The 461,373-nt window shown below is 51.3% G+C and carries 367 protein-coding genes, 20 tRNA genes, 18 rRNA genes, 1 other RNA gene, 2 riboswitches and 1 other annotated feature (2 of these 409 cut by a window edge); of the genes, 156 read left to right on the top strand and 250 right to left on the bottom strand.

Annotation, left to right across the window (positions count from 1 at the left end; genetic code table 11):
• The 4 genes from ACXAGQ_RS10255 to guaB form a co-directional block, all read right to left on the bottom strand.
• Nucleotides 1-1,199, bottom strand: the 5' portion of a protein-coding gene (locus tag ACXAGQ_RS10255) for an AbgT family transporter (protein WP_475253747.1). Its footprint begins 358 nt before the window's first position; only the first 1,199 of its 1,557 coding nucleotides appear in the window; the start codon lies at nt 1,197-1,199; its stop codon lies off the left edge, out of view.
• Nucleotides 1,200-1,601: 402 nt separating this feature from the next.
• Nucleotides 1,602-3,161, bottom strand: a complete 1,560-nt coding sequence (locus tag ACXAGQ_RS10250; RefSeq protein ID WP_475253745.1) for an AbgT family transporter — start codon at nt 3,159-3,161, stop codon at nt 1,602-1,604.
• Between the two features lie 503 nt (nt 3,162-3,664).
• Nucleotides 3,665-5,248 (bottom strand): glutamine-hydrolyzing GMP synthase, encoded by a 1,584-nt coding sequence (guaA, locus tag ACXAGQ_RS10245; protein ID WP_475253743.1) that lies wholly within the window; start codon nt 5,246-5,248, stop codon nt 3,665-3,667.
• Between the two features lie 114 nt (nt 5,249-5,362).
• Nucleotides 5,363-6,826 (bottom strand): IMP dehydrogenase, encoded by a 1,464-nt coding sequence (gene guaB, locus ACXAGQ_RS10240; RefSeq protein WP_475253741.1) that lies wholly within the window; start codon nt 6,824-6,826, stop codon nt 5,363-5,365.
• 269 nt (nt 6,827-7,095) lie between these two features.
• Between guaB and xseA the strand changes: the two genes are divergently transcribed.
• Nucleotides 7,096-8,487 carry an exodeoxyribonuclease VII large subunit gene (gene xseA, locus ACXAGQ_RS10235; protein WP_475253739.1) on the top strand — a complete coding sequence of 464 codons (1,392 nt, stop codon included), beginning with the start codon at nt 7,096-7,098 and terminating at the stop codon, nt 8,485-8,487.
• Nucleotides 8,488-8,620: 133 nt separating this feature from the next.
• On the opposite strand, the gene ACXAGQ_RS10230 is transcribed toward xseA, so the two are convergent.
• The 22 genes from ACXAGQ_RS10230 to trmJ all read right to left on the bottom strand — a co-directional run bounded on the left by ACXAGQ_RS10230 (nt 8,621) and on the right by trmJ (nt 29,508).
• The gene (locus ACXAGQ_RS10230) at nt 8,621-8,845 is read right to left on the bottom strand and encodes a zinc ribbon domain-containing protein (protein ID WP_475242469.1); all 225 of its coding nucleotides are present in this window, start codon (nt 8,843-8,845) and stop codon (nt 8,621-8,623) included.
• 406 nt (nt 8,846-9,251) lie between these two features.
• The gene (locus ACXAGQ_RS10225; protein ID WP_475253737.1) at nt 9,252-10,208 is read right to left on the bottom strand and encodes an alanyl-tRNA editing protein; all 957 of its coding nucleotides are present in this window, start codon (nt 10,206-10,208) and stop codon (nt 9,252-9,254) included.
• Between the two features lie 101 nt (nt 10,209-10,309).
• Nucleotides 10,310-11,812, bottom strand: coding sequence for a ribosome biogenesis GTPase Der (gene der / locus ACXAGQ_RS10220; RefSeq protein WP_475253735.1), 1,503 nt, complete (start codon nt 11,810-11,812; stop codon nt 10,310-10,312).
• A gap of 181 nt (nt 11,813-11,993) precedes the next feature.
• Nucleotides 11,994-13,151 carry an outer membrane protein assembly factor BamB gene (bamB, locus tag ACXAGQ_RS10215; RefSeq protein ID WP_475253733.1) on the bottom strand — a complete coding sequence of 386 codons (1,158 nt, stop codon included), beginning with the start codon at nt 13,149-13,151 and terminating at the stop codon, nt 11,994-11,996.
• 10 nt (nt 13,152-13,161) lie between these two features.
• Nucleotides 13,162-13,773: a YfgM family protein gene (locus tag ACXAGQ_RS10210; protein ID WP_475253731.1), complete on the bottom strand. Its 612-nt coding sequence runs from the start codon at nt 13,771-13,773 to the stop codon at nt 13,162-13,164.
• 13 nt (nt 13,774-13,786) lie between these two features.
• Nucleotides 13,787-15,055, bottom strand: coding sequence for a histidine--tRNA ligase (hisS, locus tag ACXAGQ_RS10205; RefSeq protein WP_475253729.1), 1,269 nt, complete (start codon nt 15,053-15,055; stop codon nt 13,787-13,789).
• A gap of 102 nt (nt 15,056-15,157) precedes the next feature.
• Nucleotides 15,158-16,273, bottom strand: a complete 1,116-nt coding sequence (gene ispG, locus ACXAGQ_RS10200; RefSeq protein ID WP_475253727.1) for a flavodoxin-dependent (E)-4-hydroxy-3-methylbut-2-enyl-diphosphate synthase — start codon at nt 16,271-16,273, stop codon at nt 15,158-15,160.
• Between the two features lie 12 nt (nt 16,274-16,285).
• Nucleotides 16,286-17,260: a cytoskeleton protein RodZ gene (gene rodZ / locus ACXAGQ_RS10195; RefSeq protein WP_475253725.1), complete on the bottom strand. Its 975-nt coding sequence runs from the start codon at nt 17,258-17,260 to the stop codon at nt 16,286-16,288.
• Entirely contained in the window at nt 17,250-18,008 is a 759-nt protein-coding gene (gene pilW, locus ACXAGQ_RS10190) for a type IV pilus biogenesis/stability protein PilW (protein WP_475253723.1), read from the bottom strand. Before pilW ends, rodZ begins: the two co-directional genes overlap by 11 nt.
• Before the next feature lie 77 nt (nt 18,009-18,085).
• Nucleotides 18,086-19,207, bottom strand: coding sequence for a dual-specificity RNA methyltransferase RlmN (gene rlmN / locus ACXAGQ_RS10185; protein ID WP_317524236.1), 1,122 nt, complete (start codon nt 19,205-19,207; stop codon nt 18,086-18,088).
• A gap of 324 nt (nt 19,208-19,531) precedes the next feature.
• The gene (gene ndk, locus ACXAGQ_RS10180) at nt 19,532-19,960 is read right to left on the bottom strand and encodes a nucleoside-diphosphate kinase (RefSeq protein ID WP_475253721.1); all 429 of its coding nucleotides are present in this window, start codon (nt 19,958-19,960) and stop codon (nt 19,532-19,534) included.
• A 29-nt stretch (nt 19,961-19,989) separates the two neighbouring features.
• Nucleotides 19,990-21,267, bottom strand: coding sequence for an aminopeptidase PepB (gene pepB, locus ACXAGQ_RS10175; protein ID WP_475253719.1), 1,278 nt, complete (start codon nt 21,265-21,267; stop codon nt 19,990-19,992).
• A 57-nt stretch (nt 21,268-21,324) separates the two neighbouring features.
• Nucleotides 21,325-22,620 (bottom strand): aminopeptidase PepB, encoded by a 1,296-nt coding sequence (gene pepB / locus ACXAGQ_RS10170; protein ID WP_475253717.1) that lies wholly within the window; start codon nt 22,618-22,620, stop codon nt 21,325-21,327.
• Between the two features lie 378 nt (nt 22,621-22,998).
• Nucleotides 22,999-23,199, bottom strand: coding sequence for a Fe-S cluster assembly protein IscX (iscX, locus tag ACXAGQ_RS10165; RefSeq protein ID WP_475242480.1), 201 nt, complete (start codon nt 23,197-23,199; stop codon nt 22,999-23,001).
• 115 nt (nt 23,200-23,314) lie between these two features.
• Nucleotides 23,315-23,653 (bottom strand): ISC system 2Fe-2S type ferredoxin, encoded by a 339-nt coding sequence (gene fdx / locus ACXAGQ_RS10160; RefSeq protein ID WP_475253715.1) that lies wholly within the window; start codon nt 23,651-23,653, stop codon nt 23,315-23,317.
• A 2-nt stretch (nt 23,654-23,655) separates the two neighbouring features.
• Nucleotides 23,656-25,506, bottom strand: coding sequence for a Fe-S protein assembly chaperone HscA (gene hscA / locus ACXAGQ_RS10155; RefSeq protein ID WP_475253713.1), 1,851 nt, complete (start codon nt 25,504-25,506; stop codon nt 23,656-23,658).
• Between the two features lie 38 nt (nt 25,507-25,544).
• The gene (hscB, locus tag ACXAGQ_RS10150) at nt 25,545-26,060 is read right to left on the bottom strand and encodes a co-chaperone HscB (protein WP_475253711.1); all 516 of its coding nucleotides are present in this window, start codon (nt 26,058-26,060) and stop codon (nt 25,545-25,547) included.
• A gap of 92 nt (nt 26,061-26,152) precedes the next feature.
• Nucleotides 26,153-26,476, bottom strand: coding sequence for an iron-sulfur cluster assembly protein IscA (gene iscA / locus ACXAGQ_RS10145; RefSeq protein ID WP_107301180.1), 324 nt, complete (start codon nt 26,474-26,476; stop codon nt 26,153-26,155).
• 18 nt (nt 26,477-26,494) lie between these two features.
• Nucleotides 26,495-26,878, bottom strand: coding sequence for a Fe-S cluster assembly scaffold IscU (iscU, locus tag ACXAGQ_RS10140; protein WP_107301179.1), 384 nt, complete (start codon nt 26,876-26,878; stop codon nt 26,495-26,497).
• Between the two features lie 33 nt (nt 26,879-26,911).
• Nucleotides 26,912-28,126 (bottom strand): IscS subfamily cysteine desulfurase, encoded by a 1,215-nt coding sequence (locus ACXAGQ_RS10135; protein ID WP_475253709.1) that lies wholly within the window; start codon nt 28,124-28,126, stop codon nt 26,912-26,914.
• A gap of 31 nt (nt 28,127-28,157) precedes the next feature.
• On the bottom strand, nt 28,158-28,664 hold the full coding sequence (gene iscR, locus ACXAGQ_RS10130; RefSeq protein WP_281025556.1) for a Fe-S cluster assembly transcriptional regulator IscR: 507 nt from the start codon (nt 28,662-28,664) through the stop codon (nt 28,158-28,160).
• 112 nt (nt 28,665-28,776) lie between these two features.
• Entirely contained in the window at nt 28,777-29,508 is a 732-nt protein-coding gene (trmJ, locus tag ACXAGQ_RS10125; protein ID WP_475253707.1) for a tRNA (cytosine(32)/uridine(32)-2'-O)-methyltransferase TrmJ, read from the bottom strand.
• A 241-nt stretch (nt 29,509-29,749) separates the two neighbouring features.
• Between trmJ and suhB the strand changes: the two genes are divergently transcribed.
• Nucleotides 29,750-30,550 (top strand): inositol-1-monophosphatase, encoded by an 801-nt coding sequence (gene suhB / locus ACXAGQ_RS10120; protein ID WP_475253705.1) that lies wholly within the window; start codon nt 29,750-29,752, stop codon nt 30,548-30,550.
• Between the two features lie 457 nt (nt 30,551-31,007).
• Here the strand turns inward: suhB and secF are convergent, their stop codons facing one another.
• From secF to ACXAGQ_RS10090, 6 genes are all read right to left on the bottom strand, one after another.
• Nucleotides 31,008-31,955 carry a protein translocase subunit SecF gene (secF, locus tag ACXAGQ_RS10115; protein WP_475253703.1) on the bottom strand — a complete coding sequence of 316 codons (948 nt, stop codon included), beginning with the start codon at nt 31,953-31,955 and terminating at the stop codon, nt 31,008-31,010.
• A 12-nt stretch (nt 31,956-31,967) separates the two neighbouring features.
• A complete protein-coding gene (secD, locus tag ACXAGQ_RS10110; protein WP_475253701.1) occupies nt 31,968-33,815 on the bottom strand; it encodes a protein translocase subunit SecD in 1,848 nt (615 codons plus the stop codon).
• A gap of 23 nt (nt 33,816-33,838) precedes the next feature.
• Entirely contained in the window at nt 33,839-34,171 is a 333-nt protein-coding gene (gene yajC / locus ACXAGQ_RS10105) for a preprotein translocase subunit YajC (protein ID WP_475253699.1), read from the bottom strand.
• Between the two features lie 16 nt (nt 34,172-34,187).
• Nucleotides 34,188-35,318: a tRNA guanosine(34) transglycosylase Tgt gene (gene tgt, locus ACXAGQ_RS10100; protein WP_475253698.1), complete on the bottom strand. Its 1,131-nt coding sequence runs from the start codon at nt 35,316-35,318 to the stop codon at nt 34,188-34,190.
• Between the two features lie 267 nt (nt 35,319-35,585).
• Complete coding sequence (queA, locus tag ACXAGQ_RS10095; protein WP_475254716.1) at nt 35,586-36,638, bottom strand: tRNA preQ1(34) S-adenosylmethionine ribosyltransferase-isomerase QueA; 1,053 nt, start codon at nt 36,636-36,638, stop codon at nt 35,586-35,588.
• A gap of 72 nt (nt 36,639-36,710) precedes the next feature.
• Nucleotides 36,711-37,802, bottom strand: a complete 1,092-nt coding sequence (locus tag ACXAGQ_RS10090; protein ID WP_475253696.1) for a S1 family serine peptidase — start codon at nt 37,800-37,802, stop codon at nt 36,711-36,713.
• A gap of 229 nt (nt 37,803-38,031) precedes the next feature.
• On the opposite strand from ACXAGQ_RS10090, the gene ACXAGQ_RS10085 reads away from it, so the two are divergent.
• Nucleotides 38,032-38,490, top strand: coding sequence for a CBS domain-containing protein (locus tag ACXAGQ_RS10085; protein WP_475253694.1), 459 nt, complete (start codon nt 38,032-38,034; stop codon nt 38,488-38,490).
• Nucleotides 38,491-38,538: 48 nt separating this feature from the next.
• Nucleotides 38,539-39,135 carry an acyl carrier protein phosphodiesterase gene (locus ACXAGQ_RS10080; protein ID WP_475253692.1) on the top strand — a complete coding sequence of 199 codons (597 nt, stop codon included), beginning with the start codon at nt 38,539-38,541 and terminating at the stop codon, nt 39,133-39,135.
• A 93-nt stretch (nt 39,136-39,228) separates the two neighbouring features.
• Here the strand turns inward: ACXAGQ_RS10080 and aceA are convergent, their stop codons facing one another.
• The 3 genes from aceA to ACXAGQ_RS10065 form a co-directional block, all read right to left on the bottom strand.
• Nucleotides 39,229-40,536, bottom strand: a complete 1,308-nt coding sequence (gene aceA, locus ACXAGQ_RS10075; RefSeq protein ID WP_475253690.1) for an isocitrate lyase — start codon at nt 40,534-40,536, stop codon at nt 39,229-39,231.
• 128 nt (nt 40,537-40,664) lie between these two features.
• Nucleotides 40,665-42,275: a malate synthase A gene (gene aceB, locus ACXAGQ_RS10070; protein ID WP_475253688.1), complete on the bottom strand. Its 1,611-nt coding sequence runs from the start codon at nt 42,273-42,275 to the stop codon at nt 40,665-40,667.
• Between the two features lie 666 nt (nt 42,276-42,941).
• The gene (locus tag ACXAGQ_RS10065) at nt 42,942-43,838 is read right to left on the bottom strand and encodes a hydrogen peroxide-inducible genes activator (protein ID WP_475253686.1); all 897 of its coding nucleotides are present in this window, start codon (nt 43,836-43,838) and stop codon (nt 42,942-42,944) included.
• Between the two features lie 131 nt (nt 43,839-43,969).
• On the opposite strand from ACXAGQ_RS10065, the gene ACXAGQ_RS10060 reads away from it, so the two are divergent.
• The 10 genes from ACXAGQ_RS10060 (at nt 43,970) to ACXAGQ_RS10015 (ending at nt 52,466) form a co-directional block, all read left to right on the top strand.
• Nucleotides 43,970-44,578, top strand: a complete 609-nt coding sequence (locus tag ACXAGQ_RS10060) for a peroxiredoxin C (RefSeq protein ID WP_475253684.1) — start codon at nt 43,970-43,972, stop codon at nt 44,576-44,578.
• Nucleotides 44,579-44,803: 225 nt separating this feature from the next.
• Nucleotides 44,804-45,550: a copper homeostasis protein CutC gene (locus tag ACXAGQ_RS10055; RefSeq protein WP_475242496.1), complete on the top strand. Its 747-nt coding sequence runs from the start codon at nt 44,804-44,806 to the stop codon at nt 45,548-45,550.
• 131 nt (nt 45,551-45,681) lie between these two features.
• A complete protein-coding gene (gene ppk2 / locus ACXAGQ_RS10050; protein WP_475253682.1) occupies nt 45,682-46,485 on the top strand; it encodes a polyphosphate kinase 2 in 804 nt (267 codons plus the stop codon).
• Between the two features lie 52 nt (nt 46,486-46,537).
• Nucleotides 46,538-47,467 (top strand): LysR family transcriptional regulator, encoded by a 930-nt coding sequence (locus ACXAGQ_RS10045; protein ID WP_475253680.1) that lies wholly within the window; start codon nt 46,538-46,540, stop codon nt 47,465-47,467.
• A 313-nt stretch (nt 47,468-47,780) separates the two neighbouring features.
• Nucleotides 47,781-48,617 carry a hypothetical protein gene (locus ACXAGQ_RS10040; RefSeq protein WP_475253678.1) on the top strand — a complete coding sequence of 279 codons (837 nt, stop codon included), beginning with the start codon at nt 47,781-47,783 and terminating at the stop codon, nt 48,615-48,617.
• A gap of 64 nt (nt 48,618-48,681) precedes the next feature.
• Nucleotides 48,682-49,353, top strand: a complete 672-nt coding sequence (locus tag ACXAGQ_RS10035; RefSeq protein WP_475253676.1) for a hypothetical protein — start codon at nt 48,682-48,684, stop codon at nt 49,351-49,353.
• Between the two features lie 149 nt (nt 49,354-49,502).
• Nucleotides 49,503-50,432, top strand: coding sequence for a LysR family transcriptional regulator (locus ACXAGQ_RS10030; RefSeq protein WP_475253674.1), 930 nt, complete (start codon nt 49,503-49,505; stop codon nt 50,430-50,432).
• Nucleotides 50,433-50,554: 122 nt separating this feature from the next.
• Nucleotides 50,555-51,115: an outer membrane beta-barrel protein gene (locus ACXAGQ_RS10025; RefSeq protein ID WP_475253672.1), complete on the top strand. Its 561-nt coding sequence runs from the start codon at nt 50,555-50,557 to the stop codon at nt 51,113-51,115.
• 173 nt (nt 51,116-51,288) lie between these two features.
• Nucleotides 51,289-51,816 (top strand): porin family protein, encoded by a 528-nt coding sequence (locus ACXAGQ_RS10020; RefSeq protein WP_475253670.1) that lies wholly within the window; start codon nt 51,289-51,291, stop codon nt 51,814-51,816.
• Between the two features lie 89 nt (nt 51,817-51,905).
• The gene (locus ACXAGQ_RS10015; RefSeq protein ID WP_475253668.1) at nt 51,906-52,466 is read left to right on the top strand and encodes an outer membrane beta-barrel protein; all 561 of its coding nucleotides are present in this window, start codon (nt 51,906-51,908) and stop codon (nt 52,464-52,466) included.
• Nucleotides 52,467-52,521: 55 nt separating this feature from the next.
• On the opposite strand, the gene phoU is transcribed toward ACXAGQ_RS10015, so the two are convergent.
• The 4 genes from phoU to ACXAGQ_RS09995 all read right to left on the bottom strand — a co-directional run bounded on the left by phoU (nt 52,522) and on the right by ACXAGQ_RS09995 (nt 58,011).
• On the bottom strand, nt 52,522-53,232 hold the full coding sequence (phoU, locus tag ACXAGQ_RS10010; RefSeq protein WP_039469132.1) for a phosphate signaling complex protein PhoU: 711 nt from the start codon (nt 53,230-53,232) through the stop codon (nt 52,522-52,524).
• 10 nt (nt 53,233-53,242) lie between these two features.
• Nucleotides 53,243-54,061 (bottom strand): phosphate ABC transporter ATP-binding protein PstB, encoded by an 819-nt coding sequence (pstB, locus tag ACXAGQ_RS10005; protein ID WP_475253666.1) that lies wholly within the window; start codon nt 54,059-54,061, stop codon nt 53,243-53,245.
• An 18-nt stretch (nt 54,062-54,079) separates the two neighbouring features.
• A complete protein-coding gene (gene pstA / locus ACXAGQ_RS10000; RefSeq protein WP_475253664.1) occupies nt 54,080-55,693 on the bottom strand; it encodes a phosphate ABC transporter permease PstA in 1,614 nt (537 codons plus the stop codon).
• A 98-nt stretch (nt 55,694-55,791) separates the two neighbouring features.
• Entirely contained in the window at nt 55,792-58,011 is a 2,220-nt protein-coding gene (locus ACXAGQ_RS09995; RefSeq protein ID WP_475253662.1) for an ABC transporter permease subunit, read from the bottom strand.
• Between the two features lie 310 nt (nt 58,012-58,321).
• On the opposite strand from ACXAGQ_RS09995, the gene ACXAGQ_RS09990 reads away from it, so the two are divergent.
• From ACXAGQ_RS09990 to ppx, 3 genes are read left to right on the top strand one after another with little or no spacing between them, the layout of a single operon-like run.
• On the top strand, nt 58,322-58,825 hold the full coding sequence (locus ACXAGQ_RS09990) for a glycine cleavage system transcriptional repressor (RefSeq protein ID WP_475242511.1): 504 nt from the start codon (nt 58,322-58,324) through the stop codon (nt 58,823-58,825).
• Nucleotides 58,826-58,859: 34 nt separating this feature from the next.
• Complete coding sequence (gene ppk1, locus ACXAGQ_RS09985; protein ID WP_475253660.1) at nt 58,860-60,950, top strand: polyphosphate kinase 1; 2,091 nt, start codon at nt 58,860-58,862, stop codon at nt 60,948-60,950.
• A complete protein-coding gene (gene ppx / locus ACXAGQ_RS09980) occupies nt 60,947-62,455 on the top strand; it encodes an exopolyphosphatase (RefSeq protein WP_475253658.1) in 1,509 nt (502 codons plus the stop codon). The genes ppk1 and ppx overlap by 4 nt, the downstream gene beginning before the upstream one ends.
• 101 nt (nt 62,456-62,556) lie before the next feature.
• Here the strand turns inward: ppx and ACXAGQ_RS09975 are convergent, their stop codons facing one another.
• The 5 genes from ACXAGQ_RS09975 to ACXAGQ_RS09955 all read right to left on the bottom strand — a co-directional run bounded on the left by ACXAGQ_RS09975 (nt 62,557) and on the right by ACXAGQ_RS09955 (nt 70,953).
• Nucleotides 62,557-63,531, bottom strand: coding sequence for a PstS family phosphate ABC transporter substrate-binding protein (locus ACXAGQ_RS09975; protein ID WP_475253656.1), 975 nt, complete (start codon nt 63,529-63,531; stop codon nt 62,557-62,559).
• 122 nt (nt 63,532-63,653) lie between these two features.
• Nucleotides 63,654-64,958: a phosphate regulon sensor histidine kinase PhoR gene (gene phoR / locus ACXAGQ_RS09970; RefSeq protein ID WP_475253654.1), complete on the bottom strand. Its 1,305-nt coding sequence runs from the start codon at nt 64,956-64,958 to the stop codon at nt 63,654-63,656.
• A gap of 51 nt (nt 64,959-65,009) precedes the next feature.
• Nucleotides 65,010-65,699 carry a phosphate regulon transcriptional regulator PhoB gene (gene phoB, locus ACXAGQ_RS09965; protein ID WP_317524199.1) on the bottom strand — a complete coding sequence of 230 codons (690 nt, stop codon included), beginning with the start codon at nt 65,697-65,699 and terminating at the stop codon, nt 65,010-65,012.
• A 199-nt stretch (nt 65,700-65,898) separates the two neighbouring features.
• On the bottom strand, nt 65,899-69,684 hold the full coding sequence (locus tag ACXAGQ_RS09960) for an AAA family ATPase (RefSeq protein ID WP_475253652.1): 3,786 nt from the start codon (nt 69,682-69,684) through the stop codon (nt 65,899-65,901).
• Nucleotides 69,685-69,708: 24 nt separating this feature from the next.
• Nucleotides 69,709-70,953 carry an exonuclease SbcCD subunit D C-terminal domain-containing protein gene (locus ACXAGQ_RS09955; protein WP_475253650.1) on the bottom strand — a complete coding sequence of 415 codons (1,245 nt, stop codon included), beginning with the start codon at nt 70,951-70,953 and terminating at the stop codon, nt 69,709-69,711.
• Between the two features lie 153 nt (nt 70,954-71,106).
• On the opposite strand from ACXAGQ_RS09955, the gene rdgC reads away from it, so the two are divergent.
• The 3 genes from rdgC to ACXAGQ_RS09940 all read left to right on the top strand — a co-directional run bounded on the left by rdgC (nt 71,107) and on the right by ACXAGQ_RS09940 (nt 73,930).
• Nucleotides 71,107-72,018, top strand: a complete 912-nt coding sequence (gene rdgC / locus ACXAGQ_RS09950; RefSeq protein ID WP_201797872.1) for a recombination-associated protein RdgC — start codon at nt 71,107-71,109, stop codon at nt 72,016-72,018.
• A 254-nt stretch (nt 72,019-72,272) separates the two neighbouring features.
• On the top strand, nt 72,273-73,670 hold the full coding sequence (gene trhP, locus ACXAGQ_RS09945) for a prephenate-dependent tRNA uridine(34) hydroxylase TrhP (protein WP_475253648.1): 1,398 nt from the start codon (nt 72,273-72,275) through the stop codon (nt 73,668-73,670).
• Nucleotides 73,671-73,675: 5 nt separating this feature from the next.
• Nucleotides 73,676-73,930 (top strand): YfhL family 4Fe-4S dicluster ferredoxin, encoded by a 255-nt coding sequence (locus ACXAGQ_RS09940; protein WP_475242520.1) that lies wholly within the window; start codon nt 73,676-73,678, stop codon nt 73,928-73,930.
• Between the two features lie 57 nt (nt 73,931-73,987).
• Here the strand turns inward: ACXAGQ_RS09940 and mepA are convergent, their stop codons facing one another.
• From mepA to ACXAGQ_RS09875, 13 genes are all read right to left on the bottom strand, one after another.
• Nucleotides 73,988-74,776: a penicillin-insensitive murein endopeptidase gene (mepA, locus tag ACXAGQ_RS09935; RefSeq protein ID WP_475253646.1), complete on the bottom strand. Its 789-nt coding sequence runs from the start codon at nt 74,774-74,776 to the stop codon at nt 73,988-73,990.
• A gap of 167 nt (nt 74,777-74,943) precedes the next feature.
• Nucleotides 74,944-75,924, bottom strand: a complete 981-nt coding sequence (locus ACXAGQ_RS09930) for a sugar-binding transcriptional regulator (protein ID WP_317524192.1) — start codon at nt 75,922-75,924, stop codon at nt 74,944-74,946.
• Between the two features lie 622 nt (nt 75,925-76,546).
• Nucleotides 76,547-76,623: transfer RNA gene (locus tag ACXAGQ_RS09925), tRNA-Asp, on the bottom strand.
• A 42-nt stretch (nt 76,624-76,665) separates the two neighbouring features.
• A 5S ribosomal RNA gene (rrf, locus tag ACXAGQ_RS09920) occupies nt 76,666-76,781 on the bottom strand.
• A gap of 83 nt (nt 76,782-76,864) precedes the next feature.
• Nucleotides 76,865-79,752: ribosomal RNA gene (locus ACXAGQ_RS09915) — 23S ribosomal RNA — on the bottom strand.
• Nucleotides 79,753-80,091: 339 nt separating this feature from the next.
• A tRNA-Val gene (locus ACXAGQ_RS09910) sits at nt 80,092-80,167 on the bottom strand.
• Between the two features lie 69 nt (nt 80,168-80,236).
• A tRNA-Lys gene (locus ACXAGQ_RS09905) sits at nt 80,237-80,312 on the bottom strand.
• A 1-nt stretch (nt 80,313) separates the two neighbouring features.
• Nucleotides 80,314-80,389, bottom strand: a tRNA-Glu gene (locus ACXAGQ_RS09900).
• Nucleotides 80,390-80,589: 200 nt separating this feature from the next.
• Nucleotides 80,590-82,142: ribosomal RNA gene (locus tag ACXAGQ_RS09895) — 16S ribosomal RNA — on the bottom strand.
• Together the 16S, 23S and 5S rRNA genes with 4 tRNA genes alongside form the textbook arrangement of a ribosomal RNA operon.
• 350 nt (nt 82,143-82,492) lie before the next feature.
• Nucleotides 82,493-82,888, bottom strand: coding sequence for a type IV pilus modification PilV family protein (locus tag ACXAGQ_RS09890; RefSeq protein WP_475253644.1), 396 nt, complete (start codon nt 82,886-82,888; stop codon nt 82,493-82,495).
• Nucleotides 82,875-84,251: a hypothetical protein gene (locus tag ACXAGQ_RS09885; protein WP_475253642.1), complete on the bottom strand. Its 1,377-nt coding sequence runs from the start codon at nt 84,249-84,251 to the stop codon at nt 82,875-82,877. Before ACXAGQ_RS09885 ends, ACXAGQ_RS09890 begins: the two co-directional genes overlap by 14 nt.
• 13 nt (nt 84,252-84,264) lie before the next feature.
• Nucleotides 84,265-84,858, bottom strand: a complete 594-nt coding sequence (locus tag ACXAGQ_RS09880) for a prepilin-type N-terminal cleavage/methylation domain-containing protein (protein ID WP_475253640.1) — start codon at nt 84,856-84,858, stop codon at nt 84,265-84,267.
• Nucleotides 84,859-85,389, bottom strand: a complete 531-nt coding sequence (locus ACXAGQ_RS09875) for a GspH/FimT family pseudopilin (RefSeq protein WP_475253638.1) — start codon at nt 85,387-85,389, stop codon at nt 84,859-84,861.
• Nucleotides 85,390-85,502: 113 nt separating this feature from the next.
• Between ACXAGQ_RS09875 and ACXAGQ_RS09870 the strand changes: the two genes are divergently transcribed.
• Complete coding sequence (locus tag ACXAGQ_RS09870; RefSeq protein ID WP_475253636.1) at nt 85,503-85,922, top strand: type IV pilin protein; 420 nt, start codon at nt 85,503-85,505, stop codon at nt 85,920-85,922.
• A gap of 74 nt (nt 85,923-85,996) precedes the next feature.
• On the opposite strand, the gene dnaJ is transcribed toward ACXAGQ_RS09870, so the two are convergent.
• From dnaJ to grpE, 3 genes are all read right to left on the bottom strand, one after another.
• Complete coding sequence (gene dnaJ / locus ACXAGQ_RS09865; protein ID WP_475253634.1) at nt 85,997-87,139, bottom strand: molecular chaperone DnaJ; 1,143 nt, start codon at nt 87,137-87,139, stop codon at nt 85,997-85,999.
• 87 nt (nt 87,140-87,226) lie between these two features.
• The gene (gene dnaK / locus ACXAGQ_RS09860; protein ID WP_475254715.1) at nt 87,227-89,149 is read right to left on the bottom strand and encodes a molecular chaperone DnaK; all 1,923 of its coding nucleotides are present in this window, start codon (nt 89,147-89,149) and stop codon (nt 87,227-87,229) included.
• A gap of 209 nt (nt 89,150-89,358) precedes the next feature.
• Nucleotides 89,359-89,982 (bottom strand): nucleotide exchange factor GrpE, encoded by a 624-nt coding sequence (grpE, locus tag ACXAGQ_RS09855; protein WP_475242528.1) that lies wholly within the window; start codon nt 89,980-89,982, stop codon nt 89,359-89,361.
• Between the two features lie 191 nt (nt 89,983-90,173).
• Here grpE and nadK point away from each other — a divergent pair, with 191 nt between their 5' ends.
• From nadK to bamE, 3 genes are all read left to right on the top strand, one after another.
• Nucleotides 90,174-91,055 (top strand): NAD(+) kinase, encoded by an 882-nt coding sequence (gene nadK, locus ACXAGQ_RS09850; RefSeq protein WP_475253632.1) that lies wholly within the window; start codon nt 90,174-90,176, stop codon nt 91,053-91,055.
• Nucleotides 91,056-91,238: 183 nt separating this feature from the next.
• Nucleotides 91,239-92,906: a DNA repair protein RecN gene (recN, locus tag ACXAGQ_RS09845; protein WP_475253630.1), complete on the top strand. Its 1,668-nt coding sequence runs from the start codon at nt 91,239-91,241 to the stop codon at nt 92,904-92,906.
• 139 nt (nt 92,907-93,045) lie between these two features.
• Nucleotides 93,046-93,402, top strand: coding sequence for an outer membrane protein assembly factor BamE (gene bamE, locus ACXAGQ_RS09840; RefSeq protein WP_222552896.1), 357 nt, complete (start codon nt 93,046-93,048; stop codon nt 93,400-93,402).
• Between the two features lie 113 nt (nt 93,403-93,515).
• Here bamE and ACXAGQ_RS09835 read toward each other — a convergent pair whose 3' ends face one another.
• Together ACXAGQ_RS09835 and ACXAGQ_RS09830 are read right to left on the bottom strand one after the other, a co-directional pair.
• Complete coding sequence (locus ACXAGQ_RS09835) at nt 93,516-93,842, bottom strand: RnfH family protein (RefSeq protein ID WP_475253628.1); 327 nt, start codon at nt 93,840-93,842, stop codon at nt 93,516-93,518.
• Nucleotides 93,832-94,266 (bottom strand): SRPBCC family protein, encoded by a 435-nt coding sequence (locus tag ACXAGQ_RS09830; RefSeq protein ID WP_317525120.1) that lies wholly within the window; start codon nt 94,264-94,266, stop codon nt 93,832-93,834. The genes ACXAGQ_RS09835 and ACXAGQ_RS09830 overlap by 11 nt, the downstream gene beginning before the upstream one ends.
• Nucleotides 94,267-94,479: 213 nt before the next feature.
• On the opposite strand from ACXAGQ_RS09830, the gene smpB reads away from it, so the two are divergent.
• Complete coding sequence (smpB, locus tag ACXAGQ_RS09825; protein ID WP_475242532.1) at nt 94,480-94,959, top strand: SsrA-binding protein SmpB; 480 nt, start codon at nt 94,480-94,482, stop codon at nt 94,957-94,959.
• Between the two features lie 106 nt (nt 94,960-95,065).
• Nucleotides 95,066-95,435, top strand: a transfer-messenger RNA (tmRNA) gene (ssrA, locus tag ACXAGQ_RS09820).
• 155 nt (nt 95,436-95,590) lie between these two features.
• Here ssrA and ACXAGQ_RS09815 read toward each other — a convergent pair.
• The 3 genes from ACXAGQ_RS09815 to ACXAGQ_RS09805 form a co-directional block, all read right to left on the bottom strand.
• Nucleotides 95,591-96,646: a hypothetical protein gene (locus ACXAGQ_RS09815; protein ID WP_475253626.1), complete on the bottom strand. Its 1,056-nt coding sequence runs from the start codon at nt 96,644-96,646 to the stop codon at nt 95,591-95,593.
• Between the two features lie 62 nt (nt 96,647-96,708).
• Nucleotides 96,709-96,834, bottom strand: coding sequence for a hypothetical protein (locus ACXAGQ_RS09810; RefSeq protein WP_475253624.1), 126 nt, complete (start codon nt 96,832-96,834; stop codon nt 96,709-96,711).
• On the bottom strand, nt 96,831-97,511 hold the full coding sequence (locus tag ACXAGQ_RS09805) for a recombinase family protein (RefSeq protein ID WP_475253622.1): 681 nt from the start codon (nt 97,509-97,511) through the stop codon (nt 96,831-96,833). The genes ACXAGQ_RS09810 and ACXAGQ_RS09805 overlap by 4 nt, the downstream gene beginning before the upstream one ends.
• A gap of 172 nt (nt 97,512-97,683) precedes the next feature.
• On the opposite strand from ACXAGQ_RS09805, the gene ACXAGQ_RS09800 reads away from it, so the two are divergent.
• From ACXAGQ_RS09800 to ACXAGQ_RS09790, 3 genes are all read left to right on the top strand, one after another.
• Nucleotides 97,684-98,337 (top strand): hypothetical protein, encoded by a 654-nt coding sequence (locus tag ACXAGQ_RS09800; protein WP_475253620.1) that lies wholly within the window; start codon nt 97,684-97,686, stop codon nt 98,335-98,337.
• A 111-nt stretch (nt 98,338-98,448) separates the two neighbouring features.
• Nucleotides 98,449-99,015: a class I SAM-dependent methyltransferase gene (locus tag ACXAGQ_RS09795; protein ID WP_475253618.1), complete on the top strand. Its 567-nt coding sequence runs from the start codon at nt 98,449-98,451 to the stop codon at nt 99,013-99,015.
• A gap of 2 nt (nt 99,016-99,017) precedes the next feature.
• Nucleotides 99,018-100,016, top strand: a complete 999-nt coding sequence (locus tag ACXAGQ_RS09790) for an HNH endonuclease (protein WP_475253616.1) — start codon at nt 99,018-99,020, stop codon at nt 100,014-100,016.
• A 635-nt stretch (nt 100,017-100,651) separates the two neighbouring features.
• Here the strand turns inward: ACXAGQ_RS09790 and ACXAGQ_RS09785 are convergent.
• Both ACXAGQ_RS09785 and ACXAGQ_RS09780 read right to left on the bottom strand, forming a co-directional pair.
• Nucleotides 100,652-101,209, bottom strand: coding sequence for a hypothetical protein (locus ACXAGQ_RS09785; RefSeq protein ID WP_475253614.1), 558 nt, complete (start codon nt 101,207-101,209; stop codon nt 100,652-100,654).
• Nucleotides 101,210-101,234: 25 nt separating this feature from the next.
• On the bottom strand, nt 101,235-102,491 hold the full coding sequence (locus ACXAGQ_RS09780; protein WP_475253612.1) for a site-specific integrase: 1,257 nt from the start codon (nt 102,489-102,491) through the stop codon (nt 101,235-101,237).
• 281 nt (nt 102,492-102,772) lie between these two features.
• Between ACXAGQ_RS09780 and ACXAGQ_RS09775 the strand changes: the two genes are divergently transcribed.
• The 4 genes from ACXAGQ_RS09775 to ACXAGQ_RS09760 all read left to right on the top strand — a co-directional run bounded on the left by ACXAGQ_RS09775 (nt 102,773) and on the right by ACXAGQ_RS09760 (nt 107,548).
• Nucleotides 102,773-103,984 (top strand): integrase domain-containing protein, encoded by a 1,212-nt coding sequence (locus tag ACXAGQ_RS09775; RefSeq protein ID WP_475253610.1) that lies wholly within the window; start codon nt 102,773-102,775, stop codon nt 103,982-103,984.
• Nucleotides 103,985-104,047: 63 nt separating this feature from the next.
• Nucleotides 104,048-105,274, top strand: a complete 1,227-nt coding sequence (locus ACXAGQ_RS09770; protein WP_475253608.1) for a hypothetical protein — start codon at nt 104,048-104,050, stop codon at nt 105,272-105,274.
• Complete coding sequence (locus ACXAGQ_RS09765; RefSeq protein WP_475253606.1) at nt 105,264-105,707, top strand: three component ABC system middle component; 444 nt, start codon at nt 105,264-105,266, stop codon at nt 105,705-105,707. Before ACXAGQ_RS09770 ends, ACXAGQ_RS09765 begins: the two co-directional genes overlap by 11 nt.
• Nucleotides 105,704-107,548 (top strand): DUF3732 domain-containing protein, encoded by a 1,845-nt coding sequence (locus ACXAGQ_RS09760; protein WP_475253604.1) that lies wholly within the window; start codon nt 105,704-105,706, stop codon nt 107,546-107,548. The genes ACXAGQ_RS09765 and ACXAGQ_RS09760 overlap by 4 nt, the downstream gene beginning before the upstream one ends.
• 31 nt (nt 107,549-107,579) lie before the next feature.
• Here the strand turns inward: ACXAGQ_RS09760 and ACXAGQ_RS09755 are convergent, their stop codons facing one another.
• From ACXAGQ_RS09755 to ACXAGQ_RS09745, 3 genes are all read right to left on the bottom strand, one after another.
• The gene (locus ACXAGQ_RS09755; RefSeq protein ID WP_475253602.1) at nt 107,580-107,825 is read right to left on the bottom strand and encodes a hypothetical protein; all 246 of its coding nucleotides are present in this window, start codon (nt 107,823-107,825) and stop codon (nt 107,580-107,582) included.
• Between the two features lie 662 nt (nt 107,826-108,487).
• A complete protein-coding gene (locus ACXAGQ_RS09750) occupies nt 108,488-109,249 on the bottom strand; it encodes a hypothetical protein (protein WP_475253600.1) in 762 nt (253 codons plus the stop codon).
• Nucleotide 109,250: 1 nt separating this feature from the next.
• Entirely contained in the window at nt 109,251-109,436 is a 186-nt protein-coding gene (locus tag ACXAGQ_RS09745; RefSeq protein ID WP_475254714.1) for a helix-turn-helix transcriptional regulator, read from the bottom strand.
• Between the two features lie 248 nt (nt 109,437-109,684).
• On the opposite strand from ACXAGQ_RS09745, the gene ACXAGQ_RS09740 reads away from it, so the two are divergent.
• The 3 genes from ACXAGQ_RS09740 (at nt 109,685) to ACXAGQ_RS09730 (ending at nt 112,683) form a co-directional block, all read left to right on the top strand.
• On the top strand, nt 109,685-110,143 hold the full coding sequence (locus ACXAGQ_RS09740; protein ID WP_475253598.1) for a hypothetical protein: 459 nt from the start codon (nt 109,685-109,687) through the stop codon (nt 110,141-110,143).
• A 355-nt stretch (nt 110,144-110,498) separates the two neighbouring features.
• Nucleotides 110,499-110,726 carry a helix-turn-helix domain-containing protein gene (locus ACXAGQ_RS09735; RefSeq protein ID WP_475253597.1) on the top strand — a complete coding sequence of 76 codons (228 nt, stop codon included), beginning with the start codon at nt 110,499-110,501 and terminating at the stop codon, nt 110,724-110,726.
• Complete coding sequence (locus tag ACXAGQ_RS09730) at nt 110,719-112,683, top strand: DUF2075 domain-containing protein (protein WP_475253595.1); 1,965 nt, start codon at nt 110,719-110,721, stop codon at nt 112,681-112,683. Before ACXAGQ_RS09735 ends, ACXAGQ_RS09730 begins: the two co-directional genes overlap by 8 nt.
• 76 nt (nt 112,684-112,759) lie before the next feature.
• Here ACXAGQ_RS09730 and ACXAGQ_RS09725 read toward each other — a convergent pair whose 3' ends face one another.
• Entirely contained in the window at nt 112,760-113,923 is a 1,164-nt protein-coding gene (locus tag ACXAGQ_RS09725) for a threonine/serine exporter family protein (RefSeq protein ID WP_475253593.1), read from the bottom strand.
• Nucleotides 113,924-114,364: 441 nt separating this feature from the next.
• Between ACXAGQ_RS09725 and ACXAGQ_RS09720 the strand changes: the two genes are divergently transcribed.
• From ACXAGQ_RS09720 to yjjX, 4 genes are all read left to right on the top strand, one after another.
• Complete coding sequence (locus tag ACXAGQ_RS09720; RefSeq protein ID WP_475253592.1) at nt 114,365-114,646, top strand: hypothetical protein; 282 nt, start codon at nt 114,365-114,367, stop codon at nt 114,644-114,646.
• A gap of 228 nt (nt 114,647-114,874) precedes the next feature.
• The gene (locus ACXAGQ_RS09715; protein ID WP_475242539.1) at nt 114,875-115,981 is read left to right on the top strand and encodes a M20/M25/M40 family metallo-hydrolase; all 1,107 of its coding nucleotides are present in this window, start codon (nt 114,875-114,877) and stop codon (nt 115,979-115,981) included.
• Nucleotides 115,982-116,506: 525 nt separating this feature from the next.
• Nucleotides 116,507-117,145 carry a helix-turn-helix domain-containing protein gene (locus ACXAGQ_RS09710; RefSeq protein WP_475253590.1) on the top strand — a complete coding sequence of 213 codons (639 nt, stop codon included), beginning with the start codon at nt 116,507-116,509 and terminating at the stop codon, nt 117,143-117,145.
• A gap of 155 nt (nt 117,146-117,300) precedes the next feature.
• Nucleotides 117,301-117,822 carry an inosine/xanthosine triphosphatase gene (gene yjjX, locus ACXAGQ_RS09705; RefSeq protein WP_475253588.1) on the top strand — a complete coding sequence of 174 codons (522 nt, stop codon included), beginning with the start codon at nt 117,301-117,303 and terminating at the stop codon, nt 117,820-117,822.
• A gap of 118 nt (nt 117,823-117,940) precedes the next feature.
• On the opposite strand, the gene trpR is transcribed toward yjjX, so the two are convergent.
• Entirely contained in the window at nt 117,941-118,258 is a 318-nt protein-coding gene (trpR, locus tag ACXAGQ_RS09700) for a trp operon repressor (protein ID WP_107301296.1), read from the bottom strand.
• A gap of 83 nt (nt 118,259-118,341) precedes the next feature.
• Nucleotides 118,342-120,273, bottom strand: coding sequence for a murein transglycosylase (gene sltY, locus ACXAGQ_RS09695; RefSeq protein WP_475253586.1), 1,932 nt, complete (start codon nt 120,271-120,273; stop codon nt 118,342-118,344).
• 366 nt (nt 120,274-120,639) lie between these two features.
• Between sltY and ettA the strand changes: the two genes are divergently transcribed.
• Complete coding sequence (ettA, locus tag ACXAGQ_RS09690) at nt 120,640-122,307, top strand: energy-dependent translational throttle protein EttA (RefSeq protein WP_475253585.1); 1,668 nt, start codon at nt 120,640-120,642, stop codon at nt 122,305-122,307.
• Nucleotides 122,308-122,410: 103 nt separating this feature from the next.
• Here the strand turns inward: ettA and radA are convergent, their stop codons facing one another.
• Nucleotides 122,411-123,799: a DNA repair protein RadA gene (gene radA, locus ACXAGQ_RS09685; protein WP_475253583.1), complete on the bottom strand. Its 1,389-nt coding sequence runs from the start codon at nt 123,797-123,799 to the stop codon at nt 122,411-122,413.
• Nucleotides 123,800-123,935: 136 nt separating this feature from the next.
• Between radA and ACXAGQ_RS09680 the strand changes: the two genes are divergently transcribed.
• Nucleotides 123,936-126,293, top strand: coding sequence for a PilZ domain-containing protein (locus tag ACXAGQ_RS09680; protein WP_475253581.1), 2,358 nt, complete (start codon nt 123,936-123,938; stop codon nt 126,291-126,293).
• Nucleotides 126,294-126,309: 16 nt separating this feature from the next.
• Here ACXAGQ_RS09680 and serB read toward each other — a convergent pair whose 3' ends face one another.
• Entirely contained in the window at nt 126,310-127,275 is a 966-nt protein-coding gene (gene serB, locus ACXAGQ_RS09675; protein ID WP_475253579.1) for a phosphoserine phosphatase, read from the bottom strand.
• Between the two features lie 89 nt (nt 127,276-127,364).
• Between serB and ACXAGQ_RS09670 the strand changes: the two genes are divergently transcribed.
• Complete coding sequence (locus ACXAGQ_RS09670; RefSeq protein ID WP_475253577.1) at nt 127,365-127,979, top strand: YtjB family periplasmic protein; 615 nt, start codon at nt 127,365-127,367, stop codon at nt 127,977-127,979.
• A gap of 90 nt (nt 127,980-128,069) precedes the next feature.
• On the opposite strand, the gene deoD is transcribed toward ACXAGQ_RS09670, so the two are convergent.
• From deoD to ubiT, 14 genes are all read right to left on the bottom strand, one after another.
• Complete coding sequence (gene deoD, locus ACXAGQ_RS09665) at nt 128,070-128,795, bottom strand: purine-nucleoside phosphorylase (RefSeq protein WP_107301302.1); 726 nt, start codon at nt 128,793-128,795, stop codon at nt 128,070-128,072.
• A 150-nt stretch (nt 128,796-128,945) separates the two neighbouring features.
• On the bottom strand, nt 128,946-130,166 hold the full coding sequence (locus ACXAGQ_RS09660; RefSeq protein WP_475253575.1) for a phosphopentomutase: 1,221 nt from the start codon (nt 130,164-130,166) through the stop codon (nt 128,946-128,948).
• Between the two features lie 10 nt (nt 130,167-130,176).
• Nucleotides 130,177-131,508, bottom strand: a complete 1,332-nt coding sequence (deoA, locus tag ACXAGQ_RS09655; RefSeq protein WP_475253573.1) for a thymidine phosphorylase — start codon at nt 131,506-131,508, stop codon at nt 130,177-130,179.
• Nucleotides 131,509-131,701: 193 nt separating this feature from the next.
• Complete coding sequence (deoC, locus tag ACXAGQ_RS09650; RefSeq protein ID WP_039469528.1) at nt 131,702-132,475, bottom strand: deoxyribose-phosphate aldolase; 774 nt, start codon at nt 132,473-132,475, stop codon at nt 131,702-131,704.
• Between the two features lie 431 nt (nt 132,476-132,906).
• The gene (locus ACXAGQ_RS09645; RefSeq protein ID WP_107301306.1) at nt 132,907-133,077 is read right to left on the bottom strand and encodes a XapX domain-containing protein; all 171 of its coding nucleotides are present in this window, start codon (nt 133,075-133,077) and stop codon (nt 132,907-132,909) included.
• 456 nt (nt 133,078-133,533) lie between these two features.
• Nucleotides 133,534-134,793 (bottom strand): NupC/NupG family nucleoside CNT transporter, encoded by a 1,260-nt coding sequence (locus ACXAGQ_RS09640; protein WP_475253571.1) that lies wholly within the window; start codon nt 134,791-134,793, stop codon nt 133,534-133,536.
• Between the two features lie 206 nt (nt 134,794-134,999).
• On the bottom strand, nt 135,000-135,794 hold the full coding sequence (locus tag ACXAGQ_RS09635; RefSeq protein ID WP_475253569.1) for a TatD family hydrolase: 795 nt from the start codon (nt 135,792-135,794) through the stop codon (nt 135,000-135,002).
• The gene (locus ACXAGQ_RS09630) at nt 135,784-135,969 is read right to left on the bottom strand and encodes a DUF5363 family protein (protein WP_475253567.1); all 186 of its coding nucleotides are present in this window, start codon (nt 135,967-135,969) and stop codon (nt 135,784-135,786) included. The genes ACXAGQ_RS09635 and ACXAGQ_RS09630 overlap by 11 nt, the downstream gene beginning before the upstream one ends.
• Nucleotides 135,953-138,103, bottom strand: coding sequence for a glycogen debranching protein GlgX (gene glgX / locus ACXAGQ_RS09625; RefSeq protein ID WP_475253565.1), 2,151 nt, complete (start codon nt 138,101-138,103; stop codon nt 135,953-135,955). The genes ACXAGQ_RS09630 and glgX overlap by 17 nt, the downstream gene beginning before the upstream one ends.
• 155 nt (nt 138,104-138,258) lie before the next feature.
• Complete coding sequence (gene prfC, locus ACXAGQ_RS09620; RefSeq protein WP_475253563.1) at nt 138,259-139,839, bottom strand: peptide chain release factor 3; 1,581 nt, start codon at nt 139,837-139,839, stop codon at nt 138,259-138,261.
• Between the two features lie 186 nt (nt 139,840-140,025).
• On the bottom strand, nt 140,026-140,472 hold the full coding sequence (rimI, locus tag ACXAGQ_RS09615; RefSeq protein WP_475253561.1) for a ribosomal protein S18-alanine N-acetyltransferase: 447 nt from the start codon (nt 140,470-140,472) through the stop codon (nt 140,026-140,028).
• Nucleotides 140,462-140,863 (bottom strand): DNA polymerase III subunit psi, encoded by a 402-nt coding sequence (locus ACXAGQ_RS09610; protein ID WP_475253559.1) that lies wholly within the window; start codon nt 140,861-140,863, stop codon nt 140,462-140,464. Before ACXAGQ_RS09610 ends, rimI begins: the two co-directional genes overlap by 11 nt.
• A gap of 114 nt (nt 140,864-140,977) precedes the next feature.
• Complete coding sequence (locus tag ACXAGQ_RS09605) at nt 140,978-141,481, bottom strand: GNAT family N-acetyltransferase (RefSeq protein ID WP_475253557.1); 504 nt, start codon at nt 141,479-141,481, stop codon at nt 140,978-140,980.
• A complete protein-coding gene (gene ubiT / locus ACXAGQ_RS09600; RefSeq protein ID WP_475253555.1) occupies nt 141,471-141,992 on the bottom strand; it encodes a ubiquinone anaerobic biosynthesis accessory factor UbiT in 522 nt (173 codons plus the stop codon). The genes ACXAGQ_RS09605 and ubiT overlap by 11 nt, the downstream gene beginning before the upstream one ends.
• A 210-nt stretch (nt 141,993-142,202) precedes the next feature.
• On the opposite strand from ubiT, the gene ACXAGQ_RS09595 reads away from it, so the two are divergent.
• From ACXAGQ_RS09595 to ACXAGQ_RS09585, 3 genes are all read left to right on the top strand, one after another.
• Nucleotides 142,203-144,236, top strand: a complete 2,034-nt coding sequence (locus ACXAGQ_RS09595; RefSeq protein WP_475253553.1) for a sensor domain-containing protein — start codon at nt 142,203-142,205, stop codon at nt 144,234-144,236.
• Between the two features lie 156 nt (nt 144,237-144,392).
• Nucleotides 144,393-145,400 (top strand): ubiquinone anaerobic biosynthesis protein UbiU, encoded by a 1,008-nt coding sequence (ubiU, locus tag ACXAGQ_RS09590; protein WP_475253551.1) that lies wholly within the window; start codon nt 144,393-144,395, stop codon nt 145,398-145,400.
• 10 nt (nt 145,401-145,410) lie between these two features.
• Entirely contained in the window at nt 145,411-146,286 is an 876-nt protein-coding gene (locus ACXAGQ_RS09585) for a U32 family peptidase (protein ID WP_475253549.1), read from the top strand.
• A gap of 116 nt (nt 146,287-146,402) precedes the next feature.
• On the opposite strand, the gene nlpI is transcribed toward ACXAGQ_RS09585, so the two are convergent.
• From nlpI to rlmE, 15 genes are all read right to left on the bottom strand, one after another.
• A complete protein-coding gene (gene nlpI / locus ACXAGQ_RS09580; protein ID WP_475253547.1) occupies nt 146,403-147,317 on the bottom strand; it encodes a lipoprotein NlpI in 915 nt (304 codons plus the stop codon).
• 173 nt (nt 147,318-147,490) lie between these two features.
• Nucleotides 147,491-149,614 (bottom strand): polyribonucleotide nucleotidyltransferase, encoded by a 2,124-nt coding sequence (gene pnp / locus ACXAGQ_RS09575; protein ID WP_475253545.1) that lies wholly within the window; start codon nt 149,612-149,614, stop codon nt 147,491-147,493.
• A 242-nt stretch (nt 149,615-149,856) separates the two neighbouring features.
• A complete protein-coding gene (gene rpsO, locus ACXAGQ_RS09570) occupies nt 149,857-150,126 on the bottom strand; it encodes a 30S ribosomal protein S15 (RefSeq protein ID WP_005369538.1) in 270 nt (89 codons plus the stop codon).
• Between the two features lie 108 nt (nt 150,127-150,234).
• Nucleotides 150,235-151,179, bottom strand: coding sequence for a tRNA pseudouridine(55) synthase TruB (gene truB / locus ACXAGQ_RS09565; protein ID WP_475253543.1), 945 nt, complete (start codon nt 151,177-151,179; stop codon nt 150,235-150,237).
• Nucleotides 151,180-151,182: 3 nt separating this feature from the next.
• Nucleotides 151,183-151,581, bottom strand: a complete 399-nt coding sequence (gene rbfA / locus ACXAGQ_RS09560) for a 30S ribosome-binding factor RbfA (RefSeq protein ID WP_039469658.1) — start codon at nt 151,579-151,581, stop codon at nt 151,183-151,185.
• A 97-nt stretch (nt 151,582-151,678) separates the two neighbouring features.
• Nucleotides 151,679-154,438, bottom strand: coding sequence for a translation initiation factor IF-2 (infB, locus tag ACXAGQ_RS09555; protein WP_475253541.1), 2,760 nt, complete (start codon nt 154,436-154,438; stop codon nt 151,679-151,681).
• A gap of 25 nt (nt 154,439-154,463) precedes the next feature.
• The gene (gene nusA / locus ACXAGQ_RS09550; protein ID WP_475253539.1) at nt 154,464-155,951 is read right to left on the bottom strand and encodes a transcription termination factor NusA; all 1,488 of its coding nucleotides are present in this window, start codon (nt 155,949-155,951) and stop codon (nt 154,464-154,466) included.
• Between the two features lie 23 nt (nt 155,952-155,974).
• Nucleotides 155,975-156,430, bottom strand: a complete 456-nt coding sequence (gene rimP / locus ACXAGQ_RS09545; RefSeq protein ID WP_317524999.1) for a ribosome maturation factor RimP — start codon at nt 156,428-156,430, stop codon at nt 155,975-155,977.
• A gap of 177 nt (nt 156,431-156,607) precedes the next feature.
• Nucleotides 156,608-156,684, bottom strand: a tRNA-Met gene (locus tag ACXAGQ_RS09540).
• A gap of 57 nt (nt 156,685-156,741) precedes the next feature.
• A tRNA-Leu gene (locus ACXAGQ_RS09535) sits at nt 156,742-156,826 on the bottom strand.
• Between the two features lie 11 nt (nt 156,827-156,837).
• Nucleotides 156,838-157,170 (bottom strand): preprotein translocase subunit SecG, encoded by a 333-nt coding sequence (gene secG / locus ACXAGQ_RS09530; RefSeq protein ID WP_475253537.1) that lies wholly within the window; start codon nt 157,168-157,170, stop codon nt 156,838-156,840.
• A 197-nt stretch (nt 157,171-157,367) separates the two neighbouring features.
• Nucleotides 157,368-158,705, bottom strand: coding sequence for a phosphoglucosamine mutase (glmM, locus tag ACXAGQ_RS09525; RefSeq protein WP_475253535.1), 1,338 nt, complete (start codon nt 158,703-158,705; stop codon nt 157,368-157,370).
• Between the two features lie 46 nt (nt 158,706-158,751).
• On the bottom strand, nt 158,752-159,591 hold the full coding sequence (folP, locus tag ACXAGQ_RS09520; protein ID WP_475253533.1) for a dihydropteroate synthase: 840 nt from the start codon (nt 159,589-159,591) through the stop codon (nt 158,752-158,754).
• A gap of 126 nt (nt 159,592-159,717) precedes the next feature.
• Nucleotides 159,718-161,694: an ATP-dependent zinc metalloprotease FtsH gene (ftsH, locus tag ACXAGQ_RS09515; protein ID WP_475253531.1), complete on the bottom strand. Its 1,977-nt coding sequence runs from the start codon at nt 161,692-161,694 to the stop codon at nt 159,718-159,720.
• A 49-nt stretch (nt 161,695-161,743) separates the two neighbouring features.
• Nucleotides 161,744-162,373: a 23S rRNA (uridine(2552)-2'-O)-methyltransferase RlmE gene (gene rlmE, locus ACXAGQ_RS09510; protein ID WP_475242575.1), complete on the bottom strand. Its 630-nt coding sequence runs from the start codon at nt 162,371-162,373 to the stop codon at nt 161,744-161,746.
• Between the two features lie 138 nt (nt 162,374-162,511).
• Here rlmE and yhbY point away from each other — a divergent pair, with 138 nt between their 5' ends.
• Complete coding sequence (gene yhbY, locus ACXAGQ_RS09505; protein ID WP_107300350.1) at nt 162,512-162,808, top strand: ribosome assembly RNA-binding protein YhbY; 297 nt, start codon at nt 162,512-162,514, stop codon at nt 162,806-162,808.
• 97 nt (nt 162,809-162,905) lie between these two features.
• On the opposite strand, the gene greA is transcribed toward yhbY, so the two are convergent.
• Nucleotides 162,906-163,379, bottom strand: a complete 474-nt coding sequence (gene greA, locus ACXAGQ_RS09500; RefSeq protein ID WP_475253530.1) for a transcription elongation factor GreA — start codon at nt 163,377-163,379, stop codon at nt 162,906-162,908.
• Nucleotides 163,380-163,901: 522 nt separating this feature from the next.
• Here greA and ACXAGQ_RS09495 point away from each other — a divergent pair.
• From ACXAGQ_RS09495 to dacB, 3 genes are all read left to right on the top strand, one after another.
• Nucleotides 163,902-164,882, top strand: coding sequence for a porin (locus tag ACXAGQ_RS09495; RefSeq protein WP_475253528.1), 981 nt, complete (start codon nt 163,902-163,904; stop codon nt 164,880-164,882).
• 365 nt (nt 164,883-165,247) lie between these two features.
• Complete coding sequence (locus ACXAGQ_RS09490) at nt 165,248-166,243, top strand: porin (RefSeq protein WP_475253526.1); 996 nt, start codon at nt 165,248-165,250, stop codon at nt 166,241-166,243.
• A 209-nt stretch (nt 166,244-166,452) separates the two neighbouring features.
• Nucleotides 166,453-167,910, top strand: a complete 1,458-nt coding sequence (dacB, locus tag ACXAGQ_RS09485) for a serine-type D-Ala-D-Ala carboxypeptidase (RefSeq protein WP_475253524.1) — start codon at nt 166,453-166,455, stop codon at nt 167,908-167,910.
• 89 nt (nt 167,911-167,999) lie between these two features.
• On the opposite strand, the gene ACXAGQ_RS09480 is transcribed toward dacB, so the two are convergent.
• From ACXAGQ_RS09480 to murJ, 11 genes are all read right to left on the bottom strand, one after another.
• On the bottom strand, nt 168,000-168,854 hold the full coding sequence (locus tag ACXAGQ_RS09480) for a magnesium transporter (protein ID WP_475253522.1): 855 nt from the start codon (nt 168,852-168,854) through the stop codon (nt 168,000-168,002).
• Between the two features lie 574 nt (nt 168,855-169,428).
• On the bottom strand, nt 169,429-172,653 hold the full coding sequence (carB, locus tag ACXAGQ_RS09475; protein WP_475253520.1) for a carbamoyl-phosphate synthase large subunit: 3,225 nt from the start codon (nt 172,651-172,653) through the stop codon (nt 169,429-169,431).
• A gap of 17 nt (nt 172,654-172,670) precedes the next feature.
• Complete coding sequence (carA, locus tag ACXAGQ_RS09470) at nt 172,671-173,810, bottom strand: glutamine-hydrolyzing carbamoyl-phosphate synthase small subunit (RefSeq protein WP_475253518.1); 1,140 nt, start codon at nt 173,808-173,810, stop codon at nt 172,671-172,673.
• Nucleotides 173,811-173,978: 168 nt separating this feature from the next.
• On the bottom strand, nt 173,979-174,227 hold the full coding sequence (locus ACXAGQ_RS09465) for a hypothetical protein (protein ID WP_475253516.1): 249 nt from the start codon (nt 174,225-174,227) through the stop codon (nt 173,979-173,981).
• 202 nt (nt 174,228-174,429) lie between these two features.
• Nucleotides 174,430-175,239, bottom strand: coding sequence for a 4-hydroxy-tetrahydrodipicolinate reductase (gene dapB, locus ACXAGQ_RS09460; protein WP_475253514.1), 810 nt, complete (start codon nt 175,237-175,239; stop codon nt 174,430-174,432).
• A 126-nt stretch (nt 175,240-175,365) separates the two neighbouring features.
• Nucleotides 175,366-176,307, bottom strand: a complete 942-nt coding sequence (ispH, locus tag ACXAGQ_RS09455; protein ID WP_475253512.1) for a 4-hydroxy-3-methylbut-2-enyl diphosphate reductase — start codon at nt 176,305-176,307, stop codon at nt 175,366-175,368.
• 12 nt (nt 176,308-176,319) lie between these two features.
• The gene (gene fkpB, locus ACXAGQ_RS09450) at nt 176,320-176,754 is read right to left on the bottom strand and encodes an FKBP-type peptidyl-prolyl cis-trans isomerase (RefSeq protein ID WP_475253510.1); all 435 of its coding nucleotides are present in this window, start codon (nt 176,752-176,754) and stop codon (nt 176,320-176,322) included.
• Nucleotides 176,755-176,850: 96 nt separating this feature from the next.
• A complete protein-coding gene (lspA, locus tag ACXAGQ_RS09445) occupies nt 176,851-177,387 on the bottom strand; it encodes a signal peptidase II (protein ID WP_475253508.1) in 537 nt (178 codons plus the stop codon).
• The gene (ileS, locus tag ACXAGQ_RS09440; RefSeq protein WP_475253506.1) at nt 177,387-180,218 is read right to left on the bottom strand and encodes an isoleucine--tRNA ligase; all 2,832 of its coding nucleotides are present in this window, start codon (nt 180,216-180,218) and stop codon (nt 177,387-177,389) included. Before ileS ends, lspA begins: the two co-directional genes overlap by 1 nt.
• Nucleotides 180,215-181,186, bottom strand: a complete 972-nt coding sequence (gene ribF, locus ACXAGQ_RS09435) for a bifunctional riboflavin kinase/FAD synthetase (RefSeq protein WP_475253504.1) — start codon at nt 181,184-181,186, stop codon at nt 180,215-180,217. Before ribF ends, ileS begins: the two co-directional genes overlap by 4 nt.
• Before the next feature lie 132 nt (nt 181,187-181,318).
• On the bottom strand, nt 181,319-182,878 hold the full coding sequence (murJ, locus tag ACXAGQ_RS09430; RefSeq protein ID WP_475253502.1) for a murein biosynthesis integral membrane protein MurJ: 1,560 nt from the start codon (nt 182,876-182,878) through the stop codon (nt 181,319-181,321).
• A 207-nt stretch (nt 182,879-183,085) separates the two neighbouring features.
• On the opposite strand from murJ, the gene rpsT reads away from it, so the two are divergent.
• Complete coding sequence (gene rpsT / locus ACXAGQ_RS09425; RefSeq protein WP_036799376.1) at nt 183,086-183,346, top strand: 30S ribosomal protein S20; 261 nt, start codon at nt 183,086-183,088, stop codon at nt 183,344-183,346.
• A gap of 77 nt (nt 183,347-183,423) precedes the next feature.
• On the opposite strand, the gene ACXAGQ_RS09420 is transcribed toward rpsT, so the two are convergent.
• The 4 genes from ACXAGQ_RS09420 to nhaA form a co-directional block, all read right to left on the bottom strand.
• Nucleotides 183,424-183,720, bottom strand: coding sequence for an ArsR/SmtB family transcription factor (locus tag ACXAGQ_RS09420; protein ID WP_475253500.1), 297 nt, complete (start codon nt 183,718-183,720; stop codon nt 183,424-183,426).
• Between the two features lie 106 nt (nt 183,721-183,826).
• Nucleotides 183,827-184,717 carry a transcriptional activator NhaR gene (gene nhaR, locus ACXAGQ_RS09415; protein WP_107300364.1) on the bottom strand — a complete coding sequence of 297 codons (891 nt, stop codon included), beginning with the start codon at nt 184,715-184,717 and terminating at the stop codon, nt 183,827-183,829.
• Nucleotides 184,718-184,974: 257 nt separating this feature from the next.
• Nucleotides 184,975-185,241, bottom strand: a complete 267-nt coding sequence (locus ACXAGQ_RS09410) for a hypothetical protein (RefSeq protein ID WP_475253498.1) — start codon at nt 185,239-185,241, stop codon at nt 184,975-184,977.
• Nucleotides 185,238-186,416 carry a Na+/H+ antiporter NhaA gene (gene nhaA, locus ACXAGQ_RS09405; RefSeq protein WP_475253496.1) on the bottom strand — a complete coding sequence of 393 codons (1,179 nt, stop codon included), beginning with the start codon at nt 186,414-186,416 and terminating at the stop codon, nt 185,238-185,240. Before nhaA ends, ACXAGQ_RS09410 begins: the two co-directional genes overlap by 4 nt.
• Nucleotides 186,417-186,898: 482 nt before the next feature.
• On the opposite strand from nhaA, the gene ACXAGQ_RS09400 reads away from it, so the two are divergent.
• Nucleotides 186,899-188,044 (top strand): Na/Pi symporter, encoded by a 1,146-nt coding sequence (locus tag ACXAGQ_RS09400; protein WP_475253494.1) that lies wholly within the window; start codon nt 186,899-186,901, stop codon nt 188,042-188,044.
• Between the two features lie 268 nt (nt 188,045-188,312).
• On the opposite strand, the gene ACXAGQ_RS09395 is transcribed toward ACXAGQ_RS09400, so the two are convergent.
• From ACXAGQ_RS09395 to rppH, 5 genes are all read right to left on the bottom strand, one after another.
• Entirely contained in the window at nt 188,313-189,164 is an 852-nt protein-coding gene (locus ACXAGQ_RS09395) for a thymidylate synthase (protein WP_475253492.1), read from the bottom strand.
• A 143-nt stretch (nt 189,165-189,307) separates the two neighbouring features.
• Nucleotides 189,308-190,114, bottom strand: coding sequence for a prolipoprotein diacylglyceryl transferase (lgt, locus tag ACXAGQ_RS09390; protein WP_107300369.1), 807 nt, complete (start codon nt 190,112-190,114; stop codon nt 189,308-189,310).
• A 42-nt stretch (nt 190,115-190,156) separates the two neighbouring features.
• Entirely contained in the window at nt 190,157-190,978 is an 822-nt protein-coding gene (locus ACXAGQ_RS09385) for a sulfite exporter TauE/SafE family protein (protein WP_475253490.1), read from the bottom strand.
• Nucleotides 190,979-191,005: 27 nt separating this feature from the next.
• Entirely contained in the window at nt 191,006-193,261 is a 2,256-nt protein-coding gene (gene ptsP / locus ACXAGQ_RS09380; protein ID WP_475253488.1) for a phosphoenolpyruvate--protein phosphotransferase, read from the bottom strand.
• A gap of 27 nt (nt 193,262-193,288) precedes the next feature.
• A complete protein-coding gene (rppH, locus tag ACXAGQ_RS09375; RefSeq protein WP_039465987.1) occupies nt 193,289-193,807 on the bottom strand; it encodes an RNA pyrophosphohydrolase in 519 nt (172 codons plus the stop codon).
• A 581-nt stretch (nt 193,808-194,388) separates the two neighbouring features.
• Here rppH and mutH point away from each other — a divergent pair.
• Entirely contained in the window at nt 194,389-195,057 is a 669-nt protein-coding gene (mutH, locus tag ACXAGQ_RS09370) for a DNA mismatch repair endonuclease MutH (protein WP_475253486.1), read from the top strand.
• Between the two features lie 3 nt (nt 195,058-195,060).
• Here the strand turns inward: mutH and ACXAGQ_RS09365 are convergent, their stop codons facing one another.
• Complete coding sequence (locus tag ACXAGQ_RS09365; protein WP_475253484.1) at nt 195,061-195,363, bottom strand: DUF6482 family protein; 303 nt, start codon at nt 195,361-195,363, stop codon at nt 195,061-195,063.
• A 188-nt stretch (nt 195,364-195,551) separates the two neighbouring features.
• On the opposite strand from ACXAGQ_RS09365, the gene ACXAGQ_RS09360 reads away from it, so the two are divergent.
• Nucleotides 195,552-196,586 (top strand): NADP(H)-dependent aldo-keto reductase, encoded by a 1,035-nt coding sequence (locus ACXAGQ_RS09360; protein ID WP_475253482.1) that lies wholly within the window; start codon nt 195,552-195,554, stop codon nt 196,584-196,586.
• Between the two features lie 245 nt (nt 196,587-196,831).
• Here ACXAGQ_RS09360 and ACXAGQ_RS09355 read toward each other — a convergent pair whose 3' ends face one another.
• From ACXAGQ_RS09355 to xerD, 8 genes are all read right to left on the bottom strand, one after another.
• Nucleotides 196,832-197,080, bottom strand: a complete 249-nt coding sequence (locus ACXAGQ_RS09355; protein ID WP_475253480.1) for a hypothetical protein — start codon at nt 197,078-197,080, stop codon at nt 196,832-196,834.
• A 420-nt stretch (nt 197,081-197,500) separates the two neighbouring features.
• On the bottom strand, nt 197,501-198,835 hold the full coding sequence (locus ACXAGQ_RS09350; protein WP_475253478.1) for a sigma-54-dependent transcriptional regulator: 1,335 nt from the start codon (nt 198,833-198,835) through the stop codon (nt 197,501-197,503).
• 199 nt (nt 198,836-199,034) lie between these two features.
• A complete protein-coding gene (locus ACXAGQ_RS09345; RefSeq protein ID WP_475253476.1) occupies nt 199,035-200,315 on the bottom strand; it encodes a dicarboxylate/amino acid:cation symporter in 1,281 nt (426 codons plus the stop codon).
• Nucleotides 200,316-200,713: 398 nt separating this feature from the next.
• The gene (lysS, locus tag ACXAGQ_RS09340) at nt 200,714-202,222 is read right to left on the bottom strand and encodes a lysine--tRNA ligase (protein WP_475253474.1); all 1,509 of its coding nucleotides are present in this window, start codon (nt 202,220-202,222) and stop codon (nt 200,714-200,716) included.
• A gap of 33 nt (nt 202,223-202,255) precedes the next feature.
• Nucleotides 202,256-203,354 (bottom strand): peptide chain release factor 2 gene (gene prfB, locus ACXAGQ_RS09335; protein WP_475253472.1). Its coding sequence is split into 2 segments (ribosomal slippage): nt 202,256-203,278 and nt 203,280-203,354, totalling 1,098 coding nucleotides; the frame shifts between segments, so codons are not numbered across the junction.
• Between the two features lie 219 nt (nt 203,355-203,573).
• On the bottom strand, nt 203,574-205,298 hold the full coding sequence (gene recJ, locus ACXAGQ_RS09330) for a single-stranded-DNA-specific exonuclease RecJ (RefSeq protein WP_475253470.1): 1,725 nt from the start codon (nt 205,296-205,298) through the stop codon (nt 203,574-203,576).
• A 182-nt stretch (nt 205,299-205,480) separates the two neighbouring features.
• Nucleotides 205,481-206,203 carry a bifunctional protein-disulfide isomerase/oxidoreductase DsbC gene (gene dsbC, locus ACXAGQ_RS09325; protein ID WP_475253468.1) on the bottom strand — a complete coding sequence of 241 codons (723 nt, stop codon included), beginning with the start codon at nt 206,201-206,203 and terminating at the stop codon, nt 205,481-205,483.
• 248 nt (nt 206,204-206,451) lie between these two features.
• A complete protein-coding gene (gene xerD, locus ACXAGQ_RS09320; RefSeq protein ID WP_475253466.1) occupies nt 206,452-207,348 on the bottom strand; it encodes a site-specific tyrosine recombinase XerD in 897 nt (298 codons plus the stop codon).
• Nucleotides 207,349-207,582: 234 nt separating this feature from the next.
• Here xerD and fldB point away from each other — a divergent pair, with 234 nt between their 5' ends.
• Entirely contained in the window at nt 207,583-208,101 is a 519-nt protein-coding gene (gene fldB / locus ACXAGQ_RS09315) for a flavodoxin FldB (protein WP_475253464.1), read from the top strand.
• Nucleotides 208,102-208,198: 97 nt separating this feature from the next.
• On the opposite strand, the gene brnQ is transcribed toward fldB, so the two are convergent.
• Nucleotides 208,199-209,518, bottom strand: a complete 1,320-nt coding sequence (gene brnQ, locus ACXAGQ_RS09310) for a branched-chain amino acid transport system II carrier protein (protein ID WP_475253462.1) — start codon at nt 209,516-209,518, stop codon at nt 208,199-208,201.
• Between the two features lie 361 nt (nt 209,519-209,879).
• On the opposite strand from brnQ, the gene ACXAGQ_RS09305 reads away from it, so the two are divergent.
• Nucleotides 209,880-210,596: a tRNA1(Val) (adenine(37)-N6)-methyltransferase gene (locus ACXAGQ_RS09305; protein WP_475254713.1), complete on the top strand. Its 717-nt coding sequence runs from the start codon at nt 209,880-209,882 to the stop codon at nt 210,594-210,596.
• 167 nt (nt 210,597-210,763) lie between these two features.
• Nucleotides 210,764-211,987 carry an ATP-dependent RNA helicase SrmB gene (gene srmB / locus ACXAGQ_RS09300; RefSeq protein ID WP_475253460.1) on the top strand — a complete coding sequence of 408 codons (1,224 nt, stop codon included), beginning with the start codon at nt 210,764-210,766 and terminating at the stop codon, nt 211,985-211,987.
• An 85-nt stretch (nt 211,988-212,072) separates the two neighbouring features.
• Here the strand turns inward: srmB and yaaA are convergent, their stop codons facing one another.
• Both yaaA and ACXAGQ_RS09290 read right to left on the bottom strand, forming a co-directional pair.
• Entirely contained in the window at nt 212,073-212,846 is a 774-nt protein-coding gene (gene yaaA / locus ACXAGQ_RS09295; protein WP_475253458.1) for a peroxide stress protein YaaA, read from the bottom strand.
• A gap of 150 nt (nt 212,847-212,996) precedes the next feature.
• Nucleotides 212,997-214,427, bottom strand: coding sequence for an alanine/glycine:cation symporter family protein (locus ACXAGQ_RS09290; protein ID WP_475253456.1), 1,431 nt, complete (start codon nt 214,425-214,427; stop codon nt 212,997-212,999).
• A gap of 560 nt (nt 214,428-214,987) precedes the next feature.
• Here ACXAGQ_RS09290 and ACXAGQ_RS09285 point away from each other — a divergent pair.
• Complete coding sequence (locus ACXAGQ_RS09285; RefSeq protein ID WP_475253454.1) at nt 214,988-215,170, top strand: DUF3545 family protein; 183 nt, start codon at nt 214,988-214,990, stop codon at nt 215,168-215,170.
• Between the two features lie 72 nt (nt 215,171-215,242).
• Here ACXAGQ_RS09285 and ACXAGQ_RS09280 read toward each other — a convergent pair whose 3' ends face one another.
• From ACXAGQ_RS09280 to nfo, 4 genes are all read right to left on the bottom strand, one after another.
• On the bottom strand, nt 215,243-215,779 hold the full coding sequence (locus ACXAGQ_RS09280) for a hemerythrin domain-containing protein (RefSeq protein WP_475254711.1): 537 nt from the start codon (nt 215,777-215,779) through the stop codon (nt 215,243-215,245).
• A 123-nt stretch (nt 215,780-215,902) separates the two neighbouring features.
• Nucleotides 215,903-216,577 (bottom strand): uracil-DNA glycosylase, encoded by a 675-nt coding sequence (gene ung, locus ACXAGQ_RS09275; RefSeq protein WP_475253452.1) that lies wholly within the window; start codon nt 216,575-216,577, stop codon nt 215,903-215,905.
• Between the two features lie 119 nt (nt 216,578-216,696).
• Nucleotides 216,697-216,825 (bottom strand): hypothetical protein, encoded by a 129-nt coding sequence (locus ACXAGQ_RS09270; protein ID WP_269431122.1) that lies wholly within the window; start codon nt 216,823-216,825, stop codon nt 216,697-216,699.
• A 206-nt stretch (nt 216,826-217,031) separates the two neighbouring features.
• Nucleotides 217,032-217,883 carry a deoxyribonuclease IV gene (gene nfo / locus ACXAGQ_RS09265; protein WP_475253451.1) on the bottom strand — a complete coding sequence of 284 codons (852 nt, stop codon included), beginning with the start codon at nt 217,881-217,883 and terminating at the stop codon, nt 217,032-217,034.
• A gap of 547 nt (nt 217,884-218,430) precedes the next feature.
• Between nfo and grcA the strand changes: the two genes are divergently transcribed.
• The 3 genes from grcA (at nt 218,431) to ACXAGQ_RS09250 (ending at nt 221,702) form a co-directional block, all read left to right on the top strand.
• Nucleotides 218,431-218,808, top strand: a complete 378-nt coding sequence (gene grcA, locus ACXAGQ_RS09260) for an autonomous glycyl radical cofactor GrcA (RefSeq protein ID WP_317524492.1) — start codon at nt 218,431-218,433, stop codon at nt 218,806-218,808.
• Nucleotides 218,809-219,049: 241 nt separating this feature from the next.
• Nucleotides 219,050-220,225: a dicarboxylate/amino acid:cation symporter gene (locus ACXAGQ_RS09255; protein WP_475253449.1), complete on the top strand. Its 1,176-nt coding sequence runs from the start codon at nt 219,050-219,052 to the stop codon at nt 220,223-220,225.
• Nucleotides 220,226-220,499: 274 nt separating this feature from the next.
• Complete coding sequence (locus tag ACXAGQ_RS09250) at nt 220,500-221,702, top strand: dicarboxylate/amino acid:cation symporter (protein WP_475253447.1); 1,203 nt, start codon at nt 220,500-220,502, stop codon at nt 221,700-221,702.
• 77 nt (nt 221,703-221,779) lie between these two features.
• Here the strand turns inward: ACXAGQ_RS09250 and thrC are convergent, their stop codons facing one another.
• Genes thrC through thrA form a run of 3 tightly spaced genes read right to left on the bottom strand, consistent with a single transcriptional unit; the run spans nt 221,780 to nt 226,483 of the window.
• Complete coding sequence (gene thrC / locus ACXAGQ_RS09245; RefSeq protein ID WP_475253445.1) at nt 221,780-223,063, bottom strand: threonine synthase; 1,284 nt, start codon at nt 223,061-223,063, stop codon at nt 221,780-221,782.
• Nucleotides 223,064-223,065: 2 nt separating this feature from the next.
• Nucleotides 223,066-224,022 carry a homoserine kinase gene (gene thrB / locus ACXAGQ_RS09240; RefSeq protein ID WP_475253443.1) on the bottom strand — a complete coding sequence of 319 codons (957 nt, stop codon included), beginning with the start codon at nt 224,020-224,022 and terminating at the stop codon, nt 223,066-223,068.
• Nucleotide 224,023: 1 nt separating this feature from the next.
• Complete coding sequence (thrA, locus tag ACXAGQ_RS09235; RefSeq protein WP_475253441.1) at nt 224,024-226,483, bottom strand: bifunctional aspartate kinase/homoserine dehydrogenase I; 2,460 nt, start codon at nt 226,481-226,483, stop codon at nt 224,024-224,026.
• A 70-nt stretch (nt 226,484-226,553) separates the two neighbouring features.
• Nucleotides 226,554-226,673, bottom strand: a sequence feature (Thr leader region).
• Between the two features lie 314 nt (nt 226,674-226,987).
• Here thrA and aceK point away from each other — a divergent pair.
• Together aceK and ACXAGQ_RS09225 are read left to right on the top strand one after the other, a co-directional pair.
• Nucleotides 226,988-228,715: a bifunctional isocitrate dehydrogenase kinase/phosphatase gene (gene aceK / locus ACXAGQ_RS09230; RefSeq protein ID WP_475253439.1), complete on the top strand. Its 1,728-nt coding sequence runs from the start codon at nt 226,988-226,990 to the stop codon at nt 228,713-228,715.
• 144 nt (nt 228,716-228,859) lie between these two features.
• Nucleotides 228,860-229,318: a hypothetical protein gene (locus tag ACXAGQ_RS09225; protein WP_475253437.1), complete on the top strand. Its 459-nt coding sequence runs from the start codon at nt 228,860-228,862 to the stop codon at nt 229,316-229,318.
• A gap of 76 nt (nt 229,319-229,394) precedes the next feature.
• On the opposite strand, the gene ACXAGQ_RS09220 is transcribed toward ACXAGQ_RS09225, so the two are convergent.
• Nucleotides 229,395-229,892 (bottom strand): putative 4-hydroxy-4-methyl-2-oxoglutarate aldolase, encoded by a 498-nt coding sequence (locus ACXAGQ_RS09220; RefSeq protein ID WP_475253435.1) that lies wholly within the window; start codon nt 229,890-229,892, stop codon nt 229,395-229,397.
• A gap of 84 nt (nt 229,893-229,976) precedes the next feature.
• The gene (locus ACXAGQ_RS09215; RefSeq protein ID WP_475253433.1) at nt 229,977-230,378 is read right to left on the bottom strand and encodes a DUF3293 domain-containing protein; all 402 of its coding nucleotides are present in this window, start codon (nt 230,376-230,378) and stop codon (nt 229,977-229,979) included.
• A gap of 394 nt (nt 230,379-230,772) precedes the next feature.
• Here ACXAGQ_RS09215 and arcA (ACXAGQ_RS09210) point away from each other — a divergent pair, with 394 nt between their 5' ends.
• Nucleotides 230,773-231,492 carry a two-component system response regulator ArcA gene (gene arcA / locus ACXAGQ_RS09210; protein ID WP_039467143.1) on the top strand — a complete coding sequence of 240 codons (720 nt, stop codon included), beginning with the start codon at nt 230,773-230,775 and terminating at the stop codon, nt 231,490-231,492.
• Between the two features lie 87 nt (nt 231,493-231,579).
• Here the strand turns inward: arcA (ACXAGQ_RS09210) and ACXAGQ_RS09205 are convergent, their stop codons facing one another.
• The 4 genes from ACXAGQ_RS09205 to mnmL all read right to left on the bottom strand — a co-directional run bounded on the left by ACXAGQ_RS09205 (nt 231,580) and on the right by mnmL (nt 237,575).
• Nucleotides 231,580-232,155: a hypothetical protein gene (locus ACXAGQ_RS09205; RefSeq protein WP_475253431.1), complete on the bottom strand. Its 576-nt coding sequence runs from the start codon at nt 232,153-232,155 to the stop codon at nt 231,580-231,582.
• On the bottom strand, nt 232,152-234,518 hold the full coding sequence (gene arcB / locus ACXAGQ_RS09200; protein ID WP_475253429.1) for an aerobic respiration two-component sensor histidine kinase ArcB: 2,367 nt from the start codon (nt 234,516-234,518) through the stop codon (nt 232,152-232,154). Before arcB ends, ACXAGQ_RS09205 begins: the two co-directional genes overlap by 4 nt.
• 128 nt (nt 234,519-234,646) lie before the next feature.
• Nucleotides 234,647-236,542, bottom strand: a complete 1,896-nt coding sequence (locus ACXAGQ_RS09195) for a GGDEF domain-containing protein (protein WP_475253427.1) — start codon at nt 236,540-236,542, stop codon at nt 234,647-234,649.
• A gap of 88 nt (nt 236,543-236,630) precedes the next feature.
• The gene (gene mnmL, locus ACXAGQ_RS09190) at nt 236,631-237,575 is read right to left on the bottom strand and encodes a tRNA modification radical SAM protein MnmL/YtqA (protein WP_475253425.1); all 945 of its coding nucleotides are present in this window, start codon (nt 237,573-237,575) and stop codon (nt 236,631-236,633) included.
• Between the two features lie 616 nt (nt 237,576-238,191).
• Between mnmL and gltB (ACXAGQ_RS09185) the strand changes: the two genes are divergently transcribed.
• From gltB (ACXAGQ_RS09185) to ACXAGQ_RS09145, 9 genes are all read left to right on the top strand, one after another.
• Nucleotides 238,192-242,739 (top strand): glutamate synthase large subunit, encoded by a 4,548-nt coding sequence (gene gltB, locus ACXAGQ_RS09185; protein WP_475253423.1) that lies wholly within the window; start codon nt 238,192-238,194, stop codon nt 242,737-242,739.
• The gene (locus ACXAGQ_RS09180; protein WP_475253421.1) at nt 242,732-244,204 is read left to right on the top strand and encodes a glutamate synthase subunit beta; all 1,473 of its coding nucleotides are present in this window, start codon (nt 242,732-242,734) and stop codon (nt 244,202-244,204) included. Before gltB (ACXAGQ_RS09185) ends, ACXAGQ_RS09180 begins: the two co-directional genes overlap by 8 nt.
• Before the next feature lie 350 nt (nt 244,205-244,554).
• Nucleotides 244,555-249,018 (top strand): glutamate synthase large subunit, encoded by a 4,464-nt coding sequence (gltB, locus tag ACXAGQ_RS09175; RefSeq protein WP_475253419.1) that lies wholly within the window; start codon nt 244,555-244,557, stop codon nt 249,016-249,018.
• 12 nt (nt 249,019-249,030) lie between these two features.
• Complete coding sequence (locus ACXAGQ_RS09170; protein ID WP_475253417.1) at nt 249,031-250,443, top strand: FAD-dependent oxidoreductase; 1,413 nt, start codon at nt 249,031-249,033, stop codon at nt 250,441-250,443.
• 134 nt (nt 250,444-250,577) lie between these two features.
• On the top strand, nt 250,578-251,276 hold the full coding sequence (gene mtnN, locus ACXAGQ_RS09165; RefSeq protein ID WP_475253415.1) for a 5'-methylthioadenosine/S-adenosylhomocysteine nucleosidase: 699 nt from the start codon (nt 250,578-250,580) through the stop codon (nt 251,274-251,276).
• A gap of 1 nt (nt 251,277) precedes the next feature.
• Nucleotides 251,278-252,234, top strand: coding sequence for a cobalamin biosynthesis family protein (locus ACXAGQ_RS09160; RefSeq protein ID WP_475253413.1), 957 nt, complete (start codon nt 251,278-251,280; stop codon nt 252,232-252,234).
• Nucleotides 252,235-253,059, top strand: a complete 825-nt coding sequence (gene btuF, locus ACXAGQ_RS09155) for a vitamin B12 ABC transporter substrate-binding protein BtuF (RefSeq protein WP_475253411.1) — start codon at nt 252,235-252,237, stop codon at nt 253,057-253,059.
• Between the two features lie 120 nt (nt 253,060-253,179).
• Entirely contained in the window at nt 253,180-253,791 is a 612-nt protein-coding gene (locus ACXAGQ_RS09150; RefSeq protein ID WP_475254709.1) for a TRIC cation channel family protein, read from the top strand.
• Nucleotides 253,792-253,960: 169 nt separating this feature from the next.
• A complete protein-coding gene (locus ACXAGQ_RS09145; RefSeq protein WP_475253409.1) occupies nt 253,961-254,377 on the top strand; it encodes a VOC family protein in 417 nt (138 codons plus the stop codon).
• A gap of 294 nt (nt 254,378-254,671) precedes the next feature.
• Here the strand turns inward: ACXAGQ_RS09145 and tyrS are convergent, their stop codons facing one another.
• The gene (gene tyrS, locus ACXAGQ_RS09140; RefSeq protein WP_317524468.1) at nt 254,672-255,859 is read right to left on the bottom strand and encodes a tyrosine--tRNA ligase; all 1,188 of its coding nucleotides are present in this window, start codon (nt 255,857-255,859) and stop codon (nt 254,672-254,674) included.
• Between the two features lie 127 nt (nt 255,860-255,986).
• On the opposite strand from tyrS, the gene ACXAGQ_RS09135 reads away from it, so the two are divergent.
• Nucleotides 255,987-257,306: a peptidoglycan DD-metalloendopeptidase family protein gene (locus ACXAGQ_RS09135; protein ID WP_475253407.1), complete on the top strand. Its 1,320-nt coding sequence runs from the start codon at nt 255,987-255,989 to the stop codon at nt 257,304-257,306.
• 117 nt (nt 257,307-257,423) lie between these two features.
• Here the strand turns inward: ACXAGQ_RS09135 and erpA are convergent, their stop codons facing one another.
• Both erpA and clcA read right to left on the bottom strand, forming a co-directional pair.
• Entirely contained in the window at nt 257,424-257,765 is a 342-nt protein-coding gene (gene erpA, locus ACXAGQ_RS09130) for an iron-sulfur cluster insertion protein ErpA (protein WP_107301349.1), read from the bottom strand.
• Nucleotides 257,766-257,825: 60 nt separating this feature from the next.
• A complete protein-coding gene (clcA, locus tag ACXAGQ_RS09125; protein WP_475253405.1) occupies nt 257,826-259,229 on the bottom strand; it encodes a H(+)/Cl(-) exchange transporter ClcA in 1,404 nt (467 codons plus the stop codon).
• Nucleotides 259,230-259,507: 278 nt separating this feature from the next.
• Here clcA and hemL point away from each other — a divergent pair, with 278 nt between their 5' ends.
• From hemL to ACXAGQ_RS09050, 15 genes are all read left to right on the top strand, one after another.
• Nucleotides 259,508-260,806: a glutamate-1-semialdehyde 2,1-aminomutase gene (hemL, locus tag ACXAGQ_RS09120; RefSeq protein ID WP_475253403.1), complete on the top strand. Its 1,299-nt coding sequence runs from the start codon at nt 259,508-259,510 to the stop codon at nt 260,804-260,806.
• The gene (locus tag ACXAGQ_RS09115; RefSeq protein ID WP_475253401.1) at nt 260,769-261,032 is read left to right on the top strand and encodes a hypothetical protein; all 264 of its coding nucleotides are present in this window, start codon (nt 260,769-260,771) and stop codon (nt 261,030-261,032) included. Before hemL ends, ACXAGQ_RS09115 begins: the two co-directional genes overlap by 38 nt.
• Before the next feature lie 104 nt (nt 261,033-261,136).
• A complete protein-coding gene (locus tag ACXAGQ_RS09110; RefSeq protein ID WP_475253399.1) occupies nt 261,137-262,222 on the top strand; it encodes an AI-2E family transporter in 1,086 nt (361 codons plus the stop codon).
• A gap of 102 nt (nt 262,223-262,324) precedes the next feature.
• Complete coding sequence (gene rsmC / locus ACXAGQ_RS09105; RefSeq protein ID WP_475253397.1) at nt 262,325-263,344, top strand: 16S rRNA (guanine(1207)-N(2))-methyltransferase RsmC; 1,020 nt, start codon at nt 262,325-262,327, stop codon at nt 263,342-263,344.
• A 309-nt stretch (nt 263,345-263,653) separates the two neighbouring features.
• Entirely contained in the window at nt 263,654-267,040 is a 3,387-nt protein-coding gene (locus ACXAGQ_RS09100; protein ID WP_475253395.1) for a response regulator, read from the top strand.
• A gap of 612 nt (nt 267,041-267,652) precedes the next feature.
• Entirely contained in the window at nt 267,653-269,332 is a 1,680-nt protein-coding gene (locus ACXAGQ_RS09095; protein ID WP_475253393.1) for an ABC transporter substrate-binding protein, read from the top strand.
• A gap of 134 nt (nt 269,333-269,466) precedes the next feature.
• Entirely contained in the window at nt 269,467-270,453 is a 987-nt protein-coding gene (locus tag ACXAGQ_RS09090; protein WP_475253391.1) for an ABC transporter permease, read from the top strand.
• A gap of 2 nt (nt 270,454-270,455) precedes the next feature.
• A complete protein-coding gene (locus ACXAGQ_RS09085; RefSeq protein WP_475253389.1) occupies nt 270,456-271,481 on the top strand; it encodes an ABC transporter permease in 1,026 nt (341 codons plus the stop codon).
• On the top strand, nt 271,481-272,452 hold the full coding sequence (locus ACXAGQ_RS09080) for an ABC transporter ATP-binding protein (RefSeq protein ID WP_475253387.1): 972 nt from the start codon (nt 271,481-271,483) through the stop codon (nt 272,450-272,452). The genes ACXAGQ_RS09085 and ACXAGQ_RS09080 overlap by 1 nt, the downstream gene beginning before the upstream one ends.
• Nucleotides 272,453-272,474: 22 nt before the next feature.
• The gene (locus ACXAGQ_RS09075; RefSeq protein ID WP_475253385.1) at nt 272,475-273,470 is read left to right on the top strand and encodes an ABC transporter ATP-binding protein; all 996 of its coding nucleotides are present in this window, start codon (nt 272,475-272,477) and stop codon (nt 273,468-273,470) included.
• Between the two features lie 10 nt (nt 273,471-273,480).
• Nucleotides 273,481-275,214 (top strand): glycoside hydrolase family 9 protein, encoded by a 1,734-nt coding sequence (locus ACXAGQ_RS09070; protein WP_475253383.1) that lies wholly within the window; start codon nt 273,481-273,483, stop codon nt 275,212-275,214.
• A gap of 4 nt (nt 275,215-275,218) precedes the next feature.
• The gene (locus ACXAGQ_RS09065; RefSeq protein WP_475254708.1) at nt 275,219-276,094 is read left to right on the top strand and encodes a glucosamine kinase nucleotide-binding domain-containing protein; all 876 of its coding nucleotides are present in this window, start codon (nt 275,219-275,221) and stop codon (nt 276,092-276,094) included.
• A 7-nt stretch (nt 276,095-276,101) separates the two neighbouring features.
• The gene (locus tag ACXAGQ_RS09060) at nt 276,102-278,033 is read left to right on the top strand and encodes a beta-N-acetylhexosaminidase (RefSeq protein WP_475253381.1); all 1,932 of its coding nucleotides are present in this window, start codon (nt 276,102-276,104) and stop codon (nt 278,031-278,033) included.
• A gap of 39 nt (nt 278,034-278,072) precedes the next feature.
• Nucleotides 278,073-280,478 (top strand): glycoside hydrolase family 94 protein, encoded by a 2,406-nt coding sequence (locus ACXAGQ_RS09055; RefSeq protein WP_475253379.1) that lies wholly within the window; start codon nt 278,073-278,075, stop codon nt 280,476-280,478.
• Between the two features lie 58 nt (nt 280,479-280,536).
• A complete protein-coding gene (locus ACXAGQ_RS09050; RefSeq protein ID WP_475253377.1) occupies nt 280,537-281,949 on the top strand; it encodes a phosphoglucomutase/phosphomannomutase family protein in 1,413 nt (470 codons plus the stop codon).
• 409 nt (nt 281,950-282,358) lie between these two features.
• On the opposite strand, the gene ACXAGQ_RS09045 is transcribed toward ACXAGQ_RS09050, so the two are convergent.
• The 22 genes from ACXAGQ_RS09045 to ACXAGQ_RS08940 all read right to left on the bottom strand — a co-directional run bounded on the left by ACXAGQ_RS09045 (nt 282,359) and on the right by ACXAGQ_RS08940 (nt 302,192).
• A tRNA-Asp gene (locus ACXAGQ_RS09045) sits at nt 282,359-282,435 on the bottom strand.
• 42 nt (nt 282,436-282,477) lie between these two features.
• Nucleotides 282,478-282,593 (bottom strand): 5S ribosomal RNA (gene rrf / locus ACXAGQ_RS09040).
• A gap of 83 nt (nt 282,594-282,676) precedes the next feature.
• Nucleotides 282,677-285,564 (bottom strand): 23S ribosomal RNA (locus ACXAGQ_RS09035).
• 339 nt (nt 285,565-285,903) lie between these two features.
• Nucleotides 285,904-285,979 (bottom strand) — tRNA-Val (locus ACXAGQ_RS09030).
• Between the two features lie 31 nt (nt 285,980-286,010).
• A tRNA-Lys gene (locus ACXAGQ_RS09025) sits at nt 286,011-286,086 on the bottom strand.
• A gap of 1 nt (nt 286,087) precedes the next feature.
• A tRNA-Glu gene (locus tag ACXAGQ_RS09020) sits at nt 286,088-286,163 on the bottom strand.
• Nucleotides 286,164-286,279: 116 nt separating this feature from the next.
• Nucleotides 286,280-287,832, bottom strand: a 16S ribosomal RNA gene (locus ACXAGQ_RS09015).
• Between the two features lie 301 nt (nt 287,833-288,133).
• Nucleotides 288,134-288,249 (bottom strand): 5S ribosomal RNA (gene rrf, locus ACXAGQ_RS09010).
• Between the two features lie 83 nt (nt 288,250-288,332).
• Nucleotides 288,333-291,220 (bottom strand): 23S ribosomal RNA (locus tag ACXAGQ_RS09005).
• 321 nt (nt 291,221-291,541) lie between these two features.
• A 16S ribosomal RNA gene (locus tag ACXAGQ_RS09000) occupies nt 291,542-293,094 on the bottom strand.
• 352 nt (nt 293,095-293,446) lie between these two features.
• The gene (locus ACXAGQ_RS08995) at nt 293,447-293,674 is read right to left on the bottom strand and encodes a hypothetical protein (RefSeq protein ID WP_475253375.1); all 228 of its coding nucleotides are present in this window, start codon (nt 293,672-293,674) and stop codon (nt 293,447-293,449) included.
• Nucleotides 293,675-293,767: 93 nt separating this feature from the next.
• A complete protein-coding gene (locus tag ACXAGQ_RS08990; RefSeq protein ID WP_475253373.1) occupies nt 293,768-295,210 on the bottom strand; it encodes an aminotransferase-like domain-containing protein in 1,443 nt (480 codons plus the stop codon).
• Nucleotides 295,211-295,350: 140 nt separating this feature from the next.
• Nucleotides 295,351-295,436: transfer RNA gene (locus ACXAGQ_RS08985), tRNA-Leu, on the bottom strand.
• Between the two features lie 179 nt (nt 295,437-295,615).
• Complete coding sequence (locus ACXAGQ_RS08980) at nt 295,616-296,617, bottom strand: LacI family DNA-binding transcriptional regulator (protein WP_475253371.1); 1,002 nt, start codon at nt 296,615-296,617, stop codon at nt 295,616-295,618.
• Between the two features lie 200 nt (nt 296,618-296,817).
• Nucleotides 296,818-297,552, bottom strand: a complete 735-nt coding sequence (chbG, locus tag ACXAGQ_RS08975) for a chitin disaccharide deacetylase (RefSeq protein ID WP_475253369.1) — start codon at nt 297,550-297,552, stop codon at nt 296,818-296,820.
• Between the two features lie 53 nt (nt 297,553-297,605).
• Complete coding sequence (locus tag ACXAGQ_RS08970) at nt 297,606-298,919, bottom strand: 6-phospho-beta-glucosidase (protein ID WP_475253367.1); 1,314 nt, start codon at nt 298,917-298,919, stop codon at nt 297,606-297,608.
• Between the two features lie 9 nt (nt 298,920-298,928).
• Nucleotides 298,929-299,240, bottom strand: coding sequence for a PTS lactose/cellobiose transporter subunit IIA (locus ACXAGQ_RS08965; protein ID WP_475253365.1), 312 nt, complete (start codon nt 299,238-299,240; stop codon nt 298,929-298,931).
• 60 nt (nt 299,241-299,300) lie between these two features.
• The gene (locus ACXAGQ_RS08960) at nt 299,301-300,635 is read right to left on the bottom strand and encodes a PTS sugar transporter subunit IIC (protein WP_475253363.1); all 1,335 of its coding nucleotides are present in this window, start codon (nt 300,633-300,635) and stop codon (nt 299,301-299,303) included.
• A 105-nt stretch (nt 300,636-300,740) separates the two neighbouring features.
• Complete coding sequence (locus tag ACXAGQ_RS08955; protein WP_475253361.1) at nt 300,741-301,046, bottom strand: PTS sugar transporter subunit IIB; 306 nt, start codon at nt 301,044-301,046, stop codon at nt 300,741-300,743.
• 382 nt (nt 301,047-301,428) lie between these two features.
• Nucleotides 301,429-301,514 (bottom strand) — tRNA-Leu (locus tag ACXAGQ_RS08950).
• Between the two features lie 127 nt (nt 301,515-301,641).
• Entirely contained in the window at nt 301,642-301,989 is a 348-nt protein-coding gene (locus ACXAGQ_RS08945; RefSeq protein ID WP_475253359.1) for a hypothetical protein, read from the bottom strand.
• Nucleotides 301,989-302,192 carry a hypothetical protein gene (locus ACXAGQ_RS08940; RefSeq protein ID WP_475253357.1) on the bottom strand — a complete coding sequence of 68 codons (204 nt, stop codon included), beginning with the start codon at nt 302,190-302,192 and terminating at the stop codon, nt 301,989-301,991. The genes ACXAGQ_RS08945 and ACXAGQ_RS08940 overlap by 1 nt, the downstream gene beginning before the upstream one ends.
• Nucleotides 302,193-302,423: 231 nt before the next feature.
• Between ACXAGQ_RS08940 and ACXAGQ_RS08935 the strand changes: the two genes are divergently transcribed.
• Nucleotides 302,424-302,918 (top strand): RDD family protein, encoded by a 495-nt coding sequence (locus tag ACXAGQ_RS08935; RefSeq protein ID WP_475253355.1) that lies wholly within the window; start codon nt 302,424-302,426, stop codon nt 302,916-302,918.
• A gap of 64 nt (nt 302,919-302,982) precedes the next feature.
• Here ACXAGQ_RS08935 and lptG read toward each other — a convergent pair whose 3' ends face one another.
• Together lptG and lptF are read right to left on the bottom strand one after the other, a co-directional pair.
• The gene (gene lptG / locus ACXAGQ_RS08930) at nt 302,983-304,053 is read right to left on the bottom strand and encodes an LPS export ABC transporter permease LptG (RefSeq protein WP_475253353.1); all 1,071 of its coding nucleotides are present in this window, start codon (nt 304,051-304,053) and stop codon (nt 302,983-302,985) included.
• The gene (gene lptF, locus ACXAGQ_RS08925; protein ID WP_475253351.1) at nt 304,053-305,153 is read right to left on the bottom strand and encodes an LPS export ABC transporter permease LptF; all 1,101 of its coding nucleotides are present in this window, start codon (nt 305,151-305,153) and stop codon (nt 304,053-304,055) included. Before lptF ends, lptG begins: the two co-directional genes overlap by 1 nt.
• A 196-nt stretch (nt 305,154-305,349) precedes the next feature.
• Here lptF and pepA point away from each other — a divergent pair, with 196 nt between their 5' ends.
• The 5 genes from pepA (at nt 305,350) to ACXAGQ_RS08900 (ending at nt 311,897) form a co-directional block, all read left to right on the top strand.
• Entirely contained in the window at nt 305,350-306,858 is a 1,509-nt protein-coding gene (pepA, locus tag ACXAGQ_RS08920; protein WP_475253349.1) for a leucyl aminopeptidase, read from the top strand.
• A gap of 52 nt (nt 306,859-306,910) precedes the next feature.
• A complete protein-coding gene (locus ACXAGQ_RS08915; protein WP_475253347.1) occupies nt 306,911-307,360 on the top strand; it encodes a DNA polymerase III subunit chi in 450 nt (149 codons plus the stop codon).
• 27 nt (nt 307,361-307,387) lie between these two features.
• On the top strand, nt 307,388-310,249 hold the full coding sequence (locus ACXAGQ_RS08910; protein WP_475253345.1) for a valine--tRNA ligase: 2,862 nt from the start codon (nt 307,388-307,390) through the stop codon (nt 310,247-310,249).
• A gap of 235 nt (nt 310,250-310,484) precedes the next feature.
• The gene (locus ACXAGQ_RS08905) at nt 310,485-310,955 is read left to right on the top strand and encodes a DUF2061 domain-containing protein (protein ID WP_475253343.1); all 471 of its coding nucleotides are present in this window, start codon (nt 310,485-310,487) and stop codon (nt 310,953-310,955) included.
• 36 nt (nt 310,956-310,991) lie between these two features.
• Nucleotides 310,992-311,897 carry a bifunctional helix-turn-helix transcriptional regulator/GNAT family N-acetyltransferase gene (locus tag ACXAGQ_RS08900; protein ID WP_475253341.1) on the top strand — a complete coding sequence of 302 codons (906 nt, stop codon included), beginning with the start codon at nt 310,992-310,994 and terminating at the stop codon, nt 311,895-311,897.
• Nucleotides 311,898-311,975: 78 nt separating this feature from the next.
• Here ACXAGQ_RS08900 and rraB read toward each other — a convergent pair whose 3' ends face one another.
• The gene (gene rraB / locus ACXAGQ_RS08895; RefSeq protein WP_475253339.1) at nt 311,976-312,386 is read right to left on the bottom strand and encodes a ribonuclease E inhibitor RraB; all 411 of its coding nucleotides are present in this window, start codon (nt 312,384-312,386) and stop codon (nt 311,976-311,978) included.
• A 397-nt stretch (nt 312,387-312,783) separates the two neighbouring features.
• Between rraB and ACXAGQ_RS08890 the strand changes: the two genes are divergently transcribed.
• The 10 genes from ACXAGQ_RS08890 (at nt 312,784) to ACXAGQ_RS08845 (ending at nt 323,043) form a co-directional block, all read left to right on the top strand.
• Nucleotides 312,784-312,990, top strand: coding sequence for a hypothetical protein (locus tag ACXAGQ_RS08890; RefSeq protein WP_475253337.1), 207 nt, complete (start codon nt 312,784-312,786; stop codon nt 312,988-312,990).
• Between the two features lie 147 nt (nt 312,991-313,137).
• Nucleotides 313,138-314,583, top strand: coding sequence for a YfcC family protein (locus tag ACXAGQ_RS08885; RefSeq protein ID WP_475253335.1), 1,446 nt, complete (start codon nt 313,138-313,140; stop codon nt 314,581-314,583).
• A gap of 839 nt (nt 314,584-315,422) precedes the next feature.
• Nucleotides 315,423-316,643, top strand: a complete 1,221-nt coding sequence (arcA, locus tag ACXAGQ_RS08880) for an arginine deiminase (RefSeq protein ID WP_039456186.1) — start codon at nt 315,423-315,425, stop codon at nt 316,641-316,643.
• A 136-nt stretch (nt 316,644-316,779) separates the two neighbouring features.
• Nucleotides 316,780-317,691 carry a carbamate kinase gene (gene arcC, locus ACXAGQ_RS08875; RefSeq protein WP_475253333.1) on the top strand — a complete coding sequence of 304 codons (912 nt, stop codon included), beginning with the start codon at nt 316,780-316,782 and terminating at the stop codon, nt 317,689-317,691.
• 127 nt (nt 317,692-317,818) lie between these two features.
• Nucleotides 317,819-318,829, top strand: coding sequence for an ornithine carbamoyltransferase (locus ACXAGQ_RS08870; RefSeq protein WP_107299567.1), 1,011 nt, complete (start codon nt 317,819-317,821; stop codon nt 318,827-318,829).
• A 441-nt stretch (nt 318,830-319,270) separates the two neighbouring features.
• Entirely contained in the window at nt 319,271-320,200 is a 930-nt protein-coding gene (gene pyrB / locus ACXAGQ_RS08865; RefSeq protein WP_475253331.1) for an aspartate carbamoyltransferase, read from the top strand.
• Between the two features lie 15 nt (nt 320,201-320,215).
• On the top strand, nt 320,216-320,680 hold the full coding sequence (pyrI, locus tag ACXAGQ_RS08860; RefSeq protein ID WP_107299569.1) for an aspartate carbamoyltransferase regulatory subunit: 465 nt from the start codon (nt 320,216-320,218) through the stop codon (nt 320,678-320,680).
• 206 nt (nt 320,681-320,886) lie between these two features.
• Nucleotides 320,887-321,825: a serine protease family protein gene (locus ACXAGQ_RS08855; RefSeq protein WP_475253329.1), complete on the top strand. Its 939-nt coding sequence runs from the start codon at nt 320,887-320,889 to the stop codon at nt 321,823-321,825.
• Between the two features lie 237 nt (nt 321,826-322,062).
• Nucleotides 322,063-322,542: an arginine repressor gene (locus ACXAGQ_RS08850; protein ID WP_475254707.1), complete on the top strand. Its 480-nt coding sequence runs from the start codon at nt 322,063-322,065 to the stop codon at nt 322,540-322,542.
• A gap of 114 nt (nt 322,543-322,656) precedes the next feature.
• Nucleotides 322,657-323,043 (top strand): RidA family protein, encoded by a 387-nt coding sequence (locus tag ACXAGQ_RS08845; RefSeq protein WP_039456204.1) that lies wholly within the window; start codon nt 322,657-322,659, stop codon nt 323,041-323,043.
• Nucleotides 323,044-323,104: 61 nt separating this feature from the next.
• Here the strand turns inward: ACXAGQ_RS08845 and idi are convergent, their stop codons facing one another.
• The 8 genes from idi to nudF all read right to left on the bottom strand — a co-directional run bounded on the left by idi (nt 323,105) and on the right by nudF (nt 331,544).
• Nucleotides 323,105-323,635 (bottom strand): isopentenyl-diphosphate Delta-isomerase, encoded by a 531-nt coding sequence (gene idi, locus ACXAGQ_RS08840; RefSeq protein WP_475253327.1) that lies wholly within the window; start codon nt 323,633-323,635, stop codon nt 323,105-323,107.
• A gap of 82 nt (nt 323,636-323,717) precedes the next feature.
• Complete coding sequence (locus ACXAGQ_RS08835; protein WP_475242903.1) at nt 323,718-324,440, bottom strand: 1-acylglycerol-3-phosphate O-acyltransferase; 723 nt, start codon at nt 324,438-324,440, stop codon at nt 323,718-323,720.
• Between the two features lie 171 nt (nt 324,441-324,611).
• On the bottom strand, nt 324,612-326,876 hold the full coding sequence (parC, locus tag ACXAGQ_RS08830; protein ID WP_475253325.1) for a DNA topoisomerase IV subunit A: 2,265 nt from the start codon (nt 326,874-326,876) through the stop codon (nt 324,612-324,614).
• Between the two features lie 106 nt (nt 326,877-326,982).
• A complete protein-coding gene (gene parE, locus ACXAGQ_RS08825) occupies nt 326,983-328,866 on the bottom strand; it encodes a DNA topoisomerase IV subunit B (RefSeq protein WP_475253323.1) in 1,884 nt (627 codons plus the stop codon).
• Nucleotides 328,867-329,019: 153 nt separating this feature from the next.
• On the bottom strand, nt 329,020-329,598 hold the full coding sequence (yqiA, locus tag ACXAGQ_RS08820; RefSeq protein ID WP_475253321.1) for an esterase YqiA: 579 nt from the start codon (nt 329,596-329,598) through the stop codon (nt 329,020-329,022).
• Entirely contained in the window at nt 329,599-330,423 is an 825-nt protein-coding gene (cpdA, locus tag ACXAGQ_RS08815) for a 3',5'-cyclic-AMP phosphodiesterase (protein WP_475253319.1), read from the bottom strand. It lies immediately after the preceding gene.
• A 30-nt stretch (nt 330,424-330,453) separates the two neighbouring features.
• On the bottom strand, nt 330,454-330,882 hold the full coding sequence (locus tag ACXAGQ_RS08810) for a DUF1249 family protein (RefSeq protein WP_475253317.1): 429 nt from the start codon (nt 330,880-330,882) through the stop codon (nt 330,454-330,456).
• A 26-nt stretch (nt 330,883-330,908) separates the two neighbouring features.
• Entirely contained in the window at nt 330,909-331,544 is a 636-nt protein-coding gene (nudF, locus tag ACXAGQ_RS08805; RefSeq protein ID WP_475253315.1) for an ADP-ribose diphosphatase, read from the bottom strand.
• 278 nt (nt 331,545-331,822) lie between these two features.
• On the opposite strand from nudF, the gene tolC reads away from it, so the two are divergent.
• The gene (gene tolC, locus ACXAGQ_RS08800) at nt 331,823-333,106 is read left to right on the top strand and encodes an outer membrane channel protein TolC (protein ID WP_475253313.1); all 1,284 of its coding nucleotides are present in this window, start codon (nt 331,823-331,825) and stop codon (nt 333,104-333,106) included.
• A 101-nt stretch (nt 333,107-333,207) separates the two neighbouring features.
• Here tolC and hldE read toward each other — a convergent pair whose 3' ends face one another.
• From hldE to ACXAGQ_RS08785, 3 genes are all read right to left on the bottom strand, one after another.
• Entirely contained in the window at nt 333,208-334,638 is a 1,431-nt protein-coding gene (gene hldE, locus ACXAGQ_RS08795) for a bifunctional D-glycero-beta-D-manno-heptose-7-phosphate kinase/D-glycero-beta-D-manno-heptose 1-phosphate adenylyltransferase HldE (protein ID WP_475253311.1), read from the bottom strand.
• A gap of 140 nt (nt 334,639-334,778) precedes the next feature.
• Complete coding sequence (gene glnE, locus ACXAGQ_RS08790; RefSeq protein WP_475253309.1) at nt 334,779-337,643, bottom strand: bifunctional [glutamate--ammonia ligase]-adenylyl-L-tyrosine phosphorylase/[glutamate--ammonia-ligase] adenylyltransferase; 2,865 nt, start codon at nt 337,641-337,643, stop codon at nt 334,779-334,781.
• Nucleotides 337,644-337,783: 140 nt separating this feature from the next.
• Entirely contained in the window at nt 337,784-339,385 is a 1,602-nt protein-coding gene (locus ACXAGQ_RS08785) for a methyl-accepting chemotaxis protein (protein WP_475253307.1), read from the bottom strand.
• A gap of 177 nt (nt 339,386-339,562) precedes the next feature.
• On the opposite strand from ACXAGQ_RS08785, the gene ACXAGQ_RS08780 reads away from it, so the two are divergent.
• Nucleotides 339,563-340,339, top strand: a complete 777-nt coding sequence (locus ACXAGQ_RS08780) for a potassium channel family protein (RefSeq protein ID WP_475254706.1) — start codon at nt 339,563-339,565, stop codon at nt 340,337-340,339.
• Between the two features lie 50 nt (nt 340,340-340,389).
• On the opposite strand, the gene ACXAGQ_RS08775 is transcribed toward ACXAGQ_RS08780, so the two are convergent.
• Nucleotides 340,390-341,907: a CYTH and CHAD domain-containing protein gene (locus ACXAGQ_RS08775; RefSeq protein WP_475253305.1), complete on the bottom strand. Its 1,518-nt coding sequence runs from the start codon at nt 341,905-341,907 to the stop codon at nt 340,390-340,392.
• Between the two features lie 184 nt (nt 341,908-342,091).
• Between ACXAGQ_RS08775 and ACXAGQ_RS08770 the strand changes: the two genes are divergently transcribed.
• The 3 genes from ACXAGQ_RS08770 (at nt 342,092) to ACXAGQ_RS08760 (ending at nt 344,817) form a co-directional block, all read left to right on the top strand.
• Nucleotides 342,092-342,772, top strand: a complete 681-nt coding sequence (locus tag ACXAGQ_RS08770) for a TIGR00153 family protein (protein ID WP_039456252.1) — start codon at nt 342,092-342,094, stop codon at nt 342,770-342,772.
• 32 nt (nt 342,773-342,804) lie between these two features.
• Nucleotides 342,805-344,073 carry an inorganic phosphate transporter gene (locus ACXAGQ_RS08765; RefSeq protein ID WP_475253303.1) on the top strand — a complete coding sequence of 423 codons (1,269 nt, stop codon included), beginning with the start codon at nt 342,805-342,807 and terminating at the stop codon, nt 344,071-344,073.
• Between the two features lie 129 nt (nt 344,074-344,202).
• On the top strand, nt 344,203-344,817 hold the full coding sequence (locus ACXAGQ_RS08760; RefSeq protein ID WP_475253301.1) for a TIGR04211 family SH3 domain-containing protein: 615 nt from the start codon (nt 344,203-344,205) through the stop codon (nt 344,815-344,817).
• An 85-nt stretch (nt 344,818-344,902) separates the two neighbouring features.
• Here ACXAGQ_RS08760 and ACXAGQ_RS08755 read toward each other — a convergent pair whose 3' ends face one another.
• A complete protein-coding gene (locus tag ACXAGQ_RS08755) occupies nt 344,903-345,838 on the bottom strand; it encodes a general secretion pathway protein GspB (protein ID WP_475253299.1) in 936 nt (311 codons plus the stop codon).
• Nucleotides 345,838-347,514: an ExeA family protein gene (locus ACXAGQ_RS08750; RefSeq protein ID WP_475253297.1), complete on the bottom strand. Its 1,677-nt coding sequence runs from the start codon at nt 347,512-347,514 to the stop codon at nt 345,838-345,840. Before ACXAGQ_RS08750 ends, ACXAGQ_RS08755 begins: the two co-directional genes overlap by 1 nt.
• 203 nt (nt 347,515-347,717) lie before the next feature.
• Between ACXAGQ_RS08750 and ACXAGQ_RS08745 the strand changes: the two genes are divergently transcribed.
• Nucleotides 347,718-348,944, top strand: a complete 1,227-nt coding sequence (locus ACXAGQ_RS08745; RefSeq protein WP_475253295.1) for a multifunctional CCA addition/repair protein — start codon at nt 347,718-347,720, stop codon at nt 348,942-348,944.
• Nucleotides 348,945-349,045: 101 nt separating this feature from the next.
• Here ACXAGQ_RS08745 and ACXAGQ_RS08740 read toward each other — a convergent pair whose 3' ends face one another.
• Genes ACXAGQ_RS08740 through folB form a run of 3 tightly spaced genes read right to left on the bottom strand, consistent with a single transcriptional unit; the run spans nt 349,046 to nt 350,696 of the window.
• Nucleotides 349,046-349,849 carry an undecaprenyl-diphosphate phosphatase gene (locus ACXAGQ_RS08740; protein WP_475253293.1) on the bottom strand — a complete coding sequence of 268 codons (804 nt, stop codon included), beginning with the start codon at nt 349,847-349,849 and terminating at the stop codon, nt 349,046-349,048.
• Nucleotides 349,850-349,857: 8 nt separating this feature from the next.
• Nucleotides 349,858-350,346 (bottom strand): 2-amino-4-hydroxy-6-hydroxymethyldihydropteridine diphosphokinase, encoded by a 489-nt coding sequence (gene folK, locus ACXAGQ_RS08735; RefSeq protein ID WP_475253291.1) that lies wholly within the window; start codon nt 350,344-350,346, stop codon nt 349,858-349,860.
• On the bottom strand, nt 350,343-350,696 hold the full coding sequence (gene folB, locus ACXAGQ_RS08730) for a dihydroneopterin aldolase (RefSeq protein ID WP_475253289.1): 354 nt from the start codon (nt 350,694-350,696) through the stop codon (nt 350,343-350,345). Before folB ends, folK begins: the two co-directional genes overlap by 4 nt.
• Before the next feature lie 216 nt (nt 350,697-350,912).
• Here folB and plsY point away from each other — a divergent pair, with 216 nt between their 5' ends.
• Entirely contained in the window at nt 350,913-351,536 is a 624-nt protein-coding gene (gene plsY / locus ACXAGQ_RS08725; protein ID WP_475253287.1) for a glycerol-3-phosphate 1-O-acyltransferase PlsY, read from the top strand.
• A gap of 62 nt (nt 351,537-351,598) precedes the next feature.
• On the opposite strand, the gene tsaD is transcribed toward plsY, so the two are convergent.
• The gene (tsaD, locus tag ACXAGQ_RS08720; RefSeq protein WP_475253285.1) at nt 351,599-352,621 is read right to left on the bottom strand and encodes a tRNA (adenosine(37)-N6)-threonylcarbamoyltransferase complex transferase subunit TsaD; all 1,023 of its coding nucleotides are present in this window, start codon (nt 352,619-352,621) and stop codon (nt 351,599-351,601) included.
• Between the two features lie 183 nt (nt 352,622-352,804).
• On the opposite strand from tsaD, the gene rpsU reads away from it, so the two are divergent.
• From rpsU to ACXAGQ_RS08680, 8 genes are all read left to right on the top strand, one after another.
• The gene (rpsU, locus tag ACXAGQ_RS08715; protein WP_005301411.1) at nt 352,805-353,020 is read left to right on the top strand and encodes a 30S ribosomal protein S21; all 216 of its coding nucleotides are present in this window, start codon (nt 352,805-352,807) and stop codon (nt 353,018-353,020) included.
• 27 nt (nt 353,021-353,047) lie between these two features.
• Entirely contained in the window at nt 353,048-353,491 is a 444-nt protein-coding gene (locus ACXAGQ_RS08710) for a GatB/YqeY domain-containing protein (protein WP_475253283.1), read from the top strand.
• A 175-nt stretch (nt 353,492-353,666) separates the two neighbouring features.
• The gene (gene dnaG / locus ACXAGQ_RS08705) at nt 353,667-355,427 is read left to right on the top strand and encodes a DNA primase (protein ID WP_475253281.1); all 1,761 of its coding nucleotides are present in this window, start codon (nt 353,667-353,669) and stop codon (nt 355,425-355,427) included.
• A 93-nt stretch (nt 355,428-355,520) separates the two neighbouring features.
• A complete protein-coding gene (gene rpoD, locus ACXAGQ_RS08700; protein ID WP_475253279.1) occupies nt 355,521-357,362 on the top strand; it encodes an RNA polymerase sigma factor RpoD in 1,842 nt (613 codons plus the stop codon).
• A 133-nt stretch (nt 357,363-357,495) separates the two neighbouring features.
• Nucleotides 357,496-358,818 (top strand): IS4 family transposase, encoded by a 1,323-nt coding sequence (locus ACXAGQ_RS08695; protein ID WP_475253277.1) that lies wholly within the window; start codon nt 357,496-357,498, stop codon nt 358,816-358,818.
• Between the two features lie 179 nt (nt 358,819-358,997).
• Nucleotides 358,998-359,073 (top strand) — tRNA-Ile (locus ACXAGQ_RS08690).
• Nucleotides 359,074-359,718: 645 nt separating this feature from the next.
• On the top strand, nt 359,719-361,131 hold the full coding sequence (pykF, locus tag ACXAGQ_RS08685; protein ID WP_475253275.1) for a pyruvate kinase PykF: 1,413 nt from the start codon (nt 359,719-359,721) through the stop codon (nt 361,129-361,131).
• Between the two features lie 249 nt (nt 361,132-361,380).
• On the top strand, nt 361,381-362,049 hold the full coding sequence (locus tag ACXAGQ_RS08680) for a GntR family transcriptional regulator (protein ID WP_475253273.1): 669 nt from the start codon (nt 361,381-361,383) through the stop codon (nt 362,047-362,049).
• A 7-nt stretch (nt 362,050-362,056) separates the two neighbouring features.
• Here ACXAGQ_RS08680 and ACXAGQ_RS08675 read toward each other — a convergent pair whose 3' ends face one another.
• The 10 genes from ACXAGQ_RS08675 to ACXAGQ_RS08630 form a co-directional block, all read right to left on the bottom strand.
• Nucleotides 362,057-362,185: a hypothetical protein gene (locus ACXAGQ_RS08675; RefSeq protein ID WP_475253271.1), complete on the bottom strand. Its 129-nt coding sequence runs from the start codon at nt 362,183-362,185 to the stop codon at nt 362,057-362,059.
• Nucleotides 362,186-362,333: 148 nt separating this feature from the next.
• The gene (gene ilvN, locus ACXAGQ_RS08670; protein WP_317523877.1) at nt 362,334-362,831 is read right to left on the bottom strand and encodes an acetolactate synthase small subunit; all 498 of its coding nucleotides are present in this window, start codon (nt 362,829-362,831) and stop codon (nt 362,334-362,336) included.
• A gap of 1 nt (nt 362,832) precedes the next feature.
• The gene (locus tag ACXAGQ_RS08665; protein WP_475253269.1) at nt 362,833-364,551 is read right to left on the bottom strand and encodes an acetolactate synthase 3 large subunit; all 1,719 of its coding nucleotides are present in this window, start codon (nt 364,549-364,551) and stop codon (nt 362,833-362,835) included.
• A gap of 585 nt (nt 364,552-365,136) precedes the next feature.
• Nucleotides 365,137-366,951, bottom strand: coding sequence for an AMP-dependent synthetase/ligase (locus tag ACXAGQ_RS08660; protein WP_475253267.1), 1,815 nt, complete (start codon nt 366,949-366,951; stop codon nt 365,137-365,139).
• Nucleotides 366,952-367,258: 307 nt separating this feature from the next.
• A complete protein-coding gene (gene leuO, locus ACXAGQ_RS08655; protein ID WP_475253265.1) occupies nt 367,259-368,215 on the bottom strand; it encodes a transcriptional regulator LeuO in 957 nt (318 codons plus the stop codon).
• Nucleotides 368,216-368,564: 349 nt separating this feature from the next.
• Nucleotides 368,565-369,671, bottom strand: coding sequence for an MJ1255/VC2487 family glycosyltransferase (locus tag ACXAGQ_RS08650; RefSeq protein WP_475253263.1), 1,107 nt, complete (start codon nt 369,669-369,671; stop codon nt 368,565-368,567).
• A 13-nt stretch (nt 369,672-369,684) separates the two neighbouring features.
• A complete protein-coding gene (locus tag ACXAGQ_RS08645; protein ID WP_475253262.1) occupies nt 369,685-370,188 on the bottom strand; it encodes a phosphatase PAP2 family protein in 504 nt (167 codons plus the stop codon).
• A 153-nt stretch (nt 370,189-370,341) separates the two neighbouring features.
• Nucleotides 370,342-373,452 carry an efflux RND transporter permease subunit gene (locus tag ACXAGQ_RS08640; protein WP_475253260.1) on the bottom strand — a complete coding sequence of 1,037 codons (3,111 nt, stop codon included), beginning with the start codon at nt 373,450-373,452 and terminating at the stop codon, nt 370,342-370,344.
• Nucleotides 373,449-374,813 (bottom strand): efflux RND transporter periplasmic adaptor subunit, encoded by a 1,365-nt coding sequence (locus ACXAGQ_RS08635; RefSeq protein WP_475253258.1) that lies wholly within the window; start codon nt 374,811-374,813, stop codon nt 373,449-373,451. The genes ACXAGQ_RS08640 and ACXAGQ_RS08635 overlap by 4 nt, the downstream gene beginning before the upstream one ends.
• Nucleotides 374,807-375,454 (bottom strand): TetR/AcrR family transcriptional regulator, encoded by a 648-nt coding sequence (locus ACXAGQ_RS08630; RefSeq protein WP_475253256.1) that lies wholly within the window; start codon nt 375,452-375,454, stop codon nt 374,807-374,809. The genes ACXAGQ_RS08635 and ACXAGQ_RS08630 overlap by 7 nt, the downstream gene beginning before the upstream one ends.
• A gap of 593 nt (nt 375,455-376,047) precedes the next feature.
• Here ACXAGQ_RS08630 and leuA point away from each other — a divergent pair.
• From leuA to thiQ, 8 genes are all read left to right on the top strand, one after another.
• The gene (gene leuA, locus ACXAGQ_RS08625; protein WP_475253254.1) at nt 376,048-377,598 is read left to right on the top strand and encodes a 2-isopropylmalate synthase; all 1,551 of its coding nucleotides are present in this window, start codon (nt 376,048-376,050) and stop codon (nt 377,596-377,598) included.
• Nucleotides 377,599-377,600: 2 nt separating this feature from the next.
• Nucleotides 377,601-378,689, top strand: a complete 1,089-nt coding sequence (gene leuB, locus ACXAGQ_RS08620; protein ID WP_475253252.1) for a 3-isopropylmalate dehydrogenase — start codon at nt 377,601-377,603, stop codon at nt 378,687-378,689.
• A gap of 23 nt (nt 378,690-378,712) precedes the next feature.
• On the top strand, nt 378,713-380,146 hold the full coding sequence (gene leuC / locus ACXAGQ_RS08615; protein WP_475253250.1) for a 3-isopropylmalate dehydratase large subunit: 1,434 nt from the start codon (nt 378,713-378,715) through the stop codon (nt 380,144-380,146).
• 16 nt (nt 380,147-380,162) lie between these two features.
• A complete protein-coding gene (gene leuD / locus ACXAGQ_RS08610; RefSeq protein ID WP_475253248.1) occupies nt 380,163-380,765 on the top strand; it encodes a 3-isopropylmalate dehydratase small subunit in 603 nt (200 codons plus the stop codon).
• Nucleotides 380,766-380,931: 166 nt separating this feature from the next.
• The gene (locus tag ACXAGQ_RS08605) at nt 380,932-381,714 is read left to right on the top strand and encodes a DUF547 domain-containing protein (RefSeq protein ID WP_475253246.1); all 783 of its coding nucleotides are present in this window, start codon (nt 380,932-380,934) and stop codon (nt 381,712-381,714) included.
• A 151-nt stretch (nt 381,715-381,865) separates the two neighbouring features.
• A riboswitch (TPP riboswitch) is annotated at nt 381,866-381,991 on the top strand.
• A gap of 109 nt (nt 381,992-382,100) precedes the next feature.
• On the top strand, nt 382,101-383,081 hold the full coding sequence (gene thiB / locus ACXAGQ_RS08600; protein WP_475253244.1) for a thiamine ABC transporter substrate binding subunit: 981 nt from the start codon (nt 382,101-382,103) through the stop codon (nt 383,079-383,081).
• 37 nt (nt 383,082-383,118) lie between these two features.
• Entirely contained in the window at nt 383,119-384,684 is a 1,566-nt protein-coding gene (thiP, locus tag ACXAGQ_RS08595) for a thiamine/thiamine pyrophosphate ABC transporter permease ThiP (RefSeq protein WP_475254704.1), read from the top strand.
• A complete protein-coding gene (gene thiQ, locus ACXAGQ_RS08590; RefSeq protein WP_475253242.1) occupies nt 384,684-385,403 on the top strand; it encodes a thiamine ABC transporter ATP-binding protein in 720 nt (239 codons plus the stop codon). The genes thiP and thiQ overlap by 1 nt, the downstream gene beginning before the upstream one ends.
• Nucleotides 385,404-385,513: 110 nt before the next feature.
• On the opposite strand, the gene ACXAGQ_RS08585 is transcribed toward thiQ, so the two are convergent.
• Nucleotides 385,514-386,890: a PhoH family protein gene (locus tag ACXAGQ_RS08585; protein ID WP_317523893.1), complete on the bottom strand. Its 1,377-nt coding sequence runs from the start codon at nt 386,888-386,890 to the stop codon at nt 385,514-385,516.
• A gap of 347 nt (nt 386,891-387,237) precedes the next feature.
• Here ACXAGQ_RS08585 and rapA point away from each other — a divergent pair, with 347 nt between their 5' ends.
• The 3 genes from rapA (at nt 387,238) to ACXAGQ_RS08570 (ending at nt 392,055) form a co-directional block, all read left to right on the top strand.
• Nucleotides 387,238-390,156 carry an RNA polymerase-associated protein RapA gene (gene rapA, locus ACXAGQ_RS08580; RefSeq protein ID WP_475253240.1) on the top strand — a complete coding sequence of 973 codons (2,919 nt, stop codon included), beginning with the start codon at nt 387,238-387,240 and terminating at the stop codon, nt 390,154-390,156.
• A gap of 164 nt (nt 390,157-390,320) precedes the next feature.
• Nucleotides 390,321-391,034 carry a bifunctional tRNA pseudouridine(32) synthase/23S rRNA pseudouridine(746) synthase RluA gene (gene rluA / locus ACXAGQ_RS08575; protein ID WP_475253238.1) on the top strand — a complete coding sequence of 238 codons (714 nt, stop codon included), beginning with the start codon at nt 390,321-390,323 and terminating at the stop codon, nt 391,032-391,034.
• Between the two features lie 67 nt (nt 391,035-391,101).
• Nucleotides 391,102-392,055 carry a D-2-hydroxyacid dehydrogenase gene (locus ACXAGQ_RS08570; RefSeq protein WP_475253236.1) on the top strand — a complete coding sequence of 318 codons (954 nt, stop codon included), beginning with the start codon at nt 391,102-391,104 and terminating at the stop codon, nt 392,053-392,055.
• A gap of 88 nt (nt 392,056-392,143) precedes the next feature.
• Here the strand turns inward: ACXAGQ_RS08570 and djlA are convergent, their stop codons facing one another.
• The gene (gene djlA, locus ACXAGQ_RS08565; RefSeq protein ID WP_475253234.1) at nt 392,144-392,989 is read right to left on the bottom strand and encodes a co-chaperone DjlA; all 846 of its coding nucleotides are present in this window, start codon (nt 392,987-392,989) and stop codon (nt 392,144-392,146) included.
• Nucleotides 392,990-393,189: 200 nt separating this feature from the next.
• Between djlA and lptD the strand changes: the two genes are divergently transcribed.
• From lptD to apaH, 6 genes are all read left to right on the top strand, one after another.
• Entirely contained in the window at nt 393,190-395,553 is a 2,364-nt protein-coding gene (gene lptD, locus ACXAGQ_RS08560) for an LPS assembly protein LptD (RefSeq protein WP_475253232.1), read from the top strand.
• A gap of 65 nt (nt 395,554-395,618) precedes the next feature.
• Nucleotides 395,619-396,923: a peptidylprolyl isomerase SurA gene (gene surA, locus ACXAGQ_RS08555; protein WP_475253230.1), complete on the top strand. Its 1,305-nt coding sequence runs from the start codon at nt 395,619-395,621 to the stop codon at nt 396,921-396,923.
• Nucleotides 396,910-397,902 carry a 4-hydroxythreonine-4-phosphate dehydrogenase PdxA gene (gene pdxA, locus ACXAGQ_RS08550; RefSeq protein ID WP_475253228.1) on the top strand — a complete coding sequence of 331 codons (993 nt, stop codon included), beginning with the start codon at nt 396,910-396,912 and terminating at the stop codon, nt 397,900-397,902. The genes surA and pdxA overlap by 14 nt, the downstream gene beginning before the upstream one ends.
• Nucleotides 397,899-398,711 carry a 16S rRNA (adenine(1518)-N(6)/adenine(1519)-N(6))-dimethyltransferase RsmA gene (gene rsmA, locus ACXAGQ_RS08545; RefSeq protein WP_187460487.1) on the top strand — a complete coding sequence of 271 codons (813 nt, stop codon included), beginning with the start codon at nt 397,899-397,901 and terminating at the stop codon, nt 398,709-398,711. The genes pdxA and rsmA overlap by 4 nt, the downstream gene beginning before the upstream one ends.
• Nucleotides 398,712-398,791: 80 nt before the next feature.
• A complete protein-coding gene (gene apaG / locus ACXAGQ_RS08540; RefSeq protein WP_475253226.1) occupies nt 398,792-399,175 on the top strand; it encodes a Co2+/Mg2+ efflux protein ApaG in 384 nt (127 codons plus the stop codon).
• Nucleotides 399,176-399,184: 9 nt separating this feature from the next.
• Nucleotides 399,185-400,000, top strand: a complete 816-nt coding sequence (gene apaH, locus ACXAGQ_RS08535; RefSeq protein WP_475253224.1) for a bis(5'-nucleosyl)-tetraphosphatase (symmetrical) ApaH — start codon at nt 399,185-399,187, stop codon at nt 399,998-400,000.
• Between the two features lie 74 nt (nt 400,001-400,074).
• Here the strand turns inward: apaH and folA are convergent, their stop codons facing one another.
• The 7 genes from folA to rplU form a co-directional block, all read right to left on the bottom strand.
• Nucleotides 400,075-400,554 (bottom strand): type 3 dihydrofolate reductase, encoded by a 480-nt coding sequence (folA, locus tag ACXAGQ_RS08530; protein ID WP_475253222.1) that lies wholly within the window; start codon nt 400,552-400,554, stop codon nt 400,075-400,077.
• A 28-nt stretch (nt 400,555-400,582) separates the two neighbouring features.
• Nucleotides 400,583-401,056, bottom strand: a complete 474-nt coding sequence (locus ACXAGQ_RS08525) for a threonine/serine exporter family protein (RefSeq protein ID WP_475242846.1) — start codon at nt 401,054-401,056, stop codon at nt 400,583-400,585.
• Complete coding sequence (locus ACXAGQ_RS08520; protein WP_475253220.1) at nt 401,053-401,844, bottom strand: threonine/serine exporter family protein; 792 nt, start codon at nt 401,842-401,844, stop codon at nt 401,053-401,055. Before ACXAGQ_RS08520 ends, ACXAGQ_RS08525 begins: the two co-directional genes overlap by 4 nt.
• Before the next feature lie 129 nt (nt 401,845-401,973).
• Nucleotides 401,974-403,155: an Obg family GTPase CgtA gene (gene cgtA / locus ACXAGQ_RS08515; protein WP_475242844.1), complete on the bottom strand. Its 1,182-nt coding sequence runs from the start codon at nt 403,153-403,155 to the stop codon at nt 401,974-401,976.
• A 141-nt stretch (nt 403,156-403,296) separates the two neighbouring features.
• Nucleotides 403,297-404,220 (bottom strand): DMT family transporter, encoded by a 924-nt coding sequence (locus ACXAGQ_RS08510; RefSeq protein ID WP_475253218.1) that lies wholly within the window; start codon nt 404,218-404,220, stop codon nt 403,297-403,299.
• 65 nt (nt 404,221-404,285) lie between these two features.
• The gene (gene rpmA, locus ACXAGQ_RS08505) at nt 404,286-404,543 is read right to left on the bottom strand and encodes a 50S ribosomal protein L27 (RefSeq protein ID WP_007467532.1); all 258 of its coding nucleotides are present in this window, start codon (nt 404,541-404,543) and stop codon (nt 404,286-404,288) included.
• An 18-nt stretch (nt 404,544-404,561) separates the two neighbouring features.
• Nucleotides 404,562-404,873 carry a 50S ribosomal protein L21 gene (gene rplU, locus ACXAGQ_RS08500; protein ID WP_039456406.1) on the bottom strand — a complete coding sequence of 104 codons (312 nt, stop codon included), beginning with the start codon at nt 404,871-404,873 and terminating at the stop codon, nt 404,562-404,564.
• A gap of 400 nt (nt 404,874-405,273) precedes the next feature.
• Between rplU and ispB the strand changes: the two genes are divergently transcribed.
• Both ispB and ACXAGQ_RS08490 read left to right on the top strand, forming a co-directional pair.
• Entirely contained in the window at nt 405,274-406,245 is a 972-nt protein-coding gene (ispB, locus tag ACXAGQ_RS08495; protein WP_475253216.1) for an octaprenyl diphosphate synthase, read from the top strand.
• Nucleotides 406,246-406,424: 179 nt separating this feature from the next.
• Nucleotides 406,425-406,616 carry a hypothetical protein gene (locus ACXAGQ_RS08490; RefSeq protein WP_317525228.1) on the top strand — a complete coding sequence of 64 codons (192 nt, stop codon included), beginning with the start codon at nt 406,425-406,427 and terminating at the stop codon, nt 406,614-406,616.
• Nucleotides 406,617-406,687: 71 nt separating this feature from the next.
• On the opposite strand, the gene mdh is transcribed toward ACXAGQ_RS08490, so the two are convergent.
• Nucleotides 406,688-407,626: a malate dehydrogenase gene (gene mdh / locus ACXAGQ_RS08485; protein ID WP_475253214.1), complete on the bottom strand. Its 939-nt coding sequence runs from the start codon at nt 407,624-407,626 to the stop codon at nt 406,688-406,690.
• Between the two features lie 370 nt (nt 407,627-407,996).
• Between mdh and argR the strand changes: the two genes are divergently transcribed.
• The 4 genes from argR to ACXAGQ_RS08465 all read left to right on the top strand — a co-directional run bounded on the left by argR (nt 407,997) and on the right by ACXAGQ_RS08465 (nt 413,025).
• The gene (argR, locus tag ACXAGQ_RS08480) at nt 407,997-408,467 is read left to right on the top strand and encodes a transcriptional regulator ArgR (protein WP_475253212.1); all 471 of its coding nucleotides are present in this window, start codon (nt 407,997-407,999) and stop codon (nt 408,465-408,467) included.
• Between the two features lie 332 nt (nt 408,468-408,799).
• Entirely contained in the window at nt 408,800-409,768 is a 969-nt protein-coding gene (locus tag ACXAGQ_RS08475; RefSeq protein ID WP_475253210.1) for a TAXI family TRAP transporter solute-binding subunit, read from the top strand.
• Between the two features lie 114 nt (nt 409,769-409,882).
• Nucleotides 409,883-412,462 (top strand): TRAP transporter permease, encoded by a 2,580-nt coding sequence (locus tag ACXAGQ_RS08470; RefSeq protein ID WP_475253208.1) that lies wholly within the window; start codon nt 409,883-409,885, stop codon nt 412,460-412,462.
• 107 nt (nt 412,463-412,569) lie between these two features.
• Complete coding sequence (locus tag ACXAGQ_RS08465) at nt 412,570-413,025, top strand: universal stress protein (RefSeq protein WP_475242835.1); 456 nt, start codon at nt 412,570-412,572, stop codon at nt 413,023-413,025.
• Nucleotides 413,026-413,144: 119 nt separating this feature from the next.
• Here the strand turns inward: ACXAGQ_RS08465 and ACXAGQ_RS08460 are convergent, their stop codons facing one another.
• The 3 genes from ACXAGQ_RS08460 to mpl form a co-directional block, all read right to left on the bottom strand.
• A complete protein-coding gene (locus ACXAGQ_RS08460) occupies nt 413,145-414,581 on the bottom strand; it encodes an IS1182 family transposase (RefSeq protein ID WP_475251115.1) in 1,437 nt (478 codons plus the stop codon).
• A gap of 111 nt (nt 414,582-414,692) precedes the next feature.
• On the bottom strand, nt 414,693-415,316 hold the full coding sequence (locus tag ACXAGQ_RS08455) for a flavin prenyltransferase UbiX (protein WP_475253206.1): 624 nt from the start codon (nt 415,314-415,316) through the stop codon (nt 414,693-414,695).
• Complete coding sequence (gene mpl, locus ACXAGQ_RS08450; protein WP_475253204.1) at nt 415,309-416,670, bottom strand: UDP-N-acetylmuramate:L-alanyl-gamma-D-glutamyl-meso-diaminopimelate ligase; 1,362 nt, start codon at nt 416,668-416,670, stop codon at nt 415,309-415,311. The genes ACXAGQ_RS08455 and mpl overlap by 8 nt, the downstream gene beginning before the upstream one ends.
• Before the next feature lie 208 nt (nt 416,671-416,878).
• Between mpl and fbp the strand changes: the two genes are divergently transcribed.
• From fbp to ACXAGQ_RS08435, 3 genes are all read left to right on the top strand, one after another.
• Entirely contained in the window at nt 416,879-417,895 is a 1,017-nt protein-coding gene (gene fbp / locus ACXAGQ_RS08445; protein ID WP_475253202.1) for a class 1 fructose-bisphosphatase, read from the top strand.
• A 168-nt stretch (nt 417,896-418,063) separates the two neighbouring features.
• On the top strand, nt 418,064-418,594 hold the full coding sequence (gene ppa / locus ACXAGQ_RS08440) for an inorganic diphosphatase (RefSeq protein ID WP_317525235.1): 531 nt from the start codon (nt 418,064-418,066) through the stop codon (nt 418,592-418,594).
• Between the two features lie 53 nt (nt 418,595-418,647).
• Nucleotides 418,648-419,016, top strand: coding sequence for a rhodanese-like domain-containing protein (locus tag ACXAGQ_RS08435; protein ID WP_475253200.1), 369 nt, complete (start codon nt 418,648-418,650; stop codon nt 419,014-419,016).
• Between the two features lie 18 nt (nt 419,017-419,034).
• Here ACXAGQ_RS08435 and ACXAGQ_RS08430 read toward each other — a convergent pair whose 3' ends face one another.
• From ACXAGQ_RS08430 to tamA, 3 genes are read right to left on the bottom strand one after another with little or no spacing between them, the layout of a single operon-like run.
• Nucleotides 419,035-419,385 carry a gamma-glutamylcyclotransferase family protein gene (locus tag ACXAGQ_RS08430; protein ID WP_475253198.1) on the bottom strand — a complete coding sequence of 117 codons (351 nt, stop codon included), beginning with the start codon at nt 419,383-419,385 and terminating at the stop codon, nt 419,035-419,037.
• A 21-nt stretch (nt 419,386-419,406) separates the two neighbouring features.
• Nucleotides 419,407-423,159, bottom strand: a complete 3,753-nt coding sequence (gene tamB, locus ACXAGQ_RS08425) for an autotransporter assembly complex protein TamB (protein ID WP_475253196.1) — start codon at nt 423,157-423,159, stop codon at nt 419,407-419,409.
• Nucleotides 423,156-424,871 (bottom strand): autotransporter assembly complex protein TamA, encoded by a 1,716-nt coding sequence (gene tamA, locus ACXAGQ_RS08420; RefSeq protein ID WP_475253194.1) that lies wholly within the window; start codon nt 424,869-424,871, stop codon nt 423,156-423,158. Before tamA ends, tamB begins: the two co-directional genes overlap by 4 nt.
• A gap of 173 nt (nt 424,872-425,044) precedes the next feature.
• On the opposite strand from tamA, the gene msrA reads away from it, so the two are divergent.
• Complete coding sequence (gene msrA, locus ACXAGQ_RS08415) at nt 425,045-425,677, top strand: peptide-methionine (S)-S-oxide reductase MsrA (protein ID WP_475253192.1); 633 nt, start codon at nt 425,045-425,047, stop codon at nt 425,675-425,677.
• Here the strand turns inward: msrA and ACXAGQ_RS08410 are convergent.
• The gene (locus ACXAGQ_RS08410; RefSeq protein ID WP_317525241.1) at nt 425,674-425,883 is read right to left on the bottom strand and encodes a DUF1107 domain-containing protein; all 210 of its coding nucleotides are present in this window, start codon (nt 425,881-425,883) and stop codon (nt 425,674-425,676) included. The genes msrA and ACXAGQ_RS08410 overlap by 4 nt on opposite strands.
• A 273-nt stretch (nt 425,884-426,156) precedes the next feature.
• Between ACXAGQ_RS08410 and ACXAGQ_RS08405 the strand changes: the two genes are divergently transcribed.
• The 6 genes from ACXAGQ_RS08405 (at nt 426,157) to ACXAGQ_RS08380 (ending at nt 431,128) form a co-directional block, all read left to right on the top strand.
• Nucleotides 426,157-426,708 (top strand): YtfJ family protein, encoded by a 552-nt coding sequence (locus tag ACXAGQ_RS08405; protein ID WP_475253190.1) that lies wholly within the window; start codon nt 426,157-426,159, stop codon nt 426,706-426,708.
• Nucleotides 426,709-427,153: 445 nt separating this feature from the next.
• A complete protein-coding gene (zrgA, locus tag ACXAGQ_RS08400) occupies nt 427,154-427,735 on the top strand; it encodes a zinc uptake protein ZrgA (RefSeq protein WP_475253188.1) in 582 nt (193 codons plus the stop codon).
• Between the two features lie 49 nt (nt 427,736-427,784).
• Nucleotides 427,785-428,474, top strand: a complete 690-nt coding sequence (locus ACXAGQ_RS08395) for an ABC transporter ATP-binding protein (protein ID WP_475253186.1) — start codon at nt 427,785-427,787, stop codon at nt 428,472-428,474.
• A complete protein-coding gene (locus ACXAGQ_RS08390) occupies nt 428,474-429,733 on the top strand; it encodes an ABC transporter permease (protein WP_475253184.1) in 1,260 nt (419 codons plus the stop codon). The genes ACXAGQ_RS08395 and ACXAGQ_RS08390 overlap by 1 nt, the downstream gene beginning before the upstream one ends.
• Before the next feature lie 4 nt (nt 429,734-429,737).
• A complete protein-coding gene (locus tag ACXAGQ_RS08385) occupies nt 429,738-430,220 on the top strand; it encodes a DUF3299 domain-containing protein (protein ID WP_475253182.1) in 483 nt (160 codons plus the stop codon).
• Nucleotides 430,221-430,273: 53 nt separating this feature from the next.
• The gene (locus tag ACXAGQ_RS08380) at nt 430,274-431,128 is read left to right on the top strand and encodes a TIGR03899 family protein (protein ID WP_475253180.1); all 855 of its coding nucleotides are present in this window, start codon (nt 430,274-430,276) and stop codon (nt 431,126-431,128) included.
• A gap of 457 nt (nt 431,129-431,585) precedes the next feature.
• Here ACXAGQ_RS08380 and ACXAGQ_RS08375 read toward each other — a convergent pair.
• From ACXAGQ_RS08375 to ACXAGQ_RS08300, 16 genes are all read right to left on the bottom strand, one after another.
• A tRNA-Asp gene (locus ACXAGQ_RS08375) sits at nt 431,586-431,662 on the bottom strand.
• Nucleotides 431,663-431,704: 42 nt separating this feature from the next.
• Nucleotides 431,705-431,820 (bottom strand): 5S ribosomal RNA (gene rrf / locus ACXAGQ_RS08370).
• 83 nt (nt 431,821-431,903) lie between these two features.
• Nucleotides 431,904-434,791 (bottom strand): 23S ribosomal RNA (locus ACXAGQ_RS08365).
• A gap of 266 nt (nt 434,792-435,057) precedes the next feature.
• Nucleotides 435,058-435,133, bottom strand: a tRNA-Ala gene (locus tag ACXAGQ_RS08360).
• A 44-nt stretch (nt 435,134-435,177) separates the two neighbouring features.
• Nucleotides 435,178-435,254: transfer RNA gene (locus tag ACXAGQ_RS08355), tRNA-Ile, on the bottom strand.
• A gap of 71 nt (nt 435,255-435,325) precedes the next feature.
• A 16S ribosomal RNA gene (locus tag ACXAGQ_RS08350) occupies nt 435,326-436,878 on the bottom strand.
• Between the two features lie 314 nt (nt 436,879-437,192).
• Nucleotides 437,193-437,308: ribosomal RNA gene (gene rrf, locus ACXAGQ_RS08345) — 5S ribosomal RNA — on the bottom strand.
• 84 nt (nt 437,309-437,392) lie between these two features.
• Nucleotides 437,393-440,280: ribosomal RNA gene (locus ACXAGQ_RS08340) — 23S ribosomal RNA — on the bottom strand.
• 328 nt (nt 440,281-440,608) lie between these two features.
• Nucleotides 440,609-440,684: transfer RNA gene (locus ACXAGQ_RS08335), tRNA-Val, on the bottom strand.
• Nucleotides 440,685-440,714: 30 nt separating this feature from the next.
• Nucleotides 440,715-440,790: transfer RNA gene (locus ACXAGQ_RS08330), tRNA-Lys, on the bottom strand.
• A 1-nt stretch (nt 440,791) separates the two neighbouring features.
• Nucleotides 440,792-440,867, bottom strand: a tRNA-Glu gene (locus tag ACXAGQ_RS08325).
• Nucleotides 440,868-440,982: 115 nt separating this feature from the next.
• Nucleotides 440,983-442,535, bottom strand: a 16S ribosomal RNA gene (locus ACXAGQ_RS08320).
• A gap of 405 nt (nt 442,536-442,940) precedes the next feature.
• Nucleotides 442,941-443,056: ribosomal RNA gene (rrf, locus tag ACXAGQ_RS08315) — 5S ribosomal RNA — on the bottom strand.
• Nucleotides 443,057-443,140: 84 nt separating this feature from the next.
• Nucleotides 443,141-446,028: ribosomal RNA gene (locus ACXAGQ_RS08310) — 23S ribosomal RNA — on the bottom strand.
• Nucleotides 446,029-446,302: 274 nt separating this feature from the next.
• A tRNA-Glu gene (locus ACXAGQ_RS08305) sits at nt 446,303-446,378 on the bottom strand.
• A gap of 92 nt (nt 446,379-446,470) precedes the next feature.
• Nucleotides 446,471-448,023 (bottom strand): 16S ribosomal RNA (locus ACXAGQ_RS08300).
• A 446-nt stretch (nt 448,024-448,469) separates the two neighbouring features.
• On the opposite strand from ACXAGQ_RS08300, the gene ACXAGQ_RS08295 reads away from it, so the two are divergent.
• Entirely contained in the window at nt 448,470-448,919 is a 450-nt protein-coding gene (locus ACXAGQ_RS08295; RefSeq protein WP_475253178.1) for an RNA recognition motif domain-containing protein, read from the top strand.
• Here ACXAGQ_RS08295 and murI read toward each other — a convergent pair.
• From murI to ACXAGQ_RS08280, 3 genes are all read right to left on the bottom strand, one after another.
• Complete coding sequence (gene murI, locus ACXAGQ_RS08290; protein WP_475253176.1) at nt 448,891-449,676, bottom strand: glutamate racemase; 786 nt, start codon at nt 449,674-449,676, stop codon at nt 448,891-448,893. The genes ACXAGQ_RS08295 and murI overlap by 29 nt on opposite strands.
• Nucleotides 449,677-449,754: 78 nt before the next feature.
• On the bottom strand, nt 449,755-450,447 hold the full coding sequence (locus tag ACXAGQ_RS08285; RefSeq protein WP_475253174.1) for a Dph6-related ATP pyrophosphatase: 693 nt from the start codon (nt 450,445-450,447) through the stop codon (nt 449,755-449,757).
• 62 nt (nt 450,448-450,509) lie between these two features.
• Complete coding sequence (locus tag ACXAGQ_RS08280) at nt 450,510-452,324, bottom strand: TonB-dependent receptor domain-containing protein (protein WP_475253172.1); 1,815 nt, start codon at nt 452,322-452,324, stop codon at nt 450,510-450,512.
• Between the two features lie 39 nt (nt 452,325-452,363).
• Nucleotides 452,364-452,589: riboswitch (cobalamin riboswitch) on the bottom strand.
• A gap of 146 nt (nt 452,590-452,735) precedes the next feature.
• Here ACXAGQ_RS08280 and trmA point away from each other — a divergent pair.
• The gene (gene trmA / locus ACXAGQ_RS08275) at nt 452,736-453,842 is read left to right on the top strand and encodes a tRNA (uridine(54)-C5)-methyltransferase TrmA (RefSeq protein ID WP_475245801.1); all 1,107 of its coding nucleotides are present in this window, start codon (nt 452,736-452,738) and stop codon (nt 453,840-453,842) included.
• 60 nt (nt 453,843-453,902) lie between these two features.
• Here the strand turns inward: trmA and ACXAGQ_RS08270 are convergent, their stop codons facing one another.
• Together ACXAGQ_RS08270 and fabR are read right to left on the bottom strand one after the other, a co-directional pair.
• Nucleotides 453,903-454,274 carry a YijD family membrane protein gene (locus ACXAGQ_RS08270; protein WP_475253170.1) on the bottom strand — a complete coding sequence of 124 codons (372 nt, stop codon included), beginning with the start codon at nt 454,272-454,274 and terminating at the stop codon, nt 453,903-453,905.
• A 23-nt stretch (nt 454,275-454,297) separates the two neighbouring features.
• Entirely contained in the window at nt 454,298-454,930 is a 633-nt protein-coding gene (gene fabR, locus ACXAGQ_RS08265) for an HTH-type transcriptional repressor FabR (protein WP_475253168.1), read from the bottom strand.
• Nucleotides 454,931-455,247: 317 nt separating this feature from the next.
• Between fabR and sthA the strand changes: the two genes are divergently transcribed.
• Nucleotides 455,248-456,663 (top strand): Si-specific NAD(P)(+) transhydrogenase, encoded by a 1,416-nt coding sequence (gene sthA / locus ACXAGQ_RS08260; protein WP_475253166.1) that lies wholly within the window; start codon nt 455,248-455,250, stop codon nt 456,661-456,663.
• A 64-nt stretch (nt 456,664-456,727) separates the two neighbouring features.
• Here the strand turns inward: sthA and cysQ are convergent, their stop codons facing one another.
• The 6 genes from cysQ to gspK form a co-directional block, all read right to left on the bottom strand.
• Nucleotides 456,728-457,564 carry a 3'(2'),5'-bisphosphate nucleotidase CysQ gene (cysQ, locus tag ACXAGQ_RS08255; RefSeq protein ID WP_475253164.1) on the bottom strand — a complete coding sequence of 279 codons (837 nt, stop codon included), beginning with the start codon at nt 457,562-457,564 and terminating at the stop codon, nt 456,728-456,730.
• 8 nt (nt 457,565-457,572) lie between these two features.
• Nucleotides 457,573-458,124 (bottom strand): ADP compounds hydrolase NudE, encoded by a 552-nt coding sequence (gene nudE / locus ACXAGQ_RS08250; RefSeq protein WP_475253162.1) that lies wholly within the window; start codon nt 458,122-458,124, stop codon nt 457,573-457,575.
• A 144-nt stretch (nt 458,125-458,268) separates the two neighbouring features.
• Nucleotides 458,269-459,027: a type II secretion system protein N gene (locus ACXAGQ_RS08245; protein ID WP_475253160.1), complete on the bottom strand. Its 759-nt coding sequence runs from the start codon at nt 459,025-459,027 to the stop codon at nt 458,269-458,271.
• 2 nt (nt 459,028-459,029) lie between these two features.
• Complete coding sequence (locus ACXAGQ_RS08240) at nt 459,030-459,506, bottom strand: type II secretion system protein M (RefSeq protein WP_475253158.1); 477 nt, start codon at nt 459,504-459,506, stop codon at nt 459,030-459,032.
• Complete coding sequence (gspL, locus tag ACXAGQ_RS08235) at nt 459,503-460,777, bottom strand: type II secretion system protein GspL (protein WP_475253156.1); 1,275 nt, start codon at nt 460,775-460,777, stop codon at nt 459,503-459,505. The genes ACXAGQ_RS08240 and gspL overlap by 4 nt, the downstream gene beginning before the upstream one ends.
• Nucleotides 460,746-461,373, bottom strand: the 3' portion of a protein-coding gene (gene gspK, locus ACXAGQ_RS08230; RefSeq protein WP_475253154.1) for a type II secretion system minor pseudopilin GspK. The gene runs 401 nt beyond the window's last position; only the last 628 of its 1,029 coding nucleotides appear in the window; its start codon lies off the right edge, out of view — the gene reads right to left on this strand; it ends in the stop codon at nt 460,746-460,748. Before gspK ends, gspL begins: the two co-directional genes overlap by 32 nt.

Raw genomic sequence — 461,373 nt, 5'->3', positions numbered from 1 at the left:
ATTGGAAACTCTTGTAGGCCTAGTGCACTCAGGAAAGTCGCACCTAGGTAAGTGACATAGGTACCCAGACCAGAGAAGCCAAGCAGTGCCAGGAAGTTGTAACAGAAGAATGTCAGTACCAAGATGTAACCCATGGTGTTCATCTGCGTAACCATCGCCTTCACCACATCCTGCAGTGATTTGAACTTACCAGTTGCCACACCGAAGAAGATACCAACAACTGCAAACACCATTGCAATCAGCAGGATCACGTTGTCTAGGTACGGCGTTACTTCACGGCCTGCTTCATTGGTGTAGGTCGCCAGTGGCCCCATTGCCAAGCCAACGACAGCAGCCAGCGCAATGATAAGGCCAAGACCTGCGGCACGAAGACCTTTGTTTTCTGCGTCCGTTACCTGGAAGTCATTCAGGTTAAGATCTTCCGGTAGCTGGTATGACATTTTCTCAAGGCGAGGCGCAACAAAACGAGTCGTTACCCATGCACCTAAGCCTGCCAGCAGGAACGTTGATGTGAAGATAAAGAAGTAGTGCATGGTCGCAGGGTTGATTGGCTCACCCGCCGCGGTTTCAAACGGAATACCTTGTGACTCAGCAAAGATACGCGCGTTGGCACCCAGAATAACGTCAACCGGGGTAGCAGGGATCAAGTTGGCACTGAAACCGGCCGATACACCGGCGAACGCTGCCGCCATACCAATTAATGGGTTCTTGCCTAGACCTGCGTAAAGAAGACCTGCAAGAGGGATAAGGATCAGGTAGCCCGCATCCGTTGCAATTGAGCTCATGATACCAAGGAAGATAACCAATAGCGGCAGGTAGCGATCATTGATGCGCAGGCCAACTTTCTTGATGACAGCCGAAAGCAAACCTGAGTTTTCCGCAATACCAACACCCAGCATCACAATCAGGATCACGCCCAGTACACCACCGCCGAACGACAGCCAGTTGGTCAGCAGTGCATTGTCGAACATCCAGCGGACATTTTCTGTCGCCATCATGTTTTTGATGGTGTGGGTAACAGAACCGCCATCTGCACCTGTGATATCAAACTGCAGGCCACCAATGGCTGCGGTCAGAACTAGGCAGAATACAAACAGTGACATGAAGATGATCACTGGATCAGGGATTTTTTTACCGGCACGTTCGATGAACGCGATAATGCCTTTCTGCGAAGGCGGGCTAGAAATGGTCTCACTCATAATCGTACTTCCTTAATACACCGATTGAGTTTTTGATGTTGTGTTTTACATAAAAACTAACAAATCATTTCAACTGAGTAAAACCACTAAAGATGTTTAAAATTAGATTAATTAACCACTGATAACAACCAAAAAAGCATAAAACTTCATTCAGCAACCATTAAGTAACAATCAAATCTCGTACTATTGAGTTAGTACAGCATTAAAATTTTGCAAAATTAAATTTCAATTAATGCAATATAATCAGAATTAACAATCAGACAACAGTTAATTATTAATAACACCAATACAAACCCACCTTTTGACAACATTTAATCCCGATAGCGCATAACAAAAGCTTGCTTTACTAGCATAAAAAAGCCCCGCAGTGCGGGGCTTCAATATCATTGGGAGCTTCAGGTCTTACATGCTGTAAGTGTAAGGTGCCTGGATACCTAGTGGGATACCGATTGCCCAGTAGACCAGTAGGAAGATAGTCCAGCCAATCAGCATTGCAATCGAGTAAGGCATCATCATAGAAGCCAGAGAGCCAATACCAGAGCTCTTCACGTAGCGCTGCATGTAAACAACAACCAGTGGGAAGAACACCATCATTGGAGAAATGATGTTAGATACTGAGTCACCAACACGGTAAGCCGCCTGAGTCAGCTCAGGAGAGATACCCACAGCCATTAGCATCGGAACCATGATTGGACCGATCAGGGCCCACTTCGCAGAAGCCGAGCCAACAAGCAGGTTAACGAAAGCCGTTAGCAGGATCATACCGACGATAGTCACCTGGCCCGGTAGGTTCATTGCTTGTAGGAACTGAGCACCAGAAAGCGCAAGCAGTGTACCTAGGTTCGACTGGGTGAAAGCAACCAGGAACTGAGCAATGAAGAACGCCATAACCATGAAGCTACCCATGCTGCTCATTGTCGCAGACATAGACTTGATCACGTCATCGCTTGCCTTGAACGTACCTGCAATGCGGCCGTAAACCACACCAGGGATCACGAACAGGATGAAGATAAGCGGTACGATAGACTGCATCACTGGTGCGTTAAAGGCAGTGATTTCACCAGTAGGCGAACGCAGTGGTGACGTTTCAGGGATCAGGGCAACAACCAAAGCTGCAATACCTGCCATCATCGCCCAACCAGCGCGAGAGAACGCCTTACTTTCTAGCTCGGTGAAAGACCCCATGTCCGGTGCTTCTTCAGCATCGTCATCGATAGCTGTCTGAGACAGGCGCGGTTCGATGATACGGTCAGTGATATACCAGCCGATGCTCACGATTAGCAGTGAAGACAGGCCAGTGAAGAATAGATTTGAAAGTGGGTTAACAACATATTCAGGGTCAAGAATTTGTGCTGCTTCCTGAGTGAAGCCAGCCAATAGAGGGTCGATACCTGAAGGGATGAAGTTTGCTGCGAAACCACCGGATACACCCGCAAACGCTGCTGCGATACCCGCTAGAGGGTGACGGCCTGCGGCGTGGAAGATGATACCGCCTAGTGGGATAACCAGAACGTAGCCCGCATCAGCAGCGGTGTGCGATACGATAGCAACCAAGATCAACACAGGTGTGATGAATTTAGCTGGTGTAACATTCAGCATCTTCTTAAGGCCAGTGTTGATGAAGCCAGACGCTTCTGCAACACCAACACCCAGCATTGCTACCAGAACAATACCCAAAGGTGCAAAGCCTGTGAAGTTTGTCACCATGGTCGCAAGGAAGTTTGCGAACGCCTCGCCAGTCAGCAGGTTGTTAACTTCTACTGCTTGGCCAGATACCGGGTGAATTAAACCAAATTCGAACTGAGAGAAAACTGCAGACAGAACCCATACAAGGATCAATCCCCAGAAGAAAAGCAAAGCAGGATCCGGGATCTTGTTACCTGTTCGCTCAATAAAGTTAAGAAACTTATTCATCGCGCTCGGCGATTCATTAGGCGTCTTATTGACAGCTTGATTGCTCATGGGAACTCCATGGTCATTAGTGATGTTGTAAATTTGCGGCGTTAGAATGTCGTTTTATCGCCGTCAATCCGATTTTTCTGCAACAGAAAAAGCTTGTGGCGAATTGTAATGAAAAGTTCAAATAAAAACGCACGAACCACCACGTATTCGGGAATATAAACAATACCATATTGTAATGAAATATTAACGCAAAACATTACACTAACAAGCACATTACAAGCCCGATCCCAAAGCACAACAATACTTTCATTTATATAAATTATTTCCAGCACTGCCCTCTAACAGCCCATAAGCTATCAATGCCTCCCCCCCGGTAATGCTGAAAGCAAACAAATACCAGCTGAAGATACAATATATTCCTGCCCCACAACACTTGGTATTTGGCCCACCTTCGAAAAGCAACATTCCGCTACACATCACTACAGTGTAGCCAAAAAAAAGAAGCACCCGAGGGTGCTTCTTATTGTCCTTTTACCTAAGCGAACTTAGTATTGCCGTTAGGGTTATTCCCACTCGATCGTTGCTGGCGGCTTGCCAGATACGTCGTAAACAACACGAGAGATGCCGTCTACTTCGTTGATGATGCGGTTGGAAACTTTACCCAGGAAGTCATATGGCAGGTGTGCCCAATGCGCGGTCATAAAGTCGATAGTCTCTACCGCACGCAGTGATACAACCCAGTCGTACTTACGACCGTCACCCATTACACCTACAGAGCGAACCGGCAGGAATACAGTGAATGCCTGAGAAACCTTATGGTAAAGATCCGCTTTGTGCAGTTCTTCAATGAAGATAGCATCAGCACGGCGCAGCAAATCACAGTACTCTTTCTTCACTTCACCCAGTACACGTACACCTAGGCCTGGACCTGGGAACGGGTGGCGGTAAAGCATGTTGTAAGGCAGGCCAAGCTCAAGACCAATCTTACGCACTTCATCTTTGAACAGCTCTTTTAGCGGCTCAACCAGACCCATTTCCATATCATCTGGCAGACCACCAACGTTGTGGTGAGACTTGATAACGTGCGCTTTGCCCGTCTTAGAGGCCGCAGATTCAATCACATCTGGGTAGATAGTACCCTGTGCCAGCCACTTCGCGTTTGACAGCTTTTTCGACTCTTCGTCGAATACATCAACAAATACATGGCCGATGATCTTACGCTTGGCTTCTGGCTCTGCTTCACCCGCTAGCGCATCCAAGAAACGATCTTCTGCTTTAACGTGAACAATCTTCAGGCCAAAGTGGTCACCGAACATTTCCATTACCTGCTCACCTTCGTTCAGGCGAAGCAGACCGTTATCAACGAATACACAGGTTAGTTTGTCGCCGATCGCACGGTGGATAAGCATCGCAACAACAGATGAGTCAACACCGCCAGATAGGCCAAGGATCACTTCATCGTCACCCACCTGCTCTTTGATACGGGCAACCGCATCGTCGATGATGTTGGCAGACGTCCATAGCTTCTCACAGCCACAGATGTTTAGAACGAAGTTCTCGATGATACGCATGCCCTGGCGAGTGTGCGTCACTTCTGGGTGGAACTGCACGCCGTAAAAGCGCTTTTCTTCGTTGGCCATGGCCGCGTAAGGACAGGTCTCGGTTTCAGCAACCTTCACGAAGTCAGACGGGATCTCGACCACTTTGTCACCGTGGCTCATCCATACGTCTAGCAGCGCTTTACCATCATCAGCAATCGCATCTTCGATATTCTTAAAGAAAGCAGTTGGCTCAACCACTTTCACCTGAGCATAACCAAACTCACGCTCTGTAGAGCCAGCAACTTTACCACCTAGCTGCTCGGCCATTGTCTGCATACCGTAGCAAACACCGAATACTGGCACACCGGCTTCGAACACATATTGCGGTGCGCGAGGTGAACCTTCTTCGGTCACACTTTCCGGGCCACCAGAAAGGATGATGCCGTTAGGGTTGAAATCGCGAATATCCGCTTCATCAACGTCCCAGCTCCATAGCTCACAGTAAACGCCAATTTCACGGATGCGACGTGCAATAAGCTGGGTGTACTGAGAACCAAAGTCCAGGATCAGGATACGCTGGTCATGAATATTTGTGGTCGTGGTCATTCGAGCTGTCTCAAAAAATAATTGAAAGGTGGGGGCATAAAAACGCCCCCGATCTTATACAAGTTTCGCGTTTAGGCAAACGTTTTCGTCAGTTGCTGGTGCAGCTGATGAAAATTAACCCAAGCGGTAGTTAGGTGCTTCTTTAGTGATCGTCACGTCATGTACGTGAGACTCATTCAAGCCGGCACCTGAAATGCGAACGAATTCAGCTTTGGTACGTAGCGCTTCGATAGTCGCAGAACCTGTTAGGCCCATGCTTGAGCGCAAGCCGCCCATTTGCTGGTGAACGATCTCTTTCATGTGGCCTTTGTAAGCAACACGGCCTTCGATACCTTCAGGAACCAGCTTGTCAGCCGCGTTGTCAGTCTGGAAGTAACGGTCAGAAGAACCTTTAGACATAGCGCCCAGAGAGCCCATACCACGGTAAGATTTGTAGGCACGGCCTTGGTACAATTCAACTTCACCCGGTGCTTCTTCAGTACCTGCGAACATTGAACCAACCATCACACAAGAGGCGCCAGCAGCAATTGCTTTACACATGTCGCCAGAGAAGCGGATACCGCCGTCAGCAATAACAGGGATGCCGTATTGGTCTGCAACAGCTACAGCATCAGCAATCGCAGTAACCTGAGGAACACCAACACCGGTTACGATGCGGGTAGTACAGATTGAACCTGGGCCGATACCGACTTTCACCGTACTTACACCGGCTTCGATAAGAGCACGCGCACCTTCAGCCGTTGCTACGTTACCGCCTACGATTGGTAGGTCAGGGAACGCTTCGCGAGTTTCGCGGATACGTGCCAGCACACCTTCAGAGTGGCCATGAGAAGAGTCGATAAGCAGTACGTCAACACCCGCTTCAACTAGGGCTGCAACACGTTCTTCGTTACCAGCGCCAGCACCAACGGCTGCACCTACACGAAGACGGCCACGCTCATCTTTACAAGCGTTAGGCTTACGCTCTGCTTTCTGGAAGTCTTTAGCAGTGATCATACCGCGAAGCTGGAAGTCATCGTTGACTAACAGTACTTTTTCAACACGGTACTGCTGCATAATAGCTTCAACTTCTTCGCGTGATGCGCCCTCTTTGGCCGATGCCAACTTATCTTTTGGCGTCATCACTTCTTCAACCTTTAGAGAAAGGTCAGTAACAAAACGAACATCGCGGCCTGTGATAATACCAACAAGCTCGTTGGTATCAGAAACAACAGGGTAACCGGCAAAACCGTTCTCGATAGTCAGGCGCTTCACGTCTTCAATCGTGTTGTAAGGCTTCACGGTTACAGGCTCAGAAACCACACCGGCTTCGAATTTTTTCACCATGCGAACTTCATTGGCTTGCTGCTCAATAGACATGTTCTTGTGGATGAAGCCAATGCCGCCTTCCTGGGCAAGGGCAATCGCCAGGCGACCTTCTGTCACGGTATCCATTGACGCAGACACCATAGGGATGTTCAGCGTAATGTCTTTCGTCAGGCGGGTGCGCAGATCGGCAGTGTTAGGCAGTACGGTTGAATGGGCTGGAACCAGCAGGACATCATCGAAAGTCAAAGCTTCTTGTTTGATTCGTAACATTGCAATATCTCACACCAAGTAAAGGTTTAAAGAAGGATAAAATATTGCGGACGAATTATACGGAGGAAGCAATCGATTGGCTAGACTTTTTTTAATTTTTTTAATTGACAAAAAACTCTTGATGTGTAGTATATATCGGTTAAGTATCCGGTGCTGCGGTCAGCATATTGCGACCAAGATCTGTCCATAGATCTGCCCAGGCTCTTTTCACCACGTCCTGGCTCCGTCAACTGCACACCTTCAGCCTTCCAATACAGGTATCTTGTCTCGTGACGTTATTTGCTCAACAGAACCAGACCAATGACCGTATCTACACTGTTTCCAGCCTAAATGCCCAAGTCCGTTTGATCCTTGAAAACGAAATGGGTGTCGTATGGCTGGTCGGTGAACTGTCGAATCTGTCCATGCCCGTTTCCGGCCATTGGTATTTCACCCTCAAAGACTCACGCGCCCAGGTCAAATGTGCCATGTTCAAAGGCAGCAACCGCCGTGTGACCTTCAAGCCAGCCAACGGCACCCAGGTCTTGGTCAAAGCCCGCCTGTCACTGTACGAGCCCCGCGGTGACTACCAATTGATCATCGAGAGCATGCAGCCGGAAGGCGACGGCCGCCTGCAACAGCAGTTCGAACAGCTGAAAATGAACCTGGCCGCCGAGGGCTTGTTTGCCCAGACACTCAAGCAACCGTTGCCCGAGCAACCACAGCGGGTAGGTATCGTGACCTCGAAAACCGGTGCTGCCCTGCACGATATCCTCAATGTTTTGCAGCGCCGCGATCCCGGCCTGCCGGTTGTCATCTACCCGACCATTGTCCAAGGGGAAGGCGCAGCTATCTCAATAGCCCAGGCGATTGGCCGTGCCAACGCCCGACAGGAATGTGATGTGCTGATTGTTGGCCGCGGTGGCGGCTCACTAGAAGATCTGTGGGCCTTCAACGAGGAGATTGTCGCCAGAACGATTGCCGCTAGCCAGATCCCAATTGTCAGCGCCGTCGGCCACGAAGTGGATGTGACTATTGCGGATTTCGTCGCCGATGTCCGTGCCCCGACCCCTTCGGCAGCCGCAGAGCTGATCAGCCGTGACATGGGCTTCCAGACCCAAAAGATCAGCCAGAAAGTACAGCAGCTTCAGCATGCTATGCGCCATTACCTGTCGGGTAAGCAAGCACAGACAGTCAGGTTGCAGCACCACCTTGACCGCCAGCACCCGCAGGTCCGCCTCAACCAGCAGCAACAGCAGTTGGATGAGCTGGCAGGTAAGCTTGAGCTAGTAATGAGGCAACGCCTGAGCCGCCACCAGCAGCACCTTGACCGCAACAATTACAAGCTGGCGCTGAACTCGCCGGCCAATATTGTTCAGGCCCAGCAGAACCGGCTCGAACGCCTACAGCAAAGATTGTTAGATGGCATGGATAGGCGCCTGCTCAATGCCAACCATAAACTGGCGATGGCAGCAGAAAAGCTGGAAACGGTCAGCCCACTGGCCACACTAGGGCGTGGTTACTCGATCACCCGCAACAGCAAGGGGCAGGTTATCCGCAGTACAAGCCAAGTCAAACAAGGTGATAACCTTAGGACGACACTTGCAGACGGGGAAATTCATTCCACGGTATTGGAGTCCGTTTCAAAATCAACGTCTGGATCGGTACAGTCCCCCGAATAACATCAGGCTCTCACTTCATAATCAAAAATGCCGCCTAGTGAGTGACACTAGGCGGCATTTTTATTGCTCTGCTTGATTGCTCAGCTCAGAAGCCAAATGAAATTCAGTCTACGGCGTTTCCGGTCATATCCAATCAAGCTTTATCGAACTGGATCCTGACTCGAGATTTGGACTTCAACTCATTGCATGTATTGCAAAAATAACTCGCAGCCCCGCATGCCTGGAGCTTTTCCAGCTCAGCATCGCAATCCGGGCAAAATGCCTTCTTGATAAACGTCAAGCTACATTGCCCGCAATGGTACTTCCCGTCTTGCCACTCAAGCTCTTGGCTGCAGTTCGGGCAATTATTCTGGCTCATAGACTCTCCCTTAATCCAATTGTCCCCATCATAACTTAACCGAGCACCCTGCACTCTTGATCCAGCTCAGCAACGGCTAAAGTGGGGTGTCCTCCATCAAGACTGCGTATCCTGATCGTACTTCAAACTGTTGATCAACGACAAAAGCCATGGTGATCAGCGATCAGCTAGCAAAAGAACATTTATCAATACACATCCCGAAAGCATGAGTTACATGTTCTGTTTTTCAATTTTAAACGATATTAATATCTATCACTTTCGGTTTATATCCACATGATCCAGCAAATAATAAAATCAGAACTAACGGATCAAAAATCTGCTATCAAAACATCAAAACAAACTTAAAGCATTGATATTAAATACATTTCATCACCCAAGTAACACTTAAGTCCTTATCGACAGCCGATCATGCAGGTTGGCTGTGGGTAAGCATCACCAGTTCCTGTTCATTGATTAGCTGGAATTCAACCCGCAGCGCCGAATATTCTGCTAGCGAACGGACATGAGTACCACCACAGGGGATTTCTGCCACTTCCCCTTCTTGCAAATCACAGCGCCAGTAACGGGAGTCAGTGAGCGCTTCACCTTCCCTACGCATATCTACCGAGTAGCCCGCTTCACACCATGCAGCAAGCTGCTGGTTGATTTGCTCGGCTATCGCCGGCAAGGCTGCAATCATATCGGCGGCATTGAGCCCGCGCTTACGCAGGGTTTTACCGATACGGTAAGTATCTGTGCTGCAATCTTCCGTTACCCGGCTCTCTGTCTGGGCATAGCTGTGGAAGTCATAATGGCCCAGCTCATCCTTACGCGAGGCGTCTTTACGCCAGAAATCATGATGCAAGACTTTGTTCAAAGCCAGGGATGAAAAGTGGCCGCCACTGTGGCCGCGACTCAATGCCAACTGATAGTGCTCATCGATATTCAGAGTGATTTTGCTACCTGCAGGAAGATATACAGTTTCAGCCAACTGGTGAACGACCACAAATACCCACCCCGGCTCATCACGCTTTACCGGAATATCAACCCCAACATACAGTTGTCCGCTTTCCTGCTCTACGGCACCCACGAGGCAATCAACCACCTCATGCACTTGACTATTTACAGCCAATGTTCCGCGATCGGCGGGGTGATCTGGCCAGATATGGCTGACAGGATGAAAAGGGGTACGGTCGGTAACGACATAACACCCTCGTTCTGGGTGGGCGACAATCAATTGAATATTGGCTTCGCATCGGTAAATGCGTTCTGGGAACAGAACCTGGGTTGCGCTGATCACTGTGGGGATATCCTTACTGCTCGATGGAGAGTCGATAATAACAAAAATCCTACCTATCGACTGGTTAAAACCGATGACAAACATTCTCCGTCATTGCAACTCCGAGTATTCTGATGCTTGGTATCTAACCTTAAACAAAAACCCGGCCAAGGGGCCGGGTTTGTCTATACGGTTTGTCCGATTAATTAGCTGTCACGGTCACGGTTTTTCAGCGCCGTTGCCAGACGCTTACGCTGGCGCTCCTGAGAAACGGTCAGTTTTTGCTTCTTGGCTTCGAACGGGTTATCGCTGCTCTGGAACTGGATACGAATTGGGGTACCCATCATTTCCAATGACTTACGGTAGTAGTTCATCAGATAGCGCTTGTAAGAGCCCGGCAGTTCATTCACCAAGTTACCGTGTATAACGATAATCGGCGGGTTGTAACCACCTGCGTGCGCATACTTCAGTTTCACACGGCGGCCACGGATCATAGGTGGCTGGTGATCGTCCTGTGCCATCTGCATAATGCGAGTCAGCATTGAAGTGCTGATACGCTTGGTTGCCGACTGGTAGGCTTCCTGTACTGATTCGTACAAGTGGCCAACACCAGTGCCGTGCAGTGCCGAGATAAAGTGGATACGGGCGAAATCAACAAAGCCCAGACGGCGGTCTAGCTCAGACTTCACACGCTCTTTGACTTCGTTATCCAGGCCATCCCACTTGTTCACGGCAATCACCAGTGAACGGCCCGCATTCAATGCGAAGCCAAGCAGACTCAGATCCTGATCAGAAATGTTTTCGCGTGCATCGATAACCAGCAGCACAACGTTGGCATCTTCTACCGCTTTCAGGGTCTGGATCACCGAGAACTTCTCGACCGCTTCGTGCATATTTTTACGACGGCGGATACCTGCCGTATCAATCAGCACATACTCCTGGCCTTCGCGCTCCATCGGGATGTAGATAGAGTCACGGGTGGTGCCCGGCATATCGTAAACCACCACACGCTCTTCACCCAGAATACGGTTAGTCAGCGTCGACTTACCCACATTCGGACGACCGATGATTGCCATCTTAATTGGTTGCTCTTGCAGGCGTTTGTATGCCGCTTCGGCATCCGCCTCAGACAGGTTGGCTTTCTCGATATCTTCAACCGACGTCAGATCTTCGATGAATACCTCATCGCTGTCTTCATCCGCTTGTGCTTTCAGGTTATCGGCAAACGGTGCCAAAGCACGCTCCATCAGGGCAGTCACACCACGGTTCTGTGCTGCAGCAATCTGATACATGCCATCCATACCCAGCTTCCAGAATTCGGCACAGGCGCTGTCTGCATCGATACCGTCGATCTTGTTAACCACCAAGAAGGTTGGTTTTTCACGGCTGCGAAGGTGCTTAGCGATGGCTTCGTCTGACGATGTCAGGCCAGCACGGCCGTCAACAAGGAACAGCACAACGTCCGCTTCTTCGATCGCTGCCAGTGATTGCTCGGCCATTTTGGTTTCGACGCCTTCTTCAGTGCCGTCGATACCACCGGTATCAATCACAATAAATTCGTGCTCTTCGAGCTCAGCCTTACCGTATTTACGATCCCTTGTTAGGCCAGGAAAGTCAGCTACCAGCGCATCCCTTGTGCGGGTAAGACGGTTGAATAACGTCGATTTACCCACGTTTGGGCGCCCGACAAGGGCAACAACAGGAATCATAAGTACCTCTTACTTTTCATAGTCTTAATGACATATTTTCCATTCATTCTTGCCTCCAGCCAGGCCCGTAGCCTGCACCTTCATCCGACAATAATATCGCGAACGGATAGAACAACAACGGCTCCTGACTGTGTCCACAGCAGGAGCCGAGAATAATAATGGCGCGTATTATAACGGCAAATTAAGGCATTTGCATTTTGTTAATACGCCCATCTCGAGTGATCACTAAGTAGCCATCGCTCATCCGGACTGGCGGTACCGCAATACCGCTGTCGTCTGTTTCCTGCTGGGCAACAAAGTCACCACTGTATGGGTCAATCCAATGCAGATAACCCTCGCTGTCACCTACGACCAGGTAGCCGTCGATCACCACAGGGGCGCTAAGCAAACGGTGCTCCAGCTGGTTGTTCGACCACAGCTCCGTGCCGCTTCGGGTATCAACCGCAACAACATGGTCTTTGTCTGTGATCAAATATAGCTGACTACCGTCAATGGCAAAGTCAGTGGCAGAAGAATAGTTTCGTTTCCACGCCGCCTGGCCAGTTCGCAAATCGATTGAAACCAAGCTGCCGTTGAAGCCAAGGGCAAACAAGCGCTCGCCGTCGATCACCGGAGACGCGTCAACATCAACCAAGCGGTCAATCTCGGTGCCGCCTTTCGGGGAGCCGATTGGTTGCTGCCACAGCATCTGACCATTGCCCATCAGGGCACCTGCCAGACGACCATTGGCCTGTCCCCAGAATACACCACCAGAGATAGAAACTGGCGAGCTGTCACCTCTAAGGGTCAGCGTCGGTAGTTCACTACCTAGCTGCCAGCGGCTTTCACCGGTATCGGCATCCAGCGCCTGCAAAATACCACGGCTGGTATTCACAACCACCAAACCTTCATCAACCAATGGTTTCGACAGTACTTCGCCTTCTACCGTCTGACGCCAAACGACTTCACCGGTTGCTTCATCCAGGGCGATAACCTCGGCATTTTCCGAGCCGATGAACACCTTGCCATAAGACAGGGAAATGCCGCCCGCCAACCTTGCAGAGATATCCCCTTCAAGATCCTGCTGCCAGATTTCCGAACCCGTATCCGGATCCAGCGCTTTGACGAGACCATTACGGTCAGCAACAAACACCTTGCCGTAACCCACCGCTGGGCTGAGCTTGGAGAAGAAGTGGCCAACACCATCCCCTACCTTGCTGCTCCACCCCTGCACTGGGGTAAACGTACTCTCTACCACCGGCAACGGTGCCATCTGGATGGTATCTTCCTCGCTGGCACAACCAGCAAGGAGACCGACAGCCAAGGCTACCGAAATAGCTTGCTTCAACACCTTCTGCATACGCTCTACCTTATTGTGCCAAGTCGTCTAGCTTGATCTGCAAGGCAGGAGAAGCACCTAGCTGCTGTGCGCTAACATATGCTTCACGCGCAGCTTGCGTCTCACCTTTTTGCAGCAGAACATCACCACGCAGCTCAGCAACTTTGGCCGCCCAGCTCTCAGCTGTCACTTTATCTAGCTCAGACAGCGCCTTGTCAAAGGCATCTTGCTCGGCGTAAATACGCGCCAGGCGGGTTTGGGCAATAGGAAGAATCGCCACGTCTTGGGTGTTGGCAATCGCCCAGCTCAGCTGTTCAGCCGCTGCATCCAAGTCACCGTTATCAACCTGCGCTTTGGCCAGTTGCAGTGACGCAAGTACAGAATACTGGCTGCTTTCATGGGCTGCGATAAACGCCTGCACATCCGCAATGGCAGATTCACTACCACTTTCCAGGCGGTTAACCACCTGAGTGTATGCATCAGATGCCTGCTCCTTGGCTGATTGAACTTCCGACTGGTAATAACGCCAGCCAAACAGACCACCCAAACCAATCACAGTACCGAGAACAACGGCTTTACCGTTTTCTTTCCACCAAGCCTTTATCTGTTCAACTTGTTGTTCTTCTGTGATATTGCCGTCCACTTCCTGTCCTCTCTTAAATCAATTCGGCCAGCTTTGCTGCCACTTCGTCTTGCGCCATCGTGGTTTGCTCACCGCCGCGCAGATCTTTAACTACCACGGTATTCTCAGCGATTTCGTTTTCGCCCAATACCAGTGCAATTGCCGCGCCGACATTGTCAGCACGCTTGAATTGTTTCTTGAAGTTACCACCACCGAAGTGGCTCATCACACGTAGGCCAGCCACTTCTTCACGCAGCTTCTCAGCCAGCTTCATGCCTGCCATCATGGTGCCTTCACCCGCAGTCACCATGTAGACGTCAACCGGACGACGTACATCAGTCAGCTCTAGGGTTTCCATCATAAGCACAAGACGCTCAAGACCCATCGCAAAACCTACTGCCGGTGTTGCTTTGCCACCTAGCTGCTCAACCAGGCCGTCGTAGCGGCCACCGCCACATACGGTACCCTGCGCACCAAGGCTCTCGGTGATCCACTCAAATACGGTACGGTTGTAGTAGTCCAAACCACGTACAAGACGTTCATTTACTTGGTATTCGATGCCTGCTGCGTCCAATAGTTCACACAAACCGGCAAAATGTTGTGTTGACTCTTCACCCAAGTAGTCAGATAGCTTAGGTGCATCGGCCAGCACTTCCTGGATCGCTGCATTCTTGGTATCCAGAACACGAAGCGGGTTAGTGTGCATACGGCGCTTGCAGTCTTCATCCAAGATCTCGATGTGCTGCTCAAGGAACGCTACCAGTGCCTGGCGGTAGTTAGCGCGATCGTCCAGCGAACCGATAGAGTTCAGCTCAAGGCGAACGTGCTTGTCGATACCCAACTCACGCCACATACGGGCTGTCATCATGATCAGCTCCGCGTCAACATCCGGGCCATTCAGGCCGAACACTTCCACACCAAACTGGTGGAACTGGCGGTAGCGGCCTTTCTGCGGGCGCTCGTGGCGGAACATAGGACCTGTGTACCACAGGCGCTGTTCCTGGTTGTATAGCAGGCCATTCTGGATGCCCGAACGAACACAGCCAGCAGTCCCTTCAGGACGCAGAGTCAGGCTGTCGCCGTTACGGTCATCAAATGTGTACATTTCCTTTTCAACAACATCCGTTACTTCACCGATTGCCCGACTAAACAAATGCGTCGATTCAACGATTGGCATACGGACTTCACTGTAACCGTAAGCGCTCACTACTTGTTTAATGGTCGATTCCACTTTCTGCCAAAGTGGAGACTGGGTTGGAAGGCAGTCGTTCATGCCTCGAATTGCTTGAATTTGTTTCGCCACGTTTATTCTCGTTAACCGATGGGGAATGGAGTTGAATATATAGGTTATAACGCAAATAGTGAACCGCCCCAACGCGAGTGGGGGCGATTCTCGTCAATTTCGTTATTTTTCTGTCACATCAATGCGGTTTGCTGTATCCATCATTGATGCTTTTGCACGAATTTTAGCTTCTAGCTGCTCGATAACATTGTCGTTGTCGAAGCGCTCTTTCTGGCGCAGGCCGTCTTCATAAAACGCGCTCTTGCGGTTGCCGCCGGCAATACCAAGGTGAGACACTTCCGCTTCACCCGGGCCATTAACCACGCAACCAATTACGGAGACATCCATAGGTAATGTAATGTCTTCCAGTCGCTGCTCAAGCTCGTTCACGGTACCAATGACATCAAATTCCTGGCGCGAGCAAGTCGGGCAGGCAATAAAGTTGATACCACGGGAACGGATGCGCAACGATTTAAGAATATCAAAGCCGACTTTGATTTCTTCAACCGGATCAGCCGCCAGCGATACGCGCAGCGTATCACCGATCCCTTCGGACAACAGCATGCCAAGGCCCACTGCTGACTTCACCGAGCCCGCACGTGCACCACCGGCTTCGGTGATCCCCAAGTGAAGCGGCTGTTTGATCTGCTGGGCCAGCTTGCGGTACGAGTCTACCGCCAAGAACACATCAGATGCCTTAACACTGACCTTGAACTGGTCGAAGTTGAGGCGATCTAGGATGTCCACATGACGCATTGCTGATTCCACCAGCGCATCCGGCGTCGGCTCACCGTACTTTTGCTGGATGTCTTTTTCCAGCGAACCGCCGTTAACGCCAATGCGAATCGGGATGTTCTTGTCACGGGCACAATCGACCACCGCGCGGATACGGTCTTCACGACCAATATTGCCCGGGTTGATGCGCAAACAGTCAACACCGTACTCCGCCACTTTGAGGGCAATACGGTAATCGAAGTGGATATCAGCAACCAGCGGGATATTCACCTGCTGCTTGATTTGCTTAAACGCCTCTGCCGCGTCCATGGTTGGCACCGAAACTCGGACAATATCGGCTCCGACCTTTTCCAGCGACTGGATCTGCGCAACTGTCGCAGCCACATCTGTGGTACGGGTGTTGGTCATCGACTGCACCGCGATAGGTGCACCATCACCGATTGGCACATCACCGACATAGATACGGGTGGACTGACGGCGTTTAATTGGAGACTCGTTATGCATTACATCTACTCTTTACTGCGGCAGTTTCAATCGCGCCACTTTTCCTGCAGGATACCTGCTCAAATCGACAGGCTCACCTTTGTAGCTCATGGTTACCACGCTAGGTGCACCCAGCACCACGCGGAAAGGTTCGTTGCCGTCCAGCTTGAGGACATCACCGGCTTTCTTGATACCGGTATCCAAGCGGCGGCCATTGGCATCGCGGATATCAATCCAGCAATCGCCACTGAAACTCAGCTCGAGATCCGAGCTGGCAACCACGGTTTCGTCTTCCGAAACCACATCGCTCAACTGCTCTGCGGCAAGGCTGTCGGCACTATCTACATCAGTATCAGCCAGCTCTGCAGGTTCAGTGAAACTGTCTTCAAAACTTGCCTGCGGCTCAGGCTCAATTTCTGGCAGCTGAACCGGCTCAGCTTCGACCGTGGTCACGACACTTGCCGTTTCCTCAGTCCCCGACTCTGACGCCGCCACCAAGGATGTGGGGCTGCGTCCGTTGCCCGCATTGGCAATGGACTCATCCAATGCCTGCACTTCAGCCGGCGCTGCCGATAACTCAGCTTCCGGGGTCATCTGTAGGCTTTGCCACCACCAGATCCCGGTCAAGCCGATGAACAAGGCCCCCAATACCCAGGTCAGGCGCATGATACGGCTATCGTGCGCCTCTCGCTTGGTACGGCGAGAAAAGCTTTGCATTTCCTGCTCTTGGGGTTGGGCATGACCATGCTGGTCAAGTTTGGCCAGTACTTCGGCCTCATCAAGCCCGACAAATTTGGCATAGGAACGCACATAGCCGCGGGTAAACGTGGCCAGTTGCGCTTCTTCGAAATGGTTTTGTTCGATATCACTAACAACCGAGAGGCGTAGCCTCAACCGGCTTGCAACATCCTTCTGTGAATAGCCTAGCTTCTCTCGAGCCTGACGCAGCATATCCCCTGGAAGAATGATATCTTCTGTTGATCGTTCTTCGTTCTGTTCAGTATTCATTGGCTAGATAGTTTTGATATTGCAGAGAATCCGGGAACTGGGCTTTGAGAATACCAGCGTATTTATCCGCTTGGCTATCGTGGCCAGACAGTTGCTCCAACTGGATTAACAGCCAGAGGCTATCGGCTTTGTACCCGTATCTCTTGTTAAATTTAAACAGCCTAACGCGGGCTTCCTTGAAGTTCTGCGTCTCAATATCCAACTTCGACAGTTTCAGCATCGACTTGCCCCGGTATGGGTCGTAGGACAGTGCTTTTTCGAAATAGCCCCGAGCCTGAGGTTGGTTCCCTTGCTCCAGGCTGCACAGCGCCGCATTTTCATAACTGGCCGAAGTCAGGTAATAATATGGTTGCCTGATGGCACTCTCGAACTCATCGATCGCTTCATCGTAGCGCCCCTGACTACACAAGAATACACCATAGTTGTTTCTTACATCGCCATTTTTTGGTGAATCTCTTAACGCCTGGTGATACATAGCTTCAGCTGACTCTGGATCATCTACCCGCTGGTAGTAGTAAGCCATGGCATTTTGTGCCCGGTAATAACCCGGGGCATACCTCAGAGCAAGCTCAAAATTATCGCGTGCCCGCTGCCATTGCCCGTTGTCCAGATACCCCAGTCCAAGAGTGACCCTTGCCTCGGCAGCTTCAATCTTGTTCATGCCCTGGGGGGGCTTGCCAGCCTCATCGACGGTAACACAACCGACCATAAAACTACACAATAATAGGCACATCGTCCATCGTACCATCTTAATCCCACCTTAATATCCATATTAATGTGAAGCGAGGGCGGGCATAGCACCCACCCTCGCTTGGTAATCGTCTATTAGACTGATTTTACCGGGATTTGTTCACCGTTTTGAGCCTTAGCTTGTGTGCGTTTCGTGCGGTCAATCACATCGCCCACCAATTGTCCGCAGGCTGCATCGATATCATCGCCGCGGGTCTTACGGACAGTTACCGTAAAGTCATACTCCATCAGGGTTTTCATGAAGCGGTCAATACGCGAGTTGCTTGGCTTGTTGTATGGCGAACCCGGGTATGGGTTGAATGGGATCAGGTTTACTTTAGCCGGGGTATCTTTCAAGGTTTCAGCCAACTGACGGGCATGCTCCATGCCATCGTTAACATGATCGAGTAGGATATATTCCACAGTCACTCGGCCACGGTTAGCATTCGATGAGGCAATATAACGGCGGACAGAAGCCAGGAAGTCATCGATATTCCAACGGTCATTGATTGGCATGATTTCAGAACGCAACTCATCGGTCGGTGCGTGCAGAGAAATCGCCAGCGCCACATCGATATTGCCGGTCATCTGATCAAGGCCAGACACAACCCCTGATGTTGATACTGTTACGCGGCGCTTTGAAAGGCCAAAACCCAAATCATCGAGCATGATTTCAAGCGCAGGGATCAGGTTTTTCATGTTAAGCAGTGGCTCACCCATACCCATCATTACCACGTTGGTAATTGGACGGCGGCCAGTTTCTTTCTCAACACCGATCTCTTTGGCTGCACGCCAAACCTGGCCAATAATTTCAGATACACGCAGGTTACGGTTGAAGCCCTGCTGGGCCGTTGAGCAGAACTTACACTCTAGCGCACAACCCACCTGGGAAGAAACACACAAAGTCGCACGATCGTCTTCAGGGATGTAGACCGTTTCCACATCCTGATCGCCCACTTTCATCGCCCACTTAATGGTGCCATCACTAGAGTGCTGCGCTTCCGAGACATAAGGTGCACGGATTTCAGCAACTTGCTTGAGCTTTTCACGCAATTTCTTGTTGATGTTCGTCATCTGATCGAAATCATCACAACCGAAATGATAAATCCACTTCATAATCTGATCAGCACGGAAGGCTTTTTCGCCCAACTCCTCGGCAAAATACTTACGCAGCCCCTTGCGATCAAAATCCAGCAGATTCGTTTTAACAGTTGTCATCGGTTGTTGCCTCTTTAAATTACGTGACGTTATCTGTGCCTTGGGCATACCCATAGCGGTATACGACAGGACCTTTGAGTACCAAACCCCCAGCGAATGGCTTTCTTCCACCCGCCTATCTGTCAGTTTGGTTCATACCCAAGTAACTGCAAGCCCCCAGCTCTGTGGGGATAACCTGAGGCCACTTGGTATAAGGCGCGAAATTGTACAGGCTTTGGCAGTGAGATTCCACTTGTTAGCAGGACGAAGGAGCCAGGCAGGAAAATAAAAACGGGAAGCCAAAGCTTCCCGTTACGGTTTTTAGTATTGACTGTTCCTGCCAGCTTAGTCGCGAGGGCAAATCTCATCGTCTGCAAAGAAATAGGCGATTTCGCGCGCAGCCGACACCGTGCTATCGGCACCATGCACCGAGTTATGGCGCAGGCTAAGGGCGTAGTCGGCACGCAGGGTACCGCAGGCCGCCTCTTCCGGGTTAGTTTTCCCCATCAGTTCACGATAACGTACCACGGCGTTTTCACCTTCCAGTACCTGAACCATCACTGGGCCTGAAGTCATAAAGGCCACTAGGTCATCGAAGAACGGCTTGCCTTCGTGCTCGGCATAAAAGCCCTTGGCTTTGTCGGCATCCATGTGGATCATCTTGGCGGCTACCACGCGCAGGCCCGCTTTTTCGATACGGTTGTAGATTGCACCAATTAAATTACGCTTTACGGCATCTGGCTTTACGATTGAGAATGTTCTTTCAATTGTCATTATTATATTTCCCCTCAGGCTTAAATATTTTAAAGCAGCATTGCTGCAATGTTGGCAACCCCTACCCCAGTGGCACCGGCAGCCCAGCGGGCGTCGGCACTGTCACGGAAGCAAGCCGCCAAGTCAAAATGAACCCATCCGCAGTTGTCGGTATCGACAAAGCGTGACAGGAAGGCTGCTGCATTAGAGGCACCGCCCATACCACCGCCTTTCTGCGAACGGCTGTTTGCCGTATCGGCGTAGTATGACGGGCAGTTTGCCTGGTGCCAGGTTTCCAGCGGCAGCGGCCAAGCCGGCTCATTGACCAGCTCAGACAGCTGCTGTGCCTTGAACACCAATTCCTTGTTAAGTCCGAACAACGCATTGTAGTCTGTACCGACAGCCATCATCGCAGCACCAGTCAGGGTCGCGGCATCAATAATCAGCGGCGCTTTGGTTTCACTGGCGGCAATCAAACCATCAGCCAATACCAAACGGCCTTCGGCATCGGTATTAACGATTTCTACTGTCTGACCATTCTTGTACGTTAACACATCACCCAGCTTGTAGGCATTTCCTGCTATCAGGTTTTCGGCACAACACAGGATCAACTTCACACGTTGGCGCAAACCTTGCTCAATCGCATAGCCCAATGCCGCGGTGACAGTAGCAGCACCACCCATATCACACTTCATGGTGACCATGCCTGCACTCGACTTGATGCTATAGCCACCTGAGTCGAACGTAATCCCCTTGCCGACCAGACAGGCAGAAACCGGCGCATCTGCATCGCCTGTCGGGTTGAAGTCCACGGTCAGCATAACTGGTGGCCGGCTACTGGCACGGCCAACACTGTGGGTGCCTATCCAGCCTTGCTCGGCCAATGCATCGCCCACCACAATTTCATGGGAAAGGTCGTCACCGGCAATCGCGGAAAGGAAAGATACCGCTTCATCCGCAAGCTTTTCAGGGTACATATCTTCTGGTGTCGCATTGACGACCTTGCGCACCCAGTCGGCACTACGGCGGCGGGCATTGAGCAGCTCAAGCTCATCCTCGTCAATAGAGGCCCAGCGCAACTCAACGTCGGTTTTTGGCGAAGCAAAGCCGCAGTAAAAGGCCCATTGGCGCTCGTAGCTCCAGCCTTCACCTTCCAGGCTGGCTGATGTGATCCCCTGCGACTGCAACTGCCGGGCAGCCTGCTGGATACGGCGCAACGGGAAGTCACCGGCAAAATGAATGACCGCGCCGTCAGCTTCATAAGCCACCAACGCCTTGTCACCCCATACACCCTCATATTGGGCTGACGATAATGAAATTTTTAACATACTTTCTTCCTGAAAAAAGCTGCCGCCCTTGGGCGGCAGCAATGAGTCTTTTTAGTTTTAGTCTTGTTCGTGATCGCACAGGATGTTGGCCAGGGTGCGCACACCCATACCCGTTGCACCTGCCGCCCACTTATCGTTGGCCGACTTGCGGTAAGTACCGCTGGCATCAATGTGCATCCAGCCGTTCTGGTAATCTTCAACAAAGTAAGACAAGAAGGCAGCAGCCGTACTTGCACCTGGCATGAAGTCACCCTGGGAGATATTGCTCAGATCGGCAAAGTTCGATGGCATCATGGCACGGTGGTGATCAGCCAATGGCAGCGGCCACAGACCTTCGTTTTCATCACTCGCTGCCATGAGGGCTTTCTGGGCCAGACCATGATCAAAACTAAATAGCGCATGGTAATCGTTGCCCAGCGCATTCTTCGCCGCACCGGTCAAGGTCGCACAGTCGATGATCAGCTCTGGGTTTTGGCTGCTGGCGTAGATCAGACCGTCTGCCAGTACCAAGCGGCCTTCCGCATCGGTGTTGAGCACCTCGACAGTTTTACCGTTCTTGTAGGTAATGATGTCGCCCAGCTTGAAGGCGCGGCCAGATACCATGTTTTCCGCACAGCACAAGATCAGCTTAATACGCTTGTTGGTACCACGGGCAATTGCCAGTGCCAATGCACCAGTTGCCAGCGCAGAGCCCCCCATATCCGCTTTCATGGCCGTCATGCCCGCCGATGGTTTCATGCTGTAACCGCCTGAATCGAAGGTAATACCCTTACCTACCACGCAAGTGTGGACAGGCGCTTCGGCATTGCCCGTCGGGTTATAGTCCAGACGTAGCATCGCAGGTGAACGCTCTGAGCCACGACCGACAGTATGGATACCGTTCCAACCTTCATCCAGCAGATCGTTACCCTTGATGATTTTGTAAGTGACGTGCTCTGGGGCTAGAGACTTAATAAATTCCCCTGCACGAGAAGCTAGCTGCGATGGGCGTACCACTTCTGCCGACTGGTTAATGATCTCACGAACCCAGTTAGTGGCCATCAGACGTGCCTGAAGCTCTGCTTCATCCTCATCTGACAGGCCGCTCCAGCTAACGTCGTTACCCGGCTTGGCATTGCGGTGACCCTGAACAAATGCCCAAATTGTTTCTAGCTCCCAGCCTTCACCAACTAGCTCAACCTGCTTGATACCCTGAGAGTCCAACTTACGACCCGCACGTTGGATAGCCGGCAATACATTTTCTTCTGTCAGGTGTACTACCGCACCATCAGCTTCGAAGGTTACCAGGGCGTTTTTGCCCCACTTTTCATCAGCTGCTTCCGCAGACAGTAGCACACTCATTTTGGCAGACATGAAATACTCCTTGGATTGTTGTTACCCCGCCAGCGAAGGCGTAGTAACGAGATGAGATGTGGCGTGCCTAACGCCTGAATACCTTATCTTGCATGCATTTGGATAACAAATGAATGACAATGGCGTTACCCGCTATAACAGTTGTTATTGGGGCTCATTTTAGCATTACAAGGGGTTTCACAACGATTTCAGCACGTTCCGAGCTGTTCTCCCAAAAGAGGAAGGACAAAATAGTTGAAAATATGGCCTATTGACCAGTTTTCAGAATTTATCTTACTCTGCCTTGGTTCCAGCCAAGAAACAAGCTGTTTACAACGAGACTAAGAGCAAGATCATAAGGCGGGATTTAATAGAAAGGGAAAAAAACAGCCCAGATGATCAGTCCGCTTCTTCTATCCAGTACATCTGCACCGCTTCCAGCACCCGCTCACTACAATGTTTCGGATCATCGTCAAAATCATCCAGTTCCAAAATCCACTCTCTTAGATCGGTAAAGCGGATCTTCTCCGGATCAACATCCGGGTGCAGCTCTGACAGCTCGATAGCCAAATCCCGTGAATCTATCCATTTCAAGCCCATAACACTCTCCTCTTGTTTATGCCTCTAGCTCTAGCCTTATTAGTGTAGCCAACGACCGTAGATCACCGGGTACAAAAAAGCCCCGATGGTTTTCACCATCGGGGCTTTGGACATCTTAGTGGTTTTCCGATGCCAGGTTCAGGGTGTACTTCGGAATTTCCACCACCAAATCTTCATCGGCAACCTTGGCCTGGCAACCTAAACGTGATTCAGGCTCCAGTCCCCATGCCTTATCCAGCATGTCATCTTCCAGCTCATCACTCTCTTCAAGTGAATCAAAGCCTTCACGTATGATACAGTGGCACGTGGTACACGCACAGGATTTTTCACACGCATGTTCAATGCCAATACCGTTGCGCAGTGCCACGTCAAGAATGGTTTCGCCTTCTTGCGCTTCTAGCACTGCCCCTTCCGGGCAAAGCTCATCATGGGGTAATACAACAATTTTAGGCATGCCTAAACCTCATCAATCGACTGACCAGCCAGGGCACGGCGGATAGACTGATCCATCCGGCGTGATGCAAATTCCTGACTCGCCTTATCTGTTTTCTTAATTCCAGCCTCAATTGCGTGCGGATCAGTGCCCTGACGCAATTGAACCAGTTCCATCATAACGGCTTCCAGCTCGTCGCGCTCTTCTTTGCTCAGTAGGGTCTCACCATCCTGAGCCAGCGCTGCAATCAACCCTTCCAGTACGCGATCCGCTTCCACTTGTTGCTCGGCAAGGGCGCGGGCGTCTTTATCGTCCTGGGCAAAGGTCATTGAATCGCGGATCATCGTTGCAATTTCATCATCGGTCAGGCCGTAGGATGGCTTGACCTGAATAGAAGACTGCACGCCGCTACTCTTTTCCATCGCAGTTACAGACAACAAGCCGTCTGCATCCACTTGGTAGGTAACACGAATATGTGCTGCACCTGCGGCCATCGCAGGAATACCACGCAAGGTAAAGCGTGCCAGTGAACGGCAGTCACTCACCATTTCACGCTCACCCTGGACCACATGCACAGACATCGCTGTCTGGCCATCTTTGAACGTGGTGAACTCCTGGGCGCGGGCGACAGGAATCGTGGTGTTGCGCGGGATGATTTTCTCGATCATGCCGCCCATGGTCTCGATACCCAGCGACAGCGGGATCACATCCAGCAGCAGCATGTCTGCATCTGGTTTGTTGCCAGCAAGGATATCCGCCTGAATCGCCGCACCAATTGCAACTACCTGATCCGGGTCGATTGACGTCAACGGCTCTTTGCCAAAGTAGCTGCCAACCATTTCACGCACCAATGGTACGCGGGTCGAGCCACCAACCATGACGGTTTCGATAACGTCTTCAGCTGATACGTCTGCATCTTTCAACGCACGACGGCATGCCATCAGCGTCTTTTTCACCAAAGGTTGGATCAAGGCATCGAACTGCTCACGGGAAACCGTCCCCTGCCAGCCAAGCACATCTACCGAGACTTCATCGGCATCAGACAGTGCTTCTTTGGCTGCCTGCGCAGCATCTTGCAGCTTACGCTGGGCAATCGCATCACGCTCGGTGATACCGGCTTGCTCGGCAATCCAGTCCGCCAGCAGGTGGTCAAAGTCATCGCCGCCGAGGGCAGAGTCGCCACCGGTAGCCATCACTTCAAACACACCTTTCGACAGGCGAAGAATAGAGATATCAAATGTACCGCCACCCAAGTCATACACAGCGATCACGCCTTCCTGGCCTGAGTCCAGACCATAAGCAATCGCTGCCGCCGTTGGCTCATTAAGCAGCCGCAGAACATTGAGGTTCGCCAGCTTGGCCGCGTCTTTGGTGCCCGCACGCTGGGCATCATCAAAGTAGGCAGGGACAGTGATCACCACGCCTTCAAGTTCACCGCCAAGAGTGTCTTGTGCGCGTTGGTTAAGGGTCTTGAGAATTTCAGCCGATACCTGAACCGGATTAACCTCACCGCCACGGGTGATCAGCTGAGGCAAACCGTTGTCTGTTGCACTGAACTGATATGGCATCTGCGGATAGCGAGCTTGGATATCCGCCAGCGAACGGCCCATCATACGCTTAACAGAAATAATGCTATTGGCCGGATCCTGCTGAGCGATTTCGCGGGCTTCATGGCCAACGACCACGGCGCCTTCGCTGTAGTGAACCGCCGACGGCAAGATCGCACGCCCTTGCTCATCTTTCAGGGTTTCCGGAACGCCGCTGCGTACTGCAGCCACGAGAGAGTTTGTAGTGCCCAGATCAATACCCACCGCCAATTTATGTTGGTGCGGCGCGGCGCTTTGACCGGGTTCAGCAATCTGTAACAGTGCCATTTTCGTTCCTGTGGTGTTTATACCGGGCTAGGGTAAAATCAATCAAGCAAGCTGTCTTCCAAGCGCTCGACTTCTTCACGCAGCTTAACAATAAATTTCAGCTTGCGCACGGCGTCAGCCGCCACTTCCCAGTTTTCATCAACAAGTAATTGCTCAAGCTCAACCAGCTGTGCCTTGTACAGGGTTGAGGCGTGCTGTTCAAAATCAAACAACGCACTTTCTGGATCACTCGACTCGGGGATCTCTTCCAACTCTTCACGCAGCTCCATTTGCTGCATCAAGAAAACAGGGTCTTGCAACGTTTTGCTTTCGCCTCTCATCTCAATACCGCTGACTGACAGCATATACTCTGCACGGGAGATAGGGTTTTTCAACGTCTGGAAGGCATCGTTGATCTGTGCGGCTTTCTGTACCGCAAGCAAGCGGTCTCGCTCGGAAGCCGTGGCAAAGTTGTCTGGATGGAAATGGCGCTGCAATTCCCGGAACTGGGTTGCAAGAAGGCTACCGTCCAGCTGAAACTGAAAAGGTAGCCCAAAGAGTTCGAAATGATTCATATCGCGTGAGTTTCTGTAAAGACTGAGTCTAAAAATAACTGAACCTGACCCTCCCTTTAACAGGCAGCAATCAGGTTCAATTGGCTCAGCGATTATACGTTGAAGCTTTCACCACAGCCGCATTCGCTGGACACGTTAGGGTTGTTGAACTGGAAGCCTTCGTTAAGACCTTCTTTGGCAAAGTCCAACTCAGTACCATCGAGATATACCATGCTCTTGGCATCGATGATGATCTTCACTCCTTTTTCTTCAAAGATCTGATCGCCTTCATCCAGCTGGTCAACAAATTCCAGTACATAGGCCATTCCCGAACAACCTGAAGTTCGAACACCCAGCCTAAGGCCGATGCCTTTTCCTCGGTTTTCTAGGAAAGTAGCTACGCGACTTGCTGCCGCTTCAGTAATCGTTATGGCCATACAACAACCCTTTGAGAATTAATCTTCGTGTTTCTTCTTGTAATCGCTAACTGCTGCCTTGATTGCGTCTTCCGCAAGGATTGAGCAGTGAACTTTTACAGGTGGAAGCTCAAGTTCTTCAGCAATTGCTGAGTTCTTGATGCTAGCAGCTTCGTCCAGTGTCTTGCCCTTCACCCACTCAGTGATCAGTGAGCTTGATGCAATCGCAGAACCACAGCCGTACGTCTTGAACTTGGCATCTTCGATGATACCTTCTTCAGTCACTTTGATCTGAAGTTTCATTACGTCGCCACAGGCAGGTGCACCCACCATGCCGCTACCTACATTTTTGTCGCTTTTATCAAATGAGCCTACGTTACGCGGGTTCTCATAATGATCGATAACTTTTTCACTATATGCCATGACAGTTTCCTCGAATACGTGATGACCGCAAGATTAGTGGTGTGCCCACTCGACCGTGTTCAGGTCAATACCTTCTTTATACATATCCCAAAGCGGAGACATGTCACGTAGTTTCTCTACCGCACCGCGGATCTGTGAAACTGCGTAGTCTACTTCTTCTTCCGTCGTGAAGCGACCGAAAGAGAAGCGAATTGAGCTGTGTGCCAGTTCATCGTCCAAACCAAGTGCACGAAGAACGTAAGATGGCTCCAGGCTGGCTGATGTACATGCCGAGCCAGATGATACCGCAAGGTCTTTCAGAGCCATCAGTAGCGATTCGCCTTCAACGAATGCAAAGCTGATGTTCAGGTTGTTTGGTACGCGCTGCTCCAAATCACCGTTGATGGTCATCGCCTCGATACCTTCAAGGCCCTTCAGCATACGCTCGCGCAGGGCAAGTGCGTGCTGGTAGTCTTTATCCATCTCTTCTTTGGCGATACGGAATGCTTCACCCATACCTACAATCTGGTGTGTCGCTAGGGTACCAGAGCGGAAACCACGCTCGTGACCACCACCGTGCATCTGCGCTTCAAGGCGGATACGCGGCTTACGGCGAACGTAAAGGGCACCGATACCTTTAGGACCGTAGATTTTGTGCGCAGAGAAAGAAATCAGATCGACTTTCATTTCTTGAACATCGATTGGTAGCTTACCCGCAGACTGAGCAGCATCGACGTGGAAGATCACTTTCTTATCGCGGCATAGCTCACCGATAGCAGCGATGTCTTGGATAACACCAATTTCGTTGTTCACGTGCATGATTGACACCAAAACCGTGTCTTCACGCATCGCGTCACGCAGTTTAGCCATATCGATCAGGCCATTAGCCTCCGGCTCAAGGTATGTTACCTCGTAGCCTTCACGCTCTAGCTGGCGGCATGGATCAAGTACAGCTTTGTGTTCTGTTTTACAGGTGATGACATGCTTGCCCTTCTTACCGTAGAAGTGGGCTGCACCTTTGATAGCCAGGTTATCTGACTCAGTCGCACCTGATGTAAATACGATTTCGCGCGGATCTGCGTTTACCAGATCAGCAATTTGCTCACGAGCGGTATCGACCGCTTCTTCAGCCTGCCAACCGAAACGGTGAGAACGAGAAGCCGGGTTACCGAAGTTTCCATCCATGGTCATGCATTGCACCATTTTTTCTGCAACGCGAGGATCTACTGGGCAAGTAGCGGAATAATCAAAATATATTGGCAGTTTCATCTTCATCTCCGAAAACACGGACGTCTGGTCTCTAGGAGCGAACATCGACACCGATTGAGGTGTTGTCGTGTGTATTTTTATGTCCAAATGACGACTTGGTTAGAATCTGATCCTGACGGTCAGAAATTTCTTGTACGTCATTGTCTTGCATCAACTCACCAAGAGTGATGTTGTTCAAAAAGCCGCTGATACGGGAGCTCAAGTCACGCCATAGCGTGTGTGTCAGGCAGCGAACGCCGCCTTGGCAATCCCCTTTGCCGTGACACTTAGTTGCATCTACGGACTCATCAACGGCGGCGATCACCATGCCAACAGCAATGTGGTTGGCATCTTCGCCGAGGCGATATCCCCCGCCCGGACCACGAACACTGGCAACGAGGCCAGCCTTGCGCAGGCGAGAGAACAACTGTTCCAAATAGGACAATGAGATCCCTTGGCGTTCTGAAATATCAGCCAGAGGAACCGGACCATCCTGAGAGTGCAAAGCCACATCTAGCATCGCTGTGACTGCGTATCTTCCTTTTGATGTCAATCTCATAACACACCGCTACCCACGTTTGTCTATGGGGGGAGTGTCGCATACCTGACTAAAACGGTCAAGTATTTACCTGACTGTTTTAGTCAGGCTTTTAACCATTGAGAGTATGTGTCTATTTCTCTGGGCGAGAGAGTGACTTTTCTATTGCGGAAAGGATACCACGCAAGATATTCAACTCCTGTGACTCCGGTCTAGCTCGGGAAAACAGGCGGCGCATCTTGGTCATGACCATCGACGGTTTGTCTTTACTGATAAAGTTGGTCTTGGTCGCTACATTTTCAAGGTGCTGGTAGAACATTTCCAGCTCCTTCATTCGCGGGTATTCTTCAACCTGCTGTTGAGATTGGAATTTCTCCGATTCAAGGAAAGCCATACGGATTTCGTAGCTCACCGTCTGCACTGCCATCGCCAAATTCAGCGAGCTGTACTCAGGGTTGGCCGGAATATACACATGGCAGTGACAGCGCTGTAATTCTTCATTGGTCAGGCCGGTACGCTCACGGCCGAATAAGATTGCTACCTTGTGTGAAGGTGCTTCGGCAATGGTTTTGATCCCGCATTCACGGGGATCCAACTGGGGCCATTCCAGCGTACGGGAGCGGGCACTTGAACCCACAACCAAACCACAATCGGCGATTGCCTCATCAAGGCTAGACACAATTGTTGCTTGCTCAACAATATCGGATGCACCCGCCGCCAGCGCATGGGTTGTTTCATCAATTTCGCAGGCCGGGTCGACCAAGACCAGGTTGGTCAAGCCCATTACTTTCATCGCCCGGGCAGCAGAACCAATATTGCCGGGATGTGAGGTACCCACGAGAACGACACTGACTTTATCTAACATAGGAGGTGCAACTTTCAACTCTATCAATCGAACCGACAGATTTTAACACAGGCATTTTAAAAATGGTGAAAACATGTAAAAACTTTATACCAATAACGATTTGTTCCTCACCGAATGTGCAATTTCCCGCCAGCTTGGTAGTGCCGGCAGCACGAATAAAAAATAACCACTTCCCTTTTGTCCTAGCTCTGATATACTCGCCGCCGCTTTTTAGTTCTTTAACATCCGTTGGGAAGATCCTATGCATCCTATGCTGAATATTGCCATTCGTGCTGCACGAAAGGCTGGTGACCATGTCATTAAATCTCTAGAAAAATCGCAAGCTATTGAAGTAGCTAACAAAGGCAATGATGTTGTTACTAACATCGATAACGAAGCTGAAGCTATCATTATCGACACTATCCGTAAGTCTTACCCTGATCACTGCATCATTGCAGCTGAAAGCGGTACGATTGAAGGCAAGGACAAAGAATGCCAGTGGATCATCGACCCAGTGGATGGCACCAAGAACTTCGTTCGTGGTTACCCTCACTACGCAATCTCTGTTGCACTACGTATGCGCGGCCGCACTGAAGTGGCAGCGGTATACGACCCAGCACGCAACGAGCTTTTCACTGCAACTCGTGGCTCTGGTGCGCAGCTTAACAGCCAGCGTATCCGTTCATCTCAGCCACGTGACCTAACTGGCACAACTCTGGCTACAGGCCTACCGTTTGCTGCCAAGCAGCACTCTGAAAGCTTCATGAAAATCCAGGGCGCTCTATTTGTAGAGTGTGATGATATGCGTATGTCTGGCTGTGCAGCCCTAGACCTATGTTACCTAGCGGCTGGCCGCGTTGACGGTGTATTCCGCCTAGGCCTGAAACCTTGGGAAATTGCAGCAGGTGAACTAATCGCTCGCGAATCTGGTGCTATCTGTGCTGACTTCACTGGCAACACTAACCACCTTGCAACTGGCAACATCGTTGCTGGTAACGCTCGCGTTGTTAAGCCACTGCTAAGCAAAATCCGTGAACACGGTAGCGAAGCACTAGCGAAGTAATCATCGCTAATATAAAACATCAAACGCCCCGGTGATGAGAATCACCGGGGCGTTTTTTTGTATCTGAGATCCTAGGTACGAGTTCCTAGATCCTTGAGGGGTCCTGGGTCCTGGGTCCTGGGTCCTGGGTCCTGGGTCCTGGGTCCTGGGTCCTGGGTCCTGGGTCCTGGGTCCTGGGTCCTGGGTCCTGGGTCCTGGGTCCTGGGTCCTGGGTCCTGGGTCCTGGGTCCTGGGTCCTGGGTCCTGGGTCCTGGGTCCTGGGTCCTGGGTCCTGGGTCCTGGGTCCTGGGTCCTGGGTCCTGGGTCCTGCAACAACGTTTGCTCTTAGTTAATCGATGTCAAGCTCTTCACTCTGCCCGCTTTTCCTAGGGCCTAGGATCTAGGACCCGCTCTTCCCCGCTCAAAATAAAAACGGAGCCAATCGGCTCCGTTTTTCATTCAGTGAGTCAATACCGCCTTACGGCATGGCATCAAACTCTTCACCTTCTTTGTCCACTTGCGGCGGCATCAGGTGCTCACGGGCAATGCCCAGTTTCAGCGCCAGTGCCGAAGCGACGTAGATAGACGAGTAAGTACCAACAGTGATACCGATCAGCAAGGCTGCGGCAAAACCGTGGATCATACTGCCGCCCTTCAAGAACAGGGCAATAACCACGAACAATGTCGTTGCCGAGGTGATCAGGGTACGGCTTAGCGTCTGGGTAATAGAGTTGTTCATTACCTCGACTGCATCGCCCTTACGCATCTTGCGGAAGTTCTCACGGATACGGTCGAATACTACGATGGTATCGTTGAGCGAGTAACCGACAACGGTCAGCAGGGCTGCCACGATAGTCAGGTCAATCTCGATCTGGGTAAACGAGAAGATACCGATAGTGATGATAACATCGTGGGCCAGTGCCAGTACCGCACCTGCCGCCAAACGCCATTCGAATCGCATTGAAACGTACAGCAAGATACAAATCAGTGAGACTAGGATTGCCAAGCCACCTGCTTCTGCCAGTTCGTCACCCACATTCGGGCCAACGAATTCAATGCGGCGCATTTCAACATCCTGGCCAGTCCCAGCTCGCAGAGCATCAATGATCTGGTTGCCCAGTTTCTCACCCTGTGCATCTTCGCGTGGCTGGAGGCGAACCATGACGTCACGTGCCGTACCAAAGTTCTGCACAATGGCATCACCGAAGCCTGCGTCTTCCAACGACTCTCGGATCAACACCAGATCAGCCGGCTGCTCAAAGCCCACTTCAATCAGGGTACCGCCAGTGAAGTCCAAGCCCCAGTTCAGTTTCTGGGTGGTCACGGTACCGATTGCAGCGATAATCATAATGATCGAAAGGATAAATGCGCCTTTCGACCAGCGCATAAAGTCGATCGCCTTATCCGCTTTCATTATCTGAAACATGTCAGCGTCTCCTTAGATCGACAGTTTATCGACGCGCTTACCGCCGTAAACCAAGTTAACCAGCGCACGGGTACCGATGATAGCCGTGAACATGGAAGTCAAAATACCAATTGATAGCGTTACTGCGAAACCTTTGATCGCGCCCGTACCCACTGCAAACAAGATAATTGCGGTGATCAGGGTCGTGATGTTGGCATCGGCGATGGTGCTAAATGCATTGGCATAGCCCTGCTGAATCGCATGCTGTGGGCTGCGCCCCTCACGAAGCTCTTCACGGATACGCTCGAAAATCAATACGTTGGCATCAACGGCCATACCGACTGTCAGAACAATACCGGCGATACCCGGCAGGGTCATTGTTGCCCCCGGGATCATCGACATCACACCGATAATCAATACTAGGTTCATCAGCAGTGCCATGTTGGCAAACAGACCGAAGCGACGGTAGTAAACCAGGGTAAACAGCATTACTGCGACCATACCCCAAATCATCGCCTGGATACCCATGTCGATGTTCTGCTGACCCATAGACGGGCCAATGGTACGCTCTTCCACGATAGAGATAGGTGCAATCAGAGCACCGGCACGCAATAGCAGCGCCAGGTTGTGGGCTTCTGCCTGCGAATCAATACCGGTAATACGGAAGTTACGGCCAAGGGCTGTCTGGATAGTCGCCTGGTTGATCACTTCTTCGTGTTTTTCCAGGATAACCTTACCGCTCTCATCACGGTCGCCGCTGTCTTTGTACTCGGTAAAGACAGTTGCCATCAGCTTGCCCACGTTGTTACGCGAGAAGGCTGTCATCTTGCTGCCGCCTTCGCTGTCCAGCGAGATGTTTACCTGAGGGCGGCCGTATTCGTCGGCACTCGAGCTTGCATCGGTGATGTGAGAACCAGAAAGGATCACACGCTTCTTCAGTACGACTGGACGGTTATCACGAGTGAATTTCACTTCGCTGCCCGGTGGTACACGGCCAGAGGCTGCTGCCGCTAGGTCTGCTGAGTTATCCACTTCACGGAATTCAAGGGTTGCAGTTGCACCCAGGATTTCCTTGGCGCGCGCAGTATCCTGCACACCCGGTAGCTGAACAACAATACGGTTAGCACCCTGGCGCTGAACCAATGGCTCGGCAACACCCAGTTCGTTAACACGGTTACGCAGAATAGTAATGTTTTGCTCAACCGCATAGTTGCGGATTTCCTGAAGGCGGGCATCGGTAAATGTCGCAGTTAGCAGGAAGCCGCTAGTGGTATCGGTAAACTGCATATCCGGGTGAAGGCGCTGCAACTCACGCTTGGCTTCGTCAAGCTGGTCTGCATTACGCAGGCGAACTTCAACCGCTTCATCGGTCTTGCCGATCGCGCGGTAACGAATCTTCGCTTCGCGCAACTCAGTACGGAACGTTTCTTCCTGCTGACCGAGCAATTTATCCATCGCCGCATCCATATCTACTTCCATCAGGAAATGCACACCGCCGCGCAGGTCAAGACCCAGTTTCATAGGGTTCGCGCCAATGGATTCAAGCCAGGATGGAGTAGAAGGAGCAAGGTTAAGGGCTACGATAAAATCGTCGCCAAGCTGATCGTTAAGAATATCGCGAGCACTAATTTGAGTATTAGTGTCGTTAAAGCGGACCAGGACAGTACCGTTTTCGAAAGCGACTGATTTATATGAGATTTGATTTTGATCTAAATCTTCGGTGACGGCATCCAGCGTGGACATATCTGCCGAGGCGCCACGCGCCCCGGAGATTTGAATTGCTGGATCTTCGCCGTAAACATTGGGAAGCGCATAAAGCAAACCGATAAGTAGTGCGAACACTACCATCAGGTTCTTCCACAAGGGATAACGGTTTAGCACTGCTATGATCCTTTAAGCAAATTTTATAGAGACTTCATTGTGCCTTTTGGCAGAACGGCAGTAACGAAGTCTTTCTTGATAGTAACTTCAGTCGCATCATTCAGCGCGATAACAATGTAGTCGTTTTCTTCAGAAACCTTTGCGATTTTACCTACAAGGCCACCGCTGGTAAGTACTTCATCACCTTTGCCCATAGAAGACATCAGGTTCTTGTGCTCTTTCACACGTTTCGCCTGTGGGCGGTAAATCATGAAGTAGAAGATTACGGCAAAAAGGCCAAGCATGATGAATAGCTGCATGCCGCCGCCCTGTGGTGCACCTTCAGCTGCTGCGTGTGCTTGAGAAATCAGACTCATTTACTAACGTCCTCGATTATTTGTTGTCATTTAATGGTGGAACTTCACGGTTACGACGTGCGTAGAATTCCTCTACGAACACATCGAAACGATCTTCTTCAATCGCCTTGCGGATACTTTCCATCAAACGCTGGTAGTAACGCAAGTTGTGGATTGTGTTAAGGCGCGCACCCAGGATTTCATTACATTTATCCAGGTGGTACAGATACGCCTTCGAGTAGTTGCGACAAGTGTAACAGTCACAGTGCGGATCGAGAGGGGTTGTATCCGTTTTATGTTTCGCATTACGGATCTTGATCACACCTCCGGTCACAAACAGGTGGCCGTTTCGGGCATTTCGAGTAGGCATTACGCAATCGAACATGTCGATACCGCGACGAACACCTTCAACCAAGTCTTCTGGTTTGCCCACACCCATCAGGTAACGCGGCTTGTCTTCAGGCAACTGCGGACAAGTGTGCTCAAGAACGCGGTGCATGTCTTCTTTTGGCTCGCCAACCGCCAGGCCACCGACTGCATAACCGTCAAAGCCAATGTTGGTCAGGCCTTCAACAGAAACATCGCGCAAGTCTTCATATACACTACCTTGGACAATTCCGAATAGCGCATTTTTGTTACCAAGTTTGTCAAAGTGGTTGCGGCTGCGCTGAGCCCAGCGCAAAGACATCTCCATCGACTTCTTCGCTTCGTCGTGTGTCGCCGGGTATGGCGTACACTCATCGAAGATCATCACAACGTCTGAGCCTAGGTCTTGCTGGATTTCCATTGACTTTTCTGCGTCCATGAAAATCTTGTCACCATTCACCGGGTTACGGAAGTGAACCCCTTCCTCAGTGATCTTACGGATATCACCCAAGCTGAATACCTGGAAACCGCCTGAATCGGTCAGGATAGGACCTTGCCACTGCATGAAATCGTGCAGGTCGCCGTGCATCTTCATCACTTCCTGGCCAGGACGCAACCACAGGTGGAAGGTATTACCCAGCAGGATTTGAGCACCGGTTTCTTTCACTTCTTCCGGTGTCATGCCTTTAACAGTACCGTAAGTACCAACAGGCATGAAGGCAGGGGTTTCTACCGTGCCACGCTCAAACTGCAGACGGCCACGACGGGCACGTCCCTGGGTTTTATCTAATTCAAATTTCACAAAGCCTCCAACAGCCAGAGAAACAATCTGACATAAACGCCCCCATCCTGCTAAGGTCAGGGGCACAACAACGGCATCAGCTAGCAATTCACCCGCTATGCCCAATATCACCAGCCATTACACTGGCAGGTTTTCCACTCCGCCCTAAAGCCTAGTGGAAGAATTTGTCATCGTCTGGACTTAATTTTCCAGAGATGAAAAACACAAAGGCTGCATTTTAGCAAATGCAGCCTTAAGTGACACTGACTTCGTCAATGAAACGTGTGATTACGCGGTTTTACGAGTAATAAACATCGAGTCGCCGTAGCTGAAGAAACGGTATTTGTTTTCAACGGCTTGCTTGTATGCGTTCATGGTATTGTCATAACCAGCAAACGCGCTTACCAGCATGATCAGGGTGGATTCCGGCAAGTGGAAGTTGGTGATCAGCACATCAATCAACTGGTATTCATAGCCCGGGTAGATGAAGATTTCAGTATCACCGAAAAATGGCTTCAGCTCAGTACCTTTCTGCTTGGCATCCTGGGCGGCACTTTCCAACGAACGCACTGACGTCGTCCCCACTGCAATCACGCGCTTACCGTTAGCTTTGGTCTCGTTGATCGCTGTAACCACTTCCTCTGGTACTTCGACATACTCGGCATGCATGTGGTGATCATTGATGTTATCCACACGAACCGGCTGGAAGGTACCCGCACCAACATGCAGAGTAACGAAGGCAAAGTTCACACCTTTTGCCTTGAGCGCCGCCATCAACTCATCATCGAAATGCAGACCCGCCGTCGGCGCAGCAACCGCACCCGGTTTGGCGTTGTAGACCGTTTGGTAACGCTCTTTATCGGAGTCTTCATCTGGGCGGTCGATATATGGCGGAAGCGGCATGTGACCCACTTCTTCCAGGATCTCCAATACCGTTTTTTCGCTATTGAAACGGATTTCGAACAATGCATCGTGACGAGCAACCATTTCAGCCTGGTACTCGTCGTTTTCGCCTAGGAACAGTTCATTACCCGGTTTCGGTGATTTTGACGCACGCACGTGGGCAAGAATGCTCTTGTCATCCAGCATACGCTCAACCAGCACTTCCATCTTGCCGCCGGACGCTTTACGGCCGAAAAGGCGTGCAGGGATCACTCGGGTATTATTGAATACCAACAAGTCACCCGGCTCTACCAGATCCAATACATCTTTGAAGCCTTTGTGCGCCAACTCACCAGTGTTACCGGTCAGCTGCAGCAAACGGCTAGCAGTACGCTGAGGTTGTGGGTATCGAGCGATCAGCTCATCAGGTAGGTCAAAGTCAAAATCTGAAACTTGCATCATTAGGGCCCTAAATTACAGCAGGCAGCTAGTATAGGCTGCCACACTGCAATATCAAGCAAAGATCACCTGCTAGGCGCCTGCCCTGCGACGAAGCCAAGCTAACGCTGTACACAGCAGTAACCCAACGACCCCAATGCTACCGCCGCTACTGCCGCTATTGCCGCCTCCGCTGGCAACTGACTGAGTCTCCTCGACCGCATCTCCCACTCCATCGTAATTAGCAAGGAAAGGATCCACGGTAAACTCTGACGCCGCTTGGGTCAGAAACGCCGAACCAACTTCCCCCTCAATCCAGTCAGTTTGACCAGCGACCTCCGAGTACACACCAGGCAAACGCCCTGCACAGCCTTCACCAAAGCTCACCAAGCCGACCAAACGCAACCCAAAATCACTGTCTGATGCCCGCTGGGGATCCTGCCAGACCAAGGGGCCGCCGGAGTCGCCAAAACAGCTATCACGGCCTAACGTTGGCGATACCGAGCCTGCGCACAGGAATATCCCGTATTCGTTGCTGTTGATATTGCTGCCCCACATGGCATCACAGGTATTGTCTGGCACCCCCGAGAGCAATGTCTGCTGGAGCCGGGTTGCCCCGGAGCTGGAATCACCGACATCGGTACTGCCCCACCCGGACACCAACAAGTTGGGCTGGCGCTCGCCGTCGGATACCCAACCGTTGGCAAAGGCTTGGTCAGCTCGCTGCTGCTCATCGGCTGAAGCTAGCCGGATAGGAAGGGCATCATCGGGCAAGGTACTGGACAGTTTGAGGATGGCAATGTCATTGGCAAAGCGGGATGAGTTGTAGCTCGGGTGAATAATGATTTCGCTCACCGATACCGAGTTGAGCGAGCCCGCGCTGAAGATGCTGGTGATCCCGGCCCAAACGCGAACATTTTCAGGCTTGGCTGTCTCGCTGCCGTTGCGCAAACAGTGGGCCGCGGTCAATACGACCTCTTCGCTGATCACGACCCCGCCACATATAAAAGTCCTTTCCGAGGAGCCCTCGCCAAAGGTCATGTTGAGGTATGCCTGCCAGGGAATTTCATTACTCCCCGACTCAATTCCCCCAATGATCTTGGCCTGAGGCACTGGATCCTCAGCGTGGGCACAGAATGGCAAATACATCGCCCAAGACAGCAAAATAAACAGCAGCTTACGCATTAACTCATTCCTCTAAGGCATCATTTCAATGAGTATACGACACAATCTTATTTTTAACTTATGAGAAACATATGAGAAACACGGAAATAACTTGCAGGTTCTTTGACTGGTGTCATAGGTGGCGCAGCCAGGATTAGCTACATTCATAGGGAAAGCAAAAAAAAGGAAGTTATCGGGCCTGCTGTGCGGGCAATAACAACAAATAACGCACCGTTATTGAGGAGGCTTTATGTTTACTGTTGCCGATATGATGACGCCCCACCCCCATACCCTGACCGCATCGCATACTTTGGCGGATGCCAAGCGGCTCATGGCCAAACATCATATCCATCATGTCCCTATCACCGACAAGGACAACCACCTGGTTGGGTTAGTCAGCCAGCGCGATATCCTATCAGCCCAAGAATCGAGCCTAGAGCAACTCTCCAAGAGCACCTTCATTTCAGCCTTGGATATCGCTCTAGAACAAACAATGCACCGCAACCTAAGAAGCGTTGACCCGACAGCAGGGCTAAAGGAAGCGGCACTCTATATGCAGAAACACCAAATTGGCTGTTTGCCCATTGTCGACCACAATAAACTGGTAGGCATCATCACTGACACCGATTTTGTTTCTATCGCCATCAATCTACTGGAGCTGCAGGAAGAGGTCGAACCGCTTGAAAACGACTCCGCATCAACCTACTAACCTTCAGCCAAACATGGCGCCAGAAAGCCCGGCGACGCTACCTTACGCATGAACTTTCTGGCCCACCTCCACCTCGCCCAGCAATGCAATAGCCACCTCGCAGGCAACCTGGTTGCCGATTTCGTCAGGGGGGATCCCTACCGGCAGTTCGACAAGGAGATCGCCGACGGCATCAAGCTACACCGCTTCGTCGACAGCTATATTGATGCTATGCCGGAAGTGCGGCAATGCCGGCAGTGGTTTGGGACAGAGACACGAAGAGTCAGCGGTATTGCCCTCGATATGGTCTGGGATCATTTCCTTGCCCGCCATTGGCAGCAATTCCATCCCCACTCCCTGCGTGACTTTGTCAACACCGCCCGCGCTGAAGTTGAGCCTTACCAGCGCAACATGCCAGAAGCCTACCTGCTCATGATGAACCGGATGTGGCAGCAAAATTGGTTACTGCAATACCAAGACCCTAGCTCGCTGGAAACGTCGCTGACCAGGATGGCCAGCCGTCGCCCCAAACTCCACCAGCTTGCCCTCACGCCGGCTGTGCTGATGGCGCACTACGACCAGCTAGAGCAACAATTCTTTGTGATTTACCCGCAAGTCGAGCAGGCAGCAAAGGGGTTTCAACCTAGCCCACCATCACCACGCTAGCTTGCAACCTCAACCTTAGAAAAAAAGAGCGCCAATAAGGCGCTCAAAAATCAAAATAGTTGTATCAATTACTAGGAGGTTTTCGCTTATGGGTTATTTGAACTGATCTTCCTCGGTCGACCCTGTCAGCGCGGTGACCGACGAGTTACCGCCTTGGATAGTGTTGGTCATCTTATCGAAGTAACCGGTACCCACTTCCTGCTGGTGAGCCACGAAGGTATACCCTTTCTCGGCCGCTTCGAACTCTGGACGCTGAACTTTCTCAACATAATGGCGCATCCCTTCACCCTGGGCATAAGAGTGAGCCAGCTCAAACATGTTGAACCACATGTTATGGATACCTGCTAGGGTAATGAACTGGTACTTGTAGCCCATGTCCGACAGTTCCTGCTGGAACTTGGCAATGGTTTCGGCATCCAGGTTCTTCTCCCAGTTGAAAGACGGCGAGCAGTTGTAGGCCAACAGCTGGTCAGGGTACTGGGCATGGATTGCTTCAGCAAACTTGCGCGCCTCTTCCAGGCACGGGGTCGCCGTTTCGCACCAAATCAAATCAGCATATGGTGCATAAGCCAGGCCACGGGCAATCGCCTGATCGATACCGGCACGTACGCGGTAAAACCCTTCTTGAGAACGCTCGCCAACGATAAAGTCTTTATCGTATGGGTCGCAGTCTGAAGTCAGCAGGTCAGCCGCATTGGCATCGGTACGGGCGATCACCAAGGTCGTCGTGCCTGCCACATCCGCAGCCAAGCGTGCCGCAACCAGCTTTTGTACCGCCTCTTGGGTTGGCACCAGTACTTTGCCGCCCATGTGGCCACACTTCTTAACCGACGCAAGCTGGTCTTCGAAGTGCACCCCAGCCGCACCGGCGTCAATCATATTGCGCATTAGCTCGTAGGCATTGAGCACCCCGCCGAAGCCTGCTTCCGCATCGGCAACGATTGGCAGGAAGTAGTCGATACCTTCTTCAGGAGAACTACCATTTGACCACTGGATTTGGTCTGCACGGCGGAACGAGTTGTTGATACGCTTGACCACCGCGGGTACCGAATCTACCGGGTAAAGTGACTGATCCGGATACATGCTCGACGCTGTATTGTTATCGGCAGCAACCTGCCAGCCCGATAAGTAAATGGCTTCAATGCCGGCTTTGGCCTGCTGCACCGCCTGGCCACCTGTCAGTGCACCCAAACAGTTGACGTAACCTTTCTTGGAGCTGCCGTTGACCAAATCCCACAGCTTATCGGCACCACGCTGTGCGATGGTATTAGCTGGGGCAAACGAGCCGCGTAGGTTAATGACCTCTTCTGCGGTATAAGTACGCTTTACATGCTTCCAACGTGGGTTTTCCGCCCAATCCTTTTCCAATGCTTCGATTTGTTGCTGGCGAGTCAATGTCATAATGATGTCCCTCGTTTCATTTGGCGATAATCCGCATCACATATTGTTATTGGTAAACTGACTTTTTATATCGGCCCGATAGACTTAACGCATTCAGGCCCTTTCTCGTTATTGGCTTCTAGGTGTTGCTAAGGCAAATACTCGTAGCCCGGCAGTGTCAGGAAGTTGACCAGCTCATCACTGGTGGTGAGCTGTGACATCAGCACTGCAGCCTCGTTATACCTACCCTGCTGGAAGTGCTCACTGCCAAGCTCTTGCTCTAGCACTTCCATTTCCTCTTTAAGCATCTGCTCGAACAAGGCTTTGGTGACCACGCTGCCATTGCTCAGCGTCTTGCCGTGCTTGATCCACTGCCAGATAGATGCACGTGAAATCTCTGCGGTCGCGGCATCTTCCATCAAGCCGTAGATAGGTACACAGCCGTTGCCGGAGATCCATGCTTCGATATACTGCACCGCCACACGGATGTTATGGCGCATGCCCTCTTCGGTTCGCTCTCCTTCACAAGGCTCAAGCAGCATGTCGGCGGTAATGGGTGCGTCGTCGCTGCGCGAGATATCAAGCTGGTTGTTTCTCTCGCCGAGCACTTCGTTAAATACTGCCTTGGCCGTACTGGCAAGCCCTGGATGGGCAACCCAAGTACCGTCATGGCCATTGTTGGCCTCCAATGACTTGTCGGTTTGGATTTTGTTGAGCACCCATTCGTTGCGCTCAGGGTCTTTCGATGGAATAAAGGCTGCCATTCCGCCCATCGCAAAGGCACCGCGGCGGTGGCAGGTTTTCACCAGCAAACGCGAGTAGGCATTGAGGAAGGGCTTCTCCATTGTTACCACCTGGCGATCGGGCAGAATACGATCGGGATGGTTTCTCAATGTTTTGATATAGCTGAAGATGTAATCCCACCGGCCGCAGTTAAGGCCGACGATGTGTTCTTTGAGGCTATAGAGGATCTCTTCCATCTCAAACACCGCCGGCAAGGTTTCAATCAGCACCGTGGCCTTGATGGTGCCTCTCGACAGCCCGAAAATGTCTTCGGTAAAGCTGAAGACCTCACTCCACCATGCCGCTTCCTGATAAGCCTGCAATTTAGGAATGTAGAAGTAAGGGCCACTGCCTTTTTCCAGCAGTGCCTTATGGTTGTGATAGAAGTAAAGGGCGAAATCGAGCAAACAACCAGGAATGGGCTCACCCTGCCAAAGCAAATGCTTTTCCGGTAGGTGCAGGCCTCGTACCCGGCAGATCAAGACTGCAGGATCCTCATTGAGCTGGTAGTGCTTGCCTGAATCTGGGTTGGTGTAGGAAATGGTGCCATTTACCGCATCTTTCAGGTTCTGCTGCCCAGCCAAGACTTCGCCCCAAGCTGGCGCAAAGGAGTCTTCGAAGTCAGCCATAAACACTTTCACATCGGCATTAAGCGCATTGATCACCATCTTGCGCTCTACCGGGCCGGTGATTTCCACCCGGCGGTCTTGCAAGTCTTGCGGAATATTCTGGACCATCCACTCGCTGTTTCGGATGTCTTCGGTATCAGGCAGGAAATCAGGTAGGCTGCCAGCATCGATGGCAAATTGGCGGTGTTCCCTAGTGGCCAGTAATTCAGGTACCCGCCCAGCAAAGCGCTGTATAAGGCGTTCGAGAAAGGCCAACGCTTCATCATTGAGGATTTCGGCTTGCTCTGCTGTGAGCGGCGTTTGCAGCGACAGCTTCACTTCATGGTTAGTAGACATTTCGTTTTCCATCTTTAACGCTCCCTTACGAATGTAACTTAATCACCACCTCAACCAAGCACGCTCTCGTATTAACGCAAACAAACTTGACCTTAACGCCCTATTTACGTTGCCGTAACATACGCGCAATTGCAAGGGCACCCATTTTTCCACCTCGTAAAACACAACAATGAAATCATTAAAAAACAACAAGTTAATCAAAGTAGAGCAATAACTCAAAACACTGAATTGAAACAAATTTCAGGCAAAAACTCGGTTTTTACCCCAATAACTTCTTTTTTGCTTTTTCGTAACCACTTACGTAATTAAATTACCAAAAAGCCATTTTCAAACAGTTGTCCCGATCCGCGTTTCAAACACCACATGCATTTGTAAAAGCGTTTATATGATTAATAAACAATCATTAAATGCACAAATCTGTTCTTTTTTTATACACAGGAAGCATAGACCCTTAATCAACAGGTTTCATTTATTTTTAATGCGAAACATAATAAACCTACAAATTGAAGCCAGTTTCTTCAGAGTGAGTTATTGGTTAATACCAGAAAGGAATAGAAATTCAGAGTATTGTGCTGAGAGAGGCGGTTTTTCCCCAGCACTTAATTTACAGCAGGGAAATAAAGAGAAGTAGCCGCAAGAACTGCAGCTACTGATAAAAAGAACGTGATAATTAAGCGGTTACAGCAGCTCTTCAACAATCTCGGCAAGACGCTGGAAAGTGCGTGTCCGGCTGGACGTCGGACGCCACACTAGGCCGATCTCGCGATAAGCTTCCTGGCCAGGCGGTTCGACTACCACTAGGTTCTGGTTGTGCAGCAGGCCGTGGTCAATCGCCATTTGCGGAATAAATGTCGTCCCCAGCCCGTTAGCCACCATCTGCACCAATGTATGCAAACTGGTCGCGGTAAACGGATTGATCTTCTCTTTAGTCGTTAGCTTACAGGCCGATACCGCATGATCAGTCAGGCAGTGTTCCTTTTCCAGCAGGAATACTGACTCATCCGGCAGGTCAGCATAACGCAAAGGTGTCGTGACCTGATCCGCCTGGTTACGGCTAATGACCATTTTGAACGCATCACGACCGACAACCTGGCTGTGCATGCCATTAATCTCTACCGGCAATGCCAAGATCAGGACATCCATCTCACCATTGCGCAGCGCTGCCAATAAATTAGTGGTGGTATCTTCACGCAACAATAAGTTGAGGCTTGGGTGCAGGCGGTTCACTTCCTGCACGAGATCGCACAGCAGAAAAGGCGCAATGGTCGGAATGCATCCTACCCGCAATTGTCCCTCCATTCCTCCCCCGGTACAGTTGGACAACTCCATCAGATCCTGGCTCCGCGCCAACAACTCCCGGCTGCGTGCAACCACATCTTCGCCCGTTGAGGTAAAGACCAAAGACTTGTTGTCACGTTCGATAAGCTGGCAGCCAATCAGCTCTTCAAGATTCTGTACCCCCGAGCTCAGGGTCGACTGGCTGACAAAACACTTTTTTGCCGCCTCGCCAAAATGGCGGGTTTCAAACAAAGTCACTAGGTAATGAAGCTGTTTAAGAGAAGGAAACTTGTTCATCGTAAATTTCGATTACATCAATCTATTTATTCCGCTTTTTCGAATTTACCAGTTTCGCTATAGTTTGTCTCGTCCAAACAGAGAGCCGACCGGAAAGGTGGGCGACAAACCGAATATTTAGGAGCACCAAAATGGTACTAGTAGGTCGTCAAGCACCAGATTTTACTGCTGCAGCTGTTCTAGGTAACGGCGAAATCGTTGATAACTTCAACTTTGCAGAGTTCACTAAAGGTAAAAAAGCGGTAGTTTTCTTCTACCCACTAGACTTCACTTTCGTATGTCCTTCTGAGCTAATCGCTTTCGACAAGCGTTTCGAAGACTTCCAAGCGAAAGGCGTTGAAGTAATTGGTGTTTCTATCGACTCTCAGTTCTCTCACAACGCATGGCGTAACACTGCTGTTGAGAACGGCGGTATCGGCCAGGTTAAGTACCCACTAATCGCTGACGTTAAGCACGAAATCTGTAAAGCTTACGACGTTGAGCACCCAGAAGCAGGCGTTGCTTTCCGTGGTTCTTTCCTAATCGACGAAGACGGCCTTGTACGTCACCAAGTAGTTAACGACCTACCACTAGGCCGTAACATCGACGAAATGCTACGCATGGTTGACGCTCTAAACTTCCACCAGAAAGAAGGTGAAGTTTGCCCAGCACAGTGGGAAGAAGGCAAAGCAGGTATGGACGCATCTCCAAAAGGTGTTGCTGACTACCTATCTGAGCACACTGCAGACCTAGCTAAGTAATTTAGCAATCACACCATGCTCACGGTGTGAAGGTAAAAACGCAAAAGCGTAAAGCCAATTGTCAGCCAACGACAAAATAATGAGGCCCGGACACACCGGGCCCTTTTTGTATCTGGGCTTTATTCCCATCGCTATCTCCCGCTAGAACTTTGATCCAACCAATCGTCTCCCTGCGCGATATCGTCTACACTGCTTACCACCTCAACCCTATCCCTAGCTGTTGCTATGACCATTGATCATATTGAAGTTTGTATCGACAACATCGAATCGCTGCACCTTGCCCAACAAGGCGGCGCAACACGGATCGAGCTTTGTTCATCCCTTGCACTTGGTGGCCTAACGCCCAATGCCGGCTTAATGCAGTTGGCAGCCAAACATGCCACAGTACCGGTATATGCCATGATCCGCCCTCGTCAGGGTGATTTCCTGTTCTCGAGCCAAGATAAAGAAATCATGCTGGCAGATGCTTATGCAGCAAAGCAGGCCGGATTGGATGGATTGGTGATCGGTGCCCTTAACGACGATAGCACCATCGACAGCGACTTTATGGCCGAGATCAGCCAAGCTGCCAATGGTATGGGCCTGACTTTCCACCGGGCTATCGACCAGTGCCTAGAGCCGATGGCCGCATTGGATCTCATCATGCAGCACGGCTGTGAGCGTGTGCTCACCTCTGGGCTTGAGGCCAATGCCCTTGACGGCATTCCTATGCTGAAACAGATGGTGAAGCTCTGCGGCGAGCACCTCGCCATCATGGCCGGAGCCGGCGTTAACGCTGGCAACGTAGCACAAATTGTTAAGCAAACCGGCGTCAGGGAAGTGCACTTGTCAGGCAAATCGACACGCCCTTCGCTAATGCAAAGCTATGCCAGTTCGGCCCACATGGGTAATGCTGAAGTCGATGACTTCGCGATTCCAGTCACGGCACCCGAGAAAATTGCTGCCGTGCTCAGCGCCTTGAAAACGCTTTAGCCCTTTCGATCTTTAGGGGCTGTTGCCCCTAAAACTGCTAACTATCTCAAGCAATTAGCACTCCTATTCGTCAAAGCCCCTATTCCGAGTTACTATTTTGTTATCACCCTGAAACGAAATAGAGACGCTTTATGCCTTTTGTTCCCCCAAAGAAGAAACTCAAAAAAAGCGATTACGAAACCGAGCTGGAACGCCTGCAAATAGAGCTGGTGAAGCTGCAGGAGTGGATAAAGCAAGAGGGACTAAAGGTCGTGGTGGTGTTCGAAGGCCGCGATGCTGCCGGTAAAGGCGGCGTCATTAAACGCATCACCGAAAAGCTCAATCCACGTGTTTGCCGCATCGTCGCCCTGGCGACTCCTACAGATCGTGAACGGTCACAATGGTACTTCCAGCGCTATGTCTCCCACCTGCCAGCAGCCGGTGAAATGGTGCTATTCGATCGCAGCTGGTACAACCGGGCCGGGGTCGAGCATGTGATGGGTTTCTGCAATGATGATGAATATGAGGAGTTCCTTCGTTCCTGTCCCGAATTCGAGCGGATGCTCAAGCGTTCCGGTATCATCTTGCTCAAGTATTGGTTTTCGGTGTCTGACGAAGAGCAGGAAAAACGCTTTATGGAACGGATCAACACGCCAATAAAGCGCTGGAAATTCAGCCCGATGGATCTGGAGTCCCGTAGCCGCTGGGCAGCCTATTCCGCCGCAAAAGACCGGATGTTTGCCTACACCGATACCAAACAATGCCCATGGTGGGTGGTTGATGCCGATACCAAGAAAAAAGCACGGATTAACTGTATCTCCCACCTGCTCAGCCAGATCCCTTATCAAGATATCGCTTACCCCGAAATCAAACTCCCGGACATCAACAAAGAGGGGTACATCCGCGCACCAGAAGAAAACCAGACCTTTGTACCAGACTTGTTTGGCGGCGATTAAGCTTGGTTAAATAAAATGACGTTTTATTTAACCACTCTACAAAGGGCTATACATGGCTAAAGATCTCTATGCGAGTCTCGACCTTAATCTACTCCGCACTTTTGTGATCCTCTCGCAAGAGCTCAATATGAGGAAAGCTTCAGAGCGGCTGTTTGTCAGCCAACCCGCAGTCAGCCAAGCACTGCAGAAATTGCGTAACCATTTCAACGATGATCTGTTTGTCAAAACCCGCCATGGCCTAAAACCCACAGCTTTCGGTGTTGAGCTGGCCGAAAATATCAGCCCTTTACTCGATGAGTTATCGCACACCCTAAATGCAGGCAATGCATTTACACCATCAAAGCTCGAAGGCACCATCAAGCTGGCCCTAACCCCTAATATATTAACTTACCTATCTACACCGCTATATTTGAAAATTCGCCAAGTCGCGCCCAATGTGAACCTTCATCTACATAACTGGTCACCAACATCATTAGACGATATTAATAACGGCGAGATAAGTCTCGGGGTTAATTTTGAAATTCACCATGCGCCAAAAGAGCTAATTCAAAAGAAAATCTGTGACGATAAATTCACACTTTATGTACGCAAAGAACACCCCATAAGTGAAGAAACACTCACTCCCAAAGATCTTGATGGATTAGAAGTCGCCAGCATTATTATTTCTGATTGGAACTCCAACATACCTGTCGCCCAAAAAGTCATGAAGGCCCATGGATTTGATATAAGAACAAGCTTTCGCTCTGAGTTACCAATGGCAGTTTTAGATATTATAAAACACACCGACATGCTTTACCCCTCCTCTTCTTTTCTCCCCAAAGAAGAAAGAGAAGATTTACGGGGCATAAAGCTTAAAATAAACAATGAAGATTTAAAAATCCCATTAATGGCCTATTACCACCAACGTAACCGCAGCAATCCTCAAATATTGTGGTTGCTAAACTTAATTGAAGAGCAATTAAAAGATCATATAGAAAGCTAAATAGCCAACATCATTACGGTATTTTTCCATAAAACTAAACACTAAGCCCAAGCTCATCCTCACTCATAAGCTACACTTAACAGCCAATTAAGTACCCGTAATTAATAACCTTCGCTTAATATTGAAATAACACCCACTGATTAGAGCAAGCCTAACTGTTCATTTAATATTCATCTCGTCAACAAGGCAGCAAGATTACCCATCGCCTTCCTGACACCTCTACTTATTAAAATAACGGCCCATCAGCTTGCTGGTTTTACTGACCTTTCAGCTTATAGGCAACGATAAACACGTTTTAAATTAAGAGTATCCAATGAAAATTAAACTGATTGCTTCATTAGTGGCTGCAACGATTTTAACTGGCTGTTCATCATCTTCTGGTTCAAAAAACGATACGGTTGATCCTGAGTTTGATGATCCTCGTGCAGGCATTGAAAACCCGATAGAGAAAGATGACTCACCAGAATGGGGATTACCCACCGATGATGCTCCTGAGATGGGAAAAAATCATATTGCTATATCGAATGATGGTGATGTTCTTCTTAATGGGGAGAAGGTTGGAAAGGTAGATCCAACAAATGGTTTAGTCTGGAAGGATGGTGTCCTGGTGGGAGATGTTACTTTTGATAAAGACACAGGATCTTTTACTTTCAAAGAATACCAAAGCCAAAATCAATATACTTTCACAATTAATAAAAATGGCGTAGTGACTATCGATTGGGAGAACTCCACTATCGACAATGGCTGGGACGTTCAAAAGCCAGCACCTGAATTACCACCAACTGATGATGCTCCTGAAATGGGCATAAACCATATAAGCCTTAGCGATGATGGAACTATCAATCTGAATGGCGAAGATGCCGGTACCGTTGATTTCTCTAATGGTATGGTTTGGAACAATGATGGTGAGTTAACAGGTTCCGTCGATAAAAATACCGATGGGTCATTTGCGTATACCCATCATAGCACAGGTCATACATTTAATTTCACCGTTAACAAAGATGGAATTGTTGCCGTTGACCGAGACAGAAATGGCCCTGCACCTCAACTCTTCCAACACCAAAAATTATCTGCTGATCAAAAATCTCAGCTACGCGCTAAGTCACGAGAGCTGCGTGAAGCGATCAAAGCCAAGGTAGAGCGCTCATAAATTCGCTTTCACTGGACTTAAGCCGCCCCTTTATGGCGGCTTTCTTTTCTTATGGTATGCGCCTATGACACGCTTAACTTATACCTTGTGCATTTTGCTATCAATTTCAGTCAGCTATATGACAAAAGCGAGTGAACCGCAGCTTGGCTTCCAGGTTTCAAAAACCGGGGATGACTGGATAGGAACAATAACAGGCAGCTTGCAAGCGACTGAAGAAATCAATATCAGTGCTGAACTCGATTCAACCGGTTACCTCGAGATTGGTACTGGCTATGGAGCCATGCTGGGACAGTTTTATACCGAGGCTTACGCTAGCTACGGACGTGCTGACAGCATTGATATCTATGATGTTGGCTTGTTTTCTGGTACCGCCCTAACGGAAACTGTGATGCTCTACGCCAGTACCTCACACGAGTGGAGAAAAACCAAAGCACTACTTGATATCGACTGGTTTGATCAACGTGAGTGGAAAAGTACTGTAGGCGTAAGCTATAGCCCTCAGCCATGGTTAAGCACCAGCTACAGCTTTAACCATGACAGGTTACTCTCTGGTGATCGTTTCTCGCAAGATATTATCAATGACAATATCAACAGCCACGATATTACCCTCACCTTCAAACCTAAATGGATTGAGCCCTATATCAAATATACCTACGGGGAGCACCGTGCCCGCCCTGGAGAGCCCGTGACATCAGACAGCACGATAGAAGCTGGCTTCAATTTTCGATTTAAATAACGCCTTTATGCACCTTGTCCGTTTGGTACTCGCGCCCCTGTTCATTGTTTTTTCAGGGGTCTTTTTGCGCGACTTACTGCAAAGCCAATACTTACGGCCCAAAAGCTGTGGTATCTTGATACATGAGTAAACAAGTAAGGAATGCTGTAATGGCCAAAGATTTATCGGCGAATCTCGATTTGAACCTGCTCAAAACCCTGCTGGTGATTTACCAAGAAAAGAACCTGCGCAAGGCTTCAGAGCGGTTGTTCGTCACCCAGCCAGCGGTCAGCCATGCACTGCAAAAGCTTCGCTTGCATTTTGGTGATGACTTGTTTACCAAAACCCGTACCGGGTTAACCCCCACCCCGTATGCCGACCAGTTATGTTCAGAACTATCTCCCGCGCTCGAAGGCCTGTTCAAAGCGGTGAATACCACCCAAGAATTCGATCCTCAGCAATTAACAGGCAAACTGAAGATAGCCTTGTCTCCGATATTTCTTTGTGCTTTCGGCAGCCAACTCTATTTGTCGATACAGAAAGAGGCACCCAACTGCCAAATCGAAATCATCATCTGGAATGTGAATACCTTTGCAGAACTGCTAAACGGAAATATCCAGATAGCCCTCAATTACGATATCACCAGCACCAGTAAAGAACTCTACCGTAGAACTCTGCCTAAAGTGAAGCCCGTAGTCATTGTACGCAAGGATCACCCCTATAAAAAAGCAACAATTGGCGTCATGGATGCCAAAGATGCCACTTGGGCTTGTATGATAATACCGGGTCGCAATGAACAAGCCACCGATGTTGAACATTATTTTTCCTACTACGACTTAGTCCCCAAAATAGGCTTTCGTTCCACTTCCCCAGAGACCATTTTGCAGGTCGTTCGTCAAACGGACATGCTCTTTCCTACGAACAATCTTATAGTGGCTGATGATCACCCCGAGCTGAGAAAAATTGATACTGCAATCGAAGGTCCGATGCTTGACTCCACTACGATGTGTTTCTACCACCAATCCAAGCACAAAGATCCCTTGACCCAGTGGCTGTACAACCACATCACTCAGCAGTACCAAGCAATCAACGTTAATTAGCGCCACTAATAGCACTATTAAGCTCAAGTAATTGGATAGAAAACAAAGCAAAATTTAGTATTTACCTCGCTGGCAGGGAAAGCCCGGCATCACAAAGTCAGATTCTTTGCAGCAGGTAAATAATGAAAAAAACACTACTCTCTCTATCGATCGTTGCCCTATTTTCATCGTCAGCATTTGCTAACAAGCAAGGCGCTTACATCGGTGCAGACATTGGTGCCAACTATGTCGGCTCCTACTATCTAGACAGCAACATTGGATTGGTCGCCGGCTACGACTTCCAGGTGTCACCTAAGGTTGTCATTGGCGTCGAGGGCGAATACCGCAACATGGGCAGCGACAGCGCTTTTGATGGCACATCCGGTATCAACATTGGTGCCGATGTCAGTGCCTCTTCCTACGGTATTAACATCAAACCAAAATATTATTTCACCGACAGCATTTATGGTGCAGTCATGGTCGGGATGCACCGCATCACTTATGAGGAAAAGCTCACCATCGACAATGACGTGCTGGGTGGCAAAGACACCGCCAATGGGGTTGCCTTTGGCATCGAAGGTGGCTATGAGCTTAACCGCAATGTCAGCTTCCGTGGTGGTATCAAGGCAGCGACAGCAGACCTACTTGGCTACGACACCGAGTTTGGCACCATCTACGCCGGCGTGAACTACAAGTTCAACTAAGCCAAGTACACACAAACCAATAAAAACACCGTACAATAATCTCTATTTATCACTCATATCAATCTAACTAATTAGATTGTGTACGGTGTTCAATTTAATATTTCTCGCATCGGAAGAGATAACGTTCAACCTGTGCGAACCAACATTTATTAGAGAATTTAGAGATCACCATTATGAAAAAGACCATTTTTGCTCTGACTATCGCTTCACTACTTTCAGCGCCTGCTTTGGCATCAAAAGAAGGCTTCTACGTGGGTGCTGACATTGGCTCTAACAAAATTGATGGAGAGTCTGTAGATGCCGGGCTAGGTCTTGTCGGTGGCTACAACTTCCAAGTTTCACCACAGGTTGTCATTGGTGTTGAGGGTGAATACCGCAACATGGGTGAAGAAAAATTCAGTGACGAAGGTTACTCAATCAAATATAAGGCGAGTTCATTCGGTGTCAATGTTAAGCCTAAGTACTACATCAACAACAACTTTTATGCTGGTGCGCAACTGGGGGTTCACAGTGTATCGGAAGAAGTCAAAGATAATTTTGACTTCGTTAATTTCGATGAAACCAACACCGGTATCTCTTACGGCCTAGAAGCCGGCTATGACTTCAACAACAATATCACTATTAAAGCTGGCTACCGAGGCACATCAACATCTGAACTAGATTATGATACCTTCTACCTTGGTGCCAACTACAACTTCTAATCACCCTCCCATACCATAAATGAAATGCACCTGACGGTAACTCGCCGTCAGGTTATACTTCCTACTTTTCAAAGCATAAACTACACACAATGAAATCACGTATTGCATTGCTATTAGCTACCTTGCTCTCGACCAGTGCTGTTGCCAGCTCAGTAGAAGGCCCATATGCTGCAATAAATTTAGGGTTTACTGACTACAGCAAGCCAACACTTGCCGCCCAGTATGGCCTCTCCGCAGGGTATAACTTTGCTATGACCCCACGCACTTCATTGGCTGTAGAGCTTAGTGCCAGCGAGTTGGGGGATGGGACTTACTTTAGAGGGTTCACTGGGGTTAATTACAAAACTTACAGCTACAATGCGGTATTAAAACCTAAATACCATTTCCTGGCCCTTGGCTACCAACCAGCCTATGTCGCCGCTGTGCTCGGTGTAAGCCGAATTGAAGAGAGCCGTAAGTATTATGTTCGCGGAGAGGGTTACCGAAAAGATCGTGATCAGGATACGACTGGAGTTTATGGCTTTGAAATAGGCAGAGAAATCACCCACAACCTAGATGTTATGGGCTACTTCAACTACCAAAAAGCCGACATGTTTGGTGAAGATAATCATTATCGTAGCTACGGGGTGAGCATTAAGTTTCGATTTTAATCTGCAGCGATTTGGGGCTGTCAAGTTAACACCTGACAGCCCCAAACAACCCAATCTACTTCAAGATATTTTCCAGCTCTTCCTGGCTAGTATGACGGATATCCTTACCCTTCACGAAATAGATAATATATTCGCAGATATTCTGGCAGCGATCCCCTACCCGCTCAATCGAGCGTGCTGACCACATCACCTGCAGCACATTTGGGATCGAGCGCGGGTCTTCCATCATATAAGTCATCAACTGACGGATAATCGCTTCGTACTCGCGGTCAATCCGGTCGTCCTCCTGGTACACCTCAATCGCCGCTTTGACATCCATACGGGCAAAGGCATCCAACACCTCGTGCAGCATACGTACCGCACTTTGACCGAGGGCTTCCAGTGACACCAACAAGTTATATTGCTTGTTGGTGAAGTTTTCCAACGCCACCTTGGCAATACTTTCTGCCACATCACCAATACGCTCAAGATCGGTAATGGTTTTGATAATCGCAATAACCAAACGCAAGTCACTGGCGGTCGGCTGGCGCTTGGCAATAATACGGGTACAGGCTTCGTCAATGGCCACTTCCATTGCATTGACCTTGTGGTCATCCTTGATGACGCGGCGGGCCAATTCGATATCCTGCTTGTGCATCGCCTTGAGGGCATCGGCCAACTGCTGCTCAACCAAGCCGCCCATCGCCAATACATGGGTGCGGATACTTTCCAGCTCGGCATTAAACTGGCCGGAGATATGACGGCCAAGGCTCAAATTATCTAACATTACTTACTCCTTAACCGTATCGACCCGTTATGTAATCTTCGGTGCGTTTCTCTTTCGGGGTAGTGAAAATATCGTTGGTGCTGGTGTACTCCACCAACTCTCCCATGTGCATAAAGGCAGTGTTATCAGATACGCGCGCTGCCTGCTGCATATTGTGGGTAACAATAATCACCGTATATTTGGTTTTCAGATCGTTGATCAGCTCTTCGATAGTCAGGGTCGAGATCGGATCCAGTGCCGAGGTCGGCTCATCGAGCAACAACACTTCCGGCTCAATCGCGATAGCCCGGGCTATCACCAAGCGTTGCTGCTGACCACCGGACAGGCCGAATGCATTCTCGTGCAGGCGGTCTTTGACTTCATCCCACAAGGCCGCACCACGCAGCGAGCTTTCCACCGCATCATCGAGCACCCTGCGGTCTTTGATCCCCTGCAGCCTCAAGCCATAGACAACGTTCTCATAAATAGACTTAGGGAAAGGGTTTGGGCGCTGGAACACCATACCGACGCGACGGCGAAGAGAGGCTACATCCACTCTATTATCGTAGATATTCTGGCCATGCAATATCACCTTGCCATCGACCTTGCAGCCTTCCACCAACTCATTCATCCGGTTGATGCAGCGTAACAGGGTGGACTTGCCACAGCCCGACGGACCGATGAAGGCCGTCACCTGGCCTTTGGCAATACGCATATTGATATCGTATAGCGCCTGATGGGAGCCATAGTGCAGATCCAGCCCCTCAATTGACAGCGCCGTCTTCTCTTCCGGCAGCGCTGACAGATCAACAGGCTCAAACAGGCCAATTGGGGAATTAATTGAAAACATACTTTTTCCTGAATCTCACTATTGCTCCAAAGAGCGGAATTTTTCACGCAAGTGGTTACGGATACCTATGGCCGTCAGGTTCAAACCGACAATCACGGTTACCAGCAAAAATGACGTGGCGTAGACAAGCGGCCTGGCGGCTTCCACATTCGGGCTTTGAAAACCAACATCATATATATGATAACCGAGATGCATAAATTTTCGATCCAAATGCAGGTAAGGAAACTGCCCGTCTATCGGCAGAGACGGTGCCATTTTCACCACACCCACCAGCATTAGCGGGGCAACCTCGCCAGCTGCACGGGCTACTGCCAAGATTAGCCCGGTCATGATCGCCGGGCTTGCCATCGGCAATACCGTCCGCCACAGGGTTTCGGCCTGTGTGGCACCCAATGCCAACGAGCCATGGCGGATTGAATTGGGGATCCTGGCCAAGCCCTCTTCAGTCGAGACAATCACTACCGGCAGGGTCAAAATCGCCAAGGTCAGCGCCGACCACAAAATACCCGGTGTACCAAACGTCGGTGCCGGCAGCTGATCGGCAAAGAACAAATCATCAATCTGGGCGCCGACAATATAGACGAAGAAGCCCAGGCCGAAGACGCCATATACGATCGACGGCACACCTGCTAAGTTTATTACAGCAACCCTGATTAATTTGGTGAACGTATTCTTGCCGGCATATTCGTGAAGGTAAACCGCTGCCAACACCCCCAACGGGGTCACTATTACACTCATCAGCAGCACCATGAACACAGTACCGAAGATTGCTGGGAATACCCCGCCTTCGGTATTAGCTTCACGGGGATCATCACTAACAAAATGGCCGAGCTGATTTGCCCAGTGGCCCAGCTTTCCTGCCGTGGTTAAATCGTTGGGATACCAGATATCCAATATCTGCTCGATTGGCAGTACTATCTCTTGCCCAGTCATCTCACGGACAACCACGCTATCCCGGTTAAGCTGCTGATGGAGGGTCAACAGCTGTTGCTCGATTTGGGCAAAACGCTGTTCCAGCAATTGCCGCTCGCCAATGAACGTTCCTTCATCACCTTGCTGGCGAGATTTAGCGTTCAGTTGCTCAAACTGCAGATTGAGCTTCGCTAGATCCGACTGTTCTATTTGGCTAATTAAATCACGAACAATCTCAGCCTGCTCCAAACTCGCCTCAAGCTCTTGCAGCGGGATCTCAACACCATCATCCATTAAACCGACAGGGAATCCATAGAACCTGCCATTCTTCAACCGCTCGATGACCGCCACACCTTTTGCTGGCTCTTGGCTGATGATATGCGGCTCAAGGACCGTGACGAAATCACTGCCAAGCACATCGCGGTTACCGGTTTTGATCACGTAGCGGAAAGTCTTGTCGCCTTCAAAACCAGAGGTATCAATGCCGGCCTCGGCCAACTGTTTTACAGGCACGGCTTTGCGCTCGTATAACTCACCGATGATAGTGCTTTGATAACCGTTTTGCTCAACCTCAAACTGGTACACAGGAGCCGGCCAGAAGTAACCCAGCCCCTTCCAGCCTATCAGTAACAACAAGCCTAGTACCACGATCAGGCTCAGGCTAACCGCACCCGCGGTTAGCCACACCCAAGGTGCGCCAGATTTCAGCCACCTATTCATTTACAGCACTACTCATTAAAACCGTTGCTCATTAAAACCGTTACTCATTAATTTCGCTTTTCATTACGTTGATTACTTCCAAAGCCGCTCAATAGCCATTAGAGCGAGCTGTACTTTTCCCGCAATCGCTGGCGGACGAGCTCAGCGACGGTATTGAACAAAAAGGTAAAGACAAACAGGACAAAAGCGGCCAGGAACATTACCCGGTAATGGGAGCTCCCCACTTCGCTTTCCGGCATTTCAATGGCAATGGTGGCTGCCAATGTCCGCATCCCCTCAAGGATATTCCAGTCCATGATCGGCGTGTTGCCCGTTGCCATCAGTACTATCATGGTTTCACCCACGGCGCGGCCGAGACCCATCATGATGGCCGAGAAAATACCCGGGCTGGCAGTCAGCAGCACGACCCGCGTCAATGTCTGCCAATGGGTTGCCCCCAGAGCCAGTGAACCGCTCGTCAAGTGGCCTGGCACCGAGAAAATCGCATCTTCCGCGATGGAGAAAATGGTCGGAACAACGGCGATCCCCATCGCGATCCCCACCACCAAGGCATTGCGCTGATCGTAACCGATTCCCCACTCATCACTCAGGTATGTCCTGACATCGCCGGCAAACCAGGTTTGCTCCAGCCAAGGACTCCAGCTAAAGCAGGCATAGGCAATCAGGACAATGGCAGGTATCAGCAAAAGCACATGGAAACCGCTTGGGATCCGGCTGCGCCAGTTGCCCGGTAGCATAGACCAGCCAATACCGGCCACTAACATCCCCAGCGGGAACATCACCACCAGAGCCACCATACCAACCAGGTGTGATTCAACAATCGGTGCCAGCCAAATACCGGCAAGAAAGCCGAGGATAACGGTAGGCAGCGCTTCCATCAGTTCAATCGTCGGTTTCACGATGCCGCGCATTCGTGAAGACATGAAGTAAGCGGTATAGATAGCCCCTGCCAATGCCACCGGCACCGCGAACATCAAGCCATACAGGGCAGCCTTCAAGGTACCGAAGACCAATGGCACTAAGCTCAGCTTAGGCTCAAACTCATCACTGGCAGAGGTTGACTGCCAGACGAAGTCCGGCTCTGGGTAGCCCTCGTACCAAATTTTTTGCCACAGCGAGGCAAAGCCAATCTCCGGGTGAGGGTTTTTCACATTATAAACTTGCCAGTCATTGCCATTTTGCGTAACGAGGCGATCAGCATGCGGTGAGATCACTATCTGCTGCGGCAAGCCATTGTCAAAAACTGGCTCGCGGTAAATGGCCCCTTTGACCGTCGTGTAGAAAGCCGATAGCTGCCCATCCTGCTGGAGGGCAAAAAAGCCTTTGCGGGTATGCTCTGGGATCAAGTCGATGACCGGGCTTTCACCTATTGCAAAGTCACGGGTTCGTACCATGGTCCGTTTGCCATCCTTGCGGATCTCAAACCATTGGGAAAGCGATTGGTCACTGTGGCTGATAAGCAAAGAGTTTGCGCCTGATAATAGCGACAGCTGTTGGGCATGGCTGCCCGACTCTTCAATCTCGACGACTTCCCGTACCCAGCCGGAACGGCTGCCAAATGCCAAGACATAGAGTTTATCCGATGCGAGCACATAGGCGGTACGCGCATCTGGGGTCACAACAATATCATCGACCGCCTCAGGCAAACCGCTAATAGCAAAAGAAGACGATTGCCAGTCATGACTATTTCCCCCCAGCACATTGCTGTTCTCGGAAAACAGCATCGCCCTGGCCCTGCCATCAGCAGTCAACCCCATGATGATTGCCTGCTTGCCACGGACAGAAGCTGCCAAGTTCACAATTGGCTGGCCTTTGGGATCGAGCTGAAGTCGCTCATTGCCCAATGGGAAATCCAACGAGAGAGTGTTCTCTCCCCGAAACGTAGAGAGTGAAGGCTTGGCAATCACAACCTCACCTTGCTTGCCACCCAAGGCGTATAGCCTGTCTGCAGGCAGAGTACGGCCCACACTTGCGACATCGTCAAGCAGCTCCGCAGTACCGAGAGTCTCCCCTGCAGTAGCACGGGCTAGGCTAACAGCACTCAGCGAACCATCCTCAGCCAACCGGAATAGGTAATTGTTATTGTCACTGACACGGATATCCGCCGATTGATTGCTGAACGAGGTAGAAAATTGTTGCTGGGGAGTCACCTTTACCGATGAGAAGATCGGCAGGATCACATACAAGAGGTAGAAAAAGATCAAAATAAGGGTAACAAGGACAAAGATCCCACCGGACGTCACGCCCACACGAACCAGTTTATCTTTTACCTTACGGCCAGGACTCTCTCCCATCAAAATCGCACCGGCCTTTGCCATCATTACCTCAATAAATTTACACGTTTACTAATAGTATTTCCCTAATATGACAATTATATGACAAGAGAGCTTCCCAGTCATGTCGGACACACATGGCTGGATCCTGAAGAAGATCGTGATGGTGGATTTATTTCGCCTTAGTCATAAATGACATAAAAGTGAAATGAAATTTAATTATTATTCTGTTATGTGATTTCGTAAAAAATTCAATACCTTGATCGGTCTATAAGCCTAGACAGGCCGTGTTGATGCTCACATAATAACCTATACAGAACGGGCAATGACGCCTCTCGGTAATAAGGACATCGTTATGAAGCATCTGATCATCACTGTCATCGGCCAAGATCGCCCTGGCCTAGTAGAAACCCTGTCCGACACGGTTTACCAGAACCATGGCAACTGGCTCTCCAGTAGCCTCAGCAAGTTAGCCGGCCAGTTTACCGGTATCCTGCAAGTGGAAGTCGCCGACCAATATGTCGCGGTACTGAGCAAGGCGCTCACACAGCTTGATAACCTTCAAGTCCAGATCGTCGAAGAAGAAAGTAAGACCCTGCCAACTTCTGTTGTTCACCACCTGCTAGTCACAGGAAATGACCGCTCAGGTATTGTCAAAGACGTCACCACCAAGCTCAATCAGCTTGGGATAAATATTCACAAACTCAAAACGCATTCCGACAGTGCACCTAACTGGGGCTACCCGATTTTCTCAGCCCGTTTCCAGTTGGAGCTGCCAGGTGATTTGAGTATTGAGTATGTCCAAGAAGAGCTGGAGAAGATTGCCGACGATCTCACCATCGACATCGACGATAACTGATCCCTCTCATGCACCAATAGTAAGTAGGATGACAATGAGCGCAGAACCTCTTTACACCGACAAAGAACTGAGTTGGCTATCTTTTAACGAGCGCGTATTGCAGGAGGCGGCTGACAAATCAGTTCCGCTGATTGAACGGGTCCGCTTCCTCGGTATTTACTCGAGCAATACCGATGAGTTCTATAAAGTCCGCTTTGCCGATGTCAAACGCCGGATCCTGATCAACGAAGAGCAAGGCGGCAATGACCGGGCCAAGGAGCTGCTGAGCAAGATCCAGAGCCGGGTGCTCAAGCTCAACCAGGACTTCGATACCCTATACAATGAAATCCTGCTGGAAATGGCCCGGCGCCATATCTTCCTGGTCAATGAGCAGCAGCTCGATGACCACCAGCAAGTCTGGCTGAGAAAGCACTTCCGCAACCGCATTCTGCCTCATGTCACGCCTATCTTACTGACCGATGATATCGACCTGCTGCAATTCCTCAAAGATGAGTACTCGTACCTTGCGGTGGAAATGCGCCAGGGCGACAACAAGCGCTATGCCCTGATCGAAATCCCGACCGACCAGCTACCACGCTTCATCCAGCTGCCGGAAGCCAAGGGCAAGCGCCGCAAAACCCTTATCTTCCTCGATAACATCATCCGCTTCTGCCTCGACGATATTTTCAGCGGCCTGTTCGAATACGACGAGCTGTCTGCCTATGCCATGAAGATGACCCGGGATGCCGAGTATGACTTGGGCCAGGAAGTTGAGCACAGCCTGCTCGAGCAGATGTCCGAAGGTTTGGACCAGCGCCTGACCGCCATGCCGGTCCGTTTCGTCTACCAGCGCGACATGCCCGGCGATATGGTCGATGTCCTGTGTGGCCTGCTCAAGGTATCTAACTACGACAGTATTATCCCAGGCGGCCGCTACCATAACTTCAAGGACTTTATCGGCTTCCCGAATGTCGGGCGTGATTACCTGGAAAACAAGTCGCTGCCACCACTGGAAAGTGCCCAGTTCGTCAACGGCCGCAATGCGTTCGATGCCATCAAGCAGCAGGATATCCTGCTGTACTATCCATACCATACCTTCGGCCACATGACCGAGCTGGTTCGCCAGGCCGCCTATGATCCGAAAGTGCGCAGCATCAAGATCAATATTTACCGTGTCGCCAAGAACTCGCAGATCATCGAATCGATGATCGATGCCGCCAACAACGGCAAACAGGTAACGGTAGTGGTTGAGCTGCAAGCCCGGTTCGACGAGGAAGCCAACATCGAGTGGGCCCGCCGCCTGACGGAAGCCGGGGTGCAGGTGCTGTTCGGGGTGCCCGGGCTGAAAATCCACTCCAAGCTTTGCCTCATTACCCGCAAGGAAGGTGATGAGCTGGTGCGTTATGCCCACCTCGGTACCGGTAACTTCCACGAGAAAACAGCGCGTATCTACACCGACTTCTCGCTGATGACCTGCCGCACCGAGATCACCGACGAGGTGAGGATGGTGTTCAACTACATTCAGAACCCATACCGCCCAGTGAAATTCAAGCACTTGGTTGTTTCGCCGCGCAACTCCCGTTCACGCCTGTACGACCTGATTGACCGGGAGATCGCCCATGCTAAGCAAAACTTACCATCCGGTATTACACTAAAGGTGAACAACCTAGTCGATAAGGGTCTGATTAATCTGCTTTACCAAGCGAGCAGTGCCGGTGTGAAGATCAAGCTGATTATCCGTGGCATGTGCACATTGATCCCTGGCATCAAAGGGATCAGCGATAACATCACGGCTATCAGTATCATCGACCGTTTCCTCGAGCACCCGCGTGTCGTGGTGTTTGAAAACAATGGTGAGCCTGATGTTTACATTTCATCCGCCGACTGGATGACCCGTAATATCGACAACCGTATCGAAGTCGGCTGCCCGATTTTTGATCCGGAGCTGAAAACAAAGATTATCGACATACTCAACATCCAGCTGTCTGATACCGTGAAGGCACGTGTTATTGACAAAGAAATGTCCAATAAGTACGTCCCTCGAGGCAACAGGCGTAAGATCCGCTCGCAGATTGCGATTTACGACTACCTCAAGCAGTCAGAGAAACAGCTGAAGAAAAAACTAAAGAGCGATCCCAATACATGACAGAACCTGTACGCCCAAGAGAAGTCGCTGCGATAGATATTGGCTCGAACAGTTTCCATATGGTAGTTGCCCGCATTGTCGGGCAAAGCCTGCAAATCATCAGTCGTCACAAACAACGTGTCCATCTGGCCTCAGGGCTAGATGAACACCAAAACCTCGATCAGGCCGCCATCCAGCGCGGCCTCAATTGCTTGGCGATGTTTGCTGAACGCCTGCAAGGATTTGAACCGGAAAATGTCCGCATTGCCGCAACCTACACATTGCGGCAGGCTAACAATGCCCATGTCTTCCTCAAACGCGCGGAAACCCTGATCCCCTACCCAATCGAAATCATTCCCGGCACCGAAGAGGCCCGCCTGATTTACCTCGGTGTCGCCCACACCCAGCCTGACAACGGCCAGAAACTGATTGTCGATATCGGGGGTGGTAGTACCGAGCTGGTGATTGGAGATGGCTTTACCCCGCAGCTGGCATACAGCAAACATATGGGGTGCGTCAGCTACAACAAGAACTACTTTGCCAAGGGTAAGATCAGCAGCAAAAACATGGCAACGGCCCAGCTGGCCGCGCAGCAAAAGCTCGAGAGCATTGCCAGTAAATACACCCGCAAGGGCTGGCAGACCGCGATTGGCTCATCCGGCACTATCAAGGCAATCCGCGAAGTCTTGATCGGGCAAGGCCATAGCGATGGGGTGATCACTGCAAAACGCTTGCAGCAGCTTTACGATACCATTCTCAAGGTCAAACACTCGGATGACCTCGACTTTGTTGGCCTGAGCGATGATCGCAAACCGGTGTTTGCTGCCGGTGTCGCCATCCTCAGCGCTGTATTCAAGTCTCTGGATATTAAAGAGATGATCTTCTCTGACGGTGCCCTGCGTGAAGGTTTGCTGTACGAGATGGAAGAGCGTTTCCGCCATAGCGATATCCGGGTCAGAACCGCCAGCTCGATGGCCAAGCAGTACAATGTCGACATTGGCCAGGCCAACCGGGTCAAGGCAACTGCCGAGCAGCTCTACAACCAAATCGAGCCGCAACCTGGCCTGACTAAAATCGAACTGGCGACCCTGCTTAGCTGGGGGGCATTGCTCCACGAAGTCGGCCTGAGCATCAGCTATCCTGGCTTCCACCGCCATTCGGCCTACCTGCTGCGCCACAGCACCATGCCGGGTTTCAACCTCGAGCAGCAGACTGTTTTGGCGACTCTGGTGCGCTTCCAGCGCAAGAGCCTGAAGCTCGAAGAGATGCCCGAGCTGAGTATCTACAAGCGCAAGCACCTCTACCCGTTGATCCGCACCTTGAGGCTAGCTGTTGCCCTCAACGGCCAGCGCAGTGATGATCCGCTGCCGTCGATTGCTGTCGATGCTGACAAGGAAAAATGGCAGCTGACGTTACCCGATGACTGGGAAGAGAGTAACCGCTTACTGGCAGCCGATTTACGCCAAGAGCAAGCATACTGGCGCAAAGCAGGCTGGGAGTTAGAGTTCACACCGGATAATGACTAACGTCTAGTATACGCGACGAATAGATTAGCCAAACTATTCTAAAGATAACAAAATCAAAAAAGCCGGAGCGATTTTAGTCACTCCGGCTTTTTCTATGCGGGTTATTTATCTAATCCCAACTCCAGCAAGGTTTGGTTAACGGCTTCTGCGGGAAGCGGAACATAACCATCCTTCTTCACCAGATCCTGACCTTGGTCCGACAGGATAAAGCGGATGAATTCACTCTCTAGCGGTGGCAATGGCCGTTCTGGGTGCTTGTTGACATAGATATACAGGTAACGGGCCAATGGATAGCGGCCGCTGGCAGCATTATCGATAGTCGGCGCGACATAGTCACTGCCCTTGCTTGCGATAGGCAGTGCCCTGATCCCCGTGGTCTGGTAACCCACCCCGGAGTAACCAATGGAGTTGAGCGATGTCGAGACCGACTGCACAACCGAGGCCGAGCCTGGCTGCTCATTGACATTATTGCGGAAGTCCCCCTGGCAAAGGGCCTTTTGCTTAAAATAACCATAGGTGCCAGAGACCGAGTTACGGCCGAACAGTTGAATGCTCCGCTTTTCCCAACTGCCCGTCAGCCCTAGTTGCCCCCATCGGGTGATCGCTTGGTTACCGCCACAACGCAGCGTCTGGGAGAAGATAGCGTCAAGCTGGGTGAAGTCGAGCCCCTGCAGTGGGTTGTCCTCGTTAACAAACACCGCAAGGGCATCAATCGCAACCCGGATCTCCGTCGGTTTGTAACCGTATTCTTGCTCGAACGCAGCGACTTCTCTCGCCTTCATCCGCCGACTCATCGGCCCGAACTGAGCAGTGGCTTCTATCAATGCAGTAGGTGCCGTGGACGACCCAGCGGCCTGAACCTGGATATTCACACTTGGGTAGGTACGCTTGAATTCTTCCGACCAGTAGGTCATCAGATTGGCAAAGGTATCGGAGCCGACCGATGATAAATTTCCGGAGATCCCTTTGACCTTGGTGTAATGGGGCAGTGGGCTGTGATCCGCCTGTACCGGGCCTGGTGCGGCCAAGATAGCGGCTGGCAACGCAAGGAAGGTGATTTTCTGCCATCGGGTCATGGCCTGCCTGATCCGGTTTATCATTCGATTAATGTGACTCCTCAAAACAACAAAAGCGGCCTTTAAGGCCGCTCAATACTTTAGCATATTTTTTGCTGAACTAGCTTTGTGCTGCGTTAGCTTTATGCCGCGTTAGCAATCAATCGCTGTGGCAGGGTAAACGCAAACGTACTGCCGACGCCCACTTCACTCTCTATTTCGAGGTGTGAGTCATGGTGGCTAAGCGCATGCTTAACAATCGCCAGCCCCAAACCACTGCCGCCAGTTTCACGCGAACGGGCTTTGTCGACCCGGTAGAAACGCTCAGTCAGTCGATGGATATGCTGAGGCTCGATGCCCTGCCCTTGGTCAGTGACTTCCAGCCTTGGGCCGGCTGAAGTCAGATACCAGCGTACCTTCACCTCGGCATCTGCCGGGGTATGCTTAACTGCGTTATACACCAAGTTCGAAATCGCACTGCGCAGCTGATCTTCATCACCCAGCACCTTGAGCGAATTATCCACCTCGAAGGTAAACAGCTGCTCTTCGCCACCACTGAGTGAAATCGCTTCTTTTTCAAGCACATCAAGCATCGCCGGCACATCGATGGTTTCTTCCAGCTCGATATTCGGCGCGGCCTCGATTTTCGACAGGGTCAGCAACTGTTCGACCAAAGAGTTCATCCGGGTCAGCTGCTCGGTCATTACTCCGTGGGCTTTGCCCCACATTGGCCCTACCAGCATATCGGGATCTTTCGACATTTCCAGGTACCCCTGCAGCACCGTCATAGGTGTACGAAGTTCATGGGAAACATTGGCAAAGAAGTTGCGACGCATCCCTTCTAGCTGCTTAACCTGGGACACATCACGCACCACCATCAGGTATTCACCCTCGGTGTAGTGCATAACCCGCAACTCGAGGGTACGGTCATAGTTCAGCGGAGAAGTGATTTCAAGCGGGGTCTCAAACGACTGCTTGCTCAGGTAGCGGACAAAGTCCGGGCTGCGCAGCAAGTTGCTGATCGGCTGGCCGGCATCATCCGGCCAACGGAAACCAAGCAGGTGCTGGGCAAGCTTGTTGCACCATACGATGTTCCCTTCGCTGCGAAAGACAACAACAGCATCAGGAAGGGACTCCGCACCGTTTCTGAAACGGCGGATCAAGGTTGCCAGCTCTTTGCGACGACGTCGGTTACGTTGCTGTAAACGGTAAATCCCATTGAAAAGAGGCTCCCAACTGCCCGATCCCGAAGGTGGCGTCAGGCTTCGCTCTTTCCACAACCAGTTGGACATCTTCAATAAGTTATGAAAATGCCAAATTAACTGGATCCAAGTTGCGACCAGCAAGAACCAGGGCATGTAACCAAATACCCACCCCAGTGCGATCCAAGGCAAGTAGAAAAAGAGTAGTTCCCAGACTAACTTTTTCCACGACAGCCGTTCTACCATTTATTACTCCGCCACCGCGTTGCCCGCCGTGCGCCTACTTAGTTGTTACTACTATACTCGGGTCGAGAAACGGTAACCCGCTCCGCGCACCGTCTGAACCAGTTTATCGTGACCGCCTGTCTCCAGCGCTTTGCGCAGACGACGGATATGAACATCGACAGTTCGGTCTTCAACATACACATTAGTACCCCACACGTTGTTCAGCAGCTGCTCGCGGCTGTATACACGCTCTTGGTGGGTCATAAAGAAGTGAAGCATCTTGAACTCGGTTGGCCCCATGTCCAGCGGCTGCTCATTGGATGTCACTCGGTGCGAAACCGGATCAAGCTTGAGGCCCTGTACGTCAATCACATCATCCAGAGAAGTCGGTGATACCCGGCGCATTACCGCCTTCAGGCGTGCCATCAGCTCTTTTGGCGAAAACGGTTTGGTGATGTAATCATCCGCACCCACTTCCAAGCCACGTACTTTGTCCTCTTCCTCACCACGGGCAGTCAACATCACTACCGGGATCTGGCGGGTCACTTCATCACGCTTCAAGTGCTTGATAAGATTAATTCCTGAGCCACCTGGCAACATCCAGTCGAGCAAAATCAGCTCCGGATAGGGTTCGCACAGTTTTTCCAGTGCCATGTCATAATCTTCGGCTTCAATCGCCTGATACCCCTTCTGCTCAAGAACGAAGCAAAGCATCTCGCGGATTGGTGCTTCATCCTCTACAACAAGAATCCGTCTTACCATCGTTTTCAATACCTATTAATTGCTGTCTTTCGAGCGCCATTATGTGTGTTAAGTATGACACTTTTGTGACTTTCGCGGAGAAATACGTAACTGAACGTATATCATACTGTCATATAGCATTATGTTGCACCCAAGTGCAACGTATTGATAAAAAAGATAATTAGATGCAGCCTACCGCATAGGGGCAGGCTGCGCCGCTTTAACCCCTCACCCGGATCTGGCTCCGCCCTCCCCCCTGGGCTTCAACCGCAACCTGTACACCGATGCGCTCAACCAGCGTACCGACATGGGAAATCACCCCGATCTGGCGGCCGTCTGCCTGCAGGGCATCAAGGCAAGCCAGTGCCATCTCCAGGCTATCTGGGTCTAGCGTACCGAAGCCTTCATCAATGAATAGCGAGCCGAGCTGGCGGGTATCGGCTGCGAGCGAGGCTAACGCCAGTGCCAAGGCCAGCGAGACCAGGAAGCTTTCGCCGCCAGACAATGACTCCACACTTCGGACTTCATCGCCCATATCATGGTCGACCACCTGCAGGGCCAATGGGCTGTTCGGCACCGGCTGCAGCGCATAGCGCGGGGCCAAGTCATGCAGATGTTCATTGGCTAGCATTACCAGTTGCTGCAAGGTCAGGCCCTGGGCAAGGGTTCGGAATTTATTGCCTGTTGCCGATCCAATAAGCTCGCTCATCTGCAACCACAGTTCGGTCTGCTTCTGCTGGGTGGCTATTTTCTCGGTGAGCTCCCCTGCTTGCTGCAGAGCCTGCTCGGCCATGGTCAAGCGCTGGCGCAGCTGGAAGATTTGCTCATCACAAGAGAGCTTTTCACTGTTCCACTGCTCACGCAGCTGGCGCACAGCGATATCATCTTCGGCCAGTACTTCGCTGTCGATATCATGACTGGCAAACCACTGCTCGGCCTGCTCCGCCATAGTCTTGTGCTGCTCAATCGCACTCGCACGCTCATGAACCCGTGTTGCCACTTCGGTACGGGAATCGTCCAACGCTTTGAGCGCTGTCTGCTCTTGCTCCAACCACGCCTCGTCCTTGCTGAGCAGTTGCATCAGCTGGTGCTCGTTAAGCGCCAGTTTTTCCTGCCACCCCAACCAGTTATGGACGACCTGACGATGCTCAGCCGAGAGTTCTTTGTCTTGCTGCTCAAGGCCAGCCAAGGCCGCCGTCGCGGCAGCCATGGCTTCACCCGCCAGGCGCTGGTCATGCTCGGCTTGTTCATGCTGTTGCTGGGCTTGCGATACAGCGGTTTTGGCCTGCTGCTCTATCGCATCAGCCGCGTGCTCACCAAACACGCTGACCCGCTGCTGCCACAGTGACTGAACCTGCTGCTGCAACTGCTCAGCTTTCTGTTGCTTTTCGATCGCCTGTTTATAGCTGGCTGCCATATTCGCTTCCAGCTCGGCCAACTGCGGGGCCAACTCATTAAGCTCTCGCTCCACTTCCTGCAGGGCCTTATGGCTTGACAGGTAGTGCTCAACTTGCTGTTTGAGCTGCTGGATATATTGCTCGGCACCTTGCTGGCGCAGCATATCTAACCACTGGTTGTTACCGTATTGCTCGTTTAAGGCTTCACCACGGGAGGTCAGGATATCCTGTTGGGTCTGGCTCTGCTGCTCAATCGACTGCAATCGCTCGGTACGCTGGGTATTGGCCTGCGTTTGTTGGTGGATATGCTCTTTGATTTCGGCTTCTGCCTGCTGCAGCTGCTGGCGCTGGTATTGCAACTGACGGCCTTGTTGCAGCTGCTGCTGAGCGGCTTCCATACCCTGCTGCAACGCCCTGATCTCGTTATATGCCTGCTCGGCTTGTTGCTGCCACTGCACCAACTGGTCGTTAAGGTGGCCGCTTTCAGCCTCGGCCGTCAGCGGTGTAGAAAGTTCAACCTGCTCAAGCATGGCCAAAAGCTGGCTTACAATTTGATCGCTGTAAGCACGGTAACGTGCCAGCTCATTGTCGATCACCGCCAGACGCTGCTGGCACTGTGGCAGTTGTTGCTGAAGATGACGACGTTCACCCTCGCCGTTTTGCAACAACTGCTGCAATTCACGCAAACGCTGCTGCTGGCTATGGAGCAAGCCTTCGACAACCGGGTGCTGCTCGGCGTATGGGTGCTCGAGCGAGCCACACAGCGGGCAAGGCGAATCTGGCTGCAAATGGCTGCGGTACTCACTGAGGTTAACCACTGCCATGCTTTGCTGCAGCTGCTGTTCGGCCTCCTGGTAACGGGCCATGAGCTGCTCCATTTCTGGCGACAAGGACTCCAGCCTAGCTTCTGCCTGCTGCTTGAGCTGGCTGAGCTCTTGATGCTCGGCTTTCAGTTTCTCCATCTGCTCAAGCAAGGTAGACCATTCCTTGGTGCCCGACATCGCCTGGCGCAGGGTATCGAGCTCGGCTTGCTTGCTGGCAAACTGTTTTTGGCTGTCGGCAATCGCCTGCTCTTGCTGCTCAACCTTGAGCTCATCGAGAACCTTGGTCACCGCATCAAGCTGGCCGCTAACCTCTTTCTGCTGGGCCTCCAGCATCGTGGCATTACGGTCGTGGGATTGCTGCTCGAACTGCAGTTGCTGCTTTTCGCGCGACAGGGTCGCCAACGTCCGGTGCGCAGACAAATACTGATCCAGGTTGTCCAATACTGGTTGGTACTGCTCGGCAACACCGGCCAGCTCCCGGTTTTGCTCTAGTACCATCGCCAACTGTTGATGGCGTTGCTGCAGCTGCTGGCGCTGGTGTTTTTTCTGCTCAGCCGCCTGCTGCTGTTCATTGAATGTTTTGAGCTGTTGCTGGTGGTCGGCATCCAGCTCGGCCAGCTGGCGCTGCCCGGCAGCCAATTGCTCGTCGAGCAAAGCCACTTGCTTGAGTTTCGGCTCAAGCTCATCCCAATGTAGCTTGGCTTTTGCCAATGCCTGCTTGGTACCCTGTACCCGGTTATCCGCTTCCAACAGCCCCTGTTTGTGCTGCGCCAGTTCATCACGAGCTTTGCCGAGCGATGCCTGTAGCTTGCTCAGCTGCAGCTGGGTTTGCTGCAGCAAGGTAAAATCGCTGCGTGCAGGTTGGACTTTGGCTATCTGTTTGAGCTGCTCCTGACGCGGTGCCGCCTCTTTAAGCTGCTCTTCCGCATGAGCCAATGCCTGCTCGGCTTCCTGTTGCTGTTGCTGCAACCGGGTTTGGGTCTGCAGCGCCTGCTGGTGCTGGGTCAACGCCGTCAAAGAGGTTTCCCACTGGCCTAACTGTACTTTAAGAGCATCAAGTTGGCCGGAGAGTTGTGCTTTTTGCTCATCATCAAGCAGCTCAATATCGCCAAGCTGGGCCTGCAAGGCCTCCAGTTTTTGCTTTTCATCCCGCGCCCGCTCATAAGCGGCCATGGATAAGCGGCCATAAATTTCACCACCGGTCATCCGCTCTAACAAAGCTGCACGCTCATCAGCACCGGCTTTTAGGAAGGCGGCAAACTCGCCCTGCGGCAACATTACTGCCCGGCGGAATTGCTCGAACGACAGTCCGACCAAGCGTTCGACTTCCGCTTGTAGCTCCGCTTTCTTGCCAGCAAAACGCTGGCCAGTTTCCAGGCATTCCAGCCATTGCTCCGAGGCTTGGATGCGGCCATCGGCACGCCCCCGCGCACGGCGGACATGCCAGTGCGCCCGCCAGTGACTGCCGTCATTGGCGACGAAATCGACTTCGGCATATCCTTCGGCCTTACCGCGCGACAAAATACTGCGGACATCGTTGGCTTTGATCCGGCCGTTGTCACCGTCACGACCAATTTCTGCATCGTTTTTCTTGTTAGACTGAAGGCGGGGAATGCGGTCAAACAACGCAAGGCAAATCGCATCAAGCAAGGTCGACTTACCGGCACCGGTCTTTCCGGTAATGGCAAACAAACCCGCATCGCCCAAGCGGCCGCCGGCAAAATCAATCTCGAATGGCTGCTGCAGACTTGCCAGGTTTTCACCACGTAGCGCTAAGATTTTCATTGTTGTTCTCTTTCTCGTTCTGGCTTACGACTCGACAGCATCGCTGTCTTCCACGGCAATCAATAGGCTCTCGAAAGCTGCGGCCATTGCCTCATCCGGCTCGCCTTGGTATTTCTGGCTCCAGCTCAAGCTAAACACCTGCTGAGGTGTAACATCAGAAAGTCGGCGCTGGCCAAGGCCATTCTGAGCTTGTTGTTGCTGATAGTGCGGAGTGATCTTGGCCAGCCTCACAGCCTTGCCTTCCAGGGCTTCAAGCACTTTTTCGCGCAGCAGAGCCTGTGGTTTATCTAACTGGATGTGCACTTCCAAAAACGGTTGTTGCTCACGCGGACGCTCATCGACGTCCAGCGCCTTGAGCTCTTCAAGCACCTGCTCCAACGGGGCTGGTGACGAAGGCACCTTGAGCATATCAACGGCCCGTGGCACAGAGACAGACTCAATGCCGGCAACCGCTGCACCATCAAGCTCGACCATAACCACTTGGTGGTTGTAGCCTCGCTCGGACATCGAAAGCGGCAATGGCGAGCCGCTGTAGCGAACCTGCTCTTTCTTCGCCACGCGTTGGGCCAAATGCAAGTGGCCTAGCGCCACATAGGTCATATCATCAGCAAAAATAGAGGCCGGCAACGCGTGCTGGTTACCACCGAGCACCCGGCGCTCTGACATTTCCGACAATTTACCCGATGCCATGTAGGCGTGTCCCATGCCGATCAGGGCCTGCTGCGGTGTCTGGACCTGGCGCGCTGCCTCTGTCACCTCACCGTAGAGGGTTTCCACCCCTTTGATCAGGCGATCGTCTTCTTCATCCAGATCTTCGGTACGCAGATCAGCACTGCGCAGGAAAGGCACCGCCAATACCCATGCCGCTTGCTCACCGGTTTTATTGGTCAGCGGAACCAACATCCGCTCGGTATCGAGCTCGCCGTCAGCATAGCGGTGAATCCCACCGACAATGTGCAAATCAAATGCTCTTAGCAGCTCGTGCGGAGCATCAAGCTTGCTCGGCGAATCATGGTTGCCACCAATCATTACGACATTTAAATCCGGCATGCTTTTCGCCATCCGTGCCAGGAAGCGGTATAGCATCCGCCAGGCACTGGCTGGCGGGTTGGCGGTATCAAAAATATCACCAGCCACCAGCAGGGCATCGACCTGCTCTTGCTCAAGGGTCTGCGCCAGCCAATCAAGAAATGCCTGATGCTCGAAATCGCGGTTATAACCGTGCAGTTGGTGGCCTAGGTGCCAGTCGGAGGTATGGAGGATCTTCATTGCGGTCGATATGCCGTTATGGAAACACTAATTTGGATTGTACCGCACTTTGCGTTATGCCCAAGCTACTGAGCACGAAAACTTAAGACAAAAGCCAACCAATGCAATAAGATTGACAGCCAAATGCACAACCAAGGATTTGTAACAGCCATGATGTGGTTTAAAAACGTACTTACCTATCGCTTCAGCCGCGAGATCGACCTCAATCCTGATCAACTTGAGAAGCAACTTGAAGAGTTCCGCTTTACCCCGTGTGGCAGCCAAGATCAGCAAAAATTTGGTTGGGTCCACGCGCTGGGTAAGCACGGCGACATGTTCACCCATGTAATTGGTGACAACATCCTGATTTGTGCACGCAAAGAAGAAAAGATGCTACCAGCGTCAGTGATCAAAGAGACACTGAACGAGAAAGTAGAAGCTCAGGAAGCCGAGCAAGGCCGCAAACTGAAGAAAAGCGAAAAAGACACCATCAAAGATGAAATCGTGATGGATCTGCTACCGCGAGCCTTCAGCCGCAAGAGCCAGACTTACGCGCTGATCATGCCTAAAGAAGGCTACGTACTGGTTGATGCTGGTAGCTTCAAGAAGGCCGAAGATCTGCTAGCGCTGCTGCGTAAATCTATCGGTAGCCTGCCAGTAATCCCAGTTACCCCTGAAAAGCCTGCCGAGCTAACCATGACTGAGTGGGTACGCTCAAACACCTCACCAAACGGCTTTACCATCGGCGAAGAGGCTGAGCTGAAAGCTATTTTGGAAGACGGCGGTGTGATTCGCTGTAAGCAGCAGGATCTATCAAGCGATGAAATCATGGCCCACATCGAAGCCGACAAGTTGGTGACCAAGCTGTCTATCAACTGGCAGGACCGTATCGACTTCGTTCTGGCGGACGACCTGTCTATCAAGCGCCTGAAGTTCTCTGATGAGCTGAAAGAGCAGAATGACGATATCGACCGCGATGAAATGGCCCTGCGTATCGATGCCGACCTGTCGCTAATGGCTGGCGAATTCTCCGCATTCTTGCCAAACCTGTTCGAAGTGCTTGGCGGCCTGGAAGCCAAAGCCTAACCGCCCCCTTTATATAGTGTGGCACCTCGCTATGGGTGCCACTTTTTCCCCTCCTTCGATATTCGTACGATACCGGCAACACCAGTTCAATCAGAACCTCCAAATCAGCCGTTTACAATCGCCAGATGCTAAACTTTGCCTAATTCGGCAATAGCATTGCTATTGAGGGGTAGATCACAGTAAAATCCCGCCTCAACTCCGTATCCCCCTGCGATACGGCCTGATTTGCAATCAGACACTGGAATATAAGAGCTATGTTTAAACCTGAATTGTTATCGCCTGCGGGCAGCCTTAAAAACATGCGTTACGCATTTGCCTATGGCGCAGATGCTGTCTACGCTGGCCAACCACGTTACAGCCTTCGTGTTCGTAACAACGAGTTCAACCACGATAACCTGAAAATCGGTATCGACGAGGCTCACGCCCAAGGCAAGAAACTATACGTGGTATGTAACATTCAGCCGCATAACTCTAAACTGAAAACCTTCATCCGCGATCTGAAACCTATCGTAGAGATGGGCCCGGATGCACTGATCATGTCTGACCCTGGCCTTATCATGATGGTGCGCGAGAACTTCCCTGAGATGCCGATCCACCTATCAGTTCAGGCAAACGCCGTGAACTGGGCAACGGTGAAGTTCTGGGCAGCCAATGGCGTTGAGCGTGTGATTGTTTCCCGCGAACTGTCTCTGGAAGAAATCGAAGAGATCCGCGAGCACTGCCCAGAGACCGAGCTGGAAGTTTTCGTCCACGGTGCACTGTGCATGGCTTACTCTGGCCGCTGCCTGCTATCTGGCTACATCAACAAGCGTGACCCTAACCAGGGCACCTGCACCAATGCCTGCCGCTGGGAATACAAAGTGGAAAAAGGCACTGAAAACGACGCTGGCCAGATCGTTGAAGAATTCAACCCAAGTGATGTTCAGGCTGTCGAAGTACAGGACGAGCGCCCTGAAACCACTATCGGCCGCGGCAAGCCAAGCGATGAAGTGGTACTGCTAAGCGAAGCGCACCGTCCGGAAGAGAAGATGGCTGCGTTCGAAGACGAGCACGGCACCTACATCATGAACTCGAAAGATCTTCGTGCTATCCAGCACGTTGACCGCCTGACCAAGATGGGCGTTCACTCGCTGAAAATCGAAGGTCGTACCAAGTCCTTCTACTACTGTGCCCGTACCGCACAGGTTTACCGTAAAGCGATTGATGACGCAGTCGCTGGCAAGCCATTCGACGAAAGCTTGATGGGCACGCTGGAAAGCCTAGCCCACCGTGGTTACACCGAAGGCTTCCTGCGCCGTCACACTCACGATGCTTACCAGAACTATGACTACGGCTACTCTATCTCTGACAGCCAGCAGTTCGTCGGTGAATTCACCGGCAAGCGCCGTGGTGACCTGGCAGAAGTGGAAGTGAAGAACAAGTTTGTAGTCGGTGACAGCCTTGAGCTAATGACACCGCAGGGCAACGTGATCTTCACCCTTGAAGCGATGGAAAACCGCAAGTCTGAAGCGGTCACTGACGCCAAGGGTAACGGCCACTTCGTATTTATCCCAGTACCGGAAGATATGGATTTGGAATACGGCCTGCTGATGCGTAACCTAAACTCAGGTGAGAACACCCGTAATCCACACGCACCAAAAGATGGTAAGTAATCACCATGGCACTGCTTATTACCAGTAAGTGCATTAACTGCGACATGTGTGATCCCGAGTGTCCGAACGAGGCGATCACCATGGGGGACGAAATCTACGAGATCGACCCAGACAAATGCACCGAGTGTAAAGGACACTACGACAAGCCGACGTGCCAGTCGGTGTGTCCGATCACCAACTGTATTATTACTGATCCCGACAACGTCGAAACAGACGAAGCTCTGTTCGAAAAGTTTGTCACCCTACAGGGATTGGCATAACGAAAAAAGCGCCGAGAGGCGCTTTTTTTGTATCTATTCTAATGCGTTAAATGACATTTACCCTGTTGCAGGCGTTCGCAACAATAGCATGCACTGCGCTGGCGGAAGCGGTTTTTGCTTGGGCTTTTTCTTCACCTTGGCAACCTTTTCTTTCTTTGCTTTTGGCTTGGGCTTCCAGGAGGCAAGCTCGGCACCACAACCATCCCCCGGCGGCGGTGGTGTCTGCGCTTTGCAACTGCTGTCACCTTCTGGGCAATGGAGCCTGACATGGAAATGGTAATAGTGCCCCCACCACGGCCTGACTTTCTGCAGCCAATCCCTGTCCGTCCATTCGCGCTGGCACAACTGCTCTTTAATCACCGGATGAACAAAAATTCTGGCAACACGCTCATCAGCCGCAGCAAGCTGGACCATCAAGGCTTGTTTATCGCCCCAGTTTTTCTTGTTTATCTTGTATTGCTTGATGTGCACCATCGGCAAAGGCTGGACATCAATCAGCTCTTCCTCGCTAAGTGGGCCATCGCTTAGCTTGAGCCAGATATCCGCATCAAGGCCTGTCTGGTGGCTGTTATGGCCCGACGAAAAACGTCCGCCCCGAGGCATCGCAATATCACCGACTAGCAATTGTCCCAGCTCAAGTTTGTGTACGCTTTTTGATAAATCATGGAGGAAACGGATCATCGACTCGTGGCCGTAATATCGCCCCCGCTGCGATCGCATCACCTGATAACCATCTCCCTTCAACGGCAAAGGCTCGGCGCCGGCCAGGCAACCGTTATTGTAAGTACCAATCGACTCCGACTGACCTTGCGAAGGTGCTTCCACATTCTCCCACGGGCTTGCCATGGCGGGCAAACCTATCGTAATCCCTAACAGAAGGGCAAAAAAATACCTCATGCCTGTCTGATCCTTTTGTGACTTTTTTATCCGCATACTTTTGAGCATAGCAAGCAACAAAAAAGCTGCCCGCAGGCAGCTTGATCATTTGGGATCGAATATTCATTTTCCGATCATTACTTCATCTGTTGATCCAGGTTCAAAATGGTCAGGGCGTTGCTGACACTGGTTGCCAGAACATCGACCACACCGGAGCGCAATGCGCCCAGCAAGGCCAAGGCTTTACTGTTCTCGGCAGCGGTGACAACCACTGTTGGAATATGTCTGAGCTCTTCCATACTAAGACCAATTACCCGATCGCTCATCATGGTATCGGCACGGCGTCCTTGGCTATCAAAAAAGTCATAGCCGGCAATGTCCCCCACTACCCCTTTGCGGATCCGCGCCTCGACAATCTCCTGGGGCGTAAACCAGCCCAGCTTCACCATATGGCTGTTTTCATTCATATCACCAACCCCCACCAATGCAACGTCTGCACGCCTTGCGCGATCAAGCGTTTCCTTGACCGTGCCGTTTTTCATAAAGGCTTCTTTTACCTTGATATCCTCGACATAAGCCGGGGCATAAAGCGTTTCACTGATGCCGTCATATTTCTTTGCCAGTAGGCGGCAGATATGATCGGCATTGATGGCGTTACCGGAGCGGTGTGTGCCCCCTATCCCCGAGACAAAGCGGCATTTGCGATGGGGAACTACACCGACATGGCTGGCAATTGAGGCAATATTTCGCCCCTGCCCGACGGTGACTACCATGTCATCGGTCAAAATGGAGGACAGGTAACTCGATACTAGGCTTGCAACCTGCTGGCGCTGGCTTTCATCATCAGGCTGATCCAGAGCGATCAAGGCGCGTTTCAAATTAAAACGCTCGACCAATTGCTGCTCCAGCTTTTCACTGAACACAGGATGGTATTTCACCGTGATTTCCACCACCCCTTCATCCCGGGCGCGACGCAGCAAGCGGCCAACTTTGGCCCGTGACATCCCGAACATCTTGGAGATTTCTTCCTGGGTTGCCCCATCCTGGTAGTAGGCAATGGCTATTTCTGTCAGCTGATCGCTGTCTACATGGGAGGTGTCATTCTGGGGCGCTGTCATAGCCATACCTTTTGTTACGAATAGGGATTACGAATAAATTTAATCTGAAGGGCTATTTTAGCCGTTATCACAAAAGACAGCGAGTCGCAGCTTATGAAAGATATCGAAATGAGAGACGGCCCCCTGTTCAGCTTTCTCTCCCTAGGACACCCTTTCGATGCACTCATTATCAGCAATCCTTCCCACAGCCCTCAAGACGATTCTTATCCACATGATTTAAAAGGACTAAATTAAACGTACAGCTTTTTAGGCATGATATTACAAAAGCTAAAAAGGCTGCTCAGATTAGGTTCAGCATTAATTTAGGGGGGGTATTGGCAGTTTTTCAAGAACGATAAGTGACTAGAGTACTACTCCTGCGGAGCTCAACAAACCGACATCTTGGCCCGCGAATATTTTGGGAGTATTAGGTACAAGAAAGCTCCGTCTTTCGTAAGGGACGCCTAGTTGAGGCTTCTTAATAAGTAGTGGAGTCTGGGGTCGCACACGATCATAAGTGGCGGAGGGCCGGGCTTGCGTGCAACCGGGAACGCGTCCGTCCGGGACTCATTCGCCTGCAAGGCGAACCATATCCGACAGATGTAAAGAAGCCCCGCTGTTTCCAGCGAGGCTTCTTAATAAGTGGCGGAGCGGACGGGACTCGAACCCGCGACCCCCGGCGTGACAGGCCGGTATTCTAACCAACTGAACTACCGCTCCACTCAAATTACCGTGTGTTCAGCACGATAATCTAAATTGGAAGCCTGGCGATGTCCTACTCTCACATGGGGAGGCCCCACACTACCATCGGCGCTATTACGTTTCACTACTGAGTTCGGCATGGGATCAGGTGGGTCCATAATGCTATGGTCGCCAAGCAAATTCGTTACAATCTTGAAAGCTGATGTTCTCGACACTCATTCAAGTGTTCGTGGAGTCCGTAAAACCCCTTGGGTGTTGTATGGTTAAGCCTCACGGGCAATTAGTACAGGTTAGCTCAACGCCTCACAACGCTTACACACCCTGCCTATCTACGTCGTAGTCTCCAACAACCCTTCAGGAACCTTATAGGTTCAGGGATGACTCATCTTGAGGCTCGCTTCCCGCTTAGATGCTTTCAGCGGTTATCGATTCCGAACTTAGCTACCGGGCAATGCGTCTGGCGACACAACCCGAACACCAGAGGTTCGTCCACTCCGGTCCTCTCGTACTAGGAGCAGCCCCTCTCAATCATCCAACGCCCACGGCAGATAGGGACCGAACTGTCTCACGACGTTCTAAACCCAGCTCGCGTACCACTTTAAATGGCGAACAGCCATACCCTTGGGACCGACTTCAGCCCCAGGATGTGATGAGCCGACATCGAGGTGCCAAACACCGCCGTCGATATGAACTCTTGGGCGGTATCAGCCTGTTATCCCCGGAGTACCTTTTATCCGTTGAGCGATGGCCCTTCCATACAGAACCACCGGATCACTATGACCTGCTTTCGCACCTGCTCGACTTGTCAGTCTCGCAGTCAAGCGGGCTTATGCCATTGCACTAACCTCACGATGTCCGACCGTGATTAGCCCACCTTCGTGCTCCTCCGTTACGCTTTGGGAGGAGACCGCCCCAGTCAAACTACCCACCAGGCACTGTCCGCACCCCGGATAACGGGGCGACGTTAGAACATCAACACTACAAGGGTGGTATTTCAAGGACGGCTCCACCATATCTAGCGACATGGTTTCAAAGCCTCCCACCTATCCTACACATGTAGGGTCAATGTTCAGTGCCAAGCTGTAGTAAAGGTTCACGGGGTCTTTCCGTCTAGCCGCGGGTACGCAGCATCTTCACTGCGATTTCAATTTCACTGAGTCTCGGGTGGAGACAGCGTGGCCATCATTACGCCATTCGTGCAGGTCGGAACTTACCCGACAAGGAATTTCGCTACCTTAGGACCGTTATAGTTACGGCCGCCGTTTACCGGGGCTTCGATCAAGAGCTTCGACCGAAGTCTAACCCCATCAATTAACCTTCCGGCACCGGGCAGGCGTCACACCGTATACGTCATCTTTCGATTTTGCACAGTGCTGTGTTTTTAATAAACAGTTGCAGCCACCTGGTATCTGCGACTGCCAGCAGCTTAAAGAGCAAGTCTCGTCACCGCCGGCAGCGTACCTTCTCCCGAAGTTACGGTACCATTTTGCCTAGTTCCTTCACCCGAGTTCTCTCAAGCGCCTTGGTATTCTCTACCCGACCACCTGTGTCGGTTTGGGGTACGATTCCTTACTATCTGAAGCTTAGAGGCTTTTCCCGGAAGCATGGCATCAATGACTTCAGTGCCGTAGCACCTCGACATCGGGTCTCAGCCTAGTGTAATCCCGGATTTGCCTAAGATTACAGCCTACACCCTTGAACCTGGACAACCGTCGCCAGGCCCACCTAGCCTTCTCCGTCCCCCCATCGCAATAGTAAGAAGTACGGGAATATTAACCCGTTTCCCATCGACTACGCCTTTCGGCCTCGCCTTAGGGGTCGACTCACCCTGCCCCGATTAACGTTGGACAGGAACCCTTGGTCTTCCGGCGAGGGAGTTTTTCACTCCCTTTATCGTTACTCATGTCAGCATTCGCACTTCTGATACGTCCAGCACACCTTACGATGCACCTTCAACCGCTTACAGAACGCTCCCCTACCCAATACATATAAATGCATTGCCGCAGCTTCGGTGTATAGCTTAGCCCCGTTAAATCTTCCGCGCAGGCCGACTCGACCAGTGAGCTATTACGCTTTCTTTAAATGATGGCTGCTTCTAAGCCAACATCCTGGCTGTCTGAGCCTTCCCACATCGTTTCCCACTTAGCTATAACTTTGGGACCTTAGCTGGCGGTCTGGGTTGTTTCCCTCTCCACGACGGACGTTAGCACCCGCCGTGTGTCTCCCGGATAGTACTTACTGGTATTCGGAGTTTGCAAAGGGTTGGTAAGTCGGGATGACCCCCTAGCCTTAACAGTGCTCTACCCCCAGTAGTATTCGTCCGAGGCGCTACCTAAATAGCTTTCGGGGAGAACCAGCTATCTCCAGGTTTGATTGGCCTTTCACCCCTAGCCACAAGTCATCCGCTAATTTTTCAACATTAGTCGGTTCGGTCCTCCAGTAAGTGTTACCTCACCTTCAACCTGCCCATGGCTAGATCACCTGGTTTCGGGTCTAATCCTAGCAACTGAACGCCCAGTTAAGACTCGGTTTCCCTACGGCTCCCCTAAACGGTTAACCTTGCTACTAAAATTAAGTCGCTGACCCATTATACAAAAGGTACGCAGTCACCCCGAAGGGCTCCTACTGCTTGTACGTACACGGTTTCAGGTTCTATTTCACTCCCCTCACAGGGGTTCTTTTCGCCTTTCCCTCACGGTACTGGTTCACTATCGGTCAGTCAGGAGTATTTAGCCTTGGAGGATGGTCCCCCCATGTTCAGACAGGATATCACGTGTCCCGTCCTACTCGATTTCACTCGAAATGCGCTACCGGTTACGGGGCTATCACCCTGTATCGCTGAGCTTTCCAGCTCATTCACCTGTCGCAAAACTAGCTTAAGGGCTAATCCGGGTTCGCTCGCCGCTACTGCCGGAATCTCGGTTGATTTCTCTTCCTCGGGGTACTTAGATGTTTCAGTTCCCCCGGTTCGCCTCAATACGCTATGTATTCACGCATTGATAACTGCTTATGCAGCTGGGTTTCCCCATTCGGAAATCCAAGAGTATAGTGATTCTTACCATCTTCTCTTGGCTTATCGCAGGTTAGCACGTCCTTCATCGCCTCTGACTGCCCAGGCATCCACCGTGTACGCTTAGTCACTTAACCATACAACCCCAAGAGGTTTCGTATGGCTCAACAACCAAGGTTGTCCATCTGAGTATTGATGGACTGTGTTTCGCCGGACTCTTACACAAGACACTTGAATGTGTGTTGCTTGAGAACTCGTTTTATTTCTCTTCATAAAGAGAGATAAAACTATTAGTTATTGAATTCAAAGAATTCAATTTACTAGTCAGCTTTCCAGATTGTTAAAGAGCATGTGTTTATCGTGAGATAACCACTTTCTAATTAATTTCGGCCGGGCCGCGCAGGCGGCAAAAAAGCGGACCCAACGAAGTTAACCTTCATTGAATCTGCGTATCCGTGCAGAAAATACTTAGAGAGTGGTGGGCGATACCGGGCTCGAACCAGTGACCCCCTCCTTGTAAGGGAGGTGCTCTCCCAACTGAGCTAATCGCCCACGATAGTTGCTTATTTGTTTCCACTTTAAAAAGTAGAATCAAACTTGCTTTCCTTCGTGGAAAGGAAATGGTGGGTCGTGCAGGATTCGAACCTGCGACCAATTGATTAAAAGTCAACTGCTCTACCAACTGAGCTAACGACCCGTGGCGTCCCATAGGGGAGTCGAACCCCTGTTACCGCCGTGAAAGGGCGGTGTCCTAGGCCTCTAGACGAATGGGACACAAAGTTTGTCAGCGAAATATATTTCGCTAACTTTGTGTAAGCGGAGTGACGAGCTTGCGAGAAGCGACATCATACCGGAACACAAGTTTTTGGTTAATGTGTTGGGCACACTAACGAGGATAGCCAACGCTACCCTTGCTCTCTTACATTTCAACCAAGCAATCTGTGTGGACACTGCATAAAACGCAGTCATATCGTTAAGGAGGTGATCCAGCCCCAGGTTCCCCTAGGGCTACCTTGTTACGACTTCACCCCAGTCATGAACCACACCGTGGTAAACGCCCTCCCGAAGGTTAAGCTATCTACTTCTGGTGCAGCCCACTCCCATGGTGTGACGGGCGGTGTGTACAAGGCCCGGGAACGTATTCACCGTGGCATTCTGATCCACGATTACTAGCGATTCCGACTTCATGGAGTCGAGTTGCAGACTCCAATCCGGACTACGACGTACTTTCTGGGATTCGCTCACTCTCGCAAGTTGGCCGCCCTCTGTATACGCCATTGTAGCACGTGTGTAGCCCTACTCGTAAGGGCCATGATGACTTGACGTCGTCCCCACCTTCCTCCGGTTTATCACCGGCAGTCTCCCTGGAGTTCCCACCATTACGTGCTGGCAAACAAGGATAGGGGTTGCGCTCGTTGCGGGACTTAACCCAACATTTCACAACACGAGCTGACGACAGCCATGCAGCACCTGTCTCAGAGTTCCCGAAGGCACCAATCCATCTCTGGAAAGTTCTCTGGATGTCAAGAGTAGGTAAGGTTCTTCGCGTTGCATCGAATTAAACCACATGCTCCACCGCTTGTGCGGGCCCCCGTCAATTCATTTGAGTTTTAATCTTGCGACCGTACTCCCCAGGCGGTCTACTTAACGCGTTAGCTCCGAAAGCCAGTGTTCAAGACACCAACCTCCAAGTAGACATCGTTTACGGCGTGGACTACCAGGGTATCTAATCCTGTTTGCTCCCCACGCTTTCGCATCTGAGCGTCAGTCTTTGTCCAGGGGGCCGCCTTCGCCACCGGTATTCCTTCAGATCTCTACGCATTTCACCGCTACACCTGAAATTCTACCCCCCTCTACAAGACTCTAGCCTGCCAGTTCCAAATGCTATTCCGAGGTTGAGCCCCGGGCTTTCACATCTGGCTTAACAAGCCGCCTGCATGCGCTTTACGCCCAGTAATTCCGATTAACGCTCGCACCCTCCGTATTACCGCGGCTGCTGGCACGGAGTTAGCCGGTGCTTCTTCTGTCGCTAACGTCAAACACATACGCTATTAACGCATACGCCTTCCTCACGACTGAAAGTGCTTTACAACCCGAAGGCCTTCTTCACACACGCGGCATGGCTGCATCAGGGTTTCCCCCATTGTGCAATATTCCCCACTGCTGCCTCCCGTAGGAGTCTGGACCGTGTCTCAGTTCCAGTGTGGCTGATCATCCTCTCAGACCAGCTAGAGATCGTCGCCTTGGTGAGCTCTTACCTCACCAACTAGCTAATCTCACCTGGGCTAATCCTGACGCGAGAGGCCCGAAGGTCCCCCTCTTTGCTCCGAAGAGATTATGCGGTATTAGCCATCGTTTCCAATGGTTATCCCCCACATCAGGGCATATTCCCAGGCATTACTCACCCGTCCGCCGCTCGCCGCCCATCAACGCACCCGAAGGATTGTTGATGTCGCTGCCGCTCGACTTGCATGTGTTAGGCCTGCCGCCAGCGTTCAATCTGAGCCATGATCAAACTCTTCAATTAAAATTTGATTGCTGCTAAATAAATAGCGGCTCAATGAAATACTGTTAAACCATTACCGAAGTAATGATTGAATTGACTGTGCCAAATAATAAGTAAACTTAGTATTTGTATTGGTCACTCAGTTTCATTGATAATTCTTTTGTTGACTATCATTTCACGAGTGCCCACACAGATTGCATGGTCAAATTGTTAAAGAACAATACTGATTGGTTAGCGGCTTAAGTTGCCGTGCTCCGTGTCAGTGAGGTGGCATTATAGGGTGAGAATTCGAGAGGGCAATAGTTTTTTTGCAAACAAATGATCGCCCGGTCAATAACTGAGCGATACACTCAGAATAGCCAAATTAACATTCAATATTGTGTTCGTAGTGTGACGAGGGAAACATTTTGCTGCTGCTCCCAGCGGTCTTGCCAACTCACTGTCACCTCAATTTGCTTTGCATCACCAGCAGCCGACAGGGTTTTAGTTCGGACAACCTGCTGCCAGTCAAACGTTGCCCCAGCCCGGCTGATTGTGCCTGACCCGCCACTTACACTTATATCAGCGAAACTTAAAGCGTTAACCAGTTCAAGTTGGTTCTCTGCGATTTGAATTGCTATCAAGCCTTTCGCTGCGGTTTCACCTTCGCGATCGTAGTATGACTGCATTTTAATCATGGCAAGTACACCTACCGCCACAATTGCCAGCGAAACTAATACTTCAATCAGACTAAATCCCTTCGCCTTATATTTTCTACTGGAAGTCACGCCATGTCCCCTGCTGCCATTTCACAACGGTATTTGTCGTCGTCGGTAACCTGTCCTTCCAGTATTTATCGTTGTACTGGGCTTTAAACCCAGCGTTCGCAATGAAGTTCATTCCCTCCATATCAACAGCTATCCCGCCGAAAGCATGTAGAGAACCGCTGATATAAAAGGCGGTATTTTTATACGGTCCTTCGTGGGAAGAGTCCGCGCACAGGTTAGCCTTGTGACATGAAGTCACCATATCTGCGGAGATTTGAGCTTTTTTATTGTCGTTGGTTTTGAACTGGTAGAGCAATCCGGACAGCCCCATTTGGCCGTTATGGAACACTGCTCCATCCTGCACCACAATTAAAGTAGAATCACTATCCGGCATCGGTGTTGCTGGTGTGGTCAAGTTGAAAGGCTTTGCTCCAGCATCAGCTGACGGTGCAGTGATATAACAACTGCCTTCCACCCAAAATGACCTATCTCCATTTTTAAAAGCGGTATTGATTTGATCAGCGCAGTCCAAAATCATGGTCTCCCCCGTTGGCGGGCTGATCAATGTATATTTTCCGCTGTTCTTTTCAGTCTGCCACTGGCTTTTGGGGATACCAAACAGATCTTTGAACATATCCATCTCTGGCTCTTCAAGAATATCATTCGCTAGAGGCCAATCAGTTCCCTCTATCGCATAACTTTGATATTCAGGCTTGCAAGATAAACGCGTACTTACGGCTGCACGCTCGTTCAATTTATTAAACTTACCTGGCTCTCTCGTAACTTCAGGCACTTGGCTCTCAATATAACCATCACCATCTATGACTATCATCTGTGAGCTAGTCGTATTATCTGTGTGCTTGAAGTTATTGTGATCTTTCACAACCATAGTGATGCACTCGCCATCGTTATGGTTGGGCATAAATTCAAAGTCCCCTTTCAAGGTGAAAATTGACGAGGTCTTGAAGATGCCCGGCATCGGCGAGACACTTTGCACCTTAACTTCTTTGGCCACTTCCCGTCTCCCGGGGCCATTATCTTCCGATACAGCACTTTTGAGGGTATATAGTGCGCTTGTCCCTACCTGCTGGCCAGAAACGGCCAACGAAAGGCGACTGTCGTCATGGCTGCTTCCAAGTACCAAACCGTCGCAGGATGCATAGGAACGGGACTGAGGATCCCCTACCGTTGTTTGGTTTACCCCGTACGCACACTGCAACCCGCCTTCGGCTATCCAATGGCTCTTTTTTGCTGATACCACATTCTGGTAACGCTTAACGTTATAATGGCTCATTTCGACAGATTGATATAAACCATAGGAGCCGAGCATCATCAGCATTAGTATGACGGTCAGGGTCACAAACCCGTTTTGGCGACGCTGCATATCCTTCTCCGAATTAATTATTCATTACCGCAACATTTAACTGAATATCGTCCTGTGAGCCGTTAACCGGCGATCTCGCCGACATGGCAACGGCTACCAGCGGGTACTGGGACACATCGACAACGAAATTTGTCAACAATATTTCCGCATTTACAGTGATCGCTTCCCCACCCGCACAGGCTGAAACAATATTTTTTGGCGTGGCCGTAACGCTTTGCATCAAGGTATACAGTATTAATTCACTTTCCTCGTTTACATACAGAGAAGAAAAACGAATTTTTTCTGCTCCGCCATCCGTAAACTCATAGGCATAAGCCACACAGTCCTGTGCAGCATTGACGTACACTGCCTGCGAAGAGTCTTCCCATTTCACTGTACCTGCGTTTTTGCCTTCAATTGAAAAACCCGCCCGGCGCAAATCATTGCGGATAAATTGCCCCAAGTCGTGAAACTCGCTATCAAAGTTCAACTGCTGACCAATCCGGTTCGATGTATTCATTCCGCTGGCAAACACGCTCGCCAACACCATCAGCAGCACGCTCCCCATCGCGCAAGCCAGCATCAATTCGATCAGCGTCATGCCATTTTGTTTTTTACGAATCATCATCTACGGCCCACATTTTTCAAAACCGGTTACCGTGCCAACGGAGCATACCTTCACCCTCGACTTACTACTGATCTTCACATCAACAGACTCCCCTTCCGTCATATCAGGACTGGTGAGCGAGTAAGTCATCCCCGAACCAGTGATCGCCCTTGATGGATCAACATTTACGCTCGATTTTGTGTTGCTGATGGATAGCCGGGGAAAAGCATCGCCTTGAAGGCTTGAAATCACCTGCGTGAGATCGCACGTAACTGGCGCGACGGCGCTGGTTGTTACTAGCACGCACCAAGAGTTTTTCGTCGGTGTCGACATATCCAAGTTATGGATATACAGCACTTGATTTCGCCGAATCGCTTCAAGCCGGGCTTGCTTGAATTGCAGAGCAAGACGGTTAGCTGCCGATTCTAACTGCTGGGTATCGAGCAGCTGGGTAAATGATGGGGCCGCTGACAACATCAATATCACAGCTATAGAAGTAACAACGAGCAACTCAATCATGCTAAAGCCGCTTGCCGATCCCAGTTTTCTCACTTTACACCACCATCCGGCACCAATTATGTTAGATAATAGGTTAACACCCCATAACACTATGATTGGTAAGTAAAAACATAGTTAGCGAGATGACTCGAAAGTTAAGGAATAACATGCAGGCAAACAAACAAAAAGGTGTGACATTAATCGAATTAATGATTGTTGTCGTCGTTATCGGTGTGCTCTCAAGTGTGGCTTACCCAAGTTATGTGGAACACCAGCGTACGGGCAACCGCACTTCTGCACAAACTGGGCTGATGATGCTCCAACTATGGATGGAAGATCAATATACCCGCAACGGCAACTATCCAGCCAGTGTCGACAACAACAGCTGTTCGTCATGCAACCTGAATACTGATTATTACAACTATTCTGCCTCTTTCATTAACGGAGGACTGCCTCCTTACACGTTAGCGGCCACCCCAAAAGCAAACACGACCCAAAGCTCTGATAAGTGCGGAGTACTTTCAGTCACAGCCAGTGGGCGCACTGAAGCCAAAAAAGATGGATCGACCGTCAGCGGTTGCTGGTAATCACAGTCACAAGACACAAGACACAAAAAAGCCAGCTTGCGCTGGCTTTATAAATTCCTAATCTTACGGGCTGATTAACCAGTCAGATCATCGAAGAACTTCTTCACACCGTCAAAGAAACCTTCAGCCTTAGGTTTGTGCTTCTTTGCCGCTTTGCCGCCAAGGGTTTCTTCAAGCTCTTGTAGCAGCTCTTTCTGGCGGGCGCTCAAGTTAACCGGGGTTTCAACCACCAGCTTACAGATAAGATCACCCATTGCACCACCGCGTACAGACTTCACGCCCTTGCCACGCATGCGGAACATACGGCCAGTTTGCGTTTCAGACGGTACTTTCAGGTTCACGCGACCATCAAGGGTAGGGACTTCAACCTCGCCACCCAAGGCAGCCATAGTGAAGCTTACTGGGACTTCGCAGTATAGGTTGTTGCCATCACGCTCAAAGATATGGTGCTGGGCAACATGGACCTGTACGTACAAATCGCCAGCTGGTGCACCGAACTCCCCTGCTTCACCTTCGCCAGATAGACGAATGCGATCGCCTGTATCCACACCGGCAGGAATTTTAACAGACAGCGTCTTGGTTTCTTCTTTGCGGCCCTGGCCGTGACACGTGCCACAAGGCTCTTTGATGATCTTACCGCGACCGTGACAGTGCGGACAGGTCTGCTGTACGGCGAAGAAGCCTTGGCGCATCTGCACCTGGCCTTGGCCATGACAGGTACCACACGTAGTGGCTGAAGTGCCTTTCTTAGCACCAGAACCGTCACAGGTATCACAGTGAACCAAGGTAGGAACACGGATCTCTTTGCTGCAACCGCGAACCGCTTCTTCCAGTGTCAGCTCCATGTTGTAGCGCAAGTCGGCACCACGCTGCGCGCGCTGCTGACCACCACGACGGCCACCGCCACCGAAGATATCGCCAAACACATCACCGAAAATATCACCGAAGTCAGCACCGCCGCCGAAGCCGCCACCACCGCCCATACCACCTTGCTCAAAGGCTGCATGGCCGTACTGGTCGTAAGCTGCTTTCTTCTGAGGATCCGTTAGGATTTCGTATGCAGTCTTAACTTCTTTGAATTTCTCAGCCGCCTGCTCGTCACCCTGGTTACGGTCAGGGTGGAACTTCATTGCAAGGCGCTTGTAAGCCTTTTTGATATCACGCTCTGACGCATCACGACTTACGCCCAGAACTTCGTAAAAATCTCGTTTTGACATACTTATCTGTCACCTGCCTTAATACAGCTACGGGCGCAAGAGTAAACTCCAACGCCCGCGCTCAACTAAGAATAAGAATTAACTATCTTATTTCTTGTCGTCTTTAACTTCTTCGAACTCAGCGTCAACTACGTTGTCGTCTTGCTGCTCTTGCTGTGGCTGCTCGCCGCCAGCTTGTGCCTGCTGTGCTTGAGCCTGCTGCTGAGCGATTTCCATTAGCTTCTGAGAAGCTGCGATTAGCGCTTGAACTTTAGCGTCGATCGCTTCTTTGTCTTCGCCTTTACGAGCTTCTTCAAGCTCGCTTACAGCCGATTCGATAGTTGCTTTGTCTTCCGCTGGAAGAGCTTCGCCTGCTTCTTCGATCTGCTTGCGAGTACCGTGAACTAGCTGGTCAGCTTGGTTACGTGCAGTTACCAACTCTTCGAACTTCTTGTCCGCTTCTTTGTTAGCTTCTGCTTCTTGTACCATTTTCTCGATATCTTCGTCGCTCAGACCGCCAGATGCCTGGATAGTGATCTTCTGCTCTTTACCTGTGCTCTTATCTTTCGCAGATACGTGCAGGATACCGTCGGCATCTAGGTCGAAGGTTACTTCGATCTGTGGCATACCGCGAGGTGCCGCGTTGATACCTTCTAGGTTGAACTGGCCAAGAGACTTGTTGTAGCCCGCTTGCTTACGCTCACCCTGTAGAACGTGGATAGTTACCGCGCTCTGGTTGTCTTCAGCTGTTGAGAACACCTGGTTCGCCTTAGTAGGGATAGTGGTGTTTTTCTCGATAAGCTTAGTCATTACGCCACCCATGGTTTCGATACCAAGAGATAGTGGAGTAACGTCTAGTAGTAGAACGTCTTTAACGTCACCAGCAAGAACACCGCCCTGAACACAAGCACCAACTGCTACAGCTTCGTCTGGGTTCACGTCTTTACGTGGCTCTTTGCCGAAGAACTCAGATACTTTCGCCTGAACCATAGGCATACGAGTCTGACCACCAACTAGGATTACGTCAGTGATGTCGCCTACAGATAGGTCTGCGTCAGCTAGAGCAACTTTTAGTGGCTCTAGAGAGCGCTGTACTAGGTCTTCAACTAGAGATTCTAGTTTCGCACGAGTCACTTTGATGTTCATGTGCTTAGGACCAGTCGCATCAGCAGTTACGTAAGGTAGGTTTACGTCAGTCTGCTGTGCAGAAGATAGTTCGATTTTCGCTTTTTCAGCAGCTTCTTTAACACGCTGCATCGCTAGCGGATCGTTCTTAAGGTCGATACCTTGCTCTTTCTTGAACTCGTCAACCAAGTAGTTGATCATGCGGTTATCGAAGTCTTCACCACCTAGGTGCGTGTCACCGTTGGTAGAAAGAACTTCAAACGTCTTCTCGCCTTCAACTTCGTCGATTTCGATGATAGAGATATCGAAAGTACCACCACCAAGGTCGTAAACCGCGATAGTACGGTCACCGCCCTGCTTGTCTAGGCCGTAAGCCAGAGCAGCAGCTGTTGGTTCGTTGATGATACGCTTAACTTCAAGACCTGCGATACGGCCGGCATCTTTCGTTGCCTGACGCTGTGCATCGTTGAAGTATGCTGGAACTGTGATAACCGCGCCAGTTACTTCCTCACCTAGGAAGTCTTCAGCAGTTTTCTTCATTTTCTTAAGTACTTCAGCAGAAACCTGAGGAGCAGCCATTTTCTGACCTTTTGCTTCTACCCAAGCATCACCGTTGTCAGCCTTAACGATTTTGAAAGGCATGATTTCGATGTCGCGCTGTACTTCTTCGTCTTCAAAGCGACGACCGATAAGACGCTTGATTGCGAATAGCGTGTTTTCAGGGTTTGTTACCGCCTGACGCTTAGCTGGCTGACCAACTAGAGTTTCACCGTCTTGGGTGTAAGCGATCACAGATGCCGTTGTGCGCTCACCCTCAGCATTTTCAATTACACGTGGCTTGTCACCATCAAGTACTGCTACACAAGAGTTAGTTGTACCCAAGTCAATACCAATGATTTTACCCATCAGGCTTTCTCCGAAATTCATTTAGCTTACTTGCCAGCCCGTTACCATAACGCCACTGACAGCGCGGTTTCACCCGCTGAAATTGATTTACGATGTCGTATGACTACTAGATAAGGGCAGCCAAATTGTTTTCAAGGGCGACAACGAAAAAAAATCAAAAAAAATTAAAAAGCCCGCTCGAAGCGGGCTTTGCTCAATCGCTATCCCGCTTATGCCTGGGTATCGATGTTGCCAGCCGCAGCCTTAGACACCATTACCATTGCAGGGCGAACCACGCGGCCATTCAGCTCGTAACCCTTCTGCATCACCAACATCACAGTGTTTGGCTCGTGCTCGGCGCTTTCCTGGATAGACATCGCCTGGTGGAATTCAGGGTTGAAGGCTTCACCGATAGGGTTAAGCTGCTTCAGGCCGAATTTCTCGACCGTACCCATCATGGTCTTCAGGGTTAGGTCAACGCCTTCAACCATTGGCTTGATAGCTTCATCATTCTTGTCTGCCATTTCGATAGCACGTTCCATGTTATCGATAACCGGCAGTAGCTCTTCAGCAAACTTATTCAGAGCAAACTTACGTGCCTTGTCGATTTCTTGCTCGCTGCGGCGACGCATGTTTTCAACATCGGCACGGGCACGCAGAACACTGTCTTGCTGCTCGCGTACTTTCGCTTCACTGGTTAGCAAAGCCGCTTCAAGCTCAGCGATGCGTGCTGCCTGCTGCTCTTCAAGGGTCATTTCAACTACTTCTTCCTCAGCAGATTCAGTTTCAACCGCTTCAACAGTTTGCTCTTGCTGTAGCTGTTCGTCCTGTACTTTTTTCTCTTCGTTGCTCATGCTTTCGCTTCTCCGCCAAGATCATGGTATTCAATGGAGGATAGAATAATCAGCTCTATCCAAAAAAACTCGCTTATGCGCATATTATGGGGATGAAGTTCAATGATTCAAGCCGATATCGCTCACAATGCGCGACAAGTGTCTAATCCTGACGCTATACTGGGCATCTCTTTATTTGTCGGATCATGGACATGACACGCGTTTTCCAGACTATCGCGATAATTGGCAAACCCCGCAACCCCGAAGCCTTGCAAACCCATATGGGCCTCTACAAATGGCTGGTCGAGAAAGGCTATGACGTACTTGTTGACCACCGACTGTCCAACGACTTGTCATTGCCCAAAGCCGTGTTCTGCGACTTATTGACCATTGGTGACAAAGCCAACTTGGCGATCGTGGTTGGTGGTGACGGCAATATGCTGGGTGCCGCCCGGGTACTGTCACGCTTCGATATTGCGGTGATCGGTGTCAACCGCGGAAGCCTAGGTTTCTTGACCGATCTCGATCCCGATGCCTTTGAAGAGGAGCTCGAGCAGGTACTCAATGGCGAATATGTGGTCGAAAAACGTTTCTTGCTCGAAGCGGAAGTCCACCGCCACGGTTTGATCAAAAGCCGCAACGCCGCCCTCAACGAAGCTGTGTTGCACCCGGATAAAATCGCCCACATGATTGAATTCGAGGTCTACATTGATGACACTTTCGCATTCTCGCAGCGATCCGATGGCCTGATCATCTCGACCCCGACAGGCTCAACCGCTTATTCCCTATCCGGTGGCGGCCCTATCCTGTCATCCGAGCTCAATGCGATTTCACTGGTACCTATGTTCCCGCATACCCTGTCATGCCGACCACTGGTAGTCGATGGCAACAGCCGGATAAAACTACTGGTTTCGCCGACCAATGGCAGCACGCTGGAAGTCAGCTGCGACGGCCAGGTGTCCCTGCCTGTCAGCCCCGGCGATGAGATCCATATCTACCAGAGCCCGGAAACCCTTCGGCTGATCCATCCAAAGAATTACAGCTACTATGAAGTACTCCGGGGCAAGTTGGGCTGGTCGAGCCGTTTGTTCTAGCGAAAAACACCTCAGTTAACGAATTCTGAAGCCAACCCTGCGGTTGGCTTTTTTATTGCCAATTTTCAGAACGTTAACCTAAATCAAGCTTTGTTGGAAAAATTTCACCAACAGTACTTTACTGTATGTAGATACAGTATATACTGTATGAAAAAACAGGTGTTGATTTAAACAGGTGAACACATGCTGGCTCATATGACGATCTCAAACTTTGCTATTGTCAAAAACCTTGAATTTGAACTTAAACCGGGAATGACCACCATCACCGGTGAAACGGGTGCAGGTAAGTCTATTGCCATCGATGCACTTGGCTTGTGTTTGGGTGATCGCGCCGAAGCCTGCATGGTTCGCCCGAACGAAGACAAAGCAGAAATCTCTGCCGCCTTTTCATTGCTCAACAACCAAGCCGCCCGCCGCTGGCTGGAAGACAACGAGCTGATTGACGGTGACGAGTGTATCCTGCGCCGCGTCATCACCAAAGAAGGCCGTTCTCGTGGGTTCATTAACGGCAGTCCAGTACCGGCCTCGCAGCAAAAAGCGCTGGGCCAACTGCTAATCAACATCCACGGTCAGCATGCCCACCAGCAACTGATGCGCCCTGACTACCAGCAGCAGATGCTGGATCAGTACGCCGGCCACCATCAATTGATGGAAAAGACTCGCAACCACTATCAGCGCTGGCGCCAGGCCAACAACGAATACAAGCGTTTGGTTCAGAACCGTGAAGAGAACGAAGCGCAAAAACAGCTGATCCAGTATCAGGTCAAAGAGCTCAACGAGCTGGCTTTGGCCGAAGACGAGTACGCCGAGATCGAGGAAGAGCACAAGCGCCTATCCAACAGCGGCGAGCTAGCTGTATCAAGCCAAAACGCCTTGGCGATGCTGTATGACAACGAAGATTGCAACGCCCTCAACATGCTGCAGTCAGCATGTCAGGAAGTCGCCAACCTCGGGGAAATCGACAGCAACCTAAGTGCTATTCCGCAAATGCTCGAAGAAGCCATCATCCAAGTACAAGAAGCGAGCCAGGAGCTACGCAGCTACCTCGATAACATGGATATGGACCCTCAGCGCTTGATGTACCTTGAAGAGCGCTTAGCCAAGATCATGTCGCTTGCCCGCAAACACTACGTGATGCCCGAAGAGCTATACAACAAGCATCAGGAGCTGCTCAAAGAGCTTGAGAACCTTGATTGCAGCGATGAGCGCTTGGAAGAAATCGCCGAGAACGTCGAATGCCTGCGCCAGAAGTTTCTGGCTAGCGCAGAGAAGCTAAGCAAGAGCCGCCAACGCTATGCCAAGGAGCTAGACAAAAAGATCTCCGACAGCATGCACCAGCTCAGCATGGAAAACGGCGTGTTCAAAATTGATGTCCAGAGCGATACCGAAGGTATGCTCAGCCCGCTGGGTTTCGACACCATCACCTTCTTGGTCTCGACCAACCCGGGGCAGCCGTTGCAACCGCTGGGCAAAGTGGCCTCCGGTGGTGAGCTGTCACGTATCTCGCTGGCTATCCAGGTGATCACGGCGCAGAAAGTCGAAACCCCTAGCCTTATTTTCGATGAAGTCGATGTGGGTATCAGTGGACCGACCGCTGCCATCGTCGGCAAGATGCTGCGCACCCTGGGCGAGTCAACCCAGGTAATGTGTGTGACCCACTTGCCGCAGGTTGCTGGTTGTGGCCACCAGCAGATGTTCGTGGCGAAGAAATCCAGCAAGGGCCAGACTGAAACCAACATGTTCCCGCTGACACAGGAAGCCCGTGTTAACGAACTTGCCCGACTGCTTGGCGGTAGCGAAATTACCGAACGGACACTGGCAAACGCAAAAGAACTGCTTGTTGCGGCATAAATAGAATAAACTTAATGGGCAGTGCAACTAAATGGTTGTACTGTAGTCTCAATTACAGTTTTTTTCTTTACTGCTTTTTTACTTCTGCTCGGGTGTTGTTTATCATCGCTGCAGAATAAAGCGAACTTGCCGGGATGCTATGAGTTGGAAGAACCTTGCTGCCGTGACTTTGGCGGTCAGTTTATTGGGTGGCTGTTCAGTCGTTGAACGACTGGTTTACCGAATTGATATTAACCAGGGTAACTACCTGGAGCAGAAAGATATCGACACCCTTCGATACGGAATGAACAAAGAGCAGGTGCAGTTTGTACTAGGCTCGCCAATGCTGGTAGAACCTGAGTACCCAGATACTTGGTACTATGTTTATTACCACAAGCCGGGCCACGAAGAGCCGCAACAGAAAAACCTGATCCTGAAATTCAATGCCCAGAATCAGCTAACCAGCCTTGAGGGGGACTACGAGAAAAGCCCTCAATTCATGGAGCAATTCAACTAAGTACTCATTCAACTAAGTGCTAAAGTTGTTCGGGAACAAATTGCTGGTTGTCAGAAAACAAAAAGCTCGCCAATGGCGAGCTTTTTCATGTTTGTCTCTATGGAAACACTAAATTAGGCTTTCTCTTCTTTGGCAGCCAGAGCCTCTTGCTTGGCTTGCTCCGCTCGTTTTCGACGGATCTCTTTAGGGTCGGCCAGCAACGGACGGTAAATTTCAATGCGGTCACCATCATGAACCGTTGCATCGAGCTTCACGTTGCGGCTGTAGATGCCCACCTTGTTTTTCTTGAGGTCAATCTCCGGATACATTGCTAGCACCCCGGATTGCTCGATGATCTGCTGCACCTGCATATCCGGCGTCACTGTCACGCGGATCACCTTCTGCACGTCAGGCAGGGCATACACTACCTCTACGTGGATCAGCCTTTCTTCAGAAGTCATAAATCTCTCGCGCACGCTGGGTAAATGCAGACACCATGTTGTTGGTCAAATCGCGGAATACCTTGCCGAACGCCGCTTCCACCAAGCCATTGGTAAATTCAAAGTCCAGCTTAAGTTCAACCTTACACGCTTCGGCATCGAGCTCGGTGAAGTGCCAACCACCGACCAAGCGGCTGAATGGACCATCGACCAATTGCATGGCGATCACACTACCGTCAGTCAGATCATTACGTGTCACAAATGTCTTCTTAATCCCGGCCTTGGACACATCCACCGAGGCCATCATATGCTGTTCGGAGCTTTCTAAAATTTTGGTACCCGAGCAGCCCGGCAAGAATGCAGGGTAGGATTCAACATCGTTAACAAGTTCAAACATTTGTTTTGCACTAAATGGTACTAATGCAGAACGGCTGATCTGAGGCATAGCTTCTCCTTACGGTTAAAACGTGCCGCCTGTCCTAGGATTTGTGCGCATTGCAGGTGAAAACCTATGACAAGGACAAGCCCAATGATACCATTACTGAGCTAACAGCCAAAATAAGCGTGTTTATTGACTTCATCTCATTGATTTATAAATAGACACTTTTTCGACCAGCCCAATTATCTGTGGCTGGGACAGCAACATTCAAGAGTATTTATGGCAAAGAAAAAACCAAAGCAAAGTAGCAATACTATTGCCAAGAACAAAAGCGCCCGTTTCGAGTTCGCGATCAGCGACGAGTACGAAGCCGGCATGGAGCTCCAGGGCTGGGAAGTTAAAGCGATCCGCTCTGGTAAGGTAAACATCTCGGAAAGCTACGTGTTCCTGCGCAACGGCGAAGCCTTCATTTCGGGTGTGCAGATCACCCCACTGAACGCCGCGTCGACCCACGTAGTGGCCGATCCTACCCGTACACGTAAGCTATTGTTGAACCGCCGTGAAATCGACAAGCTGATGGGTGCCGTTAACCGCGATGGCGAAACCATCGTGGCTCTTTCCATGTACTGGAAGGGTTCATGGGTTAAACTTAAAGTAGGTACGGCAAAAGGTAAGAAACTACACGACAAGCGTGCCGACAAGAAAGACAAAGATTGGGCACGTGACAAGGCGCGTATCATGAAGAGCAGCTTGCGCTAATAGTCTTTTCCCAACAGTGATTTGATGGATTTTCATCCATAAGAAACGCACTAGTAGGGAATTGTATTGACGCTAGGTGAAATTCTGTTACCATCGCCTTAACTCTGGGGCTGATTTAGGATTCGACAGGATCACGAAGGCTTGTGGAGCATGCCGAGGTGCGGTTGGCCTCGTAAAAAAGCCGCAAAAAAATAGTCGCAAACGACGAAAACTACGCACTAGCAGCTTAATAACCTGCTAAGAGCGCTCCTGCCCTAGCTTCCGCTTGTAAGACGGGGACCAACAGGGGTTCAAACCCAAACAAGATAGCGAGGGAACCTTCGACCAGAGAGGTGAACCGCGAAATAGAATTCTGGTATGTATTGGCATGGCGTGTCTTTCCGCAGTGCTCTTACGAGAATATAGAAAGACTAAGCATGTAGCGCCATCTGTTAGACTGATTTTGGACGCGGGTTCAACTCCCGCCAGCTCCACCAAACGTTTGGAAACGGTGTCATATCAATAGTTTAGGCTATTGTATGGCACCGTTTTTGTATGTGCAAGTGTCACACTTGGTGTCACATTTCTTCGTCAATATCTGTCCAAGCTATTAACCACACCCCTTTGCTTCAGCACATATACGCATTCTCTGCTATTGAAAAGATAACTTTTTCAACTTGTTATAAAAATACCAGCATGCATAGAAATACGGACACATTGTTGATAGTAAAATAAAGTGTTCAGCAAAGCCGACCCAGAAGCCATTCCAGTTAAAGCTACTTGCACCAGCCAGAACTTCCAGTGCAATAAGAGGTACACATACTCCTAGTGCCAAAATAAAAACAATAAGTCTTATAACAAGCAAGCTCCATTGCTTTATCTTAAATCTTTCATTGTACTTCTTGTACTCATTCAGAACTTCGGAAAGGACAGGTACAACTTGCTGTTCGTACTGCATGACTTTCTCAAAATAATAAGTGACTATTTCAACAAAGTTTGTCGTTGTAGTTGGATGCTCATAAACACGCCTTGTCATCTGATCGACCATTTCTTGAGGTGCTCCCTCAGGAAGAGAAGCTATCATTCGTTGGTGTTGTTCATCCCTTCTCTGATGCTCTTCAGCTTGTTTTATCGCTGTATACCTGTTTGCTAACTCAAGAATGGATAAATGCCCAGTTTTCCAACACCATGACAAGTATGAGATGCGGCTTTGCATCTCACTTAGTCTATTAATATCAAAAGGTTTTTTCTTTTGTTCTTCAACTTTATCTGTGACCCCACCAATGTGTACCATCGACTTGCCATTAAAAGGGTAAGTGGTAAATACATAATGCAGCATCAACATTAAGTCACTAGCAACTTTAGATACTTCTTCTGCCGTTGGTTCTCGGTGATGACCTACGTCATACCCATATTTAGCTTTTGTATCCAAATGAGAAAACATCGTTGTAGCACTGTGCAATACATCACGACTACACTCATCCCAGTTTAATAACCCATCCTCATTGAGGAGGTTAGTGTGTGAGCCTCCAATAAAGTTATTAGGAGTTCCAAATGCTTCAGCCTCCTTTAAAGTTTTCTCAACTTTATCCTTAGCCTCTTGAACCTTTTGAAAAGCGAAAACAGCAAATGCAGAGAAAAAAGCTGCAACGACACCAATAACAGTTACATGAATAGCTGGTAGTGACTCTAGAATAGGTGAACTCATGAATACTCCTTGATAAGCAACAAGGTTATTATATGAGCATCGACTTCCTAAGTCGCTAAATACTATTCACTTTCTTGTTCTGTCTCATCTATCTTCTTCTCAGGGCTAAACCCAATATCAAGCAGTTCGTTGTCATCAAACCCTAGATGTTTGTTAATGACTTCATTCAGCACACCTAATGGCTTCATTGCTTCACTCCCTTGTTGAACCTACGCCATGTGGAGATAGATACTCCCGCCAGTTTGCACGCTTCTATTTGAGATAACTTGTTTTCATCTATCAGCTTGTTGGCTTTCAAGCATTTATCCACTGTTTCTTGAGTTTGTTGCTTCCCTTTGAACTTGTCCTTGTTCTGCGAAATGCCTTCAGCTTGACGACGACGACGGTCTTCATAGTCCTTTGACGCCATAGCAGCAAGGATATCAAGCATCATACTGTTGATACCTTTCAATACAGCCTTCATTACGTCGTTGGTTAGTTCATCTGATACTGGAGATAACACCTGATAGCTAGTTGGCAAGTCGATAGCGACTACTTGAACACCATGTAACTTGAGCTTGTCCTTTAGCTTCTCCCAGTCCTCTGTGGTCATACGAGTAAGGCGATCAACCTGCTCTACTAGTATCACATCACCATCTTCAGACTCATCAATGAGCTTATTTAACTCAGGACGGTCATATTTACGACCACTTTCATTTTCGACGTAAAACTGATGGATGACTTGATCATGTGAATGAGCAAAGTCTGTAACGTACTGTTTTGCACGTTCAGCATTTTGTTCATCTGTAGATGCTCGTAGATACGCTCTTAACTTCATTTCCCGCCCTATTGGTTCTTTTGAATACTTATAAGAACTATAGTTCATTTAAGTTATGAATCCAACTATAAGAACCAGGATGGGTCATAGTTATTTTGGTTAGACCTATGTGACCTACCCAAAGTAACGAGTTAATACTCCTTACAACTTACATGCATACTATTGCTGTTTCTTTTATAACCATATATAGTACGCCGGACGGTAAAATATAGGTAAAATGATGAATAAACAAACATTAGCTGCTCTAGCGATCATGACATTATCTGGCTGTACCTCGATGAAATATAACGGTGCGCTAACTGATGTTCAGAAAGTTGACTACCCAGAGAAGGGACAGGTTGTAACTGCTTATATTGGTGAGCATCTTGTAGAAAAAGGGACTATATCAACTACTACAGTGCTTCGTGTTCACAACAGCATCGATGGTGTTAAGCGTGATATCCCAGCAGCCGACTATGCTCAACTAGGGAACGATAAGGACTACTACTACTTTTCAGCTCAAGGTGTAGTCGCAGGCTTGTTGTCAGACCCAATAGCAGGTATGCGTGTTAAGAAGAATGACTTATCTCAAGTCTGTGTTTTAACGACAACTGCAATTGAAAGTTGTTATGCTGGGAACTTAACCTTTGAGAATAAACAGTCTGAGCAGGGTAACTCTTTTCAACAAACTCTCATTTATAGCGGTCGTGTAGGCGACAAAATAAACATTGGCTACCGTGAATTTTCAAATGATCACGCACGTCCTGCCTTTAACAATGAAGTAGAGTATGACCTATCGAACTCTAATGTTATTGGTTACAAAGGTGCAGTTATTGAAGTTTTGAAGGCAGATAATAGCTCGATCACATACAAACTTGTACGTAACTTCAAGTGATATCAAAAACGGCACTTACATCTATTGTATGTGCCGTACCCTCCCAATAGCTATTTAGGTGCTGATAGTCAAAAGTGATAAGATAAGAAAAAACGCCACCATACATAAGCTATGTACTACGACCAAAACGCTGAAGACTTCTTTTTATCGACCATTGATGTCGATATGAACACTCTTTACAAAGAGTTTTTACCTCATGTTCCACCTCAAGGAACCATCCTAGATGCTGGTTGTGGTTCTGGCAGAGACAGTAAGTTTTTCATAGAGCAGGGCTTCAAAGTTAGGTCTATGGATGCAAGCAAAACCCTTGGCGAGATGGCTGCAAAGTACATTGGACAAGATGTTGAAATAACTACCTTTCAAGAGTTCATATCACAGGATAGTTTTGACGCTGTATGGGCATGCGCCTCACTTTTACATGTTCCATTGGTAGAGCTAAAACAGTGTTTCAACAACTTAAGCCTGAACTTAGTGAATGGAGGTGCCTTTTATTGCTCTTTCAAGCTTGGTACTGATGAAGTTGAGAGAAATGGCCGATCATTCACAAATCTTGACTTAGAGCGTTTAACACAGGTACTTCCAAGCCAACTTACAGTACATAAGCACTGGATAACTAGTGACTTAAGGCCAGGGCGAGAAACCGAACAGTGGCTCAATGCACTTCTGATAAAAGGATAACTATGTTTAGTGATGAAGATACATTAAAGGGTATTATCTTATATGGGCTCAACAATGCTACGTACAAAATGGCATTGGGTAGCACTCTCTTAACGGCTTCATCAGAACAAAAAACTATCCTTGAGTGGGAGGACTTATCCAAGCACTACTTCGATCTTTACTTAAAGCGTCTCACAGATAACCCAATGCCTCAGCAGGGCAACGCTAGTAAACGAACCTTAATGGAGCGGATAGTCAAAGAGTATCAGCTAGAAAAAATATCTTATCAACAAGCACTTGAGCTAGTTGCTAAAGATGCTTTCGAGCATGTAGTGCCTCGTTTCCAAACTATTGGTCGTAACAAAGCTCTAGTTTCTGATCGCTTTTACGAGATAGACTTTGGTCGTCGCTTGATACTAAAAGACCCACTCTTAAACTTGTCAGATACCCAAAGAACCCAAGCATTTGAAGAAGTGAATGCTCGTTGGGGTATTTTAGAAGGTGCATTTTCATCTGCTCAAACTAACTTCTCACTGGCAAATGACATAAGAGAAGTTTACTTGAAGGATGGGTATGCCAGAAAGTCTTTAACTAACAACATCCCATTCCTACAAGGCTATCAAGGTAATACTTGTTTTTACTGTGGGGAGGAGATGGGGTCTGATATTCATGTCGATCACGTTCTTCCTAGGCAAGTACTTCAACACGATGAAGTTTGGAACCTAGTTTTGTCTCATGGAGAATGTAACCTACAAAAGCTCGATAAGGTTGTGGGTGAGCACTTCATAAGAAAGCTGATAGCTAGAAATGAAAATATCATGGGCAGTAACCATCCTTGGAAAGCCAAAATATCTGATGCTCTAGGAAACACTCCAAGACAAAGAGCTACTACCCTCAAATATCACTATGACAATGTAAAACAAGTCCTTGGGAACTACTATTGGGGTGGCTTTCCATCATATAACCCTGAGACTGACTTGTTCTACAAACGACTTATCACTGTGTTAAATAATAAGGTTTAATATGTTCAAAAGTAGTTCTGAGAAGCACTCTTGAGAGAGGGGGGGCACCCCCCTAAAAAATATTGCCCTATGTTGTTTATTTCCATATGACTGACAAAAAGTCTAAGTTATAATTTTCAACAACTTACAGAGAAATGCAACTTATCTAGAGCTATTTACCCTGAGTAGTCTTTTGATGTTTTCATCATATTAATGGTTCCTTTTTATATTGATGGGTTACATATTTCATTCACCGTCATCACGTACCGTGAATATGGTTCGGTGAAAAACTCACTAACGAAACCAAGAACTACGATGCGTTAGCATCGTGCAAACCAACGGTTTGCTAAGTTCCTATCATAGTTGCTTATATTTTTTGACTTCACTTCGTGAAGTAGAACACAGACACTTCGTGTCTGGTTACTACCTCTCATATTGAGATTTATAACCAAGCCTCAAACTATGAACGCACCAATAGCTCGGTACGAGTCAACGTTCAATAAGAAACTCAAGTCGCTATAGTTTATATATACGAGAGTTTTCATAATAAAAAGCAAAGAAAACAACAAAAATAGATAATAAACAACAACTTAAGAAAAACAATAAAGAACAACACTAGGGGTAGGTGTTGCTACTTTCAGTTTCACCTACCCCTACTATTCAGTCGCTTTTTCATATATGACATGAAAACTATCTTCAATAAGACCAACCCAACTCAAGCTATCTCCGATGCCGTCTTTGTATTTTATTATCTTGATAATAATGCTATTCGGATCTTTCTTTCGCCCTACTCTAAAAAACTGCAAGTCATACTCATAGCGGATGTTATGTTCTACTTTTAAGTTCTGCTCTGCCACCAGCTCACGAATACCATTAAAGAACTTTTTTGGTTTCCTGTTTAGAGGCTCAATGACCTTGGAATAGCCTTGCTTGCTAATAGTTGCAGCAGAAGCAGTAAATACTTTTCGACCTTCACAAACTTCTTCATAGCTACTTATTGTAGGAGTTTGCTTCCTGTCCAAAAAGCTCTCAAGACTATCCAAACCACTTAAGAGCTTATCTCTTTGAGACACAAGCTTGCCCTGTATAGCATTGCCCTCCTCAAACTCCTCAAAAGTTGCTGGCTCGAACTTACTTTTAAAACCACCTCGTGCTTCATCATTTTCACGGAGCTTCTGCCTGACTACTTTGAGATGGTATAACTTATTTTCCATGCCCTCTCCTTCAAGATGCTTTGAACTATATAGTTTTATGATCATAACTGACACATTCAATAGCTTTGTGCAACAAGACTATAGAGTAACCTTTTCCATATCGACCATAAGTCTCTCCAGACTGAGCATGACCGAGTACAGCGCCAGCTATCGAGACATCTACGCCTATCTTCATCATTTTATCGGCTACTGTGTGTCTATAGCTGTGATAAACAGCTTTACACTCTCCAAGTTCATCACATAAAGCAGTTTGAAGAAAACGCTCGTTGAACCAACGAGATGCATTCTTACCATATCCATCTCTGGAAAATGACAACTCAGGCATTAAGCGTTCATGCCCTTGAGCTTTTAGTGCATCGGAATACTCAAGTAAGCCAGCTTCCAGTATCTTTGGATGGATAGGAACATAACGAACCGAACTAGGTGTTTTGACTCTTTGATCCACTCGTTCATCAGTCACCTTAAAACACCAAATATTTTCATGCTGGTGGATGTCATCAAGATACAACTGACACACCTCATTCAACCTCATACCTGAGTACATACCAATGAGCGTTAGCCATTGATAGTAATCTCTTTTTTGCATACCACTGATAGTGCCTAAACTAGCTTCTCGTGACTTTTCTAGGACAACTAAAGCTTGTTCATCGGTAAATGCCACACGCTGCTCCTGTGCTCTCCTGGAGGCTTTGAGAGACATTCCTTCGAATGGGTTGATGGGTGAATAGCCATGACGAACTAACCATTTGCAGATATATCCGTATAGCTGCAAATGTTTATTCACTGTAGCTGCTGCCAAACCTTTTGACAGAAGCGAATTTTTGATCTTGTTAGCTAACTGTCTAAGGTCTGAGGAATGATAACTTTCAAGGCCAGATGCTTTAGGTATCCATGTATAAAGTAGCTGGATCTTCCGAATAGCATCTTCTTCGCTTTTGTTAGTCCATACCTTTTCAAGTCTCTTTTGAACCAACCACTCATCAATACACTTAGATAACTTGAACCGAATCGTTCTAGCTTTGCGCTTTGGATGACTTGAGAACGCTTTGCCATCACGAATAGAGGTATGAATACTCTTGACCTTCTCAACTGCAAGAACAGCATCTAGGGCTATATCAGAGGAAAAATAATGATGAACCTCATTATCTATTAAAGCCGATAGATAACTGGCTTTTCGTTTACATTTTGTCTTGAGAGAAGTCCGAACCGAACGGTTTTCGACTAATGAACTTGGTAGTTTGCTCTGTGCGTAATACACACTATTTCGTTTTAAAAGTGTCACAGTTGGTGTCCCACATGCAGTAAAAGTGAGACACCGCTTCCCCTAAGTCAGCAATAAACGCCTGACAAAATGACAGTTTTTTGGACGCGGGTTCAACTCCCGCCAGCTCCACCAAACGTTTGGAACGGGACGTCTTAGGACGTCCCGTTTTAGTATCTAAACCCCTCCCAATCATTAAGTTATCTAATCTTAATGTCTCATGTTGTCTCACAATATCTTGCTGCTTTAATACCCAATCATTTACCCTGAAGACATTGGGTACATTATTTTGGGTAAATCAAATGGCACGGATGACCAAACCTCTTACCGATAAAGAGATCAAGAGCTCCAAAAAAAGAGATAAAGAGTATGTACTGTCTGATGGACAAGGCCTACAACTCCGAGTTATGCCAAATGGCACACAAGCATGGCGTTTTGTCTATAAATGCCCTGATACTGGAAAACAATCTCGATTGTCCCTTTCTAGTTACCCGAAAGTCTCTCTAGCTAACGCGAGAAAGGCTGCAAATGAAGCAAGAGAGCTTGTCGCCCGTGGAATCGACCCCAAAAAGAATCAAAAAGAAAAACAGAGACAAGCACAGCTAGACGCAAATGGAACGTTACTCAAAGTCGCTACAGATTGGATGGAAGTTAAAAAATCAACCATTTCTGAAGACTATGCATCTGACGTATGGCGGTCATTAGAGCTTCATGTATTCCCCTCACACGGAAACACACCAGTAAAAGAAATCACGGCTCCAGCTATGATAGAGACATTACAGTCCGTACAAGCTAATGGCTCACTAGAGACTTTACGGCGGCTCTGTCAAAGGCTGAACGATATAATGACCTATGCGGTCAATTGTGGAGCCATCCACTCCAATCCACTTCAAGGTATTAAAGCAGCCTTTCTCAAGCCTCAAAAGAAGCACATGCCCACGATTCCCCCAAGTGAGCTACCACACCTCATGACAAACATCCACAACGCCAATATAAGGCGTATTACACGCTATTTAATACACTTTCAGCTACATACTATGACTAGAGCTAGTGAAGCAGCTGGAGCTCGATGGGAGGAAATCAACTTTGAGGATCGAGTTTGGATTATTCCAGCAGAGAGGATGAAAATGAAAAGGGAGCATCGAATCCCGTTATCCCAGCAAGTTATTGATTTATTGCATGATATTAAGCCTATATCCTCACATCGCGAGCATATATTCCCGTCAGATAAAAACCCTTTGAAGCATCGAAGTGAACAAGGGGCAAATGCTGCAATAAAAAGAATGGGTTATGATGGAGAACTGGTAGCACATGGTATGCGCTCCATCGCTAGTACTGCAATGAATGAGCATGGATTTGATCCAATGCTCATTGAAGCGTGCCTTGCTCACGTAGACAAAAATGAAGTCAGACGCGCATACAATAGAACTGACTATCTTGAAAGAAGGCGAGAGCTAATGGAGTGGTGGAGTACGTACATAGTTGATGCACAACAAAAAACAATACAAGCGTGAATGATTATGATGACACTATAAGGTAGAATTTCTCCCATTCTTTTTCAATGATGAGATAGTGGGATGGTTTCAACCACAACACAAGCAGATATAACCTCAGCAGATAAGACTGGTATTGGCTTCGATTACCAATACTATTTTTTCTTGTGGAAACTATTATCACTTGAAATTGGACAAACAGTCGGTCTGGAGTGTAAAGATGATGTGCATACAGATCTAGCTGATGATGTTCAGATTCTCTATCAAGTAAAACACACAATTAAAACATCAGAAAAAACTAAAAAGCCATCAAACTTAACGACATTTGATATTGATCTTTGGAAAACTCTATCAAATTGGTCGAAAGTGATCACCGATACTAACGCTTCACGTTCGACACAGAATGAGCAGATAAAATTTATAGATAAAACTTACTTTGTACTCGCTTCAAATAAATCGGAGTCAAGTGATAATGAATTTGCAAAAATAATCAAATCACTACAAGAAGGTAAACTCACTATAGAGGAGGCAAGAGAAAACCTAAGCTCTCTAAAAAACAAAACTAAATCTGATGTAATAAAGAGATATTTCGATGACATCCTAATGATTCCAAACCAAGTACTTAAATGTTTTTTTGATAAAATTTCATTTCAACTCGAAGAAAATGACATCTTTGATAATTGCTATAAATCAATAAAATCAAAAATGATACCAGAGTCAAAAATATGCCAAGTATTTAGAGATATTGACTCAGCAATTAGGAAGGATAATTTTATAAACATAAAAAAAGGAGAAAAGATATTTATTAGCTTTGATGATTTCTATAGAAAGTACAGTAGATATTTTGATAATGCACGAAATGATTCTCTACAAGTATATACTTTTAATGAACAACTGCCTAAAAACCTTCAAGACCAACTTTTTTTAAAGCAGTTGTTAGAAATAGAAGACTTTTGCCAAGATGATATTGAAACAATGGCAGAGTATACATCTCATATGTTAAAAATAAAAAGAAATTTATCTAACTGGAAGGATAATGGTGATTTAACATACGTAGAATTAGATACGATTAGAGAAGATAGTATTCAAAGGTGGAAAAATATTTTTAGAAAAAAATATCGTAGAGCACCTAAAGAAGAAAAGGCAAATGAAATAGCTATAGAAGTTATTGACGAAACTCGAGATATAAAAGTCAATTTTTCTGATTTGCCAGAAAATATTATCCTGTCTAATGGATATTATTATTACCTATCAGATATTCCAACATTAGGTTGGAGATATGACTGGGATAAATATAAAAATGAAAAATAAAATCAACCATAATTTTCCCATATGTGTACTGGCACTGAACTCAGTATTACAACATACAAAATCTTTGCCTATGAATAAAGTTTTATTAGTTTACCCTCTACTCTATCAAAAAGAACTACTTTCATATCTATCTAAAAAGAATAATGAAGTGAAATCTCTTGATAAGTTAATAATAAACAACCCTCAATGGTTTTCTAACTTTGATGATATTTTTTATGACCAAATAAACCCAACAATTAATGCTGTTCAGTATATGTATCAAATGATGCATATAGATATAGTTAATGGTGATATCATATTAAAAAAAGAGATGCCCTATACAAAAGAAATGGGGAAACATGTAGAAAAAATTTATAAAGCATCTTTAAATGTTTCCAACATTATTAAAGATCCATCAGACAAATTATATCTAAATTTAAGGGTAAGTTTATGATTTTTAGTATATCAAAACTTATAATTTGGTTTAAGAATGGGACTAAAAGAGAACTAGAATTCTTACCAAATAAAATTAATGTTATTACAGGTAGAAGTAACACAGGTAAGTCTGCAATATTAGAAATAATGGACTACTGCTTTTTTGCTTCTAAATTTAAATTTTCACAAAGCCAAATTAATGAAAATGCAACTTGGTATGGATTAGTAGTTAGTTCAAACGGAAGTACTTATAGCTTTGCTAGAAAAGCACCATATCAATCTAAAGTATCTGCTGAATACTACTTGTCATCTATCGGGGAAGTGCCAGAGAAACCCACAAATAACACTAATGAAAAAACAGTCAAAAAGTTATTTGAATCTATTTTTTCTATAGATAGCAACGCAAAGATTGAATATGGGGGAAGTTATATTAAACCCGGTTCAAAGATATCGGTTAGATATTTCCAAATGTTCAATACTATCTCTGGCGATATTATTGAAAATAGCTCTGGTGTTTTCTTTGACAAACAGAATGATGATAGATACAGAGAAGCTCTCCCTCGAATATTCGACTTAGCAGTAGGTATTGAAACTGTAGGTAATGTGTTAAAGAAAGAAAAACTAGATAAGTTAGAAAAAGAATTATCAAGGATAGAAAGAAAAAATAAAAGAATAAATGACAAAAGAAGTGACTTTATAAATGAAAGAAGCGCTTTGATAAAAAAAGCCAAAGAGTATTCAATTATTAACCCAGATTTAAACGATGATGAATCTTGGAAAAATATATTAAATATTGACATAGAATCAGAACTCCGTCCTGAAATAATCGATAACCGAGAACAATTAGAGCAACAGTACTTCAAAGAATTTAATAAAATAAAAAAACTAACAAAATTCCAAAATGAGTACGATCTATATAAGAACTCACTTCAAAAAATTGAAGATTCAATAAAGCCTGTTGATTATTTGAGGAGTCATGACTCTGATCTGATTAAAACTTCAATATTTGAAAATATAACCAGCCATTTATCTGATCAAATTAAGAGTATTAAATTAGAGAGAGTTAAGCGAACTCCTCTTAGCTTGCAGGTTAACGATGAAATAAATAACTCAAAGATAAAGCTTAAAGATATTGAAGAAAAATTAAAATCTCAACCATCTGAAGTATACTCTTTCTCTTCACTTAAAGAAAAATACTTCTTTATGGGACAATTACTAGCTAAAGCTAACCTATATAATGATAGCACATCCTCATACGTTGATTTAGATAAAACCAAAATTGAAGATGAAATAAAAAACATTAAAGTTGATGACACATCAGAGAAAAAAGAACTAACGATAAAAGCTATTGAAGAAATAATTTCTGAATATATTGAAATGGTAGGAACCTCACTTGAAAACTATCAAGGTTATCAACCATATTTCAAATATAAGGAAAAAGCACTATCATTAAGAAAGCCAAAGTCAACATTTGAAGAAAATGTTGGTAGTAGTTCAAACCAAATGTTTTTACATTTGTTCTTTATGTTATCTATCCATGAAGTAATCAAAAATAACCATTCTAGTTTTGTTGCACCATACTTAATTATTGATCAACCAAGCAGGCCATATTATGGCGACGAGTCTGATGATGAAAAAAAGTTAGATAGCAGTGATGAGGCAAAGATCAAAAAGGCATTTAAGCTTCTTGATGATTTTATATCAAGGCAAATAGAATTGAATAGCAATTTCCAGATGATTGTTTTAGAACATGTACCTAAAAAAATATTATCTGAATATAAAAATGTTAATATAGTTGAAGAGTTTAGGCATGGAAATGCATTAGTGCGTGAAGAGAACATAGTAGAAGATATAGAGTAATAAAGAAGGGCTTATTTAATAAGCCCTTCTTTTATTCACTAATATTTAATTCAGAAAAATTAAAGTCTTTTGCTATGCAAATGACAGCATGCCCCTCTGTCATTAAAAAACTTTTCTTCTTAAGTTCGTAGCGTAAGTTATCTAAAAACGTACTTTGAATTCTCTCTCTTTTACAAAGAACATAAAACCTATTCCACGGAATAGTAGTGCAATTCAAATTTTGCTTATGCATTAAGTCAATTATATTTTCAGAAATAGCTGCTGGTGATCTTGACATGTTCCACTCTATGTTTGAAATTTTGCGGGCATGATAATACAAAAATTTTAGATTGCAAATAAAAAAACCTTAAAAAAACCTAGGAACAACCTTACACAAGCCATAAAGAGTCCTTGCGCGACACATGCGCTATCTATAAGTCTTTGTTTAAAAAGAAATAAAAAACTTAAGCGCAATTTAACCAACCAATACTATAATGACACTAGAGGTCGTCGACTATGAAAAACGCGGTTGCTACGCTTCTGTAAGACGTAATCCTTCATAGTTCGCAAGGATAGATTGGCTTCTAGTTGCTGTACATTTAAGTGGACGCACATAAGTGACTCAGCGCTACAATTTGATAATCGACTGTTCTTATTTGAACTTAGCAAGCACTCGCCATGCGAGCGACAAATAAAGCAGGTATAACTAAACCTAGCATGAATCATCATGCTGCCAGAGCTGAAGGCAGCTCATATTAAAGTGCAAACCGGAAATTGCATGGCTAAGAGTCGGTGGCTACACTACTTAGACCATGCATTTCTTCCCTTGGCTCACACGTTAATCTTCTAGTGTTCTTTTCCCTAATCAATGAAAACACTCTTTATCTGCACCAGTAGAGCCTATAGCTACATCAATCTATATAGCCATTACTTATTTCTCGGACAGTGAATGTACTCAAACTATCTCTCATCAAAACTGAATACATAACCTCTTCTTCCCTCCATATGCTGACTTACCAGTGAGTCGCAAAAGTAACTTCGCTTTAACCTTTGTTTACTTGTGTACCTATTCCCTTTTTTTGATTTAATATCAACAACTTCAAAAAATGATAATTTAAAACAGTAAGAGACTTGGTGATAGTCATGGTTTATATGATCAAACTGTAAAGGCTTAGCTTTTCGATTGTCTTTGATATGACAAAGGTTCATTCTTTTGTACTGTTCTTTTAAAGCCTTTTTTGCGTTCACGTTCTGTTCCGTAATTGGAACAATTAAGTGCGCATGCGGAAGCCATAACTTACATACACCATGATAATCGAGTTCAATAGAACCAAATATTGGGCCATGAAAGCCAGCTCTGCTTAACTGTTTTCTGAGCCTATCTTTCGCCTTTCTTACATCGAAAACCGACAATCGCTCATGGCTGAAGGCTCCATTGTAGTCGATCACTGTTAGCATCCAGTAATCCAATCCACTCTCCGTCATTATTGAAACTCTTGGATTGACCAGCTGCATACGGTACTCACGATTACAAAGCTTACACGCAGCACTCTTGCACTTCTTCTCACCGTAAGTGCAAGCTTCAAGTTTATGAACTAGGTTGATATTCTCATTGCCGCCCTCCGCCCATAGTATGTCAATCCTAGCTTCATTTTCTTCTTTAGCTTCCTCTACAGTCTCAAATTTATGCCACTCTTCGAGTGTGCTGACTTCCATCGCCATATCAGCACTCCTCTCTGTAAGACAGAGTTTGACCGGTCATCCTTGCTTGTAGCCATTCTGTAACTGCATGCTCAAACCAACCGACAGCTCGTGCTCCTAGATTTATATGCGGTGGGAAAGAACCTTCCTTTCTCAACCTATTGATTGTTGCTCTGGATAGACCTGTCATTTCTTGAACATCATTCATTCTGACAACCTTTATATTTGGCATGAGTAATCCTCCTTCATTCTGTTACTCACACGCGAATTAGAGTTATCAGCCCCAACAATCCCTTTATCGATTAAAATTCCTCAAAAAATGTGAGCCTCACTTATAGCTCAATTAAATCATATTGATACAGTTGTGATCCTCACAATATCCGTGAGACTCACAGGGAATTATTCTTATTTATTAGGTAAACTGTTTGCTCAAAGAGATAGCAATGGACAGCTAGAATGAGCTCATATGACAATGTTCGCCAACAAAAAGTATCCGAGAGAAGGAAAGAGTCTGGCTACCAAACTAAGCGTCTGTATTTTTTCGCTAAGGACTTAGAGCGAATCGAGAAGATCGCAGAGGAGATGGGTTACGATGGAAAACTCTCTGATGAAGAATACTCAGCAGTTTTGAGAAGCTGTATTGCGGCAAGATATTCTGAGACTTCAAACAAAACAGTCGAAAAGATAAACACCAAAGACAAGCAGTACACATACACTCTAAAGCAAATAGTCCGCTATCGCTTAAAACAAAAAGATGAACCTTCACGAGTGATCACTTTTTTAAACGAATGGCGCTATGGCGTGCCAAACTTAGAGACATTAACGGGTAAGCACATGCGATCTTACAAAGAGCAGGTCAATCCTAGCTCTTGGTGCCTAAACTGGATTGAAGCACTTAGAGGAAAAAGAAAGTAGCCTTTCGCTTTTATCACCTAAGTGATTTATTCTAATGCTCTTCTAGAACATGTGATAATGTATGCTGCAAAATCAATTAATACCCAACCACTTACCCAGAGCCATACCAACGAACTAAAAATCAACAAAAAAAAACAACAACTTAAAACCCTTGCTCAACTCCCGCCAGCTCCACCAAACGTTTGGAAAGGGCGGTAATCGAAAGATTACCGCCCTTTTTGTTTGTTCTGATACTACTAACACTCAATAACTCGCAACTCCTCATCTACGAAAGAAAATGTGACTTATAGTCCGTGGACCAAAAGTCTACAGACGCAGACCATGTCGTTCATAAGCAAGCAAAAAGTAGACTGCCGTGAACGACTCAGTACTCAAACCCTTTGGGTTACACATTAAACAATTAAGAAAGGATACTGCGTTAAGCCAAGAAGAATTGGCTGCGCGTTGTGGACTTGACCGTACCTATATCAGTGGCATTGAGCGGGGCCTGAGAAACGTCAGCCTCATCAACTTGTTTAAGTTGGCACAGGCACTTGATGTTGCACCGGAAAAGCTTTTGGCATTTGAGGTCGACAATGACTAACCGAGCTTTTTACGACGCCACCCTATCGGATTTTCTTCAATCAACCTCAGATAACATTATCGGTAAGCTTGCCAGTAGCCATACCCAGCAATTACAGCATGAACAGACAGGGGCGTGGGCAGCACAAGTTCAAATCCTGCAGCAAGCTTTATCTGATTTAACACCTCATAATGGGCACCTGTTCTTTGAGTTTCTAATCCCACGAATGGGACGGCGCGCTGATGCGGTACTTATCTATCAAGGTATTATCTTTGTTATCGAGTTTAAAGTCGGCTCAAGCAACTACCATTCCGCCGATCTGCGCCAAACCGTCGGATATGCACTAGACCTGAAAAACTTCCATCGAGGCAGTCATTCACTCCCTATTGTACCGATTCTACTGGCAACCGAAGCGGATAAAAGTGGATGGGAGTTAATCTTGGATAATGATGGCGTCGCTAAACCTATTGTTGATAACGGCCAGCAGATAGCCGACATTATCAAGCAGTGCGCAGTTAAGTGGCAAGCGAATCAGGTTGATGCCATTGAGTGGTCTAATAGCGGTTACCTCCCTACCCCTACTATCGTGGAGGCTGCACAGGCACTGTATGCCAATCACGCAGTTGAAGATATTGCGCGTAATGAAGCAGATACTCAAAACCTAGGTGTAACCAGCGACGAGTTACTCGAGCTAATCCACCAAGCCCGAGTCAATAAGCAAAAAATCATTTGTTTTGTCACAGGTGTCCCCGGCGCAGGTAAAACGTTAGTCGGGCTTAATATTGCCAACACCCACTCTAACCCTAAAGATAACGAGTACTCAGTTTTTCTCAGTGGTAACGGACCTTTAGTGAGTGTATTGCAAGAAGCACTCGCCATTGATAAATCTTCACGTACCGATATGAGCAAAGCGGCTGCACGCCGAGAAACGTCACAGTTTATCCAGAATATTCACCGCTTCCGTGATGAGGCTCTGGATGGCTCTATCCCGCCAGAAAATGTCGCGATATTTGACGAAGCACAACGAGCATGGAACGCAGAGCAGACATCAAAGTTCATGCAAACCAAGCGTAATCAGCCCGACTTTAATCAATCTGAGCCTGAATTCTTGATTGAAGTGATGGACAGGCACGAAGACTGGGCGGTGATCATTGCTCTGATAGGCGGCGGGCAAGAGATCAACACTGGCGAAGCAGGGCTTGCGGGATGGCTATCTGCTTTAGAGCATGGGGATTCTCATTGGCAGGTCTACTGCTCGACAGAGTTACTCAAAGGCGAATATGTCTCAGATGGTTTGTCACTAGAAAACCTGCAAAACGCACACAAACTGCCAAGCCTGCACTTAGCGACTTCGATGCGATCGTTCAGGGCCGAAAAGCTTTCTAGCTTTGTACACCATGTTATCGCAGGAGAATGCAAAAAAGCCGCAGAGCTAGCTGATGAGTTACAAGCCCAATATCCGCTTCACCTTACCCGCGATCTCGCTAAAGCCAAACAATGGCTAAAACAACAATCTCGCGGATTGGAAAGCACTGGTATGCTGGCATCTTCTAATGGCATTCGCCTCAAAGCTGAAGGGATCTTTGTCAAAAACAAGTTTGATCCGGTTAGCTGGTTCCTTCATCCCCACGACGATATCCGCTCATGCCACTTCCTTGAAGATGTTGCTACTGAGTTTGATGTCCAAGGGCTTGAGCTAGACTGGTGTCTAGTTGGGTGGGATGCCGACTATCGTTATATGGATCAGCAATTTGAGCATTGGCGCTTCAAAGGCACTAAGTGGCAAAAGCGTAACAAAGAGCAAGATAAACGCTATCTAGAGAATGCATACCGGGTGCTGCTAACGCGTGCACGTCAAGGCATGGTGATCTTTGTGCCTGAAGGAAACGACAGCGACCCAACCCGCCCATGTAATTATTACCAACACACTTACCAATACCTTCTACAGTGCGGGTTCCAAACCTTACCTGTAGAGTAATAGCTAAAAGCAGCAGCTCAAACGCTTGGAAAGACCACTAGTTCATGGAACTAGTGGTCATTTATGTGAGACGTAATTAACGATCAATCTTCGGCGAGTACAGCGAATAGGCGGTGATCTGCCCGGCTACGATTGCCGAGAACATGAAAATGGCAGACAAGCCGATATTAGGGATCGGCAAGATAGATTGCTCGAAGACGGATTGGCTTGCACTGATCAACACGCGGCTACCGGGAACCAGAATGATGATCCCCTGCACGATATAAATAGAACCGGTTAAGTTAAGCAGCTTGGCCATTTTTGTGCCGTACAAAGTGATCAACACAGTGGTCACCCAAGTGCCTACCACCCAGTCACCACCGAAGCCCAGGTACATCGGCCCCCACATGCCCAATACCGCAACCGGTAGCCCAAGCAGAATATCTTGCGGGCGGGCATTGAAGATCACCCCGATCGACGTTGAAATCAATACCAAGCCAAAGACATGCAACCATATCGGGATTTCATTGGTATAAGGGATGGTGTCCACCGGCCCCCACCAAGCCTCACCGATATTCAAGCCTATCATCACGCCGATGAACAGTTTGAGCAGGGTCAGCATGCTTTGCCCGAGTAAAGCGGTACCAGAGACCAAGTCATTGAATGCCAAACATTCTAATGAGTTAGCTATTGAAAGCCCGGGAACAAACAAGACGATCGACGCAATACACAGCGCCCAAACAGGTACATTGATACCCAGGCTCACGATGAAAGCCACAAACAAACCGGTTATCAATGCCGCAATAAATTCAACGGCAATTGCGCGGCGGCCATGGCAAATCAACTGTACTAACCAAACCATGAGCCCAAGTATCACGGCATAGCCCACAGCCTCAAGGGTACTACCTACCAACATTAGATAAGCGGGAGGTATTCCCATATTGGCCAGTGCCACGACCCATTTGGGGTAGTGGAAGTCTTCGGCTGTTTTTTCTTTACCGGGCTGATGAATACGATCGATGGTGTTGGCCAGTAAGGCAAGATTGATAGAGGCAGGTTTGTGGCGCTTCATGACCACGGTATCTCGCTTGCCAAGAAACTGGTAGTTAATCGAGGTTGGCATTGCCTGCACCATGACATCCGCATCATACTTATTGGCATAGTACTGAGTATACTTTTCCACCTTATAAGGTGGGCATCCACAGCGATGCAAGGTATCCCCAATTTCTACAACTTTATTGATAATATATTGCGAAGCCATAGCCAGTTCTGAGTGAGCCAAAAACGGCGTAAGGTAACAAATAAGTGCCACAGAAACGAGTGAGTAAGATCTCAGAATTAAGATTTTAGCTCTGCTATTTCACACACGATAACTTTTAGCGCTTTAACGCTACTAAATCATTGAAAATAATATGCTAATTGTTTCCCAATGGTTATATAAGGGTCTTAAAGATACCCCTTAACACCATCGTTAAATAATCAAAATAACAGCGTAAGTATCTGTTATAAATAAAACAATGATGGATTGGACTTTTCTCAATACCTCGTGCGTCTTAGATATCTTGACCTGCGGTAAATGTACAGGTTCTAAATTTGTAATCATTCATTTCTGACTTTCAATCATTGAGCAATATCATAGTGATCCAACAACCACTTCCATAGGCTTTACTTCTAATCACAATAAAGCCAATGGAACCGGTCAATGAAATCCCCTACAACCAGAATCAAGGCACTACTCGCCATCAAGCCACTGCTGTTTACGGTAATAGCTGCTTTCGCCCTCTCGTTCTCTATTCCTCCACTACACGCGCAAGATCTGGAAGAGATCTTGGAGCAGCATAACGTGGAGGTGATGAAAGAGGTCGCGATAATTCAGGCCCAAATGGATCTGCTCTACAACAAGGACGAGCTCAGTGAAGAAGATACCGAGCAACTATTTCTACTCGAGAACCTAATGGATGAGTTTTACGAAACACTGATGTAGTGCCCTACACTGGCTCTAGGATTCATTTCTTTGGCATATGAATTGAAGCCCTCCCCTTAACGACTCCCCCACACCTCCCCAACCCCAACCGTACATTTCCCCAACAAGCCAGAATAATCACCTTAACATTTCAAGTTTTATAGTGATTACCCCCACGATATTGGTGGACAGATCAAGGTTAGTTCAGCCAGTTCACGTAATATAACGACCATTACGGAGGTGCTTTAAATGGCAAATATCAATCAGGACCGTCTGGTCCAACACTTTATTGAACTGGTTAAAATCGACAGCGAATCGCGCAACGAGAAAGCGATTGCCGAGGCGCTGGCCGAGCAGCTAGGTGAAATGGGCTTTGACGTACAGAAGCTTCCTGTTCCTGCTGAGATCTCCAACGGCTTCAACATCTACGCCAAACTAGAAGGTAAGCTGGAAGGTACTATCCTACTAAGCTGCCACATGGATACCGTGACTCCGGGTAACGGCATCGAGCCAATCATCGAAGACGGTATCATCCGCTCGAAAGGCGACACTATTCTAGGTGGTGACGACAAATCTGGTATCGCAGCCATCATGGAAGCGGTTCGCTGCATCAAGGCTGACGGCGAAGAGCACCAGACTATCGAACTGGCGTTCACCGTTTATGAAGAAGGCGGCCTGCATGGCTCGCAGAACTTCGACATGAGCAAGGTTGAATCGCTAACCGGTATCGTATTCGATTCTGGCGGCCCTATCGGTACTATCATTACTACCGCACCTGGCCAGCAGAACCTGAAAGTAAATATCACAGGTAAGCCTGCCCACGCAGGTCTAGCACCGGAAGAAGGGATCAATGCTCTTACCGTTGCAGCTGATGCCATCACCAACATGAAGCTGTCTCGCATCGACGAAGAAACCACTGCCAACATCGGTGTGGTTAAAGGCGGTCAAGCGACTAACATCGTGATGCCTGAGCTGTTCATCGAAGCTGAAGCCCGTTCACTAGATGACGACAAACTGCAGGCGCAGGTTGATCACATGGTGAGCACATTTGAAGCTGCAGCTGAGAAGCACGGCGCAGAAATCAACATTGCGTCTAAGCGTGCCTACAACGCTTACCGCATTGCCGACAACGACCCGCACGTCGAGAAAATCAAAGCAGCATTCGAAGCCAACGGTGTTGAGCCAATGTGTAAGCCAACAGGCGGCGGTAGCGACGCGAACATCTTCAACAGCAAAGGCCTGAAGACAGTAAACCTGTCTACCGGTATGGCGAAGGTACACACCACCGAAGAGTTCATCAAAATTGATGACATGGTAGAGATCACCAAGTTCTTGTACACCTACCTGACTCGCTAAACCCTACTATAGAGGAAGGCTCGCCTTCCTCTTTATCCCCCGAAAGCATAACCTAACATCCCCTCCCGCTTTATCTGTAATAACTATTTTTCGCTACTATAGATAAGAAAAACGATTAGATACACCTCAACCCATAACCACCACAAATAAAATATCACCCGCAGATTCATTGTGGTTATTGACTAGGCAGTCAGCAAAGAAAAATCCAATATAAACCCTTTACTTTCAGTAATATAAAACAAAACCACAAAGAAAAGCCTAGCGTTTTGGGTCAATAACACCTTAGCGGTAAAGGTTACAAAGAGTGATCTTCATCCAACAAATATTCTGCCGAATTCTTATTTCAATTTGCGAAATTTGTTCCCTTTTTTGCACATCTGGAAAAAAACTGATATTCCCACAACGAAACCAATCGCATTTTTTATACCCGCCAGATCCCCAGCTTGCTGTTAGCAGTACAATCAATATGACATTTAAGAATGCGTGTTTGCATCAGTAAAAAATTTAAGCAGGAAGCTAGTGAGTATGGAATATTTAGAAAGAATTAAGCGTTTAGCGAAAATCCAAGGGATCAGCCAAAAGCAACTTGGTGAAGCCCTTGATCTTCAGCAAGGGACAATGAGCCGTAAGCTATCTGGCAAGTACGGTATCGAAGTCCGTGAGCTGGAAAAAATTGCCGAGGCTCTGAGCACGTCAATCAGCTACCTACTGACCGGTCAGGTTGATACCGGTACCCAGGCGACCACGACAATCAACAACAGCGCAGACCAAGGCACCACCAGCACTTACATCCCGATTATCCACCGCAAAGACTTTATGTCCTTTCGTAGCGGTGCTTCAGTTGACGTGATCAGCAAGCGTGCCATTCCACAACACCTGCTACGCGAAGACTGCCTAGGCCTACTGGTGGATAACGAAAACATTGCCCAGTGTGCCCCAGTCGGCAGCTATGCCCTTGCCACCAAAACGGCCACTTACCGCCCTAAGCAGCCGGTATTTGCGTCAGTGCGCGGCAGCGAGCCAGACTTCTACCATATGACCCAGCTTGCGGATGGCGTGGTTTTCTCGACCTCTCAGCCGGACTTCCCTAACCTGTTCGTCAACAACGGCGAATTCCAGATCCACGGCTACATCATCCAGTCCGACTGGGCTTTCGACCGTTAATTGCAGGTGGCTCGCAGCCGCGAGCCCCCCCTTCCCGTAGTTCTTCCCGTAGCTAATGCTTTCTGGCAGCGTAACGTTTATGAAGGCGAGGTATGAACAGACTATTATTCCGTTTGGCATTAGAATGGTAAGCACTCAGATAACGGATGTTTGCTATGCCTAAGATTATTGTCGCCTCGACCAACCCCGCCAAGATTTCAGCCGTTGAAGACGCCTTCAACCACACGTTTCCGAATGTCCAGTTCACGATCGAAGGGATCAGCGTAGACAGCGGTGTCCGCGATCAGCCAATGAGCGCCGACGAAACCTTGCAGGGTGCAAGAAACCGCGTCAGCAATGCTCGCCAAGCCACGCCTGGCGCAGACTATTATGTGGGCCTTGAAGCGGGTATTGACGGTCAGTTCACGTTTGCCTGGATGGTTATCGAAAGCGGTGACAACCGGGGAGAAGCCCGTTCGGCCTCACTCCCTTTGCCTCCCCAAGCGCTGGAAAAGCTCCACCAGGGCGAAGAGCTGGGCGATGTCATGGATGAAATGTTCAACCAAACCAATATCAAGCAGAAAGGCGGTGCCATTGCGATGCTGACCAACCATCTGCTAAGCCGCAGCTCGGTATACCAGCAGGCGTTGATTTTGGCACTGATCCCCTTCATTCACCCAACATTGTTCGCAAAATAAATTAAGTGATACCACTATGCTTTCAAAGCAAGTGGGGATATCTCCCAAAAACAGAAAGGCCCCCAGAGTACATCAAGTCTCTGGGGGCCTTTGTTTATCAAAACCGTTTAGATGGAGATCACGCGTTCGGGCTTTGCTCTTTCAGCAAGGCAGACAACCATGCCTTAGTGTCTTCATCATGGTGCTTGAGTTCATTGGAGCCGCGGGTAATGGTTGCGACACCCACGCCAAGCAGTTCACTGATTTTACGCTGGCTACGCTCACCATTGAGCAACTCATGCAGAATATTCACTCGGGACAATAGCACCGACCTTTCGTCGGGCGTCAATAGCAGCCTCAGCAAGGTATCGTCCTTGTGCTCGGTCGTTGCCTGACGCAAGATATCAATCACCTGCTGCCACTCGGTAAATTCCGGGGTTTCTTGAATATTCGACATGTCATCCTCATTTGATGTACTCGTTCTCGAGTACTGATTCTATCCCTTTAACCAGCGACAACCTAGCCTTTGGCAAAAAAAAACTAATACTTGGTGCTGAGCTCATTCTCCGTCAGCAATGGCACCGGGCTTTTAGTCAAATCACCATAGTAGATCTCGAACATCAACAGATTCTGGACATATCCCCGGGTTTCATTGAACGGAATCGCCTCGATAAAGGCATAGACATCCAGTCGGCCATCTGTGCCTTTGCGCCAACGGGTCACCCGGCTCGGGCCTGCGTTGTAAGCAGCGAAGGCAAAGATCCGGTTGTTGTCATATTGCTCGAGCATCATTTTAAGGTAACCACTGCCAAGGCGAATATTGACGCCGGGATCAAACAGGCTGTTTTTTCCTTCGTAGTTGCGCCCTAGCTTCTTGGCGGTTTCCTTGGCAGTAGCAGGCATCAGCTGCATCAGGCCGCGGGCACCAACCGGCGAGACCGCCTCGATATTGAGCGCACTTTCCTGGCGGGCCAATGCCATCATGGTGGTTACCGGCAAATCACGTTTCTTGCTAAAGAAATCAAACCACCACTTATGGGCAATCGGGAAGCGCAACTCGACGTATTCCCACAACTGGCCGGAAATAGTCGCCTGTACCGCGAGATGATGCCACTTATTGATGGAGGCATAAGAAGCCAAGGCTATTATCTGATCGTTATCCAGCCCGCGCAGCAAATAGTGCCATTCGCGGTTTGCCGCTAGCAGCTTATCGGTGGCGATAAGCTCTTTGACCCGTGCCAAGGTTTGCTCGTATTCCTTCATATCGGTACGGTAATCACCCGCGGTTTTCACCGGATAGGTGATCGGTTTACCCAGTACAGTTGCAGCTGCGGCGCTGTAGAAATCGCGCTGACCCAAGATCTGATTATACTTTTCTTCAGCCAACGCCTTGTCACCGTCACGCTCGGCCAACCGGGCCTGCCAAAACGTCCAGCGGGTCGTCTGCTTGGCCTCATCAGGCAAGCGATTCACCCAAAGCTCGACCTCTTGCCACTTGTCTTCGCGCATCGCCTGGCGGATACGACGCTCGAGCAAACTGATGTTAGTACTTTTCGCCAACGCGTTATCGCGCCATTTCTGCAGTTTCTCATCATCGGTCGCCATCAAGCGGCTGGCGGTATAGTCTGCCAGCGACTGACGCTTGGCTTCCTCAAAGTGCTGCCCCTGTACGGTGTTGTGATACTGCTTTACCGCTTCCTTGACGTCACTGCGCACCAACTTTTTGTATGCCAATACAGTGAGATTCTGGTTGAAGGGGGTCACTTTGCTGCGCTTGGAGAATGCCGCAACACCCTGGGGTTTATCATAGAGATCCATCACCGCCTTGCCCGACTGCTTGCTCTTGGCCCCCAACTGTTTGTTGAGGTATTTGAGCCGGCCACGGTTACCTTCTTCATAAACCAATAACATGCGATCCAAAATCAGGACATCGGTCCGCTTGCCCGCTTTCTGCCAAGTGTTCAGCAGCGGATCACAGGCATCATGGGTGGATTTCCCCGTTAGCCACAAGGTCTGTGCTCCCTGCCAGGCAACGTCTTTATTGCCAAGCTTGCTCTGGGCGTAATAGTAATGGCAGCGCAATACCTGGCTGCGCGGCGGCAGAGGCTGAACCTCAATGAAATTCTCCCAGCGCTGGGTTTTTGCTAGGTGATTGAGATAGCGATCCTTGACCGTTGTACTGAACGGCAAGGCAGAGAATTGATCAATGAATGCCTCAACTTCGCCGGGCGTTTTGGCATACAGGTTTTGGATAAACTCGCGGTAATCGAGATAAGGCGTCAGCGGGTAGTCATCCAGACTGCCGCGAAGCTTTTCGTACGCTGCCTCGTCCCTCTCTTCCAAGGCGACTTGCGCCTGCTCGTAGCGTTCGCGCTGCTGTTCAAGGGTTGATGCCTGCATCAAAGGCGATAGCAGCAAGCCAACCGACAGCACAAGACCTGAAATTACTTTAAGGTTTTTATTGCTATACACAGCACCCTTCCATTCGTTGTCCATGTTCATTCAGGTCAAAAACCTGTGTGTTTTATTGCATATAAAATCCATTACTACAAGCCTCTGCGTGATGCAGGGCTGGCGCCAATAACCTTCAGGCGGCCCAATATTGAGCGTAATACCAAATTGTCGATTTGAATAATCACGATCGCCTGCGGATAACAGAAAATTAACACCGCAATGTTGCAGGAAATCGCACGGTAAAAGGCACCCGCTACGCAAAGATGGGAGCAGAGTGGTACCTTAACGCTCAGTTGGGGCACTAATTATGAACATTGCTGTTAAACTTATGTCCAGAACAGGTAAAATACCCCCTTTCATTTAGTTTAGAGATCGCAAACGGATATGGCTGAATACGTCTATACCATGTCGCGCGTGGGCAAAATCGTCCCACCTAAGCGTCAAATCCTAAAAGATATTTCATTGAGCTTCTTCCCAGGCGCCAAAATCGGTGTTTTGGGTCTGAACGGTGCCGGTAAATCAACCCTGCTACGTATCATGGCGGGTATCGATACCGATATCGAAGGTGAAGCACGCCCACAGGCTGGCCTAAAGGTAGGTTACCTACCTCAGGAGCCGGTACTGGATGAAGAAAAGACCGTACGTGAAGTGGTTGAAGAGTCAGTCGCTGACGTCAAAGATGCCCTGACGCGCCTTGATGCGGTTTACGCAGCATACGCAGAAGAAGGTGCAGACTTCGACAAACTGGCCAAAGAGCAGGGTGAACTAGAAGCCCTGATCGAAACCAAAGACGGCCACAACCTAGAGATGCAGCTAGAGCGTGCTGCTGACGCCCTTCGTCTGCCTGAGTGGGATGCACAAATCAAACACCTATCAGGTGGTGAGCGTCGCCGTGTGGCTATCTGTCGCCTACTGCTAGACAAGCCAGACATGCTGCTGCTTGATGAGCCAACTAACCACCTTGATGCAGAGTCTGTGGCTTGGCTTGAGCACTTCCTTGTTGACTACAGCGGTACTGTTGTGGCGATCACCCACGACCGTTACTTCCTAGACAACGCTGCAGGTTGGATCCTAGAGCTTGACCGTGGTGAAGGTATCCCATGGGAAGGTAACTATACCTCTTGGCTTGAGCAGAAAGATGCCCGTCTAAAGCAAGAAGCTTCGCAAGAGAAAGCTCGCCAGAAGACCATCGAGAAAGAGCTTGAGTGGGTTCGCCAGAACCCTAAAGGTCGCCAGGCGAAATCAAAGGCCCGTATGGCGCGCTTTGAAGAGCTGAATACAAGTGACCACCAAAAACGTAACGAAACCAACGAGCTGTTCATCCCGCCAGGTGAGCGCCTAGGTGACAAGGTAATCGAGGTGAACAACCTGACCAAGTCATTTGGTGACCGTGTTCTTATCGACGACCTTTCTTTCAGCATGCCTAAGGGTGCGATCGTCGGTATCATCGGTGCCAACGGTGCTGGTAAGTCAACGCTGTTCAAGATGCTTAGCGGTATAGAGCAGCCTGATTCAGGTACCATCGACTTGGGTGATACTGTAAGCCTGGCGTCTGTTGACCAGTTCCGCGACAGCATGAACGACAACAACACGGTTTACCAAGAGATTTCCGAAGGCGCGGATATCATCAAGATCAACAACTTTGAAATCCAAGCGCGTGCTTACTGCTCACGCTTCAACTTCAAAGGCAGCGATCAGCAAAAACGCATCGGCGACCTATCTGGTGGTGAGCGTAACCGTGTTCACCTTGCTAAGCTGCTTAAAGCTGGCGGCAACGTCCTGCTACTCGATGAGCCAACCAACGACCTTGACGTTGAAACACTACGTGCACTAGAAGAAGCGCTTCTAGAATTCCCTGGCTGTGCCATGGTTATTTCGCACGACCGTTGGTTCCTAGACCGTATCGCCACCCATATCCTTGACTACCGTGACGAAGGCCAGGTTAACTTCTACGAAGGTAACTACACCGAGTACACGGATTGGCTGAAGAAAACACTGGGCGCGCAAGCGGCTGAGCCACACCGTATCAAGTACAAGCGTATTGCTAAGTAATTCGCGCGTATCTCGAGATATAAAAAGGGCTGCATGATGCAGCCCTTTCTTTTATCGACAATTTTGTACCGGCTATAAGCCGCCAAAGCGCCTTAAACCGAAACTAGAGCGCCACGCGCTCGAACGCCGACAACGCTTCCTGCAGGTCTTCCACCGCGATAATTTCAATACCCGGGATCTGACGGCTGGCATTGGCCTTTGGCACAATCGCACGGGTAAAGCCCTGCTTGACCGCTTCGCGGATCCGCTCCACGCCATTAGCTGCCGGGCGGATATCGGCATTCAGACCAATCTCACCGAACACCAGTACATCCTGCGGCACCGGGGCATTTTTGAAGCTGGAGAAAATCGCCAGCAAAACGGACAAGTCTGCCGAGGTCTCTTCGATTTTGATCCCGCCGACACAGTTGACGAAGATATCCATATCCGACAGCATTACTCCGCCATGGCGTGCCAGCACTGCTATCGACATCGCCAAACGGTTGTTGTCGTAACCGACCGTCAGGCGGCGCGGGTTCTCGGTCACCGAGTTGTTGCACAGGGCCTGGATTTCCACCAGCAGCGGCCGGGTCCCTTCCCACAGCGTAGTGCAGACCGAGCCGGCATGGTTTTTATCCGAGCGGCTGAGGAAAATGGCCGACGGGTTCTTGACCTGTTTCATCCCAGTTTCAGTCATGGCAAAGAAACAGGACTCGGAATCCGCACCAAAGCGGTTCTTGGAGGTGCGCAATACCCGGAACTTCTCATCCGCGGTCGATGACAGGGCAAACAAGCCATCGACAATGTGGATCAGCTGCATCGGACCGGCCACGTTCGAGTCTTTGTTGATGTGGCCGACAATCATGAAGGTGACCCCTTCGGTCTTGGCGAACCGGGTCAGCGCCGCGGCTGACTCCTTAACTTGGCTCGGGCTTCCCGCTGCCGAATCGTTATGGGCAACCGTCATGGTCTGGATGGAGTCGATAATCACAAACTCGGCTTTCTGGGCGCGAATATGCTCGATAATTGCTTCCACCGACGTCTCGGCAACCACGTTGATATTGTCGAGGTTCTGGGTACCCAAGCGTTTGGCCCGCTGGGAGATCTGGTGGATAGATTCTTCACCCGACACGTATAGCGATGCTTTCGACGCCGCCACCGAACCAATGCTCTGCAGCAGCAAGGTCGATTTACCCGCGCCTGGATCACCACATAGCAAGAGTACAGAGCCCGGTACGATACCGCCGCCAAATACCCTGTCCAGCTCGGAAATACCCGAACTGTAGCGCGGAAGATCTTTGCTCTCGACCTCCGACAGCTTCTGTACCTTGGTTGCTGCGCCGGCATAACTGCTCGTACCTGCGGCGGAAACCGCCCCGACCGCAGCACGTGTTTTGGGAACTGTGAACTCGGTTATCGTATTCCATGCCGCACACGCGCTACACTGGCCCTGCCAGCGGGGGAAGTCTGCGCCACAATCACTACACACATAGGCCCGCTTGGTTTTTGCCATGACTCACCTTGATTTATTTTGATTAAACACATGCCTAAAAGGCATGTAAAATAGGGTTGCCTGCAAGTTGAAAAAAACTCAACTCTTAAGGGATTACGCCGATAATAAACGAAGAATGAGATAATCAAAAATAACTATGGTGCTTGACGATTACAAAGGACTGATCGAAAAACTGATCCCCGTCTACGATAGCGACGATTTCGACGACGTCTTCCAGATGATGACCGACGGAGAAGACGGCCCCACCCGGCTGCAGTTGAAAATGGAATTGAACCGCATTATGGCTCCTTGCATGAAGGCCGTTGACCTTCGTGGCCGGGTCCAGGGCGAATGCCGCCCGTACCAGCTCAATGGCCGGCAGCACTGGCTTGATGATGTCGCGATCAATACCTATCACAAGCGGATCAAAGCCTTCGGCAACCAGTTTCGGGTCGGCCTCTACGAAGCGCTGATGAACACCCGCAACAACTTTCGGGTAATGCACCAGCAAGGAAAGCTACAACCCAAACCTGCCACCCAGGCAGCTGTCCAGCCAGACAGTCCGCTTACAGCACCGCTGCTGCGTTTCGGCCACTACCTCACCAGGGACGAAAACCGTTGGCAGATTGCGACCCAGGTCGTGCTGGATCTACCGCTGAGCCAGACCGTCAACGGGATCAGTGCAGACTTGTCTTACTCCGGTGCCAAATTCAAGGTACCCGCCGCATTCAACTACAAGCTGGGCATGAACATCGCCGTACGCTTTCCGGCACTGGCAGAAAAGCTGGGAGACCCGCGCCTGAATCAAGGCATGAACTACCGGATCCTCGGGATCGATGAAAACCCGGATAACGATAGCTTCAAGTGGCTGCGCCTGAAGCTGCTGAGCGACAACACCTTGATCAAATCAGTGATCGATTACGGCCTAAGCCAGTCGCAGAGCCGGACCCGGCACAACTATGATGACAAAATCATCCAGATACGTACCCGTGGCTACGAGCACTGCTTCCTCAAGCACAGCACCAGCCTGCCGATCTTCCTGTCCGGCACTGAGCTGACCTACTGCTTGCTGACCCAATATAACCGCCACATCTGGAGCCACTGGCATGACGAACGCAACCAGCCAGTGCTCAACCACCTGGTATCGCAAGAGCGCTTATCCAGCCTGGGGAAGGCCGGCCTGAAGCAATCGAGCACCCTGCTCTACAGTTTCAATCACGAACATGATGGCAAGACCTACTTCTATTCAGCGGCCCTACCGGAAATGAATGCCGAGCAGCGCCGCCTGTTCTGGCACCTCGGGGCACAACGTGACAGCTGGCAGGTCATGCGCCTTAGCCTGCAACCTATCGACCAGGAAGATATCGACAGCCTCAAGCGTATTGCGCCAGATATGGTCGACAAGCTAAGCACCCTGACTCATGTGGGGGTATTGCAAGATCTCACCAACCGCGACTCCCAGCAGGACTACCGCCTGAGTGTCAAACCACAGCTACCCGGTAAAATACTCCAGGCATTCAGGCATCCCCGCAACCCGGTTTCAACGTCCAAAGCCGTTTACTTTGACCCCCGCCCGCAACGGAGCGAAGACCGTTATCTTTTTGATACGCCAATCGAACTCTCTGTTGCCGATACGCCTGCGGTCACTGGCCAAAGCATTGACTTTTCTACCCGCGGGCTGAATATCAAGCTATCAGGCCCCGTCACCCTGCGCCGTGGCCAAGAGGTCACTATCTCGTTCCCCGGGCTGCAGAAAAGCAACCGTACCGCGCCGCTGAGCCATATTCCCTACCGGGTTGTCAGGATCAGCCCTGATTGTTGCAATATCCAGCTTACCACTGGCTCGGGGGCCCTTGCCGCACAAAGCGAGCACTTCCTGCGTAAGCTTATTCTTCACAACGAAAACAAGCTGGTGATGGCAGAGGAGAAACTCCCGCAAGGCGAGCTGCTAATGGCCATGCACCAAATGCTGCTGACCAAGCTCAAGACTATCCCTTACTTCGCCGAGAAAGTGGATCACAAAATCAGGCTCAAAGCCGTGGGATGTAACTTCCCGCCACCGCCACCGGTCAAGCTCTTCAGCCAACTGGCCGATGGCAAGGGCTGCTCGCTAGAGCCACTGTTCCGCAACCGGGTAAAACAGATGCTGGCCGAAATCATGCGCCCGGTCGAGATCAACCAACCCTATGTCCATGAACTCTACTTAGCCGTAGTGCAGCAACCGGGTCTGCCCCCTCGGGTTGAGGCCAAATTGCTGAGTGACTTCCAGACTGTCGAGGAGCGGATCGGCTATATCAAACAAGCGAAAGCTGCGGGGCATTTTATGGCGCTGCGGATCACCGCCGCACCGGTGCTGAGCCCGATGACTGCATTGATAGGAAAAGAGCTGGGTGAGCTTGCCCGGTTGGTACTACACCGGGCAAGGGCGCTGGAGCAAGAGTTAAATGCCGTGATCGGCAGCGGCGAGATCCTTGATGTCACCGACGAAGTGCTGATCCGGCTCGAAATCCGCTAGCGCGTGTTTTTGGTGCTTACCAGCCGAGTTGCTGTGGCACCAAAGACACTGAAAGGACACAAATCAATCCGCCAAGGTCGGCATAGCGAATAGCGACAGGCGCCTCGTCTTCCACTTTCGGCTTGGCATGGTAGGCCACACCGAGCCCGGCGGCATTGATCATCACCAAGTCATTGGCACCGTCACCGATTGCCACCGTATTGTGCGGGGCAATATCATACTGCTCGGCCAGGCTGCGCATAATCGTGGCTTTGGCCTGGGCATCCACGACATCGCCCAGCACCTTGCCGGTCAATTTCCCGCCGACAATCTCCAGCGTGTTCGACTGAGCATGGACAAGATCCAGCTCCTGCTTGAGGTGATCGGAAAAATAGGTAAAGCCGCCAGAGGCAATCGCTGCCTTCCAGCCATAATGGTGCAAAGTCGCCACTAGCTCTCGCAGCTCAGGCATAAACGGCAACTGGCTTTTGACCTGCTCGAGGATTGCTTCATCGCTGCCCGCCAGGGTCGCAACACGCTGGCGCAGGCTCTGCTCGAAGTCGAGCTCACCCTGCATCGCCCGTTCGGTCACTTCGGCCACCTGCTCGCCGACACCGGCCAACACCGCGATCTCGTCGATACATTCAATCTCAATCGCCGTCGAGTCCATATCCATCACAACCAGACCCGGCTCGCGCAAATCAGGAAGCTGGCCTAAGTCGGCAATATCAAGCTGTGCACGGGTAACACATTGTTCCAGCAGCAGGGAATATGGTGTGGCCAGCAGCAAACAATCATATTTACCCACTTTCCACGCCGCAGTCAGTTCTAACGGCTCCCCATAAGCCTCTTCAATCGCCTGGACCGCAACAGCATCAATAGATCGGCCATAGATCAGCGTCGTTGAACGCTGTCGGTCAAGGTTCGTCGCCGACACCACTTCCGGGAATCGCTGGAGTAACGAGGTATGTTTCCTTATTTTGAGCACTTGCAAACCATCCATGTTAAAGTAAACGCTTTGGCACACGTTACCCTATTGCAAATTACCAGGGCAAGCCCCAAGATGACATTGGCCTTGAATACACCGCTGATATGATGAAGAAAAAACAGACCCAATTCCAAAAAGCCTGGCGGCTATTCATCCTGTTTGGCTGCCTTGCGGCGCTGATCACAATGGTTGAGTACGGCTCTAACCTCGCCAAGCAAAACTACCGCACCCTGAGCGATCAGACCCAGCAGCTTTCACGCTTGGTCGTCCGCCAGGCTGCCGATACTGCCTCGACGGACGTCATTGAGAACAACCAGGACCGACTGCAGTTGCTGGTTGAGCAACTCGCCAAAGAACCCTTGCTGCTCGACGCCAGCATCTATGATCTGGAAGGCGTGACCTTGGCCAAAAGCCAAGATGCCCTGCCGTTGCCGCAAGTTACCGGCCTGTCTACCCCACTGGCCGTAGCCAGCTATGGCCGCCAGCAACTGATTGAGCCGATCATGAGCCAGCACCAAGTGGTGGGGTTTGTTCGGATCACCCTAGAGCATGACAAACTGATTGCCGAGACGCTATCCGACATCGATGCTATCACCAATATTATCCGCGCCCTGATCGCCAGTGCGATGGTGATCGGCTTCCTGCTGGCCATGACATTCGGTAACCGCAAAGAAAAATGGCACTTCCCTGTCTTGCTCGGCAATGACAAGGGCGACTGATTACGCAGGCTATTGCGAGGCAGTGATTAACAGCAACAAAAAAAGGGCTTGCCAGTGGCAAGCCCTTTTTTACTGTCACTCTTCTGTTGATTACGCTTCGTCAGCGTCGCCCAGCAGAACAGATTCCAGTGCGATTTCCATCATGTCGTTGAACGTTAGCTGACGCTCTTCAGAGGTTGTCGCTTCGCCGCGCAGGATGTGGTCTGAAACCGTACAGATAGTCAGTGCTTTAGCACCGAATTCAGCTGCAAGGCCGTAGATACCAGCGGCTTCCATCTCAACACCCACAATGCCGTATTTCTTCATTGTCTGGAAGAAATCGAAATCCGGGTTGTAGAATAGGTCTGCAGAGAAGATGTTACCCACCTTCACGTCTACGCCTTTTGCTTTCGCTGCATCTACCGCGTTCTGTACCATGCCGAAATCAGCCAGTGCAGCAAAGTCGTGGTCGCCGAAGCGGATACGGTTCACTTTAGAGTCCGTCGATGCACCCATACCGATCACCACATCACGTAGGTTCACGTCGTCACGTACTGCACCACAGCTACCCACACGGATGATTTTCTTCACGCCGTAGTCTTTGATCAACTCAGTTGCGTAGATAGAGCAAGAAGGGATACCCATACCGTGACCCATTACAGAGATCTTACGGCCTTTGTAAGTACCGGTGTAACCGAACATGTTACGCACGTTACACACTTCTTTAGCGTCATCCAGGAACGTTTCTGCAATGTACTTGGCACGCAGCGGGTCGCCCGGCATCAGTACTACGTCTGCAAAGTCACCCATTTCAGCATTAATGTGAGGAGTAGCCATCATTATTTCCTTTCTGTCATCTGTTGGTTTATTTGCATTACCAACTCAATGTAATCTTGTCTTGCCAACACTGTTTCGATCTAGGACAAATATAGACCGAAACAGGTCAAAGAATCGTATTTTTAGGCAGGCTTCACCTGCCCTTGCCTGTTACAGGAATGACTTACCGTATTCCATGTCAGAGGTGCCGAAGTACTCTGCCAAGCTCTGGCCGATATCAGCAAAAGTGTCACGGCGGCCAAGTGAGCCAGCAGCGATTTTCGGACCTGATACCAAAACAGGGATATGTTCGCGGGTATGATCGGTGCCAGGCCAGGTTGGATCACAGCCGTGGTCAGCCGTCAGGATCAATACGTCGTCTTCCTGCAGCAACTCGATGATTTCAGGCAGGCGCTTGTCGAAGTATTCCAGCGCCGCAGCGTAGCCAGCTACGTCACGGCGGTGACCGTAGGCAGAATCGAAGTCAACAAAGTTGGTGAAGACGATGGTGTTGTCACCCGCTTGCTTGATTTGCTCCAGTGTGGCTTCGAACAAAGCAGGGATACCTGTTGCTTTGACTTTTTGAGTGATCCCACAGCCAGCATAGATATCAGAGATCTTACCGATCGAGATCACTTCACCGTTTTTCTCATCAACTAGCTTTTGCAGCAAAGTGGCTGATGGCGGCTCAACAGACAGGTCACGACGGTTACCGGTACGCTCGAACTGGCCTTTACCCGGGCCAATGAACGGACGGGCGATCACGCGGCCGATGTTGTAGTCTTCCAGCTCCTCACGAGCGATCTGACACAGCTCAAGCAGGCGATCAAGACCAAATGTTTCTTCGTGACAAGCGATCTGGAATACCGAGTCAGCCGAGGTGTAGAAAATCGGCATGCCGGTTTTCATGTGCTCTTCGCCCAAGTCATCCAGTACCTGAGTACCCGATGCATGGCAGTTACCCAAGTAACCCGATAGACCTGCACGCTCAAGGATGCGGTCGGTCAGCTCTTTCGGGAAGCTGTTTTCTTTGTCTGTGAAGTAACCCCAGTCGAACAATACCGGTACACCTGCGATTTCCCAGTGGCCTGATGGCGTGTCTTTACCCGAAGACAGCTCTGCCGCGTGGGCAAACGCACCGGTGATTTCCGCATCAGCATCCAGACCTTCAGGGAAGTAGCCCGAAGACTCTTCACATGCCTTGCCCAAGCCCAGCTTGTTAAGGTTTGGCAGGTGTAGCTTACCGCTGCGCTGGCCGTTGTCCGCTTCACCGCGGGCACAGGCTTTGGCAATGTGACCCAGGGTGTTGGAACCAACATCGCCGAACTTAACGGCATCTTCCGTAGCACCAATACCGAATGAATCTAGAACAAGAATAATAGAACGTTTCATGATGACTCCATTAAACATCTTCTGGGCGAACACGACGGTAAACTTCAGGTGTCGGCTCAGGTTTCTGATCAGAAATAGTAATCGCAGCACGTACAGCCTTGGCCGCTTCTTCCCACTGCGCTTCGTTACGCGCGTGGATCACCGCAATAGGCCTGTCGGCATTGGCTTCATCGCCAAGGCGGATCATGTCGCTCAGGCCAACCGCGTAGTCGATAGTGTCAGAGGCCACACGGCGACCACCGCCCATACCAACCACTGCCATACCCAGCGCACGGGTATCCATAGCAAACGCATAACCTGTGGTTTCTGCGTATACCGGCTTCACCAGTTCCGCGGTTTCCAGGTAGTTGTCGTAGTTGGTCATGAAGTCTTCTGGACCACCTAGACCTGCCACCATCTTACCAAAGCACTCAGCCGCTTTACCGTTATCCAGTACCGCCTGAAGTTTTTCGCGTGCCTGCTCGATATCTGTTGCTAAACCACTGTTTACCAACATTTCAGCACACAATGCCATGGTCACTTCAAATAAGCGAGGGTTACGGAATTCACCGGTTAGGAATTGCACGGCTTCGCGAACTTCGAGTGCATTACCAGCAGTCGATGCCAATACCTGGTTCATGTCTGTCAGCAGTGCTGTGGTCTTAGTGCCAGCACCGTTAGCAACGGCTACAATCGATTTCGCCAGCTCTTCAGAGGCTTCGTAAGTTGGCATGAAGGCACCAGAGCCGACTTTTACGTCCATCACAAGAGAGCCAAGGCCAGCAGCCAGCTTCTTCGACAGGATAGAGGCCGTGATCAGCGAGATGTTATCAACCGTCGCGGTTACATCACGAGTTGCGTAAACACGCTTGTCAGCTGGGGCAAGATCGCCAGTCTGGCCGATGATTGCCACACCCGCGTCTTTGGTCACCTGACCAAACACTTCGTTGCTTGGCGTGATGTTATAGCCAGGGATAGACTCAAGCTTATCCAGCGTACCACCGGTGTGGCCAAGACCACGGCCAGAAATCATCGGTACGTAACCGCCACATGCTGCCACCATAGGGCCAAGCATCAATGACGTTACATCGCCCACACCACCGGTTGAGTGCTTGTCGACAATCGGACCATCGAAGTTCATATGGCTCCAGTCGATAACCATGCCTGAGTCGCGCATTGCACATGTCAGTGCCACACGCTCGTCCATGGTCATGTCGTTGAAGTAAATCGCCATCGCGAAAGCGGCGATCTGGCCTTCAGACACGGTATCTTTGGCGATGCCCTGGATGAAGAAGTTAATTTCGTCAGCAGTTAGCTCAATGTTGTCACGTTTTTTACGGATGATTTCTTGTGGTAAATACATGGTATTCCCCAATGATATTCTTTATGTAGGGTCATGACGTTTTACCTGGTATTTGATGATTCTCAGGTACAGGCAGCCCGTCCTTATTCCATAACCGGAGCAAGGCAAGAACCAAACAGTAAAACATCACGGATAAGTTGCGGTCGGAGACCTAAAAATAAGGTGGCAATCATGCCACCTTACTTGAATAGAATTAGTAGCCGCCTTCAGCTGCTTTCTCGCCTTCACCTAGGGTGTGAAGCAGGTTAGCTAGCAGGCTTGATGCGCCAAAGCGGTAGTGCATGTTGTCAGCCCACTCAGCACCAAGAATGCGGTCAGCCATATCTAGGTACTGCTGCGCGTCTTCTGCAGTGCGCACGCCACCAGCAGGCTTGAAGCCAACAGTTTTCTCAACGCCCATGTCTTTGATCACGTTAAGCATGATTTCTGCGTACTCAGGAGTCGCGTTAACTGGCACTTTACCCGTAGAAGTCTTGATGAAGTCAGCACCCGCTTTGATTGAAATTTCAGAGGCTTTCTTGATTAGCTCTTCAGTTTTCAGCTCACCAGTTTCGATGATCACTTTAAGCATGATCTCGCCACACGCTGCTTTACACTGCTTAACCAGCTCAAAGCCCACTTCTTCGTTACCCGCCATTAGCGCGCGGTATGGGAAAACTACGTCAACTTCGTCTGCACCGTAAGCCACAGCCGCTTTGGTTTCAGCAACAGCGATTTCGATGTCGTCGTTGCCGTGCGGGAAGTTAGTTACGGTCGCGATGCGTACTTCTGGTGTACCCTGCTCACGAAGCTGCTTCTTAGCAACTGGGATAAAACGTGGGTAAATACATACGGCCGCTGTGTTGCCTACCGGGCTCTTCGCGTTCTTACACAACTCGATCACTTTTGCATCAGTGTCGTCGTCGTTCAGAGTGGTAAGATCCATTAGTTTAAGTGCACGTAGTGCAGCCGCTTTCAATTCGCTCATGACTATCTCCAGTCCAATTAGTTTCTACCAAGCTATTTCTGCTAAACAACTACCTTGCCTAGCAATAGATGCGCCTGACGGTATTCATTGCGCCACCGCCAAACGGCCCGCTTTCGCAAGCAGTATCCCGACAACCAGCCATCAGTCGACGGGGTTACGGACTTGATTCCTTGAAGACTCAGGTAAACAATGCACGCGCATTTCCCTGATTGATATCCTTTTCACCGCGTGGGAAGTGACCATAAAGACTTCCCAGCAAATGCGCTGCCCTGGCCTTGCCTAGCGATAGGTAACACCATGACGGTGTTGGCCAGAACAGCGAAAATCTGTTTGTGATGGTGCCGCTCTATAATACCAAGCAGGCCTTGTTGCCACCACGAAATATGCGTTTCCCACCGTGGACAATGTGTTTACCCAACGCACAAATTTCGTCAGGTAAAAAACCGCTCGACTATCCACTGGTAGGCAATCCCGCCAGCATAGACACCAAAGATGCCCATCACCCCGGAGAGCACCGGCGGAGCCGGTATCGGCAGCTTAATCGCAGAAAACAATACGCCAACAATAAACCCGGCGACCAGCGCCAGCAGTACTTCACTCATAATCATTTCTCTGTCTGTTACAGCACAAAGGAAAGTGTAGCCTGCTCCGCAATGAAAGTAATGTTAGCAAAGGGTTTTGCCAGAAACCGGAGCGCAATCGATTTTATGGCATCAAATAGAAACGGCGGAGGGGATGTTTACTAAATATGTTGATTCGAGATCCTAGGGGCAAGAGCAATCCTAGTTCCTAGAGAAAGGTTCGGATTATGGTTTCTGGGTTCTGCAAGTAGCACTCGCTTATAGCTATGATACGCTAAGCTCTTGCTTCTGCTTTTCGCTTTTCGCTTTTCCCAGGATCTAGGAACCGCTTTTCCTAGGCCCCACCTACGCTCTTCCCAGAACCTAGAGCCCGCTTCTCCTAGGACCTAGGATCAAGGAACTAGGATCCCACAAATCCCACATACAAAAACGCCGCGGATAACCGCGGCGTTTTATCAGGCTTTCAGCTTGCTGTAATTAAGCAAGGCTGATGAATAGACCTGCGATAGTTGCAGACATCAGGTTAGAAAGCGTACCAGCGGCAACAGCTTTCATACCGAAGCGTGCGATATCGTGGCGACGGCTTGGCGCCAGACCACCTAGACCACCCAGTAGGATTGCTACTGAAGATAGGTTTGCGAAACCACATAGAGCGAACGAGATGATTGCTTCAGTCTTAGGAGAAAGAACAACCTCAGCGCCTTCCGCTAGGTATGGGGCAAAGTTCAGGTAAGCAACGAATTCGTTAACTACCAGCTTCTGACCGATGAAAGAACCAGCGATGGTTGCTTCTGACCACGGCACACCGATTAGGAATGCAAGAGGAGAGAATACATAACCCAGGATAAGCTCTAGCGTCAGCTCAGGCATACCGAACCAACCACCGATGCCACCTAGCATACCGTTGATTAGCGCGATTAGACCGATGAATGCTAGAAGCATTGCACCAACGTTTAGTGCTAGCTGCATACCAGAAGATGCACCCGCTGCCGCTGCGTCGATAACGTTCGCTGGCTTGTCGTCGCCTTCTGTTGCGTCGCTTGCTAGCTGCTCTACAGCTTCTTCAGTTTCAGGCTTGATGATCTTAGCAAATAGAAGACCACCAGGAGCTGCCATGAATGAAGCGGCGATTAGGTACTCTAGAGGAACACCCATAGATGCGTAACCCGCAAGTACACCACCCGCTACAGACGCCAGACCACCACACATTACCGCGAACAGCTCAGACTGAGTCATTTTTGGTACGAACGGACGGATAACCAAAGGTGCTTCCGTTTGACCAACGAAGATGTTAGCTGTTGCAGACATTGATTCGGCACGTGAAGTACCTAGCGCTTTCTGTAGACCACCACCTAGGATGTTGATCACAACCTGCATGATACCCAGGTAGTAAAGTACGCTGATCAGTGCAGAGAAGAAAACGATTACTGGTAGTACGCGTAGGGCAAACACGAAGCCGCCACCACCGAATACTTCAAACATTTTGTCTGAAGTCAGGCCACCGAATAGGAAGTTGATACCGTCGTTACCGTAGGCGATAACGTTGGCAACAGCTGTAGACATGCCATATAGCACGTCACGGCCAACAGGTACATAAAGAACAAATGCACCCAAACAGAATTGGATGGCAAATGCACCACCCACAGTACGTAGATTGATAGCTTTACGGTTATCAGATAGTAGCACTGCAAGACCTAGCAGTACTGCCATCCCAACCAGGCTCATAAACATGCTCATAGTTTATGGCTTCCCTTTAGTTAAGTTTGGCGTCTCGACAATTCGGCTCATTAAGAGTCCGGCGCATTATACTCATGCTGCGGCGGATAAAATAACGCCGACCTCACACTTTGCAAGGAAAGAGAGTGAAAGTTCAATTCCAAACGTGAGCTCCATCACAGTTTCACGCAAACGTTTTACGCAAACGTTTATTTTGTGATGTCTGTTCACACCCGGATACGGAAAAGTTCAGCAGTGGTTAAGCTAGTTGCCTGCTTAATGATCTGTTCGCTTTCCGTTCTGATCGCTGCAAGTTCATGCAGCACATTCACTAACCGATCGGGTCGGTTTGGCTCTCCCTGAAACCCAGCAACTGGCATGTCTGGTGCGTCCGTTTCCAGCAGCAATGCATCCAGTGGCAGTGCTGCTATTGTATTGCGAGTCTTATTGGCACGGCGATATGTAATCGTTCCCCCGACACCAATTTTGATACCTAGATCAATAAGCTGCGTGGCTTGTTGATAGCTGCCGCTAAATCCGTGGTACACCCCACCCGCAATCGGCACGTTTTGCCTCAAAACCCGCATTAATTCAGGGAACGCTTTGCGGCAATGCAAAATGACCGGCAAATCAAAGCGGTTGGCCAGCTGTAACTGGGCTGCTAATACCGAAACCTGTTGATTTTGGTCGGCATCCGCAATGGCAAAGTCTAGCCCACATTCCCCGACAGCAACGCAACGTGAATCATTGCGGCCCCGCAGCGTGGCCTCAGCAGCCAGTTCAGACTCGAGTTGATTCAATGTATTAGCATCATGCTCAGCGCTAAAAAAGGGATGCAAACCCAAGCCAAAATACAGGCAGGGAAAGCGCCCAGCCAGCTTGCGAACCGCCTGCCAGTTGCGCTGGCCGACAGCCGGGATAACTATTTTTTCAACCCCCGCCTTGTGTGATAACCCCAAGTAATACTCAGGGTCATCACAAAACGGCGCAAAGTCGAAGTGGCAATGGCTGTCAATCAGCATGCGGTTTGGCCTGCGCTGAACAGCGCTTTGGCGCCTGCTGCTTGTTAGCAGGGTGGCGCGGATCATCGGTGTCATAACGCACCGGTGCACAGCAGCGGCGGTTCTCGGGCACCAGCCCCATTTTTTCACACCAGCGGTCGTACGCCGCTACCCCACGCTTAATCAACGACATCATGGCAGTCTTCTTCCTGTTGTTGTGTGGACTTAGCGACCATGACGATCATGCTACGCCCGGTCGCCAGTATAGTATCACGGGTATATAACGGCGCTTCATCGATAGGATAGATATCATGGGGAGACGACTTGGCGGTGTTGATCACCAGATGCCAATCACTGCAATGGCGATCCGGCAGGGTAAACTCGAGCGGATCCCAGAAGGCATTACAAATCACGTAAAGCTCATCCTGGGTGATCGGGTGATATACCGTCAGTGCAATGGAATGGGAATTTTCCGACCAATCCGGCTGCTCAGGCAAGACCCCGTGCCAGCGGATCCCGACATCTTCCAGTACCGAGTTGAGTGACATATGCATGTTCCAGTCAATGGTCGGCTCGGCGGTGCGCAACTGGCTAAGCAGGGTAACAAAGCGCAGCAGGTCGCTGTGGGTATCCACCAGCCCCCAGTCAAACCAGCTCAGCTCATTATCCTGGCAGTAGGCGTTATTGTTGCCCTGCTGGGTACGGCGCACTTCATCCCCCATATTGAGCATCGGGGTGCCAAGCGCCAGGAACAAGGTTGCCAGCATGTTCTTGCACTGGCGGTGGCGCAGCGATTCGATTTCTGCAATTGCGGTTGGCCCCTCAACCCCGTAATTGCTCGACAGGTTATGGTTGTCACCGTCGCGGTTGCCCTCACCATTGGCCTCGTTGTGCTTCTCGCTGTAGCTCACTAGGTCATTGAGGGTAAAACCATCATGGGCACAGATGAAGTTCACCGAGCGGTGTGGCGAGTGGTGGTGGCTGCAGTAAATATCTGGCGAGCCTAATATGCGTGAAGCAAAGCGGCTGACATAGCCGGCATCCCCACGCCAGAACGCCCTGACATCGTCACGGAATTTCCCGTTCCATTCATTCCAGCGATCCCCGATGAAGGATCCCACCTGGTATAGCCCGGCCGCATCCCATGCCTCGGCGATGATCTTGGTGCTGCAGAGGATAGGATCCGAGTCGATCGACCACAGCAGCGGAGGCTCTTTCATCGGGTGGCCCTGGCTGTCCCGGGCCAGCACCGAGGCAAGGTCAAACCGGAATCCATCAACATGCATCTCGGTCACCCAGTAGTGCAGCGCATCAATGATCATCCGCCGCAACACACTGTGGTTAGCATTGCACGTATTGCCACAGCCGCTGTAATTGCCGTATTCGCCCGTCTCTTTGTCCAGCAAGTAATAGGCACCGTTCTGCAACCCCTTGAAGCAGAATGTCGGGCCTTGCTCATCCCCTTCCGAGGTATGGTTGAACACCACATCGAGGATCACCTCGATATCCGCTTTATGCAATTCGCGGACCAGGGTTTTGAATTCGTCGATCGCGCTCAGCGGTGCTTTTTCGACACTGTAGTCGGCATGGACGGCAAAGAAGTTGATCGGGCTATAGCCCCAGTAGTTGTCCCGCCCTTCCGGCGCATCATCGACATCAAACTGCTGCACCGGCATCAACTCGACGGCCGTGACACCAAGCGATTTGAGGTACGGGATTTTGTCGATGATCCCCGAAAACGTCCCTTTTTTGGCCGATACCACGCCTGAGGACGGGTGTCGGGTAAAGCCGGCGACATGCATCTCGTAGATAATGGTATCGGTCAGCGAATGGCGCGGGGCGACATCGTCCTGCCAATCAAAGCCGCTGTGATCGACCACGATACTCTTCATGCAGGCGTCCATGTTACTGCCTGGATCGATAGCCCGCTGGCGGCTGTAGTTGCGGCCAAAGCCGACTGCCTGGCTGTAAGGGTCGATCAGCACTTTCCCGCTGTCAAAGCGCAGCCCCCGCTCGGGCAGCCACGGGCCATCGACCTGAAAGCCATAATACTGGCCATGGCCGATATTGCCGACAAAGATAAACCAGTAATGGCCGCGCTTGTGCAGCGCCGGGCTGAGCTCAAACGAACGGAAGGGGCCGGCGGCATCGGCACTGGCAAACAGGTGCAAGGTTACCCGGGTTGCATCTTTGGAATAGACGCTAAAATTGACCCCGCCCTCCCTCACCGACGAGCCCAGTGGGAATGCCTCGCCGGGCAAGGTATATATCTGGTTGTCCGCCGCCAATGCGGTACTCAATGAAACCTCAAGTCCGTCTGCCCTGTTCATGCCATCATCCTTATCGTTGTTCTGCGCCAACATGCATAACCAGAATAGTAGACCCATAAACCGTGGCTAGGGGTCGGCTTCACAAAAAGGACAAAAAAAGCCGCCACAATGTGACGGCTTCGATGTTGAGCTGGGTACCCGTGGTTTATCGCGGATTAGTGCTCGCGAGTTGCACGGAAGTCAACTTCAGGGAAACGCTCTTTGGCCAGGTTCAGGTTAACCATAGTCGGCGCGATGTAAGACAGGTTGTCACCGCCATCGAGCGCTAGGTTAGACTGGTTCTTGCGCTTGAATTCTTCCAGCTTCTTGCTGTCACCACACTCAACCCAGCGGGCTGTTGCCACGTTAACGCCTTCGTAGATAGCTTCAACGTTGTACTCCGCTTTCAGGCGGGCAACCACCACGTCAAACTGAAGCACACCGACCGCACCAACGATCAAATCGTTGTTCTGCAGCGGACGGAACACCTGTACCGCGCCTTCTTCCGACAGCTGTACCAGACCTTTAAGCAACTGCTTCTGCTTCAGTGGATCTTTCAGGCGGATGCGGCGGAACAATTCCGGGGCAAAGTTAGGAATACCGGCAAACTTCAGGTTTTCACCTTGGGTGAAGGTATCACCGATCTGGATCGTACCGTGGTTGTGCAGGCCGATGATATCGCCCGCATAGGCTTTGTCGGCGCGTGCACGGTCACCGGCCATGAAGGTTACCGCATCGGAAATACTGACGTTCTTGCCGGTACGGACATGGTTCATCTTCATGCCCTGGCTGTAAGTGCCCGATACAATACGCATGAACGCAATACGGTCACGGTGTTTTGGATCCATGTTTGCCTGGATCTTGAATACGAAGCCAGAGAATTTCTCTTCCTTCGCTTCAACGTCACGCTCGTTCGCTTTACGTGTTTGTGGTGCTGGCGCCCATTTCGTTAGGCCGTCAAGCATATGGTCGACACCGAAGTTACCCAGTGCAGTACCGAAGTATACAGGGGTCAGCTCACCAGCAAGGAAAAGATCAAGGTCAAACTCAGGGCATGCACCAATCACCAGCTCAAGCTCATCACGGACACTTGCTGCTAGGTCTTCACCGACAGCGGCATCCAGATCTGGGTTATCAAGGCCTTTGATGATACGCACTTCCTGAATTTCATGGCCATGGCCAGATTCATACAGGATCGTTTCGTCACGGTGGATGTGGTAGACACCCTTAAACTCTTTACCGCAGCCAATCGGCCATGAAATTGGCGAACAAGCCATGCCTAGCTCGCTTTCCACTTCATCAAGTACTTCCATTGGATCACGCACATCACGGTCCAATTTGTTCATGAAGGTAACGATTGGCGTATCGCGCAGGCGGGTAACTTCCATCAGCTTACGGGTACGATCCTCGACACCTTTCGCCGCATCGATCACCATCAGGCATGAGTCGACAGCAGTCAGGGTACGGTAGGTATCTTCCGAGAAGTCTTCGTGTCCTGGGGTATCTAGCAGGTTGACCAAACAATCATTGTACGGGAACTGCATCACCGATGTGGTCACCGAGATACCACGTTCTTTTTCCATCTCCATCCAGTCTGACTTGGCATGTTGGTTAGAGCCACGGCCCTTAACCGTACCGGCTTTCTGGATAGCGTTTCCGAATAGCAGAACTTTTTCGGTAATGGTTGTTTTACCCGCATCCGGGTGAGAAATGATTGCAAACGTACGACGTTTGTTCACTTCAGATAGAAAAGACATAACGTTGATAATCCTGTGAGAGATTTCTCTGATTGAACCCGCGACGACCGCACGCAACACGCAGTGGCAGGTTCCAATGTGTTTTTTAGGGTGCTAGACCCAAAGATGGCGGAATTATACGCAAACTCCAGCCAAAGAGACAGCGCTAACACGCACGTAGGGTGCAGCACCGCGATTTGGCCATCGCTACATGACAAGATACGTCATGATCAAGGCATCTTCCCTGCCATTCTCTGCTGGGTAATAGCCTTCGCGGCGATTGATTTCGTTAAAGCCAAGTGATTCATAGAGCTGGTAGGCCCGGGTATTGCTTGCCCTCACCTCCAGCCAGACTTCCTCACCTTTTTGCTGCCCGACCATGTCCATAAAGCCTTCCAGCAAGAGCTTGCCGTAGCCCTTGCCCTGGCAGGCTGGGTCGATAGCAATATTGAGCAAAGTCGCTTCGCCGGCCACCAGCTGGCCAAAGCAATAGCCAACCAGCTGGCCGTCAATTTCTAGCCCGCAATTCAGCGCCAGTTTATTCGGCTCCTTGCGGATCATCGATTCTGCCCAGGGGAAAGCATGGGCGGCTTGCTCGATACGCCAAACATCATCGAGGTGATGTGGCGCAAGGGTCACAATGTTATGCGTCATAAGAACAAATTTGATGCCAAAGCGCTTTTTTCGCGCCGGGGTTAGTATGCATTGATTTCAGTGAGGCAGATGTCAGCAATTGGCTATCAGCCGGATGGGCCGCTTCGCAGCCGGCAACCCAGCACCATTTAAGGTGGTGTTCGCGTATTTGCTCTACCGCAGCCGCCGGAATACACAACGCTTGCTCGGGCTGGAGCTTCATACTGCCGAGGATCCGGCCAAACAGCCAGCGGTCGTGCTCATCCAGCTCATCGTCGCAGACAAACAACAGCTGGCAGGTTTCCGGCAGATCGATCACGGGCTGCTCCTGCTCGGGATAAAAGCCCGGCTTACGGATCTGCCAATAGGTCAATCCGATCGCCTTCATCAACTGCAAATCACGCTGTTTCATCTACTCACCTTGATGATGTTCACTTTGGCCGGAATACTACCAGAACTTGTACTCAAACCTAAAAAAATACCACCTTGCGGTGGTATTTTAACAAAACGCGTTTCAGGCGGCCGTTTACAGCGCGTTGAACTCTTCGCTGTAGCTGATCATGCCGGCCTTATCGCCAATCGCACCGGGAACGGCTTCCAACACCATGAAAGCCTCTTCCGGTACCGGCCACGGGCACTGTATCCCTTGAGGGGCTGCTGGGGTAAAACCCGCTTTTGGGTAATACTCAGGATGGCCTAGCACCACGATGACCGGGTAGCCAAGCTCTGCCAAGGTCTGCTTGGCTTCTTCCAGCATCGCCAGGCCAATGCCCAGGCGCTGGTATTCCGGCTTGATCGCCATCGGTGCCAAACCCTGCCAATTATGATCCTCGCCGTTGAGCATCACCGGGCTGAAAAATAAGTGGCCAACTAACTCACCATCATCATTGCATGCGACCAGTGATAGGGTGCGTTTGCCATTCTCCCGCAGCCGCATGACCAACTCGGCTTCGGCCTCGGTGTCAAACACAGTTTTCAACAGGTTGTCGATCGGCATTATATCGGCCGGAGCCTCAGATCTAATGAGCATTCATGACCTCTTCTTGCCCAGGTGCAGATTGCATCCCTTTGTGGATGAAGTCTGCCGACTGGTGCAGTACAAATTTAACCGGCGCCGGTAGCGAGTCCAAATCGATGCTGTCCATCAGGTTCTTCACTTCCAGTCCCAGTTCGGTATCTCCTTCGATACGAAGGCGACGTTGGAAGAACAGTGTATCAGGATCTTCCTTGCGGGCGGCAATTAATACCAGATCGTTGCATTCCCCGCTGAAGCTGACATCTTCCTGCTCAACATGCTCAGCCACCACCAATTGCTCATTCTGGTAACTGATGTACCAGCGCAGATCCAAATCACGCACTTCCACTTTAAGCCAGCGATCTTCAAGGAATTCGAAGTCGCCATCTTCCAGCGCTTCCTTAAACACCATTGCCAAGCCATCAAGCATCACTCTCTTTTGTAAAGGAAAAGGCGCTAGCTTGGCCGGAACACGCAATAGGGCCGGGCCATTTTGAACCAGCTGTTTTCTAAGTTGAGCAATCACTGAATAATTTTTCCTGTAGTCGGTCGCATATATTTAGTGATTGTATGGCAAGACAAGGCAGTATTTTTATGCCTTGAGTCAAAAAAAACAGCTTTGTATAGGTAAAGTTTGGTATTGTGACAATGACCTAGATATAGTGGGAGCACACCCAGCGCACCTCGCTGCCACCCGCAGCAAGAGGCATTAACCACGGAAGAATGCCCCAAGAACATGCAGACAGAGCAACTGAACCATTGGTTTCCCCTTCTGACGGATCACAGCCCATTCTTATTTGCGGTGCTGGATCGGCAGCATAAATACCTTATGGTAAACAACCGTTACTGCGAGCTCAGCGGTCTCAGCCGCGACGAGCTGATCGGGCTCAACGATACTGACATCCTTGGCAAAACATTCTACCACTCCATGCGCCCCTTCTATGACCGGGCCTTAAATGGCGAGACGCTGGAGAGCGAAGTCGTCCTCGATGACAGCCACCACGATACCAGCATGCACTTCAGCCTGACGCCGCTGCGCAGCGATGATGGCAAGGTGAGCCATATTGTGCTGCATTGCGCCGACACCTCAGAGCGCCAGATCCTGGTCAATGCCATCCAAGAACACGAACAACACCTGCAATGCCTGAATAACCTGATGAATGACGGCAGCTGCATTGTCGAAGATGATACGGTGATCTCGGTCAACGACAAGGCCGCCCTGCTGCTTGGTTTCGAGCATCCCGATGATCTCAAGGGCAAAGCATTCAGCAAGCTGGTGGTCGATAACCAGCAGCAGCCCGTTACCCAAGCTCAGCTGGTTTCACACCAGCAGGGGGAAGCCTGGCTATGCCAGACCAGCCGCCATTGCCCACAGCAGCAAATATTGCAACTCTCCACCTCGCCTATCGAGATATTGGGAACGGCAGCCCAGCTGGTGATTTTAAAAGCGTACAATCCCACTACGGCCAAGCAAGAAAAATGCGACTCGTCGATCCATATCGACCCGCTCACCGGGCTACTCAACCGCCACGGCTTCAGCCGCCAGCTCGAGCAGCTGATCCGCCAGCAGCTTCCAGTAGTAATGATGTACCTCGATATCGATAACTTCAAAAATATCAATGACTCGCTAGGACACCACATCGGCGACCAGGTGCTGCAGGAGATTTCCCAGCGCTTGAAACGACTGCTGCCCGAAGATGCCATTATCGGCCACCTCAGCGGTGACGAATTTACCATATTGATACCGCACCCTGAACACGACCAGCAGGGCAGCCTTATCGCCGAGCAGATCATTGCCCTGATCAACCAGCCATTCGACCTGCATCATTTCAGCAAGCACCTGGCCTGCTCTATCGGTATGGTGCAGTACCCCGGGGACGGCAATGATGCCCGCGTCCTGCTGCAAAATGCCGATACCGCCATGTACGAGGCCAAGAACCGCGGCCGCAACCGTGCCGTTAAGTTCAGCGAAGAGATGAACAAAGAGGCACGGATGCAGCTCTGGCTGGAGATAGAGCTTCAAAAAGCGCTGCAAAACAACGGCCTAGAAGTGTGGTATCAACCTAAGGTCCATGCCAGAGACTTCTCGATCAACGGTGCCGAGGCACTGGTACGCTGGAAGCACCCGGTCGAAGGCTATATCAGCCCCGCCCAGTTTATCCCTGTGGCCGAGCGCTCCGGCCTTATCGAGCAGCTAGGCCAGGTGGTCATGCGCGAGGTCTTTACCACGGTCCGCTACTGGAAAACCCAGGGGCTACTGCCCGGCAAGGTCGCCATCAACCTGTCACCGCAGCAGTTCGGCAACCCTAATCTGATCCAGTTTGTCGACAAGCTGCGCAAGGCGACCGGGGTCAACCCCAACGACATTACGTTCGAGCTCACCGAAAGTGCAGTAATGAGCGATGGCGAGCATACCATCCAGATGCTCAACGCCATCAAGAAGCTTGGCTTCTCGCTGTCCATCGATGACTTCGGCACTGGCTATTCGTCACTGTCCTACCTCGCCCGCTTCCCGCTCGACGAGCTGAAAATCGACCGCGCCTTTATCAAGGACATCGAAGAGGTACCCAAGCAGCTGACCCTGATCGAAAACATTATCAACCTCGGCAAGTCGCTCAACATGAGCGTGGTTGCCGAAGGCGTCGAAACCCGCCAGCAGGCCACCCTGCTGTCCAACCTCGACTGCAACGCAATCCAGGGCTTCCATTTTTACAAGCCGCTGCCGAAAAACGAGCTGGAAGCCACGCTGCACAAGCATCACCACCATTAACCAAGGAGCCACCAATATTGGCTCCTCAGCAGTGCAAAAGTGGAAAATAAGTTGTCCTAAATCAACAAAACCTGCCTGACATCAAAACACAGGGCCAGTCCGCCCCCTACTATTTGCTTCTATTACTTCATTTTTACACTGGTAGATAAAAATAATATGGAGCTACTCTGCCCCGCGGGCAATTTACCCGCGCTTAAAACTGCCATTGATAACGGCGCCGACGCGGTGTATATCGGGTTCAAAGACGATACCAATGCGCGCCACTTTGCAGGTTTAAACTTTACAGGACGTAAACTCGAAAAAGCGGTGCAGTACGTGCGAGACCACGACCGCAAGCTGCATGTCGCCCTCAATACCTTCGCCCACCCAGATGGCTTCGACCGCTGGCGCAATGCGGTCGACAATGCCGCCGCCATGGGGGTCGATGCCCTGATTGTCGCTGACATCGCGGTGCTAGAATATGCGGCTACCAAGTACCCGGATCTCGAGCTTCACCTCTCGGTGCAGGCATCGGCGACCAATACCGCTGCCATTGACTTCTACCGCCAGAACTTCAATGTCAAGCGGGTGGTACTGCCTCGGGTATTGTCTATCCACCAGGTCAAGCAGCTTGCCCGCAATACCGATGTCGAGCTGGAAGTGTTCGCCTTCGGTAGCCTGTGCATTATGTCGGAAGGCCGCTGCTACCTGTCTTCTTATATGACAGGTGAGTCACCGAACACCGTCGGCGCCTGCTCGCCGGCTAAATATGTCCGCTGGCAGGAAACACCATCCGGCCTGGAATCGCGCCTTAACGAAGTGCTGATCGACCGCTATGCCCACGGCGAGAATGCCGGCTACCCTACGCTATGCAAAGGCCGCTTCGACGTTAACCTAGACGGGGAAGACCGCCGCTACCATGCCCTGGAAGAGCCAACCAGCCTCAATACGCTGGAAATCCTGCCTGAGCTGTTCAAGGCCAATATTTCTTCGGTCAAAATCGAGGGCCGCCAGCGTAGCCCAGCCTATGTCGAGCAAGTAACGCGTACCTGGCGTGCAGCCATTGACCGCTACCTGGCCTCACCGGAAAACTACAGCGTAGAGCCGGCCTGGAATGCTTGCCTTGGCAACGTATCAGAAGGCAAACAGACCACCCTCGGTGCCTACCACCGCAAATGGCAATAAGGAGCCAGCAATGAAATACTCACTTGGCCCCCTGCTGTACTTCTGGCCGAAAATGGATGTCGAGGCGTTCTACCAGCAAGCCAAAGATGCCAAAACCGATATTATCTACCTCGGTGAAACCGTCTGCTCCAAACGACGCGAGATGAAGCCAGGCCATTGGTTCGATATTGCCAAAGACCTGTCGGCCAGCGGCAAGCAGGTGGTGCTGTCGACCATGGCACTGCTTGAAGCGCCGAGCGAAGTCAATGTGATGAAAAAGTACATTGATAACGGCGACTTTGCGATTGAAGCCAACGATGTGTCGGCCATCCAGCTGGCGCACGAAAACAAGGTGCCTTTTGTGGTCGGCCCGGCCGTGAACTGCTATAACGCCCAAACCCTTAACCTGTTTTTGAAAAAGGGTATGATCCGCTGGTGTATGCCCGTTGAGCTGTCACGCCAATGGCTGCAGAACGTCGCCAGCGAATGTGATCAGATGGGGATCCGCGGCAAGTTCGAAACTGAGGTTTTCAGCTACGGCTACCTGCCGCTGGCCTACTCGGCCCGCTGCTTCACCGCCCGAGCCGAAGACCGAGCCAAGGATGACTGCGAAACCTGCTGTATCAAGTATCCAACCGGGATCACCGTCAGCAGCCAGGAAGAGCAGAAAGTGTTTACCCTCAACGGTATCCAGACCCAGTCCGGCTACTGCTACAACCTGATCAACGACCAGCCGGGGATGGCTGGCTTGGTTGACGTGGTACGCCTCAGCCCACTAGGCATCGATACCCTTTCGCTAGTCGATTCTTTCCGAGACAACCAGCACGGCGAGCACCAGCACCCGCTGGAAGGCGGCCACCACTGCAACGGCTACTGGCACAACCTCGCGGGCCTCAACATCGAGTAACCCAACTGCTATGCCTGAGATGCGATAACAGTCCTAAAAGAGAAAAGCCGCGGATAACCGCGGCTTTTGTTTATCTATTCCGAATGTTATGAAGCGAGTCCGAATATGCAGCGAGCTTACACTTCTTCTGCCGGCTCGACCGGAGGGGTGATCGGTTGGTTGATACTGACTTCAGCCATTAGGCGGTTTAGCTCGAGCAGGGCAAAGCGGTGCTCGACAAACTCGTACACATTGCCGGACAACGTCAGCTTGTAGAGCATCAGTGCCGAAGAGAATTCCTTGTTGTAATGGTAGCGCTTGCCAAGGTAGAAATAGGCCTCGGTCAGACGCTCTGCCAGTACATCGTTATCTTCACTTTCTGTCGCTATCTGGCGCAGGAACTCTGATTCACTGACATCATCAAGATACAGTCGGACAATCTGCCAGCCCCAGTCGTTGTTATCGGTGGCTACATTGTAGCGGCTGCGTAGTTTCTCTGCCGCGGCTACTGGGTCTTGTTCCAGCTCGGTCAGGTACAGCCAAATCACCCGGTATGGGTCATTAATATTCTGCTGGTAGTGGGCATTGAGATCTTCCAGTGCCAACTCGTAGCGACCGCCATAGTAAAGGGCGATACCACGGTTACGCTGGGCAAATGGGTGACGGACATTCAGCTCAAGGGTGGAGTCAAACGCTTCATAGGCCGCATCAAAATGGGCACCCTGGGTGAAGTAAACCCCAAGAATATTGAAGACATCAGGTTGGTTCGGTTTGAGAGAAAGCGACTGGTTGAAGTCCAAGCGAGCCAGGTCACGCAACCCAAGACTATCGTGCAGCAGGCCGCGCTCGTAATACACCTGAGCTAAAGTTTCGTTATCCAGATCGTCACGCTGTAGCAGTTGATCGATCCTCGCCAGCTGGATTTGTTGTTGGATAGTCGGCTGGAACGGCACAGCCATCGGCGGCTGGGTCCATTGGGATTTGGGTGTTGAACAGCCTGACAATATCAAGACCAGCGCCAGGCACGCGAATTTTATCCTATTTGCAATCAATGCAGTTCTCCCTGAGTGAGACACGTCTATCTCTAGCATATACCATCGTAGCCCATAAGAGACGCAACCGCGTTCTCCTAAGCGATTATTGCGAGGGATTTTCCGGTGAGCTCTCAATATAATAAAAAAAGGGGCTGAATAGCCCCTTTATATCATGCTTTTAGCAAAAAGCCTTATGCTTCTGGCTTCTCTTCGCCAGCTGGTGCTGGGTTCAGTTCAGCCTGTGCTTCTTTCATGCTCAGACGGATACGGCCCTGGCGGTCGATTTCCAGTACCTTAACCTTAACTTCCTGACCCATTTCTAGGTGATCAGCCACTTTCTCGATACGCTCTTGAGAGATCTGAGAAATATGAACAAGACCTTCTTTCGCACCAATAACTGATACGAACGCACCGAAGTCAACGATACGCATTACTTTACCGGTGTAGATACGGCCAACTTCAACGTCAGCAGTGATCTCTTCGATACGGCGGATAGCTTCTTTCGCAGCCGTACCTTCGGTCGCAGCGATCTTCACAGTACCGTCGTCTTCGATTTCGATAGTCGTGCCAGTTTCTTCCGTTAGTGCACGGATAACAGCACCGCCCTTACCGATCACGTCTTTGATCTTCTCAGGGTTGATCTTCAACGTGTGAATACGAGGAGCGAACTCAGAAATCTCTTCACGAGGTGCGTTGATTGCTTCATCCATTACGCTAAGGATATGCGTACGCGCACCTTTTGCTTGGTTCAGTGCAATCTGCATGATTTCTTTAGTGATACCTTCGATCTTGATATCCATCTGCAGTGCAGTGATGCCGTCTTCAGTACCCGCTACTTTGAAGTCCATGTCGCCAAGGTGGTCTTCATCACCCAGGATGTCAGAAAGAACAACAAAGTCATCGCCTTCTTTCACAAGACCCATTGCGATACCCGCAACAGATGCCTTGATTGGCACACCTGCGTCCATAAGCGCAAGAGACGTACCACATACAGAAGCCATTGAAGAAGAACCGTTAGATTCTGTGATTTCCGATACAACACGTACTGTGTATGGGAACTCATCAACAGAAGGCATTACTGCAGCAATACCACGCTTAGCCAGTTTACCGTGGCCGATTTCACGACGCTTAGGTGAACCTACAAAGCCTGTCTCACCTACACAGTATGGAGGGAAGTTGTAGTGTAGAAGGAAGTGATCTTTACGCTCACCAGTTAGCTCGTCGATGATCTGTGCATCGCGCTGCGTACCTAGAGTCGCAGTTACTAGAGCCTGAGTTTCACCACGGGTGAACAGAGAAGAACCGTGGGTACGTGGAAGTACGCCAGTACGTACGTCAAGCGCACGAACCATGTCTTTCTCACGGCCGTCGATACGTGGGTTACCAGCGATGATGCGGCTACGTACAACGTTCTTCTCTAGAGAACCTAGCATGCCGCGGATTTCGCGCTCGTCTAGTGTCTCGTCTTGAGCTAGAAGCGCTTCAACCGCTTCATTCTTGATAACGCCTACTTGCTCGTAGCGCGCCATTTTTTCAGTGATCTGGTAAGCGTCAGTCAGACGAGCTTCAGCAAGTTCAGCAACACGTGCTTTTAGCTCAGTGTTAACTGCAGGTGCTTCCCACTCCCATGCAGGAGTAGCAACTTCGGCAGCGAACTCGTTGATCGCGTTGATAACAACTTGCTGCTGGTCGTGACCGTAAACAACAGCTTGTAGCATCTGCTCTTCAGATAGGCGGTCTGCTTCTGACTCAACCATTAGTACTGCGTTGTCAGTACCAGCAACGACTAGGTCTAGCTTGCTTTCTGCTAGCTCAGTGTTGCTTGGGTTCAGTACAAGCTGGTCGTTGATGTAACCAACACGTGCTGCACCGATTGGGCCGTTGAACGGGATACCGGAGATAGCAAGCGCTGCAGAAGTACCGATCATAGTTACGATGTCTGGTTGAACGTCTGGGTTTACAGAAACCACAGTCGCGATAACCTGAACTTCGTTCTTGAATGAATCTGGGAATAGCGGACGGATAGGACGGTCAATCAGACGGGCTGTCAGTGTTTCGCCTTCAGATGGACGACCTTCACGCTTGAAGAAACCACCAGGGATTTTACCTGCAGCGTAAGTACGCTCTTGGTAGTTCACCGTTAGCGGGAAGAAATCTTGGCCTTCTACAGCCTCTTTCTTACCAACAACAGAAACGAATACAGATGTATCGTCCATGCTAACCATAACAGCAGCAGTCGCCTGACGCGCCATAACACCAGTTTCGATAGTAACCGTGTGGTTACCGTACTGGAAAGTCTTTACGATAGGATTCACGTGAATTTCCTTAATTTATTCCGCTCTCTATTTGCGCCGTTAAGTATATCTGACACAAGGAAAAGCGTCATGTGATGTAAGGCAATTTACTGCAATTTCACGTATCGCGACTAATGAAAATTCTCAACACTGGAAGAACTGTCATTAGCCGCGACCTCAAGGTCGACGAAAACGACTCGTGGAATGGAGATAAATTACCGGAAAAAAGAAAGGAGCCATAAGGCTCCTTTCTCAAAGCAATCTTAGCGACGTAGGCCTAGACGCTTGATTAGGTCTTGGTAGCGATCTAGGTTCTTACCTTTTAGGTAGTCTAGAAGCTTACGACGACGAGAAACCATGCGTAGTAGACCGCGACGGCTGTGGTGGTCGTGTTTGTGGTTAGCAAAGTGACCTTGAAGGTGGTTGATCTGTGCTGTTAGCAAAGCAACCTGAACTTCAGGAGAACCAGTGTCGTTTTCGCACTGCGCGTATTCAGCAACGATTGCTGCTTTAGTTTCTGCATTCAGAGACATAACTCATTCCTAATACAAAGATGTTTCTAATTTGTGCCAGCCAATCTCTGATTCAGCCGACACCCGAGCCGCGGATTATACGTGGAGCGCAAAATAACTACAAGAGAATTATGCTTGCTCGTTAACTACCACCCGCTTTGGCGCTAGCATGCCTTCACGGTCGATGACACCGACACCGATGAACTCGCGCTCTTCGCCGACGGTAATGCGCACCTGGGTGCCTTCGGCTGGAACACGACCGGCATTGACCGGGTTGCCATTGCGTACATAGATAGCGATCTGCGGGATGATATTCACCTCAGGCAGATCCTGTACGGCGGTATCCATAGGCAATAGCAGTGGGTCTAATAGTTCAGACGGTGCAATGTCCTGGCCCTTTGCTTGCTCCAGCAAGGCTTCAAGCTGCTCAATCGTCACCATGCACTCAACCGGGTAGTTGGATACACCGGTACGGCGCAGGTAGGTCACGTGGGCACCGCAGCCTAGCATCTCGCCCAGATCATCAACGATGGTACGGATATAGGTGCCTTTCGACACATGCAGTTCCATTTCCACTTCGTTGTTGCTAAAGCGCAGCAACTCTACCGAGAAAACGGTGATTTTGCGTGACTCGCGCGGTACTTCAATCCCCTCGCGGGCATATTCGTACAGCTTGCGGCCCTGATACTTCAGTGCCGAGTACATCGACGGGATCTGGTCGGTCGTACCACGGAACTTGGCAATACAGCGCTCGAGCTGACCACGGTCGACTTTAACGTCACGGGTCTGTACCACTTCACCGTCAGAGTCCGAGGTGTCGGTACGCTCACCCAGCTTGGCAATTACCCGGTAGCGCTTGTCCGAATCCAGCAGGAACTGGGAGAACTTGGTCGCTTCACCAAAGCAAATCGGCAGCATGCCCGTCGCTAAAGGATCCAAGGCACCGGTATGGCCGGCTTTCTGGGCAAAGAAGATACGTTTTACTTTCTGCAGCGTATCATTCGAGCTGATCCCGGTTGGCTTATCTACCAGGATCACACCATCAATAGGACGGCCCTTACGACGACGTGCCATGGATTACTCCTCGTCTTCTGCCTGTGGCTCATCGCCACGGCGCTCTTCATCTTCACGTACTGCTTTAGACACTAGGGTCGAGATACGCATACCTTCGGTTAGTGACTTGTCAAAGATGAAGTTTAGCTCAGGGGTAACACGCAGGCGGATCTGCTTGCCCAACAGTGAACGGATGTAAGGTGCCATCTCGCGCAGTGCTTCCAGGCTGCCTTCCGGCGTCTGCTCACCCACAGTCAGGAACGTCACGTATACTTTCGCGTAACCCATATCGCGGGAAACGTCGACACTTGAAATAGTGGTCATGCCAATACGCGAGTCTTTGATCTCACGCTGCAGGATCACGGCCAGCTCCTTCTGAAGCTGCTGCGCAACACGCTGGGTGCGGCTAAATTCTTTAGACATTCATTGCCTCTCTTAGAGAAAGCTCTCTTGAAACAATGGGGAGCCGAAGCTCCCCATGGATTATTTATTTATCTTAGAGCAGGTTAGACCTTGAATATTAGTCAAGGGTACGCTGAACTTCGATGATTTCGTAAACTTCGATCTGGTCGCCGACACGAACATCGTTGTAGTTCTTAACGCCGATACCACACTCGTAGCCGTTCTTAACTTCTTGAACGTCGTCTTTGAAGCGGCGTAGTGACTCAAGCTCACCTTCGTAGATAACAACGTTATCACGCAGTACGCGGATTGGGTTGTTACGCTTGATGGTGCCTTCAGTAACCATACAACCGGCGATAGCACCGATCTTAGGCGACTTGAACACGTCACGTACTTCAGCAAGGCCAATGATTTCCTGCTTGAATTCAGGAGATAGCATACCGCCCATTGCTGCTTTCACTTCATCAATCAGCTGGTAGATGATTGAGTAGTAGCGCAGGTCAAGGTTCTCAGTCTCAACAGTACGGCGAGCAGACGCATCAGCACGAACGTTGAAGCCAAGAATGATAGCGTTAGATGCTGCAGCAAGTACCGCATCAGTTTCAGTGATACCACCAACACCAGAACCCACGATGTTAACTTTAACTTCGTCAGTTGACAGCTTACGTAGTGAATCAGCAATCGCTTCTACAGAACCCTGTACGTCAGCTTTCAGTACAACGTTTAGCTCAGCAACTTCACCGGCAGTCATGTTCGAGAACATGTTCTCCAGTTTCGCTTTCTGCTGGCGAGCCAGTTTAACATCGCGGAATTTACCCTGACGGTAAAGTGCAACTTCACGGGCTTTACGCTCATCACGTACAACAGTCGCTTCGTCACCTGAAGAAGGCACACCAGAAAGACCAAGGATCTCAACTGGGATAGAAGGACCGGCTGACTCGATTTCTTGACCCAGCTCGTCACGCATTGCACGAACACGGCCGTGCTCAAGGCCACAAAGAACGATGTCGCCTTTGCGCAGGGTACCGGCTTGTACAAGTACAGTTGCAACCGGACCGCGGCCTTTATCTAAGCGCGATTCAACAACAACACCGCTCGCCATGCCTTCTTCAACAGCAGTCAGCTCAAGAACTTCAGACTGAAGCAAGATAGCTTCTAGCAGGCCGTCGATGTTAGTACCTTGTTTCGCAGAGATGTGAACAAACATGTTCTCACCGCCCCACTCTTCAGGGATAACATCGTACTGAGCTAGCTCATTCTTAACGTTGTCTGGGTTTGCATCTTCTTTATCGATCTTGTTCACAGCGACGATCAGAGGAACACCTGCCGCTTTCGCGTGCTGGATTGCCTCAACAGTCTGTGGCATCACGCCATCGTCCGCTGCAACAACAAGAACAACGATATCTGTCGCTTGAGCACCACGTGCACGCATTGCGGTAAACGCGGCGTGTCCCGGAGTATCAAGGAAAGTGATCATACCGTTTTCAGTTTCAACGTGGTATGCACCAATGTGCTGGGTAATACCACCCGCTTCACCAGAAGCAACGTGTGCTTTACGGATGTAGTCAAGGGTAGAAGTTTTACCGTGGTCAACGTGACCCATGATGGTAACAACTGGCGCACGTGGAACAACGGCTAGGTTTTCGTCACGGTCAGACAGTACCGCTTCTTCAAGTTCGTTCTCTTTACGAAGAACAACCTTGTGACCCATTTCTTCTGCAACAAGTGCTGCAGTTTCCTGGTCGATAACCTGGTTGATGGTTGCCATCGCACCCATCTTCATCATTACCTTGATAACTTCAACGCCCTTAACAGACATCTTGTTAGCAAGCTCAGAGACAACAATCGTCTCGCCGATAACGACATCTTGCTTAGCAACAGTCGCTGTCTTGTCAAAGCCATGCTGCATTGACGTCGGCTTGTTCATCTGAGGCTTACCGCGGCCACGCTGGTTACGGCCACCACGGGCATTGCGATCGTCTTGTTTGGCGCCCGCTTTTTTCTTCTTGCGACGGCGGTTACCACCACCCTCTTCTTTGCGATCCTGCTCGTCTTCAGCTGCGCGTGCGTAGCTAGACGTTGTAGTATGGTAGTCTGCTTTATCCATATTACCTTTTTCCTGGTCTGGTTTAGACCAGTTCTTTTCATTCATTTCTGCCATTTTGCGTGCCTCTTCTAGCTGACGCTGACTCTCTTCTTCGGCTTTACGCTTGGCTTCCTCTTCCCGGCGACGTTGTAGCGCCTCAGCTTCTTTCTTAGCCTGTTCATCAGCGGCGGCGCGTTTAGCTTTTTCTTCGGCCAAACGCTTTTCCTCTGCTTCGCGCTTCTGCTTTTCCTCAGCATTGCGCTCCGCATTCTGTTCTGCATTTTGCTTAGCTTGTTCTTCAGCTAAACGCTTTTCTTCAGCAGCACGCTTAGCAGCTTCTTCCGCCTCACGTTTTGCCAGCTCTTCTGCTTCACGCTTGGCAGCTTCTTCGGCTGCTCGCTGAGCGGCTTGTTCCGCTTCGCGCTGGGCTGCGTCATCAGCCTGGCGCTTCGCTTCTTCCGCGGCACGCTGTTCTTCTTCAAGCGCAGAACGCTTTACGTAGGTGCGCTTTTTGCGCACTTCTACCTGAACACTTTTATTTTTGCCACCTGAGCCCGAAACACTCAGCGTGCTTCGGGTCTTACGTTGCAAAGTAAGGCGTGTAGGAGCCTCGCCAGATGTACTATCGCCACCATGCTCTTTCTTCAGGTGGGCCAATAGACTCTGTTTTTCCTGTTGGCTTACGCTATCTTCAGCTTTCTTGCTGATACCAGCATCGGCAAACTGTTGAAGCAAACGGTCAATCTGCGTGCCGATTTCCTCGGCAAGTGCTTTAACTGTAACCTCTGACATGCTGCTCCTCCCTTGCGATTAAATATTATGCTTCGTCACTGAACCAGCAAATGTTACGAGCAGCCATGATTAGCTCACCCGCTCTTGCTTCGTCGATACCTTCGATATCAGTTAGATCGTCAGTACCTTGGTCGGCAAGATCTTCTAGCGTTGCTACGCCTTTCGCGGCCAGTTTGAACGCAAGCTCACGCTCCAAGCCTTCCAGACCCAGTAGGTCTTCTGCTGGCTCAACACCTTCAAAAGATTCTTCCTGAGCAAGGGCAAGCGTGGTTAGCGCTTCTTTCGCGCGGTTACGCAGCTCTTCAACAGTGTCTTCATCCAAGCCTTCAACGCCCATTAGCTCGGCTACCGGTACGTAGGCGATTTCTTCAAGCGTTGTGAAGCCTTCTTCAACCAATACAGTGGCGAAGTCTTCGTCGATATCTAGGTGCTTAGTGAACACTTCGATAGACTCTTGTGCTTCTTCTTGGTGTTTCTTCTGAAGATCTTCAACAGTCATTACGTTCAGTTCCCAGCCAGTTAGCTGAGAAGCCAGACGTACGTTCTGACCACTACGGCCGATTGCCTGAGCAAGGTTGTCCTTCTCAACAGCAATATCCATAGTGTGGTTGTCTTCATCTACGATGATAGAGCTAACTTCTGCCGGTGCCATTGCGTTGATCACGTACTGAGCTGGGTTTTCGTCCCACAGTACGATATCGATACGCTCACCGCCTAGCTCGCCTGATACGGCCTGTACACGTGCACCACGCATACCTACACACGCACCCACAGGGTCGATGCGCTTGTCGTTGGTCTTAACGGCAATCTTGGCACGAGAACCTGGATCACGAGCCGCACCCATCAGTTCAATCATCTCTTCACCGATTTCCGGCACTTCGATGCGGAATAGCTCTGACAGCATTTCAGGCTTAGAGCGAGTCATGAACAATTGGAAACCACGTGCTTCAGGTGCTACTTTGTACAGCAGGCCACGAACACGGTCACCCGGACGGAAGTTTTCACGTGGCAACTGGTCGTCACGCTGGATAACAGCTTCTGCATTGTTACCAAGGTCAATGATAACAGCATCGCGGTTAACTTTCTTTACCACACCAGTGATTAGCTCACCTTCGTTGTCAATAAACTGCTCAACGATCTGCGCGCGCTCGGCTTCACGAACTTTCTGAACGATAACCTGCTTCGCTGTCTGCGTAGTGATACGATCGAAAGTTACTGATTCGATTTCGTCTTCAACGAAACCATCAATTTCGATAGTTTCATCATCAAACTTGGCCGCTTCCAAAGTGATTTCAAGCGTAGGCTGAGTCACTTCTTCTACTGCCTTCCAACGACGGAATGTTTCGAATTCACCGGTTTTACGGTCGATAGCTACTCGAACATCGATTTCCGCTTCGTATTTTTTCTTCGTCGCTGTTGCCAATGCGATCTCTAGAGCTTCAAAGATGCGCTCACGAGGTACAGCTTTTTCGTTGGATACCGCTTCAACGACAGCCAAGATTTCTTTGTTCATTTCTAATGCCCCAATTTTAGCGGTTAGAATTTTGGAACCAGGTTGGCCTTGGAAATATTGCTCAGTGCAAATGTTTCTTCATTGCCATCAACATTTAATGTGACAAGCTCGCCTTCAACGGCAACGATGTCACCTTTCCACTTGCGACGGTTGCCCATCGCCATTTTCAACACCAGGCTGACCTCGTGGCCAATAAACTGTTGGTAATGTGCGGCTTTAAATAGCGGCCTTTCTAGACCAGGGGAAGAGACCTCCAGGTTATAGGCAACAGTGATTGGATCTTCAACGTCCATCACCGCGCTAACCTGACGGCTAACTTCGGCACAATCTTCAACGGTAATACCGTTTTCGTGATCGATAAATACACGCAGTGTTGAGTGCTCGCCTGCACGGATAAATTCCAGACCGACAAGTTCATAGCCTGTCGCCGTTACCGGCGCCTCAAGCAGTTCGGTCAATTGCATCTCTAAAGCTGTCAAGACAACCCCCCGGAAACAAAAAAAGGGCTATAAAGCCCAGTAGATACCTGAATGGTCATGTTTCAGATAATAAAAAACCCCGAATTACGGGGTTTAATATCACTGGACCCTGATACCACAGCATATCGCTGTGATAGAAAAAACAACCTTACTAAGAATAGCTGCTTTTTCGGAAAGTGGTTGCGGGGGCCGGATTTGAACCGACGACCTTCGGGTTATGAGCCCGACGAGCTACCAAGCTGCTCCACCCCGCGTCCGTAATCTGACGGCGATTATATCGCCCAGACATCACTCTTTCAAGTGACTAATAATGGTGCCGAGAAGGGGACTTGAACCCCTACACCTTGCGGCACTAGCACCTCATGCTAGCGTGTCTACCAATTTCACCATCTCGGCTAAATTCTTATTTACTCAGGAATGTCACTGTTAACTGGTGCATTCTGAGTTGGCTCAACAACTTGCTCAGTCGCTGGAGCACTTAGGCTTTCCCAACCACTGGTTTCGCCAGCTTTTTTAGCACTCATATTGCCAAGCACCAAGCTGATAACGAAAAAGATGGTCGCGAAAATTGCGGTCATTCGGGTCAGGAAGTTTCCAGAGCCGCTCGCGCCAAACAGGGTTCCTGATGCGCCAGCCCCAAATGAGGCTCCCATATCTGCGCCTTTACCTTGTTGAACCAAAACTAGGCCAATAACACCAAGCGCAGCCAACAGATAAATCACAAGTAGAATTTCGTACATGGGTTCCACCTATGGTTAAATTGTTGTGCCGGCTTTGCTTTAGCAGTGCCAGCGCACCCCTTCCATTAGGAGCGGAATGAATACTAGCGAAAGCCATCTTCACTGACAAGTAAAATTTCCTCGAAAACTCTGTTTCTTGAATTACTTGTCGAAGAATTAGGCAAAACCGACACAGGTTAGTCGAATTCAGGACAAAATCAGCAGTTTTCCTTCACTGCCTCGGCAATCAGCAAGGCTGACTCCTTGACCAGTGCAGCATCCTCACCTTCTACCATCACGCGGATAAGAGGCTCAGTACCGGATTTACGCAACAGGACACGTCCCTTATCACCAAGTTTAGCTTCAACGGCAGCCGTTGCAGAGACAACTGCTTCGGATTCCAATGGGTTAGACTCGCCGGCAAAGCGGACGTTTTCCAGTACCTGCGGGTACATGGTCATGCCGTCAGCCAACTCTTTCAGTGACATTTTGCTGCCCACAATCGAGGCCATCACCTGCAGGCCAGCAACAATGCCGTCACCGGTGGTAACCTTGTCAAGCAGGATCACGTGGCCAGAGTTCTCGGCACCGATCAGCCAACCGTGCTTTTTCAGGTCTTCCATTACGTAACGATCGCCGACCTTGGCACGTACAAACGGAATGCCTAGGTTCTTCAGCGCATTCTCCATCCCCAGGTTAGTCATCAGCGTACCGACAACACCGCCTTTGAGCTCGCCGCGGCGAAGCGCATCGCGGGCAATAATGTAGGCAATCTGATCGCCATCGACCTTGTTGCCTTCCTCATCGACCATGATTACACGGTCACCATCGCCGTCCAGCGCAATACCGAAGTCTGCTTTTACTTCCAGGACTTTAGCCTGCAGGGCAGCAACATCGGTGGCACCGACTTTGTCATTGATGTTGGTGCCGTTCGGCTCGCAGCCGATAGTGATCACTTCGGCACCCAGCTCTTTGAAAACGCTAGGCGCAATGTGGTAGGTCGCACCGTGGGCACAGTCGACAACGATTTTATAACCCGCCAAGTCATACTTGCTCGGGAAAGTCCCCTTACAGAACTCAATGTAACGACCGGCTGCATCATTGATACGGTAGGCCTTACCCAGCATAGCCGACTCAACACATGTCAAAGGCTTATCCAGCTCGGCTTCAATCGCCAGCTCAACCTCATCCGGCAGCTTGGTACCTTCCGACGAGAAGAACTTAATGCCATTGTCGTAATACGGGTTATGCGATGCCGAAATCACAATACCGGCTTCGGCACGGAAAGTACGGGTTAGGTACGCAACGGCTGGTGTTGGCATCGGGCCAGTAAACGCGGCTTGCAGACCGGCAGCAGCCAACCCGGCTTCCAGTGCAGATTCCAGCATGTAGCCAGAAATACGGGTATCTTTACCGATAATGACTTTCTTGGTGCCCTGCTGGGACAGCACGCGCCCAGCAGCCCAACCTAGTTTCAACACAAAATCCGGGGTAATTGGACCTTTACCTACCAAACCTCGGATACCGTCGGTACCAAAGTACTTACGCTCAGCCATTTTCTGCTCCTAGCAATATTTATATCTTCAACCTAGCCTGGGACTGTTACTTACCCTGGTATTGGGACAGCGTCATCTCGCACACTTTAAGAACATCTACCGTCTCTTTCGCATCATGGACCCGGATGATCTGGGCACCTTTCATCGCTGCGATAGCGGCACAGGCAAGGCTACCGGCCAGGCAATCGGCCGGTTGTTTGTCTAATAATTTGAATACCATCGATTTTCGCGACATCCCCACCAACAGTGGTAGGCCGAAGCGATGGAATTCGTCAAGGTGAGCAAGCAACTGGTAGTTATGCTCAAGGGTCTTGCCAAACCCATAGCCGGGATCGAGCAATAACTGCTCACGCGGGATCCCAACTTGCTCACAGGCAGTAATTCGTTCCGCCAAAAAGTCACCGACATCGGCAATGACATCTTGATACGACGGTTGATGCTGCATTGTACGCGGTTGCCCTTGCATATGCATTACACAAATCGGCACACCTGCACCGGCGGCCGCCTGCAACGCACCCGGCTCCTGCAAGGCACGGACATCATTGATGAGATCAGCACCAGCGTTAACGGCCTCGGTCATCACCTGGGCTTTGCTGGTATCAATTGAGATCCAGCAATCAAACCGCTGGCGCAAGGCTTCGATTACCGGTACTACCCGGTCAAGCTCCTGCTCGAGTGGCACTTCATCGGCACCAGGGCGGGTGGACTCGCCACCGATATCCAAAAACGATGTCCCTGCTGCCAGCATCTCCTCGGCATGGCGCAAGGCGGCATCCAGCTGGTTGAAGCGGCCACCATCAGAAAATGAGTCTGGAGTGACATTCAAAATCCCCATGGTATGGGGACGGGAAAGATCTAGCGTTTTTGATTTGCTCTTGAGGATCAACTTTCTGCTCCTAGGCTATATGTGAAGGTTATAGCACTTGGTATCTTGCGTTTGGTGGTTTGCCATTGATGTTATAGATGCAAAAAACCCCGAACAAGGTCGGGGTTTTTAATTAGCGTCTAACGATTAAGCTTGTGGCTTGTCGTCTTCTTTTTTCTGTACAGGCTGTGCTTCAGGCGCTTGTTCAGGTTGCGTTTCTGCTTTTGGTTCAGCAGGTGCTTCCTGTTGCTCGCTCTGCTGCGCAGGAGCATCTTCGCTCGCTTTCAGGGTGTCGTTCTCGTCACCCCAGCCTTTCGGTGCACGGATCTCTGTCTTGCGCTCCATCAAGTCATCAATCTGGCCAGCATCGATAGTTTCGTACTTCATCAGCGCATCTTTCATTGCATGCATGATATCCATGTTTTGCTCAAGGATTTCACGAGCACGCTCGTAGTTGCGGTCGATGATAGCGCGAACTTCGTTATCGATAAGCTTCGCCGTATCGTCAGACATGTGCTTGCTCTGCGTAACTGAACGGCCAAGGAATACCTCGCCTTCATCTTCCGCATAAAGCAATGGACCCAATTTCTCAGAGAAACCCCACTGGGTTACCATCTTACGGGCGATATCTGTTGCACGCTCGATATCGTTCGATGCACCGGTCGATACCTTGTCGACACCGTAGATCAGCTCTTCCGCCAAACGGCCACCGTACAGGCTTGAAATCATTGACTCCAAGAACTCACGGGAGTGGCTGACACGGTCCTGCTCAGGCAGGTACATGGTTACACCCAGTGCACGGCCACGAGGAATAATCGATACCTTGTACACAGGATCGTGATCCGGTACCAGGCGGCCGATAATTGCGTGGCCTGCTTCGTGGTATGCAGTCGATTCTTTCTGATCCTCAGACATCACCATAGACTTGCGCTCTGCGCCCATCATGATCTTGTCTTTGGCCAGTTCGAACTCAACCATTGAAACAGTACGCTTGTTGCCGCGGGCAGCAAACAATGCCGCTTCGTTAACAAGGTTTGCCAAATCAGCACCAGAAAAACCAGGTGTACCACGGGCAATCAGCTCAGGTTTCACATCACCGTCTAGCGGTACTTTGCGCATGTGAACTTTCAGGATTTGCTCACGGCCACGAACGTCTGGCAGGCCAACGACAACCTGGCGGTCGAAACGGCCAGGACGCAATAACGCAGGGTCCAGTACGTCAGGACGGTTAGTCGCGGCGATAACGATAATACCTTCGTTACCCTCGAAACCATCCATCTCAACCAGCATCTGGTTCAAGGTCTGCTCACGCTCATCGTGACCACCACCCACACCAGCACCACGCTGACGGCCTACCGCATCGATCTCATCGATAAAGATGATACAAGGGGCGGCTTTCTTTGCCTGCTCGAACATGTCACGGACACGGGATGCACCCACACCGACGAACATTTCAACAAAGTCAGAACCAGAAATAGTGAAGAACGGTACTTTCGCTTCACCGGCAATGGCTTTCGCCAATAGGGTTTTACCCGTACCAGGAGGACCAACCATCAGGATACCCGTTGGGATCTTACCGCCCAGCTTCTGGAAGCGGCTTGGATCACGCAGGTAGTCCACCAGCTCTTTCACGTCTTCTTTGGCTTCATCACAACCCGCTACATCAGCGAAGGTTGTTTTGATCTGGTCTTCGCTCATCATGCGGGCCTTAGATTTACCGAACGACATGGCGCCTTTGCCACCGCCGCCCTGCATTTGGCGCATGAAGAAGATCCAGACACCGATGAGCAATAGCATCGGGAACCAGGATATAAAGATTGAGGCCAGTAGGCTTGGCTCCTCAGGCGGAGTACCCATGACCTTTACGTTAGCGTTAATTAGATCGTCTAACAGCTTTTGGTCGTTAACGACAGGCAGATAAGTGACGTATCGCGTGTTATCACGTTTGAATACGGTAATTTCACGATCATTGAATCGCACTTCCCTTATCTGATCCTGACCGATTTCACGGACAAAGGTTGTATAGTCGACTTGACGGCCAGCACTATCACCAGGACCGAAGCTCTGAAAAACAGACATCAGAACCACAGCGATGACCAACCACAAAATCAAGTTTTTTGCCATGTCACTCAAGGTGTTAACCCCGCGATAACTAATAGATGAATTTAGGGTACTACAGTTTGTAACCTGTAGCTACAATATATACCTCACGAGAGCGATCTCGTGACGAATCTGGCTTACGGATTTTGACTACTTTAAACATACTACGCACTTCTGCCAGATATTGGTCAAAGCCTTCACCTTGGAAAACTTTTACCGCAAAGCTGCCATCAGGCGCAAGTACCTGCCTACACATATCTAATGCTAGTTCAACAAGATACATAGCTCTAGGCTGATCTGAAGCCAAGTTGCCACTCATGTTCGGTGCCATGTCGGATAACACAACATCTACCATGTCTGGCTGGATACGCTCAAGCAGCGCGTCCAACACCGCTTCTTCGCGGAAATCCCCCTGCAGGAAACTCACACCAGGCAGCGAGTCCATTGGCAGGATGTCACAGGCAATCACCTGCCCCTCATCACCAACAACCTCGGCTGCATACTGAGACCATCCACCAGGAGCCGCCCCCAAGTCAACCACCGTCATACCAGGTTTCAGGAGCTTGTCTTTATTTTGGATTTCTTCGATTTTGAAAATCGCGCGGGAACGGTAGCCCTTTTTTTGCGCTTCTAGAACATACTTGTCATCAAAATGTTCTTTCAGCCATCGGCCAGAGCTGCCCGAATGTTTTTTCTTACTCATGATTTACCTAATGAGTTTGGGTACTTATCAAGTATACTCAGCAACACCACAAATGGCGTATACTAAACAAATTAGTCTTCTAGACTATATGGCGTTAGAATACGCGGTTTTCAACCCTAATTTAATAATAGAGCCGACATGAATCTAAGCACCAAGCAGAAGCAATACCTTAAAGGTCTTGCCCACAACCTAAAGCCAGTTGTCCTAATGGGCGCAAATGGCCTGACTGAAGCGGTGATTGCCGAGATTGAACTGGCACTTAACCACCACGAGCTTATCAAGGTTAAAGTGGCTGCTGAAGAGCGCGAGACCAAGGTTTTGATCGTTGACGCAATTGTTCGCGAAACAAAGGCTGAAAAAGTCCAGGTTATCGGTAAGACACTGGTTCTTTACCGCCAGAGCGAAGAGCGTAAGATCGAGCTTCCGCGCAAATAAAAAAGGCCGCCGCTGCGGCCTTTTTTATGCCAGTATCATGGCACGGACTGCCATGATCCTTCCTTTAATTGATACATTAATAACAATTTCGTTGCCGTTAAATGTAAGCAACCTCAGAAATTTCGAACTCACGCGCACCGCCCGGTGTGGTGATTGTCACTTCGTCATCCTGCATTTTACCGATAAGGCCACGGGCAATCGGTGAGTTGACAGAAATACGGCCTGCTTTGATATCCGCTTCGTCGTCACCCACGATCTGGTAAGTCACTTCTTCATCGGTGTCTACGTCAATCAAAGTAACTGTGGTACCGAAGATCACCTTGCCGGTGTTCTGCATCTTGGTCACATCGATAACCTGTGCTACAGAAAGCTTGTATTCGATATCGCGGATCTGCGCTTCACAAATACCCTGTTCTTCACGGGCTGCGTGGTATTCAGCATTCTCTTTCAGGTCACCCAGTTCACGTGCTTCACCAATAGCCTGTGAAATGATCGGGCGACGCTTCATTAATACTTCTAGTTCTTCACGTAGCAGCTTCTCGCCGCGTACTGTCATTGGGATCTTATCCATAACTCTAATTACCTCAACGCCCATATAGCCACTGCTATAAAAGGCAAAACAAAGCCAGCCCGACAAGTGGTCGAACTAGACGATTACAATAGGGAACACTTCATTCTAAACAAAGATGCCAAAGAGATCACCTTGTTCATTAAGCGGCATAGTTTAGGTTACAAACGCTACCTCAAGCACTGCAAATCATAAAAAATTCACAATCCTAATGCCTAGCGTATGCTGATTAAAATTTATGCGCTTAAGATCACAAAATCACGCATTTAAACAATTTTACCCACCTAAAAACACAAGAAAAAAAGACTAAAAATAGCTAAAAGATGCTATTAGCACCGAACTTTTTTAATCATAGGTAACCACCTGATATTAGGCGATTTAGGCATTAACCAAGCCACCTGAACCATGAAAATACAGTATTTTTCAGTTTTTTTTACTAACAGATCAGGCCAGAGACCAGTAAAAAGAACAGCATGCATTTAGCACAGATATGCATACAACAAAAAATTCCAAAAGGATTCGACAATGAACAAGAAACTGATTGCTCTAGCAGTAGCAGCAGCATCTATCTCTTCTGTAGCAAACGCAGCAGAAGTTTACTCAGACGAAACTTCAAGCCTAGCAGTAGGCGGTCGTTTTGAAGCTCGTGCAGTACTGAACGACAACGACGAAGGCGACAGCAAACTAAACGATGCGACTCGTGTACGTATCAACGTTGCTGGTAAAACTGACATCACTGACTCTGTATACGCTCTAGGTTTCTGGGAAGGCGAATACACTGACGGTAATAAAGTAAACAACCGTCACCTAAACGCTGGTATCGGCGGTGACTTCGGTCAGGTTCGCTACGGTAAGACTGACGGCTCTCTAGGCATGATCACTGACTTCACTGATATCATGTCTTTCCACGGTAACGGTGCTGGTAGCAAAATCTCTGCTGCTGACCGTACTGGCAACAACCTAGCATACGTGGGTTCTTTCGACCTAGGTGGCGACAACCTAACAGTTAAAGCTAACTACGTATTCGAAGGCGATGAAAACAAAGATGGTCGTGAAGACGGCTACTCTGTTGGTGCTATCTACGCAATGGACATGGGTCTAGCGTTCGGTGCTGGTTACGGCGAACAAGACGGCTACACTAAAGAGTCTGGTGCTGACGCAACTGGTAAGCAAGCTTTCGGTGCTATCTCTTACACCATTGGCGATTTCTACGTAGCAGGTCTTTACCAAGACACTCGTAACTACCAAGCTGACAAAGCACAGGGTTACGAATTTGCTGCTGCATACACATACGGCAAAACTGTATTCACTGGTACTTACAACTACCTTGAAGACAAAGACAACAACGATGATCTAGTTGATGCATTCGCTATCGATGCAACTCACTACTTCAACAAGAACTTCCGCACTTACGCGTCATACAAGTTCAACAACCTAGACTCTAAAGATGTTGGTAAAGCAGACGCTTCTGACGAGTTCGTTCTAGGTGCACGTTACGACTTCTAATCCTAATTGGATATAGAGTAATAACACAGCCTTTCGAAACACCGGCCTTCTGGCCGGTGTTTTTTTATTTTCACTTATACACTTGCCACTGAGCGCGTTCACCCAACCAACCTATTTCTCATTGTCACTTCACCTTGTATTGCTAAGCCATCACAAGAAACAGTTACCTGAAACAATGATAAAAACCATCACAAACAAGCCCTCCAAGTCCCAATAGCCAATATTCAGAAAAACACATTTGCTTACAACTAAAAAAACACTAATTTTCAGTTTTTTTCACTGAGATAAAGACAAAAACTCCTGTAAAAAGAACAGCATGCATTTAAACAACAATGCATTAATAATAAACCTAACAGGATTCGACAATGAACAAGACACTGATTGCGCTAGCTGTTGCAGCAGCTTCTATCTCTTCAGTTAACGCTGCTGAAGTATACTCTGACGAGACATCTAGCCTAGCAGTAGGCGGTCGTTTTGAAGCTCGTGCTGTAACTGCTGACAACGATGCAGGCGACACGAAAGTAAACGACGCAACACGCGTACGTCTAAACGTTGCAGGTAAAACAGATATCACTGACACTGTATACGCCCTTGGTTTCTGGGAAGGCGAATACACTGACGGTAACGAAGTAAACAACCGTCACCTAAACGCCGGTATCGGCGGTGACTTCGGTCAGGTTCGCTACGGTAAGACTGACGGCTCTCTAGGTATGATCACTGACTTCACAGATATCATGTCTTACCACGGTAACGAAGCGGGCGGCAAGATCGCTGCAGCTGACCGTACTGGTGACAACCTGGCTTACGTTGGTTCTTTCGACATTCTAGGTGACAACCTGACAGTGAAAGCTAACTACGTATTTGACGATGGTAGCGATGCTGACGGTTACTCATTCGGTGCTATCTACGCGATGGACATGGGTCTAGCATTTGGTGCTGGTTACGGTGAGCAAGACGGTCAAGGCACTGCGAAAAACCGTACAGGTAAACAAGCGTTTGCTGCCGTTTCTTACACATTTGGTGACTTTTATGTAGCTGGTCTTTACCAGGATGCACGTAATGCCACTGATACTGTTATCGAAGATCAGCTAGCAAGCAAAACGCGCGGCTACGAGCTTGCTGCCGCATACACTTACGGAAGCACTGTATTCTCTGCAACTTACAACTACCTAGAAGACAAGAATGCTTCAGGTAACGCTGCAGACCTAGCGGACTCTATCGCAGTTGATGCTACGCATTACTTCAACAAGAACTTCCGTACATACGCATCTTACAAGTTCAACAACCTAGATCAAGCAGGTGACCGCTCACGTGCGGGTACCTCTGACGAGTTCGTTCTAGGTGCACGTTACGACTTCTAATCCTAATTGGATGTAGAGCGCTAGCAAAACCTTTTCAAAACACCGGCCTCCTGGCCGGTGTTTTTTATATCTAGGATAATTGAGTGCTATTGATAGGACGTAGGCTCCTACCTATTCCGACAAGCTTTCTGTTCTCTGACTTTTTATCTTCTGTATATTGGTTATCATGGCGTTCGGATATTTTCACTATATAAAAGAAGGCTCCTAGGATGCGTCTGCCATTTCGTCTATTGCTGTTATCAGCAAGCCTAACTTTCTTCCCCCACTGGGCGTTTTCAAGCCAAGCCAGTGCAGAGCCAGTGTTAGCACCTCAGCCTGTAGCCTACAAACCCGACTTCAAAGCGCTTCCCTACGGCCACGACACGGCTCTCCTCATCGCAGATGCCAAGACCGGGGATATCCTCTATTCACAGCGGGAAGAACAGTTCCAGCCACCAGCCAGTACCCAGAAGATGGTGACCGCCCTGGCGGCACAGCTTTACCTTGGCAAGGATTACCGCTTTACCACCCAGCTTGAGCAGCAAAACAACGATGTCGTCCTGCGCTTCAGTGGCGACCCTACTTTATCGCGCAAGCAACTCGCTTCGCTACTGGGCAAACTAAAGGCACACACGGGCTCCACCATTAAAGGGGATCTGCTACTCAACGGCAGCCAGTTCAGCGGCTACGAGCAAGCACCGGGCTGGCCGTGGGATATCTTAGGGGTGTGTTATAGCGCGCCGTCGAGCAGCCTGAGCCTCGAGCACAACTGCGTACAGGGTGCGCTGTACAGTAACCGTAATATCGGTGATAAAACCCGGGTCAATATCCCAAGCCACCAACCACTAAAAGTTACCACTGACGCACTCGTGACCACCAAGGAGCGCCAGAAAGCCAGCCACTGCGATCTTGAGCTGACAGACAAGGGCAACAATCACTACCACCTAAGCGGTTGTCTGGTTAAGCGTGACAAGCCGCTGCCGCTCAACTTCGCCGTGCGGGATACCGGAGCCTACATCAGCTCTGTGATAAAGGCCGAGTTCAAGCGCCTCGGTATCAAGCTGGAAGGGGATATCAAACGTGACGACAGTGCCAAAGGCAAGGTGATTGCGACCCACCGCTCAGCCCCGCTTCATGACCTGCTCGATACTATGGTCAAAGACTCCGACAACCTGTATGCGGACAACATCGCCAAGACCATTGGCGCTAAATACTTCAAGCAGCCGGGCTGCTTTGCCAACGCTAGCAAAGCCATCAAGGCGATCCTCAAAGACAAGGCCAATATTGATTTGGAACGGGCGGTAATTACTGATGGCTCGGGTCTTTCTCGCAATAACCGCATGACAGCAAGCCAGATGATGGAAGTGATCACTTACCTCTATAACCACGACGACACACTCAACCTGCTATCAACTATGCCAGTCAGCGGTCAAAGCGGCACTTTGCGCTACCGCCAGAGTATCCGCCATAAACCGTTACAAGGGCAGATCCACGCCAAGAGTGGGTCGCTCTATGGCACCTATAACCTGGCGGGCCTGATCAAAACCCAATCGGGCAAAACTTTATTGTTTGTCCAGATGGTGAGTAACTACTTCCCGCCGGAGCGGGATGAGAGCCTACCTGCGGTCGCCCCGCCTATCGAAGCCTTCGAGCGTGCCCTTTACCGGGGGGTGTACCAAACATACTGAAGCAATATGGCTCTCTTTCGCAACCAATAAAAAAGCGAGTGGCTCATCACCACTCGCTTTTTCAATATCACTTGTTTCTTATTTAATACCTACGACAAGCCGAGGAACGCGTTGACCGTCTTAAAGTAGATAATCATACCGGTGATATCTACCACCGAAGCCAATACCGGGCTTACCAATACCGCTGGGTCAAGCTTGGCAGCACGGGCGATCATCGGCAACACGCCACCTACCGTCGTCGACAGGACGACCTGCAATGAGATAGCGACACCAATGGCCATAGCTATATCCATCAGCTCCATACCGATAGGTAGGGATGAACCATCACTGAACATCATTACGCGTCCCATGATCACTGCAGCAAGCACACCAGCAATCATCAATGCAACACGGAACTCCTTCCACAGCACCTTAGCCCAGTCCCGGCACCTTATCTCTTCCATTGCCAGTGCACGCACCACCAGGGTTGCGGCCTGAGAACCGGTATTACCACCTGCCGCTGCAATCACTGGCATGTATACCGCCAGCAATACCAGCTGGCTCAGGGTATCTTCGTAATGCGAGATGATCAGGCCCGAGACAATACCCAGCAATGCCAGACCGACAATCCAGCCAATGCGTTCGCGTACATGGCTGAATACGCTGTTTTGCAGGTAATGGCCGGCAGGCTCTGCTTCCGAGCAGATCAAGCCAAGGCCGTTCGCCAAGTGGCGCATACATACTTCTTCATCCATTTCATCCAGCAGATCCAACAGGGTCTGCACATGACGCAATGGCATTTCACTCAAAATCGCAATCGCTTCTGAAATAGGCATCTTGACCAACAGTTTGGCCTGCTCATCAATGTCATATTTCAAAAACGCGTTGCGTGCAGCCAGAACATCGTTCTTAGCTAGTTCTTCATTTACCAGTGCAGCATCTGCTGCATAGTTCATTACCGTCATGGCGAATCTCCCGATTAGCTAGGTCACGGCAACGACCACCAGAACACGCCATAACACGAAATGAATGTGCCAGTCCCTATCTGCAAGCGCTTAACATAAAGCTGAACTGCAGACAGCAAAAAGCCTGTCATTCACCACACATTGGCGAGATTCTATATTGAGATAATGGCTTGGGAAAACCGAGGAAAAGTATGTTTGAAAAGGGTCATCGAAAGATGAAATAGAACAGACTATTCCGAACCTGGGGACAGTTCGGAATCACAGGAGACCGACACCGTTAGCAGGTTTGATTTTCCACCTTCATACTCGGGGGATGGTCGGTATCGTTCATCTAAGTCTCCAAAAAATAAGTATCGCTTATGCGACGCGGCTAATTGTACGCGCTTCAGTTGCAGTTTCAAGGAGATTTTCATCCGTAATTGACACAAATTATTAATGGCGTCACAGATATTCAACACCATGACATTATGGTGAAAATTGCTTGTTCAATAAACCCACTAACACTTGTACAGACAAAAAAACGGCCTGCTCCCGCAGGCCGTTTTGTACTATTTTACTTTCGTTAAAACAGTGATTATGCGTCTTTAATGCGAGCGTGCAGCTCTTGAACTGAAGTCACCTTGTTACGGTCATCAGCAGCCCAAGCCATGCAGGTTGCGAATGCTGCGTTTAGCGTAGTGGTGTAGTTCACCTTCTCAGCTAGCGCGCCGCGACGAAGAACTTTCGAGTCTTCGATTGCCTGGCGGCCTTCCGCAGTGTTCACAATGTACGAGTACTCGTTGTTCTTGATACGGTCAAGAATGTGAGGACGACCTTCGTGTACCTTGTTGACTAGACGAGGGTTGATACCCGCTTCACCTAGTACAACCGCAGTACCGTGGGTAGCATCCAACTCGTAGCCTTGCTTAACCAGCTTGGAAGCTAGGTCAACAACACGCTGCTTGTCGTTACCACGAACAGACAGCAGTGCGCGGCCTTTCGCTTGCTTCTCTTTGCCGCAGCCTAGTTCAGCTTTGGCAAACGCTTCAGCGAACGTATCACCGACACCCATTACTTCACCCGTCGAGCGCATTTCTGGGCCCAATAGTGGGTCAACACCCGGGAACTTGTTGAACGGCAGTACCACTTCTTTTACTGAGTAGTACGGTGGGATGATCTCTTTGGTAAAGCCTTGCGACTCTAGAGACTGACCAGCCATCACTCGTGCAGCGATTTTCGCAAGTGGAGCGCCCGTAGCTTTCGATACAAACGGTACCGTACGCGCAGCACGTGGGTTCACCTCGATAAGGTAAACTTCGTTGTCCTTCACCGCGAACTGGGTGTTCATCAGACCGCGCACACCAAGTTCGAAGGCTAGCTTCTCAACTTGCTGGCGCATCACATCCTGGATTTCCTGGCTTAGGGTGTAAGCAGGCAGTGAACATGCAGAGTCACCTGAGTGAACACCGGCTTGCTCGATGTGCTCCATGATGCCACCGATAACCACGCGCTCGCCGTCGCAGATAGCATCGATATCAACTTCTGTTGCATCGTCTAGGAAACGGTCAAGAAGAACCGGCGACTCGTTAGACACGCTAACCGCTTCGTTGAAGTAACGGCGCAGGTCAGCTTCGTCGTAGACGATTTCCATCGCACGACCACCCAGTACGTAAGATGGGCGAACAACTAGAGGGAAGCCGATTTCTTTTGACTTCTCAACCGCTTGCTCCATGGTCGTTACGGTTGCGTTTTCTGGCTGTAGCAAGCCTAGGCGCTCAACGGCTGCCTGGAAACGCTCACGGTCTTCCGCGCGGTCGATAGCATCAGGGCTAGTACCGATGATTGGCACGCCAGCAGCTTCCAGTGCACGGGCTAGTTTCAGTGGCGTCTGACCACCGTACTGAACGATAACGCCTTTTGGCTTCTCAACACGAACAATAGACAGTACATCTTCCAGTGTTACCGGCTCGAAGTACAGGCGGTCTGACGTATCGTAGTCAGTCGATACTGTCTCTGGGTTACAGTTAACCATGATGGTCTCGTAACCGTCTTCGCGTAGTGCTAGTGAGGCGTGAACACAGCAGTAGTCGAATTCGATACCCTGGCCGATACGGTTCGGGCCACCGCCCAATACCATGATTTTGTCTTTGTCTGTCGGCTGCGCTTCACACTCTTCATCGTATGATGAGTACATGTAAGCGGTGTCGGAAGAGAACTCTGCCGCACAGGTATCTACACGCTTGTAAACAGGGTGGATATTGAACTGGTCACGCAGTTTGCGGATTTCAGTTTCAGCCACACCCAGTAGCTTGGCTAGACGCGCATCGGCAAAGCCCTTGCGCTTCAGCTTGCGAAGAACATCAGCGTTCAGGCCAGCAAAGCCGCCTTCTTTCACTTCATTCTCAAGCTTCACTAGCTCTTCAATTTGAACCAGGAACCAGCGGTCAACGTTGGTTAGGTTAAACACGCCGTCTACTGATAGGCCGGCACGGAATGCGTCAGCGATGTACCAGATACGCTCGGCACCTGCATCTTTCAGCTCGTGACGGATAGTCGTCAGTGCGTCAGGTGCGTCCAGGTCAACCATCTCATCGAAGCCGTTCGCGCCAACTTCTAGGCCGCGAAGTGCTTTTTGCAAAGATTCCTGCTGGTTACGGCCGATAGCCATTACCTCACCCACCGACTTCATCTGAGTTGTCAGACGGTCGTTTGCACCAGCGAATTTCTCGAAGTTAAAGCGAGGGATTTTGGTAACAACGTAGTCGATAGTTGGTTCGAACGATGCTGGCGTTGCACCGCCAGTGATGTCGTTCATCAGCTCATCAAGAGTAAAGCCGATAGCCAGTTTCGCCGCCACTTTCGCGATAGGGAAACCTGTTGCTTTAGACGCAAGCGCCGAAGAGCGAGATACACGCGGGTTCATCTCGATGATAACCATACGGCCATCTTTCGGGTTGATACCAAACTGTACGTTTGAACCACCGGTTTCAACACCGATTTCACGCAGTACCGCTAGCGATGCGTTACGCATCAGCTGGTATTCTTTATCCGTTAGCGTCTGTGCTGGTGCTACCGTGATTGAGTCACCGGTATGGATGCCCATGGCATCGAAGTTCTCGATAGCACATACGATGATACAGTTGTCGTTCTTATCACGAACCACTTCCATCTCGTACTCTTTCCAACCAATCAGAGATTCGTCGATAAGCAGCTCGTTGGTTGGCGACAGATCCAGACCACGGCGACAGATCTCTTCGAACTCTTCTTTGTTATAAGCGATACCACCACCGGTACCACCCATAGTAAATGAAGGGCGGATGATACATGGGAAGCCAACCATATCGAGAACTTTGTAAGCTTCTTCCATGGTCTTCGCGGTATCAGCACGCGGACACTCAAGGCCGATTGATTTCATTGCCGCATCGAAGCGAGAGCGGTCTTCCGCTTTGTCGATAGCATCAGCTGTCGCACCGATCATCTCTACGCCGAACTCTTCCAGTACGCCGTGCTTTTCAAGATCAAGCGCACAGTTCAGTGCAGTCTGGCCGCCCATGGTAGGTAGTACCGCATCCGGGCGCTCTTTTTCGATGATCTTGCGCACCACTTCCCAGTGGATTGGCTCGATGTAAGTGGCATCGGCCATTTCCGGGTCAGTCATGATGGTTGCTGGGTTCGAGTTAACTAGGATAACTCGGTAGCCTTCTTCACGTAGGGCTTTACACGCCTGGGCACCTGAGTAGTCAAACTCACATGCCTGACCGATAACGATCGGGCCAGCACCTAGGATTAGAACACTTTGAATATCAGTACGTTTTGGCATTGCTTAATTACTCCGGCTTAGGCGCTGTGCTGCTTAATTAGGTCGATGAAGTGATCAAATAGTGGCGCTGCATCGTGCGGGCCAGGGCTCGCTTCAGGGTGACCCTGGAAGCTGAAGGCTGGCTTGTCAGTACGATGGATACCCTGTAGCGAGCCGTCAAACAGTGACTTGTGGGTCGCACGCAGGTTTTCAGGCAGCGTTGCTTCATCAGCGGCAAAGCCGTGGTTCTGTGAGGTGATCATCACCACATCACGGTCAAGATCTTTAACCGGGTGGTTGGCACCGTGGTGACCAAATTTCATTTTCACCGTTTGTGCACCTGAGGCCAGAGCAAGGATCTGGTGGCCAAGGCAGATACCGAAAATCGGTAGGCCTTTTTCAAGGAACACTTTTGTTGCTTCAATCGCGTAAGTACATGGCTCTGGGTCGCCAGGGCCATTTGACAGGAAGACACCGTCTGGGTTCAGTGCCAGTACTTCTTCAGCTGAAGTCTGGGCAGGAACGACAGTCAAGCGGCAACCGCGGTCAACTAGCATACGCAGGATATTGCGCTTGGCACCGAAGTCGTAAGCCACAACGTGGAACGGCAGTTCGCTGTCATCTTTAGCTTCTGGCAGGCCGCCTTCTAGCGTCCATGATCCTTGTTTCCACTGGTAAGCTTCAGAGGTAGTCACCTCTTTAGCCAGATCCATGCCCTTCAGGCCAGGGAACGCTTTCGCCTCTGCCAGTGCTAGCGCTTCGTCCAGGTTGTTGCCCGCTACGATGCAACCGTTTTGTGCGCCTTTCTCGCGCAGTAGGCGAGTTAGCTTACGGGTATCGATATCGGCGATGCCAACGATGTTCTGGGATTTCAGGTAATCAGAAAGGGACTGCTGATTACGGAAGTTAGAAGCGATAAGAGGGAGGTCGCGAATTACCAGGCCTTGCGCATGGATAGAGGAGGATTCTTCGTCTTCGGAATTAGTTCCGGTATTGCCAATATGAGGATAAGTAAGAGTAACAATCTGCTGAGAATAAGAAGGGTCGGTGAGAATTTCCTGGTACCCCGTCATCGAGGTATTAAAAACAACTTCACCAACGGCCGAACCATCTGCCCCAATGGACACGCCGCGGAACACTGTCCCATCTTCAAGGACTAACAGCGCTGATTTGCTCAAGACAACCTCCAAAAATATAAAAATGCAGTTAAAACAGATAAAGTTGCAATTACCCATTCCATACAAAGTCAAAAGGCGAGTCAAGCCGAATTTTGACAAATTGCGCGCATTCTAGAGACGGTATCGAAATCTGTCAACAGATCACGAAAAATAAATTTGAATTTTAGCCTACCCAACACCAAAACCAGCAAAGACGGGCAAAACGCCAAGAAAACCCCAACTTTCCATGGTGCTTTTTTCGACCGCGATCCAGTTTATCGTTTGCCTAAATTCAGCCAAAGACGAAAACAAAAAACTATCATTCCAGCCCTTCAAAACCCAAACTTTGCTATCACTTTCAAGCAAGACATCAAAAAACAACAGCAAACCCAGCAAAATACACACTAAAAGCAAGGAATCACCATTACTTTGACTCATCGCGGGCAACATCACTAACGGCCAACAGCAAACTGGCTGATTATGCACTCATTAAGCATACAGGTCGTATCAACCTCCCATTAAAATACCCCCAGAGAATACAGCCCAGCTTTTAGAGTGATGCCTCTTCCAGCCCGTCGCGCCTGGTCAGCGTAGTAGGTAGATATAAAAAAACCGGCCAGTTGGCCGGTTTTTTCATTCCTTACAGCTCATCGAGCCCTAAGACGTCGTGCATGGTGTAGAAGCCTGCGGGCTTGCTATTTAGCCATGCCGCCGCACGGACAGCGCCATTGGCAAAAGTCATTCGATCCGTTGCCTTGTGGGTGATTTCAACCCGCTCACCGATATCAGCAAACATGGCGGTATGCTCACCCACAATGTCGCCGGCCCGGATAGTCGCAAAACCGATCTCATCACGGCTGCGCTCACCGGTGATCCCTTCACGGGCATACACGGCAACATCGCTCAGCTTGTTGCCCATCGCACCGGCGATAGCTTCCCCCATGCCGATAGCAGTGCCAGACGGGGCATCCACTTTGTGGCGGTGGTGGGCTTCGATCACTTCGATATCGCAGTAATCGCCCATGACCTTGGCGGCTTTCTCGAGTAGTTTGAACACCAGGTTGACACCAACGCTGTAGTTTGGCGCCATCACAACTGGCACCGACTCGGCCACCTTGTCGATTTGGGCACGCTCTTCATCAGTGAAACCCGTGGTGCCGATAACAATTTTCTTGCCGTGCTGCTGGCAAAAAGCCAGGTTTTCCAGTGTTGCTACGGGTGCCGTGAAGTCGATCAGCACGTCAAAATCGTCGGCGGCCTTGACCAAGTCCTCGACAATAATGACCGACACCGGGCCAATGCCCGCTAACTCTCCGGCATCCGCACCAATTAACGTTGACTCGGGACGTTCAGTCGCCGCACCTAACACTGCCTGCTCAGACAAGTGTGTCGCTTTTAGTAGCTGACGGCCCATACGTCCTGCTGCGCCAGCAATCGCAATTCTCACCATTGCGCTTCATCTCCCTGGTTCTATGTTCTCTATTCTCCCCAATGTAGCCTGTTGAGAAAGATAAAAAAAGCCCCAGCAGGTGCTGGGGCTGATAAATACAGTGAACAAACCTTAGGTAGCTTGTTACTAGATGTTCTTGACCTGCAGTTCGCGCGGTACTTCGAAGAACATATTCTCTTCGCGGCCGGTCAATTCATCGACACTGGCAGCTGTCAGCGACTGGATACGGGTAATGATCTGGTTCACCAGCTCTTCCGGCGCTGATGCCCCTGCGGTAATACCGATTTTCGTTTTGCCTTCAAACCATGCCTGGTCGACATCTTCCGGGCAGTCAGTCAGGTAACCTGGTGTGCCCAGCTTTTCGGCCAACTCGCGCAGGCGGTTGGAGTTCGACGAGTTCTTCGAGCCAACTACAATCATCACATCAACATCAGTCGACATTTCACGCACCGCATCCTGACGGTTTTGCGTCGCATAACAGATATCGTCTTTGCGCGGGCCCTGGATCTCAGGGAACACTTCACGCAGTTTGTTGATCACATCCGCCGTTTCGTCCACCGACAGGGTTGTCTGGCTCACATAGTGCAGGTTGCTTGGGTCTTTGACACTCAGCGTCTCCACATCTTCCGGTTTCTCGACCAGATACATGCCGCCGGCCTCACTCGCATACTGCCCCATAGTACCTTCAACTTCAGGGTGGCCGGCATGGCCAATCAGCACCACTTCCATATTGCGGCGGCTGGCACGGGCGACTTCCATATGGACCTTGGTCACCAGCGGGCAAGTGGCATCGAATACTGTCAGCTGGCGGGACTTGGCTTCAGTGCGTACCGCTTGTGATACACCGTGGGCCGAGAAAATCACAATATTGTCGTCCGGCACTTCGTGCAGCTCTTCGACAAAAATGGCACCCCGCTGCTTTAGCCCTTCGACAACGAAGCGGTTGTGTACCACTTCATGACGAACATAAATCGGCGGCTGGTACATTTCCAGCGCACGCTCAACAATACTGATGGCTCGGTCAACGCCGGCACAGAAACCCCGAGGGTTCGCGAGTAAGATTTTCATTGCTAACTGCTCTTAGTTTTCAATGGCAACGACTTCAACTTCGAAAGTCACACGCTGCCCTGCAAGCGGGTGGTTGAAGTCAACGGTCACAGAGTCACCGAGAACTTCTGTAATGATGCCAGGAATATCGCTGCCGTCAGGCCCGGCAAAAGCGATAATATTGCCGACCTCGGCCGGGGCATCAGTACCAAATTTGGTACGGTCAACATGGTGGATGTTATCTGGATTTGGCAAACCAAACGCATCTTCCGGCCCAAGGTCGAAGCTGCTCTTCTGCCCCTGTGCCAAGCCCAGCAGACATTTCTCAAAATTGTCTGTCAGGCTGCCATCCCCCATTTTGAATTTTGCCGGTTTGCCCATTGCCTGGGTTGAATCTGCCACTGAGCCATCTTCTAGTTTGATGGCAAAGTGCATGAGTACTTCACTGCTTTCCGTAATGACCGACATGTAGGGATCCTTTCTCTTTAGTTATACCCGCCCATTTAACAACAAAGCGCCGCCCGTATCAACGGACGGCGCTTAGGGATATAAGCTTTGGCCAGGTTAGTGCTTAACGGCTTGCTTCTTCTTGTCTTTATCAGACAAGAAACCATCGAGGATGATCAAACCGGCACCGATGCATATGCCCATATCAGCAATATTGAAGGCCGGCCAATGGTAGCTCCCGACATAAAAATCAAGGAAGTCGACCACATAACCATGGTACAGGCGGTCAAACAAGTTGCCCAACGCCCCACCAATGATCAGGGCATAGGACACATTGGCCAGCTTCTGCTTCGCCGGAAGCTTGCGCATCCAGTACACCAGCATGGCACACACCCCGAGGGCTATCGCCGCAAACAGCCAACGCTGCCAACCACCCGCATCACTCAAAAAGCTAAAGGCCGCCCCGGTATTATGGACGTACAGCAAATTAAAGAATGGCAGCAGTTCGATACGGTTTGGCCAACCGTATTCCATGGTATTCATCACCAGCAGCTTGCTGCCGATATCAACAACGAACACCAGAGCCGCTAGCCATAGCCAGCGGATCCCAGATTGTTTCAGCGATAGTCCGTTTTCAGACGATAACTTACTCATTAGGCAAACTTACGCTCTTCACCTTCACCTTCGACATTGCTGACACAACGGCCACACACTTCTTCATGACCTTCGATTGTGCCAACATCGGCAACGTGGTGCCAACAACGGTCACACTTCGCCGCTTCAGAGGCTGCTACAGTGACGAACAAACCTTCAACGTCAGTATCCTGCGCGCCTTCTGGCTTGCTGTCTGCAACAACTACTTCTGCTTTAGAGGTTAGCAGAACAAAGCGCAGTTCATCTTCCAGCTTGTTCAGCTTGGCTGCCAGCGCTTCAGATGCGTGCAGCGTTACTTCAGCCTGCAGGGCACCACCGATCACTTTGTCCTTACGTGCACCTTCTAGCAGCTTGTTCACCGCGCCACGTACAGTCTGGATTTCAGCCCAGAACTCGTTGTTCAGCTCTTCGCCTTCCGCTAGACCAAACAGACCTTCGAACCACTCACCGGTGAACACAAACTTGTCGCGCTGACCTGGCATTTCGTTCCAGATTTCATCAGCAGTGAACGACATGATAGGCGCCATCCAGCGAACCAGTGCCTCTACGATGTAGTATAGTGCGGTTTGGCAGCTACGCTGGGCGTGACCACCACGCTTCGCGGTGTACTGACGGTCTTTGATCACATCCAGGTAGAATGAACCCATTTCAACCGAACAGAACTGCATCAGACGCTGAGTCACCGCGTGCAGGTTGTACTCATCGTAAGCTTTGATGATTTCTTCCTGCGCAGCCATCGCACGGCCAACAGCCCAGCGATCCAGTGCAACCATCTCTTCTGGTGCAACCAGGTCAGTTTCAGGGTTGAAACCGCTTAGGTTAGCCAGGAAGAAGCGCGAGGTGTTACGGATACGACGGTAAGCATCAGCTGAACGCTTCAGGATCTCATCAGACACTGCCACTTCACCAGTGTAGTCAGTCGACGCAACCCATAGACGCAGGATGTCTGCACCCAGCTTGTTGGTCACATCTTTCGGGGCTACCACGTTACCGACAGACTTGGACATCTTACGGCCCTGGCCATCAACCACGAAACCGTGGGTCAAGACTTGCTTGTAAGGTGCTTCGTTCTTCATCGCCACTGAAGAGATCAGTGAAGACTGGAACCAACCACGGTGCTGGTCAGAACCTTCTAGGTATAGATCAGCGCTGTTGCCGTTGTACTCTTCGCGGCTATCAACCACAGAGAAGTGAGTCACACCCGAGTCGAACCATACGTCCAGAGTATCCAGTACTTTCTCGTACTTGGCTGCATCCTCTTCACCCATGATTTCTGCAGGATCAAGATCCCACCACGCCTGGATACCTTTTTGCTCAACAAGCTGCGCCACCTTCTCGATCAGCTCTGCGCTGTTCGGGTGAAGATCTTGCGTTTCTTTGTGAACAAACAGGGCAATTGGCACCCCCCAAGTACGCTGACGAGAAATACACCACTCTGGGCGGCCTTCAACCATACCTTCGATACGGCTCTGGCCCCACTCAGGCATCCACTCTACCGCTTTGATTTCTTCCAGTGCCTTGGCTCGAAGGCCAGCCTGATCCATCGAGATGAACCACTGCGGCGTTGCACGGAAGATGATTGGCGTCTTGTGGCGCCAGCAGTGCGGGTAGCTGTGCTCGTAAGCATGGTGGTGAAGCAGCGCTCCATGCTCTTTCAATGTTTCAACAACGGCATCGTTGGCTTTGAATACATGCTGACCGGCAAATAGCTCGGTATCAGGCAGGTAAACGCCATTGCTGCCTACTGGGTTAGCAACTTCAAGGCCGTACTTCTGGCCGACTGCGAAGTCTTCCTGGCCGTGGCCCGGAGCTGTGTGCACACAACCTGTACCAGATTCAGTCGTTACGTGATCGCCCAGGATCACAGGCACATTAAAGCTGTAGAACGGGTGGTTGAATTGCACCAGTTCCAGGTCTGCACCTTTACAGAAACCAAGATTGTGGAAATGCTCGATACCAGCACGGTCCAGAACATCTTTCGCCAGCTCAGAGGCAACGATCAGACGCTCTTTCTTCTCACCTTCAACTTGGATAAGCACGTATTCCAAGTCATCACGTACTGCAACCGCACGGTTGGCAGGAAGTGTCCAAGGCGTTGTGGTCCAGATCACGATAGAGATATCGCCTTCGCCGGTGTGGCCGTCAGCACACTGGAACTTAGCTACAGTTGCTGCTTCGTCAGCCGCTTTAAAACGAACATCGATAGAAGGAGACACTTTGTCTTTGTATTCTACTTCTGCTTCAGCCAGTGCAGAGCCACAGTCTGTACACCAGTGAACAGGCTTAAAGCCTTTTAGCAGGTGACCCTGATCGGCAATCTTGCCTAGCGAGCGGATGATGTTGGCTTCGGTGCCAAAATCCATAGTGCGGTAAGGCTTGTCCCACTCACCCAGTACGCCTAGGCGCATAAAGCTTTCTTTCTGGCCTTCAACCTGACCGGCTGCGTAAGTGCGGCACTTCTCGCGGAATTCCGCAGCAGTGACTTTGTGGCCCGGCTTGCCCACTTTCTTCTCTACCATCAGTTCGATAGGAAGACCGTGACAGTCCCAGCCAGGAATGTATGGCGCATCAAAGCCTGACAGAGTCTTTGACTTAATAATAATGTCTTTAAGAATCTTGTTTAGCGCGTGACCAATGTGAATATCACCGTTCGCATATGGAGGGCCATCGTGTAGTACGAAGGATTTCTTACCCTTCTTGGCTTTACGAATTTCACCGTAAAGATCTTCATCGTACCAACGCTTTAGCATCGCAGGCTCACGCTGAGCTAGGTTGCCTCGCATCGGAAACCCTGTTTCAGGCAGGTTCAGGGTATCTTTATAGTCGCTCATTGATTCTCGATTCCGTTACTTGGGCGAAGTTGGACATTATTACGCTCAGCCAGCCACACCCGTGCCGACTGCGCATCACGCTCGATTTGTGCTTTCAACGCATCAAATGATTCAAATTTTATCTCGTCGCGCAGCTTGTGGCGAAGCACGACGTCAATCTGAGCCCCGTAGAGATCAGATTGGAAATCAAATAGGTGTACTTCCAATTGGCGGCGCACACCATTCACCGTCGGTCGGCGGCCAACATTGGCTACCCCGGCAAGCGGAGTATCCGCTACACCGTGAACTTCAACGGCATAAACGCCAGAAACCGGCGAGACCCGGCGTTTAAGTGGGACGTTAGCGGTCGGAAATCCGATCGTCCGTCCGAGTTTTCGACCATGGGAGACACGACCGCTGATACTGAACGGACGCCCTAGCATGGACGCTGCCAGCGCAAGTTGATCGTCGGCCAGTGCCTGACGGATCGCTGTACTGCTGACTCGCTGCTCGGAGACACAGAAACTCTGGGTACTCACAACGGTAAAGCCGTATTCTTTACCGGCAGCTTGTAACATGGCGAAATCCCCGCTGCGGCCTTTGCCGAAGCGAAAATCATCACCAACTACCAGAAACTTAACACCCAATTGCTCAACCAACAAGCGGCGGACAAAATCTTGTGCCGACAAATTGGCAAAGTGGCGATTGAAATTCACACACAGGAAACGCTCCAAACCTTGCTCTTTCAAGCGTAAGTATTTGTCACGGAAGCGAGTGAGTCGCGCTGGTGCCTTGTCACCGGCAAACAGCTCCTGAGGCTGGGGTTCAAAGCTCATCACTGTCGCCGGACAGCCCAGTGCTTTCGCCTTGGCCATGACATTGCGTAGCACTGCCTGGTGGCCTAGGTGAACACCATCAAAATTACCAATCGTCAGCACACAACCACGGTGCTCAGGCTGGATATTATGTATTCCTCGGATCAATTCCATGCGTCAAGTTCATTTTCGCAGAGTGAAAAACTGACGGATTATATACTACTCTGAACCCATCATACCAATCTGAATCATATTCAGACGATTTTGCGGGCGATTTATCACCACCCGCCTAGCCATTCGGCCAATTTAGCTGGCCGCTCTCAGATGACGGGGACGAACTCCCATCGCCATAACCACCATCAGATAAACAGCGGCACCAGCACCAATCAACCCAGCCAACCAAATTACACGGTTGAACAAGGTCCACTCCAGCCATACCGCCATCTCAGGCAGTATCCACAGTAACACAGCGACCATTGCCGCACCCGCAACCACAAGACGGGCAACAAACCATAATGTCTCGCCAGTGACCTTGTAGACACCAGAGATGTGCAAGCCGCGGTATAGCAGTGCCGCGTTCACCAGCGCCGACAGCGCGGTTGCCATCGCCAAACCGATATAGCCATAGAAGTAGGCAAAGATGGCATTGAAAAACATATTGGTGACCATGGCAATAATGCCAAATTTCACCGGGGTCTTGGTATCCTGCCGAGCGTAATACCCCGGCGCGAGTACCTTGATCAACATAAAGTTGAGCAGGCCAGAGGCATAAGCCAACAATGACATGGACGCCTGCTGGACGTCATTCGGGCTGAACTCACCCCGCATAAACAATACCATCAGCATCGGCTTGGCCAAGACCATCAAACCAAGCATGGCTGGAAGGCCGAGCAGCAACACCATACGTACCCCCCAGTCCATGGTATGGGCAAAGTGCTCCGGGTTTTGATCCACATGCTTACGGGAAAGGGCAGGCAAAATCACTGTCGCAATAGCGATACCAAACAGGCCAAGGGGAAACTCCAACAAACGGTCGGAATAATACAGCCAGCTAATCGAACCGGTTGCCAGGAAGCTGGCAATGAAGGTATCAAACAACAGGTTGATTTGACTGACCGACACGCCGAACAAAGCCGGGATCATCAGGGTACGGATCTTCACCACCCCCGGGTCGTTCCATCCCCACTTCGGCTTCACCAGCATACCTTCTTTATATAGGAATGGTAGCTGGAACAAAAACTGGATCAGACCGCCGAGGAAGACCCCTAGTGCCAAGCCGATTTCCGGCTGGCTTAGGTTCGGCGAAACAAACCACGCACAGCCAATGATGGCGACATTGAGGAACACCGGCGTAAAAGAGGACACCGCAAACTTACCCAGGGTATTGAGGATCGCTCCCGACAAGGCAACGAAGGTGATGAACCACAAATACGGGAAGGTGATTTTCAAAAGCAGGCTGGCCAACTCGAACTTCGGTGCCGAGGGCCCGTCGTTGAGCCAGTCGATAAACCACCCGGCCCCAAACAAAGCGGTAACAACGCCCGAGCCCAATATCCCCAGCAGGGTAACTATCGTGACAATGACGCCTAAGGTCCCTGACGCTCTGGCAACCAGTTGGCGGGTACGGTCCATCTCGCCAGAAGCATGGTATTCGGTCAGAACCGGGACGAATGCCTGTGAAAAAGCCCCCTCGGCAAACAACCGCCGCAAGAAGTTAGGGATCTTATTGGCAAAGAAGAAAACATCGGCAGCAGCCCCGGCCCCCATCAAGTTGGCGACCACTACATCCCGCACCAAACCGAGCACCCGAGAGACCAATGTCATGGTGCTGACAATCAATCCTGAGCGCAATAGACGCTTGCTCACAAAAAAAACCTCATAAAGATGGCCCCAAAAGGTGACTTCCGTAGCCAAATGCTGGTAAAATCTGCCGCCATATTAACCGTGTTAATCCGCAAGTGCCAATTCAATTGGTTAGGCGGTTATTTGCACAAATCATTTGACAATCTTCGGCTAAACAGGCATAGTCCTCGGCCTTAAAATGTCACCGTACCAAGTTTTGGAGTTATACCCTTGGCTAACATCAAATCTGCTAAGAAACGTGCGATCACTTCAGAAAAACGTCGCCAGCACAACGCTAGCCGTCGTTCTATGATGCGTACTTTCTTCAAGAAAGTTATTGCTGCTATCGAAGCGGGCAACAAAGAAGCTGCTACTCAAGCTTTCGCTGAAATGCAACCTGTTATGGATCGCATGGCTACTAAAGGCCTGATCCACAAAAACAAAGCTGCACGTCACAAAGCTCGTCTAGCTGCTAAAATCAAAGCTCTTTAATCTGAGTTTCTGATTTCGATAAAAAAACCGGCTTTCGCCGGTTTTTTTATATCTGCTTTTCAGCAATATCTGCGCTGCTAGGTCCCGCAATACATCTTGTGCAATAACTGGATCATCGCTTTGACCTCGTCGCTCTTAAGGCGATAATACACCGTCTGAGCTTCTTTCCTTGTTTCTACCAGGCCATCGCGCCGCAACCAGGCCAAGTGCTGTGATAACGCCGACTGGCTGAGCCTCAGCTTGTCACTCATCATTCCGACCGACATCTCCTCTTCCAGCAAGTAGCAAAGAATAAAAAGACGTCGTTCGTTGGCCATTGCTTTTAGCAGAGCTACGGCTTTAGGGGCGTTCTGCTCCATTTGCTGTAGTTCCATACTGCTACCACCTGTCAATTAAGTTAACGCTAATGTACTTAATTTAAACATGGTTTTCTAGCATGCCGCATGGATAATTGAATCAAACGAACAAAAATCAGCAACTTTATTTAAACAGTTTTCTAAAGTCTGCCTCACATATGCGTTTTACGGCCGGGTGCATGATCATCCGCTCGGCGAAAATGACATAGTATTCTTCTTTGATCTCTTTCACCCGCTTCACTTCACGGATATTGTGAGTGGTATCTTCCAGCTCGGCAGCGTAAATCGAAGGAGCGACAAACATCGACTGCTGGTAGAGTCCGAAGGCTTTCATCAAGGCCGCATCATCAAACTCACCAAGGATATTCGGGGTGATCCCCATCTGATCGAACCAATGGATAAGCTTGCGCCCCATCGCCGTGCGACGGCCAGGGATCAGCAGCTTGTAATCTTCGATACAGGCCGGGAAGTTCAGTGGCTTGTCGGGTTCGTTACAGAAAAAGCTCATGGTCGATTCCCCTAGCTTCTTACTGTAGAGGCCAGGGCTCTGGGTGGAGTCCACCGGGCAGTCCGATAAAATCATATCCAGCTTGTGCTGTGACAACTGCTCCAGCAGCATCTCGTGGGTTGATTCGTAGCAACGCAGGTGAATACGCTCGTCTTCCGGCAAGCCTTCCATCAGTACCTTGCTGACCAGGCGTTTTGACAGTGCATCCGCCACACCGACTTCCAGCAGTAGGTTTTCACGCTGGGTATAGTTGACGATATCCAACATCTCGTAGCTAAGGTCGAACATCTTATCGGCATACTTGAAAACCAGCTGGCCCAACTCGGTGGGCTCGATGTTACGACCAACACGTTTAGTCAGCTTACCCTTTAAACGCTCTTCCAGCGCCCGGATCTGTCCGGTGACCGTCTGCGGTGCCAAAAACAACGCATCGGCTGCCTTGGTGACTGAGCCCTGCTTGCAGACCATCCAAAAATAATAAAGGTGGTTGTAGTTTAGGTGAGACATGTTTAGCAACCATTTTCCATAAGCAGTATATTTCCAATCGGGACTGGCAAGAGCCAACCTTGAGGTTGAGCAACCAAGAATAAGGAGAGTTTAGGGTAACGGGTTACCAAAATGCTGATTGGAAATAAGACTGCCCAAAAATAAAAAAATCCCAGAAGCCAGCTTACGCTTAGCTTCTGGGCGCTTCAACCGTAATCATTCATTCACAAATGAAATATTACACTTATTCAGTTTTCATACATCGAATAAAATGTTTATCACTCTGATGTTGAAGCCGTTTTTTGATCCATCGCAGACATTTTCCGATAACGCTCGCCGACACGCTGCTCGAGCGCTCGGGAACGGAACGGGCTATCATTTTCCACCATCGCGGTAGCCTCTGCCGCTGATTTAGAGTGGTTCAAACCAGCCAGATAAGCCTGGCAGACATCTGAGCTGCTGTCTTGATTACAGCTTTGGTAGTCCGGTACTGCCATTGCCGTCGCAGACATCATAAGCCCAACAATCATCATTGCGCGTTTCATATTACACCTCCACTTTCCTTGGCAAGGTTCCTCGGCAACGAACGGCTAAGCATCATATAGCCAATAACCGCTGATATCGTTGACCCCAACAGGATGCCCAATCGAGAGTAAGTACTGAACTCCTCCGGTGCACCGACAAAAGCCAGCGACGAGATGAAGATAGACATGGTAAAACCGATACCACACAGTACTGAGACCGCAAAAATCTGTCTAAACCCAATGCCTTCCGGCATGCTTGCCAAACCGGTTTTAATCGCCAGATAACTCGCAGTGAAAATGCCAAGAGGCTTACCGATCATCAGACCGAGGGCAATACCCAATGGCAACATAGACGTCAGGCCGCTTAGAGAAACCCCCTCTAGCGAGATCCCGGCATTGGCAAAGGCAAACACAGGCAAGATAAAGAAAGCCACATACGGATGTAGGGCATGTTCCATTTTCTTAAGCGGTGAATGCTCGTCTGACAAACCGTTATCGCCGGAAAGCGGAATCGCAAAGCCCAATACCACACCTGCCAGCGTTGCATGGACACCCGACTTCAACACACTGACCCATAGGATCAGGCCAACAATCACGTACCAAGAAATTTTGGTGACGTTTTTCGCATTCATGATGAAAAGGGCTGCGGTTGATGCGAACGCAACAGCAAGCGCCAGTGTCGACAGATCACTGCTGTAGAACAGAGCAATAATCACGATAACACCCAGGTCATCGATTATAGCCAGCGCAAGCAAGAAAACTTTCAGGGTAACCGGAACACGGCTTCCCAGCAGGGCCATGATACCCAAGGCAAAGGCAATATCCGTGGCTGCCGGGATCGCCCAACCTTTCACGGCAAGCGGATCGGCAAAATTAAAAATGACGTAAACCAGTGCAGGCGCAACCATACCGCCCACCGCAGCTATCGCCGGGAAGATGGCTTTCTCTTTCGTATTTAGCGCCCCTTCGATCAGCTCACGCTTAACTTCCAAACCAATCAGCAGGAAAAACACAGCCATCAGGCCGTCGTTGATCCAGTGTGAGATAGACAAGCCCGCCACGTAGGTGTGCAGTGTACCGTTATACAGATCTTGCAATGGGGAGTTCGCAATCATCATGGCCAACGCCGCCGCGATGATCAGGATTATCCCACCAGCAGACTCTAGTTTTAAGAATTTACGAATCGCATCGGTCATCGACCGGAACTCCTTTTCGTGAAACAAATGTCACAATAAAAATGTAAATTTAGTTTAGACGTCACAGCACTAAACTGTTAAATCGTTTGTTCAGAATATAAACCTCGGTAAAACCGAACAATAAACCTCCAATACAAGCAATAACCGTACTGTCTAATTTACACTGTCATATTCGTCATTTTTGGCTGCTCAAAAAGCCATCAATCACTAATTAATTCTAAAAAAAACCTCATTTACAAGAGAAAAAAATTTCACGACATCATCGATCTTTCTTCTTTTAAAATAACCTTTAAATTCATAAAGATAAAATCAAAGTAAATTTTTTATTACGCTGACAACCACTGCTTTACCTCGCAAAAATAGCACAAACTTACTTTGTGACAGCAACTGTCATATTTCTGAAATATTCGATCTCTACCATCGCCCTCAGATTTCAAAAATATGAAACCAAAACGACATATTCCTGTCATGGAGAAATGATTATGACTACCCAAGCCTCTACTGCTGAACAGCCAATGAGCAGCTCTATGCGCTGGGTCCGCTGGGCTAACCTAGCGTTCATGCTTTACGTTCTACTTGTTGCTGTATCTGTTGTGAGCAGCGGCTTTAAACTGTCTGTTGGTGAACAAGCTAAAACGCTCTTTGAGTTTGCCTCGCATCCGATTGCTGGCCTGATGATCGGCCTGGTAGCGACATCGCTTATCCAGTCATCAAGCACAGTAACCTCTATCATTGTAGGCCTTGTTGCTGGCGGCCTGCCAGTTGAAACCGCGATTCCAATGGTTATGGGTGCCAATATGGGTACGACCCTGACCAATACCCTGGTTAGCCTAGGCCATGCGCGCTGCAACGAAGAGTTCCGCCGTGCATTTGCCAGCGCAACGATCCATGACTTCTTCAACCTGCTGGCTGTTGCGATTTTCCTACCGCTGGAAATGATGTTCGGCCTGCTGGACAAGATCTCAACCTGGTTGGTATCACCAATGATGGGTACTGCCAACATGGATATGGGTGGTATTAACTTCATGAAGGCTGTGACAGGCCCAGGGGTTAACCTAATCAAAGGCCCGCTTTCGAGCTTCGGTACTATGGGTGGCCTGTTCATGATTGCTATCGGTATCGGCTTGATCTTCATCTCTATCACTGCGATGGGTAAGCTGATGCGTAGCCTGATGGTTGGCCGTGCACGTGAAATCCTAAAGAGCGCTATCGGCCGCGGCCCTGTCCACGGTATCGCTTCAGGTACAGTGGTAACGGTTCTGGTTCAGTCTTCATCAACCACAACCAGCCTGATGGTTCCGCTAGTAGGTACGGGTGTACTGAAGGTACGCGATGTATACCCATTCACCCTAGGTGCTAACATCGGTACATGTATTACCGCCCTGCTAGCAGCAACGGCTGTTGGTGGTGAATTCGCAGTCTACGCCCTGCAGATTGCACTGGTTCACCTGGCATTCAACCTAATGGCAACCGTGCTTATCTATGGCGTACCGTTCCTGCGTGAGCTGCCTCTGAAAGGTGCTTTCTACCTAGGTGACATCGGCACCAAGAGCAAAGCCGCAGTGGCTGGTTACATTGGCCTAGTGTTCATCGCTATCCCAGGCGCTATCCTTGCCCTGACCGCGTAACCGCTCGCTAAGACACACATCTAAAAAAACCCGCTCCGGCGGGTTTTTTGTTGGTTTAAGAACAGGTTAGCAGTTCCTAGAAACGAGTTCCTAGAACCTGGGTTCTGGGTTGCAGATAGCAATACGACGTCAAGCTCTTCGCTTAAATTCATCCGCTCTTCCTGCTTTTACTAAAACCTGCATCACCTACAAAAAAAGCCCCTTTTAGGGGCTTTTATGGGTGGAAATATGTTTCAGCGGCAATATTTTGTTACCCGCAGCAAAGTCCCTATACAGAAAAAGGGTACTTGATAGGGTCGTGATGCTGGTAGCCCACGACCTCGAAGTCATCCATGGTCACCCAAGTTTCCAGATCTTCCAGCGATTTGATGTCCGGGTTAATCTTCAGCTGCGGCGATGGGAACGGTTCGCGCTTGAGCTGGACATCGCGCATCAGTTCAAGTTGATCTTCGTAGATATGGGCATTGACGATCTTGTGGTAAGCCTTTCCTGGTTTGTGGCCGGTGATCTGGGCTACCAATGCCAGCAGGGCGAAAACCTGGATCTGGTTGAAGTTCAGCCCCAGCGGAACATCACAAGAGCGCTGGTAGCTAGTCAGGTGAAGAGTGTCACCAACCAGAGAGAACGTGTGGGTATGCATACACGGACGCAGGCAGCCCATATCGAACTCGCCCGGGTTGTAGAAGGTCAGGATCTCGCCGCGGTCATCAATGCCCTTGCTCAGGTTGTCGATGATTTTGCGCAACTGGTCGATAGTGCTGCCATCGGGCTTTTGCCAGCTACGGCCCTGTACGCCGTAGACGCGGCCCATATCATCCTCACCCTTGCGGTGCGGGTTGGCCAGCCAAGCGGCATTGTCGTTGGCGTTCATATCCCAGGTTTTGGTCCCCAGGGCACGGAAGTCCGCCGCATTGTCGTAGCCACGGATATAACCCAGCATCTCGGCAATCGCTGCTTTCCAGAAGCTTTTGCGGGTGGTGATCAGCGGGAACTGGTTGTTGGCAACATCATAGTTCAAGTCGGCGTTGATCACTGTCAGGCAACGCTTGCCTGTCCGCTCGTTCTCAACCCATACTCCTTCGTCCACAATGCGCTGGCAAAGCGCGAGATACTGTTTCATGGTTCCGCTGGCCCTAGTTCTAAAAATAAAGTGCGGCCAATTTTACACGAAACCACGAATTATTCAGGGGATAATATCTATCCGGTAACGAAAAAGGGCAGCCCCGAGGCTGCCCTATCGTGATTTGGCTTAACTTGACGTTATTACGCCGTCTTACCTTTCGGTTGGCACTTGTAAGCCCACAGCATCATCAAAGCACCACCAATGACCATTGGCAGTGACAGGATCTGTCCCATACTGATCCAGCCCCCGAACAAACCAAGGTGTGCATCCGGTTCGCGGAAGTACTCGACAATAAAGCGGAAACTACCGTAGCCGAACAGGAACAAGCCCGAGGCCGCACCGGCAGGACGAGGCTTGCGGATGAAGACATTGAGGATGATCATCAGCACCAGACCTTCAAGGAAGAACTCGTACAACTGAGATGGGTGGCGCGGTAGCGGGCCACCGGTCGGAAAGACCATTCCCCATGGCGAATCGGTCACCCTGCCCCATAACTCACCATTAATGAAGTTGCCCAAACGGCCTACACCTAGCCCAAAAGGCACCAACGGCGCAATAAAGTCAGCAACGTTGAAGAAGGTACGGTTGTTCTTGTAGGCATACCAGAACATCGCCGCAATCACACCGAGCAGACCGCCGTGGAACGACATCCCTCCGGTCCATACCTTGAACAAGTAAAGCGGGTTGTCCAAGAACAATGGGAAATTGTAGAACAGTACATAGCCAATACGGCCGCCCAATACCACGCCGAGGAAACCGGCAAACAACAAGTCACTGACCTGCTCTCGGGTCCAGCCACTGCCCGGCTTGTCAGCCCGGCGGTTGGCCAACCACATGGCAAATACAAACCCCAACAAATACATCATGCCATACCAGCGGATGGCTAACGGCCCGATCTCAATCAACACCGGATCAATATTCGGAAACGTTAAATAACCTTGGCTCATCAATCTTATCTCTATACTTCACAGGCAGTATGCCTATGATGACTACCCCATAAACATTTTGATACTGACAAACAGTAAAAAAACAGCAAAAATTTTCTTTAGTACCGGTGTTGGCAAATGACTCACCCACGCAGCGCCAAACCGCGTTGTCTGCATCGACACCAGTACAATACCGAGCAATGCAGGCAAATAGACGTAACCCAAGCTCATCGGAGGCAAGGTTTGCTCTCCGACCCCGGCCAAGACAAAGCCTGTCATTCCAGCAATCGCAATCAATGCACCGGAAAACGAGGCACAGCCTATTGCCCGGCGCATTTCCACCCCATGCCAATTAAGATACGGTACGGTCAGTGAACCACCACCGATCCCGGCCAAGCTGGACACCACACCAATCACCCCACCAGAGCAGAATGTTCCCATATTGCCGGGCAAATCGTGCTTGCCGCTAAAGCGCATCGACAGCAGCATTTGCGTTGCCAGCAATAACACAATAATGGCAAAAATTTTCGGCAGCAGCGAGGAAGGGACAAGCTCGGCAATAAAACTGCCGCCCAAGCCCCCCACGACGACACCTGGCGCTAAGCTCCGAACAATCGCCAAATCCACATTGCCGAGGCGGAAGTGGTTCCGTGCCGAGGACCCCGAGGTCAGCACAATACTGGCAAGCGAAGTGCCCAGCGCAATGTGCATGACCAAACCGGGCTCAATGCCGGCCTGGGGCAGCAGCCATACCAAGGCGGGAACCACCAGCAAGCCACCTCCAATCCCGAGCAGCCCTGCTAAAATGCCAACCACTGCGCCAAGCACCAAACAACAGGCGAATATCCACAACTCATTGCCATACAAAGACAAAATGTCGACCATACTACTTACACCAACCACATAAATCGACTACTTACCGGCACGGATAAATCCGCCCAAGCCATGGCCATCGACAAATTCAATCGTATTGCGTCTTACCTCATCGGCGTAAGTCGCCGACAGGGCAAAATCCGCCAACTGCTTCATGTCACTCACAGACACGTGGCGCAACATGTATTTTATCTTTGCAACATTACGGGTATTCATACTGAGCGAACGATACCCCATCCCAACCAGCAACAAGGCACCGATAGGATCACCGGCTAACTCGCCACAAACACTTACCGGCAAGTTCAACTGCTGGCTCACGTCAATGATATGCTTCAAGGCATGGAGCACCGACGGATGCAGTGCATCATAGACACCGGCTACCCGCGAATTGTTCCTATCAACCGCCAATAAATACTGGGTTAAGTCATTGCTGCCAACCGAAATGTAGTCCACCCGCCCTTTCAAAGCCGGTAACTGGTAAAGAATAGAGGGAACTTCAATCATGATCCCGATCCGGGGCCGACGCAGCGCATGGCCCTGCTCAGCAGCTGTTTTCGCTACCTCGGTATAGGCCCGCTCGATGAGGGTCAGGGACTCGTCGAGCTCAGCAATGCCGGAGATCATCGGCAACAGGATGTCCATATTGTTATGGCCAATACTGGCCTTGAGCATCGCCCGCACCTGAATCAGAAAGATTTCTGGATGATCGAGGGTAAAGCGGATCCCACGCCAACCGAGGAAGGGGTTGTCTTCTTCGATGGCCAGATACGGCAAGGGTTTATCCCCGCCAATATCCAAGGTACGCATCACAACCGGCTTACCGCAATAAGTCTCGAGGATCGACTGGTATTGCTGAGTCTGTTCCTCTTCTGACGGGAAGCTGCGCTGCAGCAGGAACGGCACTTCGGTGCGGTAAAGCCCTACCCCATCAACACCACGGTTAACCGCGATACTGGTATCGGCGCTGAGCCCGGCATTGAGGAAAATATTGATCCGCTCGTTATCCAGCGTCGCCGCAGGTTTATCCAGCCCGGTTTCGACAACCGCGGCCAGCTCTTGTTCTTCCTTTTGCAGGCGAAGATATTCAGCCAGCACGTGGCGGTTGGGGTTGACCAGTAGATCGCCCCGGTAGCCATCGACAATGACCTGACTGTTGTGAATTTTCTCCGGCACAAAATCAACCCCCATTACCGCAGGGATCCCGAGGGCGCGGGAGAGTATCGCCGCATGGGAGTTCGCAGCACCTTCCTGCGATACCACGGCAGCCAGTTTATCGCGTGGCACACTGGCCAACATGGCAGCAGTCAGCTCTCGGGTCAACAGCACAACCGGCTCATCCCAAGCATGCTCTGATGCTTCCTCGTTAGCCAAGAAAAACAGCAGTCGCTGGCCAAGCTCACGGATATCATGAGCCCGCTCTTTGAGGTAGGCATCTTCCATATTGGCAAAGCGAGCAGAATAGGTTTCAACCACCTGACGGATGGCCCATTCGGCCAAGTCTCCACCGGCAATTTTATGGAACAAATCCTTACGCAGCATAGGATCATTGAGCAGATGGCTGAATAGATCGAAGATGGCCAAGGTTTCCTTGTGCAGCTCGCTGTCAAAGCGCTTGCGCAGGCGGCGGAATTCCGCACTCGCCAATTCAATGGCAATACTCAAGCGCTCCTGCTCGCACTCCCGATCCAGGCAGGAAGCCGGAGCCACCAGCTCAAGGCGAGGCTGATTGTCATCCCACCAGGCACGGGCAACCGCCACACCGGTTGACGCGGCCGAACCGACCAAGTGCAAGCCATTGTGTTGATCCGGCCACATGCCCTGCGCCTTGGCATGGGCCAGCAAGACTGCCAGCTGTGCAGCCAGCGTAACCATGAACGACTCTTCGCTCTCGTCGAACTCACGCTGTTCACGTTGCTGGATCACCAACACCCCCAGTACCTGGCGCTGGTGGATTATCGGTGTACCGAAAAACGAGCTGAAGGACTCTTCCCCGATGCCGGGAAGGTGTTTGAAATGGGGATGGTGGCGGGCATCTGCCACGTTGATAGGCTCGGCCCTATCGGCAACCAAGCCCACCAAGCCCTGCCCGAACGGCAGGCCGACATGGCGGTGGGGCTTTTTCAGCCCTTGGGTCGCCATCAAGGTAAAACGCTGGCGCTGCTGGTCGGCAATATATACCGAGCAGCACTCGGTCTTCATTGCCTTGCAGGTGCTGATAACCAGTTGTTCCAGGGCATCAAGCAGACTCGGAGCTGTCGCCACCTTTTCAACAATTTCTCTTAGTTGCGTCAGCATAATCCGCCCCGCTCCCTACCAACTGGCCTAGCCGCGTTTGCCCCGGCGCTTTTTTCGTTCTTTGCGCTCTTTAAAGGGCATGGCTATGGCAGCAAATTCTTTTAATGCTCTGCGATATACATCTCGCTTGAAGGACACAACCTGCCGCACGGGATACCAATAGCTGACCCAGCGCCAACCATCGAATTCGGGCGTGCTGCCACGTTGCATGTTCACCTTAGACTCATCGCATTCTAGACTGAGCAGAAACCACTTCTGCTTTTGCCCGATACAAACCGGCTTGGAATCCCAGCGCACCAGTCGCTTGGGTAACTTGTAACGAAGCCAGTGGCGACTTGACGCCACAATTCGTACATCCTTCTTGGTTAGCCCTACTTCCTCGTATAATTCCCGATACATGGCTTGCTCTGGGGTTTCCCCCTCGTCAATCCCACCTTGCGGAAACTGCCAGGAATGTTGTCCATATCGTCGAGCCCAGAATACTTGGCCATGGCTATTACAGATCACAATACCCACATTTGGGCGGTACCCATCGCCATCAATCACTGGACGACCTCAATTAAATCTCTATTAATAGTGATTTTTTCACAGACAATCCAAAGGGTAAACAAACATTGTTATTTATCCGTCTATTTTCCTAGCCAAGCCTCATAATCTGGATAACTTCCGGCTCCTGGATACTTTATAAACACCGCAATGAGACATAGCCCACATTTATACACGTTTTCTGTGGATAGAATTGTGAAGAAGCCGTCAATCCAATGCATCACTTGTACCTCCCCCCCCGGAAGCAGGCTGCAAGCTACCGCACAAAACACCAATAAAAACCTTATTAAACATAAAGTAAAAACAAACACACGAATATTATCCGTGATTTATGACAAGATCATTTCTGCCACATTTTACGATCGGTCAAAGATCAACCAGCCATCATTTTATCCACATCAAAAAGCACCAACCACTCAAAAAACCACCACCAAAGTGGTTAAATTACCATCCAACCCCTGTACAAATACACATATGAGACAGTTGAAAGTTTTTCACTGCGACGACCTGTGGATAACTAGAAAGGAAGATCCTTCCCCCCTGCTATGATAGGATCACCTGCCAAGTAAAAGGTAACCACCATGCAACCTACCCCAAAGACTGAACAGGAGCTCTTGGCCCGTGCCAATGCATTAGCAGGAATGACCCTGGGTGAACTGGCAACAATGGCCAATATTGCTGTCCCGCCCGATCTGCGCCGAGACAAAGGCTGGGTAGGCCAACTGCTGGAGTGGCACCTAGGCGCCGCCGCCGGCAGCAAGCCTGTGCCCGACTTTGACGAGCTGGGGATAGAACTCAAGACGATCCCTGTGGGTTACCATGGCAAACCGCTCGAAACGACCTTTGTCTGTGTCGCGCCGCTGATCGGTTTGCATGGCCTGCGCTGGGAAAACAGCCATATCCGCCACAAGCTTGCCCGCGTATTGTGGGTACCGGTCGAGGGGGAGCGGGACATCCCGCTTGCGGACCGCCATGTCGGCTCGCCGCTGTTATGGAGCCCATCACCAGAGGAAGAGCAGCAGCTTCGCCAGGACTGGGAAGAGCTGATGGATATGATCGTACTCGGCCAGGTCGAGCAAATCACGGCCCGCCATGGCGAGGTACTGCAACTAAGGCCGAAAGCAGCCAACAGCAAAGCGCTGACAGAAGCCTATGGAGCCAACGGCCAACCGATCAAAACCCTGCCCCGTGGTTTTTACCTCAAGACCCAATTTACCGCCAGCCTGCTGGAAAAGTACTTTATAATTTAAGCCTTACAGCGAGATAGTCATATCTTCCCGGCAACTGCTCAGCTGGCCATCGGGGGAGAACTCATCATAGGGGTCAATCACCCTGAGGGTCACACTGGTGATACCCAACGGGCGCAGCAAATCCCCCACCTGCTCTATCGACTGGAACTTGACCATGTCGCCGCTATCGGTCTTGAGCGGCTCGAGGTGGTGCTTGTACTCAACCTCGAGCAAATAATCAGAGCATCCTGCATAGCTCGTCAGAATGCATGCAGGTATAGCCCCGTTGCCGGCCTTGGTCCAGTGTTTAAGCTGTGACAGCTTCATGGTGCCTCCCCCCAACAGTGTCCAATAAAACAGTCCAATAAAACAGCCCTATAAAGCTTAACTATTGGTCACAATCACTCACCCAGCAAGGTCAAGATAGAGACAAGGGCAGGTGCTGCGGGGCTTCTCACACTATGAAACTCGCGCTATAGTCGAAATAGAACATCTGCTGAGTCCAAGGAGGGCCAATGAAATACCACAAAATCCCACACTCGAACCTTGAGGTCAGCAAGATCTGCCTCGGCACCATGACTTTCGGTGAACAAAACAATGAGCAGGAGGCACACAGCCAACTTGATTTGGCCTTTGAGCGCGGGATCAACTTCATCGATACCGCAGAGATGTACCCTGTTCCTCCCAATGCCAAGAGCCAGGGATTAACCGAAACCTATATCGGCAATTGGTTGAAAAAGACGGGCCACAGAGACAAAGTGGTCTTAGCGACTAAAGTGGCTGGGCCGCGTAATACACCTTATATCCGTTCAGAAATGGCCCTCGACAGGCGCAATATCCACGATGCGGTAGAAGCCAGCCTAAACCGGCTGCAAACCGACTACATAGACCTGTACCAGCTGCATTGGCCGCAGCGCGAAACCAACTGCTTCGGCCAGCTCAACTACCAATACCAGGAAGACCATTCCGGGGTTACCCTGACCGACTCGCTCGCCGCCCTTGAAGAACTGGTCCGGGCCGGAAAAATCCGGTATATCGGGCTGTCCAACGAAACCCCATGGGGGGTGATGTCATTCCTGCGCCTGGCAGAAAAGCACAATTTGCCGCGAGTGGTCACCATCCAGAACCCCTATAACCTGCTCAACCGCAGCTTCGAAGTCGGGCTGTCGGAAATCAGCCACCATGAAGGCGTCGAACTGCTGGCCTACTCGCCGCTGGCATTCGGTACCCTCAGTGGCAAGTACCTCAACGGTGCCCGACCAAAGGGGGCTCGCTGCACCTTATTCGAACGCTTCTCGCGCTATTTCAAACCGCAGGGAATTGCCGCCACCGAAGCCTATGTCGACGTTGCCCACAAGCACGGCCTTGACCCGGCCCAAATGGCATTGGCGTTCGTCAACCAGCGCCCTTTCGTTGCCAGCAATATCATCGGCGCCACCACCCTCGAGCAGCTCAATGCCAACATCGACAGCTTGGATGTCGAGCTGACCGAAGCCGTGCTGCAGGATCTCCAGGACGTCGGCACCCAATTTTCCAACCCTTGCCCGTAATTCCCTCCCCCGGCAAACGACAGACAAAAAAAAGCCCCCGTAATACGGGGGCCGAAAAACATTAGCTCAACCAACTTAGGTAGACACCTTTGTTGATGCCCGGCTACTTTACCTAACCCTCACCATGGGCTCTAGGCCACATTCGTCGCAAAGCGTTGGTAAATGTTACAAGCCGTGACGGGAAGCCCCACCAGCTAACAGTTCTTCATATTTTACTCCCCCGCAAACCCTTTGCGGGGGAGGCATTACGTCACAAGTCTAGATTTGTATTCCCGTCTCAAGTGGCGAACCTTACGGCCAGCCGATGTCGCAAGCAGGTCCTTGGCAATACGTGACTCTTTGTCCAAGCCCATATCTTTGAGCAGATGCTCTGAGAAAGGGTATGGCAGGTGCATCTGGACGCGGCGGTGTTCACGCCGCCACTGGGCGTCCTCACGTTTAACATCGAGTTGGACAAGAAAAACTGCAAGGCGTAAATAGACTGATTGGCGCATAATCGTGCTCTCCATTAAATAAAAGGATAATTAGAGGGACACAGATCCTGCCGTTCAGGCTGACAACATAAGCAAAAACTTAACTAGCCGCGACAGAAATCCGCGGCCCATTTACACAGCGGATTGCCGTTAATGATTTGGTTTGATGCAGGTATCACCGAAAGAACAGGCGTACGACATCAAGATACTTGTTTTCATATCAGTTCCTCCGGTAATAAGTTATGAAGATGTGAAATATGGGTTTATTGTAACAAGCCATGAATACAAAACAACCACTTACGACCAATTGCGATGATAAAAGCAACAATACTCTGCATGAAGGCCAGCATGCGGCACGTTTGGTGAATAATTCACCACTATCATGGGCTGCTCCAGCCAATGCTTCCAGCGGTGGTACCCGCTTTTATCTCAGCTTTTATCTTAGCTTTGTCGGAAGTGCTTGGGGGGCGGTACCAGGTCATGCTTGTTAAGCAAGCGGTACATGGTTGCCCTCGATACCCCCAGCTCCCTGGCCGCAGCTGAAATCTGCCCTTTGTTATTTTCCAACACTGCCAGTATCGCCCCGCGCTCGGAATCAGCCCGTATTTTCTTGAGGCTCTGCTTGTCATCCATCATCCGCGGCAGGTCAAGATGGTCAGCCTCCAGCACCTTGTCATCAGCCAGCAGGATAGCCCGCTTGATATGGCCAATCATCTCCCTGACATTGCCTGGCCATGAGTAACTGGTCAGCAACTGGCTGGCCTCCGGTGACAGCTGTTTGACCGGGCTATTATACTGCCGGGCAAATTTGAGCATGAAAAACTCCGCCAACAGCAGAATATCTTCCCCCCGCTCGCGCAGCGCCGGTACCAGGACGCCAAGCGCATTGAGCCGGAAATACAACTCCTCACACAGCAGGCCCGACTCCAGCAACTCCTCCTGGCGATATCGGGTTGAAGCAATCAACCGGAGATCTGCCGACACCTTCCGGCCTGCTTCAGTAGTAAAGATTTCTTCCTGCAGCAAACGGGCCAACTCGCTCTGGCGGGCAGGCTCCAGCTGGGTAATTTCATCGAGGAACAACACCCCGCCATCTGCCGCTTCCAGGCAGCATTGCGGCGGCTTGCCGGCCTTTAACTCAACCATCCAGCTTTCCGGTAAAGACTCGCAACTAACGCTGACAAAAGGCCCTTTGCCGCGGGTTGAGGCCTGGTGGATTGCCTGGGCAACCAACTCCTTGCCAGTGCCCATTTCCCCCTGTACCAAAACCGGCACATCGGCCATCGCTATGCGCTTGACCTGATGGCGCAGCTTCTTCATCGCTGCTTGCTCACCCTGCAATCCCGACTGGCCAAACACGCCCAGTTGCGGCCACACCCGGTGTTCGAGCTGCAACATGCCAAGTTGGTGCCCGATAGTCCCAAGCAACTGGGACTCGGGCACAGGGTCGGTAAAGTAATCAATACAAAAGTTAACAATGAACTGGCAAATCGCATCAAGGCCAAGCTGACGCTCCTGAACCAACGCCAGCCATCGCACCTGCTTGTTGCTATTGACCAAGCCTGCTACCCCCTGCAGGCTAAAATCATCACGGGTAAGGTCGACCACGCCTATGCAGGGTCCAATTTCCAACATCAGTGACTCCGCAGCCCGGAGGTCATAACAGCGATGACAAGCCCAGCCCGCTTTCTCCAATACTTTGACCCAGGTCGGCGCCCCGCCCCCCAGTATCACCAATGTCCCCAAGACAGCGTTGTTTCCCTGTGTTCTTTTCATCCGCAATCCCTTCTCGGCCAGAGCCTGCCCTCGCTCGTTAACGGCAACGCTACCACCAGCTAGTTACCACGATTTGATTAATGCGCAATTAATTTAATATTAAAATTGTAGCTAAGTCTGGCGGATGGAAGAAATTTTAGACGCAAATAAAAAAAGCGCCCGTAGGCGCTTTCATTTTTCGTCCCTTAAAGACCGAGCTTTAGCTAACAGTTACCTGCTCAGGCTGGGAGCCGGTTTCTGCCTCTGCGGTACCAATTTCGTTCTCAGATTTAGCAACAATGGTATTGACCGCAGTATCACCAACAACGTTAGAACTGGTACAGAACATATCATTGATACGGTCGACCGCGGCAATGATGGCCAAACCTTCTGGCGGCAGGCCTAGTTGGTGAAGGAGTACGCCAACCATCACCACACCGCCGCCCGGTACGCCACCAGCACCAATAGATAGCAGCAGGATAGTCAGGCCTAGGGTAAAGATATCAGCACTGTTGATTGGCTGGCCGAACGCATTGGCCACGAACAGGGTTGCCAGTGCGATGTAAATAGACACCCCTGACATATTCATGGTCGCACCCAGTGGTACACCAAAGCCAGCCACAGACTTGGACACGCCAATCTTGTCAGTCAGGGTGCGCATGGTCACCGGGATGGTTGCGTTCGAGCTTGCCGTTGATAGCGAGAACAGAATTTGCTCGCGGGTATGGCGCAGGAACGTACCCGGCTTGATACCGGCTGTCAGGCCAACCATCATTGGGTAGAAGAAGAAAATCCAGAACACCAGCATAGAAACAACCAGCGCCACATAACCGGCAACCGACATCAGGGTATTGGCATCCAGTGTCGCGCCCAATTGGATCATCAGGGCAAACACACCGAATGGTGCCAGGCTCATCACCAAACCAACCAGTTTCATCATCACTTCGTTGGCCATTTTGAAGGTCTTGATCGCAGGGCCGCCGCGGGTATCAAGCGCCTGGATCGCCAGGCCTGTCAGGATAGCCATGAAGATGATCTGCAGCATGTCGCCGTTGGCAAACGCCTGTACCGGGTTGCTCGGTACGATGTTAACAATCAGCGAGAAAATATCCGGCGTCTCGGTGGTCGTCAGCTGCACCGCCTCGGTCACGGTTCCCGCCAAGTTGGCACCCGCGCCCGGCTGGAAAATCATACCTATTGTCAGTGCTGCCGTAATCGCAATGATGGTGTTGATAATGTATAGAGCAAAAGTTTTACCACCAAGGCGACCAAACGCGGTGATGTCTTTCAGCTCGACGATGCCGCAAACAATCGACACGTACACCAAAGGAACAACCAATAGTTTGATCAGTGAAACAAACATGCCGCCAGCACCTTCCGCCAGGCCGAGCACATAAGTATCCATCAAGGTCACGCCGTTAAACAGGTACTGAATTGCCGTACCGAGGATCAGGCCGGCAAACAAGCCTGTAAAAATCTTTCCTGATAGCGATTTCTTCATCGTCCATCTCCAGTCTGTTGTGCTTGTAAAAACTCTTTTTACTTCCCATTCCCGCTGTTTATCACGGGATTGGGCGCCATTTTACACAGCAGAGACAAACTTAAAAGAACAATTTTTACAATTTAGCTACAGTTGAAACACAATATTAATTATCGACATATAATAAAAAACACAAAACAATACACTAAAAGCTAAGCAAAACGGCAACTTATTCACACCGTCAATAGCGGGAGGTATGGCGGTATGTTGCTCTGTACACAAAATTGTCAATTGCGAAAAACGTGTGCCTCATCACACCCAAAAATTCACTATATGAACATTTTTCACCAGATTTTATTATTGGAAACCAAAAAAAAAGCCACCCCGGAGGGTGGCTTTCCAATCACTATCAACGTGAATTAGTCGTTGTTCTGTGGGCGCATTGCCGGGAACAAAAGAACGTCACGGATGGTGTGGGTGTTGGTGAACAACATTGCTAGACGGTCGATACCGATACCCTGACCCGCTGTTGGCGGTAGGCCGTGTTCCAGTGCAGTAATGTAGTCAGCATCGTAGAACATTGCTTCGTCATCACCCGCATCTTTTGCTTCAACCTGCGCCTTGAAACGTGCATCCTGATCTTCTGCATCGTTAAGCTCAGAGAAGCCGTTCGCTACTTCACGGCCGCCGATAAAGAACTCAAAGCGGTCGGTGAAGAACGGGTTGTCGTCGCTGCGGCGTGCCAGCGGCGAAATATCCGCCGGGTAGCCAGTGATGAAGGTTGGCTGGATCAGCTTAGGCTCAGCGGTTTCACCAAAGATTTCCTCAAGCAGCTGACCACACGTCCAGAAATCTTCCACTTCAACGTGAACAGACTTAGCGATAGATACCATCAGATCACGGTTCTGCAGATCTTCTTCTGTCAGCGCCTGAATTTGCTCGTGGCTTGGGTTGTAATGTTTGATGGCTTCGAACATGCTCATGCGCGTGTAGGTACCGCCGAACTCAACCATCTCGTCACCGTAAGGCATAGCCGTTGCGCCCAGTACGTCCATCGCCACTGTGCTCAGCATCTCTTCGGTCAGATCCATCAGATCTTTGTAGTCCGCGTATGCCTGGTAGAATTCCATCATGGTGAATTCTGGATTGTGACGTGGCGATAGGCCCTCGTTACGGAAGTTACGGTTGATTTCGAATACACGATCGAAACCACCGACAACCAAGCGCTTCAGGTAAAGCTCTGGTGCCACACGCAGGTACATGTCGATGTCCAGTGCATTGTGGCGAGTGATGAACGGACGCGCTGTCGCACCGCCAGGGATCACATGCATCATTGGCGTTTCAACTTCAAGGTAGCCTTTCGACATCATGAAGTTACGGATAGCTGCTACCAATTTAGAGCGGATGATAAACGCATTGCGCGAGTCGTCGTTAACAATAAGGTCAACATAACGCTGGCGGTAACGCATTTCCTGGTCAGTCAGGCCGTGGAATTTCTCTGGCAGAGGACGCAGTGCTTTGGTCAGCAGCTCGTACTCGTCCATGTTGACGTAAAGATCACCCTTGCCTGACTTGTGCAGCGCACCTTTAACACCGATGATGTCACCGATATCAAGGCCAGAGTATTTCTCTTTAAGCTCTTTTTGAACATTCTTGTCAGCATAAGCCTGAATACGGCCAGAAACGTCTTGGATCGCAAGGAAAGGACCACGCTTAGCCATTACACGGCCAGCAATTGCCACTACGTTGCCCGCTTCCGCAAGCTCTTCTTTGCTTAGTTCACCGTATTTAGCCTGCAGATCTGCCGCTAGGCTATCGCGACGGAAATCATTTGGGTGGCCGTTTGCCTTGCAGTTTTCGCGGATTTTATCCAATTTCGCGCGACGTTCAGCAATCAGCTTATTCTCATCTTGTAATTGATCAGTCATGGGTTAACCCTTAAATGTTTTAACCGGAGTCGGTTACAGACCTGATTTCAGGCTGGCTTCAATAAAACGGTCTAAATCGCCGTCAAGTACGGCCTGGGTGTTACGATTTTCCACCCCGGTACGTAAATCTTTAATACGGGAGTCATCCAGCACGTAAGAGCGGATCTGGCTACCCCAGCCAATATCAGACTTCGAATCTTCATTGGCTTGCTTCTCTGCATTCTGCTTCTGCATCTCAAGCTCGAACAGTTTTGCTTTCAACTGTTTCATTGCCTGGTCTTTGTTCTTGTGCTGAGAGCGGTCATTCTGACACTGCACCACGGTGTTGGTCGGTACGTGGGTAATACGTACCGCCGATTCGGTGGTGTTTACGTGCTGACCACCCGCGCCCGAAGCACGGTAAACATCGATTCGTAGATCAGATGGGTTGATCTCGATATCAATATTGTCATCCACTTCCGGGTAAATAAATGCCGATGAGAAAGACGTATGGCGGCGGCCGCCAGAATCGAATGGCGACTTTCGCACCAAGCGGTGAACGCCGGTCTCGGTTCGCAGCCAGCCGTAGGCGTACTCCCCGCTAATGCGGACAGTTGCCGACTTCAGGCCAGCCACATCGCCTTCAGAGACTTCAATAACTTCTGTTTTGAAGCCCTTGGCATCTGCCCAGCGCAGGTACATACGGAGCATCATAGATGTCCAGTCCTGTGCCTCGGTACCACCCGAACCAGCCTGTAGATCGATATAGCAATCTGAGCCATCGTGATCGCCAGAGAACATGCGACGGAACTCAAGCTTGGCCAGTTTGCTTTCTAGCTCAGCGAGTTCTGGTTCAATCTCGTCGAATGTCTCTTGGTCTTCTTCTTCCACCGCCAGTTCAAGCAAACCTTCGACGTCTTCCACGCCTTGGTCCAACTGATCGATGGTATCAACAATCGCTTCTAATGATGAACGCTCTTTACCCAGCGCCTGTGCGCGATCAGGTTCGTTCCATACATCAGGTTGCTCTAGCTCTGCATTGACCTCTTCTAGACGCTCTTTCTTAGCATCATAGTCAAAGGTACCCCCTAAGGATGTCAGTACGCGCTGAAACATCCTCAAGTCGGTTTTTAATAGGATTAATCTCGAACATTGCCACTCTTCATAGCCGAAATGGACATAACCGGAGGATTCTATCGAATTGTAGATAGAATATACAGTGGAAAGGGAAGGGAATCGGCGAATTTATTTTTTTAACCCGATCACAAAAAAGCCGCTGGTAACAGAGCCGCCATATTTCAGCAAAATTCCCTGTCACCAGCGTGCCGGCAGCGCCTATTTAGCCTGCCGGATCAGATTGAACAGCAACAGGCTAGAGCGCCGTAATGTGCTCTACCAGTAGCTGGGCACTGCGGTTACCGCGGAACTCGTTAACATCGAGGCGGTAAGCTAGCTCAACCTGCTGAACCGAGGCATCGGGCCAGCGGCGGACATCGACATTGAACGCGATGGCATCAATCACACTCCCCCCGGCCAGCGGCTCGAGCATCATCTTAAGGTGTTTGCTGCCCACCAGCTTCTGGTGCAGCAAACGGAACCGGCCATCAAACATCGGCTCGGGGAACTGCTGCCCCCACGGCCCGCCAGCACGCAGCACTTCCGCCGTCTGCAAATTGAGTTCCTGTGGCATCAGCTCGCCATCGCTGAGCAATACCCCGCGCAAGGCATCTTCGTCGAGCTCGGCACGCACCGCCTGGTCAAACGCCTGGTTAAAAGCCTCGAGCTTGGATTCGGGAATGGTCAACCCCGCCGCCATGGCGTGGCCGCCGAACTTGAGGATCATTCCCGGGTTCTGGGTATCAATCAAATCAAGGACATCACGCATGTGCAAGCCAGGAATAGAGCGGCACGACCCCTTGATTTCACCATTGCCGGCATCGGCGAAGGCGATCACCGGGCGGTGGTACTGCTCCTTGATCCGCGAGGCCAAAATACCGATCACCCCCTGGTGCCAGTCCCGCTGGAACAGGGCTAAACCATAGGGCATATCCTGCTGGTTGAACTTGAGGCGCTCGCAAATCGCTACCGCTTCTTCCTTCATGCCCTGCTCGATTTCCTTGCGGGTCTGGTTCAAGACATCCAGCTCGGTGGCCATCCTGCGGGCGGCCTGGATGTTATCGCACAGCAGCAGCTCAACGCCAAAAGACATATCGTCCAAGCGCCCGGCGGCATTGATCCTCGGCCCTAGGGCAAAGCCCAGATCCGTCGCCACCAAGCGGGCAGGATCGCGGTTGGCCACTTCAATCAAGGCACGGATCCCCGGGCGGCATTTACCGGCGCGGATGCGCTGCAAGCCCTGGTGGACCAAAATGCGGTTGTTGCCGTCCAGCGCCACCACATCAGCGACAGTGCCCAGTGCCACCAAATCCAACAGCTCCGCCAAATTCGGCTCCGGCAGCCCCTGCTCGGCAAACCAGTTATCCTGGCGCAGCGAGGCACGCACCGCCAGCATCAGGTAGAAAGCAACGCCCACGCCGCACAACGCCTTGGACGGAAAGTCACACTCATGCAGGTTCGGGTTAACGATCGCATCCGCTTCCGGCAGGGTATCCCCCGGCAAGTGGTGGTCAGTCACCAGCACCTGAATACCACGCTCCTTCGCGGCCGCCACCCCTGAGATAGAGGACACGCCATTATCCACCGTCATGATAAGCTCGGCACCGCGCTCTGCTGCTTGCTCGACCACTTCCGGGCTCAAGCCATAGCCATCATCGAAGCGGTTAGGGACGAGGTAATCAACATTCCGGCTGCCAAGCATACGCAGTGCCAGCACCGACAATGCCGAGCTGGTTGCCCCATCGGCATCAAAGTCACCCACCACGATGATGCGGCGTTGCTCGGCCAGTGCTTGCTTGAGCAATGTCACCGCCGGTTCAATACCATGCAGTTGGTTATACCCCAGCAAGCCACGTACCCCACGTTCTAGCTCCGCTTCGCTGGCAATGCCGCGGGCAGCATAGATCCGCTGAAGGATAGGCGGGGTGGTATCAGTGAATTGGCTGGTATCGGCTTCTGGGCGGCGTTTAATTTCTATCATCGGGATCATCTGTCAGGCAGGGAAAATAAAGAAAGTTGGGCATATGCGTACCTAGCCATTATAGGCTCTGGACCCGTGCGGGCAACAGAAATTCGGCCATTAAAAAACCCCGGAAACTCCGGGGCTTTATAAAAAAACTACATAAACAAGCTACATAAACAAGCTACTGAGGGAGTGCCAATTTAGCTGCGGTTATCCAGCATTTGGCGCAGCATTGGTGCTGGCTGATAACCAGGGAGCATGGTGCCATCTTCCAGGATCATTGCCGGGGTGCCGGAAACGCCCATCGCCACACCCAGCTGGTAATGCTTGTTGACCAAATCGCCCTGCTGCTCGATACCGTTTGGATTAAAGGTACCCTCTTTGGCCTGATCCATCGCTTTGGCCGGGTCTTTCGCTCCCCAGATCGCACTCATCTCACCGAAGTTACGCGAGCGCTCACCACCACGCGGGAAAGCCAGGTAACGGATAGTAATACCGGCATCATTGTAAGCCTGCATCTCGCTGTGCAGCTTGCGGCAGTAGCCACAGCTGGTATCGGTAAAGACGGTGACCACATATTTTTCATCTTTGGCCGGATAGACAATCATTTCATCTTCCATGCCCTGCAGCTTGGCCTTGTTGAGCTTGGCCATTTTCTGCTCGGTCAGATTCACTGGTTCAGCGCCAGTTGCCTGGTACAGGTGACCCGCCAAGAAATAACCACCATCATCAGAGACATAAACAATGCCACGCTCTGTCACGACTTCATTGAGCCCTGGCAATGGCGATGCACTGATAGTGACCGGCACCAAACCCAGTTTGCTCAACTTGCTGGTGATTGCTGCTTCGTCTGGCTTGGCTGATGCCGTGAAGGCTGTCATTGCCACTGCGGTTGCAAGTAACGTACGACCCAAAAAGTGCATGCGACTCTTTCCTTTAAAATAATAAATTCGTGCCGGACTGTAACGCTTACCGCCAGCACCCATCACTACTGGTGAACTATATGACCCTTGTAGTGCAAAAAAATTTCACATTCCGCAAAATATCCTATGCCAACCTAAATGAGTAATTGGTCAAATATTTACCAAGGTTGGTATCACTCTTTTAGTATATACCCAAGTATCAAGCAGATGCAGGCTGACTTTCGTTTCAATACTGGTAAATTGCCCACCTAAGCACGAGGGTGGTGCGCACCGTGAAGCTGCTTGAGGCGCTCGGTTGCGACATGGGTATAGATCTGGGTGGTCGACAGATCACTGTGGCCAAGCAGCATCTGCACAACACGCAGATCGGCACCGTAATTGAGCAAGTGGGTCGCAAAGGCATGGCGCATCACGTGCGGTGACAAAGTCTCGCTATCGATGTCTGCCTTGGCAGCATAGTGCTTGATCCGGTGCCAGAATGTCTGCCGGGTCATCTGCTTGGCACGCTTACTTGGGAAGACCACATCCGAGCTTTTCTCCCCCAGCAGCTGCGGACGGCCGCTTTGCAGGAACTGCTCGATCCAGTCGATGGCATCTTCCCCCATAGGCACTAGGCGCTCCTTGTTACCCTTACCAATCACCCGCACGACCCCCTGACGCAGGCTGACGTTCTCCATGGTCAGGCTCACCAGCTCGGTCACACGCAAGCCGGTCGCATAGAGCAATTCGAGCATCGCTTTGTCGCGCAGTTCAATCGGATCGTTGGGATCTGGTGCCGACAGCAAGGCATCGACTTGCTCCTCGGTGATGTCCTTCGGCAGGCGCTTGGGCAGCTTGGGGCTGACCAGCATCGCGCTGGGATCGTCATCGCGCATCTTTTCCCGGTTCAGGTACTGGAACAAACGACGGATCGCCGATGCCATCCGGGCCCGCGACGTCTGTTTATAATCGGCGTCAAACAGCCACTGCTGGTAGCGCTGCAGATCGTCAGTTGAGACCTTTTCCAAGGTCAGACTTTGGTCTTTGAGCCAGTTTTCCAGCTTTTTCAGATCATTGCGGTAGGACATCAGGGTGTTTTCAGATAGCCCCCGCTCCATCCACATCGCATCGAGAAACCGCTCGATGATCACTTCATCGTTTTCCACTACAACCTCGGTGTTCGTTTCGGGCTAATGGCATGAACAAGAGATCATGAAGCATTGCCCACAAAACACATGGATAAATACACAGTACTTCAATGGTAGACGATTTCCCTGCAAATGTAACGACCCAGCTAGGTTGCAACTAGAATTTCTGACTCAATCACTCAGAAATAGTCAAGACCGCCCAAGCTAGGTAGAATCCCCTATCATTTATTCGTTACACATTGGACAAGCAGCATGAAGATTGGCTTATTCTACGGCTCAACCACCTGCTATACCGAAATGGCCTCGGAAAAAATCCGCGACTGTATCGGTGCCGAACTGGTTGATTTACACAACATCAAAGAAGCAGACATCACTGCGATGAACCAGTACGACATGCTGATCCTGGGCATCTCCACTTGGGATTTCGGTGAGTTGCAGGAAGACTGGGAAGCCGTGTGGGAGCAACTTGACGGCCTGAGTCTTGACGGCAAGACCGTGGCGCTGTTCGGCCTGGGTGATCAGGAAGGCTACACCGAATGGTTCCTCGATGCGATGGGTATGCTGCATGAAAAGCTGCTGCCTACTGGCGCCCAGTTTGTCGGCTACTGGCCTAACGAAGGCTATGAGTTCGAAGCGTCAAAAGCATTGACCGAAGACGGCAAGCTGTTTGTTGGCCTCGCACTGGATGAAGACAGCCAGTACGAACTGAGCGATGAGCGCATCACCACCTGGTGCGAGCAAATTCTTACCGAATACAGCGAAACGCTTTAACGCTGCCGTGAAACACTCCGATTTGGGGTAAACGCCGCAAGAAAAAAGGGATGCCGAGGCATCCCTTTTTGCTAACTGCATACTGGCATTTGAACGGTTACACCGTTTGGCCTTCTTCCTGCGCCTGCTTAACCGCTTTCTGCGAGCCGACAAAGCAAGTCACTACCAATGCCGCGAAGGTTGGCATCAACCACGCCATGCCATAATCAAACAGTGGCAATACGCGGAAAGCCGACACATTGAAACCTGCTACCTTGGCCGCATCAATCATGCTGAAAGACAGTGCCACCAGCATCACTACACGGTAGGACAGCGCAGGATTTGGCAACCAGCGGCGGATGAAGGTCAAGATAACCAGTGCCATCGCAATTGGGTAAAGGGCAAACAGAGCTGGCAGGGACAGCACAATCAGCTGGTTCAGACCAACATTGGCAACCACACAGCAGGTAACTGACAGTAGCACAGCCCACTTTTCGTAAGACCAGCTTGTTAGTGAAGAGAAGTATTCAGAACACGCACTGATCAGGCCTACCACAGTGGTCAAACACGCCAGCAATACAATCAGTGACAGCATCATCTGGCCTGCAGGGCCAAACAGTGCCGCAACGTAAATCGCGAGGATATCACCACCGTTTGACGCATTGGCTGCGATATTCACACTGGTTGCGCCCAAGTAGAACAGGGAGATGTAAACAAACGCCAGGCCTGCCGCTGCGATAAGGCCAGCCATCACCAAGTATTTACGGGTTGCTGTTTCATCGGTCACGCCTTTGCTGCGCACCGCATCAACAATCACCATACCGAACAGCAATGCCGCCACGGCGTCCAAGGTGTTATAGCCTTCAACGAAACCTTTAAGGAAAGGCATATCGATATAGTCACCGCGTGCCGCTTCAATGGCATCTTGCGGGTTAGCCACTACGCTCACTGCGAGTACTACCAGGGCAACAAACAGGATTGGGGTCAGGAATTTACCGACCATATCAACCAGGTTGCCGCGTGAGCGGGACAGGAACATCGCAATGCCAAAAAAGACGATAGAGAAAATAGTAAGGCTAAGCTGTCCTGCGTCGGCAATGAATGGCTTCACGCCCATTTCATAGGCGACCAAACCAGCACGCGGGGCGGCAAAGGCAGGGCCGATCACAATGAAAATCAGAACTGCGAGAAGTGTCGCGACTTTCGACGGCAAATCCTGGGTCATGCCTTTCCAGCCGCCTGCGACTGCCACGGCAATAATCGCCACGAGCGGCAAGGTTACACCGGTTGACAAGAACCCGAACATTGCCGGAACGAGATGGTCACCGGCCTGCTGGCCAGCTTGCGGCGGGAATATGATATTACCGGCGCCCAAGAAGAAAGCGAAGGTCATAAAACCTAACGCCATGATATCGGTAAAACTGAGTGACTTTTTCAAACTGCACCTTCCACTCTTTGTTATGTCTGCTGTATTTGTAACTTTTGTTATTTTTTTGGCCACAAAAAAGGATTACCTGAATGTGACCTTGCTCGCAGCATAATGACGAAAAAGCACTCAGTAAGCAATAACACAGTGAAAAACACCATAATCTTTGGCTATAAAACTTAAAAACCAGCATATACCACCAAACCAAAAGCCCCAAATGAAACATACCACCAATAAAACCCAGTTATAAAAAAGATAAAAAACAGAATTAATAACTATGCAACATCTATTCAACAGAAGGTTACCATTCTCCATTTCATCGCGGGCGGGCTATAATGCCAGGGTCAAAAACACAACAAGGTCCAGCAACACAATGGCAAAAGGGTTCACCTTCAAGCAGTTCCACGTCAACGACCACGGCTGCGGCATGCCCGTCAGCACCGATGGCGTCATGCTCGGCGCCTGGGCCGCGCTGCCCGCTTCGGGCCAGATCCTCGATATCGGCACCGGTAGCGGCCTGCTTGCGCTGATGAGCGCCCAACGCACGACAGGTAGCAACAATCCCATTACCGCCATTGAAATCGACAGCGGTGCTGCCGCGGCGGCACAACACAACTTCACCGACTCCCCATGGTCTGCGCGTATCGAGCTGGCACACCAGAGTGTCCAGGACTGGGCCAGCCAGCAGCCGGCAGGCAGCGTTGCCGCGATTGTCTGCAACCCTCCCTACTTCAACCATGGCGAGCAAGCGGGCTGCCAATCCCGGGCGACGGCGCGCCATACCGATACCCTGTCGCACCATGATTTGCTGTCAGCCATCAGCCACCTGCTGAGCCCAACGGGGATCGCCAGCCTGATCCTGCCAGTTTACGAAGGCGAGCAGCTGATCCAAGCCGCCCGCGCCCACCAGCTATACTGCCAGCGGGTATGCGAAGTCAAAACCACCGAGCGAAAAGCGCCAACTCGGCTGCTGATCGCTTTGAGCGCAAGCCCCTCCGAGCCACAATACGAGCAATTGGTGATCCACCAAAACGGCGAGTACAGCGAGGCGTTTGTTGCCCTGACCAAGGCGTTTTACCTGAAAATGTAACGGGGCTGATGCATTCGGTTTGGCGATTTGCGGAAGTTTTTATACTTTTATCGGTGATCGTTGCGACAATTATCTCTATAATGCCGCCCCTTATGTATTTTGCACGTGCTCTATAGGCTTCCCCCGACAGGCGGAAGATACCCTGAGTTCCCAAGGAGAAATGACTGGTGAGAGACTTTTCCGAATTAGAATTAGATAGCGAGCTGCTGCAGGCCATTGAAGATATCGGCTATGATCGCCCAACCGTGATCCAATCCGAGGCAATCCCGCACGCGCTGGATGGCCGTGATGTACTGGCGTCCGCTCCTACCGGTACCGGAAAAACCGCAGCATTTCTTCTGCCGATGATCCAGCACCTGCAGGACTTCCCGCGCAAGAAGCCAGGGCCTGCACGCGTACTGGTTCTGACCCCGACCCGTGAGTTGGCTATTCAGGTTGCCGACCAAGCGCGCGCGCTGGCCAAGCACACCCAGCTGAAGGTATTCACCATTACCGGCGGGATCTCCTACGATGAGCATGCTGAGCTATTGGGCAAAACCCAGGATATCGTGGTAGCGACACCGGGCCGTTTGATGGAATACATCGAAAGCGAGCGTTTCGACTGCCGCGCTATCGAGTGCCTGATCCTCGATGAAGCCGACCGCATGCTGGACATGGGCTTCGGCAAAGCCGTGGAGCGTATTCACAACGAATGCCGCTGGCGCCGCCAGAGCTTGCTGTTCTCAGCCACGCTGGAAGGCAAGGGTGTTCGTGACTTCTCTAACACCATTTTGAACGAGCCGGTTGAAGTCAATGCCGAGCCGCCACGCCGCGAGCGCAAGAAGATCCACCAGTACTACCACCGCTGTGATGATATGGCCCACAAGCTGGCGCTGCTGGAAAACATCCTCAAGGGCGAAGCTGAACGCACCATTGTTTTCGTCAAGACCCGCGAGCGCCTTGCCACCCTGCGCGACCAGCTGGCGGCAATGCAGATCCCATGCTGCTGGATCCAGGGTGAGATGGCCCAGGCATCACGTAATAACACTATTCGCCGTTTCCGCGAGGGTGAAGTGAACATCATGCTAGCCACTGACGTTGCCGCCCGTGGTATCGATCTGCCGGACATCAGCCACGTGATCAACTTCGATATGCCACGCACCGCCGATGTCTACCTGCACCGTATCGGCCGTACTGCCCGCGCAGGCAAGAAAGGCACTGCCGTTTCTTTGATTGAAGCTCACGATCAGGCAATGATCGAACGTGTCGGCCGTTACATGAAAGAAGAAGTGGCCGAGCGTTTTGTCGAAGGAATGCGCCCGCAACACAAAAAGCCTGCTACGGTGAAAAAGAAGAAGAAAAAAGATCCGAAAAAGAAAGCGGCAGTGAAAAAGAAAAAAGCCAAGAAGTAAGGCTTTTCCCTGCAAGCAAATAGTAAAACGGGCTGGTAGATACCAGCCCGTTTTTTATTCCTGTAATCACGGCATACAGGTGTGATTATTGCTCTTCGCGCTTGAATACCAGCTCGGTAGCTGTCGATTCTGCCGGTACAAAGTAGTAGCCAGCGGTATCAAATTGCTGCAGCTTTTCGACAGAATCCACTTGGTTGTCAATGATGTAGCGCGCCATCATGCCACGCGCCTTCTTGGCATAGAAGCTGATCACCTTGTAGGTGCCGTTTTTACAATCTTTGAAAACCGGGGTGATGATTTTACCGGCCACCTGCTTAGGCTTCACCGCCTTGAAATATTCATTCGAAGCCAGATTGATCAGGATATCGTCGCCCTGCTCAGCCAAGGCCTGGTTGACCTTATCGGTAATAATGCTGCCCCAGAACTGGTATAGGTTCGTGCCACGCGGGTTCTCGAGCTTGGTGCCCATCTCGAGGCGGTACGGCTGCATCAGGTCAAGCGGGCGCAGCAGGCCATAAAGACCAGAGAGCATTCTCAGATGCTGCTGGGCATAGGCAAACTGCTCGTCGTTCATGGTTTCGGCCGCCAAGCCGGTGTACACATCCCCTTTGAAGGCCAAAATCGCCTGGCGGGCATTGTCTGTCGTAAATTCTGGCTGCCACTCGGCAAAACGGGCTGCATTCAAGCCGGCGATTTTATCGCTCACCTTCATCAGGCTGGCGATCTGCGCTGGCGTCAGCTCACGGCAAACCTCAATCAACTCAGCCGAGTGATCTGTCAGCTCTGGCTGGGTGAAAGATTCCGTCGCCAACGGAGAGTCATAGTCGAGAGTTTTTGCCGGTGAAACCACAATTAACATGGGAAGCTTCCTTTTGATCTTATATAGCTAAGATGTTATCAGCCTGACAAAAAAAAACCACGCGTAGTACGCGTGGTCTTTTCTATTGCTGTTATCGCTAAATTCGATGATGAGGTGGTGAGATCGCTCACCACCAGAGGTCACAGGCAATCAGTCCTTCTTCGGCTGATCCCAGATCCCTTCTTCAAGCTGGGCATGCAACTCAGGGTAATCCTTGCTATCAAAAGTCGGCACCTTGCCCTGCTTGAGCTGCAGGTTGTAGTCCCGAGCCAGTTTCACTACCGTACCGGACAGCAACACAATCGCTATCAAGTTGATGATTGCCATCATCCCCATCGACACATCCGCCATCGCCCAGACAGTCGGCAAATCGGCGACCGCACCGAACATCACCATGCCCAGCACCACAATGCGGAACACGGTCAGGCCGGCCTTGTGGTTGTGCTCAAGGAAGATCAAGTTAGTCTCGGCGTAAGAGTAATTGGCCACCAGCGAGGTAAAGGCAAAGAAGAAGATCGCCACCGCGATGAAAATGGCCCCCCAGCCACCGACCTGAGAGCTCAGCGCACGCTGGGTCAGCTCGATACCGGTGATCTCGCTGTGCGGGACATACTCGCCCGACATCAGGATAATCGCCACAGTGGCTGAACAAATCACGATAGTATCCATGAACACACCGAGCATCTGGACATAGCCCTGCGAAGCCGGATGAGGCGGATACGGTGTTGCCGAAGCGGCAGCATTGGGGGCGGAACCCATACCCGCTTCATTGGAGAACAGGCCGCGCTTAAGGCCATTGATCATCCCCTGGGCAATGGTGTAGCCCAAGGCGCCCGAAGCCGCTTCTTCAAGGCCAAACGCACTGCGGAAAATAAGCCCCAGCACCTCAGGCAGTTTGCCCAGGTTGGTAAACATGATAAACAGGGCCAGCAGCAGGTAACACAACGCCATAGCCGGTACTAGAATTTCTGCGGTACGGGCAATGGCACGCAGGCCACCAAAGATAATGACACCCGCCATGAACACCAGCACGACACCCACATAAGCCGGGTTCCAGCCAAAGGCCACATTCATCGCCAGAGTGATCGAGTTAGCCTGTACCGAGTTAAACACCAGACCGAAGGCGATAATCAGGAAAATGGAGAACACCACGCCCATCCAGCGCATGCCGAGGCCCTTTTCCATATAGTAAGCCGGCCCGCCACGGTAATTGCCGTCATCATCACGGGTTTTGTAAAGCTGTGCCAGAGCACTCTCGGCAAACGCCGTCGCCATCCCCAGCATGGCAATCAGCCACATCCAGAAAATCGCGCCCGGCCCACCAAGAGTAAGCGCAACAGCGACACCAGCCATATTGCCGGTACCGACACGGGCAGCCAAGCTGGTACACAGCGCCTGGAACGATGAAATACCCGACTTGTCCGACTTACGGCTGTTCTTCATGACGCTGAACATATGGCCAAAGTGACGGAACTGAATGAATCCCAACCGGTAGGTGAAGAACACGCCAACGCCAATCAGCAAATAAATGAGCACGGAGCCCCATAACAGATCGTTCAAAAAGTTAATCTGACTTGACACGTCTACCCCTCTAGAAATCAATAATTAGCTGAATGCCTGCCAACCTGGACGCAATCAAAAATATCGGCGCAGCCTGCCCACCTGGCGCATTGTGCCGAGTAAAGCAAAACCGCTACTACAACCTTAGTTTTATTATGTGGCAAAAGACAGCGGCAGAATTTCCCGCATATGCAGGCTGCTCACTGGCGCAGCTATTATGTTGGCATGATGTTAACAAGAGGCGTTCGGAAAGTACCACCTGCTAACAGGACCTTGTTTGGTATAACTGCAGATGGCTGATGATCATGCAAAGATAACCAGCAAAAATCAATATCCTAGCCATGAATATTGCTTATCTGGCATTTCGCTGGCGAAATTAGGGGCAATTTTACGCATTTTCATCCCAACTCGACATCTCATTGGCGCCCCTTTTTTGATTGTTTTTTATACACCCGTTTCAACAATGCGATCGTACGCACATCAAAACTTCATCAATGGGTAACATTTGCGAAACACATCCATTTTATTTTGTGGCTTGCTATGTTATTAAATTATGACCGATTGTAAGGAAGAGGTGCTCTATGGACAGCTATGCATTCGATGACATTCTTGCAACTGAAACACCAAGACGTGCTTCCCGGAGCAAGCCTGTTAAACGCAAGTGGCGTGAGATTGAAGCGCTGAAAGACAGGCAGAAACTGCGCCGTGAACTGGCTGATATTGATATGTTCAAGGACTTATCAGACGACGATCTTGATTTCTAGCCCAACAAGCAATGATCTACCAAAGAGCCGGCATTCGCCGGCTCTTTTTTATTAAACAATTTGCCCATACCACTAAGCTTGCAGCCGCTCTGCAAGGTGGCGGTAACGATCAGTGACCTGGCCGCCAAATAACGGATCGCAATCGCATTCTTCATACTGCTGTGAGACTGCCAACCAGTCATCCTGGGTAAAGTGCTTGCGGATCAGGGGAAGGATCTGTTTTTCCTCAAATTCCAAATGGGCATATTGGCTGACAACAAAAGCATTGAGCTTGTCAGCAAACACATCGAGCGGGATCACCGCATCCATCAATATCATCTCGACCGTGTCGGCAAACTCCTGGGTCAGCCTTGCCAGCTCTTCGTGCTCTTTCTCCAGGCTTTCCACGTCACCGGCATGCTCGGCATAATGGGCTTGGTAATAGTGGTAGAGCACATCCTCTTTCGGATGGTGGCAACATTCGGCATGATTCTGCAGATAATCAACAATATCTTTGATCAGGCCATAATTGACCTCTTGCCCGTTACGTATTGCAGTAAGTTTCTGTTGAAGGATCTTCAGCAGTCGGCATATATAACCATGTTCAGTGTGAATATCATCCAGCATCATTGCGTAAACCTCCCAGTCATCTCCATTATTGAAAGTGTAAGCAGGGATGGAAAAACGCACCTTGATCCTGGTTATTTAATGTGCAGATAATTTACATTGTCTACACATTTTGACAAATTAAGATTAATCTTCCAGCAACCAATTCACTATCGGTTTATTCATCTGGGTTAATAGCTGATTTGCCTGCGAGAAGTGCTTGCAACCAAAGAAGCCTCTATATGCTGATAGCGGTGATGGATGGGCTGAGCGCAGTACATGGTGGCGCTCAGTGTCGATTTTCTTGCCTTTCTTCTGGGCATGGGCTCCCCACAGCAAGAAAACAACGCCCTCGCAATGTTGGTCGATAACCTCGATCAAACGGTCGGTGAATGTTTCCCATCCTATCTTGGCATGGGAATGGGCATTGCCTTGCTCCACCGTCAGTACCGTGTTAAGCAACAATACCCCTTGCTCGGCCCAGCTTTGCAGGTAACCGTGGGATGGTGGGGTAAAGCCATCGATATCCGCCACCAGCTCCTTGTACATGTTGGCCAGGGATGGCGGGACTTTTACACCGGGACGGACCGAAAAGCTTAAGCCATGGGCCTGATCGGGGCCGTGGTAGGGATCCTGTCCGAGGATCACCACTTTGACCTCGGACAGCGGCGTTGCTTCCAATGCATTGAAAACATCCTCCTGTGGCGGGTAGATCATTTTGCCCGCCGCGCGCTCGGCGGCAACATGCTGCTCAACCTGCTGGAAATAAGGTTTCTGGCGCTCCGCGTCAATCACATCTTGCCAGCTCAATACCGGGCTCATTCTCTACTCCTCAATCTTACTATTGGTGCTCATTGTATGGGTTTAGCAGAGAAAACAAAGCCCCCATCCTGTAGATACAGATAGGGGGCTTACTGCAAAGGAGAAGAAAGCCTGTTTGGCTATTCCACTTGATAGCGCGCCTTGGGGGTAACTGGCGTACGCCAATGGCCTCGGCCCTGGATATGTCGGTGGGCCTGCGGCAGCCTTGAGATCCCGTAACTCAATATCATCATTTCGCTGTTCATCATTTTCCCTACCCTATTGTTAAACCACTGGGTAAAGATATGAAAACTTGATGCCAATATTGAGAAATACAACAAAGTTATTAACTTTCAATATCTTAAAATCAAAAATACAATGATTGATATTTTTGTCCACGCCCTACCTTGGTGAAACCTGCCCCATTGTAGGACAAATTACTTATCCAAAAAGCAACGCCTAGAAGCAGGCATTCCTATACCGTTTCAGGAATAAACGAGCGCAGCGTATCAATTTCCTGCTGCCAGATATCCGGGTTAATGGTTTCCAGTACCAGCGGAATATTGTCGAAACGACTATCTTGCATCAGATAACGGAAGCAATCCCAACCAATCTCCCCTTCACCCAAGCTATGGTGACGGTCAAGATGGCTGCCTAAGCCGCCTTTCGAATCATTAAGGTGCATGCCGCGCAGATATTGCATCCCGACAACTTGGTCAAATTCAGCAAACGTTTGGTCTGTCGCGGTTTCGCTGCGCAAGTCATAGCCGGCCGCAAACGCATGGCAGGTATCGATACAGACCCCGACCCGCGACTTGTCCTCGACCTGTTCGATAATGCTGGCCAGCTGCTCGAACCGCCAGCCGAGGTTGCTCCCTTGCCCGGCAGTGTTTTCGATCACCGCCACCACATTCGGCACGGCTTGGTGCGCCATATTGATAGACTCAGCAATCAAGGACAGGCACTCGCCCTCGGGGATCTTTTTCAAATGGCTGCCCGGGTGGAAGTTCAGCAGGTGCAACCCCAATTGCTCGCAGCGGGCCATTTCATCAATAAACGCATTGCGAGATTTTTCCAGCTTCTCACTTTCTGGCGCACCAAGGTTTATCAGGTACGAATCATGAGGAAGAATGGCATCAGCAGTAAACCCGTATTGCTGGCAGCGGGCCTTGAATGCCGTGATCACATCTTGCTCCAACGGCTTGGCCGCCCATTGGCGCTGGTTCTTGGTAAACAAGGCAAAGGCATTGGCACCGATCTTGTGGGCATTCTCTGGCGAGTTGTGTACACCGCCGGCAGCGGATACGTGCGCACCAATTAATTTCATCTTTTTCCTACTCTGAAGGTTTGCATTTTAAGCACGGATTGTACGTTATTTATCAACGTCAGCGCTTACAGATTGATCGGGGCAAGCGCACAATTTCCGTGAGGTTAGGTGAAAGGTATCGTTTATTTTGATGTAATTTTACTACAAATGATCATTTCAAATATTTTTTAAATGATAAAATATTAGTTAAACACCAATGAATATGAGGCTTAGTTGACCTAGCTCAATAAAATAGCCTGAATATATTTAAGGTTTTTTGTTGTAATTTGATCTAAATCAATACACAATCAACACCATCGAGATATATAATACGCAACTCAACAAGAAAACCGAAAAAACTAACAACATTCTCTTTAGCGGTGATTGCGAATTATAACTACTAAAAAATATGGCTTATGGCGGTTGAAGCTTTTTTGCTCACATGGCTTCACTTACTCATAAAACCGAAATTCGGTCGTATTTTTCAATAGTCATAATTTTGCAAAATCAGGCTTAAACCTCAGGGGTTAGGTCATAAGAGATAAGTCTTAAAACGGAGAAGAAAGTCATGATCCAAGGTATTCAAATCACTAAATCAGCTAACGATGACCTACTAAACTCAATCTGGCTGCTAGATACTGAAACTAACGAAGCTCGCTGTGTTGCTGCTTCTGCTGGTTTCGAAGCTGACCAAGTAGTTCCTGCTGCTGATCTAGGTGAGTACGAGTCTCGTGAAGTTGCTATCGAAGCTCCAGCTAAGATCGAAGGTGGCCAGCACCTAAACGTTAACGTTCTTAAGCGTGAAACGCTGGAAGATGCAGCTAAGCACCCAGAAAAATACCCACAGCTAACTATCCGTGTATCTGGCTACGCGGTACGCTTCAACTCTCTGACTACAGAGCAGCAGCGTGACGTTATCGCACGTACTTTCACTAACAGCCTGTAATCACAGCTTCTGTTAGCAAAAACGGCGCCCAAGGGTGCCGTTTTTTTATGCCCGCCCGAAACACCCCAGCAATACCTTCCGAGCGTACTGTTTATATTATCATCTAAAATGTGACGGCAATTTAGGTATTAATGTTAAATAAAATATACATTCGTAGCGTTGCCTACCACCCATACCTGTATCCACGGGCAATGCCACAAACATGGAGCTTTTTATATAACACTATTTTCGGAGCCAGTTCATGAAGTTAATCCTCAAGCTTATCGCGGGTATTTTGATCGGTATCCTCCTTGGTTTTTTCGCCCCTGACGCAATTATCCGCGTCCTGCTGACAGTCAAACTCCTTGGTGGCCAGCTCATCGGTTTCACCATCCCACTTATTATCCTGTTCTACATCACCAGCGGTATTGCCAGCCTGCCGAAAAACTCCGGCTCGCTACTGGGTAAAACTGTTGCCCTGTCGTACGGTTCCACCATCATTGCCGGTAGCTTGGCTTTCATTGTTGCCAGCACCGTGATTGGTGGCATGGCAGAGCCTGCATCAACGGCCGCAAACAGTACCGAAGCGCTCACTAGTTTTATCACCATTGAAGTGCCACCATTGTTTGGTGTCATGACCGCCCTGGCCACTGCTTTCCTATTTGGCCTAGGGATCAGCATTACTGACAGCAAACCGCTGAAAACCATCGCCGAAGACGGCCGCAGGATCATCGACCTATTACTTTCCAATATTATTATCCCGCTCCTGCCGTTCTACATTGCTGGCGTGTTTGCCGAAATGGCCGCTGAAGGCACCGTCTTCTCGACCCTCAAAACCTTCGGCTTGGTATTAGCACTGGCTATCTTCATGCATTGGGTTTGGATCACCATCCAATACACGGTTACAGGCTTGGCATTGGGCTATTCGCCACTGAAGCTGATCAAGAATATGATGCCGGCGTATTTTACCGCTGTCGGTACCATGTCTTCGGCTGCCACCATTCCGGTGACACTGCGCCAGACCAAAGAAAATGGAGTCAATGAGTCCATCGCCAACTTTACTATCCCGCTATGCGCCACTATCCACCTTTCGGGTTCGACCATTACCTTGGTGACCTGTTCGACGGCGGTCATGGCACTCAGCCAACACATTGCAATTCCATCACTGCCTGAAATGCTGCCGTTTATCATGATGCTCGGGGTGACGATGATTGCCGCTCCGGGTGCACCGGGCGGTGCCGTGATGGCCGCCCTCGGCCTGATGGCCTCGATGCTGGGATTCGGTGAAGCCGAACTGGCCCTGATGATTGCCTTGTATATGGCCCAAGACAGCTTCGGTACTGCCTGTAATATTACCGGGGACGGTGCTATCTCCTTATGGGTCAACAAGTTTGCCAAACAGCCTCAACCCCAGGCCATCGAGCAAACAGAAGTCTAAACCACTTACCACCCAGGATAAGGCAGGCAATGAGCCTGCCTTTTTTATGAGACCGATGTCACAAGGGCATTTTTCAATCACCAAGCATTCCTCTGCGCCTTAATGTATGTCAAAAAAAGCACCGGTATGCTGTTATTACACCCAAGCAAATCACTATTTCACTCGATGTAACACATAAAACACCTCTTTTTTGGCATCCACCGCCAAGTAATGGTAAAAACATCGCCGCTTTGTTACGGACTACTATCCATTTTCCTCAATAGGACTATTGGCGATGAAACTGATTTTAAAACTCATTGCTGGCATTCTGGCCGGTATTCTCTTCGGCCTGTTTGCCCCCGATGTGCTGGTTCAAATCCTGATCACCATGAAGGCTTTGATCAGCCAGCTGATTGGCTTCACCATCCCTCTGCTTATCCTTTTCTTTGTCACCAGCGGGATCGCAAACCTACCGAAAAATTCTGGCAAACTGCTGGGTAAAACCGTCGGCCTGAGCTACCTGTCGACCATGGGTGCCGGTGCTATGGCCTACCTAGTGGCAGGGCAGGTTCTGCCTTCAATGCTGCACAGCCCAGCCGAAGTCAGCGAAGCCGCGCGCACCCTGGCCCCACTGATTGATTTAAAAATCCCGCCGGTCATGGGGGTCATGACCGCCCTCGCCGTGGCCTTTATCTTTGGTCTTGGCACCACAGCGACCAACAGCGAGCACCTGCGCAAGCTAAGTGACGAAGGCCGCAACATCATCGAGCTATTCCTGGCCAAGGTGATGGTACCGTCACTGCCGTTCTATATCGCCGGTGTGTTTGCCGACATGACGGTTAAAGGCACGGTATTCTCGACCCTGAAAACGTTCACCCTGGTGCTGGTGCTGATTGTTGCCCTGCACTGGCTGTGGCTGACTTTCCAGTTCATCAGCACCGGTGCACTGCTTGGCCGTTCACCGTTCAAGCTACTGAAAACTATGATACCGGCCTACGTTACGGCATTGGGTACCATGTCATCGGCAGCTAGCCTGCCAGTAACCTTGCGCCAAACCCAGCAAAACGGGGTGAAAAAGCCAATTGCCAACTTTGTGGTACCACTTTGTGCCAATATCCACATGTCCGGCTCGGCGATCAGTATCACTTCTGTCTGCGTCGCGGTTATCCTAGTAACCGGCAATGCCACAGTACCGAGCTTCATCGAAGCACTGCCGTTTATCGGTATGCTGGGTATTACCATGGTTGCCGCACCGGGTGCTCCGGGCGGCGCAGTCATGGCGGCGGTTGGCCTGCTTGGCTCTATGATGGGCTTTACCGAAGCAATGATCGGCCTGCAAATTGCCCTTCACCTCGCACAAGACGGTTTCGGTACTGCTTGTAACATCACAGGTGACGGTGCGCTGGCACTTTGGGTGGACAAATTTGCAGATGAAGCCGCCTCCGGTGAAGTGACGGAAGCAGAGGCTGCTACCACCAGCAGCGAGCAAACCGCTTAAGCCATACCCTAAAAATCTGCATGCTAAACAAAAAGGGAGCCAATCGGCTCCCTTCTTCATTATCGATAATAACTCGCTTACTGAACGCTACGCAGTACTGCTTTTAGCTGCTCGAAGTCATTGTCACGCTCGAGCGACAATAGCTCCATCGCATTGTGCTTGGCCAGCGGCGCTGGCAGGTCGATGTCCTTGCCCAGGATTTCATCCACCACTTCTTTGAACTTAGCCGGGTGGGCAGTACACAGGAACAGGCCAGTTTCGCCTTCAGCCAATTGCTCGTTCAATATGCGGTATGCAATGGCGCCGTGAGGCTCGCACAGGTAGCCTTCCTGCTCCATCTCGCGCAAGGTCTCTGCCGTCTGCTCGTCATTGACCGCGCCATAGCCCAGCTGGCCCAGACCCCAGCCCTTGAGGCGGCATAGCTCTTCGATACGAGGCCAGTTGTTTGGCTGGCTGACATCCATCGCATTGGAGATGGTCGGTACCGTTGGCTCAGGTGCCCAGCTTCCGGTTTGCAGGTAGCGCGGTACGGTATCATTAACATTGGTTGCGGCAATGAAGCGTTTCACCGGCAGACCAATAGCCTTGGCCAGCAAACCGGCAGTCAAGTTGCCGAAGTTACCGCTCGGTACTGCGATCACCAGCTCCTCACGCTTCTCTTTCGGCAGTTGGGCAACCGCTTCGAAGTAGTAGCAGATCTGGGCCATCAAACGGCTGATATTGATCGAGTTTGCAGAGTTCAACCCCACTTCCTGGCGCAGCTCGGCATCATCAAAGGCTTGCTTGACCAATGATTGGCAATCATCAAATGTCCCCTCGACCGCCACGGTGGTGATATTGCCGCCGAGGGTACAGAACAGTTTTTCCTGCAGTGGGCTGATCTTGCCCTTAGGATAAAGGATCACTACCTTGATGTTATCCATGCCGTAGAATGCATGGGCCACCGCCGCGCCGGTGTCACCCGACGTTGCCGTCAGGATCGTGATTTTGCCATCACTCTCAGACACCGCAGCCAGTGACTGAGCCATGAAACGGCCGCCAAAGTCCTTGAAAGCCAGCGTCGGGCCATGGAACAGCTCAAGGGCATAAACCCCGTCTTTGACCGGCTTGATCGGTGCGGTGAACTGGAAGGCATTGCCTACCATCTGGGAGACAGTCTCTGCCGCTAGCTCCTCGCCGATAAATGCCGACAGGATAGCCGTGCTGCGGCTGACAAAATCTTGCTCCAGCAATGCATCAACATTGTCGAAAGCCGGTAGTTCGGCAGGGAAAAACAAGCCTTGGTTGCTTCCCAGCCCCTGGCGTACTGCCTGGCCGAACGAAACCTGCTCTTGGTGATCTTTTAGGTTATATAGCTTCATGGTTACAGCTCACTTCCTGTTACTCTTGAGCCCTGCCCGTCCAAACGACAGACATGGACGAATCCTTCTTCATTCTGAACATAATGATCTTGCAACCATCGTGCAATACGTTTTGCCACTTCGAGGTCGTCGCACACGGTAAACATCGTCGGCCCCGAGCCGGAGATCCCGCTAGCCAGAGCCCCAGCTTCCAGCGCATACTGCCGTGCCTTGGCAAAACCAGGCAGCAAACGCTCGCGGTAAGGCTCGGCAACCACATCTTTGATCATTTTTGCTGCCAGCTCAGGTTGGGCCGAGTGGCAAGCATGGATAAAGCCGCCCAGATAGCGGCCATGGGCAATAATATCCTGGCGGCGGTACTGGGACGGCAGGATAGCGCGGGCCTCTGCCGTCGGCACTTTAATGCCCGGGTACGCCATGACCCAATACCAGTTGTCGAAGCATGGCACCGGCTGGCTGATGATCCCCAGCTCCTCGACCATAAATTGCAGCCCGCCCAAATAGCATGGGGCGACGTTGTCGTAGTGCAGGCTTCCGGAGATCTCAGCTTCCATCTCTCCCATCAGGGCCAACAATTCAGTCTCATCGAGCGGCTGATCATGGAAGCGGTTTAGCGCATCGAGCGCCGCAACAATCGAGCAGGCACTGGAGCCCAAGCCCGAACCGATCGGCATGTTCTTTTCCAAGGTCAGGGCAACAGGTTTAAGCGCCGCCCCTTTCTTATCCAGCTCGCGGGCAAAGACCTGCCAGCAACGGTAGACAATATTCTCTTCCGCTTGTTTGGGCAGCTTATCGACAAAAGCCCCGACACAGCTCAGCGAAAACGGCTGCGCCCCTGATTCTGCCAATACCCTATCGCCAAGCAAGGTGCCATCGATAGGGGACACGGCGGCCCCCAGGACATCAAAACCGACACTGACATTGCCAATCGACGCTGGCGCATAAACCACTACACTCATCTTACACTCCTAATTTCCAGCCCAGCGTACGCATCAAGTCGGCAAAGACCCCCGCAGCTGTTACTTCAGTACCGGCACCGTAACCTCGCAGCACCAATGGGATTGGCTGGTAGTAGCGGCTGTAGAAAGCCAGCGCATTCTCACCATCCTTGATCTTGAACATAGGGTCGTCCGGGTTGACCGCGGCAATCTTCACTGCACATTTGCCGTCTTGGATTTCACCGACATAGCGAAGCACTTTGCCCTCGCTGGCCGCTTCTTCAATCAAGTTGGCAAAGTAGGCATCCGCCTCAGGCAAGCGCGCCATGAAATCATCGACAGAGCCTTCGGCGTCAAAGCCCGGCGGCAGGGCCTGCTCGACAACCACATCCTCAAGCTCAAGCGCCATACCGGCTTCACGTGCCAGGATAAGCAGCTTACGGGCTACGTCCATACCCGACAGGTCATCACGAGGATCCGGCTCGGTGAAGCCATTATTACGGGCAACCGTCGTCGCCTCGCTGAAGCTCATCCCCTCATCCAGCTTGCCGAAGATAAAAGACAGCGAACCAGACAAGATCCCTGAGAAACGCTCCAGTTCATCACCGGCGGCCATCAGGTTCTGCAAGTTTTCGATCACCGGCAAGCCAGCACCTACCGTCGTGTCATACATGAATTTACGGCGCATGGAGCGCGCCGCCTGGCGCAGCTGCTGGTAGTAAGCCATGCTGGCGGTATTGGCTTTCTTGTTAGGGGTGATCACGTGGAAGCCCGCTGACAGGAAGTCAACATACTGCTCGGCAATACCTTGGTCTGACGTACAGTCAATCACAATTGGGTTGATCACATGGTTGCGTTTCACCAGCTGGATCATCCGTGCAAGGCTCAGGGGCTCAGACACCTGGCCCATCGCGTCGCGCCAGTTTTCCAACGGAAGGCCGTTGCTATCGAGCAGCAAACCCTTGCTGTTGGCCAAACCACATACCCGGATCACAATGCCATTCTCGGCCAGTTTCGCCTGCTGGCGCTGGATCTGATCCACCAGCTCACCACCGACACCACCGACACCAATCACAAAGACATCAAGGAAGTGCTGGCTGTTGAACAGGTTCTCGTGACACGCCTTGACCGACTCGGAAATCTTGTCGTCCGGGATCACCGCAGAAATAGCACGCTCGGAAGAACCCTGGGCAATGGCCACAATATTAACGTCTACTTCAGACAGCGAGGTAAAGAAGCGCGAAGCCACACCGCGGGAGGTGCGCATACCATCACCGACCAAAGTGACAATCGCAACGTTATCCATAAATTCGACCGGCTCAAGCAGGCCTTCTTTCAGCTCGAGCTCAAAGTGATCCTTGAGGGCTCGCTGGGCTGCCAGCTTGTCTTCGCTCTCGATACAGAAACTGATGCTGTACTCCGACGAAGACTGGGTGATCAACACAATCGATACACCGGCCGATGACATAGCGCCAAACACACGGGCGGCCATACCAACCATACCTTTCATCCCCGGTCCCGACACATTGACCATGGTCAGATCTTTCAGGGTAGTGATCCCCTTGATGTCGAGCTTGTCTTCACCGGTATCAAGGCCAATCAAAGAGCCAGCCCCCTGCGGGTTGAAGCTGTTCTTGATCAGGCATGGAATGTGGAACTGGGCGATAGGGGCAATGGTTTTCGGGTGCAATACCGACGCACCGAAGTAAGACAGCTCCATTGCTTCCTGGTAGCTCAAAGATTTAAGCAAGCGGGCATCGGGTACCAAGCGAGGATCACAGCTGTAAACACCATCGACATCCGTCCAGATCTCACAGCATTCAGCACGCAGGCAAGCGGCCAGTACTGCCGCAGAATAATCCGAGCCATTACGGCCTAGAGTAACCAGTTCACCTTTTTCGTTACCGGCAGTAAAGCCCGGCATGATGTTGACATGGTCTTGCGGCAGCGGATTCTGGCGGAAATTCTGGGTTGAGGCTTCAATATCAACATGAGCCTCGAGGTAATCACCGTGCGCCAGCAAGTAAGCGACCGGGTCAATCAGGCTCGCCTGGTGCCCCTTGGCCTGCAGCAGCGACTGCATCATAACGATAGACAGCCTTTCACCCTTGCTGATGATTTTGGCGTAAACATTGTCTGGGCATAAGCCCAGTAATTTAATACCGTGAACGTATTGCTTGAGCTGCCCCAGCGAGCTCGCCAATTTGGCATCCAAGGCTACTTTGTCAAAGCCGGGCTGAGCCGTTTCAAGCCCTGAAAGCAACTCCTTGAACACCGCTTCTAGGTCGGCCAGTTGTGCATCCGCCTCACCAAACTGGATACTGTTATCAATCACTGACACCAGTTTATTGGTGACTTTTCCCGGCGCCGACAGCACTACCGAGACCGGCCCCTGCTGGGCATTATTGGCGATGATATCCGCTGCCCGAGAAAACCTCTCAGCATCGGCCAACGATGAACCACCAAACTTTAATACTCGCATTCCCTACTCCCACAACTTCCTAAAACGTGCCCCCGGGGACGGTTTGCCACACCAGGATGAAATATCAGGCTAAAAAAAAGCCCACATCTTTTTGGGATGTGGGCTTTTTTTTGCAATTCTTTTGCGCATCAGCCCACCCCAGCAATCATGGTGCCGGTAATAATAATGGTGGTTGTATTCATGCTGAATGCGTTGAACATAGGTGTCCTAAAAAGATAACCAATATATGTATGCATTTACGTTTACCGTAATCATTTTCCCGAGTCAACCTTATTTTTAACTCGAGATGGCTATTTAACTAGCAAAATGCAGGCAAAACTAGCAGCATAGCTATACCATTAAGGCATGTTTAGTATCATTTTATTGCAGTTAAACCAAACACCATGCATAGTAGAGATGGTGAATAATTAATCAATTTGGGATGATGCGCCCGGGCTTGGTGAGCTGAGCCTAGAAAAATGTGCCGATACTTATAGGCTAACTTGAGAAGAATAGGGAGTTCGGATGACAGCAGCAATGGAACAACTTGTCGCCCATACGATTCTGCAAGGTTTCGATGCAATGTATGGCCGTTTTTTGGATGTCACTGCCGGTGCGCAGGAACGCTTCGAAAGCCAGAATTGGCCTGCCGTGCAGCAGGCTCTCAAGACCCGTATCAAGTTCTACGACCACCATGTCGGCCTTGTCACCAGCCAAATCACCATCATGCTGGGTAAACGCTATGCCAACCATGCCTTCTTGATGGCGGTCAAAAACGCCTATGAAGACCTGCTGCTTGATTATCCCCGCTACGATATCGCCGAAAGCTTTTTCAATTCGGTCTACTGCCGGATCTTCGAGCACCGCAATATCAAACGCGACAAGCTGTTTGTCCACAGCTCGCAAGAAGGCAGGATCCCTATTTATCCGACTAACCTCAGCCGGCTCTACAACACCGGGGCAAGCCTCGACACCCTGCTGGAGCGGATCCTCGACGATACCCCATTCAGCCTAGAATGGGAGGACAAGCAACGGGATGTCCAGTTGCTCAGCGAGCGCATCAGCCACCAGCTAAACGAATTTGGCAACCCGCCGCCAGTGATTGAAATGATCCGCGAGCCGTTTTTCCGCAACAAGGCTGCTTACCTAGTCGGGCGCCTCCGTTTTGACGACGACCACCACCTGCCTATCGTGCTTCCTATTCTCACCACCGCCGAGAACAAGCTGTATGTCGATGCCTGCCTGGTGGACGTCGATGCGGTCAGCATCCTGTTTGGCTTCGCCCGCTCCTACTTCATGGTATACGCCCCGGCACCAGCGGCACTGGTACGCTTCCTCAGCGAATTGATGCCCAAAAAGACCAAGGCCGAGCTCTATACCGCGATTGGTTGCCAGAAGCACGGCAAAACCGAGCTCTACCGCGAGTTCCTACACCACGTCGAGCACTCCGACGACCAGTTCGAGCTTGCCCCCGGGATCAAGGGGATGGTGATGTCAGTGTTCACCCTGCCATCCTATGGGTTTGTGTTTAAGATCATCAAAGACAAATTTGCCCCACAAAAAGAGATCAGCCACGCTGTGGTCAGGGAGAAATACAAGCTGGTCAAAGAGCATGACCGGGTTGGGCGGATGGCCGATACCCAGGAGTACCGCAACTTTGCCTTTGACCGCCACCGCTTCAGTGATGAGCTGCTACAGGAGTTGCTCGAGGTCGCCCCTTCTATCGTCAAAGTTACCGAAGAGCAAATCCTGATCAAGCACCTGTACATCGAGCGGCGGATGATCCCGTTCAACCTCTATGTAGAGCAGGCCAACGACGACGACCTGCGCCACGCGGTCGACGAGTACGGCAAGGCTATCAAGCAACTGGCGGCCGCCAATATCTTCCCCGGCGACATGCTGTTCAAGAACTTCGGCGTCACGCGCCACAAGCGGGTGGTATTTTATGACTACGATGAGATCAGCTACATGACGGAAATGAATTTCCGCCAGATCCCCCCTCCCCGCTACCCGGAAGACGAAATGGCCGCCGAGCCATGGTACAGCGTAGGGATCAATGACGTCTTTCCCGAAGAGTTCAGGACTTTTTTATTAATCAACCCCAAGGTCCGGCAGCTATTCAATGAGCTCCACAGTGACCTGTTCGAGCCGCAGTACTGGCAGCAGCTCCAGCACAATATCAAGGAAGGCAAGTTCGAAGATGTTTTCCCTTACAGCAACCAGCAGCGCCTGACTGTTCGCCAAGCCACCTAACAAGCCACCTAAAAAAGTGAACAAAAGTGACAGAATGTCTCAGCAATGCAAAGCGCATGTATCATTTTTGTACTATTTGACCTAGTATTATTTTGATAAGGATAAAACAAAAAAATCACAACAATAAAACAGGGAAGGTGATGAATGCGCACATGGCTAATCACAATTGCCCTGCTGGTAGTGGCGTTACCAACAACAGCAGCTGAAAGCAGGCTATTAAATATACTCGACGATGATTCGTCATCTGGGTGGTTCATGTCATCCCAGTCCAAGGGGGCTGAGCAGTTCGATCTCTGGCAAATCGACAGCGGCTATGCCTACTCAATATCAAATAACACCGAGCTCTATCTCAGCACCCGCCTGAAAAGCGGCAATGAAAACCAGTCAGCTAGCCGCGGGATGCTGTCTGGTGTGAAGTATAGCTTTACTCCCAAGCTGAGCTTGCAAAGTGCCGTAACCTCGGAAACGCAGGATCAAGACACAGTAATGGGTGTCGAGGTATCCAGCCAGTACGAAGTGACTGACCGGCTAAATTTGCATGCGACCCTCGACTACGAGTCACTGGAGCAAATTTACCAGTTCGGCATCGGCTTCCGTTTCTAGCGGTTTCCCTATCAACCAGCCCTTTTGCACCAACGCCTGGCTTTGCCAGGCGTTATACATTCAGGAAGCGACAAGCCTAGGCCGTGATCTTGGACAAATCGAGTGGATGCTTGCTGAACACGATGCCGTTGAGATCGGCGTATAGCATATCCCCGGGGTAGACTAGCGTATGGGCGACTGTGAGGGTGACATTTTCCTCCCCTGTCTGACGCTTGACCGTTTTGACCGGGCAGGTAGCCAGAGCTTTCACCCCAAGATCCAGGGTGGAAATAACTCCGACATCCCTCGCCGCACCATTGATCACTATCCCTTCCCAGCCATTCTTCTGGGCCAGTAGCGCCAGCTGATCACCCAGCAGCGCCTTGTTGCAAGAAGCATGACCATCAATAAACAGTACCTTGCCCTTGCCTTCGCGGGAGAGGATATCGCGCACCAAACTGTTATCCTCAAAGCAGCGCAAAGTCACTATTTCGCCAAAAAAGACGGTGCGGCCACCATAATTCTGCAAAGCCATCGGCAACCAGCGCACATCCTGTTCAAAGCTATCGCATAAATCTGGGGTTAAATCTTTCATTGCAGGCTCCTGTGTTGTCGTTTGGGTTGTCATTTGGCCTGCTATATCCGCGGCCGTCCCATCCCCCAACTCCCGAGGGCTACGTTAAGTGTAGAGAAAGCTAGGCCAATCACCCAATCTTTGTTTCCTGACCCCCTGCAGCAAAACCGGTACTAAAAACAGCTCGTTATCTTCAACCCAGTAAATCGCGTTTTGCTCCCAGCGCACCGCCTCCCGGCACGCCGCCTCCAGGGTAATGGGAACCATAAACCCCGGCTCCTGCCACTGGCCGTCAATAGCACTGCAGCTTACGGGCAATATCTCACCGTATTGCTTCCTGAGTGACAATTCCAGCTGGCGATGGCGAGCCTGGTTGTGTTTATTACTAAGAACGATGCTTCTCGGGTTAAATGCTGTTAGAATTGCAAAACAAGGGTAAACAGGGTGTTGTGCAATCTTAAAGATGATTGATTGATAGCTACACCATAGCGATAATTTTTCACACATAGAAAACGGCACCCAAGGGACGATGCATTTTTTTGTAGCGAATGTTAAACAAAGTAGAGAGTCGTAATACGCTTCATACGGTTTGATGTAAATCAATAAAGTGCCCGAAAGCAGCCCGGAAACAAAGCGCTTATATTGTTAGCGAGCTGTTAAGTGAATACAATCGTCGCCATCCCACGGAAATTGTAGCCAATGCCCCTAAGTTTGGGCTTTTTCAGCGAAAAACATCATGGCTTGATGAGCTGGATAAATGGATGGCGTACCAACAGGAAAGTGAGCAAATACGATAAAGCACGTATTTCTCCCAACTTTTTGCCTGTATGTGAATTTTTTATATAGAATTTTACTATTCTGTTTTTGACCAGATTCCGTTTTTAGAAATTAGGTACTGCCAATGCAAACCCCTCACATTCTAATTGTAGAAGACGAGCACGTAACACGTAACACCCTGAAAAGCATCTTTGAGGCAGAGGGTTACACCGTTTTTGAAGCCAATGACGGCGCTGAAATGCACCAGATGCTTTCTGAGCACCCGGTTCACTTGGTGATCATGGATATCAACCTTCCAGGTAAAAATGGCCTGCTGCTTGCGCGCGAACTTCGCGAGCAAGGCGATATGGCACTGATGTTCCTGACTGGCCGTGACAACGAAGTAGACAAAATCCTTGGTTTGGAAATCGGTGCTGATGACTACATCACCAAGCCATTCAACCCTCGCGAGCTAACTATCCGTGCCCGCAACCTACTGACTCGCGCCATGAACCAGGGCTTGCCGACTGAAGACAAGCGTATGGTCGAGCGTTACGAGTTCAACGGCTGGTCGCTGGAAATCAACAGCCGCTCACTGGTTAGCCCAAGCGGTGATCAGTTCAAGCTGCCGCGCTCTGAATTCCGTGCCCTGCTTCACTTCTGTGAAAACCCAGGCAAGATCCAGACCCGTGCCGAGCTACTGAAGAAAATGACTGGTCGTGAGCTGAAGCCGCATGACCGTACGGTAGACGTGACTATCCGCCGTATCCGCAAGCACTTCGAGTCTGTAGCAGATACACCGGAAATCATCGCGACGATCCACGGTGAAGGTTACCGCTTCTGCGGCGATCTGGAAGAAGAGTAATCCTTCCGGTTATCCGCATAGCAAAAAGGCTCCTCTCGGAGCCTTTTTTGTTTTTGCAGCAAAGGGAGTGGCTGAGGCTAGGACCTATCAGAACACTTGGTTGATCAGCACACCTTGCTGAATCAGCACCTGCTCCTGCCCCTTATAGAGCACAGTCACGGCAATATCTGCCTTGCTGCCCGGTAGCCATTCCGGGCCACCGCGCAGACTCACTTCGAGACTCATCTCGCCCTCGGAGCGCACTTCAAGGTTTTCCTGACCCAGCCACTGTTGGTCGTCCTGGGCAACCATCACCTGCAAGATTTCCACCCCTTTCGGCAGAGGTTTCATATCCCGTGTCAACAAACGGATAGAGGCATGCAGCTTGTTGGCCGGCTTACTGCCATCATCGCCGATCACCGGCATACTGTTGAGCCACAGCTCGCTGCCTAGGTAAACCGTGGTGTCCGACAGCACCAGCTCTTGCGGTGACTGCCAGATATCGATTTCGGCCGGCAGGGTCACCGGAACGTCCTCGGCAGGCGGCGTTTCGGGCTCACCCTGCCCTTGTGCAACAGCTAGCTCTTTGGGCTCAGCCTCTTGGTCTTGCGCCTTTTCACCACAGCCTACAACCATTACCATCCCAGCTGCTAGCAGCAACGTTTTTGCATCAGTTCCCATCATGCCTTCTCCTGCTGGGCTAGCCAGTCTTTAAGCACCTCAAGATCATTGTGGTAGCCTTCTTTGATTTCATCGACCCAATCATTGATATTCTCCCACCAGGCCGGCAATTCCGGCGACTGGGCCTTCTGAGCAACCTGCTGGATATGCTTGAGGCCAATCGAGCCGGCAGCCCCTTTGATCTTGTGCGCTTCAAACTTGATGCCGTCCTGATCCTTGGCTGTCATGTTGGAGTCGAGGATCGCAATGTATTCCGGCATTTTGGCCTCAAACATCGCAATGCTGTCATAAACCGGCTTGGTACCGACTATCTCCACATAGGAGGACAGCATTTCCAGATCCAGCAAGGTATTGAACATCTCATCGCTAACCCCTTGCGGGCTTTCACTTTCAACCACCAATTCCTCTCCTTCTTCCTCATCCAGCGGGCATGTCAGCACCAGGCGCTGGATCACGTCCGTGATAGCTTTGACGCTCAGCGGCTTACTGATCGCATCATCCATGCCTTTGGCCAGGTATTCACCCTTATCCTTGATGACATTGGCTGTCAGTGCCACCAATGCAGGTAGGTAGTCATATTGTTCGCGCAGTTTGGCTGCGACATCGAAACCGGTCATGTCCGGCAGCTGGATATCCAGCAGCACCAAATCGTAGGCTTCTGGGTCAAACAGCTCCAGGGCCTCGTCACCGCGCATCGCCACCGTCACTTCATGGCCCAGGCTTTCCAGCAGTGCCTTGGCAACCGTAATGTTGAGCTCAATATCTTCCACCATGAAGATATTGAGGCTGATCTGCGGCAGGGACGGCAGGGCTTCTTCTTCCTCAACACGTTCGACCAGCGGGGCGGTGATTGTCACCGTGAAGGTACTGCCTTCGCCCACTTCCGAGCTAACCGTAATGTCTCCGCCCATCATTTGCACCAACTGGCGCGAAACCGACAAGCCAATCCCGGTACCGACCGCATGCAGGTTGTCGTTTTCATCTTTTACCTGGTAGTACATGGCGAAAATCTTATCGACTTCTGATGCCGGGATACCGATCCCGCTGTCTTCTACCTCAAAGGTGATATGTGCTTGCTGATCGTCCACCTCGCTACTGACGGACATTACCACCCCGCCCTCCTTGGTGAACTTGGTCGCATTGCTGATCAGGTTCCACAGCACCTGGCGCAGGCGGGTGCCGTCGACCTCGATGCACTCAGGCAGATCGGTCAGCCGCTCGAGGTCAAAACGCAGCCCCTTCTGGCTGGCCATCAAGGCCGAGATGTTCTCCATCTCGGCAACAAAATCATGGAAATCAAGCGGCTTGGGCATCAGCTCGAGGCGGCGGCGGTCGGACTTATCCATATCGATAATGTCATTGAAGATATTGCCAAGGGTGATAGCGCTGACATAGATAGTGCGCATGTAGTCGCTCTGCTCTTGGTCGAGCCGAGTCTCAAGCAGCATCCGGCTAAGGCCGACAATGCCGTTGAGTGGGGTGCGCAGTTCGTGGCTGATAGTCGAGATGAAAGCGGTCTTGTCCCGGCTCGCCTTCTCCTGGGCATCCTGGTACTGCTTGCGCTCGGTGATATCACGGCCAAAGCCCATCAAGCCAAGCCGGCGGCCGTCACGGCTGTAGAAAGGCACCTTGCGCAGTTCGAAAATAGCTTTGCGGCCGTCGGGGTAATCCAGCCACTGCTCGTAGGTGAGGGAGACATTGTTGTTGAACACCTGCTGGTCGGTTTCAGCGATTTTACTAGCAACTTCCTCGCTGTAGACATCCCACGGGGTCAGACCAACCAGTTGCTTCTCAGTCCGATTGGTGAGCTCTTCCATCGCCCGGTTACAGCCGGAGAACTGGCCTTTTTCGTTGCGGTAGTAAATCAAATCTGGCGAGGCATCGAGGAAGGACTTGAGCAGGGCGCTCTGCTCGGCCAATTCCAGCTGGGCATTTTCGCGCTGGTAGACTTCATTCTCCAGATCCTGCATCGCCTCCTGCCGAGCCTCCTCGGCTTTCTCCCGCTCTTCGATCTCCTGGTTGAGCTGGCTGATATTATCCTGTAACTGCTTGTTCAGCTGCATATCACGCGAACGCATTTCTTCCAGCTTGGTGACCAGTTTCGATAACCGCTGGCGCGACTCTTCAAGTTGATCGACCACCACCGAGAGGAAATAGACCGCCCACGGGGTGATCAACAAACCAAAGAACACCGAGCGGACAATATCAATATCCAGCACCTCCCCCTGCAGAACGAGGGTGACGCCTATCTGCACCACCACCGCCAAGGCCACCAGCGCAAGGGCCAGTAACAAACTAAATTTGACCAACCCGAGCTTGACCAGCAGATCAACATAATATTGTGCCAGCACTTTGATTTGTTTCATTTTTGCTTCCTATTCACTACCGCCCCACCATCATAATGGCGGGCGGCCGAGAACCCAAGCAGGCTTTTTCCATTCACCTGCAGTCCTTCACATTTTGGTTGTACGGCGCTGCCGCCTTACGATCCAGCCTACCCGGCCTCTTTTTCCGACATGGTCATGGTGCAGTTTCGCCCGGCCGCCTTGGCCCGGTAAAGCGCAACATCCGCCAGCTCAACCAGCTCGCCATAGTCCTGGTTCGGCCTCGGGGTCAGTGTCGCCACCCCCAAGCTCACCGTCAGGTAAGTCGCTATATCAGAATAGCTGTGGGTCAGCCCCTTCTCGGCCAATGCCCGGTGGATGGCTTCCGCGACTACCTTACCGCCATCAAGGCTGGTATTGGGCAGCAGGAAGGCAAACTCCTCGCCGCCGTAGCGGGCAACCTCGTCAGTCTCGCGCTTGACCACGCTGCGCAGCACCTTGGCCACCTCCCGCAGGGCAAAGTCGCCTTGCTGGTGCCCGTAGTTATCATTGAACGCCTTGAAGTAGTCAATATCGCACAGGATCAAGGTCAGCGGGTGTTTTTCTCGAATATGGCTGTACCACATTTTGCGCAGCTGCTCATCGAAGCTTCGGCGATTGGCCACCTTGGTCAGGCTGTCAACAAAGCTAAGCTCCTGCAGTTCCATAATCGCATCGGCCAGCTGCTGCTCGGCCATCTTGCGCTCGGTCACGTCACGGGCCATCATCAGCACCCCGGTTGTGCCGTCTGTCGGATCCCGGTAGGGCGACTTGAGCACCTCATACCAAATCGGCGTACCGTCTTCCAAGATCACGTAGTCATCGGTCTTAACGCTGATCCCTTGCTTAATCACCTGCTGGTCTGTCTGGCGGAACAGCTCGAGCTTGTCCGGCTCCAGCACATCGGCAGAAGACTTACCCAGCAGCGATTGCTGGGTATAGCCCAGCGAGCGGGCAAACGGCTCGTTGCAGCCAACATAGATACCATGCTCATTATAGAGGGCGATGGGATCCCGGCTGGCGCTGAGGATGGTATCAAGCAGGGTGTTGCGCTGTGCCAGCTCCTGCTCGGTCACTTCCCGCTTTTCAATCTCGGTCTTCAGCACTTCCTGCATTTCATGCCAGTCGGTAACATCATGGCTAATACTGAGGGTACCGATTGCCTCTCCGCTATCACCGAGCAATAAGTTACAGTTGGTTTCCAGCAAGCGGCTGGAGCCATCAGGGGCAGTGGTCCAGGTGTGGGCAGCACTGTTGCCCAGCGAGCCGAGCCCCTGCTCTTCAGCAACCCCCTCTTCTATTCGCCCGCGCCAAAAGCGGTCAAAAGCCTTATTGGTGCCAATCAGCGCGCCGGATTTATCTTTGAAATAGACCAGCTCTGACAGTGAGTTCAGCACCTGCTGGAAAATCCGCTGTTCATTTTCCAATTTGACTTGCTCACCGTGGCTGGTGCGAGGCGAGTCAATAAACAGCAGCCAGCATGACTGCCACTGGCACCGTATCGACTGCCCTGACACGACCAGCGGGATCACCTTACCGTTACTCTGGGGCATCGCATCATCAACATCCTTGAAGGCTTCTAGGCCAGAGAAAGGGCGCAGGAAGTCGCACAGCATCTGCTCGCTGAGCCCGTCAGGGTAAAGGTAGCGATCATTGAGTTTGCGAACGCCAAGCAACTGGCGGCAGGGTTTGTTGCCATAGACCAGGTGGCCGTCTTTCTTGCGCACCACCGCAACGGCAACGGGCATTAGGGTCAGCTGGTTGCGCAGGCGCTGGAACGAGCCCGCCTCGAGATGGTGGAAAAGGAGCGTAAGCAGGCCGCCCCCAATCAAAAGAACCAGGAGCAATAGTGAAAACAGCAGGGCTGGATTGTCGGCCTGTAGCCAGTAGGGAAGGGATGATGCATAAGACACCGGTGAGAAAGCCGCTAAACCCAGCAGGGGCAGGCTGCCCCCGCAACGGGCCAAACAGGTAAACAATGTAGGCAGCGAGGGGCTAGCTGAGCGTTCCGGACAAGGAGTATGCATTGATTTTCGTAATTGACGTCATTTTACTCGTAATTTAACACACTTACGGCTCCGACTGCCATGCCTGACCGAGCGCCAGGCGCTATGCCTAGCCCGCCTTTTTGATTGGGGGCGTGTAGACAAACGGCTTGCCCAGCGCCGCTCCCTGACCACCGTTATTATCAAGGTTGCGACCAATATCCGTCATTGCCAGCCAGCGGTTTTCACACCATTCAGGGGCCAGCAGGGTTGGTTTTCTGGCACTGGCTGAAACCCGGTGGTACACCACCTCCGGCGGCGTTAGGCGGATCATCTCGGACGATATCTCGGTGTATTCCTCGAGGCTGAGCTCGGCCAGGCGGCCTGCTTTCCACGATAGCCCCATAATACTGCCCTCGACAATGTGCAGCGGGTGCAGTTTGATACCGTCCACGCCGGCATCGACCACCTTGCGGACGGTCTCCAGGTTGTCCTCGCGGGTGTCTCCCGGCAGGCCGACAATCAGGTGGGCACACACTTTCAGCCCCATTGCCCGGGCACGCTTGGCAACCGCTTCATAGCAAGCAAAGTCATGGCCACGGTTGATCCGCTTGAGGGTTTTGTCATTGGCGGTCTGCAGGCCTAGCTCCAACCAGATCTCATAGCCCTGTTCGCGGTAGCCTGCCAGTAGCTCGAGCACTTCGTCCGGTACGCAGTCCGGGCGAGTACCAACGCACAGGCCAACGATATCAGCCGCTTCTAACGCCTCTTCATACATAGCCTTGAGCGTCTGTACTTCGGCATAGGTACTGGTATAGGCCTGGAAATAGGCTAAGTAACGCTTGGCGCGGTTAACCTCACCGGCCCGCTGGGTGAGCTGCTCGGTGATCGGCTTGTGCTGCGCCTGCTCATCGGCAAACGAGGCAACATTGCAGAATGTGCAGCCGCCGCGGCCAATGGTGCCGTCGCGGTTCGGGCAGCTGAAGCCACCATGCAAGGTCAGTTTGTGTACCTTCTCTCCGTAGCGACGCTGTAGGTCCTGGCCAAAAGTATTCACGAGCTCATGCAGCTGCATCTTGTCACCTAGTCATTCAAGGGGGTCGAAAAAAGCGGCACAGGTTAGCACCGATGACATTGGCAAAAGTTGTGCGAGAACAAAAAAGGCGTTTTTTTCACCATATATAAGCTGGGACAGGGAATGAAAATTAGCAACAACATCATCCCGTAATACTTTGGTATAAAGCCCGCCCGAAAAGCCCTGCGAAAAGCAAGGGAAAAACCGACGCTATGCATATTGATAGCCAAATTAGAATATATACGCACCTCGTTAAGTAATTAATTCATAGGGATGCCGGAATGTTACAGCCCTGGGATAATTTTTGTTGGTAATTAATCAATCAAAAATGTAGGATAGTTACAGCTGTGTGCAATTTATGAACAATAAAAGTAACTAAACCATCGCAAAATACAGTGGTTTATGTTGCTCCCCCTCAAAACTGCAGCGCTTTTGCATACCAGAGCAGCAGTGCTACAGAATGAAGTTTGCTATTGATTGACTACATCATCCCACAGCAAACCCATCCAACAAGGCCGGACAGGAGTCCACCATAGGCCCTGAAGGATGCATAACCAAAATTAGGGATAACTCAGGTGCCAGGATTGGTGCCTGTTGAAACTGGAAGGAAGTATCTATGACAGATCAAGAGCTGAATGCTCAGGGACTTTATGTGCCTGAAATGGAGCACGATGCCTGTGGTATCGGCTTTGTGGCCCACCTGAAGAACCGCAAATCCCACGAAATTGTCACCCAAGCCCTTGATATGCTAGCTCGGATGGAACACCGTGGCGGCCAGGGCTGTGATCCGTGCAGTGGTGACGGTGCCGGTATCTTGCTGCAGAAACCGCATGAGTTCCTGCTAGAAGAAACCGTCAAGCAAGGCATCCGCCTGCCGTCTTTCGACCAATACGGTGTGGGCGTGGTGCTTTTCCCCAAAGACGAATACAAACGCCAGCAGTGCCGTGACATCCTTGAGCGCAATGCCAAACGACTTGACCTAGAAGTCATTGGCTACCGTGTGCTGCCCGTCGACAATTCAATGATTGGCGTTGATCCGCTCAGTACCGAGCCCCAGTTCGAGCACGTCTTTATTACCGGCGGTACCAGCATGGACCCGGCTGAGCTCGAGCGTAAGCTGTATGTTCTGCGTAACTACACGGTGCGTGTCTGCCTGGAAAGCATCTCCAACATCGGTGATGACTTCTATATTAACTCTCTGTCATACAAGACATTGGTGTACAAGGGCCAGCTAACCACTGAACAGGTGCCCCAATACTTCCTTGATCTACAGAACCCATCGATGGTGACGGCCCTGGCGCTGGTTCACTCCCGCTTCTCGACCAACACCTTCCCGAAGTGGCGCCTGGCCCAGCCTTTCCGTTACATCGCCCACAACGGTGAAATTAACACCGTGCGCGGTAACCTGAACTGGATGAAGGCACGTGAAGCGATTCTTGAGTCTGAGCTATTCAGCCAGCAAGAAATCGATATGCTGTTGCCTATCTGTCAGGAAGGCAGTTCGGATTCATCCAACTTCGATATGGCGTTGGAGCTGCTAGTCCTATCGGGCCGCAGCCTGCCGCATGCACTGATGATGCTGATCCCTGAAGCTTGGCAAGAAAACAAGAACATGGATCCGAAGCGCCGTGCTTTCTACCAGTACCATGCCAACGTCATGGAACCGTGGGACGGCCCTGCCTCGGTGTGTTTCACCGACGGTGTCCAAGTTGGTGCAACCCTTGACCGTAACGGCCTGCGCCCATCGCGCTACACCGTGACCAAGGATGACTTCCTGGTCATGGCATCAGAATCCGGTGTGGTTGAGATCGAGCCGGAGAACGTCCAGTTCCGTGGGCGCCTGCAGCCAGGCCGTATCTTCGTTGCCGACCTAGAGCAGGGTCGTATCATCTCCGACGAAGAAGTCAAAGACACTATCGCTTCAGCCCAGCCTTATGAGCAGTGGGTCAAAGACAACCTGCTGACATTGAAGAGCCTGCCTGAAGCGGACAATATGCACCACCAGCCAACGCCAGAACGCCTGCTGCACCACCAGCAAGCCTTTGGCATGAGCTCGGAAGAAGTCAACGATATCATCGTACCGCTTGCGAAAACCGGTTACGAGCCACTGAGCGCCATGGGTGCCGACTGGCCGCTGGCTGTGCTGTCGCACCAGTCACAGCACCTGTCGAACTACTTCAAGCAACTGTTTGCCCAGGTGACCAACCCGCCGATCGACCCGATCCGCGAGCGTATGGTGATGTCACTCAATACCTACCTGGGTAAAGATCATAACCTGCTGGCAGAAACCCCTGAGCACTGCCAGAAGGTGGAAATCGAATCGCCAGTTCTGAGCAATGCCGAGCTGGAAAAACTGCGTGCTATCGATAACGAGTACCTGCAGGCCAAGACGCTGGATATCGTGTTCCGTGCCAGCGGCGAAGACGGCAAGCTCGAGCGTGCCCTTAAGCGTATCTGCCAGTACTCGGAAGATGCGGTTATCGACGGCTACTCGATCATCATCCTGACCGACCGTGCCGTAAACTCCAACCATGCCGCTATCCCGGCAATGCTGGCCGTCGGAGCTGTTCACCACCACCTGATCCGCAAAGGCCTGCGTGCCAAGTGTGACATCGTGGTTGAAACCGGTGATGCCCGCGAAACCCACCACTTTGCGACCCTGGTTGGCTACGGCGCCAATGCGGTTAACCCATATCTGGTGACCGAAACCATTGTTGACCTGCAGCGTAAGCGCAAACTGGATCCGGAAGTACCAACCGAAGAGCTATTCAATAACTACCGTAAGGGTGTGAACGGCGGCCTATTGAAGATCTTCTCCAAGATGGGGATCTCGACCCTGCAGTCTTACCACGGTGCCCAGATCTTCGAAGCCCTTGGTATCAGCAAGTCAGTGGTTGATAAGTACTTCACCGGTACGGTTTCCCGTATTCAGGGCCTGACCATAGATGACATTGCTAAAGAAGTATTGGTTCGCCACCGCCTAGGTTACCCAACGCGCGAAGTGCCAATTCAGATGCTGGATGTCGGCGGTGTCTACCAGTGGAAACAGCGTGGTGAAAAGCACCTGTTCAACCCAGAAACTATCTCGCTGCTGCAGCAATCTACCCGTAACAAGGACTTTGCCCAGTTCAAAGAATACGCCAGCGCCGTTGATGCCCAGGGCGACAACGCAGCGACTTTGCGTAGCCAGCTTGAGTTCATCAAGAACCCAGCCGGCTCTATCCCGCTGGCAGAGGTTGAGCCAATCGAGAGCATCCTCAAGCGCTTTGCGACCGGTGCAATGAGCTTCGGCTCTATCTCTTACGAAGCCCACTCGACGCTTGCAGTCGCGATGAACCGCATCGGTGCGAAATCCAACTCCGGTGAAGGCGGTGAAGACCCAGCCCGTTTCGAGAAGAAAGACAACGGCGACTGGGAACGCTCTGCCATCAAGCAGGTCGCATCTGGCCGCTTCGGTGTCACCTCATACTACCTGACCAACTCTGATGAAATTCAGATCAAGATGGCACAGGGTGCCAAGCCGGGTGAAGGTGGTCAGCTACCGGGTGATAAGGTCGATGACTGGATCGGTGCAACCCGTCACTCAACCCCGGGCGTCGGCTTGATTTCACCACCGCCACACCACGATATCTATTCTATCGAGGACTTGGCGCAGCTGATCTACGATCTGAAAAACGCCAACCGTGCCGGCCGTGTTAACGTCAAGCTGGTATCGGAAGCCGGTGTCGGTACGATTGCCTCAGGTGTCGCCAAAGCGAAAGCCGATGTTGTGCTTATCGCGGGCTTCGATGGCGGTACCGGTGCATCACCAATGTCATCTATCCGCCACACCGGTCTACCGTGGGAGCTTGGCTTGGCCGAAACCCACCAGACCCTACTGAAGAATGGCCTACGTAACCGTATCGTGGTCCAGACCGATGGTCAGATGAAGACTCCACGTGACCTTGCAGTGGCAACTCTGCTGGGTGCCGAAGAATGGGGCGTGGCAACCGCAGCCTTGGTAGTTGAAGGTTGTATCATGATGCGTAAGTGTCACAAGAACACCTGCCCTGTGGGTATCGCGACCCAGAACAAGACCCTACGTGAGCGTTTCGACGGCCGCGTAGAAGATGTCGTGACCTTCTTCCAGTACATGGCTGAAGGCCTACGTGAAATCATGGCTGAGCTTGGCTTCCGTACTATCGACGAGATGGTTGGTCAGTCGCACAAACTGAAAATCCGCGACAACATTGGCCACTGGAAGTACCAGAACCTGGATCTAAGTCCGGTACTATTCATTGAGCCGGCCCGTGACGAAGACGGCGTGTACAACCAGCGTGAGCAGAACCACAACCTCGAAGAGGTATTGGACCGCAAGCTGATTGAAGCGGCGGCCCCAGCCCTTTACGAAGGCAAGCAGGTGGATGCCGAGTTTGACATCATCAACACCGACCGCAGTGCCGGTACCATGCTGTCGAACGAAATCTCCAAGATTTACAAAGATAAGGGCTTGCCTCAGCCAATGAACGTCAAGTTCAACGGCTCTGCCGGCCAGAGCTTCGGTGCCTTCCTGGCCAAGAACGTCAAGTTCGAAGTCGAAGGCGATGCCAACGACTACTGGGGCAAAGGCCTGTCAGGCGGTACGCTGGTGCTCTACCCAGATGCCAAATCTGACATCATCCCAGAAGACAACATCGTTGTCGGTAACGTCTGTTTCTACGGTGCCACCTCGGGTGAGTCCTACATCCGCGGTATGGCGGGCGAGCGCTTCTGTGTCCGTAACTCGGGTGCCAAGGTCGTGGTTGAAGGCGTGGGTGACCACGGCTGTGAATACATGACTGGCGGTGTGGCGGTTATTCTAGGCCAAACAGGCCGTAACTTCGCAGCTGGTATGAGTGGCGGTGTGGCGTATGTTTGGGATCAGTTCGAAGACTTCGACACCAAGCTCAACCCTGAGTTGGTTGACCTCGACCCAATCGAGCAGGAAGACAAGGATCTGCTGCACGATATGCTAACCAAGCACGTCGAGCTGACTGGCAGTACTGTGGCAGAAACCTTCTTGTCTAACTTCGAGGCCAACCTCGAGAAGATGGTGAAAGTCATGCCAAGGGATTACAAGGCAGTACTACAGAAGCGCAAGGCAGAAGCACAAAACAAGGAAGAGTTGGAGGCCGTCAATGGGTAAGCCTACTGGATTTTTAGAGTTTGGCCGTGAGCTGCCAAAGAAGCTGGATCCGAGCGTCCGTATCCAGGACAACAAGGAGTTTGTTCTCAACGAGGAGTTCGGCGACAAGATCAACACGCAGGCATCGCGCTGCATGGACTGTGGCGTACCGTTTTGCCATAACTCCTGCCCGATCGGTAACATCATCCCGGAATTCAATGACGCGGTGTACCGTGACAGCTGGGAAGAGGCGTGGAATATCCTGAGCTCGACCAACAACTTCCCGGAATTTACCGGCCGTGTCTGCCCAGCCCCTTGTGAAAGTGGCTGTGTACTGGGGATCAACCAAGACCCAATCACGATTTGTAATATCGAGAAGACCATTGTCGAAACGGCGTACCGCGAAGGGTACGCCAAACCGAAGACACCGCGTTCGCGTACCGGTAAAACGGTCGCAATCATCGGCTCGGGCCCTGCAGGCCTGGCGGCAGCAGAGCAGCTCAACAGTGCCGGTCACTGTGTGACGGTATTCGAGCGTGATGAGAAAGTGGGTGGCCTACTGCGTTTCGGGATCCCTGATTTCAAACTGGGCATGGACATTATCGATCGCAAGATCAACCTGATGGCCGATGCCGGGATCAAGTTCGAAGTGAACGCTCATGTCGGTGTCAACATCAACGCCCAGCAGCTGCGCCAGGACTTTGATGTGGTCTTGCTGACCGGTGGTTCAACCGTTCCCCGCAACCTGCCGATCCCTGGCCGTGAGCTCAAGGGCGTGCACTTCGCCATGGAGTTCCTTGCCCAGAACAACCGCCGTGCCAACGACATGGATCTGAAAACCGAAGAGATCCATGCCAAAGGCAAACATGTCGTGGTGATCGGTGGTGGTGATACTGGCTCTGACTGTGTGGGTACATCCAACCGCCACGGTGCAGAGAGCATTACCCAGGTTGAGATCATGCCGATCCCGCCAGAGAAGCGCCCGGCCAACCAACCATGGCCTTCTTACCCGATGATCATGAAAACCTCGACCTCCCACGAGGAAGGCTGTGAGCGTCACTGGAATATCCTGACCAAGGAGTTCATCGGTGATGAAGCGGGTAATGTCAAAGCGCTGCGTATTGCAGATATCCAATGGGAAGAAGCAAAAGCGGGTGAGCGCCCAGGCTTTACCGAAGTGGCTGGCTCGGAGCGTATCATCCCATGTGACCTAGCCTTTTTGGCAATGGGCTTCCTGCATCCAGAGCCAACCGGCGTGCTAGCGCAGCTGGACATCAAGCTCGATGATCGTGGCAACGTGGCAACACAGGGTTTTGCCACCAACCAGCAAGGTGTATTTGCTGCTGGCGATATGCGTACCGGCCAATCACTGGTGGTCCGCTGTATCAACGAAGGGCGTGAATGTGCCCGCGAAATCGATGACTACCTGATGGGTGGCAGCAACCTCGAAGCCAAAGCCGATTCGCTGATGCTATCGAATGCCTAATCGGGATAATCCCCACCCGTCCCGGGAAACATAAACCAAACCGGCCTGTACAGGCCGGTTTTTTATTCCTCACAAGCCCGCCTCACCATAATTATTCACTCTACACTCCCCCTATATCACTGCATTATCCGTGCCTACAGTAGATGTTAATTTATTGTTTATAGTTTGACCTTTCTGTAAATAGCCGTTAACTTGAAAGGTCGCTGGAAGCAAAAAGGTACCTTCAGCGGCCACCCGATAATCACAAGAAACAACCCGTGGTACGCGTGAAGGTTGTCAACGACGGTCAGGAAGACCGTCAAAAGATGCAGTATTTCTGCTTATTCAGGCAGATGCTAGGGAGAGTTGTAATGACACTGTATAACCCCATGCTGGATAAAGATAACTGTGGTTTCGGCTTAATCGCCCACATTGAAGGAGAAACCAGCCACAAACTTGTCCGGACCGCGATTTCCGCCCTTGACCGAATGACCCACCGTGGCGGCATCGCTGCCGATGGCAAAACAGGTGACGGTTGTGGGCTGCTAATGAAAAAGCCCGATAGCTTCTACCGCATCGTGGCCGAAGACAACGGCTGGAAGCTGTCGCGGGAATTTGCTCTTGGCATGCTGTTCCTCAGCCAGGATCCGGTGCTTGCCGAACAGGCCCGCACGATCATCAGCGAAGAACTGGCCAAGGAAACCCTGTCATTGGTTGGCTGGCGTCCGGTGCCGATCAACCCTCAGGTGCTCGGCCCGATAGCGGCCGAAACTCTCCCCAATATCGAGCAGGTTTTTATCAACGCCCCTGCCGGCTGGAAGCCAAGGGATATTGACCGCCGCCTCTATGTCGCTAGACGCAGGATCGAAAAACGCATCACTGCAGACCCCGACTTCTATATCTGTAGCCTGTCGACCCAAGTGACCGTTTACAAAGGGCTGTGTATGCCAGCGGATCTGCCCCGCTTCTACCAGGATCTGGGAGATATCCGGCTAGAGTCATCGATTTGCCTGTTCCACCAACGCTTTTCAACCAATACCCAGCCCCGCTGGCCGCTGGCCCAGCCGTTCCGCTACCTGGCCCACAACGGTGAGATCAATACCATTGCCGGTAACCGCCAATGGGCAAGAGCGCGGGCTTACAAGTTCGCTTCACCTTTGCTGCCGGATCTGCAAACTGCAGCTCCGTTTGTCAACGAGACCGGCTCGGACTCCTCTAGCCTCGACAACATGCTCGAGCTGTTCCTCTCCGGCGGCATGGATCTCTTCCGCGCGATGAGAATGCTGGTACCGCCAGCCTGGCAGAACCACCCAGACATGGATCCCAAACTGCGGGCTTTCTACGATTTTAACTCCATGCACATGGAGCCTTGGGATGGGCCAGCCGGTATCGTCATGTCCGATGGCCGCTATGCCGCCTGTAACCTTGACCGAAATGGCCTCCGCCCTGCCCGATATATCATTACCAAGGACAAGCTGATCACCTTAGCTTCCGAAGTCGGGATCTGGGATTACGCCCCCGATGAAGTAGCTGAAAAAGGCCGCGTCGGGCCGGGTGAATTGCTGGTGATCGACACCAAGTTCGGCAAGATCTGGCATTCTGCCGATATTGATAACGATCTGATGGGACGCCACCCCTATAAAGAGTGGATGGATAGCCACGTCAAACGACTTACGCCCTTTGAGGAGCTCGGCGATGAACAGGTCGGCAGCCGCTCGTTCGACGATACCGAGCTGAGCACCTGCCAAAAGCAGTTTGCAATGAACCGCGAGGAAGTCGATCAGGTCCTGCGGGTGATCGGCGAGAACGGCCAGGAGGCCACTGGCTCGATGGGGGATGACGCGCCAATGGCCGTGCTCTCTTCCCGCGAGCGGGCCGTCACCGATTACTTCCGCCAGATGTTTGCCCAGGTCACCAACCCGCCGATAGACCCACTGCGGGAAAAACATGTGATGTCGCTGGCGACCTGTATTGGCCGTGAAATCAACGTGTTCTGTGAAACCGACAGCCACGCTTACCGGGTTGCCTTCGGCTCGCCGGTTCTGCTCTACTCCGACTTGGTCCAGCTGCTGGAGCTCGACAACCAGCACTATCGCAACAGCATCATCGATATCAACTTCGATCCGAACGAGAAAGATCTCAAGCAGGCGATCATCGATATCTGTGATCAGGCTGAGCGGCTGGTCCGCAGCGGCACAGTGCTCATCGTGCTGTCAGACCGCGGCATTAACGCAGGCAAGTTGCCTATCCCTGCCGCCATGGCTGTGGGGGCGGTACAGAACCGCTTGGTGGCCGAGCAGCTGCGCTGCGATGCCAACATTATCGTCGAAACCGCCACCGCACGCGATCCGCACCAGTTTGCAGTAATACTCGGTTTTGGTGCCACAGCAATCTACCCGTACCTCGCCTATGAGACCCTCGGCCAGCTGGTCGACAGTGGCGCCATTGCCAAGCCGTACCGCGAAGTGATGCTCAACTTCCGCAACGGCATTAACAAAGGCCTTTACAAAATCATGTCCAAGATGGGGATATCGACCATCGCCTCCTACCGCTGCGCCATGCTGTTCGAAGCGGTCGGGCTGGATGGCGAGGTGGTCGAGCTCTGCTTCCGCGGCGTCTCTAGCCGGATCCAGGGCGCTGGCTTTGCCGATTTCCAGCAAGACTTGTTCAACCTCTCACGCCGCGCTTGGCTCAAGCGCAAGCCCATCGAGCATGGCGGCTTGCTCAAATACGTCCATGGCGGTGAGTTCCATGCCTATAACCCGGATGTGGTCGGCACCTTGCAAAAAGCGGTCAAGTCCGGTGATTACGCCGACTACCAAGCCTTTGCCAAACAAGTTAACGAGCGGCCTATCGCAGCGATCCGCGATTTGCTTAAACTGAGTTCGGATCAAACGCCTATCGCCATCGACAAGGTCGAGCCAGCGTCAGCGCTCTACCAACGGTTTGACTCCGCGGCAATGTCTATTGGAGCGCTCAGCCCAGAGGCACACGAGGCTCTGGCCATTGCCATGAACCGGTTGGGCGGCTGCTCTAACTCCGGCGAAGGCGGCGAGGATCCACGTCGCTTCAACAGCGAGCGTAATTCCCGCATCAAGCAGGTCGCCTCAGGCCGCTTTGGTGTTACCCCGCACTATCTGGTCAACGCCGATGTTATCCAGATCAAAGTCGCGCAAGGAGCCAAGCCCGGTGAAGGCGGACAGCTGCCGGGCCATAAAGTCACTACCGAGATTGCCAAACTGCGCTACGCAGTACCGGGCGTTACATTGATCTCACCACCGCCCCACCATGATATCTATTCGATTGAAGATCTGGCCCAGCTGATCTTCGATCTCAAACAGGTCAACCCGGCCGCTATGGTATCGGTCAAACTGGTGTCAGAACCCGGCGTCGGCACTATTGCCACCGGGGTAGCCAAAGCCTATGCCGATCTCATTACCATCTCTGGCTACGACGGCGGTACCGGTGCCAGCCCGCTGACTTCGGTCAAATATGCCGGTAGCCCGTGGGAGCTGGGGCTTGCCGAAACCCAGCAGGCCCTGGTCGCCAATGGCCTGCGCCACAAGATCCGGCTCCAGGTCGACGGCGGCCTCAAAACCGGCTTGGACGTAGTCAAGGCCGCTATCCTCGGCGCCGAGAGCTTTGGCTTCGGTACCGCGCCAATGGTAGCGCTAGGGTGTAAATACCTGCGGATTTGCCACCTCAATAACTGTGCAACGGGCGTGGCAACGCAGGATGAAACCCTGCGGCGCGATTTCTTTAAAGGATTGCCCGAGCAGGTAATGAATTACTTCATTGGTCTTGGTGAGGAAGTCCGTGAACTCCTTGCTGAACTCGGGGTTGAAAAGCTCACCGACTTGATCGGCCGTACCGAGCTGCTCGAAGTCATCGAAGGCTATACCGCCAAACAGAGCAAACTGGATTTGTCGCCGGTATTGGCGACCAGCGAGCCACTGGAGGGTAAGACCCTTTACTGCAGCGAGAGCAACAGCCCGTTCGACAATGCGCCGCTCAATGCTGCACTGCTCGAACAGGCACTGCCTGCCATCGAAGCACGCAGCGGTGCCGACATCTTCGAGAACATCCGCAACACTGATCGCTCGGTAGGTGCACGGCTATCGGGGGAAATCGCCAAGCGCTGGGGTAACCAGGGGATGGCATCGACACCGGTCAACCTCCACCTGACCGGTACCGCCGGGCAGTCTTTCGGGGTATGGAATGCCGGTGGCCTCAACCTATTCCTCACCGGCGATGCCAATGACTATGTCGGCAAGGGGATGACCGGCGGGAAAGTTGTCATCCGTCCGCCTGTTGGCTCGGCATTCAAATCCAACCAATCAACCATTATCGGCAACACCTGCCTATATGGTGCTACGGGCGGCAAACTGTTTGCCGCCGGTAAGGCCGGGGAGCGATTTGCGGTTAGGAACTCAGGCACCATCGCCGTTATCGAAGGTGCTGGTGATAATGCCTGCGAATACATGACCGGGGGGATTGTCGCCATTCTCGGCAAGACCGGGGTCAACTTCGGCGCCGGGATGACGGGGGGGTTTGCCTACATCCTCGATGAAGACGGCGACTTTGCCGGACGGGTCAACCCTGAGCTGGTCGAGGCCCTGCCTCTGTCTGAGCTCAAGATCCACCAGGAGCACCTGCGTGGCCTGGTTGACCAGCACCTTGAGTTGACCGGCTCAGACCGGGCGCAGGAGATACTGGCCGAGTTTGACCAGTGGATCCCACGCTTCTACCTGGCCAAACCAAAAACTGCCGATGTGAATACCTTGCTCGGTCACCAGAGCCGCTCCGCCTCAGAGCTGCGCATACAAGCACAATAGGGAGGGAACCCGATGAGCCAGAATATTTACCAGTTTATCGACGTCGCGCGTATCGACCCGCCCAAAAAGCCGCTGAAAGTGCGCAAGATTGAGTTTGTCGAAATCTACGAACCGTTCACCCAACAACAGGCCACAGCTCAAGCCGACCGCTGCCTTGACTGCGGCAACCCGTATTGTGAATGGAAGTGCCCAGTTCACAACTATATCCCCCAGTGGCTCAAGCTGGCGAACGAAGGGCGGATCATCGAAGCGGTTGAGCTGTCGCACCAGACCAACACCCTTCCCGAGGTCTGCGGCCGGGTTTGCCCGCAGGACCGCCTGTGCGAGGGGTCATGTACCCTTAACGATGATTTTGGTGCCGTCACCATAGGCAATGTCGAAAAATACATTACCGACAAGGCATTCGAGATGGGCTGGAAACCGGACATGTCCCATGTTGAATGGACCGACAAGAAAGTCGCCATCATCGGGGCAGGTCCTGCCGGCCTCTCCTGCGCCGATATTTTGGTGCGTAACGGGGTCAAGCCAGTGGTATTCGACCGCTACCCGGAGATCGGCGGCCTGCTGACCTTCGGGATCCCGTCATTCAAGCTGGAAAAAGAAGTGATGATCAACCGCCGCCGGATCTTCAGCGAGATGGGTGTAGAGTTCCGCCTCAACACCGAAGTCGGCAAAGATATTCAAATGGCTGAACTGACAGCAGAATTTGATGCGGTCTTCCTTGGTGTCGGCACCTACCAGAACATGCGCGCAGGCTTGGAAAATGAAGATGCCCCGGGGGTGTTCGATGCCCTGCCGTTTCTGATCTCCAATACCTACCGGGTGATGGAACTGGAAGGCAGCCCGCCATTCATTGATATGGCAGGCAAAAATGTGGTGGTACTCGGCGGTGGTGATACTGCGATGGACTGTGTCCGCACCTCGGTGCGCCAGGGTGCCGGCAGCGTTATCTGTGCCTACCGGCGGGATGAAGCCAACATGCCCGGCTCCAAGCGCGAGGTGAAAAATGCCCGCGAGGAGGGTGTGAAGTTCAAGTTCAACTTGCAGCCGACTGGCCTGGAGCTTGGCAGCGATGGGCAGATCAGCGGGGTGAAAATGGTCAAAACCGCCCTCGGTGAGCCCGATGAGGCGGGTCGCCGCCGCCCTGAGCCCGTCCCGGGCAGCGAGCATATCCTGCCAGCCGATGCGGTGATCATGGCCTTCGGCTTCCAGCCCCATGCAATGCCTTGGCTGGCTGAGTTCGGGGTCGAGCTGGATCAATGGGGCCGCATCCAGGCACCGGAGAGCGGCGATTTTGCCTTCCAGACCACCAACCCGAAGATCTTTGCCGGCGGCGATGCCGTCCGCGGCTCGGATCTGGTTGTCACCGCCATTGACGAAGGACGCCGCGCCGCAGACGGCATCCTCGACTACCTAGATGTATAGCTAACAGATGTGTAGTTAATCGGTGTGCAACTAACCGGCTGGCAGCTTGGCAAAGTTGCCGCCCGCCATGTTACAATCTGCCCATTCCCACGCCCCCTTTATGGGGGCTTGTTACCTAACAAGAGACTGTATTGATGAAAATCGGCATTATCGGCGCGATGGAGCAAGAAGTTGCCATCCTAAAAGACCAACTGGCTAACTGCGACACCCACCACAAAGCAGGTTGTACTTTCTACACGGGTACTCTCAACGGCCATGATGTGGTGCTGCTTCAGTCAGGCATCGGTAAAGTAGCCGCGGCAGTCGGCAGCGCAGTACTGCTTGAAATCTTCCAGCCGGATGTCGTGCTGAACACAGGCTCTGCCGGTGGTTTCGACAGCAGCCTGAATGTTGGCGATGTAGTGATCTCAACAGAAGTCCGTTACCACGATGCCGACGTGACAGCATTCGGTTACGAAATCGGCCAGATGGCCCAGCAGCCAGCGGCGTTTGCTTCTGATACCAAACTGATGGACGTTGCCGAAAAAGCACTAGCGACCATAGGTGATACCCACGCGGTTCGCGGCCTGATCTGTACTGGCGACGCATTCGTATGCTCGGCAGAAAAACAAGCCTTCATCCGTGACAACTTCCCGTCAGTGATTGCGGTTGAAATGGAAGCGGCAGCCATTGCCCAGGCTTGCCACCAGTTCAACGTACCATTCGTTGTTGTCCGCGCAATTTCCGATGTAGCAGACAAAGAGTCGCCAATGAGCTTTGAAGAGTTCCTGCCAGTTGCAGCCCAGAGTTCATCGGTTATGGTTGCCAAGATGGTTGACCTGCTGAACCAATAAGATGACCGACGCCATTGCAAATATCGCCGGTAACAGCACCCTGCTTGCCTTGTGGGGTGCACTGGCATTGCAATGGCTGTTGCCAATACCTTCCCAGCTGCACCCGCTACAAATCTGGCGGCAATTAGCCTTAACCCTCGCGCAAAGAGTCAATAAACCCAGTGACACCCCGCAACAGAAACGCCTTTCAGGCCTGCTGTCGTGGTCGCTATTGTGGCTAACTGCGCTTATTGTACTGATTTGCCTTTACCAGCTGGCCTGGATCGATACGGCATTCCACCTCCTGCTGCTATGGGTCGCCCTGGACTGGCGCAATATGCACAAGTTCAGCAAACAGTTTGTCCAAGCCTACAGCCGGGAAGATAAATTGCAGTGCCGAACACTGCTGTCCAGCAAGATAAACCGCCATACCGAAAGCCTCTCTTTGCTTGGCCTCGGCAAGGCCGGCGCAGAAACCATACTAGTCGGCTACGGCCGGTTGGCTGCGGGTGTGTTGTTCTGGTATGCCCTTGGCGGCGGGATCGGCGCGCTCTTATATCGCCTAGCCGTTGAGCTCAGCCGTTGCTGGTCGCCCTCACGGCAACAGTTCCGCCATTTTGGCCAGCCTGCCACAACCGCCCTCGCCATTCTTGATATCGTGCCATTACGCCTGTTTGCCCTCGCCCTGACTATCGGCCATAACGCCAAGGTCGCCCTCAAGGGGCTCAAGCAACAGGGCGAAAGCTGGCTACTTCCCGGTCCCGGATGGCTACTGGCCGCTGCCGGGCACAAGCTGTCGCTGTCACTGGGCGGGCCGGCTATCTATGACCACACCAAGATGGAACGGCCAAAGCTCGGCGGCAGAATTGCGCCTGCGGCCTTCCACCTGGGCCAAATCAATCGCCTCGCCACCCAGCGCCTATGGGCATGGGTGATTGCCCAAAGCCTGCTATTGCTCATGCTACAAGGAGCCGTTTAAGTGCGTTTCGCTGCCCTCTACCTGCTGTTACTCCCAGCATTCTTTGCTTCTGCCCAGCCGGTGAAAACCATCATCAGCCTCTCGCCCCATACCACCGAGATGGCCTATGCCGCCGGGCTGGGGGATAAGCTCATCGCCGCCAGTGATTACAGCGACTACCCAGAAGCGGCGAAATCCCTTGAGCGTGTCGCCAACTACCGCGGGATCAAAATGGAGCGTATTGTTGCCCTGCAGCCGGATCTGATCCTGGCCTGGGAAGGGGGAAACCCAACCCGCGAAATGGCCCGGCTGGAGCAACTCGGCTTAAAGGTATTTTATTCCAACCCAAAGTCACTGGAAGACATTGCGACGACCCTGGAGCAGCTCGGCCAATTTGCAGACACCCCCGAGCAAGCCCAACACAATGCCCAGCATTTTCGCCAGCGGCTGGAAAAGCTGCGCCTATCACATAAAGACAAACAACCGGTCAGCTACTTTTACCAACTAAGCAGCAGCCCGATCATCACCGTCGCCGGTGACAATTGGCCGAGCCAAGTCTTTGCCATATGTGGCGGGGAAAATATCTTTGCCAATAGCGCTGTTGCTTACCCTCAGGTTTCGCAAGAACAAGTGATCATCCGCCAGCCTGAAGTTATCTTTGGTACCTCGCATGCTGCGGCCGATCCATCAATATGGGATAATTGGCGCGAGCAGTTGCCCGCAGTAGAAAAGAAGCATATTTTCACCGTGACATCAGACTGGCTGAACCGGCCTACGCCACGCACCATCAAGGCGGCCGAAGAGGTTTGCCAGTACTTGGACCAGGTACGCACCAACGCCTCGTAACAGGCTATCAACAATCATTGTGAGTCACCTCACAAAGCGATCGCAGCGAGTTGTCAGCCAGTTTATTCGTCGTACAATCTGCGCGATCGCCCTATATTCTCTGACTCAGCAGGTATCATGATGCTCATTTATCTTCTCGATATGTTCGGAACGGCCGTGTTCGCCGCTTCGGGTGTATTACTGGCAGGCAGGCTCCGGATGGACCCATTCGGGGTCGTGGTGCTGGCCAGCGTCACCGCCATTGGTGGAGGGACCATCCGCGATATGGCGCTTGGCGCGACACCTGTTTTCTGGATCACCGATACCAATTACCTGTGGGTGATTTTCATTACCTGCTTAGTCAGCATGCTGGCGATCCGCCGCCCGCGCCAGATGCCTTGGTGGATACTACCGGTATCCGATGCCATCGGCCTTGCGGTTTTCGTGGCAATTGGTGTCGAGAAAGCGCTGCGTTTCGGTGCCACGCCTATGGTCGCCGTCATCATGGGTGTGATGACCGGCTGTGGTGGTGGGGTTATTCGTGATGTATTGGCCCGGGAAATCCCAATGGTTCTGCGTACCGAGGTATATGCCACCGCCTGTATCCTTGGCGGTATCGTCCACACCATGGCCCTGTCAGCCAATGTTGATACCGCTATCGCGACCCTGGCCGGCATTATCACGACACTAACGATTCGCCTGGCAGCGATTCGCTGGCACCTTTCCCTGCCGACGTTTGCCCTGAGACACTGATCAGCTTCGCGCTTTGGCATGTAAGTACTGAGGCTCTTTCACAAAAACCGCCAGCGTGGCGGTTTTTTTGTAACCTCGCCACACTAAGTAAACAAAAAACTTTACTTAATTACCCTAGCACCTATTATTAAGTAAACAAAAAAAATTACTTAATAAAAAAGAGGTGCCTATGACCCCCTACGTCGAACACGCTAATATCACGGTCGACAACATCGACCATACTATCAAGTTCATCCAAACCGCCCTGCCCGCTTTTGCTGTCCGTCATTGCGGCCAAGGTGATAGCTACCGCTGGTGCCATATCGGGACAGAACAAAGCTACCTTGCCCTGCAGGAAGTCGTCGAGCGTAGCTCGGTTGATCGTACCCCCTACCGAGATGCGGGTATCAACCATATCGGCTTGGTGACTGAAGATATTTTGGAGGTTAGAGCTCGCCTGCTGGCAGCTGGCTATAAAGAGAATGAGATGGAGACCTCGCACCCTTGGCGCAAGCGGGTGTATTTTTGGGATCCCAATGGGATAGAGTGGGAGTTTATCGAATACCTGAGCCAAGACAACCACCAGCGCAACGACTATAGCCAGTAACCCTCACCGTAATGGCTTCCGATAAAACGAGTAACGGTTTGCTGTTCAAGCCAAGGCTTGAAAACCGTCTCTAGCAAGAGGCAATGCACAATGGAAAACTTGGCTTGGGCAGACACTCAGCAACATGGATGATCATGTCGTCAAGCTGGCCTATAGCTGCGCCTACCTCCACCAGCATTTTCCTATGCCCGAATTCCCCGCAGCCGTCAACGCGTTGCTTGCGCATGAACCACAGGCATAAAAAAAGGTGCCCAGTTTACACTGAGCACCTTTGGGGTATCTTTTTTGAAGCGATTACTTCAGCGTCACACGGGCAAACTTGCGCTTACCAACCTGGAATACCGCAGTACCGGCTTCAGGGATCAGCTTGGTATCTTCGATCTTGTTGCCGTCGATTTTCGCCGCGCCCTGGCGGATCATACGCATCGCGTCAGAGGTTGAGTTAACCAGGCCCGCATCTTTCAGTAGGTTACCAATCGCAATACCGGCTTCGAATTCGAATTCTGGCATTTCATCTGGCATCGCACCTTTTTGGAAGCGGTTGATGAATTCCTGCTCGGCCGCATCGGCATCTGCTTCGCTGTGGAAGCGGGCAATGATTTCTTTCGCCAGCAAGATTTTCACATCGCGAGGGTTACGGCCACCAGCAATATCAGCCTTGAACTGGTCGATTTCTTCCAGCGGGCGGAAAGACAGACATTCGAAGTAGTTCCACATCAGATCGTCAGAGATAGACATGATTTTACCGAACATCTCGCTTGGTACGTCAGTCACACCAATGTAGTTGTTGGCAGACTTAGACATCTTCTTCACGCCGTCTAGGCCAACCAGCAGTGGCATAGTCAGAACAACCTGTGGTTTCTGGCCATTAGCTTTCTGCAGTTCACGGCCCATCAGAAGGTTGAACTTCTGATCAGTACCGCCTAGCTCAACATCGGTCTCCATGGCTACCGAGTCATAGCCCTGCAGCAGCGGGTACATGAATTCGTGGATCGCAATCGGGCGGCCTTCGTTGTAACGCTTTTTGAAGTCGTCACGCTCAAGCATACGGGCAACAGTCTGGTTAGCGGCCAGGCGGATCATGCCTTCTGCGCCCAGATCTGACAGCCAGCTCGAGTTGAACTCAATCTTGGTCTTGGCAGGATCTAGGATTTTGAAAACCTGCTCTTTGTACGTTTCTGCATTACGTAGAACGTCTTCGCGTGTTAGCGGTGGACGAGTTGTGTTTTTACCTGTTGGGTCACCCACCATACCGGTGAAGTCACCGATCAGGAACGTGACGTCATGGCCAAGCTCCTGGAACGTACGCAGTTTGTTCAAGATCACCGTGTGACCTAGGTGAATATCTGGTGCAGTTGGATCGGCACCCAGTTTGATTCGCAGAGGACGGTTCTCTTTTAGCTTGGCAATCAGCTCCTCTTCCGGAATCAGCTCATCCACACCACGCTTAATTTCAGCTAAAGCTTGTTCAATGCTGGCCATTCTTGTTCGCTCCCACAGAATTGGCAAAAAAGTAATAATCCTCAATCTTACTTGAATAGCGATGTTTTTTGAAACCAGTTAGACTAAGGGTTGTCTTATTTTTTACGAAATCGCAAAAAAACACCACATGCAAGTACCGATACTCCGCCGGTTGCCAAGGATGCACCAAATTCTCATCACCGTGATCAGCACGCTGCTCGTGGTGTTAATACTATGGCCGAGTTCACAAAGCAGTGGACACCCTGAGCGAAAATTCGAAATCGGCAAGCTCTACCCGCTGGAAATCTCTCTCGATACCGACCAGCTTCGGCCGATGGAGGGTGATGAAAAGCCTGCGGTTCCGGCCCTTAAGTGGAAAGAGCACGAAGTGCAATCCGGCGAAAGCCTGGCGGTGGTATTCAACAAGGTTGGGTTATCGCCTGCTACCCTTTATCGCTTGGTCAATGCCGATGAAGGCACCAAAACCTTAACTAGCCTGCGTCCGGGCGACAAATTGCGCTTTGGTTTTGACGAAGACAACCAATTGGTCCAGTTGATCCAGCCACAGAGCGCAACCGACAGCTTGGTGATCACCCGCACTGCCGATACATTCTATTCGAACAAGGAAAGCAAAGAGGTTGACCTTCAACTCAACTTTGCCCAGGCTGTGATCACTTCGAGTTTCTGGAATGCCGCAGATAAAGCCGGCCTGACCGCTAACCAAATCATGGAAATCGCCGGGATCTTCGGCTGGGATATCGACTTCGCGTTAGATATCCGTGCTGGTGACAGCTTCTCTGTATTATTTGAAGAGCGCCTGGTTGAAGGCGAGCCTATCGGTCGTGGCAATATTCTGGCCGCCACCTTTAGTAACTTGGGCCAGACATTTACGGCAATTCGCAGTGAAGATGGCAAATATTATGATGAGAAAGGCCAGGCGATGCGCAAGGCGTTCCTGCGCTCACCGATCAACTTCCGTTACGTCAGCTCAAACTTCAACCCGCGCCGCCTGCACCCGGTGACCGGACAGGTCCGTCCCCACCGAGGTACTGACTACGTCGCCCCGGTCGGTACCCCGATTTGGGCAGCCGGTGACGGTGTGGTCATGCAATCGAGCTACAACAAATTCAACGGTAACTATGTCTTCATTCGCCATAGCTCGACCTACATTACCAAGTATCTCCACCTGACCAAGCGCAAAGTCAAAACAGGCCAGCGTGTCAAGCAGGGACAAACAATCGGTACGCTGGGTGGCACCGGCCGAGTTACCGGCCCGCACCTACACTATGAATTCTTGGTCAACGGGGTACACAAAAACCCGAGGACGGTAAAACTGCCTCAGGCCCGCTCGCTCAGCGGCAAGGAAAAGACCCAGTTCCAAAAATTCGCCAAAGAACGGATGGCACAACTAAACCACTTCAGCCAGTTTATTGCCGACAACAGCCCACTGCTTGGCAACCGTACCTAACACGTACCTACCAACAGCCACAGCCAACAAAAAAGCCGCTCCCTTTCGGGAGCGGCTTTTTATTCGTCCGTTTTATTCGCCAATGCACGAGCAACCTGTTTGGCTACCAATACTCAATTAGACGCTGAACGATGCACCACAACCACAAGTGGTTGTCGCGTTCGGGTTGTTTACGAAGAAGCGGGAACCCTCCAGGCCTTCCGTGTAATCAACCGTGCCACCGATCAGGTATTGCAGGCTCATCGGGTCAACAACCAGTGTGACGCCGCTTTTTTCAATCGTGGTATCGCCTTCGTTTACTTTCTCGTCGAAGGTAAAGCCATACTGGAAACCACTACAACCACCGCCGGTGATGTAAACACGTAGCTTCAGCTCCGGGTTCTCTTCCTCGGCAATAAGCGTTTTCACTTTGTTCGCTGCAACATCAGAAAAATTCAGCGGCAGATTAGCATCGCTCATTAAAAACCTCTCAAATACTCTCGGTCATGGTTGTGATTATCTAATACCTGACTATCTCGTTCAAGTATTGACCACCGTAGACTGCTCTCTGTTTGCCATTTTTTCCTTTTCTATGGTCCGATGCAAGAGCTGAGAGTAAATTGGCTTACCGCCAAGTACCTGTGCCAGCATAGTTGCCCCCAGGGTTGTAATAATCAATGGCAGGATCAAATCATAATTATCGGTCATCTCGATCACCAGCAAGATACCGGTGATCGGCGCCCTTACTGTGGCCGCAAACAGTGCCCCCATGCCGGCAATAGCGAACATGCCTGGCTGCAAGCCAAGCTCAGGGAACAACTGCTGGGCAATGGCACCAAAAAAAGTACCGAACAAGGTGCCCAACGCCAACATCGGCGCGAAGATCCCCCCGGGCGCCCCTGATCCGAAACACAGCAAGGTGGTCGCCACACGGGCCAAGAAGAGGATCAATAGTACGCTGATACCATACTCGCCATTGGTCGCACTTGGGATCAAACTGATCCCCCCTCCGGTCATTTCAGGAACGTATAACAGAAGCAAACCGAAGCTTCCCCCCAATAACGTCCCCGTTAGTAAATAGCGGCGGCGGTCATTGCGGTGGATACGGGCAAACATATCCTGGGCCATGGTGACCAGCTTATTGAACACCACGCCGAAAATACCGAATGCCATACCGAGCAATAAGAACAGCCATAGCGACCGCAGTAACGGGGCATCATACTGCGGCATGGTGATAACCGCCTGCTGACCAGAGATACTGCGGAACACGATATTGGCAACAATCGCCGATATCATTACGCACTTTATTGAAATGAGGCTGTAGCGAAACTGCGGCCGCATCTCCTCGACCACAAACATGATCGCCGCTAACGGGGCATTGAACGCAGCGGCCAAACCGCCTGCGGCCCCCGAGGCAAGCAGCGCATGGCGACCTTCTTTATCTTTGAGCCGGAACAGATCAGACACCATCCGGCCAATATTACCGCCCATCTGTACCGACGGTCCCTCGCGCCCCAATACCATGCCAGATCCCAGAGCACCCAGGCCGCCGATAAATTTCACCGGCAGCACCCGCCACCAGCGCACCGGCCGGATGTCATCCATCGCCCCTTCGATTTCCGGGATCCCCGACCCGGCAGCTTCCGGGGCAAAGCGGTGAACCAGGTAATACCCCACCAAAGCCAGCAGGGCACTGATCAAGAATGCCGATAGCCACAGCGGCAGCATGTTGCTGATTTCATGGCGAAGCCAGTCAGTACGCTGCTCAGACACCCAGTGCACGGTGATTTCAAACAAGGTCGACAGCAAGCCAGCCCCCAACCCGACAAGCGCTGAAAGAAAAAGGACGGATACAGGGGTTTTGTCTCGGGATAAAAAGCGCCGGACCAGCCCGCTCGGCTGCAGTCTTTCAGGCGCAGGGGTGCCTTGGTTATTCTCTGTCATCAACAATGCCGTAAATATGAAGCCATCCCGGAGCCGGGAACAATAGAAAGGGGCGCCCAAAATATAGGGAAAGCGCCTTGGGAAAGCATAGCTGACAGGTTGTTTTTTTTACATATTCAATGTTGAAAACTAGCTTTGCAGCGATGCACAGCATTTTTGTGCCCTGCTCGACCTTGCGCCGGCCCATAGTTCCCGCCGCCTCCAATTGAAAGCCCTCATTTGGCTATGTACAATGCCGACAGTTCAAATCGGACAATCTTCAATAACAGGACATCACAATGAGCAAGTCAGCTGATTTATTTGCCAAAGCGCAACAGACGATCCCTGGTGGCGTTAACTCACCAGTCCGTGCCTTTGCAGGCGTAGGCGGCAGCCCGCTATTTATCGAGCGCGCAGACGGCGCCTACATCTTCGATGCCGATGGCAAAGCCTATATTGACTATGTTGGCTCGTGGGGTCCGATGATCCTTGGTCACAACCATGTCGCTATCCGTGATGCCGTTATCAAAGCTGCCCAGCAGGGCCTGAGCTTTGGTGCGCCGACCGAGATGGAAATCACCATGGCTGAAATGGTGTCCCAGTTGGTACCGTCGATGGAAATGGTACGTATGGTGAGCTCGGGTACCGAAGCGACCATGAGTGCTATCCGCCTGGCCCGTGGTTTCACCAACCGCGACAAGATCATCAAGTTCGAAGGCTGCTACCACGGCCACGCCGACTGCCTGTTGGTAAAAGCGGGCTCTGGTGCCCTAACCCTTGGCCAGCCAAGCTCTCCGGGTGTACCTGCTGATTTCGCCAAGCACACGCTAACCTGTACCTTCAACAACCTAGACTCTGTCCGCGAAGCCTTTGCCGAGCACCCAGAGCAGGTCGCTTGTATCATTGTCGAGCCTGTTGCCGGCAACATGAACTGTATCCCACCGGTTCCGGGCTTCCTGGAAGGTCTGCGTGAGATCTGTGACGAATTTGGTGCCCTGTTGATCCTCGATGAAGTAATGACTGGCTTCCGTGTTTCTCACGGTGGTGCTCAGGGTTACTACAACATCACACCAGATCTGACTACATTGGGCAAAGTGATCGGTGGTGGTATGCCTGTCGGTGCTTTCGGTGGCCGTCGTGAAGTGATGGAATATGTGGCGCCAACCGGCCCGGTTTACCAAGCAGGTACCCTATCGGGCAACCCAGTCGCTATGGCAGCAGGCCACGCTTGCCTGAGCGTATTGACCAAAGAAGGTCACGAGCAGCAGCTAGCCAGCACGACCCAGCGCTTGGCAGAAGGTTTCCAGTCCCTGGCTGACAAGTACGGTATCCCGCTGAAAACCAACCAGGTTGGTGCAATGTTCGGTTTCTTCTTTACCGACCAGGAAGCCGTCAACTGCTATGACGATGTTGCCAAGTGCGATATCGAGCGCTTCAAGCGTTTCTTCAATCTAATGCTTGAAAAAGGCGTTTACCTTGCTCCTTCTGCTTTCGAAGCCTGCTTTACTTCGCTAGCACATGGCGACAAGGAAATTGAAGCCACTTTGGGTGCCGCTGAATATGCATTCAAAACGCTGGCAGAAGAAGCCGCTGCGTAATAAGGGCCAACTTAACCCTATTATTGGCGACAAACAGCCTATAGACACAAGCCGCTCACTGAGCGGCTTGTTGCTTTATGGCCGGGTGACATCATTCTTATTACCAGAAGAAGAGCGCCATTATGGCAAGGGCGGCCAGCACCCAAACCGCCAATGGGACCCGCCGTTTCTTCTTGCTCTCGCAACCACAGTCACAACACCCCATAAACCTACCTCCTCGCTTTAAAATCAGACAGATATTAACGATTGCCTCGCAAGCAATGTGGTGCAATCATATTAACCAACAGCAAAATGTACAGCCTCAACCAAAATCTCGAAAAGGGAAGCACTGTGCCCAAACCATTCAAAGTTGAATCGCGTCACTGGATGCTTATCGCCGCGTTGGCGGTAGCCGCCTACGCCAGCTACACCTTAATTGAGCCGTATATTGGCCCAATCGTAATGGCTTTTATCATATCACTGCTCTATTACCCGCTGCATTTGAAACTAGACAGGTTGATGCCTCGCTCGCCTAACCTGTCATCGGTACTGTCCTGCACCCTGCTGACCTTCATCATCGTGATCCCGATGCTGGTAGTGTTCAGCTCGATCATCCACCAGGGCACCACCTTCTCCAAGGAAAGCTATACCTGGCTAACGACCGGCGGGGTACAGGAGGTCCTCTCTCACCCCTATGTCATTAAGGTGCTATCCCTAATCGAAAAGTATTCACCGTTCGAGCCGGTTGATACCCAGGTGATGGTACAGAAAGTGGCCTCAGCCTCCTCGAAGTTTGGCGCACAGTTACTGAATGTCAGTGCCCGCTTGCTGGGAGATGCCACCAACTTCCTGATTAATTTCATGCTGATGCTGTTTGTGCTGTTCTTCTTGCTGCGCGACCATGACAAGATTGTCCAGACTATTCGCCACGTCCTGCCGCTCTCGCGTAGCCAGGAAGATGCCGTGCTCAATGAAGTCGAGCAAGTGGCAAAATCCGCGGTGCTAGGCTCCTTCCTCACCGCCCTGGCCCAGGGCTTTGCCGGTGGTTTTGCCATGTGGATGGCCGGGTTCCAAGGCTTGTTCTGGGGCTCGATGATGGCTTTCGCCTCATTGATCCCTGTTGTCGGTACCGCGCTGATCTGGCTGCCGGCCAGTATCTACCTGCTACTGATCGGCAAATGGGAATGGGCGGTATTCCTGGTTGGCTGGGGGGCGGTTGTGGTCGGCTCGATCGATAATTTCCTTCGCCCGCTGCTGATGCAGGGCAGCTCAGGCATGAGTACGCTGCTGATCTTCTTTTCTATTATTGGTGGTTTGCATGTCTTTGGTTTGATCGGCCTGATCTACGGCCCAATCATCTTTGCCGTTACCCTGGTACTGTTCAAACTCTACGAAGCCGAATTCCAGGACTTCCTGCACCACCAGGACCACCATTGACCAAACGGGCCGGGGCATCAGCTCCGGCTCGGCTTTTCTTATCGGCGAATTTGTGGAACAATTCGCGCCCCAACACAGCTTTCATCCATTCTTGAGGTCGTTATGTCATACAGTGCTGCTAGTCAGGTTGCTGCCCGTCAACTAGAGTTTTTCGAAAACCGCAAAGTCCTAGTGGCCGGTGAGCTCGATGATACCTTCCCGGCAGAGCTATCACAGACTGCCGCGTCGGTGACGATCTTTACCACCAACTTTGGCTATGCCCGTCGTATGGCGGCCTACAGCAATATCCACACCGCCTTTGGCCCCGAGTTCAGCGAAGATGCCGACATCGACATGATTTTGCTTTACTGGCCGAAAGCCAAAGCCGAAGCCGAATACCTGATGGCAATGTTGCTGGCCAAATTTGGCCCGGAAACCGAAATTTGTGTCGTCGGCGAAAACCGCAGCGGCGTTCGCAGCTCGGAAAAGATGTTTGCCCCTTATGGCAAGCTGACCAAGTATGACTCGGCCCGCCGCTGCAGCTTCTACTGGGGCGTCTGTGACAAGCAGACACCGGCTTTTGACATCAACGACTGGTTCCGCAGCTACCCGCTGAATATCGCAGGTGCTGAACTGACGATCCGCTCGCTGCCAGGCGTCTTCAGCCATGGCGAATTCGACCAGGGCTCGAAGCTGCTGCTGGAAACCCTGCCTTCGCTGCGTGGCCGTGTGCTGGACTTTGGCTGCGGTGCCGGGGTTATTGGTGCCGTGATGAAAACCAACAACCCGTCTATCGAACTGGAGCTGTGTGATATCAGTGCGCTGGCGATTGCATCGGCAGAGGAAACCTTCCGGGTTAACCAGCTGGAAGCGAGCTTTACCGCGACCGATGTCTATACCTCCCTGCAAGGCCCATACGATTACCTGATCAGCAACCCGCCATTCCATGCCGGCCTGAAAACCTTCTATGCTGCTACCGAAGATTTCATCGCCCAGGCACCGCAGTACCTGCGCCAAGAGGGCCAGCTGATCATCGTCGCCAACAGCTTCCTTCGCTACCCGCCGCTGATCGAGGATAGCCTAGGCCAATGCGAAGTCACGGCCAAGAACAACAAATTCAGCATTTACACTGCAAAAAAATGATCCTTTCAAGGCCGGGTGCACCCGGCCTTAGCCCAACTTTTGAGACAAAACTGCCTAATACGGTCAATACTTTCTCCATTCCCCTCGTCATAAACGTCAAATCTGTGTGTCGGCACACGCTTCCGCTGCCACTTTCTTGCTTACACGAAAAAACACAGTATAACTGGTGGTTATGGTGATTATTCCGCTCCATTGAGCCGTTAATTCCGTCAATTTACCGGAAAGCCACCAACATCTAGATTAACGTCAATAGCCTCAAGGTCTTCCCTTGATCACAGCTTTGTCTCATAGGTAATTTCAGGCACCGGAATGCAGCAGACTACCCGTTTCAAGCGTCTCCAGCACACCTTGATGCTGGCTTTTTTAGTTTTGAGTATTACCCCGCTAATACTGTCAGCCCTATTCTTCCTTAATTCGCATACCAAAGATCTGGCTGAGCAAAGTACCAACCACCTCGCCTCCTTGCTCGATAACAAGAAGAAGCAGCTCAATAACTTTTTTATTTCCCGCGAGTCCGAGGTACAGAGCTTTGCCCGCTCAGAGCTTGCCAACGCCAGTGGCGGCCGCTTCTACGGCCTGGTCGGTGCCTACCACCAGCTGGGGGATATCTCTGATGTCCTGCACAAGACAGGCCGTAGCCGCTACTATACCGAAACCCTGACCACCAAGTCCCTGGGCGAGCAGGATACCGGCAACTATGTCGGCCATGAGCGCTACCGGCTAATGTACAAGCGCTATAACTGGGCCTACGAAGAATACCTCAAGCGCTCAAACTTCAGTGATATCCTATTGGTTGATATCAACGGCAACATCGTCTACGCCGCCAACAGCCCTGATATATTTGGTATCAACTTGCCCCACGCGGCACAAACCTACCCGGCATTAAGCAAAACATTCTCTTCCATCCAGCAAAAAACCGAGCAATCGGAAAGTGCAACCGACCAAGTCCCCGTTGCGTTTACCGATTTTAGCCCGGCCCAAGGGGAGCAAGGTCTCTCGGCCTGGTTCGCCGCCCCTATCATCCAGCAAGGTTATTTGCACAGCTACGTGTTCTTTAAGCTGAGCAACCAGGCAATCCGCGACTTCCTCACCGACACGGGCAATAACTCCTATTCTGTCCAGACCTTGCTGGTCGGCCAGGATCACCGCTCAAGATTACCAACCGCTAGCGAAGATCCCGCTTCTTTTTCCAGTAACAGTATCAACCGGGCGCTGGAAGGAGACAGCGGCGTAGGTAGCTTCGCCAACTTCAATGGCGTTCCCGTACTGAGCGCCTTCGCCCCGCTGACGATCATGGACAGTCCGTGGGCGCTGGTTGTCGAACTGCCCGAAGAGGAAGCCTTCGCCCGGATCCGCCAGCTGGAGGTGATTTTCTTTGTCGCGATGCTAACGGCGATCGTGCTGGTGATCATCGCTTCGCATTGGCTATCAAACTCCATAACCGCGCCGTTGCTGCGGCTCACCTGGGCGGCAGAGCAAGTCTCGGCCGGTGACATGGATCAGAAGATAGAAGGCACCGATCGCAGTGACGAAATTGGCCGTCTGGCTGTCAGCTTTGCTCGGATGCAGTCTTCAGTCAGGGATAAAATGACCCTGATCCGTGAGCAGAACAACGAACTGGAGCAAAACCTCCAGGTTATCCAGCAGAAAAACAAGGAACTGCAAACCGCTGACAAGCTAAAGGATGAGTTTCTCGCCACAACCTCCCATGAGCTGCGCACCCCGCTGCACGGCATGGTCGGTATTGCCGAATCGTTGCTGGCAGGGGCTAATGGCCCAGTCCAGAGCTCCCAGCGCCGCCAGCTTGAAATCATGATCAACAGCGGCCTGCGCCTAACTAACCTGGTTGATGACCTGCTCGATTACCACAAGATGCGCTATGGCGATCTGGATATCCAGCGCCAGGCCGTCGATGTCTCCTCCGCCGCCAGGTTGGTGCTGGAATTGTCAGGCCACCTACTCGGCAGCAAACCCGTTCGCATCATCAACCAAATTCCCAATGACCTCCCACTGGTGCAGGGGGATGAGCAGCGGCTAGAGCAAGTCCTCTACAACCTGGTCGGCAATGCCATCAAGTACACCTCGGAGGGTAAAATCATCCTGTCAGCGACGGTATTGGAATCCCAGCTCCGTATCCAGGTCGTCGATACCGGGCAAGGGATACCTGCCGAGCAGCTAGAGCATATCTTCGAGCCATTAATCCAGGCAAATACCCAGTCCGCCAACTACCGCCAGGGCTCGGGACTTGGCCTGTCGATCAGCCGCCAGCTGATTGAGCTAATGGGCGGGCGGCTGTATGTCAGCAGCCAGCCGATGATTGGCACCACTTTCAGCTTCACCCTGAACCTGGCTTCCGACGAAGATATTGCCAAGGGCGAAATAGCCAACCGCAGCAACCACTTCCAGATCCCGTCACCGGAATCGCAGGCTTGCGAGCTCGAGCACATCGAAGAAAACCCGGATGGCGAGCTGCTGCTGATTGTCGATGACGAGCCAGTGAACCTTCAGGTGCTCAATAATTTCCTTCGCCTCGAAGGCTACCGGGTGATCACGGCCGAGAGCGGCCCTCAAGCTCTGAAGCTGGTCGATAGCCACCAGCCCGCCTTGATGCTACTGGATATCATGATGCCGGAAATGTCTGGCTACGAAGTATGTGAGAAACTGCGCCAGAGCTATAGCATGCTAGAACTGCCGATCATCATGCTCTCGGCGCTGGGCCAGGTACAGGATAGGATCCGCGGTTTCGAATCCGGTGCCAACGATTACCTGACCAAGCCGTTCAACAAAGAAGAGCTCACCGCCCGAATCGGTGCCCACCTCAAAGCCGGGCAAACTGAACGCCAGCTCAAGGAAAACCAGCGCCTTGCTGAGGAAATCTCACGCAGGGAGCAGGTGGAAAACAGCCTGCTGGAAACCCAGAACCGTCTGCTGGGCTTACTTGAGTCCTCCAATGAAGCCATTCTGTGTATCCAAAGCGGCGGCCGGATCCGCTATGCCAATACCGCTGCCGGCAAGCTTTTCAACCGCTCGCCGGAGCAAGTCGAGCGCCACCATATCGAAGATATTCTGGCTACCCACCTACCTCAGGATATCAGCCATAGCCACCACTTCCATGGCAGCCTGATGTTCAAGATAGGTGACAGCCTGGTTGCACTTGATACCGATGTCATCAACCTCCCCGAAGAGTCAGGCCTACAGCGGATGTTTATCTTCGACAACCAAGGGCACACCAGCAGCCACCGGATAGAGGTGCTGGAAAATGCCGTTGAAGTGCTCTCTGGCTTTGCCTTCAACCGCAATAAAGACAACCTGCAGAAACTGCGCCACCTGGGTGACGAGTTCAGCTCCTTGGCAGATAAGCTGGAAGGCAATGGCAAAAGCAAGAATGACACCTTGCGCGAGCTACTTGTAGAGGTCATGAAGGCCACCTTGCAGCACTGGGAAGAGTCCACCCAAAAAACCAAATTTGAGCTCGCAGAGGAAAGCGGACTGTGGCGGGTTTACCTCGACCGCAGCACCTTGCAGACACGTACATTGGATAAGTACCTTCACCTGGAAACCTTGCCCAAGACACCGCGTTGGCGCACCGTTCTCAGTACCATCGATTTTGTCCTGGAGCGAAGCCCTCGCAACACGACAACACACAACGAGCTCGTATCGATGAAAGAGCAACTTCAGCACATCATCAACCAATAGCCGCCACGCTCAATACAGCGGAAGCCTGCCTCGTGCAGGCTTTTTTTTGCCTCAAATTATCCCCGTAAAAACGCAAAAAAACACTTGATCACAGACCAAAACAGTGGCGAAAAATCCCCCATAGAGCCGTATAAATCGTACCTCCCACCACCAGCACAGGGAAAAGTTTCAGTTTATGAGATGGTAATCACAACAAACCACGCTGATAAATTTTCCGCAGGGAATTAAGGCAAACTTTTTGCCCTGTTACATCACACCATCCAAAAAAACAACACAACACACTGTTTTTAAAAAACAAAATACCAACTGCGAGAATTATCAGTATGAAACGAGAAAATTCAAGTTGAGACCTACAGCACACTCGCCGTATAGGCGAGCGCTGGATCACAGTCCGTTATTAACGTTTTTTACGGAGGGGGGAGTGAAATTAACGTTTTTGACGGGCAGCCTGATTGACCGTTTTGCCAATCAGGAGTTTCCTTAAGGCACACAGAGCCTACAAGGCCATTTGTTCAGGTGCGTTACTCAGCCAGAACGAAGTAGGTTCTTCCTCCCCGTGCATACGGGGCTTTTTCCATAAGTGAAACTAAAAGCAAAGAGTAAGGAACAGCTATGCTTGCCAATATAAAGAAAACCCAGTTAGCGCTAGCCGTTGTAGCAGCAGCTTCAACTATGTTAACCGCCCCAGTGGCGTCGGCTGCAGAACGCAGCGAGCTAACCATGGTTCCTAAGTTCTACCCAACTTTTGTACGTAACTTTAACCCTTACCTACAGACTCAGTTGGACACGACCTATGACTTCCTGTTTGAGCCATTGGTTGTATTCAACGAGCTTAAGGGCAACGAGCCGGTCATGCGTTTGGCGAAAGACTACTACATGTCTGACGACCTGATGGAAGTGACCTTCGAAATCCGTGATGGTGTAAAATGGTCTGATGGCAAAACGTTCTCTGCCAAAGATGTCGCATTTACCTTTGAGTTGCTGAAAAAACACCCTGAGCTTGACCGTACTGGTATCAATGCCCGCCTGAAAGACGTTAAAGCGAAAGGCGACAAAGTCACCTTCAGCCTAACTGAAGCAAACTCAAACGTTCCTTACTTGATTTCCAAGGTTGCGGTTGTACCACAGCACATCTGGAGCAAGGTAAAAGATCCTACGCGCTTCACCAACGAAAACCCTGTGGGTACCGGTCCTTTCACCGAAATCGAGACCTTCACTCCTCAGCTATACACCCAGTGTCGCAACCCGAACTACTGGGATAATGCGAACCTGGACGTAGACTGTCTGCGCCTACCTCAGGTGGGTGGTAACGACCAGTTCCTTGGCCAGGTACTAAGCGGTCAGTTTGACTGGACCTACGCGTTCATCCCTGATGTAGACAGCACATACGCAGCAGCTAGCCCAGACAACAAGTACTGGTACCCTGCTGGTGGTACGCAGGCATTCATGCTGAACTACAAAACGCCAAACAAAGGAAACCACGAAGCCATCAACAACATCGACTTCCGCCGTGCCTTCTCTATGGCTATCGACCGTGAAACTATCATCGATATCGCCTTCTACGGCGGCGGTGTGGTAAATGACTACGCGTCAGGCCTTGGCCAGGCGTTTGAATCTTGGTCTGACAAAGCGGTACACGAGAAGTACAAGCCTTACATGACCTACAACGTAGCGAATGCTAAAGCGCTATTGAAGAAAGCGGGCTTCAAAGACACCAATGGTGACGGCTTCGTTGAAACACCGACCGGCAAGAGCATCGAGCTGACTATCCAGTCGCCAAACGGTTGGACTGACTTCAACAACACCGTTCAGCTAAGTGTTGAAATGCTGCAGGAAGTTGGTATCAAGGCTAAAGCCAGCACGCCAGACTTCTCGGTCTACAACCAGGCGATGCTTGATGCGACCTATGATGTAGCGTACACCAACTACTTCCACGGTGCAGATCCATACACCTACTGGGATAGCGCCTACCACTCACGCTTCCAGGCAAGTGAAGGCATGCCTCGCTTCGCATTGCACTACTGGCAGAGCGAGAAACTGGATAACCTGCTAGCAGGCTTCTACAAGACTGCTGACCGCGACGAGCAGGTGAAAATGGCTCACTCCATCCAGAAGATAATTGCTGAGAACCAAGTAACTATCCCTGTTATGTCAGGTGCTTACACCTCTCAGTACAACACTGCACGCTTTACTGGTTGGTGGAACGAGAACAATCAGAAAGGACGTCCGATGCCTATCACCAATACGCAAGAACGTCTACTGCAAGTGCTTGACCTAAAACCTAAATCGTAATTTTCGCAATTTGCGGTGCGCACCTTGCGCACCGCCCCTTCAACCTTCCCCCTTAGAAATAACTATGGCCAGTGGTCAGGGAAGAGTGTGTCTGAAATCTGGTTAGAGAAGCTGGATATTTTAAGGTGTGAGTTATGGGATTTTTTATACGCAGACTTAGCTTTTATTTTATTGCGCTCCTGTTCGCAATAACCCTCAATTTTATTATTCCCCGGGCGATGCCCGGTGATCCGGTCACCATGATGTTTGCCAATGCCGCAGTACAGGTGACCCCAGAACGTATTGCTGCGATGAAAGAGCTGCTGGGCTTTGTCGACGGCCCAATCTACCAGCAATACTTTATCTACCTGAAAGGTATCCTGTCATGGGACTTGGGGATTTCAATCCAGACCTACCCTCAGACCGTTAACGACGTACTGGGCGGCGCAGTAGGCTGGTCTCTGTTCCTTGCTGGTACCGCGGTTATCCTGGCTTTCTGCCTAGGCTCAACACTGGGTATTTTTGCGGCCTGGAAACGTGGCAGCAAATACGATGCCTTCATCTCCCCAGGCATGATGGTGGTGCAAGCCGTTCCGCCAGTGGTCGTGGCCATGCTGGTGCTCTATACCTTTGCGATCGGTACCAAATGGTTTCCGTCAACCTATGCCTATACCCCGGGCACAGTACCAGACTGGACCAGCTTGGATTTCTACCTTGATGTGGGCTATCACGCGGTGCTTCCGCTGTTCTGTGCCACCATCATCCAAATCGGCGGCTTCCTGATCAACATGCGTAACAACATGATCAACCTGCTCAATGAAGACTACATCACGATGGCAAAAGGCAAAGGCCTGAGCGAAAACCGCGTGGTCTTCAAGTACGCCGCCCGTAACGCCATGCTGCCAAGTGTCACCGCCCTTTCGATGGCAATCGGTATGGCGATCGGTGGCCAGCTGATCATCGAGATGATTTTCAACTACCCGGGCCTTGGCACAGTACTGCTCAATGCCATTAACACCCGTGACTACCAAGTGCTTCAGGGCCAGCTGTTGATCATGACCATGTTCATGCTGTTCTTCAACTTCTTGGCTGACCTACTCATTGTTGCTCTGGATCCTCGCCTACGTAAGGGAGGCAAATAATCATGAAAGGACTAATCAAACTACTTTCTGGCAACGCCAAAGCCATGCTAGGCCTTGCCATCATCGCCACTTTCATTTTCGGCGCGCTGTTCGCCCCGCTGATTACCAAGCATGCGCCCGACAAGCGTACCGGTAACCCGCACGAGTACCCTGCTTTCGTGGTGAAAGCCGCGCAAAGTAACCCTGACGGCTGGGTCGCAAACAACCTGGCTGACAGCAAGCGCACCCTGCGCATGTCCAAAGATGCCGATCACACCCTAGGTACCACGCGTATGGGCCGCGATGTCTGGTCTCAGGTTGTCTACGGTGCTCGTACTTCCCTAGCCGTTGGCTTCGGTGCTGGCATCATGGTGTGTTTCCTTGCCACGGTAATTGGGGTCTCAGCCGGTTACTTCGGCGGGCGTGTTGACGATATCCTGTCGGCGGCAATGAATATCATGTTGGTTATACCCCAGCTGCCGCTACTGTTCGTAATTGCCGCCTTCATCGGCCAGGCCGGCCCGCTGACAATCGCCATCGTCATCGGCATGACCTCTTGGGCATGGGGTGCCCGTGTCGTCAGGGCCCAGACCTTATCCCTGCGAGAGAAAGAGTTTGTCAAAGCGGCCGAAGTCCTGGGCGAGTCGTCGGTACGCATCATCTTTATCGAAATCCTGCCTAACCTGATTTCCATTGTCGGCGCCAGCTTCATCGGCTCGGTCATGCTTGCCATTATGACCGAAGCAACCCTCTCCTTCCTTGGCTTGGGCAACCCGAACTCGATTAGCTGGGGCATCATGCTCTACAACGTACAGACTTCGTCCTCAATGCTGGTCGGTGCCTGGTGGGAGCTGCTAGCGCCATGTATTGCCCTGACATTCATTGCTGTCGGCCTGGCGATGCTGAACTTCGCCGTCGATGAAATCGCCAACCCGCAGCTGCGTTCGCACAAAGGCATGCGCCGCTGGAAGAACATGGCAGAAGAAAACCAGAAACAAGCTCAGGCAAACATCGCGCCTCAGCCAGCCCTTGAAGGGGGAGAGAAATAATGACTGATCCACAAATTTCTATCCGCAACCTATGCGTTGACTACATTACCGATGCAGGCGATGTCCGTGCGGTAAACAATGTCAGCTTCGACATTGGCAAAGGTGAAATCTTTGGCCTGGCAGGGGAATCAGGGTGCGGTAAGTCAACCGTTGCTTTCTCGCTGATGCGCCTGCACAAGCCGCCAGCATTCATCACCGGTGGCGAGGTGATCTTCGACGGGCATGGTGACATCCTGAAGTTCAATGATATGCAAATGTCAGCGTTCCGCTGGAGCGAGATCTCCATGGTATTCCAGAGTGCGATGAATGCCCTCAACCCTGTTCTAACCTTGGAAGAGCAGTTCTGCGATGTGATCATGCGCCATACTTCGATGACACGCCAGCAGGCCGTACGCCGGGCAGAAGGCTTGTTGGAAATCGTGGATATCCACCCAAGCCGACTGCGAGATTACCCGCACCAGTTTTCCGGCGGCATGCGCCAGCGCCTGGTTATCGCCATCGCTCTGGCCCTGAACCCGAAAATGATCATTATGGATGAGCCGACCACCGCCCTAGACGTGGTGGTACAGCGTGAGATCCTGCAGAAGATCTACGCCCTGAAGGAAGAGTTCGGGTTTTCTATCCTGTTCATTACCCATGACCTGTCATTGATGGTCGAGTTCTCCGACCGTATCGGCATTATGTACTCCGGTGAGCTGGTTGAGGTCGCGCCATCAAAACAGATCCTAGAGGATCCATTCCACCCTTATACCGAAGGCTTGGGAAGCTCTTTCCCACCACTCACAGGTCCTAAGCCCCGCCTGAAGGGGATCCCAGGCAACCCGCTCAACTTGTTGGAAGTTCCTACAGGGTGTCGCTTCCAGGCTCGCTGCAGCAAGGCTTATGATGCCTGCTTTAGCCAAACGACCCAGCTCCGCCAGCTGGAACCCAACCGTTTTAGTAACTGCCACCTATTTAACAAAAGCAGTTAGAGATTAAGGAATAGGAAGCATTATGAGCAAGCCAACCGGACAACCAATTATTGAAGGGAAGAACCTGATCAAGGACTTCTCGGTCAACAGCAACTCGCTGAAAAAATCCATGATGCGTGCCATCAACGACGTGTCATTTAAGATGTACAAAAGCCGCGGTTTGGCCGTCGTCGGAGAATCCGGCTCGGGCAAATCGACCACGGCCAAAATGATTGCCAAGATGTATGCCCCGACCTCCGGCCAGATTGAATACTATGGCCGCGATATTGCCACCATCGAGAAGAAAGCCGATTTGATGCAGTACCGCCAGGGAATACAGATGGTATGGCAAGACCCATTCGGCTCATTGAATCCGACCCATACGATTTTCCACCATGTTGCCCGCCCCCTGCTGATCCATAACAAAGTCAGCAAGGGCAACAAAAAGGAACTGGAAGAGCGGGTTTATGATTTGCTCGAGCAAGTCGGTCTGATCCCGCCCAAAGAAACCGCGGCGAAATACCCGCACCAGCTTTCCGGTGGCCAGCGCCAGCGTGTGAACCTGGCAAGGAACATTGCCGTAGGTGCAGAGGTCGTGCTGGCCGATGAACCAACGTCCATGCTTGATGTTTCAATCCGTGCCGGTGTTCTCAACCTGATGGAAGAAATGAAGTTCGAGCGCGAAATGGCGCTGCTTTATATTACCCACGATATCGCCACTGCGCGTTACATTGCTGAAGATCTGGCTGTGATGTATGTCGGTCACATGGTTGAGTGGGGGGATACCGAAGAGATCATTCACGATCCGCAGCACCCTTATACCCAGCTGCTGGTTTCCGCTGTTCCGGATCCGAAGAAGTCGATCCACGAAAAGCTCAAGGGGAACAAAGGGGAGATCCCACTCTGGACCCCAGAAAGCCTAGGTTGCCCATTTGCTGGCCGCTGTACCCATGCGACTGACAAATGCCGCGAGCAACTGCCGGGCGTTACCCAGCTTTCCGACAACCATTTCGTACGCTGCTACCTGTACGAGAATTAATGGAGGAAACATGCAGCTGTTAACGAACCATTTAGGCTACGAGCAATATGGCCACAAGCAAGCAATCATCCAATCGGCATCAGCGATCGATGCCCTGAATGCCGAACTGTTATGTGCCGATAGCCACCAGCCTATTATGCAGCTGCCTCTAGAGGCCTGTGGTCCGGTTGATCAATGGCATACAGGGCTCACTTACACTATCGACTTTTCCACACTTGTTGAGTGCGGACATTACCAGATACGTGTCGGTGAGGCTCTGTCAGCGCCATTTGCTATCGCCGAGGGGCTGTTGATGACACGCACGTTCAGTGATGTCCTGCACTATTTTAAATCCCAGCGCTGTGGCGGAAAGTATGATCTTGCCGATCAGGCTACCCCGCTGCTTGGTAGCGACACCCGGGTCGATGTCAGTGGTGGCTGGTATGACGCTTCTGGCGATGTCAGCAAATACCTTAGCCACCTCTCTTTCAGCAACTTCTTCAACCCCCAGCAAACCCCAATGGTGGTCTGGAATATGCTGACGGCGTTCGACACCCTGGCTGACGAGGGCACGTTTGCCCCATTCAGCCGAGTCCGGCTGCTCGAAGAGGCCCTCCATGGCGCTGATTTCCTGGTAAGGATGCAGTCCCCACAAGGGTTCTTCTATACCACCGTCTTCGATAAATGGAGCAAGCAAACGGATCAGCGTGTTATTTGTAGCTATGCCCACCAGAGCGGTGACAAAACAGCGGACTACCAAGCCGGTTTCCGCCAAGGGGGCGGCATTGCGATTGCCGCCCTGGCAGCGGCCTGCCGGGTTTTGCAGGGGGCTACCGCTATCGAGATCGGCTTCACCGATGTCGACCATGGCCGATACCTGGCAACCGCCGAGCGAGGGTATTGGCACCTGGTAGAAAACAACGCCCAGTACCTCGATGACGGCACCGAAAACATTATTGATGAGTACTGCGCACTATTGGCAGCGGTGGAGTTATTCCGTGCCACTGGCAATGACGATTACCTCAAGCAGGCTCGCAACTGGGCCGGCAAGCTAGCCCTGCGCCAACGTAGCGACGAACAGCAGACCCATTACTGGTCCGCCAACAGTGACGGTAGCCGCCCATATTTCCATGCGGCAGAGGCAGGGTTGCCGGTGATCAGCCTGCTCAGCTATCTGGCTATTGAACCAGAGAGTGACCACCAGCAGCGCATCGGAGCCGTTGTTGCCAATGCCGTCGCCTTCGAGCTGGATATTACCCACGAAGTGACCAACCCGTTTGGTTATCCACGGCAATACACCAAGCCTGTTGATGGTTCAAAAGCCTCGGCATTTTTCATTCCCCACCACAATGAAACCGGATATTGGTGGCAAGGGGAAAATGCCCGCTTGGCCTCCCTGGCCAGCATGGCATTTCTCGCAGCAGGGTATCCGGCCTGCCATGCATTACGACCACAGTTGAAGGCCTATGGCCAGCAGCTGCTGGATTGGTTGCTTGGCCTAAACCCCTTTGACATGTCGATGCTGGATGGGCATGGCCGCAACAACCCGGATTACCTGCCGGACCTGGGCTTTTTCAATGCCCGCGGAGGGGTTTGCAACGGCATCACCTCCGGCTTTGAAAACGAACATGATATCGCTTTCGACCCAGCCCCCCATCACCAGGACTTCTTGCAAAGCTGGCGCTGGGGGGAGCAGTGGATCCCTCATGCTGCTTGGTACCTATTGGCCGTAACGCTGCAGTTTAAGGAGCGACACAATGACTGATCACATTCGCTATTTCGTCGGCGTAGACGGCGGCGGCACCTCATGCCGCGCCAGGATCATAGACAACAATGGCCAGGTAGTCGGCGAAGCCAAAACCGGCAGTGCCAATATTTTGCTCGGCGCCGAAGTTGCAATGGCTTCAATCGTTGATGCCATTGCCACGGCTGCTGCCATCGCAGGGCTGAGCGAAGAGGATTACCCAGTCATGTCCGTGGGGTTGGCATTGGCAGGTGCCGAGCAGCGTTCGGCATGGTACGAGTTTATGGCTCAGCCCCATCCATTTGCAACTGTCACCCTCAACACCGATGCCTACGGCGCCTGCTTGGGTGCTTGGGCCGGCCAGGATGGCGCAATTTTAATTGCCGGTACCGGCTCATGCGGGATCTTGATTAAAGGCTCTGAGCAGCAGGTCGTAGGCGGCCGCGAGTTTCCGATTTCTGACCAGGGAGGGGGAGCCGTGATGGGGCTACGTCTTATTCAGCAAACCCTGCTGGCCTATGACGGGATCCGCCCGATGACCCCACTTGCCGCCCATGTTCTAGCCCATTTCAACCAGGATGTTGACGCGATAGTCAGCTGGTCCAAAACGGCCCGCCCTTGTGATTACGGCCAGTTTTCGCCTGCTATTTTTACCCATGCCTACCAAGGTGATGCACTGGGTATCGAGTTACTCAACCTGACCGCTGCAGACATTGAAATGTGGATGAAGGCTTTGATTAACCGCGGAGCCGAACAAATTTGCCTGATGGGCAGTATTGCAGAGAGGATCAAGCCTTGGCTGATCCCGCCTCTTCAGAAGCGTATCGCCGAGCCATTAGGCGACGCGATGGATGGTGCGCTGGCCATGGCCCGCGGTAACCACAACCTGTACCCGTTATGAGGTGGCTATGAGCTTTCGTCTTGACTTTGTCGTTATCGATCAGCAGCCGGCACAATCACGGCTGGCACTGACAATTCACAATCTTTCGGATAAACCACTTACCGCCTGGTCTCTGCATTTTACCATGGGGCGCTGGATCAACCATGCCAGCCTAACCCACGGGCGGTTGGAGCAAGTGGGCAGCTACTGCACGCTTACGCCGAGCAAAAATGAAACACTGCAGCCAAATGGGCACTTCTACACTGAGTTCACCATCGGAACCAAGCCATTTACCTTGTTGGATGATGGGATCATTGATGCCTTTATCTGTAGTGATAATGACACGCCATTTATCACTCCGCAGCCAGTAGAAATTACGGCTTTTGGCCTACAGCACCCGCAGACCAAACGCCATAGCACAGAACTAGAACCAGCCTCGGCAATCAGCCTAGTCCCTGCCCCGCAACAGTTAAAAGCACTGTCTGGGCAATTCTCATTGGATCAGAATACCGCAATTTCAGTTGGTACCCCTCTTGCAGAAGGCTGTTGCCGTTGGCTTCAGGCTGAACTAGAGAGCCAATTGCACGAAACGCTAGCCGTGGTTCCGAATGGCAATATTCATTTCCAGCTCCAAGAGCAGCTCGAAGATGGTGCATATCAACTACTGGTTGAACAAGATGATATTTGGCTACTGGCCAGCACCGAAGCTGGCTTCTGCCATGCCACATCTTCCCTGCTTCAGCTGATCCCGCCTCAGCCGAGTCATATTGCTGATGCCGCCTATCAGATCCCAATGGTAGAAATCTGTGATGCGCCACATTTTGCTCACCGCGGCATGATGCTTGACTGTGCCCGGCATTTCCACCCGGTAGAGCGGATCAAATTCTTGCTAGATCAGCTGGCACGTTTCAAGTTCAACGTCTTCCACTGGCACCTCACCGATGACGAAGGCTGGCGGATAGAAATTGATACCTATCCGGAGCTAACCCGTATTGGCGCTTGGCGTGGCCCCAACGAGGTTATCCAGCCGCAATTTACCACTATAAGTCAACGCTATGGCGGCTATTACAGCAAAAAAGATATCCGCGACATCATCGCCTATGCCGCTGACCGCGGGATCATGGTGATCCCAGAAGTTGATATCCCCGGGCATTGCCGGGCTGCAATCAAATCGCTCCCAGACCTGCTCGTTGACCCTGATGACAACTCTGTATACCGCAGTATCCAGGGCTACAACGACAATGTTCTGTCACCGGCGCTGAAAGGAACCTACACCTTTATTACGAATGTACTCGATGAAGTCTGCGAGCTATTCCCGGCTCCTTACGTCCATATCGGCGCCGATGAAGTGCCGAAAGGAGTATGGACAGACAGCCCTACCTGCCGAGCCCTGATGGATGAGCACTGCTACAGCGATCCCAAGGAACTCCAGGGACATTTATTGCGCTTTGTCGAAAACCACCTTGTCAGCAAGGGTAAGCGGATGATGGGGTGGGAAGAAGCCACCCACGGCGACAAAGTTAGCAAAGACACCATCATTTTTTCTTGGCTCAGCGAAGAAGCTGGACTGACATGTGCCAAAGCCGGGTATGACGTGGTCATGCAACCCGGGCAGTCAACCTACCTCGATATGGCACAAGGCTATTCCGCAGAAGAAGCCGGAGTCGATTGGGCAGGCAAGCTCACCCTGGAGCAGGTATACCAATACCACCCGCTGTCAGAACTGCCTTCTGATGACCCGGCCCAACCACGAATTAAAGGCATACAGTGCGCCCTATGGTGTGAGCTGATCAGCAGCCAAAGCCGGCTCGAATACATGATTTACCCCCGCTTGCTTGCAGTCTCTGAAGTAGGTTGGACGGCCCCAGACAAACGCAACTGGCCTGATTTCACGGCCCGCCTCGCCGGCCAGTTCGCATACCTAGACAAAGTAGGCATCAATTACCGTCGCTGCGATTAAGACGCAGGACAACGAATACAATAAAAGGATTAAACCACCATGAAATACGGCTTTTTTGATAACGACAATAGAGAGTATGTGATCACCCGCCCCGATGTGCCTGCACCTTGGACCAACTACCTAGGGACAGAAAAGTTCTGTACGGTCATCTCGCACAACGCCGGCGGCTATTCATTCTATAACTCGCCAGAATACAACCGAGTCACCAAATTCCGCCCGAATTCGACGTTTGACCGCCCGGGTCACTACGTCTACCTGCGCGACGATGAAGCCGGTGACTACTGGTCAATCTCATGGCAGCCTGTCGCTAAAAGCTTAGATGAGGCCAACTACGAAGTACGCCATGGCTTGTCGTACTCCAAATTCAAGTGTGAATACAGTGGGATCACTGCGACCAAAACCCTATTTGTGCCTAAAGGCGAAGATGCTGAAATCTGGGATGTTGTCATCAAGAACACCTCAGACAAACCTCGTACTATCAGTGCATTCTCATTTGTTGAGTTCTCGTTCAGCCATATCCAGTCGGACAATCAAAACCACCAGATGTCACTGTACTCAGCCGGTACCGAATATAAAGATGGCGTGATCGAATACGACCTTTACTACAACACCAATGACTTCGAGGGCTTCTACTACCTAGCCTCGACGTTCTCCCCTGACAGCTACGATGGCCAGCGTGACAGCTTCCTCGGCCTGTACCGTGATGAAGCCAATCCGATTGCGGTCGAAAAAGGCCAGTGTTCAAACTCCGCCCAAACCTGTTACAACCATTGTGGCTCACTACACAAGCAGTTCACCATCCAACCAGGAGAAGAAGTACGTTTTGCCTACATCCTGGGGATCGGCAAAGGCAATGGCGAGCGTCTACGTGCAAAATACCAGAACTTGGAAGAAGTCGATGCCGCGTTTGCCGGGATCAAAGCCCACTGGGACGAGCGTTGCGCCAAGTTCCAGGTCAAGTCGCCGAACGAAGGCCTAGACACTATGATCAATGCCTGGACGCTGTACCAAGCAGAGACGTGTGTGGTCTGGTCCCGTTTTGCCTCATTTATCGAAGTGGGCGGTCGTACTGGTTTGGGGTACCGCGATACCGCTCAAGATGCGATTTCCGTTCCTCACTCCAACGCATCGATGACCCGCAAGCGCCTGGTCGATCTCCTGCGTGGCCAGGTTAAAGCCGGCTATGGCCTCCACTTGTTCGATCCTGACTGGTTCGACCCGGAAAAAGCCGATGTCCAGCCATCCAAGTCGCCGACGGTCGTCCCAACACCAAGCGACGAGGATAAGATCCACGGTATCGAAGATACCTGTTCGGACGATCACCTATGGCTGATCCCTACTATCTGTAAGTATGTGATGGAAACTGGCGAAGAGAGCTTCTTTGATGAAGTGATCCCATATGCCGATGGCGGCGATGCCACCGTTTACCAGCACATGAAAGCCGCACTGGACTTCTCTGCTGAATATGTAGGCCAGACAGGGATCTGTAAGGGCTTGCGTGCAGACTGGAATGACTGCTTGAACCTTGGCGGTGGTGAATCAGCCATGGTGTCCTTCCTGCACTTCTGGGCGCTGCAGGAGTTCGTCGAGCTTGCGAAGTACCTTGGCAAACACGATGACATTGCAAAATATACCGAAATGGCGGCTAACGTCCGCGAAGCCTGTGAGCAGCACCTGTGGGATGAAGAAGGCGGTTGGTATATCCGTGGCCTGACCAAAAATGGTGACAAGATCGGTACCGCCCAACAAACCGAAGGGCGTATTCACCTTGAGTCCAACACCCTTGCAGTATTGTCAGGGCTAGCATCACAAGAGCGTGGCGAGCAAGCCATGGATGCCGTAGACGAGAACCTGTTCTCGGAATACGGCCTGCACCTGAATGCCCCGTCTTTTGCAACCCCTAATGACGACATTGGCTTTGTTACCCGTGTTTACCAGGGAGTCAAGGAAAACGGCGCTATCTTCTCACACCCGAACCCTTGGGCATGGGTTGCAGAAGCTAAACTCGGCCGTGGCGATCAGGCAATGAAGTTCTACGATGCCCTCAACCCTTACAACCAAAATGACATTATCGAGAAGCGTATTGCCGAACCTTATTCCTACGTGCAGTTCATCATGGGACGTGACCACCAAGACCATGGCCGTGCCAACCACCCTTGGCTGACAGGCACATCGGGCTGGGCATATTTCGCCGTGACTAACTTTATCCTGGGTGTTCAAACAGGCTTTGCAGGCCTCTCGGTTGACCCTTGTATTCCAACCAACTGGCCAGGCTTTGAGGTCACTCGCCAATGGCGTGGTGCAACATACCAAATCAAAGTCGAGAACCCGAATGGCGTCAGCAAAGGCGTTCAGTCTATCAGCCTCAATGGCGAAACGATTGAAGGCACTATTCCTGTGCAGCCTGAAGGCAGCACCAACACCGTGACGGTTGTCTTGGGTTAACCCTTTTTTGGGGCGCATTATGCGCCCCGTCTATCTACGAGAAAATAGGAGTTCCATTATGATCCAATTTGGAACAGGTGGCTGGCGTGCCCTGATCGGGGAAGAGTTCACCAAAGACAATGTTCGTCTAGCAGCCCAGGGGTTAGCCAATATCATGATTGCCGAGCAGGTGACTGATAACGGTTTTGTTATCGGTTATGACCGCCGCTTTCTATCAGACAAGGCAGCAGCCTGGTTCGCCGAAGTACTGGCTGCAAACGGGATCAAAGTTAGTTTTATCAACAAGTTTGTACCTACTCCGATTGTTATGTTCCAGGCCAAAGAGACAGGTGCAACATACTCGGCCTGTATCACTGCCTCGCATAACCCAGCCGACTACAACGGTATCAAGGTCTTTATCGAAGGAGGCCGTGATGCTGATGAAGTGATCACCGCAAAAATTGAACAGCAGGTAGCGAAGCTAACAGCTGCCGACGTTAATTCGGTCGACTTCGAACAGGCGCAAGAAGACAAACTCATCACCCTGATCAACCCGATGAATGACTTTGTCGACTCGATCATTAACTTCATCGATATTGATGCGATTAAGAAAGCCAATTTACGCGTGCTTATCGACCCGATGTTTGGCGTAGCCAAAAACGCCTTACAGACCGTTCTGATCACAGGCCGCTGTGATGTGGACGTGATCAACGATGGGCAAAACCCTGCTTTTGGCGGCTTGATGCCATCACCGAGTGCAGCAACACTCTACCGCCTCAAACACCTTGTCGCCCATGAAGGCTACGATATCGGTATTGGTACCGACGGCGATGCCGACCGACTAGGGATCATCGATGAAAAAGGCAACTTCATTCACCCCAATGAGGTGCTGATGCTGCTCTATTACTACCTGCTTGAGTACAAGGGCTGGAAAGGCTCTGTAGTCCGCAATATTGCAACTACCCACCTATTGGACAAGATTGCTGAAGGCCACGGCGAAAAGAGTTTCGAAGTCCCGGTCGGCTTCAAACACATCAGCTCGCAAATGGAAGTTGACGACTCGCTCATTGGCGGCGAAAGTTCAGGCGGCCTGACGATCAGAGGTCATATCAAAGGGAAAGATGGCGTGTTCGCCTCTAGCTTACTGGTCGAGATGATCAGCGTGACTGGTAAAAAATTGTCGGAAATGCTCGATGAGATCTACGGCAAATATGGCTACGCCTATACCGCAGAGGGTGACTGTACATTCCGTCCTGCCGACCGCCAGCACCTTTACGACAGAATTTACGTCAACAAAGAGCTGCCTGACTTTGAATGGGACATTGAACGTGTGAGCTATGCCGATGGTGCCAAGGTCTACTTCAAGAATGGTGGCTGGGCTTTGGCCCGTTTTTCGGGTACCGAACCGCTATTACGACTGTTTGCCGAAATGGAGAACCGCGAACAAGCAGAAAAGGTTGTCAGCCAGCTTAAAGCATTCTTAAACCTATAAACTTCCCCCGTTTCTCAGTGCCAGCCTTACCACTGCCTTGGCTGGTACAGAGGAAACTCGTTGAGTCCTAAAGTAACAAGCGCATAGCTGTTACATTTCGCAGGCATTAAGCCTTCGCGGCAAGGGTAGCTTCGCTACCCTTTTTCTTTTTTGGGCGAAGGGCGATGGCCAAGCTTCCTTGCTCTTCCTCTAGTCCCAAGCCAATAGCCTCTGGCCCAGAACGCAAAAAGCCCCACTATTACTAGCAGGGCTTTTAAAATCATATCGAAGAGGTAAGTACTTCAGGAAAGGTGGCGCTTTAGCTCTTAGGCTTTTCCCCGAGCCCAGGGCCCGCCCTTCCCAGAACCTTGCGTTTTGCCGAAGGCCAAACGTAAAAAAGCCCCGTCTTTCGACGAGGCTTCTTAATAAGTGGCGGAGCGGACGGGACTCGAACCCGCGCCCCCCGGCGTGACAGGCCGGTATTCTAACCAACTGAACTACCGCTCCACTCAAATTACCGTGTGTTCAGCACGATAATCTAAATTGGAAGCCTGGCGATGTCCTACTCTCACATGGGGAGGCCCCACACTACCATCGGCGCTATTACGTTTCACTACTGAGTTCGGCATGGGATCAGGTGGGTCCATAATGCTATGGTCGCCAAGCAAATTCGTTACAATCTTGAAAGCTGATGTTCTCGACACTCATTCAAGTGTTCGTGGAGTCCGTAAAACCCCTTGGGTGTTGTATGGTTAAGCCTCACGGGCAATTAGTACAGGTTAGCTCAACGCCTCACAACGCTTACACACCCTGCCTATCTACGTCGTAGTCTCCAACAACCCTTCAGGAACCTTATAGGTTCAGGGATGACTCATCTTGAGGCTCGCTTCCCGCTTAGATGCTTTCAGCGGTTATCGATTCCGAACTTAGCTACCGGGCAATGCGTCTGGCGACACAACCCGAACACCAGAGGTTCGTCCACTCCGGTCCTCTCGTACTAGGAGCAGCCCCTCTCAATCATCCAACGCCCACGGCAGATAGGGACCGAACTGTCTCACGACGTTCTAAACCCAGCTCGCGTACCACTTTAAATGGCGAACAGCCATACCCTTGGGACCGACTTCAGCCCCAGGATGTGATGAGCCGACATCGAGGTGCCAAACACCGCCGTCGATATGAACTCTTGGGCGGTATCAGCCTGTTATCCCCGGAGTACCTTTTATCCGTTGAGCGATGGCCCTTCCATACAGAACCACCGGATCACTATGACCTGCTTTCGCACCTGCTCGACTTGTCAGTCTCGCAGTCAAGCGGGCTTATGCCATTGCACTAACCTCACGATGTCCGACCGTGATTAGCCCACCTTCGTGCTCCTCCGTTACGCTTTGGGAGGAGACCGCCCCAGTCAAACTACCCACCAGGCACTGTCCGCACCCCGGATAACGGGGCGACGTTAGAACATCAACACTACAAGGGTGGTATTTCAAGGACGGCTCCACCGAATCTAGCGACTCGGTTTCAAAGCCTCCCACCTATCCTACACATGTAGGGTCAATGTTCAGTGCCAAGCTGTAGTAAAGGTTCACGGGGTCTTTCCGTCTAGCCGCGGGTACGCAGCATCTTCACTGCGATTTCAATTTCACTGAGTCTCGGGTGGAGACAGCGTGGCCATCATTACGCCATTCGTGCAGGTCGGAACTTACCCGACAAGGAATTTCGCTACCTTAGGACCGTTATAGTTACGGCCGCCGTTTACCGGGGCTTCGATCAAGAGCTTCGACCGAAGTCTAACCCCATCAATTAACCTTCCGGCACCGGGCAGGCGTCACACCGTATACGTCATCTTTCGATTTTGCACAGTGCTGTGTTTTTAATAAACAGTTGCAGCCACCTGGTATCTGCGACTGCCAGCAGCTTAAAGAGCAAGTCTCGTCACCGCCGGCAGCGTACCTTCTCCCGAAGTTACGGTACCATTTTGCCTAGTTCCTTCACCCGAGTTCTCTCAAGCGCCTTGGTATTCTCTACCCGACCACCTGTGTCGGTTTGGGGTACGATTCCTTACTATCTGAAGCTTAGAGGCTTTTCCCGGAAGCATGGCATCAATGACTTCAGTGCCGTAGCACCTCGACATCGGGTCTCAGCCTAGTGTAATCCCGGATTTGCCTAAGATTACAGCCTACACCCTTGAACCTGGACAACCGTCGCCAGGCCCACCTAGCCTTCTCCGTCCCCCCATCGCAATAGTAAGAAGTACGGGAATATTAACCCGTTTCCCATCGACTACGCCTTTCGGCCTCGCCTTAGGGGTCGACTCACCCTGCCCCGATTAACGTTGGACAGGAACCCTTGGTCTTCCGGCGAGGGAGTTTTTCACTCCCTTTATCGTTACTCATGTCAGCATTCGCACTTCTGATACGTCCAGCACACCTTACGATGCACCTTCAACCGCTTACAGAACGCTCCCCTACCCAATACATATAAATGCATTGCCGCAGCTTCGGTGTATAGCTTAGCCCCGTTAAATCTTCCGCGCAGGCCGACTCGACCAGTGAGCTATTACGCTTTCTTTAAATGATGGCTGCTTCTAAGCCAACATCCTGGCTGTCTGAGCCTTCCCACATCGTTTCCCACTTAGCTATAACTTTGGGACCTTAGCTGGCGGTCTGGGTTGTTTCCCTCTCCACGACGGACGTTAGCACCCGCCGTGTGTCTCCCGGATAGTACTTACTGGTATTCGGAGTTTGCAAAGGGTTGGTAAGTCGGGATGACCCCCTAGCCTTAACAGTGCTCTACCCCCAGTAGTATTCGTCCGAGGCGCTACCTAAATAGCTTTCGGGGAGAACCAGCTATCTCCAGGTTTGATTGGCCTTTCACCCCTAGCCACAAGTCATCCGCTAATTTTTCAACATTAGTCGGTTCGGTCCTCCAGTAAGTGTTACCTCACCTTCAACCTGCCCATGGCTAGATCACCTGGTTTCGGGTCTAATCCTAGCAACTGAACGCCCAGTTAAGACTCGGTTTCCCTACGGCTCCCCTAAACGGTTAACCTTGCTACTAAAATTAAGTCGCTGACCCATTATACAAAAGGTACGCAGTCACCCCGAAGGGCTCCTACTGCTTGTACGTACACGGTTTCAGGTTCTATTTCACTCCCCTCACAGGGGTTCTTTTCGCCTTTCCCTCACGGTACTGGTTCACTATCGGTCAGTCAGGAGTATTTAGCCTTGGAGGATGGTCCCCCCATGTTCAGACAGGATATCACGTGTCCCGTCCTACTCGATTTCACTCGAAATGCGCTACCGGTTACGGGGCTATCACCCTGTATCGCTGAGCTTTCCAGCTCATTCACCTGTCGCAAAACTAGCTTAAGGGCTAATCCGGGTTCGCTCGCCGCTACTGCCGGAATCTCGGTTGATTTCTCTTCCTCGGGGTACTTAGATGTTTCAGTTCCCCCGGTTCGCCTCAATACGCTATGTATTCACGCATTGATAACTGCTTATGCAGCTGGGTTTCCCCATTCGGAAATCCAAGAGTATTGTGATTCTTACCATCTTCTCTTGGCTTATCGCAGGTTAGCACGTCCTTCATCGCCTCTGACTGCCCAGGCATCCACCGTGTACGCTTAGTCACTTAACCATACAACCCCAAGAGGTTTCGTATGGCTCAACAACCAAGGTTGTCCATCTGAGTATTGATGGACTGTGTTTCGCCGGACTCTTACACAAGACACTTGAATGTGTGTTGCTTGAGAACTCGTTTTATTTCTCTTCATAAAGAGAGATAAAACTATTAGTTATTGAATTCAAAGAATTCAATTTACTAGTCAGCTTTCCAGATTGTTAAAGAGCATGTGTTTATCGTGAGATAACCACTTTCTAATTAATTTCGGCCGGGCCGCGCAGGCGGCAAAAAAGCGGACCCAACGAAGTTAACCTTCATTGAATCTGCGTATCCGTGCAGAAAATACTTAGAGAGTGGTGGGCGATACCGGGCTCGAACCAGTGACCCCCTCCTTGTAAGGGAGGTGCTCTCCCAACTGAGCTAATCGCCCACGATAGTTTTAATTCCTTCGTGAGAAAGAATGGTGGGTCGTGCAGGATTCGAACCTGCGACCAATTGATTAAAAGTCAACTGCTCTACCAACTGAGCTAACGACCCGTGGCGTCCCATAGGGGAGTCGAACCCCTGTTACCGCCGTGAAAGGGCGGTGTCCTAGGCCTCTAGACGAATGGGACTAAGTGTTTGGTTAATGTGTTGGGCACACTAACGAGGATAGCCAATGCTACCCTTGCTCTCTTACATTTCAACCAAGCAATCTGTGTGGACACTGCATAAAACGCAGTCATATCGTTAAGGAGGTGATCCAGCCCCAGGTTCCCCTAGGGCTACCTTGTTACGACTTCACCCCAGTCATGAACCACACCGTGGTAAACGCCCTCCCGAAGGTTAAGCTATCTACTTCTGGTGCAGCCCACTCCCATGGTGTGACGGGCGGTGTGTACAAGGCCCGGGAACGTATTCACCGTGGCATTCTGATCCACGATTACTAGCGATTCCGACTTCATGGAGTCGAGTTGCAGACTCCAATCCGGACTACGACGTACTTTCTGGGATTCGCTCACTCTCGCAAGTTGGCCGCCCTCTGTATACGCCATTGTAGCACGTGTGTAGCCCTACTCGTAAGGGCCATGATGACTTGACGTCGTCCCCACCTTCCTCCGGTTTATCACCGGCAGTCTCCCTGGAGTTCCCACCATTACGTGCTGGCAAACAAGGATAGGGGTTGCGCTCGTTGCGGGACTTAACCCAACATTTCACAACACGAGCTGACGACAGCCATGCAGCACCTGTCTCAGAGTTCCCGAAGGCACCAATCCATCTCTGGAAAGTTCTCTGGATGTCAAGAGTAGGTAAGGTTCTTCGCGTTGCATCGAATTAAACCACATGCTCCACCGCTTGTGCGGGCCCCCGTCAATTCATTTGAGTTTTAATCTTGCGACCGTACTCCCCAGGCGGTCTACTTAACGCGTTAGCTCCGAAAGCCAGTGTTCAAGACACCAACCTCCAAGTAGACATCGTTTACGGCGTGGACTACCAGGGTATCTAATCCTGTTTGCTCCCCACGCTTTCGCATCTGAGCGTCAGTCTTTGTCCAGGGGGCCGCCTTCGCCACCGGTATTCCTTCAGATCTCTACGCATTTCACCGCTACACCTGAAATTCTACCCCCCTCTACAAGACTCTAGCCTGCCAGTTCCAAATGCTATTCCGAGGTTGAGCCCCGGGCTTTCACATCTGGCTTAACAAGCCGCCTGCATGCGCTTTACGCCCAGTAATTCCGATTAACGCTCGCACCCTCCGTATTACCGCGGCTGCTGGCACGGAGTTAGCCGGTGCTTCTTCTGTCGCTAACGTCAAACATTACCGCTATTAACGATAACGCCTTCCTCACGACTGAAAGTGCTTTACAACCCGAAGGCCTTCTTCACACACGCGGCATGGCTGCATCAGGGTTTCCCCCATTGTGCAATATTCCCCACTGCTGCCTCCCGTAGGAGTCTGGACCGTGTCTCAGTTCCAGTGTGGCTGATCATCCTCTCAGACCAGCTAGAGATCGTCGCCTTGGTGAGCTCTTACCTCACCAACTAGCTAATCTCACCTGGGCTAATCCTGACGCGAGAGGCCCGAAGGTCCCCCTCTTTGCTCCGAAGAGATTATGCGGTATTAGCCATCGTTTCCAATGGTTATCCCCCACATCAGGGCATATTCCCAGGCATTACTCACCCGTCCGCCGCTCGCCGCCCAACAAATCCCCCGAAGGTTCAATGTTGTCGCTGCCGCTCGACTTGCATGTGTTAGGCCTGCCGCCAGCGTTCAATCTGAGCCATGATCAAACTCTTCAATTAAAGTTTTGGCTCAATGAATACTGTTAAACCATTACCGAAGTAATGATTGAATTGACTGTGCCGAATCTTACGATTCGATTTGGTCACTCAGTTTCATTGATAATTCTTTTGTTGACTATCATTTCACGAGTGCCCACACAGATTGCATGGTCAAATTGTTAAAGAACATATTGCCTTTCAGTGCCTTAGCACTTAAGCAGGACGCGTATAATACGCTAACCACTTCGAAAGTCAACATAAAATTCTACGTTTGGTAGAACTTTATGGTGACTCGTCTACTTAAAGACAAGTCGAAATGAAAGCCTGGCGATGTCCTACTCTCACATGGGGAGGCCCCACACTACCATCGGCGCTATTACGTTTCACTACTGAGTTCGGCATGGGATCAGGTGGGTCCATAATGCTATGGTCGCCAAGCAAATTCGTTACAATCTTGAAAGCTGATGTTCTCAACACTCATTCAAGTGTTCGTGGAGTCCGTAAAACCCCTTGGGTGTTGTATGGTTAAGCCTCACGGGCAATTAGTACAGGTTAGCTCAACGCCTCACAACGCTTACACACCCTGCCTATCTACGTCGTAGTCTCCAACAACCCTTCAGGAACCTTATAGGTTCAGGGATGACTCATCTTGAGGCTCGCTTCCCGCTTAGATGCTTTCAGCGGTTATCGATTCCGAACTTAGCTACCGGGCAATGCGTCTGGCGACACAACCCGAACACCAGAGGTTCGTCCACTCCGGTCCTCTCGTACTAGGAGCAGCCCCTCTCAATCATCCAACGCCCACGGCAGATAGGGACCGAACTGTCTCACGACGTTCTAAACCCAGCTCGCGTACCACTTTAAATGGCGAACAGCCATACCCTTGGGACCGACTTCAGCCCCAGGATGTGATGAGCCGACATCGAGGTGCCAAACACCGCCGTCGATATGAACTCTTGGGCGGTATCAGCCTGTTATCCCCGGAGTACCTTTTATCCGTTGAGCGATGGCCCTTCCATACAGAACCACCGGATCACTATGACCTGCTTTCGCACCTGCTCGACTTGTCAGTCTCGCAGTCAAGCGGGCTTATGCCATTGCACTAACCTCACGATGTCCGACCGTGATTAGCCCACCTTCGTGCTCCTCCGTTACGCTTTGGGAGGAGACCGCCCCAGTCAAACTACCCACCAGGCACTGTCCGCACCCCGGATAACGGGGCGACGTTAGAACATCAACACTACAAGGGTGGTATTTCAAGGACGGCTCCACCATATCTAGCGACATGGTTTCAAAGCCTCCCACCTATCCTACACATGTAGGGTCAATGTTCAGTGCCAAGCTGTAGTAAAGGTTCACGGGGTCTTTCCGTCTAGCCGCGGGTACGCAGCATCTTCACTGCGATTTCAATTTCACTGAGTCTCGGGTGGAGACAGCGTGGCCATCATTACGCCATTCGTGCAGGTCGGAACTTACCCGACAAGGAATTTCGCTACCTTAGGACCGTTATAGTTACGGCCGCCGTTTACCGGGGCTTCGATCAAGAGCTTCGACCGAAGTCTAACCCCATCAATTAACCTTCCGGCACCGGGCAGGCGTCACACCGTATACGTCATCTTTCGATTTTGCACAGTGCTGTGTTTTTAATAAACAGTTGCAGCCACCTGGTATCTGCGACTGCCAGCAGCTTAAAGAGCAAGTCTCGTCACCGCCGGCAGCGTACCTTCTCCCGAAGTTACGGTACCATTTTGCCTAGTTCCTTCACCCGAGTTCTCTCAAGCGCCTTGGTATTCTCTACCCGACCACCTGTGTCGGTTTGGGGTACGATTCCTTACTATCTGAAGCTTAGAGGCTTTTCCCGGAAGCATGGCATCAATGACTTCAGTGCCGTAGCACCTCGACATCGGGTCTCAGCCTAGTGTAATCCCGGATTTGCCTAAGATTACAGCCTACACCCTTGAACCTGGACAACCGTCGCCAGGCCCACCTAGCCTTCTCCGTCCCCCCATCGCAATAGTAAGAAGTACGGGAATATTAACCCGTTTCCCATCGACTACGCCTTTCGGCCTCGCCTTAGGGGTCGACTCACCCTGCCCCGATTAACGTTGGACAGGAACCCTTGGTCTTCCGGCGAGGGAGTTTTTCACTCCCTTTATCGTTACTCATGTCAGCATTCGCACTTCTGATACGTCCAGCACACCTTACGATGCACCTTCAACCGCTTACAGAACGCTCCCCTACCCAATACATATAAATGCATTGCCGCAGCTTCGGTGTATAGCTTAGCCCCGTTAAATCTTCCGCGCAGGCCGACTCGACCAGTGAGCTATTACGCTTTCTTTAAATGATGGCTGCTTCTAAGCCAACATCCTGGCTGTCTGAGCCTTCCCACATCGTTTCCCACTTAGCTATAACTTTGGGACCTTAGCTGGCGGTCTGGGTTGTTTCCCTCTCCACGACGGACGTTAGCACCCGCCGTGTGTCTCCCGGATAGTACTTACTGGTATTCGGAGTTTGCAAAGGGTTGGTAAGTCGGGATGACCCCCTAGCCTTAACAGTGCTCTACCCCCAGTAGTATTCGTCCGAGGCGCTACCTAAATAGCTTTCGGGGAGAACCAGCTATCTCCAGGTTTGATTGGCCTTTCACCCCTAGCCACAAGTCATCCGCTAATTTTTCAACATTAGTCGGTTCGGTCCTCCAGTAAGTGTTACCTCACCTTCAACCTGCCCATGGCTAGATCACCTGGTTTCGGGTCTAATCCTAGCAACTGAACGCCCAGTTAAGACTCGGTTTCCCTACGGCTCCCCTAAACGGTTAACCTTGCTACTAAAATTAAGTCGCTGACCCATTATACAAAAGGTACGCAGTCACCCCGAAGGGCTCCTACTGCTTGTACGTACACGGTTTCAGGTTCTATTTCACTCCCCTCACAGGGGTTCTTTTCGCCTTTCCCTCACGGTACTGGTTCACTATCGGTCAGTCAGGAGTATTTAGCCTTGGAGGATGGTCCCCCCATGTTCAGACAGGATATCACGTGTCCCGTCCTACTCGATTTCACTCGAAATGCGCTACCGGTTACGGGGCTATCACCCTGTATCGCTGAGCTTTCCAGCTCATTCACCTGTCGCAAAACTAGCTTAAGGGCTAATCCGGGTTCGCTCGCCGCTACTGCCGGAATCTCGGTTGATTTCTCTTCCTCGGGGTACTTAGATGTTTCAGTTCCCCCGGTTCGCCTCAATACGCTATGTATTCACGCATTGATAACTGCTTATGCAGCTGGGTTTCCCCATTCGGAAATCCAAGAGTATTGTGATTCTTACCATCTTCTCTTGGCTTATCGCAGGTTAGCACGTCCTTCATCGCCTCTGACTGCCCAGGCATCCACCGTGTACGCTTAGTCACTTAACCATACAACCCCAAGGGGTCTGTCTGTATGGCTCAACAACCAAGGTTGTTCATCTGAGTATGATGAACTGTGTTTCGCCGGACTCTTACACAAGACACTTGAATGTGTGTTGCTTGAGAACTCGTTCCTACTTTATTCAAGTAGAAACTATTAGTTATTGAATTCAAAGAATTCAATTTACTAGTCAGCTTTCCAGATTGTTAAAGAGCATAACGCAAAAGCGTTAATCAATAACTGACGTTATTCATTAGCACTTTTGCTATTTCTAAAACCATTTCACCAAGCAATCTGTGTGGACACTGCATAAAACGCAGTCATATCGTTAAGGAGGTGATCCAGCCCCAGGTTCCCCTAGGGCTACCTTGTTACGACTTCACCCCAGTCATGAACCACACCGTGGTAAACGCCCCCCCGAAGGTTAAGCTATCTACTTCTGGTGCAGCCCACTCCCATGGTGTGACGGGCGGTGTGTACAAGGCCCGGGAACGTATTCACCGTGGCATTCTGATCCACGATTACTAGCGATTCCGACTTCATGGAGTCGAGTTGCAGACTCCAATCCGGACTACGACGTACTTTCTGGGATTCGCTCACTCTCGCAAGTTGGCCGCCCTCTGTATACGCCATTGTAGCACGTGTGTAGCCCTACTCGTAAGGGCCATGATGACTTGACGTCGTCCCCACCTTCCTCCGGTTTATCACCGGCAGTCTCCCTGGAGTTCCCGCCATTACGCGCTGGCAAACAAGGATAGGGGTTGCGCTCGTTGCGGGACTTAACCCAACATTTCACAACACGAGCTGACGACAGCCATGCAGCACCTGTCTCAGAGTTCCCGAAGGCACCAATCCATCTCTGGAAAGTTCTCTGGATGTCAAGAGTAGGTAAGGTTCTTCGCGTTGCATCGAATTAAACCACATGCTCCACCGCTTGTGCGGGCCCCCGTCAATTCATTTGAGTTTTAATCTTGCGACCGTACTCCCCAGGCGGTCTACTTAACGCGTTAGCTCCGAAAGCCAGTGTTCAAGACACCAACCTCCAAGTAGACATCGTTTACGGCGTGGACTACCAGGGTATCTAATCCTGTTTGCTCCCCACGCTTTCGCATCTGAGCGTCAGTCTTTGTCCAGGGGGCCGCCTTCGCCACCGGTATTCCTTCAGATCTCTACGCATTTCACCGCTACACCTGAAATTCTACCCCCCTCTACAAGACTCTAGCCTGCCAGTTCCAAATGCTATTCCGAGGTTGAGCCCCGGGCTTTCACATCTGGCTTAACAAGCCGCCTGCATGCGCTTTACGCCCAGTAATTCCGATTAACGCTCGCACCCTCCGTATTACCGCGGCTGCTGGCACGGAGTTAGCCGGTGCTTCTTCTGTCGCTAACGTCAAACATTACCGCTATTAACGATAACGCCTTCCTCACGACTGAAAGTGCTTTACAACCCGAAGGCCTTCTTCACACACGCGGCATGGCTGCATCAGGGTTTCCCCCATTGTGCAATATTCCCCACTGCTGCCTCCCGTAGGAGTCTGGACCGTGTCTCAGTTCCAGTGTGGCTGATCATCCTCTCAGACCAGCTAGAGATCGTCGCCTTGGTGAGCTCTTACCTCACCAACTAGCTAATCTCACCTGGGCTAATCCTGACGCGAGAGGCCCGAAGGTCCCCCTCTTTGCTCCGAAGAGATTATGCGGTATTAGCCATCGTTTCCAATGGTTATCCCCCACATCAGGGCATATTCCCAGGCATTACTCACCCGTCCGCCGCTCGCCGCCCATCAACGCACCCGAAGGATTATTGATGTCGCTGCCGCTCGACTTGCATGTGTTAGGCCTGCCGCCAGCGTTCAATCTGAGCCATGATCAAACTCTTCAATTAAAGTTTTGGCTCAATGAATACTGTTAATCCATTACCGAAGTAATGAATGAATTGACTGTGCCGAATCTTGCGATTCGATTTGGTCACTCAGTTTCATTGATAATTCTTTTGTTGACTATCATTTCACGAGTGCCCACACAGATTGCATGGTCAAATTGTTAAAGAACAATCCGCTACGTTGCCGGCTTAAGTTGCCGCGCTCCGTGTCGGTGAGATGGCATTATAGAGAGTTCGATCACATTGGCAATAGTAAAAATGCAATTATTTCATTTTAATTAACCAAGCGCTCAACAAACAGGCAAATCACCTTTTTTTGACCATTTTCACCACAAAGAATATCACCAGCCGGCATTCATTCCGCTTCACTCCTACTCTTTTTCTGCTCTAAACGCAGGGTATAGCGGATAGCACCAGCCGCAATGACAAATAAGAAAAAGGGAATCGCAGCAGCGGTATACTCAACCCAAGCATAATGGATGAGCTGCTTGGCTAATATCAGATGACCAAAAACCAGCAGCAAGGCGCAACCTATTGCAACAACCAGCAACTTCACTTCGTCTTTAACACATCTCCATTTCATACTCTTCTCCCTCCAATAGTTAGCACTCCTATATTGAATAAGAGAATGCATATTCAGGGGTAGAACAGTTGAGCTTTAAACTCTGCAAACAGTTTACGCAGAATACTCGTCTAACTGCTTAGCGATACAATGCAAAGCCTCAATAAACTCTGCAGTGAGCTCGTAACTGCAGTTGAAACGGATGCAATGCTTATATCGGCTATCTGATGAGAACAAGGTGCCCGGTGCAATGCTGATGCGGTAACGCTCAAGCAATTGAGTAAGCAATTCCGCACTATTGATCTCAAGTGGAAGAGTTACCCATAAGAAGTAACCGCCGCTTGCACACGTGACGGTAGTTCCTGAAGGGAAGATATCCAGTATCGCCTCGCGCATCTTTTGCTGGCGTACTTCCAATGTTCGGCGTAATTGCCGGAGGTGGGCATCATACCCCCCTTCTTTTATATAGTGAGTAATCGCATGCTGATTGGGCACGGGTGCCGATAGTGTCGACATAAACTGAAGTTCCGTGAGCTGTTGCGTATAGCGTCCGGCCAATGCCCAACCAACGCGAAACCCCGGCGCAAGAGACTTAGAAAAGGATGAGCAGTGTATAACCAGCCCCTCGCTGTCTATTGATTTAAAGGATGTTGGTTTATCTGCCCCAAAGTAAAGCTCACCATAGACATCATCTTCAATGATGGCGATTTCTTTTCTGGCTAGCAGTTCATAAATCAGACGTTGCCGTTCAGGATCAATACTTACACCGGTTGGATTATGAAAGTTACTCATCAACCAGCATGCTTTTATCGGGTATTGCTCAATACAACTGGCAAGAGATTCGATATCAATGCCATGCTGAGGGCAGACTGGGATCTCTACTGCTTTTAGGTGAAGCCGTTCAATTGCCTGCAATGCGCCATAAAATGTCGGAGTCTCTATGGCAACGATATCGCCTGGCTGAGTCACTGCCGATAACCCGAGCCCTAACGCCTCCGTCGCACCGGAAGTAATAACAACCTGATCGGCACTTATATTGACTCCGGTTTTGGCATATCGCTGGCTGATTGCACGCCGCAAAGATAACTCCCCTGGCGCTAACCCGGTAATACCGCTGTCGCCCGGCATTGATTTCACAGCACGGCCAAGCAACCGCCCTAATATCGGCATCGGGAACAAGGAGGGATCGGGAAACGCTGATCCAAACGGGATCACCTCCGGCTGCTTGATGGCTTGAACCACATCAAACACATGCCGGTTGATTTTTATCGACTGGTTGACGATTTGTGGTTGAGGTTGCGGTGGAGTGAGCCGGTTAAAGTGCGGGGAAACATAATAGCCACTTTGGGGCCGGGCATAGATCCAGCCTCCGAGTTCAAGTTGCTCATAAGCTTTCATTACCGTCATCGGACTGGTTGACTGCAGCTGGCTCATTTTTCGAATCGACGGAACCCGCTCGCCGGGTAGCCAGGTTTGTTGGTTTATCTGCTGTTTTACCAACTCAATAACCCTTGTAGCCGGGCTTGGCCCTATCCCTGATGGCATCGCCTTATCCATATCACTCCAGTGGGATAGCCACTATAGGCAATCTTTTATTAAGGAGCAGCTTGGAAGGCAATATATGAGAGGCAGGTACAACTTGCTAAGTGCAGAAACAACAAAGCCCCGACTTTCGTCGAGGCTTTATCGTTTGAAAATGGTGCCCGGGGCCGGACTTGAACCGGCACAGTTATTCACCGGCGGATTTTGAATCCGCTGCGTCTACCAATTTCGCCACCCGGGCAGATGCAGGTCATTATACGTATATCAGCCTGATAGACAATCCTTTTTTGCGCATAGAACTAAAAACACATGTCAGGTGAGCACTACACCGCCAACCCGCTTATATTGACAACAACCATCTTCACCTTTATACATCCATATCTCTTTAAGGACATACTTTTAAGCTAGTCGCTTAACGCCCTACTCCCTTAGAGGGGTGATGCTGTTTCGCATCCGTAATTCCGGTAAAAAGTGCCGGTCAATGGCGTACTCCGTTTGGTTGATTTGGCTCATAAGCAACTCAACGGCAGTGCGTGCCATTTGGCTAATGGGAAAATGAACCGATGACACCTGGGGGAAAAGCGCATCACACAAATCAATACTATCGAAGCTGATCAAAGAAAGAGTCTCCGGCAGTACCACTTTTTGCTCATGGAAATACTGTAACGCTCCCTGCATCATTTCTTCGCTGCAGGAGAACAAGGCAGTCATTTCCCGGCCCGACTGGTGAAGCTGACGCGCTGCCGCATAGCCACTCTTCCGGCCATAGTCTCCCTCCACACATAAAGCCGGCTCAATGCTGAGCCCGGCTGACTGCATCGCCTCTTTGTACCCTGTAAACCTAAGGTGGCTGCTTGAACGCCCAAGCGGGCCTGATATACAACCAATATGGCGATGCCCCTGCTCGATCAGGGCATTCACAGCCATAGTTGCAGCTAGGGTATGGTCGAAGGTAATACAGCGTGACTCGAGCCCTTCGACCAACCGATCCAGCAATACGAAAGGGGTGGGCTCTTGCGCCATAGCCCTGAGTTCATCGTCACTTAGGTGGCGGCTGTTGAGAACATAACCATCACAACGCAGCGCATGAAACCGCCTTACCGCCTCCCTTTCACCCTCCGCGCTGTGGTGCCCCTGGGCAGTGATCAAAAACTTATCATGCCGATCCAGCTCTGATTGGACTTGGTCCATCATTTGACCAAAGAACCCACCGGTATAGTAGGTCACCAGCAGCCCGGTCATATTGGATGACGCCGTTGCCAGCGAACGAGCAATCGCGCTCGGCCGGTAATTCAGCTCAGCCATTGCCTGCTCAACCTTTCTTTTGGTGTCAGACCGAAAGGCCCCTTCGCCGTTGATTATCCGAGATACCGTGGAGCGGTGGACACCGGCCAATATCGCTACATCCTTTATACTCGCCATGGCAGTTGTGCTTCCTCCCACACCAATAATCTTTGTTTCAACATCATGAACTGCTGAATATAGAGTGATTTAGCTTCAACATGAAGTCGCCCCTCCCTGTTTTCTTGTTCAGATCGCAACATATAGCAAGTTGCCAGTAGAGTGCGCCAAGTCGGCATGGGGGAAGGGTGTACTACTGGCAACCGCTATTTACTGCCAGCCTAGCTCCGGGCCTGGGCAAGTGGCTGGAAACCACCAAGGGTCACCCCCCACCGACACAGTGCCTGTAACAATCGTTTATCGGTAAGGATATCGAGCTCCATCGCCCTTGGCAGGGAATAGCTACTAGCCTCAAGCAGGGGCTGATCAACAAAGGCGGGGTGGCACATGATTTCCAACACCTCGCACTGGCCACGAAAACGCGAAATAATAGCCAACAGCTTGTCTAAACTAAGCCCGTCACCATAAAAGCTTTGGCTAAACACATATTGCTGGGTGTTATAGGCTCGGCTCGCCCGAAGTGGTATGCGGTATCCACTCACGACCTCCTCAACCACAGGCTGCAATTTGGGATGCAGGTGAACATGGTGATGACTGTCGACATGGCTGAGCGGCAAGCCTGTCGCCAAGAAATATTCGATTTGTGCTGTGACTTCATCTGCCACTTGCTGCTCATCAAACACTTCCCTTTGCCAAAACTGCTCTTTGCTCAAAAACTGCCCGTCTTCGCCAACCAGGCAGGTTGCATTGGTTAACGGAGCACCAGTGGTAAACCGAAGATGCAACCCTACCGACAACGACGGCAACTGGGATGCGAGCTGTTCGGCATGTTGCTGTGCCGCCATTCCAACCATCATAGTGGTTGATCGCACAACCCCAAGCTGGCAGGCGTGTGCTATCCCAAGGTTAACCCCAGTTGTCAGGCCAAAATCATCCGCATTAAAAATAACATGCATAGCTTCCCTCTCTGTCAGTACTGCGGGGCTGATAGACCCGCCATACTGAATCCTCACTCGTTGGCAAAATTCGGCAGAAAATCATGATTTGTGCGCAGAATATCCTCAAGGATGGCTTTGGCACGGGTAATATCTGGCACCAGCGGGTTGCAGGACAATGCCATCAATGCCTTGCTGTGGCTCCCTTCAACAGCGGCTTCGATCGCAAGCTGCTCATAGGCTTTAACTTGGTGGATCAAGCCCGTTATTGCCGGGCTGAGTTTGCCAACAGCCAGTGGGCGAGCCCCCCAACTGCCAACCACAGCACTACATTCAATAACCGCATCATCGGGCAACGTCGAAATCGTGCCGTTATTCGGCACATTAATTACATGGATCGTTTTACGATCATTATAAATGGCATCGACCAAATTCAATGATGCGTCGGAATAGTATGCCCCACCGCGCATTTCAAGCTGCTTGGGTTTTTCTGCCAGGCCTTCATCACGATAAAGTGCGAACAGTTCTGATTCAGCCTTCATGACCTGCTCGGCCCGGGTCCCCCCGTCGCGCGCAGATGCTTTCTCTTCCGCAAGCATCGCATCCACTTGATAAAAGTAGCGATGATACGGGCAAGGAATCGCCCCCAAAGCGTTCAGGAAATCAGGATCCCAAGGCTCTTCAAAAATATTGTTCATACTGAAATTCTGGCCGTCACCCACTTTTTCCAGCACTTGTGCAGTGACATCCTTGCCATCAACCCATGCCCGGTGTGCCCAAACAAGATGGTTCAAACCAATACACTCTAAGGAAAGCTTCTCCGGCGGGCATGCCATCATCTCCGCTATCATCATCTGCATCGATACGGGGACATTACACAGCCCGATGGATTTGACTTGGGTATACTTCTGGATAGCTTCGGTGACGAGTCCTGCCGGGTTGGTAAAATTCAACATCCAGGCATTGGGGGCCAGCTCTTCAATATCCTTGCAAACCTCCAATATTACCGGGATAGTGCGCAATGCCTTGGCAAAGCCCCCCGGCCCGGTCGTCTCCTGGCCAATAACATCATATTTAATGGGAATGCGTTCGTCATTTGCCCTTGCCGGTAAGCCCCCAACCCGAAACTGGGTCATGACAAAATCCGCATTTTCTATTGCCGCCCGGCGGTCCAGTGATGCCTTGACCTTTATGTTAGCCCCGGCTTTCTCAACCATCCGTCGGGTCAGCCCTGCTATAATTTCTAGCTTTTCCCGCCCTTCCTCGATATCGACAAAGTGCATTTCTGTTACCGGTAGCGTATCAAGCCGCTTCAGCACGCCTTCGACCAGTTCAGGGGTATAGCTACTCCCGCCCCCAATAATGGCCAGCTTAAGTGATTGGTCCATAATCCGTCCTTATTTCTCAGACAACCTTTCATGCACCGCAACCATTTCTGTCGCCAGTTCATGGGCAAGAATGGTTGTCATCAGGTGATCTTGGGCATGCACCATCACCAACGTCATTTTGACCTTGCCCTCTCCCTGATCAGCTTCAATCAGCTGAGTCTGGATCAAATGGGCACGGTTAAGGCACTCTTTCGCTTGCTTGAGTAGTCCCTTAGCCTCCGATGTCTCCTCTTTACGCGCCTTGGCCAATGCTTCGTAACATAAGCTTCTTGCTTCACCGGCATTGACGATAATTTCCATCACTACAGATTCCTGATCCATCAGTCTCTCCTTCATCACAAGACATTCAACACTGCGGACCAAAGGCCCGCATCACTATCATTAAGCCGTCGCACCCTCACCGATTGGTGCTTTGTCCTTCTCTTTCTGAGCCACCGTTTCTTTCTCTTGTTCAAGCAATTGCTTTTCAAACATCTTGAAGAAGGGCAAGTAAATAAACAGGTCAAGGATAAGAAGCCCGATAACCAAGAAGACTGGAGAAAGCGTCCATCCTGCGCCCCACGATGCACCGATAATGGCCGGTGTCGTCCATGGCGTTGTTGCCACCCCCATACCGACAAGGCCGGAATGTACCGCCACATACGCAATGACGGCATTGACAATCGGTGCAAATACGAAAGGTACAAACAACATAGGGTTAAGTACCAAAGGCGTACCGAAGATAATGGGCTCATTGATTTGGAAGAACCCCGGTACCACACTCATCCGGCCTAGGCTGCGCAGGTGAACCGAGCGGCTAAAGACCATCAAGATAGCCAGTGCCAGGGTTGCACCGGAACCGCCGATGAAGATATAGAAATCCCAGAAGGGCTGGGTGAATATGTTCGGAATGGGCTCACCGGCAACAAATGCGTCAATATTCGCGCCAATGTTGGTCAAGAAAATCGGTGAGAGCAGGCCGACCACAATAGCAGCACCATGAATACCGGCAAACCACAGCAGCTGGGAAACCAGCAAGGCTCCAATAATTGCTGGCAATGAGTTCGAGGCACTGATCAATGGCTTGAACATCTGCATGACCGCATCAGGGATCAGCATTTCGTATTGAGACTGTACAAAGAGGCTCAACGGATACACGGTCATAAACACCACCAGCACCGGGATCAGCATTTCGAAAGAGCGGGCTATCGCCGGCGGAACCTGCTCTGGCAGGCGGATGGTAATGTTGTGCTTCTTGAGGAACCGGATCAGCTCAACAGAGTAAAATGCGCTGATCACCGCTGTAAAAATCCCGGTTCCCCCCATATGGGAGGTTGGCAAGCCCCCCTCACTGACAGGGGCAGCAACCAGCAGGAAGCACATCAAGGACAAACAGGTACTGGTGATGCCGTCCATCTGATAGGCACGGGCCAGGCTGTAGCCTATTCCCATCGATACAAAGACTGTCATGATGCCCATGGTCATGTTATAGGGCATCATAATCATGTCGAAGTTATTACTGGCAAAGTCCAGCCATGCCCGACCAAATCCATTTTGGGTATCTTCGGCAAAAGGAGGAAAGGCCAAAATTAATAAAAAGCTCCCCACAATAATAAATGGCATTGCGGTAATAAAACCATCTCTCATAGCCCTTACATGTTTTTGCGAGCCGACCTTTACAGCAATGGGGGCAATTTTATTTTCAACGAAAGCCATTAACTTATCGTAAAAATTCATATGGATAATCCTTTATTTAAAATGCAGCAACCCTTCCCGTATAATTAATACAGGAGGCATAGATATTCCTTATTATTAAATTTGCAGGTAAGAGGTAAATTACATTTACTTCGGCATCAAAGACAATGCTTGATCCAGCACCTCATCCCCTTTCATCATGCCGTATGCTGTCGGTGATATCGCCTCAATCCGCTTGCCGTAAAGCGAGGCTGTCTTTTGCAACTCGGCCAGTTGAAAGCGTACTTGAGGCCCAAGGAGGCAGACATCAAAGTCCTGAACCACATCTTCGAACGCACTGACAGGCAACGCCTCTATCCGGCAATCCATCCCCCGCTGTTCTGCTGCCCTTTCCATTCTCTGCACCAGCATGCTGGTTGACATACCTGCACTACAACATAATAAAATTTTCATGCTTTCACTCCGCTTATACTCACCCTTAATCATATTAAGAGAAAGTATATACAACATAAGATAAATATAAAGCGCAACCGGTTGCGTTCAGCGTGAGGATCGTCTCAATATCACTGATAATATATTTATTTATTTTCAACTTTATTTAATTATCAAAGTAATTAATAAATGAGAAAAACATGCCATTTTTATCATCACATCAACATAAATAAATAAATATGGAAATACTTCATGGTTTCTTTGGTTAGAGTACATACCGTTGCACAAAGTCTGTTACTTCGCTGGGAACGAGAGGGAACCGAAAATAAAGAAAAAGCAGGACAAAGAGAAAGGGCAAAAACAACAAAGCCCCGACTTTCGTCGAGGCTTTATCGTTTGAAAATGGTGCCCGGGGCCGGACTTGAACCGGCACAGTTATTCACCGGCGGATTTTGAATCCGCTGCGTCTACCAATTTCGCCACCCGGGCATGCGAATCATTCTACGTATCTGACTTTGCAACGCAATAGCAAAAACACTGAAAATGCCGTCAGGACGTTCGTTTGCTGATAAAGTGAGCGTTTTTGGCGCTACCCACCAATCGCTGAACTAAACAGCTACTTACCATCCCGCAAGTACCGGATAGCAAGAGCCGGTCCATAGCGGCACCACCAGCCCCAGCCCGTAAAAGCGAATTGATAAGGAAACCATTTCCCTGCCCATCCCAGCCTGCGGGTTATCGCTACAGAACCGCCATTGGGTACAATCACTTCCAGCTGGTGATTATCAAACATGAAAGGCAAACCGGCAGATATGCCCGAGCTAAAGTGACGGCGGTATACGCCCAACAGCGCAGACAACATGGCCGGGCTCGTCACTGTTAAAGTCAGCTGGCAGCCTTGAGCATTGAGGTGGGCAACATCAGCATTGATCCCCACCTCAATATCGCCATAGTATTCCAGCATCAGTCGAGATTACGACCACGGATGCTGATGCTGCCGTTAACCTTCCAAATGGAGTGATCCGGCTTGTCGCCAGCACCGCTTGGCACACTGATTTCTACATGGTCAAAATCATAGGTCAATTCGGCATGTCGCTCTGTCAATTTGTCATATAGGGCACCGGCCAACTCCGGCCAGTTAGTGGTATTGTCATGGGTATCAGCCATTGTTCTCGCTCCTCAATCTCTACGCCCAGCTTCAGGGCTTTCGATATGCTTTCGCTGCATCTCGTATACTGCACCGGACGCTTTGGCGGCAGACTCCAATAAATATAGTGCCACTGACCAAAACTGCTGCCGGGACGCCTCTCATTTCCAAGATCCGCCCCATTCACCCCTGCTGCTTATATTGCTACACTGCCTGCAACACCTTGAAGCTTCATTAATTTGGATAACCTTGTGAAAAAGAAGAAACAACCGGACGTTGATTCCACCAAACAATACCCAAGCCTGTTTCGCCGCTTAGCTGCCTGGCTCTATGACACCCTGGTTGTCGCTGCAGTACTGATGCTGGCTGGCGGTGTCGCTATCGGCTTGATGGCCATTTTAGTGGCAGTCGGCGCGGTCGATATTACTGGCTACGAAGATGTCAGTGCCTACATGACCTTACACCCTGTTGCCGGCTCACTTTATACCGGCTACCTTGCCATGGTGATTGTCGGCTTCTTTACCTATTTCTGGTGCCAAGCGGGACAGACCTTAGGCATGAGGGCATGGAAACTGCGCATCCAAAATAAAGATGGCTCGAATATACGCCCGACCCAGGCGATGATCCGCATGGCGACCTCTGCATTTGGATTGGGTAACTTGTTGGCACCATTTAGCAAGACCAAGCAGTCATTCCAGGATGCCATGGCAGACTGTGAAATGGTTGTCCTACCAAAGGTCAACTGATTAGCGGGCTCACAAGTTTCAGACATAAAAAAGGCGCCGACGGCGCCTTTTTTGTACTCTGGTGCTACAGCTTTCTGCGCAGCAAGTAAATGGTGATAAACAAGAACACCAAGCTCGGTCCTATCGCCCCGATGATCGGGTGGAGCCGGTAAACAATACTCATCGGCCCGAACACCTCGTTCGAGATATAGAAGCCAAAGCCAAAGATCACCCCCGACAATACCCGGGCTCCCATCGTCACCGAGCGAAGCGGACCGAAAACAAACGACAGCGCCAGCAGCATCATCACCGCAATCGAAAACGGCTGAAGTGCCTTGCGCCAGAATGCCAGAGCATAGCGTGATGAGTCCTGCTTGGAGTCCTCAAGGTAGTTCTTGTAGTCATAGACACCGGTCAGCGATAACTCCTCCGGCTTGAGGGTCACCACCGCCAGCTTGTCCGGCGTGAGCGTGGTCAGCCAATGCTGCTGTGCCAGGCGCTCGTTGGCTTGCTGCTCTTTACCCAAGGTCGTGACAGTCACATCTTTGAGCAGCCACCCGTTCTCGTTGTCATACTCCGCCGACTCGGCGAACGTTGAATGGGTCAGCTCATCTTTGTCGTTAAACTGCCAGATATTGATCCCGTAAAGCTCTTGCTGTTCATGGACCCGGCCGATATAGATAAAGTCGTTGTCATCTTTGGTCCAGACCCCGCGCTGCACGGAGAGGATATTACCGCCCGACGTCCACAGGGCACGCAATTCCCGCGCGGCTTTCTGGGCTTCAGGCGCCCCCCATTGGCCAAGCAGGGTTACCAGCAGCATCAAAGGCACCGCGGTCTTCAATACCGACAAGCCGATATCCAGCTTGGAGAAGCCTGCCGCCTGCATCACCACCAGCTCGGAGCTCGACGCCAGCATGCCCAGGCCAATCAGCGCCCCCAGCAACACGGCCATCGGGAAAAACATCTCGATATCGCGAGGCACACTCAGCAATACGTAAATAAGGGCTTTCCAAAGATCGTAGGTTCCATCGCCTACTTTACGCAGCTGCTCAACATATTTGATGATCGCCGACAGCCCCACCAGCGTCGACAGGGTCAGAGCCGAAGTCGAAATCAAGGTTCGGCCAATGTATAAATCCAGAATCTTAAACATTAGCCGCGTCTCCGAAACTTCTCTCTCACCTTACGCACCGCTAAGGTATCCCAACTATTCAAGGCTATCGCCACCACAAAAATTACCCCGTTGATCCCCCAAAGACCGATAGATGACGGCAAGGCACCATCCTCTACCCCCGACTTCGCGGCGCTGATCGCCAAAAAGTAGGTCAGGTAGATCAGCACTGCCGGGACTAACTTGGCAAAGCGCCCCTGACGCGGGTTCACTGCCGACAACGGCACGACCACCATGGTCAGCAGCGGAATACACAGCACCAGCGACATACGCCACTGGAACTCGGCCTTGGCTGCCAGCTCTGAACGCTGCATCAGCTCCAGAGTCGGCAGGGCATCCCAGTCACGGTTTTCCTCCCGTACCGCCCGCTGGCCAATCAACGCCTGGTAATCGTCAAACTGGGTGATTGAATAATCCAACCGCGTCGGGATCCCCTCATAACGGGTACCCTCTTTCAGGTCTAGTACCTGGCGGCCATCCGGCAGCTCGCTGACATAACCGCGGTCAGCCACCATCACACTCGGGCGCAGGGCATCGCGGGCCGAGAGCTGGGCAATAAACACCTTGTCCAGCCGGCTGCCACTGTTGGTAATATCGTTGACAAACACCACCCCTTGCCCATCCGGTGCGGCTTGGAACTGGCCTTTGACCAGTAAATCAAGGCCGGAATCCGCCTTGACCTGCTCCATCAGCTGCTCGGTTTTCTCCACCGACCATGGCGACAGCCACAGTGCATTGAACGCGGCAAATGAACCGGTGATAATCGCCAGCCACAAAGCAGCCTGGATCAAAAACTTGTTGCCAATACCGGTGGCATTCATCACGGTAATTTCGCTTTCGGCATACAATCGGCCGAAAGTCAGCAAAATACCGATGTACAAACTCAGCGGCAACATCAACAGTGCCATCGAAGGCATGTACAAACCGAGTAAGGTCACGATCAGATCACTCGGGATGGAACCCTCTGTTGCATCAGCTAGAATGCGAATAAATTTCTGACTGATAAAGACAAGAAAAAGGACAAAAAGGACCGCGAATTGGCTTTTTAATGTCTCACGCGTCAAATACCGAACAATAATCACGCTTTAATTACCCATAGAAAACTTGTTTTTTTACTGGAATCACTATAATTTTTCGGTTAATCAGTTATTTTTTTAATCTTTCGGCTAATTGTTAACCTGCACTTTAATCCTATACCGAATTTAGGGACCAGCAACATAAGTGCGGCATTATCTAACATTTAGCTTTAATTGTCTTTATTAGGATGTAGGAGTAAGCATGGAGTTCAGTGTAAAAAGTGGTAGCCCCGAGAAACAGCGCAGTGCCTGTATCGTCGTTGGCGTATTCGAACCACGTCGCCTTTCTCCCATTGCCGAACAGCTCGACAAGATCAGCGATGGCTATATTAGCTCGCTGCTACGCCGTGGTGATCTAGAAGGCAAGCCTGGCCAAATGCTGCTGCTTCACCATGTACCAAACGTATTATCAGAGCGTGTATTACTGGTTGGTTGTGGTAAAGAGCGCGAACTTGATGAACGCCAATACAAGCAGATCATCAAAAAAACCATTAGCACCCTGAACGAAACCGGTTCGATGGAAGCCGTCTGCTTCCTGACGGAACTGCACGTCAAGGGCCGCGATACTTACTGGAAGGTTCGCCAGGCCGTTGAAACGACCAAGGACAGCCTATATACCTTCAACCAGTTTAAGAGCAACAAACCGGAAACCCGCCGTCCACTGCGCAAGCTGGTATTCAACGTACCGACCCGCCGTGAACTGTCTCTGGGCGAGCGCGCGATTGCCCACGGCTTGGCTGTTGCCTCTGGCGTAAAGGCCGGTAAAGACTTGGGCAACATGCCGCCAAACGTGGCGAACCCGGCTTACCTGGCTTCACAAGCCCGCCGTCTGGCTGATGACTTCGACACGGTCAGCACCAAGATCATTGGCGAGCAGGAAATGAAAGAGCTGGGCATGACCTCATACCTAGCCGTCGGCCAAGGCTCGAAAAACGAAGCCATGATGTCGGTGATTGAATACAAGGGCAACCCTGATTCCGATGCCAAGCCAATTGTTCTTATCGGTAAAGGCCTAACCTTCGATTCAGGTGGTATTTCCATTAAGCCATCAGCCCAGATGGATGAGATGAAATACGACATGTGTGGTGCTGCGACCGTATTCGGAGCAATGAAGGCGCTGGCTAAGCTTAACCTACCGATCAATGTCGTGGGTATCCTGGCAGGTTGTGAAAACATGCCTGGTGGCGGTGCCTACCGTCCGGGTGACATCCTGACCACCATGTCTGGCCAAACTGTAGAAGTGTTGAATACCGATGCCGAAGGCCGCTTGGTACTTTGTGACGCGCTGACTTACGTTGAGCGTTTCGAGCCAGAGTGCGTTGTCGATGTCGCGACCCTAACAGGTGCCTGTGTGGTGGCTTTGGGTAACCATATCAGTGGTCTGCTTTCAAACCACAACCCACTGGCCCACGAGCTGATCAATGCGTCAGAGCAAGCCGGTGACCGTGCATGGCGCCTGCCGATGAACGACGAGTACCAGGAGCAGCTGGCAAGCCCGTTTGCCGATATGGCTAACCTAGGCTCGCCGGGCGCAGGTACCATTACCGCAGGTTGCTTCCTGTCTCGCTTTGCCAAGAAATACAACTGGGCGCACCTGGATATCGCAGGTACCGCTTGGGTCGGTGGCAAAGCAAAAGGTGCGACCGGTCGTCCGGTCCCATTGCTGGTCCAATTCCTGCTCAACCGAGCCGGCCTAGAAAACGTCGAGTAACATTGACGCTAGAGGGGGCCAAACGGCCCCCTTCGTTTATAGAGTAAACGCCATGACTCATGCTACTTTTTATATAATCAGTGAACAGCAACATGCAGAGGATAACGACTTCCAACTGCATTTTGCCTGTCATCAAGCAGCAATGAGTTACCGCCAGGGCCACAAAGTCTACTTGCTTGCCACAGACAAAGCGCAAGCAGAACAAATAGATGAGTACTTATGGCAGCTGGATCCCGATAACTTCGTGCCCCATAACCTGGTCGGTGAAGGCCCCCGTGGCGGTTCACCGGTCGAAATTGGCTGGCCCGGACTGCGCCACAGCGGACGGCGCGGGATCCTGATTAATTTGGGGCAAGGCGCACCAAATTTTGCCGTTACCTTCTCACAAGTGGTAGACTTCGTCCCTTGCGATGAAAAACAGAAGCAATTGGCACGCGAACGCTACAAGCAATATCGCCATGCTGGTATCCAGCTCAACACTGCCAATGCTGCGACGCCCTAATTCCACATAGATCCTTCTAAGAGCGCTATGGAAAAGACATACAACCCACAATCAATTGAAAAAGCGCTGTACCAGCGCTGGGAAGAGGCTGGTTACTTCAAGCCTCACGGTGACACATCAAAAGATGCCTACAGCATCATGATCCCACCGCCGAACGTCACAGGTAGCCTGCACATGGGCCACGCGTTCCAGGATACCATCATGGATACCCTGATCCGCTGTGAGCGTATGAAGGGCAAGAACACCCTATGGCAAGTCGGTACCGACCACGCAGGTATCGCGACCCAGATGGTTGTGGAGCGTAAGATTGCTGCCGAAGAAGGCAAGACCAAGCACGACTACGGCCGTGACGCTTTCATCGATAAAATCTGGGAGTGGAAAGGCGAGTCTGGTGGCACTATCACCAAGCAGCTTCGTCGCCTAGGCGCTTCTGTAGACTGGGATCGTGAGCGCTTCACGATGGACGACGGCCTGTCTAACGCGGTTCAGGAAGTCTTTGTACGCCTGTTCGAAGAAGATTTGATCTACCGCGGCAAGCGTCTGGTTAACTGGGATCCAAAACTGCACACTGCAATTTCCGATCTTGAAGTTGAGAACAAAGACAAGAAAGGCCACATGTGGCACTTCCGCTACCCGCTGGCTGACGGCGTGAAAACCGCTGAAGGCAAAGACTACATCGTGGTAGCAACAACCCGTCCGGAAACCATGCTGGGTGATACCGGTGTGGCAGTCAATCCGGAAGATCCGCGCTACAAAGATCTGATCGGCAAGGAAATCCTACTACCAATCGTTGACCGTCGTATTCCAATCGTAGGCGACGAGCACGCCGACATGGAAAAAGGCACAGGTTGTGTGAAGATCACCCCTGCGCACGACTTCAACGACTATGAAGTGGGCAAGCGCCACAGCCTGCCGATGATCAACATCCTGACCTTCAATGCTGATATCCGCAACGCGTCTGAAGTGTTCACCACCAACGGTGAGCCAAGCGATGCCTACAGCACTGAACTGCCAGAGAAATACCACGGTATGGAGCGCTTTGCCGCGCGTAAAGCTATCGTTGCCGAATTCGACGAGCTAGGCCTGCTGGAAGAAATCAAAGATCACGACCTAACCGTACCTTACGGTGACCGTGGTGGCGTGGTTATCGAGCCAATGCTAACTGACCAGTGGTACGTGCGTGCAGCACCTCTCGCTGAGCCTGCTGTTGCTGCGGTAGAAAACGGCGACATCCAGTTCGTACCTAAGCAATACGAAAACATGTACTTCTCTTGGATGCGTGATATCCAGGATTGGTGTATCTCTCGCCAGCTTTGGTGGGGCCACCGTATCCCAGCTTGGTACGACAACGACGGTAACGTTTATGTTGGCCGCAGCGAAGAAGAAGTTCGCGAGCAGAACAACCTGGCACCGGTTGTGGTTCTTCGCCAGGACGATGACGTACTGGATACTTGGTTCTCGTCTGCACTATGGACGTTCGGTACCCAAGGCTGGCCTGAGCAGACTGAAGACCTGAAAGTCTTCCACCCATCAGATGTACTGGTAACAGGTTTTGACATCATCTTCTTCTGGGTTGCCCGCATGATCATGATGACCATGCACTTCTGTAAAGACGAAGACGGCAAGGCACAGGTTCCGTTCAAGACAGTTTACGTAACGGGCCTTATCCGTGACGAAAACGGCGACAAGATGTCGAAGTCTAAAGGTAACGTGCTTGACCCAATCGACATGATCGATGGTATCGGTCTTGAAGACCTAGTTGAAAAACGCTGTGGCAACATGATGCAGCCACAGCTGGCCGCGAAGATCGAAAAGCAAACACGCAAGACTTTTGAAGACGGTATCGAACCTTACGGTACTGATGCCCTGCGCTTTACTCTTGCTGCTATGGCTTCTACCGGTCGTGACATCAACTGGGACATGAAGCGTCTTGAAGGTTACCGTAACTTCTGTAACAAGCTATGGAACGCCAGCCGTTACGTGCTGATGAACACAGAAGATCAGGATTGTGGCTTCGCCGCTGATGCCGAGCTTGAGTACTCGCTGGCTGACAAGTGGATCGAATCTCAGTTCGAGTTGGCTGCAAAAGAGTTCAACGGCCACATCGACAACTTCCGTCTGGACATGGCTGCGAACACGATTTACGAGTTCATCTGGAACCAGTTCTGTGACTGGTACCTAGAGCTAACCAAGCCAGTACTGTGGAAAGGCACTGAAGCGCAGCAGCGTGCAACACGCCGTACCCTGATCACTGTACTTGAGAAGACGTTGCGTCTAGCGCACCCAGTGATCCCATACATCACCGAAACTATCTGGCAGAGCGTGAAGCCGCTGGTAGACGGTGTTGAGGGCGACACTATCATGCTGCAGTCACTGCCTCAGTACGATGAAGCGAACTTCAACGAAGAAGCACTGGCTGACATCGAGTGGGTGAAGAGCTTTATCACCAGCATCCGTAACCTGCGTGCCGAGTACGACATTGCGCCGAGCAAGCCGCTTGACGTAATGCTGAAAGCCGCAGACGAAAAAGATGCAGCCCGCCTTGAAGCCAACAAGCAAGTACTGGTTTCCCTAGCCAAGCTAGAGAACATCCGCGTACTGGCTGCCGGTGAAGAGACACCAGCTTGTGCAACAGCACTGGTTGGCAAGTCTGAGCTGATGATCCCAATGGCTGGCCTGATTGACAAAGACGCTGAGCTTGACCGCCTGGCGAAAGAAATCAAGAAGACCGAAGGTGAAATCAAGCGCATCGAAGGCAAGCTAGGCAACCAAGGTTTCGTGGCTAAAGCCCCTGAAGCGGTTGTCGCCAAAGAGCGCGAGAAGCTTGATGGTTACAAAGAGACTCTAGTGAAACTGGCCGAGCAGCAAGCGACTATCGCAGCCCTGTAATCGCTAGTCATGACAAGTCATTAAATGCCGGCCATGTGCCGGCTTTTTTATTGCCGGCTATCCCTTAGCGCCGAGCCCTTAACACCGAACACTTAGCATCGCCCTATCCCTTCCCACCTGGTTAGCTCAACACAATCGATCATCGCTCACACCTATCAAACCGATAGATGACAATAGATTGCAAATGATAATAATTATCACTAATATCTAGTTATCAACTGAGGGAGAGACCACCATGAAAAAAACCATTAGCTTTGCCATTATCCACTTCTTTGTCGCATTCAGCGTTGCCTACTTACTGACAGGCGAGATCCTGATCAGCAGCCTGATCGCCATGATAGAGCCAATGGTCAATACGGTGGCTTTCTACTTCCATGAAAAAGCTTGGCAAACCAAGGCACTGCTTCGTAGTGGCTATGCCAACCCAGGACGCAAAACCTTCAGTTTTGCCGTTGTTCACTTCAGCGTCGCATTTGGTGTAGCCTACCTGCTCACCGGGGACGTGCTAGTGGGTAGTGTGATGGCAATGATTGAACCGGCTATCAATACCGTCGCCTACTACTTCCACGAGCGTATCTGGCAGAAGAAAACCGCCAAGCAAGCCGCCAAAGAAGCGATGGGGCACCTTGCTTGCCACCATGGTGAATTGCAGCAGTGCGCCGACGTCAGTGATATCACGGTTGACAACGTTGCGAGAAGCAACTAATTTTGATTGCACTACGCAACCAAAAGAGTTTGATACATGGACGCAGCTTCCCTCAGAGCCCAATCCCGCCTGCTCGTGCGGGAATTGGGTATGCTTGACCGCCAATGCGGCAGCCTTGATATTACCCCGGTACAAGCCCACGCCCTGATAGAGCTCGAAGAGCAGCCACTGTCAGTTAACCAATTGGCCAGCAGGCTAAAAGTCGACAAGTCCAACGCCAGCCGCACCACTGCCAGTTTGCTCAATGCCGGGTACCTGACAACCCAGGCCGATCCCGATGATGGCCGCAGGCAGCTATCCAGCCTGTCACCACAAGGCCAAGAGCTACTTAGTAACCTCAACCACTCGCTCAACCTCCAAGTCGCCGATTTCATGGCACAACTCGATCAGGATGAAATCGACAAACTCGCCCAAAGCCTGCAACGCTATACCAGGGCGATCCAAGCCAACAAGCAGCAAGAAGGCTATCAGCTCCGGCTGCTCACCCCGCTTGATAACGCTGCGATGGCTGCTGTAGTGCGTCGCGTATCCGCCGAACACGGCCTGACGGCAGACAAAGGATATGGTGTTGCCGATCCGACCTTGGATGCCCTCAGTGAGGTTTACAGCGAGCCAGGGAGTGCATTCTGGGTCGTAGAGAAGGACAACCGCATCTTAGGTGGTGGGGGGATTGCACCATTGGCAGGGGAAGAAGGCATCTGCGAGCTACAAAAAATGTATTTCTTGCCAGAGCTACGCGGCAAAGGCTTCGCCCGGCGCATCGCTGCCACGGCCTTGAAATATGCCCGTGAGCAAGACTTCAAGGCCTGCTACCTCGAGACAACCGCCTCGCTACAGGCGGCTATCAAGCTGTATCAGGGACTGGGCTTTGTCCATATCCCGCACGCGATGGGGCAGACCGGCCACGATGCCTGCGAAGTCAGGATGCTCAAGACGCTGTAGCGTCTTTGGCTGTATATGACAGGCACAAAAAAGCTGGCACTTGGCCAGCTTTTAACATTCAGTTACGGCTGTCGACGATTACTTTTCGTTTTCGTCTTCGTCTTCGTACTCTTCATCGTCGTCTTCGCCCGACTCGAAGTAAGTGCCCCAACCGTCGTAATCGATGTTGTGCTTTTCAGCAAGCTGGATCAGTTTATCAGCCTGCTCGTCAATCACATCGGCATTCAGAGCGGATTCCATGACGGCATCGAAACATACCACTTTACCGCCACCGTCTTCCGGTGCCAGCTCAAGCTCTTCGGCTTCCAATACTTCAAAGCCCATCTTGAAAGCTTCTACCGCCGCAGCTTCAAGCTCTTCGAACGTATCTGCCGAAAAGTGGTGCTCGATGGTGTAAAGCGCATCAGGATCACTGCCATCTTCCAGCAACGCGGCAATGATTTCGCGCGTTTCTTCCTTCTGCTCTTCGATTAGTTCTGCGTAAGACATGGGGAAACTCCACCTATGAAATAAATTCGAACGCAAATATCGCACGGATCGCAATAAAATACCAAATGAAATCGCCTCCGCCGGGAAACTTGATATTTATCAAACTAACGGTCGATTTATTTGCCCCAGCAATAAAATGATAAAATGCATAATATTCCCCGATATGCGCTTTAAGCGAATAAACATAAAACCCCAAATAGCATATTCACCCACAAAACCTAAAGAAATACCCTTGGCATTCCATTTACCGATAGGTGGGCGATATGAAAGCGCCAAAAAAATGTGAACAATCCCAAAGATATACTGCGCTCAGCGGCATAAAATTCACTGGCAACAAGCAAATAGAGCCACGGCAAAGACTGATGGCCAATTAAATAAGCATACGAGAGATACGATCATGAGTAACTTCTACCACGGCCCTGAGCCTGGGAGACGGCGCCGCAGCCAGTTGCGCCGCCCCCGTAGGGCACTCACCCACCTGACATCTGCAGCGGATAGCGATTTGCTTCCGGGATCCTTTGCAATGCCAGAGGGCGAGAGCACGGCTCCGACACCTCACCCAGCGTTGACACCTCTATCCAACCTGCTCCTGCAGCACGGATAAACAACCTATAAACCTTTTTAGTTAGTACCCACTAACACCTGGTTCTGCCTGCTCCGGCGTCAAGTCCGGCGAGCCCCGTCATGCCTGACGACAGGCCTGGTAGATGAATCACCCTTGTATTGGATGTACAAGGGCAAGGAGAAAACAATGACAACCGAAACCATGAAACAGGAAGAGAAAGGCGGTTTCTTCGCCAACTTCAAATTCCCTTCCGCTTACACCATTTTATTTGCCCTGATTGCCCTCGTCGCATTGATGACCTGGATCGTACCGGCCGGCCAGTACGAGCGTGTCATGAATGAGGATTTGGGCCGTGAAGTCCCTGTTACAGGCACCTACCAGCCAGTAGACAGCAACCCGCAGGGTGTGGTCGATGTGCTATTAGCACCGATTGACGGCTTCTACGATCACAACACTTATGAAGCAGCGGCTATCGATGTTTCACTTTTCATCCTGGTGATCGGTGGCTTCCTTGGCCTAGTGACTAAAACGGGGGCGATTGATGCCGGTATCGAACGCGTTACCGCCCGCCTTCAAGGCAGGGAAGAGATGATGATACCGATCCTGATGGCACTCTTTGCCGCAGGCGGTACTATCTACGGTATGGCAGAAGAATCACTACCTTTCTACACCCTACTCGTACCTGTCATGATGGCCGCCCGCTTTGACCCGGTAGTTGCGGCTGCAACCGTACTGCTTGGCGCCGGTATCGGTACCCTTGGCTCAACCATCAACCCGTTTGCAACCGTTATTGCCGCTAACGCCGCAGGTATCCCATTCACTGATGGCATCATGCTCCGCGTTGCTATGCTGGTTGTTGGCTGGTTGATTTGTGTCGGCTACGTAATGCGCTATGCCAAGATGGTTCGCGCTGACAAAACCAAATCTATTGTCTACGACAAATACGAAGAGAACAAAGCCCACTTCCTGGGTAACCAGTCTGGCGAAATGCTGGAGTTCACCAAAACCCGCAAAGTGATCTTGGCAATCTTCGCCGCATCATTCGGCATCATGATTTACGGTGTAGCCGTTGCAGGTTGGTGGATGGCTGAAATTTCAGGCATGTTCCTGGCATCAACTATTATCATCGGCCTGATTGCCCGCATGAGCGAAGAAGAGTTTACTTCAAGCTTCATTGATGGTGCTCGCGACCTACTGGGTGTTGCACTTATCATCGGTATCGCCCGCGGTATCGTGGTGATTATGGACCGCGGTATGATCACAGACACCATCCTAAACGCTGCCGAGCACGCAGTTACCGGCCTGTCATCTATCGTGTTCATCAATGTGATGTACTGGCTAGAGATCCTACTATCGTTCCTGGTTCCCTCATCATCAGGCCTAGCGGTATTAACAATGCCAATCATGGCTCCACTGGCGGACTTCGCTGGCGTCAGCCGTGACCTTGTGGTCACTGCCTACCAGTCTGCATCCGGCATTGTGAACCTAATGACACCAACATCAGCGGTAGTTATGGGTGGCCTGGCCATTGCCCGCGTGCCTTACGTGCGCTGGGTGAAATGGGTTGCGCCATTGCTAGGTATTCTAACCGTACTGATCATGGCCATGCTGAGCGTCGGCGCCATGCTGTAAATCCCCCCCTTTCGATCTTGCTTACTTCGCCGCCCTTCTGGGCGGCTTTTTTATACCTCAATCTCAACATCCCCTAGCCTTTACCTAAAGGCCAGATAACCAAGAGATCAATTGGCCTTCGTAGCACTGATTGGTAAGAAACGAGCTGGCAGATGACTTGGGTATATACCCCTTACATGCTCTAGCAATCCATCAGCACACTTCTCTTTGGATCATAACTTTGTGTTTATTTCCCGCCATATATAACAGAATAACATTCCAATAAACCGCAAAATTTATTAACTCAAATATCAATAATTCACCACAAAAACGTCATTAAACTAATTTAAAACTAAATCACGCCATGTAAAACCAATCAAAGTTATGAGTTTTAATCCGTGTATTTAAATTACAAAAAGCCAAATTAAAAATATAAAAGGAAAAAAATTTGTTACCAACCAAGTAACATTCCCATTATTTCTATATAGACAAACACTTTTAGTGCATAAGATTATACTTTTCACATCTGCATAACGTGAAAATTTCTGAATAAGATTTCCCAACCGCCAAGCAAACCACTTAACAACAATAACTTACAAAAAACAAACCCACTGTAAACCTAGACAAAGCACATAAATACCCATGCACGTAAGCGAGTGACAACTGCATTAAAAATGTTAATAAAACAAATATATAGCGTTATCATATTAATAATAAAAGTGTGATAAACCTCTAAGACTGAGAATGCCTTAAGGGTAAAATAAAACCCAGATACGAAAGCAAAGAAATAAATAAACTCTTACTTTGCAATAAAACAAATACAGCCAAACACTTGGCAATAAATAAAGAGAGATACGATCATGAGTAAGTTTTACGTAGGTTCTGAAATAGGTCAATTGCGCCGCGTTCTTATCCACCGCCCAGAACGTGCCCTAACTCACCTAACTCCATCAAACTGTCACGATCTACTATTTGATGATGTATTAGCCGTTGAACGCGCAGGCCAGGAACACGACGTATTTGCTAACACACTGCGCGAGCAAGGTGTTGAAGTTATGCTTCTTGGTGATCTACTAGCAGATACATTAGAAGTACCAGAAGCAAAAGACTGGCTTCTGAAGACCCAAATCTCTGACTACCGCCTAGGCAATGCATTCGCTAACGATGTACGCTGCTTCCTAGCAGACCTACCAAGCAAAGAGTTGTCTTCAATCCTTCTTGGCGGCCTAAGCTACGCAGAGCTACCAATTAAATCATCTTCAATGATGCAGGGTATGCACGAGCCAACTGACTTCATCATTGAACCACTTCCAAACCACCTGTTCACCCGTGATACATCTTGCTGGGTATACGGCGGCGTGTCTATCAACCCAATGGCAAAACCTGCTCGTCAGCGTGAAACCAACCACGTTCGCGCTATCTACCGCTGGCACCCAACCTTCGCAGGCCAGGACTTCATCAAGTACTTCGGCGACGAAGAGAAGATGTACGATAACTCAACTATCGAAGGCGGCGACGTATTGGTTATCGGTAAAGGCGCAGTGCTTATCGGTATGTCTGAGCGTACGACTCCACAGGGTGTTGAGCAGTTGGCATCTAGCCTGTTCAAGCATGGCGAAGCGAAGCAAGTTATCGCGATGCAGCTACCTAAGCACCGCTCTTGTATGCACCTAGATACCGTAATGACGCACATGCGTGAAGATACGTTCTCTGTTTACCCAGAAGTTGTGCGTAAAGACGTACAGTGCTGGAGCCTAACTGGCGACGAGTCTGGCGCGGTGAAAGTGAAAGAGGAAGGCTACTTCGTTACTGCTATCGAGAAAGCACTAGGCGTAGACAAGCTAAACCTAATCACTACTGGTGGAGACAGCTTCGAAGCTGAGCGTGAGCAGTGGAACGATGCGAACAACGTACTAACTGTTAAGCCAGGCGTGGTTATCGGTTACGAGCGTAACACCTACACCAACGAGAAGTACGACAAGGCAGGCATCACAGTCCTACCTATCCCAGGTGATGAGCTAGGCCGCGGCCGTGGTGGTGCTCGCTGCATGAGCTGCCCAATCGAGCGTGACGGTATCTAATACCAAGGCACTTAGCCAAACCTGACGGCCGGTGCTCGGCACCGGCCACACAGCAGCAAGACCTCTCAGAATCCATTTAGGCGAAAAGCCAAACAAAACACAATAACACTGAGAGTACATCAAGAGAGACGATCACATGACCAAACAAACTGTTGTAGTGGCACTGGGCGGCAATGCCCTGCTTCGCCGCGGCGAGCCACTCGAAGCTGATATCCAACGCCAGAACATTGCCCAGGCAGCCCAAACCATTGCGGAAATTGGCAAAGAATACAATGTGGTTCTGGTACACGGCAACGGCCCACAGGTTGGCCTGCTAGCCCTGCAAGGGTTGGAATACAAAAAGGTTAACCCATACCCATTGGACGTACTGGGCTCAGAAACCCAGGGCATGATTGGCTACATGCTGATGCAGGAGCTGAAAAACCTACTGCCGGAGCAAGACGTTTCCTGCATGCTAACCCAAATGACCGTAGACCCGAATGATCCTGCCTTTGCAGATCCAACCAAGCCTATCGGCCCGGTCTACGAAGAAGCCGAAGCCCGCGAAATGGCTGAGAAATACCACTGGACTGTCAAGCCTGACGGCCAGTACTTCCGCCGCGTCGTACCTAGCCCGCTTCCAACCGGGATTGTTGAAAGCGATGCGATCACCACCCTGATCAAACAAGAGCACCTAGTGATCTGTACCGGCGGCGGCGGTATTCCGGTGAAAAAAGAAAATGGCAAATTGGTTGGTGTAGAAGCAGTTATCGACAAAGACATGTCTGCGGCATACCTTGCCCAGCAGCTTGATGCCGATGCCCTGCTGATCCTGACCGATGCCGATGCGGTTTACCTTGACTGGGGTAAACCAACCCAGAAAGCACTGCGCAGCACCAACCCGCGCGAGCTGGCTCAGTACGCTTTCGATGCTGGCTCCATGGGGCCAAAAATCGATGCCTCATGCGAGTTCATCAAAAAAGGCGGCAAGCTGGTTGGTATCGGCGCCCTTGCAGATGGCCTAGCCATCCTAAAAGGTGAAGCCGGCACAAATATTATTGCAGAATAAAAGAATATTTATTCACAAAACACAAATAATACGTTAAACAATACATAATAGCTTCCGGCGGCGGGGCAACCATTACAACCCAGCCCTTCCCCGGACAGAGAGATACAGATTCAGAGAGGATAACATCATGGCTTTTAACCTTCGCAACCGTAACTTCCTAAAACTTCTAGACTTCACTCCACGTGAAATCCAGCACCTGCTAGAGCTATCTGCTGAGCTGAAAAAAGCGAAGTACAACGGTTACGAGCAGCCTCGCCTAACTGGCAAGAACATCGCACTGATCTTCGAGAAAACATCGACTCGTACACGCTGTGCATTTGAAGTAGCAGCATTCGACCAGGGCGCACAAGTTTCTTACCTTGGCCCATCTGGCTCTCAAATCGGCCACAAAGAATCAATGAAAGACACCGCCCGCGTTCTTGGTCGCATGTATGACGGCATCGAGTACCGCGGTTTCGGTCAGGAAATCGTTGAAGAGCTAGGCGCTTACGCTGGCGTACCAGTATGGAACGGCCTGACTGACGAATTCCACCCAACTCAAATCCTGGCTGACTTCCTGACTATGATGGAGCACGGCCGTGGCAAGCAGCTACACGAAATGAAATTTGCCTACCTAGGCGATGCGCGCAACAACATGGGTAACTCCCTAATGGTTGGCGCAGCGAAAATGGGTATGGACATCCGCCTAGTGGCACCTAAGCAGTTCTGGCCTGAAGAAGCACTTGTTGCTCAGTGCCGTGAAATCGCAGAGACCACTGGCGCGAAAATCACTATGACCGAAGACGTACAAGAAGGCGTTGAAGGCGTAGACTTCCTATACACTGACGTTTGGGTATCTATGGGTGAAGCGAAAGAAGCATGGGCTGAGCGTATCAACCTAATGCTGCCTTACCAGGTCAACATGGACATGATCAAAGCCACTGGCAACCCACACGTTAAATTTATGCACTGCCTACCAGCCTTCCACGGTGAAGACACAACTGTTGGTAAGCAGCTAGCAGCAGAATACCCAGTACTGGCACAAGGCTGTGAAGTAACTGATGAAGTGGTTGAGTCTGACTACTCTATCGTATTCGACGAAGCAGAGAACCGTATGCACACCATCAAAGCTGTGATGGTCGCCACACTGGGTCAGTAATCGACTCTCTTGAGTGTAACAACTCTCAAACCCATACCGGCCTTCGGGCCGGTATTTTTATGCCTGCCAATCCGCTACCCGAGCTCTCTTCGTTCAAAAACAAGCCCTTACAGTTCACAGGGTTAGAATGCCATTCCTAGCCCGTAAAATGCCGCCGAAAATTGCATAAAATTCCGCTAAATGAATACTTTAGGCAAACGCTTGCGTTCGCTGAAAATGGGGGTATAATCCTTCGCAATTTGTCTAGAGAGAGATAAAAAATGCGCCCGTCTTTTCAGCTAAACCTGATGACCCTTCGCCGATTTTCGGCGGAAGCGCCGTTTTTTGTTTTTCCTGTTTTTGTAAAAAGAGCCTCCTTTTTTAAGGGGGCTTTTTTTTGCCTGCTGTCCACACCAGCCGGCACCTGTCGTTCATCATCGTAATTAAAAGGGAAGAGAAGCCATGGCGAATTCGCTGTTTCAAAAGCACATCATTTCCATTCCGGAACTGAGCCGTAGTGAGCTTGAGCTAGTTGTCGAGACGGCTGGCAAACTGAAAGCCGAGCCGAACCCTGAACTTCTGAAGAACAAGGTTGTTGCAAGCTGTTTCTTCGAGCCATCTACCCGTACCCGCCTGTCTTTCGAGACGGCTATCCAGCGCCTGGGCGGTACCGTAATTGGTTTTGACAACGGTGGTAATACTTCACTGGCGAAGAAAGGCGAGACCCTGTCCGACTCGGTACAGGTCATTACGTCCTATGTTGATGCCTTCGTCATGCGCCACCCACAGGAAGGCGCAGCCCGCCTTGCCTCTGAGTTCTCCAACGGCGTACCTATCATCAACGGTGGTGACGGTGCCAACCAACACCCAACCCAGACTCTGCTGGACCTGTTCACCATCTACGAAACCCAGGGCACGCTGGACAACCTGAATGTTGCCTTCGTCGGTGATCTGAAATACGGCCGCACGGTTCACTCCCTGACCCAAGCGCTAGCCAAGTTCAACAACGTGAAGTTCTTCTTCATCGCCCCAGAAGTGTTGGCGATGCCTGACTACATCTGCGAAGAGCTGGACGAAGCCGGCATCAGCTACAGCCTGCACAGCGCGATGGAAGAGGTGATCCCTGAGCTGGACATCCTGTACATGACCCGCGTCCAGAAGGAGCGCTTCGACGAGTCGGAGTACGCCCACATGAAGGCCGCTTACATCCTAACTGCATCAATGCTGGCCGAAGCCCGCGACAACCTGAAAGTACTGCACCCGCTACCACGCATTGACGAAATCACCACAGATGTCGACAAGACCAAGCATGCTTACTTCTTCCAGCAAGCAGAAAACGGTGTGTACGCACGTGAAGCCCTATTGGCACTGGTCCTTAACGAAGAAATCTAAGCAGGAGAGAATATAATGGCGAAGGAAACACAACTACAGGTCGAAGCAATCAAAAACGGCTCAGTGATCGACCACATTCCTGCAAACATTGGCTTCAAGGTACTGAAGCTGTTCAAGATGCACAAAACTAACCAGCGCGTGACGGTTGGCCTGAACCTGCCGTCTTCGGCACTGGGTGCGAAAGACCTGATCAAGATTGAAAACATCTTCATCAGCGAAGAGCAGGCAAGCCAGCTGGCCCTGTACGCACCACAGGCGACAGTTAACCAAATCGAAAACTACGAAGTGGTGAAGAAGCTAAACCTGACCTTGCCAGAGCAAATCAATGCCGTGTTCAAATGCCCGAACACCAACTGTATTTCACATGGCGAGCCGGTCGACAGCAGCTTCAAGGTCATTACCAAGAAAGAAGATATCCAGCTCAAGTGTAAGTACTGCGAGAAGGTGTTCTCACGCGAAATCGTGACCGAAAACCACTAATCAAACTGCGATAAGCTTAGCTAACAGACTGAAAAAATGTCTCATTAGCGACATTTCCTGCCCTAGGAAAAAGAAAGCCTGCTCATCTTTGAGCAGGCTTTTTTATTCTCATTTCCGGCAACGATAGATTGCCAGCCCCTCACTACCTTTAAGTTTCCGGCCCCGCGTGCCGGACAAAAACAACAATAAAAAATAAGGCTAGTGAAATGAGAAAAATTGCGCAAAAGATAGTGGCTTGCAGGCCAGAGCTTGCCCGTCCCTGCTGTATCCTTCTAGCAACTCTCACCCTGTCCGGCTGTGTCACCAGCAACGGTCCAGTCCAACAGACCTACCAGCACTCCGCCAATGAAATGGTGGTGATCGGTGTACCTATGCTAATGGGCGGTTTTGGCTCAGCCGTCCCCGTTAATGATAATTATATGATAACGGCGAAGCATGTCGCCCAACTGTCCTGGGATGCAGGAGTCATTTACCACCCGGCCTGTGATCTCGCCCTGATCCCCCGCCAGTCAAATGCCCAACCGACTTGGGGCTTGATCTACCCAGAGCAAAACGTCATCCACCATGGCCACTCGCTGGTCGGGACAACGGTCAGCGGCGAAGGGAAATACCTCCAAGACGTGGTCGATACCAATACCGACTGCCTCTACTCCCTCAGTGACGCCCCCGTCATGTCGGGCATGAGCGGTGGCCCGGTATTCAACGAAGAGGGCGAAATCGCTGGGATCACGGTCGCTATCGTCAACAACCCGGAAGATCTGCAAAACTTGAAGCCGGCAACCCGGTACAGCCAGTTTGTGCCCTCTCCCTTGATCTTCGACTGGCTTGATGCGCTTGGAATTACAGTCCAATCGGCCAGCCCCGAGCTTGCCGGCATCAAGGTGTCCGACTATGTCACTAAACTCAACCGGCCGGGCAGCGAAGCGCTCCAGGTTGCCAGCAACACTGCTGTAGTGCCGGGCAGCTCTGCGCAACAAGGTACTCTGCGGCCGGCCACCCAGTACAACACTTATATGCCAAGTACTATGTCTGGCCTGAATATACCAGAGGAAAATGACGGTGTGGCAGCTAACCAGTCCAAGCCAGGCTCCAAGTTAAATCCTCGGACCCTATTGGATAGGTCGGGATATAATTCCTCATTCTAACCAAATAGTTGGCATTTTATTTTGGTGATAGGGGTCAATAAATTTCACTGACATTGTTGATATGATGCCAATGCAAGATTATGCAACCAAGGCATTATCTTTGTCAGCGAGCAGCCCATTACCCGCACGGTAAAGAAGCACAGACTTCACAAACGATTAGCCACAGCGGGGACTGCCTACAAGATACGATCAAAGACCCAACAGAATAACAAGGAGTTGCCCGTGAGTGGATACAGTATGCACGGAGCGATAGACGCTTTCTGCACCGAGGAAAGCATGACTTCCGCCTGCAAGCGGTTATTGCAGCAACAGAGCTTTTCAACCCAGGATGATATTCGAAAGCAGCTTATCGCAATGGGGTTTGAAGATGTGAGCCAATCGACCGTGTCCCGCCTGCTCTCCAGGCTGGGCGTGGCGAAAGTGCCCAACGCCTATGGCAAGAAGGTCTACTGCCTGACCGTAGAGAGCGAACCGGTACAAGTCGGCTCATCGATCGCCTCCCAGATTGAGTTCATCACCCACAACCAGCTGGTCGTGGTCGTCAAAACCCACCCGGGCGGAGCCCAGCTGGTCGCCAGGCTTATCGATATCCAGCCACATGCCGAGATCCTCGGTACCGTCGGTGGCAATGACACCGTGATGGTGGCACCGAAAGACATCGCCCGCATTGATGAATGCGAGAAAGTGGTTAAGGCAAGGCTCGGGATCCCAGCCTAAGCGTCTCTGTGCTGTCTTTTTGCCCAGCCTGCCTGAAACTCTTTGACCTCTCCGCCATTGGGTTGCAAACTAGGCCTCTAACGGTGACCTAACATAATTAAGTAAGGACAAGTAATGACTCAAGTACTTCACACAGAACAAGCTCCAGCTGCAATCGGCCCTTATGTACAGGGTGTTGATCTAGGTAACATGGTTCTGACTTCAGGCCAGATCCCTGTCAACCCGCAAACCGGTGAAGTGTCTGACGATATCGCTGAGCAGGCTCGCCAGTCGCTAGAAAACGTTAAGGCTGTTGTTGAGTCCTCTGGCCTGAAAGTGGCTGACATCGTTAAAATGACAGTTTTCGTCAAAGACCTTAACGATTTCGGCACGGTTAACGAGGTATACGGCAAGTTCTTCGATGAGCACAATGCGCCATACCCAGCACGCTCATGCGTTGAAGTTGCTCGCCTGCCAAAAGACGTAAAAATTGAAATCGAAGCGATCGCCGTTCGCAAGTAATTGCCTCTCGGCTCGCTGCACAAAAAAAGCTGCCTCTGGCAGCTTTTTTTGTTTTTGCCTGTCAGGCGTTAGCCAAGGCCAGTGCCAGCACCTGCGGAAACCAAGCGGTAAAGCGCCTTGGCTCCTGAGCCAATGCTGCCTGCAGTTCGCTCTGCGTCCACCAGCGATAGGCCAGCACTTCATCCGGATTAGGCGTAATCGCGATATTGGCAACCTCTGCGACCAAGACATGATCAAGCTCGTGCTCAACCAAGCCGTTGTCCAGCTCGGCGCGGTAAACAAAATTGGCGATATCTGACAAGGCATGGACATCAGCGATCCCCATTTCCTCACCCAGTCGCCGGATCCCCGCCTGCTCCATGGTTTCCCCTTGGCGCGGGTGCGAACAACAGGTATTGGTCCACAGCCCACCGCTATGGTACTTGCCCAAGGCGCGCTGGTGCATCAGGAACTCCCGCTCGCTGCCGCTGTCACGGTAGAGCAGGACCGAAAAGGCCAAGTGCAGTACACCGTCCCGGTGAGCCTGCATTTTTTCTTCTACGCCAAGCTCCCTGCCCTGCGGATCGACTAATATAACCTGTTCTTCAATCATGGTTCTTCAACTACACAAAAACAAAAAGGACACGCTGTGGCATGTCCTTAATCATTCACACAATGGCAAGAGAGCTGGTTAATTAACGTGCTGAGCGGCTGTCCGCTTCTGCATTGAGCTCTTCCAATTTCGCCGCCATCAGATCACGACACTGATTCGACAACTGACGGACATCTTCTTTGGTCAGCCCATCTACTGGTACAGGTGGTAACATTTCAACGATCACCACACCGTTATCCCACTTGTTCAGTTTAACATTTTCCGTGCTACTACACACAATCGGCACAACCGGTACACCAGCACCGATCGCAGCATGAAAAGCGCCCGTTTTGAACGGCAGCAAACCACGTCCGCGCGAACGGGTACCTTCCGGGAACATCCATATAGAGACATTACGCTCTTTGATTTGCTCAATCACCTGGCCAATGGTCCCCACCGCCTTGCTGCGGTTGGCACGGTCAATCAAGATATTCCCGGTTAGCCAATACAATTGGCCGAACAGCGGCATCCAGGCAATGCTTTTCTTGCCCACGGTAACAGTTCGAGGCTGAATCGCTCCCGACACCGTGAACATATCATAGTTATTCTGGTGGTTCGCTAGGTATACGCTTGGAACGGGCTGCTCACCCTCAGGGAAACGAAGCTCCAGCTTAATGCCGAAGATACGTGCCATTTTGCAGAAATGGCGACCAACGATATATACATTCTTGGGGTTACGAGGGCTGAGCAAACAGTAGCCACAGCCAAATACAAACATGAACACAGCAAATACTGCGACAGCAATCATGCGCAATAGAAACAACATCAGACTCTCCTCAGCGTACAAGCGTTCGCTAGTATACTTGGGCTGCGGGAAAAAACATCTTTTATGTGCAGAAATTAGACCACATCCTACCTCTTCCTGCCCCGAACTGCCGGAAAAACCCAATAAAAAGCCCTCCATCAGGAGGGCTTGATTTGGCGTCATTTGCCGAAATTATTCAGCGTCGGGCACTTGCGGGGCGTCGATTTCAAGCGCCGTCACCCGCTGCAGGCCGCGAGGAAGCATACTGCCACGACGGCCACGCTCACCCCGGAAGTTATCCAGGTCGGCCGGCTTAAGGCCAAGCTTGCGCTTACCGGCATGCAAGGTCAAGTGACTGCCTTTTGGCAATACCACCAGCTGCGACAGGAACTCTTCCCGTGCTTTCGAGCGGGCAGCCGGGATATTGATGATCTTGTTACCCTTGCCTTTGCCCAGCTGCGGCAATTCCTTGATTGGGAACAGCAACATCCGCCCCTCATTGGTGATGGCCAGGATCTCATCATTTTCCAGATCAGCAATGCACTGCGGCGGCATCACTGCCGCATTCTCAGGTACCGTCAACAAGGCTTTGCCGTTCTTGTTCTTCGAGAACATATCGCTGCACTTACAGATGAAACCGTAGCCGGCATCCGAGCCCATCAACCATAGCTGGTCATCCTCGGCCATCATCACCTGACGGACGTGGCTTCCCGGGGTTAGGTTCAAGCGGCCAGTGACAGGCTCGCCTTGGCTACGGGCTGATGGCAAGCTATGGGATTCAAGCGCATAGCTGCGGCCATCCGAACCAAGAAAAATCGCAGGCTGGTTGCTCTTGCCGCGGGCATGGGCCTGGTAGCCGTCCCCTGACTTATAGCTCAGGGATGTCGGGTCAACCTCATGGCCCTTGGCATGGCGGATCCAGCCTTTCTCAGACAATACAACGGTGATCGCTTCCGATGGGATAAGCTCTCGCTCGGTCAGTGCCTTGGCTTCTTCACGCTCTACCAATGGCGAGCGACGGTCATCACCGTACTTCTCGGCATCAGCCAAAATCTCTTTCTTGATCAAGGTGCTCAGGCGACGCTCTGAACCCAGTAGCTTCTCTAGATGATCGCGCTCTTTCGACAGCTCATCCTGCTCGCCACGGATCTTAATCTCTTCCAGCTTGGCCAGTTGGCGAAGCTTGATTTCCAAGATTGCATCCGCCTGGATAGCGGACAGGCCGAAACGCGACATCAGCTCGGCTTTCGGGTCATCTTCAGTACGGATGATCTCGATAACCTCATCAATATTGAGGTAAGCAGCCAGCAAGCCCTCAAGGATATGCAAACGGGCATTGACCTTGTCCAAGCGGTGCTGCAAGCGGCGGCGTACGGTAGTACGACGGAATTCAAGCCACTCCGAGATGATCTGCACCAGCCCCTTAACCTGCGGACGGCCATCAAGCCCCAGCATGTTAAGGTTGACGCGGAAGCTTTTTTCCAAGTCGGTAGATGCAAACAGGTGGTTCATCAACTGCTCGCTGTCAACACGATTAGAGCGCGGTACAATCACGATACGGGTCGGGTTCTCGTGATCCGACTCGTCACGCAAGTCTTCGACCATCGGCAGCTTCTTGGCGCGCATCTGGCTGGCGATCTGCTCAAGCAGCTTAGAGCCCGACACTTGGTGTGGCAGCGCCGTAATCACAATATCACCGCTTTCCTTGTGCCACACCGCACGCATCTTGATACTGCCGCGACCTGTTCGGTAGACCTTCTTCAGATCTGTCTTCGACGTGATGATCTCCGCTTCGGTCGGGTAATCCGGCCCCTGAACGAATTCCATCACCTCATCAAGTTCTGCCTTCGGGTTCTCGATAAGATGCACTGCCGCATTGGCCACTTCACGGGCATTGTGCGGCGGGATATCGGTGGCCATACCAACGGCAATACCCGTTACACCATTAAGCAGGATATGCGGCAGGCGCGCAGGCAGCATCTTCGGCTCTTTCATGGTGCCATCAAAGTTCAGGCCCCAGTCAACGGTGCCTTGGCCTAGTTCATTAAGCAGTACTTCCGAGAAGCGCGACAGGCGCGATTCGGTATAACGCATCGCCGCGAAAGATTTCGGATCATCCGGTGCACCCCAGTTACCCTGGCCGTCAACCAGCGGGTAGCGGTAAGAAAATGGCTGCGCCATCAATACCATGGCTTCGTAACACGCCGAGTCACCGTGCGGGTGGTATTTACCCAGAACATCACCGACAGTACGCGCCGACTTCTTGTATTTCGCGGTTGCCGACAGGCCTAGCTCAGACATCGCATAGATGATGCGGCGCTGTACCGGCTTAAGGCCATCACCGATAAACGGCAAGGCACGGTCCATGATCACGTACATGGAGTAATTGAGATAGGCGTCTTCGGTAAACTTCCGCAGCGGAAGCTGTTCAACGCCATCCATTGAGACATCAGTCATCGTTGGGTATTCCGTTTACGTTCCCAGCCCGGGCACATTAGGCACGGACTATCAAATCATCAGGTAGGGAAGGCTGGTAGATGTGTTTACCAGCCCGTCCAATCAATTACACTTCGGCCATGTCGCCTTTGCTCTGCAGCCAGTGGCGGCGGTCTTCCGCACGCTTCTTGCCCAGCAGCATATCCATCATTTCGTTGGTCTGCTCATCGTCGTCGATAGTCAGCTGAACCAGGCGGCGGGTATTCGGATCCATGGTGGTTTCGCGCAACTGCAGCGGGTTCATCTCACCCAGACCTTTAAAGCGCTGGACATTGACCTTACCGCGTTTGTTGCTCAAGCGATCGAGAATGCCGTCTTTCTCGGCATCGTCCAGGGCATAGTAAACTTCCTTGCCAAGGTCGATACGGTACAGCGGCGGCATCGCAATATAGACGTGACCAGCACGCACCAGAGATTCGAAGTGACGGACAAAGAGTGCGCACAGCAGGGTGGCAATATGCAGACCATCCGAGTCAGCATCGGCCAGGACGCAGATCTTGCCGTAGCGCAAACCGCTCAAGTCATCACTGTCCGGGTCGATACCCAAGGCCACCGAAATATCATGGACTTCCTGCGAAGCCAGTACCTGATCGGCAGAAACTTCCCAGGTATTCAGGATCTTACCACGCAGCGGCATGATAGCCTGGAACTCACGGTCACGGGCCTGCTTGGCAGAGCCACCCGCCGAGTCACCCTCGACCAAGAACAGTTCGGTACGGGACAAGTCCTGCTGCGAACAGTCAGCCAGCTTACCCGGAAGTGCCGGGCCTGAGGCGACCTTCTTGCGCACCACTTTCTTGCTGGCACGCATACGGCGGTGGGCATTGGCAATACACACTTCCGCCAGTTGTTCGGCGATCTGCGGGCGCTCGTTCAGCCAAAGGCTGAAGGCATCTTTGACCACACCGGAAACAAACGCGGCGCACTGGCGTGATGACAGGCGCTCTTTGGTCTGGCCGGCAAATTGCGGATCCTGCATCTTCACCGACAGCACATAGGCACAGCGGTCCCAGATATCATCGGCAGTCAGCTTCACGCCCCGCGGCAGCAGGTTACGGAACTCACAGAATTCCCGCATTGCATCGAGCAAACCCTGACGCAAACCGTTGACGTGGGTACCGCCCTGCGCAGTAGGGATCAGGTTAACGTAACTTTCGGTGATCAGCTCACCGCCTTCCGGCAGCCATAGCAATGCCCAGTCAGCGGCTTCAGTCTGACCACTGAATACACCGGTAAACGGCTCTTCCGGCAACAGGGTATAGCCCTTGACGCCCTCGGCCAGGTAATCCTTCAAACCGTCTTCGTAACACCAGCGGAAGGTTTCATCGCTGGTTTTATCGGTAAAGACAATTTCCAACCCCGGGCAAAGCACCGCTTTGGCCTTGAGGTTGCTTTTCAGGCGGGAGACAGAAAATTTCGGGCTGTCGAAGTATTTGGCATCAGGCCAGAAATGGACACTGGTTCCCTTGGCGCGGCGGCCACAGGTGCCGATGACTTCCAACTCGCTGACCTTGTCACCATTTTCAAAAGCAATCTGGTAAACCTGGCCATCACGTTTCACCGTGACCTCGACGCGGGTCGACAGGGCGTTAACCACCGAAATCCCCACCCCGTGCAAACCACCGGAGAACTGGTAGTTTTTACCTGAGAATTTACCACCGGCGTGGAGCTTACATAGGATAAGCTCTACCCCAGATACCCCTTCTTCCGGGTGGATATCTACCGGCATCCCCCGGCCGTCATCAATCACCTCCAGTGACTGATCCGCATGAAGAATGACCTCTACCTTGCGGGCGTGGCCTGCCAAGGCTTCATCGACACTGTTATCGATGACTTCCTGGCCAAGGTGGTTTGGCCGTACCGTGTCGGTATACATCCCCGGACGGCGGCGTACTGGCTCAAGGCCATTTAGAACCTCAATGGCTCCAGCGTTATAGCTTTGCTCTGTCATAATTACGGAAAGTTACGGAAAAATTTCTGCCACAATAGTCAGTAACCCCAGCTCGGTTGTCAAGCTAGGGTCGAAAATGGGGCCCACAAATGTGAGTCGAATTTGATCCAAGTCGGGACAAATTCCTCTCAAGCAACAGGTGCTCGGTAGGTATTACAAGCCCAGGAATTGAATGATTTGCTCAGGATAACGATCAAATCCGACAAAACTATGATCCCCTTCGGGTTCAACCGTTTGCCGGCAGGCCGAGTATTTCTCGACAGCCTGGCGGTAATCCAGTACCTCGTCACCTTCTTGTTGGAGCAACCATAGCTGCTCGGGGTGGCGGAGTTTGGCCACATCCATCTGGCGCAGTTCATCCATATGTTTGGGCTCTAGGAAATAGCGCTCCCCGGTATAAGGGTTTTCCTGCTCACCCAGGTAATCCTGCAATAATTCGTAAGGTTTAACTGCTGGATTAACCAATACCGCAGGAAGCTGATAGCGGTCATTGAGCCAAGTGGAGATAAAGCCCCCCAGCGAGCTGCCGACCAAGCCTATCTGGTATTCATGACGCAATGATTGCACCAGCTCATCAATAAACACTTCAGCCTGATTAGGATAGCAGGGCATCTGCGGGATTTCGACCCGGATATCCGGTCGCTCAAGACGGCAGTATTCCGCCATATTCGTTGCCTTGAGGGATTTCGGCGAGCTGTTAAAACCGTGGATATACAATAGCAACGGCTTCATCTAGTAACCTGCTGATTCAAAATTCGGGGTAAAGTCATGGCCTTCCAAGCGATAGACCTTTGTTTCAAGGCGTCCATCACTGTGCAATGTCAGATAACGCCAGCCCGGGCCTTTCTGATCCAAGGCAAAGTCATGAGAATCAGGCTGGAACTGGATACAAGTGGACGGGGTGGCAAGCACCCTGACATCTTGGTGGATCCGATCCAGTTCCTGGTGAATATGGCCACACAGGATCGCCTTGACCTGTGGGTAACGGCCAAGAACCTGCCAGAACGGCTCGCTGTTGTGGAGCTTATGCTGATCCAGCCAAGTACTGCCGGCTGGCAGCGGATGGTGGTGCAGCAATACCAGTGCATGGCGCTCAGGATGAGCCGACAGCGCCTCATCTAGCATCTCGATCTGTTCTTGGCTCAACTCACCGTGCGGTACCCCTTTGACCTGGCTATCAAGCAGGATCACCTGCCAATGGTCACCGGCCATCACTTGGTGGCAAGGCTTGATCTGCGGCGACGGCAACACCGCCTGCATGCTTGGCTGATAGTCATGGTTGCCCGGCAGCCAGAAACATGGCTGCGGCCAACGTGCAATACCATCGCAAAAGCGCTGGTAAGAATGTTTGGTATGGTCTTGGGAAATGTCACCCGTCGCCACAATGGCGTCAAAAGGGCGCGCAGCGGCATCTACCGCATCCAGCACGGCATGAAAGCTGTCTTTTGTCGCGACCCCCAACAAACTGCCGCCATCGTCGGCAAACAGGTGGGTATCGGTAATTTGCAGGAGAACCACACTATCGCGGTTCGTCTGTGGCAGAGTAAAAGTCTGCAAAACGTCAAAAACCTTGTCTATCTGATTCTGTTAACAAACCGACTGTCTGCTGATCCCGTTTTTTAGGCAATACGCCAACCAGTCTCCCAGAAAACGGTTAACTTGATGCTTCTCATCTTTCTGATGCATCCGCATATTGGGGTAATCATACCTTGGCTTCAGACGCGAAGTCTGCTGAGCGGAACACACTTCTGCGACCCTGGCATCGTGGTACAACCTGATCGTCATTTTCGGGATCAGGTAATCAGGCAGTGTGTTTTCTGCCTTGAGATGTATTTCAACCACTGTGGTATAACGGGTCGACTCAGTAATGGTCAGATGATATTCCTGTTCCGAAACACAATAAATGCAATGGTCCCCTACCTGATCGCTTTTTGGCAGCAATGGGAGCAACTTCGCATAGTTGGTTTCGTAAAGTCGCATGATACCAGCAAAATCAACAGTGTATCTTCTATTCAATCGGTATCCTCAGTGAGTGTGGTTATCTAACGAGCAGCTTGCAACCGAGTGTAGTTCAATTGCAACCATTGCAGGGCAATGATCGAGGCTGCATTCTCAATTTTACCAGATTCTACCCACTGGTAAGCCTCTTCTCGAGAAACCACATGCACTTTGATATCTTCGCCTTCCTCTTCCAGACCATGGATACCTTCTGCCGTGGTGCTATCGACCTCACCGACAAAAATATCCAATGTCTCCGAGCAGCCGCCCGAACTGGACAGGTAGCGGGTAATTTTATGGAGCTGGCCGACTTCAACGCCCGCCTCTTCCACTGACTCGCGGCGGACGACACCATCCGCCTGCTCACCGGGCTCAATGATGCCGGCCACAATCTCCAGCTGCCATGGCGAACAATCAGCAGCCATCGCACCAACCCGGAACTGTTCGACCAGCACCACCTGATCGGTGGCGGGATCATAAGGCAACATTGCGGCAGCATGGCCGCGCTCAAACATCTCTCGGTCCAGCGGCTGGCTCCAGCCACCGGCAAACAGGCGATGGCGAAAACGGTACTTCACCATACGAAAAAAACCTTGGTACAAAGGCTCCTGTGCGATGACCTCAACGTCGTCGCGAGAAAACTGTCCAGGACCGACTTGCTTAGCGCCTGCTTTTGCCATGTTTTTATTCCTTTAGCCCTTACTGACACGGCCTCCGGCCGACGAAGGCGTATATCATTCCATTCCCGCTAAGGAACGGCAATGATTTAATTCAACATTTATGACAATTATTGTGATTTTTTTTAAGTCGCTTTTCGCCACGAAAAGCTTAAAATCACATTTAATCCAGTAAAATATCGTAAAATAAAGTAAATTGTTCAATGATCAGTTTCAGGCAAGGAAACATAGGTTAAACTGGAGCCTTGCTCTTATTTTTGTCAGGACCAGGAAAGGCATACATGAAAAAATTGCTTCCGCTTTTTGTTAGCTTTGCGCTTGGCGGTCTTAGCCATACTGCACTGGCTGATGATCTCGCCGAAATCTACCAACAAGCAAAACAAAATGACCCTCAGCTGCTACGTGCGGCTGCCGATAAAGACACTGCGTTCGAAACGATCAATTCAGCCCGAAGCGCATTGCTACCACAAATTAATCTAACAGCTGGCTATAACATCGCTCGAATGGATGGTGATCTCGATGGCTTCAATGGCGGCCTGAGCCTTGACCAATCGATCTACAACCGCACCAGCTGGGTAAACCTAGATATCACCGAGAAAGTTGCCCGTCAGAGTGATGCATTCTATGCCACCACTCAACAAGGCCTGATCCTGCGTGTTGCTGACGCCTACTTTGCGGTACTGCGTGCAATGGATGACCTAGAATTTGTCCGTGCCGAAAAAGCCGCCGTTGGCCGCCAGCTAGAGCAAACTAAACAACGATTTGAAGTGGGTCTGTCAGCGATCACTGACGTTCATGATGCCCAGGCTCAGTACGACACCGTACTGGCTGATGAAATCCTGGCAGAAAACTCACTAACCAACAGCTATGAAGGGCTACGTGAAATCACAGGCCAAGAGCACACAGACCTGAGCATTCTGGATACCCGACGCTTCAGTGCCAGCGCCCCTCAATCTCGTGTTGAGAGCCTGATTACAGATGCTGAGACAGAGAACCTCAGCCTGCTGACTTCTCGTATCTCACAGGATATCGCCCGCGACCAAATCGCCCTGGCAGAATCCGGCCATTTGCCAACCCTGTCGTTCAACGCTGGCTATGACTACGATGACAAGCAGGCTTCGACGGATGACGGTACGCTAACTGCAGGTATCAACCTTGCGCTACCTGTTTACACCGGTGGTCGTGTGACCTCTGAAGTGAAACAGGCTCAGTTTGGTTATGTGGCGGCAAGTGAAGATCTAGAAGGCTCTTACCGCAGCGTTGTCCGTGACGTCCGCGCATTCTACAACAACATCAATGCCTCTATCGGTGCCCTTCGCGCTTACCAGCAGTCAGTGGTTTCTGCCCAGTCAGCGCTTGAAGCGACCGAAGCCGGTTTCGATGTCGGTACCCGTACCATTGTTGACGTACTCGATGCGACCCGCCGCCTGTATGATGCCAACCGCCAGCTGGCCAATGCCCGCTACGATTACATCATCAGCCAGCTTCAGCTAAAACAAGCTGTTGGCTCACTGAACGAGCAAGATATCCTAGACGTCAATGCTGGCCTGGTAAAAGCGAAGTAATCGCCACCAAGCTTAAGCAAGCCGTATAAAAAAAGCGCCGTCAGCAATGACAGCGCTTTTTTAATGTCTATGTCTATATTTATGGCAAGAGGAAAGGCCTTTTAGCCCCGTCCTCCTTTAATTGCTTCGATGATCTCAGTGGTCGAGCAACCGTCCTCAAAGTTCAGCACCCGGACTTCGCCGCCAGCGGCAATCACTTCCTGTCCACCGGCAATTTCTTCCGGCTTGTAATCGCCACCTTTGACCAACAAGGTCGGCAAGATCTCGCTAATCAGGCGCTGCGGGGTTTCTTCGCTAAACGGCACCACCCAGTCAACCGCACCTAGCCCTGCCAATACCGCCATGCGGCGATCTTCAGGGTTAACCGGACGGCCTGGGCCTTTAAGGGCCTGAACCGAACTGTCGGAGTTTACCGCTACAATCAAGCGGTCACCCAGTTTGGCTGCCTCGTTGAGGTAGGCAACATGGCCGGCATGCAAGATATCGAAACAACCGTTAGTCATCACCACTTTCTCGCCGCGAGCACGTGCTGCTTTAACCGCTTGTTTCAGCTGGGCTTCACTGATCACGCCAAAACCGCTGTCCTGGCTGCCGTGGATGGCTTCGGTCAGTTCAATGGTCGACAAGGTCGAGGTACCCAGTTTACCCACCACGACACCAGCAGCAGCATTGGCCAACTTACAGGAATCCGATAGCGATTTACCCGCTGCCAGCGAGGCCGCCAGTACAGAAATCACCGTATCACCGGCACCGGTCACATCGTAGACCTCTTTGGCCTGGGTCGGCATATGCAGAGGCTCCTGGCCTTTTTGCAGCAAGGTCATACCGTGCTCGCTGCGGGTCACCAGCAGCGCTTCAAGCTCAAAGCGCTCGATCAATGCCAAGCCTTTAGCCACCAAGTCTTCTTCGGACTGGGTTTTACCCGCTACCGCTTCGAACTCTGACAAGTTCGGCGTCAGCAGCGTGGCACCGCGGTAACGTTCGAAATCAGCCCCTTTAGGGTCAACCATCACCGCAATACCAGACTTACGGGAAAGCTGGATCATCGCCTGCACATGCTCAAGGGCACCCTTGGCATAATCCGACAATACAACGACTTTGCTTGATGCCAGCGCCTGCTCCATTCGGGGCAAAATCACATCCGCCGGCACATTATGAAAACCTTCTTCAAAATCCAATCGGATCATCTGCTGGCCACGGCTCATCACGCGCAGTTTGGTGATGGTCGGATAGTCCGGCAAGGTCACAAAATCACAGCGTACGTCCAACGACGATAGCTTTTCCGACAGTGCACGGGCAGGCTCGTCAATACCGGTCAGGCCAACCAGGCGGGCATGGCCGCCCAGTGCCGCGATATTCATGGCTACGTTGGCCGCTCCACCCGGACGCTCCTCTACCTGATCAACTTTTACTACAGGAACGGGGGCTTCAGGGGAAATACGGCCGGTCGGCCCATACCAGTAGCGATCCAGCATGACATCACCCACGACCAGCACGCCTGCTTGATCATAATCAGGAAGAGTCAGTTTCATTTTTTTCTCCGGGATTGTGTTAACCCCCAAATATTAACACAAAGCCAAATTAGCATGCATCTGCTCGGGGGATTTCAACGGTGATTCAAACACAAAGAGCGATGTTTTCGGCCACATCGCTCTTGGGTTAAGTGACGAATTTACGCGTCGTGCGCATCGGGTTCCAGCAATTGCTGCCAGATTGCCTGCACGGCCTGGCGCTCGTCAGCAAACCGGCCTTCTTCGACATAGGCAGGAAGGCCGAGTAAGCTCAGGCGATGGATTTCATCCCGCATCACGCAGTAGGCCTGCTTGAGCTGCATGGCTTGTTCCGGCGCCAAGATATCGTAATCAGCCATGGTATCGAACAAGCGGACATTGTCCGACCAGCGGGTCAGGGCCTTTTCTCCTGCCGCATGCTGCAAAACCAAGTACTGGGCCAAAAACTCAATGTCGGTGATCCCGCCTTTGTCCTGCTTGAGGCCGAACATCCCAGCCTTCTTGCTGCCGAGGTGATCACGCATCTTGTGGCGCATATCGACCACCTCTTTGCGCAGCGGTGCCGCCTCCCTACCAGACATCAGGATAGACTGCCTCACACCGGCAAATGCCTGCTGCAACGGGGCGTCGCCATAAATCATCCTCGCGCGAACCAAGGCCTGGTGCTCCCAGGTCCAGGCTTCTTTCTGCTGATAGTCGGCAAATGCCTCCATGGTGCTGACCAACAGCCCCGAAGCGCCTGACGGGCGCAGGCGGACATCCACCTCATACAGCACACCCGACGCGGTACGGGTTGAGAACAAATGGACGATGCGCTGGGCCAGGCGCAAGTAGAACTGCCTGCCGTCTATTTCCTTACGGCCATTGGTGTAGACGTTATCCGGGCAGTCATGGAGGAAGACCAAGTCCAAATCGGATCCGTAGCCGAGCTCCCAGCCACCGACCTTGCCGTAGCCCAAGACCGCAAAGCCACGCCCGCTGCGCTCGAGCAAATGCGTCGGCTCACCGTATTTTTCCGCCATCTGCAACCAAGCCTGGTTAACCACAGCGGCAACAATGGCTTCGGATAGGTAGGTCAGGTGATCGCTGACCTTCATCAATGGCAGTGCACCGGCGATATCTGCCGCGGCGATGCGTAGCAGCTGGGTCTGCTTGAACTGGCGGATCGCCTCCATCTGCTGCTCCATATCCTCTTCCGGGATCCGAGCAAGGAATTCGCGCAGCTCATCACCATAGTGCTCCAGCGGCGTCGGGTTGTAGAGGTGCTGGGGGTCAAGCAGTTCATCGAGCAAAATCGGGTATTGTGCCAGCTGGGTGGCCACCATCGGGCTGGCCGCACACAGGCGCACCAACTGCTCGAGTGCCGCCGGGTGCTCGCTGAGCAGTTCGAGGTAGGTCGTCCGGGTTGCGATACGGACAATCAGTTTGCTGACCCGCTCCAGTACTGCTGGGGCATCATCTCGGGTCACAATCAGCATCAGCACAGCGGGCATCAGTTTGGCCAACACTTCCCGGCCACGGGGGCCAAGGGTGCGCTTCGATAGCTCGGCCTTCATGTTAGTCAACACTGAAAGCTGACGGTCAGCCTCAGGCGCATTGAGCTCTGTGAGGATCGCGGTCACCACTTCAGGATCTTTGATCATCGCCCACATTTCGTGGAACTGGGCGGTGGCTTCGCTTTGCGGCTCTTCTTCATCACTGCCAATGATGTCATCGAACACCGCATGGATGGCCGCCATATGGCGGCCAATAGCCAGCTCTAGCCCTTCCCAGCCCTCAAAGCCCATCGCCAATGCCAACCGGCACTGGTCAAGCGGTTTGTCCGGCAGCGTTTGAGTTTGCTTGTCATCTATCGCCTGCAGCAGGTTTTCCAGTTTGCGCAAAAAGGCATAACCCTGCTCAAGGTCATCAACTTGCGGAGAGGGCAATAATCCTTGGATCCTTATCGCCTGAAGGGTCTCGCGCAGACCGCGCCCCCGCAATTCAGGGGTTCGGCCGCCACGGATCAACTGGAATGACTGGGCGATAAACTCCACTTCGCGGATCCCGCCGGGCCCAAGCTTGATGTTATTGGTCAGGCCGCGGCGGCGTACCTCACTGCTGATCATCGCCTTCATCCGGCGCAATGCCTGGATGGCACTGAAATCGATATAACGGCGGAATACGAACGGCCGCAGCATCTGGCGCAGCTCTTGGTACTGGGAGAAGCTTTCTTTCCCCATTACCCGCGCCTTGATCATGGCGTAGCGCTCCCAGTCACGGCCTTGCTCCTGGTAGTAATCCTCCAGCGCGGCATAGCTCATCACCAGCGGGCCGCTATCACCGAACGGGCGCAGGCGCATATCGACCCGGTAGCAGAAGCCATCAAAAGTCTGCTGGTCGAGTGCCTTGATCAAACGCTGGCCTAAACGGGTAAAGAACTGGGCATTGGCCAGGCTGCGGCGCCCCCCTTGGGTTTCACCATTTTCCGGGTAGGTAAAGATCAAGTCGATATCGGACGAGAAGTTGAGTTCTCCGCCCCCGAGCTTGCCCATCCCGAGGATCAGCATCGGCTGGGCCTCGCCGCAACTGTTCATCGGTGTGCCCCACTCCCGGCAGCATTGCGCATAGAGCCAGTTGTAGGCTTCCATGATCATCGCCTCCGCCAGCATTGAAAGGTGGCCAAGGCTTAAATCCAGGCTGTTGCGGCCGGTAAAGTCCCGCCACGCAATCCACACCATTTCACGGCGGCGGAACTGACGCAGCACCCGCATCATCCCGGCTTCGTCAAACACTTTCGCCAGCTCGCCAGCCAGCTCGGTGCGGTAATTTTCAGCCCTTGCCGGATCATCCAAATGCTGTGCGAGCCAGGGCAGCAATGCCGCATCGCGAGCTACCGAGGCAGTAATAAAATCACTGTAGGCCAGTGCCTGCCTGAGTTCACCAAGCTTGTCCTGCGGCCAGCCAGCTATTGCATCGGGCTGGGCACTGCTTACTTTTTCCCACGCCTTGTCCATTGCGGTTTGGAAGCGATCCTGCTCAGTCATAGGGGTTCCTTTTCAAATGCCGTTGTCTTACCTACCCATGAATACCAAAACCATACTGGCCGGCTGGGTATTGATTGCCCTTACGATAGCACAACGCCCGCATGAGGCGGGCGTTGATTTAAGGGTAAAAGTGGATTTATTTATACGTTGAAAGCTTGGATTTTCTGCTCTAATTCAGTGGCATGGTTCTGCATTGCATCCGATGTTTCCGACAGCTCGGTCACCACTACGACTGACGCTTCCACCAGCTCACGAACATTGGTCAGGTTCTGGTTCATCTCGTCGGCGACGGCGCTCTGCTGCTCGGCAGCCGATGCGATCTGGAAGTTCATGTCATTGATCAAGCTAACCTGCTCAACAATCTTATCCAACTCGCCACCAGCACTGGTCACCAGATCCACCCCTTCAGCGGCTTCGACCACGCTTTGCTCCATCAAGCCTACTGCTTGCTGGGCACTGGTCTGCAACTGGGAAATCATCTCCTGGATCTCAACCGTTGCGGTCTGGGTTCGCTGGGCAAGGTTTCGCACCTCGTCCGCCACCACAGCAAAGCCCCTGCCGGCATCTCCAGCACGGGCCGCTTCAATCGCGGCGTTGAGTGCCAGCAAGTTAGTCTGCTCGGAGATCCCCTGGATAGTGACAATCACACTGCCGATCTGCTCAACCCGCTCCTCCACCTGGTTAACAGCATTGGCTGACTGGCTGATATCCTGCGATAGCTGGTTGATAGTACCGATAGTCTGGGTCACAAACTGCTGGCCCTGGACGGCCTGCCCCGATGTCCCTTCCGTAGCGCTCGACGCCTCGCGTGCGTGCTCGGCAACGGTCTGGACTGTCGAGGTCATCTCGCTCATCGCCGACGCGAGCTGGTCAATCTCGTTGAATTCTTCCTGCGCCGACTCCTTGGTTTCGATCATGCTGATAGACATGACCTCAGCCAAACCAGATAGCTCGCCGGCAGCATCACGCTGGTTGCTGATCACCTCGCGTAGCTGAAGACGGGTCTTCTCAAGTTCTTTGGCCAGGTCACCGTATTCATCACGGCACTCCATCACGATTGGCTGGGTTAGATCCCGGGCTGCCAATCGTTTAATGCTCTCTGCCAGGTATCGGGTCTGGCGTAGCATGACATGGGAGCCGCCCAGCAAGATCACCACAAAGGCAATGATCATCAGGGCCGTTTGCCACGCGACTTGGATCAGGTAGTGCTGGTAGTAAGCATCCGCCTCCGAGGCCGACTGCGATGCAACGACCACCCAGTTCAATCGAGGAAGCTCGACGGCATATTCAAAACGGGACAGGTCGGCAAAAGTCAGGCTGCCCTGGCCTGCCAACTGCTGCAGGACACGGTTAAGGCTGCCTTGATTAGCCACATCTCCCCTAAGCTCAGACAACGCGCTGGCACTTGGGTGGCCGATTACTTTATTACTTCCCCGCTCCACCAAGTAGACATAAGCACTATTGTTCATTGCAGCAGCCTGGGCAGCAACGACTTGTTCTACCAAGGTAATATCTTGCTGACTGGCCGAAGGCAGCGCCCGGATCACGGCCGCTGTTGCCAATGCCTGCTCCCTGGCTCTGTCTTGCTGGATTTCAACGACGGACTGATAGAAGGTGCTGGCATCCCAGAGTTGCTTGCCAACCAGCAGGATGGTACTGAACACCATCAGCAGCAACAACTTGGGAACCAAGCGGATATTCGTTAGCCCTTGCTCCCATGGCTTGAAAACCATTTTGGTCATGTGGTATCTCCATATATGCTTAATCCACCCCCAGTAATGGCTCCGCTTAGAAAGCAAGTTCGACCTACGGTAATGTCTGGGGAAATAGTCACCCGGTGCTTGATCGCTTATTTATTTTTCGCACCGAAACAATAGCTCTCATTCTATCTATCGGCCGTAAACATAGAAAATTTAATGATGAAAAAGATCGACCCCGTCAAATATGAACTCAACCCGATGAGCCTAATGTCCCTGGTGTTGTCGTTTGTTTCCCTGACCATCGTCACGACCATGATCTTCCTGCCCAAGCAGAGTAACGGCTACTTGCTGCTGCTGGGCATCGATACTTTTATCTGCCTGGTATTCTGGTGCCAACTATTGGCTGACTTTTTCCGCAGCAAGGAGAAAGCCACTTACCTCAAGACCCATTGGCTCGACTTTATTGCCAGTATCCCGATCATCGAGCAGATCCGCTTTGCCCGCCTGATGCAAATCTTCCGGGTGATCCGCCTGATCCGCTCCAGCCACCAGGTGATCAACCAGATCCGCAGCAACCGCCGCGAAGCAACCGTCGCCAGTATCTTTCTATTATTAACGGTCTTGGTATCGGTCGGCTCGGCCTTAATGTTGATCCTCGAAGGCAATGTCCCCGAGTCCAACATCAAAGATGCCAGTGATGCCCTGTGGTGGGTGTTCGTCACCATTTCGACTGTCGGCTACGGCGACCATTACCCGGTGACCGTGATGGGGAAAATACTCGCTGCGGCCATTATTGTCTGCGGGGTGGGTTTGTTCGGTATGGTGGCCGGCCTGGTCAGCTCCATCATTTCCGATCCCGATCATAAACAAGAGCAGGATGATGCCCGCCATGAAAGGGAGTGGCAGGAGATGCTAGCCAACCAGCAACGCTTGCTAGACCGACTCGAGCTTATTGAAAAGAAGCTGGAAGGAAAAAGCACAAACTCCAATGCCTGATGGCAAAACACCCGGCCTAAGCCGGGTGTTGTCATGGTATCGCGATTGTTTTATGGCCAGTACGGAAGCAGCTCGATACCCATCTGGCGAGTCTGATCCATCGCATGGATCAATGACTCTTCCTTGCGCTGGAGCCATTTTTCAATCTGGCTGCGATCTTCTTCGTCTTCCTGCTCGCCCAGCAATTGGCGGATAGGCTCAAGATGGCGCAGATCCTCAATTCCCTGCTGCAAGTCCAGCCACGGCATACGGAAAGCCATGCGCTTTTCTTCTTCATATAAAGAGGCAAAGCTCAAGCCGCTCATCAGGTTGCGAAGCAAGCGCGGTTGCTGATCAAGGTAGTCAACACGGTTTAGCTGGCGCTCGGCCGGGAAGACATCCAGCAGTTCCTGCCACGAGCGTCCCAGCATATTGTCGGCAAAACCTTTGACCGGCTCGGCCAGGCGTGCTTGGGACTTGTCGTCAAGGAAAGGCTGCCAGCCCCGGCTCAAGATCCAGCGGCTTAAGTTGAGCAGCAGGCCGCAGTAACGTGCCGAGCTCAGCAGAAGTAACATTTCGTTGTCGCTAGGCAGTTCCGACTGGACAGCTTCAAGCTGTTTGACCAGTTGCTTGCGCGCGTTGAGCTTTTTCAGCGCATGGCCTTTTTCTGCCAGTAAATACTCCAGGCCTGCGGCGTCACCGAGCCAGTCCAGCTCTACTTCCAGCCACTGCAGTTCCTGTCGCAGCAGGGCACTGGCCCGGCGCGGGATCATGCCGCCGAAAGTGACCAGAGTTTGGCGGATCAAGCCCAGCGCTTGCTGAATTTGAACCAGAGCTTTTGGCTCCTGGCGCTCTGCAAAGATCTGCTCGTGGTAATGCCAATGGCCCAATGCATGCTCGAGGGTTTTGACAAATACCGTTTCGACCGACTCGCGGCCGTCTAGCTTGACCGGTTCAAGCTGGGTGACTTCATCACCTTGGTGGCCTGCAGCCAGGCGATAGCCCCGCGCGGCTTTGCTAAGGTTACCCAAGCGCATACCGCCATCGGCGCACAACTCACGGGCCAGGGTAAACAAGGCATCCGTTTGGCCTGATTTCAATTCAAGTTCCACTTCGCAGATCGGCGTTGTTTGGCCATTGGCACTCACTTCGCCTTGGTCAAACGCCAATTCGACCTGGCTGCCGTCAGGCATCGCGACCAACCATTGCTGGCGGACGAAATCTGTAGAGAAAAGCGGGGCAAGTTGCTGCTGGGTGCGCTCGACCTCGAAACCTTCCGGCCAGGCATCAACAGGATGCAAGGCAAGATCCGGTTCGGTGCTATTGGTTTCGGCATTGTATTCCGGGCGCTGGTGCAGCCCGGCGACCACGCGACCAGCAGTCTTCAATGTTTGGACAAATACATCATCAAAACGACGGATCCGAAGACCGATATCGTGCTGGCGAAGAATTTGGTCTGGGGTGTCGAAGTAGACATTGCCTAACTCGCGACGACTTTGCTGCAGAACTTTCGCTTCAGCGATTTTTTTCAGTAACTGGCTCGAAAATTCTGGTGAGACGAAAAACTTCAGTTCTATCTCAGTTTCCATAGTTCTACCTATAAACAGTGGCAAACCAAGGATATTGGCAATTGCACTCCGGGGCAAGTCTGAAATATAAACAAAACCTTGATCGAAATTAGTTCCCCTATACTTACTTATGCGTTACCATGCGCGCCTTAATGACCATCGCTCAAGAATTAGCCATTTAAGGCACTTTCTAGGTTATTCGGCTATGCCAGTAAATACTATTATGGGACTATTTGCTAAGTCCCCGATCAAACCTCTGCAACGCCACGTTACTCGTGTAAATGAGTGTTGCGAATTGCTTGTCCCTTTCTTCGAAGCCTGTAAGGCGGGTGATTGGGATCAGGCGGCTGTTTTGCGCGAGCAAATTTCCCAGCTTGAAAAAGATGCGGATGTGCTCAAGCGTGAAATCCGTCTGAAGCTTCCTCGTGGCCTTTTCATGCCAGTCGATCGTACTGACATGCTTGGTCTACTGACCCAGCAAGATAAGCTTGCCAACTTGTCGAAAGACATTGCGGGCCGCGTCTTGGGTCGCCAGCTTCAAATTCCTTCCGAAATGTATCCTGACTTTATTGCCTACGTTCAACGTTGCCTTGACGCCGCCAACCAGGCGAACCGTGTCATCAACGAACTGGACGAGCTTCTTGAAACAGGCTTTAAAGGCAGAGAAGTGACGCTCGTGGCTGAGATGATCAACCAGCTTGACGTTATCGAAGACGATACCGACAGCATGCAGATCAAGCTTCGCCAACAGCTCATGTCCATCGAAGACCAACTCAGTCCGGTGGATATCATGTTCCTTTACAAGATTCTCGAGTGGGTTGGTGCTATCGCTGACCAGGCACAACGTGTCGGCTCTCGTCTTGAAATCATGCTATCGCGCTCATAAGCGAAAGAATGTAACAAAAACAAGGTTTTACAATGGAAATCCTGGCTAACTACGGCACCATTCTTATTTTGGTGGCGGCTTTTTTTGGTCTATTGATGGCTATTGGTATTGGCGCAAACGATGTTGCCAACGCCATGGGTACCTCGGTCGGTTCTAAAGCACTGACGGTTAAACAAGCAATCATCATTGCGATGATCTTCGAGTTTGCGGGTGCTTACCTAGCAGGTGGTGAAGTTACAGATACCATCCGCAAAGGGGTTATCGACACCTCGCTATATGCTGCCAATCCGGAAGTATTGGTGTACGGCATGATGTCAGCCCTATTGGCTGCAGGTACTTGGTTACTGGTTGCGTCCTACATGGGCTGGCCGGTATCTACTACTCACTCCATTATTGGTGCCATCATCGGTTTTGCCTGTGTTTCAGTAGGTACTGATGCTGTTGACTGGAGCTCTGTTCAGGGCATCGTCGGCAGTTGGCTTATCACACCGTTGATCTCGGGGCTGTTTGCTTATGCTATTTTCATCAGCGCCCAGCGCCTGATCTTCGATACTGATAACCCAGTAATCAATGCTAAGCGCTTCGTGCCTGTCTACATGTTCATGACCACGATCGTAATCGCTCTAGTTACGATCAAAAAGGGTCTGAAACACGTAGGCCTTCACCTCTCGAGCGGTGAAGCATGGCTGGCATCTGTAGCTGTGTCCCTCATTGTAATGGTGTTTGGTTACATTTATATTAACCGTAAATACACAGACGACGGTTCGACTGTTGATAGCAATGGATATGCCGGTGTTGAGCGTATTTTCAGCCTGCTGATGGTGGTTACAGCTTGTGCGATGGCCTTTGCCCACGGCTCTAACGATGTAGCCAATGCTATCGGTCCTCTTTCTGCCGTTGTCACTACCGTTCAGAACATGGGTGAAATCACGGCCAAGAGTCAAATCGCTTGGTGGATCTTGCCGTTAGGTGGTTTCGGTATCGTTATCGGCCTAGCAACAATGGGTCACAAGGTTATGGCCACCGTTGGTACCGGTATTACCGAACTAACGCCAAGCCGTGGCTTTGCTGCCCAGCTAGCAACCGCATCAACAGTTGTGCTTGCTTCTGGTACGGGTCTGCCTATTTCAACCACCCAAACACTAGTTGGTGGTGTTATTGGTGTTGCCTTTGCCCGTGGTATCGCAGCACTGAACCTGGGTGTGGTCCGTAATATCGTTGCCTCTTGGGTTGTTACCCTGCCAGCTGGCGCCCTGCTTGCAGTCATTTTCTTCTACGCAATGCAAGCTGTGTTTAGTTAAACACCGTCAAAGCGGGCTCAAGATCAAAAGAGGGAGGCTATGCCTCCCTCTTTTCTTGCACCCAACGCACAAAATTCTTAGACTTCCTCTCTTAGAGAAAAAACAGGCTCTCCCCCAAGGAATCAAATTGTGAAGCAGCTAATCAGCTTACTATTATTCGCTTGTGCAATGGCGACCATGCCTGCACAGGCCCAAACTCGGTATATCTCCGACAACCTATTTACCTACATGCACAATGGCCCTAGTACGCAATACCGTATCATGGGTAGTGTGAATGCCGGTACCAAAGTCGAACTACTGGAAACCAACCGCGAGACTGGCTTTAGCAAAATCCGCGATAACCGTGGCCGCACCGGCTGGGTTAACACTGATTTCGTTTCGACCCAAGTTGGCCTGAAAGTGCGTTTCCCTGCGCTCGAAAAAGAGCTGACTGAAGTGAAATCCCAGCTAGAGGAAGCGCTGGAATCTGGCGATGAGAAAACCGCTAGCCTGCAAAACTCACTGAAGCTTCGCAACGAACAAATTTCTGATCTGGAAACCCAGAACGGCCAGCTGAACGAGCAGCTGATGACCTCGCAGGCTGAAATCCGCGAGCTGCGTGCCCGCCTGGATACCCAGAAAGATGACCTGCTGATGCGCTGGTTCACCTACGGCGGCATGGTTGCCGGTGGCGGCCTGCTGTTTGGCCTCGTCCTGCCGCACCTTATCCCGCGCCGACGCAAGCGCAACAACGGCTGGGCATAATCCCGGTAGCGAGCACCGAATCAAAAAAGGCAGCGGTAACGCTGCCTTTTTTATTGCCCATTTTTATTACCCATTCACCAGCGGCCTACCACTCCGACAGGGCCGGCATCGAAATCAAATATGATTCGAAATCAAAGATAACGTTACGGGGCTCAATACGCCGCAGTGTCACACCCGGGGCGATCTCATCCCCTTCATACGCCTCGCTGCCATTGACCTTCACCCAGCGGCTGTTGGCAGCCGAAGAGTAAATGTGGGTCTGAAAATTCAGCGACGGGATCCGGTCCTGAACCGATGCCGGCAGGTCGCCGATGGAAACCGCGCTCATTGGCTGCTGTGGCTCAGGCATTGGTGGCAGGCGCTCCTCCCGCAACAGCTGGGGAAGTGACTCCCCATCCCCCGTCGCTGCAATTGCCGAGCGAAGCTGGCTGGCGAGTTGAGGAGACAGCTCGGAATAATCCAGCGCGTCCAAATCCCAGCTGTCATCCGCCGACGATGCCGCTGGGGCTGGCTCGCTTTCCCAGCCACTTGGTTCACTGGCCGCTTGCGCAGATGTTGAAGCTGTCTGGGTATAACTCACCCGATACGGCTGCCCTGTTTGTTGAGGGAGTGGCTCGGCATAAAACTGCGGGTAATCCAGTCTCTCAATTCCTTGCGGATATTGCAGCGTGTCAGTTACCGCTGCGACTTCAATTACCGCGGCAGGTGTCATTTCAGATGCCGCCTCTAGTGTCGGTGTAGATATCTGCTGTACGGCGGTCACAGATGCAGATGTCTCTGTGACAGTGGCCTGATATTCAGCGGTATGAAGCTGAGGCGCAATACCCGTTTCCGTTTGTTGCTGCTGATAAAACAAATACCCTAGCATCCCGATCACCGGCAGAGCAAAACCGGCTCCAGTCAGTAGCCAAGGACTTGTTTGCTTTGGAGCTGTCCCCGTTCGATATGCTGCCCCCGATGGCAATGCTGCTGGTGAACGATGAGCATCCGACTGAGCCAGGGCTGATAATAACTTCGACATTAGCTTTTCTCCGGTTGCAGGGTTGGGCCTGGCAAATTCAAGGCTGAATCTATCACCATCAAGGTACGAGGCCCGGCGATCCCATCCACCGATAAATCTTGTGCGCGCTGGAAGCGGCGTAGTTTGTCTAGCAGTTTCTGCTCAAAAGTATCCTGATTCTCCGGCATCACGCCCAGCAACTGGCTTAGCTGGCGATCGAGCCATTGTACCCTTGGCCCCTGCTGGCCATAACGAATCGCGGTTTTGTCCCCCAAAGGTGGTCGCCACAACAAGATGTATTCTCCGTTCCAACGCTGTGCCAACCATTGCGTACTGACGGCAAAACGCTGCCCAGCCAACAGCAACTCAACTTTGTCCTGGCCAATCGCAAACAAAGTTGCAAAGTAGCTTTCTCCACTCGGCTCACTGAGCTCAACAATCGCTGGACGGTTAATCAATGCCAGTTGCTCCAGTGAACCCGTTCCGTTAAAACAGCTGAGCTGGACACGGCTGCCTGATTCGCAGTTGGCCTGATTGAGTTGGGTGCTGTACCCCCAGAGTTTATACAGTGTCTGCATCGCGAGACGCTCAGAGCCAGCCTGGCTAACCACTTGCTGCCACAACTCCTGTGGCGACAGTCGCTGTGACCTAACCTGCTGAGGTATAGCCTGTTGAGGAGTGGTCTGCTCCGCCTCGGTGACAGATTGTGTCAATGGCGGCTGAGAAGCTTCAGACGCCACCGGCAGAGACTGGTTGTTAGGTTGCGACAATATACCCGACCAGTACCCCAACCCAACGGCAGTGACAATACCCGCGGCCAAAGCGACAGCCAAAGGCTTGCGTGAGACCTGTGGTGTCTGTGCATGGCTAGGGGCAGTGTATTGCGGCAATTGCCAACTCAAGACATCACTGCACGCCCGCTCGACCAGCTCTTTGTTCAGCAAATGGGTCGATTGCTGGTGGGCCAGCTGCATCGACTTGTCACACACAAGGTTGATCAGACGGGGGATCCCGCCGGTTGCCTTGGCTATTTGTTTAGTCTGGGCAGGGGCAAACACCTCATGCAAACAGTCCACTGCCTGCAGGCGGTAATGAATATACTCTCGCACTTCATCTTCAGTCAGCGGCAGCAGATGGTAACGAGAAGTGATCCGCTGCGCGAGCTGGCGCAACCTGTCCTGTTGCAACAACTGCTGCAGCTCAGGCTGACCGACTAGCACCACCTTGAGCAGTTTGACACTGTCTGTTTCTAGGTTGGTCAACAGGCGCAGCTGCTCGAGCACTTCCGGCAGCAAATGCTGCGCTTCGTCGATCAGCAGCAGTGTCTGGCGGCCTTCCCGGTGGTTGGCCAACAAATGCTGATAGATGCCATCAGTCAGGATTTTGATGGTTGCCTCATCGGTATAATCTATTCCCAGCTCATCACAGAGGCTAGCAAGCAGCTCCCGTGTAGACAGCGACGGGTTCATAATAACCGCCACCTGGGTTTCCTGAGGCAGACGCGAAACCAACGCGCGCAAAACAGTTGTCTTGCCGGTACCCACTTCGCCGGTCAACAACCCGAAACCGCCCCCTCCGTTGAGGCTGGACAACATATGGGTAAGAGCCTCCCGGTGGCGCTCGCTCAGATACAGGAAGCGCGCGCTGGGAACGATAGAAAATGGTGATTCGGTGATCCCAAAAAAGTCCTTGTACATGCCTTTTGATCTCTTATTGTCGGCCTGAAGGGGGAAGCCCCTACGTTACCTGTCCCTTAACTGAATGTATAGCCTTTCAACTCAAGCCTGACAAGCGTTTGCGCCCCAAACCTCGGCCTGCCGCAAGCCATTCGTGACGGCCAGGAAGGTTTGGTATACTGGAGCAATAACAGTCTGCTGTCAGAACGAAAAAGGATAAATCAGTGCAAACGTATTTAGTTGGCGGGGCTGTTCGTGATGCCCTGCTTGAATTGCCCGTCAAAGACAAAGACTGGGTGGTGGTTGGTGCAACCCCCGAGCAGATGCTGGAGCAAGGCTACAGCCAGGTCGGGAGCGATTTCCCGGTTTTCCTCCACCCTAAAACCAAGCAGGAGCATGCCCTCGCCCGTACCGAGCGCAAATCAGGCCAAGGTTATACCGGGTTCACCTGCTATTCAGCCCCCGATGTGACCCTTGAGCAGGATCTGATGCGCCGGGACCTGACCATCAATGCCATTGCCCAGGCGGAAGACGGCAGCCTGATCGACCCCTACCAAGGCCAGAGAGACCTGGAGCTGCGCCAGCTCCGCCATGTCTCCCCTGCTTTTGTCGAAGACCCTTTACGCGTGCTTCGCGTCGCCCGCTTCGCCGCCCGGTTTGCCCACCTTGGTTTTTCCGTTGCTGCCGAAACCATGGCGCTGATGCAGGATATGGTAGTGGCAGGCGAGCTTTCTGCCCTGACGCCGGAGCGGGTGTGGATAGAATGGGAAAAATCGCTGCACTCGGACAACCCTGAAGTCTTTCTCAAAGTGCTTCGCCAATGCGGCGCCCTGGCGGTCGTCATGCCTGAAATCAATGCCCTGTTCGGCGTTCCCCAACCGGAAAAGTGGCACCCGGAAATCGACTGTGGCATCCACACCCTGCTGGTTGCAGAGCAAGCAGCAACTCTCAGCCCCTCGACAGTCGTCCGCTTTGCCGCCCAGGTCCACGACCTTGGCAAAGCCCTGACCCCGGAAGAAGAACTCCCTAGCCATAAAATGCACTGCCATACCGGCCTTGATGCCATTCGTGGCCTGTGCCAGCGCCTGCGTGTGCCCAACGAGTACCGCGATATTGCCCTGATGGTCTGCGCCCAGCACACCAAGCTGCATTTTGCCGCCGAGCTGCGACCAAGCACCTTTATCAATATCTTCGACCAAATCGATGCCTGGCGTAAGCCCGAAAGAGTCGCCCAGCTGGCCACCTGCTGCCGGGCTGATGTGCGTGGGCGAACCGGTTTCGAAAACGATCCCTACCCGCAGGCCGATATCTTCGAGGGTGCCTTTGCTGCCGCCCAGGCCGTTGAGGTGAAACCCATCGTCGAGGCAGGCTTCAAGGGAAAAGAGATCAAAGAGCAATTGACCCTGCGCCGGGCAGAGGCCGTCAAAACCGCATTGACAACGCTGCGTTAGCTATATGGGTTGCGACCTGATTACCCTGCAACAACAAAAAAGCCCGGCTCTATGTATGAGCCGGGCTTTCTATATCTATACCAGATTTAGCTGATGCGATATTACTGTGTCAGCAGGAACGAAATCAGGCCCGCACCAAGCAGCAAGCGGTAAACCACAAACGGGAACATACCCAGGCGAGTAACCAGCTTAAGGAAAGCATGGATACACGCATACGCACTTACAAACGAGACCACAATACCAATCAACAAAGCATCAAGCTGGATTGGCGCGCCACTCACGACCATCTTCATGCTCAGGTAACCACCGGCAAGCAGGATAATAGGGATCGACATCAGGAACGAGAAGCGTGCTGCGGCTTCACGGGTAAAGCCAAGGTAAAGTGCCGCCGTCATGGTTGCACCGGAGCGCGAGGTTCCCGGGATCATCGCCGCCGCCTGTGCCAAGCCGATATACAATGAGCGCTTCCAGTCAGCCTGGTATTCATCATCTTTTTGCGGGGCACGCACATCTACCCACCACAGCAGCAAGCCGAAAAAGATAGTCGTACAGGCGATCACCCACGCCGAGCGCAGGTAGATCTCGATAATGTCTTTCATGAACAGGCCAAAAATACAGGCCGGGATCGTAGCCAGTACAATCATCCATGCCAGTTTGGACTCAGCGCTGTGCTCTTTCTTGAAGATTGAGCTGATCCACGCTGACAGCAGGGCCACCACTTCCTTGCGGAAATACCAGATGACCGCGGCCAAGGTACCCACGTGGACCGCGACATCGAATGCCAGCCCCTGATCATCCCAGCCAAGAATGGCAGATGGCAAAATCAAATGAGCTGAGCTCGAAATCGGCAAAAACTCAGTCAACCCCTGGATCAGGGCCAGCACAAAGGCTTCAAAGTAACTCATAATTATCCCTAGACAACAAAATGATGTTCGACAGGCCAAAGCGCCTGTTCAAAACGAGAATCATGCCAAAGCTCGGTCACCGTGCGGCCGTCACCCGGGATCACCAGATGGGGGCACAGCTCCACCAATGGCTGCAACACGAAGGCAAACTTGAAAATATCGCTACGCGGTAAAACTGGGTAGGTACTCTGCACGGTATCCCCGTAGAGGAGAATATCCAGATCCAAGGTACGGCTTTGGTTTTTGGCCGCATCGGGCGAGCGACCATGTTGCAACTCCAGCTGCTTCAGCGCGTGCAAGAGTGTATCCAATGACAAAGACGTTTCGATGACAGCGACGCAGTTATAAAAGTTCGGCCCGCTAAAGCCCACCGGCTCAGCTTCGTAAATGGTCGAAACCTTCATGTCGCTACCCAGCTGGCTCAGCCCCACCAAACCGGCGTGCAAATAGTGCTCGCGGTCAATATTGGAGCCAAGGCTGATATAGACCGTGGTCACTTGCTTCCCCGCTCGATCACCACCCCGACACCGCGGGCATTGGCCACCGCACCCGGCTTGGTCACTCGTACCTTGATCCAAGGCACCGAGAACTGGGTCATGATCAGGTTAGCGATTTCCTCCGCGACACGTTCCACCAACAGGAAACGACCATTTTGGATATGCTGTGTCACCGCATCACTGACCGCCGCATAATCCAATGCATAGGCAACATCATCGCTTTGTGCCGCCGGATGATTGTCATGTGCCATTTCCAAATCAAGCACCAATTTCTGCTTAATTTCCTGTTCCCAGTCATACACACCAATGGTGGCGATGACTTCAAGATGTTCGATAAATACTGAATCCATGTTCAATCGCTAATTATGTTAGAGGTCGGATACCTAATTTGAGCAAAAACGCGTATTATCAGGTCGTAATCGTCTATATACTATGATCTTGATTTATATGATCAACGTATTGCCTATATGGCGCTGGCTGAGCACTATACCATATGCCGCCCTTTCCAACATGGCTGACGATAGATTAAATCAGTGGCTGACGGCCACAACCGACCAGGACCCTGCATGACACCACTTGTTCTCATGATCATTATCGGCGCTTACCTACTGGGATCTATCTCCAGTGCCGTTTTGATCTGCCGCCTTTACGGCCTGCCGGATCCGCGCGAGAGCGGCTCGGGCAACCCGGGGGCAACCAATGTCCTGCGCCTCGGCGGCCGGGGGGCGGCTGCCAGCGTGCTGGTGTGCGATGTACTCAAGGGCATGCTACCGGTCTGGCTGAGCTATTTCATCGGCGTCAACCCCTTCATGCTGGGTTTCATCGGCATTGCCGCCTGCCTTGGCCATATCTACCCGATTTTCTTTCATTTCCGCGGCGGAAAAGGGGTCGCGACCGCACTCGGTGCACTGGCACCGATTGGCTGGGATCTAAGTGGGCTGCTGATCAGCACCTGGCTGCTGACCGTCCTCTTTTTTGGCTACTCCTCGCTGGGATCCATGGTAACGGCTTTGGCTGCCCCGCTGTTTACTTGGTGGGTAAAACCGGAGTACACCATGCCGGTTGCCATGCTCTCCTGCCTTATTGTCTTCCGCCACCATGACAATGTCCGCCGCCTGCTCGAAGGTGAGGAAAGCAAAATCTGGGATAAATTCCAGCGCAGAAACAAAACAACCCCGCCACAAGACTGATCACCAGCCTGCCACGGGGTTGCTTCTTCATAATAATTTGATGTCTCTTATAAGGCAGATGCTTACTCGCCTTTGATCGGCTTGAGCTGATCGATAGGCCAACGCGGGTAGGCTTTCACACCCAAATCCATCGTTTCCTGGTTCTTCAGCCGCTGCATACCAGCGAAAGCGATCATCGCTCCATTATCGGTACAGAACTCAGTACGCGGGTAGAATACTTCTCCACCCATTTTCGCCATCATGGTTTCCAGCTGCTCACGCAAATGTTTGTTGGCACTTACACCACCAGCAATGACCAGGCGCTTGAAGCCAGTCTGCTTCAGGGCACGCTTGCATTTGATCGCCAAAGTATCAACAACCGCTTCCTGGAACGCATAGGCAATATCAGCACGGGTCTGCTCGTCATCGTCATTGGCGCGAATCGTATTGGCCGCAAACGTCTTCAGGCCAGAAAAGCTGAAATCCAGCCCCGGGCGGTCTGTCATCGGGCGCGGGAAGGTAAAACGCCCTGCCGTCCCCTTGTCTGCCAAACGCGACAGCAGCGGGCCGCCCGGATAGTCCAGCCCCATCAGCTTGGCGGTTTTATCAAACGCTTCACCGGCCGCATCGTCAATCGATTCGCCCAGGATCTGGTATTCGCCAATACCCTTTACTTCCACCATCATGGTGTGGCCGCCCGACACCAGCAGTGCGACAAACGGGAACTGTGGCGGGTTATCTTCCAGCATAGGTGCCAACAGGTGGCCTTCCATGTGGTGCACCGCAACAGCCGGTAAATCCCAGGCATATGCCAGACTGCGGCCAATGGTCGCCCCGACAAGCAGCGCCCCAACAAGCCCAGGGCCTGCGGTATATGCCACACCGTCCAAATCTGCTGGCGTCAAGCCAGCATTGTTAAGCGCTTCCTTGATGAGCGGAATCGTCTTCTTTACATGGTCACGCGAAGCCAACTCAGGTACCACACCGCCATAATCAGCGTGCAGTTTTACCTGGCTGTAAAGTTCGTGTGCCAATAGGCCCTTTTCATCATCGAAAATAGCCACACCTGTTTCGTCACAGGAGGTTTCGATGCCCAGTATACGCATAACAACCTCTATACTTATGGTAATTGGGGGCCATACTACCGCCCTTGACAGAAATTAACCAGTTCGGGGTTGCAGAATGCTTTACAAATGCCCCCAGATCAGATTAGAATTTCGCACCATTTTTAATCAGCTGACACTTTTTGAACGTCAGCATTAACCGAATCACTCTGAGGTGAGTATTACATGCCAGTAATCAAAGTACGTGAAAACGAACCGTTTGACGTAGCACTACGTCGTTTCAAGCGCTCTTGCGAAAAAGCAGGTATCCTTTCTGAAGTACGTCGTCGTGAGCACTTCGAAAAGCCTACTACTGTACGTAAGCGTGCGAAAGCAGCGGCAGTTAAGCGTCACCTGAAGAAATTGGCTCGCGAAAACGCGCGTCGCGTTCGTCTGTACTAATCTGCTGATTAACAGAAGGAACGTGTTATGACCCTGATTGAGCGTCTAAAAGACGAACAAAAAACAGCGATGAAAGCCAAAGACAAACCTCGTCTTGGCACGATTCGCCTGGTAATGGCTGCAATCAAACAGCGTGAAGTCGACGAAAAGATCACTCTTTCTGAAGACGACGTGCTGGCAGTATTGACCAAGATGGTAAAACAGCGCCGTGATTCTGTTGCTCAATACGAAGCAGCCGGTCGCCAAGATCTTGCTGATGTTGAGCTTGCTGAAATCACAGTACTGGAAGAGTTTATGCCACAGCCACTGACCGACGACGAAGTCGCCGCTCTGCTGGATGAGGCTATTGCTGCAACCGGTGCTGCCAGCATGCAAGACATGGGCAAACTGATGGGCGTGTTGAAGCCACAAGTTCAGGGTCGTGCCGATATGGGTAAAGTTAGCCAGTTGGTGAAAGCCAAGCTAGGTTAATCCCTACCCTATTTCTGCAACAAGCCGTGCTATCCGGTTCCGGACTGCGCGGCTTGTTTGTATTTATTTCCCCATCAATTTTTATTCAACGCGGTTAAATCAAAGTGCTATTATCAGCCAACGATAACACTTTAATTTGACACCCCCACTCCAACGCAGCAGGTAACACCACGCTATGGCAGGAAAAATCCCACGTACTTTTATCGATGATCTCATCTCACGGCATGACATCGTAGATATTGTGGATGCCAGGGTTAAGCTCAAGAAACAGGGCAAGAACTTTGGTGCCTGTTGCCCGTTCCACAACGAGAAGACACCGTCTTTCTCTGTCAGCCAGGAAAAGCAGTTCTATCACTGTTTCGGCTGTGGCGCCCACGGCAACGTCCTTGATTTCGTCATGGAATTCGACCGCCTGGAGTTTGTCGAGGCAATCGAGGAGCTGGCCTCCCAATTAGGTTTGGAAGTACCGCGCGAACAAGGCAGCGGTGGTGGCCAGTCAGGAGCCCGCAGCAAAGAAAAGCTCGGCCTGTACGAGATGATGGGGCAAATCTCCCAGTTCTACCAAGGCCAGCTGCGTACCCAGGAAGGCCAGGTCGCCATTGACTACCTCAAAGGACGTGGGTTGTCTGGTGAGGTGGTCAAAAAGTTTGGGATCGGCTTTGTCCCGGATCAGTGGGACCAGGTTCGCAACCGCTTTGGCCGCGATATGCAGGCCCAGCAGGCACTAGTCAGCGCCGGTATGCTGATCGAAAATGACAACGGCAGGCGTTACGACCGTTTCCGCGGCCGGGTAATGTTCCCAATCCACGATCGCCGCGGCCGGGTGATTGGCTTTGGTGGCCGGGTACTGGGTGACGGTACCCCTAAGTACCTCAACTCGCCGGAAACGCCGATCTTCCACAAAGGGCGAGAGCTCTACGGTTTGTACGAAGTACTGCAAGCCTACCGCGAGCCAGAAAAGCTATTGGTGGTCGAAGGCTATATGGATGTGGTTGCCCTGGCCCAGTTCGGGGTCGACTATGCCGTTGCCTCACTGGGTACCTCGACCACCGGTGACCATATCCAGATGATGTTCCGCCAGACCGGTACCGTAGTCTGTTGCTACGATGGAGACCGGGCCGGCCGCGACGCGGCATGGCGCGCGATGGAGCAAGCACTGCCGTACCTCAACGACGGCCGCCAGCTCAAATTTATGTTCTTGCCAGACGGCGAGGATCCCGACACCTATATCCGCCAATACGGCCAGGAAGGGTTCGAGCAGCAAGTCGATCAGGCCATGACCCTGTCGGATTTCATGTTCAGCACCTTGCTGCAGCAGGTAGATACCAGCAGCAATGAAGGCAAAGCCAAACTCAGCACCCTCGCCGTGCCACTGATCGACAAGGTACCCGGCGGCACGCTGCGACTCTATTTGCGTGAGATGCTTGGCAGAAAACTGGGATTACCCAACGAAGAACAGCTTCAGCAACTAATCTCTAAACAAGGGGCCGAGGCGCCGAAGAAGGCGGGCCAGCCGGAAATCAAGCGTACCCCGATGCGCGAAGTTGTCGCTTTATTAATCCAGAACCCGGAATTTGTGAATAGCCTAGAATTTGATATGGCCGCATTTGAAGGGATTGATGTTGCTGGACTAAATTTATTGATAACAATAGTTGAAAAGTGTCGGGCCAACCCCAATATTAAAACTGGACAACTCCTAGAGGGTTGGCGCGGAAGCAAAAGTGAAGGGATGCTAGCACGTCTGGCCGCCTGGGAACTGCCTCTTGCCAAAGAAGAGGACAACACTCTAGATGTTTTTCTTGACGCAATGGACAAAGTCATTGACCAGTGCGTTAAACAACAAATCGAAAAGTTGCAGGCTAAATCGAGAACCGTCGGCTTATCAGTCGAAGAGAAGCGGGAATTGCAGTTGCTGATACTCAACCGTCCCGGCTAGTAAGTAGTCATCAATTAAGAAATTTGTTATAATTATTGGTTTGCATCTCTGCATACTACTATTCTCAATCAGACCCTAAGTTGGATATCGTCTATGGAGCAAAATCCGCAGTCACAGCTAAAGTTACTTGTTGCTAAAGGCAAGGAACAAGGCTATCTGACCTACGCCGAAGTAAATGACCACCTACCAGAGGACATCGTCGATTCTGACCAGGTGGAAGACATCATTCAGATGATTAATGACATGGGTATCAAGGTGGTTGAAACTGCCCCTGATGCCGATGATCTGATGATGACAGAAGACAATGCGGACGAAGACGCGATTGAAGCCGCGGCCCAGGCCCTATCAAGTGTAGAAAGCGAAATTGGCCGCACCACTGACCCAGTACGTATGTACATGCGTGAAATGGGTACAGTAGAACTCCTTACCCGCGAAGGCGAGATTGATATCGCAAAGCGCATTGAAGATGGTATCAACCAGGTTCAGTGCTCTGTTGCCGAATACCCAAGCGCCATCGCCTACTTGCTTGAGCAGTTTGACAAGGTAGAAGCAGAAGAGCTTCGCCTGACTGATATCATTTCTGGTTTTGTTGACCCGAATGAAGAAGAAACAGCTGCACCGACAGCAACGCACATCGGCTCTGAGCTAAGCGAAGCAGATCTTGAAGATGAAGACAAAGATCTGGAAGAAGACGATGATGCCGATGAAGAAGAAGAAGATACTGGTATTGACCCAGAGCTAGCTCGTGAGAAGTTCAACGACCTGCGTATTGCCTATGACAATATGGCTTTGGCGATTGATACTCATGGCCGCCAGGATCCTAAAACAGCCGTTGCTGTTGAAGAGCTATCTGAAATCTTCAAGCAGTTCCGTCTGATCCCTAAGCAGTTCGACAAGCTGATCAGTTCTTTGCGCGAATCTATGGACAAGGTTCGTACCAACGAGCGCCTGATCATGCGTATGTGTGTCGACAACAGCAAGATGCCGAAGAAAACGTTTGTTAGCCTATTTGCCGGCAACGAAGCTTCTTCTGCCTGGATCGACGAAGCACTGAATTCAGGCAAGCCTTACGCTGAACGCCTGAAAACGTACGAAGAAGACCTTCGTCGTGCAACGACCAAGCTTAACATTCTGGAACAAGAAACAGGCTTGTCTATCGAGCGTATCAAGGACATCAGCCGTCGCATGTCTATCGGTGAAGCAAAAGCCCGCCGTGCGAAGAAAGAGATGGTTGAAGCAAACTTGCGTCTTGTTATCTCGATTGCTAAGAAATACACCAACCGCGGCCTGCAGTTCTTGGATCTGATCCAGGAAGGTAACATCGGCCTGATGAAAGCGGTAGACAAGTTCGAATACCGTCGTGGTTACAAGTTCTCGACCTATGCAACATGGTGGATCCGCCAGGCAATCACGCGTTCTATCGCTGACCAGGCACGTACTATCCGTATCCCTGTTCACATGATCGAGACAATCAACAAACTGAACCGTATCTCTCGCCAGATGCTTCAGGAAATGGGCCGCGAGCCATTGCCGGAAGAGTTGGCAGAGCGTATGCAGATGCCGGAAGACAAGATCCGCAAGGTACTGAAGATTGCTAAAGAGCCTATCTCGATGGAAACCCCAATCGGTGATGATGAAGATTCGCACCTAGGTGATTTCATTGAAGATACCACGCTTCAGCTGCCTATGGATGCCGCTACGGCAACCAACCTGCGTATGGCGACCAACGACGTACTGGCAGGCCTGACGCCGCGTGAGGCGAAAGTACTGCGTATGCGTTTCGGTATCGACATGAACACTGACCACACCCTAGAGGAAGTGGGCAAGCAGTTCGACGTTACCCGTGAGCGTATCCGTCAGATCGAAGCCAAGGCACTGCGTAAGCTACGCCACCCAAGCCGCTCAGACGTTCTGCGCAGCTTCCTGGATGAATAATCACCCATCCGGACACAGTTGATAAAAACGGGCCCTGAGGCCTAATGCCGATCAGTTAAGCCTAAAATGATCGGTTGAACGATCCTTGGAGCATGTCAAAATCCGTGTGTATTCAATGCACTCGGATTTTTTTATGTTTCTCAGACAAGCACTCAATACTGTTCATAACTTCTCAACCGAACAGCTTTCAGGACTATCCGATCTTCTCTCTCCAGAAATGATTGATGAATGCCTCAAAGATACTGGTATCGCTACTATCAGAAAACGCCGTTTACCGATGGAGATGATGGTATGGAGTGTTGTCGGTATGTCTTTATATCGGCACTTATCTATGGAAAAAGTTGTCTCTCAACTCGATATTCTCCTTCCGGGTAAAAAGCCTTTTGTCGCACCGAGTGCGGTTATCCAAGCGAGAAAACGTCTGGGTTCAAATGTAGTCAAAGCGGTGTTTAACAAGACCCAGAAGTTATGGCATGCGAAAACGCCCCACCCAGATTGGCACGGCTTAACATTACACGCTGTCGATGGTGTTGTTTGGCGCACTCCTGAGACACCAGATAATGACCAGCACTTTGGTCGCACAGGAAATAAAACAACCATATCGGACTACCCGCAAGTTCGTATGGTCTGCCATATGGAACTCACCAGCCATTTACTGACAAGTGCCGCTTTCGACTCAGTATCAAGCAGTGAGATCGATTTAACCACTCAGCTTGTCGACCGTTCTCCGTCAAACAGCCTAACCATTTTTGACCGAGGCTTTTATGCTCTTGGTCTACTTCACCGTTGGCGAAGCAGTGGAGATGAGAAGCATTGGTTAATCCCGCTTCGTAAAGGAGCTCAATACACGACAGTAGCCAAGTTAGGGCGTGGGCAAGAACTTGTTGAACTCAAGTTATCACCTCAAGCCAGAAAGAAATGGTCGGATGCGCCGGAAACACTGCAAGCGCGGCTCATCACGAAGAACATCAAGGGTAAAGAAGTTCGCTTGCTTACATCAATGACAGACCCATTAAGATACCCGGGCGCAGACATCGCAGAGCTATACAGCCACCGTTGGGAAATAGAGCTAGGTTACAGAGAAATGAAGCAATACATGCTCCAAAATAACCTTACCTTAAGAAGCAAAACACCAGAACTAGTGACCCAAGAACTATGGGGAATGCTACTCGCTTACAACCTATTAAGGTTTTTGATGTGCCAAATGGCCTATGACCAGAAGAGCGTCATGCCATACCAAATCGGGTTCAAACAAGCCTCTTTGTTCCTAGTAGGCCAGCTTCAATTACTGCCCGCGGTGGCTCCTGGCAGAATCCCGGAGGTGATGAATTACATATTAGATATGGCAGAAAGTTTTACGCTGCCGGAGAGAAGGGAAAGAAGCTACCCAAGAGCAGTAAAGAAAAGGCCTAGCCGCTATACGACTAGGCCCCCAAAAAGGCGTAAGTTATCTTAACTTACATGCATTAGGCCCTGAGGCCCGTTTTTTTATATGCCTCCCTTTTCGAAATCAAGCTGTTACCCTAACCTTGGTCTATCTCGCTTTAATCTCCGTTAACTGCCTAAAAAGCAAGCAAAACAACCACTTTATTCGCTAGACAAGGCCACAGGCTTCCCATATAATTTCACCCATTCGGCCCCTTAGCTCAGTGGTTAGAGCAGGCGACTCATAATCGCTTGGTCCCCAGTTCAAGTCTGGGAGGGGCCACCACTTCTCTTGTGGTAAAGAATTCAGAAAAGCCCGATGAGGAAACTCATCGGGCTTTTTGCTTTTCTGAGCACCTTGCTTTCCAGGCATACATTTCGCCTACCGGGCCCCCCAAGGGTCAAAACAACACCTTTCTTGCTATAACCTGAACCACCCACCAATTTGTGATTTATTTTCCCCTCCTAAATAAATCATCAATTGATAAGAAACAAAAAAAATCTGTGAAATATGTAGATAATCTCACCCTCTCTTTGAGTGGGCGTTAAAAATTTGCGCGCTATCACAAGGTGATTAAACAGTTTGACTATGCTAAGATACGCGCCTTGTTTGGACGGCTGATTTATGTCAGGCAGACATACAAGCGTCATACGGCTACAGTATAGTCATGACAACTTGCCAATAACCCTTCCGGTTAACGGCAGCTTTGGCTCACAAGAGATGCCTTACAAAAGCAACACCACTGCTTTTGTAAGGCAATATTTTTGAAAAATTTGTATTTTCGCAGCCGAAACCTTGGCTGAGCTTGCATTTATTTGATGCGTGCCACACTTTGTGGGCGTATTTCAACATTAATGATGCTCAGTTTTCAGGTATAACTCTGTGGATCAAATTTCCCTTGGGTAAAAGTTCGTCCGGAGACCATTCTCAATGAAAAAGACCAAGATCGTATGTACGATTGGACCTAAAACTGAATCTGTAGAAATGCTTACTAAGCTAGTTGACGCTGGCATGAACGTAATGCGCCTAAACTTCTCTCACGGTAACTTCGAAGAGCATGCTGCACGCATCACTAACTTCCGTGAAGTAATGGCCAACAGCGGTAAGCAACTTGCGATTCTTCTAGACACTAAAGGTCCAGAAATTCGTACTATCAAGCTTGAAGGCGGTCAAGACTTTTCTCTAGTTGCTGGTCAGGAGTTCACGTTCACAACTGACACTTCTGTAATCGGTAACCAAGACCGTGTGGCGGTAACTTACCCTGGCTTCGCTAAAGACCTGGCAAAAGGCAACACTATCCTTGTTGACGACGGCCTGATCGAAATGGAAGTACTAGAAACCACAGAAACTGAAGTTAAGTGTAAAGTACTTAACAACGGTGACCTAGGTGAAAACAAAGGTGTTAACCTACCAGGCGTTTCAGTAAACCTTCCTGCACTATCTGAAAAAGATAAAGCTGACCTAGTATTCGGTTGTGAGCAAGGCGTTGACTTCGTTGCGGCTTCTTTCATCCGTAAAGCATCTGACGTTAAAGAAATCCGTGAGATCCTAACGGCAAACGGCGGCGAAAACATCCACATCATCTCTAAGATCGAAAACCAGGAAGGCGTTGACAACTTCGACGAAATTCTTGAGCTTTCTGACGGTATCATGGTTGCTCGTGGTGACCTTGGTGTTGAGATCCCAGCAGAAGAAGTTATCTTCGCTCAGAAGATGATGATCGAGAAGTGTAACCGTGCTCGTAAGATGGTTATCACTGCTACGCAGATGCTTGATTCTATGATCAACAACCCACGTCCAACTCGCGCAGAAGCGGGTGACGTAGCGAACGCCGTAATGGATGGCACAGATGCAGTAATGCTATCTGGTGAAACAGCTAAGGGTAAATACCCTGTTGAGTCTGTTTCTATCATGGCTCAAATCTGTTCTCGCACTGATAGCGCCCTTAAAGCTGAGCTAGGTTCTCGCCTAGACAGCCCACGCCTACGTATCACTGAAGCGGTATGTAAAGGTGCGGTAGACACAGCTGAGAAACTAGCGGCTCCTCTAATCGTAGTAGCCACTGAAGCGGGTAAGTCTGCACGTTCAGTACGTAAGTACTTCCCAACGGCAAACATCATCGCTGTAACGACTAACACTAAGACTGCTGCACAGCTAGTTCTTACTAAAGGTGTTACTCCAGTTGTTGTTGAGTCTATCGACAACACTGACGCATTCTACGCTTGCGGTAAAGAAATTGCCCTGAAAACAGGCCTAGGCGTGAAAGGCGATATCGTTGTTATGGTATCTGGCGCGCTAGTTGCTTCAGGTACAACTAACACAGCTTCTGTACACGTACTATAAGTGTCCTTGCGCTGATTGCTGAAACGGGAGCCTCTGGCTCCCGTTTTTTTATTCCGTTTAGTACTTACAATGCTGATTTCATAACCAATCGTCACTCTAATATGTGATGACCTCTCACAATTATGAAACTTAGCAATCGCACTCCCATTTTTTCCTCGATATACTTCACCATGCAGTATTCCCTCCAAGCATACAGCTATTGGGCTAACTTGGCGGATATCACTGCTTGATTTGAGCTGAAACCACACAATGAGGAAGAACGTGTCCAGCCCTACCCTTGCCGACAAAGTCATGGAAATGATCCGCCAGGATATCTTGGCAGGCGAACTGTCCCCAGGCCAGAAACTCGTTGTGGCCGACCTGAAGCAACAATACAACGTCGGTGCATCCCCTATCCGCGAGGCCCTCGTCCAGTTAGCCTGGCGCAAGTATGTCCACTTTGCCCCGCAAAAAGGCTGTTGGGTCGCCAATGTTTCAGCCTCTGAACTAGAAGATCTGTTCGATACCAACCTGGAGCTGTCAAAAATCCTGCTGCAGCGTGCCATCAAGCACGGCGATGAAGCTTGGGAGATCAATATCCTCACCAGCTTCCACAAGCTCAGCCGGCTCAACCCCGCTGAGGCATCAACAGATTTTGCCGAGTGGGAGCAAAAGCACAGCGACTTCCACCATGCCCTGCTGGCTGGCAGCCAGTCACCCACCATGCTGGCGCTATACCGCCAGGTGTATGAGCAAATCGAACGCTACCGCCATATCTGGGTAAGCCGCCACCGCCAATATGAAAAGCGCTACCACGACAATGGTGAGCACGAGGCGATGATGAAAGCAGTGTTGGATCGTAATACCGAGCAGGCGCTCGCAATCATGACGACCCATTCCGAGCGGGCCTTGGAGATGATCAAGGGTGATCTGGCCTAAAGCGCAGTTACCAGAATATCTCCTTGTGGTGCGTATTTAACAGCAATACCGCCAGTAAGAAATACAAAGCGCTGACATTAAAGCCAAGCAAGAAGAGGCTGAGAACTGTCAGCCTTGCCAAGAATTTACCGTTCATCGATTCCCCCTAGTGCCATACTACCCGGTTGGCACCTAGCCTTATTAGACTTTAGTCTAATAAGGCTAGACTTTCAGGGTGCCCAAAACACAAAACCCGGTGACTAGCACCGGGTGTATTAAGGCTGAGACAGGCTCTGTGGCCGAAGCTAGGCTTTTAGCGCCCGCTCCCCCCTGGCAATACCGACCACGCCGCTGCGTGCCACCTCGATAATCTCCGTCGCTTCACCGACAGCTGCAATAAAGGCATCTAACTTCTCGCTCGCCCCTGCCAGCTGAACGGTATATATCTGGCTTGTCACATCAACAATTTGGCCTCGGAAAATATCCGCAGTACGCTTCACTTCCGCACGGGCAAAACCGCTCGCCTTCACTTTGACCAGCATCAGCTCACGCTCGATGTGCTCGCTTTCAGTGACGTTACTGACCTTGAGGATATCAATCAGCTTGTGCAGCTGTTTCTCAATCTGCTCGAGGGCAGCATCATCCTCAACATTAGTGGTAATGTTCAAACGGGACAGCGTTGAATCATCGGTAGGAGCCACAGTCAACGATTCAATGTTGTAGCCACGCTGGGAGAATAACCCGACTACCCGTGACAATGCGCCCGGTTCATTTTCAAGAAGTACTGATACAATCCTGCGCATATTAAGTTCTCTCCGTTTTACTCAGCCACATTTCGCTCATAGACCCACCGCGGATCAACATTGGGTAGACATGCTCTGTCTCGTCCACGCTGATATCGATAAATACCAGCCTGTCTTTCAATGCCAGCGCCTTCTCCAGTTCATCTTCCAGTTTGTTCGGATCGGAGATCCGCACCCCAACATGGCCGTAAGCCTCGGCAATGGCAGCAAAGTCAGGCACCGAGTCCATGTAGGAATGGGAGTGACGGCCTTGGTAAATCATATCCTGCCACTGTTTTACCATGCCCAGGAAGCGGTTGTTGAGATTGATGATTTTAACCGGGATATCGTACTGCAATGCGGTGGAAAGCTCCTGGATATTCATCTGGATACTGCCGTCACCGGTTACACAAACCACTTCGGCATCCGGCAGGGCGAACTTCACCCCCATCGCAGCAGGCAGGCCAAAGCCCATGGTGCCAAGGCCACCGGAGTTGATCCAGCGGCGAGGCTTGTCAAATGGATAGTACAGCGCGGCAAACATCTGGTGCTGGCCAACATCCGAGGCCACGTAGGCATCACCGTCAGTCAGCCTGTGAAGCACCTCAATGACTTCCTGTGGCTTGATGCGCTCGTTATCTTTTTTGTAGCTCAGGCACTGGCGCCCGCGCCATGATTCGATTTCACTCCACCAGCTATCGATCGCAGCATCATCGTTCTGGCCATTTTGCTCATCGAGCATTTTCAGCATGCAGTTAAGCACTGTGTCAGCCGAGCCAACAATCGGAATATCCACCGCAATGGTCTTGGAAATAGATGACGGGTCAACGTCAATGTGCATGATGGTCGCATTCGGACAGTATTTCTCGACATTGTTAGTGGTACGGTCATCAAAGCGTACCCCGATACCGAATATCAAATCCGAATTGTGCATGGCCATATTGGCTTCATAAGTGCCGTGCATCCCCAGCATACCCAGGTTATTCTTGTGCGAGCCCGGAAAAGCGCCAAGGCCCATCAGGGTATTGACCACCGGGATATTCAAGCTTTCGGCGAGCTTGAGCAGTTGCGGGCTACAGTCGGCCATGATCGCACCACCGCCGACGTAAAGCACCGGCTTCTTGGCCGCTAGCAAGGCTTTAAGGCCACGCTTGATCTGCCCCTTGTGCCCTTGCGTAGTCGGGTTGTACGAGCGCATCGCAATCGACTCGGGATATTTGTACGGGAAGTTCTCAGCAGGGTTGAGCATATCTTTAGGGATATCAATGACCACAGGGCCTGGACGGCCGCTCGAAGCGATATAGAAGGCTTTTTTGATAATCTCAGGGATATCTTCCGGCTTTTTCACCAAGAAGCTGTGTTTGACGACAGGACGGGAGATCCCCACCATGTCACACTCCTGGAAGGCATCGTTACCGATGAGGTTGCTCATGACCTGGCCGGAGAGTACGACCATAGGAATGGAGTCCATATAAGCGGTTGCGATACCGGTGATCGCATTGGTCGCCCCAGGGCCGGATGTCACCAGCACTACGCCAACATCACCCGTGGCACGGGCATAACCATCTGCCATGTGCACGGCCGCTTGCTCATGGCGCACCAGCACGTGTTCGATGTCGCTTTTCTCATGCAGCGCATCGTAGATATCAAGTACTGAACCGCCAGGGTATCCGAAGATATGTTTCACGCCTTGATCGATCATCGAACGAACGATCATATCGGCGCCGGACAACATTTCCATATTTCTGCCTCCAGGTCGCGTATACCACCCTGCATAGCTAATTCATTCCAATCCTCATGCTAGCGGCCTGATCCCATCTGTTTGACTGGAGGGACAAACAAACTGGGCATCAGCACGGGTTGCGCTAGCCTGACTCAGGAAATACAGCGACCAGAATACCTGGTGCCTCAATTAGCTATACAGGCTGATATAACATAGTTAGGGCTTATTTTTAGCCTAATAAAATGAAATCGTGCTTTCATGCTATGCACCTACTCGGGTCATAACCCGAGCAGTAAACCGCAACAACTGTAACGTTTTTTTAGCAACTAAGTCTATTGGTCAAAGACAGTTAACTCGTATCCTCTAAAATGAGCAAATATCCATCAAGATCATCACGGAACGTGCTACACATTGCAGAATATATTCCTCTTGATAACTGATAATTTCAGAATGTTTAACTGATCGAACCAGAGCATGTGCCCGAAAATAGATAGTCGAAAAAATGACGTCAAAGGCTTGCTAACCACCAAGGGTTGAGCATCAGGTATAAAAAAGGAGAGCCGCGGCTCTCCTCTTGCAACAAGTTCAGCTAATTCAGCAATATTACTTCGTCGCCGCTTTATGGCTCTCTTCGTACATGCGCTCAATTTGCTGATGGTAACGATCCTGGATCACTTTACGACGCAGTTTCTGGGTCGGGGTCAGCTCACCTTTATCCATCGAGAACGCGCTTGGCAGCAGGGTAAACTTCTTAACCTGCTCGAAGCGTGCCAGATCTTTCTGCAGCTCGACCACGCGCTTTTCGATCAACTCGATGATCTGGCTGTGCTTGACCAGCTCCATGCGATCCTGGTACTTGATGTTAAGCTCGCGGGCATGCTCTTCCAAGGTTTCGAAGCAAGGGACAATCAAGGCCGAGACAAACTTGCGGGTATCGGCAATCACCGCGATCTGCTCGATGAAGTGGTCTTTACCAATCGCGCCTTCGATCACCTGCGGGGCAATGTACTTACCACCCGAGGTCTTCATCAGCTCCTTGATACGGTCGGTAATAAACACATTACCTTCCTCATCAATATGGCCGGCATCACCGGTTTTCAGGAAGCCGTCTTCAGTAAAGTTCTTGGCGGTCTCTTCCGGCATGTTGTAGTAGCCACGCATAACCATCGGGCCACGAACCAAGATTTCGTTGTTGTCGCCAATCTTTACCTCGGCACCTGGCATCGGCATCCCGATAGAGTCCGGGTTAAAGCAGCTATCATCCCAGCACGATACTGTCGCCGTGGTTTCGGTCATGCCGTAACCCAGTTTGACGTTGATACCAATAGCATGGAAGAAGCGGCCGATGCTCTCGTCAAGCTTGGCGCCACCGCATGGCATGAACTTGATGTTGCCGCCCAGGATAGCGCGCAGCTTCGACAGCACGAGCTTGTCAGCCAGGGCATGGCTCTTTTTCAGCATCCACGATGGCTCACGGCACTCCTGGCGCGCCAGTGCCATGCGGGCACCCATGTTCACCGCCCAAGTAAAGATCACCTTGCGCTGGAAAGGAGCACGGGACACTTTGTCGTGGACAGTTGAGTAAATCTTTTCGTAGACCCGAGGTACCGCCGCCATCACATTCGGCTTCACTTCGGCCAGGGCTTCTTTGAGCAGGTTGGTATCAGACAGGTAGCAGTTCACGCCGCCGCGGTGTAGGACATAGAAAGTCCACGCGCGCTCAAAGACATGTGACAACGGCAAGAAGCAAAGCGATACATCGCCTTCTTCCAGAGCCAGCTTCTGATCGTGGCCTTCAATCTGCGAGGCGATATTGCTGTAATCCAGCATCACACCTTTCGGCGTACCCGTGGTGCCCGAGGTGTAGATCAGCGTCAGCAGGTCGTCCATTGCTGCATCTTCAAGGCGCTGGCTCAGAGTCTGTGCAGGCGCAGATTCGGCAGCAGCAAGGAAATCTTCAAAACGGATCACCAACGGGTGCTCGGTCAGGTTATCGACCTCGCCCATCACCACGATGTGCTCCAAATCAGGGCAATCTGCCGCGACCGACACCGCGGCGTCCAGCTGTGCCTGCTCACCAACAAACAGGATACGGATACCGGCGTCGTTAATGATATAAGCGGCTTGCTGAGGGGTGTTGGTTGGATAAATAGGGACAGTTACAGCTCGGTTGTACAAGGTTGCGAAGTCAGCCACTGTCCATCGCGGCATGTTGTTGGAGAAAATACCGACCTTGTCTTGGACATTGAGACCATGTCCAATCATTGCCAGCGCTAGCTGTTGGATCTGCTCGCCAAACTCAGTCCAACGGATATCTTGCCATTGACCTGCCACTTGGTGGCGCAATGCAACCTGGTCACCTAAACGCTCAACTTGAGAACGAATGCGGTTGACGATATGAAATTCACGTTTAGCCATAACTACTCTGCCATTCGGGCTTACACCTGTAAGCCTATTCCGCTGGGGAGTCTACCTGTGACGCAGGGAAAAAGGCAACTCCGTGACCTCACAAAATCCCTATTTCTCTGGTACGACCAGAATTGAAAAGCCAGATATTACAAAGGCTCTACGTTTCCCTAATAGCAACGCTACAAAGTGTAAGGAAATACGTCTAACTTTCCGCCTACTGCCACCTACTATCAGTATAACGGTACGCACAGACTCGCTGAGAAAAGAAAAGCCAGCTAGCGCTGGCTTGATAGCAAATGATGGTCGCCCACCTGGTTTAGATAGAGCTGTCACCGCATACGGCAAGCAGCTGATCGCGCATCCAGATATGGCCTTTGTCTTTTTGCGATGACTCATGCCAGCTCAGGTAACCCGCAATCTTAGCCGACTCTACCGGCAACGGCAGGATCTTCAGCTGCTGGCTGGCAGCGGTCACATTGGCAAGCCAGCGCGGTACCACAGCAATCAGCTCTGACTGGCTTACCACGTACATGATGTTGCTCAGGCTCGCCCCCTGGTAAGCTTCTTGGTAGCTAGCATGGGCGTTGTAGATATTGTCAGCGAACATCTTCACCCCAGGGATCGATTTCATGACGGCATGCTGCTCTTGGCTGAATTCAGTCTCTGTGATCGTCTCGCCAATGCGCGGGTGGTTACCGGCAGCCACCACAACCAATTCATCGGTAAACAGCTCAGTGCTACAGAAGCCCGGCTCATCGAAGCGCATGTAGTCGATGACAAAATCGACATCCTGGTAGCGCATTTTCTGGGTCAGCTCTGCATCGAGCTCAGCTTCGACCTGCACCCGCACATAAGGTGCTTGTTCAGCCACATTGCTCAAGATACGCGGAGCAAAGCGCATATCAGACGGGCTGCACACCGCCAGTTTGAAGGTGCGGGTTGACGTCTCTGGTGAGAAAATAGAAGACGGCAACTCATTCTTCACCAGCTGCAGTGCCTGGCGCAGAGGGCCGAACAACTGCTTGGCACGCTGGGTAGGCTGGATCCCGCGGCCGTGGCGGATAAACAATTCGTCGTTGAACATCACTTTCAGGCGAGCTACCGCATTGCTCACCGCTGGCTGGGACATGCCCAAGTTATGTGCTGCACGAGTGATATTTTGCTCCTGCATAACGGCATCAAACACCGTGAGCAGGTTCAGGTCGACGCTGCGTAAGTTTGATTCCATTTTGTACCCATCAGCAGGGTGAATAGGTGAGTTTCTGCGTGCCATTATTTGCCTCTATAGATTACCGTTATGGGGCAAAATCCATTATGCCGCCGATGAATAACTGGGCATTCCAATGCCTCTGAATACTGACTCCCTCTCTCGGGGTGCTGCCAGTATGTTTCAAATAGATTGACGAAATAAATAGGCCGGCATCAGCAAATTGATGCAGTTATATGTAAAAAACTGAATTCAGAATACAAACCACATAAAATCATAAACTTAAGCTCAATCTAAAAAGATCTAAAATATCTATAATTAAAATAAAGCTGTGATTATAAGCAAAATTAGCGGGTTAGCAGAAAGCAAAAAGGGCCTAAAGCGGCCCTTTGGAAATCAGAAATTCGGGGGAATGTTATACCGTCGTTACCGACGATTTATACCGATTGACATCATGATTGGTATACCACTCAACCATTGCCTCGTCGACTACTTCGGGGTACTCCACCCGCTCCCAAAGCTGCTGCCATAATTCATCACAGTTATGCCAGTTGCCCGATAGCACCCAGCTTGCCACCGCCATCGCCACATCCGGTATTTTCACCCGCCCGGCTGAACCACTGTCCAACCAGTTCCTGACCGCAGCGGGATCCAAATAACTCATCGTATTGGCCAGTCCCATCATCTCCAGGGTCATCACATTGCTGAGTTGCTCATACTGGCCCTGCAAAGGTTTGAGCAGTAGCTTCTTGCCAAGGCTCATTGCTTCGGAAGGCAACTCGAACCCGCCGTTGGCAATAACCCCGCAGCAGTGGTGCAAGCGGTGGTGGAAGCTTTCCCGGTTGAGCCGACGAATGCTGACATTACCATACTCACGGTCTTCACTGGCTTCGGGGTGGTAGCAGTAAAAGTGGACTTGGGTAAACCGAGTCAGCAAATCAAGGACCGCCTGCAAGTTCTCGAACGGCAGGTAAACCAGTACTGACTGATCATTTCCCACCCTCGCCTCGGTCACCGGCACTATCGGCGGCAGGATCTGCTGGTTGAAGTGAAACCAATGGACGCCCAACTGCTGTGTCGTAGGTGCAAATCCGTGTATCACCATACCATCGACCCAAGTCTGACCTTGGGTCGGTATGTCATGCAAAAAGGCATTCTGGTGGCTGATGCCAATACTGTGGACATTTTGCTGTTTCGCCGCCCAAGCCGTTACCGGTTCAAAATCGTTAAGCACCACGTCATAACCAGACAAATCGAGGCTACGGACATCACGGAGAAACGTCGCAACATGATTGGTGGTCAGGGTTTTCCAGCGGTTTACTTCACCGTTTTCGGTAACAAAAGTCAGCCCGCGCCGGATTTGGTATTCACCGAATTCGTCCATATCAAAATAGCGATTATCCGGTCGCCCTGAGAACAAGAAGTCGACATCGGCTCCTAATGCCGAAAACGCCCTTGCCATTTCACGTGATCGAGAAATATGACCGTTCCCTGTTCCCTGAACACCATAAAGGATCTTCATACCCGGCTACTCCTTAAAAGTTCACTAGCTGGAAACACAATATCCCGAGCAAAGCCCCGGCTATGACATCAGTAATGTAATGCACGCCAAGCAGTACTCGGGAAAAGCCTATTGCTACGGCCCATGGCCAGATGAACCATGAGGTATCTGGGTAAAACGCCGTGATAAGCGACGCCATCACAAATGCGGCTGCGGTATGGCCTGATGGCAGGCTGTATTTGTCTGACGGGGTGATGAAGCTCGGTAACGCTGCTGGGCGGTTGCGCTTTAAACTATTTTTTAGGGCGAGGTAAACGGGGAGCTCGAGGGCAAAGGCCAGCACCCCTGTTCCCACGACCTCTGAACCCAGAAGGGGGTCGACAATCCACACCAGTGCCGCGAAAACCACGTACAAGTGGCCATCCCCAGTGTGGGAAACCGCACGGCTTAATTGTGCAACCTGAATGTTGAAACGGTGGCAAAGGCAAAGTGCCGAAAAAGCGTAGTCCATTCGCTGTAACGGTGTCAGTAAGGTCATTGTCCAGATCCTAAGCTGATTAACTCTTGTTCAGATTAGGAAAGGGATATGACACCGCAGTGACGCTTTGGAGGAGGGATAATGACAATCCTTCCGTGCCCATAGCCAAAAAGGACAACGGAAGGATTATCTGTAGCGACGGTGAGTTAAACGCTACGCAGAGACCAATTTTTCATGGCGGTGCACCAGCTTGAAGTCAGATAAAATGACATACGCCGCCGGGATCATAAACAGCACCAGCAAGGTCGAGGTGAAAATCCCGAATACAATCGAGATCACCAGAGGCTTTATCACCTGTGCCTGCAGGCTAGTTTCCAGCATCAGTGGCAACAGGCCGGCAGCCGTCGTCAAGGAGGTGAGGAACACCGCCCGGAAACGCTCGCGACTCGCTTGTACCACAGCCCTCTCGATATCATCGCCATCATCGAGGTGGTGCCGAATGTACTGCACCAGCAAGATAGAATCATTGACCACCACCCCGGCCAGCGATACAAAGCCCATCATACTCGGCATGCTAAGCGGGTGCCCCAGCAGCAAATGCCCCCAGAATACCCCAATCAAGGCTAATGGTATCGCCAGCAGCACGACAAAAGGCTCCAGGTAACTACGGAACTGGAAGCTGAGGATCACAAACACGCCGAAGATCCCCAGCATGAAGCCGGTTGCCATCGACTGGCCAGTTTCTGCGGTATCCTTGGCCGCCCCTTCGAAATCAAACCGCAACCCCGGGTAGTCCTGCTGCAATTTCGGCATCAGCTTGGTCCGGAACTGGCCCAGGACTTCACCGGAGCTGATCACACTCTCTTGCAGGTCACCATACACACTGAGGGTACGCAGCCCATTGATCCGCTGGATACGGACATAATTGCGCTGGTGCTCGAGGATTGCGACGGTGGCCAGTGGGATCTGGCTGCCATCAGACAGAATGATCGGGAAGCTTGATAAGGTTTGCAGATCTGCCGCCCGCTCTTTATTGAACATCACTTCGATTTCAATATTCTCGGGCCCGATCTGGATTTCATCAGCCGTCTGGCCGAAATAGGCAGAGCGAAGCTGGGAAGCGATCATCTCGCCGTCAACGCCGAAGGCTTCCGCCCCCGGTCGCAGGCGGATCAGCACTTCCGGTTTGCCCATCCGCATATCATCTAGCACGCCAGAGACCCCGGCAAACTCATTGAAGAACTGCTGGGTTTCGATAGATGCAGCCTTGAGCATCGCCAAGTCATCGTGCTGCATCCGCACTTCAATGGCACGCCCACCCGGCCCCATCATTGGCTGCTTGTAAACCAAGGCCACCGGGGCGGCTAGCTCGCCGACATCTTCCCGCCAGGCATCAATAAACTCATCAATCAAACTGTTGCGGATCTCGGCACTGAGCAAATCAAGCCTAACCGTAGCGACATGCGGCCCGCTCTCGTCAGCATCGGCATTGAAGTTAAATTGCTCGGTGATATTCCTCACCAAAGGCTCACCGCCTTCGTTACGTTCGCTCCATTCTTCGTTAAGGCGCTTGGCAGAGGCAACGATTTCCTCGACCACCGCTTCAGTCTGACCCAAGGTAGAGCCCGGCGGCAGGATGACCCTCGCTTCAGCAATGTCGCCATCCAACTCCGGGAAGCCGACAAACTTGAGCCCTCCGCCGGCCAGCAAGGCAAAAGAAGCAAACAGCAAACCGATGACTCCGCCGACAAACAGGTAGCGCCACTGCACGACCACAGCGACCATTTTCACTAAGCGCTCATTGCGGAACCGTTCAAACCCGGCCAAGAAGTTCTGCTTCCAGCGGGGCGGAAGCTTCTCTTGTTTCTGGCGGTGCAAGGAGTGGCTGAGATGGCTTGGCAAGATCAAGAAGGCTTCGATCAGGCTGATCGACAGTACCAAGATCAACACCTGCGGAACGACCCGCAGCACCGCCCCCATCTCCCCTTCGAGGAAAATCAAGCTGCCGAAAATACAGATGGTGGTCAGAAATGACGACACGACCCCCGGCAACACTTTCTTCACCCCGTTGTACACCGCATCCTGGATCTTCTGCCCTCGATCAAGGTGGGAGGCTATCGATTCGGAAATCACGATCGCATCATCCATCATGATCCCGATCGCCATCAGCAAGCCAACGAGGGACATGATGTTGATAGACAGCGAGAAGGTTGCCATCAAGTACATACTGCCGAGGAAGGCGACCGGCAGCCCTGCGGCAATCCAGAACGAATAGCGGAAAGAGAAAAACAACCACATGACGGCAAAGACCAGTATCACCCCCTGCCAGCCATTTTTGACCATCATGGTCAGACGGTCCCACAGCAATGAAGAAAGGTCGTTGGTCAAGGTTAGGGTCACGCCGGTAGGCGCACGCTGGTTTTCGGCCTCGACAAAGGCTTCGACCCGCTCTTTGATCCGCAGCGCATCATCCGCCTTGTTCTTGCTGATCCGCAGCATTGCCGATGGCACACCATCAAACAGCACCTTCTGTTCATCCAGCGCAAAGCGATCGGTAATCGTCGCTACATCCCCCAAGCGCAGCACCGCGCCCTGGGCATCGGCGCCGACAACGGTGCGGGCAATCGTCTCGGGGGTAATTTTCTGCTCGTCAAAACGGATCAGCAAATTACGGTCTGCCAATTCGATATTGCCGCTTGGCAGCTTGATGTTCTGCCGGCTCAGCTTGCTGGCGATATCACTGACACTGAGGCCCAGTTGGCGAATCGCCACCTCATCGAGTTCGACCCTTAGCTGATGGTCGGAAAAACCACTGACTTCGACCAGCGAGACCCCGTAGTCGAGCTTGAGGGTTCGTTTGAGCTGCTCAGCATAGGCTTTGAGGTGCGGCAGACTGGTGTCAGCTTTAATCGCGACATCCACCACCGGCTCGTTCCAGTCGAGCTCACGGACAATCGGTGACTCGATTTCAGTCGGGAAGTCATTGATCGCGTTGATCTGGGTCTGGACATCCACCAGCATCCGCGACACTACCTCGCTGCTGGTCAGCTTGAGGATCAAAGATGCCGAGCCTTCCACCGCTTCACAGCGGGTCTCTACGATGTTGGCCAGCCCATCGACAGCATCTTCCATCCGCATACAGATGCTCTCTTCCACTTCCTGTGGCGAAGCACCCGGGTAAACCACCGAGGCAATGATGTAAGGTGGCGCAAACTCAGGGAAGGTTTCGCGTTTGATCTTCGGCAGCGACACTAGGCCCAAAATGATCAGTGCCAGCATCATCAGGTTGGCAGCGGTTGGGTGGCGGGAGAAATAACGGATCATGATGCCGGCTCCAGATCATGTTCCTGACCTTGGTCTTGGCCTTGAGCCTCTTCAACTGGCTTGCCATTCACTGTCACGACTTTCAACGCCATACCCGCTACCGCAGGCAAGAGGTCATTGACCACCAATTGGGTACCGGACGTCAGCTCACCGCTGATCGCCACCTGGCCGTCGCGGCGGAACAATACATTAACGGTTTGAATTTTTAGGTTGCTGTCGCCATTGACCAAGTAGATTTTATCGCCATGAAGGGCACGCTCGGGGATCACCCAGTGCGGGTTGGGCTGGCCCGACAGCCTGGCTTCGACAAACATACCGTTGACCAATGGCGGGGCCGTTTCTGGCGATAACTGGCTATAGTCCTGGTCTACCTCGAGGATCACCCCGACGGTTGCCTGGTTGGCACTTACCGTATCGCTGATCCGGGTCACCTGTGCCGGCCACTGCTGGATAAAGCTACCGCTCGAGAGCTGGATACTGGCACTGAGATCCAGCTGGTCAGCACGCGGCTTGCCATCGGCGTGGGCGGTGTACTGGGTCAGGCTGGCTGCCAATACCTGCATGTCATGCAGGGCGATTTGGGCATCAATTTCTACTGTGTCGATGCCGTGCGCTACCACCATTACCTGCTGGGTATTAACCACCTGATCTTGCTCGATATCGACCGTGGAGATCCGGGCATCAATCGGCAAGGTGATCACGGTTTTTTCCAGCGATCGTTTCGCCTCCCTCACTTGCGACAGGTTGACTTCCAGCTGTGCGAGCGTCACCTTGCGCTCATTGGGCAGCACGATGAGTTGGTTCTCGATCTCCTGCACCACTTTCTGGCTGGCCAATGCGTTTTGCTGCTCAAGGTCAACCGTCGATTGCGAGGTTAGTCCTTTGGTTCGTAGCTCCTGCTTTCGCGCTAACTCTTTCTTGCTGATTGCCAGGCGGTTTTTTTCTATCTTGAGGGTAGTTTTGAGGTTTTGCTCCTCCTGCCCGAGCTTGGCCAATTGGGCCTGGCTGGCACTCACATCCGCTTCGGCCTGCGCCAAACGCAGCTCGTAGTCCAGCGGGTCGATTTTCAGCAGCACCGTACCGGCGTCGAGCACCCGCCCCTTATTCAAATCAGGATGGCGGTAGACCACCTTGCCCGAGACTTCGGCGATAGCCTGCCATTCCACCTTGGGGGCAACCCGGCCAAAGCCCGCCGCCTGCGGCGCAAGCAGCTGCTGCTCGAGGTTGATCACATCCACCACCCGAGCTCGCTCGAGCGCCGGCTTCACTTCCGGTGACGGGCGTAAGTTAATGGCCAGTACCAAAATCACCACACCGGCCAATACCGCAGGGAACAGGAGTAATTTTCGATTTTTTAACATGGTTTATTCTCTTCCTTTGGCATTGTCAGGCCACGTACCAGCAAATTGACATTATGCTCGGCCAGTTCAGCCAGATAGGCTTCATCCATTTCAATATTTTGCATTGTCAGCATCGAGGGCGGTATGAGAAAAGGGAATACCATCAAACTGATAAAACTCATTCTTGCCTTGTCTGGGCATACGTCCCCCCTCAGCTCGCCTTGTTTTTGTAGCTGTTGGAACATCACATCAATCGCGGGGCGAGCCACCTCATTGAAGATCCTCTCCATGGTCTGGCGCTGCAGGTCGGCCGGCTCCATCATCATGGCCCGGGCGATCAGTTTTGGCATGTCCGGGTTCGGTGCCATGATCCGATAATAGGTACGCATCAAATCACCGATTGAGGCAAAATCCCCCTTGTCCAAGGCGACTTTCAGCTGGGCATGGATAGGTTTGACAGTCTCTCTTAGCATGGCCTCATACAAGCCCGCTTTGTTAGCAAAGTAATAGCGGATCAGTGCCACGTTCACATCAGCACGGCTGGCTATCATCCGCGTCGACACCTTGCTGTAAGGCAAACTGACAAACAGCTTCCTAGCCTCGACAATCAAACGCTCCCTGGCATCAGAGTCCCCAACAGGACGACCTGCCTTACCCACCATGACGCCTCCCAAAAACCTTTGTTATTGCGCACATTCTGCATTCACTTCGCTCAATTAATCACGTGATTAATTTTAAGCTTTGCCAGCCAGACTAACAGGGCATTAATTCCCCACAATTTAATCAATTGATTAATTTTAATATAAGGGAGATTTGCGCTCTTTGATGTGATACCAACAAAGAAATAACATTCTGCTTTGCCTTTACTGGTTATAAATTCCGCCCTCTCCATGCAGCCCCGCCATAGCCACTATGAATACAACTGGTCTGATTTGTCATCCCAGCCACGGAATATCAACTGAATAACCATAAAATTAAAATAAACATTCAATTTAGGGTTGACGGTCAGCCTGTCTATTTGGTATTCATTTGTTAACCAAGTTTGTGGATATATTTCAATTATGAAAATGCGTTTCTCATCTCTTCTCCTAAGCCTCCTCCTTATCGTGAATAAATCGCGCGGGTAGCTTATGAGTGGGAAACTCCACTAAGAATTCTAAAAACCCGCGCAGTCAGCGCGGGTTTTTTCTTATCCAGGCCAGCGCAAGCGGATGCAGACAACGCCAATAACGGCAGCCAAAGAAAGGAAGTAGCAATGAAAGATCAGGTCATCATTTTCGATACTACGTTACGGGACGGTGAGCAGGCGCTATCCGCCAGCCTGACGGTAAAAGAAAAGCTGCAGATCGCATATGCCCTTGAGCGCCTTGGGGTGGACGTTATCGAGGCGGGCTTCCCAGTATCGTCACCAGGCGATTTCGAGTCGGTGCAAACCATTGCCAAGCACATCAAGAACAGCCGTGTTTGTGCCCTGTCCCGCGCCGTTGCCAAAGACATTGATGTGGCTGCCGAATCCTTGAAAGTGGCCGAGGCATTCCGTATCCATACCTTCATCTCAACCTCAACAGTCCACGTGCAGGACAAACTGCGCCGCAGCTATGATGACGTGATTGAGATGGGTGTTGCCGCCGTCAAGCGTGCCCGCAACTACACCGACGATGTCGAATTCTCATGTGAAGATGCCGGCCGCACCCCGATCGACAATCTGTGCCGCATGGTAGAAGCAGCGATCAATGCCGGGGCCAGCACCATCAATATCCCAGACACCGTGGGCTATACCTTGCCAAGCGAGTTTGGCGGTATCGTCGGCCAGTTGTTCGAGCGCGTACCTAATATCGACAAGGCGATTATCTCGGTGCACTGCCACGACGACCTAGGCATGTCCGTGGCCAACTCGATGGCTGCGGTACAGGCCGGTGCCCGCCAGATTGAAGGAACGATCAACGGTATCGGCGAGCGTGCCGGTAACTGCTCGCTGGAAGAGATCGCCATGATCATCAAGACCCGCGCCGAGTTACTGGATGTCCACACCAATATCAAGCACGACGAAATCCACCGTACCAGCAAGATGGTCAGCCAGCTATGTAACATGCCGGTACAGGCCAACAAGGCTATCGTTGGTGCCAACGCCTTCAGCCACTCTTCTGGCATCCACCAGGATGGCATGCTGAAGAACAAGAACACTTACGAGATCATGACCCCTGAGTCGATTGGCCTCAAGAACCAAGCCCTTAACCTAACCTCGCGCTCGGGCCGTGCGGCCGTGAAGAGCCACATGGATACGCTGGGCTACACCGAAAACGAGTACAACCTAGACGAGCTTTACGCCGACTTCCTGAAGCTGGCCGACCGCAAGGGCCAGGTCTTCGACTACGATTTGGAAGCCTTGATGCACTTTGCCAACCTGCGCGAGGAAGATGACTTCTTCAAGCTGAACTACCTAAGCGTGCAGTCGGGCAGCGTGATGGCGACCACCAGCATCAAGCTACAGTGTGGTGACGAAGAGAAATGCGAAGCCGCAGTCGGCAACGGCCCGGTTGATGCGCTATACCAGTGTATCTACCGCCTGACCGGTTACGACATCGTATTGGACAAATTCGACCTGACCGCCAAAGGCGAAGGGGAAGATGGCCTAGGCCAAGCTGACATCATCGCCAACTACAAAGGCCGCAAGTACCACGGTACCGGCTTGGCGACCGATATTGTCGAGGCATCAGGACAAGCACTACTTCACGTGATCAACAGCATTCATCGCGCCGATCAGATTGCAGAAATTAAACAGAAATCCCAAATGGAGACAGTATAACCATGGCAGGTACATATAAGATTGCCGTTCTACCGGGTGACGGTATTGGCCCAGAAGTAATGCAGCAGGCCCACAAAGTGTTGGATGCTGTACAAGAGAAATTCGGCTTCACCCTAACGTGCAACGAATACGATGTTGGTGGTATTGCCATCGACAACCATGGTTGTCCACTGCCGGAAGCAACACTAAAAGGCTGTGAAGACTCCGATGCGATCCTGTTTGGCTCAGTCGGCGGCCCGAAGTGGGAGCACCTTGCGCCAAACGACCAGCCTGAGCGTGGTGCACTGCTGCCATTGCGCAAGCACTTCCAGCTGTTCTGCAACCTGCGCCCGGCACAGATCCACAGCGGCCTGGAAGCTTTCTCGCCACTGCGTGCCGATATCTCCGAGCGCGGCTTCGACATAGTGGTAGTCCGGGAGCTAACCGGTGGTATCTACTTCGGCCAGCCGAAAGGCCGCGAAGGTGAAGGCCCAGAAGAGAAAGCGTACGACACCGAAATTTACCACCGCTACGAGATCGAGCGTATTGCCCGTATCGCTTTCGAGTCGGCGATGCTGCGTAACAAGAACGTCTACTCCATTGATAAAGCCAACGTACTTCAGAGCTCTATCCTGTGGCGTGAAGTGGTTGAGGAAGTGGCAAAGGACTACCCGGAAGTCACCCTGAACCATATGTACATCGACAACGCGACCATGCAGTTGATCAAAGACCCATCGCAGTTCGACGTAATGCTGTGCTCGAACATCTTCGGCGACATCATCTCGGACGAGTGCGCGATGATCACAGGTTCTATGGGTATGCTGCCTTCAGCCAGCTTGAACCAAGACAAATTCGGCATGTACGAGCCAGCAGGCGGCTCGGCACCGGATATCGCTGGCAAGAACATTGCCAACCCAGTGGCACAAATCCTCTCTGCCGCCCTGATGCTACGTTATAGCCTGGGTGAAGAGCAGGCGGCACGCGCTATCGAGCAAGCGGTATCGCAAGCACTGGAAGCCGGTGAACTTACCGCAGACCTAGCGGGCAACTGCCCGGCACTAAGCACCAGCGAAATGGGCGACAAGATTGCCCAGTACGTTCGCCAAGCCTAATCGCAGCAAGGAGCAAACGAGCAATGTCTACGACCAAAGCGCCTCAGACGCTATATGAAAAAATCTACGATGCCCACGTTGCGGTTGCCGCCGAAGGCGAAAACCCGATCCTATACATCGACCGCCACTTGGTTCACGAAGTGACGTCACCTCAGGCCTTTGACGGCCTGCGTGAAAAAGGCCGCAAGGTACGCCAGGTAGGCAAAACGTTCGCGACCATGGATCACAACGTCTCGACCCAGACCAAGGACATCAAAGCCTCTGGCGAGATGGCCCGTATCCAGATGGAAACCCTAGCCAAGAACTGTGAAGAGTTCGGCGTTACCCTCTATGACCTGAACCACAAATACCAAGGCATCGTCCATGTCATGGGCCCAGAGCTGGGCATTACCCTACCGGGCATGACGATTGTCTGTGGTGACTCACATACAGCGACCCACGGTGCCTTCGGCTCACTGGCCTTCGGTATCGGCACCTCTGAGGTTGAGCATGTATTGGCGACCCAAACCCTGAAGCAAGCCCGTGCAAAGACGATGAAGATCGAAGTCAAAGGCAAGGTCGCTGAAGGCATTACTGCCAAAGACATCGTGCTGGCGATCATCGGCAAGACTACTGCAGCTGGCGGTACTGGCCACGTGGTGGAATTCTGCGGCGAAGCGATCACCGATCTGACCATGGAAGGCCGCATGACGGTCTGTAACATGGCTATCGAGCTTGGTGCCAAAGCCGGCCTTATCGCCCCAGATCAAACTACTTTCGATTACATCAAGGATCGCAAGTTCTCGCCAGCCGGTGGCGATTTGGAAGCGGCTATCGAATACTGGAAGACGCTGAAAACGGACGACGGTGCCAAGTACGACACCGTGGTCACCCTTGAGGCCAAAGACATCAAACCGCAGGTCACTTGGGGCACTAACCCAGGCCAGGTGATTGCTGTCGATCAGCCAATCCCGGCGCCGGCTGACTTTGTCGACCCTGTCGAGCAGGCGTCTGCAGAAAAAGCATTGGCTTACATGGGCTTGGAAGCTGGCAAGAAGCTGTCTGACTTTGCTGTCGACAAAGTGTTCATTGGCTCTTGCACCAACTCGCGCATCGAAGACATGCGTGCAGCCGCTGCCATTGCCAAAGGCCGAAAGGTTGCTGCCAACGTCCAGGCGCTTGTGGTTCCGGGCTCGGAGCAGGTCAAAGCCCAGGCTGAGAAAGAAGGGCTGGACAAGATCTTCATCGAAGCCGGATTTGAATGGCGTCTACCGGGTTGTTCAATGTGCCTAGCCATGAACAATGACCGCCTAGGCCCAGGTGAGCGATGCGCATCAACCAGTAACCGTAACTTCGAAGGTCGTCAGGGCCGTGATGGTCGTACTCACTTGGTGAGCCCAGCGATGGCGGCAGCAGCTGCGTGTGCAGGGCACTTTGTTGATATTCGCGAACTAGACAACGTTGCAGTGACGGCTTAAGAGAAGGATCGAGACAATGACAGGATTTAAACAACACACTGGTTTGGTCGTTCCTTTGGATGCCGCCAACGTCGATACCGATGCCATCATCCCTAAGCAATTTCTGCAAAAGGTGACCCGCACCGGCTTTGGCAAGCACCTGTTCCATGACTGGCGCTTCCTAGATGATGCTGGCGAGCAGCCAAACCCAGAGTTTGTGATGAATACGCCGCGCTACCAAGGTGCAAGCATCTTGCTGGCGCGCGAAAACTTCGGCTGCGGCTCATCCCGTGAGCACGCGCCATGGGCTCTGGCTGATTACGGTATCCAGGTGATGATTGCGCCGAGCTTCGCCGATATCTTCTACGGCAACTCGATCAACAACCAGATGGTGCCGGTTCGCCTGACCGAACAGGAAGTCGATGAGATCTTCCAGTACGTCGAAGCTAACGAAGGCGCGGAGGTCACCGTTGACTTGGAAGCCATGCGAGTAACGGCCAACGGTAAGCAATACAGCTTCGAGATTGACGAATTCCGTCGCCACTGCCTACTGAACGGCCTAGACAACATCGGCCTGACCTTGCAGCACGAAGACAAAATCGCCGAGTACGAAAGCAAGATCCCTGCGTTCTTGGCGTAACACCGTTACGGTCTTCACTAAAAACCGATAACATTAACGCCCCAGCTCACTATGGCTGGGGCGTTTTTTTGTCTTTTTTGCAATAAGAGCTTTGTATCTCGGGTCGACTAAGATAATGATACCCAAGTAACTTGTATTCACTTGGGGAAATAACCGAGGATACCCTATGCGCCATTTTGTCAGCCTGCTGTTTCTCGTCCTATCGGCTAGCACCTTTGCCGCCCCCAAGTCAGATCTCTGGCCTTACTGGCAGCAATATGCCTCTTCCAACTCACAAACAGTTGACCACAGCCGCTGGCAGCGCCTGCTCGATAAGTACCTGGTCGTCCAACCCCAGCAAACCTTGTTTCGCTACAGTCGGGTATCGGATGGCGACAAGTACGAACTGGACAGGTACCTACGCGACCTGACCAAGCTAAACCCGCACCAATTAAACCGCAACGAACAGTTTGCTTACTGGGTTAATCTCTACAATGCCCAAACAGTCAAATTGATCCTCGATAACTACCCGGTCTCTTCCATCACCAAATTAGGTGGCTTCTTCAGCTTTGGCCCTTGGGATGAGAAAGTGCTCACCATTAACGGCAAGACACTTTCTCTCAACGATATTGAGCACCGGATTTTACGTCCGATCTGGCGCGATCCGCGCATTCACTATGTCGTCAACTGTGCCAGCCTAGGTTGCCCGGATCTCCAGCCCGACGCTTTCACTGCCAGTAACACCGAGCACTTACTGGAAAAATCGGCCACCCGCTTTATCAACAGCCGCAAGGGCGTCAACCCTCAAGGCAATAAAACCCAGCTTTCTTCGATTTATGACTGGTATGGCAGCGATTTCGGCTCTACAGCCCAACTGCAAAAACACATCAACCAGTACCGCCAGGGATCATCAATTACCCTTGGTAACGTCAGTTATGACTACAACTGGTCGCTCAACAATGCCAAGTAGCCTGCTCAACTGTCTGGCGTCATCGATGGAGCTATTAGCACAGGAGACGTTTGCACAGGAGCCGTTCGCATAGCAGCCTTTAGCAAAGGGGCATTTAGTATAATAGTGCCTTCCTGCTGGCAACCTGTATCCCGCCACATTACAATAACAAGCGTTCTCATTGGGGAGCGCTTGCCCTAGGCCACCAAGCCTGCTTGCAAGTGCTGAGATTGCTGCGGCAAAACCCACAGAACCTGATCCAGTTAGTACTGGCGTAGGAATTGAGTTCGCCACGGTAAGCCTTCTTATCTTGCAAAGCCGGCATGACGCCGGCCTTCATCTCAACCCTGTGCCGCTCGTACGGTTATTTTTCCTCTTGCCGGACGCAAGAGCATCAGGAGCGCATAGTGAAAAAATTACTCCCACTTGTTACGTTGGCCGCCATGCCGGCACTGGCTGCGGACAACACCCTTACGGTTTACACCTACAGCTCTTTTGCTTCCGACTGGGGGCCTGGGCCTGCTATCGAGAAAGCGTTTGAGGCGCAGTGCGAGTGTAATTTGGAGTTCGTGGCATTGGATGACGGTGTATCCATCCTCAACCGTATCCGCCTTGAAGGCAAACGTACCAAGGCCGACGTATTGCTTGGTCTCGATAACAACCTGATTGCCGAAGCCAAGAAAACCGGCTTACTGGCCGAGCACCAAGTGGACACCAGCAAGCTCACCTTGCCGAACGGCTGGAGCGATACCACCTTTGTCCCTTACGACTACGGCTACTTTGCCTTTGTCTATGACAGCACCAAGCTGGAAAACCCACCGAAAAGCTTGGATGAGCTGGTCAACCGTGACGACCTGTCCATCATCTACCAAGACCCGCGCACCTCGACGCCGGGCCAGGGCCTGATGCTGTGGATGAAGTCGGTATACGGCGACAAGGCTCCACAAGCCTGGCAGCAACTGGCAGGTAAAACGGTTACTGTCACCAAAGGTTGGTCCGAGGCTTATAGCATGTTCCTCAAAGGCGAGTCCGATATGGTGCTGTCATACACCACCTCGCCAGCCTATCACCTGATCGCCGAGCAGGACGACAAATACAAAGCCGCCGACTTCAGCGAAGGCCATTACATGCAGGTGGAAGTGGCTGCGAAACTGAAAAGCAGCCCGAACCAAGCCCTGGCCGACCAATTCTTGGCCTTTATGCTAACGCCTGAGTTCCAGTCGGTGATCCCGACGGGTAACTGGATGTATCCGGTAACGGATGTCGCCCAGCCAGCCGAGTTCAAGTTACTTACCCTGCCGAGTAAAGCCCTGGAGTTTTCAGCCGAAGACGTTGCCAAGCAGCGCCGAAGCTGGGTTCGCGAGTGGCAGCAAGCCTTGACCAAGTAGTAGGCACTCACTTTTGAATACACGCAACACCCAACTGATGCCCGGCCTGATCACCGCCGGGCTCATTTTTTGCCTGGTGGTCAGCGCCCTAGCCGCCCTGGTCAATGAAGCTAGCGAGCTCGATATTGCCTCGCTCTGGCATGATCCTTATCTACGTCACATTACAGGTTTTTCTTTCACCCAGGCTCTGCTCTCAACCCTGCTGAGTGCCCTACCTGCCATTCCCGTCGCCTACGCGCTATCACGCCGGCAGTTCCCGGGCAAAGCCTTGCTGATGCGGATCTTTGCTATGACCCTGGTCCTGCCGGTACTGGTCGCGGTATTCGGCCTGCTGGCGATCTACGGCAACAACGGCGTATTAACCAGCTTACTGGCTAAGCTGGGATGGCAGGGCAGTTTCTCCCTCTATGGCCTGCAGGGGATCTTGCTGGCCCATGTATTCCTCAACCTGCCATTGGCAACTCGCCTGTTTGTCCAAAGCCTGGAAGGGATCCCGTTTGAGCAGCACCAGCTAGCCACCCACCTGGGTATGTCGAGCTGGCACACCTTCCGCTTTGTCGCCTGGCCGAGACTGCGCCAGCAGCTTCCCCATGTCGTCGGGCTGGTCTTTATGCTGTGCTTTACCAGTTTTGCCGTCATCATGGCACTGGGCGGCGGCCCCAAAGCAACCACCATTGAGCTGGCCATCTACCAAGCCTTGCGCTACGACTTTGACCTTGCAGGCGGTGCTATTCTCGCCTTGTGGCAGATGCTGCTGTGCTGCAGCCTTGTATTGTTGAGCCAGCGCTTTGCCAGGCCGCTGGCCACCTCAAGCCAATCTGTCGCTAATCCGCGTCAAAGCCTATTTGACTCACTCGCCAGCCGCTGCTGGGACTGGGGATGGATCAGCCTTGCCCTGCTGCTGGTGCTTCCGCCGCTGGTTGCGGTCATCATGGCCGGGCTCAATAGCCAAACCCTTGACTCGCTAGGTGCACCCGGGCTGTGGCAGGCGGTGCTCAACTCACTACAAATCGCCTGCTTGGCATGTTTGCTGGCCGTGGTTGGCGGCGTTGCCATCCTTCTGACCAGCAGGCACTGGCGCCTACAGCACCGCCGCTGGCTGGCAGATGGTCTGGATCTGATCGGTACGATTATCCTGGTCACCCCAGGGCTGGTCTTGAGTACCGGGATTTTCTTGCTGCTGCGCCAGTTTACCGATGCCTTTGCCGCCGCTTTCTGGGTGGTGGTTGCGGTCAACGCCCTGATGGCCCTGCCGTATGTACTCAAGACCCTGAGCCAGCCGATGCTCCATGTGGCCCAGCAATATGAGCCCTTGTGCCAAAGCCTTGGCATGGCGGGGCTGTCACGGCTCAAACTGGTGGAATGGCGGGCTTTGAAAAAGCCTTTTGCCCAAGCCCTGGCTATCGGCTTTGTCCTGTCTCTCGGTGACTTGGGTGCCATCGCGTTGTTTGGCAGCCAGGACTTCCAGACCCTGCCGCTCTACCTGTTCCAGCTGCTCGGCAGCTACCAGATGGACGCTGCTGCCGTAGCGGCGCTGATCCTGCTCACCCTCAGCCTAGGCTTATTCTCCTTGGTTGAAAAACTGATCATCCGGAACCCATGATGCTAAATTTGCAGCAATTACAACATTGCTTCCACCATCCGAAGCAACCCGGCCAATCCACCCAGCTTAGCTTCGACCTCAGCGTCGAGGCCGGGGATATCGTCGCCCTCGTCGGCCCGAGCGGAGCCGGAAAAAGCACCCTGCTTGCCATGGTCGCCGGTTTCCTTGCCCCGGATAGCGGCACGCTCACTGTCAATGGCCAACCCATCAGCCAACTACATCCGGCCAAGCGCCCACTCTCTATCTTGTTCCAGGAGCACAACCTGTTTCCGCACCTGAGCGTGTATGAAAATATCGGCCTTGGTTTGAGCCCAGCGCTGAAACTGACTCACGACCAGAAAGAACAGGTGGTAGTGGCAGCCGCGAAAGTAGGATTGCAGAGCTACCTTGACCGTTTGCCAGAGCAACTCTCCGGCGGCCAGCGCCAGCGGGTCGCTCTGGCCCGTTGCCTGATCCGCCAGCGCCCGTTGCTGCTGCTGGACGAGCCCTTCTCGGCGCTTGATCCCGCACTAAGGAAAGAGATGCTGGAACTGGTCAGGAAGCTCGCTAGGGAGCAGAACACCACGGTACTGATGGTCACCCACAGTCCGGAAGATGCGCTTAAAATTGCTGACAAATGTGCCTTTATCTACCAGGGCAAAGTGAAAATCTTCGGCCCTTGTCTGGAGGTCTTGGCTTCACCGAGCGATCCTGCTCTCCAGCACTACCTCGGTCACTAGTTACCAAGTATCTGGTACCTGGTAAACGAAGCATAAAAACAGCCAAAAAAGGAAAAAGCGAGCCAGTCGGCTCGCTTTTGCGAAAAGGGAAACGTATGGAGCCTATATGACTATAGGTTCTCCTCGGCAAACTCAGCCAAACGGCTGCGGACAACGCCATTGAGGTAAATGTTGGCACTGCCTTCGAAATTCTTGAAACGCTCGACGATATAGGTCAAGCCCGAGGTAACAGGAGAAAGGTAACTGGAGTCAATCTGGGCCAGGTTACCGGAACAAACTAGCTTGGTGCCCTCCCCACAACGGGTGATGATGGTTTTGATCTGGGAGGCGGTAAGGTTTTGGCATTCATCCAACAATACAAATGCATTCTGGATTGAACGCCCGCGCATAAAGTTAATCGATTTAAATTGAATATTGGCCTTATCGTAGATGTACTTCATCGAGCCATCGGTACACACATCATTCTTGTGCAATGCCTCCATGGTGTCGGTCACCGCAGCGAGCCAAGGCATCATTTTCTCTTCCTCGGTACCCGGTAGGTAACCGATAGACTCTGCGATTTCCGGGGTATTACGGGTCACGATGATCTTGTCATACATGCCTTTTTCTATCACCTGCTCCAACGCTGCCGCCATGGCCAGAATGGTTTTACCACACCCTGCTGGGCCCGTTAGGATAACCAGGTCAATTTTAGGATCCATTAGGGCATCGAGCGCCATTCCCTGGTAGATGTTTTTCGGGTGGATCCCCCATGCTTGTTTACTCAACAGCCGCTCATGGCCGATATCTTTCAGGGTCAGGGTTTCACCATCAATAGACTGAACCCGACCGGTAAAGTCACTATCCTCATCAATGAGGTACTGGTTGATAAATGGTGCCTCGAATAACTCCGAAGGCAAAGTATGGACAGTCGAGCGGCCTTTCTTCTCCGAGTAACATTCACCGACACGCTCCCAGAAGTTACCGCTAAACTGGTAAAACCCCTTGGTCAGCATTTTGACATCGTCAATCAACTGGTCGGTACGGTAGTCATCGACATAACATACCCCCGCCCCTTTGGCGCGTAGCCGCATGTTGATGTCTTTAGTGATCAGCACTACTTCACGCGGTGCATAGTGGGCCTGGAGAAACAGCACGCCATTGAGGATACGGTTGTCCCCCGCCTTGTCGGCAAAGGCGTGGACCGTTTCGGTCACCTCGTAATCAGCAAAAATTGAAACCTTTCCTAACTCACCTCCTTGTGGGCTTAAAGGGATCCCCTCAGCAATTTGCTCTGGGGTGGCATCGCGGAAAATATCTTCCAGGGCACGAATGGCAACACGGGCATCACGCGAGACATCACGTTTACTATCCTTGATGCGATCGAGCTCTTCGAGCACTGTCATTGGGATGACGACATCATGCTCTTTGAAAGAATAAACAGCGAGGGGTTCATGAAGCAGTATATTGGTGTCGAGAACGAAAACTTTCCTACCAACTTCATCCATAGGTACCTCCTTGGTAACAAATCGGTGGTTGTTCCACCAGAGTATTTCCTGTGCCCGATTTAACGGGATAGTTACTATTAAAGACCGGAGATAATTAAATAAATGTGACAGTTACAGTTTGGTACTTTCTTGTCATATTGACCGTGACCTTGCTCACGGCATGCAGTAACATTACTCCCCTTTTTTACCGGTGCGAATTCTGGCTACACTTATATACCAATACGCGCTGCCAACGGCAGGTGATGGATACCATCTAGTACGGTATTACTTTGAGTGTAGTTCAAAAATGCAGGCGCATCGGCTTCGCATTTTCCTTGATTTCAAATAATTAGAAGGTTTTAACCACTATGCCATTTGCTTTGGGTCAACGTTGGATCAGTGATACTGAAAGTGATCTGGGTCTAGGTACGGTCGTGGCTGTCGATGCCAGAACCGTCACTCTAATGTTCTCTGCCAGTGAAGAGAACCGCCTTTATGCTCGCAACGACGCTCCAGTGACCCGTGTAATGTTCAATGTCGGTGATGTGGTTGAAAGCCATGACGGCTGGTCGCTCAAGGTCGAGCAGGTCGATGAAACCGGCGGCGTCTTTACCTATATCGGTACCCGTACTGATACCGGCGAAGAGGATGTCGCACTGCGCGAAATTTTCCTTAGTAACCAAATCCGCTTCAACAAGCCGCAAGACAAAATGTTTGCCGGTCAGATTGACCGCATGGATCGCTTTGCATTGCGCTACCGTGCCTTAAAAAACCAGTATGAGCAGCACAAGAGCCCGCTTCGCGGCCTGTGCGGTATGCGTGCCGGTTTGATCCCTCACCAGCTTTACATCGCTCATGAAGTTGGCCGCCGTTACGCGCCGCGCGTTCTGCTCGCCGATGAGGTTGGCTTAGGTAAAACTATCGAAGCCGGTATGATCATCCACCAGCAGGTGCTGTCTGGCCGTGCCGAGCGTATCCTGATCTTGGTACCTGAGACACTACAGCACCAGTGGCTGGTCGAGATGATGCGCCGTTTCAACCTGCACTTCTCGATTTTCGACGAAGAGCGTTGTGTCGAAGCATTTGCCGACTCTGCCAACCCGTTCGACACCGCCCAGTACGTACTGTGTTCACTGGACTTCCTGCGCAAGAGCCGCCGTCGTTTTGAGCAGGCGTTGGATGCTGATTGGGACCTGCTGGTTGTCGATGAAGCCCACCACCTGGAGTGGAGCGAAGACAAGCCGAGCCGCCAGTACCAGGTCGTGGAAGAGCTTGCGGAAAAAGCTCCAGGCGTATTGCTGCTAACCGCAACTCCAGAGCAGTTGGGCCATGAAAGCCACTTTGCCCGCCTGCGCCTGCTTGACCCGGATCGCTTCTACGATTACGAAGCCTTTGTCGAAGAAGAGCGCCAGTACGCACCGGTTGCCGATGCGGTCTCACGCCTACTCTCTGGCGAAAAGCTGGATGACGATGCCAAGAACACTTTGGTTGAGCTGCTGCCAGAGCAGGATATCGAGCCGATGTTGCGTATTATCGAAGCCGGTGACATCGACCAGGAGCAACAGCAAACCGTTCGCCACGAGTTGATCGACAACCTGATGGACCGCCACGGTACCGGCCGCGTGCTGTTCCGTAATACCCGCGCGGCAATCAAGGGCTTCCCGCAGCGTCACCTCAACATGTACCCGTTGGCACTGCCAACCCAGTACCAAACCGCGATGCGTGTTGCCGGTATGATGGGCGGCAAGATGAGCGTGGAACAAAAAGCCTTCAAACTGCTGTACCCGGAAGATATCTACCAGGAATTCGAAGGCGACTCTGCGACTTGGTGGCAGTTTGACCCACGCGTCAACTGGCTGTTGGATATGCTAAAAGCCAACCGCCAGGAAAAAGTACTGGTGATCTGCTCGCGCGCCCAAACCGCGCTGATCCTTGAGCAAGCGCTGCGTGAGCGCGAGGGGATCCGTGCCACCGTGTTCCACGAAGGCATGTCGATTATCGAACGCGACAAGGCCGCCGCCTACTTCGCCCAGGAAGAAGATGGTGCTCAAGTGCTGCTGTGTTCTGAAATTGGCTCGGAAGGCCGCAACTTCCAGTTCGCCAACCAGTTGGTGATGTTCGACCTACCGAACAACCCAGACCTGCTGGAGCAGCGTATCGGCCGCCTTGACCGCATCGGCCAGAAGCGTGATATCGAAATCCACGTCCCGCACCTGCAGGGCACCTCGCAAGCCCTGCTGGCCCGCTGGTACAACGAAGGCCTGAACGCGTTTGAAGAAACCTGCCCAACCGGCCGTGCCGTGTACGATGCCTTCAGCAGCAACCTATTGGAGCTGCTGGCCAGCGACAAGCCTGACGGCGAGCAGCTTGATGAGCTGATCGAGAGCAGCGCTGCTATGCACAATGAACTCAAGGGTAAACTGGAGCAAGGCCGTGACCGCCTGCTGGAGATCCATTCCAACGGCGGCGCCGATGCACAGAAGCTGGTAGAAGAGATCAGCAGCAAAGACGGCGACACCAACCTAGTGACCTTCGCCCTTGGCCTGTTCGATACGATTGGCCTTAACCAGGACGACAAAGGCGAAAATGCCATTGTGGTCACCCCGTCAGAGCACATGATGGTAGCGAGCTACCCTGGCCTGCCTTATGACGGCTGTACCATCACTTTCGACCGTGACACTGCGCTATCGCGTGAAGACCTGCACTTTATCAGCTGGGAACACCCGATGATCCAGGGCGGCATCGACTTGCTGCTGTCCGAAGGGGTCGGCACCACGGCGGTATCACTACTGAAGAACAAGGCGCTTCCTGCCGGTACCCTGCTGCTGGAGCTGGTCTATGTGGTGGATGCGCAGGCACCGAAGCAATCCGGTATCGGTCGCTTCCTGCCGAAGACGCCTATCCGCATCCTGTTGGATGCCAAAGGCAACAACCTGTCGGCCAAGGTCGAGTTCGAAGGCTTCAACCGCCAGCTGAGCCCGGTCAACCGCCATCTAGGCAGCAAACTGGTTAACTCGGTACAGAAAGACATTCACACCTTGATCGAAAGTGCTGAGCAAGTGGTCTCCGGTGAACTGGTTACTATCCGCGAATCAGCACAAACCGAGATGGAAGCGACGCTGCGTGCTGAGCTAGACCGCCTTCAGGCGCTCAAAGCGGTTAACCCGAATATCCGTGATGACGAGCTAGAGCTTATCGACAACCAAATCGAAGAGCTGACCGGCTATATTGCCAAGGCGCAAATTCAGCTGGATTCACTGCGTTTGATTGTGGTTAGCCACGGCTAACTCAAAACCCAATCTCACTGCCTACCAAGCCGCCTTTCCGGGCGGCTTTTTTACAGCTGCAGATTTGCTAGCAAGGATATTGCCTTCTTAGCAATTGTTGATATTATCGCCGCCTTCCCGTTTCACCGGCCTTTTTCGCAGACCATGCAACTAAAGAATCAACTATGAGCGCACTGCCAGAGATAGACTACAACCCACCCAAGGAGCCTTGGCTGGATATCCTTTACCAAGACGACGATATTATTGTGGTGAACAAGCCATCCGGAATGCTCTCAAACCCCGGCCGCGATCCGGCCTTTTATGACAGCATCTGGTCGCGGGTTCGGGCCGACTATCCCGACTCTCACCTGATCCATCGCCTTGATATGGCCACCTCCGGGCTGATCATGCTCGCCCTCAACAAGCAGTCCGAGCGTAATCTTAAAATCCAGTTTCAGGATCGCCGTACCGAGAAGGTCTACTACGCCAGGGCGTTTGGGGATATTGCCTTGGATTGCGGTACCGTCGACCTGCCGCTGATCTGCGATTGGCCTAACCGGCCCAAGCAAAAAGTCTGCTTCGACGATGGCAAGCCTTCAGTCACCCATTACCAGGTACTGGAGAGAAAGGAAAACACCAGCCTGGTGCGCCTGCGCCCTATCACAGGCCGCTCCCACCAACTGCGGGTCCACTTACTCGCCTTGGGGCATCCTATCCTTGGGGATGGCTTCTACGCCCATCCTGAGGCCAAGGCGATGGCTTCGCGCCTGCAGCTTCATGCCGCAGAGCTGAGCTTCTTCCATCCGCGAAGTGGCGAGCCGATGCACCTGTTTTCGCCGTGTGAGTTCTTCACCAACGCACCACAAAAGACCCTACCGGATCACTATTCCAAACCATAGGGCTTGAGTTGGCTGTCGGGGATAGTGTGTACTGATAACACTATCCTCGAACCACGATTTACGAGCCATGGAACAGATTGTTTTTCTCGACCGGGACACGATACCGGCCCAAATCATTATTCCTTCCCCTAGTTTTGAGCACCAATGGACCCAGTATCCATCCACCAGCCCAAGGCAGGTTCTCGAACGGCTGGAGAACGCGACCATTGCCATCACCAACAAGGTGGTACTTGATGCTGCAATCTTGGCACAGTTACCCAAGCTAAAGATGGTTGCCGTTGCCGCCACCGGTACCAACAACGTCGATCTCACCTATTGCCGCGAGCATGGCATCACGGTGAGCAATATCCGCGGCTATGCCGTAGACTCGGTGCCTGAGCACGCCGTTGCCATGATGTTTGCCCTGCGCCGCAACCTTCTGGGCTACCACCGTGATATCCAGCAAGGCGTATGGCAGGAGAAAAAGCAATTCTGCTTTTTTACCCATCCCATCAATGATATCCGCGGGGCAACATTGGGGCTTATTGGCAGCGGCGGCTTAGGGCAGGCGATGGCAACGCTCGGCCGGACACTAGGGATGAAGGTCATTTTTGCTGAGCGAAAAGGCGCAGAGGCCTGCCGTGATGGCTACATGCCATTTCATGAAGTACTGGCACAGGCCGATGTGCTCAGCCTGCACTGCCCGCTGACTGACGGGACGCGTAACCTGATTGGCAGCGCCGAGCTGAAGCAAATGAAAGAAAGTGCAATCGTGATCAATACCGGCCGGGGGGGATTGGTCGACGAGCAGGCCTTGGTTGATGCCCTGCGCAACGGCGAAATAGCCGGGGCCGGGTGCGACGTGTTCACCGAAGAGCCTGCTGGCGATGGCAACCCGCTGATTGCCAACAGCGACTTGCCCAACCTGCTGCTCACCCCGCATGTTGCCTGGGGCTCGGACAGCGCTATCCAAACCCTCGCCAACCAGCTTATCGACAACATCAATGCGTTTGCAGCAGGCAAGGCAAAGAACGTCGTTTAGAGGTTATGGATGCAGAATAAAAAAACCCACACAGTCAACAGTGTGGGTTTTGCTTTTCCTCGAGCCCGCTTTTCCCAGGACCAAGCCCCTACTTAAATCCCTTCTCCTTGCGGATCAGATCATAGGCAGCCTGCAGCTCCTGGGTCTTCTCCTTGGCCAGCTCCATCATCTCCGGCGGTAAGCCCTTGGCAGCCAGTTTATCCGGGTGGTGCTCATTCATTTGTTTACGGTAGGCCCGCTTGAGCTCCTGTGCGGAAGCCGTTTCCGGCACACCGATCAACTCGAAGGCATCTGCCAGCTGATCTTTGGTCGGTGCCTGGTGGAATCCCCCACCCTGCTGCTGGTACTGCTGGTGGAAACCTCCTTGCTGAAAACGGAACGCTGCTTCTTGCATATGCAGCCTCTGCTCAAGCTGCTGAGCAGAAAAACCCAAGATACGCGCAATCACATGCAGCAACTTGCGCTCACTCGGATGCAGCGATCCGTCGGCAAAGGCCGCCTGAATCTGCAGCTCTAGGAAAAACTGCAACAAATCCGCCCGGCCGCCACTGCCCTGACGCACCTTCATCAAGGTCTCTTCCAGCGGGAACCCCTCTTCCTTGCCTTCGCGGAAAGCTTCCTGGGCCTGGCGGCGAGACTCGCCTTGCAGGCCCATCCGATCCATATACACGCTGGCTACGCGAATTTCTTCTTCAGTGACTCGTCCCTTGGCTTTTGCCACATGCCCCATCACGGCAAAGGCAGCATGGAAGAAGGCTGCCTGGTTTTCTGCCGAGCTCTGCCCACCGGAAAAACCGCCAAACCCGCGACCATAATAAATTTTTGCGCGAGCTTTATCGAACTTATGGCCCAAAAAGAGACCTAACAACAAACCAAATGGCCCGCCAAGGAGGAAGCCAAAAAATGCCCCAAGTATTTTGCCCCAAACCTGCATTCGCTACTCTCTGGTAATTTGCTAAATTTAGAAATATTTCTCATGCATTACACCCGACAGCCAAAGCCAAAAAATGAGCCAAAAGATGCCGTCGGATAGAATTTGCATTATCATAGCTGGCATTTACTGGGAAAGCTTGTCAAAACCCAGTCAACAATAACAAATGCGCTAAAAACTTTATTACAGGAACGTTTAGTTAGATGTCATCTACTTCCCGCAGCTTATTGGCGACCATGATCAGCCTGGCACTATTCGGCCCGACGGTGGCTTACGCAAACCAAGCCGCCCCAGAGACAGCCAAAGGCGACTCTGCGGTCAGTGATGACACTGACGAGCTGGCAATGGTGCGTGGTGTCTGTATTGCCCCGGAGCAAATGCCGGCCGATCCGAATAACGAACCAATCAAAGTCACTGCCGACCAAGCTGAGGCCCTCAATAACCAAAAAGTCACCTACACCGGTGATGTGGTTGTACGCCAAGGTAACCGGACAGTCGCCGCCGATACTGCCCACCTGCAGCAGCCAGAAAATATTGTCACGGCTGAAGGCAACGTCTACTTCCATGATGGTACCATCGAGGTCTACTCCGACCGTATCGAGAGCAACCTGGATACCGAAGACTCGCAGATGGACAACGCAGTCTACAACATGACCTGCGAAGCTGGCCGTGGCGAAGCCGAGCGGGTGACCAAAAACGGGATCTCGTACTACCGCCTGAAAAACGGTACCTACACCACCTGCCCGCCGGGAGACAAGAGCTGGCGTTTCTCGGCCACCAGCATTGAGCGGGAAAATGACTCGCCATTTGCCGATCTCTACAATGCCCGCTTCGAAGTTGCTGATGTCCCGGTATTCTATATGCCGTACCTCCGGGTACCTGTTGGCGACGAACGCCTGACCGGTTTCCTCTACCCGTCACTCAGCTACGGCTCCCGTGACGGTTTCGAGCTCGAGACCCCGTTCTATTGGAACATCGCGCCCAACTACGACATGACCATCACGCCGAAGTACATGAGCAACCGTGGTTTGCAGCTCAACTCCAAGTTCCGATATTTAACCGAACTTGGCTCCGGTAGCTTATCCGGTGAATATCTGGGTAATGATCAGGAAGCTTCGGATTTAGATCCGCGCTGGGGCTTCAACTGGTCGCACAACGGTATGTACAACCAGCACTGGTTGTTCGAGGTCGACTATAGCAAGGTCAGCGACCCGACGTATTTCTCGGATATTGATTCCAGCATCGGTGAGCGGGAAGACAACAACTTGCTGCAAACGGCCGAAGTGTCCTACCGTGATCTCAACTGGGATTCGACCCTCCGTGTCAGGGACTTCCAGCCCCTGACACTCGGTGTTTCCTCAAGTTACCGCCTGATGCCACAGGTAGAAGCCAACTATTATTACGATGATATGCCGTACGGCTTGGACTTCCACCTCAATAGCCATGTCAGCCGGTTTGAAAATGACAACCCGGATAAGCCAACCGCCGACCGGGTGCACTTCGAACCGACGCTGACGCTGCCATATGCGACGCCATGGTGGTCGGTAACCAGCGAAGCCAAGCTGATGTATACCTATTACAACCAGGACTTTGACCCTAACGCCCAGGAGATCCTCGACAAGGGTCTCGAACTAGAAGAGAGTGTTTCACGGACAGTACCAAGTATCCGCCTTCATTCTGGCCTGTACCTCGAGCGTGATACCCTGCTCTGGGGCAATAGCTACACCCAGAGCCTGGAGCCGCAAATCCAGTACTTGTACGTTAAGGATGTTGATCAGAAAGGTATTTACGATGCCTACGACACCACCTTAATGCAAACCGACTACTACGGCCTGTTCCGCGACAAGCGCTACTCCAGCGTTGACCGCATTGCCGCTGCCAACCAGTTTACCGTGGGTGCGACATCGCGCTACTTCGATAATGATTTCAAAGAGCGATTCAATATTGCGGTGGGGCAAATCTTCTATCTCAACGACGCTGGCCGGAATCTAGACAGCAACAATGAGACTAGCCCTAACTACTCGGCTACCGCGCTAGAATCTGACTTCAACTATAATGACTGGCTGTTCTTCCACGGCGGCTTGCAGTATGACGCCAGCAAGAAAGATCTCCAGTTTGCCAACGGCGCTGTTGAATACCGAGAGGGTGGGACATTCAGCCAGCTGAACTACCGCTACATCTCAAAAGAGTACCTGCTGGACAACATCCTCGATGAAGATCAGCTAAACCGCTATACCGAAGACGGTATCTCACAGCTGGGCTTCTCGACCGGTTTCCCTATCTATGACGGGGTGAGCTTGCGCGGGGATTACTACCACGACCTGACCGAGAACCAGATGCTGGAAGGGCAAATCAGCCTCAACTTCCGTACCGCCTGCTGGATGATCAGCCTAGGCTATAACGAATACCTAAAAACTCGTTCGAATGTCTCGAGCAGCCCGGCCGAGTACGAACAGAACTTCAGTATTTCGTTCAGCCTGATTGGCCTCGGGTTGGCACCGATCGGTACCTCGAGTGGTGACAGTAACTCAATTGGCTACGGCCGCCCGTTTTACCTCAATAATTAATAGATGGGAGGGCTTGCCCTCCCAGCCAAGATTTAACGCGCCCCGGCGCCCGATGGAAACAAACTATGAAAAATTGGAAGTCTAGCTTGCTCGGTATTGCACTACTGGGCCTTTCTGCCGGCACCGTTGCCGCACCACAAGAACTTAACCGTATTGTCACGATCGTCAATGACAGCGTGATCCTGCAAAGTGATGTCGATGCGATGCTCAAAACCGTTCGTATGAATGCCGCCGGCCAGAACCAACCCTTGCCGCCGGATGATGTGCTGGCCAGCCAGATCATGGACAAGCTGGTAATGGAAACCCTACAGCTCCAGCAAGCCGAGCAATTCGGTATCCGCATTGACGACAACCGCCTAGACCAGGCCATCAACCAGATGGCAGCCGAGCAGCAGATGACTGTCGGCCAGTTGCAGCAAACGTTGGCCGCCAACGGCATCAGCTACTCGATTTTCCGCGAGCAGATGCGCCGCGACATGACCGCTAGCGAAGCCCGTACCATTCAAGTGCGCCGCCGGATCAACATCCTGCCCCAGGAAGTGGAAACGCTGGCTGGCCAGCTAAGCCAGCAAGAGCAACAAGGCGTGCGCTACAACATCAGCCATATCCAGCTCAGGGTTGAGGAAGGCGCCAGCTCGGTCGAGCGGGACGAAGTGGCAAATGAAGCCCAGCAGATCGTCAACCAGCTTAAAGACGGCGCTGACTTTGCCAACCTGGCCTACAGCTACTCTAAAGGCCCGAAAGCCCTGCAGGGCGGTGAGTGGGGCTGGATGCGCAAAGAAGAGATGCCAACCATCTTTGCCGACCAGATCCAATCACAGGGCACCGGTGCCATCGTCGGTCCTTTCCGCAGCGGCGCAGGCTACCACATCCTGAAAATCAACCAGGTTGATGGCTTGGAAACTGTGTCCGTCACCGAAGTGAATGCCCGCCATATCCTGGTAACAACCTCAGTGATCCTCAGCGATGAGGGTGCCAAAGAACAACTTGAGCAAGCCCGCCGCTCTATCTTGGCTGGCGAGCGCAGCTTCGCCGATGCCGCCCAGGCCCTGAGTGCCGATCCGGGTTCGGCAGCCAACGGTGGTGAGCTTGGCTGGCAAACCCCTGATCTTTATGTTCCTGAGTTCAAGGACAAAGTGGAAACCCTGCCGAAAGGCATGATCAGCGAACCCTTCAAAACGGTACATGGCTGGCACATCGTCGAGGTACTGGATCGCCGCGATGTCGACCGCACCGATGCCGCAGTGAAGAACCGTGCCTACCGCATCCTGTTCAGCCGTAAATTCAACGAAGAAGCCCAGGCTTGGTTGCAGGAGCTGCGTGCAGACGCCTATATCGAACAACCGGAACGTGCCGATGACCAAGGTTAAACGTATTGCCATCACCCCGGGAGAGCCTGCAGGTATTGGCCCTGATTTGGTGCTCGCCCTTGCCCAGCAAGACTGGCCGCACCAACTTGTAATTTGTGCTAACGCCCAGCTTATGGTAGAACGTGCAGCCCAACTCGGTTTGCCATTGGCGGTAAAAGCCTATGACCCGAGCCAAGCCGCTGAGCCCCACCGGGCTGGCACTATGGTGGTTGCCGATCTTCCCCTCGCCGTACAGGTGGAGGCAGGTACGCTCAACGAGCAGAACGGCCACTATGTGCTCAGTACCCTGGAGCGAGCCGCCCAGGGGTGTATGAGCGGTGAATTTGCAGCTGTTGTCACCGGTCCTGTCCATAAAGGGGTTATCAATCGGGCGGGAGTCTCTTTCAGCGGCCATACCGAGTTTTTTGCCCAGCAATCGAATACTGCCCAGGTAGTGATGATGCTGGCGACCGAAGGTTTGCGGGTGGCGTTGGCCACAACCCATATCCCTTTGGCTTGTGTATCCAAAGCTGTCACCAAAGAGCGGCTGCAGCAGGTGATCCGTATCCTGCATGCTGACCTTGTCAGCAAGTTCGGGATTGCCGAACCTAAAATTTATGTCTGTGGCTTAAACCCACATGCCGGCGAAGACGGCTGCTTGGGCACCGAGGAGATCGATGTGATCAGCCCGGCGCTGGAGCACCTCCGCCAGCAGGAAAGCATGGATCTGATTGGCCCTTTGCCGGCAGATACCATCTTCCAGGAAAAATACCTGGCCGATGCCGATACGGTACTGGCCATGTATCACGATCAAGGGCTACCAGTGCTGAAATTCAAAGGCTTTGGTAAATCCGTCAACATTACGTTAGGGCTGCCCTTCATCAGAACATCAGTAGATCATGGTACCGCACTGGAACTCGCAGGTACTGGACAGGCGGACACGGGTAGCCTTTGGACAGCGCTATCACACGCCCTCGAATTGGTAGAAAAACAAGCATGAGCAGCGATCAAGTCCACCTAGGTCACCGCGCCCGTAAGCGCTTTGGCCAGAACTTTTTGAACGACCCATACATCATTGATGGCATTGTTTCCGCCATCAACCCTCGCCCAGGCCAAAACCTGGTTGAAATTGGCCCAGGCCTTGGTGCAATCACCGAGCCTGTTGGCAAAATGGTTGATAAGTTCACGGTTATCGAGCTTGACCGTGACCTCGCCGAGCGTCTTCGCAACCACCCGGATCTCGCTGACAAGCTGACTATCCATGAAGGTGATGCGATGCGTTTCGACTTCACGCAGCTGCTCAAGGAAAACAACAAGCTGCGTATTTTCGGTAACCTGCCGTACAACATCTCAACGCCATTGATCTTCCACCTGCTGTCATTCCATGAGCACGTCGAAGATATGCACTTTATGTTGCAGAAAGAAGTGGTTAACCGCCTGGCTGCAGGTCCTGGCAGCAAAGCTTACGGCCGACTGACCGTAATGACCCAGTACTACTGCCGCGTCATGCCTGTACTAGAAGTGCCGCCTGAGTCATTCAAGCCAGCACCGAAAGTGGATTCAGCTGTTGTACGCCTAACCCCTTATGAAACCTTGCCGCATCCATGTACTAACCTTAAGTGGTTGGATCGTGTTTGTCGCGAAGGCTTCAACCAGCGCCGCAAGACCATCCGCAACTGTTACAAGGCACTGCTGACTGGCGAGCAGCTGGAAGCGCTGGGGATCAACCCTAGCATGCGTCCAGAAAACCTGACGCTAGAACAGTTTGTCGGAATGGCAAACTGGCTGGATGCAAACCACACCAAGTAAACTTGCGTTCGCCAGTGACATTGACAGAGCTACCGGCACGATACCAGTGCCGGTAGTTTGCCAAGAAAGGAAGCATAACAATGACAACGAACGTAACGCCCACCATCAAATGCCGAGTCGTCACCCACTACATTGAAGAGCAGTCCGAGCCTGATAACCAGCGCTATGTCTTTTCCTACACCATTACCATTGCCAATCTTGGGGCGGGTGAAGCACAGCTGCTCAGCAGGCGCTGGCTGATCACCGATGCCAACGGCAAGAAGCTGGTGATAGAAGGTGAAGGCGTCGTCGGCGAGCAGCCGACTATTCCGGCCAATGAAGAATACACCTACACCAGCGGCACTATTATTGAGACACCGTTGGGAGTGATGCAGGGGCATTACGTCATGGTCAATGAAAACGGTGATGAGTTCTTCGCCGAGATCACTCCCTTCCGCCTGTCTGTGCCGAATATACTCCACTAAAGGATCATTATGTCGACCTACCTTGTTGGCGATATCCAAGGCTGCCTAGACGACTTGCGCCAGCTGCTTGATACTGCCGGCTTCGATCCGCTGCACGACCAGCTTTGGCTCACCGGCGATCTTGTTGCCCGCGGCCCTCTCTCACTCGAAACACTGCGCTTTGTCAAAAGCCTCGGCAAACAGGCTACAACGGTACTGGGCAACCACGACCTGCACCTGCTCGCCGTTGCCGAGGGCATAGCCAAGAGCAAGCCCAAGGACAAGATCCAGCCGATTCTCGACGCCCCAGACCGCGATGAATTACTCCACTGGTTGCGCCACCAGCCGCTGTTGGCCGAGCACCCAGAGTTGCCCTTTGTGATGACCCATGCCGGAATCCCTGCACAGTGGAGCTTGAAACAAGCGAGAAAGCAGGCCAAGGAAGTAGAGCGTGTGCTGCAAGGTGATGATTACCTGTGGCTATTAAAGAATATGTACGGCAACGGGCCCGATACCTGGTCGCCAGACCTGCAAGGTATCGAGCGCTACCGCTATACCATCAATGCCTTCACCCGGATGCGCTTCTGCTACCCGGATGGCCGGCTCGATATGGCCTGCAAGCTTTCCCCCCATGATGCGGCTAACGACCAATTGGTGCCGTGGTTCACGCTGGCGCGCCCTGAGATGGACAAGAAGATGGTTTTCGGCCATTGGGCTGCACTGGTGGGCTACGAGGACAGCCAGGTCATAGGGCTCGATACAGGCTGCGTATGGGGCAACAGCATGACCCTGCTTCGCTGGGAGGATGGCGCACGCTTCGAGCAAGCTTGCCCGGTACATGCCTAAAAGACCACTGCTTACCCTTATAACAAAAGAGGCTTGCCCGATGGCAAGCCTCTTTCTGTTGGTTTGCCCCCCAATTAGCGCTCAAGGATCACAAAGCGCATATCATGGGCATTTTTCTCATCGGCCGCATAGGACTCGCTGTGCACCTCCTGCCAACCGTTCCCCCAGTCTGGGAACTGGGTATCGCCTTCGACATCCAAGTCGATGAAAGTCAGGTAAAGGCGGTCGGCATCTTCCAGGCAAGCGGCGTAGATACTCCCGCCGCCAATCACCATCAGCTCCTCGACATTGCCCGCAGCGTTTTTCGCCGCCTCGATGTCGCTAACTACCGTAATGCCCTCAGCTTGATAGTCGGTATTGCGGCTGATCACAATATTGTGCCTGCCCGGTAAAGGGCGCCCAATGGACTCAAAGGTTTTGCGCCCCATCACCACAGGTTTGCCCATTGTCACTTTTTTGAACCAGGCAAAATCGGCAGGCAGGTGCCACGGCATGGTGTTGTCCTTACCGATTACCCGCGACTTGGCCATAGCGGCAACCATACTGATCTTCATACTGTCTCCTTCATTCCTGTTGGCAGAGTTATACCACAGGACGACGGCGATAAAACAGCAAGCCGGGCATGGCAAGGCCAATTGCGAGCGACGCCACGATAAAGACGGCCTTGAGCATGTTTTCCACCAACAGGCCCCACAACTCGGGGGTAAAGCCTCGGTGGTTGATTTCCACCAGGGCGATCATCGCCTTGAAGGCAAAGACACCAGGTACCATAGGGATCATCGCCGCCACGGTAAATACCTTAGGGTGGGCAAGAAAACGGTGTGACCAATGCACCCCAATCATCCCGACCAAGGTTGCCGCACATAGGGTTGCCCACTCTATTGACAGCCCCCAGTGCATCAGGGCAAAACGGCAGCCGTGGCCAAGCGCCCCACCGATCGCACAGTACTTCAGCGCCTTAGGGGGAACGTTGAACACTAGAGCAAAGCCGACAGCCGGGATCAGGGCAAAAAACATGTCATTGAGAAGGGCCAATAAAAAGTCGACAGAAATCATGACAGCCATCCCCATACACCTAACACATTCATGGCCGCCACAATCCCCATACTGGTCGAGAGGGTCAGCAGGCTGGCCATGGTCCAGCGGGCGATCCCCATATTGGAATACCCTTTAACCATATCCGAGATAGCATTGATCAGCGGGAAACCCGGTACCAGCATCAATACCGAGGACGCCATCGCCAGAAAAGGGGCTTCGCCAATTTGATACACCTGCCCAAACCCGGAGATCAAAGTGGTGACAAAAGCGGTCACCCCGAAATTAAGCAGTGGGTTGAAATGGCAATGGGCGATCTCCTGGCGGACGAACATACCGACCGCCGACGCCACGAAGGTCAAGGCAAACACCGGCCAGTCACCGCCAGCCAACCGGCTGAAGGAAGCACAGGACAGCCCAATCATCACAATCACCAAGTAGCGGTTGTAGCGCATCGGCTTGATCTGCTCAAGGCGCTGGTGAACCCCATCGACATCCAGCACACCCCGCTCGGCCATGATACACACCCGCTGGATCTCGGTGACCACCTGCATATTGATCCCGCGATCCTGGCACCGCCTGGTGGTGGTGATACAGCGGCCGTCACTCAAGGTCGTCAAAACCATCGAGCTGGCCGAAAGAGACACTTCGACACTGTCGGCTCCCAAGGCCAGCCCTAGCCGCCTGGCGACATCCATCACCAAGGTGCTCTCCGCCCCGTGTTGCAATAACCTTTGCCCGGCCAATACTGCAAGCCGGGAAATTTCCCGCTGCACTGGCTCGGCCAGCCCCCCATTTGGCTCTTCCACCTCTGCCCCCTGCTTCAAATTTGTGATCTGGACGATTAATTATCATACAAATTTACAAAGTTCAGCTTGATTAGGCACAAAAAAACCGCCTCTTGCAGGCGGTTTTTTCAATGTACTGGGGACAGGCCGTTATGGCTTGTAGATGATTTCAACGTCGTAGTCGTCTTCGTTCCAATCATCCCAGTCATCATCGTCATCATCACTCTTCTCAGCATTTTTAATTTGCTGTTCGTGATAATCGTCCCACTTGAACTCAACTTTCTTCTCTTCAGACTCTTCTTCATCGTCTTCAAAGTCAACAGCAGGCATCGATTCGATCTGGCGCATAAGATCGTAGGTCAGCTCTTTGGTACCCATACGGTTTAGTGCCGAGATACAGTAGTAACCTTCATCCCATGCCAAAGCATCCAAGATCTCTTCGATCTTCTCTTGTGCTTCTTCTTCCGGCATCAAGTCTACTTTGTTAAAGACAAGCCAGCGTGGTTTGTTGGTTAGCTTTTCACTGTACTGGTTAAGCTCATTGATGATAGTGAATGCATTCTCGATTGGGTCTGAGCCATCGGCTGGCAGCAGATCAATCATGTGCAATAGCACACGACAGCGCTCAAGGTGCTTCAAGAAACGGATACCCAAGCCAGCACCGTCAGCGGCACCTTCTATCAAGCCCGGAATATCGGCAACCACGAAGCTACGGTCGCTATCAACACGCACCACACCAAGGCTTGGCACAAGTGTCGTAAACGGGTAATCAGCCACTTTCGGTTTTGCGGCTGACACAGAACGGATAAAGGTCGATTTACCCGCATTAGGCAAACCTAGCATACCCACGTCAGCCAGAAGCAATAGCTCCAGTCGAAGGTGGCGTACTTCACCTTTGGTACCCATTGTTTTCTGACGCGGCGCGCGGTTTACAGAAGACTTGAAACGGGTGTTCCCCAAGCCATGAAAGCCACCTTTCGCGACCATGATCTTCATGCCATGCTGCGTCAAGTCAGCGATAACTTCGCCAGTCTCTTCATCGACAGCACGGGTACCAACAGGCACGCTCAGGACCTTATCGGCACCACGTTTACCGGTACAGTTACCGCCACGACCATTTTCGCCACGTTCTGCGGCGTAGAATTTTACAAAGCGGTAGTCGATTAGTGTATTGAGGTTTTCGTCAGCCAGTAGGTAAACATCACCACCGTCACCACCGTCACCGCCGTCAGGCCCGCCTTTCGGTACATACTTTTCAGTACGGAAACTGACGGTACCATTACCACCGTCACCAGCATCGGCTCGAATCACCGCTTCATCTACAAACTTCATCTCTTTCTCCGCACTGTGGCGTTAAAATTCTTCAACCCGGCTCGTTCAGTCCAAGTTGCTATTAACCTATTGTACAACCAAACGTCGTGCTTATCCGGCCTTTTGTCGCGCACAACCGTGGGCAACGCTGGTGTCCAATTATTACTTTCGCTTCAGCAAGCGATGACCGATAGCGCTAAACATCGCGCCACCGACGACGACCATTGCTCCGGCATAGCCCCATTGATTCAGGGCTGCTGGCGCAACATAGTCAGGCCAGACCAAACTGGCCAGATCCACAAACAGGATCGTGAACAAGGGCGCCAAGGTGATCACAGCACTGACCTGCGATGCCTGCCAGCGCGCCATCGCTTCGGCGAAGGCACCATATCCCACCAATGTATTGAGGCAGCAGAAGATCAGCATGCCCAACTGCCGTTGATCCATCAGTTGGATCTGGCTTGGTGTTGCAACCGGCATCAAGATCAAGGCACAGATCACGTAGATCATCAGCAAGATCTGCGGTGACGAAAACTGCCTTAGCATGCGCTTTTGCGCCAGGGCGTAAACAACCCAAACCATGGCGGCGGCAACTGCCAACAACACACCGGTGGTGTATGCGCTCATACTGGAAAACAGCTCGGCCAGGCGCTCATTAAAGAACATCAGCAAGCCGGACAGCAGCGCGACCACCCCGACGACCTGATGCCTACCCAACGTCTCTTTGAACAGCCATACGCTGGACAGCAGCAGCATCATAGGTGCCAACTGCATGATCACCTGCACAACAGCAGGATTAAGGTACGACAGTGAGCTGTTGAACAGTACAAAGTTACCTGCAAGCCCAAGGCTTGCCAGCAACAACAGAATAATGCCTTTGCGGCCTAGTCCGCTGAGGCTGGGCAGATTACGTCGGTAGGCTAACCACAGGCCCAATCCAGCGGCCGCTGTCATAAATCGATACCAGACGATGGTAAAAGGATCCATCACCTCGACAGCCTGCTTCATTGCAATGGGCAGCGCTCCCCAAAATACGGCGGTCAGCAACGCCAGGGACATCCCGACCAAGGGATTTTGCTGTGGCATAAAGCCCCCCATAAACAAAAAGCCCCGCCAGTAGGCAGGGCTTTATCATTCGTTTCGAGACTGAATTATTCAGCTTCGATAGATACGAATTTACGGTTCTTAGGACCTTTAACTTCGAACTTCACTTTACCGTCAGATAGAGCGAATAGAGTGTGGTCTTTACCTAGGCCTACGTTGTTACCTGCGTGGAACTTAGTACCACGCTGACGTACGATGATGTTACCTGCTAGTACAGATTCGCCACCGAAACGCTTAACACCAAGACGTTTACTTTCTGAATCACGGCCGTTACGAGTAGAACCGCCAGCTTTTTTGTGTGCCATCTTTAAATTCTCCTGTTATTAAGCGCTGATGCCAGTAATTTTGACTTCAGTGAACCACTGACGGTGGCCCGCTTGCTTACGAGAGTGCTTACGACGACGGAACTTAACGATTTTTACTTTATCGCCACGACCGTGAGTAACTACTTCAGCAGTTACTTTACCGCCAGCTACGAAAGGTGCGCCTACAGTTACTTCTTCGCCGTTAGCTACTAGAAGTACTGAGTCAAATTCAATGCTAGCGCCAGTTTCAGCGTCTAGTTTTTCTAAGCGTAGGGTCTGGCCTTCGCTTACACGGTGTTGTTTACCACCACTTTGGAAAACAGCGTACATGTCTTACTCCGCTTGTCCGCATAGGCCATTTGCCACGTAAATTTTGGGCAATGGGTATGCGCTTAATCTTGTCATCAATAGGGCGCGAATGTTACGCGAAATTAGGGCTACTGGCAAGCTATTGTGCAAAGAAAATTGGCGAAAAGCTGCTCAGTAATAAAAGTCATCGATTTAAACGCAATCGAGGTTATGAAGATTGCTGTCTTTTAGTGTAATATTCGATAATTAATTTATCTCGGTTGATTAACAAATCTTAACTATGCAACCCTTTTGAGCCCGGCTGTGAGCCACTTTCCATCTATTGGGGCGAGCTTTTCGTGCTTGGGTCAAATCAGTTAAGCTTACAACCGACACGCATAACAATCCGCCGGGTGCGGCACATTATTTTGCTGGATGTACAATGGATTTCAAAGCTATCCAAGCGCTCACTGCCGATGATATGGCACAAGTCGACGCGAAGATACTGGCTCAACTGAACTCAGATGTAGCCCTCATTAATCAACTAGGTTTTTACATTGTCAGCGGCGGCGGTAAGCGCATACGCCCAATGCTTGCTGTACTGGCAGCCCGTGCCCTTGGTTATCAAGGCGAACAGCACACCACCGCAGCGGCTTTTGTGGAATTTATCCATACTGCCACCCTACTGCACGACGATGTTGTCGATGAGTCGGATATGCGCCGCGGCAAAGCAACCGCTAATGCAATGTTCGGCAATGCCGCCAGTGTGCTGGTTGGGGATTACATTTACACCCGCTCGTTCCAGATGATGACAAGCCTTAGATCCTTGAGGATCCTCGATGTCATGAGCGAAGCGACCAATGTCATCGCAGAAGGTGAAGTGCAGCAGCTGATGAACTGCAACGATCCCGATACCACCGAAGAAAGCTATATGCAGGTGATCTACTCCAAGACCGCCCGCCTGTTTGAAGCCGCGACCCAAATCTCCGCCATTCTGGTCGAAGCCCCAGAAGATACCGAACGCGCCCTGCAAGATTACGGCCGTTACTTGGGTACCGCCTTCCAGCTGATTGACGATGTACTGGACTACAACGCTGATGGCGAGGAAATGGGCAAAAACGTCGGTGATGATCTGGCCGAGGGCAAACCTACCCTGCCCCTACTGCACGCGATGCAACACGGTAATGCCGAGCAGGCAGCAATGATCCGCGAAGCCATCGAGAAAGGCAACGGCTTGGACAAGCTGGAGCCTATCCTAGAATGCATGAAGCAAGTTGGCTCACTGGAATACACCCAGCAGCGCGCTGAAGAAGAAGCAGAGAAGGCAATCGCCAGCTTAGACAAAATTGACGACAGCGAATACAAAGATGCACTGGTTGCGCTGGCCCACCTGGCTGTGCACCGCAACAAGTAACGGTCGCTCCGTTCGCGATCTTTATAAGCGCTTCTATTAACGCCCAATAAAAAGCCTACCTTTCGGTGGGCTTTTTTGATCGCCTCATCGCCTAATGCCGTACTCACTCAGTGATTTCACAATAATCTATAGTTATATCAATAACAGCTGGATCTTCGAGATCATGACAGGAGGCCACTATGCAAGCAAAAGAACTGAAGCCTGGAATGTGGGTTGAATACCAACAGGGCGTCGCTGAAGTTATCGATGTGGATCAAGAGCACAACACGGCGATCATCGAGAACATGAGTGATCACCGCCGGATCAACATCAACTGCAATGATCTTGTTGACCAACCCCAGCTCCATACCGGATGCGATAATTACTATTAGCGGAGCTTTCCCTGATAAAAAAGAAGCGGCCTGTTGGCCGCTTTCTTTATATAAGAGGTAAAGTTTAGAGATTACTTGGCAGCAAACTCTTCGCCTTTGGTGATATCACCGTGAAGCGTCTCCAGCATGCCCTCCAGTGCGTCCTGCTCGAAAGCACTTAGCGCGCCGTAATCCATCACCTCTTCAACACCTTCTTTGCCTAGAAGGATTGGCTGGGCGAAGAAACGCGCATGCTTGCCGTCACCTTCCACATAAGCACACTCAACCTGGCCAGTTTCGCCCTGAAGCGCGCGAACCAATGACAGGCCGAAACGGCAAGCTGCCTGACCCATAGACAAGGTCGCAGAGCCGCCACCCGCTTTGGCTTCAACGACTTCGGTACCCGCATTCTGGATGCGAGGTGTCAGTGCTTTGATTTCTTCTTCAGTGAACTCAACACCTTCTACCTGAGACAGCAGCGGCAGAATAGTCACGCCAGAGTGGCCGCCGATAACTGGTACACGCACCTCGCCCGGATCAACATTCTTCAGCTCAGCGACAAACGTCTCAGAGCGGATCACATCCAGGGTCGTTACACCAAATAGCTTGCGCTTGTCGTAAACGCCGGCTTTTTTCAATACATCGGCAGCAATCGCCACTGTTGTGTTAACTGGGTTGGTGATAATACCCACACAAGCTTTCGGGCAAACAACTGCAATTTTTTCAGCCAGTGACTTCACGATACCTGCGTTCACATTGAACAGGTCGGCACGATCCATACCAGGCTTACGGGCTACACCCGCAGAGATAAGAACAACATCAGCACCTTCCAGTGCTGGAGTTGGATCTTCACCCGCGTATCCCTTGATAGAGACCGGCGTTGGGATATGGCTCAGATCAGCCGCGACACCTGGTGTTACAGGGGCAATATCGTACAGCGCCAGATCTGATCCTGCTGGCAAACGGTTTTTAAGCAACAGGGCTAGAGCCTGGCCGATACCACCGGCCGCACCAATTACAGCAACTTTCATGTTCGTTCTCCTTTACGATAGAAGTATATAATTTTCAGACCTAATCATATGAAATCACAGTCGATTTAAAACACTGATTTCATATCACAAACAGAACTGACGTTATAGCAACCAATAAAGAAATACAATCAGATGCCACCAGCTTTGCGATATCACGCATAGGCAAGAATAAAATGTGCTACATCCCTATAACATTTACCCGTATAGACTTGACGTATGCAGCGCGTAAATCTCGCATAGCCCTTAATATTTATTCACTTTTACCCGCTATAATGGTGATACATGCACCAGTTTACTTGAACACTGTTTGCTTGAATCCAAAAAGTTGTGCCAGAATACAGCACCTCGTCCCTGCACATGAAATTTACTTATGCGAAATTCAGATAAACAAGAACGCCTAGTTAAAGCGTTCAAGGCAATTCTAAAAGAAGAGAAATTCAGCTCTCAAGGTGAAATCGTCGACGCATTGAAAGCTCAGGGGTTCGACAATATCAACCAATCTAAAGTCTCTCGCATGCTGACCAAATTCGGTGCGGTACGTACCCGCAACGCGAAAATGGAAATGGTCTACTGCCTACCAGTCGAGCTTGGCGTACCGACAACCAGCAGCCCACTCAAAGAGTTAGTGATGGAGATTGGTTATAACAGTGCTTTGGTGGTTATCCACACCGGCCCAGGTGCAGCACAAGTCATTGCCCGTCTGCTGGACTCCCTCGGCAAGGCTGAAGGGATCTTAGGTGTAGTCGCAGGTGACGATACTATCTTCATCACACCAACCAATGCGATTTCGACAGAAGAGCTATTCGACTCAGTCTGCGAGCTGTTTGACTATAGCAAGTAATTGCCTATAGCCCCCCAAAAGCCAGGCAGCAAATCATGCGTTTTCCTGCCTGGTTTTGTGAGAGTTGGATCACAATAAGACAAACTTTCACCAAACCCTCCCGCCTCATGCAAGCCATTGATTGATTTAAATAATTATTCTCCCTGTCATTAGTGTCAGTAACTATTTCCACTCTGTAACCACCCTATTTTCATTAACATAGTTTTAAAGTTATTGATTTGTTTTGATATCATTGGTCAGATTCAGCAATGAATTACCCTCAGGTAGGTACGCCTTACCACAGATGGAAAAGGCTTTTCTCTGGAAATAACAACAACTAGGAAGGGACAAACATGGCATTTAAGCAATTCGTCAAAGTCAGTGCACTTGCTGCCGCAGTAATGACAACTGGCATGGCCAATGCCCAAAACTTCATCACTATCGGTACCGGCTCTGTAACCGGCGTTTACTACCCGACTGGTGGTGCAATTTGTAAGCTCGTCAACAAAGACCGCAAAGAACACAATGTTCGTTGCTCGGTAGAATCTACCGGCGGCTCGATCTACAACGTTAATACCATGCGTGCTGGTGAGTTAGACTTCGGTATCGTACAGTCTGACTGGCAATACCATGGCTACAACGGTACTAGCAAATTTGAAGAGCAGGGCCCATACAAGAAGCTGCGTGCGGTGTTCTCGCTGCACACTGAACCGTTCAACATCATTGCCCGTACTGATGCAGGCATCAATGGTGTCGAAGATTTGAAAGGCAAGCGTGTAAATATCGGTAACCCGGGTTCGGGTGACCGCGCGACCATGGGCGTGGTGATGGACGCCATGGGCTGGACCAACAAAGACTTCAAACTGGCTTCTGAGCTAAAAGGCTCTGAGCGCTCGCAAGCACTATGTGACAACAAGATTGACGCCTTCGTTTACGTGGTGGGCCATCCAAACGGTTCAATCAAAGAAGCGACGACCTCTTGTGATGCCAAGCTGATCCCAGCGACGGGTCCTAAGATTGACCAAATTGTCGCCGACAACCCTTACTACGCCAAGAGCACGGTACCTGGTGGCATGTACAAAGGGACTGACGGCGACGTCAACAGCTTTGGTGTGGCGGCAACGCTGGTTTCCTCTACCGACGTGTCCGATGACGTTGTTTATGCTGTCGTGAAGTCAGTATTCGAGAACTTCGATACGTTCAAACGCCTCCACCCGGCTTTTGCCAACCTTAAGCCTGAGGACATGGTCAAGGACGGTCTGTCTATCCCACTACACCCAGGTGCAGTGAAGTACTACAAAGAAGCAGGTTACCTGAAGTAATCCTGCTATAGGCAATACTATTCAGCAAGCATCAGCTCATGGTGCTTGCTGTTTCTCTATTTTTCATTCCGATAAATTCTAATCACACCCTAGCCCATCGAAGAAGGATTATGCATGACGAAGACAACACAATCGTCGACAGATGTGCAAGATATGGTGGCTCAGGCGGATACCGGGGCAAGGAGCCCGATTGGACTGGCTGGACGTATCCTGTGGTTTGTTCCACTTTGTTGGTCACTGTTCCAACTTTGGTACGCATCGCCGTTACCGTTTATTTTCAACTTTGGCGTCCTGAACGATACCGAAGCCCGATCTATTCACTTGGCGTTTGCGATTTTCCTCGCATTTACCGCCTACCCTGCCCTGAAGCGTTCGCCGCGGGATAGGATCCCGCTCATAGACTGGCTCCTTGCACTGGCGGGCAGCTTTGCCGCTGCATATATTTATCTGTTCTATACCCAGCTCGCAGGCCGTTCCGGCGCCCCCACCCAAATGGATATTGTGGTCGCCGTCATCGGTATGGTGCTGCTGCTTGAGGCAACAAGGCGGGCACTGGGACCACCTTTGATGGTTGTCGCCGCCGTCTTCCTGCTCTATACCTTCGGCGGACCCCATATGCCGGATGTCATCGCCCATAAGGGTGCTAGCCTCAATAAGGCGATGTCGCACCTGTGGCTGACCACCGAAGGGGTATTCGGTATCGCGGTTGGCGTCTCAACCTCGTTCGTATTTCTGTTTGTACTGTTTGGTGCCATGCTAGAGCGCGCCGGCGCCGGAGCCTACTTCATCAAGGTTGCCTTCTCGTTGCTAGGCCATATGCGTGGCGGGCCAGCCAAGGCTGCCGTCGTCGCTTCTGGCCTGTCCGGCTTGGTATCCGGCTCGTCCATTGCCAACGTGGTCACAACCGGTACTTTCACTATCCCGCTGATGAAAAAGGTTGGCTTCCCGGGCACCAAAGCCGGTGCGGTCGAAGTGGCTGCATCAACCAATGGTCAGCTGACACCGCCTATCATGGGGGCCGCAGCCTTCCTGATGGTCGAGTACGTCGGGATCTCCTATGTCGAGGTGATCAAGGCTGCATTGCTGCCAGCGCTGATCTCTTATATAGCCCTAATTTACATTGTCCACTTGGAAGCCTGCAAGGCGGGGATGTCCGGCCTTGAACGTCGCTATAAGCCAACCCTCGCCCAGAGTTTGCTATCTTTCTGTGGCACAATCCTCGGCTTGGTTGTTCTCAGCGCCCTAGTCTACTACGGTGTTGGCTGGACCAAAGACGTCTTTGGCGCAGCAGCTACCCCAATGATCGCAGTGGTGATCCTGATCGCCTATGTCGCATTGATCAAAGTGGCAGCCGACTACCAAGATCACGCCCTTGAAGATCCAAACGCCGATATTACCGAAGTCCCTGATCCGGGGCCGACAATGAAATCAGGGCTTTACTTCCTGTTGCCAATTGTTGTACTGGTTTGGTGCCTAACGGTAGAGCGCTTCTCGCCGGGGCTTTCAGCCTTCTGGGCAACCGTGTTCATGATCTTTATCCTGTTGACCCAGCGCCCGCTACTGGCAATGTTCAACAAAGAGAAGACATTGGCTGAAGCCGGAAAGGAAGGGGTTATCGACCTGCTGGAGAGCTTGGTTTCTGGTGCCCGCAATATGATCGGTATCGGTGTCGCCACCGCTGCCGCAGGTATTGTGGTCGGCGTGGTTACCCTGACCGGGATCGGGTTGGTGATGACTGAATTTGTTGAGTTCATCTCCGGCGGCAACATCATGCTGATGCTGCTGTTCACAGCCTTGATCAGCTTGATCCTCGGGATGGGGCTACCGACAACCGCCAACTACATCGTGGTCTCGACCTTGATGGCACCGGTGATTGTCACCCTCGGTGCCCAGCACGGCCTGATCATTCCGTTGATCGCGGTACACCTGTTCGTGTTCTATTTCGGGATCCTTGCCGATGATACCCCGCCGGTCGGCCTAGCCGCCTTCGCTGCGGCAGCTATTGCCAAGAGCGATCCAATCCGGACAGGTATCCAGGGTTTCACCTATGACATCCGGACCGCTATCCTGCCGTTCATGTTCATCTTCAACACCCAACTGTTGATGATGAATATCGACTCCTGGTGGCACCTGATGCTCACGGTCGGGTCGGCAATCATCGCCATGCTCACCTTCTCGGCGGCCACGCAGGGGTGGTGGTTTACCAAAACCAAATGGTGGGAAGTCGCAGCGCTGCTGCTAATCACCTTCTCTTTATTCCGCCCGGGCTTCTGGTGGGATATGGTCTACCCGCCCAAGCATGAGATGCCGGGTACCTTGATTGCCGATGCTGCTGATAAGCTGGCTATTGGCCAGCCGCTTGAGCTGCAGGTCAGCGGGGAGAATTTAGAAGGTAAGTTCGTCTCCAAACACGTACTGCTACCTTTTGATGAGGCCGCTGTCTCTCCAGATGAGCGGATCGACTCTACCGGTCTGATGCTGCGCCAGGATGGCGACAAGATGATCGTCGACATGGTCGAGTTCGGCAGCCCAGCCGAGCAAGCAGGTATCGACTTCGATTGGGAGATCACTACCGTTAGCCTACCGGCGGCCCGCCCGATGAAAGAGCTGGTCTTCATACCGACCTTGCTCATTTTGGGCGGTCTGGGCTGGAACCAGCGCCGGCGTGCCAAATCTCTTGGTCACATCAAATAAACCATTATCAGGCAAACCACGGTTCTGGCCCTTTCATCACGAAAGGGCCATGCCTGTTTGGTATACACTATAGGGAGCCTCTCCCTTCGTGAACAAAGAGATAAAGTATGTATAAGCAAATCTTGGTTCCGGTCGACCTCAATGATAAAGGTTTCGCAGATAAAGCTGTCGAACTGGCTGTCTGGCATGCCCAGCATTCCAATGCCACCATCCACCTGCTCAATGTCCTTCCCGGCATCCACATGGCGATGGTATCAAGTTACTTTCCCAAAGATGCGGCGCGCAAAATGATGCAGGACACCCAGCAACAGCTCAAAGCCTTTGCCGAAGCCTATATTCCACCAGAAATTGTCCACCACCAGCATGTCTCAGAAGGGAAGACATGGACGACGATACTCGACCATGCCGAGCGTGTCGGTGCTGATTTAATTATCATGCCCAGCCACAAGCGTTCAGGCCTCGATAAAGTCATGCTTGGCTCGGTCGCAGCCAAAGTTGTCGAGAACTCCCCGATCAATGTTTTGGTCTTAAAGCCCCAGGCCCACCTGTCTGAGTCTGATTAATTCCGCGATAACACACAAAAAAGCCCGCATCTGCGGGCTTCAGATTGCTGACGAACCCCACTTTTTAAGTGGGGTTCTTTTTAGAGAGCGGCCGTAGGCCGCGATCGCGATTTTTTTACCTACCAGCTCGGTTGGAGGCTCCTTTGCTCTTCTCGCCTGATATTGACTCGTATTAACCTAATTAGAGCGTTTATAAGGCCTATTTTCTGTAAGCAGCCCAGCACCAAGGCCATCTTCTTGATATTTTGAGCAGCAGCGGCCAACCAACATTGCATCTGCACCTTGTTCAACCCCCGGAACCGTGCATATCGGTGACCATGATGCTGTTTCGCATCTGCGAAGCTTCTTTCTACCGTTTCTCCCCTTCGCCGATAGGTCCTTTTACCATAAGGTGTCAGCCGTATTTTGTTTGCTCGTTCCACAGCCTCCGCGTAGATATGCCGGGTTATCACCTTCTTCATTGTTTTGCTTTGGGTGCAGTCATTTCTCATCGAGCAGAGCTCACACTCCTTGGGGGCCGAGTGGTATTCTCTGTAGCCTTCTCTTGACGTGGTTTTATAGATAAGTTCCTGGCCATTTGGGCACAGGTAAGTGTCTGTTTCTTTGTTATAGATAAAGTGCTTCTTCTTGATAGCATTCTGGGTGCGAGGCGGCCTACGGTAACCAAAGAGGCCAAGGATTTCTCTTCGTTCAAGGCTCTCAGCAACAGGAGCCGTGAAGTATCCAGCATCAAGGCCTACGGCTATAGGATTCAGGTTGAACTGGTTGAGCGTGTAGTCTAGCCGATTGATATAAGGCTGGGAGTCATTGACGTTACCTGCGGTCGCATAGGTATCGACGATAATCCCATGCATGCCATCGACGGTGCGGTGGTCAAGGTAAAAGAACCCTTGCGGCTTGTTATCCCGCGTCATAAAGCCGCTTTCAGAATCAGTCGTGCTCACTTTGGTATTTTTGAGCTTAGGCTCTGATTTTCGCTCAGCTAAAGGTTTTTTCCCTTCGGCTTCCCGCTCCTTGGCCACATCTTCGTTGAGCATCTCAAGGTAGGCACTGGTGCGGACAGCTTGCTGTTCATTGGTAAATTTCTTCTTGTTAGCATTGGCTTTGAGGTGGGTGCTGTCGGTGAATAATTCATTCCCGGCGACGAGCCCTTTATCCATGGCCTGGAGTACGATATTGGTAAAGATGCGTTCAAAAATATCCGTCCCGTTGAAGCGGCGGATGCGGTTTTGGCTGAGCGTCGAGGCATGGATAACTTTCTCTGTCAGTGACATGCGAAGGAACCACCGATAGGCCACATTGACCTCGATTTCTTTGACTAGCTGACGCTCGCTCTTGATGCCAAAGATGTAGCCCAGCAGGATGATTTTAAACAAGCGGACGGGGTCAACAGGAGGCCGGCCATTGTCTTGGCAATATAGGTGAGCGACTTCGTCTCTAATAAATTCGAAATCTATAACTTGGTCGATTTTACGTACGAGATGATGCTTCGGAACCAGCTGTTCCATTGTGACCATTTCGAGTTCGTACTGTTGGGGTGAGGGTTCTTTTAACATGTCGAGATATCCATATTTCGATATCTCTATTAGATCAAAGGCCTAGCTTAAAAGCCAGACCTTTGTCATCAGTCTGAAGCCCGCATCTGCGGGCTTTTTATTTTCAGCTAGCTACTTCCTTTGATCATAGCCCCAACGCGGGACCAGTCCTTGTTCGACGCCTAGGTGGTCTAATATTCGCGCCACCATAAAATCGACCAAATCCTCGATAGTCTCAGGCTGGTGATAAAAACCCGGTGCCGCAGGCATAATCGTAGCGCCCATTTGCGACAGCTTGAGCATGTTCTCCAGGTGGAGCGTGGAGAACGGAGTTTCGCGCACCACCATCAATAACTGGCCACGCTCTTTGAGTACCACATCGGCGGCTCGTTCCAGCAGGTTGTCAGACAGGCCATGGGCGACAGAAGCCAAAGTCCCTGCCGAGCAAGGGCAAACCACCATTTTTTTCGGCGCGGCCGAGCCTGAAGCCACCGGCGAGAACCAATCTTCTTTTCCGCATACTTCAAGCTTGTCAGCAGAGCATCCCAGTTGCTTGACCAATGCCGCCTTGGCCGCATCTGGCCCTGATGGAAGTTTCAGGCCGTGCTCGGTGGCCAATACCACCCTGGCCGCCGACGAAATCAGCAGGTAAACATGGTAATCAGCCGCCAGCAGACACTCTAGCAGGCGCAATCCATAAGGCGCGCCTGAGGCTCCAGTCCATGCCAGGGTAATGCGTTTATCCGGGCTACTCACCAGCAGCCTCCAGGGCAGCGAGCAACTTACCGTGGATGCCACCAAAGCCGCCGTTGCTCATCACCAAGATGTTATCGCCAGGACGGGCACTTGCAATAACTTTCGCGACCAAGGCATCCAAATCACTGTCGGTCTGGCTTGGCTGCTGGCAGTGCTCGGCAATTTCATCCACCGACCACGGGATATTATCCGGCTGGAAGATGAAGACTTCATCGGCTGCGGCCAATGCTGGTGCCAAGTCCAGCTTGTGCACGCCAAGCTTCATGGTGTTCGAGCGAGGCTCGAGGACGGCGAGGATGCGTTGCTCCCCGACTTTGGCACGCAAGCCACCCAGTGTCAGCTCAACCGCTGTAGGATGGTGGGCGAAATCATCATAGACCTTGACCCCGGCTTGCTCGCCCTTGAGCTCCAACCGGCGCTTGGTATTAACAAACTTGCCCAGCGACTCGCAGGCCAAATCGGCAGTCACACCGACATGGCGGGCAGCGGCAATGGCCATCAGGGCATTGCTGACATTGTGATCACCAATCAGATCCCAGTCGACAGTCCCGGCCTTGTTGCCATCAAGCAGCACATCAAAACGGCTGCCTGCTGCATCCAGTTTTTGCGCTTGCCAATGGCCGTCCTCACCGATATATTCCAGCTCGCTCCAGCAGCCCATGTCCAAGGTGTCATCAATCGCCTTGACGCCTTTCGGGGCGAGGATACGGCCGTTGCCCGGTACCGTTCTGACCAAATGGTGGAACTGACGCTGTATCGCTTTAAGATCATCAAAAATATCTGCGTGATCGAACTCCAGGTTGTTCATCACCAAGGTGCGTGGTCGATAATGAACAAACTTAGAACGTTTATCGAAAAAAGCACTATCGTATTCGTCCGCCTCAACGACAAAGAACATACTTTCACCTAAACGTGCGGAAACACCGAAGTTTCCAAGCACGCCACCGACCAGGAAGCCCGGCTGGTAGCCGCAATCTTCGAGGATCCAAGCCAGCATACTTGCTGTAGTGGTCTTACCATGGGTACCCGCAACAGCCAGTACCCAGCGGTCATGCAGCAAAATCTCCTGTAGCCACTGCGGGCCCGAGGTATAGCGCAAGTTGTTGTTAAGCACATATTCCACACAAGGGTTACCACGGCTCATCGCATTGCCGACGACAACCAGGTCGGGAGCAGGGTTTAACTGTGACGGGTCATAACCTTGAATTATTTCAATACCTTGAGATTCAAGAAGGGTGCTCATTGGCGGATAAACGTTGGCATCGCAGCCGGTGACTTTATGGCCTAGCTGGCGGGCAAGAATTGCCGCACCGCCCATGAAAGTGCCACAAATTCCTAAAATATGGATGTGCATAACTGTCGGCTCACTCGGTAATTTTCACTAATTTCACGCTAATGCGTTACTTCGTTACCATAAAAAAGATCTTTATATACAATATTTTATACAAAATAGAGCACACACTATAAAAAGGCGAAATGCCAATATGGGTATAAAAATTGTCCATTAGAGACATTGTACCTGACTTAACTGCCCCGATGACAACAAGATGCAAGGATTGTATATGTCCGATATTAGAACCCTTGGCGAGTTCATTGTCGAGAAACAGAACGACTTCCCCCACGCCAGCGGTGAGCTTTCTTCCCTGCTGAGCTCGATAAAACTTGCGGCGAAAATCGTCAACCGTGAAATCAACAAGGCCGGCTTGGCTGATATCACAGGTTCGTTCGGCGACGAGAATGTTCAGGGTGAAGAACAACAGAAGCTCGATGTCTATGCCAATGATAAGTTCAAAGCTGCACTAGAAGCACGCGATCAAGTGTGCGGTGTAGCCAGTGAAGAAGAAGACGAAGCCGTTACTTTCAACCGCGAGTTGAACCGTAACGCCAAGTACGTTGTTTTGATGGATCCACTAGATGGTTCTTCAAACATCGACGTAAACGTTTCCGTCGGTACTATCTTCTCGATTTACCGCAGGGTTTCTCCAGTCGGCACCCCACCGACCCAAGAAGACTTCCTGCAGCCAGGCAGCGAGCAAGTCGCAGCGGGCTACATTATCTATGGTTCATCAACCATGCTGGTTTACACCACGGGTAACGGTGTCCATGGCTTTACCTATGACCCATCTTTGGGCCTGTTCTGCCTGTCACACGAGAACCTGCAAACGCCAGAAGACGGCCGTATTTACTCGATCAACGAAGGTAACTACTTCCGCTTCCCGATGGGCGTGAAAAAGTACATCAAGTACTGCCAGGAAAATGTGCCAGAAGATGATCGTCCTTATACCTCTCGCTATATCGGCTCACTGGTTTCAGATTTCCACCGCAACCTATTGAAAGGCGGTATTTACCTATACCCAAGCACAGCAACTCACCCAACAGGTAAATTGCGCCTGCTTTATGAGTGCAACCCAATGGCCTTCCTGATCGAGCAGGCTGGCGGTAAGGCGTCTGATGGTGCAAACCGTATCATGGATATCAAGCCAACCGAGCTCCACCAGCGGGTGCCGTTCTTTGTCGGTTCCACAAACATGGTAGAAAAAGTCGAGGCTTTCCTCGCGGAATTCCCTGACCAAGACTAACCATCACAAACAGGCTGAATCACTCAGCCTGTTTTCTTTCCCTTCTATTACACCCAATAATGTTAACCATTCCCTACAACTTATTGCTATTAGACAATAAAAGAAAGATGTTGGTATTATAATTTCAACATCACCAACAATTGATTAACCTAGCAAAAGGAAGAGACGATGAGCCTGAATCAGGTCCCAGCTGGAAAGGATATACCCGAAGATATCTATGTTGTCATTGAAATCCCTGCCAATGCCGACCCTATCAAATACGAAGTCGACAAAGACAGCGGTGCCGTTTTCGTAGACCGATTCATGTCTACCCCGATGTTCTACCCTTGTAATTACGGTTATGTAAACCACACCCTATCACTGGATGGTGACCCGGTAGATGTATTGGTACCAACCCCTTACCCGCTGGTACCGGGCTCGGTGATCCGCTGCCGTCCTGTTGGCGTGCTGAAGATGTCAGATGAATCCGGCGAAGATGCCAAGGTGGTAGCCGTACCTCACAGCAAGCTAACCAAAGAGTATGATCACGTTCAGGATGTCGATGACCTGCCTGAGCTGCTAAAAGCCCAAATCACCCACTTCTTCGAACGCTACAAAGAGCTAGAGCCGGGCAAATGGGTGAAAGTGGAAGGCTGGGCAGATGCCGCTGCTGCCAAGGAAGAAATCCTTGAGTCATTCAAGCGCGCCCAGGAAAAATAATCGTTAATCAGATGAGCTCCCGGGTGTCCCCCGGGAGTAAATGAGGTTCCCCTATGCAAAGGCTGTTGGTTGCCGCTACATTTTTGTTGGGCGCTATAGCTACTTCAACACAAGCAGAAGTCGTCACACCTGAGGCGTTCTGGCAGTCCTACCATGGCAGCCATTCCGGCCGCCCAATGATCATCGATGTCCGCACCCATGAGGAATTCATCGAAGGCCACCTCCCCGGTGCCATCAATATCCCGTACGATGAAATTGACAAGCTAAACACATTTGCCCCTGACAAAAGCCAGTCACTATTCATCTATTGCCGCTCAGGCCGGCGCTCTGGTATAGCAGAAACAGTCCTCAATAAACTGGGCTACTCTAACATCTATAATGGCGAAAGCTATCAGGCACTGAGCGAGGCCATGCCCGACTAAAAGCGCGTGCCGTCAGGCTTAAAGAGCGCTCTTTCGATGGCACCAATCACCATTTGCAATCACGGGAAGCCCTACCACCGAGTGGTTGTAGACATATAACCACGCATTCCCGAAAGAGGTCTCGATTTCAACCCGGTCGTATTCCACAGGATACTCCTCAAGCACATCCAGGCCTTGCAAAATACTGGCATTGATTTGGTAGACTTCGCCATGCAATGGCGCTCCCTTGAGGGAGGCCACCGCAGCAGGGTAAGCCCCCAAATCAAAGAGGGTATAGCCAGACGTCAGGCACTCCTCGCCCAACTTTTCAGCCTCACTAAGGAGGAACGCGTTGGCTTCCCCCTCGCGCAGGGTTCCGTAAACAAACACTTTCACGCTACACCCTACCCATTAATTAAATTCAAACTGGTACAGTAAGTCCGCTGCGCTATCTAGGCCAGATACCACTTCCACATAGAGATCTTTCATCAGACGGTAACGCACCGTGAATTCCGGTATGGAGTTGAAAATCCCGACTCCGTATTTCACCTGTAGGCCGGGGGCGATATAACCACTGATAGTCACCTGGGTATCATCACCAGAGCCTGCAGTATCGAGTGACAAATCCTGCACACCAAAGGCTTCGCCGACATTCCCCACTAACTGGCCACTCTGTGCCAACCCCATAGTCAGCAAGGTGGTTGCCATAGCATCGCTGTTATCACCCGACTCACTGTCCAGATCCCTACCTCGTAGTATATAGGACAGGGCGTTTTGCTGCGGCATTGCCGGGTCGGAGAAAATATCGACCCTAGGTTCATCCGCCGGCCCCGTTACCCTAAGCCCTGCTATCACATCATCTTCGATGTTATTCGGATCCCGGATAGCTTCAATCGACAGGTATGGCTGATCGGCCGGGCCATTGAATAGGATCTGTCCCTTACGGATCACCAGCTCCTGGGCAAATGAGCGATAGGTACCATCACGGAGGTTTATTTCTCCGTAAACCAACGGTCCTTTTTCATCCTGGCGCACATTGAGATCACCCACCAGCCCAGCTTTAAGCCCAAAGGCAGACAGCTTTACGTCATTACCGATACGCACCAGCACATTGGTCTTCACATTGAACGGGATTGGCTTCTCTGTCTCTACCGGCTTCAAATCATCGCCCAGCAGTATCTCATCATCCGACACCGACACGGCAGACTCAGGAAGCTGGTCCACGGTGATACGCCCCCAGGGGATAGCAATACTCCCGGAGATCTCGGCTTGTTTCGGCGATGCCTTGATCATCAGATCCGGTGTTACCTTCACAGCCAGCAATGGCGGCACCGTCACTTCTAGCTCGCGGCCATTAACGCCAAGCTGCCCGCGCCAATTGGCCAGATCCTGCCAGTTTCCGTCACCGGTAATATTCAGTTTGCCATCCGGGGTCACTACCTCACCGTTAACCCTGGCCTGATAGCCACTAAAGGTCGCCGTAATATCGGCCTTTTCAATATCGACAGGCACAGTTCGCCCCGAGGCTTTGACGTTGCTGACCTGGAGCAAGCCATTCACTGCAGGGTGCATCACCGGCCCCGTCAACGAAAGATCAGCGTCGATCTGGCCATCGAACGAGTGGTAATCCATTAATAATGGCTTGAGGAAACCGAGCATAAAGCGATCCAGTTTCACATGGGCATCTAGCTGCTGGTCGCCGCTCAGCGGAGCAACCTTGGCACGACCGCTCAGATCGCCATTATTACGAATGGCAAATAACCAATCGGCATTGAGCGTATCTTGCTTCACTTCCGCATTGATAGTCACCTTATCCCAGCCGACAGTGACCGGCTCCAAATCAGGGTCCGGCTGCTGGGTCACATTACCAGCAGGCAGAGCAATGCTGGCTTTGACATACGGTGCAGACTTCGGCGCCCATGCCACTTCGGCCTGCGCCCCAGCACTACCTTTAAGCTCGATAGTATCCGGTAGATAAGGCTCCAGCATCGCAAAATCTACATTGCTGAGTGAGACATTGGCACGTCCGCTGGCCCCTGCTTCCATATTCTGGGTCAAGCATAGAGCCGCCCAGTCCCTATCTTGCTTCCAACAATGCGCTGCAACACTTGCCAACTGTTTATCAAAGCGGTAACCAATAGCAGTGGAACGATCAAGCTTCCATACTCCCAGCTCGGTATCGATTTCCCCTTGCTGGAGCGCACCGCGCCAGCCTGTGTCCCTATCAAGCTCGCCTTGCAGGCGCAAAGCCGTGCTCACTGGATCGGCATTCATATCCAGCACTAGCTGATGCTGCTTTTCGTTCCCTTTAAACAGCAAGGAAAGATCTTTTAGCGTGAACGTCTCATAACGCCCCCCAGATGCAGTTAGGCTAACATCGGCGTCGAGTGAAGGCATTGGGGTAATTTGCCCTTTCAAAGTCAGCTTCTCCAAAGAAGCCAGCTCCTCCCACCCTAGGGCTTCGCCAACCAAATCGACATCCAAGTCTGGCTCGGCCATTTTGCCTTTCAGCTGCACACTGCCTAACACACTACCTCTTAACCCTGGCAGGGACTGGGACAGATCTGGTGCATTAATGTCCGCAGCCATATCCCAGGTCTTGGTCAAACGGCCTTTAGCTGACAAGCCATTAGGACCATGCTTTAACGCCAGCCCTTTAGTATCAAGCTGAATATCGCCTTTGCCTGAGGTGTCTTTTGCTGAAAGCTGGCCGTTTAGATCAAGCTGCTGATCCATCACCTCACCATCGACCACCAGCTCCGGCAACTCAACAAACCAACCGCCTTGTTGGGTCAGCCCGCCAGAGGTCTTCAGCTTACCACTCAAGTCACCTGGCACATCTTGCCATTCTAAACCTGGCTGGATGTGGCTAAAGGCAAGCTCTCCCTGCCAGCTTACCAAGTCTTTCCAGCTTGCCTTGGCGTTGCCAGTTATTTTGCCACCCAGTGTATCGATACTCAGGCGGCTTAACTCCACATCTCCCAGCGTTCCCTTGCCGACAAGCTCAGCACCAACCGCTGGCATTGGCTTACCATCAATCTGGCTGCCCAGCGTAAAGCTATACCCTTCAAGGCTGCCTTTCGCCGTCAATTGTGTTTCTTTCACCTCGAAGTCTGGCTCGCTGTCGATGGGCCATTGCAAATGCTGGCTATCAAGGGACAGATCAAAGGGGAGTGCGGGATCCAGTGGCGCTAATTGCCCTTTCAACCGGGCATCAAGCGTCCCTTTTACCCTGGCATCCAGTATCAAATTGGTCACACTACCTTCTGCACGGAGCACCAACTCATGGTTCTCGACCGGTGCCATATGGACAGCAACCTCTGCATTCAGCGCCAGAGGGTAATCCCCTGCCAGTGCAATCGTGGCATCCGCATTAAAATCAGCCTGCGGTGCTGACACCTCCAGCTTTTCAACCACAATATCACTGCCCTTTGCCGAAGCGACCAGCTCAAGCTTTTGCACGGTCTGGGGCGTTTCACCATGGAGGGAAAAGTCTTCAATCGTAAAACGTTGAATGACAACTGAAAGAGGGATGCTCACTTCAGGCAGCACGATTGGTTCAGGGGCACTTTCCTGAGGCTCTGTTGCTTCTGCAGTGTCATTGCTGGCTGGAGCAAGGGTAAGATCGATCTTCTTCCAGTCAGTCGGCTTGAGGGTCAACTCGTCCCCCACCATTTCCGCTGCGCTGGAAAAGTGTTGCCAGCCGACTTTGTTTCCGAGGACGTCAAGCTCAATGTCATCAAGTACCAAGCGGGAAAGCGTTACTGGGAACGGCAAGCTGATCTCGGTGACCGGCTCCGAGGCCACGTCATCCTCAGCCTCTTCTGAAGCGGGGGGTAATTGCGGCATCGAGAAACGCACGCCACTCACCGCAAGGTTGGAAATACATACCGCCGGGGTCAGCAAGCAGCTATCTTCGATATCCAAGGCCAACTGTGACACCCCTAGCGCTATGCTGTCATCGTTATAGTTCACCTGCTGGAGGGAGAAGCCATTTAGCAAGCTACCTTGGGCGCCGCCAATACTGAGGGCCGGCAGCACTTTCTGCGCCCCCCATACAGCAACTTTGACCCCTGCCGGGGTATACAGCAGGGCTGCTACGGCAATCACCAATACCATCAACAGCGCCAACAAGGCAATGGTAGAGCGCTTTACCCAAATCATATTTCTGGCCCCAATACAAAGTGGAGCTGGAACTTGTCTTTTTCTTTGTCCAGACCCCAGGCAAAATCAACACGAATAGGCCCAACTGGCGAAGCCCAGCGAACACCTACCCCGGTACCCGCTACCCACTCGGGGCTGTCATTCCAGGCTGAGCCGTAGTCATAAAACACCGCTCCCCACCAATCACCATATACACGGTACTGGTATTCAAGCGTGGAAGTGAGCATATACTTACCCCCTTCCCTGAGACCCACTTCATTACGCGGTGAAATTGACTCATAGCTGTACCCGCGCAGGCTGTTATCGCCCCCGACAAAAAAACGCATGGAAGGTGGGATATCTTCCAGTCTATCGGCGATCACTGCACCGCCATCCAGCCGGAACAAACCGCGGTGATCTTCTCCTGCACTTCGAATCCAAGCTGAACGCCCCCGCAATCGTGTCAAACGGCTATCAGAGCCCAAAACAGGATCTGAGTATTCAATCGAGATCAGCTGCTTATCCCCCCAAGTAGGCATTGCACCACCTCGAAGTCGGGTCTTGTCATAACTGATCCCCGGGATCACCATAAACAGGTTGCCACTTTCGATTCTTCCCTGGGTATAGTCTTCATAGAGCAAACGCATTGAGGCTATTCGTTTCCAGCCTGACTCCAAGCGCCAATGGCGCTCAACCGCCAAATTGGTTTCAGTACTGACGGTGTCATGGTTATCGACATAGCGGATCCCGCCTACAATTTGGTAATAATCATTCAGGACATCATCCAGCGGGATTTTATAGGTTGCCTCGATCTTAGGCTGGATTTCAGATAATTCCGTTTTGATACTCAAGCTGTGGCCTTTGCTATTAAGCCAAGGTTTGCGCCAGTTGAATTTCAGGCGCGGACCAACATCGGTCGAATAACCGATACCGGTTTCAATTTGGTTTTTTACTTGCGGTTTGACGACGACGCTGACAGGAATTTCATCATCCTTGATATTGGCAATCTCACCGCCAACAAATATGGATGAGAACCAACCGACATTGGACAAACGCTGGTTAAACTCTCCCAAGCTGGAAGCAAGATATGGGTCACCTTCCTCATAAGGCATGAGTGACTCCAAACGGTCTAGTTCAATTTGGCTGCCTTCAAAAACGGTTTCACCAAAGTTGTAGCGCTGGCCCGAAGCATACTCTATCGTAATAAATGCCTCATTGCGGCTCGGGGCAACTTCCATCCGGCTGACTTTCAACTCGCCATCGAAGTACCCCTTCCTGAGTGCCAAACTGGTCAGCGAAGACTTCAACGATTCGTATTTTCCATGGTTCAGCGTTTGCCCAAGCCCCAAACCGCTGGTACGCACCAAGGCAAGAAAGTCGGGGTCATCCTTGGCCATGCCCGTCAAGGTGATATTACTGCGGGCTATCGTTGTTTTTGGCCCAGCCTCAACATTAACGACCAGTTCATTGCCATCATCAGCTTCGGAAAAAGAAATGGTGGGGTTATATCGCCCCAAGGCTTTCAAGGCATCGCGGATCTCCCCCTCGAGCTGCTCGCGAAAGCGCAGGGAGGTGTTGTAATCATCTTCCGGGATAGCTGACACATAAGCCTCAACATTGTCCTCGAGGCTTCCTTTTAACCCTTTTATCGTCAAAGAGGTCGCGGCTGAAGCCGGTATAGCAACGGTGAGCGCAAATGTTGCTAGGCCATACCGCAAAAAAGGTTTCTTCATTCTTATTTACTTCATTGGTTAGCGCATTATTTTTTTATCTTTTGCATGGTTAATTTTGACAAAGCACAGCTCTAACTGCCAATCTTTTGCTTCGAAAATCCACTTAAGTTGAATGTCTCCCGTGTTTCCTCTACTTTGAACAAAGTCCATGGCAGCAAAATAAGGAAATAACCATGTCGTCAGCCAAACAAACCTTACCCACAGAAAGCCAAGCCCTGATCGGTAGGGCCACGCCCATTATTCCCTCGCTCCCCCATGCGGTTAACGGGACACTGATGAATGACGATATCCCTGACAATATGGAAGTACTCACTATTGGGATGGGATGCTTCTGGGGTGCCGAGAGACTGTTCTGGCAACAAGATGGGGTTTACAGTACTTCAGTCGGCTACAGCGGCGGCCTAACTCCGAACCCAACCTATGAAGAGGTGTGTACCGGGCGAACAGGTCACAACGAAGTCGTCAGGGTGATCTTTGACCCAAGAAAAATAAGCCTGGATACCTTGCTCACCCTGTTCTGGGAAAAACACGACCCAACCCAAGGGATGCGCCAAGGCAACGATATAGGTACCCAGTACCGCTCTGCCATCTATACCCATTCAGATAAACAACAACAGGCAGCCCTCGAGAGCCAAGCCCTCTATCAACAAGCGCTTGGCGATACCGCTATCACTACCGAGATCCTGCCAGCCGGCACTTTCTACTTCGCTGAAGATTACCACCAGCAATACCTGGCTAAGAACCCCAATGGTTACTGCGGGCTGGGTGGTACTGGCATCTGCATGCCACCACAGCAACAAAGTTAGACTGCTTCAGCACTAAGGAGCTGGATCTCCCGGTTAACTTCGCTAAGTACATTCAGCGCCTTAGTATCTTGCTTTTTGGGTGGCAGCAAACGGCCACGGTCAAATTCAAAAGCACCAACGCCTATAATGAATAACCGCCCCCTAAAGTAACTTTTAACATAGCGAGCAACTTGGTTTGGTCGATATTGTTTGAATACTCTTAACATGGTTCCCTCACAAAATTACTATCAATATAGACCTTGAAAATCCCCAGATGTTTCCTTTTTCCAAGACTACCTAAATGGATAAAACAATAAGCAAGTTACTTGCCAGTTAAAGGGTGTTTATCAAACTAATTTTCAGAGCACCAAGTTGCCCACCAAAATACGCACTTTGTTTTATATTTTCGTGATAAAGTTCAAGGCTTTACAAACTGGTTAAACCAGCTTGCCATCACTAATCTAAGATAATGGCGCGTCTAATAAATAATGGAAATAAAGATGAACAAGAAGCCAATTTTCGCCATGCTGGCCATGCTGCTACCAGGGACTGTGTTTGCCCATAATCTCACTGTCGGTGAAGCACTACCGAATGCAGTGGTTGCAGACAAAGGCGAAATTACCCTACAAGATGACAAAATTGTCTATCAAGAATGGAACAGTAATCAGCTAGCAGGTAAGGTGAGGGTACTCCAAGCCATCGCAGGCCGCAGCTCGGCCAAGGCAATGAATGCCGATCTAATGAGTGCTATCACTGCAGCGGACTTCCCAGATGATCAGTACCAAACTACAACAATTATCAACCAAGATGATGCTATCTGGGGCACAGGGAGCTTCGTAAAATCATCTGCCGAAGACAGTAAGAAAGAGTTTTCTTGGTCTTCCATGGTTCTTGATGCCAATGGCAGTGTTCATGACTCATGGCAGCTAGCTGCTGAAAGCTCTGCCATAATTGTTCTTGATAAAAACAGCCAAGTACTGTTTGTAAAAGAAGGTAAGCTAACAGAACAAGAGATTAAACAAGCCCTTGAACTGGTGAAAAGCAACCTTTAAGACGGCTTAACAGCCTCAAGATAAGTCTAAAATGATAATCAATGCCATACTCTAGCAACAGTAGTAATGTTATATTATTACACCACATGGATATGGCTTTTATTTTATCAAAGTGAATATTGCACAGCGTTGGACACCCAAACTAAGCCTATTACTATTTAGCCTAATCATTATCGTTGGGCCGGTCACTGTATTGCACCAACTTGAGGCAACCGCTGATCATCACCACGCCATCGACTGCTCTATCTGCCATATTGTTCATGACAGCTTCCATAGCCAAGCCATTCTCCTTGCTGACCCGATCAATCACTTATTAGGAATGGTCACCCAGGAGACTGAAAAGGGCTTCCCGCAATACCTTCCCCCAATAGCACGTTCACCTCCAATACATTGAATTATTTTATTCAGAGACTTTTAAATCATTAACTAAATTATTGGGGTAACCATGCGTTTTAATCAATCTCTTTCACCTATTGCCACTTTGTTCGTCATCCTTGGTCTGGCTGCCTCTGGCTCAGCCGCTGCGGATGATCACTTCCGTCAACATGACGCCCACGTTCACGGCGTCGTTGAAGTGAACATCGCCCAGGATGGCCAAGACTTATTAATGGAAATTCACGCGCCGGGTGCCGATATTGTCGGCTTTGAGCACGCACCTCAGACTGACGAGCAAAAAGCGGCGATTGAAAACGCAATCACGAAGCTAAAAGCCCCAGGGGAAACTTGGATGCTAACGGCAAGTGCACAATGTCAGTTGGTAGATAGCCAAGTCACAGAAACGCTATCTTCCCAAGAAGATGATACTCATGACCATGGCGGCCACGATCATGACAAACATGACCATGACCATGGTGAGTTCTCGGCACAATACACCTACAAATGTGGTGATATTAATCAGTTAACTGAAATCAAAACCCAGTGGTTTACGCATTTCCCAACCACCGAGCGAATGACCGTAAACGCGATTACGGACAAAGGACAAAAAGGTGGCTCGCTAACGTCAAGTATGACCACTTTCCGCTTCTAATTCCAAAGTAACCCAAATGGGGAAGCAATTCCCCATTTTAGGACAGACCATGAGCATCATTGAGATCCGCGAACTCACATTCCAATGGCCCCGCCAGACCCAGCCATTACTGGATATCCCTTCATTGGTGGTTAACCAGGGTGAAAAAGTTTTCATCAAAGGCCCTAGCGGCAGTGGTAAATCAAGCCTTCTGAGCTTGTTAGCCGGCATAAACGAACCGACATCGGGGAGCATTGAACTCCTAGGGCAATCATTCAGCAGCCTAAAGCCGACAGCCAGAGATCGTTTTCGGGCTGACCATATTGGTTACATCTTCCAGATGTTCAACCTGCTGCCTTACTTATCAGTGATTGATAATGTCCTTCTCCCTTGCCGTTTCTCGGCACTACGGAAACAGCAAATAAACGGAGGAATGTTCGAGCAGGCAAAACAATTACTGTCCCAACTTCACCTACCGGAGGAATGCCTAGAGCGCCCTATCAGTGAACTCAGTATCGGGCAGCAGCAACGAGTCGCTGCCGCGAGAGCCTTGATTGGCAAGCCGAAGCTGTTAATCGCCGATGAGCCGACCTCGGCACTGGATCATGACAACCGTGAAGCTTTCATCAAATTGCTAATGGCGGAATGCGATAAGTCTGGCACCACACTACTCTTTGTCAGCCACGATGAAACACTCGAGCCGCTTTTTGATCGCAGCATCAACCTAAACACCATTAACCAAGCAGCAGGGAGACAATAATGGGAGCGATCATTCGCCTGGCCTGGCAAAGTCTGGCTAACCGAAAAGCCACCGCAATTTTGACATTGTTAACCGTTGCCATATCAGTCACCCTTCTACTTGGCGTTGAAAAAGTCAGAACTCAGGCCAAGTCGAGCTTTGCCAATACGATTTCAGAAACCGACCTGATTGTTGGTTCTCGCTCTGGCCAGGTTAACCTGCTTCTCTATTCCGTATTTAGGATCGGTAACGCGACCAACAATATTGATTGGCAAAGCTTCCAAGAAATCAGCCAGCATCGCTCCGTAAAGTGGGCTATTCCAATTTCCCTGGGAGATTCGCACCGCGGCTTCCGGGTCATCGGTACCAATGGAGATTACTTTAAGCATTACCGATATGGGCAGAAGCAACCTCTCGAACTCGCCCAGGGCGAAGTCTTCGATAGCCTTTTCGAAACCGTCATCGGTGCTGATGTTGCAAGAAAACTCGACTACAACATCGGTGATGAGATCATAATTGCCCACGGTATCAGCGATCAGTCTTTTAATCGCCATGACAACCTGCCATTTAAAATTGTGGGGATCTTAGAACCGACAGGAACGCCGGTAGATCGCAGTATACATGTCTCGCTGCCCGCGATAGAAGCCATTCATGTTGGTTGGGAAAGTGGTGCTCGCCTTGGGCCAACACCAGATGCGGATTTACTCGCAGCGCAACAGTTTGAACCTAAGCAAATCACAGCTTTTATGCTTGGCCTTAATTCCAAAATTCAAACCTTTGCCCTACAACGCTACATCAATACCTATACCAAAGAACCGCTCAGTGCCATTATGCCGGGTATCGCCCTGCATGAATTGTGGGGCATGATGTCTGTCGCTGAGCAAGCTTTATTGGTGGTTTCAGGGTTTGTCGTCATCGCAGGACTGCTGGGTATGCTAACCAGCTTATTGACCAGCCTGAATGAAAGGCGCCGGGAGATGGCAATTCTCCGCGCTATGGGGGCAAGACCCGGGCATATCTTCTTCCTGCTAACCAGTGAAGCGACATTACTGACTGCACTGGGTGTCGTCGTCGGTACCTCTTTGCTGTACTTGATATTATTTATCACCCAACCGATCATTCAGTCACAATTTGGTTTGCTTATCCCGATCACAGCGCCTACCAGCTATGAACTGTTGTTGTTATTACTTGTGCAGTTAGCTGGTATGCTAGTCGGTATCATTCCTGCTATCCGCGCCTATCGACATTCGCTCTCGGATGGCATGACAATCAAGGTATAAATAGATGAAAAAATGGCTACTCGCTCTTTGCTGCTGGTTTCCACTACTCAGCTTTGCTAATGAGCCTTTGACACTGGACTGGATTGATCTCGTACCGGAAAAAGAACGAGCTCAATTCAACGCAAACCAAATGCCCATACTCAACCATGATGGCGATGCAGCCAAGCAGTCTATGATTGGTAATGTCAGGGAAGAGCTCAATGGAAGCGCCGTTAAGATCCCTGGGTTTGTGATCCCACTAGAAGGGGATGATAAAGCAGTAACCGAGTTTCTTTTGGTACCTTATTTTGGAGCCTGTATCCACGTACCGCCACCACCGCCAAATCAAATTGTATACGTGAAGTTCCCCAAAGGCGCCCCGATCCAACAACTGTGGGATGTGGTTTACGTAGTTGGTACACTAAAGACCCAGCCTGTTAGCCATGAGCTTGCCGAAGTCGGTTATTTGCTTGAAGGTACAGCCTTAGAAGACTACGACGATATGTGATCTCATTTAGCCAGCCTTTATGGCTGGCTTTTTTACACTTAAGGGTGATCCCAATGGAAGGCGAAAGCAAAGTCCCCGCTCCCCTAGAACCACAAATATCAGAAAAAGAAAAAACCCAAACGACTCCCCCCAGTATCATTGCGAATATGGCAGAAGAGCTTGGAGTTAGCTTCCTCATCACCAAAGAGGGAGCTAAAACGATATCAGAAAGGTATGAGGATAGGCTCAAAAAGGAACATCACCTCCAACAAGAAAGCTTAGAAAAAATCTTCAAACTCGCTTTTGATAATACTCATCCCGAGAAAGCCAAACAGATTGATCTGGATTGGCTGAGCTACTTCACCGCCATAGCCAAAACGATTCGCAATAACTCTATGCAACAGCTCTGGAGTCGTATCCTTCGCCAAGAGTCTCTTACTCCAGGCTCAGTCTCCCTGAAAACACTCGATACACTCCGAAGTATGACCCATAAAGAAGCCCAGGTATTTCATCGAGCGTGTACACTTTCATGCCACTTTGGCACGGATAAAAGTAAAAAGATCCTAACGGCAGTAAAGGCAAGGCATAAATTTTTTCCTAGCCTATTTACTCCAACACTGCATAAAGTCTCACTAGGCAATTTTTCACTGCCATACTCTGATCTTCTGATTTTGCTGGAGCTAGGCTTAATCCTAAAAAGTGAATTAGAATCGGGAGAGCTCGCTTCAGGCGCTCCTCTACCCTTTAGTTACCAAAACCATACCTATCAGCTGACTCCGCACCAAAAAGGGCTGAGCTTCACCTATTACCGCCTATCGCCAACAGGCCAAGAGATTGCCGATCTACTGGGAAGCAAGACACACGAACCTTTTAGGGAAACCATTCTAGAGTTATTAGCGCCTTTTTTTATGGTAGAAAATCATCTATAGACCATACCTCTCGTTACTTTCTAATCATTCACAGCAAAAGCCCTGCTATAAACCGCAGGGCTTTTTTGTTGTTAGTAAAACAACTGATGTCCACTCACATATAGCCCAAACACTAAGGTCAATTCAGCCTTTCAAAATGGCTGGCGATATAGATGCAACCGTGTTGAACAATTAGGCAGGGATTTCTGTAAGGCATTTCTAGTAAGAAGCGGAGGGGTAGGTTCTCATATAACCTGGACTCAACACGCCGGGCTTTCGGTCGTGACCAAAGTCGAAGCACTTTCAGGAGCGTCAGATACAAGAAGCCCCGTCTAGTTGAGGCTTCTTAATAAGTGGCGGAACGGCCGGGCTGGCGCACCACCGGGGACGCGTCCGTCCGGGACTCATTCGCCTGCAAGGCGAACATAACCGACAGATGTAAAAAAGCCCAAGCATTTCTGCTTGGGCTTAGTATAAGTGGCGGAGCGGACGGGACTCGAACCCGCGACCCCCGGCGTGACAGGCCGGTATTCTAACCAACTGAACTACCGCTCCACTCAAATTACCGTGTGTTCAGCACGATAATCTAAATTGGAAGCCTGGCGATGTCCTACTCTCACATGGGGAGACCCCACACTACCATCGGCGCTATTACGTTTCACTACTGAGTTCGGCATGGGATCAGGTGGGTCCATAATGCTATGGTCGCCAAGCAAAATGCTTACAATCTTGAAAGCTGATGTTCTCAACACTCATTCAAGTGTTCGTGGAGTCCGTAAAACCCCTTGGGTGTTGTATGGTTAAGCCTCACGGGCAATTAGTACAGGTTAGCTCAACGCCTCACAACGCTTACACACCCTGCCTATCTACGTCGTAGTCTCCAACAACCCTTCAGGAACCTTATAGGTTCAGGGATGACTCATCTCGAGGCTCGCTTCCCGCTTAGATGCTTTCAGCGGTTATCGATTCCGAACTTAGCTACCGGGCAATGCGTCTGGCGACACAACCCGAACACCAGAGGTTCGTCCACTCCGGTCCTCTCGTACTAGGAGCAGCCCCTCTCAATCATCCAACGCCCACGGCAGATAGGGACCGAACTGTCTCACGACGTTCTAAACCCAGCTCGCGTACCACTTTAAATGGCGAACAGCCATACCCTTGGGACCGACTTCAGCCCCAGGATGTGATGAGCCGACATCGAGGTGCCAAACACCGCCGTCGATATGAACTCTTGGGCGGTATCAGCCTGTTATCCCCGGAGTACCTTTTATCCGTTGAGCGATGGCCCTTCCATACAGAACCACCGGATCACTATGACCTGCTTTCGCACCTGCTCGACTTGTCAGTCTCGCAGTCAAGCGGGCTTATGCCATTGCACTAACCTCACGATGTCCGACCGTGATTAGCCCACCTTCGTGCTCCTCCGTTACGCTTTGGGAGGAGACCGCCCCAGTCAAACTACCCACCAGGCACTGTCCGCACCCCGGATAACGGGGCGACGTTAGAACATCAACACTACAAGGGTGGTATTTCAAGGACGGCTCCACCGAATCTAGCGACTCGGTTTCAAAGCCTCCCACCTATCCTACACATGTAGGGTCAATGTTCAGTGCCAAGCTGTAGTAAAGGTTCACGGGGTCTTTCCGTCTAGCCGCGGGTACGCAGCATCTTCACTGCGATTTCAATTTCACTGAGTCTCGGGTGGAGACAGCGTGGCCATCATTACGCCATTCGTGCAGGTCGGAACTTACCCGACAAGGAATTTCGCTACCTTAGGACCGTTATAGTTACGGCCGCCGTTTACCGGGGCTTCGATCAAGAGCTTCGACCGAAGTCTAACCCCATCAATTAACCTTCCGGCACCGGGCAGGCGTCACACCGTATACGTCATCTTTCGATTTTGCACAGTGCTGTGTTTTTAATAAACAGTTGCAGCCACCTGGTATCTGCGACTGCCAGCAGCTTAAAGAGCAAGTCTCGTCACCGCCGGCAGCGTACCTTCTCCCGAAGTTACGGTACCATTTTGCCTAGTTCCTTCACCCGAGTTCTCTCAAGCGCCTTGGTATTCTCTACCCGACCACCTGTGTCGGTTTGGGGTACGATTCCTTACTATCTGAAGCTTAGAGGCTTTTCCCGGAAGCATGGCATCAATGACTTCAGTGCCGTAGCACCTCGACATCGGGTCTCAGCCTAGTGTAATCCCGGATTTGCCTAAGATTACAGCCTACACCCTTGAACCTGGACAACCGTCGCCAGGCCCACCTAGCCTTCTCCGTCCCCCCATCGCAATAGTAAGAAGTACGGGAATATTAACCCGTTTCCCATCGACTACGCCTTTCGGCCTCGCCTTAGGGGTCGACTCACCCTGCCCCGATTAACGTTGGACAGGAACCCTTGGTCTTCCGGCGAGGGAGTTTTTCACTCCCTTTATCGTTACTCATGTCAGCATTCGCACTTCTGATACGTCCAGCACACCTTACGATGCACCTTCAACCGCTTACAGAACGCTCCCCTACCCAATACCATAAATGGCATTGCCGCAGCTTCGGTGTATAGCTTAGCCCCGTTAAATCTTCCGCGCAGGCCGACTCGACCAGTGAGCTATTACGCTTTCTTTAAATGATGGCTGCTTCTAAGCCAACATCCTGGCTGTCTGAGCCTTCCCACATCGTTTCCCACTTAGCTATAACTTTGGGACCTTAGCTGGCGGTCTGGGTTGTTTCCCTCTCCACGACGGACGTTAGCACCCGCCGTGTGTCTCCCGGATAGTACTTACTGGTATTCGGAGTTTGCAAAGGGTTGGTAAGTCGGGATGACCCCCTAGCCTTAACAGTGCTCTACCCCCAGTAGTATTCGTCCGAGGCGCTACCTAAATAGCTTTCGGGGAGAACCAGCTATCTCCAGGTTTGATTGGCCTTTCACCCCTAGCCACAAGTCATCCGCTAATTTTTCAACATTAGTCGGTTCGGTCCTCCAGTAAGTGTTACCTCACCTTCAACCTGCCCATGGCTAGATCACCTGGTTTCGGGTCTAATCCTAGCAACTGAACGCCCAGTTAAGACTCGGTTTCCCTACGGCTCCCCTAAACGGTTAACCTTGCTACTAAAATTAAGTCGCTGACCCATTATACAAAAGGTACGCAGTCACCCCGAAGGGCTCCTACTGCTTGTACGTACACGGTTTCAGGTTCTATTTCACTCCCCTCACAGGGGTTCTTTTCGCCTTTCCCTCACGGTACTGGTTCACTATCGGTCAGTCAGGAGTATTTAGCCTTGGAGGATGGTCCCCCCATGTTCAGACAGGATATCACGTGTCCCGTCCTACTCGATTTCACTCGAAATGCGCTACCGGTTACGGGGCTATCACCCTGTATCGCTGAGCTTTCCAGCTCATTCACCTGTCGCAAAACTAGCTTAAGGGCTAATCCGGGTTCGCTCGCCGCTACTGCCGGAATCTCGGTTGATTTCTCTTCCTCGGGGTACTTAGATGTTTCAGTTCCCCCGGTTCGCCTCAATACGCTATGTATTCACGCATTGATAACTGCTTATGCAGCTGGGTTTCCCCATTCGGAAATCCAAGAGTATAGTGATTCTTACCATCTTCTCTTGGCTTATCGCAGGTTAGCACGTCCTTCATCGCCTCTGACTGCCCAGGCATCCACCGTGTACGCTTAGTCACTTAACCATACAACCCCAAGGGGTCTGTCTGTATGGCTCAACAACCAAGGTTGTTCATCTGAGTATGATGAACTGTGTTTCGCCGGACTCTTACACAAGACACTTGAATGTGTGTTGCTTGAGAACTCGTTCCTACTTTATTCAAGTAGAAACTATTAGTTATTGAATTCAATGAATTCAATTTACTAGTCAGCTTTCCAGATTGTTAAAGAGCATGTGTTTATCGTCAGATAACCACTTTCTAAAGATTCTTAAGGAAGAAACCTTAGAGAGTGGTGGAGCTAAGCAGGATCGAACTGCTGACCTCCTGCGTGCAAGGCAGGCGCTCTCCCAGCTGAGCTATAGCCCCAACGATTTGAAAGACTTCACACTCACTTCCTCTGGGAGAGAAAGTGGTGGGTCTGAGTGGACTTGAACCACCGACCTCACCCTTATCAGGGGTGCGCTCTAACCACCTGAGCTACAGACCCAAGTCTTTCACGTTCTTTTACTATTAACCAAGCAATCTGTGTGGACACTGCATAAAACGCAGTCATATCGTTAAGGAGGTGATCCAGCCCCAGGTTCCCCTAGGGCTACCTTGTTACGACTTCACCCCAGTCATGAACCACACCGTGGTAAACGCCCCCCCGAAGGTTAAGCTATCTACTTCTGGTGCAGCCCACTCCCATGGTGTGACGGGCGGTGTGTACAAGGCCCGGGAACGTATTCACCGTGGCATTCTGATCCACGATTACTAGCGATTCCGACTTCATGGAGTCGAGTTGCAGACTCCAATCCGGACTACGACGTACTTTCTGGGATTCGCTCACTCTCGCAAGTTGGCCGCCCTCTGTATACGCCATTGTAGCACGTGTGTAGCCCTACTCGTAAGGGCCATGATGACTTGACGTCGTCCCCACCTTCCTCCGGTTTATCACCGGCAGTCTCCCTGGAGTTCCCACCATTACGTGCTGGCAAACAAGGATAGGGGTTGCGCTCGTTGCGGGACTTAACCCAACATTTCACAACACGAGCTGACGACAGCCATGCAGCACCTGTCTCAGAGTTCCCGAAGGCACCAATCCATCTCTGGAAAGTTCTCTGGATGTCAAGAGTAGGTAAGGTTCTTCGCGTTGCATCGAATTAAACCACATGCTCCACCGCTTGTGCGGGCCCCCGTCAATTCATTTGAGTTTTAATCTTGCGACCGTACTCCCCAGGCGGTCTACTTAACGCGTTAGCTCCGAAAGCCAGTGTTCAAGACACCAACCTCCAAGTAGACATCGTTTACGGCGTGGACTACCAGGGTATCTAATCCTGTTTGCTCCCCACGCTTTCGCATCTGAGCGTCAGTCTTTGTCCAGGGGGCCGCCTTCGCCACCGGTATTCCTTCAGATCTCTACGCATTTCACCGCTACACCTGAAATTCTACCCCCCTCTACAAGACTCTAGCCTGCCAGTTCCAAATGCTATTCCGAGGTTGAGCCCCGGGCTTTCACATCTGGCTTAACAAGCCGCCTGCATGCGCTTTACGCCCAGTAATTCCGATTAACGCTCGCACCCTCCGTATTACCGCGGCTGCTGGCACGGAGTTAGCCGGTGCTTCTTCTGTCGCTAACGTCAAACATTACCGCTATTAACGATAACGCCTTCCTCACGACTGAAAGTGCTTTACAACCCGAAGGCCTTCTTCACACACGCGGCATGGCTGCATCAGGGTTTCCCCCATTGTGCAATATTCCCCACTGCTGCCTCCCGTAGGAGTCTGGACCGTGTCTCAGTTCCAGTGTGGCTGATCATCCTCTCAGACCAGCTAGAGATCGTCGCCTTGGTGAGCTCTTACCTCACCAACTAGCTAATCTCACCTGGGCTAATCCTGACGCGAGAGGCCCGAAGGTCCCCCTCTTTGCTCCGAAGAGATTATGCGGTATTAGCCATCGTTTCCAATGGTTATCCCCCACATCAGGGCATATTCCCAGGCATTACTCACCCGTCCGCCGCTCGCCGCCCATCAACGCACCCGAAGGATTGTTGATGTCGCTGCCGCTCGACTTGCATGTGTTAGGCCTGCCGCCAGCGTTCAATCTGAGCCATGATCAAACTCTTCAATTAAAGTTTTGGCTCAATGAATACTGTTAATCCATTACCGAAGTAATGAATGAATTGACTGTGCCAAATAATAAGTAAACTTAGTATTTGTATTGGTCACTCAGTTTCATTGATAATTCTTTTGTTGACTATCATTTCACGAGTGCCCACACAGATTGCATGGTCAAATTGTTAAAGAACATATTGCCTTTCAGTGCCTTAGCACTTAAGCAGGACGCGTATAATACGCTAACCACTTCGAAAGTCAACATAAAACTCTACGAAATCGTAAAGCTTTATGGTGACTTGCTTATCAAATAAGCAAAGTCGAAATGAAAGCCTGGCGATGTCCTACTCTCACATGGGGAGGCCCCACACTACCATCGGCGCTATTACGTTTCACTACTGAGTTCGGCATGGGATCAGGTGGGTCCATAATGCTATGGTCGCCAAGCAAAATTCTTACAATCTTAGAAAGCTGATGTTCTCGACACTCATCCAAGTGCTCACAGAGTCCGTAAAACCCCTTGGGTGTTGTATGGTTAAGCCTCACGGGCAATTAGTACAGGTTAGCTCAACGCCTCACAACGCTTACACACCCTGCCTATCTACGTCGTAGTCTCCAACAACCCTTCAGGAACCTTATAGGTTCAGGGATGACTCATCTTGAGGCTCGCTTCCCGCTTAGATGCTTTCAGCGGTTATCGATTCCGAACTTAGCTACCGGGCAATGCGTCTGGCGACACAACCCGAACACCAGAGGTTCGTCCACTCCGGTCCTCTCGTACTAGGAGCAGCCCCTCTCAATCATCCAACGCCCACGGCAGATAGGGACCGAACTGTCTCACGACGTTCTAAACCCAGCTCGCGTACCACTTTAAATGGCGAACAGCCATACCCTTGGGACCGACTTCAGCCCCAGGATGTGATGAGCCGACATCGAGGTGCCAAACACCGCCGTCGATATGAACTCTTGGGCGGTATCAGCCTGTTATCCCCGGAGTACCTTTTATCCGTTGAGCGATGGCCCTTCCATACAGAACCACCGGATCACTATGACCTGCTTTCGCACCTGCTCGACTTGTCAGTCTCGCAGTCAAGCGGGCTTATGCCATTGCACTAACCTCACGATGTCCGACCGTGATTAGCCCACCTTCGTGCTCCTCCGTTACGCTTTGGGAGGAGACCGCCCCAGTCAAACTACCCACCAGGCACTGTCCGCACCCCGGATAACGGGGCGACGTTAGAACATCAACACTACAAGGGTGGTATTTCAAGGACGGCTCCACCGAATCTAGCGACTCGGTTTCAAAGCCTCCCACCTATCCTACACATGTAGGGTCAATGTTCAGTGCCAAGCTGTAGTAAAGGTTCACGGGGTCTTTCCGTCTAGCCGCGGGTACGCAGCATCTTCACTGCGATTTCAATTTCACTGAGTCTCGGGTGGAGACAGCGTGGCCATCATTACGCCATTCGTGCAGGTCGGAACTTACCCGACAAGGAATTTCGCTACCTTAGGACCGTTATAGTTACGGCCGCCGTTTACCGGGGCTTCGATCAAGAGCTTCGACCGAAGTCTAACCCCATCAATTAACCTTCCGGCACCGGGCAGGCGTCACACCGTATACGTCATCTTTCGATTTTGCACAGTGCTGTGTTTTTAATAAACAGTTGCAGCCACCTGGTATCTGCGACTGCCAGCAGCTTAAAGAGCAAGTCTCGTCACCGCCGGCAGCGTACCTTCTCCCGAAGTTACGGTACCATTTTGCCTAGTTCCTTCACCCGAGTTCTCTCAAGCGCCTTGGTATTCTCTACCCGACCACCTGTGTCGGTTTGGGGTACGATTCCTTACTATCTGAAGCTTAGAGGCTTTTCCCGGAAGCATGGCATCAATGACTTCAGTGCCGTAGCACCTCGACATCGGGTCTCAGCCTAGTGTAATCCCGGATTTGCCTAAGATTACAGCCTACACCCTTGAACCTGGACAACCGTCGCCAGGCCCACCTAGCCTTCTCCGTCCCCCCATCGCAATAGTAAGAAGTACGGGAATATTAACCCGTTTCCCATCGACTACGCCTTTCGGCCTCGCCTTAGGGGTCGACTCACCCTGCCCCGATTAACGTTGGACAGGAACCCTTGGTCTTCCGGCGAGGGAGTTTTTCACTCCCTTTATCGTTACTCATGTCAGCATTCGCACTTCTGATACGTCCAGCACACCTTACGATGCACCTTCAACCGCTTACAGAACGCTCCCCTACCCAATACCATAAATGGCATTGCCGCAGCTTCGGTGTATAGCTTAGCCCCGTTAAATCTTCCGCGCAGGCCGACTCGACCAGTGAGCTATTACGCTTTCTTTAAATGATGGCTGCTTCTAAGCCAACATCCTGGCTGTCTGAGCCTTCCCACATCGTTTCCCACTTAGCTATAACTTTGGGACCTTAGCTGGCGGTCTGGGTTGTTTCCCTCTCCACGACGGACGTTAGCACCCGCCGTGTGTCTCCCGGATAGTACTTACTGGTATTCGGAGTTTGCAAAGGGTTGGTAAGTCGGGATGACCCCCTAGCCTTAACAGTGCTCTACCCCCAGTAGTATTCGTCCGAGGCGCTACCTAAATAGCTTTCGGGGAGAACCAGCTATCTCCAGGTTTGATTGGCCTTTCACCCCTAGCCACAAGTCATCCGCTAATTTTTCAACATTAGTCGGTTCGGTCCTCCAGTAAGTGTTACCTCACCTTCAACCTGCCCATGGCTAGATCACCTGGTTTCGGGTCTAATCCTAGCAACTGAACGCCCAGTTAAGACTCGGTTTCCCTACGGCTCCCCTAAACGGTTAACCTTGCTACTAAAATTAAGTCGCTGACCCATTATACAAAAGGTACGCAGTCACCCCGAAGGGCTCCTACTGCTTGTACGTACACGGTTTCAGGTTCTATTTCACTCCCCTCACAGGGGTTCTTTTCGCCTTTCCCTCACGGTACTGGTTCACTATCGGTCAGTCAGGAGTATTTAGCCTTGGAGGATGGTCCCCCCATGTTCAGACAGGATATCACGTGTCCCGTCCTACTCGATTTCACTCGAAATGCGCTACCGGTTACGGGGCTATCACCCTGTATCGCTGAGCTTTCCAGCTCATTCACCTGTCGCAAAACTAGCTTAAGGGCTAATCCGGGTTCGCTCGCCGCTACTGCCGGAATCTCGGTTGATTTCTCTTCCTCGGGGTACTTAGATGTTTCAGTTCCCCCGGTTCGCCTCAATACGCTATGTATTCACGCATTGATAACTGCTTATGCAGCTGGGTTTCCCCATTCGGAAATCCAAGAGTATAGTGATTCTTACCATCTTCTCTTGGCTTATCGCAGGTTAGCACGTCCTTCATCGCCTCTGACTGCCCAGGCATCCACCGTGTACGCTTAGTCACTTAACCATACAACCCCAAGGGGTCTGTTCGTATGGCTCAACAACCAAGGTTGTCCATCTGAGTATTGATGGACTGTGTTTCGCCGGACTCTTACACAAGACACTTGAATGTGTGTTGCTTGAGAACTCGTTTTATTTCTCTTCATAAAGAGAGATAAAACTATTAGTTATTGAATTCAATGAATTCAATTTACTAGTCAGCTTTCCAGATTGTTAAAGAGCATGTGTTTATCGTGAGATAACCACTTTCTAATGATTTTCGGCGGCAAAAAAGCGGACTCAACAAAGTTAACCTTCATTGAATCTGCGTATCCGTGCAGAAAATACTTAGAGAGTGGTGGGCGATACCGGGCTCGAACCAGTGACCCCCTCCTTGTAAGGGAGGTGCTCTCCCAACTGAGCTAATCGCCCTCCGATGTTTTACATCTTCAAAGGAGAAGATGGTGGGTCGTGCAGGATTCGAACCTGCGACCAATTGATTAAAAGTCAACTGCTCTACCAACTGAGCTAACGACCCGTGGCGTCCCATAGGGGAGTCGAACCCCTGTTACCGCCGTGAAAGGGCGGTGTCCTAGGCCTCTAGACGAATGGGACTAAGTGTTTGGTTAATGTGTGGGCACACTAACGAGGATAGCCAACGCTACCCTTGCTCTCTTACATTTCAACCAAGCAATCTGTGTGGACACTGCATAAAACGCAGTCATATCGTTAAGGAGGTGATCCAGCCCCAGGTTCCCCTAGGGCTACCTTGTTACGACTTCACCCCAGTCATGAACCACACCGTGGTAAACGCCCCCCCGAAGGTTAAGCTATCTACTTCTGGTGCAGCCCACTCCCATGGTGTGACGGGCGGTGTGTACAAGGCCCGGGAACGTATTCACCGTGGCATTCTGATCCACGATTACTAGCGATTCCGACTTCATGGAGTCGAGTTGCAGACTCCAATCCGGACTACGACGTACTTTCTGGGATTCGCTCACTCTCGCAAGTTGGCCGCCCTCTGTATACGCCATTGTAGCACGTGTGTAGCCCTACTCGTAAGGGCCATGATGACTTGACGTCGTCCCCACCTTCCTCCGGTTTATCACCGGCAGTCTCCCTGGAGTTCCCACCATTACGTGCTGGCAAACAAGGATAGGGGTTGCGCTCGTTGCGGGACTTAACCCAACATTTCACAACACGAGCTGACGACAGCCATGCAGCACCTGTCTCAGAGTTCCCGAAGGCACCAATCCATCTCTGGAAAGTTCTCTGGATGTCAAGAGTAGGTAAGGTTCTTCGCGTTGCATCGAATTAAACCACATGCTCCACCGCTTGTGCGGGCCCCCGTCAATTCATTTGAGTTTTAATCTTGCGACCGTACTCCCCAGGCGGTCTACTTAACGCGTTAGCTCCGAAAGCCAGTGTTCAAGACACCAACCTCCAAGTAGACATCGTTTACGGCGTGGACTACCAGGGTATCTAATCCTGTTTGCTCCCCACGCTTTCGCATCTGAGCGTCAGTCTTTGTCCAGGGGGCCGCCTTCGCCACCGGTATTCCTTCAGATCTCTACGCATTTCACCGCTACACCTGAAATTCTACCCCCCTCTACAAGACTCTAGCCTGCCAGTTCCAAATGCTATTCCGAGGTTGAGCCCCGGGCTTTCACATCTGGCTTAACAAGCCGCCTGCATGCGCTTTACGCCCAGTAATTCCGATTAACGCTCGCACCCTCCGTATTACCGCGGCTGCTGGCACGGAGTTAGCCGGTGCTTCTTCTGTCGCTAACGTCAAACATTACCGCTATTAACGATAACGCCTTCCTCACGACTGAAAGTGCTTTACAACCCGAAGGCCTTCTTCACACACGCGGCATGGCTGCATCAGGGTTTCCCCCATTGTGCAATATTCCCCACTGCTGCCTCCCGTAGGAGTCTGGACCGTGTCTCAGTTCCAGTGTGGCTGATCATCCTCTCAGACCAGCTAGAGATCGTCGCCTTGGTGAGCTCTTACCTCACCAACTAGCTAATCTCACCTGGGCTAATCCTGACGCGAGAGGCCCGAAGGTCCCCCTCTTTGCTCCGAAGAGATTATGCGGTATTAGCCATCGTTTCCAATGGTTATCCCCCACATCAGGGCATATTCCCAGGCATTACTCACCCGTCCGCCGCTCGCCGCCCATAAACGCACCCGAAGGATTGTTTATGTCGCTGCCGCTCGACTTGCATGTGTTAGGCCTGCCGCCAGCGTTCAATCTGAGCCATGATCAAACTCTTCAATTAAAGTTTTGGCTCAATGAATACTGTTATTACTTCCAATTTATTTCACTTTAAAAAGTGAAGACAAAAAGTAAGTAAGAATTGACTGTGCCGATATAGCCGAAGCTATTTCGTATTGGTCACTCAGTTTCATTGATAATTCTTTTGTTGACTATCATTTCACGAGTGCCCACACAGATTGCATGGTCAAATTGTTAAAGAACGTTGACTTTCAATACCTTGGCGCTGTGCGCTTCAGCAAGTCAGGAGGCGTATAATACGCGTTTCTGATATCCAGTCAAGACAAAATTTTCATCTTTTTTCGCTGTTGGCGAAAAAGTAAAAACCTTCTGTTGACGTCGCTCACATTGCAATCAGTCGGAGCGAAAGAAAAGCCCGCTGTACCCAGCGGGCTTATCCAAAATCAAAGCCTGGCGATGTCCTACTCTCACATGGGGAGGCCCCACACTACCATCGGCGCTATTACGTTTCACTACTGAGTTCGGCATGGGATCAGGTGGGTCCATAATGCTATGGTCGCCAAGCAAATTCGTTACAATCTTGAAAGCTGATGTTCTCGACACTCATCCAAGTGTTCGTGGAGTCCGTAAAAACCCCTTGGGTGTTGTATGGTTAAGCCTCACGGGCAATTAGTACAGGTTAGCTCAACGCCTCACAACGCTTACACACCCTGCCTATCTACGTCGTAGTCTCCAACAACCCTTCAGGAACCTTATAGGTTCAGGGATGACTCATCTCGAGGCTCGCTTCCCGCTTAGATGCTTTCAGCGGTTATCGATTCCGAACTTAGCTACCGGGCAATGCGTCTGGCGACACAACCCGAACACCAGAGGTTCGTCCACTCCGGTCCTCTCGTACTAGGAGCAGCCCCTCTCAATCATCCAACGCCCACGGCAGATAGGGACCGAACTGTCTCACGACGTTCTAAACCCAGCTCGCGTACCACTTTAAATGGCGAACAGCCATACCCTTGGGACCGACTTCAGCCCCAGGATGTGATGAGCCGACATCGAGGTGCCAAACACCGCCGTCGATATGAACTCTTGGGCGGTATCAGCCTGTTATCCCCGGAGTACCTTTTATCCGTTGAGCGATGGCCCTTCCATACAGAACCACCGGATCACTATGACCTGCTTTCGCACCTGCTCGACTTGTCAGTCTCGCAGTCAAGCGGGCTTATGCCATTGCACTAACCTCACGATGTCCGACCGTGATTAGCCCACCTTCGTGCTCCTCCGTTACGCTTTGGGAGGAGACCGCCCCAGTCAAACTACCCACCAGGCACTGTCCGCACCCCGGATAACGGGGCGACGTTAGAACATCAACACTACAAGGGTGGTATTTCAAGGACGGCTCCACCGAATCTAGCGACTCGGTTTCAAAGCCTCCCACCTATCCTACACATGTAGGGTCAATGTTCAGTGCCAAGCTGTAGTAAAGGTTCACGGGGTCTTTCCGTCTAGCCGCGGGTACGCAGCATCTTCACTGCGATTTCAATTTCACTGAGTCTCGGGTGGAGACAGCGTGGCCATCATTACGCCATTCGTGCAGGTCGGAACTTACCCGACAAGGAATTTCGCTACCTTAGGACCGTTATAGTTACGGCCGCCGTTTACCGGGGCTTCGATCAAGAGCTTCGACCGAAGTCTAACCCCATCAATTAACCTTCCGGCACCGGGCAGGCGTCACACCGTATACGTCATCTTTCGATTTTGCACAGTGCTGTGTTTTTAATAAACAGTTGCAGCCACCTGGTATCTGCGACTGCCAGCAGCTTAAAGAGCAAGTCTCGTCACCGCCGGCAGCGTACCTTCTCCCGAAGTTACGGTACCATTTTGCCTAGTTCCTTCACCCGAGTTCTCTCAAGCGCCTTGGTATTCTCTACCCGACCACCTGTGTCGGTTTGGGGTACGATTCCTTACTATCTGAAGCTTAGAGGCTTTTCCCGGAAGCATGGCATCAATGACTTCAGTGCCGTAGCACCTCGACATCGGGTCTCAGCCTAGTGTAATCCCGGATTTGCCTAAGATTACAGCCTACACCCTTGAACCTGGACAACCGTCGCCAGGCCCACCTAGCCTTCTCCGTCCCCCCATCGCAATAGTAAGAAGTACGGGAATATTAACCCGTTTCCCATCGACTACGCCTTTCGGCCTCGCCTTAGGGGTCGACTCACCCTGCCCCGATTAACGTTGGACAGGAACCCTTGGTCTTCCGGCGAGGGAGTTTTTCACTCCCTTTATCGTTACTCATGTCAGCATTCGCACTTCTGATACGTCCAGCACACCTTACGATGCACCTTCAACCGCTTACAGAACGCTCCCCTACCCAATACCTATAAAGGCATTGCCGCAGCTTCGGTGTATAGCTTAGCCCCGTTAAATCTTCCGCGCAGGCCGACTCGACCAGTGAGCTATTACGCTTTCTTTAAATGATGGCTGCTTCTAAGCCAACATCCTGGCTGTCTGAGCCTTCCCACATCGTTTCCCACTTAGCTATAACTTTGGGACCTTAGCTGGCGGTCTGGGTTGTTTCCCTCTCCACGACGGACGTTAGCACCCGCCGTGTGTCTCCCGGATAGTACTTACTGGTATTCGGAGTTTGCAAAGGGTTGGTAAGTCGGGATGACCCCCTAGCCTTAACAGTGCTCTACCCCCAGTAGTATTCGTCCGAGGCGCTACCTAAATAGCTTTCGGGGAGAACCAGCTATCTCCAGGTTTGATTGGCCTTTCACCCCTAGCCACAAGTCATCCGCTAATTTTTCAACATTAGTCGGTTCGGTCCTCCAGTAAGTGTTACCTCACCTTCAACCTGCCCATGGCTAGATCACCTGGTTTCGGGTCTAATCCTAGCAACTGAACGCCCAGTTAAGACTCGGTTTCCCTACGGCTCCCCTAAACGGTTAACCTTGCTACTAAAATTAAGTCGCTGACCCATTATACAAAAGGTACGCAGTCACCCCGAAGGGCTCCTACTGCTTGTACGTACACGGTTTCAGGTTCTATTTCACTCCCCTCACAGGGGTTCTTTTCGCCTTTCCCTCACGGTACTGGTTCACTATCGGTCAGTCAGGAGTATTTAGCCTTGGAGGATGGTCCCCCCATGTTCAGACAGGATATCACGTGTCCCGTCCTACTCGATTTCACTCGAAATGCGCTACCGGTTACGGGGCTATCACCCTGTATCGCTGAGCTTTCCAGCTCATTCACCTGTCGCAAAACTAGCTTAAGGGCTAATCCGGGTTCGCTCGCCGCTACTGCCGGAATCTCGGTTGATTTCTCTTCCTCGGGGTACTTAGATGTTTCAGTTCCCCCGGTTCGCCTCAATACGCTATGTATTCACGCATTGATAACTGCTTATGCAGCTGGGTTTCCCCATTCGGAAATCCAAGAGTATAGTGATTCTTACCATCTTCTCTTGGCTTATCGCAGGTTAGCACGTCCTTCATCGCCTCTGACTGCCCAGGCATCCACCGTGTACGCTTAGTCACTTAACCATACAACCCCAAGGGGTCTGTTCGTATGGCTCAACAACCAAGGTTGTTCATCTGAGTATGTGATGAACTGTGTTTCGCCGGACTCTTACACAAGACACTTGAATGTGTGTTGCTTGAGAACTCGTTTTATTTCTCTTAATAAAGAGAGATAAAACTATTAGTTATTGAATTCGAAAATTCAATTTACTAGTCAGCTTTCCAGATTGTTAAAGAGCATGTGTTTATCGTCAGATAACCACTTTCTAAAGATTCTTAAGGAAGAAACCTTAGAGAGTGGCGTCCCATAGGGGAGTCGAACCCCTGTTACCGCCGTGAAAGGGCGGTGTCCTAGGCCTCTAGACGAATGGGACTAAGTGTTTTCTAGGTTTGGGAACCTAGACATGTTCTTTACATTTCAACCAAGCAATCTGTGTGGACACTGCGTAAAACGCAGTCATATCGTTAAGGAGGTGATCCAGCCCCAGGTTCCCCTAGGGCTACCTTGTTACGACTTCACCCCAGTCATGAACCACACCGTGGTAAACGCCCTCCCGAAGGTTAAGCTATCTACTTCTGGTGCAGCCCACTCCCATGGTGTGACGGGCGGTGTGTACAAGGCCCGGGAACGTATTCACCGTGGCATTCTGATCCACGATTACTAGCGATTCCGACTTCATGGAGTCGAGTTGCAGACTCCAATCCGGACTACGACGTACTTTCTGGGATTCGCTCACTCTCGCAAGTTGGCCGCCCTCTGTATACGCCATTGTAGCACGTGTGTAGCCCTACTCGTAAGGGCCATGATGACTTGACGTCGTCCCCACCTTCCTCCGGTTTATCACCGGCAGTCTCCCTGGAGTTCCCGCCATTACGCGCTGGCAAACAAGGATAGGGGTTGCGCTCGTTGCGGGACTTAACCCAACATTTCACAACACGAGCTGACGACAGCCATGCAGCACCTGTCTCAGAGTTCCCGAAGGCACCAATCCATCTCTGGAAAGTTCTCTGGATGTCAAGAGTAGGTAAGGTTCTTCGCGTTGCATCGAATTAAACCACATGCTCCACCGCTTGTGCGGGCCCCCGTCAATTCATTTGAGTTTTAATCTTGCGACCGTACTCCCCAGGCGGTCTACTTAACGCGTTAGCTCCGAAAGCCAGTGTTCAAGACACCAACCTCCAAGTAGACATCGTTTACGGCGTGGACTACCAGGGTATCTAATCCTGTTTGCTCCCCACGCTTTCGCATCTGAGCGTCAGTCTTTGTCCAGGGGGCCGCCTTCGCCACCGGTATTCCTTCAGATCTCTACGCATTTCACCGCTACACCTGAAATTCTACCCCCCTCTACAAGACTCTAGCCTGCCAGTTCCAAATGCTATTCCGAGGTTGAGCCCCGGGCTTTCACATCTGGCTTAACAAGCCGCCTGCATGCGCTTTACGCCCAGTAATTCCGATTAACGCTCGCACCCTCCGTATTACCGCGGCTGCTGGCACGGAGTTAGCCGGTGCTTCTTCTGTCGCTAACGTCAAACATTACCGCTATTAACGATAACGCCTTCCTCACGACTGAAAGTGCTTTACAACCCGAAGGCCTTCTTCACACACGCGGCATGGCTGCATCAGGGTTTCCCCCATTGTGCAATATTCCCCACTGCTGCCTCCCGTAGGAGTCTGGACCGTGTCTCAGTTCCAGTGTGGCTGATCATCCTCTCAGACCAGCTAGAGATCGTCGCCTTGGTGAGCTCTTACCTCACCAACTAGCTAATCTCACCTGGGCTAATCCTGACGCGAGAGGCCCGAAGGTCCCCCTCTTTGCTCCGAAGAGATTATGCGGTATTAGCCATCGTTTCCAATGGTTATCCCCCACATCAGGGCATATTCCCAGGCATTACTCACCCGTCCGCCGCTCGCCGCCCATCAACGCACCCGAAGGATTGTTGATGTCGCTGCCGCTCGACTTGCATGTGTTAGGCCTGCCGCCAGCGTTCAATCTGAGCCATGATCAAACTCTTCAATTAAAGTTTTGGCTCAATGAATACTGTTAATCCATTACCGAAGTAATGAATGAATTGACTGTGCCGAATCTTGCGATTCGATTTGGTCACTCAGTTTCATTGATAATTCTTTTGTTGACTATCATTTCACGAGTGCCCACACAGATTGCATGGTCAAATTGTTAAAGAACAATACTGATTGGTTAGCGGCTTAAGTTGCCGTGCTCCGTGTCAGTGAGGCGGCATTATAGAGACTTGAGCCGGCCTGACAAGGGTTTTCTTTAAAAAAATTTCCACCTGCTGATTATTTCAACTAATGTGAGATAAACGCCTCTAATTTCAACATTAGAGGGCCGTCACACTCACAATCTAGCAATTCAAAGTCAATGAAAGTAATATCAATGTGACTTTGTTGTTAAAATAACCAATAACGCCTTCTTTCTTTTTTCTTATGACGATGTAGTTAACTTATGAATTTATCCAAACAATCTCTTATACCGGTTCTCGCAATCGCCGTTGTTGGGGGCTTAGTATTTAGTTTTCTCCCCATCTATCCCGGAATAGCCTTCGCGCTTGGTGCTATTTGTACTGCTTATATCCTGCCGCTTATTCCTACCCAATCTTCATCTGCAGAATCAAATAGCGCACAAGCTAGTAAAACCCTCTATGTTGGTAACCTGCCTTACCGGGCCAATGAAACTGAAGTGAAGAAATTATTTTCCGAACATGGTGAAGTCTTTGCTGTCCGCTTAATGAAAGATAAACGGACAGGTAAAAGACGAGGGTTTGGTTTTGTTGTAATGAGCAGCAACGATGCTGATAACGCTATTGCTCAGTTGAATGACAAGGAGTACGGACAGCGTACATTGAAAGTCCGTGAGGCCAATGAACCTAAAGGCGGGGATAATGAAGAGTCTTAACAGGCTCTAGCTGCATTGCTGCCAAGCTACTATTGAGTGCCGCTGTGTTATTACCAGCGGCACTGTTGTATGTAAGGTTTGGCTCAGCACTGGCTGCGGTAACTTCTCCCAGCAGACCTTTCACCCTATTGGCTATCGCCCGCCCTGAGTCGACAATCGTAACATCCCCATCCAGTGCTAAAATGATTTCGTCTTTAATTAGTGGAAAATGGGTACACCCCAAGACAATACAGTCAACCATGTTGCGCCATGGCTTTAATATCTTTTCAAGCTCTGCAATTGAAATAGCCTGACCGCGAAGCTTTTGCTCGGCCATTTCAACTAATCGTGTAGACCCTATTCTCAGTACTTCACAGTGGCTGGCAAACTGACTAATAAGTAGCTCAGTATATTCACGCTGTACCGTTGCCGGTGTTGCCAATAAGCCAATCACCTTACGCTCACTAAGCATCGCTGCTGGTTTAATTGCAGGCACTACACCAACAACCGGAATAGCTAAAACGTCACGTAATGTTGGCAACACAATAGTACTGGCGGTATTGCAAGCCACAACAACTAAGTCAACACAGTGGCGCTCGACTAACAGTGAGACAATATGACGAGTTCGCGCGATTAATTCATCTTCTGGTAATTCGCCATAGGGAAAAGCTGCATCATCGAATGCATAGATATATTGAACGTTAGGCAACTGCGCATATATTTCCTGATATACGGACAATCCACCCACACCTGAATCAAAAATCAGTACCCGCTTCACTCTTATTCTCTGTCGTACCACCCACAAGGAGCAACATCATACTGTGAATTGTAGACTTCGCCAAAACAACGACGATATTTAAGTGAGACAATAGCGCTGGTAATGAAAACGACTCTGTTTTTCTATTTCCGTTAATTTCAGTTTCAATGCGCCATCAAAACATGGCGCCTCAACAACAAGGGTATGAAATTCACCATCCTCTCCGCATGGGTCGACTCCTGTTGGCAATTCCCCAAGAAGCGCTTTGCTGTACCACTGGCCGCAGAAAGCTCCATCTAACTGGCTGGTATCAATAGTTGTCAGCAGGGTTTTGATCCCGCGTTGGAGTATTTCATCTGCGAGCACATGGCTGTCTTGCCCCATCAAGGGGAAGACGCATTGCCAGCCAGCTGGCTCTATATAGCTACGGCGATAATCGGCAATGCCGTTGCAAAACATATCCCCAAAAGCGACAGCCTCTACGCCCAGCCCGCTAGCCCGCAAACCATCAATCACCTTTGACTGATAAACATCATTTGGTGGGAACACCTCTGGTAAAGGTATTTCTACTAATGGTAGACCTGTCAAAGCAGCCTGGGCCCGAACAACACCCAAAGGGGTCGCCTGGAACGGGACTTCGTCTTCCACATAGGTGGTATAAAGACCCACTACCTCATAGCGGGGATCTTCCAAGAGACGAATAAGGGTAAGGGTCGAATCTTTGCCGGAAGACCAACTGACAATAGTTTTAAGGGGATAGGTTTCAGGGGTATCGGTTTTAAGTGGACGCATCACTACGACTCCAAAGAAATGGCTCCAAGAAAAAAGCCACCAGCAGGTGGCTTTTTATGAGGTTAGAACTGATAGGTTACGGTGGCGTAGTAGCTACGCTCTTGGACGTTAAAGGTATCCTTAGCCACGTAGTCTTCGTCAAACAAGTTTGCCACCCGCCCGCGCAAGATCAGGTTATCACTCCAGTAATAGCTGGCGGCCAAATCCACTAAAGTATATGCATCCAAGCTATTTGTATTGGCAGCATCTTCATAACTCTTGCCTTTGTACAATGCACTGACATCGAATTGCCATTGATCAAGCAAATAAGAGACATTCCACTTGGCATTGTGCTTAGAACGGCGGATCAGCTGCTTGTTAGTTTTACTATCCTCGGCATCCAAGTAGTCGTAGCTAACATCGTGGTAAAGCGGACCGGTATTAAACCCTGCCGTCAGCTCTACCCCTTTTATCTCGGCTTCGTCGACATTCATCGGCTTCCATATCAAACTGTCTGGCTCAATAGGCGCCCAAGCGATCAGCTGATCAATCTCAGACTGATAGGCCGTTACCCGCCAGTCTACCAACTGGTGTGAACCCGATAATGACACTTCGTAGTTGGTTGACTCCTCTGGCTCTAGATCCGGGTTACCGGAGTCTGGCCAGTAAAGGTCATTAAACGTCGGAGCTTTGAACGCTGTCCCCACATTGGCAGAGATCTGATAGTTAGAAAGGAAAGAGTAGGCAGCAGCTAACTGCCAAGTGTTATTACGCCCATAACTATCGTTATCGTCTGTCCTCACACTGCCTTCAAGCTGCAAGCCCATGTCGTTACGGTAAATAGAAGTCAGGTACAGCGCCGTATTGTCACGTTCATCCTCGGCAAGGACTGTCGTACTGTTGGATACCGAGTCACGGTACCACTCAAAACCGCCACCAAACTCAAGGTCTGAATTAAGTTGGTAATGGTTTTGCCAATTCACCACATCTCGCTTGGTTTTAATTTTGCTTCCGGCGCTGATATCGCTGAAGTTGCGTGCTTCATCCTGGTTCTGGGCAACTGTCACTTCACTAATAAAGTCATCTGTGGTGTAACCTGCTTTAGCTGCCACGTTATATAGGGAGGCTTCGCTTTGAGCATTTGGGGCACCATACGCGTCATCGTATTCTGCCTCACCGTCGTGATAATAACCTTGCAGGCTCAACTTCCAGTTATCATTCAACTGGGTTCCTAGCTCCGCAACAACATTTTTCTGCTTAAAGCCATCATCATCTTGTTCAAAGGGTGGCTTGCGTGCCGAGAAGCCATCAGCCTCTTCACCTTTAACTGCCAATTTGCCCCAGCTACTTTCCCCCAGCGAACCAGCTACAGATCCACCAAGTTGATAATAACCATCACTGCCAGCGCCAGCTGTAACTTGTGCCAATTGCTCGCCAGACTGGTACTCAGTGATGATGTTTAGCACACCACCCACGGCATCAGAGCCATACAAAGCAGCACGTGAGCCACGAATGAATTCGATTCGCTCGATACCAGTTAAAGGAATTTGGCTAAAATCAGCACTGCCAAGCGTGGCACTGCCAATACGCACACCATTGATCATCACCAATAGATGACGAGATGAGGTACCGCGAACATACACTTCAGTGTTCTGACCATACCCGCCGGAGACAACCTGCACGCCCGGCAGACGGCGCAAGACCTCTGCTAGAGACTTGGCCTGAATCGCATCAATCTCTTCTTTGGTGACGATAGAAACGGGGGCAATAACATTTTTGACAGATTGCTCAAATCGATTGGCAGTCACCACCATGACTTCATCAGAAGAAGCCTCAGCGGAAACCAAAGACGGCAGGCACAAGGGTGCCAACGCCACTGCTAAAAGCGTTTTTTTCATTATTTAGATATCCTAAGTCGCGTTTATTACTGAGCCGCTGTTTGGCTCGGTACACTGGTCGGTCTTCGGACTTAAGAGCATGGCCGGACGGCCACCTAGGCAACAACTTCCCACTTCAGGCACCTGCATTGCACAGGTTGTAGAAGCAGTGTTCGGAACTTAACGTCCATGTGCTTTCGTTCTCTTTCACCGCTGCGCGTCAGTCACGGAATTTCACCGTGTTCCCCAGCCTGCAAGCAGGCTAACCAGCGCAATTGCATGCTAATTATCCTACATTCGATTGTCTAGTGGTTATTGCCGCAGGGACAAAATATAGAGGTATTCACTATTTTATCTGGCGCAACACTGGACATCGGTCAACAATGCAATAAAATCTGGCGCTCTTATTTTGAGCAGTTTGAGGCAACCTCTATGGCATCCACCACTATCAATCCAGCTGAGTACCAACCACAGCTAGATGAAAAGGCAGCGCGTATTCAAAATATCTTTGCCGATTTTGATACACCTGAGCTTGAGGTGTTTGCCTCTCCTGCCGAACATTACCGTATGCGTGCTGAGTTCCGCGTATGGCATGAAGGCGAAGATCTTTACTACATCATGTTCAACCAGGAGACACGCGAGAAGTACCGCGTGGATCAGTTCCCGGCAGCGAGCCGCCTGATCAATGACCTGATGCCTTTATTGGTTGACGCACTGAAACCTGTGAAAGCGCTTCGCCACAAGCTGTTCCAGGTAGACTTCCTATCGACTTTAAGCGGTGAAATTTTGGTTTCCCTGCTGTACCACCGCCAGCTAGATGCCGAGTGGGAGAAAGAAGCCAAGGCACTGAAACAACGCCTGAATGATGAAGGCTTCAACCTGAACTTCATTGGTCGTGCCCGTAAGCAGAAGATTGTCCTAGACCAAGAGTTCGTCATCGAAAAGCTACAGGTTAACGACCGTGTACTGACTTACAAGCAGGTGGAAAACAGCTTCACCCAGCCAAACGGCGAAGTGGCCCAGAAGATGCTGGAATGGGCGGTTGACTGCACTCAGGAAAGCCAAGGCGATCTCCTGGAGCTATACTGCGGTAACGGTAACTTCTCACTGGCCCTTGCCCAGAACTTCGAGCGAGTGCTGGCGACAGAGCTGGCGAAGCCATCAGTTGACTCGGCGCAGTACAATATTGCCGTGAACAATATCGACAATGTGCAAATCATCCGTATGTCTGCAGAGGACTTTACCGATGCAATGGAAGGCCGCCGCGAGTTCCGCCGCCTAAAAGATCAGAACATCGACCTGCAAAGCTACAACTGCAACACGATTTTCGTTGATCCGCCACGTGCCGGTATGGATGAAGGTACCTGCCGCATGGTGCAGGGCTATGACCGTATTATGTATATCTCGTGCAACCCGGATACGCTGAAAGACAACCTGGAGATTTTGTCTGAAACGCACCGTATTACTCGCTTTGCCCTGTTTGATCAATTCCCGTATACCCATCACATGGAAGCTGGGGTACTGCTCGAGCGTAAGTAATCCAATAAACACAAAAAAGGCGCCAATGGCGCCTTTTTTAATCGCGGTGTCTTAGGGCAATTAAGCTTCAGACTGTGATTTAGGTGACATGATACCAAGTTTGTACGCCACCCAGATGATCAAGCTTAGCGATACGATCAGTTGGAAGTAGTTCGAGCCCATGTCTGGCACCTGGGCACGGACAAAGCCAGAGTAGCCAAATGCACCGACGAGGAAACAGGCAAATGCGATAGCAGGCGTCCCTTCCGCCATTGGCTTGCTCAGGTATTCCTGGTACAGGCAGTACAGAGCCAATGCGAATGCAATCACTGGGAAGACAGAAAACGCCACTGCGCTCGAAGTAAATACTGCCAGTGTTGCATTACCACACAGGCCGGCTAGCAATGACAGTACCAGCGTTTTGCGTTCAGCTTTAGTTTGTTCCTTGTTCATATCCTTTCACCAACATAATAAAGTTAGAGTTTTTGCCTGAGCTCTCTTCGCTCACGCTCTTTACGGTACCAATAAGCACCTTTTGCAATCATTCTCAATTGCAGAATCAATCTTTCTGCATGCTCACCGCGAGCATGGTTGTCCAAATCCAGCGCTTCTGCCCCCGAACTGAAGACCAAGGTCACCGAGGCTTCTGCCTGGGTAAACGCCTCATCATGGGTGACACCGGTTTTGGCTACGAGGTATTCCGTCAGCTCTGCGACAAAATGCTGGATCTCGCGTGCCACAGCAGCACGGAAAGCCGGTGAAGTGCCCGAGCGTTCACGTAATAGCAACCGGAAAACGTTCGGGCTGCTCTCGATGAACTCCATAAAGGTTTCCACCGAAGTACGGATCACACTGCCCTCTTTGGCAATACGCTGACGAGCCTGGCGCATTAGCTGGCGAAGGATCAAGCCACCTTCATCGACCATTGTCAGACCAAGCTCATCCATATCTTTAAAGTGGCGGTAAAATGAAGTCGGCGCAATACCGGCTTCCCTGGCCACTTCCCGCAAGCTTAAGTTAGAAAAGCTGCGTTCAGCACTGAGCTGATTGAAGGCAGCATCAATCAGCGAACGGCGGGTTTTTTCTTTCTGCTGAGCCCTGATTCCCATGGGGTTTTTGTTTCTCTTTGAATTATCTTGCGTCACATCGATAGCCACTATACGCGCTTTTTCACTGCCATCAAAACATAGTAAATCCTGACTGGCGCTTAATCAAAGTGGTTCTTGCCAGTTTTTCTGGTTGCTCACAAACTCCACCATGGGAAAGATGACAACGAAAACCCCCACCTACCTCCAATTTTTGCTGCAAAATTGAATCGGCAACGTGATCCTCCGCTCTCTATCGCAGCACATCAATTCTACCTAGCTTTATAAGAAGTTAAAATAACACGGTAGCAATGTTGCAAGGATGATAAATAAGGCCAAGCATGACGAAAAGCAAACACTCTTCAACCCAACACTTTGATGCCATTATCATTGGCAGTGGTCCAGGTGGAGAAGGGGCGGCCATGGGGCTGACCAAAGCCGGGTTCAATGTGGCAATCATTGAGCGTGAAGACAGTGTTGGTGGCGGTTGTACCCACTGGGGAACCATTCCTTCCAAAGCACTGCGCCATGCTGTCAGCCGGATCATCGAATACAACCAAAACCCGCTCTACTGCAAGAACAACTCGACCCTGCACAGTACCTTTAGCCAGATCCTCGGCCATGCCCAGGATGTGGTCAACAAGCAAACCCGGATGCGCCAGGGCTTTTATGACCGCAACCAATGTTCGATCATTTTCGGTGAAGCCTGCTTTACCGGCAGCCACAGCGTCGTGGTGAAAAAGCCCGACGGCAGCCGGGAGCACTACAGTGCCGATAAGTTTGTCATCGCCACCGGTTCACGCCCCTACCAGCCGAGCGATGTTGACTTTAGCCATAGCCGAGTCTACGACAGCGATTCAATCCTGCAGCTCAAACATGACCCCCGCCATATCATCATCTATGGTGCCGGTGTCATCGGCAGCGAGTATGCCTCTATTTTCCGTGGCCTCGGGGTCAAGGTGGACTTGATCAACACCCGGGACCGACTGCTGGAGTTCCTCGATAACGAAATCTCCGACTCGCTGTCGTACCACTTCTGGAACAGCGGGGTGATGATCCGCAATGGCGAAGTCTACGACCAAATAGAAGGCACCGAAGACGGGGTGATCCTGCACCTTAAATCCGGCAAGAAGATGCGTGCCGATTGCCTGCTCTATGCCAACGGCCGAACCGGTAATACCGATAAGCTCAGCCTGGACAAAGTCGGCCTGACACCCGACTCCCGCGGCCAGCTCAAGGTCAACCATAACTACTGTACCGATGTCGAGCATATCTATGCCGTCGGTGATGTGATTGGCTACCCAAGCCTTGCCAGTGCCGCTTATGACCAAGGCCGCTTTGTCGCACAGGCCATTGCCAGCGGTGCCGCCGAAGGCCAGCTTATCGACCATATCCCTACCGGGATCTATACCATTCCGGAAATCAGCTCGGTGGGTAAAACCGAACAAGAGTTAACAGCAGAAAAAGTCCCCTACGAGGTGGGGCGCTCTCAGTTCAAGCACCTGGCCCGGGCCCAGATCGCCGGTACGGAAGTCGGCAGCCTGAAGATATTGTTTCACCGAGAAACCCGGGAGATCCTCGGGATCCACTGCTTTGGTGAACGTGCCGCCGAGATCATCCATATCGGGCAGGCGATCATGGAGCAGAAGGGGGAAGGTAATAATATCAATTACTTCGTCAATACCACCTTCAACTACCCGACCATGGCTGAAGCCTTCAGGGTCGCCGCCCTCAATGGCCTGAACCGGTTGTTCTGACCGGTTCTAAGAATGTGATACAGCACTAAACAAAAACGGAGCCAGTTGGCTCCGTTTTTATTACCTAATGACTGATTCCCATCAAACGGTTATCGGGAGTCAGGATCGATGACCATGGCAGGCTCTCATCGCCCAGGGTAATAAAGTTAGGGTTCTCTAGTGTATCGCGCTCGTTATAGGACAGAGGCGTTAGGTGGGTATTGAGGATCCGGCCTCCCGCTTGCTCGACAATGCACTGGGTCGCAGCCGTGTCCCATTCTCCGGTTGGCCCTAGGCGCAAATAACAGTCTACTGCCCCTTCGGCTACCAAACAGGACTTGAGCGCTGCCGATCCAAGCGGTACCAAATCATAATTAAGGGCAGGATCCAAGCGGTTGGTGATGGCACTGATATCCTGCCGGCGGCTGATCGCCACGGCAATAGACTGGGTCGGCAGCTCATGCTTATGGGTGGAGATACGCACCGTTTCACCTTCCGGTGTTGTTTTCCATGCCCCTTTACCGTTATAGGCGTAATACACCACGCCAGATACCGGCGCATAGACCACCCCCATTATCGGGGTATTGTTATCGACCAAAGCAATGATAGTCGCGAAGTCACCACTTCCCGCGATAAATTCCTGGGTACCATCGAGCGGATCCACCAGCCAGTAGCGCTGCCAATTGGCACGTTCGGCCAATGGCACATCGGCATCTTCTTCCGACAGCACAGGAATATCCGGTGTTAACTCCGATAAACGCTGAACCACCAACTTATGCGCAGCCAAGTCAGCACTGGTCACCGGGGTATTGTCATTCTTAACGTGCTTTTCGAATTGACCACGCTGGTAGATGTCCAGAATCACTTGCCCGGCAGAACGGGCAATATCGATAACTTGTGGCAACAGGTGAGATAAATCCATATTCGCTCCTATTTTCCAAGTTGCTTCAGGGCCAGGAACAAGGCTGTGATGCTTCTGGCTTCGGCAAAGTCCATGTGGTGCAGCAGCTCTTCAGCCTGGCTTAGTGGCCAGCGCACAATTTGCAATGGCTCAGGCTCATCACCCTCAAGTTGCTCCGGGTAGAGATCCTGGGCGAGGAAAAGGGTCATCTTGCTCGAAAAATAAGACGGTGCCAGCACCACTTCCTTGAGCGGCTGCAATGCTTTGGCCCCAAAGCCAATCTCTTCTTTGAGCTCGCGGTTTGCCGCTTCTGCTGCCGATTCACCTTGGTCAATCAGCCCTTTGGGGAAACCGAGTTCATAACGTTCTGTGCCAGCGGAATACTCCCGGATCAATAGCAAGTCGCCCTGCTCGGTCACCGGCACGACCAATACTGCATGGCGCCCTGATGGCTTCATCCGCTCGTAGGTGCGCTCAACGCCATTGGAAAAGCGCAAATCGAGCGACTCAATCTTGAACAATCGGGATTGGGCAACCACTTCCGTTGCCAAGATTTCAGGTTTGTTGTGTTCCGCAGCCATGTAGTGTCCTATTCCAGGGATAGCGGGCTACCGCCTTTGAAGCGGCAACCAAGACAATAACTGCTATTTAATGGTATGCCGCGAAGGAAATAAAGTAATTTGTAAGGAAAACGTTAACCCGACTAACAAAGTCGGGTATTACGTTTATAGGCGTCCGCTGTACGAAATCTTGTACTGCCCCTTGGGATCGGGGTTGCCCAGCCACTTGAGTTGCTGGCCAAGTTGAGGAGGGAACTGCGCCCCCGGCTTGAACCAACCCGCCAGTGAATACGTGTTGCCGGGGGCAAGGGAGGCTTGCCACTCGCTTGCCACATCATCGGAAGACTGGGCGACATCGGCCACCAGCTTGCCTTGGTCACAGGTCAAATCGGCGATAACCGGACCGGGATCCAACGCCCCCAGCGGAGAAGACACTTGAGCCGCCGTCCATGCCAAGGCACCGTCCAGCTGGGCACAGTATGGCGCTTCGAACCGGTAATCCCGGAGTGTCAGCTCAAGGTTGCCATTCACCACCACCGGCAGCGCCATGGGTGAATACTTAACAACTTCACTTGCTGGCATGGAAACCAGCAGGTTTTCGGCAAATGGCCCGCTGCTGCCATAGCCCACCAGCCCACGGCCTCGCAGGTTCATTTCACTGCCTTGGCCAAAACGGACGTCCATTTTCAATTTGCCGGTCAGCAAAGAGAGTATTTGCATATCCCACTGCATCCGGCCAAAGTTCTTTCCTTGCCAACGGATCTGGCTCGCCGCCCCCTGCCACGGGGTACCGCGAATACCAGACACATCCAGCCCTTGGATTGCCGGTACCTGCTGCCATACCCAACTCGCAGGGATATGTGCCACCAGGCTGCCGACCAACACTGCGCCAAACGAGGCGCCCAGCAATAACTTATACTTCACGTCTACCCCCGCCCCAACTGCAAGCGGTTAACTTCGACCACACCTGCGCGGTCGGCTTTCGATACATCCAAAAACTGGGCATCAATGCCATGCTCATCACGCAAAAAAGCCAGCCAGTTAATCAGAGTGTTAAACGGCAATGGCTGTACCCATACTTGTACCGCTTCGCTGCGCGGCTGCATACGGATCAATTCAATATTGAACTGGCGGGTTGTCTCATTGACGACCTGGTTCAAGCCCTTGTCGCTGACCGAGCCCGTCGATCCGCTTGAACCACGCAGCGACAGGATTTCATCGGCCTTGGTCGATACCCAGCTCAGCAGCTGTCGCTCAGTCTGCAGGCGGCGCTCGGCATTCTCGGCATTGGTTGCCAATGGCTGCCAGATCCCCCAGTAAAGTACGGCGACAAACAGGGCTGCCCCACCGCCCAGCACCAAGCGCTGCTCACGCTGGCTTAGCCCTTTCCACCATGCGTTCATGATTTTCTCCTTAGCACGATAGCGCCGCTGACCTGGTTACCTTCCCGGTTCAATTGGCCGAGCTCTACGTCAAAGTCTTCATCCAAAAGGGTTCGGAGCTGCTCAAAATGCTGGAACTCCGAAGCAACGGCCTGGAAGCGCATTTCATTGCGGTTCTGATCATAACGGAAGTTCTGCACCGACAGCTGGGATACCTTAGCCAGTGATGGCTGCAATTCTGCCAGCCAGTACAAGATACCTTCCGTGCCACCACCGCCGCCCAAGCGGGACAACTCGCTGTCCATTTGGCGCTTGAGGTAACTCTGCGACGGCACTCGCTGGAACTGGGGCAGCACCTGGCGGAAAATCCGCTCGCTTTCGGCTTTGTATGCCTGCGCTTGCTCTTCCATTGCCTGTACCGAGATAACGTGCTCGGCCACCATTACGGTGACCAATAGCCCAGCAGCAATAGCCACTTTGCGCCAAGGCTTGAGAAACTTGCGCCATGCCGGCTGCTGCTTGTACTGGCCAGACAGCAAGTTCACCTTGCTCCCGTCCGCACCTTGCGCCAGCAACTGCATTACCAGCTCTGGTGTTTCCGCCACCCACTGGCCCAGCATATTCTCCGGTGCCGGGGTGTAATAATGCACCACAAGCTCTTTGCCGGAGGCAGGTTCGTCATTTTCTGCCTCGCTTTCCTCGTCGTCAGCACCAGCTTCTTCAGCATCGTCATCCACTGCCAGCTGCTGCGATTCAAGCCACGGTGCCAGCCAGGCACGCTCAGCCCCAATCCCCAGTGATTCAGACTGGCGGATCAACCACATGCCATCAAGCTCGGCGGCTGTGAAACCATTATCGAATAACGGCAGGCACAAACAGTCTGGGAGCAGCGCCTTGACTTCAATACCGGCATCTTGCAATGCCGCCAGCCACAGCGCGACTTTCTGGTGCTCGACCACCGCCACCTGTGCGGTATCACCGCTTTTCTGCAACAGGTGAACATGCAGGTTGTCGACATCCTGGGCCAGCTCTTCTTCCAGTAAGAATGGCAATACCGCAGATAGCTGGCGGCTGCTGCCTGCCGGGATAGCCACCTCGGTCATCAATACATCGGCAGCCGGGGCCAGCGCATAGACTACACGCTGGCTGGCATAATCGGCTATCTCGCCAAGCTGGCTGATCGCATCCAGCTGGCCCGATGCGATCACTTCGTTTTGTTGTGGCGACCAGACAAGCCATTGCACCGGCTGGTCAGCACGGCTACTTAGCCTGATTGTCAGAAATTCGCTCACTGATTCCTCCATAACGGCGACGGACTACCGTCACCGTGTCTTCACTATCTCGTTTGAGCAAGGCCACCAGCCTCACCCTGGACCGATCGACCAATACCTCGGTATCCATCTGAAAATAATCGCTGCTGACCGCCAAAAATTCCTTGGCCTGATCTTTGACCGTGGCATCAATTGCCCCTAGCTGCGACTCCCCGAGGAAATCTTCCACGCTATCCCAACCGTCATATGGCCGGTCGGCAATCAGCTTCTGGGCGTCCGACAAAGACAGCCTCGGAGAGAACAGCGCCACCAAAATCGGCGCCTGCTGCTCAAACAGCGTATTCACATTTATCGCCAGCGTCGTGGTCGGGATCGCACATACCTGTTGGCGCACCCGGTCAAAAATGGCAGCCGATACCCCGTTGACCGCGCGCAGCTCACTGACATCGGCCATCCAGTCACGCGGTGGCAAATAAGGCGGGCGGAAGCCTTCATAGGTACTGTCCCCTGCGCCAAAGGCGGCGTTGACCCTTTCGTCGGTATCAACGTATTCCCATACCGAATCTGCCACCACCTCAGCCTCGTAGCTATCAACCCCGGTCTCTTCGATCAGGTTC

Source organism: Photobacterium sp. ABD4_091, from assembly GCF_056160145.1.
This window is presented reverse-complemented; position numbering and strand designations above follow the sequence as displayed.

Bases quoted from the DNA above. Each gene is read 5' to 3' on its own strand.
- ACXAGQ_RS10250 (WP_475253745.1), bottom strand. From the start codon at position 3,161: ATGAGCAATCAAGCTGTCAATAAGACGCCTAATGAATCGCCGAGCGCG.
- guaA (WP_475253743.1), bottom strand. From the start codon at position 5,248: ATGACCACGACCACAAATATTCATGACCAGCGTATCCTGATCCTGGAC.
- guaB (WP_475253741.1), bottom strand. From the start codon at position 6,826: ATGTTACGAATCAAACAAGAAGCTTTGACTTTCGATGATGTCCTGCTG.
- ACXAGQ_RS10230 (WP_475242469.1), bottom strand. From the start codon at position 8,845: ATGAGCCAGAATAATTGCCCGAACTGCAGCCAAGAGCTTGAGTGGCAA.
- ACXAGQ_RS10225 (WP_475253737.1), bottom strand. From the start codon at position 10,208: ATGTTTGTCATCGGTTTTAACCAGTCGATAGGTAGGATTTTTGTTATT.
- der (WP_475253735.1), bottom strand. From the start codon at position 11,812: ATGATTCCTGTTGTTGCCCTTGTCGGGCGCCCAAACGTGGGTAAATCG.
- bamB (WP_475253733.1), bottom strand. From the start codon at position 13,151: ATGCAGAAGGTGTTGAAGCAAGCTATTTCGGTAGCCTTGGCTGTCGGT.
- ispG (WP_475253727.1), bottom strand. From the start codon at position 16,273: ATGCATAACGAGTCTCCAATTAAACGCCGTCAGTCCACCCGTATCTAT.
- rodZ (WP_475253725.1), bottom strand. From the start codon at position 17,260: ATGAATACTGAACAGAACGAAGAACGATCAACAGAAGATATCATTCTT.
- pilW (WP_475253723.1), bottom strand. From the start codon at position 18,008: ATGGTACGATGGACGATGTGCCTATTATTGTGTAGTTTTATGGTCGGT.
- rlmN (WP_317524236.1), bottom strand. From the start codon at position 19,207: ATGACAACTGTTAAAACGAATCTGCTGGATTTTGATCGCAAGGGGCTG.
- ndk (WP_475253721.1), bottom strand. From the start codon at position 19,960: ATGACAATTGAAAGAACATTCTCAATCGTAAAGCCAGATGCCGTAAAG.
- pepB (WP_475253719.1), bottom strand. From the start codon at position 21,267: ATGTTAAAAATTTCATTATCGTCAGCCCAATATGAGGGTGTATGGGGT.
- pepB (WP_475253717.1), bottom strand. From the start codon at position 22,620: ATGTCTGCCAAAATGAGTGTGCTACTGTCTGCGGAAGCAGCTGATGAA.
- iscX (WP_475242480.1), bottom strand. From the start codon at position 23,199: ATGGGCTTGAAATGGATAGATTCACGGGATTTGGCTATCGAGCTGTCA.
- fdx (WP_475253715.1), bottom strand. From the start codon at position 23,653: ATGCCTAAAATTGTTGTATTACCCCATGATGAGCTTTGCCCGGAAGGG.
- hscA (WP_475253713.1), bottom strand. From the start codon at position 25,506: ATGGCACTGTTACAGATTGCTGAACCCGGTCAAAGCGCCGCGCCGCAC.
- hscB (WP_475253711.1), bottom strand. From the start codon at position 26,060: ATGAATCATTTCGAACTCTTTGGGCTACCTTTTCAGTTTCAGCTGGAC.
- iscA (WP_107301180.1), bottom strand. From the start codon at position 26,476: ATGGCCATAACGATTACTGAAGCGGCAGCAAGTCGCGTAGCTACTTTC.
- iscU (WP_107301179.1), bottom strand. From the start codon at position 26,878: ATGGCATATAGTGAAAAAGTTATCGATCATTATGAGAACCCGCGTAAC.
- ACXAGQ_RS10135 (WP_475253709.1), bottom strand. From the start codon at position 28,126: ATGAAACTGCCAATATATTTTGATTATTCCGCTACTTGCCCAGTAGAT.
- iscR (WP_281025556.1), bottom strand. From the start codon at position 28,664: ATGAGATTGACATCAAAAGGAAGATACGCAGTCACAGCGATGCTAGAT.
- trmJ (WP_475253707.1), bottom strand. From the start codon at position 29,508: ATGTTAGATAAAGTCAGTGTCGTTCTCGTGGGTACCTCACATCCCGGC.
- suhB (WP_475253705.1), top strand. From the start codon at position 29,750: ATGCATCCTATGCTGAATATTGCCATTCGTGCTGCACGAAAGGCTGGT.
- secF (WP_475253703.1), bottom strand. From the start codon at position 31,955: ATGTTTCAGATAATGAAAGCGGATAAGGCGATCGACTTTATGCGCTGG.
- yajC (WP_475253699.1), bottom strand. From the start codon at position 34,171: ATGAGTCTGATTTCTCAAGCACACGCAGCAGCTGAAGGTGCACCACAG.
- queA (WP_475254716.1), bottom strand. From the start codon at position 36,638: ATGCAAGTTTCAGATTTTGACTTTGACCTACCTGATGAGCTGATCGCT.
- ACXAGQ_RS10090 (WP_475253696.1), bottom strand. From the start codon at position 37,802: ATGCGTAAGCTGCTGTTTATTTTGCTGTCTTGGGCGATGTATTTGCCA.
- ACXAGQ_RS10085 (WP_475253694.1), top strand. From the start codon at position 38,032: ATGTTTACTGTTGCCGATATGATGACGCCCCACCCCCATACCCTGACC.
- ACXAGQ_RS10080 (WP_475253692.1), top strand. From the start codon at position 38,539: ATGAACTTTCTGGCCCACCTCCACCTCGCCCAGCAATGCAATAGCCAC.
- aceA (WP_475253690.1), bottom strand. From the start codon at position 40,536: ATGACATTGACTCGCCAGCAACAAATCGAAGCATTGGAAAAGGATTGG.
- aceB (WP_475253688.1), bottom strand. From the start codon at position 42,275: ATGGAAAACGAAATGTCTACTAACCATGAAGTGAAGCTGTCGCTGCAA.
- ACXAGQ_RS10065 (WP_475253686.1), bottom strand. From the start codon at position 43,838: ATGAACAAGTTTCCTTCTCTTAAACAGCTTCATTACCTAGTGACTTTG.
- ACXAGQ_RS10060 (WP_475253684.1), top strand. From the start codon at position 43,970: ATGGTACTAGTAGGTCGTCAAGCACCAGATTTTACTGCTGCAGCTGTT.
- ACXAGQ_RS10055 (WP_475242496.1), top strand. From the start codon at position 44,804: ATGACCATTGATCATATTGAAGTTTGTATCGACAACATCGAATCGCTG.
- ppk2 (WP_475253682.1), top strand. From the start codon at position 45,682: ATGCCTTTTGTTCCCCCAAAGAAGAAACTCAAAAAAAGCGATTACGAA.
- ACXAGQ_RS10045 (WP_475253680.1), top strand. From the start codon at position 46,538: ATGGCTAAAGATCTCTATGCGAGTCTCGACCTTAATCTACTCCGCACT.
- ACXAGQ_RS10040 (WP_475253678.1), top strand. From the start codon at position 47,781: ATGAAAATTAAACTGATTGCTTCATTAGTGGCTGCAACGATTTTAACT.
- ACXAGQ_RS10035 (WP_475253676.1), top strand. From the start codon at position 48,682: ATGACACGCTTAACTTATACCTTGTGCATTTTGCTATCAATTTCAGTC.
- ACXAGQ_RS10030 (WP_475253674.1), top strand. From the start codon at position 49,503: ATGGCCAAAGATTTATCGGCGAATCTCGATTTGAACCTGCTCAAAACC.
- ACXAGQ_RS10025 (WP_475253672.1), top strand. From the start codon at position 50,555: ATGAAAAAAACACTACTCTCTCTATCGATCGTTGCCCTATTTTCATCG.
- ACXAGQ_RS10020 (WP_475253670.1), top strand. From the start codon at position 51,289: ATGAAAAAGACCATTTTTGCTCTGACTATCGCTTCACTACTTTCAGCG.
- ACXAGQ_RS10015 (WP_475253668.1), top strand. From the start codon at position 51,906: ATGAAATCACGTATTGCATTGCTATTAGCTACCTTGCTCTCGACCAGT.
- phoU (WP_039469132.1), bottom strand. From the start codon at position 53,232: ATGTTAGATAATTTGAGCCTTGGCCGTCATATCTCCGGCCAGTTTAAT.
- pstB (WP_475253666.1), bottom strand. From the start codon at position 54,061: ATGTTTTCAATTAATTCCCCAATTGGCCTGTTTGAGCCTGTTGATCTG.
- pstA (WP_475253664.1), bottom strand. From the start codon at position 55,693: ATGAATAGGTGGCTGAAATCTGGCGCACCTTGGGTGTGGCTAACCGCG.
- ACXAGQ_RS09995 (WP_475253662.1), bottom strand. From the start codon at position 58,011: ATGGCAAAGGCCGGTGCGATTTTGATGGGAGAGAGTCCTGGCCGTAAG.
- ACXAGQ_RS09990 (WP_475242511.1), top strand. From the start codon at position 58,322: ATGAAGCATCTGATCATCACTGTCATCGGCCAAGATCGCCCTGGCCTA.
- ppk1 (WP_475253660.1), top strand. From the start codon at position 58,860: ATGAGCGCAGAACCTCTTTACACCGACAAAGAACTGAGTTGGCTATCT.
- ppx (WP_475253658.1), top strand. From the start codon at position 60,947: ATGACAGAACCTGTACGCCCAAGAGAAGTCGCTGCGATAGATATTGGC.
- ACXAGQ_RS09975 (WP_475253656.1), bottom strand. From the start codon at position 63,531: ATGACCCGATGGCAGAAAATCACCTTCCTTGCGTTGCCAGCCGCTATC.
- phoR (WP_475253654.1), bottom strand. From the start codon at position 64,958: ATGGTAGAACGGCTGTCGTGGAAAAAGTTAGTCTGGGAACTACTCTTT.
- phoB (WP_317524199.1), bottom strand. From the start codon at position 65,699: ATGGTAAGACGGATTCTTGTTGTAGAGGATGAAGCACCAATCCGCGAG.
- ACXAGQ_RS09960 (WP_475253652.1), bottom strand. From the start codon at position 69,684: ATGAAAATCTTAGCGCTACGTGGTGAAAACCTGGCAAGTCTGCAGCAG.
- ACXAGQ_RS09955 (WP_475253650.1), bottom strand. From the start codon at position 70,953: ATGAAGATCCTCCATACCTCCGACTGGCACCTAGGCCACCAACTGCAC.
- rdgC (WP_201797872.1), top strand. From the start codon at position 71,107: ATGTGGTTTAAAAACGTACTTACCTATCGCTTCAGCCGCGAGATCGAC.
- trhP (WP_475253648.1), top strand. From the start codon at position 72,273: ATGTTTAAACCTGAATTGTTATCGCCTGCGGGCAGCCTTAAAAACATG.
- ACXAGQ_RS09940 (WP_475242520.1), top strand. From the start codon at position 73,676: ATGGCACTGCTTATTACCAGTAAGTGCATTAACTGCGACATGTGTGAT.
- mepA (WP_475253646.1), bottom strand. From the start codon at position 74,776: ATGGCAAGCCCGTGGGAGAATGTGGAAGCACCTTCGCAAGGTCAGTCG.
- ACXAGQ_RS09930 (WP_317524192.1), bottom strand. From the start codon at position 75,924: ATGACAGCGCCCCAGAATGACACCTCCCATGTAGACAGCGATCAGCTG.
- ACXAGQ_RS09885 (WP_475253642.1), bottom strand. From the start codon at position 84,251: ATGCAGCGTCGCCAAAACGGGTTTGTGACCCTGACCGTCATACTAATG.
- ACXAGQ_RS09880 (WP_475253640.1), bottom strand. From the start codon at position 84,858: ATGATGATTCGTAAAAAACAAAATGGCATGACGCTGATCGAATTGATG.
- ACXAGQ_RS09870 (WP_475253636.1), top strand. From the start codon at position 85,503: ATGCAGGCAAACAAACAAAAAGGTGTGACATTAATCGAATTAATGATT.
- dnaJ (WP_475253634.1), bottom strand. From the start codon at position 87,139: ATGTCAAAACGAGATTTTTACGAAGTTCTGGGCGTAAGTCGTGATGCG.
- dnaK (WP_475254715.1), bottom strand. From the start codon at position 89,149: ATGGGTAAAATCATTGGTATTGACTTGGGTACAACTAACTCTTGTGTA.
- grpE (WP_475242528.1), bottom strand. From the start codon at position 89,982: ATGAGCAACGAAGAGAAAAAAGTACAGGACGAACAGCTACAGCAAGAG.
- nadK (WP_475253632.1), top strand. From the start codon at position 90,174: ATGACACGCGTTTTCCAGACTATCGCGATAATTGGCAAACCCCGCAAC.
- recN (WP_475253630.1), top strand. From the start codon at position 91,239: ATGCTGGCTCATATGACGATCTCAAACTTTGCTATTGTCAAAAACCTT.
- bamE (WP_222552896.1), top strand. From the start codon at position 93,046: ATGAGTTGGAAGAACCTTGCTGCCGTGACTTTGGCGGTCAGTTTATTG.
- ACXAGQ_RS09835 (WP_475253628.1), bottom strand. From the start codon at position 93,842: ATGACTTCTGAAGAAAGGCTGATCCACGTAGAGGTAGTGTATGCCCTG.
- ACXAGQ_RS09830 (WP_317525120.1), bottom strand. From the start codon at position 94,266: ATGCCTCAGATCAGCCGTTCTGCATTAGTACCATTTAGTGCAAAACAA.
- smpB (WP_475242532.1), top strand. From the start codon at position 94,480: ATGGCAAAGAAAAAACCAAAGCAAAGTAGCAATACTATTGCCAAGAAC.
- ACXAGQ_RS09815 (WP_475253626.1), bottom strand. From the start codon at position 96,646: ATGAGTTCACCTATTCTAGAGTCACTACCAGCTATTCATGTAACTGTT.
- ACXAGQ_RS09810 (WP_475253624.1), bottom strand. From the start codon at position 96,834: ATGAAGCCATTAGGTGTGCTGAATGAAGTCATTAACAAACATCTAGGG.
- ACXAGQ_RS09805 (WP_475253622.1), bottom strand. From the start codon at position 97,511: ATGAACTATAGTTCTTATAAGTATTCAAAAGAACCAATAGGGCGGGAA.
- ACXAGQ_RS09800 (WP_475253620.1), top strand. From the start codon at position 97,684: ATGAATAAACAAACATTAGCTGCTCTAGCGATCATGACATTATCTGGC.
- ACXAGQ_RS09795 (WP_475253618.1), top strand. From the start codon at position 98,449: ATGTACTACGACCAAAACGCTGAAGACTTCTTTTTATCGACCATTGAT.
- ACXAGQ_RS09790 (WP_475253616.1), top strand. From the start codon at position 99,018: ATGTTTAGTGATGAAGATACATTAAAGGGTATTATCTTATATGGGCTC.
- ACXAGQ_RS09785 (WP_475253614.1), bottom strand. From the start codon at position 101,209: ATGGAAAATAAGTTATACCATCTCAAAGTAGTCAGGCAGAAGCTCCGT.
- ACXAGQ_RS09775 (WP_475253610.1), top strand. From the start codon at position 102,773: ATGGCACGGATGACCAAACCTCTTACCGATAAAGAGATCAAGAGCTCC.
- ACXAGQ_RS09770 (WP_475253608.1), top strand. From the start codon at position 104,048: ATGGTTTCAACCACAACACAAGCAGATATAACCTCAGCAGATAAGACT.
- ACXAGQ_RS09765 (WP_475253606.1), top strand. From the start codon at position 105,264: ATGAAAAATAAAATCAACCATAATTTTCCCATATGTGTACTGGCACTG.
- ACXAGQ_RS09760 (WP_475253604.1), top strand. From the start codon at position 105,704: ATGATTTTTAGTATATCAAAACTTATAATTTGGTTTAAGAATGGGACT.
- ACXAGQ_RS09755 (WP_475253602.1), bottom strand. From the start codon at position 107,825: ATGTCAAGATCACCAGCAGCTATTTCTGAAAATATAATTGACTTAATG.
- ACXAGQ_RS09750 (WP_475253600.1), bottom strand. From the start codon at position 109,249: ATGGCGATGGAAGTCAGCACACTCGAAGAGTGGCATAAATTTGAGACT.
- ACXAGQ_RS09745 (WP_475254714.1), bottom strand. From the start codon at position 109,436: ATGAATGATGTTCAAGAAATGACAGGTCTATCCAGAGCAACAATCAAT.
- ACXAGQ_RS09740 (WP_475253598.1), top strand. From the start codon at position 109,685: ATGAGCTCATATGACAATGTTCGCCAACAAAAAGTATCCGAGAGAAGG.
- ACXAGQ_RS09730 (WP_475253595.1), top strand. From the start codon at position 110,719: ATGACTAACCGAGCTTTTTACGACGCCACCCTATCGGATTTTCTTCAA.
- ACXAGQ_RS09725 (WP_475253593.1), bottom strand. From the start codon at position 113,923: ATGGCTTCGCAATATATTATCAATAAAGTTGTAGAAATTGGGGATACC.
- ACXAGQ_RS09720 (WP_475253592.1), top strand. From the start codon at position 114,365: ATGAAATCCCCTACAACCAGAATCAAGGCACTACTCGCCATCAAGCCA.
- ACXAGQ_RS09715 (WP_475242539.1), top strand. From the start codon at position 114,875: ATGGCAAATATCAATCAGGACCGTCTGGTCCAACACTTTATTGAACTG.
- ACXAGQ_RS09710 (WP_475253590.1), top strand. From the start codon at position 116,507: ATGGAATATTTAGAAAGAATTAAGCGTTTAGCGAAAATCCAAGGGATC.
- yjjX (WP_475253588.1), top strand. From the start codon at position 117,301: ATGCCTAAGATTATTGTCGCCTCGACCAACCCCGCCAAGATTTCAGCC.
- trpR (WP_107301296.1), bottom strand. From the start codon at position 118,258: ATGTCGAATATTCAAGAAACCCCGGAATTTACCGAGTGGCAGCAGGTG.
- ettA (WP_475253585.1), top strand. From the start codon at position 120,640: ATGGCTGAATACGTCTATACCATGTCGCGCGTGGGCAAAATCGTCCCA.
- radA (WP_475253583.1), bottom strand. From the start codon at position 123,799: ATGGCAAAAACCAAGCGGGCCTATGTGTGTAGTGATTGTGGCGCAGAC.
- ACXAGQ_RS09680 (WP_475253581.1), top strand. From the start codon at position 123,936: ATGGTGCTTGACGATTACAAAGGACTGATCGAAAAACTGATCCCCGTC.
- serB (WP_475253579.1), bottom strand. From the start codon at position 127,275: ATGGATGGTTTGCAAGTGCTCAAAATAAGGAAACATACCTCGTTACTC.
- ACXAGQ_RS09670 (WP_475253577.1), top strand. From the start codon at position 127,365: ATGATGAAGAAAAAACAGACCCAATTCCAAAAAGCCTGGCGGCTATTC.
- deoD (WP_107301302.1), bottom strand. From the start codon at position 128,795: ATGGCTACTCCTCACATTAATGCTGAAATGGGTGACTTTGCAGACGTA.
- ACXAGQ_RS09660 (WP_475253575.1), bottom strand. From the start codon at position 130,166: ATGAAACGTTCTATTATTCTTGTTCTAGATTCATTCGGTATTGGTGCT.
- deoA (WP_475253573.1), bottom strand. From the start codon at position 131,508: ATGTATTTACCACAAGAAATCATCCGTAAAAAACGTGACAACATTGAG.
- deoC (WP_039469528.1), bottom strand. From the start codon at position 132,475: ATGAGCGAATTGAAAGCGGCTGCACTACGTGCACTTAAACTAATGGAT.
- ACXAGQ_RS09645 (WP_107301306.1), bottom strand. From the start codon at position 133,077: ATGAGTGAAGTACTGCTGGCGCTGGTCGCCGGGTTTATTGTTGGCGTA.
- ACXAGQ_RS09640 (WP_475253571.1), bottom strand. From the start codon at position 134,793: ATGAGCATGTTTATGAGCCTGGTTGGGATGGCAGTACTGCTAGGTCTT.
- ACXAGQ_RS09635 (WP_475253569.1), bottom strand. From the start codon at position 135,794: ATGCTGATTGACAGCCATTGCCACTTCGACTTTGCGCCGTTTTGTGAT.
- ACXAGQ_RS09630 (WP_475253567.1), bottom strand. From the start codon at position 135,969: ATGATGTCGTTGATTAAGCGTGGGGTAGCGGCGTACGACCGCTGGTGT.
- glgX (WP_475253565.1), bottom strand. From the start codon at position 138,103: ATGAACAGGGCAGACGGACTTGAGGTTTCATTGAGTACCGCATTGGCG.
- prfC (WP_475253563.1), bottom strand. From the start codon at position 139,839: ATGTCTTTTCTATCTGAAGTGAACAAACGTCGTACGTTTGCAATCATT.
- rimI (WP_475253561.1), bottom strand. From the start codon at position 140,472: ATGACGCATAACATTGTGACCCTTGCGCCACATCACCTCGATGATGTT.
- ACXAGQ_RS09610 (WP_475253559.1), bottom strand. From the start codon at position 140,863: ATGAAACAGCGTGATTTGCAGTTGATGAAGGCGATCGGATTGACCTAT.
- ACXAGQ_RS09605 (WP_475253557.1), bottom strand. From the start codon at position 141,481: ATGCTCATTAGATCTGAGGCTCCGGCCGATATAATGCCGATCGACAAC.
- ACXAGQ_RS09595 (WP_475253553.1), top strand. From the start codon at position 142,203: ATGCAGACAGAGCAACTGAACCATTGGTTTCCCCTTCTGACGGATCAC.
- ubiU (WP_475253551.1), top strand. From the start codon at position 144,393: ATGGAGCTACTCTGCCCCGCGGGCAATTTACCCGCGCTTAAAACTGCC.
- ACXAGQ_RS09585 (WP_475253549.1), top strand. From the start codon at position 145,411: ATGAAATACTCACTTGGCCCCCTGCTGTACTTCTGGCCGAAAATGGAT.
- rpsO (WP_005369538.1), bottom strand. From the start codon at position 150,126: ATGTCTCTGAATGCAGAAACTAAAGCAGCAATCGTTGCTGAATACGCG.
- truB (WP_475253543.1), bottom strand. From the start codon at position 151,179: ATGGCACGTCGTCGTAAGGGCCGTCCTATTGATGGTGTGATCCTGGTA.
- rbfA (WP_039469658.1), bottom strand. From the start codon at position 151,581: ATGTCTAAAGAATTTAGCCGCACCCAGCGTGTTGCGCAGCAGCTTCAG.
- infB (WP_475253541.1), bottom strand. From the start codon at position 154,438: ATGTCAGAGGTTACAGTTAAAGCACTTGCCGAGGAAATCGGCACGCAG.
- nusA (WP_475253539.1), bottom strand. From the start codon at position 155,951: ATGAACAAAGAAATCTTGGCTGTCGTTGAAGCGGTATCCAACGAAAAA.
- secG (WP_475253537.1), bottom strand. From the start codon at position 157,170: ATGTACGAAATTCTACTTGTGATTTATCTGTTGGCTGCGCTTGGTGTT.
- glmM (WP_475253535.1), bottom strand. From the start codon at position 158,705: ATGGCTGAGCGTAAGTACTTTGGTACCGACGGTATCCGAGGTTTGGTA.
- ftsH (WP_475253531.1), bottom strand. From the start codon at position 161,694: ATGGCAAAAAACTTGATTTTGTGGTTGGTCATCGCTGTGGTTCTGATG.
- rlmE (WP_475242575.1), bottom strand. From the start codon at position 162,373: ATGAGTAAGAAAAAACATTCGGGCAGCTCTGGCCGATGGCTGAAAGAA.
- yhbY (WP_107300350.1), top strand. From the start codon at position 162,512: ATGAATCTAAGCACCAAGCAGAAGCAATACCTTAAAGGTCTTGCCCAC.
- greA (WP_475253530.1), bottom strand. From the start codon at position 163,379: ATGGATAAGATCCCAATGACAGTACGCGGCGAGAAGCTGCTACGTGAA.
- ACXAGQ_RS09495 (WP_475253528.1), top strand. From the start codon at position 163,902: ATGAACAAGAAACTGATTGCTCTAGCAGTAGCAGCAGCATCTATCTCT.
- ACXAGQ_RS09490 (WP_475253526.1), top strand. From the start codon at position 165,248: ATGAACAAGACACTGATTGCGCTAGCTGTTGCAGCAGCTTCTATCTCT.
- dacB (WP_475253524.1), top strand. From the start codon at position 166,453: ATGCGTCTGCCATTTCGTCTATTGCTGTTATCAGCAAGCCTAACTTTC.
- ACXAGQ_RS09480 (WP_475253522.1), bottom strand. From the start codon at position 168,854: ATGACGGTAATGAACTATGCAGCAGATGCTGCACTGGTAAATGAAGAA.
- carB (WP_475253520.1), bottom strand. From the start codon at position 172,653: ATGCCAAAACGTACTGATATTCAAAGTGTTCTAATCCTAGGTGCTGGC.
- ACXAGQ_RS09465 (WP_475253516.1), bottom strand. From the start codon at position 174,227: ATGAGTCAAAGTAATGGTGATTCCTTGCTTTTAGTGTGTATTTTGCTG.
- dapB (WP_475253514.1), bottom strand. From the start codon at position 175,239: ATGGTGAGAATTGCGATTGCTGGCGCAGCAGGACGTATGGGCCGTCAG.
- ispH (WP_475253512.1), bottom strand. From the start codon at position 176,307: ATGAAAATCTTACTCGCGAACCCTCGGGGTTTCTGTGCCGGCGTTGAC.
- fkpB (WP_475253510.1), bottom strand. From the start codon at position 176,754: ATGTCGGTCATTACGGAAAGCAGTGAAGTACTCATGCACTTTGCCATC.
- lspA (WP_475253508.1), bottom strand. From the start codon at position 177,387: ATGAGTAAGTTATCGTCTGAAAACGGACTATCGCTGAAACAATCTGGG.
- ileS (WP_475253506.1), bottom strand. From the start codon at position 180,218: ATGAGCGACTATAAAGATACCCTGAACCTGCCTGAAACAGGGTTTCCG.
- ribF (WP_475253504.1), bottom strand. From the start codon at position 181,186: ATGGAATTGATCCGAGGAATACATAATATCCAGCCTGAGCACCGTGGT.
- ACXAGQ_RS09420 (WP_475253500.1), bottom strand. From the start codon at position 183,720: ATGGAACTACAGCAAATGGAGCAGAACGCCCCTAAAGCCGTAGCTCTG.
- nhaR (WP_107300364.1), bottom strand. From the start codon at position 184,717: ATGTCTCACCTAAACTACAACCACCTTTATTATTTTTGGATGGTCTGC.
- ACXAGQ_RS09410 (WP_475253498.1), bottom strand. From the start codon at position 185,241: ATGAAACGCGCAATGATGATTGTTGGGCTTATGATGTCTGCGACGGCA.
- nhaA (WP_475253496.1), bottom strand. From the start codon at position 186,416: ATGACCGATGCGATTCGTAAATTCTTAAAACTAGAGTCTGCTGGTGGG.
- ACXAGQ_RS09400 (WP_475253494.1), top strand. From the start codon at position 186,899: ATGACTACCCAAGCCTCTACTGCTGAACAGCCAATGAGCAGCTCTATG.
- ACXAGQ_RS09395 (WP_475253492.1), bottom strand. From the start codon at position 189,164: ATGAAACAGTATCTCGCGCTTTGCCAGCGCATTGTGGACGAAGGAGTA.
- lgt (WP_107300369.1), bottom strand. From the start codon at position 190,114: ATGAGCCAAGGTTATTTAACGTTTCCGAATATTGATCCGGTGTTGATT.
- ACXAGQ_RS09385 (WP_475253490.1), bottom strand. From the start codon at position 190,978: ATGGTCGACATTTTGTCTTTGTATGGCAATGAGTTGTGGATATTCGCC.
- ptsP (WP_475253488.1), bottom strand. From the start codon at position 193,261: ATGCTGACGCAACTAAGAGAAATTGTTGAAAAGGTGGCGACAGCTCCG.
- mutH (WP_475253486.1), top strand. From the start codon at position 194,389: ATGCAACCTACCCCAAAGACTGAACAGGAGCTCTTGGCCCGTGCCAAT.
- ACXAGQ_RS09365 (WP_475253484.1), bottom strand. From the start codon at position 195,363: ATGAAGCTGTCACAGCTTAAACACTGGACCAAGGCCGGCAACGGGGCT.
- ACXAGQ_RS09360 (WP_475253482.1), top strand. From the start codon at position 195,552: ATGAAATACCACAAAATCCCACACTCGAACCTTGAGGTCAGCAAGATC.
- ACXAGQ_RS09355 (WP_475253480.1), bottom strand. From the start codon at position 197,080: ATGCGCCAATCAGTCTATTTACGCCTTGCAGTTTTTCTTGTCCAACTC.
- ACXAGQ_RS09350 (WP_475253478.1), bottom strand. From the start codon at position 198,835: ATGAAAAGAACACAGGGAAACAACGCTGTCTTGGGGACATTGGTGATA.
- ACXAGQ_RS09345 (WP_475253476.1), bottom strand. From the start codon at position 200,315: ATGAAGAAATCGCTATCAGGAAAGATTTTTACAGGCTTGTTTGCCGGC.
- lysS (WP_475253474.1), bottom strand. From the start codon at position 202,222: ATGACTGATCAATTACAAGATGAGAATAAGCTGATTGCTGAACGTCGC.
- recJ (WP_475253470.1), bottom strand. From the start codon at position 205,298: ATGATAGAAATTAAACGCCGCCCAGAAGCCGATACCAGCCAATTCACT.
- dsbC (WP_475253468.1), bottom strand. From the start codon at position 206,203: ATGCACTTTTTGGGTCGTACGTTACTTGCAACCGCAGTGGCAATGACA.
- fldB (WP_475253464.1), top strand. From the start codon at position 207,583: ATGAAGATTGGCTTATTCTACGGCTCAACCACCTGCTATACCGAAATG.
- ACXAGQ_RS09305 (WP_475254713.1), top strand. From the start codon at position 209,880: ATGGCAAAAGGGTTCACCTTCAAGCAGTTCCACGTCAACGACCACGGC.
- yaaA (WP_475253458.1), bottom strand. From the start codon at position 212,846: ATGTTAATTGTGGTTTCACCGGCAAAAACTCTCGACTATGACTCTCCG.
- ACXAGQ_RS09285 (WP_475253454.1), top strand. From the start codon at position 214,988: ATGGACAGCTATGCATTCGATGACATTCTTGCAACTGAAACACCAAGA.
- ACXAGQ_RS09280 (WP_475254711.1), bottom strand. From the start codon at position 215,779: ATGATGCTGGATGATATTCACACTGAACATGGTTATATATGCCGACTG.
- ung (WP_475253452.1), bottom strand. From the start codon at position 216,577: ATGAGCCCGGTATTGAGCTGGCAAGATGTGATTGACGCGGAGCGCCAG.
- ACXAGQ_RS09270 (WP_269431122.1), bottom strand. From the start codon at position 216,825: ATGATGAACAGCGAAATGATGATATTGAGTTACGGGATCTCAAGGCTG.
- nfo (WP_475253451.1), bottom strand. From the start codon at position 217,883: ATGAAATTAATTGGTGCGCACGTATCCGCTGCCGGCGGTGTACACAAC.
- grcA (WP_317524492.1), top strand. From the start codon at position 218,431: ATGATCCAAGGTATTCAAATCACTAAATCAGCTAACGATGACCTACTA.
- ACXAGQ_RS09255 (WP_475253449.1), top strand. From the start codon at position 219,050: ATGAAGTTAATCCTCAAGCTTATCGCGGGTATTTTGATCGGTATCCTC.
- ACXAGQ_RS09250 (WP_475253447.1), top strand. From the start codon at position 220,500: ATGAAACTGATTTTAAAACTCATTGCTGGCATTCTGGCCGGTATTCTC.
- thrC (WP_475253445.1), bottom strand. From the start codon at position 223,063: ATGAAGCTATATAACCTAAAAGATCACCAAGAGCAGGTTTCGTTCGGC.
- thrB (WP_475253443.1), bottom strand. From the start codon at position 224,022: ATGAGTGTAGTGGTTTATGCGCCAGCGTCGATTGGCAATGTCAGTGTC.
- thrA (WP_475253441.1), bottom strand. From the start codon at position 226,483: ATGCGAGTATTAAAGTTTGGTGGTTCATCGTTGGCCGATGCTGAGAGG.
- aceK (WP_475253439.1), top strand. From the start codon at position 226,988: ATGACAGCAGCAATGGAACAACTTGTCGCCCATACGATTCTGCAAGGT.
- ACXAGQ_RS09225 (WP_475253437.1), top strand. From the start codon at position 228,860: ATGCGCACATGGCTAATCACAATTGCCCTGCTGGTAGTGGCGTTACCA.
- ACXAGQ_RS09220 (WP_475253435.1), bottom strand. From the start codon at position 229,892: ATGAAAGATTTAACCCCAGATTTATGCGATAGCTTTGAACAGGATGTG.
- ACXAGQ_RS09215 (WP_475253433.1), bottom strand. From the start codon at position 230,378: ATGTGTGAAAAATTATCGCTATGGTGTAGCTATCAATCAATCATCTTT.
- arcA (WP_039467143.1), top strand. From the start codon at position 230,773: ATGCAAACCCCTCACATTCTAATTGTAGAAGACGAGCACGTAACACGT.
- ACXAGQ_RS09205 (WP_475253431.1), bottom strand. From the start codon at position 232,155: ATGATGGGAACTGATGCAAAAACGTTGCTGCTAGCAGCTGGGATGGTA.
- arcB (WP_475253429.1), bottom strand. From the start codon at position 234,518: ATGAAACAAATCAAAGTGCTGGCACAATATTATGTTGATCTGCTGGTC.
- ACXAGQ_RS09195 (WP_475253427.1), bottom strand. From the start codon at position 236,542: ATGCATACTCCTTGTCCGGAACGCTCAGCTAGCCCCTCGCTGCCTACA.
- mnmL (WP_475253425.1), bottom strand. From the start codon at position 237,575: ATGCAGCTGCATGAGCTCGTGAATACTTTTGGCCAGGACCTACAGCGT.
- gltB (WP_475253423.1), top strand. From the start codon at position 238,192: ATGACAGATCAAGAGCTGAATGCTCAGGGACTTTATGTGCCTGAAATG.
- ACXAGQ_RS09180 (WP_475253421.1), top strand. From the start codon at position 242,732: ATGGGTAAGCCTACTGGATTTTTAGAGTTTGGCCGTGAGCTGCCAAAG.
- gltB (WP_475253419.1), top strand. From the start codon at position 244,555: ATGACACTGTATAACCCCATGCTGGATAAAGATAACTGTGGTTTCGGC.
- ACXAGQ_RS09170 (WP_475253417.1), top strand. From the start codon at position 249,031: ATGAGCCAGAATATTTACCAGTTTATCGACGTCGCGCGTATCGACCCG.
- mtnN (WP_475253415.1), top strand. From the start codon at position 250,578: ATGAAAATCGGCATTATCGGCGCGATGGAGCAAGAAGTTGCCATCCTA.
- ACXAGQ_RS09160 (WP_475253413.1), top strand. From the start codon at position 251,278: ATGACCGACGCCATTGCAAATATCGCCGGTAACAGCACCCTGCTTGCC.
- ACXAGQ_RS09150 (WP_475254709.1), top strand. From the start codon at position 253,180: ATGCTCATTTATCTTCTCGATATGTTCGGAACGGCCGTGTTCGCCGCT.
- ACXAGQ_RS09145 (WP_475253409.1), top strand. From the start codon at position 253,961: ATGACCCCCTACGTCGAACACGCTAATATCACGGTCGACAACATCGAC.
- tyrS (WP_317524468.1), bottom strand. From the start codon at position 255,859: ATGGCCAGCATTGAACAAGCTTTAGCTGAAATTAAGCGTGGTGTGGAT.
- ACXAGQ_RS09135 (WP_475253407.1), top strand. From the start codon at position 255,987: ATGCAAGTACCGATACTCCGCCGGTTGCCAAGGATGCACCAAATTCTC.
- erpA (WP_107301349.1), bottom strand. From the start codon at position 257,765: ATGAGCGATGCTAATCTGCCGCTGAATTTTTCTGATGTTGCAGCGAAC.
- clcA (WP_475253405.1), bottom strand. From the start codon at position 259,229: ATGACAGAGAATAACCAAGGCACCCCTGCGCCTGAAAGACTGCAGCCG.
- hemL (WP_475253403.1), top strand. From the start codon at position 259,508: ATGAGCAAGTCAGCTGATTTATTTGCCAAAGCGCAACAGACGATCCCT.
- ACXAGQ_RS09115 (WP_475253401.1), top strand. From the start codon at position 260,769: ATGCATTCAAAACGCTGGCAGAAGAAGCCGCTGCGTAATAAGGGCCAA.
- rsmC (WP_475253397.1), top strand. From the start codon at position 262,325: ATGTCATACAGTGCTGCTAGTCAGGTTGCTGCCCGTCAACTAGAGTTT.
- ACXAGQ_RS09100 (WP_475253395.1), top strand. From the start codon at position 263,654: ATGCAGCAGACTACCCGTTTCAAGCGTCTCCAGCACACCTTGATGCTG.
- ACXAGQ_RS09095 (WP_475253393.1), top strand. From the start codon at position 267,653: ATGCTTGCCAATATAAAGAAAACCCAGTTAGCGCTAGCCGTTGTAGCA.
- ACXAGQ_RS09090 (WP_475253391.1), top strand. From the start codon at position 269,467: ATGGGATTTTTTATACGCAGACTTAGCTTTTATTTTATTGCGCTCCTG.
- ACXAGQ_RS09085 (WP_475253389.1), top strand. From the start codon at position 270,456: ATGAAAGGACTAATCAAACTACTTTCTGGCAACGCCAAAGCCATGCTA.
- ACXAGQ_RS09080 (WP_475253387.1), top strand. From the start codon at position 271,481: ATGACTGATCCACAAATTTCTATCCGCAACCTATGCGTTGACTACATT.
- ACXAGQ_RS09075 (WP_475253385.1), top strand. From the start codon at position 272,475: ATGAGCAAGCCAACCGGACAACCAATTATTGAAGGGAAGAACCTGATC.
- ACXAGQ_RS09070 (WP_475253383.1), top strand. From the start codon at position 273,481: ATGCAGCTGTTAACGAACCATTTAGGCTACGAGCAATATGGCCACAAG.
- ACXAGQ_RS09060 (WP_475253381.1), top strand. From the start codon at position 276,102: ATGAGCTTTCGTCTTGACTTTGTCGTTATCGATCAGCAGCCGGCACAA.
- ACXAGQ_RS09055 (WP_475253379.1), top strand. From the start codon at position 278,073: ATGAAATACGGCTTTTTTGATAACGACAATAGAGAGTATGTGATCACC.
- ACXAGQ_RS09050 (WP_475253377.1), top strand. From the start codon at position 280,537: ATGATCCAATTTGGAACAGGTGGCTGGCGTGCCCTGATCGGGGAAGAG.
- ACXAGQ_RS08995 (WP_475253375.1), bottom strand. From the start codon at position 293,674: ATGAAATGGAGATGTGTTAAAGACGAAGTGAAGTTGCTGGTTGTTGCA.
- ACXAGQ_RS08990 (WP_475253373.1), bottom strand. From the start codon at position 295,210: ATGGATAAGGCGATGCCATCAGGGATAGGGCCAAGCCCGGCTACAAGG.
- ACXAGQ_RS08980 (WP_475253371.1), bottom strand. From the start codon at position 296,617: ATGGCGAGTATAAAGGATGTAGCGATATTGGCCGGTGTCCACCGCTCC.
- chbG (WP_475253369.1), bottom strand. From the start codon at position 297,552: ATGCATGTTATTTTTAATGCGGATGATTTTGGCCTGACAACTGGGGTT.
- ACXAGQ_RS08970 (WP_475253367.1), bottom strand. From the start codon at position 298,919: ATGGACCAATCACTTAAGCTGGCCATTATTGGGGGCGGGAGTAGCTAT.
- ACXAGQ_RS08965 (WP_475253365.1), bottom strand. From the start codon at position 299,240: ATGGATCAGGAATCTGTAGTGATGGAAATTATCGTCAATGCCGGTGAA.
- ACXAGQ_RS08960 (WP_475253363.1), bottom strand. From the start codon at position 300,635: ATGAATTTTTACGATAAGTTAATGGCTTTCGTTGAAAATAAAATTGCC.
- ACXAGQ_RS08955 (WP_475253361.1), bottom strand. From the start codon at position 301,046: ATGAAAATTTTATTATGTTGTAGTGCAGGTATGTCAACCAGCATGCTG.
- ACXAGQ_RS08945 (WP_475253359.1), bottom strand. From the start codon at position 301,989: ATGCTGGAATACTATGGCGATATTGAGGTGGGGATCAATGCTGATGTT.
- ACXAGQ_RS08940 (WP_475253357.1), bottom strand. From the start codon at position 302,192: ATGGCTGATACCCATGACAATACCACTAACTGGCCGGAGTTGGCCGGT.
- lptG (WP_475253353.1), bottom strand. From the start codon at position 304,053: ATGTTTAAGATTCTGGATTTATACATTGGCCGAACCTTGATTTCGACT.
- pepA (WP_475253349.1), top strand. From the start codon at position 305,350: ATGGAGTTCAGTGTAAAAAGTGGTAGCCCCGAGAAACAGCGCAGTGCC.
- ACXAGQ_RS08915 (WP_475253347.1), top strand. From the start codon at position 306,911: ATGACTCATGCTACTTTTTATATAATCAGTGAACAGCAACATGCAGAG.
- ACXAGQ_RS08910 (WP_475253345.1), top strand. From the start codon at position 307,388: ATGGAAAAGACATACAACCCACAATCAATTGAAAAAGCGCTGTACCAG.
- ACXAGQ_RS08905 (WP_475253343.1), top strand. From the start codon at position 310,485: ATGAAAAAAACCATTAGCTTTGCCATTATCCACTTCTTTGTCGCATTC.
- ACXAGQ_RS08900 (WP_475253341.1), top strand. From the start codon at position 310,992: ATGGACGCAGCTTCCCTCAGAGCCCAATCCCGCCTGCTCGTGCGGGAA.
- rraB (WP_475253339.1), bottom strand. From the start codon at position 312,386: ATGTCTTACGCAGAACTAATCGAAGAGCAGAAGGAAGAAACGCGCGAA.
- ACXAGQ_RS08890 (WP_475253337.1), top strand. From the start codon at position 312,784: ATGAGTAACTTCTACCACGGCCCTGAGCCTGGGAGACGGCGCCGCAGC.
- ACXAGQ_RS08885 (WP_475253335.1), top strand. From the start codon at position 313,138: ATGACAACCGAAACCATGAAACAGGAAGAGAAAGGCGGTTTCTTCGCC.
- arcA (WP_039456186.1), top strand. From the start codon at position 315,423: ATGAGTAAGTTTTACGTAGGTTCTGAAATAGGTCAATTGCGCCGCGTT.
- arcC (WP_475253333.1), top strand. From the start codon at position 316,780: ATGACCAAACAAACTGTTGTAGTGGCACTGGGCGGCAATGCCCTGCTT.
- ACXAGQ_RS08870 (WP_107299567.1), top strand. From the start codon at position 317,819: ATGGCTTTTAACCTTCGCAACCGTAACTTCCTAAAACTTCTAGACTTC.
- pyrB (WP_475253331.1), top strand. From the start codon at position 319,271: ATGGCGAATTCGCTGTTTCAAAAGCACATCATTTCCATTCCGGAACTG.
- pyrI (WP_107299569.1), top strand. From the start codon at position 320,216: ATGGCGAAGGAAACACAACTACAGGTCGAAGCAATCAAAAACGGCTCA.
- ACXAGQ_RS08855 (WP_475253329.1), top strand. From the start codon at position 320,887: ATGAGAAAAATTGCGCAAAAGATAGTGGCTTGCAGGCCAGAGCTTGCC.
- ACXAGQ_RS08850 (WP_475254707.1), top strand. From the start codon at position 322,063: ATGCACGGAGCGATAGACGCTTTCTGCACCGAGGAAAGCATGACTTCC.
- ACXAGQ_RS08845 (WP_039456204.1), top strand. From the start codon at position 322,657: ATGACTCAAGTACTTCACACAGAACAAGCTCCAGCTGCAATCGGCCCT.
- idi (WP_475253327.1), bottom strand. From the start codon at position 323,635: ATGATTGAAGAACAGGTTATATTAGTCGATCCGCAGGGCAGGGAGCTT.
- ACXAGQ_RS08835 (WP_475242903.1), bottom strand. From the start codon at position 324,440: ATGTTGTTTCTATTGCGCATGATTGCTGTCGCAGTATTTGCTGTGTTC.
- parC (WP_475253325.1), bottom strand. From the start codon at position 326,876: ATGACTGATGTCTCAATGGATGGCGTTGAACAGCTTCCGCTGCGGAAG.
- parE (WP_475253323.1), bottom strand. From the start codon at position 328,866: ATGACAGAGCAAAGCTATAACGCTGGAGCCATTGAGGTTCTAAATGGC.
- yqiA (WP_475253321.1), bottom strand. From the start codon at position 329,598: ATGAAGCCGTTGCTATTGTATATCCACGGTTTTAACAGCTCGCCGAAA.
- nudF (WP_475253315.1), bottom strand. From the start codon at position 331,544: ATGGCAAAAGCAGGCGCTAAGCAAGTCGGTCCTGGACAGTTTTCTCGC.
- tolC (WP_475253313.1), top strand. From the start codon at position 331,823: ATGAAAAAATTGCTTCCGCTTTTTGTTAGCTTTGCGCTTGGCGGTCTT.
- hldE (WP_475253311.1), bottom strand. From the start codon at position 334,638: ATGAAACTGACTCTTCCTGATTATGATCAAGCAGGCGTGCTGGTCGTG.
- glnE (WP_475253309.1), bottom strand. From the start codon at position 337,643: ATGACTGAGCAGGATCGCTTCCAAACCGCAATGGACAAGGCGTGGGAA.
- ACXAGQ_RS08785 (WP_475253307.1), bottom strand. From the start codon at position 339,385: ATGACCAAAATGGTTTTCAAGCCATGGGAGCAAGGGCTAACGAATATC.
- ACXAGQ_RS08780 (WP_475254706.1), top strand. From the start codon at position 339,563: ATGAAAAAGATCGACCCCGTCAAATATGAACTCAACCCGATGAGCCTA.
- ACXAGQ_RS08775 (WP_475253305.1), bottom strand. From the start codon at position 341,907: ATGGAAACTGAGATAGAACTGAAGTTTTTCGTCTCACCAGAATTTTCG.
- ACXAGQ_RS08770 (WP_039456252.1), top strand. From the start codon at position 342,092: ATGCCAGTAAATACTATTATGGGACTATTTGCTAAGTCCCCGATCAAA.
- ACXAGQ_RS08765 (WP_475253303.1), top strand. From the start codon at position 342,805: ATGGAAATCCTGGCTAACTACGGCACCATTCTTATTTTGGTGGCGGCT.
- ACXAGQ_RS08755 (WP_475253299.1), bottom strand. From the start codon at position 345,838: ATGTCGAAGTTATTATCAGCCCTGGCTCAGTCGGATGCTCATCGTTCA.
- ACXAGQ_RS08750 (WP_475253297.1), bottom strand. From the start codon at position 347,514: ATGTACAAGGACTTTTTTGGGATCACCGAATCACCATTTTCTATCGTT.
- ACXAGQ_RS08740 (WP_475253293.1), bottom strand. From the start codon at position 349,849: ATGAGTTACTTTGAAGCCTTTGTGCTGGCCCTGATCCAGGGGTTGACT.
- folB (WP_475253289.1), bottom strand. From the start codon at position 350,696: ATGGATTCAGTATTTATCGAACATCTTGAAGTCATCGCCACCATTGGT.
- plsY (WP_475253287.1), top strand. From the start codon at position 350,913: ATGACACCACTTGTTCTCATGATCATTATCGGCGCTTACCTACTGGGA.
- tsaD (WP_475253285.1), bottom strand. From the start codon at position 352,621: ATGCGTATACTGGGCATCGAAACCTCCTGTGACGAAACAGGTGTGGCT.
- rpsU (WP_005301411.1), top strand. From the start codon at position 352,805: ATGCCAGTAATCAAAGTACGTGAAAACGAACCGTTTGACGTAGCACTA.
- ACXAGQ_RS08710 (WP_475253283.1), top strand. From the start codon at position 353,048: ATGACCCTGATTGAGCGTCTAAAAGACGAACAAAAAACAGCGATGAAA.
- dnaG (WP_475253281.1), top strand. From the start codon at position 353,667: ATGGCAGGAAAAATCCCACGTACTTTTATCGATGATCTCATCTCACGG.
- rpoD (WP_475253279.1), top strand. From the start codon at position 355,521: ATGGAGCAAAATCCGCAGTCACAGCTAAAGTTACTTGTTGCTAAAGGC.
- ACXAGQ_RS08695 (WP_475253277.1), top strand. From the start codon at position 357,496: ATGTTTCTCAGACAAGCACTCAATACTGTTCATAACTTCTCAACCGAA.
- pykF (WP_475253275.1), top strand. From the start codon at position 359,719: ATGAAAAAGACCAAGATCGTATGTACGATTGGACCTAAAACTGAATCT.
- ACXAGQ_RS08680 (WP_475253273.1), top strand. From the start codon at position 361,381: ATGAGGAAGAACGTGTCCAGCCCTACCCTTGCCGACAAAGTCATGGAA.
- ACXAGQ_RS08675 (WP_475253271.1), bottom strand. From the start codon at position 362,185: ATGAACGGTAAATTCTTGGCAAGGCTGACAGTTCTCAGCCTCTTCTTG.
- ilvN (WP_317523877.1), bottom strand. From the start codon at position 362,831: ATGCGCAGGATTGTATCAGTACTTCTTGAAAATGAACCGGGCGCATTG.
- ACXAGQ_RS08665 (WP_475253269.1), bottom strand. From the start codon at position 364,551: ATGGAAATGTTGTCCGGCGCCGATATGATCGTTCGTTCGATGATCGAT.
- ACXAGQ_RS08660 (WP_475253267.1), bottom strand. From the start codon at position 366,951: ATGGCTAAACGTGAATTTCATATCGTCAACCGCATTCGTTCTCAAGTT.
- leuO (WP_475253265.1), bottom strand. From the start codon at position 368,215: ATGGCACGCAGAAACTCACCTATTCACCCTGCTGATGGGTACAAAATG.
- ACXAGQ_RS08650 (WP_475253263.1), bottom strand. From the start codon at position 369,671: ATGAAGATCCTTTATGGTGTTCAGGGAACAGGGAACGGTCATATTTCT.
- ACXAGQ_RS08645 (WP_475253262.1), bottom strand. From the start codon at position 370,188: ATGACCTTACTGACACCGTTACAGCGAATGGACTACGCTTTTTCGGCA.
- ACXAGQ_RS08640 (WP_475253260.1), bottom strand. From the start codon at position 373,452: ATGATCCGTTATTTCTCCCGCCACCCAACCGCTGCCAACCTGATGATG.
- ACXAGQ_RS08635 (WP_475253258.1), bottom strand. From the start codon at position 374,813: ATGTTAAAAAATCGAAAATTACTCCTGTTCCCTGCGGTATTGGCCGGT.
- ACXAGQ_RS08630 (WP_475253256.1), bottom strand. From the start codon at position 375,454: ATGGTGGGTAAGGCAGGTCGTCCTGTTGGGGACTCTGATGCCAGGGAG.
- leuA (WP_475253254.1), top strand. From the start codon at position 376,048: ATGAAAGATCAGGTCATCATTTTCGATACTACGTTACGGGACGGTGAG.
- leuB (WP_475253252.1), top strand. From the start codon at position 377,601: ATGGCAGGTACATATAAGATTGCCGTTCTACCGGGTGACGGTATTGGC.
- leuC (WP_475253250.1), top strand. From the start codon at position 378,713: ATGTCTACGACCAAAGCGCCTCAGACGCTATATGAAAAAATCTACGAT.
- leuD (WP_475253248.1), top strand. From the start codon at position 380,163: ATGACAGGATTTAAACAACACACTGGTTTGGTCGTTCCTTTGGATGCC.
- ACXAGQ_RS08605 (WP_475253246.1), top strand. From the start codon at position 380,932: ATGCGCCATTTTGTCAGCCTGCTGTTTCTCGTCCTATCGGCTAGCACC.
- thiP (WP_475254704.1), top strand. From the start codon at position 383,119: ATGCCCGGCCTGATCACCGCCGGGCTCATTTTTTGCCTGGTGGTCAGC.
- thiQ (WP_475253242.1), top strand. From the start codon at position 384,684: ATGCTAAATTTGCAGCAATTACAACATTGCTTCCACCATCCGAAGCAA.
- ACXAGQ_RS08585 (WP_317523893.1), bottom strand. From the start codon at position 386,890: ATGGATGAAGTTGGTAGGAAAGTTTTCGTTCTCGACACCAATATACTG.
- rapA (WP_475253240.1), top strand. From the start codon at position 387,238: ATGCCATTTGCTTTGGGTCAACGTTGGATCAGTGATACTGAAAGTGAT.
- rluA (WP_475253238.1), top strand. From the start codon at position 390,321: ATGAGCGCACTGCCAGAGATAGACTACAACCCACCCAAGGAGCCTTGG.
- ACXAGQ_RS08570 (WP_475253236.1), top strand. From the start codon at position 391,102: ATGGAACAGATTGTTTTTCTCGACCGGGACACGATACCGGCCCAAATC.
- djlA (WP_475253234.1), bottom strand. From the start codon at position 392,989: ATGCAGGTTTGGGGCAAAATACTTGGGGCATTTTTTGGCTTCCTCCTT.
- lptD (WP_475253232.1), top strand. From the start codon at position 393,190: ATGTCATCTACTTCCCGCAGCTTATTGGCGACCATGATCAGCCTGGCA.
- surA (WP_475253230.1), top strand. From the start codon at position 395,619: ATGAAAAATTGGAAGTCTAGCTTGCTCGGTATTGCACTACTGGGCCTT.
- pdxA (WP_475253228.1), top strand. From the start codon at position 396,910: ATGACCAAGGTTAAACGTATTGCCATCACCCCGGGAGAGCCTGCAGGT.
- rsmA (WP_187460487.1), top strand. From the start codon at position 397,899: ATGAGCAGCGATCAAGTCCACCTAGGTCACCGCGCCCGTAAGCGCTTT.
- apaG (WP_475253226.1), top strand. From the start codon at position 398,792: ATGACAACGAACGTAACGCCCACCATCAAATGCCGAGTCGTCACCCAC.
- apaH (WP_475253224.1), top strand. From the start codon at position 399,185: ATGTCGACCTACCTTGTTGGCGATATCCAAGGCTGCCTAGACGACTTG.
- folA (WP_475253222.1), bottom strand. From the start codon at position 400,554: ATGAAGATCAGTATGGTTGCCGCTATGGCCAAGTCGCGGGTAATCGGT.
- ACXAGQ_RS08525 (WP_475242846.1), bottom strand. From the start codon at position 401,056: ATGATTTCTGTCGACTTTTTATTGGCCCTTCTCAATGACATGTTTTTT.
- cgtA (WP_475242844.1), bottom strand. From the start codon at position 403,155: ATGAAGTTTGTAGATGAAGCGGTGATTCGAGCCGATGCTGGTGACGGT.
- ACXAGQ_RS08510 (WP_475253218.1), bottom strand. From the start codon at position 404,220: ATGCCACAGCAAAATCCCTTGGTCGGGATGTCCCTGGCGTTGCTGACC.
- rpmA (WP_007467532.1), bottom strand. From the start codon at position 404,543: ATGGCACACAAAAAAGCTGGCGGTTCTACTCGTAACGGCCGTGATTCA.
- rplU (WP_039456406.1), bottom strand. From the start codon at position 404,873: ATGTACGCTGTTTTCCAAAGTGGTGGTAAACAACACCGTGTAAGCGAA.
- ispB (WP_475253216.1), top strand. From the start codon at position 405,274: ATGGATTTCAAAGCTATCCAAGCGCTCACTGCCGATGATATGGCACAA.
- ACXAGQ_RS08490 (WP_317525228.1), top strand. From the start codon at position 406,425: ATGCAAGCAAAAGAACTGAAGCCTGGAATGTGGGTTGAATACCAACAG.
- mdh (WP_475253214.1), bottom strand. From the start codon at position 407,626: ATGAAAGTTGCTGTAATTGGTGCGGCCGGTGGTATCGGCCAGGCTCTA.
- argR (WP_475253212.1), top strand. From the start codon at position 407,997: ATGCGAAATTCAGATAAACAAGAACGCCTAGTTAAAGCGTTCAAGGCA.
- ACXAGQ_RS08475 (WP_475253210.1), top strand. From the start codon at position 408,800: ATGGCATTTAAGCAATTCGTCAAAGTCAGTGCACTTGCTGCCGCAGTA.
- ACXAGQ_RS08470 (WP_475253208.1), top strand. From the start codon at position 409,883: ATGACGAAGACAACACAATCGTCGACAGATGTGCAAGATATGGTGGCT.
- ACXAGQ_RS08465 (WP_475242835.1), top strand. From the start codon at position 412,570: ATGTATAAGCAAATCTTGGTTCCGGTCGACCTCAATGATAAAGGTTTC.
- ACXAGQ_RS08460 (WP_475251115.1), bottom strand. From the start codon at position 414,581: ATGTTAAAAGAACCCTCACCCCAACAGTACGAACTCGAAATGGTCACA.
- mpl (WP_475253204.1), bottom strand. From the start codon at position 416,670: ATGCACATCCATATTTTAGGAATTTGTGGCACTTTCATGGGCGGTGCG.
- fbp (WP_475253202.1), top strand. From the start codon at position 416,879: ATGTCCGATATTAGAACCCTTGGCGAGTTCATTGTCGAGAAACAGAAC.
- ppa (WP_317525235.1), top strand. From the start codon at position 418,064: ATGAGCCTGAATCAGGTCCCAGCTGGAAAGGATATACCCGAAGATATC.
- ACXAGQ_RS08435 (WP_475253200.1), top strand. From the start codon at position 418,648: ATGCAAAGGCTGTTGGTTGCCGCTACATTTTTGTTGGGCGCTATAGCT.
- tamB (WP_475253196.1), bottom strand. From the start codon at position 423,159: ATGATTTGGGTAAAGCGCTCTACCATTGCCTTGTTGGCGCTGTTGATG.
- tamA (WP_475253194.1), bottom strand. From the start codon at position 424,871: ATGAAGAAACCTTTTTTGCGGTATGGCCTAGCAACATTTGCGCTCACC.
- msrA (WP_475253192.1), top strand. From the start codon at position 425,045: ATGTCGTCAGCCAAACAAACCTTACCCACAGAAAGCCAAGCCCTGATC.
- ACXAGQ_RS08410 (WP_317525241.1), bottom strand. From the start codon at position 425,883: ATGTTAAGAGTATTCAAACAATATCGACCAAACCAAGTTGCTCGCTAT.
- ACXAGQ_RS08405 (WP_475253190.1), top strand. From the start codon at position 426,157: ATGAACAAGAAGCCAATTTTCGCCATGCTGGCCATGCTGCTACCAGGG.
- zrgA (WP_475253188.1), top strand. From the start codon at position 427,154: ATGCGTTTTAATCAATCTCTTTCACCTATTGCCACTTTGTTCGTCATC.
- ACXAGQ_RS08395 (WP_475253186.1), top strand. From the start codon at position 427,785: ATGAGCATCATTGAGATCCGCGAACTCACATTCCAATGGCCCCGCCAG.
- ACXAGQ_RS08390 (WP_475253184.1), top strand. From the start codon at position 428,474: ATGGGAGCGATCATTCGCCTGGCCTGGCAAAGTCTGGCTAACCGAAAA.
- ACXAGQ_RS08385 (WP_475253182.1), top strand. From the start codon at position 429,738: ATGAAAAAATGGCTACTCGCTCTTTGCTGCTGGTTTCCACTACTCAGC.
- ACXAGQ_RS08380 (WP_475253180.1), top strand. From the start codon at position 430,274: ATGGAAGGCGAAAGCAAAGTCCCCGCTCCCCTAGAACCACAAATATCA.
- ACXAGQ_RS08295 (WP_475253178.1), top strand. From the start codon at position 448,470: ATGAATTTATCCAAACAATCTCTTATACCGGTTCTCGCAATCGCCGTT.
- ACXAGQ_RS08285 (WP_475253174.1), bottom strand. From the start codon at position 450,447: ATGCGTCCACTTAAAACCGATACCCCTGAAACCTATCCCCTTAAAACT.
- ACXAGQ_RS08280 (WP_475253172.1), bottom strand. From the start codon at position 452,324: ATGAAAAAAACGCTTTTAGCAGTGGCGTTGGCACCCTTGTGCCTGCCG.
- trmA (WP_475245801.1), top strand. From the start codon at position 452,736: ATGGCATCCACCACTATCAATCCAGCTGAGTACCAACCACAGCTAGAT.
- ACXAGQ_RS08270 (WP_475253170.1), bottom strand. From the start codon at position 454,274: ATGAACAAGGAACAAACTAAAGCTGAACGCAAAACGCTGGTACTGTCA.
- fabR (WP_475253168.1), bottom strand. From the start codon at position 454,930: ATGGGAATCAGGGCTCAGCAGAAAGAAAAAACCCGCCGTTCGCTGATT.
- sthA (WP_475253166.1), top strand. From the start codon at position 455,248: ATGACGAAAAGCAAACACTCTTCAACCCAACACTTTGATGCCATTATC.
- cysQ (WP_475253164.1), bottom strand. From the start codon at position 457,564: ATGGATTTATCTCACCTGTTGCCACAAGTTATCGATATTGCCCGTTCT.
- nudE (WP_475253162.1), bottom strand. From the start codon at position 458,124: ATGGCTGCGGAACACAACAAACCTGAAATCTTGGCAACGGAAGTGGTT.
- ACXAGQ_RS08240 (WP_475253158.1), bottom strand. From the start codon at position 459,506: ATGAACGCATGGTGGAAAGGGCTAAGCCAGCGTGAGCAGCGCTTGGTG.